Below are 461,373 nucleotides of genomic sequence, written 5' to 3'. Positions count from 1 at the left end.
TTGTTGCGGATTTTTGAGTGTGACAGAGACTAATTCGGTATCCGCTACAGACTGACCAATTAAGGTCCCAGTAATACCACCGACGACTGCGCCAACAGGGCCGCCCACTAAGGCACCGAGTAACGCGCCGCCCCCCAGGCCAATCAAGGCTTCACCGTCATCTTCCTCTTGTTCAATTGTCCATTCAGTTTGTGGCTCTATTAGCAAAGGTTGATTTTGCAGGGAAACCCGCGCAGACACAGTGGCGATAGAAGCCGTGAATACACTGAAGACCAACACACTGATTAGCGTCTTTTTCATCATCTCATTCCTTTTTGATTTGTGATGCGTTTGCCCACCTAACGTCATGAATAAGGGGCAAAACGGAATGAGGCTATTAAACACAAGTGCAATGGCATTAGCGGGGTCGGAAAATGGCAATGCGACTATCAATTGTGGCAACAAAATGGCAATTGCATTCGGGCCCTTTTATCTGCAATAAATTCCTGTATAGTCACAAAAACTTAATCCCTGCAGTCAATAGGAAGATGGCGAAATGAAACGTATCGCTATTGTGGAAGATGAAGCCGCCATTCGCGAAAATTACAAGGATGTGCTGCAGCAACACGGTTACAGTGTCCAAACCTATGCCGACCGGCCATCGGCCATGTTGGCGTTTAATACGCGCTTACCGGATTTAGCCATTATCGATATCGGCCTTGGCAATGAGATCGACGGTGGATTTATGCTGTGTCAGTCCCTACGTGCCATGTCAAACACCTTACCGATTATTTTCTTAACCGCTCGGGATAGCGATTTCGATACTGTATGTGGCCTTCGTTTAGGTGCCGATGATTACCTGAGCAAAGAAGTCAGTTTTCCCCATTTGACGGCGCGTTTAGCCGCCCTTTTTCGACGCTCAGAACTCGCCGCCAGCCAAACACCGCAGGAAAATCTACTGGAGCGCGGGCCACTCACCATCGACGCAAATCGGATGCAAGTGTATTGGAACCAAATTGCTATTGAATTAACCGTCACCGAATTTTGGATGGTACACGCCTTAGCCAAACACCCAGGTCACGTGCGTAGCCGCCACGAACTGATGCAAGAGGCGAAGATTTTTGTCGATGACAGCACTATCACTTCCCATGTAAAACGCATCCGTAAAAAGTTTATGGCCGCAGCGCCCGAATTTGACTGCATCGATACCGTTTATGGCATGGGATATCGCTGGGATAGCCTCGCCTGAACCATGTTAAGTAGAAGATTAGCCGCCAGCCTATGACACGTTTTCCTTTCGGTCTTCGCACTAAAGTGATTGGCCTGAGCCTATTTTTGCTCTGCCTACCTTGGCTGGGGTACCAATATGTGTGGGAGATGGAAAAATACCTGCGCCACGGCCAAGAACGTACCTTAGAGGGCACAACCCAAGCGCTAGCGACCGCCCTGCACGAGCGGCCCAAACTTTTCGATGGCCAAGCCAGTTTTTTAAAACAGGTTGAAAAGAGCCGTGACCTCTATGCTTACCCCTTAGCCGGAGCCATTCTGCTCGATGGCAAACTCAATGAATGGCAGGAATATCAACATCGATTTATCCAATACGGTGAAGCCAATCAGATTATGCGCGCCGATCCCAGTGCGCCGCTCACCTTAAGTTTTACCCATATGGTGGGCCAGTACGATGGCTATCTGTATGCTTTTTTTCAGGTGGTGGACCCCAATGTGGTGTTTCGTGGCAAAAATGCCCTAAGTGTGGATAGGAACGATCATCTATCAATTGCGACCCTTGCCCCCGACAATAAATTTAAGCGTTATATCGTTGCCACCACTCAGCCCGGTTGGATCAGCGCCTTTGAACTGCCCGCCAACCCGAAACAAACCGTGCCAGTGACACCCGAGGTGCGCATTCAAGGACAATGGGCCACCACAGATGTGGGCTACAATATCGAGCTGCGTATTCCCCTTGATATGGTGGGCAGCAAACTCGGGTTTGCCATTGCCGATGTTAACGACAGCAAATACCGCGATGTCGCCGCAGTGGTTGGCACTTCCGCCTTAGATACCGTCGATAAGCTGGGCACAGTGCTGGTCCCCTCCCCTGAAATTGAAAACATTATCAAAGGGATGAGCCACTACAGCTCGCGTATTTGGGTAATAGATAAACATGGCCGCGTGTTAGCAAAATCCGGCGATATCCGCGACAGCAACAGCGTGTGGACTCGCACCCTTGATGATGAAAACAGCAATGGCCTATGGCAGCGGTTTCAGCGCGATTATCTGCATCCGCTCTACTATAAAATCCTCACTAAACCGCCGAAGGATTTTATCGACTCTCTGCGGGATTCAACCGAGCTAAATGGCAGTCATATTCAAAAAGCCCTCGCCGGACAACAGACGTCGACATGGCGCTTGACGCCTGACAATAAGGCCGTGGTACTCGCGGCAGCCAGCCCAATTTGGATTGATAACAATGTGATGGGCGCGGTAGTGGCTGAAGAAACCACCCACGGTATTCGCACCCTACGTAATCGCGCGTTGGAAAAACTGTTTAACGTGATCCTGACCATTATGAGCATGGGCACCTTAGCGCTGTTTTTCTTCGCATCGAGTATTTCCAATCGCATTCGTAAGTTAAGGGACGAAGCCGAAAATGCCATCGACAGCCAAGGTCGGGTGCGTAACCATCTAAAACCCTCAAAGGCGCGGGACGAGATTGGCGACTTATCCCGCAGTTTTGCCAGCATTGTAGGACGTTTAGGCCAATACACTCATTATTTGGAGAATATGTCGTCGCGCTTATCCCATGAGCTACGTACTCCTGTTGCAGTGGTGCGTTCATCTTTAGAGCACTTAAATCTGCAAACCTTAGATAAAGACACGCAAAAGTATGTCGATCGCGCCCAAGAAGGCGTAAGCCGTTTAAGCATGATTTTGAATAATATGAGCGAGGCGACGCGCCTAGAGCAGAGCTTAACTCAGGCCGATGTGACTAAGTTTCCGCTATCCCAAGTGGTCAGCGGCTGTATGCAAGGCTATCAAATGACCTATCCCGAGCAGCGTTTTAGCATCAAAGTGCCCGATCAGCCGTTGATGATGCAGGGTGTGCCAGAATACATCGCCCAATTGATGGATAAACTTATCGCCAATGCCATCGAATTTTGTCATCAAGGCAGTTCGATTGAGGTCACCCTCACTCAAGTCGGTAAACAAGCCACATTGCTTATCAGCAACTTAGGGCCGCAGTTGCCGGTGGATATGTCGGAGCAGATCTTCGACTCAATGGTCTCGGTGAGGGATAATCAAACCCAGGAGAAACCCCACCTTGGCCTAGGTTTGTATATTGCACGGCTCGTGACCGAGTTTCACCAAGGGAATATCTTAGCCCGCAACCGCAGCGAAAATGATGGGGTCGATATCCTAGTCACCCTGCCGCTGTGCTAATACACGCTTCGCAACTTGAGGCAAACTCATCAGTTTGCCTCCTGCCATTTTAGCGAGCAGATGCTAAGATGACGGCCATCACATTGGATGACAAAACAAATACAGACTCGCCAAGGTAGTGCCCTATGACAGATAAACATCAGCTCGCCACCCAAATCGTCAGCGTCGGTCGCGATAAAAAATGGACCAAGGGCGTGATTAATCCGCCCGTATTTCGCGCATCGACCATAGTGTTCGACACGATGGAGGATATGCGTCATGCCGCCAAAAACAAAACCAATGGCGAAATGTTTTACGGCCGCCGCGGCACCCCGACCCACTTTGCGTTTCAAGCGGCGGTAAGCGAACTCGAAGGTGGCGCTGGCACAGCACTGTATCCCTCTGGCGCGGCAGCGATTAGCGCGGCTTTGTTATCGTTTTTACAGGCGGGCGATCATCTGCTGATGGTCGATAGCGTTTACGAGCCAACACGCGATTTTTGCAGCCATATTCTGGCAGGCTTTAATATTGAGACCACCTATTACGATCCCCTGATTGGTGAAGGCATTCGCGCGCTTATCCGCCCCAATACTAAGGTATTGTTTTTAGAGTCTCCCGGCTCCATCACCATGGAAGTGCAAGACGTCCCAACCCTATGCCGCATCGCCCATGAACATGGATTGGTGACCATTCTCGACAACACATGGGCCTCGCCAATCAATAGCAAGCCCTTCGAGATGGGTGTCGATGTGTCGATTCAAGCCGCCACAAAGTATATTGTCGGCCACTCGGATGTGATGATAGGCACGGCGACCGCCAACGAGCAATACTGGCCGCAGCTGCGTGAGCGCAGTTATTTACTGGGGCAAACCACTTCCCCCGATGATGTGTATCTCGCCACGCGCGGATTACGCACCTTAGGCGTGCGCATGGCGCAACATGAGAAAAATGCCCTAAAAGTAGCTAACTGGTTACAAACCCGTCCTGAAGTAGACCATTTACGTCATCCCGCCTTTGAGACCTGCCCAGGACATGAATTCTTTAAACGCGACTTTAGCGCATCAAATGGTTTGTTTTCCTTTGTATTAAAACAAGGCGATCAGGAAGCGGTTACCGCACTCGTTGAAAATATGCAGCACTTTAAAATGGGCTTTTCTTGGGGTGGTTATGAGAGTCTGATCTTAGGGATTTTTGGCATTGAAAGAATCCGTAGTGCGACCAAGTGGGATGCTAGCAAACCGTTGATCCGTGTTCATATTGGTCTTGAAGATCCCGAGGATTTAATTGCCGATCTCAGCGCAGGATTCGAGCGTTTTAATGCCGTGCTCGCCGCTAAGGTCAAATAAGGCATAAAGCCCTTATATGTAAAACAGCGAAGGCGGGACTCATCCCGCCTTCGTTTTTAGTTCACGTTAATAAACGATTAATTTCAAATAGTAAGCATGCAACTTAACTATTTCGGCTGCGCCGCACTGATTGCGGGGTCAATCCACGCCTGTGAGCCAAATAAAGGCACAGTTGACAAAGCATGTTTATGGCTGCCATTCGTCTCTTTCGTCGAATAGGACAAATACAACAGCGTTTGATTAGGCGCATCGTAAATCCGGCGCACTTTTAGCGTTTTAAATAAAATACTTAAAGACTCGGTGAACACCACTTCACCGTTTTTGCTCTTATCTATCTTGGCAATATCTGCGGCGGAAATCGGCCCGGTTTGACGGCAACTAATGCCCATATCGGACGGATCGGCAAAATCAAGGTTCGCTTCAATGCGGCTGATATGACAGGTCACACCAGGGATTTTCGGGTCTTGCTTGGCATCGATAATCACGTCTTTCGTGGTAAAGAGCCCGAGGCTCACTTTACCCACATCATCACCACAGCCCGAAAGCATCATGCCTGTCAACGTCACTGCCAGCAGAGAAACCACAGTCCTGTTTAATGTCTTCATCGTATCTCCTTGATTACTTATTGAGCAAAATGCTTTTGTGCCCAGCGAGTTAACCCCGCAGTCACCGAGCCAAAATGATCCCCTACTACCACGGGCGTATCGGGATAAAGGCTAGTTATCTTAGCGTATATCGCTGGGCTTCGCGCCGTGCCGCCCGTCACATAAATCACATCGGGTTGGCACTCGGCTGTACCCGCCTCAACGGACAGTTCTTCTGGTGCTAAGCCATTGCCCGTAAGACTTTTAGCCGCCTGAGTCAGCGCTTGGTGCATTAAGGCTTCGATCTTACCCAGTGACGGCTCGATGGCATTTTCAAAGCAATCACGGTTCACTTCGGCGCTAAGCATAGCCTCAATAAATTCCAGCGAACTTTCCGTTGTGTGTGCATCCGATAAGGCGATTTTTGCCCGCTCAGCTAAACGCACTATTTGATAGCTTAACTGTTGTTGCTGCACTTTTAGCAATCTTTTTAATAAATTGGGTTGCTCAGCTTCTTTTATCAGTTCATCGATCAACTTGCGAGTGCTTAAGGTCGCAAACTCACGCTGAGCACTAATATCATTTACCGCCACCGCATTCCAAAAAGGATTACTCGGCATAGGTTTGCCATTACTCATCAGCGAGCCTAAACCAAAATGCGGCATAAAGGCATTCATCGCCAAGGCGATATCCAGATCGTTACCGCCAATTCGCTGGCCGCTGTGGCCTAAGCAGTCACGGCTACGGTCAAAACTCGCCTTATGGCTTGGGCCCATTTTAACCACAGAGCAGTCGGTGGTACCGCCACCAACGTCAACCACCAACACGGTTTGGTCAGCCTTTAGACCGGCTTCATAATCCATCCCTGCAGCAAGGGGTTCAAACAGGAAAGCCACATCGACAAAGCCCGCTCGTTTTGCCGCCAAGGTTAAGATGGCTTCCGCCTGACGATTGCTTTCTTCGCCACCAATTCCTTGAAAGTTTACTGGGCGGCCAATCACGGCGTGGGTAATACGCGCTTCGTCCTTTGATGCCATGCCCTTTTGCACTAATACCGCTTCGGCGCGCACTTTAATATGCTGCATCATCAAGGTGACTATGTCCTCAAATAGCGCAACTTGCTCGGGCCTTAACCCTGTTGCCCCCAAAAAAGATTTTGGCGAACGGACATAAAAACCTTCTTCCGGCATTTCAAGGTAGGCAGCAACGGCTTGCTCGCCGACAAACACCGCAGGCGACTCGGCATCGAGATCTAATTCATGGCGCACCATACGCGCGCGACTTAACTGCGCCGCGCGTTTTTTGGCATAATCGGCTTTTAATTCCGCAGGAAGTGCACGATAAACGGCCTCGGCAATCAGCTCCCTGTCCATCGCATAAAGCGTTGAGGGTAAATAAGCAGAATCAGTCGATAGCGGTAAGAGCGATACTTCATCTCCCTGCATTATCCCAACGGCACAGTTGGCACTACCATAATCAAATCCGACAAACATCCGCTTACCCCTTGAGTCAAACCCACAATCAAAAAGCCGAGCAAGGTAACACAGTTTGACTCAATACCAAAGGAAGCCAAGCACATCCTGCACGCTTTACCGTGTAAAGTGGTCATTCACCTCGGTTAATTTTAAAGTCACATTTCTGTCACACTTGTCATCAATCTGACATATTCAGTCCGTATCTTTGTGCGCAACCATCTTAGTCAGAAGGGAAATTTTTTATATCCCTTTATTTTCAGAAGTAAATCTGATTGCACTCCAATGTATGAATGCTATTGTATATTGCGCAATGACGCTTGCTTAAAGGAGCTGTGCAGTGTCCCCGAATACCGATAAACTGTCGATCGATAAAGAACTCTCTTGGTTGTCATTCAATGAACGGGTACTGCAAGAGGCCTGCGACCCCAATGTGCCGATTGTCGAGCGCGTGCGCTTTCTGGGCATATTCTCTAATAATATGGATGAGTTTTTCCGAGTACGTGTCGCAGCGGTTAGACGCTCTATTTTACTCTCCGCCTTACAGGAAGGACGCAGTAATAGCCGCCACTTAATGGCCAAAATCCAATCAAAAGTGATGGCGCTGCAGGAGCGCTTCGATAGCATTTACGTCGAGTTGATGCGCGAGCTAGTACGCCGTAACATTTTGTTAATTAATGAAAAACAATTAAGTGAGTACCATAGTAGCTGGCTTAAAAAACACTTTCGCGATCATTTTAAACGCCATATCGCGCCGCTGATTGTCAATAACAACCGCGACCTAGTAAAACATATCAACGATGATGCTACTTATTTATGTGTATGTTTATAAGGGCTATCCATTTAGCGCCACCAGTGTCAATATGTAGTAATGAAAACTTCATCGTATTTATTAAAAGCTGGCGTCGATTACCCTACAAATTGGGACGAATTTGTTGATTGGTTTCATGATGAACAATCTTGCACTAGCTACCTTTACGCACTTCGTTGGCCAAACGGATTCATTTGCCCAAGCTGTTCGAGCCATCAATCACCTTATCAGTTAAGTAATGGCAAGTTAAAATGTCATGCTTGCCGTTTTCAGTGTTCAGTAACATCAAGTACACTTTTTGACAAAACAAGAACCCCCATGAAAAGTTGGTTTGCAGCTGTCTGGTTTATTACAAATCAAAAGAATGGGGTCAGCGCTCTTGGAGTCCAAAGGCTATTAGGTCTTGGGAGTTATCAAACTGCTTGGTCTTTAATGCACAAGTTAAGATATGCCATGGTTGACCCTGAAAGAGATAAACTGTCCGGCATCGTAGAGGTTGACGAAACATTAATAGGTGGGGTCATTCCAAAATCATCTATTAAAAATCAACAGGGTAAGCGTAAAGCTATAGTTTTGGTGGCTGTTGAGCTGCTATCACCCTCTGGATTTGGGCGGATACGTTTAAGGCAAGTAGAAAGTGCAACTAAAGAACATATCCATCAATTCATTCAAGATGTAATAGAGCCTGGTAGCACAATTTGTAGTGATGGTTCTCAAGCATACAAGCAAATAGACAAAAAAGGATATAAGCATAATCGGATGGTGCATTTAGGTTCATCTGTACCTGCACATGAAACAATGGCTGGGGTGCATCGAGTCTCATCATTATGTAAAAGATGGCTTTTAGGTACGTATCAAGGTGCGGTAAAGGCTAAGCAACTTGATTATTATTTAGATGAATTTACATTTCGCTTCAACAGAAGAAAGTCAGATTCTCGGGGATTATTATTCTACAGGTTGCTTGAGCAAGCAGTGCGTTCTAAGCCGATAACGTACCAATCAATTAAAAATCGATAACCACAATATATAGTGGTTGGTCGTGCTAAGTGGATAGCCCTTATGTTTATACACTAAATTGCGCAGGCAATACGCCCTCGTTGAAGTACCCACGAAAAATGTGCCACGTTTTATCGAGTTACCCGCGGAGAAATCCAAGGCCAAAAAATATCTGATCCTACTGGATAACATTATTCGCCACTGCGTGGACGACCTATTTGGTCCCTTCTTTGAATACGAAGCGATTGAAGTCTATTCAATGAAGCTCACCCGTGATGCAGATTTTGATATTACCGATGAGCTAGAACAAACCCAGCTTGAAAAAATGACCAAGGGTCTGAAAAAACGCCTGACAGCAGAGCCTGTGCGCTTGGTATACGACAAAGAAATGCCCGAGCACATGCTGGAAATGCTCAAAGAAAATTTAAATATCAGCTCGACAGAATGTTTAATCCCTGGCGGCCGTTACCACAGCTTCAAAGATTTTATTGGCTTTCCCAATCCCAGCCGAGATTACCTCGAAAACGAAAAACTGCCGGCGCTTAACAGCACAGGCTTTGCTCGTAGCGCAAATAGTTTCGATGCGATCAAGATGGGCGATATTATGCTCAACTACCCGTACCATAAGTTCTCCCACTTTACGGAGATGGTGCGCCAGGCCGCCTACGATCCTGCGGTCCGCTTTATCCGCATCAATCTGTACCGTGTGGCGAAAAAATCCCATGTGATGCAGTCACTTATCGATGCAGTCAAAAATGGTAAGCAAGTCACCGCGGTGATTGAGCTGCGGGCTCGGTTTGACGAGCAATCCAACATCGAATGGACGCGCGTACTCGCCGAAGCGGGAGTCAAAGTCCACCATGGGATCACCAGCTTAAAAGTACACTCTAAGTTGTGCTTGATTGGCCGCGAAGAACAAGGCGAAATGAAGCTTTATTGCCATGTCGGTTCGGGCAATTTTAACGAAGGCACAGCGCGGGTCTATACCGATTTATCCCTCTTTACGGCGAATCAGGAAATTGCCCGCGAAGTTGAGCAAGTGTTTGACTTGATTGAACACCCCTATCGCCGCGATAACTTCCAGCATTTGATTGTCTCGCCCTATGATGCCAGACAAAAGCTCACCCATTTAATTGATAATGAAATCGTGAACGCCCAGAGTCACATTAAGGCGGCTATTACCTTAAAATTGAATAACTTGCTCGATGAGTCTCTGGTACAAAAACTCTATGAGGCCTCGGCTGCGGGCGTCAAAATCAAATTACTGATCCGCGGCATGTGCTCGCTGATACCACAAATTCCAGGGATCAGCGATAACATCGAAGTCTACAGTATTGTTGACCGATTCTTGGAACACTCCCGCGTGATGCTGTTCCATGCCGGTGGTGAAAATAAGCTGTTTATTAGCTCTGCCGATTGGATGAGTCGCAATATTGATAACCGCGTTGAAGTAAGTGTGCCAATTTATGATCCGCGTCTAAAACAAATGGTGATGGATATTTTATCGTTACAGTTCAACGACAATACTAAGGCTCGCATCATCAATAAGGAACAGACTAATCCTTATCGTAACCGCGGAAACAAACGTAAAGTGCGTTCTCAAATTGCCATTTATCAATATCTGATTAATTATGAGAAGCGGTTGCAGCAAGAATTAACTGCTCAACGTGAAGCGGCGAAGCTTGAGGCAGAGCAAGCGCTTGCCGAACCCGCATTACAGGCCAAAGCCAGCTAACGCTGGCTTTATCTTAGTCTCGATTGCCTAAGGATAATCCGATTGGTTGCCACACATTCACAGCCGCGACACTTTGTCGCTATCGACATGGGATCAAACAGCTTTCACTTGGTTATCGCCCGTGAGCAAGACGGCAGTTTGCAGATATTACATAAAGAAAAACAGCAAGTTCAGTTAGCTACAGGCCTCAATGCGCAGAACATCCTCAGCATGGACGCTATCGAGCGCGGCCTCAATTGCCTGCGGGATTTTAATCAACGGTTTTCCAATCTTGACCAAGCACAGGTGCGTTTAGTCGCCACACATACCTTAAGGGTCGCTAAAAACCGCGAGCAGTTTATTGAAGCCGCCCTCAGTATTATGCCTTATCCCGTGGAAGTGATTTCTGGCCATGAGGAAGCGAGGCTTATTTATAACGGTATTGCCCAAAGCCAAGTGCTGGCAAAACATAATATCGTTATCGACATCGGCGGCGGCTCGACCGAAGTGGTACTCGGTCAAAAAAACACCCCAACCCATTTATCGAGTCTGCGATGTGGCTGCGTGAGTTTTAATGAACGCTTCTTTATTGATGGGCAAATTACGCCGGCCTCGTTTCGCGCAGCACAAAGTGCGGCAGATAAACAATTTGCCTCTCTGTCTAAGGAATATTTCAGTGGCGACTGGGACTTAGTGCTCGGCAGCTCTGGTACCGTAAAAGCCATTTGCGAAGCGATCCAAGAAGAGCATGGTGATGAAATTGTCACCTTACCCCGCCTCAAACAATTAAAACTTAAATTGATTCGGTGTGGCCATATCAGCCAAGTCCAATTTGCCAATGTCGATGATAAACGTACCGCAATACTTCCTGCGGGTCTTGCAATTTTAATCAGCTTTTTTAGACGCTTACCGATTTCACAATTGGAATTTAGTCCAGGCGCTCTGCGTGAAGGCGTGCTCTACGAATTAGCCAAAATTGGCCAGTATCAAGATATTCGCCATCGTACCGTCGACAGCATTGCCCAGCTTTATCATGTAGATATCCCCCACGCGACCAAAGTGCGCGACACTGCCATGGCGCTCTTTGAGCAAGTCGCCGATGAATGGGGACTAAGACCCCATGCGCGTTTACTCGCCTACGCCGCGACCTTGCATGAAATTGGGCTGCACATCAACTCCAAAGCATTGCACAAACACGGCGCTTATATCATTAGCAACAGTGATTTACCTGGGTTTAGTGAAGCGCTGCAACAGGATTTAGCCAGACTTATTGCTAACCATCGCAAGAAACCCAATGAGCTACTGCTCGCCGAATTAGAGCCTAACCATAAACTCACCCTCATTCGCCTCGTTTGCCTACTGCGTTTAGCGGTATTGGTGCATTTAGGCCGTATTGCCAAAGCCTTAGTGCTAGAAAAAATACAAGTAATCCCAGATGGACTTATGTTAGTACTCCCCAGTTATAAACGTAAAATCAGCCTTTTTATGAAAGATTTACAGCGGGAGCAAAAACAAATGGCCACCTTAGGCATGCAGCTGCGTTTTGTCTCAAGCCTAGGGATAACCTTGGATAAAGCGATAGAAGCAAAAGACGATACGCTCAACACTGTTACAAACTAATCAACCTCAGATCTGGCTCACAAGCGCATATCAAACAACGATTTGTGCCGCTAACAGAGCTGAATTGGCTTGCAATCGGTTCAGCATAAATCATCCCTTAGAGGCTTGCTCTTTTGGGCGAAAGCTTGATAGTTAATCGCCCAAATCAATACTAAAAATAATAATGTGTAAGTGGCGTTTGAATGGGCTTTCGGTGCCCAGTTTTTCAGGCGAATGATCTGACATAGGAAGAAACGTCCTAGCGGTATCGTTTCCAAATCCTCAAAGTTTGCCATGCAATTGCAACTCGCTCAAAATTATCTACTCACATCAACAAAAATTTGCGGTATGATGCGCGAAAAAGCTTTAACAGCGTTATTTTAGAGGAAGACATGCGCGTAGCCCTACTCTCCAAAACCATTACAGTGGCAATTACACTTGCCGCACTGATTTCGCCCCAAGTGCTCGCCTCATCGGGTATTGGAAAAGTCGATTTAGTTGTGATCACTAAGTCTGAGTCCAATATGGCCTTATTAAGGGACGGCAAAGTCCTCAAACAATACCGCATTGCCATGGGCGACTTGCCAACCGGACATAAACTGACCGAGGGCGATCAACGTACACCGCAGGGCCGCTATATTCTCGACTATAAAAAATCCGATAGCGCCTATTACAAATCCATCCATATTTCTTACCCCAATGAAGAAGATAAGTTAAGAGCCAAGGCACTGGGGATTAGACCCGGTGGCATGATTATGATCCACGGTCAAAATCCCCGCTCACCCCTGCCCCCCGAGCAAGCACAGCAATACAACTGGACCGATGGTTGTATTGCCATCACCAACGCTGAAATGGACGAAGTGTGGAAAGCGGTCGATGAAGGCACCCCCATCGAGATTTGGCCATAAACGATACGCCCAGTTACCTGGGCGTTTTTATTTGTGTTACCCGCGTTAAGGAATTTTTATGTCAATATTGGCAACTGAGGCTACAACATTAAATTACGCAGCATTAGAACGAGCTTGGCCAGCATTTGAGACAAAGATATTGTCTTTACTCAATACCTTAGGATTAGCGGATAAAGGGCTATATTGCGATCATGTCGCTCTTAGGGTAAACACCATTGTCGCAGCGGATGCACTCAAGCAAGCCTTTAGCGAACGTGGGCGGATTATCTCAGACAATAAAATTAATGGCCGTTCAATCCTAATCATTGAACTGGATAACCCGCTGCGCTTAGGCAGTTTTACCATTGATTGTGTTGAACTTCCTTATCCCGGTGATACTCATTACCCCCAAGAAGGCTGGGAGCATATCGAGTTGGTACTCCCATCAACGGCACAGGATTGTGACAGTTTAAGCCAAAATATTGGTCAATTATGCCCGCCACTTTTACCATTACTACAAGGACAAAGCTCTGCGCCAATTAAGGTTAAATTTAGCTCACCCAAGAGCGAAAAAGAGCGTTTAGCCAATCCCACCATCGCCTTTAAACAAGCTGATGTATGCATTAAGTTACATCCACACGGCATTAAAGCGGTCATCGCAAGCGAACAAACTGAGCGTTAGCAGAACGCAGAATGTGACCCAAATACCAATTACAGATGTTGGTTGACATATAACAAGCGATTTGCGCAAAAGTCACCCACTAAAAAGGTAAAAATAGATTAAATTCATGCTATTACATTATGAATAACCATTAGGTTTTAGTGTTATCTACCACGGGCTCACCAAAGGGCATTGCCGTGATATCATTAAGGACGCAGCACATGAAACCCCATAAGCACGAAGCCCAACTCCTCAAACTAGCCCTCGAAATTGGTATCGGTTATGCCAAAAAACGCGGATTTGAAGACTTTGATAAAGGCGTATCACCCAAAGATAAAGTGGAATGTATTTATCGACTGCTGGTCACGGATAATCTGATCCAGCCCTTAGCGAAGGACAAAGAAGACGGCCCAAATATGAAGCACAAATTGGTGCTGTGGATCATCCGACATCTGCCTGCAGACCATCCCTTATTGCAATAACATCCCTAAAGTCCACAAAAATAGCGCCTAGATTGGCGCTATTGAACGCTCAGTTATTTGGCGGTTTTTTTCGCTTTTTCCGCCGCCAATACCGTCGCCATCGGTGGCACTATGCTGGTCGGATCAAGGCGCATTTGAAACCAGTTCACTCGCCAATCCAAGTGTGGGCCATTTGCCCGCCCAGTGGCGCCGACTTCCGCCACAGCTTGCCCTTGCTTAACGGTTTCACCGGCATTGACGTAAAGTTTGCTTAGGTGCAAAAAGCTCGAACTGACACCATAACCATGGTCGATAACCATGGTCCCACCCGAATAAAACATATCGGGCACAGAAAGACTAATCACCCCATCAGCGGGCGCTACCACCACTGTGCCGGTTTTCGCGGCCACATCGACGCCAAAATGTGGATTGCCTGGCACATCGTTATAGATGCGCTGACTGCCATACACACCGGAGATCCTGCCGGTTAATGGCCAAATGAACGGCTGTAAAAACGCGGTTTGTTCGCTAAAGGTGCCGCGTGCCGCTTTGACCTGCGCCGTATCCTTTGCGGCTCGCTCCTGCGCGACGGGATCAGGCTTCATAATCTTATTACTAATGCCTTTAACGCTCTGAATGTTGTATTCCCGCTTAGCGATATTGAGGGGTTTAACCTCAGTCAAGCCATCGGGATACACTAAGGTAAGCTGTTGAGTAAGCTCTGCATCTCTATCAAAACCAAAGGCAAAATGGCCATCAGGCGTAACTTTTACGGCCTCGCCATTAAGAGTCACTTGCGTACCTGCGGGAACTTTGGCTCGGATCAACGCCCCTTGCTCAAATTTGCCTTCAAAACTCACCTGTGCCTGAGCCGTTAAGCTAAACAGGGTTAAGAGCGTAAAAAACGTCGCCTTAAATTTGCTGGATGTCACCATAGGAGATAAGCGAAATGACGCGCGGGATGGCGTGAATGGCAAGGCTTTTAACATCATTGGAACAGCGTTTAGCATAACCTCAAAAATCCTTATTAAAATATAAAGCCCTAATTGTTAGGGCTTTATGACAAAACGGGTAGGTTTAATTCCCTTTAGTCACGATAGCACCTTTACCCACACCTTCGTAGGCAATGACAGTAAACTGGCTTGAAGGCACTTTGGTGGCTAAGGTGGTTGCCATATAGTCGGCCAATAATTCCACCGTGGTATCGTGCGGGATCAAATCGCAGCATTCCTTAGGCATCGCCAGTTGGAAATTCCCCTGCGGCGCTTGATAGTAAAATCCATAATGACTTTCATCGCTTACCTGCGTTTGTGGCGATAGCGTTAAGCTCTTCACTGAGACTAAATCCTCCTCGCTGCCGAGGTAAATATCGTGCCAACGCTTGGCCCAATACTCGTCCCATTTCAGCGCGGGCACGCCATTCTCAAACACCTGCACAGGGCTGCGATGACCGTGGGCAATCCGCTGGCAGTTGCCATCGTGCTTACGTAGTCCATGACTGTAATGATAATAGGGAGAATTTAGCACTTCATGTCTTAAGGTCAAATGAATGCCTTCAACATTATTGGGCAGTGTTTCCCGCAGGGCTTTTTGCAAGAAAGCACTAACGCTTGGAATATCAATCTGTTCTGAGGGCACCAAGGCAAAAGCTTGGGAAGGACAGGCTAAATGGATCTCACCCTGCAAGCTTTCAAAATCCAGCCACACACGATCACCCAACTGTTGCCAGCGAACGCCGCTGCAGGCGGTAGGCACTAATAAACGATGATCAGCCACCGCATCAATCGTGTGCTTAATGGTACGTTTGACCTTGGCAAAATCGAGCACCATATTTTGCTCATCTAGGCCGCCTTCTAATACCACATCAACAATCCAACTTTCCCCCACCATGCCGCGCTTTGGACACAGATAGGAAAAATCGATCACCGTTAAATCTTTTACAAACAGTTGCATTGATTCTCCTCGGCAGAAAAACAGTCCGCCTAAATAGGGATAGCGCCACTTAGCAATGGCCGAGCACGCTTACTTGGGTATATGCACCAAGCTTACCCAAAAACAGAATACGAATTCTAATCAATTCTGCCCCGCCCCGCGACAAATGAATCCGCTCTTAAGCGCTTTTTATTTTGATGATGCGACAAACGCGCATGAGTTAGCCAATGAGATGACTCAGTAACCAGTGCTTTGAAATGAATGACATGATAAAACGACATCATCCAAAAGATGGCTGGAGAATATTGCTAAGAGAGGTAAAGAGTCTCACCGGCTAATTGGTAGCGACGATTAGCATGTAGACAGCTAAACGAAACATCATTCACCCTACCTAGATAATCAAGCAAAAACAGCGAATTAGCTCACAAAAACTTAATCCACAACAGCGATAGACCCAATCGAAACAAGGCGTTATCCCTAAATCATTTTAGCCGTTACTATCGACCTATAAACCATACAGTAAGCAAGGTTAATAAGGGAGAAAACCAGATGACAAAACTCACCGCTATCGCGATAACCCTCACGGCTATATTCGCAAGTAGCTACGCCGTCGCCGCCGAACCGATTGAAGTCATTACCCCAGCAAAAATCACTGAACCCGAGAAGGTGGAACTGGGCAAAATGCTCTTTTTTGAACCAAGACTGTCTAAATCAGGTTTTATTTCCTGTAACTCTTGCCACAACCTTTCAACGGGCGGCGTAGATGCGCTACCCACGTCAATTGGTCATCATTGGCAAGAAGGCCCGATTAACTCACCGACCGTGCTAAACGCCGACTTTATGCTGGCGCAATTCTGGGATGGTCGCGCCAGCAACTTAAAAGAGCAAGCCGCAGGCCCGATTGCCAACCCCAAAGAAATGGGCTTTACCCATGAACTCGCCACCGAAACCATTGCTTCCATGCCAGCATACCGCGCGCGCTTTGCCAAAGTTTACGGTGATGAAAAAGTCGATATTGACCGCTTAACCGATGCCATTGCTGCCTTCGAAAAGACCTTAGTCACGCCTAATAGCCCATTCGATCAGTATTTATTGGGTAAACAAGATGCGATTAGCGGCGACGCTAAAGCTGGCTATCAACTCTTTAAAGATAAGGGCTGCGTCAGTTGCCATAATGGCCCCGCGGTAGGCGGTACTATGTTTATGAAGATGGGCCTAATTAAACCCTTCCATACCAATAACCCTGCCGAAGGCCGTAAGGGCGTAACGGGTAAGGATGCGGATAAGTTTGTGTTTAAGGTACCGACACTGCGCAATATTGAACTAACCTATCCCTACTTCCATGACGGCAGTGTATGGACACTTGAAGAAGCGGTAAATACCATGGCAGATATTCAGTTAGGACAAAAACTGACCGAGAAGGAAACCAAGGAAATGGTAGCATTCTTAAATTCACTCACGGGTGAACAGCCACAGATCTCGCTGCCGATTCTGCCACCATCAAATAAAGAGACTCCGCGCCCAGTTCCTTTTGCGACAGGAGCAAAATAAAGGTTAAACCTAAGAAGCATTTAGCATAAAAACAAAGGCCGAGAATAAACTCCTCGGCCTTTGTTTTTTCATCGGTGACAGCGATTCAAATAAGACTATTCGCCCTTAAGACGTCTATCTAATTGATCTTTTAAGTTTGCCGGCACGCCTTTAATCAAAATTGTGTCGGAAATCGGATCGTAAATCACCCGTTGACCCAAATGCCCACCGTCAAAACTTATCGTCACACCACCGCCAGTACCGGAGAATTTCTTTAATTGTCTTAGGGTCGACTTATCCGCAGGAAATTCTTCATCCAGCTCATAGCTACCGCCGCGGGCAAAGTCATAAAAAGATTCCATGCCTTGGTCAGCAAGCTCATCCGCTAAATCTTTGATCTCTATGTCAGCGCCTTCATCAAAACGCTCGGAGCAATATTCAAACACTTTATTACGGCATTGCTGGCGCTCTTCTTTGGTCAGATCGCTACTGGCGACGAAGTCTTCCACGGCGTTCATCAACGTTTTGTTTTGCGCCTTGGTATTTACCCCTTCGACACAGCCCATAAAGTCGAGGAAAAAGTCAGCCACTTTACGGCCCGCACGTCCGCGGATAAAGGAGATGTACTTGCGGGAATCTTTATCGGCCTGTAATTCTGTGAGATCGATACGTGCTGCCAATTGGATATTGTTTAAATCCAAATGGTTGTTCTGCGACAGCTCCATATCATCCAGTACCGTCATCGACGATTTTGCACTGAGCAGCGCCACAAACAAATAATCACTCGCCATGCTGGTATAGCAGGACATCAGCAAAAATCCGCCTTGGCTAAAATCATATTTGGCTAATTCTTCCTGCAGCAGCTTACTGGCTTGTCCGGTAAATTCGACAAAACCTAAGTCCCCCGCACGGTATTCCTTTAGCGCATTGGCAAATGCTGGATTGGCCTCACCATCATCACCATGGATGCCAAAATAGCCAAATCCTTTGCCAGATTTGCTGGTATATGTCTGATGCAACTCTTCGAGCATCATCTCGACAGCCTGACCGTTCAGCAGAGGTTGAGGACGTAAACGGCAGCGTAATTGACCCTGACTGTCCTGGGAAATCTCGTGAATAATTGCTTGTTCGATGTTAATACTCATAAGCCCTGATAGTGATGCTGGAATAAATCCGCTATTATATGCCGCTAATCCATTCCAAAGTGAAACATTTTTTGATTATGGCAATCCAATCCAAATACTCAAACACACAAGTTGAATCATTAATCGCTGAGATTTTAGTGGTACTCGAAAAGCACAAAGCCCCTACCGACTTAAGCCTGATGGCGCTAGGCAACTGTGTCACACATTTGTTAGAGCGCAAAGTACCAAGCGAATCACGCCAAGCGGTCGCGGAACAATTTGCGAAAGCACTCGCACAATCGGTGAAATCCAATTAAGTTAGTCGAGTAAGCATCGTTAAAACAACATAAGATACAACGTCTTTTAGGAATAAGCGGATCACTATGGTCGAGCGAAAAAAGCAAATGAGCCGCGATCGCGTATCGCGACTTATCAACTGGGGACATTGGTTCGCCTTCTTTAATGGCCTGTTGGCTATGATTGTCGGCACACGCTATTTAAGCAGTGTGGGTTATCCCGAAACCTGGTTTGGCTGGGGCTATCTTGCTGTCAGTACCATCGGCCAGTTCAGTTTTCTTGCTTTTATCGCTTACTTGATTTGCCTATTCCCACTGACGTTAATCTTACCTTACTCCAAGATACTCAGAGGCTTAGCGGCTGTTATCGCCACCTTAAGCCTGTGTCTCTTATTGTATGACACGATTGTTTATGCCGATTACGGCATGCACTTGAGTCCTTTTGCTTTTGATATAGCCTGGGCCGATTTGAGTGCCCTGCTCCACGGCACCTCCTATATCGTCACGCCAATCGCCATTCTTGCGATTGAGCTAACAGCGGCTAACTTCCTGTGGAAGCGAATTGAAAAAATCCAAAAACTCAATCTTGGTAATAAAGTCATTGCCTTTGTTGGGGTGTGCTTTGTAAGCAGCCATTTGATCCATATTTGGGCCGACGCGGCCGATATCACCGAAATCACCCGTTTCGATGATACTTATCCTTTGTCTTACCCAGCGACGGCTCGTAGCTTTATGGAAAGCCACGGTATTGACGGTTCATCCCAAATCAATGATGAAGCGACTCAAGCCAGTAATACACTCAGCTATCCCATACAGCCACTGCAATGCCAAGCGGATAGCAAATCGAATGTATTAATGCTGACCATCGACAGCTTGCGTGCCGATATGGTGGACGCCAAAACCATGCCGTTCTTACACCAATATACCGAGCAGAACCAAAGTTTTACTCAGCATTATAGCGGCGGCAATCAGTTTAAGACGGGCATGTTCTCCCTGCTGTATGGTTTGCAGGGCAGCTATGGTGATGCACGCATTTTTAATAACACTAGCCCGCTGATGATCCGCAGCTTTAAGCAGGCAGGTTATGAACTGGGATTGTTTATCCCCGAAACCAATCTGAATTTGCGCTCAGCGCAGGCCATGTTTAATGACTTTACCCCCGTCATCGCCGAAGAAACCAATGGCAGCGCCGAGGCCGATATACTTAGCGTTGGCCACTTTAAACAATGGCAAAGCGCGCAACAACGTCCTTGGTTTGCCCTCGTGAACCTTAAAGCACCCGAGAATTTTGATACGCCAGTGGGCTTCCTCGGTATCGAAACGGTCAAAGCCGATCCGAATTTAAAACCGGCGCAAAAGGTATTATTTAACCAATATCGCCAATCGTTGAATTTTATTGATAAGCAAATTCAAGCCATTGTCAGTGAATTGCCCAGCGATACCTTAGTGGTGATTACTGGCGTTAATGGCAAAATATTTACCAGTAATAGCGACGAAGCACTGCGTAATTTGTCACCGGAGAGTGTCAGAGTGCCTCTGGTTATCCATTGGCCAAATGCCTTGGCCAGCAAGGTTAACTATCGCACGAGCCACTATGGTGTGGTTCCCACATTAATGACCCATGTTTTGGGCTGCACCAATAACACCTCAGACTACAGCGCAGGCCGCAGCCTACTGCAACCGAGCAAAGAAACCTGGATTTATATTGGTGATAGTCGGATTTTTGCCATTTACCAACAGTCGGAAATCACTGTCATTGACCGCCATGGTAAATACCGCATCTACGATGAAAACTTTGAACATCGACTGCACAAAAAGATGAGCGCCCCTGAGCTTATCCAAGTGTTGCGCGAAGGCAGGCGCCTTTATAATCATTAATAGGTGTTTTATCTAAAAGCCCTAATACCACTTAGGGCTTTTTGTTTCCATCATTTCACCACACATTGCCCGATACCAAATCAACAACTTGATCACACCATTTAAACGAATCTCAGACGGTTAACTGATTAAATGCTAAAGTAGCAGTATGACTCATAAATGATATTTTTTTATTTGGCTGACTTCTCCCATGACCATGATCAAAAACGTTCATAATCAAGCCTTTGAAGCCATTCATACCATCCTTAATAGTCTAGATGCTCTGGTCTACGTTTCGGATTTACACACCTATGAACTACTGTATTTGAATGATTATGGTACGACCATTTGGGGCGAACCCACAGGTAAAAAATGCTATCAGCTACTACAAGCTGGGCAAAATAGCCCCTGCTCTTTTTGCACAAACCACAAACTGATTAATCATGCAGGCAACAGTACCACAGTACACGTGTGGGAATTTAAAAATACTTACAATAATCGTTGGTATCAATGTCGTGATCAGGCCATTCGCTGGACAGATGGTCGACTAGTACGGATTGAAATTGCAACCGACATTACCGATCGCAAACAAATGGAAGAGGCGTTAATCGAGGCAAAATCCACTGCCGAGCGTCTTGCAAATACCGACGAACTGACAAAACTCTACAACCGTCGCGCCTTTTTCAATTTAGGCCTTTCCATAGCACAACAATCAGGACAGGCATTAGCGTTTATCATGTTTGATATTGACCGTTTCAAGCACGTCAATGATCGATGGGGACATACTACAGGCGATGCCGCGCTTATTCATATTGCGAAGCTCACTCAAGCCATCCTTAAACCAGTAGATATTCTTGGGCGCCTTGGCGGTGAAGAATTTGGCATACTCTTACCCGACTTACACCACGAACAAGCATGCCAACTTGCAGAATCAATTCGCTGTCGCTTTGAAGAACAGCCACTTGCTCTTAATGGCCAAATCATCAAATGCACCGCAAGCTTTGGCATTGCATCAATCACAATCCCTGTCATTCATTCCGAGAAAGAAGCACAAAACCTTCTGGAAACACTCTTCAACAGTGCAGACCAGGCCATGATGCAAGCCAAGCGAAATGGGAGAAATCAAGTCTGCAGTGCAACTGAACTGGCGAATTTTGCTCAAAATAATCACTAAAGCCGCTTAATACTTATGCCGCTTAGCTTCCGCTAATGACATGAGCGCATGCTTTAGTGCCCTCATCGGCTAATCGACATGCATGCTAGAACCAACGTGCAAGTGCAGAATACTCGATGATATAACTGAGCTCAGCCTCTGTAAGCACGCTTGGAGTATGCGCCTCAAGAACTGCTAAATCCTCAGAATGTCCACTAATTGTACAAAGATAATCGATAATACTCTGGGAAATTTGCGCCGAAATCACGGCAGAATCATCCTGTTTTGCCTTTGCTAACAAGAGAAATTAGCTATTGACGCCATAGTCTCTTGTTAGGTGTTTTCATTATTTGATAACAACCTTTTTCTTGATTAGTCTGCCACTCTCATCATTTGGATCGAAGTCCATAAAATATACAGCCCCCCTATCTTCAAAGACTAGGTTCTCTATGTTTTGGTTACTTAAAGGATCACATCCTGTTTGAACTAGAAAAAGCGGAACGATTGGTTGGAAAGTTCCATTTTTAAATGAGTGTTCTGGTCTAATCCCATCGGACACTTAATTTTGAGGCAGTATGGTCAATAAATTAAGAGGTCTATATGAGTCTGAAAAAATCACATAAGAGTTATCCGCAGGCATTTAAAGATGAAGCCGTCTTGATGGTGCTGGAGCAAGGTTATAGCGTTGCCGATGCGGCAAAGTCTCTTGGAGTTAGCACGAGCCTGCTTTACAACTGGAAGGAAAAACACGAAGCCCTGCAACAAGGCATCACCTTAGAAGAGTCTGAGCGTGATGAGTTGAAGCGATTGCGTAGAGAAAACAAAGAATTACGCATGGAAAAAGAAATTCTAAAAAAGGCAAGCGCCTTCTTTGCGAGAGAAATGAAGTAAGATTTCGTTTCATCAAACTGCAATCTCACCTGTTTCCCATAACACTGTTATGTCGAGTAATGAGTGTCAGTAAGTCAGGCTATTACGATTGGCATAAACGCCCTGCAAACGTGATAAGCGTTGAAACACTGAAGCTTTATCGCCTTGTTCGACAGCTATTTAAGCAAAGTCGAGGCAGCTTAGGGAATCGTGAAATGGTGAAGAAATTGCGCAAGGAAGGCTACCAGGTTGGTCGCTATCTCGTTCGTAAAATTATGCACCGCCTTCGACTCAAAGCAACCCAGCGATGTGCTTACAAGGTGACGACACAGCGAAAACACTCAGATGCAGTGGCTGATAACCTGTTAAACATGAACTTTAATCCAGTATCGGCTAATCAGGTCTGGGCGGGTGACGTGACCTATTTAAAGACGGGTGAAGGCTGGATGTACTTAGCTGTGGTGATGGATTTATATTCACGCCGGATTGTGGGATGGCGCATAGACAAACGCATGACCACAGATTTGATATCCAAGGCATTAATAAAAGCCTACAACCTGCGACAACCAGCGCGAGGGCTGGTATTTCACAGTGACCGAGGCTCGCAATATACCAGTAAACAATTCGGTAGGCTGCTATCGAGCTATGGTATCCGAGCCAGCATGGGTGATGTGGGTGCGTGTTGGGATAATGCCGTTGTTGAGCGATTCTTTGGTAGCTTGAAACACGATTGGATTTTTAAAGTTGCTCAACCAACAAGGGAGTTTATGAAGCAAGATGTGACGGCTTACATCAAATATTACAACTTGGAGCGACTTCATTCTGCTAATAACGATCTGTCACCTGTAGAGTTTGAGAATTCTCAAGTAAAAGTGTCCAGTTTGGGTTGACCAGTACACTTTGCAAGCGACTAATGTGTGTTTGCACAAATCTGCTAAAGTTTTGCGTAGCAAAACCACATTTGTGCAAATGCTCAGCAGTCCAGCGAACGCAGTGAGCGAGCTTGGCAAGCTTGTTAGCCGAATACTACATACTTTTATCAAATTGAGTGCATGATAAAACATAAATATCAGACTGCTCATTTTTTAAATTAAGCATTTTGAGAATCTCTTTATCTAAAAATGCTTGTTTTAGAGGCTGTTCATAATTCTGTGTCAGGTTAACTACCGCACTATTAAGGATGGGTGTCTTTAATTTCCTTTTTAATTTCTCTTCCTTCGGATTCTAGACGCACAGTTAGTAGCTTTTTTGCTAAAGGGTGCAACTTAGCTTGATCTATAGATTTTAATCTGCGTTTTCCCAAGCGTTTATCAAGCATAGCAAGTGACTGAATTAAAGGATCTTCAGAAGATATAGACTCATCAATAGTAAGATCGTGCACGAAACTCCAGCAAGACTCATAAACATCTTGCCTTGATAGTTCACCGTACTCCATTTCGCCGTAAGACTTTTTCTGGTGTGCTGATATATGCTCAGGAACTGGTGAGTCTGTAACCCACCGTCCATCCTTAAAATGGTAATCGCCAGCAGCGCGATTCCAGAATGCCCTTGTACAGAAATTAGCGATAACCCCCTTATCAAGTGTCAGCCAAGCGTGACCACAAGTACAATTACCATATCTTGTGCTAAAAATAGCAACTCTCCCACCAAGGGATTGAGAAAATTTGTCTTCTACCAGCGATTTCAACTTACTCCATTTCACCGATAAAACTCCTTTAAGCACACAACGACAGAATTACGCCGCGACGCGAAGCGGCGTCGGCTTGAATGAATTGACAGAGGTCACTGGCTTTGCTGGTCGGCCAGTTAATGTTTCTATAAACCTCTTAGCTCAATGCTTAACCAAAGCATAGTAGGAGGTTAACTACCGCACTATTAAGGATGGGTGTCTTTAATTTCTTATTTGCCCATTACAGTCTCATTTCAAAATTGCATTCAACCTCGATCCTTGCATCATAGGTAAAGAACTTATTGTGAGCCATAACGCCCGCTTAAGGGGCAGCCAACGCAATTACCAACTTACCGCATAACACCATAGCCACAAAAAACAACGCATATTAAAAATGCCACGCGTTGGCTGTCCCTCTTGAAGCGTTTGTTATACCTTTTTGTACTTAACTTTTAAGTAATCAGCAGTAGTATCCATCTCAGGATAAATTTTGTCTTTTGAAAAACCTAATAGCTCTAGTTGCTCCCGAAGGAACGCTTTATTTTTGACTTTGTACCTCTTCGGCTGAAATTCTGATGATTTATAATTTGCCAACTTCTTTTTTGAACCATCTATACCAAACAGAAGAAACGCACCATCTTGCTTTATAATCCGACGATTGTTTAACAATGGCTTAACACACCAGATAGACTGCAAGTGATCTTTCTCAATCACATGAGCGAAATAAGGCTTCTCATCTTTAATTTCATGAAGTAAATATTGAATGTGCGGTATTGAATTAAATCGTTTGACCCATTTCTGTTTATCTTCATTTTCAGAGAATTATGTACTGGTCAACCCAAACTGGACACTTTTACTTGAGAATTCTCAAACTCTACAGGTGACAGATCGTTATTAGCAGAATGAAGTCGCTCCAAGTTGTAATATTTGATGTAAGCCGTCACATCTTGCTTCATAAACTCCCTTGTTGGTTGAGCAACTTTAAAAATCCAATCGTGTTTCAAGCTACCAAAGAATCGCTCAACAACGGCATTATCCCAACACGCACCCACATCACCCATGCTGGCTCGGATACCATAGCTCGATAGCAGCCTACCGAATTGTTTACTGGTATATTGCGAGCCTCGGTCACTGTGAAATACCAGCCCTCGCGCTGGTTGTCGCAGGTTGTAGGCTTTTATTAATGCCTTGGATATCAAATCTGTGGTCATGCGTTTGTCTATGCGCCATCCCACAATCCGGCGTGAATATAAATCCATCACCACAGCTAAGTACATCCAGCCTTCACCCGTCTTTAAATAGGTCACGTCACCCGCCCAGACCTGATTAGCCGATACTGGATTAAAGTTCATGTTTAACAGGTTATCAGCCACTGCATCTGAGTGTTTTCGCTGTGTCGTCACCTTGTAAGCACATCGCTGGGTTGCTTTGAGTCGAAGGCGGTGCATAATTTTACGAACGAGATAGCGACCAACCTGGTAGCCTTCCTTGCGCAATTTCTTCACCATTTCACGATTCCCTAAGCTGCCTCGACTTTGCTTAAATAGCTGTCGAACAAGGCGATAAAGCTTCAGTGTTTCAACGCTTATCACGTTTGCAGGGCGTTTATGCCAATCGTAATAGCCTGACTTACTGACACTCATTACTCGACATAACAGTGTTATGGGAAACAGGTGAGATTGCAGTTTGATGAAACGAAATCTTACTTCATTTCTCTCGCAAAGAAGGCGCTTGCCTTTTTTAGAATTTCTTTCTCCATGCGTAATTCTTTGTTTTCTCTACGCAATCGCTTCAACTCATCACGCTCAGACTCTTCTAAGGTGATGCCTTGTTGCAGGGCTTCGTGTTTTTCCTTCCAGTTGTAAAGCAGGCTCGTGCTAACTCCAAGAGACTTTGCCGCATCGGCAACGCTATAACCTTGCTCCAGCACCATCAAGACGGCTTCATCTTTAAATGCCTGCGGATAACTCTTATGTGATTTTTTCAGACTCATATAGACCTCTTAATTTATTGACCATACTGTCTCAAAATTAAGTGTCCGATGGGATTAGACCAGAACATTAAACGGCCTCTTGGCAACATTAGAAACTACACTTACAGTGTCTGAGTCGTAATATTTAATAAATTTATCAGGTATCGCATAAACGATAAAATCGCCGTCATCTTCTTCTAGTTTTTCGTCATATTCTACGGCAAAGAATAATGCAACTAATGGGTTTGTTGTTATGTCCAACAACCTTGTAGGTAAACCGTAATGCTGCATCTTAGTCAGAATTTCAAATGTTGACTTTTGTCCCTTAAATTCGTCAGGATTCCTTATGATAAACTCCTTAAATAACTTGTCTTCACTTTCCAGCCAACCATCTCTATCAATGGATGGCATTACAGTAGGATATAACTTTTTTGACCACGAAAATACAGGCTACATCCTGATTTTTTGGACTTACCAATAAGCTCAAGTAAGCTTGGAATACTATCAATTTCAATCATTTTTATCACTTTTTACGTCACGAAACTCTTATAAGGTATAACGTCTTAGTATTTATGCGCTGCGCTGTTTGCAGGGCATAAATCGCTTGTTGGACTTGGCCGCTGCCACATCCATGTCAATTGGTATAAATGATGCTATAGGAATTTGTTTTTTTGCGGTAGCGGTTTTTTATACAGTTTGGAGGGTAATCACTTGATATCGTTTTTGCTTTCTCATTCTTTTACACTCACTTCTGACTGATTGTTGACCTTGGTTGACAGCATTTTGGCCCCAGATTCAGGCTGACACTCATACCCTATCCCCTCATCGGCTTAACCCCATAAGGCTGGCTGCTTTTCGCTGTCGGTTACGCTACGTCTTGAGGGCGTGGTTATCCTGACATACGTACTGGCTGACCTTGGCTGTTTATCATCACTACCGACTGCGGTCTTATCAACCCAATAAACTGCAAATGACCTAACTGGCATTGCGGACATGACCACAAACAGTCCTTCTTAACCAAAGGACTCGCCAATACCACCTGCGGCTTACGTAGTTGCCGCAGGATGAGCGCCAGCTTTTTGCGGCGGCAAGCATTGGCAAGAAAACCAAAATGTCTCACTCGCATCAGCCCTTTGGGCAACACATGCAGTAAATAACGGCGGATAAACTCATCACAGCTTAGCCACATTTGCTTATGCTGCTGACCGTCACGATAGTCTTTGTAGTTAAAACGGACATGGTCTGCGGTCACTTCTGCAATTCTTGATTCATGCAACATGCCTTTACGGGTATAACGCCCAAGGTATTCCACCACGGTTTCGGCGCGGCTTAGACACGCTTTGCTGTAAACACACCACGGCTTTGCCATTAAGGTTTCAGCCGCTGGAATAGCCAGCTCATGTTGTCGCAGTGCCCGTAATAGCTTAGCCCGATACACGGTGGACAAGGCTTTAACCGGAAACAGATAATCCGTTTTCACGCCATGCCAATCTCCCGCTGACGTCACCACCCCACCAGGGATTAAGCAATGCAAGTGGATATGTTGACTCAAGGTCTGCCCCCACGTGTGCAGCACCATAGTGCAACCCAATTGACCCTGAAGGTGTTTCCGTTTCATGCCAAACTGCGCCAGCGTCTGCCACACCGATTCAAACAACGCGCTATAGAGCGGCTTGGCAGCATAGTGCGCCAAGATGTTCAACTCGTGGGGTAAGGTAAAAACCAAATGGAAATAGCGGCAAGGCAAGACTTGCGCCTGCTGCGTAGCAATCCACGCTTGCGTCTGCCTTCCCTGACAACGAGGGCAATGCCGGTCACCACAGGAGCAACACACCTGCTGCTCATACTGGCAAGTATCACAACGCCAGTGCTGCATCCCTAAGGTTTGCGTGCGACACTGTTGAATATGCTGGCAGACCAAAGCTTGCTGCTCGGTCAGTTTATGCTGCTGTTGATAGTGGGCTAAGTGCTGCTGAAGGATATCGCTTAAATGGTAGGAGGTTGCCATGGCATTCCCCCAAGACTTGCTAGCAAGTCACAGCCTTGATGACCTAATTCCGGCGACCAATGCAAGTAGCGTTCAGTAGACTTGATACTGTGATGCCCAAGCTGAGCCTGTAATTGATGAAGTGGCATACCCGCTTGTAATTGATGGGTTGCATAAGCATGCCTTAGGCTGTGTGGACTGCATGGCTTAGTGATACTCGCTAAGCGGGCCGCCTTCGCTAACGCTTTACGAAAGGTCGACTCATGCAGCGGATAAACCACATCATGATAGGTCGAGGCAAACAACCATTCGACGGGATGATACGCTTGCCAATACTGACGCAACAGGATGAGTAAAGTCGGTGAGAGTATCACCCAGCGGTCGCAGGCACCCTTGCCTTGACACACTTTGAGTAACTGCCGCTGCCCATCGATATCAGCAACCTTAATATGGGTTAACTCACTGACACGCAAACCACAACCATAACACAGCGCCAACATAGCGCGTTGTTTCAGGTTTTGACAGTGGTACAGCAGTGCCGCGATATCTTGGCAACTAAGCAATTGCGGCAGTTTGTGCGGACGTTTCGGTAAACTTAGCTGAATCGTAAAGTCACGTTTTAGGACATGTTCATAGAAAAAATGAATGCCATTAAGCTGTAACTTTAAAGTAGCTCTGGAATGATGCCACTCAAGATTTAAGTAACGGAAATAAGCCGTAAGCTGCTCATCCGTAATGTTATCGAGCGGTTGGTTTGCATAGTGCTGAAGTTGGGTGATGGCATACAAATAAGCGTTACGCGTTCGGGCCGAGTAACCACGTAAACTAATCTCATCATGGAATTGTTGCAGAAGTGATGACATGGTAGACCTCCTAGGTAAGGGATTATCCCTAGGAGTAAGTGTGGAGCAGCGGTTCGCTTTAGGCTCCGCGCAGCGGCTTAGTTCAACAGGCAGTTACAAAGATGTTACTGCGGAGTAAAGGTGCTACGGCTTGTATTTGTGGCATCGAGCATACGTGAAGAGGGAAATAAGGTTCAATACGCCTGCATACGTATGCAAAACATTCAACAGGGAGTACGCTTTAAGCAGTTATGAATTTAATCTTTATTAACATAAGGTTGCACGTCTGAAACTATGATTTTATTAGTGTGTTTTTTACACAAAACCCGACATCAATCCCGTTTTCACCGTATTGAATACGTATGCACAATATTGTGACGCCAAGATTACCGGGAGTAGTATCGTCACCGTTGCATAACAATTTGGTCATAAACGCAGCACTTATGCAGTCTATTAAGCGCCGACATACCAAAAATGCCGTAAAAACAATGCGGTAATAACGATAAAACGCTCTACATAAGCGGTTAAAAGCGACTTCAAGGGGAAGATAGAAATGATGCGATTTAAACCCAGCTTGCTGACCTTAGCATTCGTTGCTGCGGGCGCCAGTATCCACGCCTACGCAGCTGATGCTGCCACAGAAAAAGACGTAAAAGCCAAAGATGCCGAAATTGAAGTGATACAAATTAAAGGCTTCAGAACCAGTGTAATCAAATCGCTCAATGATAAACGTTTTGGCGATACCGTATCTGAATCTATCTCTGCCGATGATCTTGGTGCACTACCCGACCAGTCTATTGCCGACGCTTTGACCCGTTTACCCGGCGTCACCGCGGTACGTACTGGCGGTCAAGCCAGCGGTCTTAATATCCGCGGTCTAGATGGTGATTTTGTGTTTGCCACTCTAAATGGCCATGAACAAGTCACCACTGGCGGTAAACGCGCCATTGAGTTTGACCAATATCCATCAGAATTAATCAGCCAAGCTGCTGTTTATAAATCACCAAAAGCCTCGCTCATTGAGGGTGGCGTTGCGGGTACTGTTGAATTAAAAACCGCTGATCCACTTAAAAGTGACAAAGATCATTCCGTTAATATCAATGCTCGCGGCAGCTTTAACGATCGCGCCGATGAAATCTCCGACGCTGAGCAGTACGGTAATCGTTTAAGCCTCGCCTACCAAGGTAAATTCCTCGAAGATACATTAGGAGTGGCAGTCGGTTATGCTCACTTGTATCAGCCATACGTTGCTAGCCAATTCATTGGCTTACGTTTTAATGATGCTAATGAAGATGTAAACGGTGACGGTGTCAAAGAAGCAATTAGCGAAGGTTTTGAACTACAACAAAAAGGGGGTGACGATACTCGCGATGGTTATATGGCCGCGATTCATTGGCAACCCACTGATAACTTTAGCGTAAAAGGCGATCTTTTCCATTCAAAATTTACCTCGGAGAACTTCGCCCGTGGTTTCCGAGTTAAATCACTGAAAAATGGAACAATTAGTGATGCTGTTGTTGAAAGTGGTTCGATGACAGGCGGTACTGTTTCAACCGATGGTACTGATAACTTTGCCGTTTTCGTAGTTAATGATAACGACTCAAAATACTCAGAACTGACTTCAGGTTCTTTCAATGTTGAGTGGAATAACGGCGGCGCGTTAACGGTTGCAGCCGATGTCAGCTATTCCAAAGCCGATGGGGAATTCGTTAATGGCGGTACCCGCGCAGTGTTATACGACGACATTGGTAATGAAGTCCGTTCAGCAGAATCGGTAACATACAAGCTCAATGGTTTAAGCCCTGCGGATATCAGCTTTGCCAATGATTACACCAATACCGCCACTCTGGGCCTAAAAGAAGTGGGAATGTGGCCATATAATCAGCAAAACGATCTGGTTGCCTACAAACTCGACTTTAACTATGCCTTAGACATGGGCTTTGTTTCATCGGTTGATTTTGGTGTGCGCTACGCTGAGCGCGAGTTCAACGCCCAACGTTCACAAGCAGGCTATGGTTTTGAATATGGTAAAAACCCAAGCAACCAACCTGTTCTTGCCCTTAACGGGGATATGGCAAAAGTTGTTGATTTTGGCGGAGAGTTGTCAGGATATCCAAGCTTCCTTGCCATCGACTTTAACAAAGCGATTGAACTCGTAAATGCGCAGTTGGCCGCGACAGGTCAATCTCCCTTTACCCCAACCGCAAACTGGTCGAATAACTGGACCATGATCCAAAGCGGCGCGGTAAACGAAGATGTATTAGCGGGATATGTGCAAGCAAACTTAGACTTTGATATCGGAGATATCAAAGTCACAGGTAACCTAGGTGTCCGTGTTGTTAATACCGATCAAAGCAGTACCGGCTTACAGCAAGTAGGGTATGGCTTAGGCGAAGCGATTACTGATGAGCTGGGGGTTGTGAGTAAGGATTATATCCGCAATGAAGTCGGTAAAACCTATACCGATTACCTGCCATCACTTAACTTAACCTTCCATTTGACTGAAAACGATCAACTGCGTTTTGCTGCGGCATCAGTGATGTCACGTCCTCCGATTAACAAATTAAAGTCGGGTATGGGTTCTTGGTATGACGATTCGGCGACACCCGGATATAAAAAGTACAATGCATGGGGTAACACCAGTCCGTTGTTAGATCCTTTCTATGCGGATCAATATGACCTATCTTACGAGCACTTCTTTGAAGAATCTGAAGGTGCTGTCGTTGTTGCCTTGTTCTATAAAGATATTAAATCTTTCATTAACGATTTCACTATTCAACCATTCGATTTTGAAGCAAATGGCTTTATCGTACCCGATACCATTATCGACAATGGTGTTGAGTTCCCTGTGATTAAAAATGAAGGTCAATATCAAACGGCAATCAACAACGATAAAGGCGGTTATATCCGTGGTATCGAGTTAGGCTATACCCAAATATTTGATTTCCTACCATCTCCATTGGATGGTTTAGGCTTCACCGGTAGCTATTCATATTCGGACAGTGAGGTGGAATTAACCACCGATTTAAGTGGTTCAAACCTAATTATGCCATTGCCCGGGTAATCCCCCCTCAAATTAACTGACGTCAAAAGTAGAATTTTCTCGTAACATAAACGCAGGAGATTCACTATGAAAACATCAAAATTCACCGATAGCCAAATCATGGCAATCCTTAAACAAGCTGAAGCCGGAACTCCAGTCCCAGAATTGTGCCGCGAACATGGCATGAGCTCAGCGACTTTTTACAAATGGCGAGCCAAATTTGGCGGCATGGATGCGTCATTGATGGCTCGTCTAAAAGAGCTTGAAGCTGAAAATGCTCGACTGAAAAAGATGTATGCCGAAGAGCGGCTAAAGGCCGATGTCATTCAGGAAGCCATGGCAAAAAAGTGGTAAAGCTGTCGCAACGTAAAGCGATGGCTCAGCATGCAGTTGCAAATCGAAAAATCAGTATCCGTTTGGCCTGTGCAGCATTTTGTATCAGCGAAACCTGTTATCGCTACCGGCGCGTTAATGATGACGAAAATGCAGAGATTGCAGAATTTCTTGTTGAATTAACTGAAAAAGAATCGGATTGGGGCTTTGGTCAGTGTTTTAATTACTTACGCAACGTAAAAGGCTTTGCTTGGAACCACAAGCGTGTATACCGAATTTACTGCGAATTAGCGTTAAATCTGCGGATAAAACCGCGCAGAAGGTTAAAACGAAATGCACCAGAGCCGCTGAAAGAGCCAACTAAAGCCAATCAGGTTTGGTCGATAGATTTTATGCATGACCAGTTATCAGATGGACGAAGCTATCGACTGTTCAACGTGATTGATGACTTTAAACGTGAAGGGCTCGCGATTGAAGCAGGTTTTTCATTGCCAACAATGCGGGTGATCCGGACCCTAAATCAGCTACTTGAAGGGCGAACAAAACCAATCGCGATCCGTTGTGACAATGGACCTGAATTTATTAGCCACGAATTTACGGAATGGGCGAAAAAGCATGAGATCAGGATTGATTACATTCAACCTGGCAAGCCACAGCAAAATGCGTACATAGAACGACACAATAAGACCATCAGGTACAGCTGGGTAAGCAAACATTTATTTGATACGCTTGAAGAAGTTCAGGACTATGCCACAAAATGGTTATGGTTTTACAATCATGAACGGCCGCACAAAGCCAATGGCGGAAAGCCGCCATTGATGGTTGCATGAACTCTACTTTTAACTTCGGTTAAAAATGGGAGGATTACCCCCGGACTATCAGAAGACGTGCTCAATACCACACTGTTCTACACACTGGATGGCTTCGATACCCGTGTAAGCATGAGATATCGCAGTGATTATGTTTCAGATCTAATGTCAGTTGAGCCGCAATTAGTATTCTTCGAGGCGGAAACGATTGTGGACTATCAGGCATCTTACGCGCTGGATAACGGCCTTAAGTTCCTGTTCCAAATAAATAATTTAACTGACGAACCTGATAAAACCCACTATGGCGAAGAGCACCAAACCGGTACTATTCAATACTTTGGTAGACAATATTTCCTTGGTTTAAATTACTCTCTGTAAGTCATTGTTAAAAAGCCTGCTTCTATAATGAAGCAGGCTTTTCTTTTTCATTCTTTCGACTAGTGAGGTGGCATGCAGCAATTTATGTAGAAAGCCACATAATAAAAGGCCCGCCGTATGATACGTTACAGACTACTCTTCGTCCTTGTTTTATCAGCATGTTGTCTGAAATACTCCACCGCACTCGCCGTCGACAACAGCGTCACCAACACAGAATCAATCCATATCGAGCCCCTATCTTGGTGGGCAGGGATGCATAATCCTAAGCTGCAATTGATGCTTCACAGCAATACCCGGCTTACTGTAAATACTGGGCTTAAGGTTGAAATTGCAGGCCTAAATGTTCATTTTGTAGGTATTGAACATACTAGGGCGTGTTGACGTTTCGAGATTAAATTTTGTTCGTTCTGGCAAGTTCGTGCTCGCGAAACGAGGAATGATGTGTAGTTATTCTACTCAAATGACGAGTGACAAAGAGCAAGGGCTTGCCAGACGAACCCTTCGGGCAGCATTTGGCTGGCTTTTCTGCCGCGTTATCGTCCGTTTATGTAGAATAACTACACTGCACGGACTTTGCCTTGCATAAAAGCCTGCCAAATTGCTGCAAAAATAACCCTGAAACGTCAACACGCCCTAATAATCAACATTATTTTTTTATCAATCTAGACTTGAGCCAAACCAAACACCAGACCTTTGACATCCGCATTTTTGATGGCGACAACTTGCTCTATCAATTGCCATACACCTTAGCCGCTCGTAAAGAAGGCAGCCGTGAGCGCCAAGGCTTTAGTAATAAGGATGTGATTTACCTAATCACCCCTGACAGGTTCGCCAATGGCAACCCAGGCAATGACAATAAAGCAGATATGATTGAGCAGGCAGCTCCTGAAAATTTCGATGCGTAGCCAAACATGCCGCAGCAGAGCATGCTTGTTACCAAGCCGATGCGAATAAAGTGATGGTGATCTACAACAAAAACAGCCAAGCACAGACGTTGGATTTAAACCGCTTTAACAGTGTATTAGCTGATAACTCTTCAGCCATCTCAATATTAACAGGGAATAAGCTTAAGCTGGATCAATCATTTGCCCAACCCCATGCTGGCATCATGCTGCTTGAGCTTAAAACAAATAACAGATACTCAATAGCAACACCTAAGCGTACACAGTCAATGCTTAACACGGCTGCCAAACCATAGTTTGACAGCCAAACGCAGTAAAGGAACCTAGGTTGAATTTTTTATTATCAAACATCAGCAAACGTTGCCCTTATCCTTGGAAACAAGGATTAACCCTACTGGCCTTTAGTAGCATAACCGCCTGTGATGCAATGGCCGCGCAATTAATGACGATTCAAGCGACTGCTTCACAAACAACGGCTTTACAAGCAATCGTTTCTAAAACAATGCCTTCAAATCTAAATACAGCCGAAGCAGATACCAGTCTTGCCCAAAACAGCACTGAGCAAACCGACAGCTTTAAACCTGTGGTTTATCAGATTTTTACTCGTCTCTATGGCAATAAGAATCCCACTAATAACCCCTGGGGTACCATTAGCGAAAACGGCGTGGGAAAATTTAATGATATAGATGACAGCGCCCTCAAAAGCATCAAAGCCTTAGGCGTTACCCATGTGTGGTACACGGGCGTGCCCCACCACGCCTTAATTGCCGATTACAGTGTAATTGGCGTAAGCAGCGATGATCCCGATGTGGTCAAAGGACGAGCGGGTTCGCCCTATGCAGTTAAAGATTATTACAACGTAAACCCCGATTTAGCGATCAATCCAGCGAAGCGTTTACAGGAGTTTCAGGCACTTATCGAGCGTACCCACAAGCAAGGCTTAAAGGTGATTATCGATATAGTACCTAACCATGTAGCGCGTAATTATCATTCTGTCACTAAGCCGCAAGGCGTACGCGACTTTGGCGAGGACGATATTCAAACCGTAGAATATGCAAAGCATAATAACTTTTACTATGTGATTGATAATAATCAAGTTCATGGTTTTGAGGTGCCAGATTTACCCAAAAGCCTTAAACCCTTAGATGGCGAATCGCATCCCCTGAGTAATGGTCAATTTAAGGAGATCCCCGCCAAATGGACGGGCAACGGCTCACGCCTCGCTAAACCCGATATGAACGACTGGTATGAAACCGTAAAAATCAATTACGGTGTCCGCCCCGATGGCAGCCATGATTTCCCAGCACTTCCGCCACGCTATGCCACACTCAGCGCCGAGCAGCACTATGCTTTTTGGCAGCAACATAACCATGAATTACCTAACTCTTGGATCAAGTTCAATCAAATTTCCCAGTATTGGTTAGCGATGGGGGTTGATGGATTTCGTTACGATATGGCCGAAATGGTGCCAGTCGAGTTTTGGAGCTATTTAAATAGTCATATAAAACATAGTTATCCCGATGCCTTTATCTTAGCCGAGGTCTACAATCCTGCGTTGTATAGCGACTATATTCAACTCGGTAAAATGGATTACCTCTACGACAAGGTCGATCTTTACGATACCCTCAAAGCCATTATGGCAGGGCAAAAAAGTACCGAGCTGATCGCCGCAGACCAAGCCAAAGTGCAAGATATCGGCTCGCATATGCTGCATTTTTTAGAAAACCACGACGAACAGCGCATCGCCAATGCCGCCTTTTTAGGCACCTTAAGTGGTAATGCCTCAACGGATGCGGTCGATCCCCGCTACGCCCTGCCCGCCATGGTGGTGTCAGCAACCTTGAGTACATCACCCACCTTGATTTATTTCGGCCAAGAAGTGGGAGAAGCGGCGACGCAAAACCTAGGCTTTGGCCATGCTTCGCGCACCAGTATTTTTGATTATGCGGGCGTCCCCGCCCATCAGCGCTGGATGAATAAAGGTAAATTTGATGGCGGCCAATCAACGGCAACGGAACTCGCTTTGCGGGCATATTACCAAAAATTGCTTAATCTCAGCACAGGCAAAAATGCGCCCGCACTCTTAGGGCAATATTACTCGCTTGATGCCGCCAACCGCAGTGCAAGACCTTCCACAATGGATTCTCATGGCAGCGCAACCGGTTATGATGACAGCACCTTTGCCTTTGTTCGCTTTGAGGCAAATTCGACCAATAAAATGGGCCAGAAGCTGATTATTGTCAGTAACTTTAGTCAAGTCCAAGCAAAATCGTTATTCCTTAAACTGCCCAAATCACTGATTGAGCAATGGCAGTTAACCGATGCGACCTATCAGCTTAAGGATTTACTGGAGGACAATGCGGCGCAGTTGATTGTCAAACAAGGTGAAGGACACATTCAGGTGCAATTTGCACCACTCTCCTCTGCCATCTTTGAACTCGCCAATTAGCCAGCTAGATTCGTAAGCTAAAAGACCCAAAGTTAGCACCAGAGTCGCACTCAGTTGTGACTCTGGCTTTTTTAAACGAGTTAGTTTTAAGTGAGTTCAATAGGATAGAGGAAAACCATGTTACTCGGCATTCACCATGCAGCGATTATTTGCAGTGACTATCAAAAGTCCAAACATTTTTATGTGACTATTCTTGGCCTTACCGTGCTTGCAGAACATTACCGTGAGGATCGCCAATCCTACAAACTTGATTTACAACTGCCCGATAAGAGTCAAATTGAGTTGTTTTCCTTCGAAAATCCCCCAAAGCGCCCAAGCTATCCCGAAGCCTGCGGTCTTAGGCATCTCGCCTTTCGCGTCGTCTCGATTGAAGTCGCGATTAAACATCTTATTGCCCATCATATCGCCGTCGAACCCGCCCGTATCGACGAATACACAGGCAAAAAGTTCACCTTCTTTAGCGATCCAGACGGCTTACCCTTAGAGTTATATGAGCTATAGCGCGAGTGAAGTCAGACAACATCGCTCCGAATAAGATGAATAATGCTTAGGGCGTGTTGACGTTTCAGGGTTATTTTTGCAACAATTTGGCTGGCTTTTATGCAAGGCAAAGTCCGTGCAGTGTAGTTATTCTACATAAACGGACGATAACGCGGCAGAAAAGCCAGCCAAATGCTGCCCGAAGGGTTCGTCTGGCAAGCCCTTGCTCTTTGTCACTCGTCATTTGAGTAGAATAACTACACATCATTCCTCGTTTCGCGAGCACGAACTTGCCAGAACGAACAAAATTTAATCTCGAAACGTCAACACGCCCTAGTAACGCCAAGGGATATTTAGCAGTAGACTCAATCAAAGAGTAAATCTGGCACTTGTTTCTGTAACAAAATCCACATTAATCTTGCGAGTCTGTGGGCGGTGGCAACCACCGTTGTGCAGATACTTTTACGGCTTCTTAATTGAGTTATCCACTGATTTAAATCGTTATTTTTCTTGCTGGCATGGCTGACTACCGTTCTGGCACCATGGATAAGCTGTTTGCGTAAATACACTCTTGTTGCCTGAAGCGAATTGTTTGGGGGTCAGCCCTAACCAGACTGCCAGTTCTTTCGGGCTGTTAAAGGCTTGCCCTGCACCAATTGAAGCAACAAACGCTGAAGCGATAATCGGGCCTACATCTGGGATACTTAATAAAATCCTGCCATTGGGGTCACGCTCGACTAACTGTTTTATCAGCTGATTAATTAGGCCGCTGTGCACCATCATTGATGACATTCAACATTGCCCGCTCAAACGCACTATGGCCCTGAGGAATGTAAATACCAAAATCAACCAATACGCCACGAATTTGATTGGTGCAGGCGATACGTTGTTTTACCAAGCGCTCCCTGACGCGGTGCAGCATCAATATTTCTTGTTGTGCTTCGGTTTTAACTGGCACGAAGCGAAGATTGGGCCTAAAGCTGGCTTCATAAATTGCCATGGCATCATTTTTATTGTTCTTGCTGCCGCGGACAAAGGGGGTAACGTGCAGAGCGGGGATGAGCTTAACGCAGTGCCCCATGGCAAGAAACTTACGTCCCCAATAATGGAGGAATAACACGCCTCAAAGACCACATCGCAGACAGGCTGCTGCGACATAAATTCGCTCAATTGGGCACGATTTAAGCGCTGGCTGAATACTTGTTTGGCGTGTTTATCCATCCCCAATACTTGAAATACATTTTTTGCCAAATCGATCGCAATAGTGCTAGCTTTCATAATGGATGCTCCTTAAGTAACTGTATGGTTCAACATCAGTTTGGCGCATTGACGCCGTATTAGGGAGCGTCCATCTCATCATTCATTTTAGATGAATGACATAATGCACTTTCAGTTTACCTACAACAACCTACTCTGGCTCAAATGGTTTGAACGAGTTATTAATAACTCAGTTGTTGTATCCCTGCACATTACTTCAATGCATTTTTTCCCCACACATTGCTGCATGTTGATAATAGAATGCCATAACTCACCTATTCTGTGGACTATAGGAATCTCACTAAGCCGATTGATTTCGCAGTAAAAGCCACTGGCTAAGCGCAGCATATTCCGCCATAGTGGTAGAGCTAATGACCTCATCTATGCGCAAGGAGTCTCCCGTGGCACATTCTGGTTTAAGCCAACTATTACAACAACTTGAACAGGTTTTATTGGGCAAGCCACGGCAAATTCGCTTAGCCCTCGCCTGTATTCTCGCCCGTGGGCACCTGTTAATTGAAGATTTACCCGGTATGGGCAAAACCAGCTTGTCCCATGCCCTCGCACAGAGCCTAGGCTTAAGTTATCAACGCATTCAATTTACCAGTGATATGCTGCCCGCCGATATTCTCGGGGTCTCGATTTTTGATAAACACCAAGCGCAATTTGTGTTTCATCCCGGGCCGATTTTTAAGCAGATGGTGCTGGCCGATGAGATTAACCGCGCCAGTCCTAAGACGCAAAGCGCGCTGCTCGAGGCCATGGCCGAGCAGCAAATTTCTGTCGATGGTATAACCCACAGATTGCCCAATCCATTTTTTGTGATTGCTACGCAAAACCCGACTGAGCAATCTGGCACCTTCCCACTGCCCGAATCTCAGCTCGACCGCTTTATGATGCGGATTTCCATTGGTTATCCTAGCCACGATGCCGAGCTTGCGATGCTTAAATCAGTGCAAACGCCGCAAACCCTCGATAATCTGCCGCAATGTTTAACCCCAATGGCGTTAACCCAATTGCAGGAGCAATGCGATAAGGTCACCGCATCCGATGCGCTGCTTAATTATATTTTGGCCTTAATCCATACTTCTCGCAGCCAAACGGACGCCATTGGCCTGTCGCCACGGGCAACCAAAGCCCTGTTGCAAGCGGCCAAGGCTTGGGCATTTTTAGAAGGTAGGCACTATTTAGTACCCGAAGATGTGCAGGCGGTATTTTGCAGCGTCGCCGAACATCGACTGCGCACCAGCAGCCAATTGCAGGGGGAAGCGCTCTCGGAGCGGATCCTCGCAGGTGTGAATCCGATCATGTAACGGCTCAATCAGCCATTAAATGTGAATATTGAAAAGAAGATGAGGACAGTGTGAAACGCGTGTTTTCTGCTTTTTGGCAGCGCTGGTTGGCAAGGCGCATGCCGCCCAGTTCTGAGTTCACCTTAAGCCATCGCAGTATCTTTATTCTGCCCAGTGGCTTTGGGTTTGTTTGGCTGGGTCTGGTATTGCTACTGTACTTGTTTGGTACTAACTATCAGAACAATCTGGTGATTGGCCTGAGTATTTTGCTGCTCAGCTTATTCAATACCTGCATTCTCTATAGTTACAAAAACTTGGCTGGACTGCGACTACGGGCACTCACGCCGCCGGAGGTGTATGCGGGCGAGACGATCACTTTTCCTATTTTGCTTAACTCAAACCACAGCAGTCATCATATCAGCCTAAATTATCCGAATAATTTAGGTTATTTAGTCAAACACGTTGGCACGCAGGACGAGCAAGCGCTAGTGTCGTTTGCAAATCAACAGCGTGGAATAGTCTCCGCTAGACGGCTGAAGATTGAATCCACCTACCCTTTAGGACTCTGCCGTGCTTGGTCGCATATCGACCTTGATAACGCCCATATTGTCTATGCCCAGCCGCTTGAAAGCCCCTTACAACTTGAAGCCGCAACGGAATCCGGACAGGACGAACCGCTTGAGCGGGCAGGCAAATATATTGCTGGCATTGATGAATATAAAGGCCTTAAACCCCATGTGCTCGGTGAGTCATTAAAGCAAGTGGCATGGAAGCAATGGGCCCAAGGGCGTGGCATGTTAACTAAGGAGTTTGAACAGCCTCAAGGTGATCCGGTATGGTTAAAATTAGCCCCTGATCCTACGCACCTCGAACAGCAGCTCAGCCAATTAAGCTGGCAGGTGAACCGCTTAAGTCAGCTTGAGCAATATTTTGGCCTTTGGCTGCAACAGCCTGATGGGGAAGATATTATTCTTGCGCCCGCCCTCGGTAACTCGCACCGAATCGCCTGCCAACGGGCGCTGGCGCTCTACGGAGCACATACCCAAACCCCAGATAAAAGCGATAAATCCTCTGTCAATCATGGGTTTAGTCATAAGCCAAATATTCCTCCCCACAGGCATAGCACTCAAACAGCCTCAGATGTTGAGGATCGCCTATGAGCCTCAAATCAATGACCAGTGCAATGACCACGGAAAGTGCAGATCAACAGCCTCTTAATTCACCCAAGGCGAGTGCAGCTCAGCTAAATGCCTATCGCGCTAATGGACCTCAAACTGGGGATAATATCAGTCGCCAAACCCTGTTTTGGCTACTGCTCACCAATTTAGCGGTGCTCAGCCCATTATTTGATAAAACCACCCCTTGGACCCTTGGGATCTGCGCCATTTGCTTGCTGTGGCGCATTGGTATCTATGTCGGCAAAGTCGCTAAACCTCCCCGTTATCTTGTCACAAGCCTTGCTGTCGGCGCGGCAATCACGCTGGCACTGGTCTCGGGCACAATTGGGCTATTAAACGCCTTAGTCAACCTGCTCATTTTAGGTTATGCATTAAAATACATTGAGATGCGAAGTGTTAGGGATGTAAGGGCCGTCGTGATTGTCGGCTATTTTCTAATTGCCCTCACCTTTATTGACCACCAATCCATGCTCAATACCGTGCACCTTATTGGCGTCACGATTATCAATACCTGCGTATTGGTCACCCTCTACCAAAGCCAACATCGCTGGCAACACACGGCATGGATTGGCGCTAAATTATTGCTGCAAAGTATGCCCTTAGCGTTATTACTTTTTTTGGTACTGCCCCGTTTTGCACCGCTTTGGCTTGTGCCCAATATGAAGGAAGCCCAAACCGGGCTGTCGGACTCCCTTGCCGTGGGCGATATCAGTAAACTCACTCGCTCATCGGCCTTGGCATTTAGGGTGAGTTTTACCGATGCCAGCCCTACCCAAGCCGAACTCTACTGGCGCGCCCTAGTGCTGGAAGATTATGACGGCTTAACATGGCGCCAAGATGCGGGTATCAAACAAATTCAAAAGGATGCGTTTTTCTTTCCGCCCTCAAGGCCAGATCCTGCGCGGCAGTTGCCCTCGTTAACGCCAAAAACACAAAACAGTACCAGCAATAGCCAACCAAGGGTTTACCGTTACCAAGTGATTGCCGAACCCAGTCATCAACCTTGGCTATTTGGCCTTGATGTGGCCTACAGCCAAGATGATAAGCTGGTGAATTTGCCCGACTATCGGCTCTATGCGCTGCGTAATGTCGATCAACGAATGGGCTACAATGCCAGTTCGTGGCCACAGGCGAAAATGGATCTCACCTTAAGTGCCAAACAGCGACAAATAAACCTCAATCTGCCAGCGGACAGCAATCCCCGAGCGCGCCAACTCGCCGATGAATTTAAGGCTAAATACCCAGAACCCCATAAGCGACTTTGGGCCATGATGGGCTATTTTAATCAACAGCCGTTCTTCTATACCCTCACGCCCCCACCGATTGGACGGCAGCAAGTCGATGACTTTCTGTTTGAAAACAAAGCAGGGTTTTGCGCCCACTATGCCTCTGCCTTCATTTTTATGGCGCGCGCCAGCGGCATTCCGGCACGGATGGTGACAGGCTATCAAGGAGGCGAATACAACCCACAGGCCGATTACCTCAGCGTGTATCAATACATGGCCCACGCTTGGGCCGAGGTGTGGCTCGAAAATGAAGGCTGGGTGCGTTTTGATCCGACCGCCATGGTAGCACCTAATCGGATTGAGCAAGGCTTTGATGCCGAGTTTTCCCCTGAGCAAAGTTACCTGCAAGAAAGCCCTTTTAGCAGTTTACGATTTAAATCTATGCCTTGGCTCAATGAGTTGAGGCAACGCTTTGCTAGCGTTGATTATTACTGGAGCTTATGGGTGCTCGGTTTTAATCAAGAACGGCAAAACAAAGTGCTAAGCGGTATTTTAGGGGATGTCACTAAGGCCAAAGTCGCGATGTTTATGAGTGTGTGTATTGGGCTTATTGGCCTCTATATCGCCTACAGCGTGGGGCTATTTCGCTTTAAAAGGGAACAAGATCCCATCAGCGCTAAGTACCAACGCATTTGCCAGCGACTCAGTAAATTTGGCATCGCCCGCCCAGCCCACTTAGGCCCGAACGCCTTTGCAGCGCAGCTTATTGACACACACCAGCAGCAATCCCCTCAGTTTTGTCGTGAGTTTGACACGTTCACCCAAAGCTACGTCGCACTGAAATACCAAAACCTTGCGGATAACGACTATCAAGTGGCGCTAAAGCGCTTTAATGCCGCGGCCAAAGCCCTCAACTGGCTGCTATTTGGCCCAAGCAAACAGTTAAAATAGATAGGATAGACCGCGGGCGGACAAGATTGTTGAATCTTATAAATCAAACACATAGAATTGCCAAGCCACTTTGCTATGCATAACAGCAATCCCAAATCGTGAGTCGAATATGCTGAAGTTAATCCAATCCAACCAAATGGAAGTGCTCTGTGCCCATCTCGCTGCGTATTTGCGCCAACCGTTGCCCGGTGGCTGTTTATTGCAAAGCGAGCATATTTTGGTGCAAAGCCCTGGGATGTCGACTTGGTTACGCCTTGAGATTGCAAAACAAAATGGCATTGCCGCCGCGCTTGAGTTCCCTTTGCCATCCAGTTTCATTTGGCAACTGTGTCACGATTTACTGCCCAATGTCCCCAAGGAAAACGCCTTTACTAAAGCGGCAATGACCTGGAAATTAATGCAACTACTGCCTCGCCTACTTGAGGAGGAATCCTTTGGGCCGCTGCGGCATTATTTAGGTCATATTGAGTCAAGCAGCCCCGACTCGACCACAAAAAATAATCAACTTGAAGCGTCAAACTCAATCGCCGCCGATAATATTAAGCTTTATCAGCTCTGCGGTCGCATCGCCGATATCTTCGACCAATATTTAGTTTACCGCCCCGACTGGATTGCCGCATGGGAAGCCAATGAACCACTCGATGCACTCAAATTAAATGAGGAACAACGCTGGCAACCTATTCTTTGGCGGGCGCTGATTGCCTTCAACCGTGACGAACTGCGTCAAAGCCATTACCACAGGGCCAATTTACATCAGGATTTAATTGCCGCGCTGGCTGATAGCACCCATTCCCTCGCCAAATTGCCTGAGCGTTTATTTGTGTTTGGCATTTCGTCTATGGCCCCACAAACCATAGACGTGCTCCACCAGCTCGCGGCCCGAATTGATGTCATCATCCTTAACCTCAGCCCATGCCAGCATTATTGGGGCGATATTATCGATCCTCGGCATCGAGCGCGAATGGCGCTGCAATATGCTGGCAAACGCCAATTGGCCGAGCAATGGGAAGATAAACTCGAGGTCGGCAATCCGCTGCTTGCCAACAATGGCAAAATGGGCCGTGAATTACTCGATATGCTGCTCGAACTCCCACCTGAACACTGCGATTTTGGCGACGATGTGTACTGCGAGCCCTGCGGCGATCCTAACGATCCGGATTGCAACGCTAGCATGCTGGCGGGGGTGCAATACGATATCTTAGAAATGCAAACCCTCGATCGCGTACTCGGGCCTGATGCCGAGCTATATCAAGCGGTGACAAACCGCAGACGACTAAAACGCGTCGATGATTCGATTCAAATCAAGAGCTGTCACAGCCCGCTGCGCGAAGTCGAAACCTTACACGATCATTTACTCGACCTGCTGGATCGTGACAACCAACTCACGCCCAAAGATATTGTGGTAATGATGCCGGATGTCGCCGCCTACGCGCCCTATATTGATGCGGTGTTTGCCGCCAAACAAGGGCTCGAATATATCCCCTACGCCATTGCCGACCGCGGCGCGGCGCAGGAATCGCCACTCATTAATAGCTTTTTGAATTTACTCAATATTAATCAGAGTCGCTTCGGACTGACCGATATTTTAAGCATTCTAGAAGTGCCAGCGATTTTACGGCGTTTTCAACTCGAAGAAGACGAGCTACCACTGATCCGCCGTTGGTTAGATGAAGCCGGTGTGCGTTGGGGGCGCGATGAGCAAAGCCGTGTTAAACAGGGTGTGCCCGCCTTTGAGCAAAACTCCTGGGCCTTTGGTATCAAACGGTTAATCTTGGGCTATGCCTTAAGGAACGATGCACCCTTGTATCAAGCAAGCCCACAGGCGCCAAGCTATTTAGTGGTTTCAGGGGTAGAAGGCCAATCGGCACAGGCCCTTGGCAAACTGTTGAACTTTATTGAAGTCCTCGATGAAACCACGCTGCAATTAGCCCAGCCTCAAGCGCCTTGCCAGCGTTTATTTGAACTGACTCAACTGTTAAATGCTTTTTACGCCCCCGATGAGGATGAGCGTGAGCAGTTACAGGAAGTCCGCGACGCCATTGCCACCTTAGAGCAAGAGTTACAGGCCGCCAGCCCTGCTGACAGCTATACAGCGGCATACGACGTTAACCCCTATTTTTTAGACCAAAGCGGCTTACACTCAAACGCCTTGAACTTAAGCATCGAAGTACTCGCACAATGGTTTAATCAGCGCTTAACCGAGTCACGGGTTGGCCAGCGTTATCTAGCGGGCAGTGTAAATTTTTGTACCTTAATGCCGATGCGCTCGATTCCGTTTAAGGTGGTGTGCCTACTCGGCATGAATGATGGCATATATCCGCGCATGCAACATCCTGTGGGCTTTGATCTGATGGCACATTTTGGTGCTCGCAAAGGCGATCGCTCCCGCAGATTAGACGATAGGTACTTGTTTTTAGAAGCACTACTCTCGGCACGGGAACAGCTTTACATCAGCTATATTGGCCGCAGTGAGCGGGATAACTCGGAGCGCATTCCCTCGATGCTAGTCTCCGAGCTGATTGAATATTGCCAGCTGTGTTATGTGCCAGAATCGCTTACAGCAGAAACTCCAGCCGTGGGTAATGAAGCCGCCCAACAGGCCTTGCTTGAGACCATCATAAGCCACCAGCCGCTACAACCTTTTGATCCTAAACTGTATCAGTCAACAGAGCCGCAAGCGCAGGCGATAAAACAAAGTTACAGCCAGCAATGGTGCCCACCGGACATCAGCACGCAGTCAATCCAGCGTCGTTTTATTGATGCCAACACGCAGATCGTGCTCGAAGATGACACGATTGGGGATAGTGATATTCAACAAAATATTGAGCCACTAAGTGAAGAAGAGCATGTCGATATCTCCGCTTTTATCCGATTCTTTCGTCATCCCGCGCAATATTTCTTTAATCGCACATTAAAGGTTGATTTAAACCTGAATATTCAAGCGGATGATAATGATGAACCCTTCAGCCTCAATGCGCTTGAGCGTTATCTGTTACAGGCAAGGTTGCTCGATGATGCGCTCGAGCAAGGAGCTCTCGAACAAGGCGCTCTTGAACAAGGACAGGCGCAGCCCAGTAGCGAACTATTACAACGCTTAAAAGCCAGTGGTAATTTACCCATGCAGCCCTTTGATGATCTGCTGCTGCGCCAATATAGCCACGATATCGCACCATTGATTGGCAGAACCTTATTTATGCGCGGCGATGTAGCTCCGCGCCATGCGGATATTCGGCTCGCCTTTGAGTTACCTCTATCTCACGTTGCTGCAACGACTAAGGTGTCGGTAAAGCGCGTGCTCCTTGAAGGTCGCATTGATGATATCAGTCCAAAAGGCTTGGTCAGTTGTCGCCCTGGCAGTGCCCATGGGCGGGATATTTTAGCGCTGTATCTGCGCCATTTATGTTTAATGGCCGCAGGACTGACTCAGCCTAGCGATCAGCAGCCCAGCTATCTACAACCTAGCTATCTACTCGATATGGGGCATTTTCACGCCCTCTCGCCCATTGCGCCAAAGCAGGCCCATGATCGACTGGTTCATTTGTTACAACATTTTTATCAGGGACAGTTGCATCCGCTGTGTTTTATGCCCAAAACCTCCCTTGCCTACGCCAGTGCAGAGATCAATGAGGATGAAACCAGTCAACTTGATGGTCAATACGATAGCCAACACAGTGTGCGGCTCGAGGCGGCGCAAAGCGAATGGCTGGACGAACAAGGTGAACTTGGCGAAGGCACCGATCCCCATTACCAGCGGCTGTTTCGGTTTCCGCAGGATTTTACCGAAGCAAATTTTGGCAAACTGGCCGACGAGATCTATCGACCCATGCTGAGCTTGTACCATAAAGACACCCTCGCCCAACTTGAGGAGTTTGTGCTCAATGCTGAACCACAAACCGCAACATCAGAGGGAGCGCAGCAATGAGTGCACCATCAAACAATATGATACTTCCTACTACATCACAGGCGCTGCCGTTAGATCCGCTCACCCTGCCATTTGGTGGTAGCCGATTGATAGAGGCCAGTGCGGGCACAGGTAAAACCTATACGATTTCGGGCTTGTATCTGCGACTACTGCTTGGGGATGGCTTAAGCGAACCACTGAGTTGCGAACAAATTCTGGTAGTAACCTTCACCAATGCCGCCACAGAGGAATTAAGGGACAGGATCCGCCGCCGTATACAAGTGGCTTTTAAGTGTTTCTTGGGGCTCGAAATTAACGATCCCTTTGTACAGGCGTTGTACGATAAAACCCCAGAATCTGAGCGCGCCATCGCCCTAAGACGCTTCGACTTGGCGCTCAAATCCCTCGACGAAGCGGCCATTTTTACTATTCACGGTTTTTGCCAACGGATCTTAGCCGATCTCGCCTTCGAATCCTCTTTACTGTTCGAGTCAGATTTTACCTTAGACGACAGCGAGTTTTTGCACCATGCAGTGCGCGACTTTTGGCGTGAAGCCTGCTATCCGCTGCCGGAATATTTAGCCCAGATTATTGCCAGCGAATTTGGCGATCCCGATGGCTTAGTCAAGCAGCTTCGGGCCTTGCTCGGTGCTAGTGAAGCAAAACCGCTTAAACCCGTGCAGCCCTTTGCTCGTTTGGCAGAATCCTTAAGCCAGAGTGTGCAGCGCTTTAAACTCGCCTGGCCGCGTGGCCGCGACGCGCTGTTAGCGTTACTTCATAGCCTGCCGCTTAATGGCCAGCGCTTTGGTAAAGCGAGCGACAATTACCCCAAACTGGCGGAAATGTTCGACCAACTGGACAACTTTATCGCCTTTGGTCATGGCTTACCGCCGCTAAAAGTGCTTGAGGCCTTGTCACTCTCAGAACTTAAGCTCAATAAAGGCGGTGTACTCCCAAGCGTGAGCGAGGCGCCACTGCTTGACCATATGGAGCAATTAGCCACGCTGATTAACGCCATTAAACCCGCGTTTTTATTCAGTGCTAAGCAAGGGATCAGCGAGCGGTTTGCTAAGCAAAAACAGCTTAAAAATGTGCTAACACCGGATGATTTGCTTACCACCTTAGCTGCTGCGATGCTGGCCAATCCTGATACTTTGCCTAAAGCGGTGGCAAGTCGCTTCCCTGTGGCCTTAATCGATGAATTCCAAGATACCGATCCTTTGCAATTTGCGATTTTCTCGTGGATTTATCAAACCCGTTTGGGGGTTAAAGCGCAAAATTCGACAGCTGTCGAACCCAAGGCTCGCACGGATAGCAAATTAAGCCTGCTGATGATTGGTGACCCCAAACAGGCGATTTATGCTTTCCGCGGCGCCGATATTTACACTTATATTGAGGCGCGCAGGCAAACCCAAGCGCACTATTTTCTCGACACTAACTATCGCTCGAGTCGTAATCTGGTGGCAGGAGTCAATCATCTATTTGCCCAGCATCCCAATCCTTTTATTAGCCAATCGATTCCCTTTGACAGGGTAAAAACACCCGCCAGTGCGGCGGCAAAACAGTTAGTCGAAAGTACAGCCAATAGTGCCGCTCTGCGGTTAAAACTGTTACGCGAGGGCGAAACGGGGCTGAATAAAGCCAGCGCCAGACAAACATTGGCCGAAGATACCGCCGCCGAGATTACCCGTTTACTCACGGAGGCCGCCAATGGCCAATGCCATACGCCAAAAGGGCCATTAATTGCTAAAGATATCGCCATTTTAGTGCGCGATAGAAACGAAGCGGCCGTGATGAAAACCGCGCTGAGCAAGCGCCAAATTGGCGCGGTCTTTTTAAGCCGCGACAGCGTATTTGATACCGTTGAAGCGCGGGAAATGGCGCTCATTTTGCGCGCATTGGCCAGTCCCAAGGATGAGCGCGCCCTGCGCAGCGCTCTCGCCACCGCGCTACTTGGCTATAGCGCAGAGCAAATTCATGCCTTTAACCAAGATGAAGAGCAGCGCCAAATGCTGCTCGAACAGTTTTTTGCGCTACATCAGATCTGGCAAAAACGCGGCATTATGCCAGCGCTGCTGAGCTTAGCCAACGCCACCCACATGGTGGCACGCCTACTGCAAACACCCAGCGTTACAGCCACTGCCGACCAAGATAGCGAAGAGCCCGATGAGGCGAGTAATGGCGAGAGGCGACTAACAGATTTTCGCCACTTAGCCGAGCTGTTGCAGCAAAAGGCCACTGAGATTGATGGCATCAGTGCCCTACTCAATTGGTATGAGCAACAACTTATTGATAATACAGGGACAGATGAGCAGCAGCTGCGCCTTGAGAGTGAGCAAAATCTGGTGCAAATCGTGACTATTCATAAAAGTAAAGGGCTGGAATACCCAGTGTGTTTTATCCCCTTTGTTAGCCTTGCACGGGATAATCGCCGCCGCCCGACACCCATGCTCTATCACAGAACTGATGCGGATGGAGCGCAGGAGCTGGTATGGGATATTGAAGGCACAGACGAAGGCTGGGAGCAGGCAAAGCAAGAAACCTTAGCCGAAGATCTTCGCCTACTTTATGTGGCACTCACCCGCCCTGTGTACCTGTGTTATTTGTACATCGCTAACCATAGCCGCATGTTAAAAGCCGGGATCAAAAGCCAACTGCATGAAACCGCTATCGGTTATCTTTTAGGAGTAACCGATGCCGGCTGTGATTTTGCACGTCTGCACAGTGCAGCGCAGGCGCTGCTTAATGGTGTAGAGTCGAATGCGCAAGCGATCAGCGTGGAATGCGTTGCTGACAACATTGCTGATAACAAGCTGCACACGGGTGAAACGCAATCCCACACCTTAAATGCCCGTAATGTCACCCGTCAGTATCGCACCCCATGGCGAGTAGGCAGTTATTCTGGCTTAGTCAAAAATGCGCCCCACGCCAAAGCCAGCCCGGGCGCCGATGATGAAGTTAGCGCGGTATTTGGCGCAGAACCCGCCAATAGCCTAAGTGAATCCTCATGGCAAGATAGCGCTGATGTACCGCAGCTACCACTACTCAATCGCTTTAGTTTTGAGCGCGGCGCCAATGCGGGGAGTTTTATGCACTTAGTGCTTGAGTTAATTGATTTTACTCAGGCCAAAATCGATTTACCGCGTGAGTTACCTAAAGCCATGCTGCAATATGGCATCGCCCCCGAGTGGCAAACTGTATTGCAAGACTGGTATATGGAAATATTGCAGGCACCGCTGGCATTAATGGCGCAGGATAATCAGCTCATCAATCCCGAGCTATGTCTAGCAGCGCTCGTGCCACAACACACCTTAGTGGAGATGGAGTTTTACCTGCCTTTAAATCGATTAAAAGATGCTGAGCTTAATCAACTCCTCGGGCAATTTGGTTACGATACTGCGCTACATTTCGATGAATTACAGGGTATGCTCAAGGGCTTTATCGACTTAACCTTTGAATATCAAGGTAAGTTTTATATCGCCGACTACAAATCAAACCATTTAGGCGACACGATTCAGGCTTACCATTATGGAGCGCTTAAGCAGGCGATTAGCGATCATAGGTACGATTTGCAATACATTCTCTACTCCCTCGCCCTGCATCGTTATTTGGCGATGCGACTGCCAAACTATGACTACGATATCCATATCGGCGGCTGTTATTACTTATTTTTACGGGGAATGTCGGTTCAGTATCCCGGCTTTGGGGTTTACTACGATAAGCCACCTAAGGCGCTCATTCTCGCCTTAGATGCGCTATTTAACCGCAGTCAAGATGAAAGCCATATGAGTCAACAAAATACGGGAGCGATGGCATGAACCACAGCACCGATACGAACAGCGCCGACATGAATAACGCCACTGCCCTTGCCGCCAATTGGTACAATGCAGGCGCGCTGAGACTTAAAGCACCACTGACTGAGTTGCTCAAATATTGGGAGAAAGAGCGGCTTATCACCGCTCTCGATCGCCATTTTGCCCTCGAGATGGCCCGTCTTCACCCCAATGACGCCCAAGAGCCACTGTTTATGCTGCTGTGCGCCCTGTTGAGTCAGCAACTGTCGGCCCAACATACTTGTCTAGTGCTCGAATATATAGTGCCAACCAATCCGATGGCAGAGCCGATAAACCGCTGTCAAATCCGTTTAAGCCTTACTGAACTGATTGACGCACTGCAACACTTTGACGCCATTGGAGCACCAAATAGCAATAAACCACTGATTTTTGAGGATGGTAGACTCTATCTTGAGCGTTATCATCATTTTGAAACCCAAGTTGCCAGCGCCTTAACAAGGTTATCAGCGGCGGCGCTTTCGTTAACGCCATCGCAGCCTTTAGCATCGGATAATCAATCACTTTTACAGCTACGCAGGCAACTGGATTGCTTATTTCCAAGCGCAGCCCACACCGTTGAAGCGAACATCGATTGGCAAAAGGTCGCCACTGCAACGGCGCTCGGTAACAAGCTGGCGGTGATAACGGGTGGCCCCGGTACAGGTAAAACCACTACGGTGACTAAATTGCTGTTGTTACAACAATTAGGTACACCAAAGCAAATAAGACTTGTCGCCCCGACGGGCAAAGCGGCCGCCCGTTTAAGTGAATCCATTAAGGCTTCTAAAGCGAGGCTCGAGCAAGAGCTTCAACAAGCGAGCAAGGAAAACCCTCAAGAAAACCAAGTGTTATTAACCGCACTGAGTCGTATCCCCGAGGAGGCATCAACCTTACATCGCCTGCTGGGTGTCATTCCCAATTCAGCGCATTTTCGCCATCATCAAGGTAACCCATTACGGCTCGATCTTTTGATTGTGGATGAAGCCTCCATGGTCGATTTGCCTATGATGTACAAGCTGCTCAGCGCATTGCCGGAACACGCAGGCTTGATATTGCTTGGGGATCAGGATCAACTCGCTTCAGTTGAGGCAGGCGCCGTACTTGCCGATATTTGCGCCGGACTTAAGCAAGCCTCGACTCAACATACCGAGTGGAAAATGCGTTATAGCCAAGCACAGGCCGAGCAATTAACCGCGCTCACGGGCTTTAATTTAAGCCACTTTATCCACAGTGAGCCTAAAATTGGCGATAGCCTGTGTATGCTAACCCACAGCCATCGATTTAAAGGCGATGCCGGGATTGGCTTGCTGGCCAGCGCAGTCAACCGCGCCGATCTCGCAGGTATTTTATCCGTTTGGCAAAGCGGGCTTGCTGAATTAACCTGGTTAGAACACAGCGTAGATCACAGCCAAACCCAAGCAAAAATCAGTGAACCTAGCAACAATACCGGACTTAAAGCGCTACTTGCACAGGCCTGTGAGCAATACGGTGACTATTTACGCCTGTTACAGCCAACGCACGCCACTCCAATACATACGAGTGAGCCATTTTGCCCGCCAAGCGCCATGGAGGCGATTGCCAAATTTAATCAATATCGCATTTTGTGCGCCATGCGAACCGGCGATTATGGTGTCGAAGGGATTAATCTTGCGGTGACTAAGGCATTAGCGCAGGCCAAACTTATTCAGCCTCAGCAGGAGTTTTACCTCGGGCGCCCCATTATCATCCAAAGTAACGACTATAACTTAGGCCTGTTTAACGGCGATATTGGCTTGATTTTGCAGGATGAAGAGAGAGCTGACCGCCTGATGGCCCACTTTATTAAAGCTGATGGCAAACTGCTTAAAGTGTTACCCGCAAGGCTACCTAGCCACGAAACCTGTTACGCCATGACGGTGCATAAAAGCCAAGGCAGTGAATTTAATCGAGTCGCCTTAGTGCTCCCGCCTGCACCGAGCCTAGTTCAGTGGCAATTATTAACAAAAGAGCTGATCTACACCGCAATTACCCGTGCAAAACAACACTTTAGTTGCCTAGGCACTCAGCAGGTTTTTGAACGCGCAAGCCTGCAAGCTACCCAACGCGCCTCGGGATTAGCCGACAGGCTGTGGGGCGATCAATCGCTGAGCCATACAGCAGCAGTCAATAGCTAATTCACTGAAGAATATAAAGGAAAGCACACACTAAAGGAGTAACGGTGTGAAAGATAAACCCATAATTACACTGCGGCACATGCAAGATGTTATCAATTTATTTGATACCATCAAGCCAGAGGCTACACTAGCCGCAATCTGCTATGAAAGCACTCGCTATATTCGTTGGTCTGAATTTGATGATATGCAAGTTTATCAGCTTGATTTTGAACCTTATTTGTCGATCTCTGAACATTGTAATATGCGTTTTTTTACCCTGCATCAAAGTCAACTGCGCGTGTATCTTGCTCATTTGAATGATGCTGGCCACGCCCCAAGATGGGAAGCCCGCCCAATTACGCTATCACAGTTGCAGGATATCGAGTTGATGACTCATCTTATGCAGGATCATGCCTATCAATTAGGGCTAAGGATCAATTTGGATTTGAACTATCCTATCTAGGTTATCGAGCTAGAAGTCATATAAACAGCTTGAGGATCTATTGGAAAAAGAATCATCACCTCAGTCCCATTATCTGGCTCGGATTTCACTTCAATCGTGCAATCGTGCTGGCGAAGAATTTGTAACACAATCGACATGCCGACTCCCGTCCCAGTCCCAACAGGCTTAGTGGTGTAGAAAGCATCAAACATTCTCCCCAGGGTATACTCATCCATACCGCAACCATTATCGACAACCGTTAAGCAAATGTTGGTATCGGATTGAGTGAGCTTAAGCCGTATTTCAGAGGGTCTATCGCTGACCACATCGCAAGCCTGATAAGCATTAACGATAATATTCATTAAGACCTGATTGAGTTCGCCTACATTAAATAAAATCATAGGAACATGGGAAATTTCTTTTTTTATCAAAACATTGTTAAGCATTGGTCGCAACAATTTAAGGGAAAATTCTAAGGCATCGACTAATTGAATAACAGATTTACCTGTCGAATCTGTTCGTGCAAAAAAGAGTAAATGGTTAACGATATCCTTAATACGCATTAAACCTTGGCAAGTATCACTTGCCAGTTCAGGCAGATCCTCCTTGATAAACTGCAACTTAGCCTGATCAATCTGTTGCTTATCGCCTTCGTCCATGCTTGCCAATAAGTCCTGAGCATAGCTGATTAAGCTCCTGACATTGGAGAGAATATAGGCAAGCGGATTATTAATTTCATGGGCGACGCCAGCGGCAACTGTACCAAGAGAAGCCAATTTTTCCTGCTGGATCATTGATTGCTGTTGCTGCTTAATCAGATCGATTTGTTGTTGCAACAACACATTTTTCTCATAGAGTTGACGGGTACTGTCCTCAAGTAGCTGCTCCACTTCCTGTCTGGCCTTTTTTTCCCGCAAATAGGCTACATAATAGGGATTTTCGCTGTCAGTCATTTTGTAACTCGATGATTAACATACAATGATCGGCACCAGTATGCATGCAAGTGTCATGGCTAATCTGGATCTTTTGCTGAAAATGCTGCGCAGCACCAAATAACAGTCCCTCTGCGCAAAAACATAACCGACGGGGGGATGAATACCTTAACGCAATTTGATTGTTCGGTAATAACTGTCCATTAATGTGCGGCAACGAAGGCTCATGGTATAGCTTATTCACCTCTAAATGGATCACATCATGGATCCCCATGACTAAGGAGGTAAAATCGTCAAACTTGTCTACAACATCGGTATGACGGGAGGCTAGCCCATTAAAAAGAAACTGCCCAAATGCTTTGACTACATCCTGTATCGGCATATTAAGCCGCTGTGCTACATCCTGAACAATGCTAAATAACTCAGACTCAGCATAGCTTTTGGCTGACACATACACGCGATCCTTAGGAGCATGTTTTTCCAATAGTTCGTTCCAAACTGACATTCCGCACTGGGCTACGACCATATCTTCCAGCACATTAAAAATAATTCCTTTCATAAGCACCTCATAGGGTTACCACGTCAAACTGACTGGCTCAGTCCATGAACGTGTCACATTTGTCCTATACATTACCTATAAAGTATTAGCAGCCAATCTCAATGTTCACCAGTATTTTTTATATGGCACTGAAAAAGAAAATAAAACCAAAGGCATAGCGCGATTTAATCACGATAAACCGTAAGCTAGACCTAAGCTTACTCACCTGCGGGTAATGGCCTTGAGCGATGATGTAAATAGACGATGAATGTAATAACGGTAGGGATGGATGTTAAAAAGGGAGGGAGTGAATGAGACAGCTCGAGACTTATCTGACTTCTATCGCGCGGCAAAGAACGTCCTTGTTTAATTTCAACAACGCGTTGTAGAAGGTTAACCAATACACATCAAGGCTTCTTGCCAAGAGGCTATTTTGTGTTGATGAATCAAGCCATAAACAAAAAACACATGGCGTAAAAAACATCCCTTTAGGTAAGGATCAGGATCAACACTAGGCCCCACATCGTGAGTAAAGTATTACCCACAGCATAAGTGATTGTATAACCTAAACTTGGGATATTGCTTTTGGCCTTTTCGTTAATCATGCCCAAAGATGCTGTAGTCGTTCTAGCCCCGGCACAGCACCCTAACAGAATAGCGGGATGAAACTTAAAAACATATTTACCAACTAACGCAGCAAAAAACAGAGGTAAGGTGGTTGCCACTACCCCCCAGAGGAAAAGGCTAAAACCTAACTCTTTAAGTCCGGCCACGAAGTTTGGCCCAGCACTTATACCTATCGCAGCGATAAAAACATTGAGACCGACGGAGTTCATAAACCAAACTGTCGGTTCTGGTACCCAGCCGAAAGTCGGATGAAAGGAACGCACCCAGCTAAAAATCAAACCTGCAATTAAAACACCGCCTGCAGTTGATAAGGTTAATGGCAGGTTTCCAATTTTAAACACCAAGGAACCGAGTAACGCACCAATGACAATAGCAAAGGCCCAAAAAGCCACGTCCATCGAGTTTCCACGCTGATCAATAACGCCAAGCTGTTTGGTGACTCGTTCAACATCTTTGGTTAATCCACTCAAGGTTAATATATCACCTCGGAATAAACGGGTTTGTGGCAGGATGGGAATTTCAATGGCTTTCGGTCCACGCTTGATTTTGCGTAAAAAAATGCCATGGGAGCTTGTCGTTTTTCCTAATTCTGCCAATGTCTTTCCGTTAATTCCTCGCGATGTGACATACACGTCGACACCCAGCACAGGTTGATTCAACAACTCACTATCTTGGGTTTCATCAAAGGAATCAGGGTGATCAAAGAACTCAACAAAAGCATCATACTCGCCACCGACAGCAATAATATCGCCCGTTGAAAGTTTCGAGTTTGGATCGGTATCAATCACTTTGCCTTCATGCCTAAGTCCTTCAACAAACACTTTGCGATGAGGAAATTGCGCTTCAAATTCATGGATAGTCATACCGACAGCCCGATTTTTCTCAGTAAGCTTATAAGAACGCAGTGCGTAAGTGTGCCATTCTCCGCGTGCGTTTTCGGTTGTTCCACCATTTTTCGCCATATAATCTTTACACGCAGCCTCCAAATCAATACGCAGAAGCTTTGGGATTATTTGCGCGAGAACAATTGCGGATCCAACCGTGCCAAAAATATAGGTAACGGCATAGGCAACAGGTATTACAGAAAACATTTTCTTACTCTCTTCGGCGGGTAAATCGAGATGCACAATGGCGTCTGTCGCCAATCCCATTGAGGCAGAAATAGTTTGTGTGCCCGCAAAAAATCCAGCCGTCGCCCCAAGATCATAACCCGCTATTTTTGCGCAAAGAATAGGAAATAATAACGAAAAAAGACACGCAACCACCGCAAATAAGGCTTGCGGCAAGCCATCTTTAGCAATGCCTTGAACAAATTGCGGACCAATTCCATAACCAACGGCAAAAAGAAACATCAGAAAAAAGATACTTTTTACATTGGATGAAAGTGTTATATCAAACTGGCCAATGACGACAGCAGCTAAAAGCGTTGCTGTCACCGCCCCCAAGGAAAATCCTTTAAAAGTTTTGTTGCCAACCCAATATCCGATTGCCAAAGAAAGAAAGACGGCAATTTCAGGGTAAATTTGCAACGTTGTTTTTAACCAGTTCATCAGATAACTCCAAAAAGTGAATGGAATTCTATCCCCATTCACTATGCTAAATTAGCGTCCGCTATGCTGAAACTGTTTAAATTCAGACGAAGTCTGAACAATGGAAATGGGATGCTTTTTAAAGTATTCCAGACAAAGTCTTACATGTTCGAGGAACGCCGAAGCCATATCAACGCTAAAACCATGGCGTAAGACAACACGCATAACAACAGTTTCTTGAATATCGGGAGGCATTGAGTAGGCTGAAACCTGCCATCCACGCATGCGCATACGATCTGACAAATCATAAAGGCTATATTCTGTAATATCGTTATTTAGCGTCCAAGACAACGCAGGTATTCCCTTCTGAGAATCTCCGGCAAAAAAAATGTTAAAATCCTTAAATGATTCAATACCTTTGGCAATAATCTCAGCGCTCTTATAAAGATTATTACAAATTTCAGCATAGCCGTTCTTACCCAAACGGTTTAATAGATAATATTGCGCGACTATTTGACCTCCAGGCCTTGAGAAATTGAGCGCAAAGGTCGCCATATTGCCACCCAGATAGTTTACCCAAAAGATCAATTCCTCCGGTAAATCGTTGCAGTCACGCCAGATAACCCAACCGACGCCAAGGGGAGCGAGACCATACTTATGGCCAGAAGCATTAATTGACAAAACCCGTGGCAAACGGAAATCCCATACAAGTTCAGGGTGGACAAACGGTGCCAAAAATCCACCAGAGGCCGCATCGACATGCACCGGTATATCCCAACCTTTCTCTTTTTGAATGGTGTCCAATGCTGCGCAAATTTCTTCAACTGGTTCATAGTGGCAGGTAAACGTCACACCAAATGTAGGCACCACACCAATCGTGTTTTCGTCCACATACCGAGCCAGTATTGTACCGTCCAGTCCAAGCCTATCTTTTGTTATGGGCACCTCGCGTAATTCCACGTCAAAATAGCGCGCAAACTTATGCCAACAAACTTGCACAGGCCCAGTCACAATATTGGGCTTATCGTAAGCTTTGTTTTCTTTTTGGCGCAGATTACGCCAACGAAATTTCATTGCTAAGCCACCAAGCATTGCCGCTTCGCTAGAGCCAGTGGTAGAACAACCCGCAGTATTTTTAGCTTGTGGTGAACTCCAAAGTTGCGCCAGCATATGCACGCAACGGTTTTCAATCTCTGCCGTGGCCGGATACTCATCCTTGTCGATCATATTTTTGTCTATGCATTCATCCATAATTTTATGCACATTCGGCTCCATCCAAGTTTGGCAAAACGTCGCAAGGTTCATCCTAAATAGCTGATCCGAATACTGCTACATTTTCGCGGTGCCGTGTCCGGAGCCAGGAAATGGGGAAACGGTTCCCATAAAATGCCATACCATGCCAAGCAGTTCCCGCATGTTCCTGCAAGCGTGATTGCGGGTTACCGTTTCATGCAGTGCGAGCCACAAGCGCTCTATCTTGTTGACCCACGGCGAGTATACCGGTTGAAACAATAATCTGAATTTGGGGTTGTGCTTGAGCCAAGCAACGGTCTTACGGCTCTTATGAATAATGTAATTGTCTAGGATGAGCGTGATGGTTTTGGCTTTGCGGTAATGACGCTTAAGCTTCTCCAACATGGCAATAAACAGCTCTGACGCTTTGCTATCGCTGCTCACATAAAGCACTTTTCCGGTGCTGGCATGCAGGGCTCCTGCTATGTAATGCTTACGGTTGTTGCCTGGGGTGACAACGCGTTTTTGCTGACCTTTTGGCATCCAATCTGCCCCGATTTTTGGGTTCAAGTCGATGTCCACTTCATCTTCATAGAAAACCGGATGTTCGACGCAACACTGCTCAAGAGCCTGATTTATCTCGGCCATTTTCTCATCTTGGTGTGGGTCTTTGATACGCAATGTCGGAGCTGAGCGGCGCCAGACAATTCCCGCCTTGGGTAGTAATCGATGGACGGTTGATGCAGCGATGCTGAGTTTAAGCTGTGCATTAATCACCATGGCAAGCAGTTCGCTGCTCCAGCGGCTACGTTGATAGCCAAAGTCCTGTGGGCATAGCTGAATAAGCAAAGATAGACAGAGCAATATGGGGTCTATGGGTAAGATTGCTGGCCGTCCCAGCGTCAGGGATTTAAGCCCATCAACGCCGCTTTCGGTGTACCAAGCTAACCAACGACCAATACTGGAGCGTGCAGCACCAGTAGCATGATGAACGTCGGTAATCGACTGCCCTTGATGCAGCATCAGCATAGCGATAAGACGTCGGGCGAAATGCTTATCCTTGGTTTTATGGAGCAATTTCTGTAGTTGTTTGCGCTCTGCGCGACAAAGTGGTGGTAAGATGGCCATTCTCAGTCCTCGGCGAGTGGTGGGTTTGTTTGGCGATAGATCAGATCGCTCAAACAGGACTGAGTTCCCTTCCTTTGATCTACTATTTGGAACAGCTATTTAGCGTTTCCATCTAGCATTAATTCATCTTTCACCAAATTGTAAGCGACATCGGGAACCATACCTTTTTCAGGCATAATATATTTATCCAACGTTGAAGCAGCAGAAACCGAACCATACACGTCGGATACTTCAGATTTGCGAGAAAAAATAGCCATACATAACTCCTTTTCCTCCACACTTTTTAGCATGGAGCTGCACATAAAAAACGTTTTTAATAATTAGCTGTATAAGGAATAACAACTGCATTATTAAAATGCCTACAACACTTGGAAAGTGTAAAGATAACGTTATCCATGATCTTTATCTGTGCGGTAGCATACTGATGACTCGCTCATAGTGGCTCATATGAAACAACATAAACACGCTAACCCATCTTGTTTTTACGGCATTACTTTATTAACTCTTGCGCAGTTCCATGAATGACGAATAACTCAGACATGCATTTACCGTAGTTCACGGTGTAAGATTAGGAGAGCTAACATTCAGATGTTAGCAAGGAAAAGTACTTTACTTGCTTATGATGGTGATATTTAAATCATTGGATATATAAAACTATCTTAGACTGCAGCTAAGAAAATAACGTCAAACTTTACCAAGTAAAATTACTTATATATTTCAAATAAAATAGCGTAAAATATTATTACCTAATATTTATCAAGACTGAAATCATAAAAAGGTCGCAATATTAATTATCAAAACCACATCCGGTTAACATAAAACAATTCAACCCGACCAGAGGCTGTTCATAATTCGATGGAAATCCGCAATCCACTGATTTTACCGCTAAACTTGCACTGAAGTTCAATCTGTCAGTCATATTTTTGATATCTGAAATCGATGTTTGCGAACGTTTCACTAAGCTTCTCCCCTCAGTCTCAACCAAAACAAATCCCCTCTCGATTTCACCCTTTCTGGCGGCTTCAATTGCGGCGTTAAGTGACAACAGATTAGGTTGCCGTAATACCGTTGATCGCATCTAACACAACCACAATGTAATTCCCTATCGAGTTCGCTAAGCATCACAACGAGTTATTAACGATATTTATTTTCGATAAGAAATATCGCGCCATATAAAACACGCGAATTAATAGGGGCAATACAATCACAAGCAATTTTTGCTTTAAGCTGGTATTACCAATGATTAAAGAAAGAATTTGGAACTTTTGAATAAAGAAAAATGGATGGTGCAGCATGCGGGAGGACACTTCCTCCCGCTTTCAAACCATTAGCTAAAAAGTTGTGGGAATAGCCCTTTGATACCAGCGGCAATGACTTCGATACCAATCGAGAGCATTAATAGCCCCATTAGACGAGTAATAACGTTAATCCCTGTTTTACCCAAAATTTTATAGATAATGGACGCCATTCTAAACAGGCCAAAACTCACCAATCCAAAAATAATCACGGTAATAAACATCGCAATAAAATTGGATAACGAATTATGCTCAGCAGCAAACACGATCACAGAGCTGATAGCCCCAGGGCCTGCCATTAATGGCAGTGCCAACGGCACCACGGCCACCGACTCCATGGCTGAGGATTCACGATCTTCCTCTTGGTTGCGTTTTACTTCACCCAATTTACCCTGCAACATCGACATCGCAATAATCGCGATCAGCGTGCCCCCCGCAATTCTAAAGGCCGAGAGTGAAATACTAAACATATTCAAAATATGTTGTCCCGCCACGATTGTCACCAGCAGGATCACCACCACCGCAAAGTTCGCCACTTTACCTGTGTGGTTGCGCTCAGCTTCGGTTTGATGGCTAGTTAAGCTCACAAACACTGGCAGCAGACCAATGGGGTTGATAATGGCAACGAGGCCAAGAAAAAATTTAACGTAAAGAGTTAACTCCAAGTTGCAATCCTTATTGAGCGTGTCACGCCAATTTCATCAAACTAACCGTAAGGGCAAGTATAGTAGCTTAAGCACAGATGACTGAAAAATGAGATTTTTGAGGTTTAATCACAAGTTTGACTAATATTTGTTGGCGGTACTCCGCTAATTTTACGCAAGAAGGTCACATAAGATCGCAATTGACGTATTTTTATTACACAACAACGCTGAGTTGGCAGGAAGATCACACTTTACCTTAGGCTTTAGGTGTAATTTTTCACCATAAAGAAGATTTAGCGAATCGTGCATTCCCTAAATCTTTTTAGGAGTCTTATCATGACAGTAACGAATGCCCAAAAACTGGATCTCATGGTCGAGCGCGTAGCCAGAGCGCAAGCCGAATATGCCAGTTTTAGCCAAGCACAAGTTGATGCGATTTTCCGTGCCGCCGCTCTCGCCGCAGCAGATGCACGGATTTCACTGGCAAAAATGGCCGCTGCCGAAACTAGAATGGGGGTGATTGAAGACAAAGTGATTAAAAACCACTTTGCCTCCGAGTATATTTACAACAAGTACAAGGATGAAAAGACCTGTGGGATTTTATCCGAAGATCCTACTTTCGGCACAATCACTATTGCCGAGCCCGTTGGCATTATCTGCGGTATCGTCCCCACTACTAATCCAACGTCCACTGCCATCTTTAAGGCACTCATCAGCCTTAAAACCCGCAATGCAATTATTTTCTCCCCTCACCCAAGGGCAAAAGTCTCGACCACCACTGCGGCCAAACTGGTGTTAGATGCGGCCATTGCCGCAGGCGCACCCAAAGATATTATCGGTTGGATTGATGAGCCTAGTGTTGCGCTCTCAAACCAGCTAATGACGCACCCTAAAGTGAATCTTATCCTCGCCACAGGCGGCCCAGGTATGGTGAAAGCGGCCTATTCTTCAGGTAAACCCGCCATTGGTGTCGGCGCAGGTAACACCCCAATTGTGATTGATGAAACCGCCGACATTAAACGCGCAGTGAGCTCGATTCTGATGTCTAAAACCTTCGATAACGGCGTTGTGTGTGCCTCGGAGCAAGCGGTAATTGTGGTCGACAGCATCTACGAGCAAGTTAAAGAGCGCTTTGCGACCCATGGCGGTTATCTCTTAAATGCGGCGCAAACTGAAGCTATGCAACAGGTTATCCTTAAAAATGGCGGTTTAAATGCCGATATCGTCGGCCAAAGTGCTGCGACCATAGCGCAAATGGCGGGAATTGAAGTCCCCCACACCACTAAGGTATTGATTGGTGAAGTCACCGATATTAGTGAGACAGAAGCCTTTGCCCACGAAAAACTTTCACCTTTACTCGGCATGTACCGCGCCGCTGATTTTAATGACGCCGTCGATAAGGCTGAAACACTGGTCGCCTTAGGTGGCATAGGCCATACATCTGGCCTGTATACCGACCAAGACACCCAAACCGAACGGGTCAAATCCTTTGGTTTTAGAATGAAAACCGCACGCATTTTGATCAATACCCCAGCCTCTCAGGGTGGGATCGGCGATCTGTACAACTTTAAACTAGCCCCCTCGCTCACCTTAGGTTGCGGCTCTTGGGGCGGAAACTCGATTTCTGAAAACGTCGGTCCAAGTCATTTGATTAACAAGAAAACCGTCGCTAAGAGGGCTGAAAACATGCTGTGGCACAAGCTTCCTTCATCTATCTACTTCCGCCGTGGCAGTTTACCGATTGCGCTGGAAGAACTGAGTGATAAGAAACGCGCACTGATAGTGACCGACCCATTTCTGTTCAACCAAGGTTATTGCGATGAAACCTTAAAAATCCTTAAGGCACAGGGTTTAGAAACCGAAGTGTTTTACGAAGTTGAAGCTGACCCCACTCTGGCCACCGTGCGCCAAGGCGCTAAAGTGGCCAATAGCTTTAAACCCGATGTGATTATTGCCTTAGGTGGTGGCTCACCTATGGATGCGGCCAAGATTATTTGGGTGATGTACGAGCATCCCGATGTCGACTTTGCCGATTTAGCCCTGCGTTTTATGGATATCCGTAAACGTATCTATAAATTTCCTAAAATGGGCGTAAAAGCTACCATGGTCGCGATTCCTACGACATCGGGTACAGGTTCTGAGGTCACCCCCTTCGCCGTAGTGACCGATGAACAAACCGGCAAAAAATATCCCATTGCCGACTATCAACTCACCCCTAACATGGCCATTGTTGACCCGAATCTGGTGATGGATATGCCTAAATCCTTAACCGCTTTCGGGGGCATCGATGCAATCACCCACGCGCTCGAAGCCTATGTTAGCGTGATGGCGAACGAGTACAGCGATGGTCAAGCCCTGCAAGCACTCGATCTGCTGTGCAAATATCTGCCAGATGCCTATCAGCTCGGCGCTGCATCCCCCATCGCCCGAGAGAAAGTCCACAATGGCGCAACCATCGCTGGTATCGCCTTTGCTAACGCCTTCCTTGGGATCTGCCACTCTATGGCCCACAAGCTGGGCGCCGAGTTCCACTTAGCCCATGGACTGGCTAACGCGCTGCTGATCAGTAACGTGATCCGCTTTAATGCGACCGACTTACCCACTAAGCAAGCCGCATTCAGTCAATACGACAGACCTAAAGCCCTGTGTCGTTACGCGGCCATTGCCGATCATTTAGCCTTAGGCGGCAACTCAGATGCACAAAAAGTTGAAAAATTGCTGGAGAAAATCGAGCAGCTCAAGAAGACGCTGGGCATTCCTGCGTCAATCCAAGAAGCCGGTGTTAATGAAGCCGACTTCCTCGCCAAGTTAGATATGCTTGCCGAGGATGCCTTCGATGACCAATGTACCGGTGCAAATCCTCGCTATCCGTTAATTAGCGAGCTAAAACAGCTACTACTAGACAGCTACTACGGCCGCCCTTTTACCGAACAATAATGTTTAGTAGGGATAGTGCTTAGGAAACAAGAAAAGCATTAAATGCAAAAGCCCTCATTTGAGGGCTTTGGTAGGAGAGTAATAAAGTTTTATACCAAGGAATAAAGAATCATACTGAGCATTAAAATATCATACTAAAAAGGCAGCGTTCTCATCGGTACGCTGCCTTTTCTACAATGTTTATGCCCCAAATTGCTTTGAATGGGTGTACTGGTCAACCCAAACTGGACACTTTTACTTGAGAATTCTCAAACTCTACAGGTGACAGATCGTTATTAGCAGAATGAAGTCGCTCCAAGTTGTAATATTTGATGTAAGCCGTCACATCTTGCTTCATAAACTCCCTTGTTGGTTGAGCAACTTTAAAAATCCAATCGTGTTTCAAGCTACCAAAGAATCGCTCAACAACGGCATTATCCCAACACGCACCCACATCACCCATGCTGGCTCGGATACCATAGCTCGATAGCAGCCTACCGAATTGTTTACTGGTATATTGCGAGCCTCGGTCACTGTGAAATACCAGCCCTCGCGCTGGTTGTCGCAGGTTGTAGGCTTTTATTAATGCCTTGGATATCAAATCTGTGGTCATGCGTTTGTCTATGCGCCATCCCACAATCCGGCGTGAATATAAATCCATCACCACAGCTAAGTACATCCAGCCTTCACCCGTCTTTAAATAGGTCACGTCACCCGCCCAGACCTGATTAGCCGATACTGGATTAAAGTTCATGTTTAACAGGTTATCAGCCACTGCATCTGAGTGTTTTCGCTGTGTCGTCACCTTGTAAGCACATCGCTGGGTTGCTTTGAGTCGAAGGCGGTGCATAATTTTACGAACGAGATAGCGACCAACCTGGTAGCCTTCCTTGCGCAATTTCTTCACCATTTCACGATTCCCTAAGCTGCCTCGACTTTGCTTAAATAGCTGTCGAACAAGGCGATAAAGCTTCAGTGTTTCAACGCTTATCACGTTTGCAGGGCGTTTATGCCAATCGTAATAGCCTGACTTACTGACACTCATTACTCGACATAACAGTGTTATGGGAAACAGGTGAGATTGCAGTTTGATGAAACGAAATCTTACTTCATTTCTCTCGCAAAGAAGGCGCTTGCCTTTTTTAGAATTTCTTTCTCCATGCGTAATTCTTTGTTTTCTCTACGCAATCGCTTCAACTCATCACGCTCAGACTCTTCTAAGGTGATGCCTTGTTGCAGGGCTTCGTGTTTTTCCTTCCAGTTGTAAAGCAGGCTCGTGCTAACTCCAAGAGACTTTGCCGCATCGGCAACGCTATAACCTTGCTCCAGCACCATCAAGACGGCTTCATCTTTAAATGCCTGCGGATAACTCTTATGTGATTTTTTCAGACTCATATAGACCTCTTAATTTATTGACCATACTGTCTCAAAATTAAGTGTCCGATGGGATTAGACCAGAACAATCTGATATTGTTGAATATTTGTGATTAGTCTCAAAGTTCTCTGTAATTCACGAGCTTTTTCATTCGAATCAATCTCAAATTTTTTGATCAGCAATTCAAATAAATCACTATGAATAAACTTGATACTGACATAATCAGGTATACTAATGTCTACAGATGAAGGCGTATATACTTCATCATCAAGAGAAATCAACGAACCGCTTGAGTCGATCAGAAACTCTAATTTCTCCTCATGTTTAAAAGTATGGTAAATCATATGAATCATAGAAGCTCTATCTTCTATATCATCTATATTTTCACTTAATACTTTTAATTTTTCAGTATCTACAATTCCATTTAAATTAAAATTAGAAAGGTTAACAGTGCCATCTAATGGAATTAATAGGTTTTCAAAGATTAACTCTTGGTTAATAGAGCAAACAAAATTAGCAAGCGCATCTATAAATATAACATCTGATTTTTTTCTATAAGTTCCGTCAACGCAAGGAAACACCTCTAATGAGCTGATCGCCTCATCAATAGCATCATAGAACCCTAACTCCATCAGAATGTTATTAGGGCTATTATATGATAATAGCTCTATTGCTTTGTAGCTAATATTGCCTTCCGTCAAGGATTTTGCTGTATCAATAATTAAATTTACTAGCTCTTTTAAAATAAATCGGTTTTTCACACTGTCATTGATCTCATTTCTGGAGCTGTTTAATTCGAAGGTACCATGAATAACAAAAGGGAAATCAACAACTAATTTAGTAGGAAAGTAAGCAAATACCTCTCGAATATCGCAAGACAAATTATCTTGAAGAGCTATTTTCAAATCAAAAAACTCCTCTACATTTTCTTTATCCCACAATTCATCAGGGATGCTCCCCTTTCGTTCAAAAACATCCCACTTTTTGCTAAGTTCTTCTTTATTTATCGACTTAACACATTCCCCATCAATGATAACAGTAAGAGTTTTGATTGAATTTAGAAAAAGTAATATCTCGTTTTTTAGTTCACCTATCTGCTTTTTAATATCACTTAAAAAACCAACTTTATAATGTATCTCAATTGAAGTATTCCAATCCTGATTATTATTATCGCTTATTTTTGGAACGGATAAAAATGGAATTGGACAGACAGAATCAGGTAAGTTTTGTGCCTTTCTAATAGCAGCTCTCTCTTCCAAAGAGAATAACTCATTGAAGATTTCATTTACGACTTCATTTGAAAAGTCTAACTTCAAATCGTTACTTCTAATAGAAATATGTTTACTCCAACTAATTATCGAACGAAACCCTAGACCTTTGTTCCCTATGTATTTTTTTGATAATTTAGTGCTCAAATTTGAAATCATGAGAGATCGAACACCGTCAGCACTAAACGAAGAACAATTGATGCCACGATTATTGATGCTTAAAACAGCTCTTTCAGTATCAAGCTCGATATAAACTTCTTCTGAGTTTTCATCATCTGCATTTTGAAGAAGTTCTAATAATTGCCTGCCGTTATACTCCTTTTCAGTTTCTATTTCGCGATTAAATGCAGAAACCATATCAGCGGGAGATTTCTTATAAACCTCTTTTCGACGAGTAATTTCTGCCACTATGCCTTCTTTAATGTTTTTACTGTTATCCATGAATGATTTAACTACCGTAAAATTGTTCAAGATATAGCCTCTTCATATTCCTTTTGAACCCTAGTTCTTAAACTCAATTCGTAATTAGCATCACCATTAAACACATTCATCTTCCTCTTAGGGTCATCGCCATTTTCACTTATTTTTATGAACTTACTTAACAACTTTTTACCGTAACCATTTTTCTTTCCCCACATAGATGCATATGAATTTTCAAGCCTATACATATACATGCTTTCATCTTCTTCCCTTCTGATGAATGTGAGGTCAACAATGGAATGAATTGCTTTATCAAATGAACTAAATAACCAAACAGAGTCGTTGTCTTCACGACAGTATTTAAGGAGAAGTTGAATGAAAGAAATATCCCATATCGCGTTTCTGAGATCTTTATGCCCATGAGATTTGAGCATTTTTGAAATTTTCCAGCTACTAAAATAAACAGATAAAAAGTGAAACGATGGTGCTGAGAACATATATTCATCATATATCCAATCCATCAGTTCAAGCATAGTTTGATATGGAGACATTCGTTTAGAGTGAGCGAGAGATATCGCTTTTTTAATTATGACTGCATTTCTTTCAACCAAAGTTAATCTCTCTGGTAAATGGCCATCTATAAGCTCGCCTGTCTTAAACAAAGGCAGTTCATTATGACCTATACTATCTCTTTGTTTTAGAAATAAGTCTAGGTAAATATTAGGATTTAAGTTATCAGCTGAACGAAATAATGCTAGCTCATCATCTGCTTTGTCTAAACCATTTCGCTCTATATACTCGTGATAGGAATAACCTGTTTCAGATAAAATGTTTCCTGCATTTAGCACAGCTTGCAGAGCAGCTATGTTCTGGTCTAATCCCATCGGACACTTAATTTTGAGACAGTATGGTCAATAAATTAAGAGGTCTATATGAGTCTGAAAAAATCACATAAGAGTTATCCGCAGGCATTTAAAGATGAAGCCGTCTTGATGGTGCTGGAGCAAGGTTATAGCGTTGCCGATGCGGCAAAGTCTCTTGGAGTTAGCACGAGCCTGCTTTACAACTGGAAGGAAAAACACGAAGCCCTGCAACAAGGCATCACCTTAGAAGAGTCTGAGCGTGATGAGTTGAAGCGATTGCGTAGAGAAAACAAAGAATTACGCATGGAGAAAGAAATTCTAAAAAAGGCAAGCGCCTTCTTTGCGAGAGAAATGAAGTAAGATTTCGTTTCATCAAACTGCAATCTCACCTGTTTCCCATAACACTGTTATGTCGAGTAATGAGTGTCAGTAAGTCAGGCTATTACGATTGGCATAAACGCCCTGCAAACGTGATAAGCGTTGAAACACTGAAGCTTTATCGCCTTGTTCGACAGCTATTTAAGCAAAGTCGAGGCAGCTTAGGGAATCGTGAAATGGTGAAGAAATTGCGCAAGGAAGGCTACCAGGTTGGTCGCTATCTCGTTCGTAAAATTATGCACCGCCTTCGACTCAAAGCAACCCAGCGATGTGCTTACAAGGTGACGACACAGCGAAAACACTCAGATGCAGTGGCTGATAACCTGTTAAACATGAACTTTAATCCAGTATCGGCTAATCAGGTCTGGGCGGGTGACGTGACCTATTTAAAGACGGGTGAAGGCTGGATGTACTTAGCTGTGGTGATGGATTTATATTCACGCCGGATTGTGGGATGGCGCATAGACAAACGCATGACCACAGATTTGATATCCAAGGCATTAATAAAAGCCTACAACCTGCGACAACCAGCGCGAGGGCTGGTATTTCACAGTGACCGAGGCTCGCAATATACCAGTAAACAATTCGGTAGGCTGCTATCGAGCTATGGTATCCGAGCCAGCATGGGTGATGTGGGTGCGTGTTGGGATAATGCCGTTGTTGAGCGATTCTTTGGTAGCTTGAAACACGATTGGATTTTTAAAGTTGCTCAACCAACAAGGGAGTTTATGAAGCAAGATGTGACGGCTTACATCAAATATTACAACTTGGAGCGACTTCATTCTGCTAATAACGATCTGTCACCTGTAGAGTTTGAGAATTCTCAAGTAAAAGTGTCCAGTTTGGGTTGACCAGTACACTACACTCCTATAGGGCTGCTGGTTTTTCTGTTCAGAAATATCTAAACCATTAACCAAGCTGATCAAATAAGAAACTACATTCCTGTCTAGTAGGCACTTAAACTCAACACCTGGTGAATGCCAGATATCAGGGCGAGATCGTGAATATATTTTAACCGTTTTGAACCCAATTTGACGGACGGTGTCGATTATGATCTTATGCTCTCTTTTTCTTATAGAGAACATCAGAGCATGTACCTTGAAGCCTTCACGTCTCATTTCAACTCGATTGCTGACAGCCGACAATCTGCCAAAGTGACTTACCCATTGCATGATGTATTGTTCGTCACTCTGTGTGGTGTGATTGCTGGGGCCGAAGGCTGGTCAGAAATCCATGACTATGCTGCCGGACATCATACCTGGTTTAAAGAAAAGGGAATTCTGACCGAAGGTGTCCCTGTCGATGACACCATTGCACGTATTATCTCTCGTATCGAACCGGAACAGTTTCGACTGTGCTTCGCCAATTGGATGCGAGCCGTCCATGAGATGAGTGATGGTCATCTTATTGCTATCGATGGTAAAACGCTTCGTGCCTCATACAATCGTGAAGATCGGCGCTCAACCATTCATATGGTCAATGCGTTTGCCTGTGCCAATAAAGTGGTGCTGGGACAAGTAAAAACTGCAAATAAATCCAATGAGATAACTGCAATCCCAGCGCTGCTCCAGTTGTTAGATATAGAAGGAGCACTGGTATCAATCGACGCCATGGGTTGCCAGACAGAGATTGCAAGGCAGATAGTCGAGCAAGGAGGTGACTACTTACTTGCTGTGAAGGTGAATCAAAGTTCCTTGCATGAGGCCGTGGTCAGTGCTTTCAGTGAAGCGCGCAGTAATCCTCTTGATGGACTCGTTATTGAGAAAAATAGAGGTCGTATCGAGGCAAGAGCCTACTATGTAATACCTGCAAACCAGCTCCAAGATAATTTTCCTAAGTGGATGAAATTGAACACATTAGGTATGTGTTTGAGTTATCGGCATACGAAAGGGAAAGAGGCAGAACTGACCTACCGTTACTATATCAGTTCAGCCACACTCGATGAGCAGCTGTTAGCCAATTCAGTTCGTGGGCATTGGGGTATTGAGAACAGCTTACACTGGGTGCTAGATGTCTCAATGAAAGAAGATAGTTGCCAGATTTACCAACATCATGGGGCAGAAAATTGGGCCATGCTTAGGCACATATCACTGAATATGCTTAGGGCTGAACCTTCTAAAGGAAGCATTCCAGCGAAACAGAAAAGAGCTTGGATGAAACCTGAATATTTAGAATCGGTTCTATTAGCAGGGTTGCAGCTGGACGAATTTTAAACACTCATGCGGTTGCCCTGCGTATATATCTAAATTCCCACGTTTTCCCTGCTGTGCGCACATAGAGATAGAGATTGCCACCTTCTGACTATCGATAGGGCTTTGCTTCCGCTTTAGCATTGAGCACCGCTTTTGCAGTCAGCTTATTTGTACTCCTTCCCATACCGTTTTACCCTCTCATATTAAACCCAAAAGTAATGCTTGATTTTCGCATCATTTTTTACTCGAAAATCAAGCATTACTTATCACTGAATAAATTCAGACAAATTAGGATATTGCCAAATTAAATCTGGGCCATAAAATCGAGAAAATCAAGTAAAAAAACGGCATAAAAAAAGGGTGTTTTTGAAGCCAAAAGTAATGCCAAAATTTACCAAATTTCCTTGGCATTACTTTTGGCATTACTAAAAATTTCGGATGCAGTAGGATGTCATCAAACAATATAGGATGATAAGTTATTGATTTTAATAAAATACAGGTAAGAAAAAAGACGCCCTAGGACGTCTTTAAACTTGAATTTGGCGGTGAGAGAGGGAGTCGAACCCTCGATACGTTTCCGTATACACACTTTCCAGGCGTGCTCCTTCGGCCACTCGGACATCTCACCAGATTGTTGTCATTAGCTTTATCGTGTTAATGAACACGGTTAACCGAATCAAATAACGCCTAACGTGTAAGCTTTCATCGTTAACGGAGCGGTACTGTACGCAAAAGCCTTTGGGTGGTCAAGTAAAAAAGAATCGATTTCAGGCGGTTGCACAATTGCTAGACAAACCGGCCTATGCCATCGCACTAAAATTAGCCAAAACACTATTTTACGGTAAATTTATGCACTTCTTTAGCGATGAGTTCACAACGATTAGTGCTTTGGGAATAGGTTTATGCTGGGGGCTAGAAACCGCTGGGCTGAGGGGCTTTATCTGCGAAATATATGGTTAACATTCAGTTGGCTTAACTGTTTTGCGTTAGGCAATGGGCTTGTATTACCGACAGGTCGTCTACAGTATTCATCAAATCTTGCTTTAAGTGCTTGGTAACGAGGAGTTGATTGATGCCAATCCTGCATCTCACTTTGGATGAGGATACAAATGGCTTCAGAGTCTTGTTTCTCCAAAGCCCAAAGCGAGGAGGAATATAAGCAGAGCAAGCTCTTTTAACCCTACAACCCAACGCTTAAAAAATAGCGGGGAAAGCTTTCTCACCTTTATGCATCCATTCATGCTTATACGACTCCATGGTGTAATCATCTCTAACGACTGCTTATAACTAATTGAATATAAAACATTAAAACAGTACTTGATATAACCAAACTCTCTAAGCAGTCAAGTTCTGCCCGAGACTTATAATACGCATGAACTTCTCAAGATAAAAATCTATTGAAATCACCGTTTCTGCGCCGCATTTTTTCAAGCTTGGCTTACACTCTAAATGAATGAAATAAACTCTCACTTAATTAAATTAGGCTATTGGATAGGGCATTTCGCAAAATGAAGCCTCAACTTAACCAATAAGCAGTGACCATGGTGCTTGCCTATGAGTCTTGAAGAATCGTTAGAACAATTAAAACGTCAGTACTTACATGCCTTGCCAGATAAAAAGAAACAAATCATTACCTTGTGGGTCTCTCTGCGGAAAAACTGGCAAAGCTATATGCTGTCAGCTGTTTATCGGGAGGTACACAATTTAAAAGGTTCCAGTGAAACCTTTGGCTTGACTGAGACCAAAGATATCGTCGATAAACTGGAGCTGCAGCTAAAAAACTTACTGGATGCTCCCGCACCAACCCTAAACCTGATTAAGGGCTTAGATACGCTGTTCCATCAGTTACTCCAAAATAATCAACACTATTTGCCAGCGGCCCCCGTGGTTGAAGCGCAAATGCAACAAAATCCCTACAACCCCTCAAAGGCTCGCCACGAATACTGTATTGCCATTATCGAAGATGACAACAATGTCGGGGCAATGATCACGAAACAGCTACACGAGTTTGGCTTTAATGTGCAACATTTCTTAAATTTTACCGATTTTATCAAGGTGCAATATGCCAGCCCATTCGACTTAATTTTATTAGATCTTATCTTGCCCGATTATACTGAAGATGCGTTATTTGAAGCGGCCTGCGAATTTGAGAAAAACAATACTCGAGTATTTGTACTGTCTTCCCGTAGCGATTTTGATATGCGTTTACTGGCCATTCGCGCCAATGTCAGTGAATATTTTGTCAAACCTGCAGAAACGACCCTATTGGTCCGTAAAATTCATCAATGGCTTAAAATGTCCGATAAGCCTCCCCTTAAAGTACTGTTAGTCGATGATCAACAATCTATGGTGGACTATTTTTCGAGCTTGTTACGTAGCCATGGCTTAATGGTCAGAGGCATGACAAAACCCGAGCAAGTCATACCTACCCTTGAGCAATTTGAACCAGATTTATTTATCTTTGACCTCTATATGCCGGGGGTGAATGGGTTAGAACTGGCAAGAATGATCCGTCAGCTTGATAAATATACTTCAAGCCCTATTTTGGTGTTGAGCTCCGATGACACCATGCAGAATAAAGTCAGCATTATTCAGGCGGGTTCTGATGATCTTATTTCGAAACAAACAGCACCCAGTTTATTTGTCACCCAAGTGATTTCCCGCGCGCAACGTGGCCATGATATTCGCAGTTCCGCCAGCCGAGACAGTTTAACGGGCTTGTTAAATCACACTCAAATTCTGGTTGCTGCTCGTCATTGTATTAATTTAGCTAAGCGAGCGAATTCTAGTGTGTGCATTGCAATGCTTGACTTAGATCACTTTAAACAAGTGAATGATACTTATGGACACTCCGGAGGTGACAAAGTCCTATTAGCCTTTGCGCACCTGTTACAACAGTCCCTACGCGCTGCCGATTTTATGGGACGTTATGGTGGAGAAGAATTTATGCTGGTGATACCAGATATGCCCGCACCACTGGTCATTGCCAAAGTGAATGCGATTCGCGAGAGCTTTAGTAATATTGTGTTTGTTGAAGAAGGTGCTGAATTTAAAGTCACATTGAGTGGAGGTTTGGCATTTTCAACCGAATGTCATGAATTCCAAGAGTGTTTATTATTGGCAGATAAAAATCTGTATGAAGCCAAACGAACTGGACGAAACCGCATAATCAATACCTTAGTCAAATAGCACAACCATATATCCAAATACACTTTTTTCGTTAATCGCGGTTTACGGATGCCAAATATTGGAGCAGTTTATCCCCTAATTGGGGGAGTTCTACCACATGGTGAATAGCACCACGTTTAATTGCCTCCTTGGGCATGCCAAATACCACACAACTCTGTTCACCCTGGGCAAAGGTTTTTCCTCCTTGCATATCAATCGCTTCTATACCATCGGCACCATCTTTTCCCATGCCAGTTAAGATCACTGCCGTCGCATTTTCACCAGCATATTGAGCCACTGAATGAAATAACACATCCACCGATGGCCTGTGCCCACTGACTTTGTCACCTTGACTAAGCTTTGCTTTGAAACTTCCTCCGACTTTGATGATTTCAAGGTGTTGATCTCCTGGCGCGACGTAGGCATAACAGGGTAATAACCGCTCCCCTTCTTCTGCTTGCTTTACATTAAAGCGAGTGAGTTTGTTTAGCCGATCCGCAAACGTGCAGGTAAACCCAGCGGGCATATGTTGGGTGATCACAATGGGCGGCATGACTGCAGGGAACTGTTTTAAAAGCGCTAAAATCGCCTCAGTGCCACCTGTGGAAGCCCCAATAGCCACTAGCTGGGTATTTACAGTTCGCTGACTTAAGGCTGGCTTGATACTTGATTTAACGGGTGTAGAAGCTGATGGCAGTGCTTTAAGCAGCTTTGCCTTTGCCGCAGATTTAATTTTTTCAAGGATTAAATCCTGATATTCATTAAATCCCTGTGGCGAGTCCAGCTTAGGCTTGGGAATAAAATCCACGGCACCTAACGCTAACGCGTTGAACGTCGCGTCCGCGCCCTCTTCCGTTAAGGCCGAAATCATCACCACTGCCGTCGGTCTTGCTTTCATTAATCGATCTAAAAAAGTGAGTCCATCGACCTTTGGCATTTCAATATCCAAGGTGATGACATCGGGGCGAAATTGATTAACCATATCCTTGGCCATATAAGCATCTGCCGCCATCCCAACAAGGGATAACTCAGGATCGGACTCGATCATCTTACCCAATAAACTGCGGATTAATGTGGAATCGTCTACCACTAAGACCTTTATTGCCATTTGCTATTCACCAAAAAGTTCTACATCTCCACCGCTTGGGAGATTTTTGATCCGTAAGCGGTACTCACTTTCTCTATCCATGATGGTGCTATTATGTATAGTCTTGATTTTCCTTACTTTCACTAATCCCGTTTCAGGAAAAAAATATACTTTTCGTGGATATATATCGAGTAAGTCCGCAGCGATCACTGGTATTTGCTCCATCTGTAAATAATCCAGTACAAACTCAGCATTACGTTCTCCAATGTTCTGAACAGTTAACCCCCTTAATACATTTCCGCCACCGAATACTTTTGCCTCTAAAGCATTCCTACGCGCCCCCAATTTGAGAACGTGGTTAATCAGTAATTCCATTGCAAACACCCCATAACGCGCTGACTCGGTCATCATATTGGGTGCAGTAACATTATCATTAGGCAATAAAAAATGATTCATTCCACCAATTTTCAAGACGGGATCATAGAGGCATACCGCCACACAAGAACCTAACACTGTGACTATCATAGTATTTTCACGAGTAGCAAAATACTCGCCTGGTAAAATTTTAACCGCGGAGCGCTCAAAGTGACGATCGTAATACCGATTTGGCTCATTAAGCGCAAACTCAAGACTTGGTTTTACCACTAGCATTCCTTTTTGTTGGCTTATAGGTCGTTCGTCCGCACGCTGTCACTATGTCGGGGAACATAGCAAAGTTTTCAGAATGTCCTGCGATATAAAGCCCTGTGGGAGTCAAGGTCGACATCATATGTTTGAGGATGACTTCCTGTGTCACTCTGTCAAAATAAATCATGACATTACGGCAGAAAATTACATCAATAGGCGTTGAAATAGGCCAAGACTCATCGAGCAAATTTATCCGAGTAAATTGCAACATTTGCCTCAGCTCAGGTATAACACGCACATTACCTTGCTGAGCGCCAATCCCTCTATGGAAAAAGCGTTTTTTACGTATATCACTTACGGCACTGAGTCTATCTATTGGATAAATTCCCTTTTCAGCCTTACTCAGAACGACTGAGTCAATATCAGAGGCAATAATTTCTATTGGGGTTTGAAACGTACCAAAGTGTTCAGCAACTGACATTGCAATCGAATAGGGTTCCTCACCGGTACTACTTGCAGCACACCAAATGCGTCGTGTTTGAGGGTGTGTCTGCAAATATTGTTTGAGAATATCGAAATGATGGTGTTCCCGAAAAAACGCCGTTTGATTTGTCGTCAGCGCATTAATAAACTCCTGATGCTCGCTTTCGCACTCTGCCAAATAGGTAAAGTATTCGCTAAATCCAGCTAATTTTAACTGACGGATCCGCCGGACTAATCGGCTGTAAACCAAAGCATCCTTGCTGTCGGCTAACTTTATCCCCGCTAAACGATAAAGGATCGTTCGCGCATGATTAAAATGTGCTGGAGTATAATTAAATTCTCGTTCCATCGATTTAAGTTTACTCAATCAAAATTCTTCCCATTCATCTTGATCTGCTTTATTCAGCTTAGGCGTCATCGCTTTAGGTTTGGGGGTTACCCGCGCTAATGTCGGTATTTTTTGGGGTATTTTTTTAAGCTCTGTAGTATGTCGAGCTGATCTCGTTTCCTCATCCACTTTGAAATTTGCCACACTATCTGCCAGTTGCTGTGCTTGAGATTGCATACTTTCAGCGGCCGCAGCAGCTTCTTCAACAAGAGCCGCATTCTGCTGTGTCATTTCATCCATTTGTACGACGGCTTTACCAATCTCATCGATACCAATCGCTTGCTCATTAGACGCGGAGGCAATTTCCGCCATAATGTCGTTTACTCGCTTGATTGCAATGACAATTTCCTTCATGGTATCGCCGGATTTTCCAACCAAATTATTACCACTATCAATTTTACTGACTGAATCAGAGATCAATGCCTTGATATCTTTCGCGGCATTTGCAGAACGTTGAGCCAAGCTTCGCACTTCTGAAGCCACTACCGCAAAACCGCGCCCCTGCTCACCTGCTCTTGCAGCCTCAACCGCTGCATTAAGCGCTAATATATTGGTTTGGAAAGCAATACCATCAATCACACCTATAATATCTGCAATTTTTCGTGCCGATTCATTAATAGATGCCATGGTTTGCACAACCTGTTGGATAAGCTCGCCCCCGTCTTCAGCCACATCCGCCGCTTTCGACGCTAACGCATTGGCTTGGCTTGCATTATCGGCATTTAATTTCACGGTTCCCGTTAACTCTTCCATGCTTGCGGAAGTTTCTTCGAGACTGGAGGCTTGCTCCTCAGTACGACTGGAGAGGTCAGCATTGCCTTGGGCGATTTCTGAAGATGCAGTGTTGATGGTGTCAGCCGCTTTTTGAATATCTCTTATCATGTAGGAAAGCTTTTCAGCGGTTTGATTTGAATAGTTTTTCAAATCGTTGAAGGTACCTTCATACTCGTTATAGATACGAGTTGTCAGATCCCCTTCGGCCATGGCCATTAGCACTCGAGCGACATCCTGTAGCCCCCGATCCGAGGTCTCAATCAGTGAATTGAGGCTATTGGCAAGCATCAAGAAAAAGCCCTGTTTACCATGACTATCAACACGCTGGGAAAAATCACCCGCTGCTGCCGCTGCCACAATCCGCGCAATCTCTTGCTCAACTTGGACTTCTTCAGTTCGGTCGAGCCATTCAACAACCGAGCCTAATCGCTCACCAGACGTTAAGATAATAGGGCTGGCGGTTAAACGAAAATGACAACTGGCCACTTGGATCTGCGACTCATATTTGCGATCGAGTTTGTCAAGCAAGCTGGCTTGATGCGCTGGATTGCGATGGAAAATATCCATGGAACTGCCGAGGATTTTGTCCACCGAAAAATGGGGTAAAACCTGGCGAATTTCACTTTCGGAGCGGCGTAACATGGCTTCTACCGAGCGATTCATATAAATAATGGTTCGATTGGCATCAGCAATCATCACGTTGGTACTGGTATTGTTTAGTGCTTCTAATATCCGCTGCGTTGCCCGCTCGGCATCAATGCTTTCAGTACGGTCAATCCACTCAACTCCAGTGCCCAAATGTTTATTATCACGTGAAATAATCGGCGTTAAAATTAATTTAAAAATACGCTTACCAATACTTATTTGTGCCGTGTGGGATTGCGTCAATCTTTCTAACATATTGCGCTGATGGGCAGGATTCACATGGAAGATATCGATATTACTGCCAATAACCCTAGCAACCGAAAATTGGGGTAACTGTTTACGGATATCTGCCTCAGCCTCTGACAACATATTCAGTACGGCCTTATTGGCATAAATGATATTACGATCGCTATCGGCAATCATAAAATTATTACGACTATTATCGAGCAACTGGAAATAACGTTGACGCTCTTCATCTTGGTGTTGGCGCTCTTCGGTATTACCGAATATATCTAAGATACCCATAGTGTTTACTCCTGCTCAGAAAGACTGTTTGTATCCATTAGCCCCAAGTCATCACTGCTGATAAGAGCTTGAATATTGACTAAAATAACCATTTTTTCATCGACGGTTGCGAGCCCTTTGAGGTAACGGCTATCAAAGGCGGCGCCAAATTCCGGTGCAGGTAAAATGGCCTCACTCGACAGTTTAATCACATCAGAAACGGCATCGACCACAATGCCGACAATGCGGTCACAAACATTGAGCATGATCACTATCGTGAACTCATCATAAGTGACGGTACCAACGTTAAATTTCATTCGTAAATCGACAATGGGTACGATGTCGCCACGCAGATTAAGCACCCCTTTAATAAAACTGGGGGCATTAGCAATTTTAGTGACAGGCTCGTAACCTCTTATTTCTTTTACCGACATAATATCCAATGCATAGTGTTCTTCACCCAGCACAAAACTTAGAAACTCGACTTCATCATGGGCGCTAAATTCGGGTTTAGGGGCTAGCGATGCGCGACTGTCCATTAGCATATCCTCAGTTAATTCTTAATTTGCTGTGCCAGTGATTCCACATCGAGAATTAAAGCGACACTACCATCACCCATGATGGTGGCTCCTGAGACACCAGGGATCCGACGATAATGTTTTTCAAGACTTTTAATCACAACTTGCTGTTGACCAACCAATGCATCAACACACAATCCAAAACGCTTATTATTGCTTTCAAGGAGCACCACAATGCCCTCTTCGGGACACTTAGCGAAAGGGGTAATTTCCATCAATTGATGTAGGTTTAATAGAGGTAAATATTCTTCCCTGACGCGGATTAAACGTTCTTGAGCTAAGTACTTTAACTGTTCAGTATGTGGTTGTATTGATTCAATAATATGAACTAGCGGTAAAATATAGATTTGCTTACCGACACTCACACTCATACCATCAACAATGGCTAAAGTCAGTGGCAATTGGATTTCGAAAGTGGCGCCCTGACCCGCCACAGAATCGATATCGATGCGCCCCCCCAGAGCTTCAATATTCCTACGCACCACATCCATACCGACGCCTCGGCCAGAAACATCGGTAATTTCCTTCGCGGTTGAAAACCCAGCAGCAAAAATCAATTGCCAAATCTGTTTATCCGGCATGTTATCCGTGACTGACATATTATTTTCGCGGGCTTTTTGTAGGATCTTCTCACGATGTAAACCAGCGCCATCATCATGTACCGCAATAACAATGTTACCTCCCCGCTGACTTGCCCGAAGTGATAATTGAGCAATCTCTGCTTTGCCCAACAAGCGCCTTACTTCAGGTTTTTCAATGCCATGATCTAAACTATTGCGCACAAGGTGAGTGAGCGGATCAACCAACTTTTCAATCATGCCCTTGTCGATTTCCGTGTTGCCACCTTCAATCACTAGGTTGACATTTTTACCAAGCTGATCGGATAAATCCCTGACTAATCGATGGAATCGATTAAATACAAAAGATACTGGCAACATACGGACCGACATTACGGCCTCTTGCATCTCCCGCGTGTTTCGCTCAAGTTCCACCAATGCCGTCTTCAGTCTTTCTCCCAATTCGCCAGATATCTCATTACCAATCAGCGTCAACATCGATTGGGTGATCACCAACTCACCGGCAAGATTCACTAAAGTATCGATTTTGGACGTTTCCACTCTTAAAGTGGCATCTTGAGTAGACGTGTTACCTTTTTTCGTTGCCGCTGTTGGAGTCGATTTTGTACCTGAAGCCACAGATTTATTTAACACTGGGCTAGGGTCAACGGGATCTGCTGGCGCAACTTTTGTAGACTCTGCAGTATTGCCTGTATAGCGAGGTATTTTAGGAACTGATGGACTATTAACAGGCTTAGAAAGGGGCTCAATTGCGGCTATCGCCTTGTTAGCTTGAATATGCACCAACGCATTGATTTCACTGTCAACACTTTCGGGAGTAAGGGATTCAAAGAAGCCAAAACCGAGGTCATCATCAGGCTCAGTGTTTGTGACTAGCTGACTATCCAAAAGCGTTTTATTAATATCTTCAACACTGATTTCTTTAGCGGTAAAGGCTTCATCAAAAAAGCCAAAATCTTGATTCTCAATCGCTAAGGTTAACTCAACATCATCTTCAAAGAAGCCAAAACCGATATCATCCTGATGACTCGCATCAGAAACAACCACCGCAGTTTGTGTTATTTCTGTTTTAGTGGGTGTAGCGGGAATGGCTTCGGGACTCGTGGTCAAAAAGGGATCGCCATTTAATGCTGCTACTAGCTGATTTTTTGCAAATTCAACTTGTTGCCAATCAATAGGTTCCTCTTCACGATACAGGCTAAGAATATGTGATAGGGTATCAACCGTCTTCAAGAGTAAATCAATGATCCCAGAAGATAACTCAAATGTCCCCTTTCTAACTTTATCGAGCAGGTTTTCCATCACATGGGTCACACTGGATAAGGCTGTAAAGCCAAAAATACCGCTCCCCCCCTTAATGGAATGCGCCGCACGAAAAATGGTGTTTAATTCTTCAGGATCTGGCGACTGAAGATTGATAGCAATGAGCAGTTGTTCCATGTTTTCGAGATGCTCATGGCTTTCTTCAAAAAAGACCTGATGGAACTCAGCCATATTAATGGACATAGTGCCCCCGATACCGTCAACCCAGCACTTTGGCTGTGATTGCTAATAATTTTTGTGGGTCAAAGGGCTTAACCATCCATCCCGTAGCGCCAACAGCCTTACCTTGGGCTTTCATATCATCCCCGGCCTCGGTGGTTAGCATAATGATGGGAGTCCGCATAAATGCTGACATTCCCCGCAATGATTTAATTAAGGTTAATCCATCCATCCGTGGCATATTTTGATCCGTCAAAATGAAATCAAACCGCTGACTACTACATAAATCGAGAGCTTCTCGGCCATCTTTTGCCAAAGTGACCTGATAGTTCGCGGATTTCAATGTGGCTTCAACCATTTGCCTAATGGCAGCTGAATCATCAACAATTAATATTTTTTTACTCATGCGCTATTCCATGACTACTCTAGTGATATTACCGGGTGAAATTAATTCATAGTGTTTACATAATGTTTTCACCAGTGATATACCTCGACCAGAAAGCTCAGGGTAACTTGAAATGGATTTATCAAAACCAACAAACCCTTTTCCACTGTCAGCGACAGTAATCACTAGCTCATTCATATGGTTCCAAGTTATGCACACTTTTACCCAATCATCCGAAGATAACCGCTCTGCATAACTATCTCTTATACTATGGTACAATTCAAAACCTTCAGGATCATTTTTTAGTCTAGAGTCTAATTCAAGGACTCCATGGTCGATAGCGTTGTTAAACAATTCAGCCACGACAGTAAATACTCTTTGACAAAAGTTTGTAGCAAAGCCAAATACACTTAAAAACTGATTCAACGTCCCTAAATAATCAGCATCCAACAACATTGAGCCTGATATTTTCACATCCCAATTAAACTCTCCATTAAGATTTGATACGAGATGATTAAAATCCCGAGCTTGATGCCATTGATGTAAACGCTTGAAGTCAAGAGTGCAAATAGTAATATCATCAGCAATATTGTCACCATAAAAATATTTAGAAAAATGCTCATCCAAAAAAACTGGCAATGCATCTAAATTTTCATTAAACAGTGCATTTAGTCTTACCATCCCAAATGGACTTCCATCCAATGCTGGTTGTTCGATTAAACCATCACTAAATAAACATGCATATCCTTCACTGGGTAAATCAATAGAAAAAATATCTGCAACAAATGTGTTTGGCGGTAAAATACCAAGGGCCATGTTGGTTGATTTGAACGCCTTATTGATTGAAGCTCGTTCATCAGAATGTTGTTCATCATGACCTAAGCGAAGATAGACTGGTGGCATTCCACCATTCCACACATACAGTTTATTACGAAATAAATCCGCTTCAAGAAGAATACAGGCAACAAACCTATCCTCTGGAAATTCATCAAATACTTTTCCATTGAGTTCATAAATCAATGAAACTAATGAAAACCCCTTTGAAACCATAGCTCTAAAAGTACTGGTTAATAACATGATAGGCATAGCGGCACTCAGGCCATGACCAGTTGAATCAGCTAACATGATGAATAGATTACCGTTGGGAGATACTCCATTTAATAAAATATCACCACTAAAATTAGCACTGGCCTGACAAAAGGATTTAATAAAATCAAATTGATTATTGTCAATATTGACTAAGTGTTCAAAAATATGGCGCGCTAGTTTTTCTTCTCTAGCTTTTTCATAAAGCATCTTTTCTAGTTCAATACTTTGTTGCTTGACTTTTCTCTGCAGCTTAATCCGTGTCAGTAAAATCTCCGCCTTATACCAAAAGACCTCGACATTAATTGGTTTAACAATAAAATCTAAAACACCCATTTTAAAGCAATCTAAAAATGCCTGCGGTTCTTTCTTATCGTTTATCACTACAACAGGGATTTCTTTACTCAAGGAATCAAGATGAGCCAGCAATGTTAAGGCTGTACCATCGGGTTGAAAGTAATTAACTAGAATCAAATCAATTTTATTGAGTGACACTTCAAAAAATGCATCTTCTAGATTATCACAGATAATCACGTTATAACCTTTTCCGTGAATAAAATCACTTATTGACTGACTGGCAATGGCATCATTATCTACAATCAGAATAAAGTGATTTATTTCTAAGTTGGCTGACATAGATATCACTACTCGATAATATAAATTTTTTGCATATTAGCGATATTTAAAATCTCTTCTGCCTGCCCATGCATTCCCTTTACTGATGTCGAAATTCCTCTTTCTTGTGCTCTGCGATGCAATAACACCATCATGCCTAAAGCCGAGCTATCAAGGTATAAAACTCGACTAAAATCTAAAACAATATGGTTAACCTCTTTAAGACTTAATATTTTTTGATAGTCACTCGTAAATGCTTTGTGATAATCAAAATCAAATCGCTCTGGCAAGACAATTGTTTGAATCGTTGACATAACATGATATCCATTTAAAAGAGTTCGATTTCGCCACTCGTTATTTCATTCCTTGAGACGGGATTATGTTTTTCATTTCGATGCAGGCCAATTCTTTCAGTTACCTTCTCGCCGGCAATACCAAACTCCTCATGTGACATTGCTATGACTTGTTTTAGAGATTCTTTTAAATGGTACAGTGACTGATTGGTATGGGAGAGGCTTTGGGAGGTAATATCGCTAAATTGTAAGCCCCTTATGGTGTCAGAAATCGCCGTTTCAAGTTCATGGGCTGATGAATCTATCCGCGCGATGACCTTAGAATCCTTTTCAGCTTTTAAAATAATTTGCTTGAGTGCTGTATCAATATCTTTTTTTGCATCAATAATATAGCTCATATCCTGCGCAGCAACTTTACTGGCTTGCTGGGTCAATTGCTCAATTTGATTCTGAATGGATCTCAATTGTTTTTGGATACTCTCACTAAAACCCCCACTCCGATTAGACAAGGCACGCACTTCATCGGCCACGACAGCAAAGCCTCTGCCTGCCTCACCAGCACGCGCAGCTTCAATTGCTGCATTTAATGCTAATAAGTTTGTTTGAGATGATATTTGGTCTATGTCCTGTAACGCCTTCATTGCCTGAGGCATGGACTCGTAAATGAGGTTGACTTTCTCAAGCAGTTCCATAGTTGAGGCAGACATTTCTATCGTGGATTGAATAAAGCGCTCTAAGGTTTGAGAAGTGTTATTCGCAAACAGTTTCATCTGCTCGGAGTGAAATATCTCAGCGTCATCAGTACTTTTTACCAGATCAGAAATAAATCCAGTTTGTTCAGTCATAAGTCGACCTAAGCCTTCAAAGGAGTCACCGAGTAAATTAACAGCTTCTCCCTGAACCATAAGTACATTGTTGATATTATTTTCACACTCATTAACGGTCGTAATCGCCTCTTGGTATAAGTGCTGATGGGTTTGCCAACCAAGATCCGCTAAATTAAGTTGTTCTGTTTGAGATGTTCCAGTGGCTAAGGTGGATTGTTGCTGACGGAAAAGTTGCCAAAACAACATGATAGCAACGGCCAGAACCGGGCTCACGATCCAAAATGTGATTAAACCAACAAAGTAACCTATTGCTATTGCAAAAACTGCAATGACGCCATCCATGTATCTCATAAACAGTTCACAATAATTAATCCGTGTGTAAAAAGTAGTTTGAGATTCAGGGGTTTTCAAACTAATCGAAAAAAAATTTACTTTTTATTAACCTAAGTAGGCATAAGATATAGTACACCAACATTTAACTTGATGATTTACTAATGAACTTCGGCGTCATATTCGAATCAAAACTGTGCAGGCACACTGGTGTAGGTTACACTGGCAAGGTCTTCGTCTGGGATGGGATCATTTATGAGTCAACGTACACTGCATTCCTTATTTAAACCCACATCCGTTGCCATTATTGGCGCCTCCAACAGCGAGAAACGCGCAGGCAATGTGCTGATGAAAAATCTACTCTCCAGTGGATTTTCTGGGCCAATCATGCCAGTCACACCCAAATACCGCGCAGTGATGGGAGTACTTGCCTATCCCAATATTGAAGCATTGCCGATAAAACCCGATCTAGCCGTGATTTGTACCCGTGCCAGCCGCGTGCCCGCGATTGTCGAAACGCTCGCTCAATTTGGCTGTAAAGTGGCGATTATTATGGCCTCTGGAATGGCGCAAGAAGTGAATGATGATGGTGTTAGCTTACTGGACTTAGCCATGCAACATGCCAAACGCTATGGTATGCGTATCCTGGGGCCTAATAGTTTAGGGATATTGCTACCACCGTTAGGACTCAATGCAAGCTTAGCCCATGCCAGTGCCCTGTCTGGCAAAATTGCGTTTGTATCTCAATCAGCGGCGATATGTACCACAGTACTTGATTGGGCGAACAATAAAGGCATCGGATTTTCGTCTTTTATTTCCCTAGGCGATGGCACCGATATTAACTTCGATGAATTGCTCGATTATCTTGGTCGCGATAGCCGTACCAGTGCCATTATGTTGTATATCGATTCAGTGAATGAGAAACGTCATTTTCTCTCGGCAGCCCGCGCAGCTTCCCGTAATAAACCCATCTTAGTGATTAAATCTGGTCGTAGCGCCGAGGGTGTGCGAGCCGCTAAACAGCATACCGGCGGTATTGGTGGCAATGATGCCGTCTACGAAGCTGCGTTTAGGCGCGCGGGGATGTTGCGGGTAAATGATTTGATTGAGCTGTTTGCGGCAGTTGAAAGTCTTGCCCATTCTAATCCATTGCAGGGCGAGCGCTTAGGCATCATCAGCAATGGCGGCGGCCCTGCAGTATTAGCGGTCGACGAGCTGATCCTGCGTGGAGGAAAATTAGCGGAATTATCCCAAGAGACGCTAGCGAAACTGAATGTCGTGCTGCCCACAACGTGGTCGAAACAAAATCCCGTCGATATTATCGGTGATGCGGATGCGAGCCGTTATGCTAATGCGCTCAACATCTTAATGGATAGTGAGGAATTAGATGCCATTTTGGTACTGCATTCTCCTTCCGCCTTGGGTGAAAGCGTTGAGATTGCTGATGCTTTAGTGAAAGTCATCCATGCCCACCCTAAAAAGAACCGCCTTAATATTTTAACCAACTGGAGCGGTGAAGACTCGGCTTATCAAGCCCGTAAACGCTTTACCAAGGGTGGCATCTCCACCTATCGCACCCCTGAGGGTGCGGTCGGTGCTTTTATGCATATGGTGGAATACCGCCGCAACCAAAAACTGCTGCAGGAAGTACCACAATCGATTCCTGACAATATTCCTACCGATAGCCAAACCGCGCGGAAATTACTGCAAGCGGCGCAGGCTAAAGGTAAAGCAGTACTCGAAACCCATGAAGCCAGCCCCATTTTGCGCGCCTATGGCCTCAATACGATAGACACCTGGTTTGTAAAAGATGCCGATGAAGCCGTTGCCATCGCTAATGAGGCGGGTTATCCCCTCGCACTCAAGGTGCAATCGCCGAATATTTTACATAAATCCGATGTTCACGGGGTGATGCTCAACCTCACATCAATGGAAGACATTCGCCATGCCGCCAATGCGATAACCCAGCGGGTACACCAGGCTAATCCCGACGCCATTATCGAAGGGATGATAGTGCAAAAGATGGCACTGACCGCGGGCGCGCAGGAGATCCGTGTTGCAGTGATTAACGATCCGGTATTTGGTCCTGCCATTTGCTTAGGTGAAGGTGGCTCAGAATGGGACCCCACTAGGGATGCGGCCGTGGCCTTACCGCCACTGAATATGGCGCTCGCCCGCTACATGGTGATCCAAGCCTTAAAAACCCATAAGTTAAAGGATAGGCATTTACCACTTGGGCTAGATATGAATGCCCTGTGCGTGATGCTGACACAAATATCTCACATTATTATCGACTGCCCAGAGATTGCCTCATTGGATCTCAACCCTGTGCTCGCGGCCGGCGAAAATATTACCCTGCTCGATGTGAATATTCGCCTGCACGATGCAAATACCGATAATCCCTCTCGCCTTGCGATCATGCCCTATCCCAAAGAATTAGAAGAATTTGCCGAGCTGAAAAATGGCCTTAAGGTCATGCTGCGCCCTATTCTTCCCGAAGATGAGCCTAAGCATTTAGCCTTTGACAATTCCCTCTCCGATGAGGACAGATATAAGCGCTACTTTGGCGTGCGCTCGAAGATGACCCACGAGGAAATGGCGGTACTGACCCAAATCGATTACGCCCGTGAAATGGCCTTTATCGCCACCGCCAAAGGGCCTGATGGAGATGACATCACCTTAGGCGCAGTACGAGCCTCCATCGACCCCGATAATACTGAGGCCGAATTTGCCATGGCGGTACGTGGCGATCATCAAGGCATTGGGCTGGGTAAACTGCTGCTCGAAAAACTGATTAAATATTATCAAGCCAATGATACCCCAGTGCTCACTGGTTTTACCATGTTTGAAAACCGTAATATGGCAAGCCTTGCTAAGAACCTAGGCTTTAAGGTGACTTTCGATATGGAAGAACATTTAATCAAAATGCATATGGATCTTAAAAGTAATAACCCTGTCAGTTCATAATTTATCTAATGTCTTACAAAAAATAAGTACCGCGTATGCGGCACTTATTATGCGGAACTAGGGCCAACATTATTGATCCTGCCAAATCATCACCTGAGCAGGTTCACCATTGCTGCGGCTTGCGCGGTACATCCCTTCGGTATTAAACGGCGTTGCAATATTTCCTCGATGGTCAACCGCAATCACTCCGCCTGAACCACCAGCAGTGATAAGACGCTGATTAATCACCTCATCCGCTGCCTGAAGAATAGATTTTTGTTGGTATTTCACCCTAGCGCAAATATCGCCAGCCACTTGGTAACGAATAAAGAACTCGCCGTGGCCCGTAGCAGAGACGGCGCAAACACCGTTCTCAGCGTAGGTTCCCGCCCCAATCACGGGTGAATCCCCGATTCGGCCAAAGCGCTTAGCCGTCATCCCACCTGTGGAGGTTCCCGCCGCTAAGTTACCGTTTTTATCTAAAGCAACTGCGCCAACGGTACCAAATTTATAATCAAGATCGTTCATCTCAATGCCCGCAATTTGCTCAGACTTTTGAGCAGCCTGCAGTTTTTGTCTCGCGTCGAGTAACTGCTGATAACGGGCATCGCTATCAAAATGACTGTTTGCCACTAAGGTAAACCCTTGGGTCAGCGCAAACTCTTCTGCGCCCGCGCCCGATAACATCACATGCTCGGACTTATTCATCACGGCTAAGGCTAAATCGATAGGGTTAGCGATATGGCGCACACCCGCAACAGCACCCGCGTTCATGGTTTTACCATCCATGATTGAAGCATCCAGTTCATGGCCGCCATCATAGGTATAAACCGACCCCACGCCTGCATTAAACAATGGGCTATTTTCCAATACATTAATGGCAGTTTGCACAGCAACTAAACTATCGCCTCCCTGTTCGAGTACCTTTGAGCCTTTATCAACGGCTTCTTTTAGTTTGTCTTTATAGGCTTGGCGCAGCTCAGGCGTGAGATTCGCTTTAGAAATCGTGCCCGCCCCACCGTGGATCGCAATCGCAAAAGGTTTTTCATTAGCGTGGGTATTTTGTGACATAAAAAGTGCACTCGAGAGAATTAAACTAAAGGTGGCTAATTTTATTTTCATTATTTACATTCCCTTAAACTGTGACGTCCTTTGTAACCATTTCAATGACTAATTTCAATCATCTCCTTGCCTGTTACGCCTATTCTGGCGACAATAAAGCCACATCACAGGGATTATAAAGTGCAGCGATTTTTGCAAATTACGTCATTATCTTTTCGTCTTCATTTGCTACTTGGCCTGAGTTTGCTGACGTCAGTGTCTTTGGCTGCCGATAACGTTTTAACGCTTTCAGTCAACGGGGTCGACGAAGCCCTAAAGCGTAATATTCTCGCTCACTTAGGTGCGATGCCTGACTCAGAAGTGCAGCGCCGAGCCTTCTTATTTAATGTGGAAGACAATGTCACTACCGCCCTCCAATCCATGGGCTATTACCATGGCGAGGTGGAAGACCATTTAGTCGAGAAAGACAAAGGTCCGTGGGAGTTAACGCTTACGGTTAAGGCGGGCGAGCCCGTTAAAATCCAATGGGTTGATATAAATTTTTCAGGCGAAATGCTGGATGATCGCGCCTTCGATAAATGGCTTGCTGATGTCAATATTAAGCCCGGCGATACACTCAACCACGGTATGTATTCGGATGTAAAATCCCAGCTCGTTACCCTTGCCCTTGCTCGAGGTTACTTCGATGGTGAATTCACTGAATCACAGATCAAAATCAACCGCGATTTAAACACTGCTCAAATCAGTCTGCACTTTAACTCGGGTGCGCGTTATCATTTTGGCCAAGTGAGTTTTGAAGGCCATACCTTAGAGCCGGATATCCTCACAAAACTTATCCCCTTTAAGGAAGATGCCTCCTATTCGACCCGCAGGGTCAGCGCCCTCAATCGTCAGTTATTAGATACTGGCTATTTTTCTAATATTAAAGTGATACCGCAGCTCGATCTGGCGAAGGATAATCAACTCCCTGTCAAGGTGGAGCTTACCAATAAAGCCAGCCATTCCATTGAATTAGGTTTGGGTGGCGATATCGGCCAAAGCTCAGATAAAACCTTCGATCCTCGCGTGCGTGTCACTTGGCGAACGCCACAGATCAATAAATATGGCCATTCCCAAGAGACCAGTTTGGAGTGGTCACCCGATAGGCCCAAGTTTTTGACGACTTATACCATCCCACTCACCCATCCATTAGACGATCAACTTAAGATCCGTTTAGGCTTGCAGCGGGATAAATACGGGGTCACACAGATTTACGAGCCTGAAAATCGCGATTTTCGTAATACAGGACAACTGGAATCGACCAAGTATTTACTCGGGCTATTAAGGCAACAACGGCTGGATAATCAATGGCTCATGAGCTATTCCCTCGATGCTATTCGTGAGGAATACACCCAGTCAGATGTAGATTACAACCCTAGTTTTTATCTGGCGGGGATCAATTTTTCTAAAACGACCCGTGGAGATAACTCCCTCGATCCCAAATCCGGTTATAGGCAAACATACAGCCTTGATTATGCTGATCCTTACCTAGGATCCGAAACACGCCTTGCCCGCTTGCAAGCTAAATTTAAGTGGATCGATACTTTTTTTGATAATCACCGAATCGTGGCGCGAATGGATTTAGCCGCAAACCTTGCCAATGAAGATGAGCTGGCCTTAATCCCGCCATCGCTGCGTTACTTTGCGGGCGGCGATCAAACGATTCGTGGTTATGGCTATCAAGAGTTAGGCCCTTATCTGGACTATATCGATGCCGATGGCAACGTCAATCGAGAAGTGATTGGTGGCCGTTACTTAATGGTCGGGAGTGTAGAATATCAATATTACGTTACACCTACCTGGCGGGTTGCCACCTTTGTCGATGCGGGTAACGCCTTTGATAACAATCAGTTTGAACCAGTCGTCTCAGTGGGCGGTGGTATCCATTGGATATCACCCATTGGCCCAATTAAGTTAGATTTAGGGGTAGGTTTGAAAGAGACTGACACTATTGACCGTTCATGGCGCATTCACTTAACCATGGGGACAGAACTATGAGTCAGCCCCCTATTCTTGAGCAAAATAGTCTTGAACAACCCCATCCAGAGCAACTGCAATCAAGGACTTCAGACACCCCTTGCGCCGAACCTTGCCAAGCTGCTGCACCGCCAAAAACCTTTACCCAACGTCTATGGCAAATATTTAAACTCTGCACACGGATTATTGTTTACGTTCCCTTAAGCCTCTTGGTCTTGATGGCATTACTGCTAGGGACTGAGATTGGCTCGCGAATAAGTGTTGAGTTAGCAGATAAATTTGTGCCTGATCTCGCATTAACCTACACCTCAGGCACTTTAAATAAAGATCTCACCTTAGCCCACGTCAGTTGGTCAATGGCGGGGATCCAAGTAGAGTTAGAGGATCTGCACTTAGCTTGGCAGCCCACTTGTTTATTGCAAAAACAGTTATGTGTTAATGCCTTAAATGCCAGTAAAGTGGATGTCAGCATAGAGACTGATGCCCTAAGCACAGACAATAACACAAATGACACTGAAGTTGTCTCCGATGATACGGATGAACCAACCGAGCTAGTATTACCTTTTGGAATCACACTCGATGTGGCGGATTTGAATCACATCAATGTCCGCGTCGATAACATGCGCTTTTCAGCCAATCATATTACAACCTCAGCCACCTGGTTTGCGAAAGGACTTACGGTTGAACAACTTTCTAGTGAAGGCTTAGCGATATTAATCCCAACGGGTGATGAAACCACTACCGCAATAACCGGCCCAACACAGGTCACTCAGAAGACAGCAACAACGGAATCTGAAACGGTTAAGCCTGCTACAGAAGCGGTAAAAGAAAATACAACAAACGCGACTGACAAACCGGCAGAAGATAAGTCCCTCGCCTCAGCAAAACCAGCACCTTCAACACCCTCTCAAAGCAACACATCAGCGCCAACTGATAAGCTCGCTGATGAATGGGCCCTAGCGCATTTACCTCAAGTGTTTATGCCCTTTCCGGTCAATGTTAAAAGTCTTACTTTAGATAACAGCAATTTACAAATTGGCGCACGCGAAGATGTGTTTAGCCATATTGAATTACAAGGGCAATTTGAGCAGTATCAACTGACCTTAGATAAACTGATACTCACCCACAGCTACGGTGAGCTTTCGGTGATGGGCAAACTTGCCCTCGAGCAGGATTATCCCCTTGCACTCGATATCGAGGCTAACTTGACACAAGTCGCTGAGTTACCAGAGCTCATCCATCAACAACTCAAACTTAAACTAACGGACAGCGTAGGACAGCTCAGCCTCCACGCTTTAGCACAAGGGGATGCCGATTTTAGCCTCGAGGGACAAATCACCCTCAAGGATCCAGCCCTTACCTATAAGGCAACATTAGAGAAAGCCCGTTTACAATGGCCACTTAACAACCCAGAATATATCGTCAGTGATTTAACCCTCAATAGCCAAGGCTCACTCAATAAACAAGCCGCAACGATTGATGCTAATGTCATTTCGCCTTTCCATAAAATCTTAGCCATCCGCAGTGAGCTACACCACCAAGATACCAAGCTTTCGATAAAGCAATTTAGCGCTAAAGGAGAATTAGGTGCGGTAGATGTCGAAGGTGAGCTAGATTACGCCAACGCAATGACTTGGAAAGCCAAGGTATTACTCGATAAGCTGAAATTACAGGAAATCACCTTACCAGAAACCGCGCAGACCAAAGAGCCTGCCCCGAGTAAAGACACAAAAACACCGCAAAATAATGCTGCAGCGCCTGCCACCAGTCTGCCCAATAGCTTGATCTCTGGCCAATTACAAACCTCGGGCCGCCTGCAGGATAACGCGTGGCAAGTCAGCCTGACAGAGACGCAATTATCTGGCACGATGCAGGGATATCCATTTGATATTACTGCCGATGTCAGCATAAACGATAAACTCTATGTTAGTGCAAAAGGGGTTAATGCCCAAGTTCTAGGCTCTACCTTAACCTTAGCGGGTGAAACCAATAAAAATTGGAACCTAGCGGGCAAACTGCTCGTGCCCGATTTCGGTCTATGGTTGCCCCAAGCCAGTGGTCAACTGCAGGCCGATATCAATGTGACTGGAGATGAAAAACATCCCCAGCTTGAGTTAACCGCCCAACTGGTCGATCTGGCACATCACAATATTAAACTCAGGGAATCAACCCTAAAAGCCTACTATAAGCCTTTGGATCTGCATGAGTTTGCCATATCTCTTAAATCAAAAGCATTACAACTTGGCTCAAAGAGTTTAGATACCGTCACCTTTGGCAGTAAGGGCGATATCCAAAACCAAAAACTTACCTTAAGTGCCACTGGGGATTTAGGGCTCGAGCTTGGCGTGACCAGCCAATACGATATGAAAAAATCCCAACTACTGGCACAAGTGAACAAGATTAACTTAGCCACACCTGTCGGCCGCTGGGAGATAGATAAAGATATCCTTATCGCTTGGGATAAAAATAACACCAAGGGCAATATTAGCCCCTTCTGTCTAGTTAATCCTAACAGTAAGATTTGCTTAGATAATCAAGTATCCCTCGGCAAAAAAGGCGATGCGCAACTCAGTTACACGGGCAATCTTGGTAAGCTCTTAGTCCCTGTATTGCCAAGCAATATGAGCTGGGATGGCAGTTCCTCACTGCTAGCGAACTTTGCCTGGGCCGCAGGACGTAAACCCACCGCGAATGTCGATTTTAATTTTGCGCCAGGTAGTATTAAACTCAAACGCGCTAAAAATCGTGAAGTCACTATCAAATATCAGCAACTTGCTTTAAAGGCTAACTTAGATGGCAAACGCCTACTGTCGTCAATCAGCTTTGACTCTGAGGATGTGGCAAGCTGGCAAAGTGAAATCACCGTGAATGTGACGCCCGACCGTACCCTGTCGGGTTATGCCAATATCAAACAAATAAACCTGCAACCACTGGGCGAATTTTTCCCACAACTCAACACCCTCGAAGGTTTGCTGACCAGCAAATTAAACTTTGCCGGCACCCTTGATGCGCCAGAGGTCTCAGGAAATGTTTCGCTCACTCAAGGCGCACTCGCGCTAACAGCAAACCCGACTCTTATCAATAAAATTGATATGTCGATGGATCTTGGTGGCCAACAAGCCTCACTTAAAGGCCGCTGGATGATGGGCAACGGTTTAGGTCGAATCATCGGAGAAATGCGTTGGCCCCAAGGGCAATTTAGCGGAGAACTCGCCGTCAAAGGCGATAAACTGGCCGTGATCCAACCGCCACTCGCACTGCTTGATATATCTCCGGATCTAACCATTGCCTTTAGCAGCCGACAACTCGAGGTCAAAGGCGTGGTCGATGTGCCCTCAGGCAGTATCAAAATTGTACAACTGGCCGAGGGAGGTGTTGCACTGTCAGAAGATGTGGTGTTCGATGACTCGATTGCCGCGACACAACCCAAAGCCAGCCCCTATGCGATTGTGGCAGATCTTAACATCAACGTAGGAAACGACTTAAAAGTGGATGGAATGGGCCTCAAAGGTAAGCTTCAAGGCACCTTAAAACTCCAGCAACAGGCATTTCGTCCACCATTACTGTTTGGCGATATCAAGGTCAAACAAGGCAGTTATAAGTTTATGGGGCAAACCCTGAAGATCCGCGCGGGTGAAGTACAATTTGTTGGGCCTATTTCGGTTCCTAACTTAAATATTGAAGCGATTAGGGAAATTAAAAGTGAAGATCTTATCGCCGGTGTGCGAGTGACGGGGACCCCCGCTCGCCCAGTGGTAACCCTCTTCTCTAATCCGGCCAAGGAACAAGCGGAGATCTTGTCCTACATTATTAAAGGTAGCGGTTTTAATAGCAGTAACAACGAGCAGAACAATTCATTAATGATGGGAGCAGCACTCGGACTCAGTTCCCAAGTTGGTGGAGGCGGCGCTATCAATAACATCGGCAACACGGCAACGGGGATTATTGAAGAGTTCGGTTTCTCTAACGTACAACTCGACACTAACGATGAAGGCCGCGTGGCGATCAGTGGTTTTATCGGTGATAAGCTGATGGTCAAATACGGTGTGGGTGTGTTCAACCCAGGCTATGAGATGACAGTCCGGTATTACCTATTATCCCAACTCTATCTTGAAACGGTGTCCGGAACCTTAGGCCAATCCCTCGATATTTATTACAACTTTAATATCAAGTAATGCTGTTTAACTCGCTATAAACAGCAATTCTGTGCAGGCAGGCTATTGGAGAATAGGTCATCGTTTACTTGTAGAAGTCACCCTTGTTGAAGTCATGCGGGTGTTGAGGTTTCGCGTTTAGATTTGGTTTGCTTTGGCAGTTCGAGTAACGAAGAGTAAAGTGTCGTTAAACGACTAACGATTCTTATGCAGTAAAGCCAATATAAAAGTTTGCTGTAGGCTCTTGAGGTTGAATTTGGCTGTAAAAACAACAATAAAATATCAATACACCCGAGACTCTCCAAATATAGATTGAAAAGTGTCAATGCTATTTAGGACGGGTCGCTATCCCTATTTAGTGAAAAAAACAGCCACAAAAAAAGCGCCATATAGGCGCTTTTTTCTTCAATTACGACAATTAAGCGTAAACGAAGTCAACGTGTTCGATGATTGGCTTGAACGCGTGACGTTGCATAGCTTGTGCACGAACGCCTACTTCTTTGCCATCTAAAACGATAGTTACTACTGAAGTGTAGAAATCGTCGTTTGCTTGAGCGTTGATGATGTCTTTGTGATCAAAAACAATAGAAACTGGCTCTTTGCCTGCGCCGTAAATAACTGCAGGAACTTTACCTGCATGACGTAGGCGGCGGCTCGAACCTTTCCCTATTTCAGTGCGGGTTTGTGCTGTGATAGTGTAAGACATGTGTTTCTCACTTAAATTTAGAGTAAAAAATGTCACCATTTTCGACCAATGGTGACTCATATAAAGCGCGCGCATACTAACACAGTTACCCAGTAGGCACAAGAACGACACGACCCTGAATAGATAAGGAACAAGCGGGTTATCGTTATCAATAAACAAGAGTATTTATTAAATTGGAGAACTTGTTTTCGCACTGTTACATAGCCGAAACGCCTTTGATCTGAATCAAAAAACACGTGATCTTGATCACACTTAAACCGTTCAATGCCTGTTAAGCTCGGGCAAATTTTGTCACTTCAGTCTTGTAAAACATGCGTCACGAGCTGTATTTATTGCAACAAGAAAATCGACTCTCCTGCCAATTAGCCCGTGAACTGGTCTCTCTTATTGAAACCGTCCCCTACCAACAAACTACGATAGAGTTAAAATTGTTGGAACTGCTTGCTTGTACCCAACAAAAAAACCGCAGTTTACTCATGTTAATGCAGATTTTTGAGTCATCGGCAGTTGAGACTCAAAGACTAAGACAATTTAAGTTTTCACAAGGTTTAAATCAGCAGATTAGCGATTGGCAACAACACCGTGAGATGAATAAGCTCGGGCAAGTTTTTTTGCCACTGCTAAAACATTATTTACAGGATATTCAAACACTAGAGCTGCAATTTTATCAGCAGCTCACATTACATACCGAACAAACTACCAGTGCCGCACTGGACCGCAGTCAACGTGCACAAAGCCAGACTTAGGATAGTAGCCTACCCCACCCAATTTCAGTGATAAAGCCGCATCTCTGATAGTCTTTAGATTCACCCCAGGAATAGCGATATCCATTGCCATGCCTTGCATATGATAACTTTTTTTGGCAACCCCACCGCTCTTGCCTGCCAACATCGCATTGGTTTTTGGGGAACGATAACCAGAAATCACATGGATCTCTTTATCGGTATTTAACGTTGACTTAAGGGTGTAGAGCAAATCGAATAAACGTTTATCCATGGGGGCAGCAACATTTTGGCGGTGATCCCGCAGCAAATGGCTAAAATCGGCCAACACTTCACTCTGGTAATGGCCGTCAACCCAATAGCTACCGTTGTTATATTCACCTGTATGGCGATTGAAAAGGCTGAGTTCACGCACACCTTTGGTAGAACGGCTAGCTATCGCTTTAGAAGGAATTAAGGAACACAATGCCACACCACCGAGGCCCAATAACAACTGCCTACGGGCAGGACAAAGTAAGGTCACATCATCACCATTTGTTCTTTTTTGGACACTAAGAACGCAAACTATATTGAATTGCTATCCAGATCAAGTCTTCATCGACAAGCAAAATATTGGATTGCAAAATACTGTAATAGTTCAATCAATTAGAGAGTGTTAAAAATCGTTGCAGAAACCGCATGACTCAGCTCACTCTCTTGCTGATAAATATCATTGCGATATTGCACTTGCCCCGCATCATCGAGCCACACAGTCCAATAAACCACAAATACAGGCAATTTATCGGACAAAGCAAACCATTGCGATTGAGTGGTATCAGTATGCAATTTATCCCAAAGGCGTTGATCTTTGACTAAATGGGTCTTAAACCAAAGGGCTAATTCCTCAACCTTCTCTACCCGAATACAGCCCGATGATAACGCTCTGTTAGTTCTTTTAAAGAGACTTGGCTCAGAAGTTCCGTGCAAATACACACTAAAACTATTGTCGAAATGAAATTTATAGCGGCCTAAAGCATTTTTGGGACCAGGCCGTTGCACCAACTGATAAGGAAAATGTGATGAGGCTAGTGCTTGCCATTCATCTGCAGAGTGCTCGGCTTGTTGACCGTCATAAGCATAAACATCAAATTCACGTTCCGTGAGATAATGTCCATCTTGGCGAATATGCGGCAAAATATCACGTTTGATAATCGTGCGTGGCACTCTCCACTCAGGGTTCATTACAACACTGGAAATTTGGCTTGCTAACAAGGGCGTTGGACGCGATGCTTTACCGACAATAACCTTAGAGCGTAAAGCCACCTGCCCATCTTCAATTAGTTTGAGCTCAAATGCTGGAATATTGACGAGTAGATAACGTGCGGGTAACTGAGCTGTAAAAATCGACTGTCTAAGCACATTTCTCGCCAGCAACTTAGCTCTGGCTCGCGGGGATTGGTTAAGCCAGAAAAGGGTTTGCTTACCTATCACACCATCGGCAAGTAAGCCGTGTTGCTGCTGGAATAGCTTAATGGCAGTGACTAGCTCATCGCCATAAAGCATCCCATTATTCGCCTCTACCCCTACCGATGGTTCCATGCGGAGTTCATTTGGCAGAAATCCCAATATCAATAGCCGCCGAGCGATGGGCGAGATCAATGGGCTTTGCTGCCCTGGACTGAGTTTCTCCTCTAGTGTTAACAACTCCCATGAAGTCAAATCTTCTAACTGCATCAGTTGATACAGCGTCAAGCTCACGGCATGGTAATAGCTAGATTGCTGAGTAAATATCTTACTAATACAAGGTTCAACACATTCCGCTTGTTGATCGAGGTAATGCCAATAGCGCACAAGTTGTTGGCGCATTTTTATAAGTTCGGCTTGCTCATCGGGATTTAAGCGCCTCTGTTGCCATTGCCTGAGTTTTAGATAATTAGTGCTAAATACGGGGCTAACGTCGGCAAGATCAAGCAACAATGTGTGAGCGAGGAGTTCTTCAATCGAAATGTCTGGTTCAGAAGAAAGATTAGGTCGCTCAGTTGGCTCCACCGCTTGCAGTTCGATAGAAACCAATGTAAATGCCATCAGTAATGCTGTTAACCACCACAGTCTTTGCGACATTTTCCGGCAAGGTCCTAAGGTGTAGGATAGTGTTAATCGAGTTACAGGCACCATAAACGTCCCCCTGTTACAACAGCAACTTACGTCTGTATTAGGATTACTATAGCTGAAGCGACTAACGAATTGCAGACGATTATCTGCCAAAAAAAATGCCACTGATGATTATCAATGGCATTTTAACTATTTAGCATATTTAGAAAGCGATTAGCAGAAGGAGACAAGATCTTCTGGCACAAACTGCTCAGGTAGTTTTTGCAAACTCCGCAACATAAGTGGATTAGCTAACACCAGCGCCATTTCTTGACGATTAAAGAGAGCCAAAGCGCTTTGCTGACACTGTGCCTCGTGCACTTTAACATGCACAATGGCTTCAACTGGTTCAATCGGTGTACCTGCAGCCCGTAGTGGCTGTTTATCAACCATCGCTAAATGCAGCTCCATCAACGCAGGGTCCTTCAGCAATTGCGCTAATGTCCAAGGCTGCTCAATATGCGACTGGTAAGCTGCACGCGCTTCTTGTGCCCGAATACAAATAGGCGCAGGATTGCGTTCTTCTGGTGTGGCGAGGATCCCGATACGCTTGAAAAATTCACCAATCTTAATTGAACCTGTCCAAGCCGAAATGGGCACTGCTAACCACAAACCAATCAACGCAGGACTCATCCACGCAAGTAAGGTTAATGAATCCAAAATCGCCGCATAACCTAACATCACGCCAGCAAGCATATGCCAGCGATGCCGATAAATCAGGGTTAACCAAGGCATACTGCCATCATCACGGCGCTGCGGTGACCAACCACTGTCACGCCCCATCAGGATAGACATCACCGCACCACAGTGGATAAACATCATGATTGGCGCAATCAGCGCAGAAAGGATCACCTCAAACAGCACACTGAACATGGCTTTAATGCGTCCCCCCACACTGCGGGCAAATTTGCCATCTTTTAATAGCAATAACACCCCAAAGATCTTCGGACCAAACAGCACCACCATGGTGATATAGAACAATCTTAATGCCCTATCGGAGTCCATGATTGGCCAAGTCGGGAATAACGAGAATTGATCAGTAAAGTACTCAGGGCGGATAAAGTGTGCCTGCAGGGCGAGCATTAAACCCGTTAAAATCAATAACAACCAAAATGGCGAAGACAAATACGCCATAATCCCGGTCATTAAGTGCAAACGGCTCACCCAATGCAACCCTTTGGTGGGCAGAATGCGTGAATGCTGTAAGTTACCCTGACACCAACGGCGATCGCGAACAGCTAAGTCGACAATCGATGGAGGGCATTCCTCATAAGAGCCGGGTAAGTCGTATGCAATGACCACACTCCAACCCGCACGGCGGATAAGGGCTGCTTCGACAAAGTCATGGCTTAGAATGTGCCCACCAAAAGGTGGTTTCCCCTTAAGGTTGGGCAATCCTGCCGCGCCCATAAAGGCTTCGGTGCGGATAATGGCATTATGCCCCCAGAAGTTACCTTCTTTTTGTACCCACCAACCCAGTCCAGTCCCAATCACTGGCCCATAAATACGCGCTGCAAACTGCTGCAAACGTGCCATTAAGGTAGTGCCATTGATGAGTGATGGAATAGTTTGAATCAGTCCAGCATCAGGATCGGCTTGCATCCGCTGCGCTAAGCCAGTGATGGTTGATGACTCCATCAAACTGTCGGCATCGAGTACTAATAGGTGATCATAACGCGAGCCCCAACGTCGGCAAAAGTCAGCCACGTTCCCTGCTTTTCGTGCGACGTTTTTACGACGGCGACGATAATAAACACGCGAATGTTTATGGGTTTCTTGGCGAAGAACCAAAAATGCCTGCTCTTCTAACAGAGCGATTTCGGGATCTGTAGTATCGCTTAAGATAAACCAATCAAACGCATGTCCATGGCCCGTTTGCGATAATGCCTCAGCCATAACTGAAACCGCCGAAAACACCCTGTCGGGGGATTCATTATAGGTCGGCATTAAAATTGCGGTGCGAGTATGCAACTCCGTTTGCGCAAGCTCGTTTGGCTTAGGCTTTTTCAGCAGAAGTAAAAAACCAGCTATCCCACTACAAAACGCGAGTGCAATCCAGCAGAAGTTAATCGCAAACAACGCCAACATCAGATATTCGAGTGGGGTAATACCACCAATACTGAATACAGCGCCCATCTCATAGATAGCAAAGGATGATAGCAACAAAGCGCCACCGACCACAAAAAACCGCCGGGAGGCCCGTGAACGAACACCGTTTGCCACAGTGCTGCGCCTTGGGAATCCTTCTGGCATTTGGCTTAAACTTTGGGGCTCCATAGGGCCAGGCCTTTCATTAGGCATGGCACTACCACCCACGAGCACTTCAGTATCAAGTACCGAACTCTCGGATACAGTCATATTATGTTGCTCCGTCATGGACCTTAAAGCGTCCAGCGATAGAGCCAGGTTTCAACCTGACGCGGTGTAGAGAACTTGAGTTCAGCACGTAATTCGATAAGGTCTTTATCTTCCGGCTCTAACTCAAACGCGAGGCGATAACCATTGTTTGCCGCATTACGTGCGATCACCACATTTGAAATCACCCCACCGGAAGATTCAACCTTCGCCAGAGGTAATTCATCTGGCATAGTGCCATTCAGATGATAATCAACAACAAACAAACGTCTTGGGGTCGCTTTCGCAATGTCTGCACGACCACTTGCGGTGCGACTCACCACGACAGAATTGGTTTTCGCTACTGGTTCGTCGCCCCAGCTCATGCGGTAAGCAAAGTGGTATTCGCTACCGGCAGGAATAGGCTGACGCGGCTTCCAGAAGCTCACAATATTATCATGAATTTCTGATTCTGTTGGAATTTCTGTCAGAACAACAGCACCTTGTCCCCAATTGCCCACAGGTTCAATCCATAAACTTGGACGACGCTCATACTGCGCTTCAAGATCTTGGTAAGAGGCATAGTTGCGTTCACGCTGGATAAGACCAAAACCCTGCGGAGAGTTGTCAGAAAACGCACTCACCTGCAATTGACGTGGGTTTGCCAGCGGACGCCATAGGTGTTCACCACGGCCATTGAACATTAATAAACCATCAGAATCATGGACTTCAGGCCTAAAATCATCGGTATCGTGGCGGCCATTAAGTGAATGCAGGAACATACTCGTACTTGGCGCCAAACCAACTTTACTCAGTTCTACACGGGGAAATAGCGTCGCTTCAACGTCGATTTGAGTGTTATCACCAGGGCGTACAGAGAAACGATATGCACCCGCTACACTTGGGCTATCGAGCAATGCATGCACCACAATCAGGTTACTGTCGTAGGATGGACGTTCTACCCAAAAAGCACGGAAAATCGGAAATTCTTCACCTTCAGGATCAGCGGTTTTTAATGCCAAACCACGGGCAGACAAACCATAGGCGTTACCTTTACCTAAAGCGCGGAAATAACTCGCCCCTTGGAACACCATCAACTCGTCAAAAACGCCATTGGTATTTAACTGGTTATGAATACGAAATCCTGAATAGCCAATGTCATCATTTGGCAATGCTTGGGTGATAACCTCACCTGCGGTGAAATACTTAGGTTCATAAGCTAAGTGGGTCGCTTGGTTTGCTTCCACAATGGCAATTTCAATTAAATCTTGGAAGTAAAACCCACGGTGAAACATTTGCATTTGAAATGGCAAACCTTGATCGCGCCAAATGGACGAAACAGGGTTAAAACGGATATCGCGGTATTCATCATAGGTTAGCTTAGCAAGACCCGCTGGCATAGGGTCCTTTAAAACCACGTAGGGTTTAGAAGCCAGTTTACGCGCCAATTTCACCACTGAGTCACCATCAAAGGTGCCTGTTTTGGTGAATCTCACTTGAGTTTTATTTGCAGACGGAGCCGTTGCCTTTGGCGGACTGACCACAGGAGTAGCAGGTTTGTTCTCAGCAGGCTTTGACTCATCAGCAAACGCAGTGCCCGACAGCGCAAATGCCGCGCTAAGAGCAAGTGAGCAAATGATTGAAGAAGGTTTAAACGATTGGCAACGCAACAAGCTAACCATAGAATAGGTAACCTAAAAATAATCTAAGAAATCAATGTTTTTTATATGTACAGTGAAATTTTTTTACCGCTGTCTGAACGAAAAAAAACACATGCTGTTACATATCGCGAAAGATATCAGAAGGAGTTAAAAACTCATAAATAAAGATGCAGTTAACTCCCTTTGCTCGATACTATTTAGCAATATACTTATATCAATTACGAATATCAAATTTGATTTAACATACCATATTGATCTTTAAAAGTAACAAACGCTAATAAAGTGCTGCCAAGTTCGCAGATTGAACACAAGTTGAGTGAGTTCTGCAGCCTGGCTATCGCCAATAATCTTAGGTGACAGCCGCCAATATGCGAGCCTGATAATGCAAAAAATTGATTGCATAAAACACTTAACTTACCTGCTTATGCGACGCTATTGTGGCAAAAACAACGTGACGGCTAAGCCTGCTTGCTCACGGGAGGCAATTGTCAATTGGCCCTGGTGTAAACCAATAATATGATGACAAATAGAGAGTCCTAATCCCGCACCTATCCCTTCATTTTCATTCACTCGATAAAAACGTTCGGTTGCATTGGCGATTTGTTCGCTTGTCATCCCTTGACCACGGTCAGCAATTTTTATCTCAACCCCTGCAGCTACTTGGACTGCACTGATGCTGATCTCGGTTTCTATTGGGCTATATTTACAGGCATTTTCAATAATATTTTTCAACACCACCAACCAATAAAATCGGTCACATTTAAGGATTAATCCCGCATCCACATCGATATTCCATTCATATTCAGTGATCAGAGGCATGAGTTGATTGAGCGCATCCTCAACCATAGGTAACAAGGCATAGGATTGCACATTCAATTCAGCAATAGAATCGACACGGGCAAGCAGGAGTAATTGCTCAACGGTATGACTCATATGCTTAACACCTGCATCAATCGCCGCGAGGTGGATATGCTGCGCAGGATCGTCTCCGACTAATCCCTCTAAACCCTGTTGATGTAACTTAATCACAGATAAAGGCGTTTTTAGCTCATGGGCGGCATCGGCGCTGAAGCGGCGCTCTCTGGCAATAAAACGTGCAATACTGCTGATATACTGATTGAGCGCCAACCTTACTGGCACTAACTCCTTAGGTAACGACATGGCTAACGGAGTGAGATCGTTAGGCGAGCGCGCCATTAATTCGCGTTCAAAGGTTTTTAGCGGACGAAACAAAATATAAAACAGTAAGCTGACGATAAGCAGGGTTAACGGTACCACTATTAGTGGCACGATTACCGCATTATGCATGATTTGTGACACCAACTCTTGACGAACTTCATCTTGCTGGGCCGTGATAATCCACACTTTATACTTGGCAGACAAAAAGCTAAACACATGCCACAACTCACCTTCAAAGACTCTTTTACTGTAGCCCTGTTCAAATTTGGTGAGAGGCTCACGCCCAATATTGTCAGAAAATACCAGCGCTTGCCCAGCCTCACTCCAGATCTGAAACGCCAATTTATGTTCATAGGCAAGCTTAAGTGCGTCAGACTTTTCAGCAAAACTACTGACTTGGCTATCAGGGACATGGAGAACTTGAGGCTGTGATTGGGGATGCTTAAAATCCGCTTCATCATGGTAAAACAACTCTAGCATTTTGGCTGTTTGCAGCATTTGAGCATCAAACAATTCTTCAATTTGGTGCTTAGCATCTCGGGTGCTTAACCAGCTTGAAATCCCTACAGATAATGAAATACCAGAGAGCATTAGCAAGGTTAATAACAAACGTAAAGAATACACATCCAGCACCTTGAGTCGATTCACCCTGTTATCCCCGTTGTTAATGGTGAGTGTAAACATGCCCTAAAAGGCTGTTACTAAATACCGATAAACGTCGGGTTTGTCACTTAAATCCTTACTCAAATTGCCATAATGACGGCTAATTCACTTCCGTGAGAGTATAACCAATCCCGCGAACCGTCTTAATCAACTCATTGGCTAATTTCTTACGTAAATGATGAATATGGACTTCGATTGAATTACTACCCACCTCATCCCAGCCATAGGTGAGTTGCTCTAACTGATTACGGGTTAACACTCGGCCTGCGGACTGAGCAAGTTCCAGTAATAGCTGAAACTCCCGTCGCGAGAGGGACACATTTTGATCACGAAAAGTCACTTCTCGAGTGTTGAGATCGATACTTAATGCGCCAATATTTAAGCTGTTATGGTCAAGACCGAATTGACGGCGCACGATTGCTCTAATACGCGCGGCTAATTCACGCACATCGAAGGGTTTGCCTAAATAATCATCGGCGCCAACATCGAGGCACTCCAATTTGGTATCAAAATCGGTATTCGCGGTCAGCACTATGGTGGGAATAGACACACCCTGCGAGCGCCATGCTTTGAGGAGGTCTTTACCATTTCCGTCGGGAAGACCTAAATCGAGCACAATGGCGCTAAAAGTTTCATTTTTTATCCCCACCAACGCCTGATGATAACTACTTAAGTGATCCACCTGCATGCCCATTTTAGCAAGGCTTAGGCAAATTCCTTGCGCCAGTAACTCATTATCTTCCACTAACATGATGCGCATGATGATGCCCTATCGAAAAATGCTAAACTGAACCGATTGCTCGGTTAAAAAGGCTTCAGCCTGCTCACCCTGCAACATCGCCATGGTGGCGAGCATTCCAGCGGTTACACAGTTTGGCCCAAGAACGGTCACCGACCGTGGCGCGCGGCTCACGGGATATCCGGTTCGCGGGTCGACAATGTGCCCATAACGCCTACCATCGACCTCAATAAAGCGTCTTGTGTCGCCACTTGTTGCTAAAGCACCTTGTGTGATGGCAAGCACTTTGGCGGCATGATCAAGACGATTCGGATCTTCAATACCCACCTGCCATGGCACAGAATGTGCGACAGGACAGGCGATATCACCGCCAAAATTCACTAAGACCGAAATCTTGGGATAGGACTCAGCCAGTTCATAGGCCACACTGTCGACCGCATATTCTTTTGCGATACCACCGAAATCGAGTTGCATACCAGCGGGGATTTTTAGCTCGCGAGAATTAAATTCAAGGCGCTCAAATCCCACTAAAGCTCTCGCCGCGTCGATATCAACCTTTGCGGGCAGAATGGCGTCCTGAGTAAAACGCCACACTTGCATCAACGGGCAAGCCGAAATATCAAATAACCCGTTACTTAACACAAAACATTGTTTTGCAAAGGATAAAAGCTGCCAAGTTTCTTCATCAATAGCCACAGATTTGCCTTGGGCATGGTTCAACTGCCATAGGTAATTACCCTCAATAAATCGGCTATATTTTTGCTCGATGCGATAGGCCTCACGAGCCGCCATATCGAGCATATCGTAAGCAGTGCTCTCATCATGGCTGGCAATCAATAACTCGCATGGGCTGGCCATAGCCCTAAATTCACCCAAAAATCCCCAATCACGGCGCAGGAGTCGATATGGCGTGCTTGGAGAAAATGATGACATATCGCGTTCCTTATGCTGGCGCTTAATGTGGCTTCACCAATGACAGGTTTAAATACAAATCCTACATACAGGATACAGGATACAGGATACAGGATACAGGATACAGGATACAGGAATTGGGCAGCTCAGTTGCCCAATTCCTAGCGTGCTAACTTGCAACGTTAACTTGTACTAATTAACACAGTTTACCTTTAAAAAGAATAACTAAACTGTGCAGTGATCGCCTTTTGAGTAGGGAACAAATCATAGTTTTGCAACTGACCAGGGATCTCGGTGCCATTGTTTTTAGGATCTTGTTGATAGTATTCCAAACGGTAGGACATTTCGTGTCCGCCCGCTAAACGATGGCCGAACTTCACGCCAAGGGTATAGGCACTCATGTCACCAATTCGATAATCGGCACTGGCAAACTCAGGTAATGGCGACTCCGCCATCAAGAAAGGTTGATAGAAATTCACTGCTGCTTGTTGATAGTAACGAAGATGCAACTGACCATAAAAACTGCCACTGAAGTAATAACGATAATGGGTTTCTAAGGTGTGTGAGGTTAAATCCCAATCATCGGTCGTATAGCGATAAGAAAAATCGACCACTCCCGAATCGAGCGCCCCTTTGGTCATCATATAAAAGCTATGTTTTAAGCGTGAATCTGGGCGATTTTCATAGACGATGTTTTCCGTCGTGCCGTTAGTGTCCACGACGCTTAACACTTTGTAGGGATCGGTTAAATAACCTGTCACACTGGATAAACCGTAATTGGCCTGCAATAACCAGCGCTGATTGAGAATTTGAGTAATGCCCAACATCAAATCAATGGTTTGTTTATCATCACTACTGTTTTGACGAGTGGCATCAAACGCACTGCGATAAGCTTCATCGCTGGTAAAGTTATCGCGGATCGCCATGGTGGATAAGGGCACAGGCCTGCCACCCACAGGGTCAACCACATCAAAACTATACGCGGTGCCTAAAAACAGTGTCGTGTTGTCCTTATTAAAGCCGCGCTCAACCCCCGCATTCATTCCCATCGACATATAGTCGAATTCTTTAGAGCCATAAATACCACCATTGACCTTCCAATCGGGATTCAGTACCTGCGACCAGTTCGCATTCGCCTGCACTCGAGTATCATGGAAAGTATCATCGAGCGGCGTCTCGCCCGCGGCTACGGTATATTGGCCATTACCAGAAGGACGGGTAAAGGTCTGACTGTTACTTTGGGCGACAGCGCCAGAGGCCGAAGCCCCCGTTAAGCTATCAACAACCAGTTTTAGATCAAGTACGCTATCATCACCAAAGGCTTTTTGCGCCGTACCGATGGCCTCAACCGCCTGCACCCTATCCTGCTCACCGTAATACATGAGCGCAGCATCGACTTTCCAATCATCGACATTTTTGGCTAATTCAGTCGCGTGTCCATTAGATACAAACAAACCGCAACTGGCTAACGCCAACGCACTGGCGATGTGTTTTGTCTGCGGTTTCATTTGCACAATTTGCGGGGCATTTGTGTCTAACTTGTTATTATTTGTCATGGCTGACAACACCTTTATGTCACTGAAGCTTATTTAGACGAAAAACCTAAGGTATTAGCGATTATTAAATTGGGGTTAGTTACAACCACAACCTCCACCGGCAAAAGCTCGACCACCACTGCTGCCTTCTTTACTGAAGTAAATATGATCGTCCAAGGCCAGATCTAACTTTTCGCTATCAAGCGCCATGTCGCTTCGGGCAAACTGGCCTTTTTCCCACGGCTCAACCCCTAAGCTTGAGCAACCACCCGCCCCTAGCATCAATAACGAGACAGCAACTAATGTGATTTTTCGCATAGCTCACTCCTTCAAAAGATTCACGAGTTCTTGTTCATAATCAGCAATATTGTCTTGGAAAAAACCAGCATGTTGATTCACTAACTGGCCTTGGCGATTGAAAATAAAGCTGCTGGGCATCCCCAATAAATCGAAGCTTCGCGCCACATCGCCTTCTGGATTAAAACGCACGGTAAAGTGGGCTGGCACTTGCTTTAAAAACTCATCGGCAAGGGCTTTGTCGGTATCAAGGTTAATGGCTACAACCGCTAGCCCTTGCTCTCGATACTTTTGCTGCATGGCATTCATCCAAGGAAAAGACTTACGGCAGGGTCCACACCAAGAGGCCCAAAAATCGACATAAACGACTTTGCCTTTAAATTCATTAAGGGATACGGTTTGACTTTGTGTATCAAATACAAAGTGATCGAGTGAAGGCGCTGCAAGCACACTTGCACTAAACATTCCGAGGAACAACACGAGTTTTTTCATAGGTTACCCTTACATCACAATTAAGTTTGAATTTATTAACTGAATCTTAAGGTTTACTTAAACCCCAAAAGAATAAATAAAGTCAGCATTTAGCATTAATCTTTATGACATCAATTGATTGCAAAGCGAGCGCTAGCGGAAAAAATGTTAAAAATGGGACATTTTGTCCCATTAGCAAAACCGAAATCAGATCCACGTCATGTTAATTAAATGTCAAAATCAGTTTCGTCACATCTCTTAGAAATTCTTGATATGCATCAATAATTTTCTCCCCCTTAGCGCCTAAACTGCGAGTGTCAATTATGTAAACCCTTAACAATTTACATTCCCATAACAAAAGGTTGACCCATGGACACACATGCAGCCCTCTATGAACAGGGAAAGGCGCGCTTAGATGCACTGCGCCAATTCGCTCCCCGTCAACAGCAAACATTACTCGAAAAATTACAGCAACACGGCATCTCACGCCGTGATTTTATGAAATGGAGTGCCATGGTGACGGGGATGCTCGCCCTACCACTCCCCTTTAGTAACTTAGTTGCTGAAGCGGCCGAACTCGCCGACCGTGTACCCTTAATTTGGTTACATATGGCTGAATGTACTGGCTGCTCCGAATCCTTAGTTCGTGCCGATACCCCCAACTTAGATTCGCTGATCTTTGATCATATCTCTTTGGAATATCACGAAACCTTAATGGCTGCTGCCGGTTGGCAAGCTGAGGAAAACCTAGAGCACGCACTCGAAACCTACAAGGGGCGCTATTTACTGGCCGTTGAAGGAGCAATCCCAACCGCCAATAACGGCAGTTTCTTAACCGTAGGTTGTAAAGGCCACACAGGTCTAGAAATCGTCAAACATGCAGCTGAAGGCGCCGCTGCGATTATCTCTGTTGGCACTTGTGCAGCATTTGGTGGCGTGCAAGCCGCGTACCCTAACCCTACGGGGGCTAAGGGCGTGCACGAAGTGGTCAGCAAACCCGTGATTAACTTAGGTGGTTGCCCACCGAGCGAAAAGAACATCGTCGGCACCCTGATGTATTTCATCATGTTCGGTAAATTGCCCGCACTCGATATGTTCAACCGTCCAAAATGGGCCTATGGCGCACGGGTACATGATAACTGTGAACGTCGTGGCCGTTTTGATGCAGGTGAGTTCGTTGAAGAATTTGGCGATCACGGCGCGAAAGAAGGCTACTGCCTCTATAAAGTCGGTTGTAAAGGTCCCTACACCTATAATAACTGCCCAACGGAACGCTTCAACCACCACACCAGCTGGCCAGTGTTAGCGGGCCACGGCTGTATGGGCTGCTCTGAACCTAACTTCTGGGACGATATGGCTGACTTTGAAAAACCCCTTGGCCGTCAACTGCTCCATGGATTGGATGCAACCGCAGACACCGTCGGTGCGGTGATTTTAGGCGCGACAGTCGTTGGCATTGGCGCCCACGCCGTTGCCAGTATTTTTGCCAAGCCGCTGGAGGAATAACCCATGAGCAAGCGCGTTGTTATCGACCCTATCACCCGTATCGAGGGTCATTTACGTATCGAAGTTGAAGTCGATGAGAATAATGTCATCAACAAAGCATGGTCATCCTCTACGTTATGGCGTGGTATTGAAGTCATACTGAAAGGCCGTACGCCCATGGACGTGGGTCTGATTGTGCAACGTATCTGTGGTGTATGTACCTATTCGCACTATCGCTGCGGTACCGAAGCGGTGGAAAATGCGTTAGGGATCCAAATTCCCTTAAACGCAAAATATCTGCGCTCCCTCATGCTTACCTCGCTCTTTATGCATGACCATATAGTGCACTTCTATCATCTCCACGGCTTAGACTGGGTTGATGTGGTTTCGGCCTTAAGTGCCGACCCTGCGAAAGCCGCCCAAATCGCCCTCAAATATACCGATAAACCCATCGCTGCTGGGGAAGGTGAATTAAGAGCAGTACAAGAGCGTGTAAAAGGCTTTGTCGAAACCGGAAAACTTGGCCCCTTCGCCAATGCTTACTGGGGTAATGGCACCTATAAGTTTACCCCTGAACAAAACCTGATAGCCCTATCGCACTACCTTAAAGCCCTTGAAGTACAAAGGGTTGCAGCAGAAATGCTCGCTATTTTCGGCGGTAAATCCCCCCATCCACAATCCTTAGTGGTGGGCGGTGTGACCTCAGTGCGCGATATGTTAAGTCCTGCTCGTCTGCAAGAATGGAAACAAAAACACGAGATCGTAACCGACTTTATCCTGCGTGCTTATCAGGCTGATATCGTGATGGCTGCGGAAGCCTTTGGCACTGAGCCTAGCGTACTAGGCGGCGTGAATGTTAAAAACTTCATGGCAACCAACGATTTTGTGCTTGCCAATGGCGAATATTTGTTCGACCAAGGCGTGATTATGAATGGCGATTTAGCGGGTGTGAGTGATATTAACCCTGATCTCATCGCCGAGGACGTCAGCCACGCTTGGTACAATGCTGATGCACCACAACATCCCTACGATGGCACCACCATTCCAAACTATACCGGTTTTGTTGAGCGGGATACGGTTTACGGCAAACTACCGACCTTAGATGGTGATGGTAAATACTCTTGGGTGAAATCACCTCGTTATCAAGGTGAACCCGTAGAAGTTGGCCCGCTGTCTTGCTTGTTGGTCAGCTATGCCCGTGGTAATAAAGTGGTTGTCGATGCTGTCAATGCCCTGCTTGCGCGCACAGGTCTTCCCGTGGAGGCACTCTTCACCACCTTAGGCCGCACCGCTGCGCGGATGCTACAAACCGTTATCGTGGCACAGGAAGGCCTTAAAACCTTCGATGCCTTGTTAACGAACATTCAGTCTGATGAAACCACCTATGTGAAACCCCATATCGATCCAAGTAAAGAGTATGTGGGTCACGCCATGATGGAAGCGCCTCGCGGCATGCTAAGCCACTGGATCCGAATCAAAAATGGTGTCATTGAGAACTATCAAGCCGTAGTACCGACTACCTGGAACGCAGGTCCTGTGGATGCCAACGGCAAGATCGGTCCCTATGAAGCCTCACTGATTGGTTTGAAACTAGAAGATCCCACTAAACCCCTTGAGGTGATACGTATCATTCACTCATTCGACCCTTGCATGGCGTGTTCAGTACACGTGATGGATTTCAAAGGTCAAGCATTGAGCGAGTTCCGTGTCAGCCCCAATGGTCAATAACAACGAGGGAGGGAACGCAACATGAACCATTCTGAAACCCGCATTCGGACACTGGTTTTTAGTCCCGCAATACGGATTTTCCACTGGTTACGAGCACTGACGATTTTAGTGCTGGTGATCACCGGATTCTATATTGCTTGGCCGTTTCTTGTGGCGCCCGAAAGCACGGATGTATTAGTACAAGGTTGGATCCGTTTTGCCCATTTGATCTGCGGTTTTATCTTAACCGCAGTCACCTTGGCCCGCTTCTACTTGTATTTTTTCAGTCGTAGCAATATCGAACGGCGCTCGTTTCGTGATGTGATGAGTATTAAGAGCTGGATTACCCAACTAAAATCTTACATTTGGATGGGGCATTTACATAAAGCTGGCGTTTACGGGCCACTGCAATTTGTGACATATGTAGCAATCTCCTTTGTTGCGCTTGTGATATGTATTACTGGTCTCGTACTGTATGCCAATGTCTACCATGAAGGTTTAGGTGGCATGCTTTGGAGCAGTGCAGCTTGGATCACGGCGCAAATGGGTGGACTGGCTCAGGTGAGAATTTGGCACCACTACCTCACTTGGGCATTCGTTATCTTTGTGGTTATCCACGTCTACATGGCGGTTTGGTCAGGGATACGCTTCAAACATAACTCAGTTGACTCAATTGTCTCTGGTTACGACTACCCGAAACCAGACTCACACCACTAGGAGTCCAATGAAGATATTGCTACTGGGTATTGGCAATGTCCTGTACGCCGATGAAGGCATCGGCGTACATTTTGTCAATTACATCACTGAGAATTATCAGTTTACGCATGAGTCCCACCAGCTCGAGATGCTCGATGGCGGCACCTTAGCTCAGGGACTCATTCCAATTATTTGCCAATACGATTATTTGATCGTAGTCGATACCGTCAATGCCAATGGTGTTGATGCTGGCGAAGTCTATTTCTTCGACTTTGATAAAGCCCCACAGGAAATTGACTGGCAAGGGAGCGCCCATGAAGTCGAAATGCTGCAAACCCTAAACATGATGGAAATGGTTGGCGACAGACCTAAAACCTTTGTGTTAGGTGTGACCCCAACAGTGCTAGAGCCTATGACACTGGGTCTGACATCTAAGGTCGCATCTGCTGTTCCTTTAATGGAGCGTACCCTGTTATCCCACTTAGCCGCCCTTGGGTTCACGGCAACACGCATTGCCGAGCATAGTATTGATTCGCTGATCCCCGACTCCTATAAACGTGGAGTCAATCTTGGTGAAAATAGAGAAGATGAAAAACATCAGATTTGATTTTACCTGCTCACGTCAGGTGCCTTTGTATGCGCATTTATGTAATCAATACCTAAATTATGATGCGCTGAATATTAACATTGGTTGTGATAGCCCGAATGATTTTGGCCCACAAACCTATTTTATTGAGGCGCAGGGTGAGCAAGCGCCGCTAGAGCAATTAGCCGATGCGATCGCCGCTGACTTTTTAATGTCTGTCTGGTTAGTTGACTCAGGCATTAAAGTGATCGATGAGCCACAAGGCCAGCGAACCTTATTGGAACCTCATGATCCGCAAACGGATAAATCGGTTGCCGCTTTTTGCCAGCAATGTTATCCCCTGTTTGGCGATAATCAAGCCGCGCAATTTGGCACCATTGATTTAACCTGTTCCTGTTGTCACGGTGAAACCCGCTTAACCGCTGCGCAAAAAGCTCTCACGTTAACCGATCTAAAAGCCATGGCTGCGCAGTTAATGAGCCAAGGCTCACTCGCGTTAAGCTGTGAAGGTATTCAGTTAAGCCTTGAGCCGTTTGCTCGCGATGCCTGCAGACCACAACTGCTGATCTGTAACCCTAACACCTTAAATGCGCATTTTTGCTTAAAGGATCATCAAGTCGTTGCACTATCGAGCATTGAAAAACCGCTTATTTGCGCAAGACCCATCCATGAGCACCAAAAACTGTCCGCGCCGCTCTACGATATTTGTTTTGGCTATAGTCGCGTGGTTGTGGTCCTTAGCGAAATTTTGCGGCAAAAAGGCCTTGATTGGGTTTATCTTCAAAGTCAGCACCATAGGCCCAAATTGACTTGGGTTGATGGCGCATGGGCCCAGTTGTCCCAACAAGATGGAGACAATGCTAATAACATCTGCAAACATTTCAACGCGCCGGAGCCGTTAAGGGAGGAAATTCACTTTCTCGGTTTTAAAGCACAATGGCAAGCGCATAAAAAAACACGCTCGCACCAAGGCACACTTAGCGTACAAGCTTTGTCCTCTGTAGAGAGTGAAACGAATTACGAAGGGGATGATGAAGATCATACCATTACTGATGCAGCACTCTTTGCCACACTGTTAAATGGTAAATTTACCAGCCATAAACAGGCCAAAAATGCGGCGGTGATTTACTTAAGCCATGATCACCCGAGTCAAATAGTCACCTGTGATAATAAGGGCGACACCTCACTGTTTTTTGCCCTGCCTGAACTGCCTGATAATGGATATGAGATTTTCCATCGACTCGACAGCAGCCCGCAAAAAGCGGTTGCGCAGAAGTTTAAAACTCAGTTCCCTGATGACTACTTGAAACTGCTCAGCCTAAAACTCACCGGCAGACGCGATAATCTTCAAAGCCTATGGGCAATTGCCGCCGTGCTGATTGGCCTCAATCCTCAGGAAGAAACCCAGTCACAAGCGTATCTGAGCGATGCACTCATGGCGGCAGCCATGCGTTATCAGGGCGCTAATGCACCGCGCATCGATTACCCTCTAACTAAAGGCGAAGCCCATCGAAGCCTTAATTGGTGCAAAACCCTTGGCACACTGTTGAGCTTTAGAGTGGCTGGCCACAGCGACCCAAGCCAACTGGCTTTTGCCATGCAGGACTCCCTCGCCGATTACCTTGCCAATTGGCTTGAGCACATAGACTTAAATATTGGTGTACAGACAATTGCTTTAGCTGGTAATGAGCTCGCCAACGAAACCCTCTGTAAACGCATGAGTTTACGTTTAGGGAAAAACTTTCCGTTACTGGTCAATCGTAGTCTCGACTTAGAGGGAGATAACCTTGCTGTTGGGGCGCTGTATGTTAAGCAGCGGCAATTAAATACCCTTGGATAAATACTGTTAACATTCGTGTTTGCTCCAGAGATATCGCAACATTAGAGGATAGATTGTTATCTTCTAATGTTGCAGCCAAACCTAAAAGAAGACTGAAATTGAAACAAGCAGCCTCATCCGCTAACCAACTGGATATGATTGAACGTCGCCAACTGCATATCACTGGCATAGTACAAGGTGTGGGCTTTCGGCCGTTTGTCTACCGCTGGGCAACCGAGCTGCAACTCACTGGCACAGTACTCAATAATGCCAAGGGCGTGATGATAGAACTGCAAGGGCCGAGCGCAAGACTGGATATTTTTATCCAAGAGTTAGCAACTAACCCGCCACCACTGGCACGTATCGACCATATTAGCCATGGACAGCTAGCGATAAAATTAGCAGAGACACACTTCGAGATTGTTCAAAGCGATAGCCAAAGTGATGGTACAAAAGACCGGAGCTTAGCAGCACTCGTTGCCGTGTCGGCCGACAAGAGTACCTGTCAGGATTGCCTCGACGATATGCACAATCCACAGGATCGCCACTTTGGCTATGCCTTTACTAATTGCACCAACTGTGGCCCAAGATACTCGATTATCAATGCCTTACCCTATGATCGCCATCATACCGCCATGGCGGATTTCGCTATGTGCCCCGATTGCGCCAAGGCCTATCAAGATCCATTAAATCGAAGGTACCACGCTCAGCCCGTCAGTTGCCCCAAATGTGGCCCACAGCTGAGTTTAAAAACGCCTAAGGGTGAATTAATCGCACTGACGCCCTCACTCAACTCGCAAGACAACAGCATGGCGGTATTGTCCGCCGCGGCCAATATGCTTGCACAAGGACACATCCTCGCCATAAAAGGGCTCGGTGGATTCCACTTGATGTGTGACGCGAGAAACAGCCACGCAGTGAGTCAACTACGGCAGCGAAAACAGCGTAAGGCGAAGCCGCTGGCGGTAATGATGCCGAGTATTGAAATGGCAAAACAGTACGTTACGGGCACGGAGGCGGAGTGGCAAACCTTAAGCTCGCCGGAACGGCCCATCGTATTGATGCAAGCGTTGGATGAGCATGACCTTAACCCCGAAATCGCACCCAATATCCCCAAGCTGGGCGTATTTTTACCTTATACGCCACTGCACCACTTACTGCTTAGCCAATTTAATGGCCCGCTAGTGGCAACCAGCGCCAATGTGTCGGGCGAGCCCATTATCACCGATTGCGATGCGCTTATCAGCCAACTTGGGCATGTGGTGGATGCCATCGTCGATCATAACAGACCGATACTCAACGGCTGTGATGACAGTGTTGTGCAACTTATTCAACAGCCAAATGGCAGTACGCCGCAGGTGCAAGTGCTGCGTCTAGCGCGGGGTTATGCGCCATTAAGTTTTCCATTAACTGCGCCACTAACACGCTCAATCCTCGCCGTGGGAGCACAGCAAAAAAATGCTATCGCTTTCGGATTTGGTGCAAATGTGTTTTTAAGTCCACATATTGGCGATCTTTTTAGTGTCAGTGCCGAGCAGTATTTCGAGCGCACCTTAGCGACCTTCGCCCGCCTGTATCATTTCAGTCCCGAGCTGATTGTGCACGATAAGCACCCAGACTATGCGCCATCGCGCTGGGCAGAGGCGCAGCAACAGAAAAGCCCTGATACACAGAGTGGAACCTCTGGTTCAATCCAAACCTTAAGCGTGCAACATCACCATGCGCATGTACTCAGTGTCATGGCCATCAATCAATATCAAGAGCCCGTATTAGGTTTTAGTTTTGACGGTACCGGCCTTGGTGATGATGGCAGTCTCTGGGGCGGTGAAGTGTTATTGACCAGGTTAGACAAAGCAGAGCGCTTAGCCCATTTTGAAGCCATCTCCCTACTGGGCGGTGAGCAAGCAATAAAACAGCCTGTGCGATTATTACTGGCACTGCTGTTTGAACAAATGAGTTTAGCGGCGGTACAAGCCTTAGATTTGCCGATCCTAAAAAGCCTGACACCCATAACTTTAAGTAATTTGCATCGGATCTGGCAAAATGGCCATACGATTAAAAGCTCATCGGTTGGCCGATTATTTGATGCCCTCGCCTGCGCTTTAGGATTGATTGATACCACACAATTTGAAGGCCAAGCGGGTATGCTGATAGAAGCCGCAGCAAGACGCGCCGATAAACAACATCTACCGTCACTGATCCTCGATTTGCCGCTCTGTTCATCAGAGGATGACCCGCGACAAGTGCAAGTTTGGTGTAGTAGCCAACTGTTTAAACAGCTTATCGTGCACATCACTGAGGCGCCACTTTCCTCCCACAGGCAAAGCATTATCGCCCGCGCGTTTTTGCATAGTCTTGGGGATGCTATTTGTAGTTATGCCGCGCGCTATCCATCACTGCCCATTGCGCTATGTGGCGGAGTATTTCAAAACCAATATCTGCTCGAATATTGCCTCAGTAAACTTCATCTGCAAGGCAACATCGTGCTCCCCAACAAACATATCCCCGTTAACGATGGCGGTATCGCTCTTGGCCAGCTTTGGTATGGAATTCATCAAGAGGCAAATGCTGAGCTGAGCTAACATAAACGTCAGATTAGCTTTGTATTTGGATGACGCTCTAACCAAATAACCAAAATCCTATCTCTTAGGGTCAAAACGACCTAATAACCTGACGAACATCAAAGATTCCTTTAAGGATTTGTATCACACTTAACATTAGCGTAATCAAATTAATCCTATTCGATAGCATCACCATATTGTTCGGATAACAGCTCAAACCTGTAATGAGAACAAGGAGAATGACAAGATGTGTAAAGACTGCGGCTGCTCTCTACCTCGCCACTCTGCGATTCAACAAGAGCATGATCACCATACAGGTCATTCCCACGATCACAGCCACATACATCAGCAATTGCATACCAATCCTCAGCTTAACGATAAAAAAACCTTGTCGGTGATCCACAAAATTCTCGATAAAAATGATGTAGAAGCAGCCCACAACCGCGCCCATTTCGAGGCTCACCATATTACCGCCTTCAACCTCATGAGTAGTCCTGGCAGCGGCAAAACCACTCTGCTTGAGCACTTAAAAGAATACACAAAGCTTAATTACGCTGTGATTGAAGGTGATCTTGAAACCTCCCGTGATGCAGACCGTTTAATCGCCAAGGGCATTAAAGCCCATCAAATTCAAACGGGCAGCGCCTGCCACCTTGACGCCTTTATGGTGCATGGCGCTTTACATCATCTGCCGCTGGAAGGCGTAGATATCTGCTTTGTGGAAAATGTGGGGAACTTAGTCTGCCCCGCCAGTTATGATGTAGGCACCCATAAAAATATCGTGCTGCTCTCCGTTCCCGAAGGTGATGATAAAATTGAAAAATATCCGGTAATGTTCCGCCGCGCCGACCTCGTTCTGATCACAAAATGTGACCTATTACCCTACTTCGATTTCAGTGTCGACGAGGCCAAAACCCAGCTTAAAAAACTCAACCCTAACACTCAAATACTCGAAGTCTCCATTAAAGATGGCGATTCTATGCACGCCGTCGCTGCATGGCTTAACAGCAACCTACGCCCAGCCTCTGGAGAGCCACAATAATGTGTCTATCAATTCCTTCACAAGTGGTGGCGGTGGATAACGAGCGCCAATCCGTGACCGTCGACACCCTAGGGGTGAGACGCGATGTCAGCAGCCATCTAATGACCGAACCCTTGGCCATTGGCGACTATGTGCTCATCCACATCGGTTTTGTGATGAATAAAATTGATCGCAATGATGCGCTGCAAAGCCTTGAATTATATCAAGAGATAGTCTCAAAACTTGAAAATGAAACCACGCATTAAGCAACAGGTGCAGTTGTAAGCGATAACAAAAAACAGTGCATACACGGCGACAAGGATTGAACATGCTTGAATTAAAACAACTTTATCAAGGCTTTCGCGATCCGCAAACCATTGCCTCACTTGCACAGGATATTGCCAAGGTCGCCCGTACACTCAAAGAGCCCATCAACATTATGGAAGTCTGCGGCGGCCATACCCACACCATCATGAAATACGGCTTACTGGATTTGCTGCCGGACAATATTGAGTTTATCCATGGCCCAGGCTGCCCAGTGTGCATTATGCCTAAAGAGCGTATCGACCAAGCGGCAGTGCTTGCCCAGCAGGAAGACGTGATTTTAGTGACCCTAGGGGATATGATCCGCGTCCCTGGCTCTAAAGGTTCACTCGCCAGTTTCAGGGCCAAAGGCTGCGATATTCGGCCTATCTATGACCCTTTAGACACGCTCAAAATCGCCCGTGATAATCCACATAAAACGGTGGTGTTTTTCGCCATCGGCTTTGAAACTTCAACGCCAATGACCGCCGTATTATTGCAACTGGCAGAACAACAAAAGCTGGCGAATGTGTTTTTTCATATCAACCATGTATTAGTCCCCCCCGCAATTGATGCGGTGATGCACGATCCCAACGCCAGGGTCAATGCCTTTATCGGCCCCGCCCACGTGAGTGTGATCAGTGGCGCCAAAATCTATCGCCCAGCTGTTGAGCAATATGGCACACCAGTAGTGGTCTCCGGCTTTGAACCCGTGGATGTGATGGAATCGATTTTGCGGATCATGCGGCAAAAAGCCGCGGGCAAGGCAGAACTCGATATCCAATACAGCCGCGCCGTGTCGGAGCAAGGCAATCTTGCCGCACAAGCAAAAGTTGAGCAGTTTTTCCAGATCAGGCCGCAATTTCGCTGGCGCGGCCTAGGGCCTATCCCAAATTCAGCACTGCAACTCAAGCCCGAATATGCCCATAGGGATGCCGAACTGCGTTTTAAAAACTGTTTGCCCGTCAAAGAAATCGATGATCATAAAGCCTGCCAATGCGGCGATATTCTACGCGGTCTCGCTAAACCGAAGGACTGTAAAGTATTTGGCCGCGGCTGCAATCCTGAAACCCCCCTCGGTAGCTGTATGGTCAGCTCCGAAGGCGCTTGTAATGCTTATTACCGCTATCAAGGTATCGATAGCAAGGAGCAACATCATGGCTGATGTATCAACCAAAGAGAAAGCAATTCAACTCAGCCACGGTGGTGGCGGTAAAGAGATGAATAAGCTGATCCGCGAGCTATTTTTTACCGAATTTGATAACCCTATCTTGCGTAGCGAAGAAGACGCCGCAAAACTCGAATTACAGGGAGCGACAGCCTTTACCACTGACTCTTTCACTGTATCACCGTTGTTTTTTGCCGGTGGTGATATTGGTAAATTGGCGGTTGCTGGCACTGTCAACGATCTCGCCATGATGGGGGCTGAGCCTCAATATTTAAGCTGTAGCGTTATCATCGAAGAAGGTTTTTCACTCAAAGACTTAACCACAATTGTGCGCAGCATGGCTAAAGAACTTAAGCAAAGCGGCGCCAGAATCGTCTGTGGTGATACCAAAGTGGTACCTAAAGGTTGCGCCGATGGCTTGTTTATCAATACCTCGGGGGTTGGGCGCATTTTACGTCCGAATATCTCGGCGGCCAATGTCGCGCCCGGTGATGCCATTATTGTATCTCGTGATGTGGGTTGTCATGGCGCAGCTATTTTGATGGCAAGGGAAGGTCTCTCCCTCGAGTCAGAGCTACAAAGCGATTGCGCCACGCTCTGGCCGGTAGTCGAGCAATTGATCGCTGCTAATATTCCACTGCATGCCATGCGCGATGCCACCCGCGGCGGGCTCTCTGCCGTATTAAATGAATGGGCTGTCGCCGCAAATGTCGGGATCACAGTCAATGAGGCGAGCATCCCTGTTTGTGATGAGGTCAAAGGCTTATGTGAACTCTATGGCTTTGAGCCGATGGATTTAGCCAATGAAGGCACCTTTATCTTGGCCGTTCCAAACGACATCGCCCTTGGTGCATTGGAAATTATGCAGCGTTTTGGTCACTGTGAAAGCGCGGCGATCATTGGCACTGTCAATGACGAATTGCCAGGCAAAGTGATCTTAAGAACCCCATGGAATACCAAACGTTACTTGGATTTACCCCAAGGTGAACTGCTGCCAAGGATTTGTTAATGCACGAATATTCTATAGTAAGCGCCTTAATTGAGCAGTGCGAGCAATATGCAAAAGCAAATCAAGCAACAAAAGTAACTCGGGTAGAAATCAAACTCGGTGTGATGAGCGGTGTTGAACCAGCCCTACTTCAAACGGCGTTTGAGACGTTTAAACTCGATGGGATCTGCCGTGAAGCCAAGCTTTGCATGACACTTCAACCCCTCGTCATTAAATGTGCAGATTGCCAACAAGAGTCGGTGCTCGATGAGCGTTCTATCGTGTGTCCTGCCTGTAACAGTTATCACACGCGGGTATTAGATGGCGAAGAGATGCTGCTGATGCAACTCGAAATGGAACAAGCAGAAGACGCTTAAGTTTTTTCTAAACTCTCAAAAAATGGCTTTAAGTCCAACGACTTAAAGCCATTTTTGTTCTGGCTCACAATACGCGGATAAACGTTTACTGATAAATAGAGGCTTGCCCTTCAGGGCGAGTCTTTAATAATCTCAAGAACCACATATACTGCTCTGGATAAGCGAGGATCACTTGCTCAACCGCTTTATTAAGCGCCAGTGCCTCATTTTCTTTACCCACCATATCTTCTGTGGCAATAGCGGACATCACAGTCAAATCAAACTGGCGTGTTACTTGGTTATAACCAATTTTGACAGGTAGCACCTGCGCGTTGCCCGCTTGTGCCAAGCGCCCGACCACTGGCAATGTGGCTTTTACCGTGCCTAAAAACGGCGTAAACACACTTTGATCTGGGCCTAAATCTTCATCGGGTAGATAAAAAAAGCTGTTATTACGCTTAAGCTCGGCCAATAAGGCCCGTATACCTGCCTCACGCATGTAAACGTGGCCACCACAACTGCTACGTACTCGATTATTAAACCAGTTGAATAAGCCATTTTTATGGGCTTTGGCCATAGTCACCATAGGCAGTTCGAGGTTTAATCTCAGCCCTGCATAATCAATGGGCCACACGTGCGGCATGATAAAAATCACTGGTTGCCCTGCTGCCTGCGCAGCTTTTACATGTTCAAATCCCATCAGATTGACACGACGGCGCAAATGGGCCTTTGAACGGATCAACAGCTCGCCTTGAGATAACAACACTAAGACAAAATTCTCAACGTTGTTGTTAATTAAGGTTTCAATTTCTGCCGCTGACTTTTCAGGAAAACACGCGCTTAGGTTTGCTCGGGCAATCCCTATTGGCTTTTTCGCAATAGGAACCACGAGTTTTGCCAAAACTTTGGCAATAGGATCACGCAGCCAAGCTGGCATGATCCCAAAAATCACTAATAGGCCAATCGCCAACCAGGTGACCCAATATTTAGGGTGTAATAAAGCCAGTTGAAAACGACGGTCAAAATGTTTGGTCTGTCTTGACAAAGAAATCACCTCAGACAGTGGAAAGACTCATTCACCATAGAATGAAAATAGCAAAGCCACTCACGAAGGAGTGGCTTTACTGACGAACGTATAAAATTACTTACCCGTGTTTGCTGCTTCTACACGCGTTTTCAGTTTCTGGCCGGGACGGAATGTCACGACACGGCGAGCGGAAATCGGGATATCCTCGCCAGTTTTTGGGTTCCTTCCCGGTCTTTGATTCTTATCCCTAAGGTCAAAGTTGCCAAAGCCAGATAACTTGACCTGCTCACCACTTTCAAGTGCGCCTCGAATTTCTTCAAAGAACGACTCAACCATCTCTTTAGCGACACGCTTGTTAATACCTAGTGTTTCAAAAAGATGTTCTGCCATTTCGGCTTTGGTAAGTGCCATACTTTAATCCCTCAACGATGCGTTGAACTCGGTCTTCAGGGCAGAAACAACTGATTCTACAGTTTCAGCGATCTCTTTTTCCTCAAGTGTACGAGTAGTGTCTTGTAATGTTAGTGCTATCGCCAAGCTCTTCTTGCCGGGCTCAACACCTTTACCTAAGTATACATCGAACAAGTTTATGCCAACCAACTGATTTTCGCCAACTTTTCTTATCAATTTCATTACATCACCTGCAGATACACTTTCATCTACAACAACCGCGATGTCACGACGATTAGCCGGGAACTTAGATACAGCTTGGGCTAGCGGCAAACTGGTATGCAATAAAGCATCCAATTCCAACTCAAAAACGATGGTTTTACCATTGAGTCCAAAAGGTTTCTCCAAACTAGGATGGATAGCACCTATATGACCGATGACTCGATCATTTCTCAATATTTCAGCACATTGCCCTGGATGCAGAGCAGAATGTGTCGCTACTCTAAAGCTAAATTCTGATGCGGAAACTGTCAAGCCGATAATTGCTTCTAAATCACCTTTAAGGTCGAAAAAATCAACAGTTTTCGATTCCATAGCCCAATGTTCGTCATTTTGAGGCCCTGTAATGACGCAACCGAGCATAGCTTGCTGTCTTACACCTGATTCTGCATTAATATCAGGAACAAAGCGAAGGCCAGTTTCAAAAAGTCTCACGCGACCCTGTTGACGACTTTGGTTGTACCCGACAGCAGTCAATAATCCGGTAAACATCGACAAACGCATGGCCGACATTTCACTGGAAATTGGGTTTGGTAACACCATGGCTTGCTCACCTGGATGCACCAGATTTTGCAACTTAGGATCGACGAAGCTGTAAGTGACCGCCTCTTGGAAACCACGGGCCACTAACAACGAACGAACGCGTTTAAGGCTTAAGTCGGTTTCTTTATGATCCGACATTCGCAATGACGCTATCGGCGCAACGTTTGGAATGTTGTTGTAACCGTAGATGCGAGCAACTTCTTCAATTAAATCTTCTTCAATCGCCATATCGAAGCGATACGTCGCCGTTATGACCTGCCAGCAACCCTCACCCTTCACCACGCTAAAACCTAAACGCTCGAGGATTTCAACCACATCACTATCGGGAACATAGTGACCGAGGATTTTATCTAACTTGCTGCGACGTAATAAAATTTGTGCAGGTTTTGGTAAGTCAGCATCAGATTTAGCTTCAACCACAGGGCCCGCTTCACCGCCACAAATATCAAGCACTAAGCGAGTCGCACGGTCGATAACCTTATGTTGCATTTCTGGGTCAACACCACGCTCGAAGCGGTGTGATGAATCGGTATGCAAACCTAAACGGCGTGATTTTCCCATAATCGCTAACGGTGCGAAGAACGCACATTCCAGCAGTATGTCTTGGGTAGTGTCGCTGACACCTGAATATTCGCCGCCAAACACACCTGCGAGGGCTAATGGACGCGCGTCATCAGCGATCACTAGGGTATCGCTTGGAATAGTCACTTCGCTGCCATCGAGCAGGGTGATTTTCTCTTCGCCATTGCCTAAACGCACTTGGATATCGCCAGTTAATTTAGCTAAATCGAAGGCGTGCATCGGTTGACCAAATTCAACTAACACAAAGTTAGTGATATCAACGATGGGATCGATTGAGCGGATACCGCTACGACGCAATTTTTCCTGCATCCACAGAGGTGTTGCCGCTTTTACATTCACATTTTTCACCACACGACCTAAATAGCGTGGGCAAGCTGCGGATTCTTTGACGTTAATAGTCACTTTGGCATCAGTAGTTGGCGTAACGGCTTGCCACTGTGGCTCGGTTACCGCTTGACGGTTTAACACGCCGACTTCACGGGCAAGCCCCACCATACCCAAACAGTCGGCACGGTTAGCCGTTAAATCCACTTCAATCACGGCATCATCAAGCTTGAGATACTCACGTAAATCCGTGCCTAATGGCGCATCTAATGGCAGCTCAATGATGCCATCGCTGTCGATGTCGATGCCCAGCTCGCTGTATGAACACAGCATGCCTTCTGAAGGCATACCACGCAGCTTAGCCTTTTTAATTTTAAAATCGCCTGGCAGCACCGCGCCAACCATTGCCACGGCTACTTTTAAGCCTTGGCGGCAGTTTGGTGCACCGCAGACGATATCGATAAGCTCACTGCTACCGACACTGACTTTCGTCACACGTAATTTGTCTGCATCAGGGTGCAGGCCACATTCGACCACTTCACCAATCACGACACCATTAAACTCGGCAGCCACGGCATCAACGCCATCAACTTCGAGTCCAGCCATAGTGATCTGGTGGGATAATGCTTCACGGCTAACGGCGGGATTGACCCACTCACGAAGCCAAGATTCGCTAAATTTCATGCTATACAGCTCCGTTATTTAAATTGCTTCAGGAAACGCAGGTCGTTTTCGAAAAACGCACGTAGATCGTTTACGCCGTAACGCAGCATCGTTAAACGCTCAACGCCCATACCAAAAGCAAAACCAGAGTATTTTTCTGGATCGATGCCAACACTACGCAGCACATTAGGATGCACCATACCGCAGCCTAACACTTCTAACCATTTACCGTTTTTACCCATCACGTCCACTTCAGCTGAAGGCTCAGTGAAGGGAAAGTAAGAAGGACGGAAACGCACCTGCAAATCTTCCTCGAAGAAGTTACGCAGGAAGTCATGTAACACGCCTTTCAATTCGGCAAAGTTAACGTGCTCATCCACCAGCAAACCTTCCACTTGGTGGAACATTGGCGTGTGGGTCTGGTCGTAATCGTTACGATATACACGACCTGGTGAAATAATCCGCAATGGCGGTTTTTCAGTTTCCATCGTACGGATCTGCACGCCCGAGGTTTGGGTACGCAACATCAACTTAGGATTAAAGTAAAACGTATCGTGATCCGCACGCGCAGGGTGATGCTCAGAGATATTCAAGGCATCGAAGTTATGGAAGTCATCTTCGATTTCTGGCCCCTGCTTTACCGAAAACCCTAATTCCCCAAAAAAGGTTTCGATACGCTCAATAGTGCGCGTCACTGGGTGCAAACCACCGATTTCGATAGTGCGACCAGGTAACGTCACATCAATCTTTTCGGCGATTAATTTGGCTTCCAGCTCTGCACTTTTCAGGCCATCGATGCGCTCAGTTAATTTCTGTTGAATGGCCTGTTTCGCATCATTGACCGCCTGACCAAAAGCGGGTTTTTCTTCCGGACTTAAGCTGCCCATCATTTTCATCATGTCGGTGATCTTACCTTTCTTACCCAGGTAATCGACACGGATATCATCCAGTGCTTTTAGATCACTGGCCTGGTCAATAATGACTAAGGCTTGTTCTACGATCTCAGTTAACTGCTGCATTTTCTCTTCCACTGCATAGTCGCGCTTGATAAACAAGTGCTATGGGCGCCAAACTTTCAGGCTATTTCGGTGCTCAGGTTATCGGGCGTTAATGCCAGACGCATTGCTAGCCATAACGAAATAAAAGGATAGAAATTCTACGCGAGCGAGCAGCATATTACTAGGGTCTATTCGGGGTTTTTATCATGCAAATTCATGTATTACCCCAACAAATGACTCAAGATGGCACGCTAAAAATACAATTGATGCTTTTTACAGCAACCGCTTCATCACCAGCAACCACTAGCAACATATGTAACCAAACTGTAAACTTGCACGCATACCCTGCCAAAGTTGTAGCAAAACACGCAAATATGCTGCAACTGGTTAACAATAATAAAAGCAACTACTTACTAGACAAAAATTCATAAAGTCTATGGCAAATCGACCGATATCCATTTGGTCACAGCCCCAATATATAGAGGCGTTAATGAAAGAAGTTAAATTTCGCTGGATAGATCAATATCTTATCCATATGACCTTAAAAACCAAATTTTCAATACTCGCCCTAGTCCCCATGTTTATGATTGTGGGATTAGCGGTATTTTTAAATAACCAATTTCAGCATAACTTGCTAGAAAGCCACCTAAACGGACTACAAAGCACTTCGCAGAAAATCAATCAAGTTGCCACAACGCTTTATAGCAAGTTACCCGAACAAGAACGGCCAAATATATCCAGTCTCGTTAGCCAAGGCCTGCAGAATATTAGTATTGTATCTATTTCGCAGGCCGATAGCAGTGCCCAAACCATTGCGCGAAATGGCGGTGGTATAGATACCAATAGCACGCCTGAGCGAGTAATCAGCGCGCTAAGCGAACAAAATCTACTCACAATCATCACTGTGGATAATCGCGAAATCAATACACTGTTAGCCGATGATAATCTGTTAATTTACAGTGTAATGGCGGTGTTGCTATTTGTGCTCTTCCTCTTTAGCTACTACATTTCCACCTTCGTTGGCGGCGCACTTTACACTACAGTTATGGCGTTAAAACGTGCAGCGTCTGGCGATTTAACGGGTCGATTAAACTTCTTCGAAGTCAAAGATGAATTCAGTCTTTTGGCCATCAGCATTGACACTCTCGTTGAACGTCAACATAACTTAGTGAAGCAAATTGCTGAATCAACGTTCAAAATAAGGGAAGTCGTCTCTTCCTTTAGAAACACAGCGCAGCAGGGCCAAGCCTTAGCGGTCAATCAACGTCAACACCTCGACTCCTTAGCCACGGCGATGGAAGAAATGACCGCCGCGGTAAAAGAGGTGGCGCGCAATGCTGAGCAATCCTGTGCCGAAACCCAAGAGGCGAATCAACAGGTTAATGCGGGTTCTAAGGATATTGAAACCACAGTAAGCGCAATTGATGTGCTGTCGGATGAAATATCTGCTGCATCGAATGCCGTCAATACCTTAAACGACAAAGCCAGTAAGATTGATGAAGTGGTTTCGACCATTAATGCTATCTCGCAGCAAACTAACCTACTCGCCCTTAACGCCGCGATTGAAGCTGCGCGTGCAGGCGAACAGGGTCGCGGTTTTGCGGTGGTTGCCGATGAAGTAAGAACCCTCGCTGGCCGCACGCAAGCTGCAACGGTAGAAATTAAATCCATGATTGAGTCACTGCAACAGGGCACACGCAACCTCACTCAAGTGATGTCACGCACAGTGAGTCAAGCAAGTGAAGGCAAGCAGCATGTACTGAAAACGGGTAAAGATCTTCAGTCGATTGCCCACCATAGTAGTCGTGTGTTCGAAATGAGCGTGTTGATTGCCACGTCCGCAGAGGAACAATCGGCAGTGGCTAACGAGATTGCCACCAACTTGATGGAAATCCGCAATCAATCCCATGATGTCGAGCAATCGGCCAACCAATCAGTGTCTGGTTGTGATGAACTGCAGGCAACTGCGGGACAACTTGATCAGTTGATGGTCGGGCTAAAAGTCTAATTCTTAAAAAGTCTAAGTCTAGCTTAAGTGGAAGGGATAGTTTTTATCCCTTCTTAATCATAAGTTGTGCACGTTTAATATCATCGTAATGCTCAAATTGAGGATTGATCCGCGGGCCAAGATAAATCACCACTTCCCTGGCGCCAGCACCCATAGCAAGTTCACGCAAAACCCTATCTTCAATATCAGTTAAACCACCTTCGGTCTTTTCCAATTGATGCAATATTACCCTAGGTGCCGCTCTAAATCCTGAGGAGTGAAGTTGAGAAATGCCATATTGGAGCAGTTTTTCAGCCAGAGCAAAACTTGCGACAAACATTCGAGGGTGTGAAAACGGATTAACAATGCGAATTCCCTCACCGTCCAATGTGCTAGCCTCATGGCCGATAGCTTTGATCATCATCTTGTTGTGCTCAGTAACAAGTGCGAGTAAGGGTTCATATTCGATACTTGCCTTATCACCAAAAGCGTTTATCGTAATCTTAGCTTCACTTAACTCAATTAATAAGTCTTTAGAAATTAACCCCTTTAGCCAAGTAAACACATCTATTCTCCCGAAAAAGATATTTCCAGATAAAGCTTGTCTGCCCCAACGATTATTTTTCTATTAAGGTATTTGCCTTAAAAATGCTAACGCTTGCTCTAAATCGCGGGTACGCGCCATCGGCGGTAGCGAGTTTAAAAATGCCTGTCCGTAGGCGCGATTCACAATCCGATTATCACAGAGAATTAATACGCCGCAGTCCTTTTCGTCGCGGATCAAGCGCCCTACGCCCTGCTTAAGCGCAATAATCGCCTGTGGTAACGACACTTGGGTAAAAGGATCGCCTCCCTGCCGGCTGATATTATCGGCGCGAGCACGGTAAAGTGGTTCATCGGGTGAGACAAAGGGCAGCTTATCGATAATTACGCAGCTTAATAACTTGCCACGCACATCCACCCCCTCCCAAAAACTGCTGGTGCCGAGTAATACCGCATTGCCCAGCTGGCGAAACTTTGTGAGCAAACTCTGTTTACCCGCTTGCCCTTGAACCAACAGCGGATATTGAGTCCGAGTTCGCAATGCCAACGCCGTTTGCTCAAGCATTTTATGGCTGGTAAACAAAATAAAGGTTCGCCCCTGCGCTGCCTCAATCGCTTTAACACAGACATCGACTAACTGTTTGAGTGCCTGCTGCTGATTCGCCACATTGCCCAGTTGCCTTGGCACACAAAATAGCGCCTGACGCGGATAATCAAAGGGACTATCCAAAATATGCGCCTTGGCATCACTTATCCCTAACTCCTTGGCAAAATGCGCTAGGCTGCGGTTCACTTGTAAGGTCGCCGAGGTAAAGATCCAACTGGTATTGGCCACAAATAACTGCTGACATTCGCGGGCAATATTAATCGGTGAAATCCGTAGCATCACAAAACGGCTACCAAATTCAACACTATAGGCAGCCTGTGGATTGTCACATTGAAAAAAGTGATTGAGCTTATGGTTAAGCTCCGCCAGTTTGACGGCAATATCATCTAATAACTCACTGCGCCCCACGTGGGCGAGCAAGAGTTTTTGCAGCGCGGTTAACTCTGCGAGTAAATCCCATGACGCTAGCGCAATTGACTTATTACCAAGCAGCACACGCCAATCCGACTCGGCAATCGAAAATAACCCATTATGCCAGTCACTCAATTTGGCTAAACAACGCTGACAAAATTGGGCAATCTGCCCCGTATCGCTGAGCTCGGTTTGATAAATCTGCAATAACTTTTGCAGGTAGTCATCAATCGTGCGACTCGAGGATTGCTGGCCAAAGTAACTGACGCAGATATCCGGCAGCAAATGCGCTTCATCGAAGATCACCACATCGGGATCGGGTAATAGCTCGGCAAACCCCGTATCCTTTAATACACTGTCGGCAAAGAATAAGTGATGGTTTACAACGATGATTTTCGCATCCATCGCACGGCTGCGGGCCTTACGGGTAAAACAGGCATCATAAAATTCGCAGCGTTGACCAAGACAGGTCTCTTTGGTACTGACCACTAAGGGAAGCGCGGGAGAGTTTTCGGCAACTGAGGTTAAGCCACCGATATCGCCGTCTTTACTCATGCCCGCCCATTGGTTGATTTTGAGTAAATCGTCCAATAATCGCGCCTCAATATGGCTTGCCTCCTGCATTTGCCTATCGAGCCGATACTGACACAAATAATTATTGCGCCCTTTTAATAAGGCCAGTTTGGGTGCGATACCCAGCATGGCGGTGAGCGCAGGTAAATCCTTTAAAAACAATTGTTCCTGCAAGTTTTTACTGCCGGTACTGACAATCACTTGCTTACCACTCAACATCGCCGGAATTAAATAGGCGAAGGTTTTCCCCACCCCAGTGCCCGCTTCAATCACCGCATTGCCCTTGCTGGCAATCGCGTTACTGATGATTTGCGCCATCTGAACCTGACTCTGACGCGCACTAAACCCTTGAATATGCTTAGCGAGCACACCATCACTGGCAAAAGCACGCAACACTTCACTCGCCAATCGGCTTATCGGACGTTGAGCGTCGCTCGACTGCTGATTGGATTGCTGAAGCTTGGCTTGCCGCGTAGCTGGGCGTCGGGAGTGAGTCAAGGGCGAGCGAGGTCCTTTAATAGAGTTAAAATTATACGGTTCAGAGATGGCTGACTGTGGGTAAATTTGTCAGTAAGAGCAAAGGCGCCTAACTCCGTCGCCGAAGTTTAATTAAGCCCGCCTAATAATACCAATAGTTTCAGTCCTGCGCCGAATTCAACATGAACATAGTTTTATACGAGAATATTGCGGAGTTGGCGGCCAGTCGACAATACACTTTAAAAGATTGGCGCTCATCAGCCACAGAGCACGGTTTATAACGCAACAGGATGATTCGATGAAATACCTTTCTGGTTTTTTACTATTGTTGGCTTTTAACGCCGCTTCATGGGCAGGTTGTGATGAAGTGACTTCGCAATGCCTCGTCATAAATGGGGGTAAAGAGCATGCTGAATCTTGTGAAATCGCGATTTGCGCCAATATGAACGAATATATAGTTGATGTTACGCTAGAAAATGGCGGTACGATTTTTATGAAACAGGATAATCAATCGCAGCTTATTCGTGTTAATGGCAACCTAGGTATCTCCATTAGGCCGTCACCCGAGAAAAACAATAAAACCTGTTATGCTGTCAGATAAAAGCATAATTTACTGCTTGCCAGATGCAGTGCTGTAATGAATATTGATAACCTTACACTTTAGACGGCAAAACAGACTGTAGGTCACTCACTACAAAGGTAAGCGTGGAGCATAAAGGTTAACCATGCAAACGACATTATCACTGTCACAATATGTTAAAAAGCGAAATGGTGTTCCACTGGGTGCCAATCACTCTATGAGGAATATGCTATCACGCGCCCTTGGGGTAGTGTTCATAATTCTGTGTCATTTCAGTAAAATATTCAAAAACAGGAATGACATATGACCCAACCTTTTAACTTCGAACAAGCCCTTAAAGATCTGCAATCAGGTAAAAGCCTCACAGGTAAAGACAGCATTCTTGGCCCACTGATCAAGCAACTCACTGAAGCGGCTCTCCAAGCTGAGCTTGAGCAGCATTTAGCGCATGATCCTCAGCCTAATCGTAAAAATGGCAAAACCCCTAAGACCATTAAGCATCCGTCCGGTAACTTTGAGTTAGACGCGCCTAGAGACCGCAATGGCACCTTTGAGCCTCAGTTGATTAAGAAAAATCAAACTACACTAACCGATGAAATCGAACGTAAAGTGTTATCGATGTTCAGTATAGGTATGAGCTATCGCGATATTAATCAACATGTTGAAGATATGTATGGGCTCAATGTGTCTAACGCAACAGTCAGTGCTATCACTGACAAACTCATCCCCGAACTTAAAGCGTGGCAGCAGCGCCCATTAGATAGCCATTATCCTATCGTTTGGCTTGATGCGATACATTATAAAGTCAAAGAGGATGGGCGTTACGTCAGTAAAGCCGTTTACACATTGTTAGCGCTTAATATGAAAGGAAAAAAGGAAATTTTGGGGCTTCACTTGTCCGAAAATGAAGGCGCTAATTACTGGCTATCCGTACTGACCGATCTTAATAATCGTGGTGTAAAAGATATTCTTATCGCCTGTGTTGACGGCTTGACCGGTTTCCCTGAGGCCATAGCCAGTATCTTCCCTCATACGGAAACACAGCTATGCGTTATCCACCAGATCCGCAACTCAATGAAGTATGTCGCCTCAAAAAATCAGAAAGCGTTTATGGCTGATTTAAAGCCTGTGTATCGAGCCGTGAGTAAAGAAGCCGCAGAGATGGCATTGGACGAACTGGAGGCCAAATGGGGTGATGCTTATCCGTTGGTAATCAACTCTTGGCGTCGCAAATGGCATAATTTGTCCCATTATTTTAAGTACCCAGAACATATCAGGAAAGTGATTTACACGACCAATGCGGTTGAGGCTGTACATCGCCAATTTAGAAAGCTCACCAAAACCAAAGGTGCATTTCCTAATGAAAATAGCTTGTTGAAGCTACTTTACGCAGGCATATTAAACGCCTCAGATAAATGGACCATGCCAATCCACAATTGGAGCCTTTGTTTATCTCAGTTAGCGATTTATTTTGAAGGACGTTTAGATAGCGTGCTAGAAATTTAAAAATTAGCCTGACACAGAATTTTGAACGCCCTCGCCCTTGGCGCTAAGTCTTTCCCTATTTTTTGGCATTATTGGAATCCCATTTGGGGTTACTATTTATCCCGTAATGTCATGCGCCCTATCAGTCAGTTTCTGCCGATGTGGCTCGCCGTATTGGTCACCTTTTTGGTCAGCGGTGCGCTACATGATCTCGCCATTGCTCTGGTTAAATGGCAAGCCATGTTCTTTTTTACACCTTGGTTTGGCATCATGGGAGTTATCGTGATTGCCTCAAATAAATATGGCCTTTCCTACGGTGCATTGCCTTGGATTATGCGGGCCATGATTAATTTACTGTTTATTTTATCATCGTTTTCGTTAACCGAATTAACGCAGGGTCTGTTGAGGCTTTCAGCCTAATTATTTCGCTTTAATTAACTCGTCTTGATGATGTAAATGATACTCGCACAAAAGGATATTTCATGCGACTCACATTAACCTTGGAAACCCTATTATCCCAACTCGGTTCTTTTTCGTGGCACTTGGATGTGTATAAAGCCTTAGAGCAACCATTGAACCCCACAATGGCGGTGTTAATCATTGACGATGAACTTGAAGAGGAGCGCGACCAACAGGATGACCCTCTTGATCCACAAACCCAAGGCTATCAATACTTTTTGAGTATTGCTGATTTGCAAAGCATCAAGGCTAACTTAGAACAACAGATGCCAAATGCCACCTTACATGACTTAATTCATGCAGTCAGTTATTACGATCAAACCGATGCTTATATGAATTTAGAGAGTTAACCACTTTAATTAAGTTTTTATAAGATAAATTAAACCCAATTATTAAAGGATAAAATAGAATCAGATATGGATAAAAAAGCAAAAAGGATTTTATTCTCCACTTATTGGAAGAATGGCTGGATTGACGCAAAAAACAGAAGTCTCTCCGAGCCCGATTTTAGCTACGCCAAATCGAAAGGATTAATGTTTGATCCTTTAACGATCTCCCACGATGAATGCATCGTTGCCATCACGGCGCTAGTTAAAGGCATTTCGCAAACACAAGTAACAAAAGGATTTTTAAGCAGTTTAACCTCTAGGCGATTGGATTGGCGCTCATCCATTGCATCCTATGCGATCGCCCAAAAAATCCCATACCATCACTATACACCTGTCATTTCAGGCACTTCCTACACGGATGGGGAACCAACGGCACACTCCTATACCTGCGGCATTTGCCGAGACAGTCAATATGGCATCCGAGGAAGCGTATCCTATAACGAGATGGATATTAACGTATTCAATTTCGAGCGTATTAAATGGGGCGGCGTGCGCCATGGGGATATTTTGTATACCTATTTTGATTTAAGCCAATTTATCAATGCCGATATTCCGCAGCCGACGGCAGATGATATTGCCTGTTTTAGGGAGATACTAACGATTATCGAAACATCAGACCCGAGCGATTATCCCAGTGCACTAGAGAAAAGATTAGCGAGTGTAATAAAATCGAGCAAAGCCGAGCGACAAATATTAATTGAAATATTAGCCAGTCTGGGAATATTAAAACATCGTTGTTTCGATAGACAACGCAAAGGCAAAAATGACTGGGTATTTGCCGAATATTGGCGTGGTGAAGACAAATATTGCCAACAGACAGTTGACCGCCTGTTTGGAGAATATTTAACACGATAACAGAGGATGTCACGCGCTAATTCAGCATTAGCGCTGTGCCTGACACTTAGCCTCAATCGCCAGTCTAGATTGAACGCTGCTAGACAAGATTTGCCATCCTTGTCGCTAGCCGAATTTATCTAAACGCAGAGTCGGTTTTATGCCCATTCCAAGGAAACCTCTAGTATTCGCCCCTCCTTGCGATCAGCAGATTATCGTCCTGCGACCACCAAGATGAAAATTTTTCACAAAGCGCATAAATATTCTAATTTAGCAAAAATTAGCTGTTGCAAACGGCAAAGAAAGCGGTTAGCTTAAAAAAACGTTCGGTGGATAAGTATCCACCAACACCAAATTAAACAGAATCACAGAGTATAGAGAGTCATATGAGCCAACTACTGAACGCTACCCACCATCATCACCACCATATGCGGTAGCCTTCGGACGTTCACTGCCGGAGGACTATATCCTTCTGGCGGACTGATTCAAAGATGATCATAAACCCCTGGAAGGAATTCCGGGGGTTTTTGCTTTTAGGCTTTTAATAAACGATTTAACAGCTAATTAGTAATTAATTTCAATATGTTAACCGCCACATTTACTGGCGGTGCCGATAAGCCAGTTAAAGCGTGAAACGAAAGAATACCATTTTGAATTTGTTAACTTTGAGCGAGATAGAATTATGACCGAATCAAACCGTTTACGTATCGCCATTCAAAAATCGGGTCGCCTATCGACCGATTCTCAGCAATTACTCAAGAGCTGCGGCGTTAAATTTTCCATTAATGAACAACGTCTTATCGCTCACGCAGACAACATGCCCATCGATTTACTTAGAGTACGTGACGATGATATTCCTGGACTGGTGATGGATGGCGTAGTGGATTTAGGCATTATTGGTGAGAACGTGCTCGAAGAAGAGCAAATTGAGCGTCAAACCTTAAATAAACCCGCTGAATATGTAAAATTACGCCAACTGGATTTTGGTGCTTGCCGCCTGTCGTTAGCCGTGCCAACCGAATTTAGCTATGCCGATGCGTCATCTTTAGAAGGCTTGAGAATTGCCACCTCCTACCCCAACCTGCTGCGTCGTTTTATGCAACAAAAGAGCATAAATTATCGCGATTGTATGTTAAAAGGCTCGGTTGAAGTTGCACCGCGAGCAGGGCTTGCCGATGGCATTTGTGACTTAGTCTCCACTGGCGCAACCCTTGAAGCCAATGGCTTATACGAGACTGAAGTCATCTACCGCTCCATGGCCTGCATTATTCAATCAACCCAAACCCAAGCTCCTAGTAAACAAGCCTTAATCGATAGGATTTTATCCCGCGTAAACGGCGTGATCCGCGCCCGAGAAAGTAAATATATTTTGCTGCACGCGCCAACCGAAACCCTAGATCAAATTGTCGCCCTGCTGCCCGGCGCCGAAAACCCAACAGTGTTACCGTTAAATGACGATACCAATCGCGTTGCCATCCATGCCGTCAGTACTGAAGATCTGTTTTGGGACACGATGGAACAGCTCACGGCCCTCGGCGCCAGCTCTATCCTCGTCATGCCAATTGAAAAAATGATGGGGTGATCTATGGATATGTTAACTTGGGCAGCGTTATCAGCCGATGAACAAAAAACCGCGCTTCAACGCTCACCTTTAATCGGTGATAGCGGCTTAGAACAAAGTGTTCGCGCCATTGTCGATGCCGTTGCCAGCCGTGGCGATGCAGCGATTAAAGAGTTTAATCAAAAGTTTGATGGTGCAAGGCTTGCAAATATCAGTAGTGCCAATAGCGACAACTTACGTTTAAGCGAGCACGAAATCGAAGCGGCCAGCGCGCGGGTATCGCCCGAACTGAAAGCTGCGATTGCCCAAGCGATGGCCAATATTGATGTGTTTCACAGCGCACAACAATTTCGCCCCATCGACATTGAAACCCAAGCGGGGGTTCGCTGCGAGCTTCGTAGCGAACCGATTGAAAAAGTGGGTTTATATATTCCTGGCGGTAGCGCCCCATTAATCTCAACCGTACTGATGTTGGCCCTGCCAGCCACAATTGCTGGCTGCGAACAACGGGTACTCGTGAGTCCACCACCGATCAATGATGCGATTGTTTATGCCGCAAATGTCTGCGGCATTACCGAGATCTATCAAGTGGGTGGCGCGCAGGCGATTGCCGCACTGGCCTTTGGCACTGAAACGATTCCTAGCGTCGATAAGATTTTTGGCCCAGGCAATCGTTATGTCACCGAGGCCAAGCGCTTAGTCTCGCAGGACGGTCGCTGTACTGTGTCTATCGATATGCCAGCAGGCCCTTCCGAGGTATTAGTGATTGCCGATAGCGATGCCAATGCGCAGTTTATTGCCGCGGATTTACTCTCCCAAGCGGAGCACGGTCCTGATTCGCAGGTCATTTTAGTCACTGATTCTTTGCCATTAGCACAGGCGGTTAATCAGGCACTCAAATCGCAACTGGCCGCCCTGCCACGCCAAGAGATTGCCGCTACCGCCTTAAAAGGCAGCCGCACCATTCTGGTCAAAGATATGCAAGAAGCCGCGCTCGTTTCAAATCGCTATGGGCCTGAACACTTAATTATTCAAACCCGTTTTCCGCGGGAAGTGCTAAATAATATTCGCGCTGCAGGCTCAGTGTTTTTAGGCGCCTATACACCTGAATCGGTTGGGGATTACGCCAGTGGCACTAACCATGTATTGCCGACTTATGGTTACAGCCGCGCAGTATCGAGTCTCTCACTGGCCGACTTCAGTCGCCGCTTTACGGTGCAAGAACTCAGTGCCAAGGGCCTGCTAGGTCTTGGACAAGCGGTGATGACCCTTGCCAGCAATGAGTTACTCGATGCCCATAAAAATGCAGTTGCGGTGCGCTTAGCCAGTCTTAAAGGCTGAACGACTTAAGCCGTTTATCTTTAACAGTGTAAAGCCCGTGAGCAAGACTTAGGATAAGTAGAATGAGCCAAGAGCCAATTTGCCAAGAACCAATGAGCAATGTGACTGTGAGAAGCGTTCCGAGCGACAATAGCGCCAGCAATCCTCTCGATAAAATTGTAATCGAGTCTGCAACCCTCGCCGCTCGCCTTGCGCGGCCCGAGCTACTCGAGTTAACCCCCTACCAAAGTGCCCGTAGGCTTGGCGGCAAGGGGGATATTTGGATCAATGCCAACGAATCGCCCTTCAATAATGTGGCCGTCGGCGAGCTCGATTTAACTAAGTTAAATCGTTACCCCGAGTGCCAACCGCCCGCGTTGATCAATGCCTACAGCCAATATAGCGGTGTAGTGGAGAGCAAAATTGTCGCCAGTCGCGGCGCCGATGAGGCCATCGAGCTGCTTATTCGTGCCTTTTGTATCCCAGGCATCGATTCCATTGCCACCTTTGGGCCGACATACGGCATGTACGCCATTAGCGCGCAAACCTTTAATGTGGGCGTTAAGGCTTTAAGCTTAAGTGCTGAATACGGTCTCCCTGCCGACTTTGCAACGGCCGCGCGCGGCGCTAAGTTAGTGTTTATCTGTAATCCGAATAACCCAACAGGCACTGTGATTGACAAAGCGCGCATCGAGCAAGCGATTCAAGCCTTACCCGATTCTATTGTTGTCGTCGATGAGGCTTATATCGAGTTTTGCCCAGAATATAGCGTGGCGGATTTACTCGAGACTTACCCAAATCTCGTGGTACTGCGCACCCTCTCAAAAGCCTTTGCCTTAGCAGGCGCGCGCTGCGGCTTTTTGCTTGCCAATGAAGAGATTATCGAAATCATCATGCGGGTAATTGCGCCCTATCCCGTGCCATTGCCCGTGAGTGAAGTGGCCGAGCAAGCGCTGTCACCTGCTGGGATTGCGCGGATGAAGACTCAAGTCAAAGAGCTCAATACTCAGGGCGAGCGACTCGCGGCGGCGCTGAATTTGTACTGCGAGCAATGGGGCGGCGCCGTGCTAAAACCCAATGGCAACTATGTCTTAGCCGAATTTGACGACGTCGCAAAAGTGGCAAAACTGCTCACCGACAATGGTATTGTCGCGCGGGCTTATAAGGACCCAAGGCTTGCTAAAGCCATTCGTTTTAGCTTTAGCTCTCAGGTTGACACCGACCGCTTAGTGTCGTTGTTTGAATCGCAAAAGCGGTAAGCATTTAGTGCAAGTATTAACGCAGCATTGGCCTAATAGACTGATTTTATAAAGATAACAAACTGAATTGAAAGGTAGCAGCATGAACCCAGTATTTACCCCTAATGTCGCGCAAAAAATACTTTTTATCGATCGCGATGGCACCTTGATTGAAGAGCCGGTTACAGATAAGCAAGTCGATAACCTTGCCAAGCTGGTATTCGAGCCCCAAGTGATCCCCGCCTTACTGCGCCTGCAAAAAGCCGGTTTTCGTTTGGTGATGGTCAGCAATCAGGATGGACTCGGTACCCCGTCCTTCCCGCAGGAAGATTTCGATGCGCCGCACAATATGATGATGCAAATCCTCTCCAGCCAAGGGGTTAAGTTTGAAGATGTGCTAATTTGCCCACACTTTAACGATGAGAATTGTAGCTGCCGCAAACCCAAGCTGGGACTGGTGAAAGACTTTTTGACCCAAGGCTTTATCGATTTTACCCAGTCCGCGGTGATTGGTGACAGACACACAGATGTGGAACTGGGCAATGCCATGGGGATTATCAGCTTTCAATATCAGCGAGGCAGTCTAGGTTGGAACGCCATTGCCGATGCATTACTCAACAAGGGCCGCAGCGCGACTGTGGTGCGTACCACCAAGGAAACCGATATTCGCGTGACAGTCGATCTCGACAATGCCAGCAAAGGCACGATTAACACTGGCATTGGCTTTTTCGACCATATGCTGGATCAAATCGCCACCCACGGGAATTTCAAAATGGAGGTGAATGTCGATGGAGATCTCGAGATAGACGATCACCACAGCGTTGAAGATACCGCATTGGCGATTGGGGATGCACTGCGCCAAGCGCTTGGCGATAAACGCGGTATTGCCCGTTTTGGTTTTAGTTTGCCTATGGATGAGGCCAAGGGCGAATGCTTACTCGATCTTTCCGGCAGGCCTTTTATTAAATTTGCTGCCCAATTTGAACGGGAAAAAGTCGGTGAAATGGCCACCGAAATGGTGCCGCACTTTTTCCGCTCCTTTGCCGATGGTTTGCGCTGCACCCTGCATGTGGCCGCCGAGGGAGACAACGATCACCACAAGGTAGAAGCACTCTTTAAGGTGCTGGGCCGCGCACTGCGTCAAGCAGTAAAAGTGGAAGGTGATGTATTGCCCTCGAGTAAAGGCGTTCTCTAACGCCGTGCTAAACCTGAGTTTGATGTGTAATGACCTGATGCAAGTTGATTAGCGAATAATACAAAGCATGATGATTTTAACAAGGGGCAGTTCTGGAAGGGCGACAAGCCACTTCCCCAACTGACCCATCAACAGGAAAACCCAATGTCAGCAAACACAGATGAATTTGATGTGGTCATCATAGACACAGGTTGCGCCAACTTAAGCTCGGTACGTTTCGCCTTTGAGCGCCTAGGCGCGAACGTCTTAGTGACCGACGACAAGGCCAGCATTAAAGCCGCCAAACGTGTGGTATTGCCGGGTGTCGGTAGCGCTGGCGCCGCCATGGCCTCATTAACCGAAAAAGCCTTAGTCGAATTAATCCAAGGGTTAACCCAACCCGTGCTGGGCGTGTGTTTAGGGATGCAAATGCTCACCCTGCTCTCTAAAGAACGCGGCGGTCAAGCCTTAGACTGCCAAGCTCATGATTGCAAGTGCTTAGGCATTATTCCAACCGAGATTGACGAGCTAAACAGTCAAACCCTTAAGGCCGAAGGTTTACCTCTGCCGCACATGGGCTGGAACCAACTGACCTTTAGTAATCCCTCTCAGGTTCACCCGCTGTTCGCCGGCGTGGAAGCCGGCAGTTACGTGTATTTTGTGCACAGCTACCGCGCGCCATTAAGCGACTACACCCTCGCCCAATGCCGTTATGGTGAGGACTTTAGCGCCGCCATCGGTAAAGACAACTTTATGGGCGTGCAATTCCACCCTGAAAAAAGTGCCGCCGTGGGCGCGCAAATCCTAGGTAACTTTTTAAAAATGCAATAAATGCAATCGCTTATTAGGTTTGGCTGAGCCACCACTATTTTTCAGCCACACCATACGACAATAAAGCGCGGCAGCAAATGCACCAAAAGAATTAAGGACAACAGATGATCATTCCAGCGATTGATTTAATTGATGGCAAGGTAGTCAGGCTCTACCAAGGGGATTATGGGCAGCAGACCACCTTCGATTTAAGCCCCCTCGCCCAATTGCAATCCTACCAAGCCCAAGACGCAAGCTGGCTGCATATTGTGGATTTAACTGGCGCGAAAGATCCCGCTAAACGCCAAACGGCCTTGATTGCAGCGCTAACCGCAGGGCTGAGCGCCAATATTCAGGTTGGCGGCGGGATCCGCACTGAAGAGCAAGTCGCCGAATTATTGTCCCTTGGGGTAAAACGGGTGGTGATTGGCTCACTCGCCGTCAAAGAGCCCGAGTTAGTCAAAGGCTGGTTTAACAAGTTTGGCAACGAGGCTATTTGCCTTGCACTGGATATCAACATTACCCCAAGCGGCGAGAAAATCGTCGCGGTTTCTGGCTGGCAAAACGGTGGCGGTAAGAATTTAGAGTCGATCGTCGAAGACTTTAGCCAAGTTGGACTTAAACATGCGCTGGTGACGGATATCAGTCGCGATGGCACCCTCACAGGCGCCAATACTGAACTCTATTGTGAGCTATCCAGCCGCTATCCCAATATCGCTTGGCAAGCCTCGGGCGGTATTGCTTCCCTTGAAGATGTTGCCGCCGTTAGAGACAGTGGCGCCGCGGGCATCATTATCGGTAAAGCTTTACTTATCAATCAGTTTAATGTAGCGGAGGCAATCCAATGCTGGCCAAACGAATAGTCCCCTGTTTAGATGTGAAAGATGGCTGCGTGGTCAAAGGCGTACAGTTTCGCAACCATGAAATTGTTGGCGACATAGTGCCACTCGCAGCGCGTTACGCCGCAGAAGGCGCTGATGAGCTGGTGTTTTACGATATCACCGCCAGTGCCCACGACCGTGTAGTCGATAAGTCTTGGGTGAGCCGAGTGGCTGAGCAAATAGATATCCCCTTTTGCGTGGCGGGTGGAATTAAAACCATTACCCAAGCCCGCGAGCTACTCGCCTTTGGCGCAGATAAAATTTCGGTTAACTCACCCGCCCTGAGCGATCCGAGTTTAATCTCACGCCTGCAGGATGAATTTGGCCGTCAATGTATCGTGATTGGCATAGACTCTTTTTATGATGCGGCAAGCGACAGTTATAAAGTAAAGCAATTTACCGGCGATGAAGCCGCCACCAAAGAAACTGCTTGGTACACCCAAGATTGGGTCGAAGAAGTACAAAAACGCGGCTGCGGTGAAATCGTGCTCAATGTGATGAACCAAGACGGCGTGCGCGGTGGCTATGATATCAAACAGTTAAGCCTAGTACGCCAATTGTGCGATGTGCCATTAATCGCCTCGGGCGGCGCTGGCACGATGGCGCATTTTCGCGATGTGTTTATCGATGCGAAGGTGGATGCAGCACTGGCGGCCAGCGTGTTCCATAAAGCCATTATCAATATCGGCGAGTTAAAACAGTATTTAGCCGCCGAAGGTATTGCTATTAGACGCTAGAGCGGTTCTAGGTTCTAGGTTCTAGGTTCTAGGTTCTAGGTTCTAGGTTCTAGGTTCTACAAATAGATTAAGAGTGAATACTATGTCAACGCAAACAAACACTAAGTCAGATTTTAGCGAGCTGGATTGGGACAAACAGGATGGGCTTATCCCTGCTGTTATCCAAAACCACTTATCAGGCAAGGTATTAATGCTCGGGTATATGGATAAAGCCGCGCTGGAACAGACTCTGGCAACCGGTGATGTGACGTTTTTTAGCCGTTCTAAGCAACGTTTATGGACTAAGGGCGAAACCTCAGGCCATACCCTAAAATTGGTCGCCATCGATAAAGACTGCGATAACGACAGCTTGCTGGTGCAAGTGTTGCCCAATGGCCCAACCTGCCATAAAGGCACCGAAAGCTGCTGGCTCGACGGGAATGCTCACCCCTTTTTAAACAATCTGGCCGAGCTTATCGCCTCGCGTAAAGGTCAAAGTCCAGAATCGAGCTACACTGCCTCTTTATTTGCGCGTGGCACAAAACGCATCGCCCAAAAAGTCGGTGAAGAAGGACTAGAAACCGCCTTGGCTGCCGCCACCCACGATAAAGAAGAGCTCGTTAATGAGGCATCAGATCTCATGTATCACTTATTAGTGCTGCTTGAAGATCAAGCGCTGAGCTTAAGTGATATCACGGCGAATCTGCTCGCTCGCCATCAAAAAGCACAGCGAAAATAATCCTGAACCACCAGCACCGCTGCATCTGTATCTGCCGCAAGCCTTTAAGGCTTCGGCAGAGTTGCAGTTATTTGCGACGCTTTAGTAAACGCAACATATCGTCCCTAAACGGTAACCGACCAAGCCCACCAGAGCGTGCCTCTGTCAATAAATCAGCAAAATACTGTCGTAATGGTTGACAAGTACAGCTTAACTACCTATCGTAACCCGCATCCTCGATTTACACCCGAGGAAAAGATCCAACTTATTAACATTTAAGATAAAATTTTAGATCAACGTCTGTTGCCTTAAACGCATAGGCTAAGATCAACTGCAAATTTTGCTAAAAAGGCGCGTTTTATGTGTATTACAACAACAGCTTATTATCCCTATCTGTAGCCGCAATGGCATAGATAGGCACTCTCGCCTGACCTTCCATTGTGGCCATATCCCCAACGATCCGCAGATTGCGCCACGATCCCAACGCTTTGTACTCACACAAGTACAGCACTCAGCCGTCGTATCGCGCCGCCATTCTGCTTAAGCCTTTATCTCATCTGAGATATTCGAGCCATTCATTAAGACGTCTGAGCGTAAGTTATGACACAAAATAAATTTTTCGGCAGTTTACTGCTGATTGCAGGCACCACCATTGGCGCGGGCATGCTCGCACTCCCCATCGCATCGGCCGGCCTTGGCTTTGGCATGTCGAGCATGATTATGCTGATCTTCTGGGCATTAATGGCCTACACTGCCCTACTCATGGTCGAAATCCACCAATTTGCCCCGAGTGATGCCAGCCTCAACCAATTAGCCCGTCATCTATTGGGCACAAAAGGCCAAGTGGTTGCCTGTATCGCGTTAATGTTTTTACTCTATGCCCTGTGCGCCGCCTACATCGCTGGCGGTGGTGAGCAAGTGCATCAAAAACTCACCTCTTGGTTAGGGCTAGCACTGCCGCCACAGGCGGGCGCCATCTTATTTACCCTCTTGATTGGTACGATTGTGGGTTTAGGTACGCACTGTGTCGATTTGATTAATCGCGTACTCTTTAGTTTAAAAATCATTGCGTTAATCCTAATGCTGGCCTTATTACTGCCACAGGTGGAAGGCACGCATTTACTCGAACTGCCGCTAGAGCAAGGGCTTATTGTGTCGGCCATCCCAGTGATTTTTACCTCGTTTGGTTTTCATGGTTCGATTCCGTCCGTGGTGCGCTACTTAGGCATCGAAGTGAAAGCGCTGCGCAAAATTATGCTGCTCGGCTCAGCGTTACCCCTGCTGATTTACCTGCTGTGGCAACTGGGTAGCCAAGGCGTACTAAGCCAAAGCCAATTGATGACCAATCAAAGTCTTTCTGGCTTTATTAGTCAATTAGCGAGTGTACTTCACAGCCAATACTTAAGCTCAGCGATTAGTGTGTTTGCCGATCTCGCCCTTGCGACCTCCTTTTTAGGCGTGAGCCTAGGTCTATTTGACTTTATAGCCGCCAACTTAAGGCAAGAGGATAATGCGACGGGTCGCAGTGTCACCGCGGCGATCACTTTTGTGCCGCCATTAGGCTTTGCCCTTTTCTACCCACAGGGATTTATTACCGCTCTAGGCTACGCGGCAATCGCTTTAGTGATCCTCGCGATTTTTTTACCGGTTTCTATGGTATGGGTACAAAGAAAACAACGGGATAAAGCCAAGCTTCCCCAAGGCTACCGCGTCGCAGGGGGAACATTAGGCTTAGTGCTCGCACTACTATGTGGCCTTGCGGTGATTAGTGCGCAGCTTTTAGGCTAGAGTCGGGTTAAACTACTACAGTATAAGTGCCTGTAAAACCAAGATGATTAACTACAGGCTCTTACCCTTATTTGCCAATATCAGGATTAGTCAGCCACGCGCTTGAATGCTAAACTGCCGCTAATCCTGCTTGCCTTTTATCGCTGGCATTCAAATCTCCAGCTAACGTAAGCCAAAGCGCGATAATGATAAGGATGATATTCGACTCACATGGTTAAGACGTCAATACCACTGAAAAAGGATACCGTCGAACCCGCACTGCTGGCGAGCTCGGCTGCAACGTCACATTCCCAAATGGTAGAAACTGGCGCGCCGCGGCGCAGAACTACAATCAAAAAGCGCGTAAAACAAAGCCTTATCGCTACCACATTGGCAGGTATGTTAGCGGGTATTGCGCTCACCGTATGGATTGTCAATAGTGAGACCGAAACCCTTATTCTGCGCGCCGCCAATTATGCCTTAAGCGGCATGGACAGTGAGCTGACCGATATTCGTTTAGGCTCCATGGGCTTAGAACATTGGCAAATTCGCTCCGCTAGCATTCGCGTGCATGATTCGCACTTAGTGGTAAAGGATCTGGATATTCAACTTGAGCTTAATTGGCCCAAAAGTGTTGCAGAACTGCTGCAGCTTAGCCAGCTTGACGTCTTGAGCCAAAAAATCAAACACATTAGTACGGGCGAGATTGAAGTCGAACTCGGCCAATCACTCTTTGAGCGAAGCCCCAGCATTGCCGATGAACAAACGCCTGCAATACCTTTAAATATCAAATCCTTGCCCTTAATTGAGATAGGTAAAACCACACTGAGCTTAACGGCGCAAGCCAATCACAGCGCCTATCAACTGGTGATGGATAAACTCAGCCTTGATAAACATGGGGAATTAACCACTGCCTTTAGCCATGAGGACAAGCCGCTTGTCAGCTTAGCCGCAACACTTGGCAGCGATGAATGGACGTTAAAGAGTGAACTGAACATCGCGCCGCTGCTGGAGAGTCTGCATCAAATTAGCCTGCACCAAACGCCAACCAGTATTCTTAGCCAATTGATACAATGGGATCAACAGTGGCAAGCGCTTGGCATGACACTGAGTGGTCAGTTAGTCTCGCAAAGTACTTTCAAGCTCACGACGGGCGATATAAAGAGTGACCATCAGTTTATCCAGCCGAGTGTCACTTTAGCGCATTTTGCAGATTTCACCTTAGCGCCACAACCAGCTGTGGCGTTTAGTGTCAGTGGTTCATTAGCAGCACTGAATCTAACACTCGAACCTTTTAGCCTTGCGTTAACGCCCAATGCCGCGCAACAAGCGCTGTTATTAGATGCCCTAAATCACTCTTTGCAGTTAAATGATAATGACTATCAAACGCTTAACACTTTACTCTCGGGGCTTAAAAGCACCCAGTCCCCGATTGGACTGGCATTCTTGATGACTGAGCCGCTGCATTATACCTTGGCAAAATCAGATGAGCCGTTGACCTTGCCCGCGGTGGAATTATTCACCTTAGGCAGTAAACTCGAGACGCGCATTCGCCTCACGAACACTCGATTAGATAACGCGCACTTAACTCCAGCATCGGATACATGGACGTTGCAAACTCAGTGGCACATCGCGCTTCAACAAAATACTCCGCTCAACTTACGTGAACTTGACTTACACAAGCGCTGGCAAGATGCACCTCAAGCGTTAAATTGGGGCTCGAGTGCTTTGCAAACTGCGGGAGTGATTAATCTTAAACAGTCTGCCCAAGGCATCGATTGGCAACTTAAGACTGCGCCCATCTCCAAGGAGTCGACTGACACACTGCAATTAACCCTTGGGGATATTCACTTACAAAATGCGACACAAGCATCTGACACTCAAAATAAACAGACCCAGTTGGGCTTAGGCAATGTTCAGCTAAACGCCAAGGCTCCACTCACAGTTAGCTCAACATCATTTTCAGCACAGGATGCGACTACCGCGGCGGGGAGTCAATTTGCGCTTAACTTACCCCCAATGTCACTCACGCTTAAGCAGCTGCGTTTTAGCCAAACGGTCGAAACGCTTGCAATAGACAATGCCCATGCACAACACCAAACGCAGGCCTTAGATCACAGCACGAAAACCAGTCTGAGCAGCCGCGACGATATCACTGTGCAGGATTTTTCCCTTGGATTATCACAGGGCGTGGCAGTGAATTTTTCGAGCCAAGACCCTTTTTTAACAGCGATTCAATCGAGCCAAATCAAAAATACACTCCACTGGCAAGCCAAACAGTTATCAATTGAAAAGCAGCTCTCGGCGAAGGGACGTACACGTAAACAAACTGTGCTTAAGCTGGATAACTTAGCCCTAGTGCAAGATTTACATTGGAAAAATAGCACGCTTATTGGTGATGAACAGTGGCAAGTCGGCAATGTTCAACTTCAAAGCCATCATCAATTGCAGCTCGCCAATGCAAACTTGCCACTGCTGTTAACTGGGCAATGGGTGGTCGATACCAGCATGACAGAAGCATTATCCCTGCTTAATCAAACTCAGCCGCTACCCGCTGAATTAAATATGACCGGGCATAACCAATTACAAGCACAATTTCAGCTGACACATCAGCCTGAACAGACCGAATTTGCGATGCAAATTACCCAGTCGATGACCGAGCTTGAAGGTTTTTACAAAGATACCCGCTTCGAGGGTGGAAAGTTACAGGCACAGTGCGAGTTCACTTGGGGCCAATCCTATAAAACGCCCCAAGCCTCAGGTGATCTTAGCAACTATTTTAGCAACTTAAGTCGCCTAAATTGCCCTCAAACAATCATGACCTTTAGATTATTCGACCCTGGATTCCCATTCACCGATATCGAGGTCAATGCCGATATCGTCCTCGATAGAGATGCTGAGAAGCTCCCCGAGAATTGGCTACAACAACTCACGGGCTTAAGTGATACCGATGTCTCAATGACAGCTAAGGGCAACGTATTGAGCGGCCAGTTTTTACTGCCGGATTTTAATTTAAAATTACAGGATAAATCACACGCTTACTTGTTATTACAGGGCATGGATCTTGAAGAAGTGCTGCGGATTCAACCCCAAATAGGCATCTATGCCAATGGCCTCTTCGATGGCGTGTTACCCGTGGACTTAGTCGATGGTAAAGTGTCGATCAGCGGCGGCCAATTAGCCGCCCGTGCACCTGGCGGTTTAATTGCTATATCTGGCAATCCGGCGGTAGATCAAATGCGCCAATCTCAGCCTTACCTTGATTTTGTATTTTCAGCGCTTGAGCACTTAGCATACAGCCAGTTATCCAGTAGCTTCGATATGGATAACACGGGCGATGCTACTCTATTGGTAGAAGTCAAAGGCCGCAGCCAAGGGATTGAACGTCCCATCCACTTGAATTACTCTCATGAAGAGAACATGCTGCAATTATTCAGGAGTCTTCAGATTGGTAACGATCTGCAGAATAGAATCGAAAAATCCGTGAAGTAAAAGGAAACCTCAGTGAAGATCATTCAATTACAGCAAGTCAGTTTAGGTGCATTGCTGCTACTAGGCACATTGCAAGGCTGCGCCCCAACAGTAAAGATTGAACCACCGGATAAACCGATTGTCATTAATCTCAATGTGAAAATTGAACACGAGATAAAAATTAAAGTGGATAAGGAGCTAGATCAGCTTCTATCGGATGATAAGTTGTTCTAATCACAAAGAATTGAGGAATATACGATGAAATTAGTGCCACTAAAAACACTGCGACTAAAGCCAAAGTTACTGCTGCTGTTAAGTCTGGGCTTATTTAGCCTAAATGTCTTTGCCATGTCATTACAAGAAGCTAAATCCCAAGGCTATTTAGGCGAGCAACCCAATGGCTATTTAGGTCTAGTGCAAAATAATAGCGATGCCAAAGCCGTGATGGATGAAGTCAATAACAAGCGCCGTGCCCACTACGAAACCATCGCCAAAAAGAACAATCTTTCTGCCGCTGATGTCGCCAAACTGGCCGGCGAAAAAGCCATCGCCGCCACAGATAAAGGCAACTATGTGCAAAATGCCCAAGGGAAATGGGTTAAGAAGTAGTTTTTAAGATGCGATAAGTTGCGATATCAAATCAATAAACTCAAAAGCGCCTGCAAAAATGCAGGCGTTTATTATCAAGTGATATACAGCTCTTCAACCACTAACTGCCAACCTTGTTTCTCCATGCATTGTACAACTAAAACACTGCGAAGCGCGTGACTGGGCAATGCTTCACTGGATGATTTCAACTGATTCAAGCACAAATTCAACACGTTAACTTGCTCCACTTGTTGCTCATCCGTCATCTGATAGACCCCATCACTACCAAGTGGCACCCATGATTTAAAGTAGCCAAGATGCGGTGCTATCAACTCAAGCCCCGTTAACTCTCGGCTTGTTTGTTCATAGGTTCCCTTCGTATTGCAACCAAATAACACTGCGAGTAAGCAACACATAAATGGCAGTTTATCCATAGTTTCCTAAAACAGATACATTGAGGTTAATCGCAGGTATTGTATAAGTTGTAGCACCGATGAAGAAAGTATCAGTACTAACACGCTTCGGTTTTAGTGCAATATCTGTGACGCCTCAAATAGCGTTTGATCAATCCAATCCCTGAAGAATGAAATGCGTCAGTAATTTTCAATGACCCCATATTTAACTTCGCAATATATTGGCTCGGTATTTTGCTATGAGCGAAGACTGATAATACAAACTGAATTAGCCAAAGTCAGATGGGCTGGCCACCAAAATATCTAAGGCCACTTGCCTTCCAATCGCAAGACGTTATCTTCACGGCCAAATACAAACTGTAAGCATTGTTCTTTCTAGCTGACTACAACATTGTGGGCCACGCAATTGCTTGAGGTTAGCTCATAGGCAAGCTGCGCTGCCGTCACAATCCATTGCTTATCAATAAAAGCCAGTGCCAACCACCATTTCTTTGCCTTTATGGAAATCATAAAAGGTTACCGTCGAATTATCGTTTTTGACTAACTCTATGCATTCAGTATTGGCAATATCATGTTCTGGTCTAATCCCATCGGACACTTAATTTTGAGACAGTATGGTCAATAAATTAAGAGGTCTATATGAGTCTGAAAAAATCACATAAGAGTTATCCGCAGGCATTTAAAGATGAAGCCGTCTTGATGGTGCTGGAGCAAGGTTATAGCGTTGCCGATGCGGCAAAGTCTCTTGGAGTTAGCACGAGCCTGCTTTACAACTGGAAGGAAAAACACGAAGCCCTGCAACAAGGCATCACCTTAGAAGAGTCTGAGCGTGATGAGTTGAAGCGATTGCGTAGAGAAAACAAAGAATTACGCATGGAGAAAGAAATTCTAAAAAAGGCAAGCGCCTTCTTTGCGAGAGAAATGAAGTAAGATTTCGTTTCATCAAACTGCAATCTCACCTGTTTCCCATAACACTGTTATGTCGAGTAATGAGTGTCAGTAAGTCAGGCTATTACGATTGGCATAAACGCCCTGCAAACGTGATAAGCGTTGAAACACTGAAGCTTTATCGCCTTGTTCGACAGCTATTTAAGCAAAGTCGAGGCAGCTTAGGGAATCGTGAAATGGTGAAGAAATTGCGCAAGGAAGGCTACCAGGTTGGTCGCTATCTCGTTCGTAAAATTATGCACCGCCTTCGACTCAAAGCAACCCAGCGATGTGCTTACAAGGTGACGACACAGCGAAAACACTCAGATGCAGTGGCTGATAACCTGTTAAACATGAACTTTAATCCAGTATCGGCTAATCAGGTCTGGGCGGGTGACGTGACCTATTTAAAGACGGGTGAAGGCTGGATGTACTTAGCTGTGGTGATGGATTTATATTCACGCCGGATTGTGGGATGGCGCATAGACAAACGCATGACCACAGATTTGATATCCAAGGCATTAATAAAAGCCTACAACCTGCGACAACCAGCGCGAGGGCTGGTATTTCACAGTGACCGAGGCTCGCAATATACCAGTAAACAATTCGGTAGGCTGCTATCGAGCTATGGTATCCGAGCCAGCATGGGTGATGTGGGTGCGTGTTGGGATAATGCCGTTGTTGAGCGATTCTTTGGTAGCTTGAAACACGATTGGATTTTTAAAGTTGCTCAACCAACAAGGGAGTTTATGAAGCAAGATGTGACGGCTTACATCAAATATTACAACTTGGAGCGACTTCATTCTGCTAATAACGATCTGTCACCTGTAGAGTTTGAGAATTCTCAAGTAAAAGTGTCCAGTTTGGGTTGACCAGTACATCATGCCAGATAGTCATGGCATTGGCGGCACAGGATATGGACTGTAAAAAACACGATTTCATATCGTATTCCCTGCTATTAATTTAGGTGTTTTACTTAAAATACAAGCTATGGAATTTAAGGTGTTCTTCAATAAAGCTCGCAATAAAATAATAGCTATGATCGTACCCCGCCTGCATTCGTAAATCTAAGGGATAGCCTTTTCCTGTCGCGATATCGCTAAGGCTGTGTGGCATTAATTGCGTGTCTAAAAAGCTGTCAGCATCACCTTGGTCAACTAACACTGGCACCTCACTAATGGCTAGTTTTAATAACTCGCAGGCATCGTATTGGCGCCAATGCTCACGATTTTCACCAAGATACTCAGTAAAGGCTTTTATCCCCCAAGGCGCATTGCTTGGGTTGCAGATGGGGCTAAACGCCGAAATTGAGCTGTATCGATGGGGATTGGAAAACCCAATCACTAACGCGCCGTGCCCACCCATTGAATGGCCTGAAATGGCGCGCTGCTCAGTCACGGGGAAATTTGCTTCAATCAGTGCTGGCAGTTCATGCACGATATAGTCATACATTTTATAGTGACGATTCCAAGGTGCTCTGGTGGCATTCAAATAAAACCCGGCACCTAAACCTAAGTCATAGGCTTTATCCGGTGCATCGGCAACCTCATCGCCACGGGGACTGGTATCGGGAGCAACGATGGCCATCCCTAGCTGCGCCGCAATCCGCTGCGCGCCCGCCTTTTGCATAAAATTTTCGTCGGTGCAGGTTAAACCCGATAACCAATACAATACTGGCACGGGTTTGTTGGCCGCCTCGGGTGGCAGATAAATCGCAAATCGCATCTGGCAATTTAGCACTTGGGATTGATGGCGATATTGTTTATGCCAACCACCAAAGCTCTTGTTACAACTGATATTTTCTATGGTCATTTCAATCCCTTTTGTTGTTGATTGCCTGCTTAATATGCCACTTAAATGTGTTGTTCTAACCCTGTTAAGCGTTAAAAAGTATAGGGGTTGGCAAATTAGCAGCAAATATCATATGGCTATTTGCTGCTGTAATGGCAGCTATTTATCGAAATGGATCACGCTGCGAATGCTCTTGCCCTCATGCATCAAGTCAAAGGCCTCATTCACTTGTTCGAGTCCCATAGTGTGAGTAATAAAGTCATCGAGCTTAAACTCACCTGCAAGGTATTGTTCAACGATTTTAGGCAGTTGTGAGCGACCTTTAACACCACCAAAGGCCGAACCTCGCCATACGCGGCCCGTCACCAGTTGGAATGGACGAGTCGAGATCTCCTGCCCAGCACCTGCCACGCCAATAATAACTGACTCGCCCCAACCTTTGTGACAACACTCAAGCGCACTGCGCATCACATTGACATTACCGATACATTCGAAGGAGTAATCCACGCCGCCATCGGTCATCTCGACAATCACCTCTTGGATCGGTTTATCGAAATTTTTCGGATTAATACAATCGGTAGCCCCTAATTTACGGGCAAGTTCGAATTTGGATTCATTAATATCGATGGCAATAATCCGGCTAGCTTTGGCCATGGTCGCACCAATAATGGCCGAAAGGCCGATACCACCAAGGCCGAAAATCGCCACGGTTGCGCCCGCTTCAACCTTAGCGGTATTCATCACCGCGCCCATACCGGTTGTGACACCACAACCGAGCAGACAGATTTCTTTTAATGGTGCTGTTTTATTCACCTTAGCCAATGAGATTTCAGGTAATACCGTGTATTCAGAAAAAGTTGAACAACCCATATAATGGAAAATCGGCTGGCCATCTTTATAAAAGCGAGTGGTGCCATCGGGCATCAAACCTTTACCTTGGGTCGCACGGATCTTTTGGCACAGATTGGTTTTACCCGATAAACAGAACTTACATTCGCCGCATTCTGGCGTATAAAGTGGGATCACATGATCGCCCACTTGCACGCTGGTCACGCCTTCGCCCACTTGCTCAACAATCCCGCCGCCCTCATGGCCAAGGATCGCAGGAAACACACCTTCAGGATCATCACCACTTAGGGTAAATGCATCGGTATGGCACACGCCAGTCGCCACGATGCGCACTAATACTTCACCAGCTTTAGGTAACATCACATCGACTTCTTCAATCTTAAGCGGCTGTCTAGGTCCCCAAGCCACAGCGGCCTTAGACTTGATAAACTGTGGTTTTTCATTCGACATGCTTGTGCTTCCTTCTTTTAATAAATGAGCCAATCCACACTGATGCTTTAAACTCATCCTCTACTCTACTTGCTCACCAGCATTGCCTGTAAGCATTGATTTTAAGAATAGAAATGGACGGACAAATAAGCTTAAGGATCAGAGTTAAATAATCGCGTTATTAGATTGTATTTGTTTCCTGGTGATTGATAATCTAGCAATTTAGCAATTCATTTTTACCTAGGAGTAACAATGTACCTGTGGGATGGTATCTCTGAGTTTGTCGCGGTGGCTGAAGCTGAAAACTTTACCCTCGCTGCCCAGCGCTTAAATGTCTCCACTGCCCATGTAAGTCGGCAAATCGGTGCACTGGAAAATCGTCTTGGTACTAAGTTGTTTTACCGCACAACTCGCAAGGTGTCACTCACCGAAGAAGGCACGATTTACTATCGCCATTGCCGCCAATTGCAGACGGGATTAGAGGAAGCTGAGCGGGCGATTACCGATCTTAAAGACTCGCCTCAAGGACTGGTGAAACTCACCGCGCCCGTGGCCTACGGTGAAAAATTTATTATGCCGCTACTGAATGACTTTATGGTGCAGTATCCCAGTGTGGAATGTAATGTCGATTTGACGAACAGAACCTTAGATTTGATTGAAGGGGGCTACGATTTGGCCATTCGACTAGGTAAACTCGCCGATTCAAGCCTGATGGCTAAGCCCTTAAGCAGCCGCACCCATTATGTAGCGGCCTCGCCAAGTTACGTTGAAAAATATGGCGAACCCCATACACTTTCGGAGTTAAATCAACATAATTGCTTGATCGGGAATCACAATTATTGGCGCTTTATTGAACATGGCCGTGAGCGAAATTTTAAAGTACGCGGCAAGCTGATCTGCAACAGCGGTTATGCCCTGCGGGATGCGGCATTAAAGGGTATTGGGATAGTACAACTTCCTGATTATTATATTGAAGAGGATATTCACGCCGGCAGGCTTATCTCCTTCCTCGATACACACCGCGAAGCCAAAGAAGGTATTTGGGCGCTCTATCCGCAAAATCGCCACCTAAGCGCAAAAGTGCGGGTATTAGTGGATTATCTGGCGGAAAAACTGACTGGCGGTTAATCCGCGATTAACATCATCATTCGCGATGCGAATCATTTGCGCTTAAGACAAACATCAGTGCTGCAGCACACAAGGCAAGCTAACGCCAGTTTTCCCTCAGGGTGTAATACAGCATTCCAAGGGCAAGCGCTTGATTACCAAACCATTCATTCAGCGGGATCCGGATATGACGCATCGCTGCGAAGAGATCGAACTCTTGCATTTGACCATCGATCGCCTGCCCCATGATCTCGGCCATAATATGGGATGTCGCCACCCCATGGCCCGAATATCCCTGACAATAGAAAATGTTAGGCGAAATTTTACCCAGCTGCGGAATACGGTTTATCACGATCCCTGCCATACCAGCCCAAGCAAATTCAATATCGACGCCTTTTAATTGCGGAAAAGTGCGTTCAATCGCCGGACGCAACTCAGCAGCAACGTTTTTAGGATCGCGGCCACTGTAATTGGTGCCACCGCCAAACATCAAACGGTTATCGGCGGTTAAGCGATAATAATCCAGCACAAAACGGCAATCATACACAGCTAAATTCTGTGGATTGAGTTGTTTAGCAAGCTCTTCGGGTAATTTGGCCGTCGCACAATTGCCAAGGGAGGCGGGAAATAACATCCCCCTTAACTTGGGGCGGCCTAATTTGTGATACGCATTACCGGCGATCAGCACACTGTTTGCCTTTACCGTTCCTTTGGGCGTGACCACAGTTGCAAGCTCTGCTTGCTGAATATCCAACACCTGCGAATGCTCAAAAATCTGCGCGCCCAAGGAGGCCGCGGCTCGCGCCTCACCAAGACACAGATTCACCGAATGCAGATGCATATTGCGCCGATTGACTAAACCGCCATGGTATAGGGGCGAAGCTAAATACGCTGACATCTCCTGCGCTGGCACTAAGGTCATAAATTCACCCATCCCACGGCGATTGGCCTCATCAAACATCTGCTGTAATTCTTGCATATGCCCAGGGTGATAAGCCGTCTGGATATGGCCAAATTTTAAATCACAATCAATGCCATACTTCGCCACTCTGTTTTTAATAATATCGTGACCACGCCAGCGAAGGTTCCACACATAATCCTCGGCATCCTGACCAAGATGACGACGTAATTGCTTGGTCATGGCCGCATCGCCGGATAAGCTCCCCGTCACTTGCCCACCATTGCGGCCAGTCGCGCCCCAAGCAATTTTATTTGCCTCTAATAATGCGACCTTGTAGCCTTTTTCAGACAATTCAACCGCTGTTGCCACACCGGTAAACCCGCCGCCAATGATGGTGACATCCACATGGATATCACCTTCAAGTTCAGGATAATCAGACTCTTGCTTAATGGTGGCATTGTAATAAGAGGCGCAGCGTTTGGCTGACATAGGGTTTCCTTACACGAATCCGTTATGGTTATTTTGTTTTATATTTTTTACAATCGTTCAGAATTTTTGAGTATAACCAAGCTACTATCATGGTCAACAGAAGATTGCCCCCTCACAGGGAAATGAGCAAGTTTGACAAAACAGCTTAAGAAATTGGCTGAATATGCTTATTGGTTTAAGCTAGGCACCACCCGCAAGGGTGATGTCTGGATTAAACCTGCCTTACCATCTTTGGGAAATCGCCACTCAGAAAGGTGAATTCAATAAGGACCGATTAAACAATCACTCGTTCAGCAAGGCTTATCAGGAGAAACCATGTCGCAGGAAATACAACCACAAGCCACACAACTGCAGCCCTTTTCTCAAGCCTGTGAAAATAATAAAGTGCCCATTCTAGCAGTATTAAAATCTGCTTTTGCCAATACCACACGGGTGCTTGAAATCGGCAGTGGGACAGGACAACACGCGGTTTATTTTGCCACCAATCTCCCTCAGCTTTTTTGGCAAACGAGCGATCAAGCCGAGTATCTTGAAGGCATTAAAGCAAGGTGTTTACTGCAAGGTCATCAACTTGGGATTAATAATCTAGGCTTTCCCATCACACTTGATGTGACAGCACCTTGGCCTGTAAATGGGACACATATCGATGCGGTATTCAGTGCCAATACCTTGCATATTATGAGCAAATCCATGGTCGAAGCGTTTTTTAATGGCTTAGGTGAATATTTACCGCAACTCAACACCCTATGTATCTACGGGCCTTTTAATTATCAAGGCCACTATACCAGCGACAGTAATCGTCAATTTGATCACTTTTTAAAACAAAGGGATAGTGAAAGCGGTATTCGAGATATCGAATGGATTATCGCCCTTGCCCAAGCGCAAGGCTTGACGTTAGTTGAAGATATCGCCATGCCCACCAACAACCGCTTACTGCATTTTAAGCATTTATTGGCATAAGGTGCTCAAACACTTCATCCCCAAATCACTGTTTAGTATGTGAAGCTTATAGTGATGAAGTAACGCAAAGGCGATTAAATGAATAAGTGCTGAGTTAACTCTATATTATTTATCACTTTGTATTAGCCAAGAATCACCACCAAGCCAGCGATAAAGTTCAGCGACACTTAGCCCCGCACACAGTTACGGCCATCGGATTTGGCTTCATACAAGGCTTTATCAGCACGGCTAAATAGAGTTTCTGCATCATCGCCTTTTTGCAAAGAGGCTAAGCCAATTGACACCGTAATGGCGCCCAATGAAAGTTTTTTATCTTTGCCTATAGCCAAGCGGCGCTCGGAGATCCTCCCTCGTAAGGTCTCAGCCACTTGCAATGCATCATGGAAATGGGTATTGGGCAATAACACCACAAATTCTTCTCCCCCATAACGGGCCACAAAGTCATCGCCACGCACACATTGTTTTAAAGCAAGCGCAACATAAGCCAAGACTTTATCACCAACCTGATGACCATAGGTATCGTTAAACACCTTAAATCTGTCGATGTCGATAAGTAATAAACTACAACGGGTATGTTGCTCCTCCGCGCGGTGAATATGGTCTTGAATGGCAATTTCGTAGGCACGGCGGTTATGTAGTGAGGTCAATTGGTCTGTCATTGCCGCCAGACTTAAATTCTCCATTTCCGTTTTTAAATTTTGTACTTCTTGCCCCATGGCATTGAGACTCTGCTCCATGGTTTGGTTATTGACCAATAGATTCTGCATTTCATCAATCACCCCATCGACCAATTGATTTAAGGTGTTCACATCGGGTGAAGATTGGAGCTGTAGGCCAAAGTCCGCTAATGTGTTGGAAAATGCCTCTGTTCCTTGGTTTAGCTGGGTAATTTTACTGATAAGAGAGTTAATCAATATCTGGGTTTCAATCTGGACATTTTCGATAACTTCAGGGGACTTCTCTTGGATAAAATTCTTATACAGACTGGTATTCACTTCTTTGGTAAATACCACGTTGTTTGCAAGAAAACCATCAATAGCACGATTTAAATCCAAATTCGACTGGGCAAAATACTCATACCAGACCGTGTAGTTTTCTGGCGTTACCGGAATATCAAGTGCGGACATTTGCGGTACAGCTAAGCGTAAAATTTGTGCTGAGGCATCGAGCTCTTTGTTTGCAGCGGGAGAAGACATGAATCTTGCACTCAGAGTTGTTATGTTTTTGTATCACTTAAGTTAACCCAACTACTTGATTTTGGATACTGGCTACAAAAATTATTATGATGCAGTGCAAAACAAAAAGAGGATGTTGCCATCCTCCTTTGATTTTTCTGTTATTCCAAAGACAGATTAGCCTCGGCAACGGGCAAAAATATCCAACTCTGCTTGATAGACTTGGGTTTGCACATTCATTAATCCCAATAAGCTATCGAACAAATTGTCATGGGAAAATCCGCCCTTTTCAGCTTCTTTGGCAAGACAGGCCATATTCAACTGATTGTCTTGACTAAAATCCTCAGAAAACCAAGCCAGCATAGGAATACTCGTTTGCTCAATGGGCGCAATGCTGTAAGGGGCGCCATGCAAATACATACCTTTTTCACCCAAAGACTCGCCATGATCGGATAGATAGAACATGGCAGTATCAAATTTTTCTTGCTGTTGTTTAAGCTTATTGACGACTTCACTGATGATGTAATCGGTATACAAGATAGTATTGTCGTAAGTATTCATTAACTCTTCAGTACTGCAATTTTGGATATCGCTACGTGGGCAATCCGGGGTGAATTTCCGGTGCTCTGGCGGATAACGGAGATAATAAGTCGGTCCGTGACTGCCAATAATGTGTAACGCAATCACAGTATCTTTTTGCTCGGCTTTCGCTAATGCTTCGTCAAGTTTATTTAGCAATACTTGATCAAAACAATATTGGCCAGAGCACAACGCGGGATCGCTATTTAAATCGATAGTAATGTTCTCAACCTGATCGCACACGCCCTTACAGCCTGAGTCATTATCAAACCACTGCACTTTAATGCCACCGTGATTGAGCACATCAATCACAGTATCTTGGGCATAGGCACGACGAGAATCATAATCCTCTCGCCCCATACGGGAAAACATGCAAGGGAGCGATACCGCGGTTGCCGTACCGCAGGAATGGGTCTCTTTAAAAGCCAGCAATCCTTGTCCCTGAGTATGGGCGTTGGTCGGCTTATCGTAGCCATAGTATTGATAGTTCATTGAACGGGCAGTTTCGCCCACCACCAGCACAAGTAAATTGGGTTTACCATTGGCATTGGGGCTAACATTTTTAGCATCCAATCCGAGCTGTTCATATTCGATTGGCGTTTGTAAGTAATGCACGTTGAGATACTTGGCTGCCGCACCGATAAAATAAGTTGGTACGATATAACGCTTAATCTCATCATTATTACGTCCAAAGGCAGCGTAATCTTGGAAATAGAAGAACGCGATAATCCCTACCCCAGCTAACATCGCTAGCATAAATAGAATCTTACGCAGTAACTCTTTGAAAAAAGGTTGGTATTGGATATCTGCTTTGTAGATTAAATAGGCTGGCAACAACCCCGTTAGCAGCATGTTGAGTATGGAGGCAAAGTTCACATACATCAGTGCTTCGGCGCTGTTGGTCTGAAAAGTGTTTTCAATCATGCCGTAATCAAACACGACATTGTACTTTAAGGCCGCAAAAAACACGCTCGATGACAATAAGGTGAGAACGATAAAAAAGGGCTTGAGCAGATATTTTACTGTAAACAGCGAAAACACAAAGCTCAGCGCAAAGAGTAAAAACAGGGGCATGGTCGCAATAAAGATGGGATCGACATCCGGTTGTTTTTCAATGCCTTTCTTGATGATTTCAAACAGTGGGATATTAAAAACACAAACGTAAAATAAGGCGATGATAAAGGTGAAGCGATTCACGCTCAGAGTTTTAAATCTCGTCAGCACTGGTAATAGTCTCTCAAATCAATAGTGAGCCGAAGCTAACTTAGTTTTCTTAAGGCAATCTTATTTGTGTCATTTTAGCAAGTAGCAAGATTCAGCTCAATGAAATCATCTTTATAATTAACAAGTTATAATACTGATAAAAAACGGCCGAATTTGAGAAATTCGACCGTTTTTGACTCCCCAACTTATAGGGACTTGCTCGGAACTAACCACAATTTGTTAATTTTTTGCGACTACAAGTGCGGTTATTTTAACTGCTGTAATAAGTAGGCAAACGCCATTGAATTTAGTTCCGCAGCTTGATTATTATCTGCTGCCCCCGCATGCCCGCCTTCGATATTTTCGTAGTAAAGCACATCAATGCCCATATCCTTCATCTTAGCAACCATCTTACGGGCGTGCCCAGGATGCACCCTATCGTCACGAGTTGAGGTAGTGAAAAAGACCTTTGGATAATGCACATCTTTATGCAGGTTATGGTATGGCGAGTAGGTTTTAATATAGTCCCACTCCTGTGGAATATCGGGATTACCGTATTCCCCCATCCAACTGGCCCCCGCGAGTAACTTGTTAAAGCGGTACATATCGAGTAATGGCACTTGGCACACGACGGCATTGTAGAGATCGGGACGACGGGTAAAGGCTGCGCCCATCAGCAAACCACCGTTACTGCCGCCTTGAATACCTAAATGCTTGCTCGAGGTGATCTTACGGGCGATCAAATCCTCAGCAATGGCCTCAAAGTCTTCATAAGCTTTATGACGATTCTGTTTTAGCGCCGCTTGATGCCACGCTGGGCCATATTCTCCACCGCCACGGATATTGGCCAGCACATAGACTCCACCCTGTTCTAACCAGTTTTTACCAATGGTGGCTGAATATGCTGGGCGAAGAGACACTTCAAATCCGCCATAACCATAGAGCAATGTTGGATTACGGCCATCTAACTTGAGATCTTTTGCCATAACCACAAAATAAGGCACTTTGGTGCCATCCTTTGAGGTGGCAAAATATTGCTTGGTTTTAAATTTATCCGCAGCAAACTGCTGAGGCATACCTTTGATTTTTTGAGGTTTAAGTGCCTTAGCATTGACGGTATACAGGCTCGATGGCTCAAGGAAGCTAGTGTAATTAACAAAGAAATCATCACTGTCGCGCTCCATATCCATCACCGTTAGCGCACCATTGGCCTCAAAGGGGACTGGCATGCTTTGCCATGTGCCCTTGTCATCTTGCTCATAACGCACCAATTTGCTTTTTACGTTATCGAGCCAATTAACAAAAATCGCGCTCTTACTGAAACTTAGCTGCGCAATAGATGCTGTCGGGGTTGGGCTCACAAATTCAGTGAAGGAGGCTTTTTGGGCAATTAAATCGGCCACATTAGCGTACACCACAGCGCCTTGGCTGAATGTCGCCGCAGGCGTTGCTAAGTCACTCTTTAGCTCAATAAACAACTTACCTTGGAAATAACCTTTAATCTCAGCATCTTGTGGGATGGGTAGCTTAATCAGTTTGCCGTCTTGGTAAACATACTGCGTCGCGGTATAAAAGGTATGTGCTTCTGTGACAAGGCTGAGCGGGGTTTTATCGTCAAACATCACCCAACCCGATACCGCGACAGAGGTTTTATCTCCACTAAAAATCGTCTTAGCGTTGGTAAGTGGGGTACCACGTTGCCATAACTTCACGACGCGGGGGTAACCTGAGTCAGTCATGCTTTGGCCATCGCCAAAGTCGGTGCCGACAAATGCATGATCTTTATCTATCCAACTTAGGCTAGATTTCGCTTCTTTTAAAAAGAATGGCTTCTCTTTTACTGGCACAAAATCTTTAGTGGTTAAATCAAATTCACGCACTTCCACCGCATCGGCGCCGCCACGGGATAAAGACACAAAGCAGCGCTGATTATCGGGATATTGGCAATCAATGCTCTTAAACACCCAGTTTACGGATTCCGACTTACCCAAAGCATCGACATCGAGCACAGTTTCCCACTTGGGATCTACCTTAGCGTATTCTTCCATCGTCGTGCGACGGTAAATCCCCCGCACATGGGTATCGTCCTTCCAGAAGTTATACAGCTTATCGCCAATATGGGTGGCGTAGGGAATACGCTCTTTATCGTTAAGGATAGCGAGGCTGTTGGCGACTAAGGTATCGAAACCTTTAAAGGCTTTAATTTCAGCGGCAGAAGCGGCATTTTGGGTCTTAACCCATTCCATAGGCTTTGCGCCTTCAACCTCTTCGAGCCAAATATACTTGTCTTCTTGTGCGTGGACTTGAGCAGTCATAGTGAGTACACCAGCAATGCACCAAGGCAGTAATTTACGATTCATGTTATTCCTTTTTAAACCGAGTCCTTAAATAGAGTCCTTAAACAGAGCCTATCTCAATTTCTGCTCTACATTACCTTAATTGACTTTGAGTTCAACTTTTAATCCAACAAGAATGTAACAAAAGATAAGGTGTTGTAATTAGAAACGATTAATCGAGAATGAATAGAAAAATATTGCAGCTGTTATGCCATAAAAAAAGCGCCGTTGAAGGCGCTTAATCAAACCATTAAAACTCTTGGTTCATCCGCGTGAGCAAATTTAGCAGTAGGCTTCGCTCTTCTGCACTCATCTTAGCGGTCAAATCCGTGGTGAGTTGCAAATGCAGCGCATCATGTTCAAGGAAGAGTGCTTGGCCCTTTTCGGTTAACTCAACCAAAATCGAGCGCCTATCGGTTTCGTGCGGGCGGCGCATCACCCATTGAGATTCCACCATCTTATCGATTTGCACCGTAAGCGTACCGGTCGTTACCCCAATTTTATCGGCGAGTTCCTTCATCCGCATCGCGCCGTGCACCCCCAATAATTCAATAGTGTGAACCTGCGATAGGCTAAAACCTTTATCCCGCACAATAGCATGCTCCCACGATGATAATTTTTCATAAAACTCGATAATCACATGGTTCAAGGCCTGATCCGTAGAATGGATGGCCGAGGCTGATAAAGCATCATGCTGCGGTGCAACTGTCATTAGGCTTCCTTAGCCACACACTCACCTTGCCGGCAAGTATGCAACTCAATAGTAATATGGGATAACTCAGGAAATTGACTCAGTAACTGATTAAAATAACTGGCTTCTTTCGGTGAGTGGGACACTATGGATGCCATAATAGCATGGTGATCGGCACTCACGCGCCAAATATGTAAATCGGCGACTTGGTGATCAGGCACCGCTTCAATGGTTTCGCGCACTTTACGCTGTAACGCTACATTTACCCCGCCGTCGAGCAAAATTGGACTGGTTTGCTGAATGAGTCCCCATGACCAGCGGCTGATAATAATGGCTCCCACAATCCCCATAATGGGGTCAAGCCAGGTTAAGCCCATATATTTACCAAATAAGAGTGCGGCAATCGCCAGCACTGAGGTTAATGCATCGGCTAATACGTGAAAATAAGCCGCTCTCAGGTTGTGATCATGTCCCGAATGCCCATGGGAATGTCCATGTGCGTGGTTGTGTGAATGGTTATCATGGTCATGGTCATGGTCATGGTCATGGTCATGGTCATGGTCATGGTCATGGTCATGGTCAGCAGCATGATGTTCGAGCCCATCACAGCAATGGTTATCTTTATGTGCTGTATGCTCATGTTTGTCATGTACTTGATGCAGTGAATGGCCATGTGAGTTGCCATGCGAATGTCCATGATCGTGGGAATGATGATCTTTTAACAGGAACATACTCAACACGTTTACACTTAATCCAATCAAGGCCACGAAAATGGCTTCATTAAAGTGAATATTCTCAGGGTTTATCAAACGCATCCCTGATTCAATCAGCATGATTAAGGCTACCAGTCCTAAAGCAATTGCACTGGTATATCCCCCAAGTACACTGACCTTACCGGTACCAAAGGCAAAGGCCGGATCATTGGCGTGCTTACGGGCATAGGAATAGGCAAAAAGCGTGATCATAAAGGCGGCGGCATGGGTTCCCATATGCCAACCATCAGCAAGCAAAGCCATAGATCCGTAAATCGTCCCCGCCACAATCTCGGCCACCATAGTGATAACCGTTAAATACAACACATAACGGGTATTTTTTTCACCATCTGCATTTTGTTTAGAAAATCCATGGGGATGTTGCCACTGGGCGATAGAGTGCCCAAAGCCATTGCTTGGCTGAGCCGTTTCTGTTGAGGGTGTTATTTTCATTGTCTTTTCCTACGCTCCCTGCCCTTCTCTAACCGATTGAGGCAACACTACTTGTGGTGTTTGATGACTTAATGTCAGCATTTTAGTTTGAAAATCAAAATATATAAATATCGAAATAATCAATTTTCAAACTATTTACATCAATGTGGCTGTGAATCACTGAATGCTAAAGCATGCAGACACGTAAGAATGGCGGAGTAAAAAAACACAAAGGCGCTTAAATCAGTAGATTTAAGCGCCTTAGCATAGGATTAGATTAGAATGCGGTATCAGAACATAGATACGAAGAATGCGCTGAAAAATAAAGCAATTACAACTGTAGTACCTAGAGCCATTTTAAGTTCGGTGTTCATATTCACTCTCCTAGTGGGTATAGCCACATTATTATCAAGCCTGAGATAAATGCCTATATTGAGATAGTTATTTTGTGAGCAAGCGCTACATAAATGGGTATTTTTCACACCGAAACCTATCACGAGGTGACCTAGATCACAGCGCGCATTTTTACCTAGCGTAGATAATTTCAAAAATCAAGGCATCGCAATACGCTTATTCGATTAACATTTGGACTCGATTAACAACGAATTTTGTTATACTGCCAAGCGTAATTCATTGACCGAGATAATCCTATGTCACAACTGTTACACACTATGATCCGCGTTGGTAACTTAGAGCGCAGTATTGCTTTTTACACTCAAGTGCTTGGCATGAAGCTGCTACGCACCTCAGAAAATCCAGAATACAAATATTCTTTAGCCTTCGTGGGCTACGGTGAAGAGTCAACAGGCCAAGCCGTAATTGAATTGACCTATAACTGGGGCACAGAAAAATACGATCTAGGCACAGGCTTTGGCCATATTGCCATTGGTGATGATGATATTTATGCTCGCTGTGAAGCCATTGCTGCCGCAGGCGGCAAAGTGACTCGCGCCCCAGGCCCTGTCGCGGGTGGCACCACAGAAATCGCCTTTGTTGAAGATCCTGACGGCTATAAGATTGAATTTATTCAAATGAAGTCAGCGACGCAGGGTTTAGGCTAAGCCATAACGCTTATAATGCGACAACTTAATATGAAAACGGCGTTTGCATGATCTGTAAACGCCGTTTTATTTTATTAACTTATTCAAATGCAATAAATTATTGCTTGTCCTTTGCAGCCATTGCCAAACGACTGGTGCGCATCTTCTGCCAAATCGGTAAACGCCAGGCCAGTAGCAAACTAAACCCGAGAATATACAGGCTAGGCTCAACGATTTCGGATTTTACTGACCAATAAAAATGGATTGGTGCCAGTATCGCCACAAGATACACCCCATTGTGCAGCGTTTGCCAGCGTCGCCCCATTTTACGCATTAGGATCTTAAATGAGGTAAACGCTAAGGCGCTCACTATCACATAAGCCACGGCGCCAACTAAAATATAAGGCCGTTTAGCGACTTCACTTAAAAACAACCCCCACGCAAACAACAAATCTAGGCTGAAAAACGCCACAATATGCAGTGTGGCATAGGCAAACACATACAGGCCGACAAGCCTTCGAGTCTGCATTAACCAACCTAACTTAAATCTCTTGGCAATAGGTGAAATCAGTAGTGTTGTCAGTAGCGCATTGAGTGCGCCAATTCCAGTAAAGTGGATAATATGCTGCACAGGGTCGCCGCCCGCCCGGCTCGACAACACAGTAAAAACCAACCAAGTAATCGGGATAAGCCCAATCAAATGAAAGACTAACTTTACCCAGAGCAGCTGTTTTGGCGAGACTCTTAACGCCGTGATGTTGAACATAAGACTCCTACTCTTTTTCCCCTTTAAAGGCGCTAACAACTCTCTCGCTAGACAGATATTGCAACTTATTCGCTAGGCACAATCGATTGCGCCTAGAATACGGTCGCCGAATGGGTTAATAAAACTGCCTAAGATCCATGCCCTCATATAAAGAGGCCACAAACTCGCTATAACCATTAAAAGGCAATGTATCGATGCGCTGCGCCGAGAATAGCCCACCTTCACCGATGCGCCGCTCACTCGCCTGTGACCAACGGGGATGATCGACTGCAGGGTTCACATTGGCATAAAACCCGTACTCATGGGGCGCGAGTTGATTCCAGCTGGTAGGCGGCTGCTTGTCCATCACTCGAATACGCACGATGGATTTAATGCTCTTAAAGCCGTATTTCCATGGCACTACTAAGCGGATCGGCGCACCGTTTTGCGGCGGCAGCGTTTTACCATACAGCCCGACTGACATCAGCGTCAGTTCATTCATCGCCTCGGCAATGGTTAACCCTTCCACATAGGGATAATGAATGCCACCGCCCATTAAACGGCTCTTTTGCCCCGGCATTTGCTCGGGATCGAAAGCGGTCTCAAAGGCGACATATTTTCCCTTGCTGGTTACGCCCACTTTTTTCAATAACGCCGCAAGTGGAAACCCAACCCAAGGGATCACCATCGACCAAGCTTCAACACAACGAAGGCGGTAGATTCGCTCTTCTAGCGGAAACAGCTTGGTTAGATCCTGATAATCAAGCGTAATGGGGCGCTCAACTTCCCCTTCAATACGCAATTGCCAAGGCTCGACTTTATACTGCTGCGCGTTATCAGACGGATCCTGTTTACTGGTGCCAAACTCATAAAAGTTGTTATGGGTCGTGACCTTATCAAAAGGTGTGCGCACCTCATCCTGGCCAAATCGAGCATTAGCTTCAAACGTCAATGGCGTGGTAATAAAGCTGGTTTGGGGCTGTTCACCAAACAAATCGAATAATCCCGCCTGCACATAGCCCGAAATACTGGCACCAATCGCACCTAAGCCCATGGCTTTAACGATGTGGCGGCGAGCCTTAAAGACCGACTCGGGCGTAACTTGATTATCCTGTATATGCCAGCGGGCTTTTTTTAAAATACCCGGTGTAAAACGTGAATGATTAGCCAATTGACACCTCTACTGAAATATGGACCGATTTTGCTAACTAAAGCGTTCGCCAGTATCACACAGGTTATTTAACCTGTGTTGGTAAGCTGTAGGAATATAGACACAGGAAACCGCAAAAAAATTTCATCCCTTACACTTTATCAACCTCACCGACTAAGACTTGCTCATTCAAGCAATTCCCCAACAGATTGTTTGCCAAAGCACTTGAAGCCTTTCTAGGGGCATGCGACCCTAAGCGCCATCGCAAAAGGAGTGCTAGTACGATGCCATTTTCACAATCTTTTTCCCTCGCTCAGATCATCGGCCTGATCGCCGTGGCCTTTTTAGGACTGTTAATCGGTGCCCTACTCAATCAACGTCTTACCCGTTCACGCTGGCAACAGTTTAAGGACGATTTAGAGCAAGAAATGCGCCAAGTTAACGAAGATGCAGAGCTTTCCCTCGCGCAGCAACAAATTTTAGTGGATGACAAAGATAGCCAACTTCGCCTGTGCCAGCAGCGCTTAGAGCAAAAAATCGAACATCTAGGCAAAGCTGAAGCCTTAGCCGAGCGCGTGCCGAGTTTAGAGCAGCAATTAAGCGATAGTCATCGCCGTCAGCTCGAATTACAACTGGCCTTGTCTAAATCCAATGCCATGCAACAAACGATTCAAGCCAAAGCGGATGCCCAGCAAGAATCACTGCGGGAAAAAATCGCCACCTTAGAAAGTGCTGAAGTACGCCTGCAAACCCAATTTGAAAATCTTGCTAACCGTATTTTCGAAGAGCGCAGCGAAAACTTTAAACACCAAAATGCTAATCAATTAGAAGGCGTACTCGGGCCGTTAAAGCAGCAGTTAGAAGGTTTTAGGCAACAAATCCGCGAATCCTACAACCATGAGCAATCGGAGCGAAGTGCCCTTAAGCATCAATTAGAGCACCTGCGCGATCTCAACTTAAAAATGAGCCAAGATGCCATCAACCTAACAAAAGCCCTGAAAGGCGATAACAAGCAGCAAGGCAACTGGGGAGAAGTCATTTTAGATAGAGTGTTACAGGAAAGTGGCCTGCGCGAAGGTCACGAATACCACACCCAGCAAGACCTTAAAGATGACAGCGGCAAACGCTTTAAGCCCGATGTCATCGTGCATTTGCCTGAAAATAAAGACGTGGTGATCGATGCTAAAATGTCGCTTATCAGCTACGAGCGTTATTTTAATAGTGAAGATCCGCTGGTGCGAGAGCAGGCCATCAATGAACATGTGTTATCCATTCGCAACCATATTAAAGGCTTGAGCCAAAAGGATTATCAGCGTTTACATGGGCTTAAAAGCTTAGATTATGTGTTGATGTTTATCCCCATAGAGCCAGCCTTTCTGCTGGCCTTGGAGCATGATCCCAGTTTGGTCAACTTTGCCCTTGAGCAAAATATTATGCTGGTCAGCCCAACCAACCTCTTGGTTGCCCTGCGCACCATCAATAATATTTGGCGCTACGAATACCAAAATCAACATGCGCAAACCATTGCTAAACAAGCAGGTCGGATCTATGACAAACTTTGTGGCTATCTCGAGGATATGGAAAAACTCGGCCGCGCATTGGATAACGCCGAGAAAACCTATCACAGTGCGATGAATAAATTGTCCTCGGGTAAAGGTAATTTAGTGCGTCAAGCGCATTTAATGCAGCAACTGGGTGTTGATACCAGCAAACAACTCGATAAGATGTTACTTGAGAAAGCGCTAAATGAAGCCTTAGACGACAGCGATGTTGCACAGACAAACGATATCGAGGACGATTACACGGCAAGTGCAAGCGAAAGTCTATCCATGGTCACAAAGACTGAGGATGCCGACGCACTCGAACAACACCAAACCTATACGCAGCAAAACGCCTAAATCACTATTAATCCTGAGTCGATAGGCAAAATCGATTCTAACCTTGATGCCCGGAGGCAAATTCTGCATGTGCAACCCATTGACCAAGATGGTGTTATCCAGCGCAATTATTATCGCAGGTGCATTTAATGCCTCTGCGGCTTTCGCTTTAACGTCTACCCAAAAGACCTTTATTGAGGCAGAAAAAGCCTTAAAGAAACAAGATTATGCAACCTATAAACCCCTGCGCGCTAAGTTAGGTGAATATCCGCTGGCGATCTATTTAGACCATGATATGGATATAGGTAAACTCAACGATTTACGCGGAAATGATGCTAAGCTTTTGATAGATAAGTATCAAACGACACCTATGTATCAGAGACTGCGTTTAAAATACTTATTAAATGCTGGCGGCCAAAAACGTTGGAACGATTTTCTGAGTTTGGCTCAAGACGCGCCAACCGATGTCAGACTGCAGTGTTATTTTTATGAGGCAAAACTCGCCAAGGGCGAAATCCAAACCGCCTATACCGCCGCGCAGTCGCTGTGGATCTATGGCGATTCACGCCCTAAAGAATGTGACTCCCTGTTTAATACATGGACTAAAGCGGGCAAGCGTACCCAAGAGGTGATTTGGGCGCGGATGTTACTGAGTTTCGATGAGGGGCAAACCAGCCTACTGAGCTTTCTATCGCAAAAAATCACTGTCCATAGCGCCGAAGCAAAACGCTTGGTGGCGGTATTTAAAGATCCGAATAGCCTGCGCCACACCGAAAAATTTAAGGATAAAAATCCGATCGTTGGCGATATCGTTGCTGCAGGCTTAAAGCGCCTTGCACGTAAGGATCTCGACCAAGCCATCGATTTATATAGTCATTATCAAAAAGCCAAACGTTTTAGTCCCGCACAGGATCAACAGTTGCAAAAGTATCTCGTGCGCCGCGTATTGATTGAGCAGGATGATAATTTTAAAGACTGGGCCGATAATCTACTCCCCGAGATGAAAAGCGACGATATGTTTGAACGTCGTTTACGTTGGGCGATTCGCGAGCAGGACAGCACCCATATTGCTCGCTATTTAGATTTATTATCACCTGAAACGCAATCCAAAGAGCGCTGGCAATATTGGCTGTATCGCACCAATGCCCAACACGCCCCTGAAAGCGCGACCAAAGCCCTAGCCGCCGTTAGCAATGAGCGCGGTTTTTATGGTTTTGCCGCCTCTCAATTATTGAATAAACCCGTGTCTTTGAATAAAAGCCCAGAGCCTGTTGTTGATGTTAACAGTCCCAAAATAGAAGATGATTTGGGGTTTGTTCGCGTACAGGAGCTAATGGCGCTCGATCGTTACTTTGACGCCCGTTATGAATGGGTTGCCCTGCTTAAACGCAGCAATAATGACATGCGTGCCCGCTACGGCCGTTATGCCCACGACCAAGGCTGGTACGACTTTGGCGTCGAAGCCAGTATCCAAGGTAAACTTTGGGACGATATTCCACTGCGCTTCCCGGTAGCGCATCAATCTGGTTTTGAACATGCAAGTAAAAAACACAAGGTCAATATCGATGAAATTCGCGCAATTAGCCGCCGTGAGAGTGCATTTTACCTCTATGCCACTTCCGGCGTGGGTGCCCGTGGTTTAATGCAGATTATGCCGGCCACCGCAAAAGCCACCGCCAAAAAGCACGGTGCGAAATATAACGATCCTAAAGATCTTTACAGTGCCGAACTTAACTTAAACTTAGGCAGTGCCTATTACGCCCAATTATTGAAGGAGTTCAATCAAAACCGCGTGTTAGCCACAGCGGCCTATAACGCAGGCCCATCAAGGGTTCGCCGTTGGTTATCGGAGTCAAATGGTCAACTCGATGCCATGAGTTTTATCGAGTCCATTCCCTTCACCGAAACCCGAGAATATGTCCAAGCCGTGCTAAGTTATCGCTTGATTTATGAAGCGCAAAAACAAAAACCATTGCCCTTGTTTAACGAGGCTGAGCTAAAGTTTCACTATTAAAGTGATACGGTAATACTGGAGAAAATAAAGGTGGCAAAGGCCACCTTTATTGCATTTACAAACAGAATACCGTATTAAATTCAAATCGTTAACCCATGTACATAAAATCGGCAAACGCACACAACTCAGGTAAACTTGTTTGCACTTACCGCCATTAAATGCGAATAATTAGCAATTAATTCTTATTCATTCGATGTTACATGCTCAATCTCAGCGGTCTATCCTTAAGTTGCGAATACCAGCCCTTCGTCTGTCCTCACACTAAACACATTCATGGTTATGAAGCTCTCGCCCGTTTCTACCTTGGTCAAGGTCAAGCCATCGCCCCTAATTTGGTGTTTGAGCAATTGCACGAAAACAGCAATGCACTGGCAGCCGTTGAGTTTCAGGCCAAAACCTTTCAGCTTAAACACGCCCCAGCTAGACAAAGCTTATTTGTGAATGTCGATCCCCATGCGGCTAACGGTGTGCATACCCAAAAGTTACTCGATTTACTCTCCAGTCACCCGCAATTAACAGTAGAGATTATTGAGAATACCTGCATTAGTGACGCCGAGCTTGCCAATCAACTGTTTCATCAATTTAAAACAGCAAATCTTAACGTGGCACTTGATGATATCGGTGCGCCCCACTCCATGCTGTCGGTCGATTTAATGATGAATGTGGATTATCTGAAGTTTGATCGTCACTGGCTAAATTTAGTTGCCGAACCCCACGGTATTGCACTACTCAGTGCATTGATTGAATTTGGCAAACGCACCGGCAAACAATGCATCCTCGAAGGGATTGAAACTGAGGCACAACTCCAACTTGCCCGCGAGCTGAATGTCGATCTGGTACAAGGATTTTTATTTAAACCTTGGTTTATCCGCCCAGAGCAAAGCGAAAGGTTAATTTGTTAGGGAGGAATAAAACTGATGCTAGTGGCGGCGTTCATATCGATTCGCTGTGATTGTGAAGTTAAAAATGGGTCACAGCAAGATTGCCAAATCGCATATCGCGTTATGTACATTGCCACTGTTTCCCCAGTGACACGCCGTCTATTTATTTAACAAGAAGTGTCCCTATAGGCCGACGGCGACATCTGCTGCATATGGAAGTGCGAATGCCGCGATCACATGGCTAATGATGTTCGCAACATCATAGCAGTATTTCCCATATCCCTATGGAGCAGATGTGAAAATGCGGCCATGCCGCCAACGGTCACAGTTGCAACAATGCCAATCTTAACGACTATTGAATTGTTCATCTCTAAAAGTATTGCCCCATTGCGCGTTATCGGGGTTACTGACAATTAACTCTGCAAGCTGTAAGTAGACCAAATTTTAGTAATGCTACTGAGTTTCGAAAGGACTCTGACTTTATAATGTGTCTAACGGGCTAGTTGTCCCCGCAAAATGTTGGCCAAGTACATGTGTATAGATTTGTGTGGTACTAACGTCATTGTGGCCCAGTAACTCTTGAACACTTCTTATATCACGACCAGCTTGAAGCAAATGGGTTGCGAAGCTATGCCTAAACGTATGGCAGGTGACGCGTTTATTCATTTGAATATTACGCACGGCATTCCCGAGCGCTTTACGAATAACACTTTGATGTAGATGATGCCTGCAAAGTGTTCCTGTATAAGGATTGATACAGGTTGATGTTGAAGGGAAAATAAACATCCACCCGTGTTGCCTAAACGCATTGGGATACTTACGTTCTAATGCATTTGGCAGAGATGGACCTATCCCTTGCTGGTTGTCATCCTGTTGAATCTTAATAGCCTTTTCAATATATGTTGTGAGCTTTTCTGCGCATCTATGGCTGAGGATGGTTTGCCTATCTTTATGTCCTTTACCGTCTCTAACGGTCAGCGAAGCGCTCTCAATATCAATATCTTGGATACGTAACCTGAGGCATTCTGAAACTCTTAGTCCACTACCATAGAGTAGTTCTATTATTAGCCTATCGCGGCCATCAAGTTCATTTAGTATTAGTGAGATTTCTGATGGGGATAACACTGTCGGTAAATATCTCTGTTTAGTGGCATAGCAAAAACCTAAATCCCCAAGCTCATGGTGCAAATGCTTCTGATACAAATAGGCTAATGCGTTAAGTGCAATTTTTTGTGTGTTGATGGCCACATTTCGTTGATTGGCAAGGAAGGTTAAAAATTGTGCAACTTCTTCCGTTCCCATTGTTTCTGGGTGACGCTTGCCGTGAAAGTTAATGAATGCCTTGATCCAATACAGATAGGTTTTTTCCGTTCTAATACTGTAACCACGCATACGCATTTCTTGTTGAAGGCCGCTTAGAAATGGGCTTTTTAGACTCATGATAACCCTCACCACCAAACGCTGTAATTTTATACAGTATTATTTAACATTCCCGGATATCAAGGAAAATAGTGAAAAAATTTTGCGCGTTTGTACATGTGCTAATTCATATAATTAATTTATATCAATATGTTATGTGTTTGCGATTTGAGATAATAGGTTTGGAAAACGCGCCTGCGCGTTTTTCCAGATGGTATATTTGAATAGACGCTGATAAATTACACTCAATACAAGTAGTTAACTGTGCGCGTTTTCACTGGTCCAATGAGGTAAACGCGCATGCGCACGAATAAAATGTTGAACTAAGCCGCTGCGCGGAGCCTAAAGCGAACCGCTGCTCCACACTTACTCCTAGGGATAATCCCTTACCTAGGAGGTCTACCATGTCATCACTTCTGCAACAATTCCATGATGAGATTAGTTTACGTGGTTACTCGGCCCGAACGCGTAACGCTTATTTGTATGCCATCACCCAACTTCAGCACTATGCAAACCAACCGCTCGATAACATTACGGATGAGCAGCTTACGGCTTATTTCCGTTACTTAAATCTTGAGCGGCATCATTCCAGAGCTACTTTAAAGTTACAGCTTAATGGCATTCATTTTTTCTATGAACATGTCCTAAAACGTGACTTTACGATTCAGCTAAGTTTACCGAAACGTCCGCACAAACTGCCGCAATTGCTTAGTTGCCAAGATATCGCGGCACTGCTGTACCACTGTCAAAACCTGAAACAACGCGCTATGTTGGCGCTGTGTTATGGTTGTGGTTTGCGTGTCAGTGAGTTAACCCATATTAAGGTTGCTGATATCGATGGGCAGCGGCAGTTACTCAAAGTGTGTCAAGGCAAGGGTGCCTGCGACCGCTGGGTGATACTCTCACCGACTTTACTCATCCTGTTGCGTCAGTATTGGCAAGCGTATCATCCCGTCGAATGGTTGTTTGCCTCGACCTATCATGATGTGGTTTATCCGCTGCATGAGTCGACCTTTCGTAAAGCGTTAGCGAAGGCGGCCCGCTTAGCGAGTATCACTAAGCCATGCAGTCCACACAGCCTAAGGCATGCTTATGCAACCCATCAATTACAAGCGGGTATGCCACTTCATCAATTACAGGCTCAGCTTGGGCATCACAGTATCAAGTCTACTGAACGCTACTTGCATTGGTCGCCGGAATTAGGTCATCAAGGCTGTGACTTGCTAGCAAGTCTTGGGGGAATGCCATGGCAACCTCCTACCATTTAAGCGATATCCTTCAGCAGCACTTAGCCCACTATCAACAGCAGCATAAACTGACCGAGCAGCAAGCTTTGGTCTGCCAGCATATTCAACAGTGTCGCACGCAAACCTTAGGGATGCAGCACTGGCGTTGTGATACTTGCCAGTATGAGCAGCAGGTGTGTTGCTCCTGTGGTGACCGGCATTGCCCTCGTTGTCAGGGAAGGCAGACGCAAGCGTGGATTGCTACGCAGCAGGCGCAAGTCTTGCCTTGCCGCTATTTCCATTTGGTTTTTACCTTACCCCACGAGTTGAACATCTTGGCGCACTATGCTGCCAAGCCGCTCTATAGCGCGTTGTTTGAATCGGTGTGGCAGACGCTGGCGCAGTTTGGCATGAAACGGAAACACCTTCAGGGTCAATTGGGTTGCACTATGGTGCTGCACACGTGGGGGCAGACCTTGAGTCAACATATCCACTTGCATTGCTTAATCCCTGGTGGGGTGGTGACGTCAGCGGGAGATTGGCATGGCGTGAAAACGGATTATCTGTTTCCGGTTAAAGCCTTGTCCACCGTGTATCGGGCTAAGCTATTACGGGCACTGCGACAACATGAGCTGGCTATTCCAGCGGCTGAAACCTTAATGGCAAAGCCGTGGTGTGTTTACAGCAAAGCGTGTCTAAGCCGCGCCGAAACCGTGGTGGAATACCTTGGGCGTTATACCCGTAAAGGCATGTTGCATGAATCAAGAATTGCAGAAGTGACCGCAGACCATGTCCGTTTTAACTACAAAGACTATCGTGACGGTCAGCAGCATAAGCAAATGTGGCTAAGCTGTGATGAGTTTATCCGCCGTTATTTACTGCATGTGTTGCCCAAAGGGCTGATGCGAGTGAGACATTTTGGTTTTCTTGCCAATGCTTGCCGCCGCAAAAAGCTGGCGCTCATCCTGCGGCAACTACGTAAGCCGCAGGTGGTATTGGCGAGTCCTTTGGTTAAGAAGGACTGTTTGTGGTCATGTCCGCAATGCCAGTTAGGTCATTTGCAGTTTATTGGGTTGATAAGACCGCAGTCGGTAGTGATGATAAACAGCCAAGGTCAGCCAGTACGTATGTCAGGATAACCACGCCCTCAAGACGTAGCGTAACCGACAGCGAAAAGCAGCCAGCCTTATGGGGTTAAGCCGATGAGGGGATAGGGTATGAGTGTCAGCCTGAATCTGGGGCCAAAATGCTGTCAACCAAGGTCAACAATCAGTCAGAAGTGAGTGTAAAAGAATGAGAAAGCAAAAACGATATCAAGTGATTACCCTCCAAACTGTATAAAAAACCGCTACCGCAAAAAAACAAATTCCTATAGCATCATTTATACCAATTGACATGGATGTGGCAGCGGCCAAGTCCAACAAGCGATTTATGCCCTGCAAACAGCGCAGCGCATAAATACTAAGACGTTAGGCATCAAATAAACATCGGAGTATTAATAGAAAATGGGAAATATTTCTTTTCTAACAGGAGGCAATCCAAGCTCGCCTCAGTCCATTGCTGAATCTATTTATCAACTAGAAAATACTTCGGTGGTCTTTCTCAGTGCTTGGCAGAGAACAACTCCAGACTTTCAGCGGGCTGCACGTGCCAGCCAAGAAGCCATGCTTCATCTAGACCATATCGTTAATGAAATAATGAGAAATAGAGATCAATTACAAGCCGATGGCACCTACACCGGCTCGCAACTGGAAGGGCTGCTCAATATATCAAGGGCCGTATCAGTGTCGCCGGTAACACGTGCTGAGCAAGATGATCTCGCGAACTATGGCCCGGGTAACGGTGTACTTCCTTCTGCTGGCTCTTCTATCTCAATGGAAAAGCTTCTCAACAAAATAAAACATCGAAGAACTAATTCCGCCAATTTTAGAATTGGTGCTTCCGGAGAGCATATTTTTATTATTGGCGTTGATAAGCCAAATCGCCAACCGGATTCCATTGTTGAATTTATTGTTGGTGATTTTTGTCAACACTGTAGTGATATAGCTGCACTAATTTGAAAATGCCTAACAAGTCAATTAACTTCGCGCCCTTCGGGCGCCGGACGCAGAAAAGCTGCGCCGGTTATTGAGGCGTTAGGGGCCCAAAGGAATAATATGCCACTTGAAAAATTAGAAATATCAGGGTTTAGAGGATTCAGTGAAAGGCAAAGTTTGGACTTTTCTGTTCCAAACAATCAACCTGGAAGTGGTTTGACGATTATCACTGGAGCAAACAATTCCGGGAAATCCTCTATCATTGAATGTCTAAAAGCTCGAGGTGGTTATCAATCACCAAGCTTCACGGTTGGTGCGAGAAACGCTTCAGTAGATTTCGTTGAAATAAAATATTTCATCGATGGAAAAGAAGAATCTGTTTCTTCAATGAAAAAAGGAAGTAGTGAAACAAAAAAGGATGAAGTTAACCAAAATTTTCATATTTTCGTTCTACCTTCTCGCAGGGCATTTAATCCATTCTTCGGCAAAGGGAGTAACTCGCGAGTAGATTATCTTAATAATAGCCAGCTATCAGCACAGCGAAGTTCGATGTTGGATAGCTTTCAATATCGCTTGTTCAACATTCTCGAAAACCAAGAAGCTTTTAATAAATTACTTCACAGGGTATTAACCTTTAAGCCGGAATGGTCTATTGACCAATCTGATCAAGGACAATATTTCCTAAAATTCTATAGTGGGGAATTTTCACATACTAGTGACGGTATGGGAGAAGGCGTTGTTAGTATTTTTGGTATAGTTTGTTCTGGTCTAATCCCATCGGACACTTAATTTTGAGACAGTATGGTCAATAAATTAAGAGGTCTATATGAGTCTGAAAAAATCACATAAGAGTTATCCGCAGGCATTTAAAGATGAAGCCGTCTTGATGGTGCTGGAGCAAGGTTATAGCGTTGCCGATGCGGCAAAGTCTCTTGGAGTTAGCACGAGCCTGCTTTACAACTGGAAGGAAAAACACGAAGCCCTGCAACAAGGCATCACCTTAGAAGAGTCTGAGCGTGATGAGTTGAAGCGATTGCGTAGAGAAAACAAAGAATTACGCATGGAGAAAGAAATTCTAAAAAAGGCAAGCGCCTTCTTTGCGAGAGAAATGAAGTAAGATTTCGTTTCATCAAACTGCAATCTCACCTGTTTCCCATAACACTGTTATGTCGAGTAATGAGTGTCAGTAAGTCAGGCTATTACGATTGGCATAAACGCCCTGCAAACGTGATAAGCGTTGAAACACTGAAGCTTTATCGCCTTGTTCGACAGCTATTTAAGCAAAGTCGAGGCAGCTTAGGGAATCGTGAAATGGTGAAGAAATTGCGCAAGGAAGGCTACCAGGTTGGTCGCTATCTCGTTCGTAAAATTATGCACCGCCTTCGACTCAAAGCAACCCAGCGATGTGCTTACAAGGTGACGACACAGCGAAAACACTCAGATGCAGTGGCTGATAACCTGTTAAACATGAACTTTAATCCAGTATCGGCTAATCAGGTCTGGGCGGGTGACGTGACCTATTTAAAGACGGGTGAAGGCTGGATGTACTTAGCTGTGGTGATGGATTTATATTCACGCCGGATTGTGGGATGGCGCATAGACAAACGCATGACCACAGATTTGATATCCAAGGCATTAATAAAAGCCTACAACCTGCGACAACCAGCGCGAGGGCTGGTATTTCACAGTGACCGAGGCTCGCAATATACCAGTAAACAATTCGGTAGGCTGCTATCGAGCTATGGTATCCGAGCCAGCATGGGTGATGTGGGTGCGTGTTGGGATAATGCCGTTGTTGAGCGATTCTTTGGTAGCTTGAAACACGATTGGATTTTTAAAGTTGCTCAACCAACAAGGGAGTTTATGAAGCAAGATGTGACGGCTTACATCAAATATTACAACTTGGAGCGACTTCATTCTGCTAATAACGATCTGTCACCTGTAGAGTTTGAGAATTCTCAAGTAAAAGTGTCCAGTTTGGGTTGACCAGTACATGATTTACTCGATCAAAGAACTTGGACAGATCAACATCGACGGCAAATTTGCGTTTCAGTTTGATGATATCCCTGACTTGCAAGACCGCTTGTTTGGCATTCCTATTCGGTCTAAAGCCGAAGCTATTAGCCGAGAAGAAAGGGTCAAACAACGGCGTGAGAATTTGAGCAATTGATTGCTGTATCACACGATCAATGACGTTAGGGATACCCAGTTTGCGTTTACCGCCATCGGGTTTGTCGATCTCTACGCGTCTGACTGCTGAGGGTTGATATTCACCTAACTCAAGTTGAGATTTACACTGTTGCCAACCGCCTTGCTGCACCCAAAGCGGGAAGGCTTCGATGGTCATGCCATCGATACCCGCCGCGCCATTATTGGCTTTAACTTGACACCAAGCTCGGTGTAGATTCTCAGACTGAAGCAGTTGTTGGAAGGTAATCCCCCCTCAAATTAACTGACGTCAAAAGTAGAATTTTCTCGTAACATAAACGCAGGAGATTCACTATGAAAACATCAAAATTCACCGATAGCCAAATCATGGCAATCCTTAAACAAGCTGAAGCCGGAACTCCAGTCCCAGAATTGTGCCGCGAACATGGCATGAGCTCAGCGACTTTTTACAAATGGCGAGCCAAATTTGGCGGCATGGATGCGTCATTGATGGCTCGTCTAAAAGAGCTTGAAGCTGAAAATGCTCGACTGAAAAAGATGTATGCCGAAGAGCGGCTAAAGGCCGATGTCATTCAGGAAGCCATGGCAAAAAAGTGGTAAAGCTGTCGCAACGTAAAGCGATGGCTCAGCATGCAGTTGCAAATCGAAAAATCAGTATCCGTTTGGCCTGTGCAGCATTTTGTATCAGCGAAACCTGTTATCGCTACCGGCGCGTTAATGATGACGAAAATGCAGAGATTGCAGAATTTCTTGTTGAATTAACTGAAAAAGAATCGGATTGGGGCTTTGGTCAGTGTTTTAATTACTTACGCAACGTAAAAGGCTTTGCTTGGAACCACAAGCGTGTATACCGAATTTACTGCGAATTAGCGTTAAATCTGCGGATAAAACCGCGCAGAAGGTTAAAACGAAATGCACCAGAGCCGCTGAAAGAGCCAACTAAAGCCAATCAGGTTTGGTCGATAGATTTTATGCATGACCAGTTATCAGATGGACGAAGCTATCGACTGTTCAACGTGATTGATGACTTTAAACGTGAAGGGCTCGCGATTGAAGCAGGTTTTTCATTGCCAACAATGCGGGTGATCCGGACCCTAAATCAGCTACTTGAAGGGCGAACAAAACCAATCGCGATCCGTTGTGACAATGGACCTGAATTTATTAGCCACGAATTTACGGAATGGGCGAAAAAGCATGAGATCAGGATTGATTACATTCAACCTGGCAAGCCACAGCAAAATGCGTACATAGAACGACACAATAAGACCATCAGGTACAGCTGGGTAAGCAAACATTTATTTGATACGCTTGAAGAAGTTCAGGACTATGCCACAAAATGGTTATGGTTTTACAATCATGAACGGCCGCACAAAGCCAATGGCGGAAAGCCGCCATTGATGGTTGCATGAACTCTACTTTTAACTTCGGTTAAAAATGGGAGGATTACCGTGGGTATCAACAAGTTTGACAAGACTCCTCCTTCTTCTAAATGTTCAGGCCTTCACCATGTCCCATCCATTACGATGGGCGTTGGGCTACTATGCCGTCTGCTGACTTCTGCTTAATCACATGCCGAGTTGCCCCGTCATGCGCTATCGGTTTTCATCTGGTTCGCTCTTTTCAGTCGATGACACTGAAAAGCCAAGGCACTTATAAACCAGAGCCTAACTGGTTAATGACCGATCGCGTGTTAAGCAGATCTCCCCAGATAAGAACATGAACTTTCTTTGCACTGCTGCATCATTTACGGTGGCCATTAGATCACCTGGTTTCGTCGTCTTGTGCCAACTCACCTCTAGCCTACGCCTCATATGATGTTCTTGTTCATCAGCTCGCAAATTTGCTAGCGGCTTCCTTTAAACCAATCCTCGCGGATAAGCCCTTGCCATTCGCTAGTAGTTAACGTTTAATAACAGGATGTTATTGAACGGCGACCTTCCTACAGAGGACTTTCACCTCATTAGTTCATGCCCATGCTGGGCGTACACAAGGCGTTGCAGCATCGTTACGGCTTCGCCTCCACTGGACAGTTTGTAAGTTGCGCTTTTGTGGTTTTGCTTCGCAAAAGTATTCCACAACGCACAACTTACAAACTGCCGCTGAACTTAGCGTTATATGCCATCGGAGTGAAATTGGAAAAAATCCTGAATAAATTTGGTTACTATAAAAGAAAGAAACCAGAAAGACAGTACAAGAAAATTCAGTACAAGAGCCCAGGTACGCCTGAAGAAAACAATCAGCGTCTTATTGAATTTACAGTCCAAGGCAATGAGTGGGCTAGAAACAAAGAAAAAGATGACTACCAGCTTATAGGCATGTTCTTCACCATCGTGCTTCTTATAGAGCACAAGATGCTGAACCTTTTAGCAATTATTGATGACTCCATTGAAAATAGAATGCTTGGTGAAAAAATCGATGTTTTCAAAGACTTCTTGAAACAGTATGAGCCAGAAGAAGATGAAAATATTGAAGAGTATCGGTTACTGCTCCAGCCGCTAAACGAAATAAAGAGCATCCGAAACTCAATGGCTCACGACATCACACAGCCTCTATTTGGTTATGGTTCGCTCAAGCAAGTAGATTCGTATGTTAAGAAGCGGCGACCTGACATGCACGCAAGTTTCAAAGACTGCGAAGATGAAAAAGCCAAATGCATAGGCTTGCTAGCAACGTTTGGCTTTATATTCTCTTTTGAAATAGCGAAACTTCGGGTATGTATCGAACATTAAGCATATAACAAATAAGGATAGGCCGTGCGTAGCCGCGACCTTATCCCAAGTGTTGAACAAGCCCGATGCTGGTTGTTGACACTTTATTATGCAAATAGCGGATTGAGAATTTGTACTGGTGAAGGTCTTATTTTGAAAGAGACTTTTATGCAGACATGACCCTTCCATGAGATCCGCGCGCTATCTGCCAGATTGTTTTCTGATATGGGTGTTGACCCTCAAGGTCGGATGGCTCACACCGATGCCAAGTCCACCAAAATCTATGTGCGGGATCACCTGCAATGGACCGAAGTTCCACACGCTGAGATTAAATTCAGCCATAAGTAAAACTAAGGCAAAGCACTAATAGGAAAAAGAATTTTTGAATTCCGTTAGTCCCCCGTTAGTCCACCTGTACTGGTCAACCCAAACTGGACACTTTTACTTGAGAATTCTCAAACTCTACAGGTGACAGATCGTTATTAGCAGAATGAAGTCGCTCCAAGTTGTAATATTTGATGTAAGCCGTCACATCTTGCTTCATAAACTCCCTTGTTGGTTGAGCAACTTTAAAAATCCAATCGTGTTTCAAGCTACCAAAGAATCGCTCAACAACGGCATTATCCCAACACGCACCCACATCACCCATGCTGGCTCGGATACCATAGCTCGATAGCAGCCTACCGAATTGTTTACTGGTATATTGCGAGCCTCGGTCACTGTGAAATACCAGCCCTCGCGCTGGTTGTCGCAGGTTGTAGGCTTTTATTAATGCCTTGGATATCAAATCTGTGGTCATGCGTTTGTCTATGCGCCATCCCACAATCCGGCGTGAATATAAATCCATCACCACAGCTAAGTACATCCAGCCTTCACCCGTCTTTAAATAGGTCACGTCACCCGCCCAGACCTGATTAGCCGATACTGGATTAAAGTTCATGTTTAACAGGTTATCAGCCACTGCATCTGAGTGTTTTCGCTGTGTCGTCACCTTGTAAGCACATCGCTGGGTTGCTTTGAGTCGAAGGCGGTGCATAATTTTACGAACGAGATAGCGACCAACCTGGTAGCCTTCCTTGCGCAATTTCTTCACCATTTCACGATTCCCTAAGCTGCCTCGACTTTGCTTAAATAGCTGTCGAACAAGGCGATAAAGCTTCAGTGTTTCAACGCTTATCACGTTTGCAGGGCGTTTATGCCAATCGTAATAGCCTGACTTACTGACACTCATTACTCGACATAACAGTGTTATGGGAAACAGGTGAGATTGCAGTTTGATGAAACGAAATCTTACTTCATTTCTCTCGCAAAGAAGGCGCTTGCCTTTTTTAGAATTTCTTTTTCCATGCGTAATTCTTTGTTTTCTCTACGCAATCGCTTCAACTCATCACGCTCAGACTCTTCTAAGGTGATGCCTTGTTGCAGGGCTTCGTGTTTTTCCTTCCAGTTGTAAAGCAGGCTCGTGCTAACTCCAAGAGACTTTGCCGCATCGGCAACGCTATAACCTTGCTCCAGCACCATCAAGACGGCTTCATCTTTAAATGCCTGCGGATAACTCTTATGTGATTTTTTCAGACTCATATAGACCTCTTAATTTATTGACCATACTGTCTCAAAATTAAGTGTCCGATGGGATTAGACCAGAACAACCCTTGCATAAACAAGCAGACACAAAAAAGCCCGCAACTGATTAAGATTGCAGGCTTTATTGTTTATGAATTTGGTCGGTATGAGAGGATTCGAACCTCCGACCCCTGACACCCCATGACAGTGCGCTACCGGGCTGCGCTACATACCGAGTTTTTAGTGTTTACCATTTTAATGAGCTTAAACACTTGTTACTTAAGATGCTATCGCGTGGGGTTCACCTTAAGTGACGCAGACTTTAGCAATTGGATTCAATCAACGCAAGTGCTTAGTGAACTCTGTTTGATCAACTGCTTAGTTTCTGGCCTGAATGACTACATTTTCAAACTTTTATACCTGTCAGCGTGCCTCACTCGGCATATGTGCAATACGATATTGGTCAATTCGAGCCATCATATAAGGGAAAAAGGGATTCCATTTTTGACGTAACATTTCTGAAGCCGGCACACTATAAACACCTCGCTCCCCTCGGGAAGCGGCCGCGCCTATCTGTATTCGGGTGAGTTTTTGATGGTTTGCCATGCCATATAGGCCATCATTTTCTGCAAAGGGTAGCGCAACATGGGAAAGTGAGTAAACATCCATAGGCCAATGGAGCGGGAGTGTTTCGGCCTGAGGTAAGGTTTGATCCTGTGGCATAAGTCCAAATTCCCGCGCTTGAACCTGAGTCGTTTCGCTATCAATATTTTCAACCAAAGTTCCGCGGTAGTGAATGCTGTCAGTGGACTGCGGTAACAAGGCGGGTAGTGGATCATTTGCAATTAACTTACTGTTGAAGATGCTACGGTTCATATCGAAAAGCACTAATTCATGGCCCTTTTGAGGTAAGGCTTGATACAGCAAACTCACAACTGCCGCGCTCGATACTGTCGCATCTGCTACGGATTGAAAAGCTAAGATGGCTGGAATCTGTTCACGCTGTAAAGGCGTTAACCCGCTTAACAAACTCTGATTACGTAACGCCAATTGGTAAACGACATCCCCTGCGTTGACGGCAAAAGACATGTACTTAAAGGGATCATATTCCATCTGAATACTATTCCATTGCAGCTTGTCTAAGTCGAGCAGACGTCCTATCCAACTTTGCCAGCGCGCCGCTGCGGCAATGGGCGCAAGGCCAATCGCGGGCGACATAAAGATCATCCCTACATAGTCAGGCGCTTTATCTTGATTAATCAGTTCAAGCTCATGGTTAAGTGCCAGCGCCGCCCCAGTTGAAAAGCCAATAACAAATAGCGGCTTACCTTGAAGTTCTTGTTTCATATGCGCCGTAGCCAAATTAACCGCTGCGGCTAAATCCTGCCAATAAAGCCCCGTAAGGCCGCTGGGCAGCGTTCCGTGTCCTGAGAGTCTCAAGCCCAGCACATGGGCTTTGCCCTTAAAATGTGTCGCCACATTAGACATGGCATAGGGCGAATCAGACATGCCATGGAGTAGCAAAACGCCAAAGGGCGCATTGGCTTTGGGCCATTCAAAACTGCGATTCCAGTTTTGTGGCCATCTCGCGGGATCGGCAAGGCTGTTTTTAACATAACGATTGACGGGTGAGGCATCTGCCTCCGACACTTTTTTGAGTACTTTGCTGTCGACCTCTGTAAAAAGTTTATCTTCTAAGGCGATGTAATCACTAAAGTTATCGAGTTTAGTATTGTAGTGAAATTCGTGTTTTAGCTCTGTCGTGTGCCAAAGGGAGAGATCAGGTTTAGCATTAAGAAAATGTATCCCACTAATCAATAAGGCGATCGCAATCCCTAAACAGCCATAAAAGGCAGCGAAAAATAAATGTTTAGTTGAGCCTATGATAATGGCTTTCATTGCTGCCCTATGGTTCCGATAAAAATATGCATGCAGATTATATGGTTAGATAAAAATAAACCTCAACGTTCCACTGAAGATTTATTATTGAGAGAATTTAGCTTCGGCAGTAATGGATTACACGTTAAGATCCATCCAGTGTTCTTAACAGCGATCCCCCTATGCACCTTGGCCCAACCATTGCGACCTATGCATTTTATCTTCCCAATGCCCCTGAACGCCCCGAAAATTGGCATTGCCAACGGGACAACGCAATTGCGGAACTCATCGTCTTAAATGGCAATCATTGGCGTAAGATTTTTACTATCATGGCAAAAATCTGTACTAACGGGGAAGATTGGCGTCACTACCGCGACCATTTATTACTCAAAAAACACGAAATGCTCTTGATAGGTGCTAATGCCCTATCGCCCCATGCCAGCATTCACATTGTATGTGGGCAAGCTGCTGCAAAGCCTTTGGGATTGAGTGCTGAGCAGTTCAATACACCATTATCAAACCGACAAACTGCCCATCAACCGCTGCTGCATGAGTTACAGGGTAAGCTGCAAGACGTCACTGAGATAATGCAAACCTCCTCAGTACAGAAGGAACAAGTGCTGCTCACGCCCTACCTCGACTATCGCCAATACTCGAACGCCTTGATTGCGCTTACACGCTCGCATACAAAAAACGTATCTGCTTGATAAAATCCCATAAAAAAGCACCCGAATAGGCCGAGTGCTTTTATGGCAAACCGAGCAAGGTTAGTCGTAAATCGTCGGGATCGGCTGGCGCTTATGTTGGGTTGCCTTATAGATATTGATGAGTTTCTCTTCAACCGCTTTATCAACCACTTTCCCTTCGAGGAAATCATCAATTTGCTCATAGGTCAGCCCGAGCGCGACTTCATCTTCGAGTAGCGGTTTATTATCTTCTAAATCCGCCGTGGGCGCCTTGTAAACTAATGACTCAGGAGCACCAAGATAGGCGGCTAATTGGCGCACTTGGCGTTTATTGAGGCCAAATAAAGGCGCGAGATCGCAGGCACCATCGCCCCATTTAGTATAAAAACCGGTAATGTTTTCGGCGCTATGATCGGTCCCCACCACTAAGCCACCGACTAATCCTGCTAACTCATACTGAGCAATCATTCGCATCCGCGCTTTGACATTGCCCTTAATGAAATCCACTTTTGCGGCATCCGGCGTAGTCAGTCCAGCGTCAATAAACGCACTTAAGGTGGCTTGGTGCACACCATCAACACCTTGATGCACATTCACTGTGACTAATTTTGATGGCTGAATAAATTGGCACGCTTGCTGAGCTTCATGCTCATCTTTTTGGATCTGATAAGGTAAACGCACCGCGATAAACTGATAACCGCCCTCGGGATGTTCACTATTGAGGCTATTAATGGCCAACTGGCATAAACGCCCCGCCGTCGACGAATCCACACCACCGCTGATCCCTAATACCAACGCCTTACTGCGGGCCTCTTTGAGCTTAGTTTTAATAAACGCCACACGGCGCTGCACTTCAAACTCAGGCTCAATCGCCTTGAGTACCTTCATTTCTCTTAAGATCTGCGCTTTCACCGAAAATTCCACCTTAAATATTCGCTGTTATTGGGAGCAGTAAACCGCCTAACGTTATCATTTATTCAGGCCTGCCAGTAGCAAAAATTCATCCTTACTGTGCTAATTGTTGGGAAAATGTCATATATCCTGCTAGCTTAACCTGCTCATTCGGTTTGCACCTAAAAACAACAAGGGCAATAACAGTTTGCCGCTATTGCCCTTGTTTACTCGGTCGGTGCTGCTTATCTTTCCCAGTAGGATTCTTCTAAGCTGTCTTCACGCTCAGGTAACCCACGAGACAAACGCGGACTATGCTGCGCTAATACCTCATAGGCCACGCGGTTAGCGTACTTACAAATTTGTGAGAAGGATGAATAACATAAACCATCGCGTTTATGTTTGCTCGAACCAGGCACATTAGTCTTGTGGAAGGTATTTGCCGCCAAGTCGTGCAATAACGCCGACAGCGCGCCATCACCTGCGCCATTGGTATTGCCAATTTTCTCCGGTCCGCCCATGTAAGGGGAAATATGGGCATAGACTTTAATTGGATTTTCGCAGTCGCTCTTGAGCTTAGGGCGCGAGAACTCATAACGGTTAAATTCGGGAATAGCACCAGGCAATAACGTATGAGAGGTTTCGCGTTTTTCGGCATCATCGGTGTAACCTGCGGTATAAAGCCCGATGGGCCCTGCCGTGGTTAGCACCATATCACACCATTCGAGGGCTTTTTCGCTGGCAAGCAGCGGATCACGAAATCCCGTTAGGGCTTCACCTTCATCTTCATTCATCGCCAAAATGGTGACATGTTCTTTAATAAAGTTTTGCCACCAAATTGGGTCTTCTTCAATCAAAAAGCGCGTGCCTAAGGTCAATACCACGGGCACTTCAGCTGCTTTTGCGTATTCAATCGCACACATGGCTGCATCGGTGATCCTGTCTCCACCGCTGGCACGCATTAAATAGGCGGTCAATACTAAGGCGGAACTGCCCTGCACTATGTCTTTATCAATATATTCAGGGGTTAACTTATCCATAGCCCCTTTGCTGATCGCAAAGGTGCGCTCGCCACAATCTGAGATCAGGGTAAAACAACGGCCAATTGGGCCATCGACAGGTTGTAGATAGTTAAGATCGACCTTAGAAGAAGTGTTACAAAGATAACGATAAGCGTAACTGCCCACTTCAATATTTTGGCTCATCACCCCAAACAGCACTGAGCGGTCGTCGGCCAAAATAGAATAATTGTGCACGGTATTGCCAATCGTGCCGCCGGCAAACTCATCGCTAATCAAACCGTTCTGTTTCAGCTCGGTATATAGTGTATGTGCTTGCTCGTCATTGATCAGCGTCGAATTGCCTTTAGGTAAACCGTAACGACTCAGCAATTCGTCTTCTACTTTAGCTTCAATATCCACTAAGGTTTGGTCGATACCGCTGATATAAGTGGCAAAGGGCTGGGGCTGCTGCGTTAATTGCTCGAGCAAGGGGTCTCGGGTTTTGACCGGAAAATAATGTTTCGATTTACGCTGACCGGGAAACTTCATAGTGGCTCTCTTTTCCTGGCATCCATGCTAATGGGCATTACAACGAGCGTGCGCTCATTGTGTCCTAAAAATAATGAGTCTAGGCTAGAGAGACCAAAAATCCACTCCCGAGCCACAAAGGGCGCAGATTCTACCATAAAATCAGCACGAAACTAGGTCGAGTGCAGGCTTCTACGGTAGATTTTTTTACCGTCATTCTGCACTTATCCAAGACTGCGTTTGTTCTTGTACTAATAACCTGAGTAGCTCTATATGTAGCTCATCATCATTCAAACAAGGAATAAAATGATAGGCTTCGCCACCTGCATGGAGGAAGGTCTCTTTCGCGCCAATCGAGATTTCTTCTAGGGTTTCAAGGCAATCGGTAGCAAAGGCAGGGCAAATCACATCGACACTTTTCACGCCTTGGCGGGGTAAATCCGCCAGCAACTCATCGGCATAGGGCGTCAACCACTCTTCTTTACCGAAGCGGGATTGGAAACATACTTGCCATTGTCCGTCGGTCAAGCCTAAGGCCTGCGCTAATAACTTGGCGGTGGTGCGGCACTGCTCTGGGTATGGGTCGCCTTCGGTCGCGTAGCGCAGCGGGATCCCGTGGAAAGATAAAATCAGCTTCTCGGCCTGACCATGGGTTTTCCAATGGCGCTTTACCGAATGCGCCAGCGCCGCAATATAGGCTTCATGGGCGAAATACTGCTTGTTAAAACGCAGCTCAGGTATATCACGCACGCGAGTCAAATAATGCGCTACCGCATCAAACACACTGGCGACGGTTGAGCAGGAATACTGCGGATACAGCGGCAGCACCACGATACGTTCGGCGCCTTGGGCTTTGAGTTTGGCAAAGCCACTCTCAATCGAAGGATTGCCATAGCTCATACCCAGTTCCACCGGAATGGTCTGATTAAAGGTGGCGCTTAAATCCGTTGCCAACTTTTGGGCTTGGCACTGACTAATCACCATTAACGGCGAACCTTGCTCCGTCCACACACTTTGATAAAGTTTAGCGACTTTCTTAGGACGGGTGTTCAGGATAATCCCCTGCAAAATGGGTTGCCACAACCAAGGGGATAAATCGACGACCCGAGGATCACTTAAAAACTGCTTGAGAAATCGCTTAACCGCTTTCGGAGTGGGTTCATCAGGCGTACCAAGATTTACTAATAACACGCCAAACGCAGGAGAGGGAGAAGTCAATGTGCTACCTTTTATCAGCCAAATACCACGGCAGGCTAACATTCAGTCGCATATAAAAAAAGCCTGCTTAAGCAGGCTTTTTCTTAATATGAGAACTTGTTCTCGAATTTAGGCAATGTGCTTATTTAAGCACGCTGGCAAGCTGCTCGCTCACCGCGGCAACTGACTGAGTACCATCAAATTTGTGGTATTGAGTGTTACCCGCCGCAGCAACTTTGCCATAGTACTCAACTAATGGCTTAGTTTGCTCATGGTAAATACCTAAACGCTTACGTACTGTCGCTTCTTCATCGTCTGGACGAATCGCTAAATCTTCGCCCGTCACGTCATCCTTGCCTTCCACTTTAGGTGGATTGAATACTACGTGGTAAACACGGCCAGAACCGGGGTGAACGCGACGACCGCTCATGCGTTTAACGATTTCTTCGTCTGGCACATCGATTTCGATGACGTGATCAATGCTAATACCGTTTGCCGCCATCGCATCCGCTTGTGGGATAGTGCGTGGGAAACCGTCTAACAGAAAACCTTTAGCACAATCGTCCTGTGCGATACGCTCTTTAACCAGTCCAATGATCAGATCATCAGAAACCAGCTGGCCTGCATCCATCACTTTCTTCGCTTCTAAACCCAGCGGAGTACCGGCTTTAACGGCCGCACGTAACATATCGCCAGTAGAAATTTGTGGGATACCATACTGTTCCATAATGAACTGGGCCTGGGTACCTTTACCGGCACCTGGGGCGCCCAATAGGATAATGCGCATCTCAAGAGTCCTCTTTTCGCATTGATATTCTTCTTAGGCCGGCGATCTTCGCACATCTGGCCGCCATTGAGAAGGCTTTTAGCTTCGACTTTAGCCTCAGAAACCACAAATAAATCGCAGTTTTGCGGCATTTTCAACCATTAATAGAGCAAGGTATAAAGCTTACGGCGATATTGGTTTGCCAAACTATTACCTTGGCCAAGCGCAGTCAAAATCTCCATAAAGGTTTGTTTTACCTTGCCATTTTCAGCACTTAAATCCTTAGATAATACGCCGTATAAATGGGTGAGAGCTTCTTCATCGCGGTGGGCCGAATGCAGCGCCTTACAAAGTTCGAGTAATAACACTAAATCATGTGGGTTTTGCTCGAATTTTTGCTGTAGTTCGCGAATTTCAGGGGTATCCGCCGCATCGAGCGCCAGTGTCAGTTTGGCTCTTAAACTCTGATAATAACCGTCTTGATCGGCAAGGCCAATTTGCTCAAGTAACCCTTGCGCTTGGGCTAGTTCACCCTGCATCAAGTACACATCGGCAAGCACTAAACTCACCTCAGCGGCATGATTTGAGGCGCTATAAGCGTCTTTCAGTAACACGGCCGCGGTGGTTAAATCTTCCGCCGACACTTGGGTTAAGGCTAACAAGGCTTTGGCTTGCTCAAGTTGCAATTGCCACAATGGCGGCAAATGCTTTTCGAGCATGGCGCTCACCTGCACCGCCTCTTGCAGCCCCGCAAAACCATCAATTGGCTGACCCTTATCGAGCACTAAAGTGGTCGGCAAAGCTTGAATACGGAAATAGTTCGCGATTTCCAGTTCGGCTTCACAGTTCACTTTCGCTAGCACAAAACGGCCAGCATGCTGCGTGGCAAGTTGCTCGAGTGTTTGCACCATGGCAACACTCTGCGGCTGTGGCTGGGCCCAAAATACCATCACCACCAGTTGCTGCATCGAAGCATCAACCACTTGCTGAATATTGTCTTTGGTTAGATCGAGGATATTGTCCATGGTATTTCCTTTACTTCCAAACTGGCACCTCTACGGGGAAATGCCCTAGGGTAATGCGATTTGTGATGCCTAAAAGTAAATCGGGGCACTTGCGTCTCAACTCAAGTGCCCCGAATGTCTTACTTCAGGTTCGCCAATAACATTTGGTTCATCAGCTTAATAAAGGCCGATGGATCCGCAAGGCTACCCTTCTCTGACAATTGCGCCTGTTGTAGCAGTAAGTTTGACCAATCTGCGAAGGCGGCTTCATCTTGAAGATCATTCAAGCGCGACACTAATGGATGCGCTGGGTTTACCTCAAACGTCGGCTTAACCTCTGGCACTGGTTGGCCGGCAGCCTGCATCAGTTTGATCATTTGCGTCGACATTTCACCTTCGCCCGTGACCACACAGGCTGGGGTATCGGTTAAGCGCGAGGTGACTTTCACATCGGCCACGCTTGCACCTAATGCCGCTTTGATGCGCTCAATCAGTGGTGCAGACTCTTCTGCGAGTTTCTCCTGCGCTTCCTTCTCAGCCGCATCTTCAAGCTCGCCTAATTCCAGCTCGCCACGGGTGACTGAGTGCAATTGTTTTTCTTTGTACTCAGTTAAGTGGTTGATTAACCATTCGTCGATACGCTCAGACATCAGCAACACTTCGATGCCTTTCTTACGCAGCAGTTCTAAGTGCGGGCTATTGGCAGCCGCTTCGTGGCTGTCGGCAACGATATAGTAAATCTTGGTTTGGCCTTCCTTCATGCGGCTAATGTAGTCATCGAGTGATACAGTCGGTGCGGCGCTGCCCGTATGGGTAGACGCAAAGCGCAATAAGCCAGCAATACGCTCACGGTTTGCAAAGTCTTCCGCAGGACCTTCCTTCAACACTTGGCCAAATTCGGCCCAGAATTGTTGGTATTTTTCCGCATCGTCTTTTGCCAGTTTTTCCAACATCCCCAGCACGCGCTTAGTGATACCGGTGCGCATCGCTTTGGTGATGTGGTTATCTTGCAAAATCTCGCGGGATACGTTCAGCGGCAGATCGTTTGAGTCAATCAAACCTTGCACAAAGCGCAGGTAAGATGGCATAAACTGCTCGGCATCATCCATAATAAACACGCGCTGAACAAAGAGTTTCAGACCATGTTTACGGTCGCGGTTCCACAGATCCCAAGGCGCTTTTGAAGGAATATACAACAGGTTAGTGTATTCCTGTTTACCTTCTACACGGTTATGGCTCCACAGCAATGCATCCGTGTAATCGTGGGAAATGTGCTTATAAAATTCTTGGTACTCTTCGTCAGTGATCTCAGACTTATTGCGCATCCACAGCGCTGTCGCCTTGTTCATGGCTTTCCAGTAACCCTCGGTTGCAGGGATTTTTTCACCGTCTGGGCCATCGCGCTCAGGGGTGCCTTCCTGCCACATTTCTACTGGAATTGAAATATGATCTGAGTACTTGGTGATGATGGAGCGCAGGCGCCAATCGTCAGCAAATTCTTTTTCGTCATCACGCAGGTGCAGGGTAATTTCAGTACCACGAGTCGCCTTGGTGATGGTTTCAACCGTGAAGCTACCCTCACCTTCCGATTCCCACAATACGGCTTCATTGGCCTTATGGCCTGCCGCGCGGGTACGAACGGTGACTTTTTTCGCTACGATAAAGGCGGAATAGAAGCCCACACCGAATTGACCGATTAGCTGAGAATCCTTTGAGGCTTCGCCAGAGAGGTTTTTAAAGAATTCAGCGGTGCCCGATTTGGCGATCGTCCCTAAATGCTCAATCACGCCATCGCGAGTCATCCCCACGCCGTTATCTTCAATGGTCACAGTGCCTTTTTCTTTGTCTGCACTAATGCGCACCCGCAGCTCACCGTCACCTTCGTATAATGCGTCATTGGTCAACGCAAGGTAACGCAGCTTATCAGCCGCATCCGCAGCGTTGGAGACCAGTTCACGCAAGAAAATTTCTTTGTTGGAATACAAAGAGTGGATCATCAAATGCAACAGCTGTTTGACTTCAGTTTGAAAACCATGAGTTTCTTGTTGTGACATGAAATTTTCCTTATTTGTTACGCAATTTGGTTAAAGCAAACGCTCAGTGTTTTATAAAATGGGGCTGCAAATCCACTTTTCAAGGGGAAAGATAAAATCACCGATCAAATGGCGAAAATTAAGGCAGTATTAGCCCCAAATAACACTATTCCTATGTCAGTCTTAAGAAAGCAATGATAGCGACAAGCCTAGCGCCGGTTCGCTAAACCAATGCGACCATAAAAAAACCCGCGAGCATGGGCCAGCGGGTTTTATGTTTAGGCAAATTAAGCGCTACAGCGGGATACGACCATTAAAGGACAACGCCAAGGTCGTACTGTCGACATATTCTAGCTCACCGCCGACGGGCACGCCGTGGGCAATGCGGCTGATCAGCACCTTGTGGCGCCTTGCCATATCGGCAATAAAGTGGGCGGTGGCCTCACCTTCAACCGTAGGATTAGTTGCTAAAATCAACTCGGCCACATCGCCTGAGGCTAGGTGACGCTCTAATAACGCCAAGCCTAACTCTTCTGGCCCCACCCCATCAAGGGGTGATAAGTGCCCAAGGAGCACAAAGTAGCGACCCGTGAAATGTCCACCCGCTTCAATGGCTAACACATCGGCTGGTGTTTCGACCACACAAATTGTCGAAGACGAACCGCGCTTATGGCTAGCACAAATTGGACATAGGGTTTCTTCAGTGTAGGTTCGGCAAGACTGACAATGACCGATATCACTCATGGCACTCGACAGCGCGGCGGCTAATTTAAGCCCCGCTTTTCTGTCACGCTCAAGTAATTGAAACGCCATACGTTGAGCCGATTTCGGCCCAACCCCTGGTAAACAACGCAGGGACTGAATTAACTCGTCTAGCAGCGGACTAAATTTCATTGTCTATCTCGATTAAAATGGCATTTTCATGCCTGGTGGTAATTGCATACCGCCAGTCACTTCAGCCATTTTAGCTTTTTGATTCTCTTCAATTATACGGGCTGCATCGTTGCAAGCCGCGGCAATCAAATCTTCCAGCATCTCTTTGTCGTCTTCCATTAAGCTTGGGTAGATTTCGACTTTACGCACTGTATGCGCGCCTGTCATGGTCACTTTGACCAAACCCGCACCTGACTCTCCGACCATTTCCATGCGGGCAATTTCTTCCTGCATTTTTGCCATTCTTTCTTGCATCATCTGGGCTTGTTTCATCAGATTGCCCATACCGCCTTTTCCAAACATAGTCATTTCTCTTCTATTAGGGTTAGTCGCAAGCTTTTAAGCTGGCTAATCTTACTGAAATAAATGGGATTGGCAATCTATGCCGTGATCCCATCGATAAACTTATGATCTTGATTGCGAGTTTTTAGTCAAACTCAGTCACTCTTTGCATGAATGCTGTGTACTAAGGTCTCTCTGGCTTAAGTGACTCTAGCTTGAGTGACTCTGGATTTAGTCACTCTTGATTTAGTCACTCAGGCTCAGGTAACGCAGGGATAAGCCCGCTGCGTTGGTTTAACAGCTCTGGTGGATAGAGCAAGCTATCATTTTCAAGCTCAGCCCCAAAGCGGTTGATAAGCCATTGCACATTATCATCCATTATCAGCGATTGCCGCGCCTGCTGCAGCAACTCTTGGTGAAAACGCTTACGCAGTTCTAAGGGCGTTTCCCGGCTAGGATCGGTTCCGATGACCACTTCAACCTGCCTTGGAGCACCAAGGGCTGCGGTTAAGGCTTGCTCTAATTGCTCAATAGCCACCTGTGCCGCCAAGTGTTTTTGATCCGGTTTTAACAGCAATGGCAAGGGATTGCTCTGCACCTGACAAATCGAGTTTACCGCTAATTGGCGCACACGGCCGCCAATATCAAGGCTCGCCATTAACTTGTACCAATGTAAATCCAAGGGATGACCCGTGATAGATTGCGCGACCGTTAGGTCACTTGCAGGCGCAGGCGGCGCGGCGGCGTCTAGCTCGCGCGGTGGCGTTGCAGGTACTTCATCAGGGTGATTCAACTGATGACTCTGCCCTGCTGCTTGCTCGACTTGAGCCGCTTGAGTATTTGTAGGCAAAGTCAGCGCAGGTGCAACCTGAACAGGCTCAACTGCCAATAAAGGCGCGTGAAGCGCTGCACTTTCTTGGCGCAGATGGCTTTCTTCATTCACTTGGCGCGATGTCGTTATGGGTTCAGCATTCCCATGGTGGCACTCAGCCACAGGCGCGTCCTCCCATGGCGGACGATCATTGGGATCAAGCGGCAGATGCTGCGCTGCTGCACTTTGCTGAGTAGATGGAACAATAATCGAGTGGGTTATGGGCCGAGTACTAAGTGGTGCAAGCGGCGCATTGGTCGCTTTAGTGCTCAACTCAGGCTTGGTATAAATCTCAGCCTCAAAATCATCGTCAAAGGGCAGTTCGAAATCACTTTCAAATTCTAAAGTTACGGCATTTTGTCCAGGACGAGGACTCACATTGACGCTTGTTGCTGGCCTAGAGTGAGCATTCGAAGTCGGCGTTTTTGCCTTAACGTCAGGAGATAACTTTTTTCCATCACCATCCTTCGTGCTTAACGCATCGAGATCCGACAGTAATGATTCCCGCGCTGCTAATACTGCCGATAAAATATCGTCATCCTCAAGGGATACAGCCGCTTTCGCTACCTGAGTATTATCGACGGCAAACACTTGTCCTGTCTGGTTTGACGCACTATGTTGGGCGCTGCCATTGCTAAACAGATTGCCTTCACTCGCGCTAAGTTGCTCTACTGCATGCTCAGATATAATAAGCTGCTCAGCTGCATCCTCAGACATAAAATGCGCGTAATCATCCTGATAAGCATCAAGTGGCGTCGATGTATCATAGCTTTGAGCATGATTGAATTGTGCGTAGTTGGATTGAGCATCGTTGGATTGAGCATAGTCATACTGCCCGTATGCTTCTGCTACATAAGGCTCTGGCGCTAAATCCCCTGCTGTATTTTGAGCATCTAAGACATCTTCAGTAGCAGTCTGCTCGGTCAATGCTGTATCTGGATCTGTAGGATCTGATGAATTAACATCTTGATTAAGCGCCGTATTTGAACTTACAACCGGATCAGCACTTGCGCCAAAACCTTGGCTTTGGGCTTGGCTTAAGATCACTTGCTGCTCGGCAATCAGCGCCGCATTAAGTTCAGGCTCATCATCCTCTAACGCAGTTTCAGGCGTTGTCTCTGCTTGCAACTGCGCCTCTGGATTAGCGACGGTTGCTAACAGCGTTTTTTTTTCAGCCACAGGCGCATTTACGGCCAGTTGTCTCTCCGCTGGAACCTCTGGTGGTATTGTAGCTTGTGGGGTTAAAGCAGGTTGGGCAGACAAATCCACCTTAACCGCGTCATCCACTTGCCAGCGCTTAACGCTTTTTTCGGGGACAAAAGCAACAGCACGCAGCAATGCCATTTCAAGCCCTGACTTAGGATCAGGTGCATGGGGCAAGTCTTTGCGGCCCGTGAGTAAAATTTGGTAATACAGTTGCACTTGTTCAGGCGCTAACTGCTCTGCAAACGCTTGAATTTGCGCACTATACAGAGATTGCTGCGCCGCCGCGGGCGCAAATTGTGTCAGGGTAATTTGATGCAGTAATTCCAGTAAACTGCGCAGCACTTCTTGGGCATCTGCGCCATAGGCCAGCACCTGGGCACAGCTTTGCATCAACGCGCCAATATCAGCGTCAGTTAAGGCTTTGAGTAAGCCCAGCACATGCTGCTCATCAATACTACCGAGCATGGATTGCACTTGATTGAGCATCACAGTGCCGCCACCAAAAGCAATCGCTTGATCGGTCAAACTTAAGGCATCACGCATACTGCCGTTAGCCGATTTGGCGAGTAGGCCTAAGGCTTCGTGCTCAAAGGGCAATTGCTCTTGGGTTAAAATATGTTGTAGCTGAGTGCCAATTTCCTGCTGGGTTAAGCTCTTTAAATTAAATTGCAAACAACGGGATAACACAGTCACTGGCAGCTTTTGCGGATCGGTAGTGGCCAGCAGAAATTTTACATGCTCGGGTGGTTCTTCAAGGGTTTTAAGCAATGCATTAAAACTGCTACGGGACAGCATATGCACTTCATCGATTAGATAAACCTTAAAACGGCCTCGGGTCGGGCGATATTGCACATTATCTAAGAGTTCACGGGTGTCATCGACCTTAGTGCGGGACGCCGCATCGACTTCAATTAAGTCAACAAAACGACCTTGGGCGATTTCGACACAGCTGCCACAGACGCCGCAGGGGGAAGCCGTTACACCAGTTTCACAGTTTAAGCCTTTAGCAAAGAGTCGTGCCAAGCTGGTCTTACCCACCCCGCGTGTACCTGTAAAAAGATAAGCGTGGTGTAAACGTTGCTGCGTTAACGCATTAGTGAGCGCGTGTAACACATGGCTTTGGCCGACCATCTGTTCGAATGTGGCAGGGCGCCATTTTCTGGCTAACACCTGATATGACATGGAACTCCCCAATGTGCATTACAAGAATGGTGTGGTACAAAAAAGGGGATCGCGCCCCGAGATAATAGCAAGATAACATGTCAATTAACGACACGCTATTAAACTATCCCAAGGCGCCTTTAGCTGAAGAATTATTCGCCTTCAAACTCACAAAGTTTAACCAACTCAAGACCTAAGGCGGTTAAACGCGCCTCGCCGCCTAAATCAGGTAACGAAATCACAAAAGCGGCATCTTGCACTTCACCACCCAATTGGCGGATAAGTTTAACCGTCGCTTCGATAGTACCACCAGTCGCCAGTAAATCATCAACCACTAATACTTTATCGTTCGCGGTAATCGCATCAGTATGGATTTCAAGGCTATCGTGACCATACTCCAGCTCATAGCTTTGGCTGATAGTAGCACGCGGCAATTTACCCGGCTTACGTACAGGCACAAAACCAATGCCTAACCCCAGCGCTAAAGGCGCACCAAACAGAAAACCACGGGCTTCGGTGCCCACAATTTTGGTAAAGCCTTTACTACGATAATGCTCAACCAATAAATCGATAGTCGCTTTGTAAGCGGTAGCGTTTTCCAGCAAGCTAGTCACATCGCGAAATAGAATCCCTTCCTTAGGATAATTAGGAATTGTTTTAATGCTTTGCTTTATCAAGGATAAGGTTTCTGTATTCATAGCCATTTAATTTAACTTAATCGTTTCGCCACGCTTAACTGCTGGCAGTAAAAACAAAACGTCCACAGCGAGTGTGGACGAGCTTTAATAATTCGCCCAAAGCTTATGCCGCTTTAGTTTGAGTTGCAACTAACAGCGTATTCAAGTGACGAATTGGTTATCAATTTGTGCCTTAGATCAAATGTGCTTCCATAGGGTGTGTTGACGTTTCAGGGTTATTTTTGCAGCTATTTGGCTGGCGTTTATACAAGGCAAAGTCCGTGCTGTGTCGTTATTCTACATAAACGGACGATAACGCAGCAGAAACGTCAACCAAACGCTGTCCGAAGGGTTCGTCTGGCAAGCACTTGCTCTTTGTCACTAGTCATTTGAGTAGAATTACTACACGTCATTCCTCGTTTCGCGAGCACGAACTTGCCAGAACGAACAAAATTTAATCTCGAAACATCATCAACACGCCCTATACTAGGATTCGATTTCAGGAATCGTTTTAAGATACCAGAGAAGTCCGATTGCCATGGTTAATAGCAACAGCTTTACCCATACAATAGGCACCACGAGGATACTGACACTAAAACTGAGTCCCGAGAGTAACATCGCCCTGCGTTTAAGGCCTGGGCGCATAGCTCGATGGGTTTGCCATTGGGTAAGCGCATCAGCAAACCAAGGATGGGTCATTAACCACTGATGTAAACGCTCGCTCGAACGGGCAAAGCAATAAGCCGCGAGTAAAATAAACGGCACAGTCGGCAACAGCGGCACGACAATACCTATCAGTCCAAGGCCCAACGCAAGACAGCCTATAAATAAAAACAATCCGCGTTTCAATATCATAGTGTGTATATGACCATAGTATGTAGATGCCTCAAACTTAAAAACAAAAGCCACTCTCAGAGTGGCTAATTGTATACTCAACTTGAGATGAAAACCTGCTTAAATTAAACCTAATTGCTTTAACCATGTCAGGCTTGCAGGAAGCGTCGGCAACAGTAAGACTAAGATAAAACCAATAAAATACATAACGTTAAATGGGTCTTTAAATGGCTGACTGCTCATTACAGCTCCTCAAATTAAATGTGTGCAAAGGTATGTGCGCAGGAATCGTACAGTGACGAAGATCACAAAACGGGCGCCATTGTAGCGGTTTGCCACATCAACAAAAACCCTTTTTTTATATGGTTATTGCAATTATTTTGCTGGTTTAGCGACATAAACCTCTACACACCGCGCACAATGCTTTTAGTAGCCAGTTGCTCAAGTAGCGCTAGACAGCCTTGAGTTAAAGTCTCTGTTGGCATTTGCGGGTAAGTCGCCGCTAGCCATTGAGTTAATTCATCAAAAGTGCCTTGTCCCTTTTCAGTTAAATAACCAAGTACTTGTGCGCTTAATGGCGTTAATTGCAGAAAGCCCACCTCGCCTACTTCATCCTGATAAAGGCAAAAATAGACTGGGTTTACCAGCGGCTCTGAAGGGCGATAATCTGGGCGTATTTGTTGCACCGGATACTGGTACTGTGCCACGCTCGCTGTTGCGGCCAAACACAGGTTTCGATAGGTAATATCTTCTTTGCCAATAAGCTCTTGGCGATCATCTTGCTGCGCCGTAGCCACCCGCAGTTCAAGCCATTCATAGTGGGCGAGTTCCAGCATAAAGGGCGGATCACTATCCATGGGGGAATATTGAAACTGCAGAAAATCTAAAAACTCCCCTGCGATATCAATAAACACGGGTGACTTACAATCATGTTGACCAAAAAAAGCCTGCACTAAAGTTTGCCACTGTTCATCTGTGTATAAGCTCTTAAGTACGGGAAAACCATTCGAGACAAATCCCATTACATTGTTAAAAAAAAGCTCACGGTAAACCTGCATCCGCGCTAACGGCACCCCTACTGGAACGGGGCGTTGCGGATCGCGAATATAATCGATAAAGGATTGCTGTACTTGCTTAAAATCCATTAGGCAATCCTCTTATCTAGGTTACTTTTAGCCCGCGCTTGATAAGCATGAATTTGATTAATTTCATCCAATAAATGCGCTGTGGCGGGCAAATTAAAGTCACGCTCGAGCAGCGTTGGCAATACACCATGCTCGGCGTAGCAGCTATCAAGGAGTGCCCATACAGGAGCGTTGATATCACTGCCGTGGGTATCAATCAATAATTCTTCAGACTCTTTAAAATGGCCAGCAATATGTAAGTACGCAATCCGCTCAGTCGGCATCGCTTTTAAAAATGCCAGCGCATCGTATTGATGATTTATCGAGTTCACATAAATATTATTAACATCTAACAGGAGTTTGCAGTCGGCTTCTTCTAACACCGCAGTCAAAAACGCCAACTCAGTCATCTGTGCACTTGGTGCGGCATAAAAGGACACATTCTCCAAAATAAGCGGCCGCTCTAAAATATCCTCAACCTGCTTTACCCGCCTTGCAACATGCTTAACCGCGGCCTCGGTAAAAGGAATTGGCATAAGATCGTATAAATGGCCCGCTCCCGAGCAATAACTTAAATGCTCTGAATAAACATCGATTTGGTGCAAATCCATAAAGGCTTTAATACGACGTACAAACTCAAGATCCAGCGGCTCAGGGCTGCCAATTGAGAGTGAAAGACCATGGCAGAAAAAGGTATGTTGCTCAGTTAACTGCCTAAATTGTTTGCCATATTTACCTCCAAGCGTCATCCAATTTTCAGGGGCGACCTCTAAAAAATCAATAGCACTTGGTAGCTGTTGGCAAAACTCACTGAGCATTTCACGCCGTAACCCCAATCCAACCAATCCACGTTCTTGCATCACTTTACCCCTTGATTTAGATACCGCTAAACAAAGGCCAGCATAGGCTGGCCATGTTTTGAAGCAGGATCGCAACTAAGTACAACTTAACTTATTTCACTTCTTTTTTGACCGCTTCGGTCTTAGCGTCTACTTTTTCAGCTGTTTTTTTCATATCAGCGCCACATTTGCCTTCACCACACTTACCTTCGTGAGCTTTGTCTGCTGCGGCTTTTTTCATATCGGCGCCGCATTTGCCCTCACCACATTTGCCTTCGTGGGCTTTATCTGCCGCGGCTTTTTTCATATCAGCGCCACATTTACCTTCACCGCATTTACCTTCTTTGGCTTTGTCTGCGGCCGCTTTTTTCATCTCGGCACCGCATTTGCCCTCACCACATTTACCTTCAGAACCAACGAGTTGATAACCTGATCCCATGGTTTCAAATCCGAACAAATTGGTTTGCGCATTTACTGCGAATGTAGAACCGACCACCACAGTACCTAATGCCACTGCAACCGCTGTTTGCTTAACTGATTTCATATTCTTGCTTCCTTTTATTGATTAATGGTGGCCAACAACAGTGCTATCGTTGGCTTACTGCAAAAGACCTACCTCATCTCAGCTTTATTTCAAAAAATATCACCAAATCACAGAAATGATCAAAATATGCTGATAGGAAACTGAATTTAGCAGATTAAATTGCCCTAGACAGTTATCACAATTGCTAAGCACCTCTCTGCACGCTTTGTAACAGGGGAGCAATAGGATAGAATGCACGCCCTTTGTTTCTCGATATAGGTTTGTAGCAGTGCGCGTAATTTTGGCCCCGATGGAAGGCGTGGTTGATGACTTAATGCGAGATATTTTGTCGTCGATTAACCCCTACGATTTGCTTGTTACCGAATTTGTGCGTGTGGTTGACCAACTCTTACCGGAGAAGGTCTTTCTTAAACTGTGCCCAGAGCTACTGAGCGGCGGCTATACCCCATCGGGCACCCCTGTTCGCGTGCAATTATTAGGGCAAGAACCCAACTGCATGGCCGAAAATGCCATGCGCGCCATTGAACTTGGCTCCCACGGCGTAGATGCAAACTTTGGCTGCCCTGCCAAGATGGTCAATCGCAGTAATGGCGGGGCTGTTCTGTTGCAGTACCCCAATACCATTCACGATATTGTGCGCGCGATGCGCCAAGCGGTGCCGGCTGAACATCCAGTAACCGCCAAAATTCGTTTAGGCTACGAAGATAAATCGCTATTTATGGAAAATGCACTGGCTGTCTATGAAGCTGGCGCCACTGAGCTTGCGATTCATGCCCGCAGTAAAGTAGATGGTTACAAACCACCCGCCTACTGGGAATACATCACCGAAGTGCGCGAACGCTTACCTATCCCAGTGATTGCCAACGGTGAGATTTGGAACCGTGACGACGCCAAACGTTGTATGCAAGTAACAGGCTGCGACAGCATCATGATTGGTCGCGGCGCGATTTCGCTCCCCAATCTTGCCGACACCATAAAAACAGGTGCAACACCCTATAGTTGGGCCGACACATTACAGTTAATGCTCAGTTATACCCAAAGGGAGCTTAGTGGCCGTAAGAGTGATTATTATCCAGCGCGCATCAAACAGTGGTTTAGCTATCTCAATCGCCAATATCCCGAGGCAGATACCCTATTTCGGGAGCTTAGGATCTATAAAACCACTGAAGAAATTGTACGCGTGCTAGAGCAAGCTCAACATCACCTTAATCAGTAACCCCATACAAAAGTGGTGGTTTTTTATGTTAACTACCACGTTATCCTTAAAAATCGTACTGATACTTGATCTTTATCATAGTCGTTGGTAGTGAAACTATTAGACTGAATGCCCAGAGTTAGATAAAACAGGCGATTTTACGTGAGCACCACCCATATCAGACAAGAATTGTCAGAGCTTGAAGCTAATCTAAGGAAGGAAATCGGCGCGCTCCCTCAGTTTATTGAAATACTTGGGGCGCATTGTGCCAACCTTAGCCTAGGCGAACTCATCGACCTACTGGCACAGAGTCATCTCGCAGATCACCCGCTATTTTGCCGCTTAAACCGTCTCGACGCCGCCTTTTGCCAACTGGACTTAGGTCTGTATGGCCTTTGTTCCGATTGCGAAACTGAAATCGAAGCTGAACGTTTAATGCAAGATCCCACCGAACAACGTTGCAGCTGCTGCGCTGAACATTATCAGCATGAGCATCGTCACGAGCTGCGGCTCAGTCATTAAAGCATTACGCGTTATATCTTAAACAAAAAAACCTCCGCAAGCGGAGGTTTGAGTTATCCAGGGAGGAGGATAACTTAAAACTTCTGATTAATTCTCAGATAATAAGTACGACCCAATACATCATATAATCCGACGTCCACATCACGATAATCGGCGTAGGTATAGTAGTTTGGTGCATCTGCATCAAACAGATTATTTACCCCGACGGTGATTGAACCGTTGTACGCGTGGTTATAAGCAAATTGGATATTGTGTTTAAAGTAGTCAGAATAATCGACATAACGGGTAGTCTTTTCTAACTTGTTATAGTAATCAGCCGATTGACTACCGATATACACGACTGTCCAAGCCGCAGAGAAATCGTCATATTTCCAACTGGTTGCTAAATTTCCGCGCCAATCAGGCTGTGTAACAAGACCCGCGTAATCAATCATTTCAGCACTAGCATTAGCTTGCTCTTTAAAATCCAAAACATGGGTTAAATCGAACTTGAAGTTAAAATCACCAATTCCAGTTTCAAGGTTATAGGCTATGTGAACAGCCTCTGTTCCCATCGAGATCCACCCCTTCAAGCTTGGTGTTGTATTTCAGCTCAATATTTTCAAGCGAAGTATAGGATAAATCGAGGTACCTTAAATCGGGTAAATTGAAAAGTTCAACAGAACCAAGGGGATTTCTTTGGGCTCTTAAATCTTGTAGCCCGATAACTTCATTTAAATCCAAGTTTTCAATCACATTCCCCCAGCCAGAGAAACTCTATCTAGGTTTTGGTAACTTTTACACGTTTAAGTAAATTGGTTTGTAAATTTGCAAGCCATAAGTTAGTTAAGTTAGATAAATCTCCTCAAGGCGATTATGGGAGATAAATACTATAAATCCAATTTCTTGATATAAGGGTTACCATAAAGCCCTAAATATTCCAAACCGGTAAGGCTTGTTCAGTCTAATGAGTTGACAGCCGTATAAGTGAAGCTAAGAGATTTCAAGTTGCTTAACGTTTCAACGCCTTCGATTGCATAAATACCATTGCGACTGCAAGACAGTTCCGAGACATCTTCAATTTGTTGCCAACCTTTATCTTCTACCCAGAACTCAAAACATTGTTACATTACTGGATGTTTAAAATTGGCTAGGGATTTAAATGAGGGTAGGCGGTTTGTTCGTTGAATCATTACAACCCAATAGGGTTATTATAACAATAAGGTAAAATAACTTCACTTTATTACATCCTTATAGAGGCCAAAGAATGGACTTTGGCCTAATAATTAACCGTTAGTAGGTTGTTCTTAGTGTCGAAATAACCTGATTATAATTTTTACCTTTGAGAGTAACTTGGTATTGCGATTTCAAGCTAGAAATATGGTTGTAAGCTTCTGATCCATTTTGTGGTCCGTATTGGACGTATCGATAGAAGTAAGTCTTACCCGAAAATCGATCTGATACTATATAGTCTTTACATTTTCCGCTAATTTGATTAGCTGACTCAACACCAGCTCGATACGCCATCACCATATCACAATTTGTTGCACGAGATGTCATAGTGATATTTTGACTTATTTTTAATTCGGCGGCGCCACGAGCCTCAATTTTGTCTGCTAAACTATTGCCAAGATATTCTAAGTAGGCTTTAGAGATTTCGCCATAGTGTACTTTATCAGCGTATATAGCATATGACAGACTTGCGGCTAAAGATTCTTGAATAGTTAGATCTGCATAATATGATTTTGTATTCCAAAATGCCGGTGATTGACTTAAGTCATGCGAGCGAACTTCCAATTGAGTGACCATAGACTCAAATCGTTTGCCTTGCAGTAGAGAGTCGTTATATGCTTTAACCGCCTCTTCAAGGGAACCTATTTTTGAAATCATATCATCATGAACATAAGTGTCAAATCCAGTCTGAACTATATTTTCTATTGCAGCCAAGCTTTCTTCACTTAACGTGACATAATTTGGTGCGGATTTACCAAAAATGGCGTTCTTTAAAGCTGACTGTAATCCACTTTTTATTGCAGACGTTGCCGCACTAATAATTTCATTAGCAAAAAAACTCGTAGCTATTCCTATAAATCCGACAGCTTGCTGTTCATTTTCAAAACTTTGTTCATGAGGTTCACCAGCTAAAACCAATGAACTAAACAGAACAGCACTAGTAACCAATGTAAGTTTTTTCATATAAAGTCCTTTTTAAAGATATAGTTAACTTATAAAAATGATGCATAGAAAATTATCTTCACATCCAACGTTACACTTAATACTGCATTTTGCTAATAGTAAATTAGCAAAATGCAGTATTAAGTTTTATTATAATCAAGTCAAGCAACATCTGAATTTTATACAAAATGAAATATTAATTTAAGAATCCACCTTCTGAAGAAGGTGGTTTTGCATTCCCCCTGACCCGCTTAAGCTTAAAAGTTTCCGTTAGTTAACAAAGTATGATCCCGCCCTGTACTAGTCAGTATCTGATGGTGATATTTATGAATTTAACGGATGGGAAATTCAAATAAATAAAAAATGCCACTCAAATTGAGTGGCATTTTATTAACTGCTGTAGATTACTTCGCTGTAATCTTACAACCTTCTACACTATCTGAGTTTTCATACACAATGTCACCCACTGGGTTGTAATCAGCAGCAACGATAGATTGTTTCTCTTTCAGGAAAGTATAAAGTAAATCGGCGTCAACATAGCCTGTTTGGATTGGGCTTACCAATTTGGGATAACCGTCACCACCAGCAGCGTTAAAGCTAGGCACGGTGAACTTATAGGTTGCCGTTGCGCTAAATGCTTTACCATTGATTTCATGAACTGTCGCTTTTTTGGCTACACAGTCAACGGTCATCTTCACGCCTGTAATTTGCGCATAACCACCAGAACCAATTTGAAGACTACCCACTGCACCTAAATAATCAGCAGCGGCCGCACCAGTCATCTCGTTTAAGGTCACCATATTGCCGAAAGGTTGAACGGTAAGTACGTCACGGTAAGTAATGTTACCCGCTTTGATAGAAGCGCGCACACCACCTGAGTTCATCACCCCAAAATCAGCAGACACTTTACCACTTTGTGCCATGGCTAACATACGACCCAAGTTGGTCTGCTTGTTACGCACATTTGCACGCTCACCATCGAGCAGCGCATCGGTAGTCGCAATCACTTCATCTAACTTAGCTTGACCTTTCTCTTGATAGTAAGAAAGCAGCTCTTTTAACTCTGTATCAGGCTCAATCTTTTCACCGACGAGCACTTTTTTCTTGTTACCCGCTTCATCAGTCACTTCTTTAACTAAGTTCACTGGCACTAATTTGTAGCTGGCTAAGTGAAGTTCACCATTGAAGTATTCAAAGTCCGCACGACCGACATACTTACCCCATTCGTGGGCTTGCATAATCCAAGTACCATTTTGTTGATCTGGTGCGCAGGCATCGCCCGGTTTGAATGCTGCATAGGCCTTATTGCCAGGCTCCATACAGACGGGGTTTTGTGAATGGCCGCCAATCACCACCTGTAGATCGCCTTCCTTCAGTGAACGGGCTAACGCCACATCACCAGGCGCATTGCTACCATTTTGGCCATCGGCGTAGTGACCCATGTGTGTCACTGCAAAAATGATGTCCGCTGACTTAGCCTCTTTGATTTCTTTGATGACGTTGGCAACTTCTTTCTTTGGATCTCTAAACTCTAATTCACTGATATATTCTGGGTTACCGATCTTAGCGGTATCTTCAGTGGTTAAACCGATAACAGCTATTTTTACACCATTAACATCGAAAATTTTATAGGCATCGAAATAGCGAGTGCCATCAGCCTTATAAATGTTGGCCGCTAACATAGGGAATTCGGCAAGGCTGCGTTGCATATCCACAACTGATAATGGATTATCAAATTCATGGTTACCGACTGCCATTGCGTCATAACCAATTTTGTTCATACCAGTAAAGTCAGGAATCGCATCTTGTAAATCGGATTCAGGCACGCCAGTGTTAATATCGCCACCAGAAAGTAACAGCGTTTGACCACCTTTCTTACTCACTTCGGCACGAATTTGATCAACCAAGGTTTTCTGGGCGGCTAAACCATATTCGCCATCTTTGTTTTCCCAAAAACGGCCATGGTTATCATTGGTATGAAGGATTGTAAATGTTTTACAGGCAGCGCCAGCTTCGGCGCAAGTTGTTGGAACTTTATCATCATCACTATTACAACCTGCTAACGCAGTCAGCACTGCAGTTGCAATGAGTCCTTTAATAAGCATATTTGTCATTACATCAACCCCTTGATTTTAATTATTTTATCATAGATAGATTGTGCGAGTACCATCAACTCTCGCGCCACGCATAATATCAAAGAATAAAGATTAATTGTGTCATTTTTATTAATAAACGTGACTTTAATGTGGGATTTTTGACGAATTTTAATACAGATTTGTTTCAAATAAAAAATAAGCTAAACGGCTTATTTTTTATTTTGGGATTTAATAACAAATATAATTACAATTCTAAAGTTAAACGCTTTAGTTTAAACAACTTAGAAAAAAATAATGAACCACTGCATTGTTCTTTATAAAAAACACCAAGCGGCAAAAAACCATTTACCGCATGATGGTTTTATCGGCATTTAGATTCAACTACATTTCAAAACGCTGTTGTAACCAAGTACTAATGGCTTTTAATTGTACAGGAATAACTGAATGTGGCATCGGATAGGTTTGCCATTGCACCTGATAACCTCCGCTAATTAACGCCTCTTTTGCCAATAATCCCGCCGATAACGGGACGACATCATCCTGCTCGCCATGCTGAAGCAAAATAGGCGTATTAGTATTGGCCGCACTGAGTTGGCTTGGTAATACATCGGCCGTTGGCAGATAGCAGGATAACGCCATAATACCGGCAAGTTTGTGTGGGTAACGTAATCCAGTGAACAGACTCATCACCCCACCTTGACTAAACCCCGCCAGCACAATACGCTCACTTGGAATACCTGCGGCGATCTGCTCATCAATCAGTGCCTGAACACTTAACTCGGATGCCATCACTCCCTGCATATCGGCTCTATCGTGTAAGTCCATGCTTTTAATGTCATACCAAGCACGCATAATATAACCACCATTGATGGTCACCGCTTGCTCAGGTGCATGGGGAAAAATAAAGCGAATACTGTGATCCGCTGGCAATCCTAGCGCAGGTACAACGGGGGCAAAACCAGCACCAGAATCGCCTAACCCATGAAGCCAAATCACAACGGCGGTCGCTTCAACTTGGGGTTCAATCACAATACGTTCAAGCGTCATACTGATATATCCTTTCTAAATCAAATTGAAAATTAAGGTTAAATGTCATCAAGCACCAGAGCCAATAGCCAAGTGTGTGCTTACAGATAATCAATCCCGAGGAGTGCTTGCAGTGATTGCAACTGGTCTGAGTTATCTAATTTCATGCTCCAACGCACGCTGCCGCCATTGGCGATGATCATCGGAGGGTCAAGCCTAAGGCTTACATCCTCAGCACTCGCTTGAAGCACAACATTGGCCACACTTAGTCTGATCTGTACTTCAAACTCAGTTGCTATCAGCTTACCCTGTGAAAAATCCAGTACCATAGTTGTCCAGTTCTAGTCATAAGACATTGTTAACATCGCGCCATGATAACAAAGTTACTTCGCCTGAGATGATTTTTTAAAACAAGTTCAAGTTTGATTACACTTCTGTACCAGCTAAATAGCCCCAAACCTACAGAGTTCGAGTAAAATCAGGGCGCAACGGATACGGTCTCTCGCGGCTCGCACTCCTCTTAAGCCTAATAATCATTATCACACTGGGTTTGTTATATGTTTTTATCTCGTCGTACCCTCATTAGCAGCGCCCTGTTGATGCTGCTGCCATTCGTTCAATATGCCAACGCCGCCGATAGTTTACCTAACAGTAATCTTGCCAGCGTCGCCACGAGCCCATTGCACTCAGTCGCAGATAACCTGACTTTTGCAAATTACCAACAGGTAAGCATTCACCATATTGAACTGGCGCTGAACGTGGATTTTGAGCTGCAACAACTCTCGGGTAACGTCATTCTCGAGCTGGATTGGCATAAGGCAGGCAAAACCCTAGTGTTAGATACTCGCGATCTCACGATTAACAGTGTGAGCATGTTAAATGCAAAAGGCCAATGGCAAGCCGTGCCCTTTCGTCTCGGCGTTGTCGATAAGGTCAAAGGCGCGGCGCTTACCATCCAATTTCCTCAAGAACGGGTCGCCAAGGTAAAAATAAATTATCATACATCGGCCAATCCATCAGGTATTCAATGGCTTACTCCAGAGCAAACCCAAGGTAAGCAATGGCCATTTATGTTTAGCCAGAGCCAAGCTATCCACGCCAGAAGCTGGATCCCGCTGCAAGATACACCTGCAGTGCGACAAACCTACAGCGCCACTGTTACCACCAAGCAAGGCATGAGTGTCGTGATGAGTGCCGACCGGACAAGTCTGTCCGATACACAAACCCAATTCACCATGCCGCAGGCGATTCCAGCCTATTTGATTGCCATTGCTGCTGGCCACTTACAATTTGCCGCCTTAGATAAGACCTCTGGCATTTGGGCTGAGCCCGAAATGCTCGCCAAGGCCAGCAAAGAGTTTACCGATACGCCAGCGATGATCGCCATCGCCGCCAAACGTTATGGTGATTATCGCTGGGGTCGTTACGATCTGTTGATCCTGCCACCTAGCTTCCCCTTCGGCGGCATGGAAAACCCTCGTTTGTCTTTTATCACCCCCACCGTTATTGCGGGAGATAAAAGTTTGGTAAGTTTAATCGCCCATGAACTGGCCCACTCTTGGTCTGGCAATTTGGTCACTAACGCGACTTGGCGTGACCTCTGGCTCAACGAGGGTTTTACCACCTATGTTGAAAATCGGATTATGGAAGATCTCTATGGCCGCGACCGTGCATTGATGGAGCAAACCATTAGTTACTCAGAGCTGCTGGCAGAATTAGCCGAGTTGCCCGCAGGCGACAGCGTACTGCATATTGACTTAGGTGAGCGCGATCCCGACGATGCCTTTAGCGGCGTGCCCTATGTCAAAGGCCAATTATTCCTGCGCTTCCTTGAACAAAAATTTGGCCGTGAACGCTTCGATAACTTTGTCAAAAGTTACTTTGATCACTTTGCGTTTCAGAGTATTACCACGGAGCAATTCCGCAACTATCTCACGCAACATTTACTACAACGCTATCCCAATATCGTCAGTGAATCCGAGGTTGATACATGGATTGAGGGACAAGGTTTACCGCCATTTTTAACACCGCCCAATTCACCCGCCTTCGATGATATTGACGCCCAGCGCCAAGCTTGGTTGGATGGCAAAGCAAAGGCTAGCGCACTCAACACCCAAGGTTGGACTGTGCATCAATGGCTGCGATTCATTAACGAAATGCCACGGTTAAATCTGACACCTGCACAACTTTTGGAACTCGATAACGCCTTTCATTTTACCGGCACCAGCAACAACGAAATCGCCTTTGCTTGGTATTCCCTCGCCCTCGACAATCGCTATTTCAGCGTGTTACCTGCATTAAAGCAGCATTTAACCGAAATAGGCCGGCGCAGGCTGATTGTGCCCTTGTACCAAAAACTGGCGAGCAGCGAACATTACGACTGGGCAAAAACAGTCTACCTTGCAGCGCGCAGCGGCTACCATCCACAGACTCAAGCCAGTTTAGATACGATGTTTAGCGATACTCCCATTGAGCATCAGCATTAACCACAAGTGAAGATTGATCTGGAGTGTGAAAAGCTAAAGATTAGCCAATTGCATGTCAATTCATCGAAGTAAGCGCCGTAAAGAGCGATTTGAGGTGAATTTACCGTCCCGAAATAAGGTTAATACCAATCGTATTAAATATCTGTTCATTCAGCGGGAATTCAACGCGCTTTAGACAAGGCGAAGGCTTGAAGGCATAGTGCTGCTCTGTCGAAAGCCATAAAGCGCGTTGAAACCAGCCCTTTGGGAGCCACACAGGCATCCCACTCCGGTGTTGCATTGACTTAAAAGGGAATGACCATTTCTGCGTCAATGCGCCTTGGATTGAAATGCCTGTGAGGCTCTGAACTGATGAGATATTTAATGTGATTGGTATAAGACAGCATTCAGATATTAACCCAACAAAAAAGCCCAAACTTAAGTTTGGGCTTTGCTTTATCATCGGAAGGTGTTTGTATCGCAGCACTTAAAATGCGCCAGCAGCGCTATCAAACATCACACTCAGGCCGATTAGTGGTGATGACCACCGACGCCATGGGCATGACCGTGGGCAATTTCTTCATCGCTCGCATCACGGGCGCCCACCACTTCGATATCAAAAGTTAAATCACGGCCTGCTAATGGATGATTGACATCCACGGTTGCCATAAATTTGCCGACTTTTACGATTGTCACTTGGCGTTGACCGTGATCAGTATGAACCACCGCCGTCATACCAGGTTTCCACACGCTTGCGCCTAACAGGTGCTTAACCGATACACGTTGCTGCGCCGCTTCACCTTCAATACGTTGGCCATAGGTTTCAGCACATGGCAGCGTCACAGTGAACTTTTCACCGACGGCTTTACCGTTAATCGCATTCTCAACACCAGGCATCATGTTGTCATGACCGTGTAAATAGGCGATAGGCTCGCGACCTTCATTGGTTTCAATCACTTCGCCTTTTTCGTCGCGCAGGGTGTAATTAAACTGCACAACCATATCGTCTTTAATGTTCATCGAATATCCTTTGACTTGCTTCGATTTCAAATGTCGGCCGAGCTTAGCAAAACTGGCCTTTGCACTCCACTGTTTTATCCCTGCAAACTTAACCGCGATGAGATACGTCCAGATTAATGATTAGGAAATAAAGCTGGATAGACGAAGTATCCACCGCGCCAATGTGGCGCAGTGGTTGTTTCAAGCATAGTCTGCGGGCGATTGCATAAAACGAGGCGTTTATCAGAGTGAAATACCTAGGGCAGTAAACACTTCTGGGCTTGGAAAACCATCGGCAATCATATTGTTACTACGTTGGAATGCCTGGATCCCCGCCGTAGAATTGCGCCCAAGCACGCCGTCCGGTTTACCGACATCAAAGCCGGATTCATTTAGTTTGGTTTGTAACTGTTTGATTAGCTCACGGCTTAATCGAGGCTGCTCGGGTGGTGTCACCTTGAGCGGTTCACCACCATTAATCCGGTCAGCCAAATGGCCTACGGTGATGGCGTAAAATTCAGAGCGGTTCCAACGCATAATCACATTGAAGTTTTCATAACCTAAGAATGCAGGGCCCGTATGACCAGAAGGCAAGTACAGTGCAGCTTTCAGATCGATAGCAGGTAAAGGCAATCCATTCGTTTGCAACACAGATTGCGCCGCCCATTGAGACAAAGGTAGAGCCTGTTTTGCACCAAGATGCTCATAGCCGAAATTGCTTGGCAATAACACTTCACGGCCCCAGCGTTCGTTACGCTGCCAACCTAAGTGTTGCAGAAAGTTTGCCGCAGATGTGAGAGCATCTTCTGTGCTATTCCACAGATCCGCTTTACCGTCCCCATCACCATCGATGGCGTATTTAGCATAGGCCGAGGGCATAAACTGAGTATGCCCCATGGCGCCCGCCCAAGAGCCCACCATAGTACGCTTATCGAAGCCATATTTTTCTTTTAACTTGAGCGCTTGCATCAGCTCAGTCGTAAAATAATCACTTCGACGTGGCTCGCAGGCCAAGGTCGCGAGGGAATCTAAAACGGACATTTTGCCTTTATAGGAACCGTAGTTGGTCTCCAGCCCCCAAAAAGACAGAATATATTGGGGCGGCACGCCATATTGCTGCGCGAGTTGTTCAAGCAACACTCGGTGCTTTTTCAGCAGACGTCGACCTTCATTTACTCGCCAATCAGTTGCCCGTTTGGTGAAGTAATTGGTGAAAGTTTGGCTAAATTCAGGCTGGGACTGGTCAAACTCAATCACCTTAGGCACAAACTGCAGACTGGCCACAGTGTTGTTAATGGTCTCTTCGGATAAACCTTCACGTCGAGCGCGCTTCTGGAGGTTTGTCACGCAAGTCGGAAAGGCTGCTGCATGACTGGTGATAATCTCGTTCAATTGCACTTCTTGCGCAGCGGCTTGCGTCTGTACGATAGCAGTATCACTATTATTGCTAGGCGTACTGCTAGACGTTGGCGAGCTAGAACAAGCACTTAAGCTCACACACGCTGTGATACTCGCAGCAAGATAATACATTCCTTTTGCTTTCATCAAATCAATTACTCCTCAATTCAGTGCTAAGGGATACCTTAGCTGAGCCAAGCACGAGTTGGGTATTGACTCATGCCAAGAGAGATACGATTTTTAGCCACAAAGAGGTTGCTAGCTTAATTCAAGAATATACGAGAATGCGCAACGGCCAAAAATCCACAAATGTATTTTCTCCCCCACGGAAAATCCACCAGATGCGCGTAATTCAAGTTACCACCGATTTACGCCTCTAGAGCGCACATCCTGACCCATAGCGCCCGCCAACACAATGCTCATCGCAACAAATACACGGATAAATGCACTTATTGCTCAGTTAAACTACAGCGAAAAAATCTTAACAAAGAATCCCTTGGCCTATCTAGCCGTTGCCGTATAATGGGTAAGTTAACAGCATACAAAGAGACCTATCATGACTGAAATCAACGCAGCTTTAGCAGGCTTTATCGAAAATGTAAAAGAACATCAAACACTGTGGGGTTTGATGGATGAGACTGGCGAAGGCTGGGTGGTTTGTGACTCTGGTGAGTTCGAAGACACAGATGTGATGCCACTATGGTCAAGCGAAGCGCAAGCAAAATCACACTGTACCGAAGAATGGAAAGACTACCAAGCCGTTGCGATTAGCCTCGAAGAATTTCTTGAGTACTGGGTATCCGATTTAAACGATGATGGCGTATTAATTGGCGTTGATTGGCAAAGTGATGAGGATTGTTTAGAACTCGATCCTATCGTACTTGCCAAAGATTTAGTTGATGTTGAAGAAGTCTAATCTCATCAACTTCATGCTTAAGACATCAAGGACTGAGGTGCTCAGACCTTGATGTTGGCGATTCCTTGTATCGATATCCCCTTCGATAAGCGTCACCTTTGCTGGTTTTGTGGTGAACCCTGTAAAGATTTATTTGAGTATCATGCAACACCGCATGCGCCCCATCCATCCCTCGCATTACCTTGCTGTGCAGAATGTTTAAAACTGGCGAAACAATATCCCTTAACCTCAATTTGGGACTGCCGAATGGCGGTAAAAGATGCCTTAATGGCTATGTACGCCAAACATTTAGCCATTGGCATTAATTGGACCGAGGCGGAACTCGCCGAATCTGAGTTTTCCTGCAAAGTGTTTGAAGGCTTTAAAAAAAGCGCGTGGATGATGTATCAAATCGCCCGCGATAGGATCAACTATCCTGGATGGCCCATTATGCTCGACGGCGTTGAACTTGAATGCCAGCAAGGCTGTACTCAGTTTGAGTTTGATGGCGTCACTTATTCTTCATTGCCTGCTGCCCTTCACTATTACAGCAAACAATTTTGCTTAGACGCGGCGTTTTTTGCAGAGCTAGTCAGGCTCGTTGGACGACAACGATTTAACTATGCACTTCGGCTTGCACGGATCCATATCGCCGCCGCGAAAGAAATGAAGCGTCAAGTCATTGCCGATGTCAAAGCCGAACTGAGCGAGTAACCTCAATTACGCGTCGCGAGTGCCACGCTATAATAGACGCCAGAAAAATAACTAAGCCGCCAATAGCGTTGATGTTGCTAAAGCGACCGCCCCTCTTCAAAGTATTTATTGTTTAACTCAGTAGTCCAATTAACCTAAGTAGCTTGCTAACTTACATTACACTTTTGGTTTGAGTCGCGATTTTAACTTATTATTTACCAAGGATTTGTTTTAACCTGTCCTGCACGACTTCAACCAATAAGTCAGGTTGGAACTTAGAAATAAAGCGATCGCAACCCACCTTCTCCACCATGGCATTGTTAAAGCTCCCACTCAGGGAAGTATTTAGCGTGATAAATAAGTCAGCCATGGCCTTATCGTTACGAACTTCATAGGTCAGTTTATAACCGTCCATTTCAGGCATTTCGGCATCGGTGATCATCATGAGCAGTTCTTTGGTGACATTCTTACCTTCATCGCGCCATTTTTGCAGTAAATGTAACGCTTGCAACCCATCGGAGGCTTCGATAATTTCAATGCCAAGTTGCCCAAGAGTTTCACGCACTTGCCGTCTTGCCGTCGATGAGTCGTCAACGATCAGTATTTTCCTGCCGGGCATTTTGTCTAATAAGCTCTCATCCAACACCCCTTCAGATAGGCTGATATCGTAATGGACAATTTCGGCCAGCACCTTCTCAACATCAATGATCGAAACCAGTTGCGACTGACCTTGATAATCGATACGAGTAATTGCAGTAAGATAATTATTCCGACCCGCCGTTTTTGGCGGTGGCATAATATCGCTCCATGTCATGTTGATAATATGCTCGACTTTACCGACTAAAAACCCCTGCACACTGCGGTTATATTCGGTGATGATCATATTGGCAGTATCATCTGGCGGCACAGGCTTGAAACCAATGGCCGAACGCAGATCAATCACCGGAATAGACATACCCCGAATATTGGCAACACCTGAAATATGGGGATGACTCCCAGGCATGGCATTCAGCGGGGGTAATTTAACAACCTCTTTGACTTTAAAGACGTTAATCGCAAATAACTGCATCGAGTTAATCCGAAACAACAGCAGTTCCAATCGATTCTCACCGACAAGATTGGTGCGTTGATCTACCGTTGCCAATACATTTGCCATAATGCTACTTCTCTACTCTGGAGGAAAAACTTCCCTCAGCTGCTAAGGATTAAGCTAAATTATAGCGGTAAACTCGCAATGAGAACCATGTGATATGTCGATTTTATCTAAAAATTACAATCACTCGGATGCAAGAATGGCGAATTTGCTAAATCAACCGTTTGTAGAATAAACACCAACCCCAACTAAGCACAATATTTGACAATTTAACACCCTCAAGGCTTAAGCACACCCCTTCTGAGCCAGCACCATACCACTCAAATTAAACAAATTCCTGTCGCATACAATTTGAAAGCCCGCTTGGCGAAGCATATGTAATAATTGTTGATGATTAAACCGATTCTGCTGCGGATGCTCAAAGAGCCGACGACTCAACGGATTACAAATCGCGGCACGGTAAAGATCTTCAATCACAAAATACCCGTTCGGCTTTAATACCCTGGCAACTTCAACAATAGCGGATTGCCAGTCGGGGATATGATGAAACACCGCAAAATTAAACACTGTGTCAAACTGCGCCTCCCTAAAAGGCAATGCGGTCGCATCGGCAATACTAAATTCAAGCTGTTCTAGCCCATGGGTTGAAGTGCGCCAATAAGCCTTAGCTGCACTCACCATCTCAGGGTCGAGATCCACCGCGGTAACATGCTCGGCGCCAAAATGCTCACGGATCAAATGAATACCATTGCCAAAACCACAACCGATTTCGAGCGCGTGTTGAATATAAGGCTGCGGTTTAGGCATCATTGACGTCAATAACGGCGCTTCAATATGGTTTTGTAACCAAAAACGCAGCGGATGCTGAACCAGCTTTTTCTCGAATGGGTTTAACTTCATCATATCCCCTTAAATGAGTTGGCTATTGCTTGGAGCACTGATCAAATTCTGATGATGGTACGTAATGGTAGAAACTAAAGTTCACCCGAGGCCACTATGAAATTACCTCTTTTTCCCTTGCCCATCTGTTTATTGCCCGAGGGATACACTCAATTACGGATTTTTGAACCTCGATATAAACGTTTGGTGGCTGAATCACTTAAATCAGGCGATGGCTTTGGCCTGTGTATGACATCAGAAGAAGTTAACACGCTTTATCCGATAGGAACTCTGGTGCATATCATTGATTTTGAGACCTTATCTGACGGCATGTTAGGCGTAAGCATTGAAGGGAAACAACGATTTATCCTCGGCGATATCAGTGTGGAGTCCGATGGCCTAAAACGTGCGCAAATCAATTTAATCGATAACTGGCCAGCAGCACCTATTCATGAAAATGAACATTATCTCAGTGACATGTTGCAAAATATCCTTAAAGAGTATCCAAAGCACCTACAACAATATCAAGCGGCACAATTTGATGATATTGCATGGGTTTGCCAACGCTGGCTTGAGATATTGCCCATCCGTTCCGCAGAAAAATACACCTGCATTAATGCTCTGGACCACCAGCTCACACTGGATTTATTAAGAACCGTCATAAAATAATTAACAGTGATCCATTATTCAAAGGGCCACGTATTAGACAACATGCTTATCGAACATTGGAAGCGAAGCAGGATTTGAAGCCATGTTCGAACGGGGTTGAACCTTAAATGAAGAGCTCAATAATGGAAAATTTTCAATCACATTTAGCGCAAAATCGCTATGATAGGCAGTTATCGCCCCCTATCGAAATGGCTATGGAAAACGATAACCACAATTTAACCGCCGACGAACATATAACGGATATCGATCCTTTGGTGAGCGCCATCATCAAAGTTGCTAATCAAAGGGATAAAGCGGCATTTGGCTATTTGTTCAGCCACTTCATGCCCAAAATTAGAGCATTTGGTCTGCAACGATTAAATCAACAAGGCTTAGCCATGGATTTAGTTCAAGAGACCATGACCACCGTTTGGACCAAATCACACTTATACAATGCGGACAAAGGGTCTGTCGCCACGTGGGTCTTTACCATCATGCGTAACCAATGTTTCGATATGCTAAGACGGGTACAGCATAACCGAGAAGATGCATTTGGCGACGATATCTGGCCACTTTATGACGTTGCTGTTAACCAAGATAATAATCCTGACCATAAATTGACCGCCAAGTTACTCGCTCACTTAGATGCCCTGCCCCTTGCACAACGCCAAGTAGTACAAGGCATTTATATGCAAGAACTCACCCAGCAAGAACTGGCCGATGCCTTAAAAGTCCCCATTGGCACGATTAAATCGCGACTAAGATTGGGGCTGGAAAAGCTTAAAAGCTTTTTGGAGACACAACATGATTAAACATCACCCCCATGCAGAATTACTTCAGGCCCATGCACAAGGTGAACTCCCCTTGTCGATGTCTATGGCCGTCGCTGCCCATTGTGCCTTATGTCAAGAATGCCAAAATCAGATTGCTAAATTAACTGAACAAGCGGCCAAACTTGCTTTTGTTTCCTCCAGTGATGATCCGGTTCAACACAACGCTTCAAACGAGATTGATGTCGTCGATAATGACCCATGGCAACAAATGTTATCGAACATTATGGCGCTTCCCGAAAGCACAATGAGTGAACCCTACATAGAATCTTCAGTGACGGTTAGCCATAGAAATATCCGCTACCAAATCCCTAGGGTTTTTCGTCAGCATATTGCACTACCATGGCAACAAATTGGCAAAGTCAGTCGGATGCGATTCGATATTGACGAAAAAAATACCCGCGCCAGTTTATTATATATCGAAGCCTTAGGTGAAATTCCACAGCATACCCATAAAGGGTTTGAGTTAACCTTACTATTGTCAGGCGAATTTTCGGATTCGACAGGTAATTATGTAGTCGGTGACTTTATTATTTTAGATGGTAATACTCAGCATTCACCCACAACTCAAACGGGATGTTTATGTTATACCGTATTGGATGCACCACTCTATTTTACTAAGGGAATTAGTAAACTGTTAAACCCTATCGGAGAGCTCATTTATTAAATTGGCGGCGCATCTCCAGCTAACAAAATTGCCGACAAAATGCCCAACAAAGATATAACATAAAAACATTTCCCGCTGAGCAAAAATTACCCTTGCCAGCGGGGAATTTACTGTTATACTGCACCGCATCTTGAGAAGTATCTTGTTGTTACCCTTTTTATATCGGTTTGATTTGTATCAAACCTGATCCTCACAAAGAAAGCCTACTACAAGTAAGTCCTTAAAAAATAATGAGTTAGTGATTTCCGGCATCGACTCAAAAAAATGAACTCTTTAATTCAGCCAATGTCATAGTATTGTCACTTCGCTATGGTCAACTGGGCTAATTGAGATAATCCATTGACATAATCGATGATTTGCACTAGTTATCAATAAAGCATCTCTTGATTAATTATGGTGGAATGGGTAACCTCAAGACTCATTAGTATCATCTTTCGCAACTATGCTAAGGATATTTTATCGTTATTAATTGCTCACCTAAGGGTGAATTTAACTAAAAGGAGTGTGGCTTATGTCATACAAAATTAACGGTCATGAAATCACAGTGAACTTCCCTGTAGATTCAATTTCAGTCAATAAAACCTCGATTGCTTTTACCGATAGACAAGGTAAAAACAGACAGACTTTTTCAAAGCGCACCGAAGCCCTAAACTTTATGAAATGGCTTTTGTCGTCAAATAAATAAGTCTGAATTAAGTACTCATAGAGTACGAATATTGGCATGTTGGTTTATTCGGTTCTCATTTTTCTCGCCATACCGAAATCAACTCGCCTTTATCGATAGCCTAATATCACGATTCGCTATCCCTTCACGTCGATATGACGAACTCGTTTGGTTCAGCCAGTATCTCGCTCACATAGATACACGCTGAACCAAATGTGTATTAACCTAGATCAAACCAATCAACTTTCGCTTCTGCTAATATATTAACTTTCCTATTGTGAAGTATTATTATGTCAAAACCGAATACCAAAACCGCTATGCAACAGCTTATCGCTAAAATCCAGCAAGCCATTCCGCTGAATTTAAATGAAGCACAAATGTGTCAAGGCGAATGTTTAGGTTGTTCTAAAAAATGTTTGAAATGCTCGATGCAGAAATCAGTTATTGGCAATGTACAGATGCAATACCCAGCCTAAAAGATTTAAAAAACCTTGAAAACATTGGCTGTCGTACTTATAAAATTCTTAAACGAAACCAGCTTGTATATTAGCCTCTTTTTCTCACCGTTTTATTATTGTGTGACGAGCTCATTTAGCGATAACAGTCGTCATGACATACAGTATTATTAAAGTTGACTGGCAAGCGTATTCACAGAAAAACCGCATAGCCAGCCTACTTTCTATTCCATTATCGGTAGTGATTTGAATCGCTACATACACAAAATGTTAAACCACAAGACCCCTTCTCAGCGACGAGACGCTGCCAATCTTGCGCGAATATCAGCCAAAGAATATTCCGTTAATAATTCACCATCGGCAAATACGGGGACAAACTCGCAATTGTTAACATCTTGCCAGCTGGCTTGATCTTTAAGATAAAATTGACCCTGCTCATCTTTAAATACCGCTACTAAACCCTTAGCGGATTTTTTAGTGCCATCATCAGTTTTAGGATCTTTAAATATTTCTCTGTCTTTACCATCAACTTTCGCAAAGGTCGCTTTCACGGCATAACCGTCAGTATCTCGGGTCACGTGTTGATAGGTAAAACTGCCAATTCCAAACACAATATTGGTTGATGCAAAACCTTTGGCCTTCAAACCGGCACAAATGGCTTCAGCCCGTTCAATCGTAATTGAATCGCCATAAATCAGTCCGACATGGCTATCAAGTAATTTGTAACCTTTGGCAGTTGTGCTGCCCCCAAAGACATCCCACAAACACTCGATAGCGCCTTTATACTCAGGGCTCCCGATTGGTGCTTGTGGATCGCCACAAATGATCTTCACAGGGCAACCCGTATCAGGCCTAAACACCACTTTGCCATCGCGGGCAAGAATGCGGTCTTTTAACGCTAAGGTGAATTCTGTCATCACCTGCCAAAAATCCCAAGAATCAGAAACGATACTCACAATGCCTGTAGGGTAAATATCTTCAATCAGACGGCGGAACGTCTCTAATTCATTCTCCATGCCACCTGCGCACATCACGCTGTGCTCCGTTGCAGGCACACTGCCACCGACAAGTTCTTTATCACTATCAGCAAGGTAATATTGCTCAAGAAAATCAATGGCGGGTATGGTATCTGTCCCAGTAAAACTGAGTAAATGGGCGGCGCCGCTCATGATCGCGGCCTCTACACCATACATGCCACGGAAACTAAAATCGTGACCCTGCCAATCAACAAAAGCGATGTCACCATCGGTTTCTAACGCATAAGCCTCAAATATTTTGCGGTATTGCAGCGCGGTAGTAGCACTAGTACACATACCCCACACATTAGCGGAAAGGATGGTTTCGAGATAATTGGTCAACCAAAAGAACCGCTCATCGGTATTGTACAAAATCAAGCAAGGCACTTTTAATGGATATACTGAGCCTTCAGGCAATGCCATGATTTTTATTGGTAAATAGCCTAAATCATGCAACTCCTCAATATGCTGAGTGCCGACATTATTCGGTCCGAGATAGTTATTAATGCGGCGGGAGAATTGGCAGATCACTTGCTCTTTGGGCTGTTGAAAGAAATCACGGTTCCAACTGTCAATTAAGTAATGCTTGATAAAATACTGCAAGCCAAAAAATACCATTTGGTCTGTATAACCACGACGGGATTTACGGGCGGTCAAGTTACTAAAAATCACTTGAGTATTATCGGGATATTGACGACGGTGGTCGACTTTGTAGCCATCAATAGCAGTAACGGGATTCAAGTACATAATATTTTCCTTAATGATTCATATAACTCAAAACAGCATGGCAATCACAGAACTCGCTCGAAATATGGGTAGGGACACCTAAACTATCGGTACAAAATAATCTGTCTATGCCCGCCTCACGCAGAGCCGATTCGCTGGCCTTATCTTCATAATGTGACACAATCAAAATGACGCTTTGGGCCCTTTTTTGCTTTAACTTGATTGCTAGTTCGATAAAGGTTCTGCCACCAGCACAAATATCATCGACGATTAAGCAGGTTTTACCCGATAAATCATCACAGAACACTTCGGTAGCGATAATATGGCCATTGACCACATCACGATGTTTATCGGCCCTGATCACCGGCATTCCCTGTAACGCTTTAGCTAAGCCGAATACTTTCTTATTCGCCCCCGCATCGGGCGAGACTAACACTAGCTCACCAGTTAATTGGGCTGCGATCGCGGCGACAAAGCTGTGGTTGTCTATTACCTGCACTCGGTCTAACAATGCGGCGGTAACATCGCTGTGCGGGTCAAAAACGCTGACTGAAGCATATTGCTGCTGATTAATCAGGCTGGCATAGACTTTTACCGACAAGGCCTCGCCCACATTACACACTCTATCTTGGCGGGCGCCCGGCATATAAGGCAGTAACAGATCGATTTGCTCTGCACCGTTGCGGCGTAATGCATCAGTTAACAACAAGAGCTGCATGATGGAATGATCGCCACGATAACCGAAGAAAAGTGTGACGCGTTTCGCTGGAGGAACCAGTAGTTGTACATGATTCTCCCCCGCGCCAAATTGAAATAAACGGTAATTAGCCTCATCGCTAGCGGCGGGTAGCTGATAAAAATCGGCTTGTAAGCATTGCGCCTTAGAAACATCTTGAGACGTTTGAATTTGTTGAGACACTTGAATACGTTGAGACATAGTAACCTCCTGTCTATGGCAAGATTACCGCAATTAACGGCGCCCTTGTTGTCTACATGAACAATAGTGTCTTAAAGACATTATCATGTAAAGTTGATTTTTAGACTATTTCAGGCGGAGCAACCTGAAATGTTATGCTTAAATTGCATATAGTGTCTTTTAGACACTATTAATGGGTGCGACAACTAAGAAGCCACAATATGGGTATCGAGTAATAAAAGAACCGGAGACATTAGGGCAAAATCAGTAATAAAACAGTCTTTACTGAATCAAAGTAACCATTAACAACGCACAAACAGTCGTGGTTACTCCTATAGAGCAAGGCGAATACCTGCCTCAATCAGCCATCACTGTGATCAACATTCTAAATTTCTTAAGAAGCGATACGATGCCGTATCAGGTTTCAAGCAATATAAATTAGCAGGACGTCCCCGTTCGGTGCGCTTCAATCCGGTATCAATCAATAAATCGGCCTGTTCAACTCGCCGACGAAAAGATTTCCCTTGGATAGGCTTGCCCAGTAAAACCTCATGTACATGCTGCAATTCTGGCAAGGTAAAAGGTTCAGACAGTGCAAATCCTGGCACTAAAGAATATAAGGCTTTTTGTGTTAAGCGTTCCCGCGCTTGCTCAATTAACTGCAGATGATCAAATGCCAAGGGCATCTGTAACACATCCGCTAATGGCCACCACTTAACATCACTCACTGAAGCAATCTGGATTTGGCAGGCTTGATAACTCATCAAGGCGGTATAACACACAGTCACCGACCAGCCTCTCGCATCGCGACTGTTATTACCCACAGTGCATAACTGTTCAATGTAAGGTGGCACTACTGCAGTTTTTTCCGCAAGTTTACGTAACACAGTTTGCTCAAGGGATTCATCGCAAGTTTCATCGATAAAGCCTCCCGGTAATCCCCACAAACCTAAAAAGGGATGGTTTGAGCGTTGTACTAAGAGTACTTTAAGCTGCTGATCATGGTAGGTAAACAATACGGCATCAACCGTCAGTAGCTGAGCCTTAAAAGCCTTAGGATCGTAATTGGCGAGATATTCCGCTTCTGTCATGAGTATTTTCCATCGTTCGACATCATAAGCTTAACTTAGACATTACAGCGCTTCAAACACATAATGTCTTAGCGTCACTAAGTAAATGTTTTTCGCCGTGGGCTGAGCTACTTTGTCCAAATTTACGCAAATAACGTGGCAACATCGTCTCGTTTCCGAGCAAACCACCTTGGTGGATATACATCACCGGGCTTGCGTCCCACTGCGGTAAATATTTTTCTAACACAATAAAACCTAAGGGATCGTAGAGTAATTCAAACTGCACGCCAGAGGCGCAAATCCGCAGCCACATGGCATAAAACTCCGGATAAAGTTTACCAAAATGGTATTTTTTATCCGCATTCAGGATCTGTGGATGCTCAGCAGAATTTGGATTTAACATGCTAAACTGCTGGCGTAAATACGCATCCCCACCAACCACGGCGCAGGTAAGCACTCGAATGTCACTTTGCTGACGCACAAAATACTGATTTAAAAATAATGCCGTGGTACCAGTACCTGCGGGTAAAAACACCTTTAGATCTGTCATCCCCTGTTGCATTGCCCAAGTCTCAATCTCTGCCGCTAACTGGTTCACACCATATTCAGCATACTGGCAGCGGCCACCTTCGGGGATAAATAAAGCGTTAGGCTCAGCAGGCAAGACTTGTTGCACAATATACTCATGACAAGTCCACTTAAGCTCACGCTGAACAAAAGGATTGGCTGCTATCAGGCTTGATAAATCAATGACGCGTGTACCATTGGCGATAGCTGCGGCATAGTTGCCCGTCGGCAGTGTGAGTACATGGCTGGCAATATGATCCACATAAAAATCACACTGCCATCCTTTGAGTTTGGCTAGCGCCGACAGTGAATACAGTGAATTAGCCTGCGCGGAGCCGTGGCCAATCAACTTAGTAACTCCCGCAAATTCCTGATCTAAAAAGTAGGCAAACTTACGCGCCTTATTACCGCTAAAACCAGGATGTAATAAATCATCTCTTTTGAGAAAAATCTCACGGCCTGCAAAGGAAAATGATTCGACGGGGCTATTGGCTAGCATTTATTCACTCTGGTGGGGATAAGGTGTTTAGTGTAACGCGAGCTTGGCTAAATCCTTCCTAAGAATTAAGGAAATTCACGAAATTTTAGTCTAACTCACAATCCGCACAAATAAGTATACAAGTATCATACTGATAATTAATGATAAATTTTTTGGCACAATTCTCGCTTATTCGATTTAAGCATCAATTAATGATCTTGTGTGCGAGTCGTTGTTTATTGCGCACTGATTTTGGATTAGATAAGGAGTTTTCAATGTCATTACTACGGTTAATCTTCAATATTGCTTGGTTTGTACTTGGCGGATTCGTGATGGGCCTTGCTTGGTGGCTCGCGGGAATTTTATGTTTTATCAGTATTATCGGTATTCCCTTCGGCCGAGCTTGCTTTGTGATTGGTGAATTGACCTTCTGGCCCTTTGGACAGGAGCAAATGAATCGCCGTCATTTAACTGGCCGTGAAGATTTAGGCACAGGTGCCTTTGGCATGGTCGGCAATATTATTTGGTTCTTGCTCTTTGGCATTTGGTTGGCTATTGGTCATTTAGCCCATGCCCTTGCCTGCTTTGTCACAATTATTGGTATCCCCTTCGGGATCCAACATCTTAAGCTAGCGCTGTTAAGTCTGACGCCAATTGGACAAACGATTGTCGCTAAAGCGTAAGTCAACTCACACAGCACTACTCAGACTCAGCGGGTAGTGCTGATGAATACCGAGGAATTGCTTGGATTAACTTAGCCTCATGATAGGCAATTTCCTCATCGAGTAAATCGAGTAAGTCAGCACAATCAACCAGTTGAAGCTCTTCTTTACCATGATTTGAGCTAAGAATATCAAAAAGATAGTGCACGAGTTTTGCGGGCGCATCTATGGTGATGTCGTGGCCACAATAGGCTAACACCATCAATTCCACCTTAAAGTGCTGTGCAAGCGCTTTACTCGATTGCATATTGACCAAGGCATCACGATCACCACATAAGATACTCACAGGTATAGCTAAAGATGTTGGACATTGATACCGAAACGCAGCGTATAACTGCCGGCATGCATTTGAAAACGCAGGAGAAGTCTCTTTGCGATATTCGCTCCAATGTTCAATCAATCTGGTATCTCGACGGTGACGATAACTGGTTAATCGCACAATAGTGGATTCGATAGGATGTAATTGAACTCCTCGGCACCGCTTAACAAACGCCAGCAAGACATTGAACAAATTGAATCTGTGATACCAAGGCGACAAATTGGCAGCACTGCTATTAAGCACAAATACATGCTTTACCTGCCAAGGACGTTGTTGCGCCATTTCCATCGCGAGCATGCCGCCCATCGATAATCCAAGCAGATAAAATGGTTGTCCCTGTAGGTTTTCATCCAGTTGTTGCCACACGGCTTGGGCATATTTTGCAATACTCAATGGACTTTTTTGGTGACTGAGTAGACCATTGCCGGGTAAATCCGGCGTGAATACTGTCCCCCCCCTTTGCCTAAGCCTTTGATCAAAGCCATTCCAATGACGTTTATCCCGCATTAAGCCCCGAAGTAAAACCCACGTCGTCATCCTAATGTCTCCCGATACCAATACTGCTGCGCACGTTGCGTAAGTTGAGTGAGATACTCAGGTGTTAATCCTTCAAGCACTCTCGCATAGGCTGTCTCCATCAAAAACTGCATTAATACTGTGTGCCGCCGTAAAATTCTATGGTGCCTGTGCGTTTTTTGCGGATTAAAAAAACCAGCAAAATTAAATATTTGTCTGGGATTCTTTTTTATCCATGCCCAGGAGCCCATCTCTAAGGTTAACGGTAAAAAGGGAACGCTCGCCTGAGGATCTTGTATATGGTGCTGGCCATAAAGGTAATCCCAAATATCACCATGGGTACGATAAAACTGGCTCTGCGGCGCAAGTCGGTAATGGCCATGATGGGGATAACTTGCATCAAATAGTTGTTTTAAATAAAAAATAAAATGAGCATTTTCAAACGGAGCCTTAGTATGGGCGTAGGGAAACCAGATATGATCCGTCAATCCAAACCCTGAATGGGCATCAAGGGAAATGAGACTGGTGCTTTGTCCAAGTAACTGTTGCACATAGGCCACCAACCCCGCCGTTTCAAGTTCCATCCCACCGAGCCCACGAAACCAAGGCAATTTAGGCGATAACCGCTGCCCGCCCACCAGAAATGACACTTTTTCACGGGATTCAATCGGCGCATTGCGCATCAAATCCACCTCGTTACCATTGCCACGCGTTCCCAAGAGCAGACCAACAGGATTCATAACGGGCACAAATGCCAGCCGCACTTCAGTCAACAGTTGCTGTAGATGCTTATCCCAAGTTAAACGTTGCAACAGACTGTTTAATAAGGCCAAGATCACTTGTGAGCCAATCCGTTCGACACCATGGACACCGCCTACAAACAAGACTGTAGGACAAAGATGCTCAGTTACCCCTAACTCAACGCTGTAGAGCGGAAAATGTTCATGCCGAAATGCGATATCAGCAAGAATCTGATATTTGAGTTTAAGATGATGAGTATCAATGAGTTGCGATAACGTATCTAACTCGAAAGGAATATTATTCATATCATCCTAGAAAATGAGATGAGTGCTAATTCATCACCTTAGGATTGATACTAATCGTGTTACAAGACAGATTTATGACAAAACATACCTGCCAACATTTTCGATTGGTGCTGTACTGGATTAGTGATTTAAGGCTTCTTCCTGAAATAACAAATCGCCCATAATGCTTTCAATATCAAGTTTAGCTAAACCTTGGTCGAACATATCCCGCCCTGTAGGATCCCCTCATAATTCATAGCCCCAACAACCATGAGTTAATGAGAGTTGGGCTAGTTTCTTCGCAGCACAAAGCAAATCATCTGCTGATATGGGGTAGTCATGCCGTCGCCGCAGCAGTTCTTTGCCCATCCTGATTGTTGATAGCACATTCCTTTTCTTTACCGTGTTGGCTTGGAAGTGCCGCTGTAATTGCTGTGTTTCTCCGTATAATCCTACCCACCAAAATGCCAGTTGTACCAATAATGCTATCAATAGCAGTATGTCCATCCTCGCCGCATAACGTGTTCTGCTATGACGTAAACCAAAGCCATAAGCGGGGCTTTTTAAATCTCTAAAGGTTTCTTCTATTTGCATCCGTTTTTGGTAAATATTAACCAGTTTTTGAGGCGACATGGCTTCTATGGTCAAGTTGGTCACCAGTGCCCAAGGCTCTTTGGCGGTCAGTTCATACGTCCATTGCGCCGTATGGTGACAGTCTGTTGTCGTACTTCGCTGACCTTTTCTGCCTTTACTTGGAGCCCTGAACAATACCATCTCGCATAACAAGGGTTTCTTTACCGATAACGCCACTCGCCCAACATGTTTTGCGCGACGACTGGCTTTGGGATAAAGCGCTTTTAGCGAAAATTGGCGACCGAAGGGGTGCAGCCGATAGACACTTAATCCTCTGACACGACCCAGCCAATACCAACCGAGCTGCTCGACTTTTCGAAACCATGGATTACGGAAGCCCGCGTCAGTGACTATCAGCGGGGTAATATTGTCAGGTAACACTTTATGGAGTTCATTCAGAAACTGATTATGGGCAGTTTGTGTGCCTTGTAGTACTAACGGAAATGTTCGCTCGTAGAGCGTGATAGAGCGGCCCTTAATCGCAATAGAGGCGCGTAGTGCAATCAGTTCACGACCTTCACGCATATCAGACCAATCCACCAGTATGGTCGGCATCGTATGTGCTGTTAGCAGCCACTTTGCATGCCACTGATAAACAGCCAGTCTTTCATGGTGAAGGTGCGGGTTGCCCAATAATCTATCCATGCGTTTTATTGAGTGTTTAGTATGAGTGCTGGTGCCATCAATGTGCCGCCCTAAATGCGTGAGGGTGAGACAATCCGCGTTGATGAGGGCTTTGCAGGCGACCATGAGTGTATTCAGTCGCTTTTGATGGATTTCTGGACAATGTTGATAGAGAGATTGATGTAAGATAGTTAACACTTGCACCTTGATGCCCTGTGATTGATGTTTGTTCGCACTTCCATCTGATCACACTTCAAGGTGCAAGTTCACTCTAATTTAATGATTTATCTGAAAATCATCAGGGGATTCTTCAGTATCCCGCCAACGTCGCCCCTCTTCTGTATTACGAAATGCAACATAAAGTTGCTTATTGGCAATAAGTTGTCGATTCACCTGCAACTTATCAGCAAGCGGCTGAAGATGGGGTTGTTTAAGTAGATAATGCAGCACATTAATATCAATCACAGCGCCATCAATACGACCGGCCGCCACCTTTCTGATATTTTGCTCATCGGATGTAGCCATTTCTACAGGCTGATTCCCTGAAACAATCATCAAATCCAACGAATCAGTATTCACATAATCCTTCACGACACCCAAGGTGTAACGGTTCAAATCGGTTAAATGAAGCCAACTGATGGGATGAGATTTTTGCTCGACAATACCTAATGGGCCAATACCAATTGGTTTAGAAAAAATAAACTTATCGGTTTCAAAATAGTATTCTGGAAAATAGCCTATGTAATCAGAACTCGACATGGAGGCTAATTTAATCGCACGACTCCAAGGATAAAAATCAACAATGAGTTGTTGATCCATTCGCGCAAACGCCGCACGGGCTACTGCAACACTTGCCCCTTCTTGTACAAGTTGATAGCCAGCATACGGCGGCCAAAGCAAAGATGTTAACTTTACGGTATCGGCCTGCGCACTCTGTAAGGTGCTAAATCCAACGTAAAACAGCAGAAAAAACCATCGAACCATAAAGCCTCCCGTATGAATATTAGATCAGCAATACTTCAGGCAACGTTTTAAGACTCCTTATCGACAATATCATCAATTATAATCCCACTTATTCCCAGCATAGTGATTTTTTGTTACATCTTTGCTCTTAAGGAAAACTCATTTCAGAGAGTAGACTGCGATGAGTGAGTGATATCCTTTATCAATAAGGATAATGGTCTTGGGTTATTGTTTAAGCCTAAGTGGGGAAAATAGATGCGAATCTTATTCAAAGACAATTGTTCCAGCACAAGCAAAATCAATATAGCTCAAATACTTATTACCTTGCTAGGTATCGTTCTAACCTTGTTAGGTGGGATCTTTCTACTCTTGCCAGGACCTGGATTGTTATTAATCCTGATTGGCTTAACCCTATTGAGCACTCAATATCGATGGGCTAAACGTTGGCTACGCTTAAGTCAGCGACAATTAAGTAAAAGTGCCGCTTGGCTCGATGACCAAATGCGAAATCGTTTCAGTTAAGGTTTACCCTACCCTGTAAAAAATAAACCCAAACTTTTTGGCTTGGGTTTATTTCGCTTTCATCGCCTATTAGGCATTAATATCTTCGTACAACTCTTGATACATCAACTCACGCATTTTGAATTTTTGGATTTTACCCGTAACAGTCATTGGGTATTGGTCCACAAATTTGATGTAACGTGGCACTTTAAAATAGGCGAACTTTTCAGTGAGGAAATGACGAATATCTTCCTCTTTGATCGTCGCCCCTGAGCGGACCTTGATCCAGGCACAGACTTCCTCACCATATTTATCACTGTGTACCCCAAACACCGCGGCATCCTGCACATCTTTATGGGTATAGAGTTTTTCTTCAATTTCACGGGGATAGATATTCTCACCACCGCGAATAATCATATCTTTAATACGGCCAACGATTTGCACATAACCCTGTTCATCCATTTGACCAATATCGCCAGAATGTAACCAACCTTCGCGGTCAATCGTAGCCGCGGTTTTTTCAGGATCATTCCAGTAGCACTGCATGATGCAATACCCTCGGCTACAAACTTCACCGGGCTGATTAATCGGCAGCACTTCGCCAAATTCATCGACAATTTTCACTTCGGTATGGGGCAACGCACGGCCGACGGTGAGAACACGCTTCTCCACTGGAGAATCGATTTCGGTAATGTGATTCAGCGGGCTGCACTCGGTTTGGCCATACCCAATTAACACTTCCTGCATATACATTAGCTGTTGTACACGGCGCATAACTTCTTCAGGGCAAGTCGCCCCCGCCATCACGCCCGTACGTAACGAACTGAGATCAAAACGTGTAAATTCAGGATGTTCTAATTCGGCAATAAACATGGTGGGAACACCGTGCAGTGCGGTGCAGCGCTCGCGCTCAACCACTTCTAAGGTGGTAAGCGGATCGAAAGAATCTCCCGGAAATACAGCCGCAGCGCCCTTAGCTAAGCAAACGAGGTTACCTAACACCATACCAAAACAATGGTATAAAGGCACAGGGATACAGAGCTTGTCGTCACAGGTAAACTTCATTGCCTCGGCCACTAAGTAACCGTTATTCAAGATGTTATGGTGTGATAAGGTCGCCCCTTTGGGACTACCTGTTGTGCCAGAGGTAAACTGAATATTGATAGCATCATAGGGGCTGAGTCCGTTGGCGATACGCTCAAGCATTGCCTTATCATCTGCGCTCACCTCGACTAATAAGTCATCGAAGTTCAACATGCCGGGAGACTTTTCAGCCCCCATGCGGATAACAAACTGCAACTCTGGTAATGCCTTAGCCTGCAATTGACCCGCGGCGCACTCCTTTAGCTCAGGCGCCAGCGTATAAAGCATCTGCAAATAGTTGCTGGATTTAAATTTGTCAGCGCAGATCACCGCTCGGCAACCCACATTAGTCAGAGCATATTGTAATTCTTCAGGGCGATAAGCGGGGTTAATACACACCATGATGGCGCCAATTTTGGCGGTGGCGAATTGGGTTAAACACCATTCAATATTATTAGGTGACCAAATACCGATCCGATCACCGGGACCTATACCCAATTTGAGCAAGCCCGCGGCAAGGGCATCGATTCGCGCAAGATATTGACGGTAATTCCAACGAATATCTTGATGGTTAACGACAACAGCTAACTGTTCTGGATAGGTGTTAGCGATATCGTCAAGGTATTGCCCTATGGTTTTTTCAACAAGTTCCGGGGCATTAGGCCCCCGGAACTCACTGTATTTAAGGGGACTAATGGTTTGATTAGTTGCTTGATTTGTTACTTGATTCGTTGAAACAGACATTTAGGCCTCCGTGCTTTTTATTATGGTTAGCGGGGTTAAAACTAACCAATCCACGGAATATGTCACAAGCAAAAAAGCACGGTATTAGACTAAAGAGTAAGGTCATTCCCTCCCCACAAAGCCCACATTAACGGCTAATATACGCAACCGACTTGTTAGATGCAGGCGACTCTAAACGCTGCAGGCGCTCCATAATGGCAAACAATACTCCTTGACGGCGCATATTTTCTAACACGCCAGGGCTGAAAACCTCTAAGCGTGTCATCGCAGTTAATAGCAGGCGACATTGGGTAACACTCGCCTCTTGGATATATGCTGGCTTATCAACTAAGTAACTGTTGTTATACCAATAATCCCAAGTGAAATTAGCCAGTAACCAGCCCTGCGTGGTTAAATCGCTAATAAATTCCAACATACGCTCACGATGTATACTCACATCACCCGCGGTGAAATCCTTAAGATATTTAGTGTATAAGCCGCAGTTTGTGGTCATTTCTGAAGTTTCCATAGCACACCTCACTGTCTCAATATCACTCATACGAAGTCGGGTTTTGATAAAAATTGGATTGGGACCAAAAGCTGCCAACTTTGCATCTATCTGCGGCACGATTGCACCGCCGCATCATGCATACCAGTCTCAATAGTGGCAACAGGGTAAGCGGTGTTAACTGAACACTGACTTAACGCTCCTGATAATGGCTCAGAGTACAGTTATCAGAATACGGTTAACTGTGAGGCACACAAAAAGTAAGATAAACTCAAGGAATTAACGCAATAAAATGGCTATTTCTATGAAGGATGAAAGATGAACTATTGGCTTATGAAATCAGAGCCCGACGAATTTAGCATCGAAGATCTTAAAGCAAGACCCAATCAAACCGAACCTTGGTTTGGGATACGTAACTACCAAGCGCGTAACTATATGCGCGATGCGATGCAAATTGGTGATAAGGTATTTTTTTACCATTCAAGCTGCAAAGTACCTGGTATTGTCGGCATTGCCGAAGTGGTAACAAATGCTTATCCTGACAGCACAGCCTTTGATCCCGAATCAACCTATTTCGATCCTAAGTCAGATCCTAGCAACCCAAGATGGCTAAGGGTCGATATTCGCTTTGTCGAACAATTTAAGGAAATCATTCCACTGAGTTTGATTAAAAGCTTGCCACAATTAGCTGATATGTACTTAGTATCCAAAGGTTCAAGGCTGAGTATTCAACCCGTTACCGCCGAGCAATGGCAAGCCGTACTGATGCTCAGCCGATAACACCTTATATTGAGCTAAAATTCACCCATACGAGGTTGAATTTAACAGGGAGCAAGTATGAATAAATTCACCACTTCACTGATTGGCGGAGTCGTTTTCAGCTTAATCGCCCCGATAGTCGCTTTGGCAAAACACGATAATGATAAAAAGGACAAAGACTTACCTCCTGGCTTACAAAAGAAAGTCGATAACGGCCAACCTCTCCCGCCAGGATGGCAGAGAAAACTGCGGCGAGGCGATATCTTAGATGACGATATTTATGACCGTGGGCGCGTGGTTGTCCCCTTAGACAGAGATGGCAGGATCAGCATCCAAGTTGAAGGCTCTATCATAAAGCTCGATGAAAAGAGTCGCAAAATCCTTGATATCGTCAATATCATTACTGATTAGGCGCGTCACTTATGGGTACGCTCTACTCTTTTTTGAGCGTGCCATCGTTTCATACAAAGCTTTTATCTCACCCCCTTGGCTTTCTTTCGATTGCCACAACAATATTGCCATATTCACAACGCATGTTACAACTAAGTAACATGCTGATATTTATCATATCTTTACGCTCTGCAGTTTGGTCGTGAATCGGTAGGATGTTAGACTCTACAAATATTAAGCTGCGCATAAATATAAAATGAAATGGCTACAGCGGTGCGCAATAACTGAAGCCATATCGACGCTAGGCATCTTAAAACCTTGGCGTACAACACAGCTTCAACTCAATAAAACAAGCATCAAAAAAGCCATTATGTCGCCAATCTAATGGGATGATGTGCTTGACGCACAAGCCGAATTGCATGCATGCCATCAAAATAATGATCGCAAACTAACGCTGGATTTTTGAATATGGAACAAACTTCACTTCAACGGGTTAAGCAAGCGATTGTTGCGGGATTCTGGGCATCTCTGGCCAGTATTGTCGTAGGTTTTCTATTTAAACTTTGGTTAGCACAATGGGTAGCCAAAGCCGATCTTGCACTCTATCACACTGTTATCGATATCATTTCGTTGTCGCTGATCCTAATGACAGGGTTTCGCTCTTCTATGGTGGTGACCTACTCTCAAACCAAGCAAGATGTGGATATCACTAATATATTCCGCTACAGCTTAATCGCAATGGTGCTGCTCGCGTGGGGCGTTGTGTTACCTTATATCAAACACAAACTCCAGCTTAATGTAGAATATTTTCAATTGGTTGGCATTATTTTGAGTATGGGGCTCAAGGTCTATTTTACCAATCAAATTGCCATGTACCGGCTATATGCCATCTCCAATCGAGTCACTTGGTTAGAGCCACTCGCGCAAGTGACTAGCTTTTTATTATGTTTCTATGGCTTAAAACAAACCGCCATTGCATCACTCTTTTACAGTATGACTCTGTCATCGCTTATCGTTGCTTTATATATGTACTTAACACGGCGTAAGGATATTGCCACTCCGCCCTTAACTGTTGTGCATTTTGATCCGGGGTTGCGCAGTTTTATGAAGAAAAGCCTAACCGCCTCGATGGAAGCAGGTGCCAGTATCTTGATGATTTATATTACAGTACTACTGACGATTGCCTATTTCAGCATAGATGAGCTAGGTGATTTCCAAGTGGTTGTGCGGCCGATGATCACATACCTCACACTGCTGTTTGTGTTTCCCATCTACCGTTTTGTGCTGCCCGAAATCGCAGTGTGTGTGCGAGAAAAACGCTTTGAGGAAGTTCAACAAATAAAATCATGGCTGACAAAGGTTTCGTTGTGGGTCAGCGGAATATTTTTCGTGATGATGTTATTCGCAAGCAAGCCATTGGTGGCTTGGTTATTCCCCGAGCAATACCTTAAAGCAGCACCTGTATTAATGCACTTTTCCATGTTCTTTATCTTTATGATGCTTAATGGCTATCAGTTAGCCAATCTTAAAGCCCATGGCTATTTTACCCAAAGCTTACTCATCCGCCTTAGCGGTATCGTCGTGCTAGTTGGCACTTTCTACGCTTATCGACAGTATACAGAAAATGTTGTGGCGGTGATTTTGGCCTTAGGCACGGGTTATTTAATGATGTATCTGATATCAAGACAGATTGAAAGGCGCATTCAGCAACGACTTAACGATAACTAAAGCCTGTTTAAGCAAACGAAAAATACAATGAAAAAGGCATCCCATAAGTTTGTCTGGGATGCCTAAGAATAGAAAGCGCGATGACTCGATTTTGCGGTTTATGCCGATTCGACTGATAACTTAACGACCATCAATCATACGACCAAGACCACCGAGGACTGAACCTTCGCCGCGATCACTGCCCCCCGCTGATGGCGCATGAGCAATAATGCGATCGGCCATCCGCGAGAACGGTAGACTCTGTAACCATACCGTGCCATGGCCTTTTAAGGTGGCTAAAAATAGCCCCTCACCACCAAAAAACATCGATTTTAAAGAACCTGCGCGCTCGATGTCGTAGTCAACTCCAGGGGTAAAACCGACGAGACAACCGGTATCGACCCTTAAGGTTTCACCTTTTAGTTCCTTTTTAATCAGCGTACCACCCGCATGGATAAACGCCATGCCATCGCCTTGTAAACTCTGCAGAATAAAACCTTCACCGCCAAAAAAACCAGTACCTAAACGGCGGTTAAACTTCATGCTAACGCGAGTTCCCAGAGCTGCGGCAAGAAAACTGTCTTTCTGGCAAATCAGCTCGCCACCATATTGGGCGAGATCGATAGCTAAAATCGTACCGGGATAAGGCGCGGCAAAGGCGACTTTGCATTTTTGATGCCCGAGGTTAGTAAAGTGCGTCATAAAGATGCTCTCCCCAGTCAACGCCCGCTTACCCGCTCCCATCAACTTGCCAAAAAAGCCTGAATCCGGCTCTGAGCCATCGCCCATTTTGGCCTCGAAGCTAATATCCTGCTCCAGATAATTCATTGCCCCCGCTTCGGCAATCACAGTTTCGTTGGGGTCAAGTTCGACCTCAACCAACTGCATACTGTGGCCGATAATTTCATAATCCACTTCATGGCAACGTCTAGACATACGATTCCCCTTTACTCTGTCAGTCCTTATTGACTGGGCGTGTCACATCCACATCGCCCCAATTCTGTGAGTCACTTTATGACATAAAATGTCAAAAGGCGATTATTTTTATCATTATCGTTGTTTCAAAAAATTTCGTGATATGAGGTTATCCTAATCCAACACCACTAAACTGCTCTGCTTTAGCAAATTCCTCTAGGATCAACTCAGTAAACAGCTTACCCGCACGGCCCAAAGGGCGCTCAAGGGTCGACACTAATTGGGGCGTAAAGGTATAGCGGCTGCCACCGACAAAGTCGATTTCAACCAACTCACCGCTCAGCAGTTCCTCCTGCACTAAAAAATCTGGCAGCCAGCCAAAGCCCAATCCTTTCAATAACGCATTCTTTTTCATAATAAAACCAGAAAGATAAAACACTTTATCGCCGCCAAATTGCAGCTCATCACGATAACTTTTATTGGGTGAAGAATCTTCGATGGTCAACTCAACATGCTGCTGTAACTCGGACAAACTAATCCTTTTTAAGGACGCCAACGGATGCAAAGCACTCGCCACCAGCACACTGGTTATAGCAGGGAGTGGCTGTGGATGATAATAGGGGCCGGTACGATAATCCTTAACTAACATCAGATCCGCATTATCACGCTCGAATCTATGCTGTACACCGCCCAAAAACTCCATATTGAGCTGAATTTTTGTCGGGATTTGATGCTCTGCCATTCGTTTAAGCGCCGTCATAATCGGCTCCATCGGCAAAGCCCCATCGATTACTAACTCCAGTTTAGGCTCCCAACCTTCGCTGAAACGACTGGCAAGATGTTCAATGTTTGCAAGGTGTTGCAACAGTCTTTGACCTTCAGCCAAGATCACCCGTCCCTCGCTTGTTAATTCGGCGCGGTATTGGTCACGGCTAAAAAGCTGCACACCTAAATGTTCCTCGAGCTTTTTAACCTGATAACTCACCGCCGATTGCGCCTTATGCAACCGCTCGGCAGCCTTAGCAAAACTGCCCTCTTCCACCAACACTTGCAGCACATTAAAAGCATCAATATCGATGCGCATGGGGACTCCTTGGCGCGAATAAATATGTCACGCAAACGCTACGAAGCGTAAAGCAGTTAATACCATCTATTTTTTAGATTGAGATGACAGATTTATTATTCTTTTTTTTGTTCATCTAAGCAACTAAATTGATAAGAAGATCACAGTAATGCAACTTGCAACATAACAATAAGCACTGTAGAGCACTGCTCGCAGCGCATAAAACTCAAGGATCCACCATGCCATTTTATGTGAAACAAGGCCAAGTACCCCATAAGCGCCATATCGCATTTGAGAAGGAAAACGGCGAGCTATACCGTGAAGAGCTGTTTTCAACCCATGGTTTTTCCAATATTTATTCCAATAAATATCACCACAATATGCCGACGAAGGCGTTAGAAGTCGCCCCTTACCGCCTCGGTCACGGTGCTCATTGGGAAGACTCATTAGTTCAAAACTATAAACTGGATTCCCGCTCAGCCGATCGTGAAGGCAACTTCTTCAGTGCCCGCAATAAAATCTTCTATAACAATGATGTGGCAATTTACACCGCAAAAGTCACCCAAGACACCGCTGAGTTTTACCGTAATGCCTACGCCGATGAAGTGGTATTTGTGCACGAAGGTGAAGGCACACTGTATAGCGAGTACGGAACCTTAGAGATTAAAAAATGGGATTATTTAGTGATCCCACGCGGCACCACACATCAACTTAAATTCAACAATTACAGTAATGTGCGTTTGTTTGTGATTGAAGCCTTTTCAATGGTGGAAGTGCCTAAGCATTGCCGTAATGAATACGGCCAGTTACTCGAATCCGCACCCTACTGTGAACGCGATCTGCGCACGCCCATTTTGCAAGCTGCTGTGGTTGAGCGTGGTGCCTTCCCGCTAGTATGTAAATTTGGCGATAAATACCAGCTGACAACGCTAGAGTGGCATCCATTTGATTTAGTGGGCTGGGATGGTTGTGTTTACCCTTGGGCATTTAACATCACCGAATACGCGCCCAAGGTTGGAAAAATCCATTTACCGCCTTCGGACCATCTCGTGTTTACCGCCCACAACTTTGTGGTGTGTAACTTTGTGCCGCGCCCCTATGATTTCCACGAGCGAGCCATTCCCGCGCCTTACTATCACAACAACATCGATAGTGACGAAGTGCTGTACTACGTTGATGGCGACTTTATGAGCCGCACCGGGATTGAAGCAGGCTACATCACCTTACACCAAAAAGGCGTAGCGCACGGCCCACAGCCCGGCCGCACCGAAGCCTCGATTGGCAAAAAAGAAACCTATGAATATGCAGTGATGGTGGACACCTTCGCCCCACTGAAATTAACCGAACATGTGCAGCATTGCATGAGTAAAGACTACAACCGCTCCTGGCTAGAAAACTAACACAGCGATTGGCAGCGTCAGCTAACAGCTTAATAAAATGAGCACTCTCGCCGTAAGTCACCATCGCGAACAAAGGCAATAAGAGTGACTACGAGTTGAATTAATCAAGAGGAACAGATCATGGCAAGCGAACTCAATCCACTGGGCTTATTAGGTATCGAATTCACCGAATTCGCCAGCTCTGATACTGATTTTATGCACAAGGTGTTTATCGATTTTGGTTTTTCGCTGCTGAAAAAAGCCAAAAATAAAGACATTTTGTACTACAAACAAAATGATATTAACTTTCTGCTCAACAAGCAGCGCGAAGGTTTCTCTGCTAAGTTTGCCAAATCCCACGGTCCTGCCATTTGCTCCATGGGCTGGCGTGTGGAAGACGCGAGCTTTGCTCACCGTGTGGCGGTGGAGCGTGGTGCCAAAGCGGCCGATGATTCGGCTAAAGATCTGCCCTATCCGGCGATTTATGGCATTGGCGACAGCTTAATTTATTTTATCGACACCTTTGGTGCCAACAATAATATCTATGCCACTGACTTTGAAGACTTAAGCGAGCCAGTGATCACCCAAGAGAAAGGCTTTATCGAAGTAGATCACTTAACCAATAACGTCTACAAAGGCACCATGGAGCATTGGGCAAACTTCTACAAAAACATCTTTGGTTTTACTGAAGTACGTTACTTTGACATCAGCGGCGTGCAAACTGCGCTGGTGTCTTATGCCCTGCGCTCACCCGATGGCAGCTTCTGCATTCCGATTAACGAAGGTAAAGGCAACGATAAGAACCAAATCGATGAATACCTGAAGGAATACAATGGTCCAGGTGTACAACATTTAGCCTTTAGAAGCCGTGATATCGTCAAATCCTTGGATGCGATGGAAGGCAGCTCTATTCAATGCTTGGATATTATTCCTGAATATTACGACACCATTTTCGATAAAGTCCCGCAAGTGACCGAAAACCGTGATCGCATCAAGCATCACCAAATTTTGGTAGATGGTGACGAATCAGGCTATTTATTACAAATCTTCACTAAGAACTTGTTTGGCCCGATCTTTATTGAAATCATTCAACGCAAGAACAACTTAGGCTTTGGTGAAGGTAACTTTACTGCCCTGTTCCAATCGATTGAACGGGATCAAATGCGCCGCGGCGTACTGTAAGTTTTCATCTGCTAATAAAAAACGGTACGCTCAGCGTACCGTTTTTCTTGCTACAAATATCGACTTGGCTGTCAACGTGCAAACCAATTACTCGGCATTAACGTTCCTGTGATAATCCACATCGATAGGTTTGATAACCTTACAAGGGTTACCCGCCGCCACGCAGTTCGAGGGAATGCTCTTATTCACAACACTACCAGCACCGATGACACAATTATCGCCAATGATCACACCGGGTAACACAGAGACGTTTCCACCCAACCAGACATTATTACCGATTTGAATTGGCGCGCCGTATTCAATTGTTTGCCGCGCAATAGGGTCGATAGGATGCGTCGCGGTTGAAATCATCACATGAGGACCAAACATCACGTTATCGCCAATCAAAACAGAGCAAACATCCAGTATGGTTAAGTTGTGATTAGCATAAAATTGCTTACCGATATGGATGTTATAGCCGTAATCGCAAAAGAAATTAGGCTCAATGTGAGCGCAGGCTGGAATATCGAGCAGGCCACGAAGATGCGCCATACGCGCATCAAGCAAAGTCGGATCGGCCTGATTAAACTGATGGCAAATAGATTTCGCCCGCATCCGCTCAGCCAATAACGCATCATCCCAAGCCTTATAAGGCTGGCCCGCCAACATTTTTTGTTTCTCAGTCATGGTATTGTCAACATTCGGTCAATAATGGCCTCACCCTAACAATCGATTGATGAAAGTTCAAGGACTGCCCTATAGGCGATTGAGTGCCCTCTAATGGCATACCATTTAGCTAACAGCCAATGTAAGTCACATTCAAGCATTCAATATCAATCGAGACCAAGGTCATTGTTGGTCATCACACTAGGGCGTGTTGACGTTTCAGGGTTGTTTTTGCAGCAATTTGGCTGGCGTTTATGCAAGGCAAAGTCCGTGCTGTGTAGTTATTCTACATAAACGGACGATAACGCGGCAGAAAGCCAGCCAAATGCTGCCCGAGGGGTTCGTCTGGCAAGCCCTTGCTCTTACTTTCGGTCATAAGAGCCGCCCGTCATTTGAGTAGAATAACGACACATCATTCCTCGTTTCGCGAGCACGAACTTGCCAGAACGAACAAAATTTAATCTCGAAACGTCAACACGCCCTAGAGTTCGGCAAATAAATACACTAAACATAAGCTGTTAAGTGGCATGACCGGATTTGTCCAAATCATTCGGCTATGACGCCCTGCTTCACCGAAAATTTCAAGCAATAAATCCGAAGCTCCATCAAGTGCTTTGGGATGTTCAATGCAAGATTGATGAACATTTAGCACCCCTTCTAAGCGATAAATTTGTTTTATTCGCGAAAGCTCACCACAAGCCTGCTTCAATTGCGCAATGGCATTTAGGGTAGCAAGACGACAGGCTGCGTAACCTTCACTCACAGTATAATCTGCGCCCAATTGTCCTTGATACAGAAGCTTACCCTGTAAATAGGGAAACTGACCCGAAGTCATTAATTGGCTACCAACAATTGAATAGGGTTCGTAATTTCCAAGAGCCGCTGCAACCTCAGGTAATTCAAGCCCAGCAGCCACTAACCGCGATTCCGGAGTGTTCATCATAATGTCACCTCCTGAGATGTGACATTCGTAGGATTAAGCAGCGGGGCTAACCACGTCGTCAAATGCGAAGGATTGACTGCCAACCAGTTCGCAGCGGCCTCATCTTCCGTCATTCCTTGTCGATTAACCGCATAATCGAGTTCTGCAACAATTTGATTCGATAACACTATGTTATCAAGTACTTGAATTTGTTCCGGCGAGAAATTAATTGCTAACTCGCGTTCACGGGCGAGCAAAACCGCTTTATCTTTTCCCCCAAGTAAACCTTTGGGGTCTTGAAGATCACGAATACCGTATTGATGGTGTAAAAATTGCGGATGCCACAATGGCACAATTACCCAGTCCCGTACTGACACCGCCGATTCAAATGCCGCCACACAATCGGCCTGAGTGCCCGTTCTAAATTGATAACCTGCCGCAGTTAATCCATATTGCTCCATGATATTTTTAGAAAAACGGGTGATACCCGCCCCTTCACCAATACCTTGAATAATCGGCCGCATCCGTTGTTTCACCTCAGGTTTAAGCAAGTCTTCAATGCGTGAAACCGCATCTTCAGGCACATAATCTGGTACACCCCAAAGTGCATAAGGCTCATAATGTAGCCCTAGCTCACGCGTTGTGACTTGGGTCTCAACCTCCTGCCGATACACGCCATGACTGTGAGGCAGCCAAGCCGAGCAAAGCAAATCTATCTGCCCAAGCTTGAGCCGATTAAAATTTGCCTCATGCAGGGCATAACTTAGCTCGACCCTTTTGCCCATCAAGTGCATTACCTGGGCAACCACAGCCGCAGTCACGCGATGAAAGCTTAAGTCCGTTACACCTAAACGAATTAGCGGTGCGTGATGATGGGCATGTTGTCCATTACATAATTGTTTTTGTTGAAGATCATCGATTAAGTTCATGGCTATCGCTCCAAGGGAAAACAAACTAGATACGGCAACACCGCCCACGGTCATCAATTGTGCTATCGTGCGAGATCGATTTGCGACATTTAGGCCGATTCCTCAAGCAAAATTGTCAGTCTTTCCATCGCAATGCCCACGACTGCGTTGTCTATTGCATAGGGAAAAATCATTTCCACTGTAATGCCGTTGGGATCCTCAATAAATAATTGATGCTCACCAATCTCTGGGACAATTCGCTCCCGAAATTGGCATTGTTGTCGGCATAAGTGCTGCTGCATTTGGGCCAAATTCGTCCCCCGAAAAGAGAGGTGATCAACCCGACCTGAACCAAACAGAGCATTGCTTTCACCCAAATAGGCATCTAAAGCCCGGCTGCCAACTTCGACTAAATGCAAAATGGGTTTCTCTTCGGCGTAGAGCCAATGTCCAGGAAAACCAAACCGTGGCCGCCAGCCTTGCGTTAACCCGAGGATGACCTGATAAAACTGGACCGTTTCAGCCAATATCGGGGTACGGATCGTAAAGTGGTCTAATCCAACAATATTCATATGATTTACTCGGTGGTTAAAGGGTTAGTTACCTGGGACGCCGGCTGCTAAGGGTTTAAAGCGGAAGATGTAATACGGTGCACGGTTTTCTGCTTTGCCATTGTTTAATGCGCCGGATAGCGGCAGTTGGGCGGCGCCAGAATACAGGTAGCCATCCTTGCCAAAACTTACACCATCGGGCCATACCATGCGCTCGTCATACACATAGGTTTGATATTGACGCCCCGTGGCAGGGATAATACCTATGGCGCGTTCACCAACTTCGGTGAGATAAAGATTATCAGCCGAATCAATGCTTAAGCCGCCGTTATTTGGCTTATCGGCGTATTCTTCAACCTTGGCGGATAGCGCTTGTGGGCTTAGATCAGGATTAAGTAGATCTGCCATCGCGACACGATAGACTTTGTCCTTATTCATCGGCGCAAAATAAAGCCAATGTTGGGCACTGTCTAAGGCAATACCATCGGCGCCAACAAACACCTCAATACGCTTTGGATTGGCACTGGTACTATCAATAATCAGCGGTCGCTGCAGATCTGGCATCACACTAGAGTCACCCTGTAATACACGCCGACTCTCACCCGTAGTTAAGTCCACGACAACTAAGGCAGCCTTATCACCAACAGGGCCTGTTGCAATTGCTTCATCAGCTATCACAATCGCTTGATGACGGTTGGAAATGACAAAATCATTATGCTGCGACTCCGGAATGGACACAGGGAAAGGCAACGGGATAATCCGATCTAACTGATTTTTACGGGTATCCCATGCCACCAACTTAGGTTCAATCCGGGGTTCAGCTTGGCCAGAATCGAGCAACCATACTCTGTCCCTATCGTCGGTTCGCAAACCTAATACCCAATTTAAACAGGTATTAGGATCTTTCGGTTTTCCTTGGGGATCATGACATTGTTGCCAATTTGAATTGGGAAAAGGTTTGACTTTACCATCAGCCAGTAACTCACCCACCTTGACTTTGGGTTGATAAAAAGGGTGATAACTAAAGATAAGCCTATCGCTTGAGGTAAAACTAATGCCGCCCACAGCACCATCAAGCGTGGCATAAACCTCAGGTAGAGCCTGAGGTATTACCGCTTGCTGAGCCATAAGGTTAGGCGCAATAAATGCTTGGCTTGTCAACATCACTAACGAAGCAATAAAGGTTTGATAAGAATTAAATTTCATACACTTGCTCCTATTTTGAACCCGCTAAAACTGTCAAGTTCGCTTCAGCTAGGCGATGTTGCCATAGATAAAACCCCACTAAAGCAGGGCTTGCATTAGCGTCAACCGGCAACTTCGCAACATCCAAGGCATGCACTGTCCATACATATCGGTGTTCACGTCCCTTAGGTGGGCAAGGGCCAAAAAATCCTGGCTTACCTAAATCTGTATTAGCCTCAATTGCCTCTACGGGTAACTTTCCCCCATTTATGCCTCCTTCCAATTGATTGACTTGTGATGGAATGTTGTAAACCACTCTATGCCAGAAGCCGCTACCAGTGGGTGCATCTTTATCATAAAAAGTGACCGCAAAACTTTTAGTGCCTTTGGGGGCATGTTCCCAGGTTAATCTTGGTGCAAGATTGTCTCCCGAGCAGCCAAATTGATCCCAATAATAATCGGCCGGAATAGACACATCAGGTGCTAAATTACTCTGCACACTAAACGTTGTTTTAGAACTATTTGCGGGGGTTGTCTTTACGGGTTTCCCCTCTACACTCGCACTTGCTGTATTAAATAGTATGACGCTAGCGACCAAAGAGAATTTAAACAAATAATCTGTATAAAATCGCTGTTTCATGGGATTAACTCACTATAAAAATAGAATTGTGAGTAAGCATAACCTGAGTTCGCACTTTGATAAGTCACGCGTTATTGATAGGAGTTTCAAAAATTATTAGATAATCTTTCGAGATCTTTTTTTATTAAATAGGTTATGCTGCTATCAAATTATTTAGTCGTTTTAGCATCATTTACCATATCAACCTCATAATTGTGTCAATATAGTACTAGCCAAAAATTTACTATCCATTTGAAAGTTTAGGATAAATTAATGTCAAAAGCCTGTTATCATCCTTGGTTCCCCCTTAATACTGCGCTAAAACCCTATCCATTGGTACATTGCCAACTTAATCATCTTTCATTGACGATCAATTGGCAGCAAGAGCAAGACTCAGTTGCTATGATAATTTATTTTCCCACGATTGCTGGATTACAGGTGATTGATGAATCAAGCTATCAAACCTATTTGACTAATGTCAGTGATGGCAATAACAGCATCACATTCCCTTTAGATGAAGATTTACATATTACAGAAAATAATAATGAATATTTTAGTTTACCTTGGCCAATATGGAAGTCGGTAAAAAATGCCCGTCTTCATTGCTATGGCGGATTAGGTGAACACATTTACACTCAGTTATACAGTTATTATATTATCAGCCAAGAATGCGTATATTTAATCGATACCGAATGCGAGCCTGAAATTACATCCTTGAACATTTGAAAAGTGATGATTTAAATCACTCAGTTTTAAAAATGCATCTTATTTCAATATGTCAAATTCTGTTGTCCGCAGCAAAATCAACAGTAATAGTACAAACACGGGTCGTTTATCCCAAAACCATCATAACTACGCGGCTTGTTTGCAAAGAAATCCAAGCAAGCTCGAGGGCGTGTTAAATGACTCCGTTTGGTCGTGGGGAATAAACGTTATCATGCACGCATTGGCTAACTCAAGCATTTTCATTACACTAGCCATCCATTCAATTTCATGTAGACCGCTTCGACCATGCCAGATTTTGCCTTACTTGCAGTGTTTATTCCGACCTTTTTCTTTGTTGCCATCACGCCCGGTATGTGTATGACACTCGCCATGACGCTCGGGATGAGTATCGGTGTACGTCGAACCCTGTGGATGATGCTCGGTGAGCTTATAGGAGTAGCCTTAGTCGCCACCGCTGCAGTGATGGGTGTTGCCAGTATTATGCTCAACTATCCAGAAGTGTTTCAGATCTTTAAATGGGTCGGAGGCCTTTATTTAGGCTATATCGGCGTTCAAATGTGGCGTGCTCGAGGCAAAATGGCCATATTAAGCGATGATAAAACTAACCCAAGAGTCAGTAATCTCACCTTGATCTCACAGGGATTTATTACTGCAATTGCTAACCCTAAGGGCTGGGCGTTTATGGTGTCGCTATTGCCCCCCTTTATTAATGCAGAACGGGAAGTAGCACCACAACTCCTTGCACTCCTGAGCATTATTATGGTGACAGAGTTCACCTCTATGCTGGCCTATGCCAGTGGCGGAAAGAGTTTGCGGATCTTTTTAAGTCGCGGTGACAATATCCGCTGGCTAAATCGAATTGCTGGCAGCCTGATGATTGGCGTTGGGATCTGGTTAGCGATTAGTTAATTACGTTAATATCCAACTCTTTGTTTAAATTCTAAACTTATCTTAGCCTTTAAAAGCGCCGCGCCTATCATTTATGGCTAAGGCGCTTTTTTATAGGGCAAAACCTCACGCATCTGCTGCATATACACTTCCATTTGCACCGCTTCCTCCTCGGTAAAATGGGCAATCGCCAGCTTAAATTCGGGATGGGCAATATTGTGATAGGAATAAATGGCAACAGGCTCAAACCCGCGCAGTACCTTATGTTCGCCCTGCGCGCCTGCATCAAATACCTCTATATCTTGGGCGATGCAGTATTCAATCCCCTGATAATAACAAGCTTCAAAGTGTAATCCTTCCAGCTCTAACGTACTGCCCCAGTAACGTCCAAAGAGGCATCTCTGACCCAATTCGTTACGCCCAGTAAAGTACAAGGCTCCCGCGATCATCTCCCCTGTTGCATCGCTTACCACAAGAAGCACTATCTGCTCGGCCAAACGCTCAGCAATCATCTGAAAGAACACAGGCGTTAAATAGCCGCGATGGCCAGATCGTTTAAGGTAAGTTAATTGGTAACACTCGATAAATCGTTGCCATTGCTGGCTGGTTATCACATTTCCTGCAACAAATTCAAACCGTAAGCCATGGGTTTGTAATTGAGCACGCTCCTTCACAATATTCTTGCGCTTACGTGAATTGAGTGCGGCGAGAAACGCCTCAAAGCTGGTATAGCCACGGTTATACCAATGAAACTGCGTGCTTAAACGCCTAAGTGAAGGATTATGCGGCAAATGCTGCAGAGTCTGTTGTTTAACACTAAGCGGGGGCTCAAACAAAGATTGCTGTGAAGGCGATACAAACAAGCAATGCCAAGAGGAAATCGATGCATGTGCATCCATTAATTGACGATTTAAACACGTAAACACCAAGGCACTTAGCTGCTGCGCCTCATCTGCCGACAATCTGGGTGACAGCCCAATCCGCCGCCCCAGTACTGGCGTAAAAGGAATCGCATTCAACAGTTTAGGGTAATACGCTAGGCCATGATGTTCGTAAGCCTGCGCCCAAGCCCAGTCAAACACGTACTCGCCGTAGGAGTGAGATTTTTGATAAAGCGGCATCACGGCTAGCAGTGGTAGGTCGATAAAATGCACGGCATCCCGAGTGCTAACTATACCATCAGTATTCTGCTCTTGTGTTAACCCCATGCCGCTGGCATCGAAAACACACAGATGACAAGCTTGCCACCCCGTTGCATCACAGGCTGATAAACTCTGTTCTAAGCTAAGCAAATACTCATGTCTGCAAAAGGGATTATCCTCTCCCATCACCAGATTCCAGCTATCAGCAGCGATACTCGCTGCAGCATTGGCATAGGCAAAAATAAGCGGTCTCATGGGGTATGTTCTCGTCCTTTAAAAACGCTAAGTCAGATCCAAGGTTGCAATTAAGCCTAATTCTCGGCACATTGCATAGCTATAATGAAAATAAATTCAGGATTGAATATGCGTCCCGTCAGACAGTTAAGACCTCTTATTCTCGCCATTGCCATGGCTTTACCGTTGTTATCGTCGCCTGCACTCTATGCCGATGAGCCCTCCATTTTCAGCCAAATGGCCACGGCCCAACCGGTCTGGGCAAAACATGGCATGGTCGCCAGCCAAGAAATGCTGGCCAGTCGCACCGGCGTTGAGATCTTAAAGCAAGGCGGTAATGCCATTGATGCGGCGGTTGCAGTGGCATTCAGTTTAGCGGTTACCTTACCCCGCGCGGGCAACATTGGTGGCGGCGGATTTATGCTGGTGCATCTGGCGAAAGAAAATAAAACGATTGCCATCGATTACCGCGAAATGGCACCTTCGAAAGCGAAAAAAGATATTTTTCTTGATGAAAAAGGCGATGCAGTAGCCAAACTGAGTCGCGAGCATGGCCTCGCGGTTGGTGTACCCGGCACTGTGATGGGCATGAGTTTAGCCCTAGAAAAATATGGCACTATGACCATGGCACAGGTCACGGCGCCCGCCATCAAAATGGCACAAGAAGGAATAAGCGTCAGCCCTGATTTAGCGGTATCACTTGCAGGCTTAAAGCGCCGAATGAGTCAATGGCCAAGCACCGCAGCGATTTTCTACAAGGCCGATGGTAGCGACTATCAAGTCAATGACATGTTAAAGCAGCCCGAACTTGCCCATTCTCTGCAATTGATTGCCCAAAAAGGCACCAAAGGATTCTACGAGGGAGAAACCGCAGCTAAGCTGGTCGAGGCGGTACAAAAAGCCGGCGGCATCATGACATTAGAAGATCTTAAACACTACAAGGCGGTTGAGCGCGAACCGGTGCGTGGCCAATACCGTGGCTATGAGGTGGTTTCGATGCCACCGCCGTCTTCAGGTGGTGTGCACATTATCGAAATGCTCAATGTGTTACAGCAATTTCCAATTGATAAATTTGGCCATAACACGGCGCAAACTATCCATGTGATGGCCGAAACCATGAAGCATGCCTACGCCGATCGCAGCGAATATTTAGGCGACCCCGATTACTACAACGTGCCCCTAAAACAGTTAACCGATAAAGATTATGCCCAAAAAATTGCCAGCCAAATTGCACTAAATAAAACCACGCCAAGCGAAGAAATCAAACCCGGCAATCTAGCGCCCTACGAAAGTGACCAAACCACACACTTCTCGGTAGTCGATCGATGGGGCAATGCGGTGTCTAACACTTACACCTTAAACTTCAGCTATGGCTCAGGTTTAGTCGCAAAAGGAACCGGGATTTTACTCAATAACGAAATGGATGATTTCTCCGCAAAACCAGGCAGTCCAAACGGTTACGGCCTAGTGGGTGGCGAGGCCAACTCGGTAGAAGGTAACAAGCGTCCACTAAGTTCGATGAGCCCAACCATAGTAATGAAGGATGGCAAACCCTTCTTAGTGACAGGCAGCCCAGGTGGTTCTCGCATCATAACCACTACGCTCCAAATCATTATGAATGTGATTGATCATGGCTTAAACATTGCTGAAGCCAGCAATGCCGCACGGGTACACCATCAATGGCTACCCGATGAACTGCGGGTCGAAACCAGCCTTAACCGCGATACCATTTCATTGCTCGAAGCCAAAGGCCACAAAGTTAACGTACAATCGGCCATGGGCAGCACTCAATCCATTATGGTGACTGAACAAGGGATTTTTGGCGCCTCAGACCTTCGCCATTCTGGGAGCGAAGCGGTGGGTTACTAAGCACCAATTGTCTAGATGTGATGCTTAAAGAAATCAATCCATTTTGATGGGCGCTTAGAAAACCATATCGACCTGTGAAATTAACCTGACACAGAATTATTAACAGCCTCGATAGAACACATGGGGAATAGTATCAAACTAAGCACTGACCTATTTGAGTTAGTCTTATAATCAACCAACCGATTCTCCCTGCAGTATCCAAAATATCAGTAAAGAATCCGCCTTCTTAGAAGGCGGCTTTGACTTGCCCCTGGAAGGGGCTATTCCAAGAACCTACATCATCTGCAACGACAATTGAGCCTCATGTTCCTGATCTTGTTTATCTTGGTGGCGCACATATCGTCTAATGATTTCTTCATTAACACCTACTGTATCTACAAAATAACCTCTGGCCCAAAAGCTATTGCCCCATTGCTTTTTACGTACATGAGGGAATTTATTGAATAGCCTTATCGCACTTCTTCCTTTCAATACTCCCATCAACGTTGATACTGACAGCTTCGGCGGGATTATGACTACCAAGAAGGGCTATCCACTTAGCACGACCAACCACTATATATTGTGGTTATCGATTTTTAATTGATTGGTACGTTATCGGCTTAGAACGCACTGCTTGCTCAAGCAACCTGTAGAATAATAATCCCCGAGAATCTGACTTTCTTCTGTTGAAGCGAAATGTAAATTCATCTAAATAATAATCAAGTTGCTTAGCCTTTACCGCACCTTGATACGTACCTAAAAGCCATCTTTTACATAATGATGAGACTCGATGCACCCCAGCCATTGTTTCATGTGCAGGTACAGATGAACCTAAATGCACCATCCGATTATGCTTATATCCTTTTTTGTCTATTTGCTTGTATGCTTGAGAACCATCACTACAAATTGTGCTACCAGGCTCTATTACATCTTGAATGAATTGATGGATATGTTCTTTAGTTGCACTTTCTACTTGCCTTAAACGTATCCGCCCAAATCCAGAGGGTGATAGCAGCTCAACAGCCACCAAAACTATAGCTTTACGCTTACCCTGTTGATTTTTAATAGATGATTTTGGAATGACCCCACCTATTAATGTTTCGTCAACCTCTACGATGCCGGACAGTTTATCTCTTTCAGGGTCAACCATGGCATATCTTAACTTGTGCATTAAAGACCAAGCAGTTTGATAACTCCCAAGACCTAATAGCCTTTGGACTCCAAGAGCGCTGACCCCATTCTTTTGATTTGTAATAAACCAGACAGCTGCAAACCAACTTTTCATGGGGGTTCTTGTTTTGTCAAAAAGTGTACTTGATGTTACTGAACACTGAAAACGGCAAGCATGACATTTTAACTTGCCATTACTTAACTGATAAGGTGATTGATGGCTCGAACAGCTTGGGCAAATGAATCCGTTTGGCCAACGAAGTGCGTAAAGGTAGCTAGTGCAAGATTGTTCATCATGAAACCAATCAACAAATTCGTCCCAATTTGTAGGGTAATCGACGCCAGCTTTTAATAAATACGATGAAGTTTTCATTACTACATATTGACACTGGTGGCGCTAAATGGATAGCCCTTCTACCAAGTGAACGTGGTCTATCTGAACGTTTAATTCTAAAACCTCACAACCCTTCATATTGCAAAGGATATAAATTGACCTGTATAACTCCTTACCAAGGTTTCCTTTTAAAATTTTAAAACGGTACTTCGGAGTCCAAACAATATGATATTTGCAACGCCAATAAACATGTGATGAACTTCTATAATCGCCCATGCTTTTCGTTTCCTCTTACTTGTGGTGAATAAGAAGTCTCTTTTAGCATGGGCGTAATTCAGGCTATAGCCTCAAGGAACAATCACCACCGCCAGAGGCGGTGGTTTTGGGATGACAATAAAAAGCCCTCCAACATACCACGTTGTAAACAGGGCTTTTATCGTACTGAAAGGTACTGATTTATAATTTTTTAGTCAATTTTTTACTAATAGGCACAGAACATGAATATAAATAACGCATATCAGTTCTGGCGTTGATTTTAATCTAATTATATAAATAAAAGGCGACAATATCGTCGCCTTAACACATATTAATCAACTTTAAAAAGTAAATTAACCACCATCAGTAATATTCACAGCCACACTCACAGGTGAGCCTTTCGGTGTTTTGACAGTAATAACAAGGGCACCAGAGAGTTTTTGGTTAGGCTTGTCTTCTTGACCGATTGTAAATGCATATACTAATGGTTTATTCGATGCATTACTTGCAATTGAGTAACTTCCTCCTACTGGAACGATAAGCTTGCCGTTATCTATGGAAGTACTTATTTTAGTCTCGAAAGGCAACGTATTGTTATTAACATCAGAAACAAACAAATATACAGTCTGAGGCCCTTTCGCTACAGGTTTTGTTGGATCAGTTCTATCAATTAGATCTATTTCAGAAACTGCGGTCATCGTATCACCATCAATAGAAACTAACCGTATCATAGGTGTACTGCCTGACATAACGATGGGTATGTTTTTGAATATATTTAACTGGGCTCTATTATCATCCAAACCAGTATCAGAACAGGCTAGTCCGGAACCAGAAGCACATAATAGCCCTGTATACTTTTCATCAGCTTTATTAAATTTACCATCACTATTATAATCAACAAATTCCTCGTTTACTGCACCCGCAGGTTGGATAAGCAAATCAGCTAATGAGGAACTCTGTGATATTTTACGATAAAAACCATCCTCGTTATGGTCTGTGAAAGCCTCAGAGATATCAGTAAAAGGTTCAGTCTCACCCTTATCTATTTCTATTACACCATCGCCATTTGTATCAACAAAATCAAACAAGCCATTACCATTTAAATCAACAAAACTTTCCTCACCAATAGCATAAGCAGTGATAGTCGCTCGACCTGGTCTAGGTTCAGGTAATAATGAATTTTTACCTGAATCAAATTGCGACTTTAATGTTCCCATACAAGGAGGATTAAAGTCACCATTAAATGACTCGGGGCATTTCACAAGTGTAGTGTCAAAAGGTCTAGGGTTCTGACTGCGCCATTGAACACTGCAAGCACCATCAGGATTAGTTAAACCACCCGTTGTACAAGAGCCTGGTATAGCACCTCCTTCTGCAGTAAAAACGATTACTGTTCCTGCTGGAACCATGTTATTAAAATGATCCGCTGCTAAAACATTAATATCTACAAGTTCATTATCATAATCCCAACCTTCAGGATTAAACGTAGATGCAGAGACAGAGAAACTATTAGCATCTGCAAGGCCAGTTGTGATCGCCAGCTGATCTGACACATTTGAAATAACACCATTATGACCTGCAGCAGTACTGCCAGCCCATAATGCAAACACTTTTACAGGAGTCGCTCTATCACCACTTCTAACAATAACAGATGCTAATCCTGCACTGTCTGTTACAGCAACGGCATATTTATTTGGAGCATTTAAATCAACAGGATAGTTAGAAGTATTCGGCTTTGGAAAATTAGGGCAATCGAGATAATCTTGCGCTAAAGGAGCAGGACTTAAGCTAATACCCCCTACTTCAGTACTTAACTCAAAACAAACTCTTTCTTGCCCTGCTGGCGCAGCAGTCTCATCTAGTAACTTAAATGTTACTACTGATGTTTCAGAACGAGATCCTGCACCAGCGATTCCTCCTGTACCTTGCAAGGCCAGCAATGTCGGATTAGCTGAAACATACTGCAAAGCACCAACTTTGATAGAATCAATATTTATAACTGCAGTTGAACTTACACTTCCCCCGCCAGTTATAGCAGAAACAGATACTGTATCTTGTGTCTCACACCCTGTACTTCGATAGGTAGCATACCCCTTCCCACCATTTGTAATAACAGGAGAGTCAATTATTGCTTTATTTGATGCTTGGCATTCAGAAGTAAATACAAGAGTAAAAGGTTGACCAGTTGCTAATGAACCGTCTGGATTTAAAACCGTGACATCCAAAATGGTAGAACCGCCAGCAGGTAGTAAATTTGTACCAAGAGAGGTTTCTAGTTTTAGAGAAATGTTTACCCTGCCAATTTCAAACGCTTTCGTTGAGGTAACATCTTTCACTTTTAAAGATACTTCACCCGCACCAACACTACCATTAGCATATAGATCTAAAATCGCTTTACCATCAGCATTTGTAATAGCTGTACCAGAATTAGGGCTTATTGCTCCTAATGTTGTTGCTGCAGTAACAAGCACTTGTTGCAAAGGCTGCGTACTACCAGAACGAGTAACTTTAGCCCCTATGATGCCTGGTTTATCATTAGTGATATTGTCTGTGGGTTGACAAACTTCAAAGTTCTTTAGTGTTTTATCCCAAGCTGCAACACCATTACAATTATATATATCAAATGTGATTTCTGGACTAGCCTCTACTGGATCTATTTCATCCCCTGCTGTAGCAAATCCAATAATGGCTTTAGCCGTTCCGTAAGTAGCAGTAATTTCGCCAGCGCCTTCAATACTACCGGCGGTCAAAGTAATTGATGCTCGACCAATAGAATCAGTAAGTGCAGTGCCTTTAGAAGGTAAAAAATTACCTAAACTGCTTGCAAAACTTACGACTTTACCGCTTAGAGGAATTGAGTCCTTATCGACTAAAGTAACAGTAACCTTCGCTGGTTGGTTAGCACTGATATTTGTAGTTGATAGACCTGTAAGGCTATTGGTTAATTGAATCGATAAAGAATTAGCTTCACCATTACCACCGGGGGCGTCACCTGCAACTTCAGCGTTGAAGCTATCAGTAATAATGTCATTGTCGAGAGAGAAGCTTGCAGTAACAGTTGCAGCACCAGCATTTGTTCCAGTAACAAGTGTAACTAGAGCTCGACCACTTAAATCAGTTAATGCTGTACCAGAGGATGGATTTAGAATACCTTCACCGTTTAGATTGAAGGAAATCTTTTGATAACTTGCAGGAACTCCATCCTTTAACAAAGTAGCAACCACAGAGCCAGGTACACTATGGCTAATTTTTCTTAAATTATTACCTTGTGAGTCTTGAATATTTAGTGTTATGGCGTATGAATCTATGGGTTTAACAACAACCTCATCCCCTAATGTATTGAATCCAAGAGGTTCAGCTTCAGTACCATCTACTTTAGCTGTAATTTTGCCCGCTCCAGCAATGGTGCCAGCGGTAATCGATATTTCAGCTATTCCTTGTGAGTTAGTCAGGGCAGTTCCAGATTCAGGGGACAGTTTACCTAACGTTGAGTTGAATACAACAACCTTGCCAACAAGGGGCTCATTCAAGCTGTTAGTATAAGAGGCTTTAATTATTCCCCGAACTGCCGCACTTATACCTGTGATAACTTGCTGCTGCTGATTTACAAGAGAAAGCGCTAACTTATTGCCTGTACCAGGATTGGTAACTCCATCACCCTTTGAGAAAAAACCCTTTGTAGCTGACTCTCCAGTTGCAATACTTGCTGTGACGTTACCTGCTCCAGCTAGCGTTGCTGTTTCTAATTTTATTGTTGCAACACCTGACGAATCCGTTAGTTGTGTCCCTGTTGCTGGAGTGAAGATGCCTAATGAAGCATTATCAAGTTTAAATGTAACAACCACTCCAGCTTTAGGGCCAGTCTTAGAGTCTACTACTGTTGCTTTTACCTCAGCAGGAGTAGCTAATGAAACATTATCACTGTTAGAAATACTCAATGAAACAGTGATAACACTTGGGGTGGGCGTGGGGCCAGTGCCATCGTCGGTGATACTACCTCCACCTCCGCATGCAACCAAGAAAAGTGAACATAATCCTGCGAGAAAAACCTTATACGCTGACTTCATTGTCAGGCTCCCTGTTACTCTAATGATAATACTAAAATTGACGCCTATAACTTATAGGCTAACATTACACAATTTTCACGTAACTTTACCATTACTCTCTTATTTTATTTCGCATATTTTGCACTTAGTTTAACATTAGAACTCATTTAAACTTCTGCATTTTCTTGCTAGGCTTGTCGTCGCCAATATTAGAACGTATAAAAAACACACAGGAACCCCCATGGCAACCTCATTACAAAATAAACTCGGACTGACCAGTAAAATCTTAATCGGCATGGCAACCGGCATTATATTCGGACTTATTCTTCGCAATTTGTTCCCCGACAGTATCTTTATTAAGGACTATATCACCGACGGTTTTTTACATGTAATCGGTACGATTTTTATCTCAAGCTTAAAAATGTTAGTGGTTCCACTGGTGTTTATTTCATTAGTTTGTGGGACTTGTTCGTTAAGTGAGCCATCTAAGTTGGGACGATTAGGGGGTAAAACCTTAGCCTTTTATTTATTCACAACTGTCCTTGCATTAGTGTTGGCCGTGTTTGCTGCGGTCATAGTCCATCCAGGGGATGCGACATTAGCTAACGAAAAGTTAAATTATGTCGCAAAAGAAGCACCCAGTTTTGCTCAGGTCATCATTGACATGATGCCCACCAATCCGGTGCAGGCCATGAGTGAAGGAAATATGCTGCAAATCATTATTTTTGCAGTTATTTTCGGCTTTGCTATTGCTCATCTTGGGGAGCGAGGTAACCGTATCGCCCAGCTTTTTGATGACCTAAACAACGTAATTATGCGGGTAGTGACCCTAGTTATGCAGTTAGCGCCCTATGGTGTGTTTGCACTGATGGCAAAATTAGCCTTGACCTTAGGTTTAGAAACCTTTGGCAGTGTCGTTAAATACTTCTTCCTTGTACTTACTCTGCTACTTATTCATAATTTTGTGACCTATTCAATCTTACTTAAAGCATTTTCTGGATTAAATCCGCTGATTTTCATCCGTAAAATGCGCGATGTGCAGCTGTTTGCTTTTTCAACTGCCAGCTCTAACGCAACCTTACCTATTACCATTGAAGCTTCTGAACACAGACTCGGTGTCGACAATAAAATTGCCTCTTTTACCCTGCCATTAGGCGCAACCATTAACATGGATGGTACTGCGATTATGCAAGGTGTAGCTACGGTATTTATCGCCCAAGTATTTGGTATTGAATTATCGCTTACCGATTACGCAGCGGTGATTGTCACAGCCACTTTAGCCTCTATTGGCACCGCCGGAGTCCCTGGTGTTGGGTTAATTATGTTGGCTATGGTACTTAACCAAGTTGGCCTCCCCGTTGAAGGTATTGCCCTAATTATTGGTGTTGATCGACTGCTGGATATGGTGCGTACCGCGGTTAACGTCACCGGCGATTGTGTGGCCACAGTCATTATCGCGAAATCAGAAGGCGAATTTAATGAAACTGTATTTAACAATACTCAAGCAGGCAAAATTGCTCCTAGCTTCGATGAACAAGTCCATAAAATAGATTAAAAATGTCCTTATAATTTATGGTTAATGTTTATCCTCCAAGCCCAACGTTGTTGGGCTTGCTTATGATTGAATATCGTCAAATCGTTGTTTTGTGAACAAGCAAATAGAATAGTCCTTTAAATGTCGCTATATTAGCCCACATCAAAATTGTTATTGGAGAATATTATGTGGTGGAGAGTGAGTTGGATTATTGTCGCCTTTTGGCTGTTAAGCGCACATTTTTTACGGTACGACCAACTCGTGTTCACCAGTATTTTTGCATTAGCGCCTCTTGGCTTACTCATTAAACACCCACTTGTCATTCGTCTGCTGCAAGCCGTTTTGTGTATCAGCGTTATCATCGTTTGGAGCACCACAGCAATTGATGCCATACAGATGCGGATCTCCCACGGCGCGCCTTGGTTAAGACTTGCGCTCATCATGGGTAGCGTAATGCTTTTTAGTTTAGGAGCGGTGTGGAGCGCCAACGACATCTGGCGCAGAGCGAAAAGTACTTATGCTAAGGCCTAATAGCCACCAAAATATGCTTTAAAGATAATGACTTTAAAGACAATAGATTAGTACTTATTTTCGACATTGATGAACCTTGGTCAGCCGAGGTTAAGTTCCTTGTGGCTAAGATAAGACAATATTTGGCTCCCACGTATATTTTGCGTACACTGAGCCCAGTCGAAATTAAGGCATGAGTATTATGAGAATTTTGGTTGTTGAAGATGATCTTATTTTATCCCACCATCTAAAAGTACAACTAAGTGACTTGGGCAACCAAGTTCAAGTTGCCCTCACTGCCAAGGAAGGATTCTTCCAAGCAACCAATTATCCCATAGATGTCGCGATTGTCGATTTAGGTTTACCCGATCAAGATGGTATCAGCCTTATCCAGCAATTACGTGAAGAAGGCGTTAAAGCCCCCATTCTTATCCTCACGGCGAGGGTGAATTGGCAAGATAAAGTTGAAGGCCTCAATGCGGGCGCAGACGATTACTTAGTTAAACCCTTCCAAAAAGAAGAACTTGTTGCAAGGCTTGATGCCTTGGTCAGACGCAGCGCAGGGTTTGTCAAACCTGTTATTACCAGTGGTGAGTTAAAACTCGATCTTGCCGCTAAACAAGTGACCCTCGGTAATGACATCATGGAAGTCACCGCCTTTGAGTATCTTATCCTCGAATATTTAATGCGCCATTGCCACGAGGTAGTAGCAAAGCAGCGGCTGCTAGATGTGATCTATGGCGACAAAGAAGGCGACCCAAATACTATTGAAGTCATGGTGAGCCGTTTACGTAAAAAACTGACCCGCGATGGAATAGATAATCCGATAGCGACAATCCGTGGCCAAGGATATAAATTCAATCTGCCATGCAACTAAGACTCAAGTTTAAGAAACGTCTACTCACGCGGATGTTTCTCACCTCGCTATCCATCATCACCTTAGTGGGGTTTGGCCTCGCATGGATGGTGAACGTTCTGCATGCTCAAAATAGTTATAACGAAGAAACCGCCCAGCTCATCGCCGAAATTCCTCAAGTCGCCGCCGAACTGAGGGAGCATGATCTCATCCCCGATACCAGTGCTTGGTTAGAGGAAAACAACAAGCAAGAACGCTATGTGATTGCTAGTTGTGATGAAAAGTTTAAACAAGTATGGACCTCATCCCTCGCCGTCGACCGTGGCCTATTCGATACCTGCGAACGATTTAACGAAATCCGTAACGACTCTCCGCCCTATTACCTCACTATGGCAGATGACAGAGGTTACTTTGTGTATTTGCTCGCGGTTGAAATCGCAGGCGTGCATTACAATCTGCTGGTGATGAAAGATGCCGCTAAACTGGAGCAGGAATATAGTAAATTCAGTAAACGTACCTATATCCGTCTTGCGATGGTGCTCGCATTAGCCCTTATTTTACTGGTTAGTGCCGCGTATTGGGGGATGCGCCCGCTCGTCAGAATGCAAAATGAACTTCAGTCGATTAACCAAGGTAAGACGAAATCTCTGTCTGAAGGCTATCCCGTTGAACTCGAAGGGGTAACTCAAGCGCTTAACCAGCTATTACAACAATCGAGCGCTCAACAGCAACGCTATCAGAATGCAATGAATGATCTGGCACACAGCTTGAAAACTCGCCTCGCCGCCGTTCATGCCATTACCGACGACACAAGTCTCAATAAACAATCTGCCAATGAAAAAATCATGGAGCAGATCAGCCAAATGGATCAACTGGTTAAATATCAACTAAAACGCGCCATGTTAGGTCGCCAAGGGTTAAAGCAAGAACACACCCCCATTGCGCCACTTGTTGAACAACTCGCACAAATGCTATTTAAGATTTACCGCGATAAACAAGTACAATTTAAAGCCAACATTTCGGCTAATTTATTGTTTCCTGGCAATAAAGGCGATTTGATGGAACTTTGCGGCAATTTAATGGAAAACGCCTTTAGATTATGTATTAGCCAAGTACAGGTGACGGCACATTTTAATGAGCAGGGTGATTTTGAGTTAATCGTCGAAGATGATGGCCCAGGCGTAGAAGAGCAATTGCGGCAAAAAATCATTCAACGGGGCGTGAGAGCCGACACCCAATCCCCAGGACAAGGGATTGGTTTAGCCGTATGTGATGAAATTGTCAGTAGCTATGGTGGAAGCCTGAAAATAGAGGAAAGCCATTTAGAAGGCGCACTATTCAGGATTACCATCCCTGCCTGACCATTTTATGCATAAACAGCATATAGCTGCTCGGCCCGATTAAACATCACCCAAGAGGTGGCAATGTATTTATCATTACTAATAGGCATATTGCCGCGGTGGGAATGGGTAAAGCCTGCTGGCGCAATCACCATTGTGCCTTTTTTAGGCGAAATCTTACGTTGCTGGTAATAAAACTCGGTCTCCCCCCCCTCCTCCACATCGTTTAAATAAAACATATAGAGCACCACACGGTGTAAGGCTTCATTGTGGCTTAGTTGGGGGAATTGCTCCGAATGCCAGTGGGGATATCCACCTTTATTCTTTTGATATTTTTGAATATTAATACTGCCACTACGGTATAAATATTTGACTAATGCCTCCGCTCTAGGCTTACCTAAACGCTCAAAATTGCTTGGTGTTAAGGTAACCGCTTGACCTTGCTCATCACTGACAGAAACCGCCACTGCTCCCATTAGCGCCATTGCATATTGGCTAAAATAGTCTGCCGTTCCCTTAAGAGTGTAAGATAACAATTCATTTTTAAGAGGCTGTAAATCGGTGAAATTATCTAATGTAAGATCTCGACTGATCTTTTTTTCAAGGTCAACACCATTGCCAGTTTGCCCATCAACGACGCCAGAGTGCTTTTCAAACGCAAGAATGAGACGATCACATAGATCATCAGGTATTGCATTAGGGTATACTTCGATAAAATCCATATATGCTCGATGCTTTGGCTATTTTCTACTCTTACTATGCTGACATGTTAGTTAAGTAATTGTAAAGCTGCATCAATAACAGAATGCCGACCACCTTTTGAATTGATGCAAAACGGAAGTAGAGCGCCTTAGTCACTCTCTACCGGCAGTAAATGTTAACACGTGGTAACGCACTATACGTTGGATTGGTTATTTTTAACTCAGCCCATGAGGTCTGCAAATAGCCGCTTTGCCTAAAGTGCGTTAAACTCCCGCTGATCTCTGAATCTTCAGGTTGTCTGGGGATAAAATAACTTCATTAGCTTCGCGATAACAAAAATATGAAAAAAAGCTGTAAAGTCTCAGTTCATCAATTACAGGTAGGGAATTTTGTGCGTTTACCCGTTGCCTGGAAAGATCATCCTTTTTTATTCAGTAGCTTTCACATTAAACAGGCTGCGCAAATTGAATTAATTAAAAATCTTGGTATTGAACACGTTATCGTCGATTTAGAGCGCAGTGAAATCGCCCCCTTAAATCCTGAAGCGGTTAACCCCATAACACTGCCTCCCAGCCCTGAACTCCATGATCTTAAAAATAATATGGATATCTACAAGGCTGAACAAATTGAAGTACAAAAGAAACTTCGCCGAGATATTCATAAAACTGAGCAAAATTTCACTCGCTCAGTCGCCATGATGCGCAGTCTGATCTCTAAGCTACGCAATCGGCCATTGAATGCCGTTGATGATGCCAAGGTGTTAGTTCAAAGTATGGTGGAACAACTCTTAACCTCAGACAATCTAGTGCTGCATTTAATGAGTGATGCCAAGCAGGATGAAAGCATTTATTATCATTCATTAAATGTCTCCATCCTCTCCATGCTGATTGCCAAAGAGATGGAATGGGACCGTAGTGAAATCGAATTAGTCGGCTTAAGCGCTCTGTTTCATGATGTGGGAAAACTCAAAGTACCCCCGCAAATTTTGAAAAAAACCACACCTTGGTCTGCACCCGAGCTTAATTTTATTAAGCAGCATCCTCTACTTGGGATTGATTTACTCAAGCTGGCAGACAATTTCCCTGAAGCCGCACTCCCTGCGATCATTAACCACCATGAGTTTCTTGATGGCAGTGGTTATCCCAAAGGGTTAAAGGAGGCGGACCTTGATAAGATATCCCAATTATTAGCGGTCGTGAATGAATATGACTCCCTTTGTTATCCCAGTAACCAGGGTAAAGCACGTATGCCCTACGCCGCATTAGGACATTTGTATAAGCAATATAAAACGAAATTAAATCAGGAATATATTGGCAAAATGATCAAAATGTTGGGTATTTATCCGCCGGGAAGTGTGGTGGAATTATCTAGCGGCCAATATGCCATGGTGATGTCGGTTAACTTGCAAAAACTACTCTGCCCTAAAATCCTCGTTTACGATGCATTAGTGCCTAAAGATCAAGCGCCTATCGTCGATCTTGAAGTCGAAGGGATCAGTATTGTGCGCTGCCTCCCCGCTGCAGCTTTACCTGAAAAAGTACACGAATACCTCAACCCACGGGAACGTGTCAGTTATTACTTTGGGGGTGATAGCCGCAAGTAAAACATCAGTAAAAAGCAGGAGAGACTCCGGCTTTTTACTTTCTATTTAAATCAGGCACTTAATTAAAGCCAGTGTTTACGTTTAAAGAAGAAATAGGTTCCCGCGGCACTCGCGAGCATCATTAAAATCGCCATAGGATAACCATATTGCCATTGCAACTCAGGCATACCGTTAAAGTTCATCCCGTAACTACTCGCAATCAGTGTCGGCGGAAGAAAGACTACGGCCGCAACCGAGAAGATTTTGATGATCTTATTCTGCTGCAATCCACTGAAACCCATCGCAGCGTCCAGCAAGAAGTTTAACTTGTCGAAAATAAACTGGCTGTGAGGCATTAAAGACTCGATATCCGAGAGCATCTCACGTAAGTCTTTTAAATGCTCATCAGACAATTGACCGCGGTAGTACCGCTGCATATAGCGTAATGAACGCTGGGTATCGAGTAAACTTAAACGAATTTTCCCGTTCGAGTCCTCCTGCAGCGTAATCAGCTTGAACACATCATCGAGTTCTTCGCTGTCGAAAACCTGCTCGCCAACATTTTCAAGTACGGTATACACGTCCTCGATCAAGTCGGAGAGGTAATCCACTTTTAAGTTAAATAGTTCGAGAAATAATTCCTGGGGCGTAGAAACTTCTAGCCGCCCCAAACGCAAATAGTTACGTAAGAGGCGGATAAGTCCGACATCTTCTTCACGAATGGTCAGTAGGAAATTGGTACGTAGGTTAAAGGAAACGTTCACCCCACGCACATCTTGGCCCACTCGCTGTGGGAATAAAGAGTTGATATGCAAACCGTCGCTGTTTTGATAAAAACGCGCCGAAGCCTCAATCTCATTGATATCTTCTTCGTCAGGCACTTCTTCAACAGAAAAATGACTTAACCATTCTCGCTCTGCATCATCAGGTTTATAAAGATCCAACCATATGGTCGACGCCGGAATACTGTCTTGAATGTTAATCTCAGTCACCGTCAACTGACGGTTTTCATAGATGTAGGCAGTAATCATGTGTCCTCCTGAAAAAAACTTAAGCTAAAAGTCCACTTAAGTGCAGGCTAAAAAATTGTCGCTAGTTTAACGCATAACTTAGTAATGAAAAGGCGGGAGCGATAAATTCATAAAATAAATCTGTTTTAGTCTTCCAAGATCTCCAACCGCTCGGCATTTGAGAAGCGAATATGCACGCCCTCAACCGTGACCATCTTAGCTTCTGAGATATCGCCTTTACGGGCATGATAAATGCCAGAATGTTCACCCGATGGAGACACAATGGTCACTGTCACCACTTTGTGCTGATCGCGCCAGTACCATACACTGTAGCTTAACAAGCAAAGTCCCAGTAACAAAAATGCCCCACTCATTCCATAACGGCGCCATAAACTTAGCGACACAGGCGCATCTGACACTGTCACTTGAAGCGCGCCAGGCTTACGCTTAACGAGCAGCAATATCGCCATAATGATGACGGCTAAGGTGAGCAGTAGTTTTGTTAACAAGATAAACTCCAGAGGAACCAACTCGCAGCATTATAATCGACAAATCAATAGGAAACTGTCATTACGATCAAGCTTATGCAACTCTTGCTAATCGTATTGGACATTAACCTTGAATAGAAGATAACGCCACAAGATGACAAACAAAGGAATACTAAAATGCCTCAAACAGTTTTGCCATCCTTCGAATTTGAGTTAACGGCACACCATGGCGATTACGCTCGGCGCACAGCTTTTGATGAACAGAGTCTGATGGGTCGCCTACTAGCACGATACGCACTTGATAATCGAGAGCTTTGGCAGCAGCCTCATAGGCCATATATTCCCAGCGGCTAAGGTTGGTATTATCACAAATCACGATAGGCTGGGCATTGCTTAACGCTTGAATAAAAGCGGTTAAATTACGCTGATGGTATTCGGAAAGCTTTTTGGCATCGAAGCAATATTCCTCACCTTGATAGAAAAAACTATCGGTCGAGAAAATCCCACCTTGGCGGAGACGCAATGCATCCTCCAAAGTCAGGTTGGCAATAAACTGCTCAACCCAATGGGATTTTCCACTTCCGGGCAAGCCACGCATGATAATTGCGAGTTTTTGCGTCATCTGTTAGTCACTCATTCGGCCAAATCAGAGCCGATCACACGCCCCGCGAGAATCGTATCCACTAATTTAGGTACGAGTTCCCCAGCCCTTCCCGTTAAATGGTATTGAAATTGGCTATGCCTATCGGGCGATTGTAGGTTGACCTCAACGGTTTGCGCTCCATGGTGATTTGCCGTGTCGACAAAACCCGCAGCAGGATAAACCGTGCCCGAGGTACCAATGGCGATAAATAAATCACAGTTATCGAGCGCATCGTGAATTCTATCCATCCCTAAGGGCATTTCGCCAAACCACACCACATGGGGCCGCAGTCTTTGCGCGGGAATACAGCAAGTACAGCCGTTATTCACTCCAAAAGGTTCTCTTAATAAAAAGGTTTGGCGCGAGCGCGGACAGCGTCCTTTAGAGAGTTCGCCGTGCATATGCAGTAAACGACGAGATCCAGCACGCTCATGTAAATCATCAATATTTTGAGTTACAACCAATAACTGCCCAGAAAACTCAGCCTCTAACTTGGCTAATGCAAGATGTGCCGCATTAGGCATCACAGTACCACAGTGTAATTGCTCCCAGCGACTGTTATAGAAACGTTCGACGAGTTCAGCATCTTTTGCATAGCCTTCTGGTGTTGCCACATCTTCTATATGATGCTCTTCCCACAAACCATCTTGATCGCGAAAGGTACGTAATCCCGACTCAGCAGAAATACCCGCGCCAGTTAATACCACAATATGTTGGTACATACTGTTTCCTTTTATTGTCATTATTCTATTTATTGTCACGAATTTTTCGCATCGTGAACATTATTCCTTGGTATAACCTTACAAAAACTATGCTTGAATTGCCGCAATTTATTGCAATTTCACGCTCAGTAACACAATTTATCTGCATATAGCCCTATAAAGCCAGAACAAAGGTTTAAGTTTTTAATTTGACCCCCTATAATGGCAAGCACTATCCACGGATGAACCTATTGGTTCTGCAATCAAGAGATTAGCAATGACAGATGGAAATCAAGCGCTAAAAAAAGCCGGTTTGAAAATCACCCTGCCACGAGTCAAGATCCTAGAACTGATGCAAGGACCTGAAAACCAACATATAAGTGCAGAAGACTTATATAAGAAACTGCTCGATTTAGGTGAAGAAATTGGTCTAGCAACAGTCTACCGTGTGTTAAACCAGTTTGATGATGCCGGTATTGTATCTCGTCACCACTTTGAAAGTGGTAAGGCCGTATTCGAGTTATCGACTCAGCATCACCATGATCACTTAGTTTGCCTGTCTTGTGGTAAAGTGATTGAATTTTCTGATGAAGTAATTGAACGTCGTCAAGACGAGATTGCCAGTAAGTACAATATCAAGCTAACAAACCATAGCTTATATTTGTACGGTCATTGCACTAATGATAACTGCGAGCACAACGACGAATAAGCTTGCTCGGCCAATTCCAATAGCGCCTTAGCGGTAACTTAAATAATAAAAAAACCAGCCATCGGCTGGTTTTTTTATTTTACAACAAAGGGTTAGTCATAAAATCTTGGCGTAAACATTGATCTTATGTCCCATAAATTCACTGTGCTCGCGCCAGTACATGCCCACGCGTTTCGCCACCGTTTCTGAACCTAAATTCCCCTCTAAGATCAAAGCAATGGTTTGCTTAATCCCAAATTGGGGAAACACACTCAGCGCCGCCTCGGCAGCTTCAGTACCAATGCCCTTACCCCAATATTCTGGGAAATAACGATAGCCAATTTCGACTTCGTTAAACTCAGGAATAAATTTGGGTCCACAAAAGCCAATCACCCTATTATCGGCTTTATGCTCTACCGCCCAGCGACCAAATCCCCGTTGCTGATAATCCTGTAGGATCACATTATGGAACAGTTCTCGAGCTTGCTCGCGATCAGTAAAAGGCGCGGTTGGAATGTATTTCAACATCGCAGGGTTACTGTTCATCAAATAGAGGGCATCAACATCCTGCTCGTTAAACGGTCTCAAAAGTAAACGTTCGGTTTCTATAATCATCTTTGCATCCTTCCTTACCGCCCTCTACACAACAATCCCGCTTAAGGATTAACGGTGAAAGTCACCGCTGCGCTCTGGCTGATAAACAATTTCTTCAATACAGACTTTTACCATCGTTCCGCCAGGGCCTGGCCATTCAATTTGATCGCCTTGAGATAATCCCAATAAGGCACTGCCCACCGGCGCGAGGATCGAAATCGTGCCCTCACCAGTTGCATCCTTTGGATACACTAAACGTAAACAAAAGGTATCATTGCTGGATGACACTCTAAATTTCACTTCGGAATTCATCGTCACCACATTGGCTGGCATCTGCGCCGCAGGCACAATGTCAGCTCGGTCTAGCTCAGCCTCCAAAGCAGCTCTGCCTGGAAATGCATTTGCAGGCAGAGACTCTAGCAGGCGCTCGAGTCTTTCTAAATCGATTTCCGAAATAATGATCTTTGGTGCTTTCACAGTCTTTCCCTCATGTAAATAGATGTCCCTTAAGGTTAACCATCTGCTCATGGTTTATCCTCCCCCAATGGGATAAACCGATATAAATACGCTTGCAGCCTAGTGCTGCAATCGCGTGGTAATTAAGTGCAAGATTTATTGCTGAATAGCCGTGGGGCCATAAGCGCAAGGCTTAGGTTGTGGCTCTACCAATACAATCGAACGTTAACCGAATAACGATATCGAGTAGAGAAGCCCAATCTAACCCTTTGTAAATAAAAATGCTAGCCTCCTCGGTGTTAGGTTTGTCCCATTCTCACACTTAACTGGTGGGTACAGAAAAACCACGCGCAATAAAAAAGGCGCCTTAGGCGCCTTTTCGTGTTTTAACGGTTAGATTACCAACCGGTTTTAGCACGCAGCGCTTTGCCGATATCCGCTAACGAGCGGACAGTCGTCACGCCCGCGGCTTCTAGTGCCGCAAATTTGTCAGCCGCAGTACCTTTACCGCCGGCGATAATCGCACCAGCATGGCCCATGCGCTTACCCGCAGGAGCCGTTACGCCCGCGATATAAGATACAACTGGTTTAGTCACGTGAGCTTTGATGTAAGCTGCCGCTTCTTCTTCAGCTGTACCACCGATTTCACCGATCATCACGATAGCTTCAGTCTGTGGATCGTTTTGGAACATTTCCAATACGTCGATGAAGTTAGTGCCTGGGATTGGGTCACCACCGATACCTACGCAAGTAGATTGGCCGAAACCTTCGTCTGTAGTTTGCTTAACCGCTTCATAGGTCAGTGTTCCTGAACGAGAAACGATACCCACTTTACCTTTCAAGTGGATGTGGCCTGGCATAATACCGATCTTACATTCACCTGGAGTGATAACACCTGGGCAGTTAGGACCGATCATGCGAACGCCCGTTTCTTCAAGCTTCACTTTCACTTGCAGCATATCCAGTGTTGGGATGCCTTCAGTGATACAAACGATTAGCTCAATACCACCGTCGATTGCTTCGAGGATAGCATCTTTACAGAAAGGCGCTGGAACGTAAATAACAGAAGCCGTGGCGCCAGTCGCTGCAACCGCGTCTTTTACAGTGTTAAACACTGGCAGACCTAAGTGCTCGCTGCCGCCTTTGCCTGGAGATACACCACCGACCATTTGCGTACCGTAATCGATCGCTTGTTGAGAGTGGAAAGTACCTTGACCACCGGTAAAGCCTTGGCAAATTACCTTGGTATCTTTGTTAATTAATACAGACATTATTTGCCCTCCGCAGCTTTAACTACTAGCTCAGCCGCATCAGTCAGACTGTTAGCTGCAATGATATCAAGACCTGATTTAGCTAATACTTCACGGCCTAATTCAGCGTTAGTACCTTCTAAACGAACCACAACTGGAACCTTAACGCCCACTTCTTTAACAGCGCCAATGATACCTTCTGCGATCATGTCACAACGTACGATACCACCGAAGATGTTAACCAGAACGGCTTTCACATTGCTGTCAGACAAAATGATCTTGAATGCTTCTGCAACACGTTCTTTGGTCGCGCCACCACCTACGTCGAGGAAGTTAGCTGGCTTGCCGCCGTGCAGATTAACGATGTCCATCGTACCCATAGCAAGACCTGCACCGTTCACCATACAACCAACGTTACCATCCAGAGCCACATAGTTCAGTTCGAACATCGCAGCATGGGCTTCACGGGCGTCATCTTGAGATGGGTCGTGCATAGCTTTGATTTTTGGTTGACGGAACAGTGCGTTGCCATCGATACCAATTTTACCGTCTAAGCAGTGCAGGTTACCTTCAGTGGTGATAACCAGTGGGTTGATTTCTAAGAGCGCGAAATCGTGGTCAACGAACATCGTTGCCAGACCCATGAAGATCTTGGTGAATTGCTTCATTTGAGTTGGGTTTAAGCCCAGTTTGAAGCCAAGATCACGCGCTTGGAATGGTTGAGGACCTGTCAGCGGATCGATGATCGCTTTGTGAATGAGTTCTGGCGTTTCTTCGGCCACTTTCTCAATCTCAACACCGCCTTCTGTTGATGCCATGAACACCACACGACGGGTAGCACGGTCAACAACTGCACCTAAGTACAGTTCGTTCGCGATGTCGGTGCAGCTTTCTACTAAAATTTTAGCAACCGGCTGACCTTTCTCATCAGTTTGATAAGTCACCAGATTTTTGCCTAACCAGTATTCGGCAAAGGCTCTGATTTCTTCTTTATCGCCAGTGACTTTAACGCCACCCGCTTTACCGCGGCCGCCTGCGTGTACTTGACACTTAACAACCCATAAATTTCCGCCAATACGTCCTGCCGCTTCTACAGCTTCTTGGGCTGTATCACAGGCAAAACCTTCTGACACTGGTAAACCATATTCGGCAAATAAGGATTTTGCCTGATACTCATGCAAATTCATGATGATCTATCCATATACTTCTAATCAAATCCAACTGGCCCAAGGGGCCAGTCACGAGGGTATGTCTTACTTTTGTCTTTAACAAACTCTTTAAACTGAATCGTTTATCGAGTTGGATTACAGATCAAGCAGCAGACGAGTTGGGTCTTCTAAGAAGTCTTTAATGGCGACTAAGAAGCCAACTGACTCACGGCCATCAATAATACGATGGTCATATGAGAGAGCTAGGTACATCATGGGCAGGATTTCAACCTGACCATTGACTGCCATTGGACGATCTTTGATGGCATGCATGCCTAAAATCGCGCTTTGTGGCAGGTTTAGAATTGGAGTAGACATTAACGAGCCGAATACACCACCGTTAGTCACAGTGAAGTTACCGCCAGTCATATCCGCCACAGTCAGCTTACCATCACGGCCTTTGATCGCCAGATCGCGTACTGCTTTTTCGATATCAGCCAGACTCATAGTATCAGTGTCACGTAGCACTGGCGTTACCAGACCACGTGGCGTAGATACAGCGATGCTGACGTCAAAGTAGTTGTGGTAAACGATATCGTCACCGTCGATTGATGCGTTGACTTCAGGGAAGCGTTTCAAGGCTTCAGTTACTGCTTTCACATAGAAAGACATGAAACCTAAACGGATACCGTGGCGCTTTTCAAAGATATCTTGGTACTGCTTACGGATATCCATGATTGGCTTCATGTTCACTTCGTTGAAGGTCGTGAGCATTGCGGTAGAGTTTTTCGCTTCTAACAAACGGTTAGCGATAGTCTTACGTAAACGTGTCATTGGCACACGTTTCTCACTACGACCAGCAGCGAGTGGCTGTACCACTGGCGCTGCAGAAGCAGCCGCTTTAGGTGCAGACTTGATGAAGGCTTCAACGTCTTCTTTAGTGATACGACCGCCAACACCTGTGCCCTTTACTTTGCTGGCATCAACATTGTGCTCAGCCAGTAAACGACGCACTGAAGGACTTAACGCATCGTTAGATTCATCACTTGCCACTGCAGGAGCGGCAGCTTCTGCTTGCGCTTTAGTGACTTCTTGGCCCGAAACCGCGCCAGCGATGAACTTAGCAATCACTTGCTCGCCCAAAACGGTGTCACCTTCGTGGAATAGAAATTCACCAATATGACCATCTTCTGGTGCAACCACTTCTAGTACAACTTTGTCAGTTTCAATATCAACCAGATTTTGATCACGAGAAACTTGTTGTCCCACTTTTACATGCCAAGTGGCGATAGTCGCATCGGCAACAGATTCTGGCAGTACGGGTACCTTGATTTCGATACTCATGAAAAACGATCCTTTTTTATAAAATGTCTATGACTACAGTCTTATCAATTAGAGCTTTAAGGCACTGTTCACTAAAGATTCTTGTTGGTGAGCATGCAACTCAGGGTAACCACAAGCTGGTGCAGCAGACGCTTCACGGCCAGCGTAAGTGAGTTTTGCTCCCGCAGGGATAGCAGCCCAAAAGTGATGTTGGCTAGAGTACCAAGCACCTTGGTTTTGCGGCTCTTCCTGACACCAAACAAAATCCTTCACATGTTGGTAGTCAGCTAATGCTGCAACCATTTCTTCATGTGGGAACGGATATAACTGTTCGACACGGATAATTGCGATGTTATTGATGTTTTCTTTACGGCGTTTTTCGAGTAGTTCGAAGTACACCTTACCGCTACAGAACACCACGCGATCGACCTTGCTCGCTTCTAACGTATCGATTTCACCAATCACGTTTTGGAAGCTGCCATTGGCCAATTCGTCCATGCTAGAAACCGCTAATGGGTGACGTAGCAATGACTTAGGTGACATCACCACCAGTGGACGGCGCATTGGGCGCACCACTTGGCGACGCAGCATGTGGTAAACCTGTGCAGGCGTTGATGGTACACACACTTGCATATTGTGGTTAGCACAAAGCTGTAAGAAACGCTCTAAACGGGCGCTTGAGTGCTCTGGACCTTGACCTTCGTAGCCGTGAGGCAACAGCATGGTCAGACCGCATAAACGGCCCCACTTTTGCTCACCAGAAGATAAGAACTGGTCAATCACGACCTGTGCACAGTTAGCAAAGTCACCAAATTGCGCTTCCCAAATGGCTAAACCACTAGGCTCTGCCGTTGCGTAACCATATTCGAATGCCAATACTGAGGCTTCAGAGAGTACTGAGTCAGTAATGTCGATTGGACCTTGACCATCGCTAATATTACGCAGTGGTAAATACGTAGTCGCATCGTTTTGGTTATGCAGAACCGCATGACGGTGGAAGAAAGTCCCGCGGCCAGAGTCTTGACCAGTAATGCGAACACGTTGCTTATCTTCAAGAATCGTTGCGTAAGCTAAGGTTTCAGCAAAGCCCCAATCAAGTGGCTTCTCCCCTTTTGCCATTGCAACACGGTCACTATAAATCTTAGCAACACGGGATTGCAGAGAATGGCTTTCAGGCACGTAGCTCAGCTTATCGGCTAGTTTCTGCAAACGTTCGATAGGCAGTGAAGCGTCATAGGCTTCATCCCATTCGCGACCAATATAAGGAGTCCAATCTACGGTATGCAGTGTCATTGGACGCCATTCTTTCACTACGCAATCACCTTGGTCTAAAGCATCGCGGTAAGTGTTGATCATGCCGGTCACGTCATCGGCAGCAATGGTGTTTTCTGCGATCAGTTTGTCAGCGTAAATCTTACGTGGCGTTGGGTGTTTCTTGATCTTGGCATACATTAGTGGCTGAGTTGCGCTTGGCTCATCAGCTTCGTTATGGCCATGACGGCGATAACACACTAAGTCGATCACCACATCACGTTTAAACTCGTTACGGTAATCAACGGCAAGCTGCGCAACAAAGGCGACGGCTTCTGGATCGTCTGAATTTACGTGGAAAATCGGTGCCTGTACCATCTTCGCGATATCAGTACAGTATTCAGTTGAACGCACATCGTAATGATTTGAAGTGGTAAAGCCCACTTGGTTGTTCACAACGATACGGATACTACCACCCACTTTAAAGCCACGGGTTTGAGACATGTTGAATGTCTCTTGTACGATACCTTGACCAGTAATAGCAGAATCGCCGTGGATAGTGATAGGCATCACCTGTAAACCATCTTTGCAACCACGACGGTCTTGACGAGCACGTACAGACCCCATAACCACAGGATTAACGATTTCAAGGTGAGACGGGTTGAAAGCCAGCGCCAAATGCACATTGCCACCTGGTGTTTCAAAATCAGATGAGAAACCTTGGTGGTACTTAACGTCACCAGAACCGTGGGTATCAGCATGCTTACCCGCGAACTCGTCAAACAGCTCAGCAGGACGCTTACCTAATACGTTCACGAGGACGTTTAAACGACCACGGTGAGCCATACCGACCACGATTTCTTTAGTGCCAGCTTCGCCTGCGCGATAAATGATTTCTCTCATCATTGGCACTAACGCATCGCCACCTTCTAAAGAGAAGCGTTTTGCACCAGGGAATTTAGCGCCTAAATATTTTTCAATGCCTTCAGCAGCATTTAGGCCTTCGAGAATGCGGGTCTTAACGCTTTTATCGTAGTTGGCTTTACCTAAGGATGGTTCGAGACGTTGTTGGATCCAACGCTTTTCATCGGTGTCGGTAATATGCATGTATTCGGCGCCGATAGAACCACAATATGTGGCTTTAAGCGCTTTGACTAAATCCGCCAACTTCATGGTTTCGCCGCCGTGGGCGAACGAGCCAGTATTGAACTCACGCTCCATGTCTTCTTTGGTCAGACCGTGGAATGCGGGATCTAAATCGGCAACAGGTTCACGTTTCCACAATTCTAACGGGTCAAGGTTAGCACCTTGGTGACCACGGAAACGGTGGGCGTTGATCAGCTGTAGCACTTTAACTTGCTTAGCATCCAACTCAGGATCGGTCACACGAGCTGCGCTCTTATGACGCCCTTCCATCGCTAAACTGCGAAAATAATCACGTACTTTGGAGTGAGCCGCTTCAGGCGCGTCTTTAGAGGCACCGTTCACCGGAGGGAGATTATCAAAAACCGCACGCCAATCGTCAGAAACTGACTGAGGGTCTTCTTGATAGGCTTCATACATCTCTTCTACGTAGGTCGAATTTGCACCACTTAAGTGAGATGATTCGAGCCAGGCTTTCATGATGCCTTGGTGCATTTCTATTCCTTTCAAACTTTATACACGTGCTTAGCCATAGTTTTTATATGTAATCGCAGGTCATGACCTTTGATACATAATTTCTGCCGCCCTTAGAATATCCAGATTTCACGGCGCGTTGTCTTCCATTACATACACAAAAGAGCCACCTTCTATCTATACTCAGAAAGTGACTCTTTGAGAGCTATATTATTATTGGTTTCAGCTCAGATTCTTGCATTACACAGCTCGCTTAAGCAGCATTGACTTAATATGACCAATTGCTTTAGTCGGATTAAGTCCCTTTGGACATACGTCAACGCAGTTCATGATGCCATGGCAACGGAACACGCTGTAGGCGTCGTCCAGCTCAGAAAGACGTTCTTCTGTTGCTGTATCGCGGCTGTCGATCAAGAAACGGTAAGCGTGTAGCAGACCGCTAGGACCGATAAACTTATCAGGATTCCACCAGAATGATGGGCAAGCCGTTGAACAACAGGCACACATAATACATTCGTACAGACCATCTAAATGCGCACGTTGTTCAGGTGACTGTAAATGTTCACGAGCTGGCTGCTTATCATCATTGATAAGGAAGGGTTTGATCTTCTCGTATTGCTTATAGAACTGAGTTAAATCAACCACTAAGTCACGAACGACTGGCATACCTGGCAGTGGACGAATTTCCAATTTCTTACCTTTGAAGGTAGAGACTGGGGTAATACAAGCCAGACCATTTTTACCGTTCATGTTCAGACCATCGCTACCGCAAACACCTTCACGGCAAGAGCGACGGAACACTAAGGTTGGATCTTTTTCTTTTAACTTGATAAGTGCATCGAGCACCATCATGTCAGTGCCATCAGCGACTTCAAGGCTGTAATCCTGCATGTAAGGTTTTGTATCTACATCAGGATTGTAGCGATAAACTGCAAATTCCAATTTCATCTTTGCAACTCCTACTAGTAGGTACGTTTCTTCGGCGGGAAGGCTTCACGCAACTTAGGTGCCATATTCACAGCACGACGGTCCATGGTTTCTGTCACTGGGTCAAACAGACTGTGACATAACCAGTTTTCATCGTCACGCTCTAAATAATCTTCACGTGAGTGAGCACCGCGGCTCTCTGTACGGAAGTTAGCAGCATAAGCGGTAGCAATCGCCGTCGCCATCAGGTTGTCCAATTCTAAACACTCGATACGTTGGGTGTTAAACTCGCGAGAGTTATCAGACAACTTAGCATTTTCTAAACGCTTACGGATGGCTTTTAACTGCTCTAAACCTTCAGCCATTGCATCGCCACGACGGAATACTGAGAAGTTTAATTGCATGCAAAGTTGTAAATCCTTACGGATTTGCACTGGATCTTCACCATCTTTATTGCTTTCCCAGCGTTGTAAACGTGCCAGAGAAGCTTGGATGTCGGCATCAGTGGCATCCTTAGGATCCGCAGTCTCATCGAGCGCTTTACCTAAGTGTTGACCAGCGGCGCGGCCAAAGACCACTAGGTCGAGCAATGAGTTACCGCCTAAGCGGTTAGCACCGTGCACAGATACACAGGCAATCTCACCAACAGCAAACAGACCGACTACGTCTTGCTCAGTACCATCAGTATTCTTACGAATAACCTGACCACTCACCTTAGTCGGCAGACCACCCATCATATAGTGACAAGTTGGTAATACTGGGATTGGACCATCGGCCGGATCGATGTGAGCGAAGGTACGAGATAATTCACACACGCCTGGTAGACGGGCTTCTAAGGTCTCTTTACCTAAGTGATCGAGTTTCAGTAAGCAGTGTGGGCCTAATGGGCCATCTAAACCACGACCTTCACGGATTTCGGTCATCATAGAACGTGCAACCACGTCACGAGATGCCAAATCCTTCGCGTTTGGTGCATAACGCTCCATGAAACGCTCGCCGTCTTTGTTTAGTAGGTAACCACCTTCACCACGACAACCTTCAGTCACAAGTACACCAGCACCAGCGATACCGGTTGGGTGGAATTGCCACATTTCCATATCTTGCATCTGAACGCCAGCACGCATTGCCATACCGACACCGTCACCAGTATTAATGTGTGCGTTTGTGGTTGATGCGTAGATACGACCTGCACCGCCTGTTGCTAACACAGTGGCTTTGGCTTTGAAGTAAACAATTTCACCAGTCTCGATTTCAATCGCAGTACAGCCTACGATGGCACCGTCTTGGTTTTTGACTAAATCGAGGGCATACCACTCAGAAAACACTTGTGTTTTGTGTTTGACGTTCTGTTGGTATAAGCAGTGAAGCAGTGCGTGACCTGTACGGTCGGCCGCTGCTGCGGTACGTGCCGCTTGTTCACCACCAAAGTTTTTAGATTGACCACCGAAGGGACGTTGGTAAATCTTACCGTTATCGAAACGAGAGAATGGTAAACCCATGTGCTCAAGTTCAATAATGGCTTCTGGACCGGTTTGACACATAAATTCGATAGCGTCTTGGTCACCGATGAAGTCGGAACCTTTTACGGTATCGTACATGTGTTGTTCCCAATGGTCTTCATGGGCGTTACCCAGCGCAACTGTGATACCACCCTGCGCAGACACAGTATGAGAACGAGTTGGGAAAACTTTAGATAAAAGCGCACAGCTCTTACCTTCTTTAGAAATCTGTAGTGCTGCACGCATACCCGCACCACCGGCGCCGATCACTACAGCATCAAATTCGCGTACTGGAATACTCACTTAGACACCCCACACAATAACAATGCCGGCCGCTAAATAGCAGAAAACGGTAACGACAAAGGTGAACTGTAAAACACCGCGTAACGATGTGCACTTGACGTAATCCGTCAATACTTGCCATACACCAATCCAAGCGTGAACAAGCAGTGCAACCAGCGTAAGCAGTGTAAACACTTTCATAGGCAGAGCGCTGAAGAGGCCATGCCAAGCGTCATAGGTGAGAGGGGAACTACATGCAATAAAGCCAACCATGAAAATGGTGTAACAGGCGAGGATTACTGCACTAGCGCGTAGTAGAATAAAGTCATGAACACCACTGCGTCCAAAACTTGCTGCATTGGTTACCATACCCATAACCCCGCTAAAATTGAAAAGGCTACCGTTAACACAAATACAGCTTTCGCTGAGGCGGTGCCCGAAGCTAACTCTTCCCAACGACCCGTATCCATCACTAAGTGGCGCAGGCCACCGAATAAATGGAAGGTCAGTGCAGTCAAAATGCCCCACATGATGAACTTCACAACAAAGTTATCAAACAGAGATTGTACGCCTGCGAAACTTTCAGCGGAGGCTAAAGATGAATTTAGCAACCAAATAAGAATGCCAACAGCGAATAGCATGATGACACCGGACACACGGTGAAGAATTGACACAATCGCTGTTGCAGGAAAGCGAATGGTCTGCAGATCTAAATGGACAGGTCTTTGCTTTTTCACGTTCTGCTCACTCAGCTCCATTGAGCATTTTTTTTGTTATGTGAACCGCTTTTGTACAAACGTTAAACTGAGGGATTAATCACAGCAAAAGTAAACACAAAAGCAAAGTTTGAACAAACGGATAACTATTTGAACACTCACTCATTTAACATGTAAACAAAGGGTGTTTTTACATCATCGTTTGCAGCCATTATTTGGCGGAGGCAAGTATACTCGTGGGAAATGTCAAATACAAACATCACAGAATGCAAATTTTGTTTTTTTAAGAAAATTTTCGCGTAAGTGCCAGCTGCGACAAGGAAAGTAAAGTGTTTTATACCATGGTCTAACAAATTTAAACGCTTATTTAAATTGAAATGTGATCTAGAATGGCTGTAAAGTAATGGCGGTTTGACATGCCGCACTCACAGATAAGAACGAAGTAAGGAGAACGGGGTATGGCTGATTTAAAAGCCAAATTAGAATTACCAGGGAACGACTCGATAGAGTTGCCAGTAAAGCAAGGATCCGCTGGTTTTGACGTAATCGATATCAGTAAACTTGGCAGCAAAGGTTACTTCACTTTTGATCCGGGTTTTCTTGCGACAGCCTCCTGCGAATCTGCAATAACCTACATTGATGGTGATCAAGGTATATTGTTACACCGCGGCTATCCAATCGAGCAACTTGCCGTTGACTCCGATTACCTAGACCTGTGTTATCTGCTGCTTTACGGTGAACTGCCGACGAAAGAGCAATATGCTGAATTTGTACACACAGTAAAAACCCATACTATGGTGCATGAGCAAATCGCCTTCTTCTTTAGAGGCTTCCGTCGTGATGCTCATCCTATGGCGATGTTGTGTGGTGTTACTGGTGCATTGTCTGCATTTTATCAAGACTCACTCGATGTCAACGATCCTCGCCACCGCGAAATCGCCGCTTATCGCCTAGTCTCCAAAATGCCAACGATTGCCGCAATGTGCTACAAGTACTCTTCTGGCCAGCCATTCGTGTACCCACGCAATGACTTAAGCTATGCAGGCAACTTCTTGAGCATGATGTTTGCAGTTCCTTGTGAAGAGTACAAGGTAAACCCAATTGTTGAACGTGCAATGGATCGTATCTTCATACTGCATGCTGATCACGAACAAAACGCCTCAACCTCAACCGTGCGTTTAGCGGGTTCTTCAGGCGCGAATCCATTTGCGTGTATCGCTGCGGGTATTGCTTCTCTATGGGGCCCTGCACACGGCGGCGCAAACGAAGCTTGTCTACAAATGCTAGAAGAAATCGGTTCTGTTGACCGTATTCCTGAATTTATCGCCCGTGCGAAAGACAAGAACGACCCATTCCGCTTAATGGGCTTTGGCCACCGTGTTTACAAAAACTTTGACCCACGTGCCAAAGTCATGCGTGAAACCTGCCACGAAGTCCTAAAAGAGCTGAAAGTACAAGATCCGTTATTAGATGTTGCGATGGAACTTGAGCGTATCGCGCTTGAAGATGAGTACTTCATTTCGAAGAAACTCTATCCAAACGTCGATTTCTACTCTGGCATCATCATGAAAGCCATTGGTATTCCTACCAGCATGTTCACTGTCCTGTTTGCATTATCGCGTACAGTCGGTTGGATTGCTCACTGGAAAGAAATGTTGGATCAACCTGGTCACAAAATCAGCCGCCCACGTCAGCTTTATACTGGCGAGACGGCCCGTGATTTCGTCGACTTAGATAAACGCTAAACACTGCATTTATCGATTCAAAGCGCCCTAGGGCGCTTTTTTATTGGCTTTTTCTTTTGTTGCCGGCGATAACTACCTTACTTATTGGGTGTACTGTTATCCTTGATGAAAACTTATTTAGCATTTTTCATCACTTTTTAAACTTTTTAGCTACATTTAGCGTATTCCACATAGTGCGTAATCACCATTAATCTAAATTTAAGCTACAAAACAGTACGTTACAAAATGGCACGATTTATGCTGAAGCATTCATTAGTGAAATTCAAACAATAGGTAACACTCTTATGGAAAAGTCTAAAATTGTGAAGTTCGCCCTGCCCGTACTATTAGTGTCAATGTTGGCGGCTTGTGGTGAAGAGGAAGTGGCTAAAAAAGAAGAAAAATATGCCATTCCCGTTGAAACCACCACCGTCATTCAGGGAAATGTCTCATCTTTTTATAGCACCACAGCCACCCTTGAAGCACCACAGGAAGCCAACGTGGTGAGCCGCATTGCAGGCCTCATTGAAGTTATAAATGTGGAAGAAGGCGATCGTGTAAAAAAAGGACAAAGTCTGGCCATTATTGATGCTAAACGTCAGCAATATGATTTAGACCGTTCAGAAGCCGAGGTCAAAATTATCGAGCAAGAGTTAAACCGCTTAAAGAAAATGAACAATAAAGAGTTTATCAGTGCCGATTCTATGGCCAAGCTTGAATACAACTTACAAGCAGCCATTGCTAGACGGGATCTTGCCGAGTTGCAAGTGAAAGAAAGCCACGTGGTTTCACCAATTGATGGCATTATTGCCAAGCGTTATGTGAAAGCGGGAAATATGGCAAAAGAATTCGGCGATTTGTTCTACATCGTAAATCAAGATGAACTGCACGGCATTGTGCATTTGCCAGAGCAGCAATTAACCAGTTTGCGCTTAGGTCAAGAAGCTCAAGTCTTTAGCAATCAACAAAGTAAAAATGCAATTAACGCGAAAGTGTTACGTATCAGCCCAGTCGTTGATCCACAAAGTGGTACCTTTAAAGTCACTTTAGCTGTCCCCAATCAAGATGCACGCTTAAAAGCAGGCATGTTCACACGGGTCGAACTGAAATATGACACCCATGAAAATGTCATTACCGTGCCCTATAGCGCCCTCATTAATCAAGACAATAAGCAAGCACTATATGTGATTGCCGGTACTAATGCCAACCGCCGCGAAGTCGAAATTGGCTACCGCGAAGGTGACGCTGTCGAAATTGTGTCCGGTATCAAACCTGGCGAGGTCGTCGTCACCCGCGGTCAGCAAAATTTGAAAGACCAGTCCTTAGTTGAAGTCATTACTCCACTCGATTTGGCCTCAGCGAAAAACTGATAGGAGTCTTTCATGTCAATCATCAGCACCTCTGTTAAACGGCCAGTCACGGTATGGATGTTCATGCTGGCCATTATGTTATTTGGTATGGTGGGATTTTCACGCTTAGCGGTCAAACTCCTTCCCGATTTAAGCTATCCCACCCTGACGATCCGCACCATGTACGACGGCGCGGCCCCCGTTGAAGTTGAGCAACTTGTCTCTAAACCGATTGAAGAAGCCGTCGGCGTGGTTAAAGGTTTACGTAAAATCAGCTCGATTTCTCGCTCAGGCATGTCAGATGTGGTGCTCGAGTTTGAATGGGGCACCACCATGGATATGGCGAGCTTAGATGTACGTGAAAAGCTCGATACTATCGCCCTGCCGCTGGATGTGAAAAAGCCCCTGTTGCTGCGCTTTAACCCTAACCTTGATCCTATTATGCGCCTCGCGTTGTCGGTACCTAATGCCTCTGAAGCCGAGCTCAAGCAGATGCGTACCTACGCTGAAGAAGAGCTTAAACGCCGTTTAGAGGCACTCTCAGGCGTGGCTGCGGTGCGTTTATCCGGCGGTTTAGAGCAAGAAGTTCATATTCAGCTTAATCAAGAAAAACTGTCGCAACTCAATTTGAACGCGGATGACATTAAGCGTCGTATCAATGAGGAAAACATCAATCTCTCGGCAGGTAAAGTTATCCAGGGGGATCGCGAATATCTGGTACGTACCCTTAATCAGTTCAATTCCTTAGATGAACTAGGGCAAGTTATCGTCTATCGCGATGCACAAACCTTAGTGCGCCTGTTTGAAGTCGCCACCATTACCGATGCCTATAAAGAGCGCAGCGATATCACTCGCATTGGTAGTCAGGAATCGATTGAACTGGCTATCTATAAAGAAGGCGACGCTAACACTGTCGCGGTCGCCAAAAAATTGCGTGATGAGCTGGTGAAGATCAACAAAGATCCTCAGCAAAACAAACTGGAAGTGATTTACGATCAATCAGAATTTATTGAGAGTGCCGTCAGTGAAGTCACCTCTTCAGCGCTCATGGGCAGTGTGTTAGCCATGCTGGTGATTTATTTGTTCCTACGCAATATTATCCCGACACTGATTATCTCTATCTCAATCCCCTTCTCAGTGATTGCAACGTTTAACATGATGTACTTTGCCGATATCAGCTTAAACATCATGTCATTAGGCGGTATTGCACTGGCGATTGGTCTGTTGGTTGACAACGCGATTGTAGTACTCGAAAACATCGACCGCTGCCGCAGTGAAGGTATGAGTAAATTGGATGCCGCGGTTACGGGGACTAAGGAGGTTGCAGGCGCGATTTTCGCCTCGACGATGACAACGCTTGCGGTGTTTGTTCCCTTAGTATTTGTCGATGGGATTGCCGGTGCCCTCTTTTCAGATCAAGCTTTAACAGTGACCTTTGCTCTCTTGGCCTCCTTGCTGGTTGCGTTAACCTCGATTCCAATGCTGGCCTCACGGGAAGGATTTAAGATCTTGCCTGAGCTTATGAAGAAAACCCCCAAGGAGAAACCAACCACTAAACTTGGTAAATTAAAACACTATAGTGCGACCGTGTTTTCCTTCCCAATTGTTTTGTTATTTAATTACTTGCCGAGTGCCTTACTCACCTTTGTGTTAATTATTGGCCGCTTCTTCTCTTGGCTGCTTGGTTTGATAATGCGCCCTTTAAGCAGTGGCTTTAATTTTGTGTACCATAGTACTGAGTCCATCTATCACAAGCTCCTTGCAATAGCGCTACGTAAACAACTCGCTACCTTACTACTGACAACTGGGATCACAGGCGCTTGTATTAGCCTGCTTCCTCGTCTGGGTATGGAATTAATTCCACCGATGAACCAAGGGGAATTCTATGTTGAGATCTTGTTACCTCCTGGTACCGCCGTGGGTGAAACCGATAGGATACTGCAGCAGCTCGCGTTATCGATTAAAGACAGGCCCGAAGTCAAACATGCCTATAGCCAAGCCGGTAGCGGTGGTTTAATGACCTCAGATACCGCCCGCGGCGGTGAGAATTGGGGGCGTTTACAGGTCGAGCTTGTGGATCACAGCGCCTATCATCAAGTGACTCAAGTACTGCGAGATACCGCTCGACGCATTCCAGCACTTGAAGCCAAAATCGAGCAACCAGAACTCTTTAGCTTTAAAACGCCACTTGAAATTGAGCTAACAGGTTACGATTTAGCCTTACTAAAACGCAGTGCTGACAGCTTAGTTAACGCACTTTCAGCTTCTGATCGCTTTGCCGATATCAATACCAGTCTGCGTGATGGTCAGCCAGAGCTGAGCATCCGTTTCGACCATGCTCGTTTAGCGGCATTAGGTATGGATGCCCCCACGGTTGCAAATCGCATTGCACAACGCGTTGGTGGCACTGTCGCCAGTCAATACACGGTTCGTGATCGTAAGATTGATATCCTCGTTCGGAGTCAACTGGATGAGCGGGACCAAATCAGCGATATCGATACTTTAATCATTAACCCTGATAGCTCTCAGCCGATTGCTCTTAGCGCGGTGGCCGAAGTATCACTGCAATTAGGCCCATCGGCGATAAATCGTATCAGCCAACAAAGGGTTGCCTTAGTGTCGGCCAACCTTGCCTACGGCGATTTAAGTGATGCAGTGGCCGATGCGCAGCAAATTCTAGCGGCACAGGTGTTGCCAACATCAGTTCAAGCCCGCTTTGGTGGTCAGAATGAAGAAATGGAACATTCATTCCAATCACTTAAAATTGCGTTGATCCTTGCTGTGTTCTTAGTTTACTTAGTGATGGCAAGCCAATTTGAATCATTGCTGCATCCATTACTGATTTTAGTCGCCGTGCCAATGGCACTCGCGGGTAGCGTTCTTGGCCTATATATCACCCAAACCCATTTGAGTGTGGTGGTATTTATTGGCCTGATTATGCTCGCGGGGATAGTTGTCAATAACGCCATCGTGTTAGTGGATAGGATAAATCAGTTACGTTCAGAGGGCGTGGAAAAGCTTGAAGCCATTAGAGTTGCGGCCAAATCCCGTCTTCGCCCGATTATGATGACGACCCTCACCACAGTATTAGGTCTACTGCCCATGGCGTTAGGGCTAGGCGATGGTGCTGAAGTCCGAGCACCAATGGCGATCACAGTTATCTTTGGTCTAAGCCTATCGACGCTTTTGACCCTGATTGTGATCCCTGTGCTCTATGCCATGTTTGACCGTAAAAAGTTTGATCATACAAACATTGTTTCTACAGCAGAGCAAGACGCAACAACGCTAACTGTGGAGACTCGCCCATGAACCTCACTCGTTTAGCGATAAAACTCCCTGTCACCACCAGCATGTTTTTCTTTGCTATCTTGCTGTTTGGTCTGGCATCTAGCCGCCTGTTGCCACTAGAAATGTTCCCTGGTATCGATATTCCGCAGATTGTAGTGCAAGTGCCTTACAAAGGCTCTACACCCGCGGAGGTCGAACGCGATATTACTAAGGTACTCGAAGAGTCACTCGCCACCATGGGCGGTATTGATGAGCTCGAATCTGAGTCTTCTCAAGAAGGTGCAGAGATCGAAATCAATATGAAATGGGGCGAAAACGTTGCGACGAAAAGTTTAGAAGCGCGGGAAAAAATCGACGCGGTACGGCATTTATTACCAAGGGATGTTGAACGGGTATTTATCCGCCAATTTTCTACGGCCGATATGCCCGTTTTGACCATACGCATTTCGAGCGACCGCGAGCTTTCTGGGGCATTCGATTTGCTCGATAAACAGTTAAAACGGCCATTGGAGCGGGTCGAAGGCGTCTCTAAGGTGAGCCTCTATGGTGTAGAGCAAAAACAGATAGAGGTGCGGATCAATGCCAACCGTTTGGCTGCAAGTGGTTTTTCAGCAACGGAATTACAAGCTCGTCTCGCCCGCGAAAACTTTGTATTAAGTGCTGGAACCTTAAGGGAAAGCAACTTAGTTTATCAAGTTTCACCTAAGGGCGAGTTTAGAAATCTTGAAGATATAAAGGCATTAGTATTAGTTCCAGGCTTAACCTTAGGCGATGTGGCTGATGTGCAGTTTTCCCTGCCTGAGCGTAGCGAAGGACGTCATCTAGACCAACACTATGCTGTGGGTCTGGATGTGTTTAAGGAGTCTGGTGCAAACTTGGTGGAAGTGTCTGATCGTGTGCTTAAGGTGATTGAACAGGCCAAACAAGACCAACAATTTCAAGGTATTCGCTTGTTTATTATGGAAGATCAAGCATCCGGAGTGAAGTCTTCCCTAACGGATCTACTGCTTTCTGGATTAGTGGGCGCCCTGTTATCATTTATCATACTGTATCTATTTCTTAGAAATTTCAAAATGACCATGATTGTGGTGTCATCAGTACCGATTTCCATCGGTATGACATTGGCCGCCATGTATCTGCTCGGTTACAGCTTAAATATTCTGTCGATGATGGGCTTACTGCTGGCTGTGGGTATGCTCATCGATAACGCGGTAGTGGTCACCGAAAGTGTACTACAAGAAAAACAAGGTAACTCTGTCAATTCGAATCCCCAAGACAATGAAAACGCTGTAATGACAGGAGTCGATAAGGTGAGTCTTGCAGTGCTTGCGGGCACCTTGACCACGGCGATTGTGTTTTTACCCAATATTTTTGGCGTCAAAGTCCAACTCACCATTTTCCTTGAGCATGTGGCGATTGCGATTTGTATTTCGCTGGCTGCATCACTGTTGGTCGCTAAAACATTAATTCCATTAATGTTAACCAAGTTCCACTTCGATATTGAGCCAGATAATACCACCGGTAAATTGCAAAATTTCTACAATCGTAGTCTCAATTGGGTACTTATCAGACCTTGGCGTTCAGGGCTGATTTCAATAGCGATCCTTGCTTCAACTGCCCTGCCGATATCGATGGTGAAACAGGATCAGGAAGATAGCCAAAGTAAGGAGCGGATTTACATCAACTATCAAGTTGAAGGTCGCCATAATCTCAATGTGACAGAAGCAATGGTAAATCAAATGGAAGATTATCTTTATAAGAATAAAGAGCAATTCCATATTGATACTGTGTATAGCTACTATGCCCCTGACGATGCTTCATCGGTGATCTTGCTGAAAAAAGACCTGCCCATGCCGCTTGATGAACTGAAGCAAAAGATTCGCAGTGGCTTTCCTAAGTACTCCATCGCCAAACCCCAATTCGGCTGGGGTGACGATAACTCGGGCGTACGCGTCACGCTCACTGGACGCTCAACCTCCGAACTTATACATTTGAGTGAACAAGTATTACCACTACTAAAGAATATCAAAGGGTTAGTGGATGTACGATCTGAAGTCAATGGCGCTCAGCAGGAAGTGGTGATCCGCATTAATAGGCAAATGGCGGCAAGGTTGGATTTAAAACTGAACGAAGTGGCTTCCAGCATTTCAATGGCACTAAGAGGAACACCACTGCGCTCATTTAGGCACGACCCGAGCGGGGAACTGCGTATCGAAATGGCCTATGAGAAGGAATGGCAAAAATCCCTCGATAAGCTTAAGCAATTGCCGGTAGTGCGAATCGATCAGCGCCTTTATACGCTTGATAATCTTGCTAGTATCGAAATCCAACCCAGATTCGATACCATTAAGCACTATAATCGTCAGACCTCGCTCTCTATCGGAGCAAACCTAGATAATCTCACCACGGAAGAAGCGCAAACGAAAATAAAGCAAGTCATGGAAAATGTTAGCTTTCCTGATGGTTACAACTATTCACTTCGGGGCGGTTTTGAGCGACAAGAAGAAGATCAGAGCATCATGGTCATCAATATGCTGCTTGCCATTGCCATGATTTATATTGTAATGGCGGCATTATTCGAGTCCTTGTTATTACCCACAGCGATTATTACCTCAATCCTGTTCTCTATTACAGGTGTCTTTTGGGCGTTACTGCTCACAGGCACGCCTATGTCAGTCATGGCGATGATCGGTATCCTGATTTTAATGGGGGTTGTGGTGAATAACGGTATCGTCTTGGTCGATCAAATCAACCAAATGACGCCCGAACTCGATAAGCTTTCGGACACCATTCGCGAAGTGTGTATTACCCGTTTGCGTCCGGTGTTAATGACGGTTGGAACCACGGTTCTGGGCCTTGTACCATTGGCCATGGACGATACCCAAATTGGTGGCGGCGGCCCGCCCTACTATCCGATGGCGATAGCGATTATCGGCGGTTTGTCTTTCTCAACCTTGACGAGCCTATATTTGGTGCCGTTATGTTATCAGCTGCTTTATAGAATGCGTTACCGCGCCGTGTTACAACTGGGTGAATCGCATCGCTTCGCCCAAAAACTGTTACCCTGGACGGCCAGATAACGATATGAAAGGTTAGCTTGACACCGAAGATGAAAAGGCTGCATCGCAGCCTTTTATTATTTTGTTAACACCTTAAAACGTATCATATATAACTGTTCAAGGTCGGGGTAAATCTCGGCAATCACCAGTCGCAGTTCAGCTAAAGTCATATTTTCTTGTTGGGCATGCAACGTCGTGAGTCCAGACAGTGTAATTGGCGTCACTTCCAACACTTGGATATCACAAAACCAACGGTGGGTTTCGAAAGTCGACACGGGAAGAATCTGGCCCGGTATCACATGGGATTCAGCCTCATTTCGCAACGTAATCGTTTTCTTCCCCATCAAAATATCGTGCTCAAAGCGTTCAAAAAAAGTAATCTCAGTCAACAAAGTTAATCCCTCTATTTATCCCGTCACAAATACAGATAGCACGCACAAAATACAGCAAAACATGGTCAGTTTGCGCTATTTAAGTTAGAATTCGACCTCAATTGAGCCATTGGCCTCATATTCCTGCGCTTAGCGGGTGCGAACGACATTAGAGACTTTATGAACAAGAAACAAAAGATCATCAAAAAAATTGCGAAACGTGCTAAAGCCAGACTGAATAAAGTCGATCCAGCCACCATTGGCGCACCCGCAAAATCTGGCTATATCTCTAAGGCAGAACGCGCCAAGATCGCAGCACTTGCTGCGGCTGCAGAAGTAGGAACAGAAGCAGATGAGCAACAGGACGCAACAACTGAGCAATAATATTGTTTAATGAAAACAAGCTTATGTGCCAATAAGACAAACGAGCGATGCCACAGCCAGACTGTGGCATTTTTATTTTAACTAGGGCGTGTTGACGTTTCGAGATTAAATTTTGTTCGTTCTGGCAAGCTCGTGCTCGCGAAACGAGGAATGATGTGTAGTTATTCTACTCAAATGACGAGCTGCTCTTATGACAGAAAGTAAGAGCAAGGGCTTGCCAGACGAACCCTTCGGGCAGCATTTGGCTGACGTTTCTGCTGCGTTATCGTCCGTTTATGTAGAATAACTACACAGCACGGACTTTGCCTTGCATAAACGCCAGCCAAATTGCTGCAAAAATAACCCTGAAACGTCAACACGCCCTAGCAATTCGTTGCTCATTAAATACATTAACGCCTCGAATTATCCTGTTGCCCTATTAAGGGTAAAACAGGCTCCATTTCTTGCTCTTCCGTTAATTGCGCCATTTGCGCGCAGGAGGATGAAAGTGGGCTAGTCGCACTCGGAGCCACCGTATCAGTCATCAATTCGTCCGCATCGGTTGCTAAACTAACAACACCATGCCCGGTCGATGTCAACACAACCTTGTCGACTAAGCGATAGGCAACCCATACACCTACAACACCGAACAGAATAGAACCAATGACCTGGCCGATAAGCACACCGTAAACCCCGCCCAACTGTGCGCCAACATAGACAAAGGGGACAGTACCTAAAGTCGCCTTGCCCACATTAAACAAGGTGGAATATTTGGCCTTACCCAAATTATTAAAGGAAGCGTTTGCGACAAATAAAATGCCTGAGAAGATAAAAAACACCGCAATATAGCTGCAGAAAAACTCAATAAGCGCCGCACTATCGCCCTTCATATCAAACAAACTGACGATCTGCGATTTAAGTAAGAACAAAAGTAACGACATCACCACCACATACAAGGTACAAAATTGAATGGCCTTCGTTAAACTTTCGCGCACCCTATCGAATCGTCCTGCCCCAAAGTTTTGCCCAACAATAGGCCCAATGGCACCTGATAAGGCAAAAATCATCCCAAAGGTAACAGGCACCAACCTGCCAAGCACCGCCCAGCCCGCCACGTAGGCATCCCCAAAATCCGCAATCGCCCGAGTAACAAACGCATTGCCAATTGGCGTGGCAATGTTAGTGAGAATGGCAGGTCCTGCAATCGCAAAAATCGGTTTAAGATCGGCCTTAAAATCGCTGCGATTAAACTTGCCGAGGAGTTGATGTTTCACCATAACACCACGCCCAGCAATGACAAATACCGTAATCCGCGCCAAGACCGATGCCAATGCAGCCCCTTCAATCCCCATGGCAAACAAGAAGATAAAAATAGGATCAAGCACGGCATTAACGCCGCCACCCGCGAGGGTTGACATCATCGAAAGCTTTGCATCCCCAACTGATCGCAGCGCGCCGCCAAGGGCCATCGCAAGGCAGATAAAAGGTAATGAAGGCACTAGAATATACAGATAACTCTCTGCAAGCTCAGCAGTATGACCGCTCGCACCAACAAGCGTGACTAATTCAGGAATAAAAGTCGTCACTACAATGCTTACGAACACACTGATTAACGTGGTCACCACCGCACTGTTGAGCAATAGGCGTTTAGCTAACTCGACATCCTTGGCGCCGATAGAGCGAGACACCAACGCCCCGAGGGCAATGGAGAGGCCGATACCAATTAAGGTGGTAAAAAACGAAATACTGCCCGCATAACCTACTGCTGCGGCTAATTCATGTTCGCCCAATAAGCTTAAGAAGAAAATATCGAGTAAATCGACCACAAATAATGCTGAAATCCCCACGGCGGCGGTCGAACTCATCACAAGAATATGGCGAAGAATCGAACCTTCAACAAACTTAGCTTGGGTCATGGGGTTGTTTTACCTTAGTCATTGCAAAAGCAAAGGCCAACAGAGAATTGTTGGCCTTTGCTTTTATAGTCATCTATGGGTATTAAGGTCAAGCACTAAAGCAGCCTATACCGCAATTGGGCTCATCTTCGTTTGGTGATAACGCAGGCGAGTGATTGACAATGCGATTAACGCAAGCAGTGTTAACGAACCCATCACCACCCCTTGCCACTCGGCTTTATGCCAAAACAGCATCAAATATGGCCCACCTAAGGCGGCGCCTAAGTAATAGCAACACAGATACAGCGAAGTCGCCTTGGCGCGATCGCGGCTTGCGCGCATCGCCACAAAAGAGTTACAGCAACTGTGGGTTAAGAAAAACCCACAAGCTGTCATCAAAAAGCCCATGCAAATGGTCAATGTAGTATCAAACAGGGTCAATAAACTGCCCAACAGCATCAAACACCAAGACCATTGATATAACTTGTGCTGACCAAATTTTGCCAGCCACTTAGCAGTAAAATAGGAGGCCACAGTGCCACTGGAATAACACAAAAAAATCAAGGTCGCTTGGAAACGGCTCCACTCATAGGGAGCAGCCATCAAATGCAACTGAATAAAGCTAAATTGGTTCACCATCATCATAAAAGTGATCCCACCAATGGCATAGGCTAAACGCATTTGCGGATCGGTTAGATGGTGGCTAAAACCGTAAAAATCCTGTAATAGCCGAGCCCGTTTTGAGCGTGACGGTGACGAGGTTTGACCGCCCGACATCACCTTCGCATCCGCGCCTGAAGGCAATAAATAGTTCGTCAAGGCAACGCCTGCGAGCGTGACTAAAAACAACAACCACATGGACTCTTGCCAAGATAAAAATTGTGACATCACCCCGCCAAGTAAACGCCCAGCAATACCCCCTATGCTGTTGGCCATAATATAAATGCCCGCGGCTTTGAGCATAGTGCTTGGTGAAAGTTGTTCCTTAAAATAGGCCATCGCAATGGCGGGCACCGCGGCGAGCAATATGCCTTGTAAAAAGCGCACATATACAAGCGCGTTAAAATCCTCAACCCAAATCAGCAGCAGATTCGACAACGCCAATAACCAAAGGCTGACGACAATCGGCGTATGACGGCCGATACGGTCAGATACCACCGCATAAATTAATAGGGAAAATGCCAATGAAAAACTGGTCACAGAAAGAATGAGCGTCGCCTGCGAGCCAGGCACAGAAAAATGCTCCGCGAGCAGCGGCAACATACCCTGCATTAAATACAAATTGATATACACCACCACGGAAGCCACACATAGGGCCCACATCAGTCGGGTATCACGTTGTTTATTGTCGATAATAGTGTCTAACACGGCTTGCACTTTTTGCCTCAATTAACGCATCACTCTCAAGATAGACAAAGGTTAGCACTGGGCATAACATAACAATAATAGATAATTTATATCGACTTTATTGATTTTTGTTATGCCAAATTATTGATAACTGACGTGGTTATCGCAAATTGTAGCGCGCAAGTAAGAGGCTCACACCATGGATATACGCCAACTTAAACACTTAGATGCACTTGCTATTACTGGCAGTTTTACCGCCGCGGCCAAAAAACTCAATATGGCGCAACCCGCGCTAAGCCAAAGTATTAAACGGCTCGAACTATCCCTTGGCGTCACCCTGATCAACCGCACCAGCAATAAGCACGATAAACACCTCGCACTCACTGCCGAAGGCTTAGTGTTACACCAACATGCCACCTTGATCCTCAAACAAATTAAACAGGCCGAAGCGCAAATTCGCGCAATGGCGAATTTGACCTCAGGTGAAGTACGCATTGCCGTGCCGGGCATGTTGGGTTCTTTTTACCTACCTTCACGACTCATGGCCTTTCGCCATCAATATCCAGAGTTAAAGCTTTCCCTCTTTGAGGGCGGCACCCGTGACGCGCTGCGAATGTTGCAACAGGAAGAAGTGGATATCGCCATTATTACCGCCCAAGATCTGCAACCCGACTTTGATAGTCAGCTATTGATCCGCGAGCAAATGGTTATTGCCATGGGCGCCGAGCATCCACTCGCAGAGCTTCCCGCTGTGAGCTTAAACGACTTCTTTGACCATGAACTGGTAATGTTCAAAACTGGCTACTTTCACCGCGAGTGGATCCTCTCTCAGGCAAAAGACTTGGGTAAAAAACCCAATATTGCCTTTGAAACCAATCTGATTAACTTGATCAAACAAATTGTGTCGCAGGGATTTGGTATCACAAGCGTGCTCGAAATGGCTATCAGTCCTAAGGATGACATCCTCGCGAAACCCTTTGACCCACCGGTATTTTTAAATCTGCATATCGCCTGGAAAAAGCAGCGCCCCGTGAGTCAAGCCGACCGCGCCTTTGTGGAATTTTTGATGAAAAATCGATAATAAACGGCCAATAAAAAAGGGCCGATAATCTCGGCCCTCATCAGGGTTACCCCTGATACATGCTAGGGTTTACCGGTTTCAGCTCGAACAACTTAGCGCAGCTTACGGCGACCAAAGGCAAATGGCAGCAGAAGTAAACTTAACCAACCTAAGGCACCACCGTCATCTTTCTTCGGTGGCGTATCGGTAATAGAGACAGACACGACACTCGAATCGCGATTACCATGATTATCCGATACCGTCAGTTGGAAAGACACCGTTTGCGCAGCGCCATCCACATTAGGTGCAACTAAGTTTAATTTGGCCGCGGTGGGGTCAAAATTAAAGCTCGCGCCGCCTAACTGAGTCCATTTGTAAGTTAATGGGTCATTATTGGCATCAGCGGATTTACTGGCATCAATAAACAAAGGCTTACCTTCTTGAACTGACGCTGGCGCTTCAATCATGGCAACTGGCGCCACTTCAGTCACATCAAATTGGTATTCCTGCTTTAAGATTTCAGCGCTACCGTTATTCACTTTGTTAGTTAAGATCAATTGGTTTTCTTGACTTGCCTTACGTGGCACAAGCTCAAAAGTAATATCTTGAGCGGCGGCCGCAGAAGCCATATCAATTGTCCAGCTAATCTTATTCGCCTGATGTGCACCTTTATGGCTTATATTGGCCACTTCATGGCCTTCAGGGATCTGTGCTTCAAGGGTGTAAACCCGCATCTCAGGTGTGCTATTGGCAGCAATCCGAGTCTTTATCACCTTAGGTACACCAGGTGTTAATTCACTGGATATCGTACTTCCCAAAGGTGGCAGCACGTCATCGATGGTGCGCTCAAACAACAACGGAATCGCAACCGGTGCCACTTTCTCGTCGCTGCTGGTTAATGTTAATTGAGCCAAACCATCGCTGCCGACTAACATAGCTTGCTTCCAAGCTAGGTTGATACTGAAATCCTTACTGTCACCCGAAAGGGCCGCCGTCAAGTTATCGCCCGCCCCATTGTACAGTGTCACCTGTTTGAGGCTAAAAGTATCCTCAGCATTGGCTGCTGAAGCCTCATAGTTTTGCACGATAACAATATATTGTCCCTTAACCGGATTTTTAATGGAGACACGTTCCTTAGACCCATTTAAAGCAGAAGAGCCAACCCGTGACAACTTACTGCCATCTTTCTTGTCTAGAAACACAAACATATCTAAGTCAGGAGATGTAGTCTCACCGATTGATACATTGAAAAACAAGGCGTTATCTTCAACATTAAAGGTAAAGACCTTGACACCATCTTCCAAATTGTCAAATGCACTGTTGTTATCAGAATCCTGCTTCACACGGGACTCAAGAGTATCGCTTAACGCCAATGCGGTCACTTTTGCCGAAACACCAGGCATATCAATAGCCTTTAGGTGGTTAAAATTGCGTTCATCAGCATCGCGAGCGGCAAGGATATTCAATGCTGTAGGTAAATCACGCTTGGCAATTTTGGCTGCGATTGGCATCGATGCCGTTGGGAAGGCATCAGATTCAAGCACTAAATTACCAAAGCCCCAATTTTCGCCAACCTCAGCCACATTGGCAGTCACGGTAATGACTTGGCTTTGCCCTTTTTTCAGACTAAAGCGCTCTGGCGATGCAGTTACCACCAGTTTATCGGTCACAGCAACCCCTTTAGCTGTCCACGTGCCGTCAGCGGTAGCTGTGACTGTGCGAGTCCAAGTACAATTATCGATACAGCGTGAATCCGCCATACTTGGGATGTTTAACTTACGAGGATCACCGCCCTTCGCAGGATTGGCAATGTCGTAACTTAGTCCCAATTCATCCATCACCAAGCCTGTTTTGGCTGCTAAATCAACGCGAATACGGCCAGCTCCCACATCGAAAGGATCGGCAATAGTCTTAGCATCGGCTTTTTTCATCGCCTGAGCTGTGGTAGCGGTTAACATTAATGCTGAGCGGATTTGATCCGGTGTCCAATCCTTGTGAAGTGATTTTAATAACGCTCCAGCGCCTGCCACATGGGGACTGGCCATGGAGGTGCCCGACATTAAGGTAAAATCAGCTGGATCAGTGCCGGTTTTGTCATGACCAAATTGTTGATCAGCATAGGCTGCATAAATATCTGTACCAGGTGCCGCAACGAAGGGCACTAATACATCATTTGTAGCATTGGGACCGATAAGTGAGCTAGCGTTTAATACATCAGCTTCCTTCGTTACCACTTTAGGCAAAGGTGAAATCACCAATTCAAGACTCGGATTGGCCGTAATCGCATCAATGAGTGCAAGACCATCGGTGTTACCGATAAATACCGCTGGAATATTGAATTTCTCTAAACCTGACATACTTAAACGTGTGTTGCCTTCACCTTCTCGGTTAAACACAACAACACCTTTAGCGCCGGCGTTCAATGCTGCTGCAACTTTAACATCAAATGTACAACCACCGCGCTTTATCACTGCAATTTTGCCTTTGAAGGCATCCGTTGCAAAGGCTTTACAAGCTTCAAAATTCGTCGAATCGAGACTGCCCGCATAAACAGGGATCCCACTTAAGACTTCCGTCAAAGCAGGGCCAGACCCAGCCGTAAAACTATAATTTTTACCATTAAACTCAACTGCGCTCACAATATCTCGATCGTGAGTGGAGTTTGCCACCGAGGTATACCAAGGAGCATTTTTCGGTGTTGAGTATGGTGTTTGGGTAATAGCTGCACTGGTTGCAGTAGCAGGGCGAGTGTTGCCAGCAGCAACTGCCGTGAAAATCCCCGCATTACGTGCAGCTAAAAAACCTTGCTCTGTAGCACTATTCCATGGATTACCGCCACCACTGATAGAAAAGTTCAGCACATCGACGCCATCTTTAATCGAATCATCAATCGCTTTTAATATCGGTGCAGTTGGGCAACCAGAATAGGTGTCTCCTGCATTACCAGGATTACAAATTTGATAGGCAATAATATTGGCATGGGGTGCCACACCGGATATTTGCGCAAATTTAATATCGGTTGGAATCCCCTCAGCTTCGAGCTTTCCGGCTTCACCTTGTACATAGGGGACATTTAACAGAATATTACCAGCGGCGGTGCTCGCAACATGGGAACCATGTCCACCGTAGTCTTCACCATTTTTAGCCGGTGGTTTATCACCAAAGACTTTTGCATCATCATAATTGTTAGTGATCTCAGAATAGCTGCGAACACCAATCAATTTGTCATTACACATGCTGGTAAAATCAGTTTTACAATCACCGATATAGATACCTTGACCTAGCGGATTACTGTGGTCATAACCATCGCCACCAATATCGGCAAAGGAAGCGTGATCAGAGTTAATGCCAGAATCAATAATCCCGACTATCACCCCTTCGCCCATCGCCTTTGTGCCAGTGGCACTGCCATCCCATATTTTAGGTGAACCAATAAGCGATTGACTTACATCGGTTTCTAACTGTTCAATACGCTCACGCTCAATAAAGACGACGTCTGGCAGCTCAGCCATTTTGATCGCCTGCGCCTGCGTCATGCGAATCGCCATACCATTAAGCGCATACTGATAGGTGGTTAATGCTTCGATGGGACTACCTATCGCAGCACTGGCATTCGTTAAAAATCGATTTTGCTTAACCTTAAGATAACTAACATAGTTTTTAACTTCAGGCTTAGCTGCATCCAGCTTTACATTACCAGAGAATTGACTCGAAATACGGCTACTAGTGTGTTGCGGGCTCGTTGCTTTAAAGCCAGCAATTTCACCTTGGTAATTTGCTGCAGCACTGTCACGTAAACGCACAATATAAGTGTATTCACTATCATCTAAATCCACTTCCGGGACAAATTTAACCTCGTTAGCTTCGATGGATAAACTGCCGCGAACAGTACTTGCCGCTAATTCAGGACTAATATCAAACTGTACAGTTTCACCGCTGTGAGATAATACGGTTTGAGCATTTGCTGCAGATGACAGCAGTGCCATTGACACTGCTAATGCAATTTTTGTTTTCATTATCGCTTCCTTCGCTATATCGAATTTATTTCTATAAAGTTCAATTTTTAATATTTATTCAGCACAAAGATGGATTAAATTTCTGTGACTGATTCGAACTTCAATTCAGCGTTTTAACATGAGGCGATACATATTGAAACACATTATTAACGGAATAATTACCCATAAAATCAATTAATGAGAATGACGTACCCAATAAAAACACTCATATTAGGCATATAAAAGAACAGCCTACGGTTTATTTCATTAAAAGGAATTTTAGCAAACTCTTAAAAATCAAGGTAAATTAGGACTGCGGGCCAATTTGAATAATGACTAAGCCATCAATTTAACAGAATAGGATATCGATTATTACACTAGAAAAAACTAAAATAATTAGATGAAATAATTTCAATAAACAAATTTAATAACCAACAAAAATCAACAATGGGTATTTTTTAATCTTTAACTTTACAGAATGCCACCCAACAACACCTTCATGGAAATAATAAAACACATGACGGTAAATCAGGACTACAAAGCAAAGCGATAAAAAAAAGCCCTTTTCAAAAGGGCTTTTAGTGGTACTTCATACTTTATTGATTAATCATGACCTGCTTCATTAATACCTCGGTGGTATATTTATCATTGTTAATCACAGGGAAACGATCATAGGTTTGGAAAATCACCTGATCCTGATACTTAATCATAGCAACTACGCCATAATTAATCCGTTTATCAATAGATTGCGCAGGTAGCAGAAACTTAAACGGTACTGGCGCCCGAGCAATGTTAAAGCTTTTTTGGGCAATAACGACACCAGGGGTATTTAAATCAATAATGGCAATGGTAATTTCACTGCCTTGAGGCAGGACAATTTTCTCTAAATAGCCCGCAGCACCATTGATGATAACTGGTGGTTCAGGGTTCACTGTTACGCAACCACTCATCGCTAATGAGGTTAAGCACAATAGAATAAATAATTTTACTTTCATTAACATATTAACTTCCTTTTACCATACGGATCAGCCCTTCTTGGGTAGTTGATGCCACTAACTCCCCCTGCTGATTGAAAAATTGCCCTCTAACATACCCACGCCCGCCGCTGGCATTGGGGCTATCGATACTGTACAGCAGCCATTCTCCCATATTAATCGGTCGATGAAACCACATCGCATGATCTATGGTTGCCATTCGGATCCCCGGTGTTAAAAACGATACCCCATGGGGCTGAGCCGCTGTCACTAAAAAGTTAAAGTCAGAAGCGTAAGCCAGCAAATATTCATGAATATGCGTGCCCGTTGGCATTGCACCATTCGCCCTTAGCCACACATAGCGATAAGGCTCAGTTTCTTTGGGTGCAAAGGGATGCAAAGGATTGACTAAACGCATTTCAATTGGCGCGTCTTCCATAAATTTTTCGAGGATCCTCGCGGGAACTTTATCTCGTAACGTCATCGCCAGTTCATTTTGATTTAATAACCCCTCAGGGCCGGGAACTTCTGGCATCAGCGCTTGATGTTCAAAACCCGCCTCGGGTTCTTGGAAAGAGCAGGTCATATGAAAAATCGGCCGCCCCTTTTGAATCGCACTGACACGCCGCGCACTAAAACTACCGCCATCGCGCATATTTTCAACTTCATAAACGATGGGAAACTTCTCATCCCCTGCGCGTAAAAAATATGAATGCAGCGAATGCACCTGACGCTCGACAGGCACGGTTTGCTTGGCGGCACTTAATGCCTGTCCCATCACCTGCCCACCAAACACATGCCCAAATCCTAAGTCTTGGCTTTGACCACGAAACAACCCGATTTCAATTTGCTCAAGGGATAATAATGATAAGAGATCGTCTAATACTTGACTCATAGGATCCTACTGAAAATGTGCAACTCATACCCAAGGGTAACTCAGTTCGACTAGGGCTGACCAGTAGGGATTTTCTCTGTTTTCTATGTCGTTTGTTAACGATTTAACGATAAGTACGACGAACTACTCAATTTTAATATGGTGCTCAAGGGCACTCTGTTTTGACCAAGCCAGCACTTTATCCTCACCACAGGAATGTAAATTAACGGGAAAAGCGTAGTAAAGCTCGGGCCAATACTTGATTAATTTGTCGGGCGTACATTGGCCTTCACTAAAGTAGATAGATTGAAACTCGGCAAATCTGCCATGACTCACACTGCCCGCACCCGCGAGTAGATGCTGGCCATTAGGTGCTTTTGAGCTCACTAAAAACGCTACGGTCGCGGTTAGCGTATCAAAGGAAAATAATGGTTGAATCGCGGGCGCTAAATGCTTACGGGTCATATCGGTCAGCGCCTGCGGACATAAACTATTGACGTGAATATTATACTGCTCGCCCTCTATCGATAGACTGTTAACCATACCAACGAGGGCCATCTTGGCCGCACTGAATGCCACTTGGTGCAAATCACCAAAGAGTGCCGACACACCCGTTGTCATCAAAATGCGGCCATACCCCTGTGCTTTCATCACTGGCCATATTGCTTGAGTCAGGTAAAAACTGCCGTTTACATCAACTTCAAACTGCCGCTGCCAGTCTGCAGCTTGAATATGCTCGAAGGGACAAGCACCATAGATACCCGCATTGTTGATTAAAATATCAATGCATTGCCAACGCTGCATCAAGCTATTGAGCATCGTCTTGATATCCGTCTGTTGGCTTACATCGACCTCAAAGCAAAGACAATCAGCCCCAAGTTTCAAAATCGTCTCATAGGTTTGGCACAATTCACTATTGGAAAAATCACCCTCTGAGTACTGTTGCCGTTTAGCGGGCGAATTAGGTTGATCAATCAGCACCACCTTAGCGCCCCGCTCTGCCAACATAATGGCATAGGCTCTCCCTAGCCCTGAGCCAGCTCCCGTGATTAACGCCACTCGGTTATCGAAACGCATCCCATCGAATCCTTATCATTGACATAAACGTGACGTACTCATTCCCCACTAGCACAGCCGATTGATTGACGGATTAAATCCACACAAGATTCCTCGACTTAACCAATAGAACACGGGTAAACGGCATGATCTATAAAAGCACAGGCGAGGTGGATTTTCTTTGACCTTGGCGACAAATCTTTTTCCTAACCATGGAACATCTGTGCGCCAATTCAAACTCTATTACATGCGTGTATTAGATAGTGCTCACTTTAAGGCAAATTCTTGTTATGCTATGCCGCTGTTTACTACTCATCCTTTTAGATAACGACTGGACATCATGAATCCTTGGATTTTAGCCATTAGGCCCCGCACCTTACCCGCGGCAATCGGTCCCCTATTAATTGGTAATATTCTGGCGTTGCACCTTGAGCGTTTTAGTTGGTTAATTGCCGCGACATCGATGCTATGCGCCATTTTATTGCAAATCGCGGTCAACCTTGCGAACGACTACTTTGATTTTAAGAATGGTATCGATACCGCCGAACGTATCGGTCCGGTTCGTGTGACACAAAGTGGCATGATCCCACCAAACACGGTACGTAATGCCATGGTATTGTGCCTATTACTGGCTTTAGCGGTGGGATCTTACTTGATTTGGCATGGTGGATGGCCTATCGCGATTTTAGCTGCAGCAGCCATTTTAGGTGCCCTAGGTTACAGTGGCGGCCCCTATCCTTTAGCGTCACACGGACTGGGTGAAGTCGCCGCCTTTGTGTTTTTTGGACTGGTTGCCGTCGTGGGAAGCTATTATCTGCAAGCAGGCGATACCACCATTAATGCTTGGCTGCTGGGATGTGCCATTGGCCTCTTTAATGCCGCGATAATGTTAGTCAATAATACCCGAGATATTCGTACCGACACCCAGGCAGGCAAGCACACTCTAGCTGTCAGGATAGGTGAGGCGCAGGCCAAAGTACTGTATCAGGCCTTGATTTATTTACCCTTCGGTTTAGTGATCGCCGGATTTTTATTGGGCATTTTGCCAGGGCTCCCCGTGTTACTTGCGGGTTTATCATTGCTTATCGCCCGTAAGCTCAGTAGTGATTTCTATGCCGTATCGGGTGAAGCGCTCAATCCACTATTGGGACGCACCGCAAAACTCACGATGATCTTCAGTACCTTATTTAGCGTAGGACTGGTCTTTACCGCTTAGGCTCGACGATGTTTGCACAAATCGGCGAGCGCGGTAACCCTGCACACCAATAAACGAAGGTTAAAAATACCCAAGGTTCCTCATGATGCGTTTAATGCGCCAAATGACGAACCTTTTTACTTTTAGCGTTTAATTATGGCCAGAGATAACCGGATATCGCCGTGTTTAATAGCACACCGCTAAACGCTTGTATTGCTTTAGGTGACTCAGAACTTGCCGCACCAAAACACACATGCAAAGGCAACAAGTGCTCTTCCCTTGGATGACTAAAACGCGCCTCAGGTGCTGACTGCCACTCAATTAACTGCGACTTAGCATGATGAGGCGCCAACGTCAGCACTTGGGTTAGCCAGTCATCAAACTCTTGGCTGCGGGGTAACACCTTAGGATCACTTGAGAAAAATGCCCGCATATTGTGAAACGACATCCCCGACCCAACAATCAACACACCTTGTTGCCGCAATGATGCGAGTGCCTCACCGATAGCAATATGAGCGCGAGGATCAAGGTGCTGCACTAATGACATTTGCACCACAGGAATATTTGCCTCAGGGTACATCAATTTAAGTGGTACAAAGGTTCCGTGGTCAAATGCTCGCTGATTATCGAGTTTTACTGCAATTCCACTCGCCTTTAATAAGCTCGCAATTTTTTCAGCGAGTTCAGGGTTGCCGGGCGCGGGATAACTGAGTTTATAAGCCTCAGGCGGAAATCCATAATAATCGAATAACATGCCAGGATGGGGATGACTCGACAGCGTAACCTGCGCCTCCTCCCAATGGGCAGTGATCAATAAAATAGCTTTGGGCATTGGGATTTGTCCCCCGACTGAAGACAAAAAATCCCTAAGCTGGTGATGATTAGCATCATTGAGTAGCGGCAAAGGCCCACCGCCATGGGGAACAAATAATACCGGCATGAGACTGACATTTACGTGTGCCATAGTAACCTTCTCTTTTGATGAAACAGTTAGTTGTAACTTGTTAACCTCAGGTCTGCAGCCAAGGTTATAAAATCGTTTTTGTTTTCTGCCTACGTTGCAAGTGCACGAACCTATCGACGCTTTCATCTAATTTGATGTTTAAAAATAACAGTGCAGATAAAGACAATGTGGGTAGCGCGCTAAGGGTGGTTTCATAATTGAAGTGGTAATAAATCGCCCCCATCATCACCGATAACAATGCCGCTGCCGACAACACTCGAGCTCCATGCCAAAAGGCTAGTAGTGCACTTACATCAAGCCCACTACTGTCATATGACGGAATTATGCGTCCACAAAAAATAAATAAATATGGAATAAAATCTAATATCTCTTAAAATATTTCTTTACTTGTTGGAGGGCATTGTCGTGACTTTAGAACAACTGTTAATGTTTAATACTGTCGCCCTCGCTGGCTCACTCAAAGCGGCCAGTGACAAATTACATAAAACACAGCCCGCCATCAGCCAAAGCATTAAACAGCTTGAGTCTCAATTAGATGTAGTTCTTTTTGACCGCCAAGGTTATCGGTTAGCGCTGACCCAAGAAGGACGAAAGTTACTGCAATACGCCCAACGCGTACTCAATGAAGCCCAAGAGATGCGCCAAGTCGCAAAACATCTCGCCATAGGCAATGAAGCTAGCATCACCTTAGCCTTCGAGGCCTCTTTTAATCTTGCCCGCATTTTGCCGATGTTGGAGCGGACACAACTTGAGTTTCCCCATACACAAATCATTCTTAAACAAGAGTATTTAACAGGGGCACTCGAAGCCTTAAATCAAGGTAAAGCCGATATTGCGATTTCCGCTGGCGGCATTGAATCGATGCGCTCAAATCATTTTGAGCTTGGTTTTTTATTCTCGGGCAGTCTACTGGATGTCGCTTCACCCCGTTTACTGAGCCGTTATCCCAGCCTAAGCCATGTAAAAGAATTGGTGAACGAGTACCAAATTGTGATTCAAGATACAGGCACTGGCACCGCCAATATTGAATTTGGGGTCCAAGCGGGACAACGCCGTTGGTATGTAAATGATTTTTATACAAAGAAAATGCTTATTCAGAGCGGTATGGGGTGGGGAAAACTGCCTTATTATATGGTTGAAGAAGCACTCGCCAACGGAAGCTTACACCCCCTTGAACTAAAGGAAAGACAAAACCTGATCCAACTCGATTACTATGTGATGCGACGCCCCCAATCACCCTTAGGCCCTGTCGCCCAAGCATTGTGGGAAAACTTAGTTCAATTAGCAACTAAGCAAAGCTGATAATTAATCTCTTTTGGTATAACACAATCTGTATATGTGCATTGGTTAATTAATCCCCCACGCATTTTTGAAGGCTGTACGCGATGATGGAAGCCCAAAGTTCAGCCCCAAGGAGTACTTGAATGGATGCAAGTGATTCTCTGATTTCTGTTTTCATCATGCCTATTCTGTAAACGCCAAGCTTTGTTTTATGCTGGGGCAGTTACACAACAGGTCCCACATGCAGTTCAGTCATTCCTATCCGACGAAGCCATTAACTCATCGCTGATAATAAATGACTGACCAAAAATCAAACTGCTCACCTTTGGCTGCGCACCAATCTGGAAATGGATCTACCACACCTAAAGACGAATACTCCTCCCAGCAATTCAACAAGCACTGATAATAATCCAGCGATTTTTGCAGCTTTGATTTTATGTCTTCAGTTTGCAATTGATTTATCAATAATTGCGCTGATGACAACAGGTTTTTAGCGCGAATTGTTCTGGTCTAATCCCATCGGACACTTAATTTTGAGACAGTATGGTCAATAAATTAAGAGGTCTATATGAGTCTGAAAAAATCACATAAGAGTTATCCGCAGGCATTTAAAGATGAAGCCGTCTTGATGGTGCTGGAGCAAGGTTATAGCGTTGCCGATGCGGCAAAGTCTCTTGGAGTTAGCACGAGCCTGCTTTACAACTGGAAGGAAAAACACGAAGCCCTGCAACAAGGCATCACCTTAGAAGAGTCTGAGCGTGATGAGTTGAAGCGATTGCGTAGAGAAAACAAAGAATTACGCATGGAGAAAGAAATTCTAAAAAAGGCAAGCGCCTTCTTTGCGAGAGAAATGAAGTAAGATTTCGTTTCATCAAACTGCAATCTCACCTGTTTCCCATAACACTGTTATGTCGAGTAATGAGTGTCAGTAAGTCAGGCTATTACGATTGGCATAAACGCCCTGCAAACGTGATAAGCGTTGAAACACTGAAGCTTTATCGCCTTGTTCGACAGCTATTTAAGCAAAGTCGAGGCAGCTTAGGGAATCGTGAAATGGTGAAGAAATTGCGCAAGGAAGGCTACCAGGTTGGTCGCTATCTCGTTCGTAAAATTATGCACCGCCTTCGACTCAAAGCAACCCAGCGATGTGCTTACAAGGTGACGACACAGCGAAAACACTCAGATGCAGTGGCTGATAACCTGTTAAACATGAACTTTAATCCAGTATCGGCTAATCAGGTCTGGGCGGGTGACGTGACCTATTTAAAGACGGGTGAAGGCTGGATGTACTTAGCTGTGGTGATGGATTTATATTCACGCCGGATTGTGGGATGGCGCATAGACAAACGCATGACCACAGATTTGATATCCAAGGCATTAATAAAAGCCTACAACCTGCGACAACCAGCGCGAGGGCTGGTATTTCACAGTGACCGAGGCTCGCAATATACCAGTAAACAATTCGGTAGGCTGCTATCGAGCTATGGTATCCGAGCCAGCATGGGTGATGTGGGTGCGTGTTGGGATAATGCCGTTGTTGAGCGATTCTTTGGTAGCTTGAAACACGATTGGATTTTTAAAGTTGCTCAACCAACAAGGGAGTTTATGAAGCAAGATGTGACGGCTTACATCAAATATTACAACTTGGAGCGACTTCATTCTGCTAATAACGATCTGTCACCTGTAGAGTTTGAGAATTCTCAAGTAAAAGTGTCCAGTTTGGGTTGACCAGTACAAATCATGTCGCCCAGTAAAATCGATTCTGATAAATGATGGGCTTGAAAATCCACACTTTTTAAATACGATATCACCACTTGAGTGAGGCTAATTTCGTCAGTAGGATCGAGTTCAAGAGCCTTTTCATAGGACGTGATATCTTCATTAATGTATCCCAACCATCTGTGGGGTATTGAATGATTGGGTTCCTCTACAACCCACTGTGCTAAAAGCTCTTTTAGAAATGCGATAACAGGGTAAGCCAACAACTGGTGGATTTCGCGATTCCAATAGCCTAAGGATAACAACTCAACCGCAATCATCCTTTGCTCCGCCAAGGATTGATTTTTACAGCGAGTGACAAATTCGTTTAACGTCGCATTCGCTTGTTTTTTAAGTCCTTGCTCTTTTTGAAGACAATATTTTCCAAAAAGTTCATACCCTTCAAGCGCTGAATATTTATCGCCGACAGCCTTTAATCCTTCAAAATTATCACGATTCCAGTAATACATATTTGTACTCAATTTGTCCTAATACGCAGCAACATAATACTATAACTTGAGCTATAAATGGGGGGGAATTAAATAATCCCAAAGCGTAGTTGACTTAACAATGCCCCCAATTGAATTGATAACCATCGGCAATATCATCTCTAATCAAATAATTTACCGTTAAGTGTCTCACCAATAATATTGTTGGTCTGGATAACTCAGTTTTTGTTATAAAAATTGGGCATGGAACAGTCTAGTCTTCAAATCCGCCAGCAAGACCTAAGCAAAAAGGCTCCAATCACATATTGGAGCCTTTTGAGTTGAAGCCGAATACTAAGATTGAAATTAGAGTTTAATTAAAACCCTTTCTTGTGCGCTCCAATCTAGATGATATTTCTCACCTGCAGGCTTATCTAAGCGTTCAAAGGTATGCGCGCCAAAAAAGTCACGTTGCCCTTGAAGTAAATTGGCAGGCAGGGTCTCACTGCGATAACTGTCGTAATAAGCGAGCGCCGAACTAATACAAGGCACTGGGATCCCTTGCATAATCGCCGCAGCCACTGCAATGCGCCACTCGGTTTGTTTTTCCGATAAAGTGCTGGCAAAAGTATCGGCCATCAATAAACAACTTAAGTTCGCATCAGCTTGATAAGCCTGGGTTATCGATTGCAAGAAGGTGGCACGAATAATACAACCCGCACGCCAGATTTTCGCGATCTCAGCAAAATCGAGCTGCCATTTTTGCTCCAGAGCCGTCATCGCCATCAGTTGGAAACCTTGGGCGTAGCAACAGACTTTAGCGCAATAAAGGGCACTCTCTAGGGCATCGATTAAGTTGGCTTTTTGGTTTTCATCCATCGCTGGAGATAGAGGGCCAGCGAGCTTTTTACTAAGCTCAACACGTAGGGATTTTTGGGTGCTTACCGCGCGAGCATAAACGGCTTCGGCAATGGTGGGAGCCGGACAACCAATTTGCAGACTGCTCACAGCAGTCCAAAGGCCCGTACCCTTCTGTCCCGCTTTATCGAGGATCATCTCAACTAACGGTTTGCCTGTTAATGGATCTGCTTGCTTTAATACCTCTGCACTAATGCCCATGAGATAACTGTTTAAACTGCCCTGATTCCAGCGTTCAAACACCTCGCCCACTTCAGCGGCACTCATGCCAAGGCCATCATGCAATAATTGATAAGCTTCGCAAATCAGCTGCATATCGGCATATTCAATGCCGTTATGCACCATCTTCACATAGTGCCCAGCACCAGCAGGGCCAATATAAGTGGTGCAAGGCTCGCCTTCTGTTACTGGATTACCCGGTTCAAAACGCTCAATCGGCAACCCAGTTTGAGGGTTGACCTTAGCGGCGATAGCCTTCCAAATCGGTGCCACATGTTGCCAAGCGCCAAGATCGCCACTTGGCATTAACGAAGGGCCAAAACGTGCCCCCACTTCACCACCCGAAACGGCTGAGCTGAAGAAAATAAACTGTCCTTGGTAATGTTGTTCACGCTCAACGGTGTCTGTCCAAAGACTATTACCCGTATCGATAACGATATCGTCAGCTTCGATACCGGCAGAAATTAAAGCAGCACATACCCCATCCACAGGCGCACCTGCGGGGACAGAGAGTACCAGAATACGAGGTTTAGTGAGGCTGGCTAACATTTCTGAAAGATTAGCACAGCCTGTTATACGTAGTTCCTGTCCTACACGCTCTTGTTTTTCTTGTTGTAAAACCCCGTTGACTTTAACAGGATCGAGATCGAAGACACTGACGCGATATTGATTGTCGGCGATGTTTAGCGCGAGGTTTTTACCCATCACACCAAGTCCAATCACGCCAATGTCATTAAGATTGCTGTGGTTTTGCATTATATAATTCCCACGGGTCACAGAGGTTAGAAATAACCAATTTGGAGGTGTAATTATATCGGGCTTTGTAACTTAATTACCAGAGAGAATAGACGATGCATACGATTGGCAATTTCGATTGATTTAGAGGACACTTTGTTTTATCAGGGAAAAATCCTAAATATGACCAAGTCTCGTTCCCATCGTATACATCCATCTCAAGCTAGGTGTGATGTGAAGGCAATGTTAATGCCTATGTTAGTGAGCCAGCTTTAACCCCAACACACCAAGCAATATTAAAATTAAGCTTGCAATTTTCAGCAAGCTTACGCCCTCGCCTAAGAGAATAATGCCCGCAATTGCGGTGCCCATTGCACCTATGCCAACCCAAACCCCATAAGCCGTTCCAATAGGTAATTGTTTAACGGCAAGGCCAAGCAGCAACACACTCAAAGCCATAGAAAGCACGGTGAACACACTCGGCCATAAGCGAGTAAAGCCGTCGGTGTATTTAAGCCCAATGGCCCAACCAATTTCGAACAGTCCAGCAAGTATTAATAGCAACCAGCTCATAGAGAACTCCCATACGGGGTCGTCCCCAAATTGATATCGGCGTATTTAGGGTCGTCCCTAAGCCGTTATGAAATGTTTTTGGGTCGAAAGCGACAAGGATAATGAATGTCCGCAGTGCCACTTAAGATCCGGCGCCTTAATAGTGCCCTGTCGATGCAAGGCCCTATTAAGAATGCTGGCTAGACTAACAAAAAGTGACGAATAAGGGCAAGTGCTCTACGCATTCGTCTAAATCTAAATAACCTGAACTCGGGGTAACGAGTGTCGAAAAAATCTCAATTTAACAAACCAAATCAATGCTATAAATGATTATTTTGAAAAGAAAAATCTTTTCCCTGACTGAATACGCAGATTTTTGCGCATATCAAGGCGCTCTGTCGTATGCCATAGCGAGCTATGGTTAGACAGAGCAACGCAGAGAGGCCCGAAAAGATGCCTATTCAGCGGCCCTACTTATCCTGAGCTCAGGTTAAATAAGAAGGCGACAATCTAAAAAGACTATCGCTTTCTCTTTTACTTCACGATCTTAACTTTCTAAGCCGTTAACTTGAGCCGCTCCCCCTACCCCACTAATGCATCGGCATAGCCCATACGAGTTAAAGTAGTACGCACTAAATCGAGCGTCTGCGGATCTTCAATGGTGGCAGGTGCAGTATAATGTTGATTATCAGCAATTTTACGCATTGTCCCCCGCAAAATTTTACCTGAGCGAGTTTTCGGCAGCTTTTGAATCGCGCTCACCAACCTAAAGGACGCAACGGGACCAATTTCTTGGCGAACGAGGGCAATTAACTGCTTATGCAGCTCCTCATCCGTAATAGTCACGCCCTTTTTAAGTACCACTAAGCCTAATGGCACTTGGCCCTTTAATTTGTCATCAACACCAATGACAGCGGCTTCTGCCACATCGGGATGCTGGCACAGCACCTCTTCAAACCGCCCTGTAGAGAGACGATGGCCCGCTACGTTAATGATGTCATCAATACGGCTCATAATGTAGAGATAACCCTCTTCATCCATATAACCCGCATCACCTGTGAGGTAGTAGCCGGGATACATAGATAAGTAACTGTCTTGATAGCGTTTATTGTTTTGCCAAAGCGTAGTGAGTGTCCCAGGTGGCAGTGGTAATTTTATCACCACATTGCCTGACAAATTCGGCGCCACTTTAGCCCCCATCTCATCGACCACATCAACTTGGTAACCCGGAACGGGTCGCCCCGGTGAGCCGGCTTTAACCGCAATCGGTGCTACACCCATTAGATTTGCCGCAACAGGCCAACCTGTTTCAGTTTGCCACCAATGGTCGATCACCGGTTTATGTAACTTGTCCTCAGCCCAATGCAAGGTGTCGGGATCGCAGCGTTCACCTGCAAGAAACATATTTTTCAAGCAAGTTAAATCCACTCCTTGAAGATATTCGCCATCGGGATCTTCACGCTTAATGGCGCGAATTGCCGTAGGTGCGGTGAAAAAGCTTTTAACTTGATACTTAGCAATCGTGCTCCAAAAAGCACCGGGATCCGGCGTGCCTACGGGTTTACCTTCATATAGCAGCGTGGTCGCGCCCGCAAGTAACGGACCATAAACAATATAGGAATGGCCCACGACCCAACCCACATCCGATGCAGCCCAAAACACATCACCTTGATGGATATCGTAAATATTGGCCATTGACCAAGCCAATGCCACTGCATGACCACCGTTGTCACGCACTACCCCTTTAGGTTGGCCCGTGGTCCCAGAGGTATAGAGCACATATAAAGGATCAGTTGCGTTTACCGTGACGCAATCAACGCTTTCACATCCCTTTAGTGCCGTTTGCCAATCGGCATCTCGGCCTGCTTGCATCTGCGCCTCATATTGAGGGCGGTTTAAAATCAAGCAATGCTCAACTTTGTGCACGGCTTCATTAAGCGCTTTGTCTAATAAGGGTTTATAGGGCACAACACCCGAAGGTTCGATCCCACAGGATGCAGACATCACCAGCTTTGGCTTGGCATCGTTGATACGAGTCGCCAGTTCATTGGCGGCAAAACCACCAAATACGACCGAATGAATTGCTCCAATGCGCGCGCAAGCAAGCATGGCATAGGCTGTTTCGGGCACCATAGGCATGTAAATGATGACACGATCCCCCTTTGTCACGCCCATCGCATGTAGATAACCCGCAAGCCTAGCCACCTGCGCCAGCAACTCGTGATAGGTAATACTGTACTCGGTTTCCGTTACTGGGCTAACGTAATGAATCGCAATCTGCTCGCCGCGGCCAGCGAGCACGTGTCGGTCTATCGCGTTATAACACGTGTTTAGCTCACCATCGCTAAACCAGTGATAAAACGGTGCCTCGCTTTCATCTAATATTTGTTTGCTTGGCGTAACCCACTCTAAGGCTTTGGCTGCTTGTTGCCAAAATGCTTGTTTATTCGCAATAGATGTTTGATGTAATTGTTTTCCAACATCTGTCATAAGGCCTCCCATCATGACACTCTCCTGTGTTACCACAGGTGAAACTCTCCCCTTCCTTCTCGAATTGATTATGACCTGCGACGCGTTATTCCCCCATTAGACTAAGGGATAAAGCGTTGTAAATAATAAATCCAGCTTGGCGCTTGCTGTGCTGAAAATTTCCACATAATCTTATGTTTTAATGGTTTTTTCTCGGAAAGAAATACTCATTATGCGACGCATCCATCATTTTACTCTCGGCTTATTACTGTTATTAAGCCCCGTAAGTACTGCCTGCTGGGCCTCGACGCCACAACTCGAAGCGTTACTCGAACCCCTGTCGCTCGGTGAACGGGCTAAAGTCGATAACACTCAAATTATCAGTGCTAAGTTACTCTCACGGGTCTATCAAGTTCGCCATTATCAAGCACTCTGGGAAGATAAAGACTATGCGGGCACTATGCTTGATGTGATTAAAAGAGCCGATGAGGAGGGGCTTGCAAAGGAAGATTACCACTATCCCAAGTTGGTCGAACTTTACCAACAACTCAGTGCATCGAATTGGCAGGATGAATACAAAAGCAGTATATTTGAAGTGCTCCTAAGCGATGGCATAATTACCTATGCCATTCATTTACTTAATGGCAAAGTCAATCCCAGTATGCTCGGCAAAACCTGGAACTATGATGAAGCCCATCTGGATTTTGATACCACATTAAAACAGCTTGAAGAGCATATTAAAGCACATACGGTTGCCGAGGCGATTAATGGATTGGCGCCTAAGATTACCCCTTATCATCAGCTAAAACAGTATCTTGCCCATTATAAAGACTTGGCCGCCCGCTATCCTTTTACCACTATTCCCTATACGGAAGTTATCAAACCCGGTACTACGTCACCATCAATAAAAGGGATAGCAGCAAGGCTGAAAGAACAGGGTTATCTTGACGCTAACGCAACGGTGCAAGATGCCACACTCGTGGCAAATGCTCCCTTACTCTACGACAACATCCTTGAAGCCGCGATACGTCAATTTCAAGCTGATCATAGTCTTAAGGCGGATGGAGTGATCGGTGCAGGCACTATGGCCGCATTGAATGTTCCCTATGCACAACGCGTTGAACAGATCCGTATCAACCTTGAGCGCGCCCGCTGGTTATCAGCCAACTTATCCGCAAACTACCTAATCGTCAATTTGGCAGGCTATGAACTATTACTTTTTAAAGACAATAACTTAAGCTGGAGAACCGACATTATCATCGGTAAAATTGACTCAAAAACGCCGCTGTTTAAATCAAAATTAAAATATGTAGTCGTGAATCCTACTTGGACGGTACCAAATAGCATCTCCACCGAAATCATTAATCATCAGCGCAAAGATCCCGATTATCTGCACAAAAAGCACTTTAAAGTGGTTGAAAGCTCAGGCACGCCCGTCGATGCCAGCGGTATAGATTGGCACAGTATGACACGCAAAAACTTCCCCTACTGGTTTGTGCAAGAGCCAGGAGCAGATAACTCACTTGGTTTAGTAAAATTTATCTTCCCAAACCAATATTCGATTTATCTGCATGATACTCCGTCTAAAAATCTATTTGATAAAACAGACAGAGCCTTTAGCCACGGCTGTATTCGGGTGAAAGATCCTTTAGTGCTCGCCGATAAACTCCTGAGTGCTAATGCTAATTGGTCGAGCGAAACACTCAATAACAAACTTGCAGAGGGAAAAACAGAAAACCTGTTTTTAGATGAACCCTTAGATATTTTGATCATGTATTGGACGGCAACGATCAAAAATGGAAAAATCAAGTTTTACAATGATGTATATACACGCGACCCCGTACTTATCGAGGCATTAAACCGCCCAACCTATGAAGGTGTGTTAGCAGACGACGGCTTGCTTAATACGCTGGACTAAACACTTTCAAATATGTCTTGGTTCATCCCCTTGATAAACGCCCTTCACCCGTGTCGCCATATGGACAACACGGGTACACCCTCTAAAAAAACGCTTGTATGAAATCTAATTAAAATCATTTTTATCAAAAAGTTAACCAAAGTTCATTATTCAAGGTGGCAACAAGAATTGACAAAAATACCAGACTAACCACGCCGCAATCTTTACCTTTACGTAAACTTCATATATCTTGCTTAAAAATGCTTAACTAAGGTGCCTGAATGAGCGCAACTAACACGCCACAAACGACTTATTCGATCAGTGATCTCTCCAAAGAGTTTGATATCACGACCCGAAGCATTCGTTTTTACGAAGACCAAGGTTTACTTAAGCCCAAACGTCGCGGCCAAACCCGCATTTACAGTCTAAAAGACAGGGTGCGACTCAAGTTAATCCTGCGCGGCAAGCGCCTTGGGTTCTCCCTTGCGGAAACCCGACGTCTGTTCGAGCTTTACGATGCCGACAAGAGCAGCACCACTCAGCTCAATACCATGCTTGCCCTGGTGGAAGAAAAGAAATCCGCGCTACAGCAGCAAATGGACGATATTAAAGTGGTCCTGATGGAGCTAAATTCAGCCGAGCAGCAATGCCGCCTCGCCCTAGAAGAAAGCAAAGTCAAAGCATAAGACAGGCGAGCATAGCATTAACGAACACCTCAGTTAGCACGACAGCGTGATAGGGATGCATCACGCAAAGCAAGACAGATTTAAAGACTCAAGCACCTAATAATCATAAAAATATAAATTAGAACATCAGAAAGGACACAAGCAATGAACTCACTCTACACCAGTCTTAATTTTGGCCTAGGCGAAGATGTCGATATGCTGCGCGATGCGGTGCACGATTTTGCTCAACACGAAATCGCCCCCATTGCCGCCAAAGTCGACCACGACAACGCCTTCCCTAACGAAATTTGGCCCGTGCTGGGTGGAATGGGGCTTTTAGGTGTCACTGTGCCTGAGGAATACGGCGGCGCAAACATGGGCTACCTCGCCCATGTTGTCGCAATGGAAGAAATTTCCCGCGCTTCAGCCTCTATCGGTTTAAGTTATGGCGCTCACTCTAATCTGTGTGTGAACCAAATAAACCGTAACGGTAATGCTGCACAAAAAGCCAAATACTTGCCCAAGCTGGTGAGCGGTGAGCATATCGGCGCACTGGCAATGAGTGAACCTAATGCGGGTTCCGATGTGGTCTCAATGAAGCTGCACGCCCGTAAAGAAGGCGACCGTTATATCCTCAATGGCAACAAAATGTGGATCACCAACGGTCCCGATGCTAATACCTATGTAATTTATGCCAAAACCGACTTAACCAAAGGTGCCCACGGCATCACCGCCTTTATCGTTGAGCGCGGTTTTAAAGGTTTCAGCCAAGCGCAAAAACTCGACAAATTAGGCATGCGCGGTTCAAACACCTGTGAACTGGTGTTTGAAGATGTCGAAGTGCCAGAGGAAAACATTCTTGGTGGCTTAAACAATGGCGTCAAAGTGCTGATGAGTGGCTTAGATTACGAGCGCGTTGTGCTCTCAGGCGGCCCGCTGGGGATTATGAATGCCTGTATGGATATCGTCGTGCCTTATATCCACGAACGTGAGCAATTTGGTAAATCCATCGGTGAATTCCAATTAGTACAAGGCAAATTAGCCGATATGTACACAGGTATGAACGCCGCTAAAGCCTATGTCTACAGTGTGGCGAAATCCTGCGATCGCGGTGAAACCACCCGCAAAGACGCCGCGGGCGCCATTCTTTACAGCGCGGAACTTGCCACCAAAATGGCACTGGATGCCATTCAATTGCTCGGCGGTAACGGCTACGTTAACGAATACGCCACCGGCCGCTTACTGCGCGATGCCAAACTCTATGAGATTGGGGCTGGCACCTCAGAAATTCGCCGAATGCTGATTGGCCGCGAACTCTATAACGAATCGAAATAAGCAGTCTAGGGCGAACTTAGCGTGAACGGCATGCGCGTTAATCGACTTAATCAAATCCCTAAGTCGCCCAACTAAGCCAACGGATACTGAGTTACCGCTTTATAAGGACAATCAACGTGACGCAATTAAGCAGTCGTATCAACGCCCGTAGCGATGAATTTAAAGCCAAATCCGACGATATGGCCGCCCTAGTGGCCGATCTCAAAACCAAACTCGCCAAAATCGAACTCGGTGGCGGCCCTGTGGCGCTGGAACGTCATTTATCCCGCGGTAAACGCCTGCCCCGTCAACGGGTTGAGAAACTCCTCGACGCAGGTTCGCCCTTTTTAGAATTGTCGCAATTTGCGGCATTTGAAGTCTATGACGAAGAAGTGCCCGCCGCTGGCATCATTGCAGGCATTGGCCGCGTGAGTGGCGTCGAGTGCATGATTATTGCTAACGATGCCACGGTCAAAGGCGGCACTTACTACCCAATTACCGTTAAAAAACACATCCGCGCCCAAGAGATTGCCAGCCGCTGCCATTTGCCCTGTATCTATTTAGTCGACTCCGGCGGCGCTAACTTGCCCCGTCAGGACGAAGTCTTTCCAGACCGCGATCATTTCGGCCGGATTTTCTACAACCAAGCACAAATGTCGGCCAAGGGCATTCCGCAAATTGCAGTGGTGATGGGTCTGTGTACCGCAGGCGGCGCCTATGTGCCTGCGATGGCGGATGAATCTATTATCGTAAAAGATCAAGGCACTATCTTCTTAGCCGGCCCACCGTTAGTCAAAGCCGCAACCGGGGAAGAAGTCAGCGCCGAAGAACTTGGCGGCGCCGACGTACACACCAAAATTTCGGGCGTGGCCGATCACTTAGCCCAAAACGATGAGCATGCCTTAGAGCTTGCGCGCCGCGCGGTATCACGCCTTAATCATCAAAAAGAAATCACATTACGCTTAAGTCCGGTAAAACCGCCAAAATTCGACATTAGCGAACTCTACGGCATTGTCGGCACCGACTTGAAAAAGCCCTTTGATGTCAAAGAAGTTATCGCTCGCATCGTCGACGACTCTGATTTCGATGAGTTTAAAGCCAACTATGGCGCGACCTTGGTGTGTGGTTTTGCCCGCATTCACGGCTATCCCGTAGGGATTGTGGCCAACAACGGCATTTTATTCTCAGAATCGGCGCAAAAAGGCGCACACTTTATCGAGCTGTGCTGCCAACGTAAGATCCCACTATTGTTCCTGCAAAATATCACCGGCTTTATGGTGGGTAAAAAGTACGAGCACGAAGGCATCGCTAAGCACGGCGCCAAGATGGTGACCGCAGTCTCCTGCGCCAATGTGCCTAAATTCACTGTGATTATCGGTGGCAGCTACGGCGCGGGTAACTACGGTATGTGTGGCCGCGCCTTCGAGCCGACCATGATGTGGATGTGGCCCAATGCGCGCATATCTGTAATGGGTGGCGAGCAAGCCGCTGGCGTATTAGCGACAGTGCGCCGTGACGGTTTAGCCCGTAAAGGCGAAGAATGGTCTGCTGAGGATGAAAAAGCCTTCAAGGCACCGATTATTGCCCAGTACGATAAAGAGGGTCATCCCTACCATGCCAGCGCCCGCCTGTGGGATGACGGCATTATCGACCCAGCGCAAACCCGTGATGTGGTAGGCCTTGCCCTGTCAGCCGCATTAAATGCCCCTATCGAAGACACCCGCTTCGGCGTCTTCCGTATGTAACGCATCTTGCGATGCCTTACGTATCACTCATATAGAGGGAATAACAATGACTGACACACAACACCAGAACACTAGCACTCAATCCTTAGGTCATTTGCAGCACGCCTTAGGCCATTTGCAACATGTAAGCTACGCGCTGGATAACGGCGTGGGCGAGTTAATCCTTAACAGAGCCGAAGTGCACAACGCCTTCGATGAGGTGATGATAAGCGAGATGATCGCCGTCCTCGGTTATTTTGCCGAGCGCCAAGACTGCAAACTGCTGCTATTAAAAGCCAATGGCAAAAACTTCAGCGCTGGCGCCGACTTAAACTGGATGCGCAAACAAGCCAAGATGGATTTTGATCAAAACCTCAATGACGCCAAGGCGCTGGCCAAGCTGATGCAGGATCTAGATACCTTTCCAAAACCCACTATCGCCTTAGTCCAAGGGGCAGCCTTTGGCGGCGCGCTTGGGTTAATCTGCGCCAGTGATATTGCCATCGCCACCGAGCGCGCCAGCTTCTGCTTAAGCGAAGTCAAACTCGGGCTGATCCCCGCGGTGATTAGTCCCTACGTTGCCCGCGCAATGGGCAATCGCGCCTCACGCCGCTATATGCTGACCGCAGAGCGTTTTGATGCGCAAACGGCGCTCAAACTCAATGTTATCCATGAGATAAACGACGATCTTGAGGCCGCAGCGCAGCCGATTATCACCGCGCTGCTCGCCAACAGTCCGCAGGGAATGGCGTGGGTGAAGACCCTACTCACTCGCCTCGAAGACGGCGTAATAGACCAAGATACAATTGATTACACCAGCGAGCGCATCGCCCGCATTCGGGTATCTGATGAAGGCCAAGAGGGCTTAAACGCCTTTTTTGAGAAACGTCAGCCGAACTGGCACACGCCAACAGATACTCAAGGAGTCCTTTAATGTTGACCAAGCAGATGTTGACTAACAGCATGTTCACTAAGCTTTTAATTGCTAACCGTGGTGAAATTGCCTGCCGCATTATCAAAACCGCGCAGGCCATGGGCGTTCGCACCGTTGCTTTATATTCCGATGCCGATAAAAACGCGCGCCATGTTGCCATGGCTGACGAATCGTTTTACTTAGGTGGCAGCGCCCCAGCAGATTCTTACCTCAAGGGCGACTTGATTATTGCAATCGCCAAAAAAGCTCAGGCGCAAGCCATTCACCCAGGTTATGGCTTCTTATCGGAAAACGCCGACTTTGCCCGCAAGTGTGAGGCGGCCGGAATCGTGTTTGTTGGCCCGGGCAGCGATGCCATCGATGCCATGGGCAGCAAGAGCGCGGCCAAAGCCATTATGACGGCGGCGCAAGTGCCTTTAGTGCCAGGTTACCATGGTGACGATCAAACCGATGCCACCCTCAAGGCCGAAGCCTTAAAAATCGGTTTCCCGATGCTGATTAAAGCCGCCTACGGTGGCGGTGGCAAAGGTATGCGTATCGTTGAGCATGAAGGCGAAATCATGGACGCCATCAACTCTGCGCGCCGTGAAGCGGCCTCCTCCTTCGGTAACGATAAGTTATTGATGGAGCGTTATTTACGCCAGCCTCGCCATGTCGAAGTCCAAGTGTTTGCCGATACCTTTGGCAATGCAATTTACTTATCGGATCGCGACTGCTCGATTCAACGCCGCCATCAAAAAGTGGTCGAAGAAGCGCCAGCCCCAGGTTTAAGTGATGAGCTGCGCGCCCAAATGGGTGAAGCTGCCGTAGCCGCCGCCAAGGCTATCGATTATGTTGGCGCGGGAACCATTGAATTCCTGTTAGATACCGACAATAGCTTCTACTTTATGGAGATGAATACTCGTCTGCAGGTAGAACACCCAGTGACCGAAATGGTGACTGGCCAAGACTTAGTCAAATGGCAGTTGATGGTCGCCAGTGGTCAGCCTTTACCGCTCAAACAGGACGAAGTGCGTATCCACGGCCACGCCTTTGAGGTACGTATTTATGCCGAAGATCCGCAAAATGAGTTTTTACCCGCCAGCGGTAAGCTCAATTTCCTGCGCGAGCCCGAGCAAAGCAAATACGTGCGTATTGATTCCGGCATCCGTGAAAACGATGTGATCAGTAACTTTTATGATCCGATGATCGCCAAACTGATTGTGTGGGATGAGTCGCGTCCACGTGCGCTGCAACGCCTAGTGCATGCCCTCGAGTCCTATCAAATCAGTGGGCTTAAACACAATATTGAATTTTTGGCCAATATTGCCGAGCATCCCGCCTTTGCCAAGGCCGACTTTAGCACCGACTTTATCAACCGTTACGGCGATGCGCTGATTGGCAGTGCTTCGAGCGAAGCCGACACTGCGCTTGCCTTTGCCGCGCTGTATCAAGTGCTTGCCCGTAAAGAAGCCGCCAAGGCACAGGCGATTAATAGCGCCGATCCAGACTCGCCTTGGGGCCAAGTCAGTGGCTTTAGACTCAACAGTGTCAGCCAGCATTCTATTGCTCTGCTCGACGATGCCCACGAGTTACAACAATTGGTATTGTTAGACTTTGGCGATCACTATCAACTATCACATAATCGATCGTCACAGCATCAATTATCCCAATCCGCAGCCGATGGCCAAGTGAGTAAATCCCTAAGTGGTGAGCTTAAGCAGGATTTACTGTTAGCCGAAATCAACGGCCATAAGAGTAAAGTGCCTGTCAGCGCTCAGGGCGATGATTTTACGCTGTTTTTACCATCAGGCAGTTATCACTTCAGGGCGGTTAAAACCCAAGTGGTTGAGGCAGAATCGAGCAATGAAGATAAGCTCAAGGCACCGATGAACGGCACTGTCGTGACTCACTTGGTCGATGTTGGTGCAGAGGTTAAGGCGGGACAAGGGCTACTGGTGATGGAAGCGATGAAGATGGAATACACCATTGAAGCCCCCTTCGACGGTATCGTTACCGAGTTCTACTTTAAGGCAGGTGAGCTTGTGAGTGATGGCGCCGTGCTGCTCCATGTTGAGCCCAAAGCCCAGAGCGAGGAAGCCTAAGATGTCAGCGCAGGATCTTTCGAACTTAAGCGCGACCTCGTTAAGCGCCACCTCGGATAGCGTCAGCTTATTCGAGATGGGGCCCCGTGATGGATTGCAGAATGAAGCAGCCGTCCCGACACAGGCCAAAGTCGCCTTGATTGAAGCCCTTGCCAATGCAGGCGTGAAGCGAATTGAAGCAGGCAGTTTTGTGTCCCCCAAATGGGTGCCACAAATGGCCGATAGCGGCGAAGTATTGCGCCAAATTCGCCGTCAAGCGGGCGTGGTTTACAGCGCCCTCACGCCTAATGTCAAAGGCTTAGAGCTGGCGCTGGATGCAAAAGCTTCCGAAGTTGCTATCTTTGGTGCGGCGTCGCAAAGCTTTAGCCAACGCAATATCAACTGTTCGATTGAAGAGTCGATTGAACGCTTTATCCCGTTGATGGACATGGCAAAAGCTGCCAATATCCCAGTACGTGGCTATGTGTCCTGCGTTTTAGGTTGCCCCTATGAAGGGGAAATCGCGGCGAGTGAAGTGGCAAGAGTGTCTGAAATCCTTTACAAAATGGGCTGTTACGAAATTTCGCTCGGTGACACTATCGGTGTAGGCACGCCGTTAAAAGCCCGTAAAATGCTGCAAGCCGTGATGGAGCGAGTGCCGGTTGAAAAGCTCGCTCTGCACTTCCACGACACCTATGGCCAAGCATTAGCCAATATTACCGCCTGCCTCGATTTAGGCGTGCGCAGCTTTGATGCCTCAGTGGCGGGCCTTGGCGGTTGCCCCTACGCCAAAGGTGCGTCTGGCAATCTGGCGAGCGAAGACTTGGTCTATATGCTCCACGGGCTCGGCTTGAAGACGGGTATCGATTTAGAAAAACTGGCATTAGCGGGTTTTGGGATCAGCAAACAATTAAATCGTCTTAATGGCTCTAAAGTCGCCAATGCAATCTTGCAGGGCGCCAAAGCCTAGGTGCTAGATGCTAGATGCTAGATGCTAGATGCTAGATGCTAGAAATGATTGGACACGAATAACAAATTAAAGGACATCAAAATGGCAGGACTCAATAAAGTCGTCAGCAGCTATGAAGAAGCGTTAACAGGTTTATCCGATGATATGACCATTATGGTTGGCGGTTTTGGCTTGTGCGGTATTCCTGAAGGCTTAATCAATCAAATGGTTAAGATGGGCGTTAAGGGCTTAACCGCCATTTCAAACAACGCTGGTGTGGATGATTTCGGTCTGGGCTTATTGTTAAAACACCGCCAGATTTCGACCATGATCGCCTCCTACGTAGGTGAGAACGCCACCTTCGAACAGCAAATGCTCTCGGGCGAACTCAATGTGATTTTAACGCCGCAGGGCACGCTGGCGGAAAAAATCCGCGCGGGCGGTGCAGGTATTCCAGCATTTTTTACCGCCACAGGCTACGGCACACCCGTTGCAGAAGGCAAAGAAACCCGCGAAATTAAAGGCCGTCACTATGTGTTAGAAGAATCACTGACCGCCGATTTTGCCCTCGTTCGCGCCTGGAAGGCCGATACTATGGGTAACTTAGTGTTTCGCAAAACCGCCGCCAACTTTAACCCTATGATGGCGACTGCGGGCAAAATCACGGTAGTGGAAGCCGAGTTTATTGTGGAGCCGGGCGAGCTCGATCCTGATCATATCCATACTCCCGGGATTTATGTTGATCGCGTCATCCAAGGCAAGTTCGAGAAACGTATCGAGCAACGCACGGTAAAAGCAGCGAAATAAGTAACGCTGAACGATTAACAACGCAAAAGCGACAGAGTCTAAGCCCTAAATAAAGACCGAAAAATTGAGGCCAATAGCGACTCTAGATAAAGGAAGGATAAAGATCATGGCATTATCAAGAGAACAACTGGCACAGCGCGTTGCCAAAGAATTACAAGACGGCTACTACGTCAACCTCGGTATTGGCATTCCCACGCTAGTGGCTAACTATATTCCCGAAGGTATGGAAGTCATGCTGCAATCGGAAAACGGCCTGCTCGGCATGGGTGAGTTTCCGACGGAAGAAACCATCGATCCGGATTTAATTAACGCAGGCAAACAAACCGTTACCGCGGTAAAAGGTGCCTCGTTTTTCTCCTCCGCCGAAAGCTTTGCGATGATCCGTGGCGGCCATGTGGACTTAACCGTACTCGGCGCCTTTGAGGTCGATGTAAATGGTTCTATCGCCTCATGGATGATCCCAGGCAAGCTCATCAAGGGCATGGGCGGCGCGATGGATTTAGTGGCGGGTGCGGAAAATATTATCGTGACTATGATGCACGCCGATAAGTACGGCAACTCTAAGCTGTTACCCGTGTGCGAATTACCGCTCACAGGCTACGGCTGCATCAAACGTGTTGTCACCGATTTAGCCTTTATCGAAATTAAAGACGGTGCCTTCCATCTGTTAGAACGCGCCCCCGGTGTCAGCGTTGAAGAAATTGTCAGCAAAACTGCTGGCAAATTAATCGTGCCAGACCATGTACCTGAGATGGTGTTTTAAGCGTTTTTAAACCTAAGTATTAATGACGTCTTAGCTCCTAGCGTTCGATGCATTAACTTATTTGATTCAAGTAAGCCCAGAATATAAATCTGGGCTTTTTATTGTTTTGCTTAATCCATTGAACCTGACGAGGGCAACAGCACTTATGCTCTGGCGACACGCCGTAAACCCATCCTTGGGGGCTCAACGAAAAAATCCCTTTTTTCGATGGTCGCCAACGCATCAGTGCTATTTGCCTATAAAGTCCGACCTATCCCCATGCATTAGCTTCTTTCCCAGCCTCTTTTTGTCATCCCCGCGAAAGCGGGAAACCATAAGTAAAATTGACACTTACTTACGGCGTATTCGGCGGTGAACTCGAATGACGCCTGTACGTACACGTCGGACTTTTTCTAAGCCGCGTATTCGGCGGTGAAATCACTTTGACATACCTGTCAGTGGCGATTAGAAAAAATCATAGAAAAATCAAGAAAAATCAGGCCACCCAAGATAAAACAAGAACATAATGCACTTTCTGTTAGCATTCAAGTGACGAAAAGTCACTTAGCCGTTAAAAGGCTAGCGAAGTAGGGTTACAAAGGATTGTGACTAACTAAATTGACCTATTTGGCTGAAAAACGATATTTTTAGTAAAACAAGCCCAACCCATTGTCTCGTTGGAGGTGTTGGAGCTTTTGAAGGAACGAGCAATGAAACAGGCTTGAAATCAGCCTGTGTTAAGGTAACGACAGCATTTAGCAAAGTGCCGTCGTCGCATCTCTAAATGCTCGCAGTAATCGGTCAGTTCTTGCAACGTACCGACTGGGCCATGAAATAGCTTGCCAAACTCGGTGGTCAGTTTAAGCCAATTGTCTTGGGATATATTTAATCTAGTCAGTAACTTGGTGCTATTTCCACTTATTGCACCACGCTTATCGTTGCGGATGATCCGCCCTGTATCCTCAACTAACTCAAGATAATCCTTGAGCGTAAACGCGATTCCATTAGGTTGGTTATCGCGTTCATTGCCAATGAAAGGCAGTAGATTGCTGGGCTGTTCACCTTTCAATGCAGCCCGAATGCGTAGCTGAATGCTGGTATGGTCTGATTGTTCTGGCGTGTTAGCCATTTTGGCTCTGATGGGATTCAAATCAACATAGGTCATACAGGCTAAAACCGCAGCTTCATCAAGTAGAGCCTGTGACTTAAAGCGACCTTCCCAGAAACGACCACTACAGTTATCTTCTTGATTTGCTTGCCTTGCTATCGGTTCGTTTAAGCAACGCATGAACCAACTGATATCACATAAACGGCTACGGTAAATTGCTATTGCATGTTTTAGCCTGAGGACTTGGTGAGGTTCAACCAACTCACCTTTAGCGAATTTTTGCGTTAATTCATCACCTTTAAATAGCTTATGCCACTGCTCAAGCACTTCGCGATCAGTCCAACGATTAGCACGGTCGATATCCACCCGTAACACCACATGCAAATGATTCGACATTACCGCAAAGGCCGCTATATCAATAGCAAAAACCGCCTCAAGTTCAAACAGTAACGATTCTACCCAAGCGCGGCGATGGTCATAGTTTTTACCCGAATAGGTATCATCGCCGCATAAAAATGCACGCCGAACAACGCGACTACAACAGTGATAGAAGGGCGTGTCTTCAACACTAATCTGAGTTCTTCTAGGCCTCGGCATAGCAACTCCTCCACATAAACACTTTTACTGAGTCTAGTAGAGGAGCCTAAATAACGCGATTTGTAATGGGTGGCTAGATTTTATCCGGTCCAACGATTTGCCGTCTCGATATCGACTCGCAGCACCAGATGCAGATGATTGGACATCACCGCAAACGCGGCCACATCAATGGCAAAAACCGCTTCAAGTTCAAATAATAATGACTCAACCCAAGCGCGGCGATGGTCATAGTTTTTACCCGAATAGGCATCATCACCACATAAAAAGGCACGTCGTACCACGCGATTACAGCAATGATAATAGGGAGTGTCTTCAAGACTTATCTGAGTTCGGCGAGGGCGCGGCATACAAACCTCCTTGTCTAATGCTTAACCAAAGCATAGTAGGAGGTTTACTTCCGCGCTATTAAGCCTGGGTGTCCAACTTTAGCTCCGTCCAACTTTAGCTCCGCTTCCAACTTTAGCTCCGCTTCCAACTTTAGCTCCGCTGCAATGCTTTGTTAACTTTCTTTTCGCACTCACCAAGAAATACAATATTCGTAGCAGTCAAATGCAACGTGTAACTGACCATAGTTTCTGAAACGCTTTTTATCTCAGAACCTTGTCCGTGCCCACCTTCTTTATTCCTCACCGTGGGGACTCCACTTTCGAGCAAAGCTCGAAAGTGGCTAAATTGTTCCTGCATATATATTGGAATTAGCTCGTTAGTAACGCAAACGTTAATTAATTTCTTTGCTGTATCATTTTGCCCAAATTCCCAGCCGTGTTTCTCGCATATAGCTTTCATTGTACTTTCAAAGGACTTGAGACAATCGACAAGAGCTTCTTTATATCGCTGATTCCGGTAGTGAGAATGCGCGGACAGAAATTCATCTCTAGCACCTTTTAATAATTTCTCTCCCTGCAGAATAGATAGTGCTGGCTTAACAACCTCACTATGAATATATTGAGAGTCAATTCTTATAATCTCACCAGAGAGGAATTCGTATCCGACACCAGCTTCTTTGAATCTTTGATTGAGCTCTTCTACGGCATCCGTTGCTTCCTGTGTTGTTCCCTCTTCGCGAGTAAAGTTATACTGCTTTTCCTTTACATGAAACTCGATAAAATTAAATGACAGCTCAATAATATCTAGGCATTCTTCAAAATTTTCTGATTGTAAAAAATAATCATAGACAGCTTCAAAGTGGCTTATTCTTTGTTTGTTAGATAGTGAAAAAACACCATATTCTTTACAAAGAATTTCATGAATTTCACGATAGACAACCTCTGAATAGGTTTCCCCTCCGTAGCGGCTGTGATTAACCCGAGTGCCAATTGTTGCTTTTATAATATGAACAATTTGAACTCTTAGCTTCTGAGGGATTTCGTCATATTGATAGACATCAGGCACATCTCCTCTGGTCTTTTTCTGTCTGGAAGAAAATAAATCAAAAATAGCCACTTATGTTCCTTATGGTAAGAGCTGAACTTAAAGTTAACGTCTTAGTATTTATGCGCTGCGCTGTTTGCAGGGCATAAATCGCTTGTTGGACTTGGCCGCTGCCACATCCGTGTAAATGGGTATGAATGATGCTATAGGAATTTGCTTTTTTGCGGTAGCGGTTTTTTATACAGTTTAGAGGGTAATCACTTGATATTGTTTTAGCTTTCTCATTCTTTTACGCTTATTTTTTGCTGATGAATCGCTATCTAACGACTCAAAACTCCAAGGAATACACCTCCCCTCGGAGTTGCCGCGGGGCGAATAGACAAATTGCGTGAGTCTCGCCATGGATGGCGAGCTAGCTTTCGCAGGTGCAGGGACGCATCCTTCGGAAGCGATAGCAAATTTGTCAATGAGCACAAGGAGCTTTCAACTCCGTTGGGGCGTCTTGGAGCATCCAAGGAGGATAGGACGAGCAGTCCTCCTTGGTCGGGTGTGGGGTGAAGCCCCACGACTTTGATTTTGATTAAAAAATTCAAACTACGAAAAAGATGGGATACATCACTTCTAAGTCAAACCATCAACTTTTCTATAAGCAAAGCTTTACTTGGCCTATTCCTTTTTTGAACTGCGAAACACAATTTGGGGCATAATGGGTTTAGAAATGGCAGCGTACCTATGAGCTCGCTGCCATTTTAATATGATACTTTAATACTCAGTATGAGACTTTATTACTCTCCCACACTTAATAAACGCAGTCACAAACATATGGGTGATTATGTTGCAACGACAGGGATCTGCGGATTAAAGATGCGGCCCATGACGTGTTAACCAACACATTAACCAGAATACAAACAAGAGGACAAAGGATGTACCAGATTGCGATTGTGATATTTGATGAATTTACCGATATCGATTTCTTTTTAATGCGCGATATTCTCGGCCGCACAACAACAGATTGGACAGTCAAAGTGCTAGGCACCAAACCTAGCCACAGGTCGAGTTTGGGGATGACGGTTGCAACCGATGGACATGTCGCGCAAGTCGCCGATGCTGACGTGGTGTTATTCAGCAGTGGCTACAAAGGCGTCCCTGCCGCACTTGCTGATCCTGAGTTTATGTCGGCCCTTAAATTAGATCCCTCACGGCAATTACTTGGCAGTATCTGTGCGGGATCATTCTTCTTTGCCAAGTTAGGCTTACTCGACAATATCTCGGCAACGACGCATCCCGATGCTAAACCCGCATTAGTGGCCATGGGCGTGGAGGTGGAAGACTCTGCTCTGGTGATCAATGGCAATATTGCTACTGCGGGAGGTTGTCTGTCCTCACTCTATTTAACGGGCTGGATTGCGGAGCGCTTATTTGACAGAGCGAAGCGCCGCGAAATTCATCGGCAACTGATCCCCGCAGGCCAAGCCGATGTTTTTGACGCTTTAATCGAATCCTCGATTGCCTCAGCCATTCGCTAACATTGCGCCCTGGGATAAAAGGCCTTCAAAAATGACACTCAAAGCATTACTCAATCAGTTAAAAACTGAGCACAAGATCACCAGCGTAGCTGAACTGGCGGCCTTACTGGCGCGAGATGCGGCGCTGGTTCAGCAGATCAAACAGGCGGATGCGCAGTATTGGGTCAACTTTAGCAAGCAGACATTTGATGGTTGGTACTGTGTCACCACGCCATCGAATGCCAGCTACCATGTGTACTATCAAGAGCGTGGGCAACATTGTTGGGGAGAAGAAGTGTTTAGCGATCAACATTTAGCAATCGCTACGGTGATTTTTCAGTCAGGGCTGTTTCACGCTGAATAAAGGCATCACTGCAAAGTGTTAATCACTTTTGATGAGTTAGGCTGAGCACTTAATGCCAAGGCTTTATACCTAAACCCGATTCGGCACGCCCATAACAAAGCCATCAATCTGCCGCCACTTACAATATTGATGGCTTTTCATCTGAGTAACTTACTGTTAATGTGATGTTTTTATAAGCAATTGACGTTCAGATTGAGCGAGACAATGGCAGCGGAGCATTCACTATGGATTGGTTACTGATCGCCCTCGCTGGCTTACTCGGCGGCATGTTAAATGCGGTGGCGGGCGGCGGCAGTTTTATCACCTTATTTGCCCTTGTGTTTGTGGGCGTGCCACCATTGATGGCCAATGCTACGGGTACAGCGGCCCTGCTCCCCGGTTACCTTGCCAGTGCCTGGCGTTTTCGAAAAGAGATTGAATATCCAGCAAATCTTAGCTTGAAAACCCTGTGCTTGATTGCGATAGCTGGCGGATTTCTAGGCGCGGCGATTTTGCTGAGCACCAGCGAGCAAGTATTTGCTTATCTTGTTCCTTGGTTAATTTTGCTGGCAACCCTCGCCTTTATCGCCGGACCTTGGTTACTGAAAAAACGCTTAGCCCATGCCAACGTCACCTGTGTGAATACCGTCAAGCCACTGACAGCAATGATGATTCTCTTCATCGTTTGTATTTACGGCGGCTATTTTAATGGTGGGTTAGGGATTATTTTGCTCGCGACCTTTGGGCTACTGGGGCAAACTCAATTACAGGGTATGAACGGGCTTAAAAATTTACTCTCCGCCCTACTCACCAGCATCGCAGTGGTAATTTACGCCCTAGGCGATCTGATTGATGGACAATATCTGCTACTGCTTGCCATCATGGCCATTGTTGGCGGCTATCTGGGCGCCGCGCTGGCTTATCGTATTCCCCAATCCCTATTACGGGGCTTTATTGTACTTGTGGGTTTCGCCATGAGCATAGGATTTTTTATGCGTTAAACCTTTTGCGTTAGCCCAAAGTGTTTCAACCAAAAAAGTCGTGCCTTGGCAGAATACATGCTTAACAAAAATCTAGGTACAGGACAGAACAAGGAAGCGTCATGGGCGCCATTTCGATTAGGCAAGCACAAATAGCCGACCTTAACCCCATAGCAACCTTACTGTTGCAGCTGGGTTATCTTGCCACTGAGGCGCAGTTACAACAGTATCTCGATGATCCTAAAAGATCGGATGAAATCTATCTCGCCGAGTCTGAGGGAGTCGTGGTTGGGCTGATAAGTTTGATCTTCTTTGATTATTTTCCCTCACAACAGCAAATTTGCCGCATTACTGCTTTAGTGGTGACTGAGGCCAGTAGAGGATTAGGTGTGGGGACGCAACTGATTGACTTTGCCAAAGACAGAGCAAGTGAGCGGGATTGCCGCCAGCTTGAGGTCACCACATCTATGCACCGCGAGAAAACCCAAGCCTACTACGAGTCCATTGGCTTTGAGAAAAGCTCCTTTCGCTATATCCAAGCTATCGAAGATAAATGAGTAGAGTGTTCACCCAATAAAATAGGCGCTTAAGTTCACTTAAGCGCCTATTTTGGCTAAGCGTTAGCGAGGGATTAATCCTGCGCTAATTCCTTTTCTAATTGCTGGGCAATGGCTTCTGGCGAGCCGCTATTACGGGCAAAGAGACCGTAAGCAGTTGGGATCACATAAATGGTAAACAGCGTCGCCAGCATAATACCCGCAAGCACCACTACGCCAATCACAAAGCGGGTTTCAGCACCTGCGCCCGTTGCCAATACCAGAGGGACGGCGCCCGCGGCTGTAGTTATTCCCGTCATCAGAATCGGCCGTAAACGCTGGCAAGAGGCTTGGATAATGGCGCGGTCAAAATCCACGCCTTTATCCCGCAACTGGTTGGCAAATTCGACAATCAAAATACCGTTTTTCGCCGCTAAACCGACCAGCATAATAATCCCAATCTGGCTGTAGATATTAAGGCTCTGCCCGGTAAACCACAGCCCGAGCAAGGCGCCAACCGTGGCAAGCGGTACCGTTAGCATGATCACCATAGGGTGAATATAGCTTTCAAACTGCGCGGCTAATACCAGGAATACAATCCCGAGTGCCAGCAGGAACACAAAGTACATTGAGCTGCCAGACTCTTGATAATCCAGCGATTGTCCCTTGTAGCTGATGACCGCTTCCGCCGGCAAATTAGCCCGCGCGACTTGATTGAGGTAATCAAGCGCTTCACCTAAGCTATAGCCATCAGCCAAGCTAGCTTCGATGGTAATCGCCCGCATGCGATTATAGCGATTAAGCGAACTGGCATCGGCAAACTCTTCTACCGTGACTAAGTTTGATAATGGGATCAGCTCCTTCGTCCGTTCAGAACGAACATAGATATTTTGTAGATCGGCCGCAGTATTTTGGTTACTGCGCTCCCCTTCCACAATCACATCGTACTCTTCGCCATCACGCATAAAGGTAGTGACTAAGCGGGAGCCTAGCATAGACTCCAAAGTACGGCCGATATTGGAAATCGACACCCCAAGACTCGCCGCCCTGTCCCTGTCAATCACCACTCTGAGCTGCGGTTTGGTCTCTTTATAATCATGGTCAAGGCCAAGCAGTTTAGGATTTTCCGCCACCTTTTGCATCATGATATCCCGCCAAGCAGCCAGCTCCTCATAGCTTGGCCCACCAATCACAAATTGCACGGGTTTGCCTACACCACGGCCAAAGGCTTGACGCATCACAGGGAAAGCTTGCACACCGGCTAAATCGGCGAGACGTTTATTAATATCGCCAATCACTTCTTTCATTGGACGACGTTGTCCCCAGTCTTCGAGCACAATAATCGCCATCCCGTTAGAGAAGTCCGCCGCACGGCCAAAGCCTCGGGGCGCGCGGATCAACAGGCGCTTAATATCACCCGAATCCACCAGCGGCATTAAACGGCTTTCCACCTCGGTCATGTAGGATTCGATATACTCGTAACTCGCCCCCTGCGGCCCATTAACCATTAAAAATAAGGAGCCTCGGTCCTCCTGTGGTGCAAATTCCTGCGGTACTTTTTGGGCAAGAAACACGCTGCTCCCAAGTGCAATCAACACGATAACTAACATCAGCACCGGTTTTGTCATCGCGCCCTCTAGCGAGCTTTGATAGCGACGGGAAATGCCCGTCATAATGCTATCAACCTTACGCACTAACCATGAGTCCTGCTCTGCGGGTTTGAGCAGCTTAGCGCACATCATCGGGCTTAAGGTTAACGCCACAATACTGGAGAAAATCACCGCCGCACTCATGGCCACTGCAAACTCTTTAAAGAGTTTACCTAAGTCCCCTTCAAGGAACGTAATCGGCATAAATACCGCCACCAGCACTAAGGTGGTGGCAATGACCGCAAATGCCACTTCACGGGCGCCAAGGAAGGCGGCTTTTAAGGGAGAGTCCCCTTCTTCGATACGGCGGTGAATGTTTTCTAACATCACAATCGCATCGTCTACTACCATCCCGATGGCAAGGATCATCGCCAGCAGCGTCAACAGGTTAATCGTATATCCCAAGGCATAAAGCACGATAAATGTGCCGAGCAACGACACGGGCACGGTAATCGCGGGGATTAACATGGCGCGTACGCTACCAAGGAATAGATAAATCACGATAATCACCAGCACCATGGCGGTAAACAGCGTTTGATACACCTCTTTGATCGAAGCCTCGATAAACACCGAACTATCGTAGCTGCGCTTAATTGACATTCCCGCTGGTAATGTAGGATTGATCTTATCAACTAACGCATTGACGCCGCGGGCCACTTCTAAGGTATTGGCAGTCGACTGTTTCGACACCCCGAGTCCAATCATGGACTCCCTATTACCACGGAACATGATGCGATCTTCATCTGAGCCAACTTCCACCCTTGCCACATCGCCAAGCTTGACCAAATAGCCATCTTCGCCTTGGACTATCACCAAATTGGCAAAGTCCTCCGCGCTGCGATAGCTACGCTCTAAACGCACGGTAAAATGGCGCTCCTTTGACTCAAGCGAACCTGCGGGTAGCTCGACGTTTTCCGCCCTGAGTGCGGCTTCAACATCGGCAACCGTCAGACTGCGCGATGCTAACGCTTGTCTATCGAGCCAGACGCGCATGGCGTACACTTTGCCACCACCAATACGGATCATCGACACACCATCTACCACAGACAGACGGTCGGCTAAATAACGGCGGGTGTAGTCAGTCAGCTCTAATGTGGTCATCTGATCCGACTCAAGATTTAACCACATGATGACTTCATCGCCACCGTTGGCTTTTTGTACCTCTGGGGGATCGGCTTCTTCGGGTAAGTTATCTAATAGACCCGAAATTCTATCACGCACATCGTTAGCCGCATCCTCAATATTACGACTAATATCAAACTCTAAGGTCACTTGTGAGCGACCATCGCTGCTCGATGAACTCACATGGCGAATGCCCTCCACCCCGCTGATCCTGTCCTCAATCAGTTGGGTGATGCGACTTTCGACCACCGCGGCACTGGCACCACGATAGTTGGTTTCAATCGATACAATGGGCGGGTCGATATTGGGGTATTCCCGCAGCGGTAATTTACCGAATGCGACCAGACCAAAGGCCACCAGCAATAAACTAATGACCGAGGCAAACACCGGCCGTTTAACGGAAAGATCGGTCAGGATCATACGCTTGGCTCCGCAGTAGCATCGGAAAGATAGCTAAACTTTTCAGCCAGTTGGGTATTCACCACATCACCAGGGTGCACCTTAAGCAACCCACGGATCACCACGTTTTCGCCAATCGCTAGGCCATCGGTAATTTCGACCCAACCCCGAGTACGAATACCAATGGTGACTTGCTTACGCTCGATGACATTGTCTTTATTCACGCTGTAAACAAAATGTGATTTCTGAATCGGAATAATCGCCGATTCAGGCAACATCAGCGCCTCGCGGCTGCGTTTGATGAGTTTCACCTTCATCAGCATCCCGGGCAGTAAGCGTAAATCATGATTTGGGATTTCGGCGCGCACGATCACGGCACGGGTCGTTGGGTTGACACGGCTATCGATAGAAATCACTTTGCCTTTAAAGATTTCATCGGGAAACGCCACGGCTTTTGCTTCAACAAGCTTGCCGGGTTGTAGCTCTTGAATAAAGCGCTCAGGCACTGAAAAGTCTAATTTAATCTTAGAGATATCATCAAGAGTGCTGATCTCTGTACCCGGTGTGACTAAGCTACCGACACTCACTTGGCGTAACCCTAAACGCCCATTAAAAGGCGCGACAATACTGCGATCATTAAGGGAGGATTGTGCCTGCTCTAATTCAGCACGGGTAGTATCAATTAAGGTTTGCAGGCGGTCACGTTCTAATTCCGCCACAGTGCGACTGGTGACGAGCGAACTAATCCGCGCTAATTCGCGCTGGTTATCACTCACTTTAACCTGCGCCACTTTCACTTTGGCCAGTTGCTCTGCATTTTGCAGTTGCACCAATAAATCACCTTTTTTAACGATATCGCCATCATCAAACTTTAATGAGGTCACAACGTCGGTAACTTTAGGTGTAATCGTAACGGATTCGTAAGCCTTATTTGTGCCGATAGCTTCAACCTCGTCACGCACTTGCGCCATGGCAGCGGCGGCAATAACGACATTAGGGGGGAGCTTAACTTGCACTTTCGCCTGTTCTTGCGGCTGCATAGCTTGATATCCAAACCATGCCGCAGCCAAAATGGCGATGATAATTATGATTTTTTTCATCCGGCTTCCAAATGATGACTCGCATTAGTGACGGCTAGTTTACCCTCTCGCATCATTGCATCAATACGTTTTACTTTTTCTTACAAATTACGCCGAGCCAGTAAAACTTGTATCAAATCGGCACTTAAGTCGAAAAGTGCCACTAAAGTTCAGAATGCAGTACGATATGTTTAGATTTAAGCAGATTACTTTGACCGAGCTAACAATTAAAGCCGTTTTAGCTAAAACCACTTTATAACTAGGGCGTGTTGACGTTTCGAGATTAAATTTTGTTCGTTCTGGCAAGTTCATGCTCGCGAAACGAGGAATGATGTGTAGTTATTCTACTCAAATGACAAGTGACAAAGAGCAAGGGCTTGCCAGGCGAACCCTTCGGGCAGCATTTGGCTGGCTTTTCTGCCGCGTTATCGTCCGTTTATGTAGAATAACTACACTGCACGGACTTTGCCTTGCATAAAAGCCTGCCAAATTGCTGCAAAAATAACCCTGAAACGTCAACACGCCCTAAATACCCTAGAAATATCCTGATACATCATGCTGTATCGTGAACGGGTAATAGGCCAAATTACAGACACAAAAAAGGGCGATAAATCGCCCCTTTTGATTTGAGGTAGAATTAACGCAGTTTGCGTTCTTCTTTCATCAGGCTTGACAATGACTCATATACTTTGCTGACAACGTCATTCGATAATGGCTGATCCTCAGCATCACGAAGCCAAATTTTTGTCTCATCAGGGGTATCACCGTCTTCTAAGAGTAAACGGTAGCTACCTTCTTTTAAGGACAATTGATTGTTGTTCCACAACGAGCTCCAGAAACCAGAGTTATCGGTAAACTTGATAAAGTACAGGCCTTTGGCGCTGTCCATATCTGAAATTTCGAAGCCCATTTCTGGTAACACGATACGCAGACGATCCCACACTTGCTTATAGGCCGCCTTAGCAGACCAATATGCAGCCCCTTCTTCTGGCGTGATCAAATCAACATTGATCCCTAAGGTCTGCTTCAGTCGGTTTGCTTGGATGGTTTGCTCACGCTTAACACTCATATAAGCAATGGCACTGTTAAGCATATCAATGGTATAACGCTGCTTGTCTTCACCGCTGAGCATCACTTTTTGTTCTTTACCATCGTAAAACTCTTCATGCTCAACTAAGTGAATAACGATATTGGCAGTGCGGCCATGGGGACGAGTTTCCACATCGAAGCGATAACGCTGACGCAGCAGGTATTCTTTATCAGAGCCCCATAAACTTGACTCCAACACCTCACGGCTTTCAATCCAATCGGTTTCGATGCTGCCTTTATCAAAGTCGCGACTACGGATAGGAATTGCTTGTTTCGCGAAGAAGTCATCTAAGTTCGTGAAAATCTCTTGCTTAAGGTCGACATTGTTATCAATAGATTCAACCACGATCTTAATGTTATCACTGCCCTCTTCCACATGCGTGCCTTCTGCCATGGGCAAAACTTGCAATGGTGGGCGGATATCAAGGTTTTTACCAACAAGCGCAGGGTTTGCTTTAGGACCTAACGCGGGCACGTCGTATTCTTTATTGTAAGGCGGCGTTTTCAATCCCTCAGGGATCTTTAGCATTGGCGCTTGCTCAGCCTGTACATAGTCTTCACCACCGTTAGCTTGGCGACGCTCTAATGGCGAACTACAAGCAGCAACGGCAGCAACTAGGAACAGTGGGGTGACTTTCTTTAACATTAATTATTTAACCTCTATCTGGGCACGAGTCATTGCCTCTAACAACAGACCATGACATTGCTCAGAAAGTTCAGTCAAAGGTAAACGAATATGACCACATTCAATCAGCCCCATACGATGGGCCGCCCATTTAACAGGGATCGGGTTTGCTTCGCAAAACAGTGTGCTATACAGACCACGTAGTGGTTCGTCGATGCTTGCGGCTAATTCGGCATTGCCCGCAAGCGCAGCGTCGCACATGGCTTTAAAGGCTTTTGGCACTATGTTGTTGGCAACAGAAATCACCCCATTACCACCCAAGAGTAAAAACTCGCTTGCTGTCGCGTCATCACCGCTATACAACATAAAGTCATTACCACAAAGCTCACGTAGGCGTTTAACGCGAGATACGTCGCCCGTTGCTTCTTTTACGCCAATAATATTGCTCACGCTCACTAATTCAGCCACAGTTTCGGGCTTCATATCAACGGCGGTGCGTCCAGGAACGTTATACAGAATTTGTGGAATATCAGTGCTTGCCGCGACAGCTTTATAGTGTGCAACTAAGCCCTTTGGAGTGGGTTTATTGTAGTAAGGTGTTACGCCTAACATGGCCGCAACCCCCACTTTAGATAAGGACTTGGTCAGTTCGATAGCTTCTGCTGTCGCATTAGCACCGTTGCCACCAATCACAGGAATACGGCCTGCCGCAAACTTAACGGTTTGCGCCACCACGGTAACGTGCTCATTCATTGGCAGAGTCGCTGACTCGCCGGTGGTTCCCACGGCAACAATGGCGTCTGTGCCTTGGTCAATATGGAATTCGACTAACCTTTCAAGACTTGCAAAATCTACTGAGCCATCACTGTTCATTGGCGTGATTAAGGCTACGATGCTTCCGTTTATCATCTGACTTCCCCAAAATTTCAGGATTCGCTATGGTACTGATGCCAACCATTAATGACAAGCACTAACGGGGCTCTCAAATTGAATTAGTTATGGTAGCATTACATCCCGCACAAAAACTCAGCTTTAACCCTGAGTTTTCGCTCTATGGTATCGAAAAAGTGAGGAAAATTCATGACCAATTTCCTGGTCGTAACAGCGATGGGTCTCGACCGTCCTGGACTTGTAAGTAAACTAGCTCGACTTGCCAGTGACTGTGACTGCGATATCGTCGACAGCCGTATGGCATTATTTGGTAACGAATTTACCTTAATTATGATGTTGTCAGGTTCGTGGGCATCCATAACGAAAATTGAAAGCTTGCTCCCAAGTCTCAGTGTTGAATTAGAACTGATGACAGTGATGAAGCGCACCTCGAAACACACGCCGCAAAATTACCTTTCACGCCTAGAAGTGCGCTTTACCGGTAAAGATCAACGCGGCACCATGAAACGCATTACCCAGTTCCTTGCCGACCGTTCCTTAGACTTGGCGGCAGTCCGCTCCTTCTCTGAAGAACTTGAAAATGGCGAGCAAACTCAAACCATTTCATTAACCATCAATATTCCTGAAAAAGTTGAACTGGAAAAGCTCGAAAAGAGTATCTATCAACTCTCCGAGGAAATGGCACTGGATTGCACCATTAGACGCATGGAAGGCACGACCTCAAGAAACGACAGAGGATAATTGATGAACACCTTAACCGCTGGCGCCAAAGCGCCACTTTTTACCTTACAAGATCAACAGGGTAACACTGTTTCACTACAAGAGTGCTTAACTCGAGGCCCGGTGTTAGTCTACTTTTACCCTAAAGCGTCAACCCCTGGCTGCACAGTACAGGCCTGTGGTTTACGTGATAGCAAAGCCGAGTTAGATAGTCATAGCGTCACAGCCCTTGGTATTAGCCCTGATCCGGTGGCTAAACTAGCAAAGTTTGCTGAAAAACAATCGCTTAACTTTACCCTACTCAGTGATGAAGACCACAGTGTGGCTGATGCCTTTGGCGTGTGGGGTGAGAAGAAGTTTATGGGCAAAATCTATGATGGTATCCATAGATTAAGCTTCCTCATCAACACCGACGGCACCATTGCCCATGTGTTTGATAAGTTTAAAACCAGCGATCATCATCAAGTGGTACTTGCGCAAATCGCAGGGCAATAATCATCCCCCGATGCGTTAGCGAGTGATTGCCTGAATATCCAAAACAGCATCGACATTCGCGTTTTGGTTAAACACATCAACACAACGTGAGCAAATAACGCTCAATCAATCGTTAAAGGGCCCCAAATCAGGGCCCTTTTTGATGAAAAATTTTCAGCTTGTGCCGAATATATCGGCTAAATATATGCGGCCTCTAGTTTTGAAACTATCCATTTTTGCAGTGCATCATCATTATACCTAGGGTGCCATGCAGCAATAATATCAAACGGGTTCGGTTTTTTATCCAACACAACTTCAATTAAGCCAAGAGCTTGAATAGCCCTAGAAGGTAAGAAGGCAATAGAATCTGTCGCTTGCAGATATAACGGCACAACGGAGAAACAAGGTGCAGATACGACGACATTGCGCTCTAAACCAAATTGCTTAAACCACTCATCAATAGAATCTTTAAAGTTAGGGCGTGATGGTGAGGCAATAATACAAGGGTATGCTGCAACCTCTGCTAAGGATGTGTTTACTTTTGCAATGGTAGAATGATTTGAGGTTACGCAAACATGATACTCTTCAAATAACTTAATCATTGGGTATGAATCCGGTATATAGTCAGGAAAAGCGATTGCTAGATTCACCGAACCACTTTCCATTAAGTCATGAAGCTTATCAATTTCGAAGTCTCGAATAATTATCTTTAGGTTTGGAGATTCCTGTCTCAAAGTTGAAATTAATTTCGGTAGAACAACTTGCTGTGCATAGTCCGTTGCGGCAATAACGTAAGTCCCTTGCGCAAATTTTGGGTCAAATATCTTGGGTGCCAATAGCGACTGAAAATCGCTTAATAATTTATCAATTTCAACTGACAATTCTACAGCGAAAGGCGTGGGAACAAATCCGTTGGTTTTCCTAAGGAATAGCCTATCATCAAATACTTCTCGTAACTTTTTTAACTGTTCACTTGGTAGTGTTCATAATTCTGTGTCATTTCAGTAAAATATTCAAAAACAGGAATGACACATGACCCAACCTTTTAACTTCGAACAAGCCCTTAAAGATCTGCAATCAGGTAAAAGCCTCACAGGTAAAGACAGCATTCTTGGCCCACTGATCAAGCAACTCACTGAAGCGGCTCTCCAGGCTGAGCTTGAGCAGCATTTAGCGCATGATCCTCAGCCTAATCGTAAAAATGGCAAAACCCCTAAGACCATTAAGCATCCGTCCGGTAACTTTGAGTTAGACGCGCCTAGAGACCGCAATGGCACCTTTGAGCCTCAGTTGATTAAGAAAAATCAAACTACGCTAACCGATGAAATCGAACGTAAAGTGTTATCGATGTTCAGTATAGGTATGAGCTATCGCGATATTAATCAACATGTTGAAGATATGTATGGACTCAATGTGTCTAACGCAACAGTCAGTGCTATCACTGACAAACTCATCCCCGAACTTAAAGCGTGGCAACAGCGCCCATTAGATAGCCATTATCCTATCGTGTGGCTTGATGCGATACATTATAAAGTCAAAGAGGATGGGCGTTACGTCAGTAAAGCCGTTTACACATTGTTAGCGCTTAATATGAAAGGAAAAAAGGAAATTTTAGGGCTTCACTTATCCGAAAATGAAGGCGCTAATTACTGGCTATCCGTACTGACCGATCTTAATAATCGTGGTGTAAAAGATATTCTTATCGCCTGTGTTGACGGCTTGACCGGTTTCCCTGAGGCCATAGCCAGTATCTTCCCTCATACGGAAACACAGCTATGCGTTATCCACCAGATCCGCAACTCAATGAAGTATGTCGCCTCAAAAAATCAGAAAGCGTTTATGGCTGATTTAAAGCCTGTGTATCGAGCCGTGAGTAAAGAAGCCGCAGAGATGGCATTGGACGAACTGGAGGCCAAATGGGGTGATGCTTATCCGCTGGTAATCAACTCTTGGCGTCGCAAATGGCATAATTTGTCCCATTATTTTAAGTACCCAGAACATATCAGGAAAGTGATTTACACGACCAATGCAGTTGAGGCTGTGCATCGCCAATTTAGAAAGCTCACCAAAACCAAAGGTGCATTTCCTAATGAAAATAGCTTGTTGAAGCTACTTTACGCAGGCATATTAAACGCCTCAGATAAATGGACCATGCCAATCCACAATTGGAGCCTTTGTTTATCACAGTTAGCGATTTATTTTGAAGGGCGTTTAGATAGCGTGCTAGAAATTTAAAAATTAGCCTGACACAGAATTTTGAACGCCCTCGTTCACTTACCGCTTGCTGGGTTAAGCCAAGTTGGTTCGCTGCCTTTGAAGCACTTTGCTCTCGAATTAACGCCTGAAAAACCCTTAGTTGCTTAATATCGAGCCTATCTAACTTATTCATATGTAGCCAAACCTTTAAAATTTTTATCTAACATTATAGCCCAACAAATTATTCTTGTATCACTCACAAAATGTTATTGTTTCCAATTGTTAATTGTCGCAATTACTATTATTCACGATTGAAATGAAATAGTACGGATGGAAAATTCATGAAAACTGTAATATTAATTGGTGCATTGGGTAAGATGGGACAGGCGGCTTTAACAGGCTTAAGCAAACATAAAGTCATTACCGCGGGGCGCTCAGGCAATGTAGACCACTTGGTCGATATCACAAATGAGAACTCTATTAGAGCATTGTATGAAAAAGTTGGTCATTTTGATGCAGTTGTTAATACCGTTGGTTTTTGTGAATACGCAACCTTTGCTGAAATGACAGAGGCACAATGGATGACCACGGTCATGAGTAAAATGATGGGGCAAATTAACCTTGTTCGTATTGGTCAAGAATACATAGCTGACAAAGGTTCATTTACGCTAATTAGCGGTATTTTAAATGTAAAACCTATTCCTTGCGCTATTGCCGATGCAACAACCAGTGGCGCAATTGATACATTTGTAAAATGTGTTGCTTACGAAATGCAAAGAGGTACTCGCATCAATGTTGTGAACCCAACCGTTTTGACCGAAGCATGGGATGTTTACGGTGATATGATGCCAGGCTTTGAACCAGTGCCCAGTACTTTAGTTGGTAAAGCGTTCGAGCGTTCCGTAGATGGTTTTATTAATGGTGAAGTTTTATTTGTTGACGCTTAAATCACAACTCGCACTTGTTTATGCCCAACTACATTAAAACTTTAGTACTTGGGGAGTTATGGTTTGGACGTTAGCGTTGAAAATCTTGACAGAATGACTATCCAAACCTTACGTAGCTGAAGTTTCGATAAAAAATAATTTACCCAACAAAAAAGTAACATTAAACATCTTGGGGAATATTTAGTCAAATGAGTGATTATCATGGATTGATATTCATAGACGGCGATTGATTGCCCCACATACCCATAAATCATAACTTCACAGTTTTTTGGGTTTATTCCTCACATAGCGAAAGGGCATGATAATAGTAAACTGCTTCATCTCTAGCTTTAGAAAAGTAGAAGCCTACATTACTGTTATTCCTTAGCCTTTAGTGATAAATTGAAAAGCAACTTTGACTTCTATCAATTAAACCTGATGATGCAAATTAATGAGTGCTAAATATCCAAGCTCACCCATTTTAGATAAGTTTTACGTCAAATCATGAAAAAACTAAAATTAAATAAAATACCCTACAGCTCGCTCACCAACATTTACCCAAATTAGCATTTAAGTAATGTTTTATTGTTCCTTGTGTATTTAACGTCTTCTGTAAAATATTCATCTGATTTAAAAAATAGGCAACCCCATGATAAAAAAGTACTCCTCCTATCCGATGTTTTTTATTGCGTTAATAAGTTTACTGTTAATCGGTTGTAGTGGTGATAATAAAGGCTTTCTAGGCTCCAAACCATCAGAGAGTCATTTAACGGCTACACCACGAGTGTATGTGCTCAAACAAGGTGAGATCCAGCATGTGGATTTAACTCAATTGGTCAGCACACAAAATGTGGCAAGTTGGGAGTTGACTGATTTAGATGATAAAAGTGGTCTTGGTGTTATTGTCCATCACGATAAAACTTCTTTTGATTATAAAGCGCTAACAGCGGGAGCGGGCTTTATTAATTACACGGTAAGCGGGCAACATCTCTCTGTGTCGTCGCAGATTATTTTTGCGGTCAATGCAGGTGAAACGCCTAATAACCATGTGCCTGTAGCTAGCAATATCAATGTAGAAACGCTTAATAATCAAAGTATCAGCATTGATTTACGTGACAGTATCAGTGATGAAGATGGCGATACGCTTCGGATCAATAACTTGATTTCTGCGTCAGGGCGCTTCACCTTAGATGGCCACCAGGTGACTTTCACTCCTGATGGATTTGTAGGCGTCGACCAAGCGGTATATAGCATTGACGATGGGCGTGGCGCTTATGCAATGGCCTATATTGCGGTGATATCGAAGGATGCAACGCCATCCATACCCAATAATGCACCAGTGGCTAAAGATGATAGCAAAGCAATCGATGTGGCAAAGCAGTCAACATTATCCATCAATCTCAGCGCGTTAATGAGTGATGCCGACGGTGACAGTCTTCACATTGTGGCGCTCTACAGTGGTAATGATCGCGCCGAGATTGTTGGCCCTCAGGAAATAATGTATACGCCTAGTGCATTTCGCGGAGTAGACCAATTTAGCTACCTGATTTCGGATAGTCAGGGAGGATACGATTTAGGCACAATTACCGTTCACGTAACGGATTCAACACCACAAGCGCCTGAGAAGCCAAGCCTTGTTGCATACCCACAAACGTTTACGCTGGGGCTGGAACAATCTCAACGGGTAAATTTAATTCCATCGGTTGTAAGCAGTAATATTGATAGCTGGACATTAACCCAGGTGCAAGATAACTCAGGTTTGGGGGTGGTTTCAGATAAAACGGCTTCGGCCTTTACTTATTTAGGGCAATCACCTGGCGTTGCCAATATTAGCTATACCGTGCAAGGTGGCGGATTAACCGCCACTTCAGAGGTAATGGTTATTATCAATGCCCCTCCGATACCTGATAATACCCCGCCCAATGCCAATAATGTCATGTTTGACACGGTTAATAATCGTAATGTGAAAGTTGAATTGCTCAATTACATCAATGATGAAGATGGTGACACATTAAACATCACTCAGCTTATTTCTGCATCAGGTCGTTTCGGTCTCAACGGCAGCCTAGTCACGTTTGCGCCTAATGGATTTGTGGGCGTTGACCAAGCCGTTTACAGCGTTGAAGATGGAAAAGGCGGATACGCATTAGGGCACATAGTGGCAACATCAATGGATGCGCATCCGCCTGTCCCCAATAGCCCACCAACGGCGAAGGATTTAGATAAAACGATTGATGTCGCGACATTACCCGTCTGGGATATTGATTTATCGGCACTTAACCTGATTGCGGATGCCGATGGTGATGCGCTAAAGATAGTGAATGTTTACAGCACGGATAATCGTGCGGTTAAGCAAGCTGACACTCGTATTTCCTACACGCCAGGCGCTTTTCGTGGGGTAGACCAGTTTACCTATGTGATTACCGATAGTAAGAACGGGTTTGCTACCGGTGTGGTTACGGTTGCCGTGAATGACAGCACGCCAGGCAACACCATTCCAACAGCAGAGGCAGTTGAAGGTCACATGTTGGACAATGACCCGATGATAACCCTGTCCGTTGCAGATAAAGTACATGATGCCGATGGTGATGCACTAAAGATTGTGAATATTACCGGTGCCTTGGGCAAGGCCACTGTCAACCCCGCCAATTCCTTAGAGATATTATACGAGCCAAACGGTTTTGTTGGCGTTGATAGTTTTGTGTATATGGTGAGTGATGACCAGGGCGGCTATGCCATGGCAGCAGTAACAATTAAGGTCACCCATCATAATCCAACCGCGCCAATTGCAGGGGTGATAACGGCTGAAACCTTGCTCGATACGCCAGTCTCGATTGATTTGTCGACAGTGATTTCGGATAACGAAACCCCGACTCCCGATTTAGTCATCACGACTGTTAGTGCTGCGACATCACCAGCTACCGCAACCTTAAGTGGTCAACTGGTCACTTATACGCCAAAGGGTTTTACAGGAGTCGACGTTTTAACCTACGAAGTGTCCGATGGACTGCATACTACCAAAGGGACTATCGTTGTAACGGTAACACCGTATGGCGCCCATGATATTACGGCGGCTGATGTGTTTTTAACAACGCCAGCCGGTATCGCAGTTTCTATTGATATGACCGATAAGATAAGTTCAACGATACCCTCCGCGGGACCATTCAGTGTCGAATATGTGCTGGGTAATACGCTTGGTGATGTAACGATTACAGACAATACGCTGACCTACACGCCAAAGCTGGGGACTTATGGTCAAGACGTGTTTATTTATAACGTTAAAGACAGTCATGACCCAGCGCATTATGCACAAGGCTCCATTACCGTTGATATTACGCCGCCACCGGTGCCTGTGATAACAAAGCTTGACGCCACCTTAGAAACGGGTGGGCGATTAAAAGCGAACGTCGAGTGTGAACGCTGTGATGTGACTCAATATCGGTACACATGGGTCATCAATGGTTTAACGGTTGGGACATCTAACACCTATGCATTGCAAGCGGCAGATAAAGGCTACAATATTCGGCTCGATGTACAAGGCAAGGATATCTATGGTCAGGTTAGCGGTATTGAGTATGCCACTTATGCTTATAATGCAGTGAAAGCCATTTATTCAAACTATTTTGCCTTTGCCGCCCTGAAAGATGATGGCTCGGTAGTCACTTGGGGGGATAGCGGTTATGGCGGTGACAGCAGCGCAATCACCCATAAGTTAAGCTCAGGAGTGAACACTATTTATTCAACCCCTTATGCCTTTGCCGCTCTGAAAGATGATGGCTCGGTGGTTACTTGGGGGGATAGCGGTTATGGCGGTGACAGCAGTGCAACCATCGATAAGTTAAGCTCAGGGGTGAACACCATTTATTCAACTAATTATGCCTTTGCTGCAGTCAAAAACGATGGTTCAGTGGTTACTTGGGGAGATGACGATGCTGGTGGGGACAGCAGGACTGTCGCTGATAAGTTAACCTCAGGGGTAAAAACCATTTATTCAACCACAGGTGCCTTTGCGGCACTTAAAAACAATGGTTCGGTAATTACTTGGGGGGACCACACTGGCGGTAGCAGTAGCGCCGTCACTAGCCAATTAAGCGCTGGGGTGAAAGCTATTTATTCTACTTTTTATGCCTTTGCAGCCATAAAAGACAATGGCTTGGCGTTTACTTGGGGAGGCGGCTCTGGCGGTGACTACTGCGGATGGGGAAGCTCAGGCGGTGACTACTGCGACGTTGAATCGCAGTTAACCTCTGAAGTGAAGGCTATTTATACAACTCAAAATGCCTTTGCGGCCGTAAAAAACAATGGCTCGGTTGTCACCTGGGGTAGCGAGTTCTCTGGCGGTAATAGTAGCGCTGTCGGGGGGCGATTAAGCTCTGGAGTGGAAACTATTTATTCAAATATACAGGCCTTTGCGGCCGTAAAAAATGATGGCTCAGTGGTTACCTGGGGGGATGCGATCACTGGCGGCGACAGCAGTGCCGTCTCGGGCCAATTAAGCGCTGGGGTGAAAGCTATTTATTCAACTAATGCTGCCTTCGCTGCTTTTAAAACTGATGGTTCAGTGGTCACCTGGGGAGGATGGGGAGACGGTAATGGCGGTGACAGCAGTGCTGTCGCAGAGCAGTTAACCTCTGGAGTAAAGGCGATTTATTCAACGGTTAGTGCCTTTGCGGCCATAAAAGATGATAGCTCGGTGGTGACTTGGGGAGGCGTGTTCTGGGGAGGTGACAGCAGCGAAGTCGCAGGCCAGTTAACCTCTGGAGTGAAGGCTATTTATTCAACTGATAGTGCTTTTGCAGCCGTTAAAGATGATGGCTTAGTGGTTACCTGGGGAAGTGATAACAATGGCGGTAACAGCAGCTCGGTAGCATCGCAACTCGCTCCGTCAATAACATTAATTAAAACCTCAATAGACTAAATAACCTGAACTCGGGGTAACGAGTGTCGAAAAAAATCTAAATTTAACAAACTAAATCAATGCTATAAATGATTATTTTGAAAAAAATCTTTTTTCTGACTGAATGCGTAGATTTTTGCGCATATCAAGGCGCTCTGTCTAACCATAGCGAGCTATGGTTAGACAGAGCAACGCAGAGAGGCCCAAAAAGATGCCTATACAGCGGCTCTACTTACCCCGAGCTCAGGTTAAATATCACCTTCAACAGGCTTTACAAGCCATAACTGTAATGGCACTAAACTCAATGTTAGTGATGTTCAGTTATGGCTTATTGTCTTTCAATTGATAGACGATGAGCGCCACAACCATATTGAACTTACAGCCAAACAGTCCAAGATCTAACCTCAAAAAATCGTCCGCTCATTTATATATCGACTCCCCCAATCTGATGGGGTTTATCTGCTTGGCATAACAAGTCACTCAGTGAGCCTTAAGTTCAACTTTTCTGCTCCCAAATTAGGGTAAGTCACTAAACGCAGTAAAATAGCAAATGCTGCGAATATCCAACATCGTTGATGTACTCAACAAAATAACTACATAAATTTAGGAAACAATTCTTCGGTTTGACGCTGCTGATAGTGATTGAAATCAATGTAATTGCCTTGCTCTGTGGTGATTGAGCAATGCCCTACACATAAATGCTCAGACAATCCTGCAGTACTGATTAGCTGATTAACACTAACGAGATCCCAACTTGAAGGAGCAAATAAGCTAATTAATTGTGCAACAACCGGATAAGGATACGCGGCTAAATTCAGATTGGTCTCAAAGCTGACATAGGAGTGCTCCCCTTGCCCAGCCGAGGGAGTAATATGCAAAGTGAAATAATGGCTACCTTGAATGGCATTCAGCGAAAAACCCGTCGGCTTAAAACAATGCATATCCAGCTGAAACTCAGGAAAGAGTTGTGTCAGTTTTAGCCTGTGGACAATCCCCTGTTCGGTTTGCACGGGATCATTGAGGTACTCCGCCAATTCCCCCCGAATATGATACATCATCAGCTCAAGGCGAGTCCCAACTTGGGTTATTGGAACACCTGCGGCACAAAACACATAGTGGTGGTGTGCATCTAAATGACCGACTCGAAAGGCTTGCCCCGATATCAACGTCCGTAATTGGGCAATGTCTTCAGCAAAGGTGGTGCTTTGTAACTGCGCTTGGTATTCATTTTTGCGCTGATAACAGAGCGCAGCGATATGCTCGCTGCCTAGGCTATTGATAAAATAGCAGGCCGCTTCGATGAGCGTGCTGTTGCCGCAGGTGAGGATCAGGATTTTATTGTCCCAAACGAACAAGCTCGATTCACTTAGAAGATAGGCATCGCAATCTTTATTACTGATTTTTGATAGGATTTCGGCATTAGCACAGGCCACCAACGTCGTCCAAAAAGCCAACCCACGCTGACGTAGCGACACAGCCTTTGGCGTCAGGCTGATCTCAAGCTTTTTTTCCGCACCTTCAAAAAACATCAAGCCGTTGACCTCATCTTATCCATTTGTTTTGGCGTCTTTTGGTTATCTCAACCAACGATTTTGCTCGGCTCATTGTACACGACTGAGACCTCAATAAAACCGCTCCCCTTGCTTTTAAAAACCGTAGAAGAAAATGCTAAACGCAGAAAAATAAAAAATCAGCCTAAGTCACCCTAGGCTGATTTATTCAACACATTCAATATTAAGAAAAATCTTCTAAATAAGTGTAGCCTTTCAGGCCCACTTGCAATTCTTCTAAAATTTGTGCGCGTTCATCTTCAGCAATGTGCTGGTTGACTAACTCTTCATAGGTACGCATAAAGTCGACCGCATCTAAGTTAACATAGCGTAACACGTCAGCCACAGTATCACCGGCAAGTACTGACTCAATATTGGTCATACCGTTTTCTTCAATGCTGACAACCGCGGAGTTGGTATCACCAAACAGGTTGTGCATATCCCCTAAAATCTCTTGATATGCGCCCACCATAAAGAAGCCGATCAAATACGGGCTTTCAGCACTCCACGCTGGTACTGGCAATGTAGTTTCAATCCCTTGACCGTCTACGTATTGATCCACAATACCGTCGGAATCACAGGTAATATCCAACATCACGGCACGGCGCTCTGGCGCTTTATCTAACCCCGATAAAGGCAGCACAGGGAATACCTGATCGATACCCCACGCATCCGGTAAGGATTGGAATAACGAGAAGTTAACGAAGAACTTATCGGCTAACTTTTCGTTTAATTCATCGATAATCGGTCTGTGATAACGGTTTTTGGTGCTTAATAAGCCTTGAACTTCGTGGCATACGCGCAGGTTTGCCTGCTCGGCCCACGCACGTTCTGCCAGACTTAATTGGCCTAAGGCAAACAGTGATTGCGCTTCTTGTAAATCGCTTTGGCTGTCGTGGTAAATCTCAATCAATGCACGCTGATCGGCGCGGCCGCTCAGCTCAGTCCAAGATTGCCACATGTTGTGCAGCAGCTGTGGCGACTCTTCCTCTGGTGGCTGGATATCTTCAACCTGATAGGCTTCAGTGCCAATCACATCGGTGATCAGTACCGCATGGTGCGCCGTTAAGTGACGACCCGATTCAGAAATAATACGTGGCATTGGTTGCTCGTATTCATTACAGATATCGGTGAGCACGTTAACGATGTTGTTTGCATATTCGCTTAAGCCATAGTTCATTGAGTTATTACTTTGGCTACGCGTGCCATCGTAATCTACAGCTAAACCACCACCGACGTCGAAACAATTGATGCTAGCGCCCAGCTCACGTAATTCACAGTAGAAACGCGCAGCTTCACTCACACCTTGACGAATATCGCGGATGTTGGCGATTTGCGAACCTAAGTGAAAGTGCAATAATTGCAGTGAATCTAACATATCGCTTTGTTTTAACTGATCAACTACAGTCAAAATTTGCGCGGCAGATAAACCAAACTTAGATTTTTCACCACCGCTAGCTTGCCACTTGCCTTTGCCTTGGAACGCGAGACGAGCACGTAATCCTAAGCGAGGTTTCACCCCTAAACGCTTAGACTCGGCCAGTACCATCTTCAGCTCAGACAGTTTTTCTAACACGATGTAGACCTTATGGCCTAACTTTTCACCAATTAAGGCTAAGCGGATGTATTCGTTATCTTTATAACCATTACATACGATTACCGAGCTGGCTTTTTGCGCCATGGCAAGTACTGCCATTAACTCAGGTTTACTGCCCGCTTCTAGGCCTAATTGTGGAACTTCTTTTGATGCTTGGCTCGCAAGAATTTCTTCTACCACGGTTTTTTGTTGGTTAACTTTAATGGGGTAAACCAACAAATAGTCCGCCTGATACTCATATTTTTGTATCGCTTGGTCGAATGCTTGGCACAAACTGTTCACTCTATGGTGCAGAATTTGCGGGAAACGAACTAATACAGGTAAAGCGACCCCCGCTTTTACCATGTCTTTTGCTAGCTCATTTAAGCCAATCTTGTGATCAGGATTCTTAGGATCCGGTGATACAGTCACCTCACCTTCGTCGCTGATCCCATAAAACCCTTGGCTCCAGTGGGTAACGTTGTACCCAGCACGAGCAGCTTCAATAGACCAATCATTCATTTTTATTTAGCCCGTCTATAAAAAAATGGGTTAAACGGTCACTGCAACATTGCAAGACCGCCCGTTCGACAAACCCAGATAAACCATAAGCTTACCTGACATACAGTTAGGATGGCTTCACCCTAAATGTGAGCAACAAAATCAACCTTGCTTAGGCGATATTGATGCGCTTTCCCTTAACGCAGCCGGGATAGCCCCGATACTTTTTTACTTTGGCGATGGCAGGAGATGGTATTCACATCACCCGTTGTCACCTTTGGTCACTCACCCGTTGGTGTTAACCATAGCCCGCTTTGAGGTTAAAAAACACTCAAAACCCTAACACAAGACGTTGCGTGACAGCTCATCATGCCAACACTCAAAAATGAAGAGCCGATTAAGCGGATAAACAACATAGGTAACACTAAAGAATAAACATTACGTATTAAGCGGCAAGGCATAGCCAAGTACACCTAAAACAAGGTGAGATTACTGTAACAGGGGACTGTTGGCTTCTTCGCGGCCAGAGTTGATACGGATTAACGTGAGATGCTTAAGGCTGGTATCGTCATAAGGAACAACGATTGACCGCTGGCATTGTGATGCTTTAAGGCAAAGAGCAAAAAATGGATGCTTGTGCATTAGCTAAACAATTCCTCTTAACCCCATGTAACGATTATAAATTGTACGTTACACGGTTAATGACCTGTGAACCATAAAACCTTTACAACTCAGGTAATATTTGTCATGTCTGTAACGAGCGAAGTCGTTAAACGGCGCAATTAAACCGCGCAATGTCACAGAATGCAAGCAAGAATCTCATTTAATATTTTTCATTAAAATATAATAAACACCCCATTAACAGGATGGCGCACAAAAAGCAGGTTTATTTATTTTAAATTAATTACTTAAGTATCAACCACACTATCAGTACGTTCAATATTTTTTAATAGCAAATCAAGATAAATCGATAACATTTGCTCACATCAGCAATATTGTTTTATCTCAGCACGGCTGTTCATTTTCGACTATCGACGCAAAAGCCGATCTGGAAGCTGCCGTTTACAGATAAAGCGGTTATAATCACCGCCGAATGACATCCTTAGATAGAGAGCTCCATGGTACAGATAGGAAAAACCTGCAAACTTGAGGTAGTGAAACAAGTCAGCTTTGGTGTGTATTTAAATGCCCACGAATTTGGCCAAGTGTTACTGCCCAACAAGGCCACCCCAAAAGACTGCCAAGTCGGTGACTGGCTAGAGGTATTTTTATATCTGGACTCCGAAGATATCGTTATTGCCACTACCCGTAAGCCTTTAGCTCAAGTAGGAGAATTTGCCTACTTAAAAGCCGTGGCCACTGGGCCTTTTGGCGCATTTTTAGATTGGGGATTAGATAAAGATCTGTTGCTGCCCTTTGGTGAACAGCACAAACCCATTGAAGAAGGTCGCTCGTACCTTGTTTATGTGCACGTTAATCGTGCTGATGAGCGTATTGTGGCGTCATCAAAAATCGATAAATTCCTAGATAAAACCCCAGCCCACTATGAAGTAGGTCAACAGGTTGACTTATTTATCGGTGGCACAACAGATTTAGGCTACAAAGCCATTATTAATCATGCCCATTGGGGCGTGATTTATCAAAACGAAGTGTTCCAAAAACTGCGTTTTGGTCAAAGGCTAAAAGGCTTTATCAAACAAGTCCGCCGCGATAGCAAAATTGATTTAGTATTGCAGCAAGGTAGTAAGCAAGAGCTTGATAAAAATGCGCACATTATCTTAGTAAAACTCAAGCAAGCGGGCGGATTCTTACCCCTAACGGATAAAACCGATGCCGAAGTGATTTACGAACAACTCGGTATGAGTAAAAAAGCCTTCAAAAAGAGCATCGGTGGCCTGTTTAAAGCCAGTAAGTTAAGTATCGACGATGATGGTTTACGCCTAACAGAAGCTGACTGATTGAGCTAAATAGTCAACCTCATACGGGACTTAGCACTCTGTTGTACTAAGGTTCGTGGTTTATTTGTCCAAATAGTCTGCCCAAACACTCAGTTTACCGACAAGCGCTAGGATCTTAAGCATGGCTCTGTTATAACAAAGTCATGCTTTTTTCTTTGGAGCTTATATGGAACTCACGTTACACGAAGCCAGAGTTATCGGATGCCTACTTGAAAAAGAAGTCACCACCCCCGAGCAATATCCGCTGTCACTCAATGCACTGACCCTCGCCTGTAATCAAAAAACCAGCCGTGAACCTGTATTAGAACTCACTGAAGCGCAAGTACAAGACGCCCTTGATTCATTAAATAAAAAGCGCTTAATCAGCGAACAATCGGGTTTTGGTAGCCGAGTCGTCAAATATAAGCACAGATTCTGCAATACTGAATTTAGCGAGTTACAACTTTCAACTGCGGCCGTGGCGATTGTCTGTTTGCTGCTGCTTCGCGGCCCACAAACCCCAGGTGAATTACGTACCCGCAGCAACAGGTTGCATGACTTTAAAGATGTACTCGAAGTGGAAGCCTGCATTAAGCAACTGATGGAGCGGGATAAACCCGTGCTAACCCAACTGCCACGGGAGCCGGGCAAGCGCGAATGCCGTTATACTGAGCTGTTTTCTCAAGGCTCAGAGCAGGTTAGCGCAACGTCACTCTCCGCCGATTCGCCGAGTGCTGACTCAAACTCACTAAATGCTCAAGATAGACAACAACTGGAAGCGAGAGTCACACAGCTTGAAGGGCAAGTGGCTGAACTTAAAGATAAGTTAGAATCGCTTATCGCTTCTTTATCGTAACCGCGCCGCGGACGACTTTCGCGAATGGCTAGTCTTTATGATGATGACCACTAACGTGAGAGTTTGTCCGCTCACTCACTGACGAGACAGCGAATGACACCAAACGCTCCCAGTACATTCAATAACATGCTTTTGATCGCAGTCTTCGAATGTCGCAAATTTCTATTTAATCTCCGCGGGATGATTGCCCTTATCGCCTTTGCATTAGTGTGGGGCATGCTATTACTCTACCCCATCCAAGGCGCTTCGACTTTATTGATGCAGCCCAATATTAAGGATCTGATCGATGGGTTATTTGGCAATAACGCATTGAATGTACTGTTTGACTGGCCAGTAGCAGAAATGGCCATCTTCTGGTGCTTTGCCTTATACCTCTTTCCAATGTTTAGCATTTTAATTGCCGCCGATCAGTTTTCCTCAGACAAAACCCGTGGCACATTGCGCTTCTATACCATAAGAACTAGCAAAGATAGCCTACTTTTCGGCCGCTTCTTAGGGCAAATCCTGATCCAAGGCCTACTGATTTTATTGACCATCCTTGCCACCATCGCACTGGCATTAAGTCGCGATGCTAGCTTATTACTACCGGCAATAAGCTCAGGCGCCTTAGTCGGCGTAAACTTGCTTATCGTCATTTTGCCCTTTACCGCAGTGATGACTCTGTTGTCCCTCTATGCCAGTACAGCAAGGCAAGCCATGGTTCTGGCCACTATATTGTGGACAGTCGTCTCAATTGCACTGCTGATATTGGGTAACGAGTCGCGCTTATTTGAGGGCTTACAATGGTTACTACCAGGCGCTCAATTATCAAATATGATCAACACCAATGGACTCAATAGCTTAGCTTACGCACCTATACCACTACTGCAAACCGCAATCGCCCTCTTCCTTGGCCGCATTTATTTCCAAAGGAGTCAACTATGATCCTCGTTCAGTGCCAAGGTCTTTCCAAACACTATGGCAACAAAAAAGCACTCAATAACGTGAGTTTAACCCTCGAAGCGGGTGCGCCCATCGCTTTGGTTGGCCCTAATGGCGCGGGTAAAACCACGCTGTTTAGCCTGCTCTGTGGTTACCTTACCCCAAGCGCGGGCACAGTTCGTATTCTGGGAGAGGCGCCGAATAGTCCGACATTATTAGGGCAAATTGCCGCCCTTCCCCAAGATGCGACCCTTGATCCTAATTTAACCATTATCAGCCAGTTAAGCTTCTTTGCGCGTCTTCAAGGGATGGATAGCAAGCAGGCAAATCAAGAAGCCCTGCGTGTGCTGAATTTAGTGGACTTAGCCGAAGTGGCGCAGCAAAAGCCACCAAGTCTTAGCCATGGCATGAGTAAACGTGTAGCGATTGCCCAAGCCTTAATCGGCTCGCCTAAGCTGGTATTGTTAGATGAACCCACCGCGGGACTCGATCCGGCCAATGCGAAGAAAATCCGTGAACTTGTCAGAATCCTCTCGCCCACCACGACCTTTGTAATTAGCTCACATAATTTGGATGAACTCGAAAAGCTCTGCGACCAAGTACTGTATTTGGATAAAGGTGAACTAAGCCAATCGATTTCGATGCGCTCATCCAATAGCGGCAGTGATTATCTCACCCTCACCATGCAAAGCTGCGATAGTGAAGCGCTAATCCAAGCCGTAGGTCAAATAGCTGGTGTGGTGAATATCACCTCAAAACAAGCCCATGTGTTTGTGATCCAATTGGATGACACGGCAAACCGACATTATGAATTTGAAACCGCCCTGCTCGCCCTATTTAAGCAACAGCATTGGCAATATAAGATGCTGCTTAAAGGACGTACATTAGAAGAAACATTATTCTCGTAATTTAAACACACAGACACAGTGACCAATCTTATAAAAGAATTTTTATGTACTTAAGCCAAGGATTATGGATAGTAGTGATACTTATAACTATGGGGGCACTAGCTGCTTGTGCTCCTGTACCAAGAGATTATTACAAGCCGTTTTATGAAGATGGAGAAGTTGTATCCACTGGCTGTGGAGGTTCTGGCCCATCTAATACAATTAGGATACCACTCGTATCAGGGCTCAACGTAGAACTAAAGACGTTCAGTAGTAAGCGTATACGACCAGAATCTATTCATATATTTTATCTATACTCAAAAGTATCTGCTCCACAAGATATCTCTTTTCAGTTGGCCGATGAATATGTCATTGTCAAAGACAACAACTCTGTTAATAGTTGGAAATTACCAATAAACTATTTATCAACAAATAAAAACAACTACTTAGGCCAGTCCGATTCTATCATAGAAAGAGAATTTAATGGGTTTAGTGATGAAGAAATTAATCGGATAGAAGCTTCCGATCGAAAAAGTGGTTACATACAAGTTCCGGCCTTATCTGAGATTGTTGGCAAAACGTATTTTTACGAAGTTGGTTCCGGCAGAAAACGATATTTTAATACAGGGATGTCATTTTCAATTCAAACGAGTGAAATTACTTCAGAATTAGAAAACTTCTCGATTATTTATCCTGAAATAATTATAAACGGAGTGAAAGTTAACCTTGGAGAAATTAGATTTAAGCGAGTTAGGTATATTGGAATAGACCCACTTAATTGTTGAGATGAAATATTTTAATAGGCCAGCCTATATGTCGCTCAATGTTCATGTAGTTAATGCATCTGACGAATAAAACAACTGAGTAACCAATAAAGCAGCAGTTAAGCCGCTTTGGTAAACCTAGGCTTTCAATCTGATCTCGAGCTTGTTATAACTCCCCTTTCCTGCTCTTTCGCTGAATTCAGAGGTTTCAATGAACAAAGCACAACTGATCCAACGTATCGCCACTTCGCTTGAACAGTCCCAGGCCAGCACTAAACCTGTTGTCGAACAGATCCTACAACAGATCCATATCGCCTTAAGCGAAGGTGAGAAAGTCTTCCTGCCGCTATTTGGTACCTTCGAGTTACGATATCATTTACCTAAATCGGGCCGTAATCCACAGACGGGTGAGGCAATTGAGATTGCGGGCTTTAACCAGCCGAGCTTTAAGGCCGCGACAGCGCTAAAACAAGCGATAAATGAGTAGGTAGTATTGTGGATGTGTAAAAGAGCCTCATGAAAACCACGGGGCTTTTTTATCGGCCAAGATAACGATATTACGTTGGCAATGAGCTTGGGAGATAAAACGTAACCTGCCCTAGCTGAGTTTGACTTTATAGAGCTTAGAGAGCACTAACAAAGTCAACCTAAAGCCAGTACGACAAGCTACTGACAGCGTGCTAGAGGTTTTAGGTAAGAAGATAGAAAACTTGCTTTAAAACAAATCGGATAAAAATCAGCATCACAAATGCAAAAAAGCCCCGACTAATGTCGAGGCTTATTTACTATTCACTAAGAATAATGGTACCCGAGGCCAGACTTGAACTGGCACGCTGTTACCAGCGAGGGATTTTAAATCCCTTGTGTCTACCGATTCCACCACTCGGGCAAACTCTGAATATCGCAAGCAATGCTGTTGATATTGTTTAATTCTTTGCTTCGACCTTGTGCTTACATTTCGAATGCTTAGGTAACGAAGTTTAACGCTTCAGCTCGCTTTGAGCTGTCACCATTATAATAATGGTACCCGAGGCCAGACTTGAACTGGCACGCTGTTACCAGCGAGGGATTTTAAATCCCTTGTGTCTACCGATTCCACCACTCGGGCAAACTCTTTATATTAACGACGGGAATCGTGTCATTAATACTTTAATTATGGAGGCGCGACCCGGAGTCGAACCGAGATCGACGGATTTGCAATCCGCAGCATAGCCATTCTGCCATCGCGCCATCTTTCCAATCATTTTAGATTGGAGCGACATATCGGGTTCGAACCGATGACCTATACCTTGGCAAGGTATCGCTCTACCAACTGAGCTAATGTCGCATCACGCAGAGTTAAGATTTTGTTTTCACTTCGTCTCTCGTCTACGGGGAGGCATTCTACCTATTTACGATGCAGTGTCAACCGCTGTTTTATCGATAACTTACTGCTTGCGCACTAAATAATCTCTTTGATTTTTTATTGTGCTATTCAGCCGTTAAATCTTTCCAGGCGGCTAAAATGTAGCTCATCTTTGACCAGAACGTTAATACGGCAGCGATATATAACAGCACAAATGCCGCTTGGATCATTAATGGGTTGTATTGCCAAATCAGGCCAATAATCGCCACCATTTGAGCAGCGGTTTTATATTTACCAATCCAAGAGACAGCAACCGTTCCGCGTTTACCTAATTCGGCCATCCACTCCCGCAGAGCTGAAATCACAATTTCACGGCCAATCATAAACAGTGCTGGCAGTGTGAGCCAAATATCAGCGTATTGGTCAACTAATAATACGAGCGCGGTGATCACCATCAGTTTATCGGCGACGGGATCGAGGAAGGCGCCAAAACGGGTCAGTTGCTTGAGTTTACGCGCCGCATAACCGTCTAATGCATCCGTTAACGCCGCTAGCCAAAACACAAATGCGGCAACAAAAGGCGTCCAGCTATAAGGTAAATAAAACAACACCACGAAAATGGGCAGTAAAAAAAGCCTAAAAAGAGTTAATGCTATGGGTAAGTTAAACGGCATGATCGAACCAGTTAGTCAAAAGCAGCGCCAATCTTGCCTTAATTTTATCACCCTCGCAATGCATCATGAATGGTTTGTGCCATTTCTATGCTAATACCCGGCACTTTCGCTAACTCGGCCACACTCGCGCCCTTCACTTCCTGTAAACCGCCCAAATGTTGGAGTAACGCTTTACGGCGTTTAGGGCCAATACCTGGAATGGATTCAAGCGTTGAGGTGTTGCGGGTTTTCTGACGGCGATTACGATGCCCAGTGATGGCAAAGCGGTGCGATTCATCGCGAATATGTTGAATAAGGTGCAATGCGGGTGAATCATCCTCAAGGGAAAAACTCGTTTCTGTGTCACCAAAGATTAAGGTTTCTAGCCCAGGTTTACGGCTCTCCCCCTTTGCCACGCCAATCAGTTGCGGCGCTTTATCTAAATTGACAAATTTTTCATCGACAATTTGCTGTGCGATACGCAGCTGACCGAGGCCACCGTCGATAAATAAGATGTCAGGGATTTTGCCGCTGGCATCGATTTTATCAAATCGACGGCTAATAGCTTGTTTCATGGCGGCATAATCGTCCCCAGGGGTGATGCCTTCAATATTGTAACGACGATATTCGGCTTTATGCGGCCCTTCACGGTTAAACACCACGCAGGAGGCTACCGTGCTCTCCCCCATGGTATGACTGATATCGAAACACTCCATTCGCTGAATCGGCGCATTGAGTTCGAGAATCTCCTCCAACAACACAAAACGCTGTTCAACGGTGTTTTTATGGGACAGACGCGTCATCACCGCATTGGTGGCGTTGGTGATCGCGAGGCGTAAAAAACTCGCCCTGTCAGCACGCACATTGGTTTTAATGCTGAATTTTTTATTTAATGCCTCAGAGACGGCCGCCTCTAACTCATGCAATTCCTCAAAGTGATGGCTTATCACCACTTCCTTAGGAATAGTGCGTTGAATATCTGCATTTAAGTAAAACTGTAGCAGGAAGGAGCGTAAGACTTCTTCGATATCCGTTTGCGCGGGAACCGTTGGATAATAGCTACGGCTACCAAAAATCTTACCTTCGCGGATAAATAACAGGTGAAAACAGGCGATGCCCGAAGCGTAATGCACACCAATAACATCCATATCGCCAGTATTACCAGATACCTCTTGCTGCTCTGCCACTCGGCGCAGCGCCATAATTTGATCGCGAAAGCGCGCGGCTTGCTCATAGGCTTGCTGCTCGGCGGCCTCTTCCATCTTCGCCACCAGTTCACTGATAACTTGTTTATCTTTTCCCTTTAGGAACAAACTGGCAAGTTTTACCTGCTCGTCATACTCCGCATTACTGACTTTACCAACGCAAGGCGCACTGCAGCGGGATAACTGGTATTGCAAACAGGGGCGAGTGCGGGATTTGTAATAGAGATCATCACACTGGCGGATAGGAAACAACTTTTGCATCAAATGCAAACTTTCACGCACCGCGCCGCCATTAGGATAAGGTCCAAAGTAATGGCCCTTCTCCCGCTGTGGCCCGCGATGGTAAGCAAGGCGTGGATGCTCATGCTGACTCAATAAAATATAGGGGTATGACTTATCATCCCGCAGTAACACATTGTATTTAGGCATGTACTGCTTGATATAGTCATTTTCAAGCAGCAGCGCATCGGTCTCACTATGAGTCAGTGTCACATCGATATGATGAATATGCGACACCAGCGCCTGGGTTTTGACATTGCCAAGGTTTTTACGGAAATAAGAAGATAAGCGCTTTTTAAGATCTTTGGCTTTACCCACATAAATGACGTCACCTTTGACGTCATACATGCGATAAACCCCCGCCGAAGAGGTGACTGTACGTAAAAAACTCTGGGCGTTAAAACCTGTAGACATCGTTATACACCCACTTTTTTACTTACTATCTTCAAAACAGCTTGATAAATCGTTTTCAAACTCACGCCTAACACACTATATAAGCAGGATTAATTAATGCTATAGATTAAAAATGTCCAGCATCTAACATTTTATAGCGGATCGCTAAACGGGTCAGCTCCACATCACCACTGATCCCCAGCTTCGCAAATAAGCGGTAACGGTAACTGTTAACGGTTTTTGGGCTTAAGTTGAGCTGCTCCGAAATATCATTGACCTTTTCACCGTTGGTGATCATCAACATAATTTGCAGTTCGCGCTCAGATAAGGCTTTAAACGGATTCTCATCGGCAGGATTAAATTGGCTCAATGCCATTTGTTGGGCTATTTCAGGGGATAAATAGCGCTGACCACGGGAAACCTGACGTATCGCTTGCAACACCTCGGGTGGCGTCGCACCTTTGGTTAAATAACCAGACGCGCCCGCCTGCATCACTTTGCTGGGGAAAGGATCTTCGGTATGCACGGTTAATACAATAATCTTGGCATGGGGTTGATAACGCAAAATTTTACGGGTGGCTTCGAGTCCGCCCATAACTGGCATATTCATGTCCATTAAGATGACGTCGGCTTCATTTTGCCTAGCCCATTGTACTGCGGTCTCGCCATCGGGCGCTTCACCGACAACTTTGATCCCCCGCTCATCTTCTAAGATACGGCGGATCCCAGTTCTTACCAGCTCATGATCGTCAACTAAATATATCGATATCAACTTTATCCACCTTTAACCAATGCTGACTAAGAGAGTTTAGCCAAATCAGAGTACTGCAACCGAAATATAGGTTATCAGGGTAATTTAGCCCAACAATGGCATTTCGCAAAGCATAAAATGAATATTGTTAACTAGATGAAATTTAAAGGAACAACTCGCTAATTACTGCCGTTTGAAATGAGATACTGACATAACGCCAACATTGAGTGTGCCTCAGGATTGGACGAATTGATGATATAACACAAAATATAGCCAGTTTAAAACGCTCATCGAAAATGAAGTACTTTAAATGCAAAAAGCCGCTAATTGCTTAGCGGCTTTTTGACTGAATATGGCGCACGAGCTGCGCTTAGAATGAGGAACCCTAGGTTCAAATTCTGCAAACAAAAAGGCCATCATTGCTGATGGCTTTCCATGAAATATGGCGGAGGAGCTGCGCTTAGAATGAGGAACCCGGGTTCAAATTCGGTAAACAAAAAAGCCATTATTGCTGATGGCTTTCCATGAAATATGGCGAAGGAGCTGCGCTTAGAATGAGGAACCCGGGTTCAAATTCGGTAAACAAAAAAGCCATCATCGCTGATGGCTTTTCCGTGAAATATGGCGGAGGAGCAGGGATTTGAACCCTGGGTGGGCTATAAACCCACGCCGGTTTTCAAGACCGGTGCATTAAACCACTCTGCCACCCCTCCGAACGACCGAGATAATATACATCTCGCCCAAGACTGTAAACCTAAATTTATTATTAATTGAATTGATTGGCTATTTGATACCCAATAGTTGATAAAACCATCGATTAGAGAGTAATTTTTGACCTAGCCCTATTCTAGCTCGCTAAAAACCTGCATAACGACAGTGTTATCCAAGATAATCCTTGAATAGATTAAACTATCGTGACCGCTTTTTAGGATGGAGACATTCTATGAAGGAAATGATGTTTAAATAGGAATCGTAGAAGAAGGTTAATCCTAACGTAACCTTGCGGATCAAAAATTAAATTCTTCATATCACAATATAATGCTTATCAAGACAATCGCAGATACACCGTTTTAGTAATCGAATCCAACATCGAATGCCACTGACTCAAAATGCAAACAGGCCGCTAAATGCTTAGCGGCCTGTTTGACTGAATATGGCAGAGGAGCTGCGCTTAGAATGAGGAACCCGGGTTCAAATTCTGTAAACAAAAAAGCCATCATTGCTGATGGCCTTCCATGAAACATGGCGCAGGAGCTGCGCTTAGAATAAGGAACCCCAGGTTCAAATTCTGCAAACAAAAAGGCCATCATTGCTGATGGCCTTTCCGTGAAATATGGCGAAAGAGCTGCGCTTAGAATGAGGAACCCGGGTTCAAATTCTGTAAACAAAAAAGCCATCATTGCTGATGGCTTTCCATGAAACATGGCGCAGGAGCTGCGCTTAGAATAAGGAACCCTAGGTTCAAATTCTGTAAACAAAAAGGCTATCATTGCTGATGGCCTTTCCGTGAAATATGGCGCAGGAGCTGCGCTTAGAATGAGGAACCCGGGTTCAAATTCTGTAAACAAAAAAGCCATCATTGCTGATGGCTTTCCATGAAACATGGCGCAGGAGCTGCGCTTAGAATAAGGAACCATAGGTTCAAATTCTGTAAACAAAAAGGCCATCATTGCTGATGGCCTTTCCGTGAAATATGGCGGAGGAGCAGGGATTTGAACCCTGGGTGGGCTATAAACCCACGCCGGTTTTCAAGACCGGTGCATTAAACCACTCTGCCACCCCTCCGAACGCCGCAAATAATATAAGCATCATCGGCGCTTGTAAACAGCAATTTTTCAATATTGTGTCAAATGCTCATCTTATATTCAGGCGGATGATTTTTCGGGCAAATTACCTACACATTTTCAGCAATATCTGGGTAAACCCTCATAAAAACACCTATACAGTAAGAGACTTGCCGTCTTGGTATGGTAAAATCGCAGTAACTTTTCACGGTAAATGCTTATATGAATTCACTCTTGATACCTTCATCCTCACTCGCTCCTGAATTTAATCTTCCCGTCCTGCCGCAATTGCCGACAGGATTCAAAGCGTTACTTTTAGGTCAAGAGCGCGTGTTGGATGCCTTTAAGTTACATAACGCCATTGCCGATCAACAACTGTATCTCGCAGATTTCCCTGGCATCGACAGGCAATTAATGATGAAAGCCTTAATGGAAACGCTTGAGCCATTGCCGGCGGCTTATTTGGTGGCAAAGCGCCCCGAAGACAACGCCATTCAATTCCATTGGCAATATGAAGCGCCACAGGACAATCAAGGCTCTATTGCCGAAAAGCATGTCAGTTATCGCTATCTGAGCGGCAATATTCGCCGTTCAGACCTTCTTGGCCGTATGGTCCAATCAGGCAATAGCAGTAAATATCAAGCGGGTGCATTAGCAGAATGCCATTATGTATTTATCTGCGCTGAATCCCTGTGGAAACGTGAAGGCTTATGGGACTTGCTGATGCAAATCCTGACACAGAAAGAGTATCAAATCAGCCACAACCTAAGCCCTATCCCATTAAATTGTAAAATTATTTTAATTGGCGCGGGTTTAATCTATAGCCAAATTAGATCCGAAGATTGGCAATTTCAACGCCACTTTAACTTGTTGGCCGAACTAGCAGGTGAACTCGATTTAACCCGTTTTAAAGAAGCGCAATATGCCAGTTGGCTACAAACAGTGGCGCAAAATGTCGATGCCACATTAGAGCAATCCAGTCTTGCACCACTCTTTAGACACAGTGCCAGATTAACTGAGCACCAACGTCGCTTAAGTCTCTCGATGCTTGATTTGGCCCAGTTAATGGCACAGGCAAAAGTCTATCGCGGTAAATCGACAATCAATGCCGCCAGCATTGAACGTGCGCTATCGCAAGCCAATTATCGCCATAACAGCTCTGAGGAATTTTCGGGCCAAAGTTTTGATGATAATTTCATAAATCTGCCAACTGAAGGCGCTATGGTAGGACAAATTAATGGTCTTACTGTTATTGATGCAATTGATCACTGCTATGGTGAACCCGCGCGGATCACCGCAACGGTGCACTATGGTGACGGCGAAGTTGCTGATATTGAAAGAAAATCTGAATTAGGTGGCAATATTCATGCTAAAGGGATGATGATCCTTTCAGCCTGTTTATATCGTATCTTTGGTCGCGATGCACCATTGCATCTTAATGCCAATATTGTATTTGAGCAGTCCTATCAGGAGATCGATGGCGATAGTGCCTCGCTTGCCGAATATTGTTGCTTGATGTCGGCCATTGCAGAACAACCGATTATTCAGTCGTTAGCCATTACGGGAGCGTTGGATCAATTTGGTAATGTGCAAGCGATCGGCGGTATTAATGAAAAAATTGAAGGCTTTTTTAATCTTTGTGAGCGCCGAGGGTTAACGGGTAAACAAGGCGTGATTATGCCCAAGTCGAATATGTTACAGCTGAACCTTCATTCCAAAGTAATTACAGCTGTAGGCAAAGGCTTGTTCCACATTTATGCCATTGAACATATGGATGAAGCAGTCGAACTTTTGATGCAGATGCCCGCCGGGGTTGCCGACGAAGATAACGACTTCCCAGCGGAGTCCTTATACGGTCTAGTACAGCAACGACTAGACAAGCTAGCGGGTAACGGTGAGGAAGAAATTGGCTTAATAACGAGATTACTCGCAAAATTAGGATTTTTCCGACATTAATTAGCTGATCGGAGTTGTTTAGCTTACACGTGTTCGCTAATCTTGGCGCTCTTATTGCTGGAGTAGTAAAACAATGAATAAAGCAAACAGTTTCAATAAAGAAGAACTTATCGCCTGTGGCCATGGGAAATTATTTGGTCCAAATTCCCCTCGCCTCCCCGTAGACAACATGCTGATGATCGACAGGATCATTACCATTAATGACAACGGTGGTGAGTTTGGAAAAGGTGAAATTGTTGCCGAGCTCGATATTAAACCAGAATTATGGTTTTTTGATTGCCACTTTATCACTGACCCTGTTATGCCAGGCTGCTTAGGCTTAGATGCTATGTGGCAACTCGTTGGGTTTTACCTAGGCTGGGAAGGCGCAGAAGGCAAAGGCCGCGCTTTAGGTGTGGGTGAAGTTAAGTTTACTGGTCAAGTATTACCCGGCGCTAAAAAAGTCACTTATAAGCTCAATATCAAACGCACCATTCACCGTAAATTGGTAATGGGTATTGCCGATGCAATCCTTGAAGTCGATGGTCGCCAAATTTACAGTGCAACCGATCTTAAAGTCGGTGTCTTTAGCGATACATCGACCTTCTAATCCGCTTTACCCTACATGATCCAATAGACACAAAAATGCCCTCATCTGAGGGCAATTATGCTGCATTACTCTGTCTGTTCAGGGCTATTTAACTGCGAGAAAAACTCGCTATTTATTAAATAGCCCATTAACTCGGCCATCAACACCTTCACGCCAACCACCTAACCACTGTGATCGCGAATCAAGATTTGCATAAGGACAAAGCTCTTTAGAGCGTCCACCAATACCGGCTTGGAATCCTTTTGAAAAAGCTCTGTCTAAACGATCTCGTTTTTGTCTTTTCATGCAAGCGTCCTCTGTTCTACGTGAAATAGAAGCAACAGCTTCACCCATAGAAATAGTGCTTTTCAACGCCGAGATCAATCAAAAAATTGTTCATTTTATCGACTATTTATTAAACTATTGAGATCATGATTAAAAAAAATCGAGGCATTTTGCCTCGATTTTTTGAGTCTGAATTCAAGCTTAAAAACTAGCGAACGCGACGACGCAACCAAACTAACGGTAAGGCAAGTAACCACGCAAGTGATGCGGCGCCTTGACGTTCATAATTGCCCGTATCTGTGCTGTCATCCACAGTACAAGCTTGGCCATTGGTTGCGGGTTTAAGCACCACCATACGAGGAACGTAGGCGGTAACAGGTTCGCCATTGCCACTGAGTTCAAACAGAGGTAAGCCGTTTTCGCCAACAATAATGTTGCCATTCTTATCGAATTGATAAGAAGGCTTACGAATAAAGGCAGTCCCCACAATGGTACCATCTTCATTAATGCTTGACGCTTCTACCACCTGGATATCGCTGTTATAGCTGAGTACTTTGCCAGTACCATCCTGCACTTCAACCTTATGGCGAGTCCAATTGCCGTCTGCGCCCTTTTCAAAACCCTTAGATTCACAGGTCAGCAATGTGTTGAGGTTACTGAATTCACCCGTTGATTTCTCATACAGGAAGCCCGCCTTAGGACGCGGTTTTTCCTTGTCATAGGTGGTTTCAATGTAACCAACAACTTGGCCTTTGTTATTGATATCTTTAGGTTTGCTAGATAAATCTGTCGTAGTGGTAGCAAAGTCATTGGGCGTGACGTAAGGCACATCCGGGGTATTAATATCAAAATAGAAAAATTTATCGCGTAAATAACCTGAGATATAACTGCGATAGCTACCGACAACGATACCATTGTCGTTTACATCATAGGCAATAGAGCTCGAAACAGCGTCAGCCATTGGGATCCAATGATATTGATAGTTACCCTCAGCATTTTTGCTCCAATAAGCCGCATCTTGATGTAGCCTACCGGTATCACCATAACGATAAACGTGCGAGCGACCAGCCACCACGCCGTCATTATTCACGCCCATTGCCTGTGCAGTAAATGTCAGTGTATTGTCACTGGCTGGTGTTAACCCAAGCGGTAATGCTGTACCTGAAGCGTTGCCATTATCCAATTGCCAAATGAAAGCACGCGTTTGGTACTGAATGTTACGCGTGCCTTGGTCATTAGGGTATTGTTCACGCTGAATACACACATCTAACGGTAAAGTGTTATCAGTGCTTAAACAGTAAGCCACACGATCAGCACCATACTTGCTGATATCTGTGCTGGCGTAACCAACCACTAAGTTATTATTGTTTACCGCTGTCGCTGCCGACCAGCCTCCCAGTTGAACCGTTTTATCGTCCTTAACATACTGAGTATAAGGAGGAGGTAATGGGATTTCGGTGCCCCCCACTTTGGCAACACCACGATACTCATAATCGCGGTAATACCAATAGTCGGTGGTATTATCTGTTGTCGCGGTATTTTCTGTTTTCTTTTCAGGGGCCGTCATGCTGCCCACTTTCAGGCCTGCATCATTGATATCGTAATAAAAAGTGTCGACAGAGTTGACAACCGAAGTATCACTCGGTGGCGTAGTGCCATTGATACTATCGAAAGTTGGCAACCAAGCACCAGCCGCACCATTTTGCGCCGCAATAAAGGCAAAGTTGTTGGCAACAATCGCCGCCGTAATTGAATAGGTGATGGTTTCTTCTGGAGCGATACCATCTTCAACGTCGATAACCCCACCTTCGACATCAGATGTACTGAGTTTTTTCTTACCTTTAGCAATACCAACCAACTCATCGTTAGCATTAATGCCTAAAGCGTAACCATTACGGGTGCCTTCGAGGGTGCCTGTACGTTGCAAATCATAATTTTCAATGTTAACAATTTCATAAACTGGTGCAGCATGGGCACTGTGTAATACGCCAAGGACACCTAAGGCAACCAAGGACAGGGCTTTATCCAACTTTGACTTCATTAATTCTATTCCCATTTTTATTATTGGTTTACTTCAGTGACTCAAGCTCTTCCCATCGCTCGAAGCAAACTTCCAATTGCTTTTCTTTATCCGCTAACAGGCTCAATACCTGATTGATTTTATCCTGCGTCTGACTATAAAAATCTGGGCTCGCCACTGTAGTTTGCAACTCGAGGATTTCGGCCTCTAATTTCTCCATCAGCTCTGGCATTGCCTCTAATTCACGCTGGAATTTATAGGACAGTTTTTTTGCGGCTTTGGCAGGCTCAGCCACTTTAACCTCAGCGGTTTTTGCGGTCGCAGGTGCTTCGACCGTGTTTGTCTGACTAGGTTCCTCAGAATAAAACTTTGCACCTTGATCGATAGCATCCTGATAACCGCCAACATACTCTGTCCAGTGACCATTGCCAGCATACCACCAGCTGCTGGTCACGGTATTATCGATAAACGCCCGGTCGTGGCTGACCAGCAATAACGTGCCTTCATATTCAGTCAGCAGCGACTCTAGCAATTCTAGGGTCTCAATATCAAGATCGTTTGTCGGTTCGTCGAGAATGATAAGGTTTGCGGGACGAATAAGTAACTTCGCCAGCAATAAACGGTTTTTCTCACCGCCTGATAACGCTTTAACTGGCGTTCTGGCACGCATTGGCGAGAACAGAAAATCCTGCAAGTAACTAAGAATATGGCGGTCTTGACCATTGATAGTGATGGTCTTTTTACCTTCTCCCACGTTATCTTCAACGGTTTGCTCAGGATCCAATGCTTCACGGTATTGATCGAAGTAGGCAATTTCGAGCTTAGTACCCACTTTCACTTCACCCGATTGAGGTTGTAGCTTTTCAATCAATAATTTTATTAACGTCGATTTACCACAACCGTTTGGACCAATCAACGCGATGCGATCGCCACGCAGCACTGTGGTGTTGAAGTTTTTTACCAGATTTTTATCGGGCAAGTTATAGTTTAGGTCCTTCACATCAAAGACCAATTTACCCGAACGTTCTGTATCGGCCACCGCCATTTTGGCATTGCCCTGACGATTTAAACGTTCACTGCGTTCTTGGCGCAAGGCTTTTAACGCACGCACACGGCCTTCATTACGGGTACGACGCGCCTTAACACCTTGGCGGATCCACACTTCTTCATCGGCTAAGCGCTTATCAAATAATGCGTTTTTCTCGGCCTCGACCCGCAGCCATTCCTGCTTACCATCAAGGTAAGCTTGATAATTACCAGGCCATGAGGTCACAACACCGCGATCTAAATCCACAATCCGTGTGGCCATGCGCGCAATAAAGCCCCTGTCGTGGCTGATAAACACGATGGCGCCTTGGAAATCCAGCAGGAATTTTTCTAGCCATTCAATAGTATCGATATCGAGGTGGTTTGTTGGCTCATCGAGTAGCAATAAATCTGGCGCGCTGACTAACGCACGGGCAAGTGCCACTTTACGTTGCCAACCACCGGATAATTCACTTAAAGATTTATCGGGATCTAACCCCAAAAGCTCACAATTTTGATTGATCCGCGAGTCAAGTTGCCAACCATTATGGTGATCTAAGGTTTCCTGCAGCTTTTGCATCTGATTGAGCATGCGCTCCATTTGCTCAGGCTCAGCAAAAGCGACATCGTGGGACAACTGGTGGTATTGCTCTAGGGCTTCGCCAACTTCTTTCAAACCTGCGGCAATATAAGCGTAAACCGTGCCCTGCTCAGCTTTAGGTGGATCTTGCTGTAAGCGACTTACCGTCACACTGCCATCGATGTTAAATTCACCTTCATCGAGCAGTACATCGCCAGATAAAATCTTTAATAAACTCGACTTGCCTGCACCGTTACGGCCAACAATACAAACCCGCTCGCCGCGCTCGATAGTGAAATCGGCATTTTGCAGTAGCGGGGTGTAACCATAGGCTAACGAGCCATTATTGATACGAACCAGACTCAAACTAAGCTCCTAAAAATTCTTGTAATTGCGTGGCATCAAAGGGCCAACATAAACAGCGCTCGTCCTGGGCTTTCACCACAGGAATCGACACGCCATAACGCTCTGCTAAGGTTTCATCATCGCAAATATCGATGGCGGTATAACGTACCTCGGCAGCATTTAACAAGGCCGCCGCCAGTTCGCATAAGTGGCAACCTTCGGTGTGATACAACACATAGCTTGCCTGCAATGCATTATTTATCTGCATGGGTAATTAACCAGGTGTTATGGATATGAGGATTACGTTTGTAATCCAGCGGCAAGGTCATGTCGTCGATGTTTTGCACCTTAATCTTCATTTTGGTTAAAGTCTCAGTGTCCATCTTAAACTTGCGCTTATTGTTGGAGAACACCAATTCACCGTTTGGACTTAACAGCTTGATTAGCATACCGAGTAAATTTACATGATCACGTTGCACATCGAAGGAGTCTTCCATGCGCTTGGAGTTCGAAAAGGTGGGCGGATCGATAAAAATCAAATCATATTGTTCGTTACAATCGCGGATCCACTGCAAACAGTCAGCCTGAACAAACTCATATTGTTTGCCACTGAGATTGTTAAGAGCAAAGTTCTCTTTTGCCCAAGCAAGATAGGTGTTTGACATATCAACAGTCGTGACTGACTTTGCGCCGCCTAATGCAGCATGCACTGAGGCAGAACCTGTGTAAGAGAACAAATTCAGTACCCGGCGGCCCTTGGATTTTTGCCCCACCAAACGGCGAGTTAATCGATGATCGAGGAACAGCCCAGTATCTAAATAACCCGTCAGGTTTAGCTTAAATTTAGCGCCATATTCAGTCGTGATAAGCTCTAACTTACGTTCATCCAGCTTTTGATATTGGTTGGTGCCCTTTTGACGCTCGCGGGTCTTCATAATGATTTTGTGTGGATCGACCCCAATCGCCGCAGGCAAAGCCAGCAGCACATCGCTTAAACGACGTTTAGTGACAGCCTCCGGAATACTGGCTGGTGCCATGTATTCTTGTACAACAACATAATCAAGATACTTATCGACCGCGACGTTGTATTCCGGAATGTCGGCATCGTAGAGGCGATAACTATCAATCCCCTCTTTTTGGGCCCACTTTTCAAATTGCTTAGCGTTTTTCTTAATACGGTTAGCAAAAGCGGGGGCGATATCAGCAATATCGACGCCTTCTGGCAATACTGGCGTATCGCGGCGGGTACTTTGTGCGTGAAGCGTGTACAAGTTAAAGGCACATTCTAGCGCACCGTTAAACATCTTCATCTGTTTATCGGCTTTAAGTTTCAGTGCTGAGATAAGCTCGATATCGCTACACAGCATGGCCACTTTCCAGCCGCCAAATTCTTTTTTGAACTTGTCACCTAATTGATAGTACAGCTGCAACAGCTCAGACACACTGCCTAAACGCTCACCGTAAGGAGGGTTGGTAATGAGGTAACCTTCGGCCGCAGGCGGCTCAACATTCAGCGCATTCGCTACGTTAAACTCAATTAATTCAAGCACGCCTGCATTTTGTGCATTACGTTTTGCTAGCGCCACTAGGCGTGAATCGATATCAGAACCATAAAATTTGACCTCGCAACGCTTCACCCCAAGCGAGGCGCGCGCTTTAGCTTCTTCGACAATTTCGTGCCAAGTGGCTTTATCGTGGCGACGCCAATGTTCAAAACCAAAACGGTTGCGTTGCAGACCAGGAGCAATATCAGCGGCCATCAAAGCCGCTTCAATCAACACTGTACCGCTGCCGCAGAAGGGATCGAGTAAAGTGGTTGGTGCGGCTTTCCAGCCACTGCGAACCAGCATATTCGCCGCGAGGTTTTCTTTTAAAGGCGCTTCCCCCGTGGTTGAACGGTAACCGCGTTGGTGCAGTGATGGGCCAGAAAAATTCATCGCAATGGTTATGACCCCATTACGAAAATGGGCATCAACTTTAATATCAGCATCAATACGGGCCACATTGGGCCGTGCATCGCCATCATCACGGAAACGGTCAACAATCGCATCTTTAATCTTTAGCGCGCCAAACTGGGTATTGTTAATAAAACCACCCGTGCCATGAAAATCGATACTAAAGGTGTTGCGATTAGAGAAATGTGCAGACCAATCAATACAGTAAGCTGCATTATATAACTGCTCCGCCGACTCACAGGGGCCCTTATAGATCACCAGTACAATACGGCTGGCTAAACGCGTCCACAGGGTAATACGATACGCTAAGGTGAGAGGCGCGGTAAAATAGACACCGGCTACACTTTCTTTAATCTCAGTCGCACCAAATTCTGTCAGTTCTTGGGCTAAGCTATATTCAAAGCCCTTAGGGGCGGCAGCAAAAAAATTAAGCATGGGATAATCAATACGCAGTCAAAATCAAACCGACATTATACCTGCGAAGCAACATAAAAGATAAACAGTTATTAGCCAAAACTCGATTTAGTCAGGCTGTTGACCCGCTTTTAATCCACTAAAATCCCATATCGCGGCCAATAATGGATGAATTACCCGCACTACGCTTTATATTTAAGCATTCGTCCGTTTTTTTAGAATTCCTCCTTGCAATGACACCGCGCTGCAGTTATAGTCTGCCCCGCTTTGAAGACGGACGCGGGATGGAGCAGCATGGTAGCTCGTCGGGCTCATAACCCGAAGGTCGTTGGTTCAAATCCAGCTCCCGCAACCATTTAAAGCAAATATAAGTAATACAAATAGATATAGGACGCGGGATGGAGCAGCATGGTAGCTCGTCGGGCTCATAACCCGAAGGTCGTTGGTTCAAATCCAGCTCCCGCAACCAATTTAGATGTATACGTTTATAAAAAAGAAACAGCTAGTCGGGCTCAACTCTTTATAAACAACGGCGAAGGTCGTCGGTTCAAATCCGGCTACCGCAACCAATTCTAAGATGACGGAATTAAAACTGTTATCAACAGCGTTAATCGGACGCGGGATGGAGCAGCATGGTAGCTCGTCGGGCTCATAACCCGAAGGTCGTCGGTTCAAATCCGGCTCCCGCAACCAATTTAGATGTATCGGTTTATAAAAAGAAAGGGCTCGTCGGGCTCAACTCTTTATAAACAACGGGCGAAGGTAGTTGGTTCAAATCCAGCTCCCGCAACCAATTCTAAGATGACAGAATTAAAACAGTGATCAGCAGTATTAATCGGACGCGGGATGGAGCAGCATGGTAGCTCGTCGGGCTCATAACCCGAAGGTCGTCGGTTCAAATCCGGCTCCCGCAACCAATTAATACAGAAATCATGACTAGGCCAGCATAAGCTGGTTTTTTTTGTACCCGAAATTTATCTACAGAGTTGCAATATGGCAGCTTGTCGGGCTCAGCCCTTTATAAACAACAGGCGAAGGTCGTCGGTTCAAATCCGGCTCCCGCAACCAATTAATACAGAAATCATGACTAGGCCAGCATAAGCTGGTTTTTTTGTACCCGAAATTTATCTACAGAGTTGCAATATGGCTGCTCGTCGGGCTCAGCTCTTTATAAACCCCGGGCGAAGGTCGTCGGTTCAAATCCGGCTCCCGCAACCAATTAATACAAAAATCACGACTAGGCCAGCTTAAGCTGGTTTTTTTGTACCCGAAATTTATCTACAGAGTTGCAATATGGCTGCTCGTCGGGCTCAGCTCTTTATAAACCCCGGGCGAAGGTCGTCGGTTCAAATCCGGCTCCCGCAACCAATTAATACAAAAATCACGACTAGGCCAGCATAAGCTGGTTTTTTTGTACCCGAAATACATCTTGACTTGAGTTTTGCCTGAATTTGCCTTAATCGTTTATCGAATTGCTCTAACTACATTCGGAATGTTCCTTACGAAAACTAAGCCGTTAACTCGTACAGAAATAGCTTTCTGAACTAACATTTGTGTCTATTGCACTTTAGCAAACTAATGCCTTTTGCCTGTGCAGTTGCCGATTTAAACACCCCCAGTTAAGTATTCACTTTTCCCTCTAAATGCAGCCATCGTCATTTGCCGCCCAACAAGCATTTCTGTTATGATCCATCGCTGACTAATCATAATTCCACAAATTGACAGATAATCAGCACTCAAGCTTTATCTTGCGATACCAACCCATCGCCTGCAGGTACAAATATGATTAACCACTTTAGTGTGCTTGGTATCAAACCTAGTGCCAAAGAAGACGACATTAAAAAAGCCTATCGCCGGCTCTCAAACAAATATCATCCTGACAAGTTGCTAGGTGCCTCTGATGAAGAAAAAGAGCAAGCATCGCAGCAACTTGAACGCGTTAAAAAAGCGTATGAAGTCCTATCAGATCCTAAGCTTAGAAATGCGTTTATCCGAGATTTCAACAACGTGATAGTGACCGACCCCAATAGCGCCATGCGCGAATTATGGGATCAGTTCTACCCTTAATATTTATTTTGAGTACCAAATAAACGAGCGGTTAAATTCGCACCTCCTGATGTTGAGCAATTTATTTCGGTACGTTTTATTTCGATAAGCTATTTGTTTTAGCGCTTATATTTCGAGACATGCCCATGGCCAAAAAACTGAATATCTCACGCATTAATGAGCTTAAAACCAATGCCTACGACAATATCGAGTCCTATGATGACCCTGATACACCTAAGGCTCTGGAGCAATTTACCAGTCAAATCAAAAAAGTATTACAGGCTGACCCTAAAATGCTCGAGTCGGTGCCCGAGTATCTGCCCGTCGCACTTTATGGCCGAGTAAAATTTCCCAGTGATGCCAAGCTCAAATGGGCTCACTGGATCAATACCGCAACGCAACCCGACTGGGATGAGTTTAAAGTCACTATCGGCTTTAACAATGCCGATTTACCTTTAGTGTTGGCGGTACGCGCTTATTCAGAAGATTTATTGATTGAAAGCTGCGCCGTGCTTTACTTACTTGAAAACCAAGGTAAAGCCACGCCAGCCCCTAAACGTAGCGCTGATGATGATTTTGAAGACGAAGACAGTGACTATGCCGACTATTCGGATGATGATGACGATGAAGGCGAAGAGGAAGATGGCTACTACGATCACTACGATGATGAGGACCGCTAATGAACACGAGTCTGATTGAGATAACCGTTGCCGAGATTAAAGAGCTCGCCGATGTCGAGCCAAAACAGGCTAGCAAACGTTTCGAACTCATCGCCACCACAATGAACGATGAACAATTAGTCGAAGTGATTGAAAAAATGGATATTGTGACACTGACTCAGATCAACAGTCACCATGATATCTCCTGCCCTTCGATCATGTCGGAGCTGATGACTCCTGAGCAAATTCGCGACATCGTCTGTCAGCAACCTTTGTACTGGGAAGAAAAAATCAAAAACAATGCCGAAGAACTCATTCAGCATACCTTTGATTTTTTAACTTATTTAATTCGTATTCAAGATAGCGAAGAAAAACAAACTGCCATTTTAGAATGCATTGCCGAAGATCCTGCTGGCCTCTTCTATTTGTCTATCCCCTTTATCGAAATGATGTTGGGTGAAGGACACGACGATGAGGATCATATCAATGACTACTACGACGATGAAGAAGATACCGACACCATCGGTTACGACAGCCGTGTCGCCAGTGAAGAAGCCCATAGCTTTAGCCTAGATGACCCCCGTAGTCTGATGGCGTTAATCCATGAGCTGGCACCCGATGTTGAAAAAGCCATTAAAAACCTGCTGCGTAACGAAAGCTCTGGTTGGGAAACGATCATTAACAAGTTCGTTAATGAATTAGTTATCCAAGCGAAAGAGAAAAACCAAGTTACGGATGAATACGCAGAAGTGGATGATATGTTTAGCTTTTTAGATTAAGGATCCCTAGATGCAACTGGTACTGCGCGATATAGACCAAGGCCCATTCCTGAGTAAGGTATTGGCTAAAGGCCAAGCAGACGACACCCTCAGCGGTGAGCAGCTCGCACAAATCAAATCAAAAGCCATTTTGATGAGCCTCAAATTGGCAGATAAGTTCTATAACAAGTACAAGATGCACTTGCTGGAACAAGCGGCGCACGATGTGATTGGTGTTGTCAGTCTCGGCTTAATGGAACTGTCGAATCAGGATCAACAACAGGCATTGCGTTTACTCATCACCGCTGATGGCGTGGTTAAGTGCTTCCAAAAGGGCTGGAGTATGCTCAGTGTCGTGAGCAAGCATAAGTTGGTTAACAGCAAATCTCTTTATGGTGATGTCGATAAATTCCTCCTGGAACAAGTATCTACACCGCCTGATGCCGATGAATGGCTGGGATATGAAGCCTATCAGGACGCTTTAGTCGAGCACCAACGCCAGCAATCGATTGCGGCGCTGATGGCGCAGTTTTATGCCCAAACCAGTTACGATCCGTTGGATTTCTTAAATCTGGAGAGCGTACTAGCCGAAGCCGTGTTGTATCGGATGTTATTTGATAATGCGAAAGTCAGACAAGATTTGAAAAAGCGCATAGCCAAAATCAGCTTGCAGGATGAATGGTTTAGCCTTGAGTATATTGAGCAGCAAACCCAACAAGCCTTGGCAGAGTTACCCGCAGAACTGGCCGACACTATCGGTAAAGATTTGGGTAAAAACTTTGCGCCTGCACTGCTGCGTACGTTACATTTTGCCAAAAGCTACCGCGAGCTGCTGCTTAATGACGCATCCCCAGAGCGTTTAGAAAGATTCGAGCATAAAGAAGGACTTGTTGGTCTACTCGGCTGGCCGCTTTATATCGTGCTGTAATCCTCATCAGGGGCGTTAGTCCATTTAACGCCCCGATTTTTATCTGCTTTCTGAGTTTTACTCTGCTTCCTTTATCGTCTCGCCACCAGCCGCAATACAAAATGCTGGCATAGTTGCATCGGGGTGCAGATAGCCCCAAATCCGAAATCCTTGAGCTTCTCTACTGTAGGGGATCCCATATTTGTGCAATTGTGACTCGATATAATCTGCAAAATCGGTAGTTTTTTCAGGTAGCAATCTACCGCGATGTTCTCTTTTAAGCGGGTCAATCTCAAGCCACTCAATCCTCTCGCAAATCTCCAGTAACTCATGCCACCACACTGGCGTAAAACTGGGGTTAGGCTCCTCATCCTCGAGTAACTTATAACGCACATGGGGCACAAAGTTCGGTTCTTCATGGAGCGCCTGCTCAAGTTTTCGCCATTTTGTGAAACTCATAACCGAAGTTAATTGATGCTGATTAATATACGCCAATGTGTCTGCATTCATTGCGACAAGCTCGCTCCCTGTAAATGATAAAGCCTTAAGTGATGCCATCTTAGCTTAAGCGGATATGTACTTAAATCGACTTAGCTTAAATTTAAAGCACGCTATAGTGACGTAACGTAAAAAAGCCTGCAATGCAGGCTTTTGATATCAAAAGAAAGAGGCTAATGCTTAACGATATGTCAGTGTCGTGGTATCCGTTAATTTATCATTATCTTTAACGGTTAATTCGACGGTATGCTCTCCGCGGCGTGCCAGACGCAGTACTACAGGACCATTGGCACGGGTACCATTATCAAACTTCCACTTATGCTGCTTAATAACCCCATCGGTGTCATAGCTCGTCGAAATAAACATATCGACTAACCACAGATTAATGCGCTGAATTTGTGCAACGGGTGGCTTTTTAACGTTTTCAACTACTACAGTCACCATTTGCGAGCTGCTGTGGCTTAAGCCGTCATTGTCCGTTACGGTTAACGTCACTAGATAATCACCACTTTGCGCATAAGTGTGTGATACCGCCTCTCCAATACCTTGGCTATTATCGCCAAAGTCCCATTGGGCAGAGACAATTTGGCCGTCACTGTCGGTTGACGTTGAGGTAAATTGCACGGAGGCACCATTCACCACTTTAGTGAAACTGGCTTCTGGGGCGACTTTTTCAGCTTCGAGCAAGAGTGAAATCACTACAGGATCATGGTCAGATGATCGATACGCATCACTGGCATACAAATCTTGCACTTGCGTCGGCGTCTTAAACTCCTCGTTGTAATCTAACACCCGTGGCTCGTCGGTATTAATATGCCACTCGGTCACATCCACGACTTTATCCACTAGCGCAGCATTCGCTAAAGCATGGTCTAACTGTCCCGATTCCCCTGAAAACACATAGGAATAGGCATTAGCTTTTTCAAGTTTGGCGAATAACTCGCTAAAACCGGTATTCGCCAGCGCGGTCAGTGGATCTTCCTTGGCATACGCGTTTAAGTCGCCGATCAGCAATACACCTTGCTCGGGATATTGTGCCGCAATCCACTGCCCAGCAGCCGTAGCAGCGCGGGTACGGGTGATATTGCAATTGCCTTGGCCGTCGTTAACATCGGGATCACCAGCACACTCACTGCCCTTTGATTTCAAATGATTAACGGCAACCACTAGCGCCTCTTCACTGCCATTGAGCACGAAGGCTTGCGTCAACATTGGGCGGTTTTTGCCATCATCAAACAGCGGTTGGCCAGTTTCATCTAACGGTGAATTGGTACTAGATAATATGCGGGCATCGCCCTGTGGGCTGACCTTATCACTGCGGTAGATTAAACCGACGGTAATCGCATCCGTACCAATTGCACTTAAGTTATTGCCATTGATCTTTGGAATAACATAAGCGTAGCGATTTTCACCCACGGCAGTATTGAGGCCCGCGACGAGATCGGCAATCGCTGAGTTTGCACCAAAGCCATCGTTTTCAATTTCCATCAGACCAAAAACATCGGCACCAATACCAACCATCGCACTGATAATTTTAGTTTTTTGACGTTCAAACTCGCTCAGCGTATTCGCACCGCGTGCCGTTGGAAATCCGCTGCCTTGTCCATCGCCATTAAAGTAGTTCAGTACGTTAAAACTTGCGACTTTGAGGTTACCGCCTTCAGCCAGAACGGGTGATTGCGGACGAGGGTTTTCTGCCACAAAGGTAATCGACTCTGTCGGCATGATGCGATAAAGATTAAAACCATAGTGCATCACACCCGTGAGTGCTGTGGCTTTATCTCCAACACGCACAGTGTTCGAAGCACTTAAACCTGGCGCGGGGAAAATCACCGGATCAGGGTTCTGCGCTGTTAAGCCATCATCAAGTAAAATACTGTCTTTCTGATTGGCAGCTGTGACAGCTAAGGCGTCGGCCCCAGGCGCGGCAACTTGTGTCCCAATAAAATGACGGCGGCTACCCAATAAAATTTCGCCATAGCGACCGAGCTTGTAGACTTCGTTTACCACTAAATCTTGGCTAAAGCGTACACGCATGCCTTCGAAGGGCTCAAAATCATCGCTTGTGTTAACGGGTAAAGTCACTACCGCGGCACTCGGCAAAGCTTGTCCTGCAACGCAAAGTTTATGATCGGCTACCGTTGTCAGCTCAGTTAAACCTTGGTATTCAGTGACTTTAGCCTTTAAGCGTACACGGTCGCCCGCCACGTAACCCGTGGGAGCAGTGCCAGTGTAAACAAACACCCCTTCAGAAGTTTGTGGATCGTTATCGGCTTCGTTGTCGGCCATTTGTACGAAAATACCCTTCAGGCCAGCTTCTTGGTTACTCACCACAATAGCCTCAACCACTAAGGTTTGCCCGTTTAACGGACTGGCATTGGTCGAACCTTGCAGGACATGGATTGCAGTTGATGCTTCACCACAAGCGAGTGAGCTCGGTGGCGGGTCAACAGGATCGGTTGGCGTACCAACGCTGAACTTACCGAGATCGGCAATATCGTCTTTTGCAAAACCTAACCAAGTGTTAAAGGTTACAGCATCATCAATAATCGGATCGGCAATTAATTGATCAGGATTACGGCGTAGCGTGTTGTCCTGGGTCGATAAGTCGCCACTACCCCACTCACTACCAGGGTCGACACCCACTTGACCTAAGCTATCAATCACTTGGTTTTGATGGGTCAATACAATGGCATCATCACCATTGAAAAAACTCGCGCTACTTTGTTGATTGGTGACAGCTAAGATATCTGCCGACGCATCGTTATCAGCGACAACATAAGTCGCACCAGCGGCCAAGGTGCCATTGAGGCTGATAGTGCTGCCCACATTAGTGCTGCCATTAAAATAGAAGCGCAATTGGTACTGGCTTAAATCAATGCTGCTTGATGTTGGGTTATACAATTCAATGGCTTTGTTATTGCCGCTGCCTTCAACATATTCAGAAATAATCAAATTATCCGCGCCGTGGGCAAAACCACAGACGCTACTGATGGCTAACGCCAACAGTGTTTTGTGTTTAAACATAGTGACCCCTAAAAAGTATCGTGTTTTATATTGATATTGAATTTAATGCGTTAAGACTTTTCGAAGCTTCTAGCTTCAAAAACTGACGATACTATAGGGAACAAAGGTTACAAATTGGCTACATGCAAGTTGCAACTTAAGACGGATATTTATGCAAAAAAAGTAGCGGATTGGACTAGGAAAATAGTGAAAGATGGCTAGGGCGTGTTGACGCTTCGAGATTAGATTTTGTGCATTGTGGAAAGCCCGCGCTCGTAAAACGAGGAGTAACGTGTCGTTATTCTTATCAGATAACGAGCGGAACTTATAAAGATCGTAAGATAACGGACTAACCAAATGACCTAGTGGGCACCAACAATTCCCTGACGCATCAACACGTTTCTAATAGCGACTAGCCATCTTTCCAACGTTCAAAGTCGTTGCAGCTTTTCATCAAGCAAGCTCACGAGTAATAACTCTCCCCGCTCGTTAACCCGAAACTCACCGTATTTTGCTTGGCTGAAGTGTTCTGCTTGACCCTCTTCAAAGAAAAAACTATTAGAGGCAAGCTTAACGTCATGATTACGAATGCGAAAATTGACTTTCAACTGTTCAGTTGTCAAAGGTTGAGCATGATAAATATCAACAAAATGCGCCACTTGTTGAGAGTCAACAGCCAATAGGAGTTGCCCTTCTAACATTCCATCAGGCAAAACTAACCACACCTCCTGTGCAATGGCATATTCTAAAGTCATATAGTCCCCCTGCATAATGGAGCGGGGGTCCACAGGCGCTAACGCAAAACGCACAATTTTGCCCTCTTGTAGCAACTGCTCAAATTGAGCAATGCGCCAATTCACCGTGATAAGTAGCGCTGCTATCGTAAAAACCACCAAAACTAATGCTCTTCTTTGCCAGCGAGCTAAAAGGAAACTTGTCTTAGCCATTATGCTTGCTCCTTTAGCTCGGCAGATGTTTCTGTCATGGGAAAATAACGCCACATAACGACTCGAGCGCAAAGGAGCAGCAGCCCTAATCCCATCAAATACAGCGATTTGAGCATAAGCGTTGTCTCTAAGGAATAATAATAGCCACTCACAAACACTAGCCCTGAGCCAATCCCAATGCCTTTTAGCCACACTTCGTGAGTATAATGACCCAATAAAATCAGTAGCACAGCTGTCGATAAGCCCTGCATAGGTAAGGACAACGCGGTGACGAGCACTAAGCCTAAAAACGTAAACAACACAGCGGGGGATGAGGGTTGAGTATGCCATTGTTTAAACAGGCTAAAAATTAAAAAGCCACAGATTGAGAACACGACAATCAAATGGATGGCGGTCATTCCCGACTGCCAACTGGATACAAATAACTCCTCGAAGATCCTATCCATACTGAATACACGCATAAGCTGAATGGTTAACAGCAGCGTGGCGGCACCAAAAACTAACATTCTCGCCCGCTGATAGTGGTATCCAGTACGATGGATATTTAATAACACCACACTCAGTAGCAATACCAACAACGTCGGTGTTAAGTTGAGTAAATGCCACTCAGCCAACAGCCCAGTTAAGCAAGCGCATAAACTAAATGCAAATACCCATTGCGCAACAGCGTGTTTAATGATTCCCCAAAGCAGCAGAAACAGCGCCGACATACACAAATACCAGATCAAACTGAACTCATAGCCAAGTAAATCAAACAATCCCCAACCAAATGCCATAGCGCCACTTAAGCAGGACGCAAACGCAAACTGTTGCAAAAAATGCTGTTGGCGTCCTCCCCAATATAAAGCAAGTCCTAATCCTAAATAGCTTGCGCCGGTAAAAAGTGCCGCCCCCCCTCAAGTCGCTCCGTCAAGGCATAAAAAACCGACACCATAAACCCCAATAAAAACCAGGCAGCAATCCAAGCCGCAAAGGCCTGCATCAAAGCGATATACCAAGGTAGTTCATGGGATTCGGGCAGTTCAGGTGAATTCACTTTGCCTTGTGCATATAACATCTCCCACAACGTTTGAGCTGACGAAGTCGATAAGGGCTTAATGTGTGAGGCGCCATTATCTTGAGTCGACGTATGTGGAAGCGTGTTCATGACGCGGCTCCTTGCTCATTGATTGCAGACATTTCGCTAGCGGCAACTTCGCTCTTAAACTGCCGATGCAATCGTCGCAACATTGAACTCAAACCAGTGCTGGCCAAAATAATGTAGAGTCCAATCAACAAAAACCCCCCTATAGGATCGCTATCTTTATATAGCAGTTCGGTGAGTAACGCCGCCCCGACAGCGATTAAACTAAAACCGCCCAATGCCAACGGGTAAACCTGTAATAATCTGTACCTGAACCACCAGAATCCAAAGATAAGATGGATTAAATACACCGCCCAAATGCCAAAAATAAACTTTTTATTATCAACGGTATCGAAAATCATCCAACAAATTAATAATGTAAAACACCCCATCGCCGCGAGAGAGCTTACATACTGCATAAGGGGCGCATGCCAACGCTTACTGGGCAAACTCCCCAAAAACACAAAGGCGTAATAAAAAGTAAGATTGAGTACTACGAAGATAAATAACCAGATCTGATCCCTTTCATCCAGCAGGTACGATGATGTATCGGCAAAAAGCCCAAGGCTTAAATTAACTAAACCGAGTAATAACAACCATAAACCATCGAAGCCTGCCACCCAAGCCAAGGGGATAATCGCTAAGGCCCAGAGCGCGAATAACTGCCAAGGATCGGCTCCCGTTTGGTAGGTTTGTCCCACCAGCGCTAAAAGCCCACCAATTAAGATGCTCGCCACCAACAGTGCCACATTCGCAAGTGTAGCCCCAAACATACTGTGGGAGGCTGAACTCTGCTGTTGCGACGAACCTCGATAATAAAGCCACACAAAACAAACAAGACTGAGCAAAAGTGCCACTTCGATCAGAGCAAATTTGCTTATTCGGTTGAGGGACTGCCAGTTATAGGCAAAAAAGAAGATAATTCCTGTCGCTAAGCTTAACGCTCCCGCCCACTGTAAAAGCTGAGCAATTAAGCTTCGCCAACTGGCGGCACTCGGTGGTGTGCAAACGTGGCGGTACAATTCATCTACCTGCGCCCGAGTGATATGTCCCTGATCCAGCCACTCATAAACTTGAGATGTAAGATTGCGCAATATGAAATCTCCCTATTTTGATATTAACTCACACAAAATACGCATTTAACCAACTTAAGTGCAATAATTAATTGTATTAACTTGTCTCACATCAAGATAAGCTTAAGACTTAATGATGAATGGGAGAACCTATGCGACTAGCCGTATTACTCAATTTGCTATTTTGCCTAGTGTTAAATTTATTCAGTGTTGCCACTGCAGATACATTATCCCCTGTGCAAGCAAAATCTGTTATTCGCGTTGGCGGTTATCAATTTGCCCCCTACGTCAATTTACAAAATGACGGTCGTTATACAGGCTTGACGCTGGATCTCATCAATGCCCTAAACCAAATTCAGCAAGAAATCAGCTTTGAGTTCGTATCCACCAGCATAGAACACAGATATAAAGCCTACGCAGCGGGAAGATTTGAGATGATCATGTTTGAAAGTCCACACTGGGGTTGGCAAAACCTCGATACCGGATTTATTCCCCTACATATCCATGATGGCGAAGCCTTCATCGCGTTAAAAGAAAAAGTAAAAGACTCACAGTTTTTTACTCACCTCAAGCAACGAACGCTGGCATTAGTTAAAGGCTACCACTATCGTTTTGCCAACTTCGAAACCGATCCCGCAATACTTGAAAAAAACTTTAATGTTATTTTTGTAAATAGCAATAAAGCATCAATTGAAACCGTGCTTCGAGAGCGTGCAGAAATTGCTCCTGTCACCATATCCTATCTCAATTTTTATCTAGCCTCAAATCCGCAAGATCAGCAACGACTCCATGTTTCAGAACAATGGGATCAGCACTATTATCACGGCGTATTATTAAACCCTCATTCGCGACTAAATACGAAGAAACTCAATTTTTGGCTACAGCAATTACAACAAAATGGCAAACTCGCAGAGCTCGTCCACCAATATGGATTGAAGCTCGCCACTCAAAACCCTAACGAAAAAAATAGCGCGAATTAGGGATTTGCTAAACACATTACGTTAAGGCTCCTAACAAAGCAAATAATGCAACAAACAAAAAAAGCAATGCCATTAGATACATACCAACACCGCTGTAGGGTGGGCTTAAAATTGCAATATAAAAATACCAAATAGCAAAAATGCCGTAATTAAGCCGTATAAAAAGTAACAAACTATAGGCGTACATACGAGGAACTTAGGCCTAAAGCACAGGCAAATATGCAGAGGCTAGAGGTGAAAAAAGCCAGCTTGACAATGGAATAAGCTGCGTACTATTTGCTTATTCCATTGACTCATACTTGCCTCCTTGGGGGAGCTGATAATCCTTAATCTTCCTTGCCATGAGTAATAAGTACAAATCATCAAGCTCAATAGCGCCGCCACCAATACACTTAGCTGCATGATGTTTACCCTCTTATAATGCTCCTCAAATTGAGAATAGAGCAACCACATTGCAGTCAATAACCTCAATTCGGGTTAAGAAATGAATCAATGCAATATACATTGCAAAATTCAAATCGTTACCCTCAAACTTGCGCTTTGCGCTGATAACAAGGCAAATTTACCCCGCAATAGCGAGCCTATTGTAAGTCAATTCAACGCAGTAAGCGGTGCAAAAACTATTTGAATAGTTTTATTATCCCGAGCGGAGGTTAAAGAGTAAGACCCGCTTCAACCTATTTGCATTTCACGATGTTGTAAATGAACTGAATCGAGTCGAGGTAATATTGTGCAAAAAATAAAGGAGCCTTATGGCTCCTTTATCATTGATTTATGTGCTATTTCAATGATGGCAATGCTCATCATGAACGTGATCATCATCGTCCATAAACTCATCGTCACCATCTTGGTGTTGCATCACGCCCCAACCATCCGTCATGCCACCAAACTCGGCCGCAAAATCATTGAGTATGGTTTCTTGTTCAACTAAATCATCGTATTCAGGCACCATATTGATGCATACAATAATTTCCCACTTGCCGAGCTCATCGTTCAAATTCAGCTCAACTTCACCTTCGAGATCCGAATTGGCTAATTCTTCAAGTGCAGTTCCAGCATCACGCTGATCATCAAATACTAAAAAGAAATCAACATCAAGGGCCTTAGTAAGATCAATACCCGCCTCTGCCATTGCGGCCAGCATTTTACCATTATCGTCGTCTGGAAATTGCATATCCTACTCCACAGTATCAGGCTTATTCAGCCGCAATGATTTGAACCGATTCACCGTTAAAGCTGACAATATCACCCGCCACGACTTTTTTACGTTTGCGAGTTTCCACTTCGCCATTGAGGGTAACCAAACCTTCATCAATAAAATGCTTCGCTTCGCCACCCGCATTAGACATGCCTTGTACCTTTAACACTTTGTACAATTCAATAAAATCTTCGCCTGGATGCAAAGCTAACTGATTAATTTGCGCCACTTAAACACGCCTCTAAAAATAAACCTGCGGCATTATAGCAGCATGTCCAAAGCGATGCAGATAATTTAACTTATCTTTGCCTTTCACCAGCGAGCAAGCCATAGGCACATTCATCAAGCCAGAGATCACCAATCTTAAACTGCTGGCGAAATACACCTTCAAGTTGAAAGCCACATTTTTCCATTACACGGGCAGAGGCAATATTGTCTTTGGCACAATAGCCAACAAACTTGTGCACCTTAAGACTCAAACAGGCCCAATCGATGACGGCCTGCAAACTTTCAGTCGCGTAGCCTTTGCCGTGACTGGTGCGCGCCAGTAAGTAGCCAACTTCAGCACGTTGTTCCTCAAGATGTTGACAATGAAAACCGGTTAACCCAATAAACTCATTAGTTTCAAGGGATTCAATCACTAGTGTTAACCAATCGCCAGAGGCATAACTCCATGTTTTGGCGCGCTGTTCGAACTTTTGATGGATCACTTCAACTGGTTCGGGTATTCGCACATAGCGATTAATGTCAGGATCGAGATGTAATGCTAAAAAATTTTCCCAATCATGATCTTGTAAACTGCGAATTCTTAATCTGTCGGTGTAAAGTTCAAGCATAACGGCTCCGATATGGCTGGACTCAAATAAAAAAAGCAGCCTAGGCTTAATGCCGTTCACTTAAGAGTGAACGGCATTTTTCTTTGATCTAACCGGAAACTTATTTTTGCTCATTTTAAGGATCCTTGGATAAGCCCTTTCCCGTTTACCATCCAATTTAAATTGTCGTGCATTGCGTTCTATATCCAATACGTCTCTGGGAACATTTCCCGGCGTTTGTGATGACAACTGTGTCAACTTGAAGATGATATGACTCGCTGCATCACGAAAACTCAGTTGATTGGGATGAACCGATGGTAAGCTTTTGGCCATCAGTAACATCTTGTATCTAATGAGATTGTAGGCCAGTAGCACCCCCCATAGCTCTTGGAACACCAGCTCAGGCAGTTGGCTGCGGAGCGTAAAACGGCTCTCCAGTAAATGTTGTTTCATCTCTCTGTAGCCCAGTTCGATTTCCCAACGATGGGCATATAAGTCGACGATGTCTTCACTTGGGTAACGCATTGGGTCTGTTAACGAGGTCAATATGGCGACTGACTTACCTTTCACCGTCTTAGTCAGTAAGCGCGCTTCAAGGGTGTCAGGGAGCTGCGGCCATTTCTTTCTTGCTTGAGGCGTGGTGGTGAGTTTCACCCACTGGTCATGTTTTCCCAGCGTTCTAACCACCTCATATTGAGTGCCTTTCTTCAATGGCAACAACCAGTGGCTATTAGGTTGTGCTTGCTGCCAAGCGTGCAGCAGGCCGAGCGAATAAAATCCTCGGTCAAATAGGGTTAGACTGTGATTGGGGATGCTAGAAATGAGCTGAGAGGCTAAGTTCATTTCATTTTCGACAACCGAATCAAAGGCGCTGTTGACCAACAAATGGCTGCTTAACTCCATCAGGCAAACCATGCGAATTTGCGGATAAGCCGCTTCGCCGGAAGCGTTGGCGGTTCGTCCAAAGGCTGCTTGATTTTGAACACTATCGGGTGTCCGCCACACCACACCATCGACGCCATACAGGTTCAGACCACACCAATGAGGGTGTTCGGCTCTCGCGTGCCAGGTATTCGCGCTACGGCTGAACACTTCTCGAACGACCTCACTGCCTAATCGTTTACGCGCCTGAGTCACGGCACTACGGGCAACATAATCAATCTCTTGCGGCAAAACAATGTCGAGTTTGTTGATGAGTGACCGAACAGACTCCCCTCGGAACAAGGCCATTCCGATAACGGCCCAAATCATCGCGTCCATCGGCAATTTGCGTCGTCTGAGAGTAGCAACGCCTTGTGAGTCTAAACAGGATTGAATTAACTCAGGCTCTAACACATCAGCGAGGCAGGTGAATTCGGTTAGGCGGGTAATATGAGTGCGAGCAAGTGCTTCTGAGAGTTGCATAAAAAATCCGATGACATGAGGTCATCGGATTTTGATCTTTTTAGCGAGATCGTCAAGCGATCTGTCTTAACTGATCGGCATTAAGCGATAAGCTGCCGTTTTCTAGGCAAGTTGGGATTTAACCGCGGCTTGTCACTTCGAGTAAATGGTAACCAAACTGTGTTTTTACTGGGCCTTGAACCACATTTAATGGCGCACTAAACACCACTTCATCAAACTCACGCACCATCATGCCGGGGCCAAATGAGCCTAATTCACCGCCTTGTGCACCGGATGGGCATGAAGAATGCGCGCGAGCTATTTGCGCAAAATCCGCACCGTCTAGAATTTGTTGCTTAAGCGCTTGGCATTGATCTTCGCTGCTCACTAACAAATGTCTTGCTGTCGCTTGAACCATAATAAAACTCCCTCAAAAACCTGAGACATTTGCCCCAAATATCATATGGTTCCCATTTATCACACTAAACGGGATGTGGATGTTGAGTATAAAAACATTCTGTTTAATTAAAAAGAGTTAAACAGTGCCGTTATCGATTTTATCATCCGATACATTAAGCCTTGTTTGCCGCAATCCAGCGGTCTATCTTCTGCTCCATGACCGCCATCGGTAACGAGCCAGACGTTAGGATCTGATCATGGAAGGCTTTTAGATCAAACTTATCGCCTAAGGCTTTTTCAGCACGCTCACGCAAAGCAAGAATTTTTAGCTGACCCACTTTGTAAGATAGCGCTTGACCAGGAATCGCCATATAACGCTCAACTTCGGCAACAATATCCGACTCTGCCATCGGGGAGTTGTCTTTCATATACTGAATGGCTTGCTCGCGGCTCCAACCTTTTGCATGTAATCCCGTATCCACGACCAGACGCATCGCCCGCAGCATTTCATCAGAGAGCTTACCGAAATACTGATAAGGATCGCTAAAGAGTCCCATCTCAATGCCTAAATACTCAGCATAAAGTGCCCAGCCCTCTTCAAACGCGGTATAACCACTAAAGCGTTGAAACTCAGGTACCCCCGTTAACTCCTGTTTAATGGCAATTTGAAAATGGTGACCAGGTGCAGCTTCATGCAAAGACAGCGTCGTCATGCCCCATTTAGGCTGCGCCTTTAAGTTGTAAGTGTTGATATAAAACACCCCAGGACGGCTTCCATCGACGGCTGGCGCCTCATAAGATGCTCCCGCGGCAGATTGTTCTCTGAAACTTTCAACGGGTTTAACGACGTAGTCCGCTTTGGGCATCACATTAAAATACTGTGGCAACACGAGGTTAATTTTATCTTTAAGCGCCATATAGCCATCAATTAAGCCTTGGCGATCGCTATAGAAGTATTGTGGCTCTGAGGATAATGACGCGAAAAAGGCTTTCAAATCACCTTTAAAACCAACCTGTTCACGCACCTTATCCATTTCAGAAAGAATTCGTGCAACTTCACTCAAACCAATTTGATGGATTTCATCCACTGGCATAGTGGTTGTAGTATGTGAATTTGCCAAATGTTGATACCAAGCTTTGCCATTAGGCAAACCAGACCAACCATCAGTCGCGCGGGACTTAGGCAAGTATGTCTGTTTAAAATAGTCACGAAGCCCAGTTAATGTCGGGACTAAACGCTCACTAATCATTGCCTGATAACTTGCAGTTAACTCAGCTTTATCTTGAGCTGAAAACCCTTCAGGGAAATGCGTAATCGGCGAGTAAAAAATACTTTGGCTGGCATCGGTCGTCAGCATAGCATCGAGCTGAGGAATGATACGCTCAACAAGAACCCGAGGAAGCACAACCTTGCTTGCAATCCCCTCATCCATACGGTGTTGAGCGAGTTTGATCCAATCAATGAAACCATTCACGCGCTGCTCCCAATTACGGTAGTCTTGAACCGTATTAAAAGGCTGAGCACTTTCACCACTTCCTAGCTGCACCATGGTAATAACAGTACTGTAAAATTGACTGATAGGCATAAAGCGTGAAGGATAGGTTTCATCGACTAACGCCATTTCACGGTCATAAACAAATAACGAATAACTTAATTGCAGATCCGCTGGTAACTCGTCAAGATCAATGGTCTTAACTTGTGCTAAATAGCGGGTATTTAGATCGTGGCGAGCCTTAAGATATTCTTCAGTTAAATCACCACCAAACTGAGTGTTGTAGTCATTGACGCCAACAAAGGTTGCGTATATCGGCTCTAGCTTCAAGTAGTCCTTAAAATAGCCATCGACGAGAGCGAGATAGCGCGACTCGGCGGTTTGCGTTTCAACTTGAGCCGCAGCAGCCGAAGTCGAACCGTCCTGTGCAACAACATTTGTTTCAGGCTTTGAGCAACCCTGTAAGGCTAGCGCTAAGGCCAGTGTTCCCGCTAATAAACTTAATTTCATCTTTTATATTTCTCCTTTTACGTCCGTGATAGCCAAACTCTTCCTATACTTAGTTCAAAGTCTGCTTACGGGATTAATCTATGATCTACTCATTTCGTAACTCAGGTTTTAGAGATCCAGAAACGGGCGTCTATAACCAAACTTATTTTATGGAAGTCTTTAACCGAGAATGGCATAGACATATACGAGAGCAGCAAAGCTTGGCGCTATTGTATCTGTGCCCCCACATTCATGAAACCGTAAAACAACCGCATTTACTCGAATTTTTTACTAAACAAGTACAAGAAGCCTTGCTACGAGCAACTGATTTAATTGCAAGATTGGATCACAACCATTTTGCTTTAGGATTATTCAATATTGATGAAGAAGGCACTGAAGTTGTTTTGAAGCGAATAGGACAACATATTCAAGACTTTAATCAAGAGTTTGGCAAAAATCATAAGCTTAAAATTGATTATAAACTCGCGGCTTGCCTCTGCTTGCCAACTCAGGAACAAAAAATTGAATCCATGTTTAATAATGTCTCTAAACTCTCACAGGAACTTGAGCGCAGTCCACAGCAATCACAAGCACTGATAAAACTACAATAAAGAAAAAGCCCCTTGCGGGGCTTTTTAGATCTGCATTGCAAATAATTTGAATTACAGCGTGACGTTATGCATACGGGCTTTCTCTTTGATGTAAGAGATATAGCTGTTTGCACTCTTCTCAGTCTTCTTATCCTTCGCCGCTAATACTGCACGGTTATAAGCAGACTTATACTGTTTCAAACTTAAATGAGCTAAAGCCAATTCAAAGTTTGCTTCACCAGGATGCTCAATACCTAAAGAGATGGCTTTTTCAAGCACTGGTATCGCTTCAGAGTATTTCTCTTCCAAGCTCAGTAAGCGACCTTGCTTTAAATAAAGCTTACCGTCATTGCTGATTGCAGCTGCTTTGCCATAAAGTTCAGCGGCTTCTTTAAACTCTTTCGCGTTTTGATAGAAGCCAGCCAAAATCTCATAGGACTTAACATCCTGCGTGATCAAGCCAGATTTCATGTGCTTCTCAAACACTTTTGCTGCTTGGTAAGGCGCACCTTTTTGAGCCATCAGCTGAGCTAAACGAGTAATGTTAGCTCCGGTATCTAAGAAACCATTACGGTATGCAAGATCGTAAGTTGCTAGAGCATTATCATAGTCTTCTATCATCAGATAAAACTGTGCTAATTGAACCCATAATCTGCCGTCATCAGGAAATAACGGCACCATGGTTTCTAACACACCAACGGCATTTTTATACTTCTTCTGGTTGAAGTATGACGTTAGCTTCATCTGATACAGACCTTTATCAGGAGATTCTGCGAGTGAAAGACCTTTATCAGCCACTTCAATCACTTTATCCCACTGTTTAAGTTCTGAATAAGCAATACCAATACGGCGATACATCTGAGAATCGGTTTTACAGGTGAATTCCATCCACTTGTAATAGTAAGGAATCGCTTCCTTGAACTGTTTCTCTTGTAACAGTAAATCGGCATAAAGGCGCAGTGTTGCAGCATGATCTGTTCCACCTAAAATATCCGCTTCAACCGCTTGTTTTAGGTACTTGATCGCCGTATCCATCTTGCCTTTTTCGGCATAGAAGTTACCGAGCATACGCCCAACATAGGCTTTATCGAAATCATTCTTTGGGTTTGCTTCTAACAGAATGGCAATCGCTTCATCAAGCTGACCATTTGAATAAGCTTCAAAGGATTTCTGCACCTTTTTCGCCGAACTTTCACCTACCGCTTTAGATTGGCGTGTATCTACTGCGCATTTTTCAGCAGCAATTGCCGAAGATACGGATAAACTACCACCACAAAGGGAAAGTAATAACGCAACTGCGATTTTATGAGCATTACGCATTATTAATTGCCTCCTTTCTCTAAAGTGAAGTCCAACTGTACGGTCATACCAGGCTGCTTAAGTGGCTTACCATCAACAATCTTTGGCTTGTATTTCCACTTATTCAGCGCACGGATGGCTTCTTTATCGAATAAACGCTTAGGTTCAGCTTGAATAACTTCTACGTCCTCAACACCACCTAACTCGTTAATGGTAAAGCGCAATTGTACCCAACCTTCTTTGCCATCACGTGCTGCTGCGATTGGATATTGTGGCTCGATACGAACGATTGGGGTCGCATCTCCGTCACGGCTCATCATATTACCCAGTTTGAAGCCACCGGCACTATGACCACCCGCTTCCACGCCCCCCATATTGAACGACATTGCCGTATCAATATTTGATGACGTTTCTGGCGGCGCAGCTTGAGGCTTCTCAGGCTGTGCTGGTGGTGGCGGAGGTTGAGGTACGACCCTTTGTTTGCTCTGCGCTTTTGAATCCTGTCTGTCCATGGTGATTTCAATCACTGGAGTCTCGGCTGAGGTTTCGGCGCGCTGTGCGCCGCCCCCGACCAGAAAAGCCATAAACCAGAACAATCCCAAAGTCACAGCAGCACCAATAATGATCGATACTAGTGCTCTTAACATATTAATCGTTCCCCGCAGATACCGAAATCTTATCTATACCGGCCGCTTTGACTTGGTCTAATACTTTAACCACTAAGCCATGAGTGGTATCTTTATCTGCTTGGATCATTACTGCCGCCTCTGGTGCTTCGGCGAGCATACGCTCAACGTTAGCTGTGACGCGTTCGATATCAACCTGACGGTTTTCCATCATAATGATCCCATTCTTACTGACACCAATAAAAATGTTAGAAGATGGTTTCGAAGTCGCTTGTGAGGCCTTAGGTTTGTTGTAATCCAAACCAGATGGCTTTACAAATGACGTTGTCACAATGAAGAAGATCAACATAATGAACACGATGTCGAGCATCGGTGTCATGTCAATTTGCGCTTCCTCATCTACACTGGAATGCTTTTTACGTGCCATGTTCAATCTCTCTCTAGTGGTGCGGCATGCGGTCTTTTAGCTTTTCTAACCGGATTTTCATTTGTTGATCAAGCCGAGTACTAACAAACACCCCGGACAAGGCTGCCACCATTCCCGCCATTGTAGGCATGGTAGCCATGGAAATACCGGCCGCCATTAAACGAGCATTACTCGTCCCCTGAACTGCCATCACATCGAACACTGAAATCATACCGGTAACGGTACCTAACAAACCTATCATAGGACAAATAGCTACTAAGGTTTTAATCATCAGCATGCGATCGTTCAACTCTTGACTAGCTTGGGACACCCAAGCTTCACGGATACGGTGTGCGTACCAAGAGGTGGTTTCCTCTCTTGCATCCCATGCAGCGATGATAGCTCGATGTTTTTTTGGTGAAATCCACTTAAGGTACCAATAACGCTCGATCATCAAAGCCCACATGACGAACAATACAAACGCAACCAGCCAAAGGACGTTTCCTCCAGCGGCCATGAAGCCCCTGACGGAATCCCATATGTCCATCAGGTATAGCATCATTAGTCAGCCCTCTTCTCAGCATGCGCTGCGATGATGCCAGCACTTTGCTCTTCCAGAATCTGGGTAATTGATTTACTACGCGCAACTAACATTGCATGCAATAACATCAGAGGCAGTGCCGCAACCAAACCTTGAACTGTTGTAACCAATGCCATAGAGATACCGCCAGCCATCAGTTTTGGATCGCCAGTACCGAACAATTGGATACTTTGGAAGGTTGCAATCATACCTGTTACTGTACCTAACAGACCTAACATAGGACCGATAGCAGCAATCACTTTTAGAATTGGAATACGCGCTTCTAATGCTGGTGTTTCTTTTAGAATGGCTTCATCCAATTTCAACTCCAATGTTTCAACATCAACATCTTTGTTTTCATGGTAAACCTTCAAGATACGACCAAGTGCGTTATTACCTGGTTTATCAACGTTCTTCGCTTGATTTTTCACTTTTGCGCCAATAACCGCCAGCACAATGAAACGCTCAGCAGCAATTAATAAGCCAAGTGCCAACAATACTAAGATGATATAACCAATCGTACCGCCTGATTCTAAACGATCTTCAAAGCTGGCTTTGTTAGTGTAAATGTTCAGCAATACACCACGAGCAGGGTCGATATAGAATGGAGCTGTACCAGAAGTGATTTGCTCCCACTTCTTGACTGAGCTAACTTGATAACCTTCAGGTTGAATCGACAGTTCTTGTACTAGATTTAACTCTGGATTAAATACAACATATTTACCTTCTGCAGTTAAGTTGTAAGCTCCCACACGGTGGATAGTAGTGGTCTTAACCGAACCGTCAATCGCAGTCACAGAACCTTGAAATTTAACCACTTTGCCAGATTCAGCCATTTCAAACAGCTGCTCCTGCCAAAACTTTTCTAGTTCTTCAATTTTCGGTAATTGCTTACGCGCACCTAAATCAGCAATAAATTTGTCACGATTTGGGTATTGAGCACTTACGTTTGAACTCGCTAATTTACCAGCGAAATCGCCCGCTTCACCTTTAACGACACCAAACATTTCACCCAAGTCACCTTGAGCGGTTTTTAGATCTTCTTCTAACTGAGCGATTTTACGCTCGTTATCTAAGAAAGCTTGGTTCAGGTCTTTACCGCGTTGTTTTTCCGCCGCTAACGCATCTTTTTCACGCTTTAACAGAGCAGCTTTATCACCACGCTCAGCTTGGAACTCTTGTTCACGTTTGCTATTAACTTTACCTTCAGCAGCGCGATCAACTTTAACTTGCTGCAATAATTGGTCGATGGTCTTAGGCGCATCAGCAGCGCTAACCATACCAGCAGTTAAAGAAAAACTTGCAGCTAATACAGCTGTAGTAATTAACTTCTTCATTATTGTGCAGTCTCCGCAGCAGGAATTGGTAATGCGAATAGATCTAGAGCGCCTTGTTTACGGGCAATGCGGATACCTTTTGTCAGTTCACGCAAGTAGCTGTCTTCTAACTTGTCCCAACCCTTAGTTTGTGGGTTGTACATCCAGCCTGTCTTTTGATCTAAGCTTTGTGCATAAAGAGCAACACGACCTAAGTTGAAGAAGTCAACTAATACTTCTTTACCATCAACGCTTAATGATCCTTGGTTAACATCTACAGCACTACCATAGTCACGCTCGATACTGTATGCATCAAGGATCAAACGGTACTTTTCAGCTAAAGTCACTTCAGCTGTGTTTAACAGTCTTTTTAACTCTTTTACGCGGTTAGCGCGTACTTCAGAGTTGAATGGTAAATCTAATTGAACGAACTGCTCTAAAGACTCAACCATTTTAAACATTAAAGGCACAACACCCTGACGCAGCTTATCTACGCCATTAATGTCGTTTTGAATCGCGTCCATAGACTTTTGCTGGTCAGCGACTAAGCTGGCAACATAATCGTTATAGGACTTCAGTGACTCACGCTCATCAGCAACAGAACCATACTCAAAAAGCATGTCTTGCGCTTGATCGAAATACTTATCAACGTTCTTTTGCGACGCAGCAGCATCAGCATGGATCATACTATCCGCTTTTTGCGCGTCGGTAAGAGGATCTGCAACCACTAAGTTGCTGCTCGCTAATGCCAGCACGCCAACAAGTGCAGTAGCGATTTTTGTTCTATTGCTTACCTTGGACATAGTTCCCAACCAATTTGAAGTGAATAAAAAGTTAACTTACAAGCAACATCACTTTAATCAAGACTTACTTTAGGAAATGCTTACCGTAAGTTCATCTTTCTCTTGTGATTCTTAGTTTTGTCTTCCCTTTCCTACACCCTTACAGGGTGTAGACCCGTTGGCATCATTCCACAAAATGTTGACCTATGTCAACATTCAGAACATGTAAAAAACGAGTGTAAAGGGGTCTTAGTTATGAATTTTTTTTCGAAAGGCGTTTTTTTAAACAAACGTCATAATTTGGTGGATAACAGATAAAAATGCTCGTCACCTACAGCAGTACAAACAATTAAAGTTGTTAAAAGTTGTACGACCTAATTATCGCGAATTTGAAACTGCGTTAAATTGAAGATCAACCATTGTTATCCGAAGGCAATATATATGTGCTATAGCAAAAATAAGGCTGAACATAATGAAAAAAGCCGAACACTTTTCAGCATTCGGCTTTATTTCAACTAAGCGGTTCTACGATTAGAACTTGGTTGTTGCACGTAAATAGATAAAGCGATCCATATTCACATCATACTCTGTAACAGAGAAGTTGTTGCTAGAAAGCGCTTCGTTATTAGTTGGGCCTTCAGCCTGCGGCTCTGTTGCGAACAAGTTATTGATACCTAAAGAAACCTTAGTGTTATAGTCTTCAATGTTATAACCAACAGATACGTTATGAACCATATAAGCACTGAATGTCTCTCTATAACCATTGTCTTTATAGAAGTCATAATTGGCTGGATCATTAGCATAAAAATCACTGGTCAACTCACCAACATAACGCATTTTCCAATGTGCATCCCAATCACCCATTGCCCAATCAATGTTTAAACTACCTTTGAGTTCAGGGAAACCACCATCACCATACTGAATACCTGCACGATCTTCTCCGTCAAACTCATTACCAAGAACATAAGCCAGATCAAGTGAAGTTTTGAATGAACCAAATGATGTTTCAGGGAATCGATATGCTGTGAAGAAGTCGATACCTTCAACTTCATATGTGCCAGCATTTTGGAGGAAGTTACGTAAATCAACAATATTACCTAAACTATCACGGTCAATCTTATCGCAAGAGGAAACCTTATCTCCAGTAGCACACTCACGAGCAATAGTGGTATGTCCATAACGGCCAATTGCATCTTCAACCTTGATGTTATAATAATCAACGGTAAATTCTGCCCCCTCTAACCAAGATGGGTTATACACTGTACCAAAAGTGTATGACTCTGAAGTTTCAGGTTTTAAATCGGGTGATGAAACCTGAGAAATCCGAATTTGCGTGTTGGCTTGACGATAGCCATCAGGCACACCAGCACATCCTGGTAAACCTGAAATATTAAGTACATTACCTTTAGAATCTCTTGTATTACAAGGATCATTCCAAGTTGGGTAAGAATCTGCGCTACCCGCATATAAATCAGAAATAGATGGAGCACGGTAACCCTGAGCCCATGTACCACGTAACAACATATCATCCATTGGGCGGAATTCAGCGCCCACTTTACCCGTAGTATTGTTACCATAGGCATCGTGGTCAGAAACTCGAACAGCCGGCGTAATTAATAAGCTTTCTATTACAGGAATCGCTAATTCAGCATAAGCTTCATCCAAACGGAAGCCACCAGAAGTCGCATCGCGTTGGTTACCAGAAGACTCACCTGTTACAGTTAATGGATCTGGCGTATCAAAACCAGATTCTTCACGACGTTCAAGTCCGAAAGCTAAACCAACAGGACCCGCAGGTAAGTCAAATAGGTCACCCGCGATGTTAAATGTATAATCTTTCATCGTTAAACCTGAACGGCTAACGCTATCGAAAGTAATATAATCAACCATATCTTGAGTTACGGAACCCGGACCGCCAAACAGGTTTAAGGCCACACAACCATTGCTTGCATTACAGTTATCACCTAATGCTTGATTGATACGCGTTAAATTGAGTAGACCTGTGGTCAACACGTCTTGGTTATTTTGGCCGTAGATGTAGCTCGCAGTCCAACTCCAGTTATCATTGATATTGCCTTCAAGACCAACCATTGCACGATAGGTGGTATCGTTCTGATTGTATTGACGAGAACCGGCCTCAACCATACGGCGCTGTAAAGCATAAGGCACATACCCAACAGGTTTACCATTAGCAACCGCGCGTGCACTATCACCATAGAGTGTTTCACCAAATGGGTTATAGATATTATTTCCACCAATATCCACACGACTTGCAGCAGCGCCAAATGAGGCGCCTAATGTCAGAGGCATAGGCGCTAATTCTTGAGATGACTTACGGTTGGTCATCATAAAGTCAGAAACAACTCTTAAGTTGTCCGAAATATCATAAAAACCCTGAACATAGAAAGAGTTACGGTTTTGCGGTGTAGATAGATAGTTATCAGGGGCAAAGTTATAAACATCGCTACCGGTACGCGGACGGAATTGATCCATGCCAACATTGGCGCCAGTTCCTTCTTTAGACATATAGTCGTAAATACCAGAACTGTTTGGTTTACCAATAGCAGCTAATGCATCTTGGTTAGCTTGATTCAGTTGCGAGCCCTTAACGCGGATACGAGTGTTATCCGCAGTAGAACTGTAACCAGTATCAGAAATATCACGGTCACCAGCCCAAATAGGTTGCTGAGTCACGTGGGCCATGTTGAATAATAAGCCACCTTTTTCAGATACTGAACCAACAGTAAAATCAGCGGTGTATTGGCGACCATCGTCATATTTAGCGTTTTGTCCGCCATAGACAGAAACTTCAACACCTTCAAAGTTTTTGCGAGTAATAATGTTAACAACACCCGCAATAGCGTCAGAACCGTAAACCGCTGAAGCACCATCTTTTAATACATCGATGCGCTCAATTGTTGATGTAGGAATTGTGTTTAAGTCAACCGTTGAACCTAAAGAAGATATCCAGCGCTTACCATTCACTAACACCAGTAGACGTTGAGACCCAAGGTTACGCAGGTCCATGTTAGTAGAACCGTCACCACCATTGTTGAAAGCAGTGTTTAGTGCAGAACCTGCAGCTGGAATTGTTTGTAAGATATCACCAACACTAATCATACCTGTGGCTTCAATCTCATCTCTATTCATCGAAAGAACAGGACTTGCCGCTTCCATATCGGTACGCTTGATACGTGAACCCGTTACTTCAATACGCTCTACTTTTTTATCAGCACCAGCTTCATCAGCAGCCATGACTAATGGCACATTTAATGCAGTTGCAGCTACACCACCAATCAATGCGAAACGCACAGATTTGGCTAATAAGTTATTCTTATGCATTGTCTATCTCCCTGGACATATTATGTCTTTATTATAATCCGCTTATTTAATAAGCAGTTTCAAACAAAAGTACGTCAAAAACATGCTGTACTCGGCAGAAACAATAAAATCACATATAAAACCTTTAATCAACATAAAATACACAAATTAAACTATCCGGCTACATTATGACCACTTTACAAACGAGAACCTTAATACTCCGAAATCCAAATACAAAAACGCCAGTCATTGCTGACTGGCGTTTTTGTTAAACTTAGGCCCTTTCAGGCGACGTTATGACTTACAGTGTATAACGGATCCCGATAGCGATACCGTCATCTTCTGAAAGCGCCATCGCAGCTTCATCCACTCCGGTAAAATCGCTAAAATCTTTACGACCTTCCAAGTAGATAACCGTATTGGCATCCATCAGATAGTGCACACCAGCAACGACAAATTGGCGCTTAAACACATCGTTAGCATAAATGGGTAAATTGGGCTGAATGACATAATCTTTACCCGCATCTAAAATGTTATAGGACACGAAGTAACGTAGACCATTATCGAATTTGTACGACAGTAACGTTTCAGCCCCAACAGCCTCTTTAATCAAACGGCCTAAATTATCGGTATCGTGGTTTTCTTGCTTGTTAATGTTAGCGGCTGCATACCAACCATTAGCATCAAACCCGCCCCACATTATGCCTGCACCGTAGATAAGATCGACAGCGGTAGTTGATTCGCCATTCCCAAAGCTAACGTCAAATTCACCACGGTTAACACCAGCGGTTAAGGTCAATTTGTCAGTTGCTTTATAAGTCACAGCAAAACCATAGGTTTCGTCATAATCAACTTGCTGGGCAGATCTATCACCAGTCTCCCATAACTTTTTGCAGTCATCTTGGTCAGGCACAGAATCACAAGTATAAAAACTGCTGTTTTTTAGCTGTACTTGCGCAGCAATACTCACGTCACCAAACGTGTTACGGTATTGAACTGTTTTATCACCCCGACCGACACCGTTGACTGCACCATCATCTTTGTTAAAGGTGTAAACACCAGCGGTATTGCCATCCCAGACAAAACCATAGTTAGTGCCATAAACAACATCGTACCAAGCTCCCCATTGTTTACCGATGGTGAGTGTGCCGTATTTATCGTGGCTCAGTCCGGCATAACCTAAACGGTTATAAAAAAATTCATCTTGAACAGATTCAAAGCGATTGCTATACACAATATCACTGTTGCCAACAGGGTTAACGCCCCATTCCAACTTAGCAAACGCATTCCAGCCATCGCTTAACTCGCGGCTGAAACCAAAATTAATTCGAGAAGCACCATTAACAACCTCTGTTTCACCTTGAGTGTTGATTACGCGCGCATCAATAAACCCCCCTATTTCCACTGCATTTTTATCATCTTTGTAGATTTCAATTGCAGATACGGTTGGTGCAAGAAAGAGTGCTGCTAGCGCAGTGGCGACTATCGTTTTGTTCATTTGGTGCTTAACCTTCTCGTTTATGTTCTATCAACGTCATTCCGTTGTTATTTTTCCTTACAATTTCCCGCTGAGAGTAGCAAATTTTAATTAAACTCTCCAAGGGAAACCGAAGGACTCTATAGATAAACATCACAAAAACAGACCATTTAACCGCCACAAAACAGATTAAAACACTACAAATAACAGAAAATCAAACACAAACAGCACACCAATAACATCAAATTAACGACAGCTGTTTTGAGGCAATATTAGTGTAATTTAATTTCATTATTGAAAAAACAGGCTCAGCAATAGGACCGATTTGTTTATCAATGTAATACTGATAGTCAATTGTAGACGATCTATGGGAAACTGGCTCAGGACCGTTTACCGTGATGACATAATCAATCTGTGCACCTCTCTTGCTATAGGATGCCTTGCCGGTTAATTCACAAAGCTGCCGTGCGACTTTCACATGGGGGGAGGATTTGGCAGTGTATTCTTCGAGATTTCGACGCATTCGCTTACTAAAGATCAGCTCATCATCCCGTTTTCCGGCCTGAAGTTCGCCTATGACATCCGCGAGATAACCGCTAATATCTCGCTGATTGAACATTCGCTCATAGAGTTCGGCCTGAACCTTTCTCGCTAAAGGGCTCCAATCACTTCGAACCTGTTCCATCCCCTTAAAAGTGATTTCCAACTCGCCGCTCACATTACGCCAAGCGCCAACATAGCGCTTTTTACTTCCCTCCTCAGAGCCCCTCAAGGTTGGCATGAAAAACTGCTCGTAGTGCCGCTCAAACTGTAACTCGAGAAAACTTTCTAGCTCAAAGTCCTTGGTGATTTTAGCCTGCCAGTTTGCATTTATTTGCGCGGCAATCTGTTTACCTAAGGCAGAAATATCACTTAAATCAGGCTCATAACCTAAGTGAACAAAGGTAGAATCGGTATCACCATAAATCACTTGATAGCCCATCTCCTCAATCCAAGCGCGAGTCTGTTTCATAATCTGATGACCACGCATGGTAATGGAGCTCGCCAACTTTGCATCATGGAATACACAACCTTGGGAACCTAACACCCCATAAAGTGAATTCATAATAATTTTAATCGCTTGCGATAAAGGCGCATTCGCTTCCCGCTTAGCTTTTTCGCGCTGCTCAGATAGTGTTTGAATAAGCTTTGGCAAAATAGGCTGTCGCCGACTAAAACGAGCCCCTAAAAAACCGGTAACGGTTTCAGACTCATCCAAAACGAGCGAATCATCGCCCAAGCCTTCAATGAGCCCTTTGGGATCGATCAAAAAAGTACGGATTATCGAGGGATAAAGACTTTTAAAGTCAAAAACTAAAATATGCTGATAAAAGCCAGGGACAGAATCCATCACATACCCGCCAGGGCTTTCAATCCCTTGACTGGCAGGTTCTGCGGGCGCGACGTAACCAGCACGGTGTAAATGCGGTAGGTATAAGTGATTAAATGCAGCGACCGATGCCCCCACTCGGCCCAGTTCTAATCCGGTTAACTCGGCGCGTGCGAGGGCAAAATCCCACAATTGAGTATGTTCAAAGATATCCCACACCAATCGGCTATCAGTCAGATTATAGTGAGCAAGCGACTGTTTATCTTCAGTAAATAAAGCGTCGATTTCTTGGACTCGATTTTCCACATCATGAATCGCTTTGCCTTCACCGAGCAATGCTTGGGCGACAAATTCCAAGGAAAAACGTTCAAAGTGATAAAATGCCGCCTTCAACCAATCGATACCGTCAAGCACCACTCGCCCTGGTAAGTTTAAGGTTTCAGGTCGAAATTTATTATCAACTTTCCATTCAAGTAGTGCGCCGCCACGACCTAGTCGTAAAGGAATGCGATGCAACAAAGCTCGGCGATATAGCAAAGCCAAGTCAAAGGTCACCACAGACCAACCAATGATCACATCGGGATCAAACTCCGCAAACCATGCAATCAACCGACGAATAAGCATCGCCTCATCGCTCACCCATTCGATGTACTGCGGAGCATCAGATTGCACCTCACCCACCATAATCACTTTTTCATAGGGTTGAGCCTGAGCGTCACGCCCATAAAGCGCCACCGAATAGAGTAAACCATCAAAACTGCATTCAAAATCAAGTGAAATCGAGCGCAATTTAATCGTTGGCTGCGGCGCAATCGCTTTTGCGCGCATCGCAGTGAAAACCGATAAATGTCCCTGACTGTTCTCACTTTTGTTAATAGCCTGAATTGCTGAGTCGTTGTCACATTTTATGTTGTTAGCTATCTTGTTAGCATAGTGCCCTAAAAAAGCCACATCGAGAGCGACAAAGCGTTCAATTAAAAAACGCTGCTCAGGGCGAATATCAGCCTCGAATAATGGAATACCCGCATCGTTTGCAATCCGTTGTAAACTTCGAAATGCGCTACTGGACTTGGCATAAATCCCCGCCACGGCTTGTCTTTTAAAGCTCTTAAGTTCAAGTGGCACAAAACGTAGCGCCAATCCCGGCGTTTGTAACTGCAATGCCTGAATATCTGTTTGATGACAAAAGCAAATGTATTCAGTGTCTGGCAATTCCATCAGCACAGGGCCCGATTCTGTAGCGAGATAGTATTGCAACAACAGATTGCCATCTCGTGCAATCGCGTGGCGTGTCAACACTCGGCCCTGTACACTCTCAGGCGTCAAGCTGGCAAAAGTCGGCGTGCTGGGGTTGCTCAACTGCGGTCTCAATCTTATGCTCTCGCTAGGTTTTCAATTAAATCGCCATAAAATGGCAGAAAAGTTTCTTAGGCTATGCAATCACTGTTATTATGTACAGCATTAATTCGATAAAGTAGTGCCGCATGTTACCTGACAACGTAAAAAACCAGATCCGCGCTATCTATAAGGATATTGCCGCCTCTTTGCCTAATTTTAGGCCACGACGCGAGCAAAACTTTATGGTGGCAGAAATCTCTAAAACACTTGCAGGTGACTATGACAAAGATAGACGCATCATAGTGGTCGAAGCCGGTACGGGGATTGGTAAATCATTATCTTACATTTTAGGCACGATCCCGCTGGCGCTGGCGAGTAAGAAAAAGGTCTGTATCGCCACCGCAACAGTGGCACTACAAGAGCAGTTGCTACACAAAGATCTGCCGTTTTTCCTTGAACAATCAGGGTTAAACTTTCGCTTCGGACTGGTGAAAGGCCGCCAGCGTTATGTTTGTTTATCCAAGCTTGCCATGCTGATTGGTGATGATAACAGCACCCAAATGGCGATGTGGCAAACGAAGCCGGATAATAGCCAAATTGCCATGCTACAAACGCTGTTAAACGACGTTAACGAAGGTCGTTGGAACGGTGAAATTGACACCTTATCAACGCCAATACCGGATCATCTCTGGCAACAAATCGCCTGCGATAAACACAGCTGTCATAGGCAGTTAGCTAGCCATCGTAATTGTCCCTTCCATAAAGCACGTGAGGATGTGGATACTTGGGATGTACTGATTGCTAACCACAGCTTGTTGTTTGCCGATTTAGAGCTGGGTGGCGGGGTAATTTTGCCCAATCCCGAAGACGTATTTTACGTGATTGACGAAGCTCACCACTTGCCGATTGTGGCTCGGGACTTTTCCAGCGCACAGGCAACACTAAGAGGCGCCGCCGACTGGCTTGAAAAAGTCGGCAAGACCAGCGCTAAGTTACAAAATCAGATAAAAAGCAACAATATCATCGCACCGGCGCAGGCGATGCAGGATCATATTGGCGATCTCATTGGCCAACTTAACCAGGTTGCCCACTACTGTGATACCCAAACCAAGCAGTTTGCAAACCCCGAGAGCCGTTATCGCTTCGAGCATGGCAAATTACCAGGCGCGCTAAAAATCCCCGCCGAGAACCTCGCGGCCACTTCCAATCTCGCCCTTAAGCAATTTAATAAGATGCAATTATTGCTCGCAGAAGCGATAAAAGATGGCGATATTCCTAAGCACCAAGCGGAAGCACTTCAGGCTGAAATGGGCTTTATGTTGCAACGGCTTGAAAATCTACAAAAGCTCTGGAAGATGATGGCCAAGGAAGACTCCAATAAAGGTGCCCCAATGGCCCGTTGGATTGAGTTAATTACAGGTAAGCAAGTCGATTACCTATTCAGCGCCTCGCCGATTGAAGTGGGCTTTATGCTGGAAACCATGCTTTGGCAAAAGGCCGCGGGGGTTGTGCTGTGCAGTGCCACACTGCGCGCACTCAATAACTTCGACCACTTTGCCCATCAAGTGGGATTATCGCTAAAGGACGGCAGCCGTTACCTTGCGTTGCAATCGCCCTTTGATTATCCCAATAACGCCACACTTTACTTACCTAAAATGAAAACCGAGCCGACGGACGATGCCTATACCGCCGAACTTGCCGAACAAATCCTTCAACTGATTGAGGGTGAAATGGCAACCTTAGTACTGTTCGCTTCCTACTGGCAAATGGAAAAAGTCGCCGAATTGCTCGAAGGTAAACTTGCGCTCGAAATCCTAATTCAAGGCAATGCGCCACGCCAACAACTGCTCGAAACCCATAAGGCCAAATGTGACAAAGGTGAGCCGAGCATCTTATTCGGTACTGGCAGTTTTTCTGAAGGCTTAGACTTACCAGGGGATTACCTGACTAACCTCATCGTCACTAAATTGCCCTTTGCTGTGCCAACCTCGCCCGTAGAACAAGCCCATGCTGAATATGTGAAAATAAAGGGCGGAAATCCGTTCCTGCAACTGACCATTCCAGATGCATCGCGAAAACTGATCCAAAGTTGTGGTAGATTACTGCGCAAAGAGCAGGATTATGGCCGCGTCACTATTTTAGATAGGCGATTAGTGACCAAACGTTATGGCAAATCTTTGCTAGACGCTCTGCCTCCCTTTAGACGAGTCATAGAGTAGGATTAAGATTTGGAGTTGTTACTCGAGCCCAGTAACTGGGCCTTATTGGCCGCCATTGGCTTAGTTGCCGGTTTTATCGATGCCGTGGTCGGTGGTGGAGGCTTATTATCAATCCCTGCACTACTCACCCTTGGCATCCCGCCTCATACCGCCTTAGGTACCAACAAATTTGCCGCCAGTTTTGGCTCTTCAATGGCTGCTTGGACCTTTTATCGTCAACACTTACTCAAACCCGCCTTTTGGTATATGGCGTTTGTCGCCACTTTTATTGGTGCAGTCTTAGGCAGCATCTTGGTTTATTTGTTAAATGCACAATGGCTTGAAAAAGCCTTACCACTGCTGATTATCGGCATCGCGATATACAGTTTGCTCAGCCCCAATGCCATCTCAGATACTGATTGCCAAGCGCCGACACAAACTCAGCCTAAGTTGAAACAAAGCCTACAAGGTTTGATACTGGGCGCATACGATGGTTTTGCTGGCCCCGGCATTGGTGCATTTTGGACAGTCAGTTCGGGGACGCTCTATAAACTGCCATTGTTACATAGCTGCGCGCTCGCTAGAGCCATGACCTTTACCAGTAACCTGACCGCACTGGCGATTTTTGGCTATCTAGGACAAGTACACTGGCAGATAGGCCTGTGGATGGGGCTCTCAATGATGCTAGGTTCCTTTGTTGGCGCACGCTGTGCAATAAAATTTGGCATGCCATTTATACGGCCTTTATTTATATTAATCGTCCTGTCAATTGCCGCTAATCTGGCGTGGAGCGCATGGTTTTGAACACATCGCAGCTAATCAGTACGTTGAAAAATCAGCTAAAAACATTAGAGCAAGAAGTACTGCAACACGACAGTCACCTTGTGCCAAGCCAACGCAAACTTCTGCAAGATATTGAGCGCTTTAATCAGTCACTGTTCATTCAGCATGGCGCTCAACTTATGCCATGCATTGAGCAAATTCGCAGTAGTATCGTCCAGTTAGAGAAGCAAATTGCACTAAAACTCGCGCCGCAAACCATCGCCATGAGCTGTGAGCGTATCCAAGACAGATTTACCGCGGTTAAACGCGCCTTACTGACAACATCGATTGACGTAAAGTCCAAAAATCAACAACGAGCAAGTAAACGCGCGCGTTTTGCTCAGCAGCAAAACCAGTCCCACCAAGCGAGTGGGTTTGCTTGGATCGCTAGCAATGTGTTACAAAATAGCCACGAAATCTATGCAGAGCTGAATAAGCATCTGAATTGGGCGAAGAAATTCGAACAAAAAATTGCAGAAATGGAATCAAAACTTGAAAACTGTCATAGTGCTGACAAAATCAGTTTGCAAAATGACATCCTTTTGATGCATCGTCGTTTAGGTAAATGCAGGCAAGCTATCAGTTATATCGAAGATCGCATTCAAGCATTCGAACGTCCACATCAGAGCCATAATCGTTAAGGAGCAACAATGAAATCACTTTTGCCAATCAGCAGCCTGCTAGTGCTACTCGGCTCTGCCTCAGTCTCTGCCGCAGATCTGAATATCCCTATGTCATTCGAATACCTTGCCCTCGACGGCAAAAAAGTCGAGTCCAGCGTATTCAACCATAAAAGCAGTTTAGAATTGGCGCCCGGCACCCACAAAGTCGCTATTCGCTACCACGAAATGGTGGAAGATGATTTCAGTGACAGCCAAACTTTTGTTAAATCATCTCCCTTTATTGTGACCCTAGAGGTCGATGGCGATCATCAATATTATTTACAAGCCGCTGAAGGCAAAGTCGTTAAAAAGCCTAAAGTGTTTGCCCAAAATCCCCAAGTAGTACTAACCCGTGCTGACAAAGGTCAAGTGAACTATCAGGTCACGAATACAAACATTGAAGAAGAGAGCTTCGTATCTCGTCTATTCAGTGGTAACCAAGCGGTGGATGTTTCTGGTACTGCTGCCACAGCGACAGGTGTTGCAGTCGCAGCGACGCCAGCACCTACATCAGCGCAAGTCGCAGTAAGTGCGACAGCAACAACATCGCCAACCGACGCCTCAAAAGCAACCGGTGCAAACCCACAGCAGATGTTGCAGTACTGGTGGTTACAAGCTGACGAGAAAACTCGTAAAGAGTTTATGAGCTGGGCAATTTCACAGCTCTAATCTACATGATCCCATTGGTTTATCACGCCAGCTACTCTAAGCTGGCGTTACCCATCCACCATCGCTTCCCTACCACAAAATACGCACATCTTTATCAGTATCTGCTCGATAACCAACTTGCCACGCCTACACAATTTCACACTCCTACGCCAATGACAGCCGAAGAGATAATGCAAGTGCACCATCGGGATTACGTTGAGCAGTTTATTGATGGCACCTTAGCGACTTCTGCACTCAGGCGCATTGGATTTCCCTGGAGTGAAGCATTGGTCGAGCGCACTTTGCATTCCCTTGCGGGCACCAGTTTGACAGCAGCCTTAGCATTGCAAACAGGCATTGCACTGCACTTAACTGGAGGTTATCACCATGCGCATTATGAGTTCGGCAGTGGCTACTGTATTTTCAATGACTTAATTATTGCGGCGAGAAAGCTTATCATAGAGCAGCAACTGCATAAGATTTTGATTTTTGATTGTGATGTTCACCAAGGCGATGGCACCGCCACACTTAGCCAACTACATCAAGGGATTATCAGTTGCTCTATTCACTGCAAAGACAACTTCCCCAGCCGTAAACAACATTCACACTATGATATTGAACTTGTTAAAGGCACTGATGATAGCGCCTATTTAGACACCGTTGAGCAGACTCTCGAGTTGCTAATTCGTCTACATCAACCGGATTTAATCCTCTATGACGCTGGCGTTGATATCCATCAGGATGATGACTTAGGCCATCTACAGATCAGCCAGCAAGGGCTCTATCAGCGTGATGTTACTGTGCTCTCCATGGCAAGAGCGGCAAATATTCCTGTCGCCGCGGTAATTGGCGGCGGCTATAGCAGAGACGCACTACAATTAAGCCAAAGACATAGCCAACTTTTTATTGCAGCAAACCATTTATGGTTGCAAACTCAATAAAAACCATCATGGAGCACAACGATGCAACTCGAAATCCGTAACTATTACGAAGTTCTCTTAATGGAAATGTTATCCGATGAAGGCCTCATGGATGAACTGCCGGAGGATTATTTAGCTGATCTTTGCTGTGTCACGCTCAATCAACTGCCCGTACGTTATATTCGCCACTTAGTCGACACCTACTTTTTTGAAGATTACGATGAATTGCAAGAACTTAAACGGGAAATCCAAGCCGCACTCGAAAAATCTCGCGCCTTTCTAAAACAGAATTTACAAAAAAGAATGCAGGAAGAAAGCTAAGAATAAATCGATTTTAAAATACATGAATTGGAACAAAGAATCGTCAACAGATTAAATACATTAGTTAAATTATCGAAGAATGTGGTTACACACCGATATAAAAGGGAAAACGAATAGTGATTATAACAAGATAGGATATTTGGAGGTTCCCCTAGAGCCGACACCCCGGCACACGAGTCGCTTGCTGCGGTTGCTCCCTTCCGGGCCTGGCCGAGTTCACAAGTTATCATTGCGGGGGGACCCTAGGGTCACCATAACTTCGAGCGCATCAAGATGATGACTGAACGACGCGGATTATCCCCCATGCCTTCTATGGGATCAAGTGTTAATCCACCCGTTTGGTAAATATCTAGTTTAACTGGACAATCTATAGGCAAACCCAAGTATTAAAATGATAAAAGCCTGCAAATGCAGGCTTTCTCTTCGCTAAACAACACTCGAGCTCAAACAACTCAAGATGATGCAATCGTGTTACAACTTAATCATATGACGATTTTGCTCAATCAGCTTAGCGCCAATACCTGAGACATTGGCTAACTCATCAATGGCCTTAAATTGTCCATTTTGGGTACGATAATCGATGATGGCCTGCGCCTTTGCGACACCAATACCCTTTAACAGTTGTAATTGTTCAGCCGAAGCGGTGTTGATATTGACTTGCGCCGCATCTGGCAATGCTTGTTTAGCATCGTTTGCCATGTTTTTGGCCTCAGTTTTCGCTTGGCTTTGCACCTTAGAGGCTTCTTTTACCGGATCTGCCGCAATCGCAGGTATGGTTAACAGTGCGGAAAATACAACAGCACATACAACTGCAGGTAAGCTAGATTTTACTTTCATAATAGTTCCTCTCTCCTTGAAATTCGGCCTTTCGTCCAACTTCCGTGGCCACCAATCAAACATAGACGAAGCTTTTACAAATTTCCAAATGCCAAAGTACAAATATTACCTATGGCTAAAATGGGGATATTAAGAACCGTTATTATAGGGATGCCATACAACGAAAAAGACACCATGAAGGCATCCTTTCCTAAAAAAATGGTTTTTTAAAAATTACACTAACGCAGCTAATGCCTGGCTCAAATCAGCGATGATATCGTCGCAATCCTCTAAACCGACAGAAATTCTCAGCAGATTATCACCAATTCCGGCTGCGGCACGCGCTTCTGGCGAATAAGGAGAGTGGGTCATTGAAGCCGGATGTTGAATAAGAGATTCCGCATCGCCCAGACTGACCGCAATCGAAAATAATTTAAGGTTGCCAACAAACGCCATCGCCTGAGTAAAATCAGCGGCTAATTCAAAGGCGATCACCCCTCCTGCACGCCGCATCTGTTGGCCGATAAATCGATGACCTGAATGGGATTTAAGTCCTGGATAGTAAACTCGTGTCACTGCAGGGTGTTGCTCTAAAAACTCAGCAACCCGCTGCGCACTCTCACAATGGCGTTGCAAGCGCACATCTAAGGTTTTAAGGCCTCGTAGGATAAGCCAAGCATCGTGGGGAGACATCACCGCACCAATATCTTTAAGAATTTCATATTTGACTCGGTGCAATTGTGCTTCACTACCACAAACAATGCCCGCAATCACATCACCATGCCCATTTAAGTACTTAGTCGCACTGTGCACCACAACATCAATGCCCAGCGCTATCGGTTGCTGCAGCAGCGGCGTCATAAACGTATTATCGACAATACTTGTCAGACTATGTCGTTTGGCAATAGCTGCAATGGCGCTCAGATCAAATACCTGCAAATGAGGATTCACTGGCGTTTCACAAAAAATCACCTTGGTATTGGGTTTAATAGCCCGCTCAATCAACTCTACATCACTAAAGTCAACTAAAGTCACCTCAATACCGAAACGGGCAAATTGGTTGGTCATTAGCGCAAAAGTACACCCATATACCGCATTAGATGCCACAAGATGATCACCTATCTGTAAGTTTGCAAGTAGCGCTGCCGAAACCGCCCCCATCCCCGATGCAGTTGCTGCTGCGGCTTCAGCCCGTTCTAATATCGCCATTTTACGCTCGAGCTCTGCAACGGTCGGATTACCAAGGCGGGTGTAGATATAGCCTGGCTCGTTACCCGCAAAACGTTCGCCCCCCTGCTGCGCCGAATCAAACACAAAAGTTGCAGTTTGATAAAGTGGTGTGACTAAAGAACCGAAGGCCTCTCGCTCATGTCCGGCATGAATGGCTTGGGTCGCCGCTTTCCACATTTTGCTTGATTTATCTTGCATTGCTTGCTCCTTGTTATGCCATAACATCATTCAATTTTTGATTCATTGTTTGAGGAATGATGTTTTGTTTATCTTTTAAATAACCCATCAATGAAACATTAGCCTTATCGAATAAGTACTAACATAACCCGCTGAGCGGGTGATACCAGTACCATGGTGAAAATAGCAATAGAGACGCTGTAACTAAGTTGTTACATTTAAGATGTTGTGGCAGAACGTTAGACATAAAAAATGCGCTAACGACATCGTCATTAGCGCATTAAAATCAAGCCATAAAGTGTATTTTAGCTAAGTGACTTCTCTTTCGAACTCGTGTTAACTTCAGTGCCTTCTAACTGAGTTTTAAGGGCATCACGTCCATCTTTAGTCAATAAATTCCCCGCAAATTGTTTAAGTTCCATCAACAATTCTTGATGGACTTTAGTCAATTTAGGCCGCTGTTCATCCTTGAAACGGATGGGACGGCACAGTGCCATGGCCTGATATCCTAGGCGAGCGGTTAACAAACCGCCCCCTAATCCTTGGGCAAGCCGCGCGGATAATTTACCCGTCATCTCGACCGACAGCAGTTGAGTGCCTAAGTCCGTCACTAACTCACTGGTGCCGGCATAAATAATGTTGATCACTATGCTGCGAATGAGTTTAATCCGGCTCCAGTAACCCAATTCGATACCATAACAAGCGGCGACATCACGCAGCATTCGCTGATTACGCCAAAGAATGATCGCCATATCCAATACTGCAAGCGGGCTGGCCGCCAATAACACCGCAGACTCGGCCGCATATCGACGCACGATTTTTTTCGCGAGTTCGTCCCGCTCCGTTAGCACTAAGTCCTCAAACAACAATACTTTTTCGGCATCATTATGTTCATCTTTTAACGAATGGCGCAGCCGTTGTAATCCTTGGCTATCGGGGTAATGCCGCACGATATTATCGATAAAACCATCGGCCTCACCCATTTGCATACTCAGGGCTAGCCTTGCTCCTGTCTCTTGCGTATCAGCAACTTGTTTAAGCCGTTTGAGTTTTCGATATTCGCCAATAACACCCACTATGGCCCAGCTGCCCACAATCCCAAGCACAGCGCCATAAAAACTAAATAGCCACGGACTTTCAAGCCATGCATCCCGCAAACCAAGGACTGTTTGCACTAGCGTGAGTAACAGTAATGCCATTAGTGATAAGCGCGCCAACCAAGACCAACGGCGGGATTGATGTAATTTAGGGCGAATGGATTCGACATCCAATGCTTGCGGATGGGCCGCTAACGCCTCATCAACAACGTCATCAATCGCCGTTATCGGGGTTTGAGGCGCAAACATTTGCGCACTTTTTAACTCATCCGTTGCAGACTGAAGTTTGACCTGTTCAGCATCAAATACTTGCTGTTTTTTAAGCGATTGAGTTACACGCGCAGCGGCGGATACAGACTTGTCTGCCCCGTTGGCATGCGGCTCAGTTGAATGTGGTAACAACTCTACACTCATTCCAATTTATCCCCCACGAGATACTGTAAAAGGTGGTCGAGACGGATATGGTCAAAATGCACCGAAGAAGGATCGACATTAGTGTTATCCGGCGGTGCAAAACCAATAAAGTTAAAGCCCTGTTCACGCCAAAAGTCCGGCTCAGGTAAGCGAGTAGGTACTTCGCCAGGAAACAAGGTCAGGGCTTGCCCATTCAATCCGGTGCCCTGTACGACTTCCACATCTCCTTCTTGGGTGGTCACCATGCCGTGGCGCGTTGCCTTAATCGCACTAATGGCCATGGTCTCAACTTTACAACCCTCGAAACCAGCAAAGTGCTGACTGTGCTTGAGCATATCGGTGAGCAAAGATAGCACATGACTTTGTTGATCCCGCGTGACATGATCAACCTTACTGGCGGCAAAGAGCAAACGGTCAATCCGCGGCGCAAAAAGTCGACGTAAATAACTGGATTGCCCGTATTGAAAACTCTCCATAATGGCATTTAGTGCTGCGCCCATATCTTCGAATTGTGACTTGCCACGATTTAACGCACTAAAGCAATCAACGAGCACCACCTGACGATCAAACCCTGCAAAATGTTGTTTATAAAAAGGTTTAACAACCTTAGCGACATACTCTTGATAGCGCTTTTCCAGCACATGAAAAGCACTGTGCTTATCACTTTGTTTAAGGTTGCTCCACTGAGCATTAGTCACAGATAGCAGCGGGAAAAACGCCAGCAGCGGCGCACCTTGCCACTCACCGGGTAATAACATCCGCCCAGGCTGCGCTTGGTAATAGCCCTGCACGTGCACTAAATCATGCAATAACTGCTGATATTGATCGGCAAGCCGTTTCAGTTCAGATTCATCAGCCATCGCCGCTAAATTGAGTGCATTTAACGACGTTTCAAACCCCGCGTATAAAGGCGAACTCTTCAAAACAGCAATCCGTTGCTGCTGGGTAGTACACCACTCAATATAGCTTTGGCGCAACATCGGTAAATCTAAAAGCCACTCACCGGGATAATCCACAATATCTAAATATAGCGTTGCGGCATCGGCAAACTTGGCGAGTAATCCCTTTTCTGGCCGATATTTAATGGCTAAACGCAACTCAGAAATAGTGCGAGTCGATTCAGGCCAAGTAGGAGGATTTGAAGTAAGCGCTAACATAGCTCCCTGATAATCAAAACTCGCGATTTCAAGATCTGGCTGCATCGCGCGCTTAACCCCAAGCAGACGTTGTTCACGACTCACCTGCCACAGTGGCAACCCGTTTTGACGGGAATGCGACACTGTAGATACCGCGCCGCTATTGAGCAATTGATTAACTAATCCCGTGATAAAAGCTGTTTTCCCCGCCCCCGATAACCCTGTTACCGCAAGGCGCAAATGCCTATCGGCCGTTCTGTGGAGCAGAGATTGGCTCTTTTGAGTGATTTTATGGAGCGATACATCAAGCATTCCCATAAGGATTTCCCTAAATGTTGAATGAGATAACTATATACTGGAATTGACGAGAGATGACACTGGAATCAACTAAGATAAAACAACAAGGGCGGACATGGCCGCCCTTTAGAGGGATTACAAACTATTGATTTGTCTTTTTAAATCAAAATTGTCAGAAGTGACATGGCGCTCAAGGTTTTGCAATCTCACCTCAAGGCTCCTAAACTGACGATTCACATCGCTCAGCGCCTGTTTAGCAGGCTCTCCCGACTGCCAAGGTTTCTTCTTCACTTCAATGTCATCCCTAACAGAGCTATTTTGAGGTTTGATGTCGAGTATTACCCATAACGCCACATAGATAATAAAGACGACACCCGAACCACCCAATAGGAAGATAGAAACAGCAAGTACACGTACTAACCAAGTTTCAATCGCAAAGTATTCAGCTATCCCTGCACACACACCGGCGATTTTACCTGACTGGGGAATACGGTACAAAGTACGGCCGCTAGTTCCTCTCATGTTTCCCCCTCCATTCAGGCGATTCTGAATCAAGAATCGCCTCTAAGGTTTCGATACGTGCAGCCATTTTATCGGCTTTCGCAATCAAGTCATTTAGCTGTGAAAACTCTTCCTCAGTGAGTCCCTGGCTCACTTGTCGCTTACTGCGATAATGAAGAACTAACCATATTGGCGCCACTACTATCATAAAGATGATAATCGGAGCCATTAGTATGTCCATATCCATAACTCACCTCTAAAATGTTATTCTTTTGACTTAGTGGGGGCTTTGCCTTTCACTTTTGCCTTGAGCGCCTCCAGCTCGGCATTGACTGAATCTTCAGCTTCTAATGCCGCAAACTCGTCAGCTAACGTCTTTTTGCTGCCAAGGTCGTAGGATTCAACTTGTGCTTCTAATCCTTCAACACGGCGCTCATATTGCTCAAACTTAAGCATGGCATTATCAATTTTGCTTGAGTCTAACTGCTTTTTCACTTCTAAACGTGATGACGCTGTTTGAGTGCGCAAAATAATGGTTTTTTGGCGCGCTTTTGCGTCTAACAGTTTTTCCTGCAGCAGGCTCACTTCGTCTTTTAAACGAGCGATATGCTCATCCAGCACCGCCAACTCTTGGTTTAAGGTATCCACTAAACCAGCCGCTTTTTGTTTTTCAACTAAAGCCGCTTTGGCTAAATCTTCGCGGTCCTTTGAAAGAGCCAGTTCCGCTTTATCCTGCCAATCCTGAACTTGCTCCTCAACTCGGCTGATACGGCGATGCAATTCTTTCTTTTCAGCCAATACTTTTGCTGAGGTTGAACGCACTTCTACCAGTGTATCTTCCATTTCTTGGATGATCAGGCGAACCATTTTTTCAGGGTCTTCGGCTTTGTCGAGTAATGCGCTGATATTAGAGTTAATGATATCGGCGAAACGAGAGAAAATACCCATAATGCTATCCTCAAATTGATGTTGGTCTCGCTTATGGTAATACACTAACTGTGCCAACTTTTATTTATTATTTAAATTCAAATAGATAAACATTTTATTAACTTTTGCTTTATTTTACACCTCAAGCCACTTATTATGATTTTCACCAAAATTTAGCGTTAAAGACTAAAAAATATCGTGGATAATAAATTTCAGCAAGACAATCTAATCGGTCAATCAAACGCCCTGCTTGAAGTATTAGAGCATGTCTCACAAATCGCCCCGTTATCAAAACCAGTACTGATTATTGGTGAACGGGGGACAGGTAAAGAGCTGATTGCCGAACGCTTACATTATCTGTCTAAGCGCTGGGATCAAAATTTTATTAAGCTAAACTGTTCATCTTTAAGTGAAAACTTGCTTGAAAGTGAATTGTTTGGCCACGAATCTGGGGCCTTTACTGGCGCCAAAGGCAAACACGAAGGCCGTTTTGAACGGGCCGATGGTGGAACGCTGTTTCTTGACGAGTTAGCCAATACCTCAGGGTTAATTCAAGAAAAACTGCTGCGTGTCATCGAATACGGTGAATTTGAACGCGTTGGCGGCAGCAAAACGATGCAAGCAGACGTGCGTCTGATCTGTGCTGCCAACGAAGATCTGCCTTCATTAGCCGAAGCGGGCGAATTTAGGGCCGACTTACTCGATCGTTTGGCTTTTGATGTTATCACCCTGCCACCACTGCGTTGTCGCCCTGAAGATATCATGACCTTAGCGGAGTACTTTGCTGTGGGTATGGCTAGGCAGCTCAAGTTAGAACTCTTTAGCGGCTTTAGTGCAAATGCCATCGAGCAATTGATGAGTCATGACTGGCCCGGTAATATCCGTGAGCTTAAAAACGTGGTCGAGCGTAGTGTTTACCGTAATTATGGTGAGAATAGGCCCATTGAGCATATTATTCTCGACCCCTTCGCCTCACCGTACAGACCGACAACCCGAATTCGCACTCGAGAGCGACAAATCACACCACTACCTCATGTGCCCTTAACGAGCCCGCCTGTCGTTACCACAATAACCGATACAGAGGTTGTCGGAACCTCGGAGTCCATGACATTCAACTTTAACTTTCCCTTAGACTTTAAAGAGCAAACCGAGCGATATGAGATGGAGCTTATTCAGCAAGCCTTATCAGCCAGTCAGTACAATCAAAAGAAGACCGCTGAAATCCTTGGCTTAAGCTACCATCAGCTGCGCGGCATCCTTAAAAAGTACAATTTGCTCGATAAAGCATAAGCAGATTGCCCATGGGCGAGATGCACTGCTAAAATAGCGATTCATAGTCGATAAAATAATGATTTTTAAATGAGTGTGCTAATAAGACGCCTTTGCCTAACAACAGCCGTTTTCTGCATGAGTGGGTTGTTGGTTGCATGTGGCCCCCAACGACTCCCTTCTGGTTTGGTTTATTGTTCCGAAGGGAATCCCGAGTCTTTTAATCCGCAGTTAGTGACCTCCGGCACCACTATCGACGCTACATCACACCAAATTTATAGCCGCTTAGTGGACTATGATGCTATCTCTGGTCAACTCGTGCCCGCGCTGGCGACTAGCTGGGCTGAAAGTGATGATGGTCTTAGCTATCGTTTTACACTCAGGGAGAATGTTAAGTTTCAGCATTCATCCCGTTTTACACCGAGTCGCTATTTTAACGCCGATGATGTGCTGTTTTCCTTCAATCGGATTATCGACACGCATCACCCTTACCATGATGTTTCGCGCACCGGTTACCCTTTTTTCCAAAGTATTGGTTTTTCAGAGCAAGTTAACAGTGTCGAAAAAATCAATGACCATGAAGTGGTGTTTCGTTTAGCTCGAAAAGATGCGTCATTTTTATCGAATTTAGCGACTGACTTTGCAGTCATTCTCTCCAGTGAATATGCCGAGCAACAACTTGCGCTGGGTCACCCTGAAAATGTTGACCATTTTGCCATCGGTACAGGGCCTTTTACCTTAGTACATTACGCTAAAAACGAATATATTCGCTATCGCCGCAATCCTGACTTTTGGGGAGAGCCAGCGAACGTCGAGATGCTGGTCTATGATATCACTCCCAAAAGTACAGTGAGACTGGCCAAACTGATCGCGGGTGATTGCAGTGTTTCAGCCCTGCCCAAAGCGGGAGAACTGCCAGTTATCAAACAACATGAGCAGCTCAAAATCGAATCACAACCTGGGCTTAACGTGGCGTTCTGGGCCTTTAATACTCAAAAACCACCATTAGATGATGTTCGAGTGCGCCGCGCCCTTGCCCATGCAGTGGATAAACAAAATATCTTACGTGCTGTTTATCAAAATACAGCGATAGAAGCGATTGGCGTACTCCCGCCAGCCTCATGGGCCTACGACAGCAATAAAAAACTGTTAGATTACAATCCTCAAAAAGCCAGAGATCTGCTAACAGAAGCTGGCATCAATAATCTGAGCATCGATATTTGGGCAATGCCTGTTGCGAGGGCTTATAATCCTAACACACTGAAAACGGCTGAGTTAATTCAATCGGATTTGGCCAATATCGGCGTAAAAGTCAATATCATCAGTTACGACTGGAGTGTCTTTACCCAGAGATTAAGCCGCGATGAATATGACTCAGTACTGATAGGCTGGAATGCCGATAATAGCGATCCCGATAACTTCTTCACCCCACTGCTGAGTTGCTCATCGATGCAATCTAACAATAATCGCTCTCGCTGGTGTAATAAAGAGTTTGATGCGATTTTAGATAGAGCAAGGGAAGTCCCTACTCAAGCCGAGCGTAAACAAATTTATCAACAAGCCGAAGCTTTTTTAGCTGACCAAGTGCCCATGCTGAATTTAGCCCATGCAAAGCGGGTCGCTTTAACCCGTAATAATGTACATGATATGCAACTTACACCTTTTGGCGGCATTTCCTTTGTAAAAACTAACCAAACCACGCAGGAGACTAACTGATGTTAAAATACCTGCTGCGGCGCCTGAATTTATTCCTAGCGACATCACTCGTCATGATTGGTGTGCTATTTTATGCAACTGGCCAGTTTCCAGTTGAGCGCACCTTTGCCCTGACTGGTATACATTCACCTTCAGCGAGTCAGTTGGTCCAAATTGAGCAAGACTATAAATTAGATAGCAACAAAGCGATGCAGTTTATTGCTTATTTACAGCAAAGACTGGGCGGAAATTTAGGTGTATCTGTCACGTCCCATCAAAGCGTTGCAATGGAGTTGAGTACCGTTCTCCCAGCCTCCTTTGAACTCGCCTTCATGGCCGCGGTGATTGCCATTGGTTTAGGTGTTCCTTTAGGGGTTTTAGCATCACAGAGCCAGCATAAACTTACCCAAAATACCATTATGGCCATTACCCTTACGGGCTACTCTGTTCCAGTATTTTGGTTAGGTTTGTATTTATCGCTGTGGTTTGGCGTCGATCTCGGTTGGCTGCCAATTTCGGGGCAACTCAATCTTTTATATGAAATAAAACCTGTCACTGGTTTTATGCTGGTCGATATCCTACTTTCCGATTCGCAATACCGTATACCGGCTTTTAAGGATGCGTTATTGCATATCATTCTGCCCGCCACCACACTCGCTGTTCTACCTTTTACCGTAGTGGTGCGCAGTACACGCTCTGCGATGATGAATGTGATGAATCAAACCTTTATCCGCGCAGCGGAAGCCAGAGGTATGCATACTAATACCATTATTTTACGCCATGCCTTACCAAATGCGCTTATCCCTGTTTTAAAGCACTTGGGTTTAATGTTAGGCTCGTTTGCTAGCTATGCTATTGTTGTGGAAGTAATATTTTCATGGCCAGGTGTAGGTTCTTGGTTAGTATCGGGGATTTATCAGCGGGATTATACAGTTATTCAAGGCGGGATCTTGGCTGTCGCCTTGCTGATCATCTTTTTAAGTATTTTGATTGAAGTGCTGCATACTGTCTTCAATCCATTAAGCAGAAAAGATCTTTATGCCTCCAGTTAAAATTTATCAGGAAGATCAAATTGCCTCCCCTATGATGCGGGTCTGGCAAAATTTTTCGGCAAACCCTTTTGCCTTAGCTGGGCTGTGGACCATTGCTTTTTTGCTGCTGCTCACCCTCTTTGGTCCTCTCATTGCTCCCTTCGCACCTGAGGCTCAAGATCCACGCGCCCTATTATTACCACCTTCTTGGGATCCCTCGGGAACTGTATCGCACTTTTTAGGCACAGATGATCTTGGCCGCGATATTTTTAGCCGCCTGCTACATGGTGCGCATTTGACTTTTGGTATGGCATTAATGATTGTCGGTACAGCACTGTTTACCGGATTTATCATCGGGTCACTTTCAGGAATGATGCGTGGATTAAAGTCCAGTATTTTGGGTCATTTACTCGATGCGCTGCTCTCCATCCCTTCACTACTAATGGCAATTTTAGTGGTTGCCGTCATGGGTCCAGGACTTGAAAACGTGTTTTGGGCGGTAGGAATTGCCTTAACGCCACAATTTGTGCGCTCAATTCATCAATCGGTTCATGAAGAATTACAGAAAGAGTATGTTACTGCGGCCCGTTTGGATGGTGCCAATTCGATACAAATTTTTTGGTATGTGATTATGCCGAACGTCTGGGAGGTGGTGATTATTCAAACCACTTTAGCTATCTCTGCTGCGATTTTAGATATTGCCGCACTCGGCTTTTTAAGCCTTGGTGCTCAAGCCCCAAGCCCAGAATGGGGCGCTATGGTAGCGCAAGGCATGGATAATTTACTCACCGCACCTTGGACTGTGACGATTCCAGGGCTTGCGATTCTCTTTAGTGTGCTTGCCATTAACTTGGTTGGCGATGGCTTAAGATCGGCGCTTGCGCCCATCAGAAACTAACCTATGCCATTACTCGACGTTAGAAACCTGACCATTGAACTCGACACGCCCCACGGCAAAGTGCGGGCCCTTGAGAAAGTGAGCTTGACCCTCAATGCTGGTGAAATCCACGGCTTAGTTGGGGAATCAGGCTCAGGCCGCAGTCTGCTTGCCAGAGCCATTCTAGGGATCCCAGGCCCCAACTGGACCATTACGGCCGACCGCATGATGTGGGATGGTAATAATCTGATGGCCATGAGTTCAAAGGAGCGCCGTAATCTGATGGGCTCGGATATGGCGATGATCTTCCAAGACCCTTCAGGCAGCCTTGATCCTTCGCAAACTGTAGGCAGTCAGCTTATGCAAGCGATGCCGAAAAATCCTAAGGCCTATTTTTGGCAAAAGCATAAACATGCCAAGCTCACGGCGCAAAAGTGGCTTCACAAGGTCGGCATTAAAAATCCGCAAAAAGTCATGTCCAGCTACGCTTGGGAGTTGTCAGAGGGCGAATGTCAAAAAGTGATGATCGCCATGGCGATTGCCAACCAGCCAAGATTATTGATTGCTGACGAGCCGACAAACTCGATGGAGCTGAGCACTCAAGCACAAATTTTCCGCCTATTGTCGCAGCTCAACCAACTACAAAACGTGTCGATTTTAATCATCAGTCACGAGCTTGAAACGCTGGCCCAATGGTGCGATCACTTATCCGTGCTCTATTGCGGCCAAGTGATGGAGTCAGGCCCAACGGATGAACTGATTAATCAGCCCTATCATCCCTACACTAAGGCGCTATTGGATAATATGCCGGATTACTCAGGGATAGAGGCACACAAGGCGATTATGCCAACGCTGCCAGGATCGGCACCCGCTTTGCAACATCTGCCCATTGGCTGTCGCTTGGGGCCAAGATGCCCTGAAGCACAAAAGAAATGTGTTAATCAGCCAAGTTTAAGTCATTCGAGAGACCGCTACTTTGCCTGCCATTTCCCTTACCACGGTGAAACGACAAATGACGACCCCACTGCTTAAAGTTAACGATCTCTTTAAAAGATACGACACTGGTTATAAGGGTTTTACTCGCCAATATAACGATGCCCTCGCCCCAGTCTCCTTCGAGCTGAATCGCGGTGAGACCTTGGCCATCGTGGGTGAAGCGGGTTCAGGCAAAAGTACCTTAGCACGCATTTTAGTGGGCGCAGAACCTCGCAGCGGTGGTGAAATTTATTTCGAAGGCGAAGCTTTAGATAGCCGCAATATCAAACAACGCTGCCGCCTCATTCGGATGATTTTCCAAGACCCTAATACGTCGCTCAACCCAAGACTGACTATTGGCCAATTGCTCGATGAACCTTTACGCTTTAATACTCAGCTATCCGCGAAAGAGCGTAACACTCAAGTAATTGACACACTTAGAAAAGTTGGTTTATTACCCGAGCATTCTGACTTTTATCCGCATATGATTTCTGAAGGTCAAAAACAACGGGTCGCCGTAGCGCGAGCACTCATGCTCAACCCGAAAATCATTATCGCCGATGAAGCCCTGACCGCTTTGGATCTCTCTGTTCGCTCGCAAATCCTCAATTTGTTGCTGAAATTGCAAAAAGACTTAGGTTTGTCATACATTTTCGTGTCCCATAACCTCAATATTATTCGCCATGTTAGCGATAAAATTATGGTATTACACAAAGGGGTAATGGTTGAAAAAGCCCCTACAGAACAGATATTTAATTCACCTCAGCACGAATATACTCAAAGGCTTGTTCAGGAGCAGAGCCTGTTTGTTCACAAACGTTAAACTGCTCCAACCACTTAAATATTCAGGTAAATTGGCTAAAAATAGATGCCATTTAGTTGCCGAAGTATTTATCCTATTTGTCATTTTGATAGAAGAAGCTTAAACATGATTATCAAACCCAAAATTCGTGGATTCATTTGTACCACCACTCATCCCGTTGGTTGTGAAGCTAACGTCCAAGAACAAATTGCCTTGACCAAAGCCAAAGGCAAAATCGCCAACGGCCCTAAAAAAGTGCTTGTTGTTGGTTCATCCAGTGGTTACGGCCTGTCTTCTCGTATTGCCGCCGCTTTTGGTAGCGATGCAGCCACAATTGGCGTGTTCTTCGAAAAACCAGGTACCGAAGCTAAACCTGGTACTGCAGGTTGGTACAACTCAGCCGCCTTTGATAAGTTTGCTAAGGCTGAAGGCTTATATTCTAAAAGCATTAACTGCGATGCCTTTAGCCATGAAGCAAAGCAAAAAGTCATTGAGCTAATCAAACAAGACTTAGGTCAAGTGGATATGGTGGTGTATTCATTAGCATCGCCAGTACGTAAACTGCCTGATTCTGGCGAGCTGGTGCGCTCTGCGCTCAAACCGATTGGTGAGACTTACACTGCAACAGCCGTAGACACCAATAAAGACTGCATTATTGAAGCCACAGTAGAACCTGCAACAGAACAAGAAATTGCCGATACAGTTACTGTAATGGGCGGCCAAGATTGGGAATTGTGGATTAACGCGCTCGCTGAAGCTGGCGTATTGAGCGACAACTGTAAAACCGTTGCTTATAGCTACATTGGTACTGAACTAACTTGGCCAATTTACTGGCATGGCGCACTAGGTAAAGCCAAAATGGACTTAGACCGTGCTGCAAAAGCCTTAAACGACAAGCTTTCAGTAACAGGCGGTAGCGCCAACGTTGCCGTGCTTAAGAGCGTTGTAACTCAAGCCAGTTCTGCGATACCGGTGATGCCACTGTATATTGCGATGGTGTTTAAGAAAATGCGCCAAGAAGGCCTGCATGAAGGCTGTATGGAACAAATCTATCGCATGTTCAGCGAGCGTCTGTTCCGTGCCGATGGTGCAAAACCTGAAACTGACAGCGACAACCGTCTACGTCTAGACGATTGGGAATTGCGTGAAGACATTCAGCAACACTGCCGTGATTTGTGGCCTCAGGTGACGACAGAGAATCTGTCAGAGCTGACCGATTATCAAGAATATAAAGCCGAGTTTATCAAGTTATTTGGCTTTGGTATCGAAGGCATCAACTATGACGCTGATGTAAACCCCTACGTTGAGTTCGATGTGATTGAGCTTTAATTAATTAACTAGGGCGTGTTGACGTTTCGAGATTAAATTTTGTTCGTTCTGGCAAGTTCGTGCTCGCGAAACGAGGAATGATGTGTAGTTATTCTACTCAAATGACGAGTGACAAAGAGCAAGGGCTTGCCAGACGAACCCTTCGGGCAGCATTTGGCTGGTTTTTCTGCCGCGTTATCGTCCGTTTATGTAGAATAACTACACTGCACGGACTTTGCCTTGCATAAAAGCCAGCCAAATTGCTGCAAAAATAACCCTGAAACGTCAACACGCCCTAATTAAATAATTAATTTAAAACGCCACCTCAAGTGGCGTTTTTATTTGCCGAAAATGGCTGTCAATAGGTTAAACTAGCATAGCCATTCAACACTACTAAGGACAAAGAATGAAGATCAGTGCACGTAACACGCTAAGTGGCAAAATTACCGCGATTGAAATTGGCTCAGTAAACAATGAAGTCACCATCGAGTTAGCACCAGGCGTGGTATTAACCTCTGTCGTCACAAAAGCTTCCTGTGAGCGTTTAAACTTAAAGGTGGGAGATTCTGCCTACGCGCTGATAAAAGCCAGCAGTGTAATGATTGGCGTTGATGATTAAACCCATAATGATTATCTCTGCTGCTTGCTAAACAAACATCATTAAGCAATTCATTGTAGAGACAAATAGAAAGGCCAAGTGAATACTTGGCCTTTTTTTTATATTTTTAGTAACAAAACCATCATGTTAATGCACTACTAAGGGATAACTGAGCGTCATCCCTCTATTCTTAACCTTCTACAGGATAGAGCACTTTCGCATTTGCTTTAAGTGACTCAATCAAACCACGGTAATCCGCTTCGCTGTATTGTGCATTTAAGCGTTGTTTAAGCGCATTGACTAATTCATCACTAACAGAATCAGCCGCATTGACTTTATCCAGAGCTACCACAGCGTAACCGTTTGCTAAACCAACAGTACCTACTACTGGTGCAGCACTCGGTGTTGGCATTTGGAAGGCTTTACCCACAATAGCAGCATCGACATCTTGTGCACCACGACCCAACTTAGTCTTAGCGGTTAAGCTCACATCAGCTGCGCCTGCTTTGACTTGTGCCATTAACTCTTCAGCTTTAGCACGTGCCGCTTCGTTTGCTTGTTCTTGCTTTAAACGCTCCGCAATATCCGCTTTCACTTCTGCTAATGGCATAGTACCGGCATCGTGATGTTCTTTCATGCGAATAACCACTACATGATTAGGCTCAAGCTCAATCACTTCACTGTTTAGCCCTTGACGCATCACTGGGTCTGAAAATGCTGCTTTAACGACATCGGGCTTATTCAGCGCTGCTGGCACATCATCACGTGAAAATAGCGGTGTTGTCTTGATCTCAACACCAACCACTTTCGCGGTTTCGGCTAAAGTATCAGGTACTTCGTAGCTGGTATCGGCCAATTTGCTTTGCAGGCTATAGAATTGATCTACCGCTTTTTTCTCTTGCAACTGAGCAAAAATCTTCGTTTTGACATCAGCAAATGGCACTGTGGTACCAGGCTGAATGTCCAACAGTTTAATGATATGGAAACCAAAATCAGTTTTCACTACACCTGAATGCTGACCTTTTTGCAATGCAAAAAGTGCAGTATCGAATGTTGGGTCCATTACACCGGGTTCAAACCAGTCTAATTTACCGCCTTGCTCTGCACTCAAGGTATCTTCAGAGTTCGCTTTGGCTAACGCAGCAAAATCAGCACCGTTATCGAGTTGCTTAGCTAAATCTTCCGCTTTGGCTTTCGCGGCCGCCTCATCACTACCAAGAGCAATTAAGATATGCGCAGCTAAACGTTTTTCGTTAGAAACGTATTGGGCTTTATGCTCATCATAGTAAGTCTGCGCTTCTTCATCAGTCACTTTACTGTCTTTGGCAAAATCCGCCGCATTTAATTCAACATACTCTAAGCTCACCTTCTCTGGGCTCATAAATTGCCCTTGGTTAGCGTCATAGTAACTTTTCACTTGCTCATCGGTTACAGATGCCTTGGCTAAGAATGGCGCAGAATCAACGACCAAATAACGAATGTCACGAGTTTGACCTTGCAGCTCTGCTAGCTGTTTTGCTTCACCGGGTAAAACAAATTCAGTTCCAACCAAAGCAGCCGTTAGCTGACGACGAGTCATATCTACGCGCATCATGCTTCTGAAGGTTTGTGGTTGATAACCTAACTGGCGCAAAATGGCTTGATAACGCTCGTTATCAAATTTACCGTCAGTTTGGAAAGCGGGTTCGGATTTAATCGCCTCAATAATTTGCTCGTCAGAAACGCGCAGCCCCATCGCAGCGGCAGCTTGATCGATCAGTTTGTCGGCCACTAAACGTTCGAGTACGCTCTGCTTAATGCTTTCTAGGTATCTTTCGTCAGCAGATAACGCAGCAAACATTTCACCCAGTTGTTGTTCCATACGAGCACGTTCGCTCTGATAGGCTTGTTCTAACTCGGCTTTAGTGATCTTATCACCGTTGACTTCTGCAGCAGGGACTTCGGAGGTTGAGCCTAAATAGCTACTCACGCCTGCAAATGCAAAAGATAAAATCACAAGTACGAGAATGCCTTTAGCAATCACGCCTTGCGAACCATCGCGGATCTTTTCTAACATCAGATATCTCGCTCGTTGCGATTAACAAAATAAAAAGGCGCATCACGTTGAGATGCGCCTTTCTGTAATTTATAGGGATTATTCAGACGCTACCACTGGTAAGTGCTAAAACCCCGAGTAATGGTAGAAATTTACCTTCAAAATCCATTACTTTCAATTCGTAAAAAGCACTGTTTTAACAGTGCTTATCATTACGAACGCCTTACAAAGGCTACGATATCAAAAATTAATTGACAGCGTCTTTCAGAGCTTTACCAGCTTTGAATGCTGGAATTTTTGCTGCTGCGATTTTGATTTCTTCACCCGTTTGTGGGTTGCGACCAGTACGCTCAGCACGCTCACGCACTTCAAAAGTACCAAAACCAACAAGAGAAATTTTATCGCCTTCTTTCAGACCTTCGGTCACAGCCGCGATAAAAGAATCCAGTGCACGGCCGGCAGCGGCTTTAGAAATGTCAGCACCAGAAGCGATTTTCTCGATTAGTTCAGATTTGTTCATGTCATCCCCTTGAATGTAATTTTTTTGCGCCGCAACCAAATCCGTCTCTAGAGCGGTCTGCGGAGGCTTTTATAACAAGCTTGAATTCAAAGTTCAAGCTGAGTTCGAAAACCAAAGAAATAAAACTGGATACAGCTCAAAGCCAGTTGCGCCAAGGGCTTGGAGCAGCTGGCTCTCCACAGACCTAGGCTACCACAGGTCTGCGCTTTGTTAAGCCCCTTTTTTCATTTTTTTTAACGTGATAGCGCAATTTCTTGCGTTATGCCAAGTTTTTAACCACTTCGAAGCCTTGAACCGGTCTTTCAAGTGCCAGTTTTAACACTTCGTCGACCCAGCGCACGGGACGAATTTCCAAATCGGCAATCACATTGGCAGGAATTTCTTCCAAATCACGCTCGTTTTCTTTTGGAATAAGCACCAATTTTATGCCGCCGCGGTGTGCCGCCAGCAGTTTTTCTTTTAAACCACCGATAGGTAACACTTCACCGCGCAAGGTAATTTCACCCGTCATCGCCACGTCGCTACGCACAGGGTTACCAGTGAGGCTTGAAACGAGCGCAGTACACATGGCCGCCCCCGCCGATGGACCATCTTTTGGCGTCGCGCCTTCTGGTACGTGCACGTGGATATCCCGCTTCTCATAAAAGTCGCCATTGATACCCAATTGCTCAGCACGGGCACGCACGACCGTCATCGCCGCTTGAATCGACTCTTGCATCACATCGCCAAGGGAGCCTGTATAAGTTAACTTGCCCTTACCAGGCACAGACGTCGCTTCAATGGTCAGCAAATCACCGCCAACCTCAGTCCAAGCAAGACCTGTCACTTGACCGATTTGGTTATTTGATTCTGCTTTACCATAGTCAAAACGCTGCACACCAAGGAAAGACTTGAGGTTTTCCGCTGTCACAGTCACTGACTTGACGGATTTATCGAGCAGGATCATCTTCACGACCTTGCGGCAAATCTTCGACAATTCTCGCTCGAGTGAACGTACGCCCGCCTCGCGAGTGTAGTAGCGAATAATACCGACAATTGCACTGTCATCGACTTTAATTTCAGAGGCTTTTAAGCCGTTACGCTCGATTTGTTTCGTCAGTAGATGCTGCTTAGCGATATTTAGCTTCTCGTCTTCGGTGTAACCCGACAGACGGATCACTTCCATACGGTCTAAAAGTGGCCCAGGAATGTTCATCGAATTAGAGGTCGCCACGAACATCACATCGGATAAGTCGTAGTCGACTTCGAGATAATGGTCGTTAAACGTCGCGTTTTGCTCAGGATCAAGCACTTCTAACAGTGCAGATGCTGGGTCACCACGCATGTCCGAACTCATTTTGTCGATTTCATCCAGCAGGAATAAGGGGTTTTTCACGCCCACTTTGGCCATTTTTTGGATGACTTTACCTGGCATAGAGCCAATGTAAGTACGGCGGTGACCACGGATTTCCGCTTCATCACGCACGCCACCTAAGGCAACACGCACATACTTACGACCAGTCGCCTTGGCAATTGATTGACCCAATGAGGTTTTACCCACACCAGGAGGTCCAACTAAACACAGGATTGGCCCCTTAAGTTGACGCACACGGCTTTGAACCGCGAGATATTCCAGAATGCGATCTTTGACTTTCTCTAAACCATAATGGTCGGTATCGAGCACTTCTTGGGCTTTAGCCAAATCGCGTTTGATTTTAGAGCGTTGGCTCCAAGGCACAGACGTCATCCAATCCACGTAGCTACGAACCACAGTCGCTTCGGCAGACATCGGTGACATCATGCGTAATTTGTTCAGCTCAGCGACGGCCTTTTCTTTGGCATCACTTGGCATGTTGGCTTCTTCAATCTTACGATTTAAGACTTCAAATTCGTCATGGCCTTCATCTAAGTCACCCAATTCTTTTTGGATGGCTTTCATTTGCTCGTTGAGATAGTACTCACGTTGGCTTTTTTCCATCTGCTTTTTAACGCGGGTGCGGATGCGTTTCTCAACCTGTAGCAGGTCGATTTCCGACTCCATCATCGCCATTAGATATTCCAGACGCTCGCCAATATTAGTCATCTCAAGGACAGATTGTTTATCCTCAAGCTTTAGCGGCATATGGGCAGCCATAGTATCGGCAAGGCGCGCGGCTTCATCGATACCAGAAAGTGAGGTTAATACCTCCGGCGGGATCTTCTTATTCAGCTTGATATAGCCTTCAAATTGACCAATCGCACTGCGAACAAGGACTTCTTCTTCTTTATCTTCTAAAGGCTCCGATTCGAGATACTCGGCCTTTGCCACAAAGAAATCGGCTTCCTGGGTGTAACGGGTAATACGGGCTCGGCGACCCCCCTCTACCAGTACTTTTACTGTACCGTCGGGCAGTTTAAGCAGTTGCAGAATAGATGCCACGGTACCGACTTCAAAGATGTCGTCTTTGGTTGGCTCATCTAACTCAGCATCACGCTGAGCCACTAAAATAATTTGCTTATCCTGGGCCATTGCCGTTTCGAGACAACGAATCGATTTTTCTCGGCCAACGAACAACGGAATTACCATATGGGGATAGACCACCACGTCTCTCAGTGGTAGCACGGGGAGTTCGATATGCGCTTCACGCTCTAAGGTCATAGTTCGATTCCGTTTTAATAAAAGGGATTAGTTAAGGAGTATATTGGGGCGGTTTATGCCCTTTCAATGGTCAATACGAAAAAAGGAGTCCATTGGACTCCTTGATTTTCAGTTTATTAGTGTTCTGTACAATTATTGCTCGCCAGAGGCAACCTGTGTTTCGTTGCGCTCGTAAATCAGAATGGGCGCAGACTCACCATTGACAACAGACTCATCAACTACCGCTTTTACAACGCCATCAATCGAAGGGATATCATACATAGTATCGAGTAAAATACCTTCTACGATTGAACGTAAGCCACGTGCTCCGGTTTTGCGTGACATTGCCTTATGAGCAATGGCTTTAAGCGCATCTTCGCGGAACTCAAGCTCAACACCCTCCATCTCAAAAAGCGCGTTGTATTGTTTCGTTAAGGCATTTTTAGGTTCAGACAAAATTTGCACTAGGGCTTCTTCATCTAACTCTGTTAGCGTAGCAACCACAGGAAGACGGCCGATAAATTCAGGGATCAAGCCATATTTAACTAAATCGCCCGGCTCAACTTGAGACAGGGTTTCAGATATCGTTGCCTTATCCTTTTCACCTTTCACCTGCGCACCGAAACCGATACCAGAGCCAACGTGGGCACGCTGCTCAATCACCTTTTCAAGGCCCGCAAATGCACCACCACAGATAAATAGGATCTTAGAAGTATCAACCTGTAAGAACTCTTGCTGTGGATGTTTGCGACCACCTTGTGGCGGAACCGCGGCAACCGTACCTTCGATGAGCTTTAACAGCGCTTGCTGCACGCCTTCACCCGATACGTCACGGGTTATCGAAGGGTTATCCGATTTACGGCTGATTTTGTCGATTTCGTCGATATACACGATACCACGTTGTGCTTTTTCAACATCGTAATCGCATTTTTGCAATAGCTTTTGAATGATGTTTTCAACGTCTTCACCCACATAACCAGCCTCGGTCAGTGTTGTGGCATCCGCCATGGTAAAAGGCACATTCAATGAGCGCGCAAGCGTTTCGGCCAGAAGGGTTTTACCACTACCCGTTGGACCAATAAGCAAAATGTTACTTTTGCCTAATTCAACACCATCTTTTGGAGATGAATTTTTCAGGCGCTTATAGTGATTGTATACCGCAACAGAAAGCACTTTTTTAGCTCTGTCCTGACCAATCACATAATCGTCTAAATGCGCGCGCAACTCGTGTGGCGTTGGCAATTTGTCATTATCACGCTTGGGAGAGATTTCTTTAATCTCTTCACGAATGATGTCGTTACATAGTTCTACACATTCGTCGCATACATATACTGATGGGCCTGCAATCAGTTTTCTGACTTCATGCTGGCTCTTACCGCAAAAAGAGCAGTACAGCAACTTACCGCTGTCACCATTATTTTTGTTGTCGCCCATTAATTACCTCATTTGCAGTCTGCTCTACTGCTTATTTTAAACCTGTTCACTGTCAACTCAGCTTTACTTTACAGAGCATAGCCCAGTCGAAAGTAAAAATCAGCCGCGTTTAGTCATCACTGCGTCAACTAAACCATATTCTACAGCTTGAGTAGCACTCATGAAGTTGTCACGATCGGTATCACGCTCAATTACTTCGAGGGGTTGTCCAGTATGATCAGCTAACATCTGGTTCAGTTTATTCTTAATGCCCAAAATCTCTTGAGCATGAATCGCGATATCAGAAGCCTGACCTTGGAAACCACCCAAAGGTTGATGGATCATAACGCGCGAATTAGGTAAGCAGAAACGCTTGCCCTTTTCACCACCCGCTAATAAAAATGCACCCATGCTAGCCGCTTGGCCAATACACACAGTGCTCACATTAGGCTTAATAAACTGCATGGTGTCGTAAATTGCCATACCCGCGGTAACAGAGCCACCAGGTGAGTTGATATATAAGAAAATATCTTTATCAGGGCTTTCTGACTCAAGGAATAGTAACTGCGCCACAATCAGATTCGCCATATGCTCTTCTACTTGGCCCACTAAAAAGATAATCCGCTCTTTTAACAAACGAGAATAAATATCAAATGAGCGTTCACCTTTAGCAGTCTGTTCGATCACCATAGGCACTAAAGCACTTTGTATATCTGACGCATTATGCATTATTCATTTCCCTAAATAAAAATGGCTCGCATGAGGAGCCTCATACGAGCCATTATAAATGGCGAACTGCTAATCAAGTCAAGCTTAGCTTATGCGCGACCTGTAGCCTTGTTCATAAATTCTTCAAAAGCGACTGTTTTTTCGGTCACTTTTGCGGTTTTAAGCAGTGCTTCAACAGCTTGCTCTTCAAGCGCAACGTTGCGCATGTTTTGCATCAGTTCTTTGTTGCTGTTGTAATAAGCAATCACTTCACTTGGATCTTCGTAAGCAGAAGCCATAGAGGCAATTAAACCTTGTACACGCTCATCTTCTGCTTTCAGCTCATTAGTCTTGATAACTTCGCCTAATAACAGACCGATTTTCACGCGACGAGCTGCTTGCTCAGTGAATAATTCAGCTGGCAGTTCAGGCATGTTAGCAGTTTGACCGCCGAAACGTTGCATCGCTTGTTGACGCAATACGTTAACTTCACCATCAATTAGTGCTTTTGGCAGTTCGATGTCGTTGTTAGCTAATAAACCTGCGATCACTTGCTCTTTCACGTTAGCTTTTAACGCTTGCTCAAGTTCACGGTTCATGTTCTTACGAATTTCGGTTTTCAGTGCTTCTAAGCCACCTTCAGTGATACCGAATAATGCAGCAAACTCATCGTTTACTTCTGGTAAGTTAGCCGCTAACACTTCAGTTAAGGTGATAGCAAACTTAGCAGCTTTACCTTTTAAGTTTTCAGCGTGGTATTCCTCAGGGAAAGTCACGTCGATAACGAATTCTTCACCCGCTTTGTGACCTAAGATACCCGCTTCAAAACCAGGGATCATACGACCGCTGCCTAATTGCAGTTCGAAATCTTCAGCTTTACCGCCTTCGAATTCAACACCGTCAACTGAGCCCACAAAGTTCATTTTCACTTTGTCGCCATCAACCGCTTCACGCTCAACCGCTGCAAAAGTGGCATGTTGCTTGCGCAGCGTTTCAATCATGCTGTCCACATCAGCATCCGTCACTGACGCTTTTGGCTGTTCAACTACGATTGCATCTAAACCTTTCAACTCAACTTCTGGGTAGATTTCGAAAGTTGCAACGAATTCAAATTTTTCGCCGTCAGTCGCACCAGGTACAAAAGTCGGTGCACCGGCTGGGTTTAATTTCTCTGCGATGATCGCTTCGATAAAGTTACGTTGCATCACTTCACCAGTGATGTCTTGACGAATAGCTGCGCCATAACGTTTGTTGATGACAGTAACAGGCACTTTGCCAGGACGGAAACCCGGAATACGAGCACGCTTAGCTTCACGTTGTAAACTGTCTTTAACCAGTTTTTCAATTTGTTCAGCAGGAACAGAAATGGTCAGGCGACGCTCTAGGCCTTGGGTTGCTTCAACAGAAACTTGCATTGTTTTACCTCGAAATTTGTCTAACGTCCTTTGTAATAGTCGAATCTTCAACTATTCAGGTATTCGTTTCTTGATCATTAAATTTGACTACAATGCCCACCACTACTGGCTTTCGGCACCGGTCGCTGTTAGTTGATATCTATCAAGACGCGACATTATAGCCACCGTTTTGTATAGAGTCGAGCCTCAACGGCCGAATCTAGGGTATAAAAAAAGCGACCAGAGGTCGCTTTTTTTATTTTGTACTCAAAGTACTAAAAATGGGGTGACTGATGGGGCTCGAACCCACGACAACCGGAATCACAATCCGGGACTCTACCAACTGAGCTACAATCACCACTGAAACTGGTACGCCCGGCAGGATTCGAACCTGCGACCACCCGCTTAGAAGGCGGGTGCTCTATCCAACTGAGCTACGGGCGCATGGTCTACAGATTGCTCTGCATCCTAACCGGCGTTGGATAGCGTTTGGCTATCCATGTTATTCACTGACTATAGCAAATAACAATAAAGTGGTCGGTGATAGAGGATTCGAACCTCTGACCCTCTGGTCCCAAACCAGATGCGCTACCGGACTGCGCTAATCACCGAAGGTCTTACTATATTTGGCATTAACTCAGAGGGTTTCCTCTGGTCCGCTCTCATCCAAAATTTGGATGCGCTACCGGACTGTGCTAATCACCGAGTAATAAGTTTTCAATGCAAATCAACACATCTGCTTGAGAACGGAGCGCATCTTAGCCCCTCACTTTGCACCCGTCAACGATTTTTTTAACCGTTCACGCTAGATGCTGAATTATCAGTCGAATACGCTTTTATTTATCCATTTCACGACGGCATTTGCCATGACACATCCGCAACGCCCTGTTAAAATAGCCGCGATTGCCAATCTCTGTGTTAACAATTGTTTTCACCATCGCCCATATAAAGGATATCCTACACCCATGACAGCCCAAATAATCGACGGCAAGGCGATTGCTCAATCCATCCGCACACAACTTCGCGAACAAGTAACTGCCCGTAAAGAGGCTGGACAACGCGTACCAGGTTTAGCAGTCATTCTCGTTGGAGCCGACCCCGCCTCTCAGGTTTATGTTGGCAGTAAGCGTAAAGCCTGTGAAGAAGTGGGATTTATTTCTCGCTCCTATGATCTCGACACCAGCTGCAGTGAAGCTGAGCTCTTAGCACTGATTGATCAACTCAACGATGATCCAAGCATCGATGGGATATTAGTCCAGCTGCCGTTGCCTGCGCATATCGAAGACTCTAAAGTGATCGAGCGCATTCGCCCCGATAAAGATGTCGACGGTTTTCACCCTTATAACGTTGGCCGTTTAGCCCAGCGTATTCCTGTATTACGTTCATGCACCCCGATGGGGATCATGACCTTAATCAAATCAACGGGTGTTGATACCTATGGCTTAGATGCCGTTGTAGTAGGCGCATCGAACATCGTTGGCCGCCCCATGACACTGGAGCTACTACTTGCAGGATGCACCACAACGACTTGCCATCGCTTTACGAAAAATCTAGAACAAAAGATCCGTCAGGCCGATTTAGTTGTAGTAGCAGTGGGTAAACCCGGCTTTATCCCAGGTGAGTGGATTAAACCCGGCGCAATCGTTATCGATGTAGGTATCAACCGCTTAGAAAACGGCACCTTAGTGGGTGACGTGCAATATGAAACTGCAGCGCAAAACGCCAGCTTTATCACCCCAGTACCAGGTGGTGTCGGCCCTATGACCATTGCAAGTCTATTAGAAAACACCTTATATGCCGCTGAGCAATATCACGACTAGGTTCTAGGTTCTAGGTTCTAGGTTCTAGGTTCTAGGTTCTAGGTTCTAGGTTCTAGGTTCTAGGTTCTAGGTTCTAGGTTCTAGGTTCTAGGTTCCGCAAGTATAAAAAACCTGCATGACTGCAGGTTTTTTTATGACTAGAGTTTGTTGGTTTAAGAAATGTAGCTAGACGGCTTTATTTCTTACGCCAAGTAGTGCCACTTGGGCCATCCTCTAAGACCACACCAAGCTCATTTAAACGATTACGCGCCACGTCAGCCGCAGGCCAATCTTTTTCCGTACGAGCGCGGTTACGTTCAACGATCAAGGCTTCAATCTCCGCCACTTCATCGTCACTGCCCTCACCTTTAAAGAAGGCATCGGGAGATTGATGCAGTAAGCCTAGCACATCAGCAAGTTGTTTCATTGACACGGCTAATGCAGAAGCCTCTGCCATATCAGTGAGTTTCAGACGGTTGATCTCACGCACCATATCAAACAGCACTGAATAGGCTTCAGGGGTGTTAAAGTCATCGTCCATTGCCGCTTTAAACTTAGCCACAAACTCTTCCGCTGGCGCGGCCGCAACAGTCAGGTCGACATCTTTAATCGCAGTGTATAAACGCTCTAACGCCGCACGCGCTTGCTTGAGGTTTTCTTCAGAGTAGTTGATTTGGCTACGATAGTGACCCGATAGCAGGAAGTAACGTACGGTTTCAGCGTCGTAATGACTTAATACATCACGAATGGTGAAGAAGTTGCCTAAAGATTTAGACATCTTTTCGCGGTCGATCATCACCATGCCAGTGTGCATCCAATAATTCACATAAGGCGTGTCATGGGCGCAGCAAGACTGGGCAATTTCGTTCTCGTGGTGTGGAAACTGTAAATCAGAGCCACCACCGTGGATATCGAAATGCAAACCTAAGTGTTTGCTGTTCATCGCAGAACATTCGATATGCCAGCCTGGTCGACCCGGCCCCCATGGCGATTCCCATGTTGGCTCACCTGGTTTAGACATTTTCCACAGCACAAAATCCATTGGATTTTGCTTGTTATCGTCAACCTCAACCCGTGCACCAGCCTGTAATTGCTCCAGATTCTGGCCAGATAGGCGGCCGTATTCAGGGAAAGAAGCCACACTAAACAGCACATCGCCATCGGCAGCAACATAGGCATGGCCACGCGCAAGCAGACGCTCAACCATATCGATGATTTCAGCAATGTGCAGTGTGGCACGCGGCTCAAAATCAGGGCGTTTCATGTTCAGCGCATCGAAATCCTTGTGCATCTCACCAATCAAGCGATCGGTTAATGTGTTGCAATCTTCTTGATTTTCATTGGCGCGTTTGATGATTTTGTCATCAATGTCGGTGATGTTGCGCTGGAAATTCACTTCATAACCCGCGTAACGCAGGTAGCGAACGATCATATCGAAGGAAACAAAAGTACGCCCATGGCCAATATGACAGAGATCGTAAACGGTCACGCCACATACATACATCCCAACTTTTCCGGGATTAATTGGCTTAAATTCCTGTTTTTGGCGGGTAATACTGTTGTAAATCTTCAACATCGGTATTCTCTTCAAAGATAGATTCAAGTGTAAAATCAAAGAGTCAGTCTATCACGCTGACACGGGGTTTGAATACTGCACTTTGCGCGCAATCCGAGATAAGTTAGAATCGCGCCACTATTTACAGAGAGTATGAAAACATGATCACATTACACACTAATTTTGGCGACATTAAACTGCAACTAAATGCCGAAAAAGCACCGCTGACCGTGGCAAACTTTATGAAATATGTCGACGAAGGTTTCTTCGATGGCACCATTTTCCACCGTGTAATTGACGGCTTTATGATCCAAGGTGGTGGCTTTACGGCTGAAATGAGCCAAAAACGTTGCCATGAGCCAGTGAAAAATGAAGCGAACAATGGTTTATCAAACCGTACTGGTACTATCGCTATGGCGCGTACTTCTGATCCGCATTCAGCGACAGCTCAATTCTTTATCAACGTAAACGACAATACCTTCCTCGATTTTAAATCTGAGAGCATGCAAGGTTGGGGTTACTGCGTATTCGGTGAAGTAGTTGAAGGCATGGACATTATTGAAAAAATCAAAGCGGTAAGCACAGGTAACCGTGGCATGCATCAAGATGTACCATTAGAAGCGGTCGTGATTGAAAAAGTCAGTGTAGCGGCCTAATTCCCTAGGATGCGAACCTTATTTATTGGCGATCTGCACTTAAGTGCCGATCGCCTTGATATCACTCAAGCCTTCAATCGTTTCCTCGATACCGAACTTGATGACGCTGATGCCCTCTATATTTTGGGGGATCTGTTTGAGGTATGGGTCGGCGACGATTTAGCCGCGCCTTTTGCCCTCGAATTAGCGCACAAACTCAAACAAGTCTCACAAACTCTCCCTATCTTCTTTATTCACGGTAATCGTGATTTTATGTTAGGAAAACGCTTTGCTGAGGCCGCGGGGATGCAACTTCTACCTGAAGTTACTTGCATAGAGTTATATGGCGTAAAGACGGTGATCCTACACGGCGACAGTCTGTGTACCTTAGATAAAGCCTATCAACGCTTCCGTAAACTGCGCAGTTTTGCCTGCGCCCGTTGGCTTTATAGCTGTCTGCCAAAGAAAAGACGTCAAGCCATCGCCAATAAAATCCGCAGTAATAGCCAAAGCAGTAATCAGCAAAAAAGCTATGTCATTATGGATGTCGAGCCAAGCGCGGTGAATGCGTTGTTTGTAAAAACCCATACAACACGGATGATCCACGGTCATACCCACAGACCTGCCATTCATATTGTAGATAATGCTTGTCAACGGATTGTGGTAGGTGATTGGTACGAGCAAGGCAGTGTACTGAGTGTCAGTGCCAACGGCGTGGATTTAAAAAGTCTGCCCTTTGAAACCACTTAAAAACCATTAAAAACTCTATTAACGGCCTCAAACCCAAACAAGGTAACGGCCGCTAATCCCTTCATGCATATGAGTATTTGATAGCCTGCGGCTGGCCACTGTGGAAATGAAATTCGTCATCGGGCGCCATAATCAATTCGGCTTCCCTTTCGCCAAAATAAGCAACGCGCTCGCTGATATCCTCACTTGAGACCAATTGTGCAAGCTTAAGATAATCCTCAAAATGACGAGCCTCAGAGCGCAGCAAAGACACATAAAACTTACTTAATTCTGCATCTAAATAAGGCGCTAATTTGGCAAAGCGCTCACAGGAGCGCGCCTCAATATAAGCACCGACAATTAGCTTATCGCGCAGAATATTCTTCTCATGGGTCGTCACATGGCTCATCATACCCTTGGCATAACGCCCTGCGCGAATATTGCGATAGGGAATTTGCCGTGCGTGCATCAACTCAAGCACTTGTTCAAAATGATGGAACTCTTCTTTTATTAGACGAATAAGTGGCGGAATAAGATCCTGAGCAAAGGAAAAATGTTGATTAGGTTGTAGAACGGCAACCAGCTCATTCTTTTTGACATCACGGGCCAAAAACTGCTCAATATCGCGATCCTTATGATAGACAAATTCTTCGTAGGGTTTTGCCCACGCCAACAGCGATTGCCCACTTTCAGCATTAAGGGCATAACGCCTTAACAAAAACATCGCAGTCTGCGCGGCTTTTAGCTCACAATTACAATGATCGATTAAGAGTTCATCTAACGAAGCTGAGGCTCTTGCTACATCAATCCAAGTTTGCGGCGTCTCACAGCGAAGAAACGCATGAACAGGTGCCAATAATTGTTGCATGGGATCACTCAAAAATCATTCAAATATACCGCCATATTTTACGCGTAATTATCAGCAAGCTATAGCTTTACACGCCTGCACACTTGACGAGTTGAACTTTTTGTTCAATAAATAATCTACACTCTATAGAACTGAGATCCTGATCACACAGGGTTTAATCAAGGGTAAGCAATCAGATGTTGAAGGTACTGGAGAGCGTTTAACACTGATTGTAGAGCTGTTATCAGCTCGTCTGACGTTTGGCGAGCCATCATCAATGCTGAACAAGGATAATTATAATGATACTGAATCACTTAATGGGGTTATACACTCATCCAAAACAAGAGTGGCACGCAATTGAACAGAACCATGAGGCACTGAAAAGCAGCTTGAGCCATGTTATTCTGATCGCACTCATCCCTGCTATCTGTAGCTTTATCGCAACAGCTTACATTGGTTGGAATCCGGGAGCTGGAGATCCCATTTATCTCACGCCGCAAAGCGCAATGTTTATGTCGGTGGGTATGTATTTTGGTCTCATTGCTGGCGTCTTTGCCCTTGCCTATTTAGCCTTTTGGATGGCAAAAACCTTCGATGCTCATCCCACCTTTACCCAAGCATTGGAACTTGCTTCTTACACTGCAACACCATTATTTATGGTCGGCCTAGCGGCGCTCTATCCAGTACTCTGGTTTATTATGGTTGTCGGACTAATCGGTTTAGCATACTCGGTATACCTGCTCTACGCTGGCGTACCAATCATCATGAATATCCCCGAAGAGAAAGGCTTTATTTACGCTAGTTCAATGGTGACAGCAGGTTTAGTGCTTTTGGTTGGGTTAATGGCCACCAGCGTGATTCTCTGGAGTATTGGCTTTGGCCCTATGTATCAATAAGCCACGATTAACATGCAAGAAGTTGTTTGAGCACTGAAAAAGTGACGGATAAAGTCGTTAACAAGAACACGTCAAAAGGAAAATAGAAAAGGCCCTTATAGGGCCTTTTCTATTAGCGACAGCAATTAACGGACTTGCTCGAACTATTCAAACGAGTCACGCAGTGCAACCGTTAGGTTAAACACTAAATGATCGGCTGATGAGTCTTTGTTGTCCGCACAGAAATAACCTTCACGTTCAAACTGATAAGCTTTTTCCGCTGGCGCATTCGCAAGGCTTGCTTCGACTAAACCATTAACCACTTCAAGTGAGTTAGGGTTGAGTACTTCATCCACTGTCTCAGCCGCAGCTGGATTTGGATCAGTGAACAAACGTTGGTATAAGCGGAACTGTGCAGGTTTAGCCGTAGTAGCTTCAACCCAATGGATTACGCCCTTCACCTTGCGACCATCGGCAGGATTTTTACCTAAAGTATCAGCATCATAGCTACAGTAAACTGTGGTGATATTGCCTTCGCTGTCTTTATCACAACGCTCAGCCTTGATCACATAAGCGTTACGCAGACGCACTTCTTTGCCCATCACTAAACGCTTGTATTGCTTATTGGCTTCTTCTCTGAAATCTGCCACATCAATAAAGATCTCACGACCAAAAGCCAACTCACGCGTCCCCATACTTTCATCGCTAGGGTGAGAAGCCGCTTGAATAGTCTCGATTTGACCTTCAGGGTAGTTCTCAATCACCACTTTTAATGGACGCAATACGGCCATCGCACGGGGTGCATGCTCGTTTAGCTCTTCACGGATACAGGCATCGAGCATCGCCGCTTCAATCATGTTTTCTTGCTTGGTGATACCAATACGTTGGCAAAATTCACGAATAGACGCAGGGGTATAACCACGACGACGAAGACCAGCAATCGTAGGCATACGCGGATCATCCCAGCCAGTCACTAATTTACGCGTAACTAAGTCATTTAATTTACGCTTAGACATCAGCGTATATTCAAGATTTAAGCGAGAAAACTCATATTGACGAGTACGATTTGGCGCTTGGAAATCATCTAAATTGTCCAGCACCCAGTCATATAGACGACGGTTATCTTGGAACTCAAGCGTACACAGAGAATGGGTAATATGCTCCAGGGCGTCAGAGATACAGTGAGTAAAGTCGTACATTGGGTAAATGCACCACTTATCGCCCGTTTGGTGATGATGAGCAAAACGAATACGATAAATCACCGGATCGCGCATACACATAAAAGGCGATGCCATGTCGATTTTAGCACGCAGCGCACACTCACCTTCTTTGAATTCACCCAGACGCATTTTTCCAAATAAGCGCAGGTTTTCTTCCACAGGTGTATCACGATAAGGGCTATTTTTGCCTGGTTCTTTTAACGTACCACGGTATTCACGGGTTTCATCGGCATTGAGGAAACACACATAGGCTAGGCCTTTATTAATTAACTCAACGGCATATTGATGTAATTGGTCGAAATAATTAGAGGAATAACGCACCTCACCATCCCACTGGAATCCCAACCAACGCACATCCGCCTGAATAGAATTAACATAATCGATGTCTTCTTTTTCAGGGTTGGTATCATCAAATCGTAAGTTACAGAGACCTTGGTAATCGCGGGCGATGCCAAAGTTCAAACAGATGGACTTAGCATGACCTATATGTAAATAACCATTTGGCTCGGGTGGAAAACGCGTCTGCACATTGGTGTGCTTACCGCTTTTCAGATCCTCATCAATGATATTACGAATAAAGTTACTCGGACGTACTTCAGTGTCCACATGACTCATGGAATTCCTCTTTGCGAACAATGGCAATTTTAACAAAACCAGCATGATCCTACAGATCTCGGCCAGTTACAATGCCCAGTATTAAAAACTAAGGGTTATGCCGTGGATAGTAAAACAATAAAAGCAGCCATGAAAGCTGCTTTTATCTTTGTAACCACTAAGCTGACATTTATTACTCAGGGGTTTACTCAGTAATAATCCGCACGCCGGGGATAATTTGCTGAGTTCTGCGCCCTTTACGCTTTAGCCATAGATAGAACATAACTAAGGCAACGAGGAAGAAACCAATCCACAGACTCGATTGCAATGGATGCGCAGCAAAAGTTGCCGCTTGGTAAACGACGGTTGCGCTGCCATAGGCGAGTGCGAATGTCCATGTCGCGGCAAAGGTCGCCCAGCGCGTACCAAACTCGTTCACTAAAGCCCCCATCGCCGCAACACAGGGCGTATAGAGTAAGATAAACAGCAGATAAGAAAACGCAGCCACCTTAGTGGTAAATCCTGACTGCAGGGCGCTAAAGGTCGAAGTTGCTACACCTTGTGTTTCAGCCGCCACCTCAGTATTAGAAACATCACCAACGGATAGCTTCAACGGGTCTTCCAAATCTAAACCGAACAAGTTTGCAGGAATGGTCGCAAGCGCCTCATTAAAACTGTCTGCTAATGGCGTTAATTCACTGCCCTCAGGAGTTGCATTGGTATATAAGCTATTGAGAGTCCCTACCACAGCTTCTTTAGCAAAAATACCCGTGATAATACCCACAGTCGCTGGCCAGTTATCTTGCTCAATACCCATTGGAGCAAAGATGGGTGTTACTTTTTGGCTCGCAACACTTAACAGAGATGCTTGGCTATCCTCATGGCCAAAGCTGCCATCCACCCCAATCGCATTGATAAAGTTAAGCAGTGTTACCACAAGCACAATGGTTTTACCCGCGCCAAGAATAAAGCTCTTTGTTCGCTTACCGGTACGCACCATCACAGCTTTAAATTTTGGTAACTCATAGCTTGGCAGTTCCATCACCACAGCACTGCTCGTACCGGGTAATAAGGTACTACGCAGCAGCAACCCCGTACCAATGGCGGCAAAAATCCCAATCACATACAGTAAAAACACTAGGTTTTGACCAGAATCAGGGAAGAAAGCTGCCGCAAATAGTGCATAGACAGGTAAACGTGCACCGCAGGACATAAAGGGTGCCATCATACCGGTGACGATACGCTCACGTTCACTGCCTAAGGTACGTGTCGCCATAATGGCTGGCACAGAGCAGCCAAAGCCAACGATCATGGGCACGAAGGCTTTACCTGGTAAACCAATACGGCGCATTAACCCGTCCACCACAAACGCGGCGCGAGCCATGTAGCCTGAACTTTCAAGAATGGATAAACCAAGGAATAGTGCCGCGATCACCGGAATAAACGTAGAAACCGTTTGAATACCTTGGCCTACACCACCCGCAAGGATAGTCACCACCCATGCAGGCGCACCGATATTAGTGAGCAGCGCACCAAAATGATCGACCAGTAATGCCCCTGCGAACACATCGAAGAAATCGATAAATGCACTGCCGATGTTGATGCTAAACATGAACATCAAATACATCACAAATAAGAATACCGGAATGCCTAGTACGGGGTGTAAAACTAATTTATCGAGTTTATCACTTAGGGTTAAGAAGCCGTCGGCCTTGACCGAACTTTGGAATACTCGTTCAACAAAATTAAAGCGAGTCGTCGCGACCATCACTTCAATATCGTGCCCTTGCTGTGCAATCTGCTGAGTACAAGTATTCACCTCATCCTGCAACTGCGCATTTTTGCAACTGCCACAACCTGAACCATTTCCCAACATCGCCAAGGCACGGCCACGGCTTAGATTAGGATCTTTACGGCAAAGTAGCTGCACACCTGCTTCAATTTGTTTATCGTAATCCAGCAATAAAGGCGCTTCGGATACACGACCTTGCAGCAAGTCCAGCACTTGTGCTTGTACTTTAGCCACATCAGCCGGATCGCGTGAACAGACGCCAATCACAGGACAGCCCAGCTCTTGGCTCATTTTCGTTAAATCAACGCAAATACCACGCTTGATGGCAGCATCGATTTTATTTAATACCACCACCATAGGGATCGACAGCTCACGTAGCTGGGCCGTTAAATATAAGTGGCGTTCGATATTGGTTGCATCAACCAAGTTAATGATGCCGTCGACACGTTGTTCTGCGAGATATTGCTGAGCGATCTGCTCATCGAGGGAACAATCACAACTATTGCCAGCGGGCAGTAAATCGTAAATACCGGGTAAGTCGGTTAAGTAAACGTCAGCACCATTAAGAGTAAAATGGCCAGTTTTTTTCTCAACAGTCACACCTGACCAGTTGCCAACTTGCTGATTTGCGCCTGTTAGCGCGTTAAAGAGTGTCGATTTCCCTGCGTTTGGGTTACCGACGGTGACGCAATGAAACTGCTTAGTCATTCGCCTTTTCCACCTCAATAATGTCTGCCAAGTCTCTGCGCATACAAAGCTTACTACCACGAATATCCAGCTCTAAACCTGAGCCCAGGGGCGCTCGGCGGATCAACGAAAATCGTGTATTTGGGGTAATACCCATGGACAATAATTTACGCTTAACTGTTTGCGGCAGATCTAATCGCCCGATTTCAGAAATAATGCCACGGTCACCGGGACTGAGTTCGCTTAACTTCATTACCTATTTCACCTTGTAACAGCTTCAGCTTGAAAAACTGCGCTCATTCTAACTGAGCTACGGAGCTAATAACTTTACCTAGATCAACCTTTATGACTGGTAACGATAATAGTTTTCAATTGTGTTGGGTATTATGTGACAAAAATCTCTATGAATAAACGCCTGGCCCAAAATAAAAATGCCAACTAGGCCGCAGCTATTACCTCAGTGTAAAACCCAGTTCAACAAGCTTTAAACAATGTCATTTCAAATTAAAAATTTGACACAAATTCACACTTACCATTTATCCCTACAGAATCATTCCTCTTTACAGTTAAGTCGACCAAATATGTTAAGCAGCTGTCACAAACCTGTTCTAATATTAATCAACTAAATTAGTGATGTCGAAAGCTTGAAAAATAACAAATAAAACGCACTCGGGAAAAATGGACATGGATATTGGTTTAAAGTTCAACAGCATAACTCAAATTATGCTTACATTAATGTTATCGATTCTCAGCCTTTCAACCTTAGCAACGCCTTGGGATGATAAGAGCTCTGAGGAAGTCGTAGCAACGTTAGATAAGAAGTTTGCCGAAGGTAAATACTCGGCCAAAGGCGCTGACACTTGCTTGATGTGCCATAAGAAAAGTGCAGTTGTCATGGCTATATTCGATGGCGTTCATGGCAATCCCAACATCAAAGATTCCCCCATGGCTGACTTACAATGTGAGGCCTGCCACGGCCCGCTGGGTAATCATAACAAAGGTGGGAAAGAGCCGATGATCACCTTTGGCCAGAACTCCCCTGTCCCCGCACAAAAGCAAAATAGTGTCTGCATGAGCTGCCATAACGACGATCAACGTATCGCTTGGAAAGGCAACCACCATGATAATGCCGATATTCCTTGCAGTAGCTGTCACCAAGTGCATGTCGCAAAAGATCCCATCAGCGACAAAGCCAACGAAGTCGCGATTTGTACCCAATGCCATAGTCAACAAAAAGCCGATATGCACAAACGCTCATCGCACCCTTTGCAATGGCAACAAATGGTCTGTAGTGATTGCCACAATCCCCATGGCAGTTTGAATGATGCGAGTTTGAAACAAATGACCGTCAATGAAAACTGCTACAGCTGCCATGCCGAAAAACGTGGCCCTAAACTCTGGGAACATGCCCCTGTTACGGATAATTGTGCCAACTGTCATAACCCCCACGGCAGTGTGAATGAGTCAATGTTAATCAGCAAACCACCTCAATTATGCCAGCAGTGCCATGCCTCCGATGGCCATAGTAGTAATGCCTACTTTGGTAATCAAACCAACGCCTTCACCTCGGGTAATTCCTGTATGAATTGTCATGGTCAAGTGCATGGTTCAAATCACCCATCCGGCAAGTTGCTGCAGAGATAACAAGGGAAGGATCATGCAAATAGTGAATATATCGACTCCTAAAGTTTGTTTCTCACTCACGCTTCTGGCTTGGACAATGAGTGGCGTGCTAAATACAGCTCATGCCGAAGGTTATGAAATTCAAAAGGCCAACCGCAGTGGCGTTAAAAATGAGGCGTGGAGCTGTAAACAATGTCAGCCCCAAACAGGGCGTCAAGGTAATGTCAGCGCCACACTTGCTCACAATGATGGTGACGATAGCCGCTTTGGTAATCGTACAGGCATAGATAAAGACGGCTTGGTCGGTGCGATAGGCGCCGACATGAAATATAAAGCTGAGAGTGGTTACCAAACGAGCTTAATGGCAGATAAACTCGGGTTTGATACTGGTTCAGCCAAGCTCTCCACAGGCCAACTGGGTCATTATCAAATCAATTTAGGCTATAAAGGCTTAGCAAATTATCAATATAATCAGCTAAAAAGCCCCTATATTGCTGAAAATGACAAGATGTTGCTACCCGATAATTGGGTAGCCGGCGCAACCACGCAATCCATGCCGTTACTGCAATCGAGCCTAGCCGAACAGGACTTAAGCCTTAAGCGAGATAGATTTAACCTAGGTGGTTACTATGCGGGTCATATCTCATCCACAAATCGCTATAAAGCCTCAATCAACTATCAGCATGAGAATCGCAGCGGCGCTAAAAAGACCAGCGCGAATATTCTTACTAACAGTGTAATGCTGGCACAACCGATAGATGACAGTACCGATGAAATCGATGCCAGAATCTATTTTGGGGGTATTGGTTGGCAAGCAGGAATTAATAGCCAAATCAGCCAATACAAAAATGACCATCAGGCACTATTATGGCAATCGGCTTATACACCAACTTTCGGTGCAGCCTACTATGGGCAAAACGCCGTCGAACCCGATAATAAGGCTTATCGTATTGCAGCCGAGGCGAGTGGCGGCCAAAATGGCCATAATGTTCTAATGCATGCAGGCATTAGCCAGATGTCACAGGATGAAGCTTTTCTTCCAGCCACCATAAATGGCCCTGCCCCTACGCTACCTGCTGATAATCTTGATGGCCAAGTGGATATTCTCGAGATGCTCCTCAAGTATTCAGGCCGTATCACTCAAGATTTGAGCATTCAAGCCAACTATCATTATCAAGATAAGGATAACAAGACCACTCAGTTGGATTTTCCTCAGGTGGTGACCGACAGTGTTTATCAAGGCACAGCACAAAATAGCCTCTACGATAAACGCAGCAATAAACTCGAGCTTAAAGGTAAGTATCGGCTAACACCTTCAGCATACGCAGAAGCGGGTTACAGCCTCGATGCAAACGATTATTCAGCGTTAGATAGACAATCTGTCGATGAGTCAGGTGTTTTTGCCAAACTCAGCTATCGTTATTCGCCAAGCTGGTCCACTTGGTTAAAAGGTGAAGCATTGACACGTGATGGCAGCGAATATGATCCTGTGTCCACCACACAAAGCCCGAGTAATCCTTGGCTACGTAAGTCTTATCTTGCAGATCGCAAACGCCAAAAAGTCACCCTGCATACTGACTATCAAAGCGATATCGGTCTCTCTGTCGGTGCGAGTTTACATAACGTCGACGATGACTATAACCATACATCTGTCGGACTTACCCACGTTTCTTACCTAGGCTACGATGTTTCTGCCCAATATCTTATCGCCGACAACTTGAGTTTAAATGCATACCTCAACCAAGACTGGCGTGACTCAGATCAAGCGGGCAGTAATCGCTTCTCAACGCCTGATTGGTATAGTACTGCAGAAGAAAAGTCGACTCTGATTGGCACTGGCGTCGTCTATCAAAATCTGCTGGATAACCATTTAGATCTTGGCTTGGACTATAGCTATTCCGACGGTCAAAGCGATACCGAAGTCACCTACGGAATCACCAGTCCCTACGGCGACTATTACAACCGTAAGCACAATATTAACGCCTATGCCAAATACAAACTGGCCGACAGCATGTCGTTACGGTTCGATTGGCTATTTGAGAAATATCAAGATGCAAGCTGGCAAAACCAAAATACCACGTGGGACACCATTCCTAACGTACTCAGTTTTGGCGACATCAGCCGCGACTACAATGCGCATTACTTAGGTTTGACCTTAAGCTACCAAATGTAACTTAGGCACTGACAGGGTATTCCAAGGATAGAATTATGAATAAGTTTGCAAGCTTTACCACGCAATACAGTCTGATGCTGCTCATTGCCACGCTACTCTCTGCCTGTGGAGGCAGTGATGGTGATGATGGCTCACCCGGCGAGCCAGGTAAACCTCCGGCAATGACAATCAGCAGCCTAAATATCAGTGTAGATAAAGTCGCCATCAGCGATGGTATTGCCCAAGTTGATTATCAAGTCAGCAACCAAGAAAACCAAGCCGTAGTGGGTATTCCTTCCGCCACCTTTATCGCTGCGCAATTACTGCCTCAAGGCGCTACAGGCGCTGGCAATAGTAGTGAGTGGCAGCATTTTACCTCAGAAACCTGCGCCGCTTCATGTCCCGGCACTTTCGTCGATCATAAAAACGGCCATTATAGTTATCGCTTTAGTGCGACATTCAACGGCATGAATGGGGTGACATTTCTAAGTGATGCCACCCAACGCTTAGTGATAAAAATCGGTGGTGATGCGCTCGCCGATGGCACTGTACTCCCTATAACCAACCAACATTATGATTGGCAGTCCTCAGGCAATATGCTGGCCTATACCCGTAACTTAGTCTCGATCGACACTTGTAATAGTTGCCATAGTAATTTGGCTTTCCATGGAGGACGTTATAATCAAGTTGAAACCTGTGTGACCTGCCATAACAGTAAAAAAGTCAGCAATGCCGCGGATATTTTCCCGCAAATGATCCACAGTAAACATTTAACCGGATTCCCTCAATCCATCAGTAATTGCCAGACTTGCCATGCTGATAACCCTGATTTGGCCGATCGTCAAAATTGGTACCGAGTACCGACCATGGAAGCCTGCGGTGCATGTCATACTCAAATCAATTTCCCTGCGGGTCAAGGCCACCCAGCGCAAACGGATAATAGCAATTGCGTTGCCTGTCACAATGCAGATTGGACGGCAAACGTGCACAGTAATGCAGCTCAAACCTCTGCCTTGGCTCAGTTTAATGCAAGCATCAGCAGTGCCAGTATGGATGCCAATGGCACAATCACGGTCGCGGTGAGCCTAACCAACCCAACCACAGGAACCGCTTATGCTGATAGCGCCGATAAATTAAAATTTATTAGTGACTTAAGGATTTATGCTAACTGGGGAACCAGCTTCGACTACAGCAGCCGTTCTGCTCGCTCGATTAGACTTCCGGAATCAACCCCCATAGCAGGAAGCAATGGAACATACAGCTACAATATTTCAGGTCTCACAGTACCCGCAGGTACTGAGTCCGACCGTGGCGGATTGGCCATTCAAGGTCGAGTGTGCGCAAAAGATAGTGTCTTAGTGGATTGCAGCACCGAACTGGCAGAAGTGCTTGTGATCAAATCAAGTCACAGTTACTTCAATATGTCTGCATTAACCACCACAGGCAGACGCGAAGTCATCAGTAATGCAAAATGTGCTAGCTGCCATGGCGATCAGCAATTAAACATCCATGGCGCCCGCAACGATTTAGCGGGTCAATGTCAGCTCTGCCACAATCCGAATATGCTCGCCGACGCCACAGCAACCAACCCATCGATGACATCTTTTGATTTTAAACAGTTAATCCACGGGCTCCATAGCAGCCAATTTGCAGGTTTTGAAGACCTCAATTACCCTGGGAATATCGGTAATTGCGCCCAATGCCACATCAACGATTCGACAGGTATCTCTACTGTAGCCCTCCCCTTAAATGCGGCCGTTCAACCTCTCGCGCTTAACAATGGCACCTTCACCAGTCCAATTGCCGCTGTATGTAGCAATTGTCACTCAAGTGATGCAACTCAAAATCATATGAGGCAACAAGGTGCAGTGTTTGCCGGAACCAAAGCCGATGCAACCGCAGGCACTGAAACCTGTGCATTTTGCCACGGACAAGGCACTGTCGCCGACGTACTCAAAGTCCATCCAATAAACTAACTCGATGATGCAGGCCCAAAAGGCCTGCAACTGCCAATATAAAAGGAACTCAGATGATGCTGTTATCTACCTCAAAAGAAATAGTCAGATCTCAATCACATTACCCGCTTAAAGTGACTGATAAATACCAATGACTTAGTTAGCCTTACAGGTGGGATCTAATTCCACACATTAAATACGACTAATGAGATTTGTTCTTATTTGATATGTGTTTAATGATGATTAAAACTATTGCAGGGAAATATCATGATGAAACGGTTCAATTTCAATACCGCAACAAAAGCGATGTTGGGTGCCGGTTTACTTTCACTCCTTCTCACTGGCTGCGGTGGCAGTGATGGTAAAGATGGTGAAGACGGTAAACCAGGCGTTGTTGGAGTTAATATCAACTCAACCTCAACCTTAAAAGCAAAATTCACTAATGCCACTGTTGATGCAGGTAAAGTCACTGTCAACTTCACCCTAGAAAATGCCAATGGTGTAGCAGTATTAGGCTTAACCAAAGATCACGATTTGCGATTTGGTATTGCGCAATTAACTCCCGTTAAAGAAAAAGTGGGAGAAACAGAAGCTGACCGCGGTTATCAATGGCAAGCTTATATCAATGCCAAGAAAGAACCCGGTACCGTTCCATCAGGCGTTGATAACCTCAATCCATCGACCCAGTTTCAAGCGAACGTTGAGTCTGCCAATAAATGCGACACTTGTTTAGTAGACCATGGCGATGGTAGCTACAGTTATACATACCAAGTTAACGTTGCCAATGTGACTGAGCCGGTAAAAGTCACTTACAGTGCAGATGCCACTCAACGTGCGACCATGGAACTTGAGCTACCGCAACTTGCGGCGAATGCGCATTTCGATTGGCAACCTTCAACAGGTAAAACAGAAGGCATTCAAACTCGCAATGTCGTCTCTATTCAAGCATGTTATACCTGTCACCAACCAGAAAGCTTAGCGCTGCATGGTGGCCGTCGTATCGATATTGAAAACTGTGCATCTTGCCACACTGCAACCTCTGGTGATCCAGAATCAGGCAATAGCATTGAATTTACTTATATGATCCATGCTATCCATAAAGGTGGCGAGCGTCATACCTTCGATGCTACCGGTGCACAAGTGCCTGCCCCATATAAAATTATTGGCTATGGCGGTAAGGTAATCGATTATGGCAAAGTGCATTACCCCCAAAAACCAGCCGCAGATTGTGCAGCCTGTCACGTTGAAGGCGCTGGCGCACCTGCTAATGCCGATCTGTTCAAAGCAGATTTAAGCAATCAAGCATGTATTGGCTGTCACACTGAAAAACCATCTGCTCACCATAGCAGCACTGATTGTATGGCTTGCCACAATGCAACCAAGCCTTACGGCGGTACGGGAAGTGCAGCTAAACGTCATGGCGATGTAATGAAAGCTTATAACGATAGCCTTGGTTATAAAGCGAAATTCAGCAACATTGGTATTAAAAATAATGCCCTAACATTCGATGTACAAATTCTTGATAATAAAGATCAACCTATCGGCAAGGAATTTATTTCGGATCCGAGTGCATACACTAAATCGAGTATCTATTTCTCATGGGGAATAGATAAAGATTACCCTGCTTATACCGCAGGTAGCAGATATAGTGATCGTGGCTTTGCATTATCAAATTCGAAGGTTTCAACTTACAACGAAGCAACTAAAACCTTCACTATTGACAGTACAAATAGCAACTTAAAGCTGCCAGCTGATCTAACTGGTATGAATGTTGAGTTGTATGCTGGTGTAGCAACCTGTTTTAACAAAGGTGGATACGGCGTTGAAGATGTTGTAGCGACCCCATGTTCTACCGATACTCGCTACGCTTACATCCAAGACCAACCATTCCGTTTCAAATGGAATGGAACGGATACCAATTCTGCCGCTGAAAAACGTAGAGCGATTATCGATACAGCTAAGTGTTCAGGTTGCCATAACAAGGAAATTGTTCATTATGACAACGGCGTTAACTGTCAAGCTTGTCATACTCCTGATAAGGGTTTAAAAACTGACAACACTTACCCAGGAACTAAAGTTCCAACGAGCTTTGCGTGGAAAGCCCACGAAAGTGAAGGCCATTATCTGAAATATGCAGGCGTACAATCTGGCACTGTACTAAAAACCGATTGTGCAACATGTCATACTGCTGATAAATCCAACGTAGTAACGGGTATCGCTTTAGGCAGATCGCCAGAGCGCGCATGGCTTTACGGCGATATTAAGAACAATGGTGCCGTAATTTGGGTATCTTCCGATGCTGGCGCATGCTTAAGTTGCCACCAGAAGTATCTGTCTGATGCAGCCAAGTCTCATATTGAAACTAACGGCGGTATCTTAAATGGTACTAGTGCTGCAGATGTTCAAACTCGTGCATCTGAAAGCTGTGCAACGTGCCATACTCCATCGCAATTGATGGAAGCACACGGTAACTAAGTCGATATAATTATCTGAATCGAGAGACGAAACTTAAAGAGAGAGGTATCCCCTCTCTCTTTTTATTTCCACCTCACTATCTGTTGTTTTTTTGCTCTCAATTTGTTTTTCCCTTGTGGTTTAACTACCTCTTTAGAAATAGAAAGATCCAAGTCACACATTAGCAAAGGCTTAGAAGATTTTAACGGCATGTTGGGTTAGCCTTTCCTTGGGGAATTCTATTTCCAGCATCCACTTAAGTCGCTTCTAGTGATCAAATACACAGACATAGAATCTGTTGGCGCTAGAGCATAGCGGTTAAGCAATGCCAAACCTATGCAGGGAAAAAAATGATGAACGCACAAAAATCAAAAATCGCACTGCTGCTCGCAGCAAGTGCCGTCACAATGGCCTTAACCGGCTGTGGTGGAAGCGATGGTAATAACGGCAATGATGGTAGTGATGGTGGTGAGCCAGCAGGTAGCATCCAGACGTTAAACCTAGATATCACTAAAGTAAGCTATGAAAATGGTGCACCTATGGTCACTGTTTTCGCCACTAACGAAGCCGACATGCCAGTGATTGGTCTCGCAAATTTAGAAATCAAAAAAGCACTGCAATTAATACCGGAAGGGGCGACAGGCCCAGGTAATAGCGCTAACTGGCAAGGCTTAGGCTCATCAAAGAGCTATGTCGATAATAAAAACGGTAGCTATACCTTTAAATTCGACGCCTTCGATAGTAATAAGGTCTTTAATGCTCAATTAACGCAACGCTTTAACGTTGTTTCTGCTGCGGGTAAATTAGCAGACGGAACGACCGTTCCCGTTGCCGAAATGGTTGAAGATTTCGACGGCCAAGGTAATGCGCCGCAATATACAAAAAATATCGTTAGCCACGAAGTATGTGCTTCTTGCCACGTAGAAGGTGAAAAGATTTATCACCAAGCTACTGAAGTCGAAACTTGTATTTCTTGCCACACTCAAGAGTTTGCGGATGGTCGCGGCAAACCCCATGTCGCCTTTAGTCACTTAATTCACAATGTGCATAATGCCAACAAAGCTTGGGGCAAAGACAATAAAATCCCTACAGTTGCACAAAATATTGTCCAAGATAATTGCCAAGTTTGTCACGTTGAATCCGACATGCTCACCGAGGCAAAAAACTGGTCACGTATTCCAACAATGGAAGTCTGTTCTAGCTGTCACGTAGACATCGATTTTGCTGCGGGTAAAGGCCACTCTCAACAACTCGATAACTCCAACTGTATCGCCTGCCATAACAGCGACTGGACTGCTGAGTTACACACAGCCAAAACCACCGCAACTAAGAACTTGATTAATCAATACGGTATCGAGACTACCTCGACAATTAATACCGAAACTAAAGCAGCCACAATTAGTGTTCAAGTTGTAGATGCGAACGGTACTGCTGTTGATCTCAAGACCATCCTGCCTAAAGTGCAACGCTTAGAGATCATCACCAACGTTGGTCCTAATAATGCAACCTTAGGTTATAGTGGCAAAGATTCAATATTTGCAATCAAAAATGGAGCTCTTGATCCAAAAGCTACTATCAATGATGCTGGCAAACTGGTTTATACCACTACTAAAGACCTCAAACTTGGCCAAAACGGCGCAGACAGCGACACAGCATTTAGCTTTGTAGGTTGGTCAATGTGTTCTAGCGAAGGTAAGTTTGTAGACTGTGCAGACCCTGCATTTGATGGTGTTGATGTAACTAAGTATACCGGCATGAAAGCGGATTTAGCCTTTGCTACTTTGTCAGGTAAAGCACCAAGTACTCGCCACGTTGATTCTGTTAACATGACAGCCTGTGCCAATTGCCACACTGCTGAGTTCGAAATTCACAAAGGCAAACAACATGCAGGCTTTGTGATGACAGAGCAACTATCACACACCCAAGATGCTAACGGTAAAGCGATTGTAGGCCTTGACGCATGTGTGACTTGTCATACTCCTGATGGCACCTATAGCTTTGCCAACCGTGGTGCGCTAGAGCTAAAACTACACAAAAAACACGTTGAAGATGCCTACGGCCTCATTGGTGGCAATTGTGCCTCTTGTCACTCAGACTTCAACCTTGAGTCTTTCAAGAAGAAAGGCGCATTGAATACTGCCGCTGCAGCAGATAAAACAGGTCTATATTCTACGCCGATCACTGCAACTTGTACTACCTGTCACACAGTTGGCAGCCAGTACATGGTCCATACGAAAGAAACCCTGGAGTCTTTCGGTGCAGTTGTTGATGGCACAAAAGATGATGCTACCAGTGCGGCACAGTCAGAAACCTGTTTCTACTGCCATACCCCAACAGTTGCAGATCACACTAAAGTGAAAATGTAATTTGCCCAAGCAGGGGGAGCTCGCTCCCCCTTTCTTGAATTTTGTTGGGACAAATTGGGAAGCCTATTATGAAGAACTGCCTAAAAATGAAAAACCTACTGCCGGCACTTACCATCACAATGGCAATGTCTGCAGTTATGGCATTAGTCGTCACACCAAACGCTTATGCGTCGAAGTGGGATGAGAAAATGACGCCAGAGCAAGTCGAAGCCACCTTAGATAAGAAGTTTGCCGAAGGCAACTACTCCCCTAAAGGCGCCGATTCTTGCTTGATGTGCCATAAGAAATCCGAAAAAGTCATGGACCTTTTCAAAGGTGTCCACGGTGCGATTGACTCCTCTAAGAGTCCAATGGCTGGCCTGCAATGTGAGGCATGCCACGGCCCACTGGGTCAGCACAACAAAGGCGGCAACGAGCCGATGATCACTTTTGGTAAGCAATCAACCTTAAGTGCCGACAAGCAAAACAGCGTATGTATGAGCTGTCACCAAGACGATAAGCGTATGTCTTGGAATGGCGGTCACCATGACAATGCCGATGTTGCTTGTGCTTCTTGTCACCAAGTACACGTCGCAAAAGATCCTGTGTTATCTAAAAACACGGAAATGGAAGTCTGTACTAGCTGCCATACAAAGCAAAAAGCGGATATGAATAAACGCTCAAGTCACCCACTCAAATGGGCACAAATGACCTGTAGCGACTGTCACAATCCCCATGGGAGCATGACAGATTCCGATCTTAACAAGCCTAGCGTGAATGATACCTGTTATTCCTGTCACGCCGAAAAACGCGGCCCAAAACTTTGGGAGCATGCACCCGTCACTGAGAATTGTGTCACTTGCCACAATCCTCACGGTAGTGTGAATGACGGTATGCTGAAAACCCGTGCGCCACAGCTATGTCAGCAATGTCACGCCAGCGATGGCCACGCCAGCAACGCCTACTTAGGTAACACTGGATTAGGTTCAAATGTCGGTGACAATGCCTTTACTGGTGGAAGAAGCTGCTTAAATTGCCATAGTCAGGTTCATGGTTCTAACCATCCATCTGGCAAGCTATTACAGCGCTAAGGAGACGAGAAAATGAAATTTAAACTCAATTTGATCACTCTAGCGTTATTAGCCAACACAGGCTTGGCCGTCGCTGCTGATGGTTATGGTCTAGCGAATGCCAATACTGAAAAAGTGAAATTATCCGCATGGAGCTGTAAAGGCTGCGTCGTTGAAACGGGCACATCAGGCACTGTGGGTGTCGGTGTCGGTTATAACAGCGAAGAGGATATTCGCTCTGCCAATGCCTTTGGTACATCCAATGAAGTGGCGGGTAAATTTGATGCCGATTTAAACTTTAAAGGTGAAAAGGGTTATCGTGCCAGTGTTGATGCTTATCAACTCGGTATGGATGGCGGTCGCTTAGATGTCAATGCGGGCAAACAAGGCCAGTACAACGTCAATGTGAACTATCGCCAAATTGCTACCTACGACAGCAATAGCGCCCTATCGCCCTACGCGGGTATTGGTGGCAATAACCTCACGTTACCGGATAACTGGATAACAGCAGGTTCAAGCAACCAAATGCCACTCTTGATGGACAGCCTCAATGCCCTCGAACTCTCACTTAAACGTGAGCGCACGGGGTTGGGATTTGAATATCAAGGTGAATCCCTGTGGAGCACCTATGTTAACTACATGCGTGAAGAGAAAACCGGCTTAAAACAAGCCTCTGGTAGCTTCTTCAACCAATCGATGATGTTAGCAGAGCCGGTGGATTACACCACTGACACCATTGAAGCGGGTGTCAAACTCAAGGGTGATCGTTGGTTTACCGCACTCAGTTACAATGGGTCAATATTCAAAAACGAATACAACCAATTGGACTTTGAAAATGCTTTTAACCCCACCTTTGGTGCTCAAACCCAAGGTACGATGGCACTCGATCCGGATAACCAGTCACACACCGTGTCGCTGATGGGACAGTACAACGATGGCAGCAACGCACTGTCGGGTCGTATTCTGACCGGACAAATGAGCCAAGATCAGGCGTTAGTGACGGATAACTACCGTTATGCTAATCAGCTCAATACCGATGCCGTCGATGCCAAAGTCGATCTACTGGGTATGAACCTGAAAGTCGTTAGCAAAGTGAGCAATGATCTTCGCTTAACAGGTAGTTACGATTATTACGACCGTGACAATAATACCCAAGTAGAAGAATGGACTCAGATCAGCATCAACAATGTCAACGGTAAGGTGGCTTATAACACCCCTTACGATAATCGTACGCAACGCTTTAAAGTTGCCGCAGATTATCGCATTACCCGCGATATCAAACTCGATGGTGGTTATGACTTCAAACGTGACCAACGTGATTATCAAGACCGTGAAACCACGGATGAAAATACCGTTTGGGCCCGTTTACGTGTAAACAGCTTCGATACTTGGGACATGTGGGTAAAAGGCAGTTACGGTAACCGTGACGGCTCACAATACCAAGCGTCTGAATGGACCTCTTCTGAAACCAACAGCCTGTTACGTAAGTACAATCTGGCTGACCGTGACAGAACTCAAGTCGAAGCACGGATCACCCATTCGCCATTAGAAAGCCTGACTATCGATGTTGGTGCCCGTTACGCGTTAGATGATTATACCGATACTGTGATTGGATTAACTGAGTCAAAAGACACCAGTTATGATGCCAACATCAGTTATATGATCACCGCTGACTTACTGGCAACCGCCTTCTACAATTACCAAACCATTGAGTCTGAACAGGCGGGTAGCAGCAATTACAGCACCCCAACGTGGACAGGCTTTATAGAAGATCAGGTAGATGTGGTCGGTGCAGGTATCAGCTACAACAATCTGCTGGAGAACAAGTTACGCCTAGGACTGGACTACACCTATTCCAACTCCGACAGTAACACTCAAGTCAGACAAGGTATCACTGGCGACTATGGTGATTATTTTGCCAAAGTGCATAACATTAACTTATACGCTCAATATCAAGCCACCGAGAAACTCGCGCTGCGCTTCGATTACAAAATTGAGAACTATAAGGACAATGACGCCGCAAATGATATCGCCGTTGATGGCATTTGGAACGTCGTAGGTTTTGGTAGTAACAGCCATGACTACACCGCACAAATGCTGATGCTGAGCATGAGTTACAAACTCTAATCCATTTGCCTCATATGCTCAAAAGCCCGCCTCTGCGGGCTTTTTTATATCCCGCAGTTTTATATCCAGCAGTGAGTCTCAATAGCGCACAAATATAGGACGGACAAGGGATTAATCCTACGTAAAAAATATTGAATGAGATCAGCCTCTAAAGCAAAAAGCTATCTAAATAACGTGAGCTCGGGTAAGTAGAGCCGCGAAATAGGCATCTTTTCGGACCTCTCTGCGTTGCTCTGTCTAACCATAGCTCGCTATGGCGTACCACTGAGCGCCTTGATATGCGCAAAAATCTGCACATTCAGTCAGAAAAAATTCTTCTTTTCAAAAGAATCATTTATCATATTGATTTAGTTTGTTAAATTTAGATTTTTCGACACTCGTTACCCCGAGTTTAGGTTAAATAGCGTCTATTCCTTGAGTTTTGCTTCACTTTAACGGATCTTAATCCAAACCTTTAATCGGTCAGTTAAATCATGCAGGACAGTTCATCCGCCACCCCATTGTGCTCCGTTGAAATGACGGCGTTGTTAACGCGAGTATGGGCCTGCACCCTCTGCCAAGCCGAGTTGCCCTTCCCGCCCAAACCGATATTACAGGCGAGCAGCCAAGCACGAATTCTTATCGCAGGCCAAGCCCCCGGTGTAAAAACCCACCATAAGGGCATTCCCTTTGATGATGCCAGTGGTGAACGGCTTAGGGCTTGGCTAAATGTCAGTCGTGAGCAATTTTACGATCCCGCTCTGTTTGCCATAGTACCGATGGGATTTTGTTTTCCGGGCAATATTGAAAGAAAGGGGAAAAAGCAAGGCGATAAGCCGCCACGTCCAGAGTGCGCCGCAACCTGGCACAAAGCACTACTGGCGCTAATGCCAAATATAGAGCTAGTGATAGTACTCGGCCAATATGCCATGGATTACCACCTTTCTCGGCTGTTAATGGATAATATGCATAAAAACAGGGGATTCAATTCAACACCGTTAGCGGCAGCACATACCATAGGTAAGGCGACATCAAACAAAAAAATCACGCTTACCCAAGCCGTTGAGCAGTGGCCATTATATTGGCCTCAGTTAATGGTGATGCCCCACCCTAGCCCTCGAAATAATCTTTGGCTAAAACAACATCCCGAGTTTGAACAGCATCTTATTCCCACGTTAAGATCACGTATTAGCTCCTTATTAACCTAGTAACCACAACAAGGCCTGACATGTATCTGCTCGATTCAACCATCGCCAAAAAAATTGTCAGTCGCACGATGAAAATTATCGGGCACAATATTAATGTAATGAATGGTCAGGGCGTCATCTTAGGTTCGGGCGATCCAAAACGTATCGGCTCAACCCATGAGGGCGCTTTGCTCGCGATTGCCCAAAATCGCAATGTGGAATTGAGTGACGAAGTCGCCTCTGGCTTACATGGCGTTAAACCTGGCATCAACCTCCCCTTGCATTACCAAGGGCAAATCATCGGTGTAATTGGAATTACAGGTGCTCCTGATGAGTTAGCCCATTATGGCGAGCTACTGAAAATGACTGCAGAGATGATTGTCGAGCAAGCCAATCAGCAGGACAAATTGCAGTGGGAAAATCGCCAGCGGGAAGAATTTATTCTGCAACTTATCAAGGCGAACACCGATGATGAGCAGTTGCAGCGCTGGGCAAAACAACTCGATATTGATATTAACCTTCCACGAGTAGCTGCCATTATCGAGATCAGTGAAAAGCTGTCTGCGCCCATCCATAAAACCGCATCGCTTATCAATGCAGCAGCTAGCGAATCAAGTGTTGATGAGCGTAATCCAAGGGTCAGTGAAACCCTCAAACAAGTGCTGCATTTACTGCAAAATCCCGACCGAGGCAACCTAATTGCCATGACGTCGATGTCGCAACTGGTGATCCTAAAACCCGCCTTTTTAGATGGCAAACAATGGGACCCCGAGCTTGAAAACCAACGTATCGATAAGTTATTGCAACGTTTACCAGCGCAAATGGGTTTACATTTTAAAATAGCCCTCGGCCACTTCTTCCCCGAAAAAGGCGGCATTGCTCGCTCTTATCAAACCGCCCAAGAGACTTTGAACTTAGGTAAACAGCTAAACCCTGAAGGCACAAAATACCTGTTTGAGGATTATTCCTTACAAGTGTTGCTCTCTGGGCTTAAACATGACTGGCGTGGACAAGCACTAGCAAGTCCCTATCAACAACTGACTCAAGCCGACAAAAATGGTCAGCTTCGCAAAACCTTAGCCGCTTATATCACCCACTTTGGTGATGCGCAGCAATGTGCCAACGCCCTGTTTATCCACCGAAATACCTTAAGATACCGTCTAGATAAAATTCAACAATTAACCCAAACCGATATTCAATCCTTGCATGGCTTATTGAGTTTGTATCTAGGGCAACTGCTTGATACTTCAGCAAACCCAAGGTAACGGCCTCTGTACTGTAAAATGCACGTTTAGCGCGGAGTTTAGCGGCTGAATTTAACGGCTGGGTATTTAACTCGCGTAGATTAAGGACTCAATGGGGATAAAAATCGTGTCTCAAGTTGACGTGATTTCCAGCACTATTGAGTAAACAATGCATTGAGTGAAAGATTTATATCGAATCCCCTTTCCTATAGTTCTGATAATCGTTTTGCGTCAACACGCCCTAAACATTCGACCCAGTGCATAAAAAGGAATTGCAATGACCCTATTCAAACTGACTTTACTTGCCCAAGCCTGCATCATAGGCTTAGCCTTCACTTCACCGACATTAATCGCCGCCGAAAAAACCATTCCCGAGCTAGTTGATGCAGTCAATGGCACGCCGGATGCGGCGAGTCGCGAAGCGGGTAAAAAAGTGAAACTGCGTAATCACACTAAGGGATTTTGTACCTCCGGCTATTTTGCACCCAACCCAGAGTTACAAGATTCGCTAGCGATTCCATTTTTTAATCAAAGCCAAATTAAGGTTACCGCTCGCTTTTCCCTAGGCGGCACGAATCCTCAAATCTCCGACAAAACCCCAGGGCGCTTTATGTCACTCAAAATTGATGGCGATAAAGAAAACCTGAACTTTGTCACCACCAATGTGCCGGTGTTCTTTGCTAGTAATCTGGATGATTTTTTTACCTTTCAGACTAAAGTGAAGCAAGGCGCCGAAGGTAAACAATGGCTTATCGACAATAAGCCCGATGCCAAAGCCTTTTTCGACTATGTAAAACAACTGCCACCCAGCCCCAGCTTTGCCAATAGTCGCTACTTTGGCGTAAACAGCTTTCTGTTTACCGACAAGCAAAATAACAGCGTTGCGGGTAAATGGATTTTTGAACCCGTCGCGGGCACCGCAGCGCCTTCAGCCAGCGAACTTGCCAATCTGGGTGATGATTTTTTAAAGGCGGAATGACTCAAGCGCATTAACACCCAGCCAGCACAATGGAACCTCTATGTTCAACTGGCGGAATCAGGTGATGAAATTAATAACCCAACGGTGATTTGGCCAGAGACTCGCCAGCGATTACTGGTCGGCCAAGTGGTGATTAACGGTGAGCGCGATAACGACTCCCAAGTGCAACAATGTGATAAAGGCATTTTCAACCCGCTGTTATTACCTAAGGGCATTGCCCCCTCAGCCGATCCGATACTCAATGCCCGAACGGCGGCTTATGTCGAGTCTTTTATTCGTCGCCAATAAAACCATGAGTTAAGCCTTGCGATTCCTTTTTAAGGTAGGCAAATAGAAAGATTTGCCTACCTTATCGACAAAATCCCCCTATTACATTCGAATGCACGGTGGCAATTTTGTGCTCATGCACAAAATAAAGCCCTATTTAACCCGTAACTCCGTCAGTTTAGCCAAAGCTATTCAATCTGCAGTATTCAATAATAGGCTGACCTTAAAGCAGCCTTTATTTGAACTTAGGATCAGATAACAGCCGCGCCCTACAACAGCCAAAACCACTTAAGAACTTCAGCCAAGACTGAACGGGACAACCTATGAACTTAGTGCTCATCCTCATCGGCGTGATTGCATTTATTGTTATCGCGACCTCAAAATTTAAGCTCCATCCATTTTTAACTTTAATTCTAGCCGCCTTTATTGCCGCCTTCGCCTATGGTTTACCCAGTGGCGATATTGCCAAAACCATTACCACAGGCTTTGGTAATATTCTCGGTTATATCGGCCTTGTGATCGTGCTCGGGACGATTATCGGCATCATTCTCGAAAAAAGTGGCGCCGCCATTACCATGGCAGATGTGGTGATTAAAGTGTTGGGTAAACGCTTCCCAACACTCACTATGTCGATTATCGGCTATATAGTGTCCATTCCGGTGTTTTGTGACTCGGGTTTCGTGATCTTAAACTCGCTCAAACAATCCATGGCCAACCGCATGCAAGTCTCTAGCGTGTCCATGAGCGTGGCCTTAGCGACGGGTTTATACGCGACACACACCTTTGTCCCCCCGACACCAGGCCCTATCGCAGCGGCGGGTAACTTAGGCTTAGAGTCAAATTTAGGCTTAGTAATAGGTGTCGGTTTATTTGTTGCTGCTGTTGCCTCGTTTGCAGGTATGTTGTGGGCCAACCGCTTTGCAGGGGTTGAACCCGATGGTGAAGGCGCAGAAGAACTCAAAGCCCAAGCAAATGACTTTGAATCCTTAAAACAAAGCTATGGCACACTCCCCAGTCCATTAAAGGCTTTTGCCCCGATTTTTGTGCCTATTCTATTAATTTGTTTGGGTTCTGTTGCTAATTTCCCTTCTGCGCCATTCGGAAAAGAAGGTCTGTTTAGCCTATTAGTGTTCCTCGGCCAACCCGTAAACGCGCTATTGATTGGCCTGTTCCTATCCGCGCTGTTACTGAAAAGTACCAACAAAATCGCCGAGTTTAGCGAGCGCATTAGCCAAGGCTTAGTTGCGGCAGCCCCCATCATTTTGATCACCGGTGCCGGAGGTGCCTTTGGCGCTGTATTAAAAGCAACACCCATAGGCGACTTTTTAGGCAGCTCATTATCGGCGCTCGGCGTTGGGATTTTCATGCCCTTTATCGTCGCTGCAGCGCTGAAATCGGCCCAAGGTTCATCAACGGTCGCCCTGGTCGCAACCTCGGCCTTAGTCGCTCCGATGCTGGGCGATATTGGTCTTGGCAGCGAAATGGGCCGCGTACTGACAGTCATGGCGATTGGTGCAGGCGCCATGACCGTCTCCCACGCTAACGACAGTTTCTTCTGGGTTGTAACTCAATTTAGCCGTATGAGTGTTACGCAGGCCTATAAAGCCCAAACCATGGCGACCCTGATCCAAGGCGTCACCTCCATGCTGGCCGTGTATGTACTAAGCTTAGTGCTGCTCTAAGCCGCCTTATCTTGTCCTTGGGCGCATCCACGCGCCCAAAAAAGCTGTAGGATTTTGAATGAAGATAGTTATTGCCCCCGATTCCTTTAAAGAAAGCTTAAGCGCACTCGATGTGGCTAATGCGATCGAACAAGGCTTAATGCAAGTGATCCCTGACTGCGAGATTGTCAAAATTCCCGTCGCCGATGGTGGCGAAGGAACGGTGCAATCTATGGTCGATGCCACAGGCGGCAGCATTGTCAGCCTGGAGGTCATGGGGCCGCTTGGCCATAAGGTTAACGCCCATTATGGTATTTTGGGTCAACAAACCGCACAACAGACTCAGCCCATCGCGGTCATTGAAATGGCCTCCGCCTCAGGCTTACACCATGTGCCGCGGGAGCAACGTAACCCACTGCTCACGACCAGTTATGGTACGGGCGAACTGATTTGTGATGCGCTTAATCGGGGGATAAAGCACATTATTGTAGGACTAGGTGGCAGTGCAACTAACGATGGCGGCGCGGGAATGGCGCAGGCGCTGGGTATTTTACTGCTAGATAAACATGGTAAAAGCCTCAGTGCGGGCGGCGCGGCACTAGCGAAACTTGCCAATATCGATATGAGCAACGCCCATCCGTTACTGAAAGAATGCACCTTCGAAGTGGCCTGCGATGTCGATAATCCCCTTTGTGGCGAGCGTGGCGCCTCGGCGATTTTTGGGCCGCAAAAAGGTGCTACAGCAGAGATGGTCAACACATTAGACTCAGCCCTGAGTCACTATGCCGATGTGATCGCCCAAAGCGGTGTAACCGACCATCGCCACCAAGCTGGCGCGGGCGCTGCGGGCGGCATGGGGCTTGGCGTGATGGCCTTTTTAGGCGCAGAGCTTAGACCCGGTGTCGAGATTGTGATGCAAACAGTAGGACTGGCTGACAAAATTCGTGGCGCCGATCTTGTCATCACTGGCGAAGGCCGAATCGATGGCCAAACCATCTTTGGCAAAACCCCGATGGGCGTATTAAAGCAAGCGCAGTTGCAAAACATTCCGACTATCGGGATTGCCGGTTGCCTTGGCGATAATGCCAATGCCGTGCTCGAGCAAGGCATGGCGGCGATTTTCCCTATCATTCCACACTTAAGTCCACTGGACGATGTGCTGGCCAATGCCAAAACTAACCTTATCAATACCGCCCGCAATATTGGCGCAGTATTGATGCTGGGCCAGCGTTAACCTTACCTCTCTAAAGCGATAGCCAATACAACACAACAAAGGCGCTACGATTAGCGCCTTTGTTTTACCCAAGCACTGACTTAGGGCGTATTTTATTGCTTGATGCCAAAAAGACCTTGCAGTAAAGTGAGCTCCCTTTTTGGTAATCCGTAAACAAGGTTTAAGTGCCATGTATTTACTTATACGCTTGATCTCTTTTGCGGTTTCACTATAAGAATAACTAGACGGCAAGCCCCATGACCCAAAAACTCCCTCGCCAAGCCACCGCGTCTGAAGAAAGCCTGATGCGGATTTTCACTGTGCCCGAAGATGCAGATTCCACCTTAAGCATTATCGAGCAGAAGCTTTCCGAGGATTTAGCAGGCTTTTTGGGTGACAGTATTGCCGCGCTAGAAAAGCCGCTATCAGAGATCGAAACCGATTTTCAAACCTTTGAAATTCCAAACCAGCCGCGTTTTGTCTCCGACTATACCGACGAAATCATGCAAAACTTGGTGGCGCATTCGGTGCATACGGCGGCGCCGAGTTTTATTGGCCATATGACCTCGGCATTGCCCTATTTTGTGTTGCCACTGTCGAAAATGATGGTGGGGCTGAATCAAAACTTGGTCAAAATCGAAACGTCCAAGGCTTTTACCCCGCTTGAGCGCCAAGTGCTCGGGATGATGCATCATTTAATTTACGCTCAACACGATGATTTTTATCGTAATTGGATGCACAGCGCCAATCATTCCCTTGGCGCATTTTGCTCCGGCGGCACGGTCGCTAACATCACGGCCCTGTGGATTGCCCGTAACCAATTACTTAAGGCCGATGGCGACTTTAAAGGCGTCACCCGCGAAGGCTTAATCAAGGCGCTGCGTCACTATGACTATGATGATTTAGCGATTCTTGTCTCCGAGCGCGGTCACTATTCATTAGGTAAAGCAGTCGATCTGCTCGGTATTGGTCGCGACAATATCATCAGTATCCCAACCGATGCTGATAACAAGGTTGATGTCACCCAAATGCGTAAGATCGCAGTTGAACTTGCACATAAACGCATTAAAGTCATGGCGATTGTGGGTGTGGCTGGCACAACAGAGACGGGCAATATCGACCCGCTTAAGCAGCTTGCGGCATTAGCAAGTGAGTTAAACTGTCACTTCCATGTGGATGCGGCTTGGGGCGGCGCGAGCTTATTATCCAATAAATACCGCCATTTACTCGATGGTGTTGAACTCGCAGATTCGGTCACCATCGATGCCCATAAGCAAATGTATGTCCCCATGGGCGCGGGTATGGTGCTATTTAAAAATCCTGAGTTTGCCCATGCGATTGCCCACCACGCCGAATATATTTTGCGCCGAGGCTCCAAGGATTTAGGCAGCCAAACGCTTGAAGGCTCACGCCCCGGCATGGCGATGTTAGTGCATGCCTGCTTACAGATTATCGGTCGCGATGGCTACGAAATTCTTATCAATAACAGCCTTGAAAAAGCGCGTTATTTTGCCGAGCAAATCGACGCGCACCCCGATTTTGAGTTAGTCACCGCGCCAGAGCTGTGCCTGCTCACCTATCGTTATGTTCCAGCGAGTGTGCAGGCGGCGATGCAAGTGGCGATTGAACAAGGTGATAAAGCAAAGCTTGAGCGCTTTAATGAGCAACTCGATGGCCTGACCCAATTTATTCAAAAACACCAGCGCGAACAGGGCAAATCCTTTGTCTCGCGCACCCGCATTCAACCCGCCCGCTACTTTAGACAACCCACAGTGGTGTTTCGCGTCGTATTAGCTAATCCCTTGACTAGCCATGAGATTCTGAATCAAGTGCTTATCGAGCAAGGCGAAATTGCCACATTGGATAAAGAGTTTTTACCCGCACTATTAGCTATGGTCGCTGAATAGCGAGTGGTTTAGCGTAAACTTTAAATCTCATTCAAATACAGAATGTTAATCGCAAACAGCCGCAAATATTTGCGGCTGTTTTTGTTTGCAGAGCTGGGATGAAGGAAGGTTAGGTTAAAAATATATGGCTTTTCTAAGCACTTCTGAACTCGTTGCGGATACGCCGAATTCAACAGCTTGCGTGACACGCCGTGAAGCCATCCATGGCGGCTCTGCGATGATATCCATATCATCGAAGGTCACGTCCGCAATCGAATTCGGCTTAGCAAATCTCGGTGAAACTATTATTGCTTGCAGAAATAACCATAAAATCAGTGATAATCCACACGAATGCACTTAAGTTTGCATTTTGCCTAGCGTGTTTACGAGTCTGCTGACTGCATTTGCTGTACTGATTTGGTATCGCTAACAGCATGAAGTTCTGGCTTTCGTCTAGTCTTATCAATAGCTGAATTAGCAAGTTCAAACACTCTGTCTCTGAATTCAGGGAAGTTTTTTAATGCTTCCTTGAAAGAGTTAGAGTTTGCTAGCTCATGCCAAGGACTTCCGTGACCTCCATCTTCAACTAGTCGTAAAGGGGCTTCTTCAACCCTTGATAAAGCAGATTCGAAGAGTCTGGCTTCAAGCTCTTCATCTATTCTTGCAGCTTCTTTTCTATAACCTTCATATGCTTTTGCAACAGAAGCTTTATAACCATAGTCTTCTGCTAACTTAAATCTTTGACCTATTTGTTTAGTAGACAACCATGCAAACCATAAGGGAGCCCCCAAACTCACAATTGACAAAAATATATGGCCAAATACAAGACCCATTTTGGGATCGGCAACAGATAAAGCTGAAGTTAAAGCTTCGACTCTCCCTGAACCAATAAACCAAGCCGATATAAGTGAACCAAGCAGACCTAAAACCCATACCCACATAGAGTTAGTAAGTTGACTAGCCCTTTGGTCAAAAGCACCAGCAAGCCCATTACTGGTTGTAATACGATATGAATCTTCACAGTTTTCAACCAGCTTATCAGACTGCTCTTTATTGGATTTAATAGCGCTAAGTAGGTTATCTACATTTTCTTTGGTAGTGTTCATAATTCTGTGTCATTTCAGTAAAATATTCAAAAACAGGAATGACACATGACCCAACCTTTTAACTTCGAACAAGCCCTTAAAGATCTGCAATCAGGTAAAAGCCTCACAGGTAAAGACAGCATTCTTGGCCCACTGATCAAGCAACTCACTGAAGCGGCTCTCCAGGCTGAGCTTGAGCAGCATTTAGCGCATGATCCTCAGCCTAATCGTAAAAATGGCAAAACCCCTAAGACCATTAAGCATCCGTCCGGTAACTTTGAGTTAGACGCGCCTAGAGACCGCAATGGCACCTTTGAGCCTCAGTTGATTAAGAAAAATCAAACTACACTAACCGATGAAATCGAACGTAAAGTGTTATCGATGTTCAGTATAGGTATGAGCTATCGCGATATTAATCAACATGTTGAAGATATGTATGGGCTCAATGTGTCTAACGCAACAGTAAGCGCCATCACCGACAAACTCATCCCCGAACTTAAAGCGTGGCAACAGCGCCCATTAGATAGCCATTATCCTATCGTTTGGCTTGATGCGATACATTATAAAGTCAAAGAGGATGGGCGTTACGTCAGTAAAGCCGTTTACACATTGTTAGCGCTTAATATGAAAGGAAAAAAGGAAATTTTAGGGCTTCACTTATCCGAAAATGAAGGCGCTAATTACTGGCTATCCGTACTGGCCGATCTTAATAATCGTGGTGTAAAAGATATTCTTATCGCCTGTGTTGACGGCTTGACCGGTTTCCCTGAGGCCATAGCCAGTATCTTCCCTCATACGGAAACACAGCTATGCGTTATCCACCAGATCCGCAACTCAATGAAGTATGTCGCCTCAAAAAATCAGAAAGCGTTTATGGCTGATTTAAAGCCTGTGTATCGAGCCGTGAGTAAAGAAGCCGCAGAGATGGCCTTGGACGAACTGGAGGCCAAATGGGGTGATGCTTATCCGTTGGTAATCAACTCTTGGCGTCGCAAATGGCATAATTTGTCCCATTATTTTAAGTACCCAGAACATATCAGGAAAGTGATTTACACGACCAATGCGGTTGAGGCTGTGCATCGCCAATTTAGAAAGCTCACCAAAACCAAAGGTGCATTTCCTAATGAAAATAGCTTGTTGAAGCTACTTTACGCAGGCATATTAAACGCCTCAGATAAATGG

Annotated in this window: 371 protein-coding genes, 15 tRNA genes, 1 other RNA gene and 15 pseudogenes (2 of these 402 running past the window's edge); 187 read left to right on the top strand and 215 right to left on the bottom strand. The window is 45.5% G+C overall.

The window, feature by feature from the left end; all coding sequences use genetic code 11:
• Positions 1–303, bottom strand: the start of a protein-coding gene (pdsO, locus tag SO_RS10085) for a sortase-associated OmpA-like protein PdsO (RefSeq protein WP_011072226.1). The gene continues 507 nt to the left of window position 1, outside the view; the window shows 303 of its 810 coding nt (coding positions 1–303); its start codon is at positions 301–303; its stop codon lies beyond the left edge, outside the window.
• Positions 304–535: 232 nt separating this feature from the next.
• On the opposite strand from pdsO, the gene pdsR reads away from it, so the two are divergent.
• The 3 genes from pdsR to SO_RS10070 all read left to right on the top strand — a co-directional run bounded on the left by pdsR (position 536) and on the right by SO_RS10070 (position 4,745).
• Positions 536–1,228 (top strand): proteobacterial dedicated sortase system response regulator, encoded by a 693-nt coding sequence (pdsR, locus tag SO_RS10080; protein ID WP_011072225.1) that lies wholly within the window; start codon positions 536–538, stop codon positions 1,226–1,228.
• 32 nt (positions 1,229–1,260) lie between these two features.
• Positions 1,261–3,420 (top strand): proteobacterial dedicated sortase system histidine kinase, encoded by a 2,160-nt coding sequence (gene pdsS / locus SO_RS10075; RefSeq protein ID WP_011072224.1) that lies wholly within the window; start codon positions 1,261–1,263, stop codon positions 3,418–3,420.
• A gap of 125 nt (positions 3,421–3,545) precedes the next feature.
• Entirely contained in the window at positions 3,546–4,745 is a 1,200-nt protein-coding gene (locus SO_RS10070; RefSeq protein WP_011072223.1) for a cystathionine beta-lyase, read from the top strand.
• Positions 4,746–4,852: 107 nt separating this feature from the next.
• On the opposite strand, the gene SO_RS10065 is transcribed toward SO_RS10070, so the two are convergent.
• Positions 4,853–5,350 carry a CreA family protein gene (locus SO_RS10065; protein WP_011072222.1) on the bottom strand — a complete coding sequence of 166 codons (498 nt, stop codon included), beginning with the start codon at positions 5,348–5,350 and terminating at the stop codon, positions 4,853–4,855.
• Positions 5,351–5,367: 17 nt separating this feature from the next.
• On the bottom strand, positions 5,368–6,822 hold the full coding sequence (yegD, locus tag SO_RS10060) for a molecular chaperone (RefSeq protein ID WP_011072221.1): 1,455 nt from the start codon (positions 6,820–6,822) through the stop codon (positions 5,368–5,370).
• 319 nt (positions 6,823–7,141) lie between these two features.
• Between yegD and SO_RS10055 the strand changes: the two are divergent.
• From SO_RS10055 to SO_RS10025, 7 genes and pseudogenes are all read left to right on the top strand, one after another.
• A pseudogene (locus SO_RS10055) lies at positions 7,142–7,630 on the top strand (polyphosphate kinase 1); the annotation flags it as partial.
• 42 nt (positions 7,631–7,672) lie between these two features.
• A complete protein-coding gene (locus tag SO_RS10050) occupies positions 7,673–8,629 on the top strand; it encodes an IS1595-like element ISSod11 family transposase (RefSeq protein ID WP_011071113.1) in 957 nt (318 codons plus the stop codon).
• A 40-nt stretch (positions 8,630–8,669) separates the two neighbouring features.
• A pseudogene (gene ppk1 / locus SO_RS10045) lies at positions 8,670–10,343 on the top strand (polyphosphate kinase 1); the annotation flags it as partial.
• 42 nt (positions 10,344–10,385) lie between these two features.
• Positions 10,386–11,942: an exopolyphosphatase gene (ppx, locus tag SO_RS10040; protein WP_011072220.1), complete on the top strand. Its 1,557-nt coding sequence runs from the start codon at positions 10,386–10,388 to the stop codon at positions 11,940–11,942.
• Between the two features lie 371 nt (positions 11,943–12,313).
• Complete coding sequence (locus SO_RS10035; protein ID WP_011072219.1) at positions 12,314–12,829, top strand: L,D-transpeptidase family protein; 516 nt, start codon at positions 12,314–12,316, stop codon at positions 12,827–12,829.
• Positions 12,830–12,887: 58 nt separating this feature from the next.
• Complete coding sequence (locus tag SO_RS10030; protein ID WP_011072218.1) at positions 12,888–13,490, top strand: VOC family protein; 603 nt, start codon at positions 12,888–12,890, stop codon at positions 13,488–13,490.
• A 200-nt stretch (positions 13,491–13,690) separates the two neighbouring features.
• On the top strand, positions 13,691–13,951 hold the full coding sequence (locus tag SO_RS10025; protein WP_011072217.1) for a DUF5062 family protein: 261 nt from the start codon (positions 13,691–13,693) through the stop codon (positions 13,949–13,951).
• A 53-nt stretch (positions 13,952–14,004) separates the two neighbouring features.
• Here the strand turns inward: SO_RS10025 and SO_RS10020 are convergent, their stop codons facing one another.
• Both SO_RS10020 and SO_RS10015 read right to left on the bottom strand, forming a co-directional pair.
• Positions 14,005–14,865, bottom strand: coding sequence for a M23 family metallopeptidase (locus SO_RS10020; RefSeq protein ID WP_011072216.1), 861 nt, complete (start codon positions 14,863–14,865; stop codon positions 14,005–14,007).
• A 142-nt stretch (positions 14,866–15,007) separates the two neighbouring features.
• The gene (locus SO_RS10015) at positions 15,008–15,883 is read right to left on the bottom strand and encodes a 6-carboxytetrahydropterin synthase (protein ID WP_011072215.1); all 876 of its coding nucleotides are present in this window, start codon (positions 15,881–15,883) and stop codon (positions 15,008–15,010) included.
• Positions 15,884–16,411: 528 nt separating this feature from the next.
• Between SO_RS10015 and ccpA the strand changes: the two genes are divergently transcribed.
• On the top strand, positions 16,412–17,413 hold the full coding sequence (gene ccpA, locus SO_RS10010; RefSeq protein WP_011072214.1) for a diheme cytochrome c5 peroxidase CcpA: 1,002 nt from the start codon (positions 16,412–16,414) through the stop codon (positions 17,411–17,413).
• 95 nt (positions 17,414–17,508) lie between these two features.
• Here the strand turns inward: ccpA and yejK are convergent, their stop codons facing one another.
• A complete protein-coding gene (gene yejK, locus SO_RS10005) occupies positions 17,509–18,537 on the bottom strand; it encodes a nucleoid-associated protein YejK (RefSeq protein WP_011072213.1) in 1,029 nt (342 codons plus the stop codon).
• A gap of 77 nt (positions 18,538–18,614) precedes the next feature.
• Here yejK and SO_RS10000 point away from each other — a divergent pair, with 77 nt between their 5' ends.
• The 4 genes from SO_RS10000 to SO_RS09985 all read left to right on the top strand — a co-directional run bounded on the left by SO_RS10000 (position 18,615) and on the right by SO_RS09985 (position 23,582).
• A complete protein-coding gene (locus SO_RS10000) occupies positions 18,615–18,833 on the top strand; it encodes a YejL family protein (RefSeq protein ID WP_011072212.1) in 219 nt (72 codons plus the stop codon).
• Positions 18,834–18,899: 66 nt separating this feature from the next.
• Positions 18,900–20,690, top strand: a complete 1,791-nt coding sequence (locus SO_RS09995) for a DUF3413 domain-containing protein (RefSeq protein ID WP_011072211.1) — start codon at positions 18,900–18,902, stop codon at positions 20,688–20,690.
• A gap of 190 nt (positions 20,691–20,880) precedes the next feature.
• Positions 20,881–21,843, top strand: a complete 963-nt coding sequence (locus SO_RS09990; protein ID WP_011072210.1) for a GGDEF domain-containing protein — start codon at positions 20,881–20,883, stop codon at positions 21,841–21,843.
• A 579-nt stretch (positions 21,844–22,422) separates the two neighbouring features.
• Positions 22,423–23,582 (top strand): IS3-like element ISSod1 family transposase gene (locus SO_RS09985; protein WP_141135407.1). Its coding sequence is split into 2 segments (ribosomal slippage): positions 22,423–22,672 and positions 22,672–23,582, totalling 1,161 coding nucleotides; the frame shifts between segments, so codons are not numbered across the junction.
• 284 nt (positions 23,583–23,866) lie between these two features.
• Here the strand turns inward: SO_RS09985 and SO_RS09980 are convergent.
• The 6 genes from SO_RS09980 to SO_RS09950 form a co-directional block, all read right to left on the bottom strand.
• The gene (locus SO_RS09980; RefSeq protein WP_011072209.1) at positions 23,867–24,394 is read right to left on the bottom strand and encodes an SF0329 family protein; all 528 of its coding nucleotides are present in this window, start codon (positions 24,392–24,394) and stop codon (positions 23,867–23,869) included.
• 396 nt (positions 24,395–24,790) lie between these two features.
• A complete protein-coding gene (locus tag SO_RS09975; protein ID WP_164925694.1) occupies positions 24,791–25,057 on the bottom strand; it encodes a hypothetical protein in 267 nt (88 codons plus the stop codon).
• 137 nt (positions 25,058–25,194) lie between these two features.
• A protein-coding gene (locus SO_RS09970; RefSeq protein WP_141135407.1) for an IS3-like element ISSod1 family transposase occupies positions 25,195–26,354 on the bottom strand; the annotation gives its coding sequence in 2 pieces (ribosomal slippage) (positions 25,195–26,105 and positions 26,105–26,354; 1,161 coding nt in all).
• Positions 26,355–26,408: 54 nt separating this feature from the next.
• Complete coding sequence (locus SO_RS09965) at positions 26,409–26,744, bottom strand: FRG domain-containing protein (protein WP_164925693.1); 336 nt, start codon at positions 26,742–26,744, stop codon at positions 26,409–26,411.
• Positions 26,745–27,222: 478 nt separating this feature from the next.
• Entirely contained in the window at positions 27,223–28,341 is a 1,119-nt protein-coding gene (locus SO_RS09955) for an IS91-like element ISSod25 family transposase (RefSeq protein WP_011071694.1), read from the bottom strand.
• Positions 28,320–29,183: a tyrosine-type recombinase/integrase gene (locus SO_RS09950; protein WP_011072208.1), complete on the bottom strand. Its 864-nt coding sequence runs from the start codon at positions 29,181–29,183 to the stop codon at positions 28,320–28,322. Before SO_RS09950 ends, SO_RS09955 begins: the two co-directional genes overlap by 22 nt.
• Before the next feature lie 532 nt (positions 29,184–29,715).
• Here SO_RS09950 and SO_RS09945 point away from each other — a divergent pair.
• The 8 genes and pseudogenes from SO_RS09945 to gloA2 all read left to right on the top strand — a co-directional run bounded on the left by SO_RS09945 (position 29,716) and on the right by gloA2 (position 37,577).
• Entirely contained in the window at positions 29,716–32,226 is a 2,511-nt protein-coding gene (locus SO_RS09945) for a TonB-dependent receptor (protein ID WP_238560578.1), read from the top strand.
• A gap of 66 nt (positions 32,227–32,292) precedes the next feature.
• A protein-coding gene (locus SO_RS09940) for an IS3-like element ISSod2 family transposase (RefSeq protein ID WP_164925630.1) occupies positions 32,293–33,368 on the top strand; the annotation gives its coding sequence in 2 pieces (ribosomal slippage) (positions 32,293–32,545 and positions 32,545–33,368; 1,077 coding nt in all).
• Between the two features lie 39 nt (positions 33,369–33,407).
• A pseudogene (locus tag SO_RS09935) lies at positions 33,408–33,725 on the top strand (TonB-dependent receptor); the annotation flags it as partial.
• 117 nt (positions 33,726–33,842) lie between these two features.
• Entirely contained in the window at positions 33,843–34,106 is a 264-nt protein-coding gene (locus SO_RS23500; RefSeq protein ID WP_367303087.1) for a cyclomaltodextrinase N-terminal domain-containing protein, read from the top strand.
• Positions 34,107–34,360: 254 nt separating this feature from the next.
• A pseudogene (locus tag SO_RS09925) lies at positions 34,361–34,609 on the top strand (glycoside hydrolase family 13 protein); the annotation flags it as partial.
• 68 nt (positions 34,610–34,677) lie between these two features.
• Positions 34,678–34,923, top strand: a pseudogene (locus SO_RS23495) (cyclomaltodextrinase C-terminal domain-containing protein); the annotation flags it as partial.
• Between the two features lie 32 nt (positions 34,924–34,955).
• Positions 34,956–37,076, top strand: coding sequence for an alpha-amylase family protein (locus SO_RS09915; protein WP_011072207.1), 2,121 nt, complete (start codon positions 34,956–34,958; stop codon positions 37,074–37,076).
• 117 nt (positions 37,077–37,193) lie between these two features.
• The gene (gene gloA2, locus SO_RS09910) at positions 37,194–37,577 is read left to right on the top strand and encodes an SMU1112c/YaeR family gloxylase I-like metalloprotein (RefSeq protein ID WP_011072206.1); all 384 of its coding nucleotides are present in this window, start codon (positions 37,194–37,196) and stop codon (positions 37,575–37,577) included.
• A gap of 344 nt (positions 37,578–37,921) precedes the next feature.
• On the opposite strand, the pseudogene SO_RS09905 reads toward gloA2, so the two are convergent.
• Positions 37,922–38,834, bottom strand: a pseudogene (locus tag SO_RS09905) (IS110 family RNA-guided transposase).
• Positions 38,835–39,214: 380 nt separating this feature from the next.
• Here SO_RS09905 and SO_RS09900 point away from each other — a divergent pair.
• From SO_RS09900 to SO_RS09870, 7 genes are all read left to right on the top strand, one after another.
• On the top strand, positions 39,215–40,126 hold the full coding sequence (locus SO_RS09900; protein WP_011072205.1) for an AAA family ATPase: 912 nt from the start codon (positions 39,215–39,217) through the stop codon (positions 40,124–40,126).
• Between the two features lie 50 nt (positions 40,127–40,176).
• Positions 40,177–41,265 carry a DUF58 domain-containing protein gene (locus tag SO_RS09895; RefSeq protein WP_011072204.1) on the top strand — a complete coding sequence of 363 codons (1,089 nt, stop codon included), beginning with the start codon at positions 40,177–40,179 and terminating at the stop codon, positions 41,263–41,265.
• A 23-nt stretch (positions 41,266–41,288) separates the two neighbouring features.
• Complete coding sequence (locus SO_RS09890; RefSeq protein ID WP_164925867.1) at positions 41,289–43,460, top strand: transglutaminase TgpA family protein; 2,172 nt, start codon at positions 41,289–41,291, stop codon at positions 43,458–43,460.
• 109 nt (positions 43,461–43,569) lie between these two features.
• Positions 43,570–47,382, top strand: coding sequence for an exodeoxyribonuclease V subunit gamma (gene recC, locus SO_RS09885; protein WP_011072202.1), 3,813 nt, complete (start codon positions 43,570–43,572; stop codon positions 47,380–47,382).
• Complete coding sequence (gene recB, locus SO_RS09880) at positions 47,379–51,179, top strand: exodeoxyribonuclease V subunit beta (RefSeq protein ID WP_011072201.1); 3,801 nt, start codon at positions 47,379–47,381, stop codon at positions 51,177–51,179. Before recC ends, recB begins: the two co-directional genes overlap by 4 nt.
• Positions 51,176–53,347 (top strand): exodeoxyribonuclease V subunit alpha, encoded by a 2,172-nt coding sequence (gene recD, locus SO_RS09875; protein ID WP_011072200.1) that lies wholly within the window; start codon positions 51,176–51,178, stop codon positions 53,345–53,347. Before recB ends, recD begins: the two co-directional genes overlap by 4 nt.
• A 79-nt stretch (positions 53,348–53,426) precedes the next feature.
• Entirely contained in the window at positions 53,427–53,789 is a 363-nt protein-coding gene (locus tag SO_RS09870) for a hypothetical protein (protein ID WP_405130454.1), read from the top strand.
• Here SO_RS09870 and SO_RS09865 read toward each other — a convergent pair.
• The 8 genes from SO_RS09865 to SO_RS09830 all read right to left on the bottom strand — a co-directional run bounded on the left by SO_RS09865 (position 53,786) and on the right by SO_RS09830 (position 61,715).
• On the bottom strand, positions 53,786–54,721 hold the full coding sequence (locus SO_RS09865) for a sensor histidine kinase (protein ID WP_011072198.1): 936 nt from the start codon (positions 54,719–54,721) through the stop codon (positions 53,786–53,788). The genes SO_RS09870 and SO_RS09865 overlap by 4 nt on opposite strands.
• Positions 54,714–55,259 carry a heme NO-binding domain-containing protein gene (locus SO_RS09860; protein ID WP_011072197.1) on the bottom strand — a complete coding sequence of 182 codons (546 nt, stop codon included), beginning with the start codon at positions 55,257–55,259 and terminating at the stop codon, positions 54,714–54,716. The genes SO_RS09865 and SO_RS09860 overlap by 8 nt, the downstream gene beginning before the upstream one ends.
• Positions 55,260–55,726: 467 nt before the next feature.
• Positions 55,727–57,415, bottom strand: a complete 1,689-nt coding sequence (gene aspT, locus SO_RS09855) for an aspartate-alanine antiporter (RefSeq protein WP_011072196.1) — start codon at positions 57,413–57,415, stop codon at positions 55,727–55,729.
• Between the two features lie 51 nt (positions 57,416–57,466).
• Positions 57,467–58,699, bottom strand: coding sequence for a glutamate decarboxylase (gad, locus tag SO_RS09850; protein WP_164925690.1), 1,233 nt, complete (start codon positions 58,697–58,699; stop codon positions 57,467–57,469).
• Between the two features lie 24 nt (positions 58,700–58,723).
• Positions 58,724–59,755: an IS630-like element ISSod16 family transposase gene (locus tag SO_RS09845; RefSeq protein WP_011072195.1), complete on the bottom strand. Its 1,032-nt coding sequence runs from the start codon at positions 59,753–59,755 to the stop codon at positions 58,724–58,726.
• A 95-nt stretch (positions 59,756–59,850) separates the two neighbouring features.
• Positions 59,851–60,012, bottom strand: coding sequence for a hypothetical protein (locus SO_RS09840; RefSeq protein ID WP_164925689.1), 162 nt, complete (start codon positions 60,010–60,012; stop codon positions 59,851–59,853).
• 530 nt (positions 60,013–60,542) lie between these two features.
• Positions 60,543–60,833: a methyl-accepting chemotaxis protein gene (locus tag SO_RS09835; RefSeq protein WP_238560575.1), complete on the bottom strand. Its 291-nt coding sequence runs from the start codon at positions 60,831–60,833 to the stop codon at positions 60,543–60,545.
• A gap of 249 nt (positions 60,834–61,082) precedes the next feature.
• Complete coding sequence (locus SO_RS09830) at positions 61,083–61,715, bottom strand: YchE family NAAT transporter (protein WP_011072194.1); 633 nt, start codon at positions 61,713–61,715, stop codon at positions 61,083–61,085.
• 315 nt (positions 61,716–62,030) lie between these two features.
• Here SO_RS09830 and adhE point away from each other — a divergent pair, with 315 nt between their 5' ends.
• Positions 62,031–64,631 (top strand): bifunctional acetaldehyde-CoA/alcohol dehydrogenase, encoded by a 2,601-nt coding sequence (gene adhE / locus SO_RS09825; protein WP_011072193.1) that lies wholly within the window; start codon positions 62,031–62,033, stop codon positions 64,629–64,631.
• 214 nt (positions 64,632–64,845) lie between these two features.
• Here the strand turns inward: adhE and SO_RS09820 are convergent.
• The 3 genes from SO_RS09820 to SO_RS09810 all read right to left on the bottom strand — a co-directional run bounded on the left by SO_RS09820 (position 64,846) and on the right by SO_RS09810 (position 68,557).
• Positions 64,846–66,005 (bottom strand): IS3-like element ISSod1 family transposase gene (locus SO_RS09820; protein WP_141135407.1). Its coding sequence is split into 2 segments (ribosomal slippage): positions 64,846–65,756 and positions 65,756–66,005, totalling 1,161 coding nucleotides; the frame shifts between segments, so codons are not numbered across the junction.
• Between the two features lie 54 nt (positions 66,006–66,059).
• Positions 66,060–67,694 carry a sacsin N-terminal ATP-binding-like domain-containing protein gene (locus SO_RS09815; protein ID WP_164925688.1) on the bottom strand — a complete coding sequence of 545 codons (1,635 nt, stop codon included), beginning with the start codon at positions 67,692–67,694 and terminating at the stop codon, positions 66,060–66,062.
• Positions 67,695–67,720: 26 nt separating this feature from the next.
• Positions 67,721–68,557, bottom strand: coding sequence for a hypothetical protein (locus tag SO_RS09810; protein ID WP_164925687.1), 837 nt, complete (start codon positions 68,555–68,557; stop codon positions 67,721–67,723).
• A 48-nt stretch (positions 68,558–68,605) separates the two neighbouring features.
• Between SO_RS09810 and SO_RS09805 the strand changes: the two genes are divergently transcribed.
• Both SO_RS09805 and SO_RS09800 read left to right on the top strand, forming a co-directional pair.
• A protein-coding gene (locus tag SO_RS09805; RefSeq protein ID WP_141135407.1) for an IS3-like element ISSod1 family transposase occupies positions 68,606–69,765 on the top strand; the annotation gives its coding sequence in 2 pieces (ribosomal slippage) (positions 68,606–68,855 and positions 68,855–69,765; 1,161 coding nt in all).
• A gap of 240 nt (positions 69,766–70,005) precedes the next feature.
• On the top strand, positions 70,006–71,127 hold the full coding sequence (locus SO_RS09800) for an ISAs1-like element ISSod22 family transposase (protein ID WP_011072192.1): 1,122 nt from the start codon (positions 70,006–70,008) through the stop codon (positions 71,125–71,127).
• A gap of 519 nt (positions 71,128–71,646) precedes the next feature.
• Here the strand turns inward: SO_RS09800 and SO_RS09795 are convergent.
• A tRNA-Ser gene (locus tag SO_RS09795) sits at positions 71,647–71,734 on the bottom strand.
• A 926-nt stretch (positions 71,735–72,660) separates the two neighbouring features.
• Between SO_RS09795 and SO_RS09790 the strand changes: the two genes are divergently transcribed.
• Positions 72,661–74,295 (top strand): diguanylate cyclase, encoded by a 1,635-nt coding sequence (locus SO_RS09790; RefSeq protein WP_011072190.1) that lies wholly within the window; start codon positions 72,661–72,663, stop codon positions 74,293–74,295.
• A 31-nt stretch (positions 74,296–74,326) separates the two neighbouring features.
• Here the strand turns inward: SO_RS09790 and SO_RS09785 are convergent, their stop codons facing one another.
• Genes SO_RS09785 through SO_RS23395 form a run of 10 tightly spaced genes read right to left on the bottom strand, consistent with a single transcriptional unit; the run spans position 74,327 to position 84,977 of the window.
• Entirely contained in the window at positions 74,327–75,382 is a 1,056-nt protein-coding gene (locus SO_RS09785; RefSeq protein ID WP_011072189.1) for a protein-glutamate methylesterase/protein-glutamine glutaminase, read from the bottom strand.
• 3 nt (positions 75,383–75,385) lie between these two features.
• Complete coding sequence (gene cheD, locus SO_RS09780) at positions 75,386–76,006, bottom strand: chemoreceptor glutamine deamidase CheD (protein WP_011072188.1); 621 nt, start codon at positions 76,004–76,006, stop codon at positions 75,386–75,388.
• Positions 75,987–76,838 (bottom strand): CheR family methyltransferase, encoded by an 852-nt coding sequence (locus tag SO_RS09775; protein WP_164925686.1) that lies wholly within the window; start codon positions 76,836–76,838, stop codon positions 75,987–75,989. Before SO_RS09775 ends, cheD begins: the two co-directional genes overlap by 20 nt.
• Positions 76,839–78,803, bottom strand: coding sequence for a methyl-accepting chemotaxis protein (locus SO_RS09770; RefSeq protein WP_011072186.1), 1,965 nt, complete (start codon positions 78,801–78,803; stop codon positions 76,839–76,841).
• A gap of 5 nt (positions 78,804–78,808) precedes the next feature.
• Entirely contained in the window at positions 78,809–79,321 is a 513-nt protein-coding gene (locus SO_RS09765; RefSeq protein WP_011072185.1) for a chemotaxis protein CheW, read from the bottom strand.
• Between the two features lie 14 nt (positions 79,322–79,335).
• Positions 79,336–81,444, bottom strand: a complete 2,109-nt coding sequence (locus tag SO_RS09760) for a chemotaxis protein CheA (protein WP_011072184.1) — start codon at positions 81,442–81,444, stop codon at positions 79,336–79,338.
• 16 nt (positions 81,445–81,460) lie between these two features.
• Positions 81,461–81,826 (bottom strand): response regulator, encoded by a 366-nt coding sequence (locus SO_RS09755; protein ID WP_011072183.1) that lies wholly within the window; start codon positions 81,824–81,826, stop codon positions 81,461–81,463.
• Positions 81,827–81,829: 3 nt separating this feature from the next.
• Positions 81,830–83,527 carry a fused response regulator/phosphatase gene (locus tag SO_RS09750; protein WP_011072182.1) on the bottom strand — a complete coding sequence of 566 codons (1,698 nt, stop codon included), beginning with the start codon at positions 83,525–83,527 and terminating at the stop codon, positions 81,830–81,832.
• Positions 83,528–83,535: 8 nt separating this feature from the next.
• Positions 83,536–83,820, bottom strand: coding sequence for an STAS domain-containing protein (locus SO_RS09745; protein ID WP_011072181.1), 285 nt, complete (start codon positions 83,818–83,820; stop codon positions 83,536–83,538).
• 14 nt (positions 83,821–83,834) lie between these two features.
• Positions 83,835–84,977, bottom strand: coding sequence for a methyl-accepting chemotaxis protein (locus tag SO_RS23395; RefSeq protein WP_011072180.1), 1,143 nt, complete (start codon positions 84,975–84,977; stop codon positions 83,835–83,837).
• A gap of 234 nt (positions 84,978–85,211) precedes the next feature.
• Between SO_RS23395 and SO_RS09735 the strand changes: the two genes are divergently transcribed.
• Positions 85,212–87,923 carry an acetate--CoA ligase family protein gene (locus SO_RS09735; RefSeq protein WP_011072179.1) on the top strand — a complete coding sequence of 904 codons (2,712 nt, stop codon included), beginning with the start codon at positions 85,212–85,214 and terminating at the stop codon, positions 87,921–87,923.
• Positions 87,924–87,992: 69 nt separating this feature from the next.
• Here SO_RS09735 and SO_RS09730 read toward each other — a convergent pair whose 3' ends face one another.
• Positions 87,993–89,024 carry an isoaspartyl peptidase/L-asparaginase family protein gene (locus SO_RS09730; RefSeq protein ID WP_011072178.1) on the bottom strand — a complete coding sequence of 344 codons (1,032 nt, stop codon included), beginning with the start codon at positions 89,022–89,024 and terminating at the stop codon, positions 87,993–87,995.
• Positions 89,025–89,144: 120 nt separating this feature from the next.
• Here SO_RS09730 and SO_RS09725 point away from each other — a divergent pair, with 120 nt between their 5' ends.
• Together SO_RS09725 and tamB are read left to right on the top strand one after the other, a co-directional pair.
• The gene (locus SO_RS09725; RefSeq protein WP_011072177.1) at positions 89,145–91,001 is read left to right on the top strand and encodes an autotransporter assembly complex protein TamA; all 1,857 of its coding nucleotides are present in this window, start codon (positions 89,145–89,147) and stop codon (positions 90,999–91,001) included.
• Positions 90,998–95,155 (top strand): autotransporter assembly complex protein TamB, encoded by a 4,158-nt coding sequence (tamB, locus tag SO_RS09720; protein WP_011072176.1) that lies wholly within the window; start codon positions 90,998–91,000, stop codon positions 95,153–95,155. Before SO_RS09725 ends, tamB begins: the two co-directional genes overlap by 4 nt.
• 397 nt (positions 95,156–95,552) lie before the next feature.
• On the opposite strand, the gene rplY is transcribed toward tamB, so the two are convergent.
• Positions 95,553–95,840 (bottom strand): 50S ribosomal protein L25, encoded by a 288-nt coding sequence (gene rplY / locus SO_RS09715; RefSeq protein WP_011072175.1) that lies wholly within the window; start codon positions 95,838–95,840, stop codon positions 95,553–95,555.
• A gap of 311 nt (positions 95,841–96,151) precedes the next feature.
• On the opposite strand from rplY, the gene SO_RS09710 reads away from it, so the two are divergent.
• Positions 96,152–96,586, top strand: coding sequence for a hypothetical protein (locus SO_RS09710; protein ID WP_011072174.1), 435 nt, complete (start codon positions 96,152–96,154; stop codon positions 96,584–96,586).
• Here SO_RS09710 and mepK read toward each other — a convergent pair.
• From mepK to SO_RS09660, 10 genes are all read right to left on the bottom strand, one after another.
• On the bottom strand, positions 96,537–97,085 hold the full coding sequence (gene mepK, locus SO_RS09705; RefSeq protein WP_011072173.1) for a peptidoglycan L,D-endopeptidase MepK: 549 nt from the start codon (positions 97,083–97,085) through the stop codon (positions 96,537–96,539). The two genes, SO_RS09710 and mepK, sit on opposite strands and share 50 nt — an antisense overlap.
• A 122-nt stretch (positions 97,086–97,207) precedes the next feature.
• Positions 97,208–98,662: a L,D-transpeptidase family protein gene (locus tag SO_RS09700; protein WP_011072172.1), complete on the bottom strand. Its 1,455-nt coding sequence runs from the start codon at positions 98,660–98,662 to the stop codon at positions 97,208–97,210.
• 204 nt (positions 98,663–98,866) lie between these two features.
• On the bottom strand, positions 98,867–101,050 hold the full coding sequence (mdoH, locus tag SO_RS09695; RefSeq protein WP_011072171.1) for a glucans biosynthesis glucosyltransferase MdoH: 2,184 nt from the start codon (positions 101,048–101,050) through the stop codon (positions 98,867–98,869).
• Positions 101,051–101,073: 23 nt separating this feature from the next.
• Positions 101,074–102,708 carry a glucan biosynthesis protein G gene (locus tag SO_RS09690; RefSeq protein ID WP_011072170.1) on the bottom strand — a complete coding sequence of 545 codons (1,635 nt, stop codon included), beginning with the start codon at positions 102,706–102,708 and terminating at the stop codon, positions 101,074–101,076.
• A 411-nt stretch (positions 102,709–103,119) separates the two neighbouring features.
• On the bottom strand, positions 103,120–104,514 hold the full coding sequence (locus SO_RS09685) for an ATP-binding protein (RefSeq protein ID WP_011072169.1): 1,395 nt from the start codon (positions 104,512–104,514) through the stop codon (positions 103,120–103,122).
• Between the two features lie 115 nt (positions 104,515–104,629).
• Entirely contained in the window at positions 104,630–105,289 is a 660-nt protein-coding gene (locus tag SO_RS09680) for a response regulator transcription factor (RefSeq protein ID WP_011072168.1), read from the bottom strand.
• Positions 105,290–105,298: 9 nt separating this feature from the next.
• On the bottom strand, positions 105,299–106,201 hold the full coding sequence (locus SO_RS09675) for an FAD:protein FMN transferase (protein WP_011072167.1): 903 nt from the start codon (positions 106,199–106,201) through the stop codon (positions 105,299–105,301).
• Positions 106,202–106,392: 191 nt separating this feature from the next.
• Positions 106,393–107,736 carry a DUF3570 domain-containing protein gene (locus SO_RS09670; protein WP_011072166.1) on the bottom strand — a complete coding sequence of 448 codons (1,344 nt, stop codon included), beginning with the start codon at positions 107,734–107,736 and terminating at the stop codon, positions 106,393–106,395.
• A gap of 75 nt (positions 107,737–107,811) precedes the next feature.
• Positions 107,812–108,033 (bottom strand): DUF4266 domain-containing protein, encoded by a 222-nt coding sequence (locus tag SO_RS09665; RefSeq protein ID WP_011072165.1) that lies wholly within the window; start codon positions 108,031–108,033, stop codon positions 107,812–107,814.
• A gap of 3 nt (positions 108,034–108,036) precedes the next feature.
• The gene (locus SO_RS09660; RefSeq protein WP_011072164.1) at positions 108,037–108,504 is read right to left on the bottom strand and encodes a TlpA disulfide reductase family protein; all 468 of its coding nucleotides are present in this window, start codon (positions 108,502–108,504) and stop codon (positions 108,037–108,039) included.
• A 348-nt stretch (positions 108,505–108,852) separates the two neighbouring features.
• On the opposite strand from SO_RS09660, the gene hyaA reads away from it, so the two are divergent.
• From hyaA to hypA, 11 genes are all read left to right on the top strand, one after another.
• Positions 108,853–109,989 (top strand): nickel-dependent hydrogenase small subunit, encoded by a 1,137-nt coding sequence (gene hyaA, locus SO_RS09655; protein ID WP_011072163.1) that lies wholly within the window; start codon positions 108,853–108,855, stop codon positions 109,987–109,989.
• Between the two features lie 3 nt (positions 109,990–109,992).
• A complete protein-coding gene (gene hyaB, locus SO_RS09650; RefSeq protein WP_011072162.1) occupies positions 109,993–111,696 on the top strand; it encodes a nickel-dependent hydrogenase large subunit in 1,704 nt (567 codons plus the stop codon).
• A gap of 21 nt (positions 111,697–111,717) precedes the next feature.
• Positions 111,718–112,392, top strand: a complete 675-nt coding sequence (gene cybH / locus SO_RS09645) for a Ni/Fe-hydrogenase, b-type cytochrome subunit (RefSeq protein WP_011072161.1) — start codon at positions 111,718–111,720, stop codon at positions 112,390–112,392.
• Between the two features lie 7 nt (positions 112,393–112,399).
• Positions 112,400–112,978: a HyaD/HybD family hydrogenase maturation endopeptidase gene (locus SO_RS09640; protein ID WP_011072160.1), complete on the top strand. Its 579-nt coding sequence runs from the start codon at positions 112,400–112,402 to the stop codon at positions 112,976–112,978.
• Positions 112,959–114,797, top strand: coding sequence for a Kae1-like domain-containing protein (locus SO_RS09635; RefSeq protein WP_011072159.1), 1,839 nt, complete (start codon positions 112,959–112,961; stop codon positions 114,795–114,797). The genes SO_RS09640 and SO_RS09635 overlap by 20 nt, the downstream gene beginning before the upstream one ends.
• Before the next feature lie 134 nt (positions 114,798–114,931).
• Positions 114,932–117,358 (top strand): carbamoyltransferase HypF, encoded by a 2,427-nt coding sequence (hypF, locus tag SO_RS09630; protein WP_164925864.1) that lies wholly within the window; start codon positions 114,932–114,934, stop codon positions 117,356–117,358.
• A 226-nt stretch (positions 117,359–117,584) separates the two neighbouring features.
• A complete protein-coding gene (gene hypB, locus SO_RS09625; RefSeq protein ID WP_011072157.1) occupies positions 117,585–118,379 on the top strand; it encodes a hydrogenase nickel incorporation protein HypB in 795 nt (264 codons plus the stop codon).
• Complete coding sequence (locus SO_RS09620) at positions 118,379–118,624, top strand: HypC/HybG/HupF family hydrogenase formation chaperone (RefSeq protein ID WP_011072156.1); 246 nt, start codon at positions 118,379–118,381, stop codon at positions 118,622–118,624. Before hypB ends, SO_RS09620 begins: the two co-directional genes overlap by 1 nt.
• A gap of 62 nt (positions 118,625–118,686) precedes the next feature.
• Positions 118,687–119,826 (top strand): hydrogenase formation protein HypD, encoded by a 1,140-nt coding sequence (gene hypD / locus SO_RS09615; protein WP_011072155.1) that lies wholly within the window; start codon positions 118,687–118,689, stop codon positions 119,824–119,826.
• Entirely contained in the window at positions 119,819–120,838 is a 1,020-nt protein-coding gene (gene hypE / locus SO_RS09610; protein WP_011072154.1) for a hydrogenase expression/formation protein HypE, read from the top strand. Before hypD ends, hypE begins: the two co-directional genes overlap by 8 nt.
• Entirely contained in the window at positions 120,838–121,194 is a 357-nt protein-coding gene (gene hypA / locus SO_RS09605) for a hydrogenase maturation nickel metallochaperone HypA (protein WP_011072153.1), read from the top strand. Before hypE ends, hypA begins: the two co-directional genes overlap by 1 nt.
• An 85-nt stretch (positions 121,195–121,279) precedes the next feature.
• On the opposite strand, the gene lpxM is transcribed toward hypA, so the two are convergent.
• From lpxM to pheS, 4 genes are all read right to left on the bottom strand, one after another.
• Entirely contained in the window at positions 121,280–122,218 is a 939-nt protein-coding gene (gene lpxM, locus SO_RS09600) for a lauroyl-Kdo(2)-lipid IV(A) myristoyltransferase (protein ID WP_011072152.1), read from the bottom strand.
• Between the two features lie 96 nt (positions 122,219–122,314).
• Complete coding sequence (gene ihfA, locus SO_RS09595) at positions 122,315–122,611, bottom strand: integration host factor subunit alpha (protein WP_011072151.1); 297 nt, start codon at positions 122,609–122,611, stop codon at positions 122,315–122,317.
• Positions 122,612–122,614: 3 nt separating this feature from the next.
• Positions 122,615–125,002, bottom strand: coding sequence for a phenylalanine--tRNA ligase subunit beta (gene pheT, locus SO_RS09590; RefSeq protein ID WP_011072150.1), 2,388 nt, complete (start codon positions 125,000–125,002; stop codon positions 122,615–122,617).
• Between the two features lie 14 nt (positions 125,003–125,016).
• Positions 125,017–126,000 (bottom strand): phenylalanine--tRNA ligase subunit alpha, encoded by a 984-nt coding sequence (pheS, locus tag SO_RS09585; RefSeq protein ID WP_011072149.1) that lies wholly within the window; start codon positions 125,998–126,000, stop codon positions 125,017–125,019.
• 185 nt (positions 126,001–126,185) lie between these two features.
• On the opposite strand from pheS, the gene SO_RS09580 reads away from it, so the two are divergent.
• Both SO_RS09580 and SO_RS09575 read left to right on the top strand, forming a co-directional pair.
• A complete protein-coding gene (locus SO_RS09580; protein WP_164925685.1) occupies positions 126,186–126,410 on the top strand; it encodes a hypothetical protein in 225 nt (74 codons plus the stop codon).
• A 59-nt stretch (positions 126,411–126,469) separates the two neighbouring features.
• A complete protein-coding gene (locus tag SO_RS09575; RefSeq protein ID WP_011072148.1) occupies positions 126,470–127,987 on the top strand; it encodes a methyl-accepting chemotaxis protein in 1,518 nt (505 codons plus the stop codon).
• A 43-nt stretch (positions 127,988–128,030) separates the two neighbouring features.
• On the opposite strand, the gene SO_RS09570 is transcribed toward SO_RS09575, so the two are convergent.
• Together SO_RS09570 and SO_RS09565 are read right to left on the bottom strand one after the other, a co-directional pair.
• Complete coding sequence (locus SO_RS09570) at positions 128,031–128,531, bottom strand: rod shape-determining protein (RefSeq protein ID WP_011072147.1); 501 nt, start codon at positions 128,529–128,531, stop codon at positions 128,031–128,033.
• A gap of 63 nt (positions 128,532–128,594) precedes the next feature.
• Positions 128,595–130,517 (bottom strand): DNA repair helicase YoaA, encoded by a 1,923-nt coding sequence (locus SO_RS09565; protein WP_405130455.1) that lies wholly within the window; start codon positions 130,515–130,517, stop codon positions 128,595–128,597.
• A gap of 358 nt (positions 130,518–130,875) precedes the next feature.
• Between SO_RS09565 and SO_RS09560 the strand changes: the two genes are divergently transcribed.
• From SO_RS09560 to SO_RS09480, 18 genes and pseudogenes are all read left to right on the top strand, one after another.
• Positions 130,876–131,178 (top strand): hypothetical protein, encoded by a 303-nt coding sequence (locus SO_RS09560; protein ID WP_011072145.1) that lies wholly within the window; start codon positions 130,876–130,878, stop codon positions 131,176–131,178.
• 124 nt (positions 131,179–131,302) lie between these two features.
• A pseudogene (locus SO_RS23200) lies at positions 131,303–131,404 on the top strand (acyltransferase); the annotation flags it as partial.
• A gap of 56 nt (positions 131,405–131,460) precedes the next feature.
• Positions 131,461–132,663 carry an IS256-like element ISSod4 family transposase gene (locus tag SO_RS09555; RefSeq protein WP_005054087.1) on the top strand — a complete coding sequence of 401 codons (1,203 nt, stop codon included), beginning with the start codon at positions 131,461–131,463 and terminating at the stop codon, positions 132,661–132,663.
• 21 nt (positions 132,664–132,684) lie between these two features.
• The gene (locus SO_RS09550; RefSeq protein ID WP_164925683.1) at positions 132,685–133,062 is read left to right on the top strand and encodes an acyltransferase; all 378 of its coding nucleotides are present in this window, start codon (positions 132,685–132,687) and stop codon (positions 133,060–133,062) included.
• A gap of 62 nt (positions 133,063–133,124) precedes the next feature.
• Positions 133,125–133,451 carry a DUF7716 domain-containing protein gene (locus tag SO_RS09545; RefSeq protein ID WP_011072144.1) on the top strand — a complete coding sequence of 109 codons (327 nt, stop codon included), beginning with the start codon at positions 133,125–133,127 and terminating at the stop codon, positions 133,449–133,451.
• 66 nt (positions 133,452–133,517) lie between these two features.
• On the top strand, positions 133,518–134,345 hold the full coding sequence (locus SO_RS09540) for a hypothetical protein (RefSeq protein WP_011072143.1): 828 nt from the start codon (positions 133,518–133,520) through the stop codon (positions 134,343–134,345).
• Between the two features lie 661 nt (positions 134,346–135,006).
• Complete coding sequence (gene hisG, locus SO_RS09535) at positions 135,007–135,906, top strand: ATP phosphoribosyltransferase (RefSeq protein ID WP_164925682.1); 900 nt, start codon at positions 135,007–135,009, stop codon at positions 135,904–135,906.
• Between the two features lie 3 nt (positions 135,907–135,909).
• Positions 135,910–137,226 carry a histidinol dehydrogenase gene (hisD, locus tag SO_RS09530; RefSeq protein ID WP_011072140.1) on the top strand — a complete coding sequence of 439 codons (1,317 nt, stop codon included), beginning with the start codon at positions 135,910–135,912 and terminating at the stop codon, positions 137,224–137,226.
• A 62-nt stretch (positions 137,227–137,288) separates the two neighbouring features.
• Positions 137,289–138,464, top strand: coding sequence for a histidinol-phosphate transaminase (gene hisC, locus SO_RS09525; RefSeq protein ID WP_011072139.1), 1,176 nt, complete (start codon positions 137,289–137,291; stop codon positions 138,462–138,464).
• An 82-nt stretch (positions 138,465–138,546) separates the two neighbouring features.
• Positions 138,547–139,638 (top strand): bifunctional histidinol-phosphatase/imidazoleglycerol-phosphate dehydratase HisB, encoded by a 1,092-nt coding sequence (gene hisB, locus SO_RS09520; RefSeq protein ID WP_011072138.1) that lies wholly within the window; start codon positions 138,547–138,549, stop codon positions 139,636–139,638.
• 144 nt (positions 139,639–139,782) lie between these two features.
• On the top strand, positions 139,783–140,448 hold the full coding sequence (hisH, locus tag SO_RS09515; protein ID WP_011072137.1) for an imidazole glycerol phosphate synthase subunit HisH: 666 nt from the start codon (positions 139,783–139,785) through the stop codon (positions 140,446–140,448).
• 104 nt (positions 140,449–140,552) lie between these two features.
• Positions 140,553–141,290, top strand: a complete 738-nt coding sequence (gene hisA, locus SO_RS09510; RefSeq protein ID WP_011072136.1) for a 1-(5-phosphoribosyl)-5-[(5-phosphoribosylamino)methylideneamino]imidazole-4-carboxamide isomerase — start codon at positions 140,553–140,555, stop codon at positions 141,288–141,290.
• Positions 141,272–142,045, top strand: coding sequence for an imidazole glycerol phosphate synthase subunit HisF (gene hisF / locus SO_RS09505; RefSeq protein WP_011072135.1), 774 nt, complete (start codon positions 141,272–141,274; stop codon positions 142,043–142,045). Before hisA ends, hisF begins: the two co-directional genes overlap by 19 nt.
• Positions 142,046–142,127: 82 nt before the next feature.
• Entirely contained in the window at positions 142,128–142,763 is a 636-nt protein-coding gene (gene hisIE / locus SO_RS09500) for a bifunctional phosphoribosyl-AMP cyclohydrolase/phosphoribosyl-ATP diphosphatase HisIE (protein WP_011072134.1), read from the top strand.
• 579 nt (positions 142,764–143,342) lie between these two features.
• Positions 143,343–144,530, top strand: coding sequence for an aromatic amino acid transport family protein (locus SO_RS09495; RefSeq protein ID WP_011072133.1), 1,188 nt, complete (start codon positions 143,343–143,345; stop codon positions 144,528–144,530).
• Positions 144,531–144,740: 210 nt separating this feature from the next.
• Positions 144,741–148,001, top strand: a complete 3,261-nt coding sequence (locus tag SO_RS09490) for an intermembrane phospholipid transport YdbH family protein (RefSeq protein ID WP_011072132.1) — start codon at positions 144,741–144,743, stop codon at positions 147,999–148,001.
• Positions 148,002–148,013: 12 nt separating this feature from the next.
• Complete coding sequence (locus SO_RS09485) at positions 148,014–148,214, top strand: YnbE family lipoprotein (RefSeq protein WP_011072131.1); 201 nt, start codon at positions 148,014–148,016, stop codon at positions 148,212–148,214.
• Between the two features lie 24 nt (positions 148,215–148,238).
• Positions 148,239–148,589, top strand: coding sequence for a YdbL family probable chaperone protein (locus SO_RS09480; protein WP_011072130.1), 351 nt, complete (start codon positions 148,239–148,241; stop codon positions 148,587–148,589).
• A gap of 74 nt (positions 148,590–148,663) precedes the next feature.
• On the opposite strand, the gene SO_RS09475 is transcribed toward SO_RS09480, so the two are convergent.
• Positions 148,664–149,002 (bottom strand): hypothetical protein, encoded by a 339-nt coding sequence (locus tag SO_RS09475; protein ID WP_011072129.1) that lies wholly within the window; start codon positions 149,000–149,002, stop codon positions 148,664–148,666.
• A 618-nt stretch (positions 149,003–149,620) separates the two neighbouring features.
• On the opposite strand from SO_RS09475, the gene SO_RS09470 reads away from it, so the two are divergent.
• Positions 149,621–150,780, top strand: a protein-coding gene (locus SO_RS09470) for an IS3-like element ISSod1 family transposase (protein ID WP_141135407.1) whose coding sequence is annotated in 2 segments (ribosomal slippage) — positions 149,621–149,870 and positions 149,870–150,780 — 1,161 coding nt in all. Because the reading frame shifts where the segments join, the coding sequence is not laid out codon by codon here.
• Positions 150,781–150,880: 100 nt separating this feature from the next.
• Here the strand turns inward: SO_RS09470 and fghA are convergent.
• Positions 150,881–151,720: an S-formylglutathione hydrolase gene (gene fghA, locus SO_RS09465; protein WP_011072128.1), complete on the bottom strand. Its 840-nt coding sequence runs from the start codon at positions 151,718–151,720 to the stop codon at positions 150,881–150,883.
• Between the two features lie 138 nt (positions 151,721–151,858).
• The gene (locus tag SO_RS09460; protein WP_011072127.1) at positions 151,859–152,998 is read right to left on the bottom strand and encodes an S-(hydroxymethyl)glutathione dehydrogenase/class III alcohol dehydrogenase; all 1,140 of its coding nucleotides are present in this window, start codon (positions 152,996–152,998) and stop codon (positions 151,859–151,861) included.
• A gap of 231 nt (positions 152,999–153,229) precedes the next feature.
• Between SO_RS09460 and SO_RS09455 the strand changes: the two genes are divergently transcribed.
• A complete protein-coding gene (locus tag SO_RS09455; protein WP_011072126.1) occupies positions 153,230–154,105 on the top strand; it encodes a LysR substrate-binding domain-containing protein in 876 nt (291 codons plus the stop codon).
• Positions 154,106–154,184: 79 nt separating this feature from the next.
• Here the strand turns inward: SO_RS09455 and SO_RS09450 are convergent, their stop codons facing one another.
• Positions 154,185–155,474 (bottom strand): NAD(P)/FAD-dependent oxidoreductase, encoded by a 1,290-nt coding sequence (locus tag SO_RS09450; protein WP_011072125.1) that lies wholly within the window; start codon positions 155,472–155,474, stop codon positions 154,185–154,187.
• A gap of 315 nt (positions 155,475–155,789) precedes the next feature.
• Between SO_RS09450 and SO_RS09445 the strand changes: the two genes are divergently transcribed.
• On the top strand, positions 155,790–156,434 hold the full coding sequence (locus SO_RS09445; protein WP_011072123.1) for a class I SAM-dependent methyltransferase: 645 nt from the start codon (positions 155,790–155,792) through the stop codon (positions 156,432–156,434).
• Positions 156,435–156,601: 167 nt separating this feature from the next.
• Here the strand turns inward: SO_RS09445 and SO_RS09440 are convergent, their stop codons facing one another.
• The 5 genes from SO_RS09440 to SO_RS09420 form a co-directional block, all read right to left on the bottom strand.
• Positions 156,602–157,630, bottom strand: coding sequence for a GGDEF domain-containing protein (locus SO_RS09440; protein ID WP_011072122.1), 1,029 nt, complete (start codon positions 157,628–157,630; stop codon positions 156,602–156,604).
• 156 nt (positions 157,631–157,786) lie between these two features.
• On the bottom strand, positions 157,787–159,412 hold the full coding sequence (locus tag SO_RS09435) for a phosphoethanolamine transferase (protein ID WP_011072121.1): 1,626 nt from the start codon (positions 159,410–159,412) through the stop codon (positions 157,787–157,789).
• 245 nt (positions 159,413–159,657) lie between these two features.
• Positions 159,658–161,751, bottom strand: a complete 2,094-nt coding sequence (locus tag SO_RS09430) for a prolyl oligopeptidase family serine peptidase (RefSeq protein ID WP_011072120.1) — start codon at positions 161,749–161,751, stop codon at positions 159,658–159,660.
• A gap of 226 nt (positions 161,752–161,977) precedes the next feature.
• Positions 161,978–162,439 carry a MarR family winged helix-turn-helix transcriptional regulator gene (locus SO_RS09425; RefSeq protein WP_011072119.1) on the bottom strand — a complete coding sequence of 154 codons (462 nt, stop codon included), beginning with the start codon at positions 162,437–162,439 and terminating at the stop codon, positions 161,978–161,980.
• Positions 162,439–163,623: a cation diffusion facilitator family transporter gene (locus SO_RS09420; protein ID WP_011072118.1), complete on the bottom strand. Its 1,185-nt coding sequence runs from the start codon at positions 163,621–163,623 to the stop codon at positions 162,439–162,441. Before SO_RS09420 ends, SO_RS09425 begins: the two co-directional genes overlap by 1 nt.
• A gap of 629 nt (positions 163,624–164,252) precedes the next feature.
• On the opposite strand from SO_RS09420, the gene gloA reads away from it, so the two are divergent.
• Positions 164,253–164,663: a lactoylglutathione lyase gene (gloA, locus tag SO_RS09415; protein ID WP_011072117.1), complete on the top strand. Its 411-nt coding sequence runs from the start codon at positions 164,253–164,255 to the stop codon at positions 164,661–164,663.
• A gap of 97 nt (positions 164,664–164,760) precedes the next feature.
• On the opposite strand, the gene msrQ is transcribed toward gloA, so the two are convergent.
• Both msrQ and msrP read right to left on the bottom strand, forming a co-directional pair.
• On the bottom strand, positions 164,761–165,408 hold the full coding sequence (gene msrQ, locus SO_RS09410) for a protein-methionine-sulfoxide reductase heme-binding subunit MsrQ (RefSeq protein WP_011072116.1): 648 nt from the start codon (positions 165,406–165,408) through the stop codon (positions 164,761–164,763).
• Positions 165,409–165,523: 115 nt separating this feature from the next.
• Positions 165,524–166,558 carry a protein-methionine-sulfoxide reductase catalytic subunit MsrP gene (gene msrP, locus SO_RS09405; protein WP_011072115.1) on the bottom strand — a complete coding sequence of 345 codons (1,035 nt, stop codon included), beginning with the start codon at positions 166,556–166,558 and terminating at the stop codon, positions 165,524–165,526.
• A gap of 263 nt (positions 166,559–166,821) precedes the next feature.
• On the opposite strand from msrP, the gene rmuC reads away from it, so the two are divergent.
• The 3 genes from rmuC (at position 166,822) to SO_RS09390 (ending at position 171,330) form a co-directional block, all read left to right on the top strand.
• Positions 166,822–168,435: a DNA recombination protein RmuC gene (rmuC, locus tag SO_RS09400; protein WP_011072114.1), complete on the top strand. Its 1,614-nt coding sequence runs from the start codon at positions 166,822–166,824 to the stop codon at positions 168,433–168,435.
• Between the two features lie 67 nt (positions 168,436–168,502).
• Positions 168,503–170,428 carry a transglycosylase SLT domain-containing protein gene (locus tag SO_RS09395; RefSeq protein ID WP_011072113.1) on the top strand — a complete coding sequence of 642 codons (1,926 nt, stop codon included), beginning with the start codon at positions 168,503–168,505 and terminating at the stop codon, positions 170,426–170,428.
• A gap of 200 nt (positions 170,429–170,628) precedes the next feature.
• Positions 170,629–171,330, top strand: coding sequence for an EAL domain-containing protein (locus tag SO_RS09390; protein ID WP_011072112.1), 702 nt, complete (start codon positions 170,629–170,631; stop codon positions 171,328–171,330).
• A 459-nt stretch (positions 171,331–171,789) separates the two neighbouring features.
• On the opposite strand, the gene SO_RS09385 is transcribed toward SO_RS09390, so the two are convergent.
• Positions 171,790–172,749, bottom strand: coding sequence for an integron integrase (locus SO_RS09385; RefSeq protein ID WP_011072111.1), 960 nt, complete (start codon positions 172,747–172,749; stop codon positions 171,790–171,792).
• A 383-nt stretch (positions 172,750–173,132) separates the two neighbouring features.
• Here SO_RS09385 and SO_RS09380 point away from each other — a divergent pair, with 383 nt between their 5' ends.
• The 5 genes from SO_RS09380 (at position 173,133) to SO_RS09360 (ending at position 177,976) form a co-directional block, all read left to right on the top strand.
• Positions 173,133–173,996 (top strand): tyrosine-type recombinase/integrase, encoded by an 864-nt coding sequence (locus SO_RS09380; protein ID WP_011072110.1) that lies wholly within the window; start codon positions 173,133–173,135, stop codon positions 173,994–173,996.
• Positions 173,975–175,093, top strand: a complete 1,119-nt coding sequence (locus SO_RS09375) for an IS91-like element ISSod25 family transposase (RefSeq protein WP_011071694.1) — start codon at positions 173,975–173,977, stop codon at positions 175,091–175,093. The genes SO_RS09380 and SO_RS09375 overlap by 22 nt, the downstream gene beginning before the upstream one ends.
• Before the next feature lie 366 nt (positions 175,094–175,459).
• Positions 175,460–176,014, top strand: a complete 555-nt coding sequence (locus SO_RS09370; protein ID WP_011072109.1) for a hypothetical protein — start codon at positions 175,460–175,462, stop codon at positions 176,012–176,014.
• Between the two features lie 96 nt (positions 176,015–176,110).
• Positions 176,111–176,779 carry an AAA family ATPase gene (locus SO_RS09365; protein WP_164925681.1) on the top strand — a complete coding sequence of 223 codons (669 nt, stop codon included), beginning with the start codon at positions 176,111–176,113 and terminating at the stop codon, positions 176,777–176,779.
• Positions 176,780–176,816: 37 nt separating this feature from the next.
• A protein-coding gene (locus SO_RS09360; RefSeq protein WP_141135407.1) for an IS3-like element ISSod1 family transposase occupies positions 176,817–177,976 on the top strand; the annotation gives its coding sequence in 2 pieces (ribosomal slippage) (positions 176,817–177,066 and positions 177,066–177,976; 1,161 coding nt in all).
• On the opposite strand, the gene SO_RS09355 is transcribed toward SO_RS09360, so the two are convergent.
• Positions 177,912–178,337, bottom strand: coding sequence for a reverse transcriptase domain-containing protein (locus SO_RS09355; protein WP_238560573.1), 426 nt, complete (start codon positions 178,335–178,337; stop codon positions 177,912–177,914). The genes SO_RS09360 and SO_RS09355 overlap by 65 nt on opposite strands.
• 155 nt (positions 178,338–178,492) lie before the next feature.
• Here SO_RS09355 and SO_RS09350 point away from each other — a divergent pair.
• Positions 178,493–179,568, top strand: a protein-coding gene (locus SO_RS09350; RefSeq protein ID WP_164925630.1) for an IS3-like element ISSod2 family transposase whose coding sequence is annotated in 2 segments (ribosomal slippage) — positions 178,493–178,745 and positions 178,745–179,568 — 1,077 coding nt in all. Because the reading frame shifts where the segments join, the coding sequence is not laid out codon by codon here.
• Between the two features lie 564 nt (positions 179,569–180,132).
• Positions 180,133–180,888: a hypothetical protein gene (locus SO_RS09345; RefSeq protein ID WP_238560572.1), complete on the top strand. Its 756-nt coding sequence runs from the start codon at positions 180,133–180,135 to the stop codon at positions 180,886–180,888.
• Positions 180,889–181,288: 400 nt separating this feature from the next.
• On the opposite strand, the gene SO_RS09340 is transcribed toward SO_RS09345, so the two are convergent.
• The 3 genes from SO_RS09340 to SO_RS09330 all read right to left on the bottom strand — a co-directional run bounded on the left by SO_RS09340 (position 181,289) and on the right by SO_RS09330 (position 184,329).
• A protein-coding gene (locus SO_RS09340) for an IS3-like element ISSod1 family transposase (protein WP_141135407.1) occupies positions 181,289–182,448 on the bottom strand; the annotation gives its coding sequence in 2 pieces (ribosomal slippage) (positions 181,289–182,199 and positions 182,199–182,448; 1,161 coding nt in all).
• Positions 182,449–182,588: 140 nt separating this feature from the next.
• Positions 182,589–182,665: transfer RNA gene (locus tag SO_RS09335), tRNA-Pro, on the bottom strand.
• Positions 182,666–182,853: 188 nt separating this feature from the next.
• Positions 182,854–184,329, bottom strand: coding sequence for an alpha/beta hydrolase (locus SO_RS09330; protein WP_011072107.1), 1,476 nt, complete (start codon positions 184,327–184,329; stop codon positions 182,854–182,856).
• A 161-nt stretch (positions 184,330–184,490) separates the two neighbouring features.
• Here SO_RS09330 and SO_RS09325 point away from each other — a divergent pair, with 161 nt between their 5' ends.
• The gene (locus SO_RS09325; protein ID WP_011072106.1) at positions 184,491–185,015 is read left to right on the top strand and encodes a DUF6942 family protein; all 525 of its coding nucleotides are present in this window, start codon (positions 184,491–184,493) and stop codon (positions 185,013–185,015) included.
• Positions 185,016–185,075: 60 nt separating this feature from the next.
• Here SO_RS09325 and nadE read toward each other — a convergent pair whose 3' ends face one another.
• From nadE to SO_RS09255, 15 genes are all read right to left on the bottom strand, one after another.
• Positions 185,076–185,906: an ammonia-dependent NAD(+) synthetase gene (gene nadE, locus SO_RS09320; protein WP_011072105.1), complete on the bottom strand. Its 831-nt coding sequence runs from the start codon at positions 185,904–185,906 to the stop codon at positions 185,076–185,078.
• 224 nt (positions 185,907–186,130) lie between these two features.
• Positions 186,131–187,435: an inosine/guanosine kinase gene (locus tag SO_RS09315; protein WP_011072104.1), complete on the bottom strand. Its 1,305-nt coding sequence runs from the start codon at positions 187,433–187,435 to the stop codon at positions 186,131–186,133.
• A 192-nt stretch (positions 187,436–187,627) separates the two neighbouring features.
• Positions 187,628–188,674 (bottom strand): ferrochelatase, encoded by a 1,047-nt coding sequence (gene hemH, locus SO_RS09310; RefSeq protein ID WP_164925680.1) that lies wholly within the window; start codon positions 188,672–188,674, stop codon positions 187,628–187,630.
• Positions 188,675–188,753: 79 nt separating this feature from the next.
• On the bottom strand, positions 188,754–189,398 hold the full coding sequence (adk, locus tag SO_RS09305; RefSeq protein WP_011072102.1) for an adenylate kinase: 645 nt from the start codon (positions 189,396–189,398) through the stop codon (positions 188,754–188,756).
• Positions 189,399–189,538: 140 nt separating this feature from the next.
• On the bottom strand, positions 189,539–190,402 hold the full coding sequence (locus tag SO_RS09300; protein WP_011072101.1) for a co-chaperone YbbN: 864 nt from the start codon (positions 190,400–190,402) through the stop codon (positions 189,539–189,541).
• Between the two features lie 119 nt (positions 190,403–190,521).
• Positions 190,522–192,435: a molecular chaperone HtpG gene (gene htpG, locus SO_RS09295; protein ID WP_011072100.1), complete on the bottom strand. Its 1,914-nt coding sequence runs from the start codon at positions 192,433–192,435 to the stop codon at positions 190,522–190,524.
• A 273-nt stretch (positions 192,436–192,708) separates the two neighbouring features.
• Complete coding sequence (gene recR, locus SO_RS09290; RefSeq protein ID WP_011072099.1) at positions 192,709–193,308, bottom strand: recombination mediator RecR; 600 nt, start codon at positions 193,306–193,308, stop codon at positions 192,709–192,711.
• A gap of 12 nt (positions 193,309–193,320) precedes the next feature.
• Positions 193,321–193,650 carry a YbaB/EbfC family nucleoid-associated protein gene (locus SO_RS09285; protein ID WP_011072098.1) on the bottom strand — a complete coding sequence of 110 codons (330 nt, stop codon included), beginning with the start codon at positions 193,648–193,650 and terminating at the stop codon, positions 193,321–193,323.
• 229 nt (positions 193,651–193,879) lie between these two features.
• Positions 193,880–196,888, bottom strand: a complete 3,009-nt coding sequence (gene dnaX, locus SO_RS09280) for a DNA polymerase III subunit gamma/tau (RefSeq protein ID WP_011072097.1) — start codon at positions 196,886–196,888, stop codon at positions 193,880–193,882.
• A gap of 131 nt (positions 196,889–197,019) precedes the next feature.
• On the bottom strand, positions 197,020–197,571 hold the full coding sequence (apt, locus tag SO_RS09275) for an adenine phosphoribosyltransferase (RefSeq protein ID WP_011072096.1): 552 nt from the start codon (positions 197,569–197,571) through the stop codon (positions 197,020–197,022).
• A 459-nt stretch (positions 197,572–198,030) separates the two neighbouring features.
• Positions 198,031–198,399, bottom strand: coding sequence for a YbaN family protein (locus SO_RS09270; RefSeq protein ID WP_011072095.1), 369 nt, complete (start codon positions 198,397–198,399; stop codon positions 198,031–198,033).
• Positions 198,400–198,498: 99 nt separating this feature from the next.
• Positions 198,499–198,621: a hypothetical protein gene (locus tag SO_RS23390; protein WP_011072094.1), complete on the bottom strand. Its 123-nt coding sequence runs from the start codon at positions 198,619–198,621 to the stop codon at positions 198,499–198,501.
• A 161-nt stretch (positions 198,622–198,782) separates the two neighbouring features.
• Positions 198,783–199,523: an HvfC family RiPP maturation protein gene (locus SO_RS09265; RefSeq protein WP_011072093.1), complete on the bottom strand. Its 741-nt coding sequence runs from the start codon at positions 199,521–199,523 to the stop codon at positions 198,783–198,785.
• A complete protein-coding gene (locus SO_RS09260; protein WP_011072092.1) occupies positions 199,523–200,362 on the bottom strand; it encodes an HvfB family MNIO-type RiPP peptide maturase in 840 nt (279 codons plus the stop codon). The genes SO_RS09265 and SO_RS09260 overlap by 1 nt, the downstream gene beginning before the upstream one ends.
• Positions 200,363–200,453: 91 nt before the next feature.
• On the bottom strand, positions 200,454–200,885 hold the full coding sequence (locus tag SO_RS09255) for an HvfA family oxazolone/thioamide-modified RiPP metallophore (RefSeq protein WP_011072091.1): 432 nt from the start codon (positions 200,883–200,885) through the stop codon (positions 200,454–200,456).
• A 268-nt stretch (positions 200,886–201,153) separates the two neighbouring features.
• Here SO_RS09255 and SO_RS09250 point away from each other — a divergent pair, with 268 nt between their 5' ends.
• Both SO_RS09250 and SO_RS09245 read left to right on the top strand, forming a co-directional pair.
• A complete protein-coding gene (locus SO_RS09250) occupies positions 201,154–202,101 on the top strand; it encodes a tRNA-dihydrouridine synthase (protein WP_011072090.1) in 948 nt (315 codons plus the stop codon).
• Between the two features lie 141 nt (positions 202,102–202,242).
• Entirely contained in the window at positions 202,243–202,602 is a 360-nt protein-coding gene (locus tag SO_RS09245) for a TraR/DksA family transcriptional regulator (protein WP_011072089.1), read from the top strand.
• A gap of 74 nt (positions 202,603–202,676) precedes the next feature.
• Here the strand turns inward: SO_RS09245 and SO_RS09240 are convergent, their stop codons facing one another.
• From SO_RS09240 to SO_RS09220, 5 genes are all read right to left on the bottom strand, one after another.
• Positions 202,677–203,156 carry a TonB-dependent receptor gene (locus SO_RS09240; protein WP_238560571.1) on the bottom strand — a complete coding sequence of 160 codons (480 nt, stop codon included), beginning with the start codon at positions 203,154–203,156 and terminating at the stop codon, positions 202,677–202,679.
• A 718-nt stretch (positions 203,157–203,874) separates the two neighbouring features.
• The gene (locus SO_RS09235; RefSeq protein WP_011072088.1) at positions 203,875–204,777 is read right to left on the bottom strand and encodes a hypothetical protein; all 903 of its coding nucleotides are present in this window, start codon (positions 204,775–204,777) and stop codon (positions 203,875–203,877) included.
• A gap of 383 nt (positions 204,778–205,160) precedes the next feature.
• A complete protein-coding gene (ushA, locus tag SO_RS09230; protein WP_011072087.1) occupies positions 205,161–206,870 on the bottom strand; it encodes a bifunctional UDP-sugar hydrolase/5'-nucleotidase UshA in 1,710 nt (569 codons plus the stop codon).
• A gap of 363 nt (positions 206,871–207,233) precedes the next feature.
• Positions 207,234–207,899 (bottom strand): alpha/beta hydrolase, encoded by a 666-nt coding sequence (locus SO_RS09225; protein WP_011072086.1) that lies wholly within the window; start codon positions 207,897–207,899, stop codon positions 207,234–207,236.
• Between the two features lie 80 nt (positions 207,900–207,979).
• Positions 207,980–208,207, bottom strand: a complete 228-nt coding sequence (locus SO_RS09220; RefSeq protein ID WP_011072085.1) for a DUF3389 domain-containing protein — start codon at positions 208,205–208,207, stop codon at positions 207,980–207,982.
• Positions 208,208–208,435: 228 nt separating this feature from the next.
• On the opposite strand from SO_RS09220, the gene SO_RS09215 reads away from it, so the two are divergent.
• A complete protein-coding gene (locus SO_RS09215; protein ID WP_011072084.1) occupies positions 208,436–210,364 on the top strand; it encodes a M1 family metallopeptidase in 1,929 nt (642 codons plus the stop codon).
• A 510-nt stretch (positions 210,365–210,874) separates the two neighbouring features.
• On the opposite strand, the gene SO_RS09210 is transcribed toward SO_RS09215, so the two are convergent.
• Together SO_RS09210 and SO_RS09205 are read right to left on the bottom strand one after the other, a co-directional pair.
• Positions 210,875–211,363, bottom strand: a complete 489-nt coding sequence (locus SO_RS09210; protein ID WP_011072083.1) for an FKBP-type peptidyl-prolyl cis-trans isomerase — start codon at positions 211,361–211,363, stop codon at positions 210,875–210,877.
• 222 nt (positions 211,364–211,585) lie between these two features.
• Complete coding sequence (locus SO_RS09205; RefSeq protein ID WP_011072082.1) at positions 211,586–212,887, bottom strand: lytic murein transglycosylase; 1,302 nt, start codon at positions 212,885–212,887, stop codon at positions 211,586–211,588.
• Between the two features lie 409 nt (positions 212,888–213,296).
• Here SO_RS09205 and SO_RS09200 point away from each other — a divergent pair, with 409 nt between their 5' ends.
• Together SO_RS09200 and SO_RS09195 are read left to right on the top strand one after the other, a co-directional pair.
• The gene (locus SO_RS09200) at positions 213,297–213,656 is read left to right on the top strand and encodes a DUF2750 domain-containing protein (RefSeq protein WP_011072081.1); all 360 of its coding nucleotides are present in this window, start codon (positions 213,297–213,299) and stop codon (positions 213,654–213,656) included.
• Positions 213,657–213,707: 51 nt separating this feature from the next.
• Complete coding sequence (locus SO_RS09195; RefSeq protein ID WP_011072080.1) at positions 213,708–214,349, top strand: hypothetical protein; 642 nt, start codon at positions 213,708–213,710, stop codon at positions 214,347–214,349.
• 190 nt (positions 214,350–214,539) lie between these two features.
• Here the strand turns inward: SO_RS09195 and SO_RS09190 are convergent, their stop codons facing one another.
• Positions 214,540–215,484, bottom strand: coding sequence for a chemotaxis protein CheV (locus tag SO_RS09190; protein ID WP_011072079.1), 945 nt, complete (start codon positions 215,482–215,484; stop codon positions 214,540–214,542).
• A 222-nt stretch (positions 215,485–215,706) separates the two neighbouring features.
• On the bottom strand, positions 215,707–216,321 hold the full coding sequence (locus SO_RS09185) for a class I SAM-dependent methyltransferase (RefSeq protein WP_011072078.1): 615 nt from the start codon (positions 216,319–216,321) through the stop codon (positions 215,707–215,709).
• A 96-nt stretch (positions 216,322–216,417) separates the two neighbouring features.
• On the opposite strand from SO_RS09185, the gene SO_RS09180 reads away from it, so the two are divergent.
• The 5 genes and pseudogenes from SO_RS09180 (at position 216,418) to SO_RS09165 (ending at position 219,659) form a co-directional block, all read left to right on the top strand.
• A complete protein-coding gene (locus SO_RS09180) occupies positions 216,418–216,969 on the top strand; it encodes an LON peptidase substrate-binding domain-containing protein (protein ID WP_011072077.1) in 552 nt (183 codons plus the stop codon).
• Between the two features lie 122 nt (positions 216,970–217,091).
• Positions 217,092–217,760: a sigma-70 family RNA polymerase sigma factor gene (locus SO_RS09175; protein ID WP_164925679.1), complete on the top strand. Its 669-nt coding sequence runs from the start codon at positions 217,092–217,094 to the stop codon at positions 217,758–217,760.
• On the top strand, positions 217,753–218,445 hold the full coding sequence (locus SO_RS09170) for a ChrR family anti-sigma-E factor (RefSeq protein ID WP_011072075.1): 693 nt from the start codon (positions 217,753–217,755) through the stop codon (positions 218,443–218,445). Before SO_RS09175 ends, SO_RS09170 begins: the two co-directional genes overlap by 8 nt.
• A 511-nt stretch (positions 218,446–218,956) precedes the next feature.
• Positions 218,957–219,130 (top strand): hypothetical protein, encoded by a 174-nt coding sequence (locus tag SO_RS22990; protein WP_011072074.1) that lies wholly within the window; start codon positions 218,957–218,959, stop codon positions 219,128–219,130.
• 269 nt (positions 219,131–219,399) lie between these two features.
• Positions 219,400–219,659: pseudogene (locus SO_RS09165) on the top strand (hypothetical protein).
• Positions 219,660–219,854: 195 nt separating this feature from the next.
• Here the strand turns inward: SO_RS09165 and SO_RS09160 are convergent.
• From SO_RS09160 to SO_RS09145, 4 genes are all read right to left on the bottom strand, one after another.
• Positions 219,855–221,327, bottom strand: a complete 1,473-nt coding sequence (locus tag SO_RS09160) for a nicotinate phosphoribosyltransferase (RefSeq protein WP_011072073.1) — start codon at positions 221,325–221,327, stop codon at positions 219,855–219,857.
• A gap of 10 nt (positions 221,328–221,337) precedes the next feature.
• The gene (prs, locus tag SO_RS09155) at positions 221,338–222,243 is read right to left on the bottom strand and encodes a ribose-phosphate diphosphokinase (RefSeq protein WP_011072072.1); all 906 of its coding nucleotides are present in this window, start codon (positions 222,241–222,243) and stop codon (positions 221,338–221,340) included.
• Positions 222,244–222,599: 356 nt separating this feature from the next.
• The gene (locus SO_RS09150) at positions 222,600–223,313 is read right to left on the bottom strand and encodes an NrtR DNA-binding winged helix domain-containing protein (RefSeq protein ID WP_011072071.1); all 714 of its coding nucleotides are present in this window, start codon (positions 223,311–223,313) and stop codon (positions 222,600–222,602) included.
• Positions 223,314–223,365: 52 nt separating this feature from the next.
• Complete coding sequence (locus SO_RS09145; protein ID WP_011072070.1) at positions 223,366–224,358, bottom strand: pyridoxal-phosphate dependent enzyme; 993 nt, start codon at positions 224,356–224,358, stop codon at positions 223,366–223,368.
• 254 nt (positions 224,359–224,612) lie between these two features.
• On the opposite strand from SO_RS09145, the gene SO_RS09140 reads away from it, so the two are divergent.
• A complete protein-coding gene (locus tag SO_RS09140; protein WP_011072069.1) occupies positions 224,613–225,020 on the top strand; it encodes a YccF domain-containing protein in 408 nt (135 codons plus the stop codon).
• Between the two features lie 16 nt (positions 225,021–225,036).
• Here SO_RS09140 and SO_RS09135 read toward each other — a convergent pair whose 3' ends face one another.
• From SO_RS09135 to SO_RS09120, 4 genes are all read right to left on the bottom strand, one after another.
• Positions 225,037–225,915 carry an alpha/beta fold hydrolase gene (locus tag SO_RS09135; RefSeq protein WP_011072068.1) on the bottom strand — a complete coding sequence of 293 codons (879 nt, stop codon included), beginning with the start codon at positions 225,913–225,915 and terminating at the stop codon, positions 225,037–225,039.
• Positions 225,912–226,940: a M14 family metallopeptidase gene (locus tag SO_RS09130; protein ID WP_011072067.1), complete on the bottom strand. Its 1,029-nt coding sequence runs from the start codon at positions 226,938–226,940 to the stop codon at positions 225,912–225,914. Before SO_RS09130 ends, SO_RS09135 begins: the two co-directional genes overlap by 4 nt.
• A gap of 225 nt (positions 226,941–227,165) precedes the next feature.
• On the bottom strand, positions 227,166–228,380 hold the full coding sequence (locus SO_RS09125; RefSeq protein ID WP_011070548.1) for an IS4-like element ISSod3 family transposase: 1,215 nt from the start codon (positions 228,378–228,380) through the stop codon (positions 227,166–227,168).
• Between the two features lie 72 nt (positions 228,381–228,452).
• Complete coding sequence (locus tag SO_RS09120) at positions 228,453–229,160, bottom strand: substrate-binding periplasmic protein (protein ID WP_164925678.1); 708 nt, start codon at positions 229,158–229,160, stop codon at positions 228,453–228,455.
• Positions 229,161–229,394: 234 nt separating this feature from the next.
• Between SO_RS09120 and SO_RS09115 the strand changes: the two genes are divergently transcribed.
• Positions 229,395–229,661 (top strand): PGPGW domain-containing protein, encoded by a 267-nt coding sequence (locus tag SO_RS09115; protein WP_011072066.1) that lies wholly within the window; start codon positions 229,395–229,397, stop codon positions 229,659–229,661.
• Between the two features lie 69 nt (positions 229,662–229,730).
• On the opposite strand, the gene SO_RS09110 is transcribed toward SO_RS09115, so the two are convergent.
• On the bottom strand, positions 229,731–231,467 hold the full coding sequence (locus SO_RS09110) for an AMP-binding protein (RefSeq protein ID WP_011072065.1): 1,737 nt from the start codon (positions 231,465–231,467) through the stop codon (positions 229,731–229,733).
• A 127-nt stretch (positions 231,468–231,594) separates the two neighbouring features.
• Entirely contained in the window at positions 231,595–231,975 is a 381-nt protein-coding gene (locus tag SO_RS09105; protein ID WP_011072064.1) for a DUF6508 domain-containing protein, read from the bottom strand.
• Positions 231,976–232,272: 297 nt separating this feature from the next.
• Here SO_RS09105 and SO_RS09100 point away from each other — a divergent pair, with 297 nt between their 5' ends.
• The 3 genes from SO_RS09100 (at position 232,273) to SO_RS09090 (ending at position 234,831) form a co-directional block, all read left to right on the top strand.
• On the top strand, positions 232,273–232,734 hold the full coding sequence (locus SO_RS09100) for an EVE domain-containing protein (RefSeq protein WP_011072063.1): 462 nt from the start codon (positions 232,273–232,275) through the stop codon (positions 232,732–232,734).
• A gap of 57 nt (positions 232,735–232,791) precedes the next feature.
• Positions 232,792–233,124: a hypothetical protein gene (locus SO_RS09095; protein WP_011072062.1), complete on the top strand. Its 333-nt coding sequence runs from the start codon at positions 232,792–232,794 to the stop codon at positions 233,122–233,124.
• 447 nt (positions 233,125–233,571) lie between these two features.
• Positions 233,572–234,831 carry a lipopolysaccharide biosynthesis protein gene (locus SO_RS09090; protein WP_011072061.1) on the top strand — a complete coding sequence of 420 codons (1,260 nt, stop codon included), beginning with the start codon at positions 233,572–233,574 and terminating at the stop codon, positions 234,829–234,831.
• A gap of 120 nt (positions 234,832–234,951) precedes the next feature.
• On the opposite strand, the gene SO_RS09085 is transcribed toward SO_RS09090, so the two are convergent.
• Positions 234,952–235,746 carry a TIGR00266 family protein gene (locus SO_RS09085; protein ID WP_011072060.1) on the bottom strand — a complete coding sequence of 265 codons (795 nt, stop codon included), beginning with the start codon at positions 235,744–235,746 and terminating at the stop codon, positions 234,952–234,954.
• Positions 235,747–235,894: 148 nt separating this feature from the next.
• Complete coding sequence (locus tag SO_RS09080) at positions 235,895–236,809, bottom strand: LysR family transcriptional regulator (RefSeq protein ID WP_011072059.1); 915 nt, start codon at positions 236,807–236,809, stop codon at positions 235,895–235,897.
• A 218-nt stretch (positions 236,810–237,027) separates the two neighbouring features.
• Here SO_RS09080 and SO_RS09075 point away from each other — a divergent pair, with 218 nt between their 5' ends.
• On the top strand, positions 237,028–238,188 hold the full coding sequence (locus tag SO_RS09075; RefSeq protein WP_011072058.1) for a homogentisate 1,2-dioxygenase: 1,161 nt from the start codon (positions 237,028–237,030) through the stop codon (positions 238,186–238,188).
• 120 nt (positions 238,189–238,308) lie between these two features.
• Positions 238,309–239,349 (top strand): 4-hydroxyphenylpyruvate dioxygenase, encoded by a 1,041-nt coding sequence (hppD, locus tag SO_RS09070; RefSeq protein ID WP_011072057.1) that lies wholly within the window; start codon positions 238,309–238,311, stop codon positions 239,347–239,349.
• Positions 239,350–239,436: 87 nt separating this feature from the next.
• Here the strand turns inward: hppD and SO_RS09065 are convergent, their stop codons facing one another.
• The 6 genes from SO_RS09065 to SO_RS09040 all read right to left on the bottom strand — a co-directional run bounded on the left by SO_RS09065 (position 239,437) and on the right by SO_RS09040 (position 244,200).
• Entirely contained in the window at positions 239,437–240,015 is a 579-nt protein-coding gene (locus tag SO_RS09065) for a sugar O-acetyltransferase (protein ID WP_011072056.1), read from the bottom strand.
• 460 nt (positions 240,016–240,475) lie between these two features.
• Positions 240,476–240,937 carry an Atu1372/SO_1960 family protein gene (locus SO_RS09060; RefSeq protein ID WP_011072055.1) on the bottom strand — a complete coding sequence of 154 codons (462 nt, stop codon included), beginning with the start codon at positions 240,935–240,937 and terminating at the stop codon, positions 240,476–240,478.
• Positions 240,934–241,845, bottom strand: coding sequence for a glycine betaine ABC transporter substrate-binding protein (locus SO_RS09055; RefSeq protein WP_011072054.1), 912 nt, complete (start codon positions 241,843–241,845; stop codon positions 240,934–240,936). The genes SO_RS09060 and SO_RS09055 overlap by 4 nt, the downstream gene beginning before the upstream one ends.
• A gap of 89 nt (positions 241,846–241,934) precedes the next feature.
• Positions 241,935–242,396, bottom strand: a complete 462-nt coding sequence (locus SO_RS09050) for a VOC family protein (protein WP_011072053.1) — start codon at positions 242,394–242,396, stop codon at positions 241,935–241,937.
• Positions 242,397–242,420: 24 nt separating this feature from the next.
• Positions 242,421–243,581 (bottom strand): L-dopachrome tautomerase-related protein, encoded by a 1,161-nt coding sequence (locus SO_RS09045; protein ID WP_011072052.1) that lies wholly within the window; start codon positions 243,579–243,581, stop codon positions 242,421–242,423.
• A 10-nt stretch (positions 243,582–243,591) separates the two neighbouring features.
• The gene (locus SO_RS09040; protein WP_011072051.1) at positions 243,592–244,200 is read right to left on the bottom strand and encodes a YbhB/YbcL family Raf kinase inhibitor-like protein; all 609 of its coding nucleotides are present in this window, start codon (positions 244,198–244,200) and stop codon (positions 243,592–243,594) included.
• Positions 244,201–244,452: 252 nt separating this feature from the next.
• On the opposite strand from SO_RS09040, the gene SO_RS09035 reads away from it, so the two are divergent.
• Entirely contained in the window at positions 244,453–244,905 is a 453-nt protein-coding gene (locus SO_RS09035; protein WP_011072050.1) for a hypothetical protein, read from the top strand.
• A 285-nt stretch (positions 244,906–245,190) separates the two neighbouring features.
• Positions 245,191–245,814, top strand: a complete 624-nt coding sequence (locus SO_RS09030; protein ID WP_011072049.1) for a LysE family translocator — start codon at positions 245,191–245,193, stop codon at positions 245,812–245,814.
• 77 nt (positions 245,815–245,891) lie between these two features.
• Here the strand turns inward: SO_RS09030 and SO_RS09025 are convergent, their stop codons facing one another.
• Entirely contained in the window at positions 245,892–247,190 is a 1,299-nt protein-coding gene (locus SO_RS09025) for a GNAT family N-acetyltransferase (RefSeq protein WP_011072048.1), read from the bottom strand.
• 108 nt (positions 247,191–247,298) lie between these two features.
• On the opposite strand from SO_RS09025, the gene ggt reads away from it, so the two are divergent.
• A complete protein-coding gene (gene ggt / locus SO_RS09020; protein ID WP_011072047.1) occupies positions 247,299–249,038 on the top strand; it encodes a gamma-glutamyltransferase in 1,740 nt (579 codons plus the stop codon).
• Between the two features lie 273 nt (positions 249,039–249,311).
• On the opposite strand, the pseudogene tnpA (SO_RS09015) reads toward ggt, so the two are convergent.
• From tnpA (SO_RS09015) to SO_RS09000, 4 genes and pseudogenes are all read right to left on the bottom strand, one after another.
• A pseudogene (tnpA, locus tag SO_RS09015) lies at positions 249,312–249,560 on the bottom strand (IS200/IS605-like element ISSod23 family transposase); the annotation flags it as partial.
• Between the two features lie 43 nt (positions 249,561–249,603).
• Entirely contained in the window at positions 249,604–250,560 is a 957-nt protein-coding gene (locus tag SO_RS09010) for an IS1595-like element ISSod11 family transposase (RefSeq protein ID WP_011071113.1), read from the bottom strand.
• A 42-nt stretch (positions 250,561–250,602) separates the two neighbouring features.
• Positions 250,603–250,797: pseudogene (gene tnpA / locus SO_RS09005) on the bottom strand (IS200/IS605-like element ISSod23 family transposase); the annotation flags it as partial.
• Positions 250,798–251,129: 332 nt separating this feature from the next.
• Positions 251,130–254,843 carry an invasin gene (locus SO_RS09000; protein WP_011072046.1) on the bottom strand — a complete coding sequence of 1,238 codons (3,714 nt, stop codon included), beginning with the start codon at positions 254,841–254,843 and terminating at the stop codon, positions 251,130–251,132.
• Between the two features lie 220 nt (positions 254,844–255,063).
• Here SO_RS09000 and SO_RS08995 point away from each other — a divergent pair, with 220 nt between their 5' ends.
• From SO_RS08995 to SO_RS08980, 4 genes are all read left to right on the top strand, one after another.
• Positions 255,064–256,377 carry a dicarboxylate/amino acid:cation symporter gene (locus SO_RS08995; protein WP_011072045.1) on the top strand — a complete coding sequence of 438 codons (1,314 nt, stop codon included), beginning with the start codon at positions 255,064–255,066 and terminating at the stop codon, positions 256,375–256,377.
• A gap of 165 nt (positions 256,378–256,542) precedes the next feature.
• Positions 256,543–256,887: a hypothetical protein gene (locus SO_RS08990; protein ID WP_011072044.1), complete on the top strand. Its 345-nt coding sequence runs from the start codon at positions 256,543–256,545 to the stop codon at positions 256,885–256,887.
• A 181-nt stretch (positions 256,888–257,068) separates the two neighbouring features.
• Positions 257,069–257,743 carry a response regulator gene (locus SO_RS08985; RefSeq protein WP_011072043.1) on the top strand — a complete coding sequence of 225 codons (675 nt, stop codon included), beginning with the start codon at positions 257,069–257,071 and terminating at the stop codon, positions 257,741–257,743.
• Positions 257,734–259,083 carry an ATP-binding protein gene (locus SO_RS08980; protein ID WP_011072042.1) on the top strand — a complete coding sequence of 450 codons (1,350 nt, stop codon included), beginning with the start codon at positions 257,734–257,736 and terminating at the stop codon, positions 259,081–259,083. Before SO_RS08985 ends, SO_RS08980 begins: the two co-directional genes overlap by 10 nt.
• Before the next feature lie 5 nt (positions 259,084–259,088).
• Here SO_RS08980 and SO_RS08975 read toward each other — a convergent pair whose 3' ends face one another.
• Positions 259,089–259,784 (bottom strand): 2OG-Fe(II) oxygenase, encoded by a 696-nt coding sequence (locus tag SO_RS08975; RefSeq protein ID WP_011072041.1) that lies wholly within the window; start codon positions 259,782–259,784, stop codon positions 259,089–259,091.
• A gap of 320 nt (positions 259,785–260,104) precedes the next feature.
• Between SO_RS08975 and SO_RS08970 the strand changes: the two genes are divergently transcribed.
• The gene (locus tag SO_RS08970) at positions 260,105–261,367 is read left to right on the top strand and encodes an HD-GYP domain-containing protein (RefSeq protein ID WP_011072040.1); all 1,263 of its coding nucleotides are present in this window, start codon (positions 260,105–260,107) and stop codon (positions 261,365–261,367) included.
• Between the two features lie 62 nt (positions 261,368–261,429).
• On the opposite strand, the gene corA is transcribed toward SO_RS08970, so the two are convergent.
• From corA to cobB, 4 genes are all read right to left on the bottom strand, one after another.
• Entirely contained in the window at positions 261,430–262,377 is a 948-nt protein-coding gene (corA, locus tag SO_RS08965) for a magnesium/cobalt transporter CorA (protein ID WP_011072039.1), read from the bottom strand.
• A gap of 125 nt (positions 262,378–262,502) precedes the next feature.
• On the bottom strand, positions 262,503–262,865 hold the full coding sequence (locus tag SO_RS08960; protein ID WP_011072038.1) for a hypothetical protein: 363 nt from the start codon (positions 262,863–262,865) through the stop codon (positions 262,503–262,505).
• A 151-nt stretch (positions 262,866–263,016) separates the two neighbouring features.
• Entirely contained in the window at positions 263,017–263,466 is a 450-nt protein-coding gene (locus SO_RS08955; RefSeq protein WP_011072037.1) for an ATP-binding protein, read from the bottom strand.
• Between the two features lie 11 nt (positions 263,467–263,477).
• Positions 263,478–264,209, bottom strand: a complete 732-nt coding sequence (gene cobB / locus SO_RS08950) for a Sir2 family NAD+-dependent deacetylase (RefSeq protein WP_011072036.1) — start codon at positions 264,207–264,209, stop codon at positions 263,478–263,480.
• A 256-nt stretch (positions 264,210–264,465) separates the two neighbouring features.
• On the opposite strand from cobB, the gene fur reads away from it, so the two are divergent.
• Positions 264,466–264,897 (top strand): ferric iron uptake transcriptional regulator, encoded by a 432-nt coding sequence (gene fur / locus SO_RS08945; protein WP_011072035.1) that lies wholly within the window; start codon positions 264,466–264,468, stop codon positions 264,895–264,897.
• Positions 264,898–264,993: 96 nt separating this feature from the next.
• On the opposite strand, the gene SO_RS08940 is transcribed toward fur, so the two are convergent.
• From SO_RS08940 to sdhC, 10 genes are all read right to left on the bottom strand, one after another.
• Positions 264,994–265,491 carry a GNAT family N-acetyltransferase gene (locus SO_RS08940; protein ID WP_011072034.1) on the bottom strand — a complete coding sequence of 166 codons (498 nt, stop codon included), beginning with the start codon at positions 265,489–265,491 and terminating at the stop codon, positions 264,994–264,996.
• A gap of 48 nt (positions 265,492–265,539) precedes the next feature.
• Positions 265,540–265,947 (bottom strand): nucleoside diphosphate kinase regulator, encoded by a 408-nt coding sequence (gene rnk / locus SO_RS08935; protein WP_011072033.1) that lies wholly within the window; start codon positions 265,945–265,947, stop codon positions 265,540–265,542.
• A 377-nt stretch (positions 265,948–266,324) separates the two neighbouring features.
• Positions 266,325–267,197, bottom strand: a complete 873-nt coding sequence (sucD, locus tag SO_RS08930; RefSeq protein WP_007647520.1) for a succinate--CoA ligase subunit alpha — start codon at positions 267,195–267,197, stop codon at positions 266,325–266,327.
• Complete coding sequence (gene sucC, locus SO_RS08925; protein ID WP_011072032.1) at positions 267,197–268,363, bottom strand: ADP-forming succinate--CoA ligase subunit beta; 1,167 nt, start codon at positions 268,361–268,363, stop codon at positions 267,197–267,199. Before sucC ends, sucD begins: the two co-directional genes overlap by 1 nt.
• A 117-nt stretch (positions 268,364–268,480) precedes the next feature.
• Entirely contained in the window at positions 268,481–269,668 is a 1,188-nt protein-coding gene (odhB, locus tag SO_RS08920; RefSeq protein ID WP_011072031.1) for a 2-oxoglutarate dehydrogenase complex dihydrolipoyllysine-residue succinyltransferase, read from the bottom strand.
• A 48-nt stretch (positions 269,669–269,716) separates the two neighbouring features.
• The gene (gene sucA / locus SO_RS08915; RefSeq protein WP_011072030.1) at positions 269,717–272,536 is read right to left on the bottom strand and encodes a 2-oxoglutarate dehydrogenase E1 component; all 2,820 of its coding nucleotides are present in this window, start codon (positions 272,534–272,536) and stop codon (positions 269,717–269,719) included.
• Between the two features lie 219 nt (positions 272,537–272,755).
• Positions 272,756–273,463: a succinate dehydrogenase iron-sulfur subunit gene (locus SO_RS08910; RefSeq protein WP_011072029.1), complete on the bottom strand. Its 708-nt coding sequence runs from the start codon at positions 273,461–273,463 to the stop codon at positions 272,756–272,758.
• 14 nt (positions 273,464–273,477) lie between these two features.
• Positions 273,478–275,244 (bottom strand): succinate dehydrogenase flavoprotein subunit, encoded by a 1,767-nt coding sequence (gene sdhA, locus SO_RS08905; RefSeq protein ID WP_011072028.1) that lies wholly within the window; start codon positions 275,242–275,244, stop codon positions 273,478–273,480.
• Positions 275,245–275,592, bottom strand: a complete 348-nt coding sequence (sdhD, locus tag SO_RS08900) for a succinate dehydrogenase, hydrophobic membrane anchor protein (RefSeq protein WP_011072027.1) — start codon at positions 275,590–275,592, stop codon at positions 275,245–275,247.
• A complete protein-coding gene (gene sdhC, locus SO_RS08895) occupies positions 275,586–275,981 on the bottom strand; it encodes a succinate dehydrogenase cytochrome b556 subunit (RefSeq protein WP_011072026.1) in 396 nt (131 codons plus the stop codon). The genes sdhD and sdhC overlap by 7 nt, the downstream gene beginning before the upstream one ends.
• Before the next feature lie 416 nt (positions 275,982–276,397).
• On the opposite strand from sdhC, the gene SO_RS08890 reads away from it, so the two are divergent.
• The 4 genes from SO_RS08890 (at position 276,398) to SO_RS08875 (ending at position 285,380) form a co-directional block, all read left to right on the top strand.
• A complete protein-coding gene (locus SO_RS08890; protein ID WP_011072025.1) occupies positions 276,398–277,684 on the top strand; it encodes a citrate synthase in 1,287 nt (428 codons plus the stop codon).
• Positions 277,685–277,968: 284 nt separating this feature from the next.
• Positions 277,969–279,033, top strand: a complete 1,065-nt coding sequence (locus SO_RS08885; RefSeq protein WP_011072024.1) for an efflux RND transporter periplasmic adaptor subunit — start codon at positions 277,969–277,971, stop codon at positions 279,031–279,033.
• A gap of 12 nt (positions 279,034–279,045) precedes the next feature.
• Positions 279,046–282,321, top strand: a complete 3,276-nt coding sequence (locus SO_RS08880; protein ID WP_011072023.1) for an efflux RND transporter permease subunit — start codon at positions 279,046–279,048, stop codon at positions 282,319–282,321.
• Positions 282,318–285,380, top strand: coding sequence for an efflux RND transporter permease subunit (locus SO_RS08875; protein WP_011072022.1), 3,063 nt, complete (start codon positions 282,318–282,320; stop codon positions 285,378–285,380). Before SO_RS08880 ends, SO_RS08875 begins: the two co-directional genes overlap by 4 nt.
• A gap of 56 nt (positions 285,381–285,436) precedes the next feature.
• On the opposite strand, the gene yqfB is transcribed toward SO_RS08875, so the two are convergent.
• Entirely contained in the window at positions 285,437–285,751 is a 315-nt protein-coding gene (gene yqfB, locus SO_RS08870) for a N(4)-acetylcytidine aminohydrolase (RefSeq protein WP_011072021.1), read from the bottom strand.
• 159 nt (positions 285,752–285,910) lie between these two features.
• Between yqfB and SO_RS08865 the strand changes: the two genes are divergently transcribed.
• Positions 285,911–286,114 (top strand): DUF2986 domain-containing protein, encoded by a 204-nt coding sequence (locus SO_RS08865; RefSeq protein ID WP_011072020.1) that lies wholly within the window; start codon positions 285,911–285,913, stop codon positions 286,112–286,114.
• Between the two features lie 389 nt (positions 286,115–286,503).
• On the opposite strand, the gene SO_RS08860 is transcribed toward SO_RS08865, so the two are convergent.
• Complete coding sequence (locus SO_RS08860) at positions 286,504–288,009, bottom strand: MATE family efflux transporter (protein ID WP_011072019.1); 1,506 nt, start codon at positions 288,007–288,009, stop codon at positions 286,504–286,506.
• A 105-nt stretch (positions 288,010–288,114) separates the two neighbouring features.
• The gene (locus SO_RS08855; RefSeq protein ID WP_011072018.1) at positions 288,115–289,365 is read right to left on the bottom strand and encodes an MFS transporter; all 1,251 of its coding nucleotides are present in this window, start codon (positions 289,363–289,365) and stop codon (positions 288,115–288,117) included.
• Positions 289,366–289,534: 169 nt separating this feature from the next.
• Between SO_RS08855 and SO_RS08850 the strand changes: the two genes are divergently transcribed.
• Positions 289,535–290,416, top strand: a complete 882-nt coding sequence (locus SO_RS08850) for a LysR family transcriptional regulator (protein ID WP_011072017.1) — start codon at positions 289,535–289,537, stop codon at positions 290,414–290,416.
• A gap of 92 nt (positions 290,417–290,508) precedes the next feature.
• Here SO_RS08850 and SO_RS08845 read toward each other — a convergent pair whose 3' ends face one another.
• The 4 genes from SO_RS08845 to SO_RS08830 form a co-directional block, all read right to left on the bottom strand.
• A complete protein-coding gene (locus SO_RS08845; RefSeq protein ID WP_011072016.1) occupies positions 290,509–294,411 on the bottom strand; it encodes a S8 family serine peptidase in 3,903 nt (1,300 codons plus the stop codon).
• A gap of 575 nt (positions 294,412–294,986) precedes the next feature.
• Complete coding sequence (locus SO_RS08840) at positions 294,987–295,391, bottom strand: YbaY family lipoprotein (protein ID WP_011072015.1); 405 nt, start codon at positions 295,389–295,391, stop codon at positions 294,987–294,989.
• Position 295,392: 1 nt separating this feature from the next.
• On the bottom strand, positions 295,393–296,259 hold the full coding sequence (tesB, locus tag SO_RS08835; RefSeq protein WP_011072014.1) for an acyl-CoA thioesterase II: 867 nt from the start codon (positions 296,257–296,259) through the stop codon (positions 295,393–295,395).
• Positions 296,260–296,382: 123 nt separating this feature from the next.
• Positions 296,383–297,315: an SDR family NAD(P)-dependent oxidoreductase gene (locus tag SO_RS08830; protein WP_011072013.1), complete on the bottom strand. Its 933-nt coding sequence runs from the start codon at positions 297,313–297,315 to the stop codon at positions 296,383–296,385.
• A gap of 319 nt (positions 297,316–297,634) precedes the next feature.
• Between SO_RS08830 and SO_RS08825 the strand changes: the two genes are divergently transcribed.
• Positions 297,635–298,510, top strand: a complete 876-nt coding sequence (locus SO_RS08825; RefSeq protein WP_011072012.1) for a 1,4-dihydroxy-2-naphthoate polyprenyltransferase — start codon at positions 297,635–297,637, stop codon at positions 298,508–298,510.
• Positions 298,511–298,643: 133 nt separating this feature from the next.
• On the opposite strand, the gene SO_RS08820 is transcribed toward SO_RS08825, so the two are convergent.
• Together SO_RS08820 and SO_RS23450 are read right to left on the bottom strand one after the other, a co-directional pair.
• The gene (locus SO_RS08820) at positions 298,644–299,453 is read right to left on the bottom strand and encodes a DODA-type extradiol aromatic ring-opening family dioxygenase (RefSeq protein ID WP_011072011.1); all 810 of its coding nucleotides are present in this window, start codon (positions 299,451–299,453) and stop codon (positions 298,644–298,646) included.
• Positions 299,454–299,517: 64 nt separating this feature from the next.
• A pseudogene (locus tag SO_RS23450) lies at positions 299,518–299,712 on the bottom strand (hypothetical protein); the annotation flags it as partial.
• 146 nt (positions 299,713–299,858) lie between these two features.
• Between SO_RS23450 and SO_RS08815 the strand changes: the two are divergent.
• A complete protein-coding gene (locus tag SO_RS08815; RefSeq protein WP_011072010.1) occupies positions 299,859–300,755 on the top strand; it encodes a LysR family transcriptional regulator in 897 nt (298 codons plus the stop codon).
• 547 nt (positions 300,756–301,302) lie between these two features.
• Positions 301,303–302,462, top strand: a protein-coding gene (locus SO_RS08810) for an IS3-like element ISSod1 family transposase (protein ID WP_141135407.1) whose coding sequence is annotated in 2 segments (ribosomal slippage) — positions 301,303–301,552 and positions 301,552–302,462 — 1,161 coding nt in all. Because the reading frame shifts where the segments join, the coding sequence is not laid out codon by codon here.
• Here the strand turns inward: SO_RS08810 and SO_RS08805 are convergent.
• The 4 genes from SO_RS08805 to SO_RS08790 all read right to left on the bottom strand — a co-directional run bounded on the left by SO_RS08805 (position 302,435) and on the right by SO_RS08790 (position 307,834).
• Positions 302,435–302,962, bottom strand: coding sequence for a hypothetical protein (locus SO_RS08805; protein ID WP_164925676.1), 528 nt, complete (start codon positions 302,960–302,962; stop codon positions 302,435–302,437). The two genes, SO_RS08810 and SO_RS08805, sit on opposite strands and share 28 nt — an antisense overlap.
• Before the next feature lie 324 nt (positions 302,963–303,286).
• Positions 303,287–304,813, bottom strand: coding sequence for an NADP-dependent phosphogluconate dehydrogenase (gene gndA, locus SO_RS08800; RefSeq protein WP_011072009.1), 1,527 nt, complete (start codon positions 304,811–304,813; stop codon positions 303,287–303,289).
• A 237-nt stretch (positions 304,814–305,050) separates the two neighbouring features.
• Positions 305,051–305,365 (bottom strand): quaternary ammonium compound efflux SMR transporter SugE, encoded by a 315-nt coding sequence (sugE, locus tag SO_RS08795; protein ID WP_011072008.1) that lies wholly within the window; start codon positions 305,363–305,365, stop codon positions 305,051–305,053.
• A 561-nt stretch (positions 305,366–305,926) separates the two neighbouring features.
• The gene (locus tag SO_RS08790; RefSeq protein WP_011072007.1) at positions 305,927–307,834 is read right to left on the bottom strand and encodes a propionyl-CoA synthetase; all 1,908 of its coding nucleotides are present in this window, start codon (positions 307,832–307,834) and stop codon (positions 305,927–305,929) included.
• A gap of 211 nt (positions 307,835–308,045) precedes the next feature.
• Between SO_RS08790 and SO_RS08785 the strand changes: the two genes are divergently transcribed.
• The 9 genes from SO_RS08785 to SO_RS08745 all read left to right on the top strand — a co-directional run bounded on the left by SO_RS08785 (position 308,046) and on the right by SO_RS08745 (position 318,929).
• Positions 308,046–309,731 carry a L,D-transpeptidase family protein gene (locus SO_RS08785; RefSeq protein ID WP_011072006.1) on the top strand — a complete coding sequence of 562 codons (1,686 nt, stop codon included), beginning with the start codon at positions 308,046–308,048 and terminating at the stop codon, positions 309,729–309,731.
• A 260-nt stretch (positions 309,732–309,991) separates the two neighbouring features.
• On the top strand, positions 309,992–310,396 hold the full coding sequence (locus tag SO_RS08780; protein ID WP_011072005.1) for a MerR family transcriptional regulator: 405 nt from the start codon (positions 309,992–309,994) through the stop codon (positions 310,394–310,396).
• Positions 310,397–310,540: 144 nt separating this feature from the next.
• Positions 310,541–311,710 carry an isovaleryl-CoA dehydrogenase gene (locus SO_RS08775; RefSeq protein WP_011072004.1) on the top strand — a complete coding sequence of 390 codons (1,170 nt, stop codon included), beginning with the start codon at positions 310,541–310,543 and terminating at the stop codon, positions 311,708–311,710.
• Positions 311,711–311,826: 116 nt separating this feature from the next.
• Positions 311,827–313,434, top strand: coding sequence for a carboxyl transferase domain-containing protein (locus SO_RS08770; RefSeq protein ID WP_011072003.1), 1,608 nt, complete (start codon positions 311,827–311,829; stop codon positions 313,432–313,434).
• A 46-nt stretch (positions 313,435–313,480) separates the two neighbouring features.
• Complete coding sequence (locus SO_RS08765; protein ID WP_011072002.1) at positions 313,481–314,347, top strand: enoyl-CoA hydratase-related protein; 867 nt, start codon at positions 313,481–313,483, stop codon at positions 314,345–314,347.
• A 14-nt stretch (positions 314,348–314,361) separates the two neighbouring features.
• A complete protein-coding gene (locus SO_RS08760; protein ID WP_164925856.1) occupies positions 314,362–316,431 on the top strand; it encodes an acetyl/propionyl/methylcrotonyl-CoA carboxylase subunit alpha in 2,070 nt (689 codons plus the stop codon).
• Between the two features lies 1 nt (position 316,432).
• Positions 316,433–317,380, top strand: coding sequence for a hydroxymethylglutaryl-CoA lyase (locus SO_RS08755; RefSeq protein ID WP_011072000.1), 948 nt, complete (start codon positions 316,433–316,435; stop codon positions 317,378–317,380).
• Positions 317,381–317,461: 81 nt separating this feature from the next.
• Positions 317,462–318,166: a CoA transferase subunit A gene (locus tag SO_RS08750; protein ID WP_011071999.1), complete on the top strand. Its 705-nt coding sequence runs from the start codon at positions 317,462–317,464 to the stop codon at positions 318,164–318,166.
• A gap of 106 nt (positions 318,167–318,272) precedes the next feature.
• Positions 318,273–318,929, top strand: a complete 657-nt coding sequence (locus SO_RS08745; RefSeq protein WP_011071998.1) for a 3-oxoacid CoA-transferase subunit B — start codon at positions 318,273–318,275, stop codon at positions 318,927–318,929.
• A 706-nt stretch (positions 318,930–319,635) separates the two neighbouring features.
• Here the strand turns inward: SO_RS08745 and SO_RS08740 are convergent.
• The 3 genes and pseudogenes from SO_RS08740 to SO_RS08730 all read right to left on the bottom strand — a co-directional run bounded on the left by SO_RS08740 (position 319,636) and on the right by SO_RS08730 (position 322,056).
• Positions 319,636–320,613, bottom strand: coding sequence for a transposase (locus SO_RS08740; RefSeq protein ID WP_011071997.1), 978 nt, complete (start codon positions 320,611–320,613; stop codon positions 319,636–319,638).
• A gap of 86 nt (positions 320,614–320,699) precedes the next feature.
• Positions 320,700–320,960: pseudogene (locus SO_RS08735) on the bottom strand (transposase); the annotation flags it as partial.
• A gap of 130 nt (positions 320,961–321,090) precedes the next feature.
• Positions 321,091–322,056 carry an STM4504/CBY_0614 family protein gene (locus SO_RS08730; RefSeq protein WP_011071996.1) on the bottom strand — a complete coding sequence of 322 codons (966 nt, stop codon included), beginning with the start codon at positions 322,054–322,056 and terminating at the stop codon, positions 321,091–321,093.
• Between the two features lie 851 nt (positions 322,057–322,907).
• Here SO_RS08730 and SO_RS08720 point away from each other — a divergent pair.
• The 4 genes from SO_RS08720 (at position 322,908) to SO_RS08705 (ending at position 325,369) form a co-directional block, all read left to right on the top strand.
• Complete coding sequence (locus tag SO_RS08720; protein ID WP_011071995.1) at positions 322,908–323,510, top strand: DJ-1/PfpI family protein; 603 nt, start codon at positions 322,908–322,910, stop codon at positions 323,508–323,510.
• Between the two features lie 31 nt (positions 323,511–323,541).
• Entirely contained in the window at positions 323,542–323,853 is a 312-nt protein-coding gene (locus tag SO_RS08715; protein WP_011071994.1) for a hypothetical protein, read from the top strand.
• Positions 323,854–324,077: 224 nt separating this feature from the next.
• Complete coding sequence (locus SO_RS08710) at positions 324,078–324,833, top strand: sulfite exporter TauE/SafE family protein (RefSeq protein WP_011071993.1); 756 nt, start codon at positions 324,078–324,080, stop codon at positions 324,831–324,833.
• 101 nt (positions 324,834–324,934) lie between these two features.
• Positions 324,935–325,369 (top strand): GNAT family N-acetyltransferase, encoded by a 435-nt coding sequence (locus SO_RS08705; RefSeq protein ID WP_011071992.1) that lies wholly within the window; start codon positions 324,935–324,937, stop codon positions 325,367–325,369.
• Positions 325,370–325,443: 74 nt separating this feature from the next.
• Here SO_RS08705 and SO_RS08700 read toward each other — a convergent pair whose 3' ends face one another.
• The 4 genes from SO_RS08700 to dapA all read right to left on the bottom strand — a co-directional run bounded on the left by SO_RS08700 (position 325,444) and on the right by dapA (position 332,220).
• On the bottom strand, positions 325,444–328,539 hold the full coding sequence (locus tag SO_RS08700; RefSeq protein WP_011071991.1) for an efflux RND transporter permease subunit: 3,096 nt from the start codon (positions 328,537–328,539) through the stop codon (positions 325,444–325,446).
• Complete coding sequence (locus tag SO_RS08695) at positions 328,536–329,618, bottom strand: efflux RND transporter periplasmic adaptor subunit (protein ID WP_011071990.1); 1,083 nt, start codon at positions 329,616–329,618, stop codon at positions 328,536–328,538. The genes SO_RS08700 and SO_RS08695 overlap by 4 nt, the downstream gene beginning before the upstream one ends.
• A 616-nt stretch (positions 329,619–330,234) precedes the next feature.
• Positions 330,235–331,332 carry an outer membrane protein assembly factor BamC gene (gene bamC / locus SO_RS08690; RefSeq protein WP_011071989.1) on the bottom strand — a complete coding sequence of 366 codons (1,098 nt, stop codon included), beginning with the start codon at positions 331,330–331,332 and terminating at the stop codon, positions 330,235–330,237.
• A 3-nt stretch (positions 331,333–331,335) separates the two neighbouring features.
• On the bottom strand, positions 331,336–332,220 hold the full coding sequence (dapA, locus tag SO_RS08685) for a 4-hydroxy-tetrahydrodipicolinate synthase (RefSeq protein WP_011071988.1): 885 nt from the start codon (positions 332,218–332,220) through the stop codon (positions 331,336–331,338).
• A gap of 171 nt (positions 332,221–332,391) precedes the next feature.
• On the opposite strand from dapA, the gene SO_RS08680 reads away from it, so the two are divergent.
• Together SO_RS08680 and bcp are read left to right on the top strand one after the other, a co-directional pair.
• On the top strand, positions 332,392–332,943 hold the full coding sequence (locus SO_RS08680) for a glycine cleavage system transcriptional repressor (protein WP_011071987.1): 552 nt from the start codon (positions 332,392–332,394) through the stop codon (positions 332,941–332,943).
• Positions 332,944–332,946: 3 nt separating this feature from the next.
• Positions 332,947–333,417 carry a thioredoxin-dependent thiol peroxidase gene (gene bcp, locus SO_RS08675; RefSeq protein WP_011071986.1) on the top strand — a complete coding sequence of 157 codons (471 nt, stop codon included), beginning with the start codon at positions 332,947–332,949 and terminating at the stop codon, positions 333,415–333,417.
• A 176-nt stretch (positions 333,418–333,593) separates the two neighbouring features.
• On the opposite strand, the gene SO_RS08670 is transcribed toward bcp, so the two are convergent.
• The gene (locus SO_RS08670; RefSeq protein WP_238560569.1) at positions 333,594–334,277 is read right to left on the bottom strand and encodes a LysR substrate-binding domain-containing protein; all 684 of its coding nucleotides are present in this window, start codon (positions 334,275–334,277) and stop codon (positions 333,594–333,596) included.
• A gap of 151 nt (positions 334,278–334,428) precedes the next feature.
• Between SO_RS08670 and SO_RS08665 the strand changes: the two genes are divergently transcribed.
• Positions 334,429–335,631, top strand: coding sequence for an IS256-like element ISSod4 family transposase (locus tag SO_RS08665; RefSeq protein ID WP_005054087.1), 1,203 nt, complete (start codon positions 334,429–334,431; stop codon positions 335,629–335,631).
• Positions 335,632–335,662: 31 nt separating this feature from the next.
• Here the strand turns inward: SO_RS08665 and SO_RS23195 are convergent.
• Positions 335,663–335,785: pseudogene (locus SO_RS23195) on the bottom strand (LysR family transcriptional regulator); the annotation flags it as partial.
• A gap of 148 nt (positions 335,786–335,933) precedes the next feature.
• Between SO_RS23195 and SO_RS08655 the strand changes: the two are divergent.
• Positions 335,934–336,539: a short chain dehydrogenase gene (locus tag SO_RS08655; protein ID WP_011071985.1), complete on the top strand. Its 606-nt coding sequence runs from the start codon at positions 335,934–335,936 to the stop codon at positions 336,537–336,539.
• Between the two features lie 628 nt (positions 336,540–337,167).
• Positions 337,168–341,436: an Ig-like domain-containing protein gene (locus tag SO_RS08650; RefSeq protein ID WP_011071984.1), complete on the top strand. Its 4,269-nt coding sequence runs from the start codon at positions 337,168–337,170 to the stop codon at positions 341,434–341,436.
• A 572-nt stretch (positions 341,437–342,008) separates the two neighbouring features.
• Here SO_RS08650 and SO_RS08645 read toward each other — a convergent pair.
• The 3 genes from SO_RS08645 to SO_RS22985 all read right to left on the bottom strand — a co-directional run bounded on the left by SO_RS08645 (position 342,009) and on the right by SO_RS22985 (position 345,684).
• On the bottom strand, positions 342,009–342,944 hold the full coding sequence (locus tag SO_RS08645) for an S-adenosylmethionine decarboxylase SpeD (RefSeq protein ID WP_011071983.1): 936 nt from the start codon (positions 342,942–342,944) through the stop codon (positions 342,009–342,011).
• A gap of 205 nt (positions 342,945–343,149) precedes the next feature.
• Positions 343,150–345,063, bottom strand: a complete 1,914-nt coding sequence (gene speA / locus SO_RS08640) for a biosynthetic arginine decarboxylase (protein WP_011071982.1) — start codon at positions 345,061–345,063, stop codon at positions 343,150–343,152.
• Between the two features lie 468 nt (positions 345,064–345,531).
• On the bottom strand, positions 345,532–345,684 hold the full coding sequence (locus SO_RS22985) for a hypothetical protein (RefSeq protein WP_011071981.1): 153 nt from the start codon (positions 345,682–345,684) through the stop codon (positions 345,532–345,534).
• 476 nt (positions 345,685–346,160) lie between these two features.
• On the opposite strand from SO_RS22985, the gene SO_RS08635 reads away from it, so the two are divergent.
• From SO_RS08635 to SO_RS08610, 6 genes are all read left to right on the top strand, one after another.
• Complete coding sequence (locus SO_RS08635; protein WP_011071980.1) at positions 346,161–347,000, top strand: CvfB family protein; 840 nt, start codon at positions 346,161–346,163, stop codon at positions 346,998–347,000.
• Positions 347,001–347,166: 166 nt separating this feature from the next.
• A complete protein-coding gene (locus SO_RS08630; RefSeq protein ID WP_011071979.1) occupies positions 347,167–347,835 on the top strand; it encodes a YceH family protein in 669 nt (222 codons plus the stop codon).
• Positions 347,836–347,928: 93 nt separating this feature from the next.
• Positions 347,929–348,759, top strand: coding sequence for an ABC transporter permease subunit (locus SO_RS08625; RefSeq protein WP_011071978.1), 831 nt, complete (start codon positions 347,929–347,931; stop codon positions 348,757–348,759).
• Positions 348,756–349,664 (top strand): ABC transporter ATP-binding protein, encoded by a 909-nt coding sequence (locus SO_RS08620; protein WP_011071977.1) that lies wholly within the window; start codon positions 348,756–348,758, stop codon positions 349,662–349,664. Before SO_RS08625 ends, SO_RS08620 begins: the two co-directional genes overlap by 4 nt.
• Positions 349,665–349,708: 44 nt before the next feature.
• Positions 349,709–350,428, top strand: a complete 720-nt coding sequence (locus SO_RS08615; protein ID WP_164925675.1) for a hypothetical protein — start codon at positions 349,709–349,711, stop codon at positions 350,426–350,428.
• Positions 350,429–350,618: 190 nt separating this feature from the next.
• Complete coding sequence (locus SO_RS08610; RefSeq protein ID WP_011071975.1) at positions 350,619–350,894, top strand: HU family DNA-binding protein; 276 nt, start codon at positions 350,619–350,621, stop codon at positions 350,892–350,894.
• Positions 350,895–351,209: 315 nt separating this feature from the next.
• Here the strand turns inward: SO_RS08610 and SO_RS08605 are convergent.
• The 10 genes from SO_RS08605 to SO_RS08560 all read right to left on the bottom strand — a co-directional run bounded on the left by SO_RS08605 (position 351,210) and on the right by SO_RS08560 (position 356,818).
• A tRNA-Leu gene (locus tag SO_RS08605) sits at positions 351,210–351,296 on the bottom strand.
• 132 nt (positions 351,297–351,428) lie between these two features.
• Positions 351,429–351,515: transfer RNA gene (locus SO_RS08600), tRNA-Leu, on the bottom strand.
• A gap of 48 nt (positions 351,516–351,563) precedes the next feature.
• Positions 351,564–351,637 (bottom strand) — tRNA-Cys (locus SO_RS08595).
• 21 nt (positions 351,638–351,658) lie between these two features.
• A tRNA-Gly gene (locus SO_RS08590) sits at positions 351,659–351,734 on the bottom strand.
• Between the two features lie 143 nt (positions 351,735–351,877).
• Positions 351,878–352,426: a CDP-diacylglycerol--glycerol-3-phosphate 3-phosphatidyltransferase gene (gene pgsA, locus SO_RS08585; RefSeq protein ID WP_011071974.1), complete on the bottom strand. Its 549-nt coding sequence runs from the start codon at positions 352,424–352,426 to the stop codon at positions 351,878–351,880.
• Between the two features lie 47 nt (positions 352,427–352,473).
• The gene (gene uvrC / locus SO_RS08580; RefSeq protein WP_011071973.1) at positions 352,474–354,303 is read right to left on the bottom strand and encodes an excinuclease ABC subunit UvrC; all 1,830 of its coding nucleotides are present in this window, start codon (positions 354,301–354,303) and stop codon (positions 352,474–352,476) included.
• A gap of 106 nt (positions 354,304–354,409) precedes the next feature.
• The gene (uvrY, locus tag SO_RS08575) at positions 354,410–355,054 is read right to left on the bottom strand and encodes a UvrY/SirA/GacA family response regulator transcription factor (RefSeq protein ID WP_011071972.1); all 645 of its coding nucleotides are present in this window, start codon (positions 355,052–355,054) and stop codon (positions 354,410–354,412) included.
• Between the two features lie 601 nt (positions 355,055–355,655).
• Positions 355,656–355,746 (bottom strand) — tRNA-Ser (locus SO_RS08570).
• A gap of 357 nt (positions 355,747–356,103) precedes the next feature.
• Positions 356,104–356,703, bottom strand: coding sequence for a hypothetical protein (locus SO_RS08565; protein ID WP_164925674.1), 600 nt, complete (start codon positions 356,701–356,703; stop codon positions 356,104–356,106).
• 24 nt (positions 356,704–356,727) lie between these two features.
• Positions 356,728–356,818 (bottom strand) — tRNA-Ser (locus SO_RS08560).
• A 221-nt stretch (positions 356,819–357,039) separates the two neighbouring features.
• Between SO_RS08560 and SO_RS08555 the strand changes: the two genes are divergently transcribed.
• Both SO_RS08555 and fabA read left to right on the top strand, forming a co-directional pair.
• Complete coding sequence (locus tag SO_RS08555; protein ID WP_011071971.1) at positions 357,040–358,773, top strand: AAA family ATPase; 1,734 nt, start codon at positions 357,040–357,042, stop codon at positions 358,771–358,773.
• Positions 358,774–358,846: 73 nt separating this feature from the next.
• The gene (fabA, locus tag SO_RS08550; protein WP_011071970.1) at positions 358,847–359,362 is read left to right on the top strand and encodes a bifunctional 3-hydroxydecanoyl-ACP dehydratase/trans-2-decenoyl-ACP isomerase; all 516 of its coding nucleotides are present in this window, start codon (positions 358,847–358,849) and stop codon (positions 359,360–359,362) included.
• Positions 359,363–359,470: 108 nt separating this feature from the next.
• Here fabA and rmf read toward each other — a convergent pair whose 3' ends face one another.
• The 5 genes from rmf to rlmKL form a co-directional block, all read right to left on the bottom strand.
• Positions 359,471–359,647, bottom strand: a complete 177-nt coding sequence (rmf, locus tag SO_RS08545; protein ID WP_011071969.1) for a ribosome modulation factor — start codon at positions 359,645–359,647, stop codon at positions 359,471–359,473.
• 187 nt (positions 359,648–359,834) lie between these two features.
• The gene (locus tag SO_RS08540; protein ID WP_011071968.1) at positions 359,835–361,667 is read right to left on the bottom strand and encodes a DUF3466 family protein; all 1,833 of its coding nucleotides are present in this window, start codon (positions 361,665–361,667) and stop codon (positions 359,835–359,837) included.
• Between the two features lie 28 nt (positions 361,668–361,695).
• Positions 361,696–363,618: an ABC transporter ATP-binding protein gene (locus tag SO_RS08535; RefSeq protein WP_011071967.1), complete on the bottom strand. Its 1,923-nt coding sequence runs from the start codon at positions 363,616–363,618 to the stop codon at positions 361,696–361,698.
• Between the two features lies 1 nt (position 363,619).
• On the bottom strand, positions 363,620–363,865 hold the full coding sequence (locus SO_RS08530; RefSeq protein WP_011071966.1) for a glutaredoxin family protein: 246 nt from the start codon (positions 363,863–363,865) through the stop codon (positions 363,620–363,622).
• Entirely contained in the window at positions 363,852–365,987 is a 2,136-nt protein-coding gene (rlmKL, locus tag SO_RS08525) for a bifunctional 23S rRNA (guanine(2069)-N(7))-methyltransferase RlmK/23S rRNA (guanine(2445)-N(2))-methyltransferase RlmL (RefSeq protein WP_011071965.1), read from the bottom strand. The genes SO_RS08530 and rlmKL overlap by 14 nt, the downstream gene beginning before the upstream one ends.
• 257 nt (positions 365,988–366,244) lie before the next feature.
• Here rlmKL and SO_RS08520 point away from each other — a divergent pair.
• From SO_RS08520 to atcC, 8 genes are all read left to right on the top strand, one after another.
• Positions 366,245–366,321, top strand: a tRNA-Met gene (locus SO_RS08520).
• A 37-nt stretch (positions 366,322–366,358) separates the two neighbouring features.
• Positions 366,359–366,435, top strand: a tRNA-Met gene (locus SO_RS08515).
• A 147-nt stretch (positions 366,436–366,582) separates the two neighbouring features.
• Positions 366,583–366,659: transfer RNA gene (locus tag SO_RS08510), tRNA-Met, on the top strand.
• Between the two features lie 147 nt (positions 366,660–366,806).
• A tRNA-Met gene (locus tag SO_RS08505) sits at positions 366,807–366,883 on the top strand.
• Between the two features lie 865 nt (positions 366,884–367,748).
• Complete coding sequence (gene atcJ, locus SO_RS08500) at positions 367,749–368,033, top strand: cold adaptation protein ActJcold adaptation protein ActJ (RefSeq protein WP_011071964.1); 285 nt, start codon at positions 367,749–367,751, stop codon at positions 368,031–368,033.
• A gap of 125 nt (positions 368,034–368,158) precedes the next feature.
• Complete coding sequence (gene atcA / locus SO_RS08495) at positions 368,159–368,692, top strand: cold adaptation protein AtcA (RefSeq protein ID WP_164925673.1); 534 nt, start codon at positions 368,159–368,161, stop codon at positions 368,690–368,692.
• Positions 368,692–369,450 carry a cold adaptation protein AtcB gene (gene atcB, locus SO_RS08490; RefSeq protein WP_011071962.1) on the top strand — a complete coding sequence of 253 codons (759 nt, stop codon included), beginning with the start codon at positions 368,692–368,694 and terminating at the stop codon, positions 369,448–369,450. The genes atcA and atcB overlap by 1 nt, the downstream gene beginning before the upstream one ends.
• A gap of 10 nt (positions 369,451–369,460) precedes the next feature.
• Entirely contained in the window at positions 369,461–370,357 is an 897-nt protein-coding gene (gene atcC, locus SO_RS08485; RefSeq protein ID WP_011071961.1) for a cold adaptation protein AtcC, read from the top strand.
• A gap of 57 nt (positions 370,358–370,414) precedes the next feature.
• Here atcC and SO_RS08480 read toward each other — a convergent pair whose 3' ends face one another.
• From SO_RS08480 to SO_RS08460, 6 genes and pseudogenes are all read right to left on the bottom strand, one after another.
• Positions 370,415–370,846 carry a DUF6678 family protein gene (locus tag SO_RS08480; protein ID WP_011071960.1) on the bottom strand — a complete coding sequence of 144 codons (432 nt, stop codon included), beginning with the start codon at positions 370,844–370,846 and terminating at the stop codon, positions 370,415–370,417.
• Between the two features lie 168 nt (positions 370,847–371,014).
• The gene (locus tag SO_RS08475; RefSeq protein WP_011071959.1) at positions 371,015–373,861 is read right to left on the bottom strand and encodes an ExeM/NucH family extracellular endonuclease; all 2,847 of its coding nucleotides are present in this window, start codon (positions 373,859–373,861) and stop codon (positions 371,015–371,017) included.
• A 410-nt stretch (positions 373,862–374,271) separates the two neighbouring features.
• Entirely contained in the window at positions 374,272–374,787 is a 516-nt protein-coding gene (locus SO_RS08470) for a GDYXXLXY domain-containing protein (protein WP_011071958.1), read from the bottom strand.
• Positions 374,787–375,620, bottom strand: a pseudogene (locus tag SO_RS08465) (DUF4401 domain-containing protein); the annotation flags it as partial. The pseudogene SO_RS08465 and the gene SO_RS08470, both read right to left, overlap by 1 nt.
• 26 nt (positions 375,621–375,646) lie before the next feature.
• The gene (locus tag SO_RS23190) at positions 375,647–375,934 is read right to left on the bottom strand and encodes a hypothetical protein (protein ID WP_238560567.1); all 288 of its coding nucleotides are present in this window, start codon (positions 375,932–375,934) and stop codon (positions 375,647–375,649) included.
• The gene (locus SO_RS08460; RefSeq protein ID WP_011071957.1) at positions 375,931–377,004 is read right to left on the bottom strand and encodes a DUF2157 domain-containing protein; all 1,074 of its coding nucleotides are present in this window, start codon (positions 377,002–377,004) and stop codon (positions 375,931–375,933) included. Before SO_RS08460 ends, SO_RS23190 begins: the two co-directional genes overlap by 4 nt.
• Positions 377,005–377,135: 131 nt before the next feature.
• On the opposite strand from SO_RS08460, the gene SO_RS08455 reads away from it, so the two are divergent.
• Entirely contained in the window at positions 377,136–377,963 is an 828-nt protein-coding gene (locus tag SO_RS08455; RefSeq protein ID WP_011071956.1) for a substrate-binding periplasmic protein, read from the top strand.
• A gap of 784 nt (positions 377,964–378,747) precedes the next feature.
• Here the strand turns inward: SO_RS08455 and SO_RS08450 are convergent.
• The 6 genes from SO_RS08450 to SO_RS08425 all read right to left on the bottom strand — a co-directional run bounded on the left by SO_RS08450 (position 378,748) and on the right by SO_RS08425 (position 383,761).
• The gene (locus SO_RS08450; protein ID WP_011071955.1) at positions 378,748–379,137 is read right to left on the bottom strand and encodes a ribonuclease E inhibitor RraB; all 390 of its coding nucleotides are present in this window, start codon (positions 379,135–379,137) and stop codon (positions 378,748–378,750) included.
• A 22-nt stretch (positions 379,138–379,159) separates the two neighbouring features.
• A complete protein-coding gene (locus tag SO_RS08445) occupies positions 379,160–379,390 on the bottom strand; it encodes an RNA-binding S4 domain-containing protein (RefSeq protein WP_011071954.1) in 231 nt (76 codons plus the stop codon).
• Positions 379,391–379,460: 70 nt separating this feature from the next.
• Positions 379,461–379,997: a GNAT family N-acetyltransferase gene (locus tag SO_RS08440; RefSeq protein WP_011071953.1), complete on the bottom strand. Its 537-nt coding sequence runs from the start codon at positions 379,995–379,997 to the stop codon at positions 379,461–379,463.
• Between the two features lie 60 nt (positions 379,998–380,057).
• Complete coding sequence (locus tag SO_RS08435) at positions 380,058–381,380, bottom strand: IS4-like element ISSod7 family transposase (RefSeq protein ID WP_011071337.1); 1,323 nt, start codon at positions 381,378–381,380, stop codon at positions 380,058–380,060.
• A 118-nt stretch (positions 381,381–381,498) separates the two neighbouring features.
• Positions 381,499–381,777 carry a peptidylprolyl isomerase gene (locus tag SO_RS08430; RefSeq protein ID WP_011071952.1) on the bottom strand — a complete coding sequence of 93 codons (279 nt, stop codon included), beginning with the start codon at positions 381,775–381,777 and terminating at the stop codon, positions 381,499–381,501.
• Between the two features lie 154 nt (positions 381,778–381,931).
• On the bottom strand, positions 381,932–383,761 hold the full coding sequence (locus SO_RS08425) for a DUF885 domain-containing protein (protein WP_011071951.1): 1,830 nt from the start codon (positions 383,759–383,761) through the stop codon (positions 381,932–381,934).
• 80 nt (positions 383,762–383,841) lie between these two features.
• Between SO_RS08425 and SO_RS08420 the strand changes: the two genes are divergently transcribed.
• A complete protein-coding gene (locus tag SO_RS08420; protein ID WP_011071950.1) occupies positions 383,842–384,351 on the top strand; it encodes a diguanylate cyclase domain-containing protein in 510 nt (169 codons plus the stop codon).
• A 51-nt stretch (positions 384,352–384,402) separates the two neighbouring features.
• On the opposite strand, the gene SO_RS08415 is transcribed toward SO_RS08420, so the two are convergent.
• The 9 genes from SO_RS08415 to SO_RS08375 form a co-directional block, all read right to left on the bottom strand.
• Positions 384,403–385,650 carry a tetratricopeptide repeat protein gene (locus SO_RS08415; protein ID WP_011071949.1) on the bottom strand — a complete coding sequence of 416 codons (1,248 nt, stop codon included), beginning with the start codon at positions 385,648–385,650 and terminating at the stop codon, positions 384,403–384,405.
• A 2-nt stretch (positions 385,651–385,652) separates the two neighbouring features.
• Complete coding sequence (locus SO_RS08410) at positions 385,653–386,276, bottom strand: energy transducer TonB (protein WP_011071948.1); 624 nt, start codon at positions 386,274–386,276, stop codon at positions 385,653–385,655.
• 1 nt (position 386,277) lies between these two features.
• A complete protein-coding gene (locus SO_RS08405; RefSeq protein WP_011071947.1) occupies positions 386,278–386,682 on the bottom strand; it encodes an ExbD/TolR family protein in 405 nt (134 codons plus the stop codon).
• 13 nt (positions 386,683–386,695) lie between these two features.
• On the bottom strand, positions 386,696–387,223 hold the full coding sequence (locus tag SO_RS08400) for a MotA/TolQ/ExbB proton channel family protein (protein ID WP_011071946.1): 528 nt from the start codon (positions 387,221–387,223) through the stop codon (positions 386,696–386,698).
• Complete coding sequence (locus SO_RS08395; RefSeq protein WP_011071945.1) at positions 387,223–388,578, bottom strand: MotA/TolQ/ExbB proton channel family protein; 1,356 nt, start codon at positions 388,576–388,578, stop codon at positions 387,223–387,225. The genes SO_RS08400 and SO_RS08395 overlap by 1 nt, the downstream gene beginning before the upstream one ends.
• On the bottom strand, positions 388,578–389,360 hold the full coding sequence (locus SO_RS08390; protein ID WP_011071944.1) for a DUF3450 domain-containing protein: 783 nt from the start codon (positions 389,358–389,360) through the stop codon (positions 388,578–388,580). Before SO_RS08390 ends, SO_RS08395 begins: the two co-directional genes overlap by 1 nt.
• A 510-nt stretch (positions 389,361–389,870) precedes the next feature.
• Positions 389,871–392,681 (bottom strand): TonB-dependent receptor plug domain-containing protein, encoded by a 2,811-nt coding sequence (locus tag SO_RS08385; RefSeq protein WP_011071943.1) that lies wholly within the window; start codon positions 392,679–392,681, stop codon positions 389,871–389,873.
• Between the two features lie 280 nt (positions 392,682–392,961).
• The gene (locus SO_RS08380; protein WP_011071942.1) at positions 392,962–394,158 is read right to left on the bottom strand and encodes a porin; all 1,197 of its coding nucleotides are present in this window, start codon (positions 394,156–394,158) and stop codon (positions 392,962–392,964) included.
• Positions 394,159–394,378: 220 nt separating this feature from the next.
• A complete protein-coding gene (locus tag SO_RS08375; RefSeq protein WP_238560566.1) occupies positions 394,379–396,865 on the bottom strand; it encodes a DNA polymerase II in 2,487 nt (828 codons plus the stop codon).
• Between the two features lie 125 nt (positions 396,866–396,990).
• Here SO_RS08375 and dinG point away from each other — a divergent pair, with 125 nt between their 5' ends.
• From dinG to SO_RS08345, 6 genes are read left to right on the top strand one after another with little or no spacing between them, the layout of a single operon-like run.
• Entirely contained in the window at positions 396,991–399,063 is a 2,073-nt protein-coding gene (dinG, locus tag SO_RS08370) for an ATP-dependent DNA helicase DinG (RefSeq protein WP_011071940.1), read from the top strand.
• Positions 399,064–399,072: 9 nt separating this feature from the next.
• Positions 399,073–399,846: a TSUP family transporter gene (locus tag SO_RS08365; protein ID WP_011071939.1), complete on the top strand. Its 774-nt coding sequence runs from the start codon at positions 399,073–399,075 to the stop codon at positions 399,844–399,846.
• The gene (locus tag SO_RS08360; protein ID WP_172966552.1) at positions 399,837–400,505 is read left to right on the top strand and encodes a primosomal replication protein; all 669 of its coding nucleotides are present in this window, start codon (positions 399,837–399,839) and stop codon (positions 400,503–400,505) included. The genes SO_RS08365 and SO_RS08360 overlap by 10 nt, the downstream gene beginning before the upstream one ends.
• Positions 400,506–400,514: 9 nt before the next feature.
• Positions 400,515–401,195, top strand: a complete 681-nt coding sequence (locus tag SO_RS08355; protein WP_011071937.1) for a DUF2057 domain-containing protein — start codon at positions 400,515–400,517, stop codon at positions 401,193–401,195.
• 5 nt (positions 401,196–401,200) lie between these two features.
• Complete coding sequence (locus SO_RS08350; RefSeq protein WP_011071936.1) at positions 401,201–402,115, top strand: histone deacetylase family protein; 915 nt, start codon at positions 401,201–401,203, stop codon at positions 402,113–402,115.
• Positions 402,116–402,136: 21 nt separating this feature from the next.
• On the top strand, positions 402,137–402,415 hold the full coding sequence (locus SO_RS08345) for a late competence development ComFB family protein (protein ID WP_011071935.1): 279 nt from the start codon (positions 402,137–402,139) through the stop codon (positions 402,413–402,415).
• Positions 402,416–402,563: 148 nt separating this feature from the next.
• Here SO_RS08345 and ffs read toward each other — a convergent pair.
• The 8 genes from ffs to pspA form a co-directional block, all read right to left on the bottom strand.
• Positions 402,564–402,661: signal recognition particle sRNA small type (gene ffs / locus SO_RS08340), an RNA gene on the bottom strand.
• A gap of 225 nt (positions 402,662–402,886) precedes the next feature.
• Positions 402,887–403,252: a ComEA family DNA-binding protein gene (locus SO_RS08335; RefSeq protein WP_011071934.1), complete on the bottom strand. Its 366-nt coding sequence runs from the start codon at positions 403,250–403,252 to the stop codon at positions 402,887–402,889.
• A gap of 213 nt (positions 403,253–403,465) precedes the next feature.
• Positions 403,466–404,659 (bottom strand): methionine gamma-lyase, encoded by a 1,194-nt coding sequence (gene megL, locus SO_RS08330; protein ID WP_011071933.1) that lies wholly within the window; start codon positions 404,657–404,659, stop codon positions 403,466–403,468.
• A 284-nt stretch (positions 404,660–404,943) separates the two neighbouring features.
• On the bottom strand, positions 404,944–406,149 hold the full coding sequence (locus SO_RS08325) for a TIGR01620 family protein (protein ID WP_011071932.1): 1,206 nt from the start codon (positions 406,147–406,149) through the stop codon (positions 404,944–404,946).
• A complete protein-coding gene (locus SO_RS08320) occupies positions 406,146–407,603 on the bottom strand; it encodes a YcjX family GTP-binding protein (protein WP_011071931.1) in 1,458 nt (485 codons plus the stop codon). The genes SO_RS08325 and SO_RS08320 overlap by 4 nt, the downstream gene beginning before the upstream one ends.
• Before the next feature lie 114 nt (positions 407,604–407,717).
• Positions 407,718–408,104, bottom strand: a complete 387-nt coding sequence (gene pspC, locus SO_RS08315) for an envelope stress response membrane protein PspC (RefSeq protein ID WP_011071930.1) — start codon at positions 408,102–408,104, stop codon at positions 407,718–407,720.
• Positions 408,091–408,330 (bottom strand): envelope stress response membrane protein PspB, encoded by a 240-nt coding sequence (pspB, locus tag SO_RS08310; RefSeq protein ID WP_011071929.1) that lies wholly within the window; start codon positions 408,328–408,330, stop codon positions 408,091–408,093. The genes pspC and pspB overlap by 14 nt, the downstream gene beginning before the upstream one ends.
• A gap of 17 nt (positions 408,331–408,347) precedes the next feature.
• The gene (gene pspA / locus SO_RS08305) at positions 408,348–409,031 is read right to left on the bottom strand and encodes a phage shock protein PspA (RefSeq protein WP_011071928.1); all 684 of its coding nucleotides are present in this window, start codon (positions 409,029–409,031) and stop codon (positions 408,348–408,350) included.
• Positions 409,032–409,208: 177 nt separating this feature from the next.
• On the opposite strand from pspA, the gene pspF reads away from it, so the two are divergent.
• The 8 genes from pspF to SO_RS08265 all read left to right on the top strand — a co-directional run bounded on the left by pspF (position 409,209) and on the right by SO_RS08265 (position 417,586).
• Positions 409,209–410,300, top strand: coding sequence for a phage shock protein operon transcriptional activator (pspF, locus tag SO_RS08300; RefSeq protein WP_011071927.1), 1,092 nt, complete (start codon positions 409,209–409,211; stop codon positions 410,298–410,300).
• Positions 410,301–410,369: 69 nt separating this feature from the next.
• Positions 410,370–411,995, top strand: coding sequence for an ABC transporter substrate-binding protein (locus tag SO_RS08295; RefSeq protein WP_011071926.1), 1,626 nt, complete (start codon positions 410,370–410,372; stop codon positions 411,993–411,995).
• Positions 411,995–413,026 (top strand): ABC transporter permease, encoded by a 1,032-nt coding sequence (locus SO_RS08290; RefSeq protein WP_011071925.1) that lies wholly within the window; start codon positions 411,995–411,997, stop codon positions 413,024–413,026. The genes SO_RS08295 and SO_RS08290 overlap by 1 nt, the downstream gene beginning before the upstream one ends.
• Positions 413,013–413,903: an ABC transporter permease subunit gene (locus SO_RS08285; RefSeq protein ID WP_011071924.1), complete on the top strand. Its 891-nt coding sequence runs from the start codon at positions 413,013–413,015 to the stop codon at positions 413,901–413,903. Before SO_RS08290 ends, SO_RS08285 begins: the two co-directional genes overlap by 14 nt.
• Positions 413,904–413,906: 3 nt before the next feature.
• Positions 413,907–414,914 carry a peptide ABC transporter ATP-binding protein gene (locus tag SO_RS08280; RefSeq protein WP_011071923.1) on the top strand — a complete coding sequence of 336 codons (1,008 nt, stop codon included), beginning with the start codon at positions 413,907–413,909 and terminating at the stop codon, positions 414,912–414,914.
• Entirely contained in the window at positions 414,895–415,680 is a 786-nt protein-coding gene (locus tag SO_RS08275) for a peptide ABC transporter ATP-binding protein (protein WP_011071922.1), read from the top strand. The genes SO_RS08280 and SO_RS08275 overlap by 20 nt, the downstream gene beginning before the upstream one ends.
• Positions 415,681–415,785: 105 nt before the next feature.
• Positions 415,786–416,988 (top strand): enoyl-ACP reductase FabV, encoded by a 1,203-nt coding sequence (gene fabV, locus SO_RS08270; RefSeq protein WP_011071921.1) that lies wholly within the window; start codon positions 415,786–415,788, stop codon positions 416,986–416,988.
• A 385-nt stretch (positions 416,989–417,373) separates the two neighbouring features.
• Positions 417,374–417,586: a TOBE domain-containing protein gene (locus SO_RS08265; protein ID WP_011071920.1), complete on the top strand. Its 213-nt coding sequence runs from the start codon at positions 417,374–417,376 to the stop codon at positions 417,584–417,586.
• Between the two features lie 169 nt (positions 417,587–417,755).
• Here the strand turns inward: SO_RS08265 and ppiD are convergent, their stop codons facing one another.
• From ppiD to SO_RS08220, 9 genes are all read right to left on the bottom strand, one after another.
• Positions 417,756–419,621: a peptidylprolyl isomerase gene (gene ppiD, locus SO_RS08260; protein ID WP_011071919.1), complete on the bottom strand. Its 1,866-nt coding sequence runs from the start codon at positions 419,619–419,621 to the stop codon at positions 417,756–417,758.
• A gap of 226 nt (positions 419,622–419,847) precedes the next feature.
• Positions 419,848–420,135 (bottom strand): nucleoid-associated protein HU-beta, encoded by a 288-nt coding sequence (gene hupB / locus SO_RS08255; protein ID WP_255211589.1) that lies wholly within the window; start codon positions 420,133–420,135, stop codon positions 419,848–419,850.
• 244 nt (positions 420,136–420,379) lie between these two features.
• A complete protein-coding gene (gene lon / locus SO_RS08250) occupies positions 420,380–422,737 on the bottom strand; it encodes an endopeptidase La (RefSeq protein WP_011071918.1) in 2,358 nt (785 codons plus the stop codon).
• Between the two features lie 132 nt (positions 422,738–422,869).
• On the bottom strand, positions 422,870–424,150 hold the full coding sequence (gene clpX / locus SO_RS08245) for an ATP-dependent protease ATP-binding subunit ClpX (RefSeq protein ID WP_011071917.1): 1,281 nt from the start codon (positions 424,148–424,150) through the stop codon (positions 422,870–422,872).
• A gap of 99 nt (positions 424,151–424,249) precedes the next feature.
• Positions 424,250–424,858: an ATP-dependent Clp endopeptidase proteolytic subunit ClpP gene (gene clpP, locus SO_RS08240; protein ID WP_011071916.1), complete on the bottom strand. Its 609-nt coding sequence runs from the start codon at positions 424,856–424,858 to the stop codon at positions 424,250–424,252.
• An 89-nt stretch (positions 424,859–424,947) separates the two neighbouring features.
• The gene (tig, locus tag SO_RS08235; RefSeq protein WP_011071915.1) at positions 424,948–426,252 is read right to left on the bottom strand and encodes a trigger factor; all 1,305 of its coding nucleotides are present in this window, start codon (positions 426,250–426,252) and stop codon (positions 424,948–424,950) included.
• 261 nt (positions 426,253–426,513) lie between these two features.
• Positions 426,514–426,589: transfer RNA gene (locus SO_RS08230), tRNA-His, on the bottom strand.
• A 9-nt stretch (positions 426,590–426,598) separates the two neighbouring features.
• Positions 426,599–426,675 (bottom strand) — tRNA-Arg (locus SO_RS08225).
• Between the two features lie 90 nt (positions 426,676–426,765).
• Positions 426,766–426,842: transfer RNA gene (locus SO_RS08220), tRNA-Pro, on the bottom strand.
• Between the two features lie 354 nt (positions 426,843–427,196).
• Between SO_RS08220 and folD the strand changes: the two genes are divergently transcribed.
• Entirely contained in the window at positions 427,197–428,051 is an 855-nt protein-coding gene (gene folD, locus SO_RS08215; RefSeq protein ID WP_011071914.1) for a bifunctional methylenetetrahydrofolate dehydrogenase/methenyltetrahydrofolate cyclohydrolase FolD, read from the top strand.
• A gap of 175 nt (positions 428,052–428,226) precedes the next feature.
• Here the strand turns inward: folD and cysS are convergent, their stop codons facing one another.
• Positions 428,227–429,606: a cysteine--tRNA ligase gene (gene cysS / locus SO_RS08210; protein ID WP_011071913.1), complete on the bottom strand. Its 1,380-nt coding sequence runs from the start codon at positions 429,604–429,606 to the stop codon at positions 428,227–428,229.
• Between the two features lie 140 nt (positions 429,607–429,746).
• Here cysS and SO_RS08205 point away from each other — a divergent pair, with 140 nt between their 5' ends.
• Entirely contained in the window at positions 429,747–430,241 is a 495-nt protein-coding gene (locus tag SO_RS08205) for a peptidylprolyl isomerase (RefSeq protein WP_011071912.1), read from the top strand.
• Between the two features lie 9 nt (positions 430,242–430,250).
• A complete protein-coding gene (locus SO_RS08200; RefSeq protein ID WP_011071911.1) occupies positions 430,251–430,970 on the top strand; it encodes a UDP-2,3-diacylglucosamine diphosphatase in 720 nt (239 codons plus the stop codon).
• A 61-nt stretch (positions 430,971–431,031) separates the two neighbouring features.
• Here the strand turns inward: SO_RS08200 and miaE are convergent, their stop codons facing one another.
• Entirely contained in the window at positions 431,032–431,817 is a 786-nt protein-coding gene (gene miaE / locus SO_RS08195) for a tRNA isopentenyl-2-thiomethyl-A-37 hydroxylase MiaE (RefSeq protein ID WP_011071910.1), read from the bottom strand.
• A 278-nt stretch (positions 431,818–432,095) separates the two neighbouring features.
• Between miaE and SO_RS08190 the strand changes: the two genes are divergently transcribed.
• Positions 432,096–432,692, top strand: a complete 597-nt coding sequence (locus SO_RS08190; RefSeq protein ID WP_011071909.1) for a Yip1 family protein — start codon at positions 432,096–432,098, stop codon at positions 432,690–432,692.
• A 143-nt stretch (positions 432,693–432,835) separates the two neighbouring features.
• Here the strand turns inward: SO_RS08190 and glnS are convergent, their stop codons facing one another.
• The 3 genes from glnS to SO_RS08175 all read right to left on the bottom strand — a co-directional run bounded on the left by glnS (position 432,836) and on the right by SO_RS08175 (position 437,217).
• Positions 432,836–434,506, bottom strand: a complete 1,671-nt coding sequence (gene glnS / locus SO_RS08185) for a glutamine--tRNA ligase (protein WP_011071908.1) — start codon at positions 434,504–434,506, stop codon at positions 432,836–432,838.
• Positions 434,507–434,690: 184 nt separating this feature from the next.
• Positions 434,691–436,985 (bottom strand): Fe(2+) transporter permease subunit FeoB, encoded by a 2,295-nt coding sequence (feoB, locus tag SO_RS08180; protein ID WP_011071907.1) that lies wholly within the window; start codon positions 436,983–436,985, stop codon positions 434,691–434,693.
• Positions 436,978–437,217, bottom strand: coding sequence for a FeoA family protein (locus tag SO_RS08175; protein ID WP_011071906.1), 240 nt, complete (start codon positions 437,215–437,217; stop codon positions 436,978–436,980). Before SO_RS08175 ends, feoB begins: the two co-directional genes overlap by 8 nt.
• A 425-nt stretch (positions 437,218–437,642) precedes the next feature.
• Between SO_RS08175 and SO_RS08170 the strand changes: the two genes are divergently transcribed.
• From SO_RS08170 to panP, 13 genes and pseudogenes are all read left to right on the top strand, one after another.
• Positions 437,643–438,608, top strand: a complete 966-nt coding sequence (locus SO_RS08170) for a DmsE family decaheme c-type cytochrome (protein ID WP_011071905.1) — start codon at positions 437,643–437,645, stop codon at positions 438,606–438,608.
• A 13-nt stretch (positions 438,609–438,621) separates the two neighbouring features.
• Positions 438,622–440,760 carry an MtrB/PioB family decaheme-associated outer membrane protein gene (locus SO_RS08165; RefSeq protein ID WP_011071904.1) on the top strand — a complete coding sequence of 713 codons (2,139 nt, stop codon included), beginning with the start codon at positions 438,622–438,624 and terminating at the stop codon, positions 440,758–440,760.
• 35 nt (positions 440,761–440,795) lie between these two features.
• Positions 440,796–442,715, top strand: coding sequence for a decaheme c-type cytochrome MtrF (mtrF, locus tag SO_RS08160; protein WP_011071903.1), 1,920 nt, complete (start codon positions 440,796–440,798; stop codon positions 442,713–442,715).
• 246 nt (positions 442,716–442,961) lie between these two features.
• A complete protein-coding gene (gene omcA / locus SO_RS08155) occupies positions 442,962–445,169 on the top strand; it encodes a decaheme c-type cytochrome OmcA (RefSeq protein ID WP_011071902.1) in 2,208 nt (735 codons plus the stop codon).
• Between the two features lie 329 nt (positions 445,170–445,498).
• Positions 445,499–447,514, top strand: coding sequence for a decaheme c-type cytochrome MtrC (gene mtrC / locus SO_RS08150; RefSeq protein ID WP_011071901.1), 2,016 nt, complete (start codon positions 445,499–445,501; stop codon positions 447,512–447,514).
• Positions 447,515–447,582: 68 nt separating this feature from the next.
• Positions 447,583–448,584 carry a decaheme c-type cytochrome MtrA gene (gene mtrA / locus SO_RS08145; RefSeq protein WP_011071900.1) on the top strand — a complete coding sequence of 334 codons (1,002 nt, stop codon included), beginning with the start codon at positions 447,583–447,585 and terminating at the stop codon, positions 448,582–448,584.
• Positions 448,585–448,596: 12 nt separating this feature from the next.
• Positions 448,597–450,690, top strand: a complete 2,094-nt coding sequence (locus SO_RS08140) for an MtrB/PioB family decaheme-associated outer membrane protein (protein WP_011071899.1) — start codon at positions 448,597–448,599, stop codon at positions 450,688–450,690.
• A 515-nt stretch (positions 450,691–451,205) separates the two neighbouring features.
• Positions 451,206–451,877, top strand: coding sequence for a uracil-DNA glycosylase family protein (locus tag SO_RS08135; RefSeq protein ID WP_011071898.1), 672 nt, complete (start codon positions 451,206–451,208; stop codon positions 451,875–451,877).
• 20 nt (positions 451,878–451,897) lie between these two features.
• On the top strand, positions 451,898–453,121 hold the full coding sequence (locus SO_RS08130) for a sugar diacid recognition domain-containing protein (RefSeq protein ID WP_011071897.1): 1,224 nt from the start codon (positions 451,898–451,900) through the stop codon (positions 453,119–453,121).
• Between the two features lie 256 nt (positions 453,122–453,377).
• Positions 453,378–454,367 (top strand): annotated as a pseudogene (locus SO_RS08125) (catalase family peroxidase).
• Positions 454,368–454,669: 302 nt separating this feature from the next.
• Positions 454,670–456,028 (top strand): GntP family permease, encoded by a 1,359-nt coding sequence (locus tag SO_RS08120; protein WP_011071896.1) that lies wholly within the window; start codon positions 454,670–454,672, stop codon positions 456,026–456,028.
• A 58-nt stretch (positions 456,029–456,086) separates the two neighbouring features.
• Positions 456,087–457,241: a glycerate kinase gene (locus tag SO_RS08115; protein WP_011071895.1), complete on the top strand. Its 1,155-nt coding sequence runs from the start codon at positions 456,087–456,089 to the stop codon at positions 457,239–457,241.
• A gap of 236 nt (positions 457,242–457,477) precedes the next feature.
• The gene (gene panP, locus SO_RS08110) at positions 457,478–459,127 is read left to right on the top strand and encodes a pyridoxal-dependent aspartate 1-decarboxylase PanP (RefSeq protein ID WP_011071894.1); all 1,650 of its coding nucleotides are present in this window, start codon (positions 457,478–457,480) and stop codon (positions 459,125–459,127) included.
• A 362-nt stretch (positions 459,128–459,489) separates the two neighbouring features.
• On the opposite strand, the gene SO_RS08105 is transcribed toward panP, so the two are convergent.
• A complete protein-coding gene (locus tag SO_RS08105; protein WP_164925672.1) occupies positions 459,490–460,212 on the bottom strand; it encodes a hypothetical protein in 723 nt (240 codons plus the stop codon).
• 45 nt (positions 460,213–460,257) lie between these two features.
• Here SO_RS08105 and SO_RS08100 point away from each other — a divergent pair, with 45 nt between their 5' ends.
• A protein-coding gene (locus SO_RS08100) for an IS256-like element ISSod4 family transposase (RefSeq protein ID WP_011070721.1) crosses the window boundary here: on the top strand, positions 460,258–461,373 show its 5' portion. 87 nt of this gene lie beyond the right edge of the window; the window shows 1,116 of its 1,203 coding nt (coding positions 1–1,116); its start codon is at positions 460,258–460,260; the stop codon falls past the right edge of the window.

It is taken from the genome of Shewanella oneidensis MR-1, from assembly GCF_000146165.2.
GTDB lineage: Bacteria > Pseudomonadota > Gammaproteobacteria > Enterobacterales > Shewanellaceae > Shewanella > Shewanella oneidensis.
Note: the sequence above shows the minus strand (reverse complement) of the source record. Positions and strands in the feature narration are given on the sequence as shown.

Coding starts and splice junctions, on each gene's coding strand:
- pdsR (WP_011072225.1), top strand. CDS start 536: ATGAAACGTATCGCTATTGTGGAAGATGAAGCCGCCATTCGCGAAAAT.
- pdsS (WP_011072224.1), top strand. CDS start 1,261: ATGACACGTTTTCCTTTCGGTCTTCGCACTAAAGTGATTGGCCTGAGC.
- SO_RS10070 (WP_011072223.1), top strand. CDS start 3,546: ATGACAGATAAACATCAGCTCGCCACCCAAATCGTCAGCGTCGGTCGC.
- SO_RS10065 (WP_011072222.1), bottom strand. CDS start 5,350: ATGAAGACATTAAACAGGACTGTGGTTTCTCTGCTGGCAGTGACGTTG.
- yegD (WP_011072221.1), bottom strand. CDS start 6,822: ATGTTTGTCGGATTTGATTATGGTAGTGCCAACTGTGCCGTTGGGATA.
- SO_RS10050 (WP_011071113.1), top strand. CDS start 7,673: ATGAAAACTTCATCGTATTTATTAAAAGCTGGCGTCGATTACCCTACA.
- SO_RS10035 (WP_011072219.1), top strand. CDS start 12,314: ATGCGCGTAGCCCTACTCTCCAAAACCATTACAGTGGCAATTACACTT.
- SO_RS10030 (WP_011072218.1), top strand. CDS start 12,888: ATGTCAATATTGGCAACTGAGGCTACAACATTAAATTACGCAGCATTA.
- SO_RS10025 (WP_011072217.1), top strand. CDS start 13,691: ATGAAACCCCATAAGCACGAAGCCCAACTCCTCAAACTAGCCCTCGAA.
- SO_RS10020 (WP_011072216.1), bottom strand. CDS start 14,865: ATGGTGACATCCAGCAAATTTAAGGCGACGTTTTTTACGCTCTTAACC.
- SO_RS10015 (WP_011072215.1), bottom strand. CDS start 15,883: ATGCAACTGTTTGTAAAAGATTTAACGGTGATCGATTTTTCCTATCTG.
- ccpA (WP_011072214.1), top strand. CDS start 16,412: ATGACAAAACTCACCGCTATCGCGATAACCCTCACGGCTATATTCGCA.
- yejK (WP_011072213.1), bottom strand. CDS start 18,537: ATGAGTATTAACATCGAACAAGCAATTATTCACGAGATTTCCCAGGAC.
- SO_RS10000 (WP_011072212.1), top strand. CDS start 18,615: ATGGCAATCCAATCCAAATACTCAAACACACAAGTTGAATCATTAATC.
- SO_RS09995 (WP_011072211.1), top strand. CDS start 18,900: ATGGTCGAGCGAAAAAAGCAAATGAGCCGCGATCGCGTATCGCGACTT.
- SO_RS09990 (WP_011072210.1), top strand. CDS start 20,881: ATGACCATGATCAAAAACGTTCATAATCAAGCCTTTGAAGCCATTCAT.
- SO_RS09965 (WP_164925693.1), bottom strand. CDS start 26,744: ATGCCATCCATTGATAGAGATGGTTGGCTGGAAAGTGAAGACAAGTTA.
- SO_RS09955 (WP_011071694.1), bottom strand. CDS start 28,341: ATGGCAACCTCCTACCATTTAAGCGATATCCTTCAGCAGCACTTAGCC.
- SO_RS09950 (WP_011072208.1), bottom strand. CDS start 29,183: ATGTCATCACTTCTGCAACAATTCCATGATGAGATTAGTTTACGTGGT.
- SO_RS09945 (WP_238560578.1), top strand. CDS start 29,716: ATGATGCGATTTAAACCCAGCTTGCTGACCTTAGCATTCGTTGCTGCG.
- SO_RS23500 (WP_367303087.1), top strand. CDS start 33,843: ATGATACGTTACAGACTACTCTTCGTCCTTGTTTTATCAGCATGTTGT.
- gloA2 (WP_011072206.1), top strand. CDS start 37,194: ATGTTACTCGGCATTCACCATGCAGCGATTATTTGCAGTGACTATCAA.
- SO_RS09890 (WP_164925867.1), top strand. CDS start 41,289: ATGACCACGGAAAGTGCAGATCAACAGCCTCTTAATTCACCCAAGGCG.
- recC (WP_011072202.1), top strand. CDS start 43,570: ATGCTGAAGTTAATCCAATCCAACCAAATGGAAGTGCTCTGTGCCCAT.
- recB (WP_011072201.1), top strand. CDS start 47,379: ATGAGTGCACCATCAAACAATATGATACTTCCTACTACATCACAGGCG.
- recD (WP_011072200.1), top strand. CDS start 51,176: ATGAACCACAGCACCGATACGAACAGCGCCGACATGAATAACGCCACT.
- SO_RS09870 (WP_405130454.1), top strand. CDS start 53,427: ATGCAAGATGTTATCAATTTATTTGATACCATCAAGCCAGAGGCTACA.
- SO_RS09865 (WP_011072198.1), bottom strand. CDS start 54,721: ATGACTGACAGCGAAAATCCCTATTATGTAGCCTATTTGCGGGAAAAA.
- SO_RS09860 (WP_011072197.1), bottom strand. CDS start 55,259: ATGAAAGGAATTATTTTTAATGTGCTGGAAGATATGGTCGTAGCCCAG.
- aspT (WP_011072196.1), bottom strand. CDS start 57,415: ATGAACTGGTTAAAAACAACGTTGCAAATTTACCCTGAAATTGCCGTC.
- gad (WP_164925690.1), bottom strand. CDS start 58,699: ATGAACCTTGCGACGTTTTGCCAAACTTGGATGGAGCCGAATGTGCAT.
- SO_RS09845 (WP_011072195.1), bottom strand. CDS start 59,755: ATGGCCATCTTACCACCACTTTGTCGCGCAGAGCGCAAACAACTACAG.
- SO_RS09840 (WP_164925689.1), bottom strand. CDS start 60,012: ATGGCTATTTTTTCTCGCAAATCTGAAGTATCCGACGTGTATGGTTCG.
- SO_RS09835 (WP_238560575.1), bottom strand. CDS start 60,833: ATGCGATCAACGGTATTACGGCAACCTAATCTGTTGTCACTTAACGCC.
- adhE (WP_011072193.1), top strand. CDS start 62,031: ATGACAGTAACGAATGCCCAAAAACTGGATCTCATGGTCGAGCGCGTA.
- SO_RS09815 (WP_164925688.1), bottom strand. CDS start 67,694: ATGGATAACAGTAAAAACATTAAAGAAGGCATAGTGGCAGAAATTACT.
- SO_RS09810 (WP_164925687.1), bottom strand. CDS start 68,557: ATGGGATTAGACCAGAACATAGCTGCTCTGCAAGCTGTGCTAAATGCA.
- SO_RS09800 (WP_011072192.1), top strand. CDS start 70,006: ATGTACCTTGAAGCCTTCACGTCTCATTTCAACTCGATTGCTGACAGC.
- SO_RS09790 (WP_011072190.1), top strand. CDS start 72,661: ATGAGTCTTGAAGAATCGTTAGAACAATTAAAACGTCAGTACTTACAT.
- SO_RS09785 (WP_011072189.1), bottom strand. CDS start 75,382: ATGGCAATAAAGGTCTTAGTGGTAGACGATTCCACATTAATCCGCAGT.
- SO_RS09770 (WP_011072186.1), bottom strand. CDS start 78,803: ATGGGTATCTTAGATATATTCGGTAATACCGAAGAGCGCCAACACCAA.
- SO_RS09765 (WP_011072185.1), bottom strand. CDS start 79,321: ATGGACAGTCGCGCATCGCTAGCCCCTAAACCCGAATTTAGCGCCCAT.
- SO_RS09760 (WP_011072184.1), bottom strand. CDS start 81,444: ATGTCCATTAATATGGCTGAGTTCCATCAGGTCTTTTTTGAAGAAAGC.
- SO_RS09755 (WP_011072183.1), bottom strand. CDS start 81,826: ATGAGTAAAAAAATATTAATTGTTGATGATTCAGCTGCCATTAGGCAA.
- SO_RS09750 (WP_011072182.1), bottom strand. CDS start 83,527: ATGTCAGCCAACTTAGAAATAAATCACTTTATTCTGATTGTAGATAAT.
- SO_RS09745 (WP_011072181.1), bottom strand. CDS start 83,820: ATGTCAACGATTCAAACAATTGTCTTGCCAGAGCGATTTGATTTTGAT.
- SO_RS23395 (WP_011072180.1), bottom strand. CDS start 84,977: ATGAGATACATGGATGGCGTCATTGCAGTTTTTGCAATAGCAATAGGT.
- SO_RS09735 (WP_011072179.1), top strand. CDS start 85,212: ATGAGTCAACGTACACTGCATTCCTTATTTAAACCCACATCCGTTGCC.
- SO_RS09730 (WP_011072178.1), bottom strand. CDS start 89,024: ATGAAAATAAAATTAGCCACCTTTAGTTTAATTCTCTCGAGTGCACTT.
- tamB (WP_011072176.1), top strand. CDS start 90,998: ATGAGTCAGCCCCCTATTCTTGAGCAAAATAGTCTTGAACAACCCCAT.
- rplY (WP_011072175.1), bottom strand. CDS start 95,840: ATGTCTTACACTATCACAGCACAAACCCGCACTGAAATAGGGAAAGGT.
- SO_RS09710 (WP_011072174.1), top strand. CDS start 96,152: ATGCGTCACGAGCTGTATTTATTGCAACAAGAAAATCGACTCTCCTGC.
- SO_RS09700 (WP_011072172.1), bottom strand. CDS start 98,662: ATGTCGCAAAGACTGTGGTGGTTAACAGCATTACTGATGGCATTTACA.
- mdoH (WP_011072171.1), bottom strand. CDS start 101,050: ATGACTGTATCCGAGAGTTCGGTACTTGATACTGAAGTGCTCGTGGGT.
- SO_RS09690 (WP_011072170.1), bottom strand. CDS start 102,708: ATGGTTAGCTTGTTGCGTTGCCAATCGTTTAAACCTTCTTCAATCATT.
- SO_RS09680 (WP_011072168.1), bottom strand. CDS start 105,289: ATGCGCATCATGTTAGTGGAAGATAATGAGTTACTGGCGCAAGGAATT.
- SO_RS09675 (WP_011072167.1), bottom strand. CDS start 106,201: ATGTCATCATTTTCTCCAAGCACGCCATATCGACTCCTGCGCCGTGAT.
- SO_RS09670 (WP_011072166.1), bottom strand. CDS start 107,736: ATGACAAATAATAACAAGTTAGACACAAATGCCCCGCAAATTGTGCAA.
- SO_RS09665 (WP_011072165.1), bottom strand. CDS start 108,033: ATGCGAAAAATCACATTAGTTGCTGTCTCGTTATTGATGCTAGGGGCG.
- SO_RS09660 (WP_011072164.1), bottom strand. CDS start 108,504: ATGAAAAAACTCGTGTTGTTCCTCGGAATGTTTAGTGCAAGTGTGCTT.
- hyaA (WP_011072163.1), top strand. CDS start 108,853: ATGGACACACATGCAGCCCTCTATGAACAGGGAAAGGCGCGCTTAGAT.
- hyaB (WP_011072162.1), top strand. CDS start 109,993: ATGAGCAAGCGCGTTGTTATCGACCCTATCACCCGTATCGAGGGTCAT.
- cybH (WP_011072161.1), top strand. CDS start 111,718: ATGAACCATTCTGAAACCCGCATTCGGACACTGGTTTTTAGTCCCGCA.
- SO_RS09640 (WP_011072160.1), top strand. CDS start 112,400: ATGAAGATATTGCTACTGGGTATTGGCAATGTCCTGTACGCCGATGAA.
- SO_RS09635 (WP_011072159.1), top strand. CDS start 112,959: ATGAAAAACATCAGATTTGATTTTACCTGCTCACGTCAGGTGCCTTTG.
- hypF (WP_164925864.1), top strand. CDS start 114,932: ATGATTGAACGTCGCCAACTGCATATCACTGGCATAGTACAAGGTGTG.
- hypB (WP_011072157.1), top strand. CDS start 117,585: ATGTGTAAAGACTGCGGCTGCTCTCTACCTCGCCACTCTGCGATTCAA.
- SO_RS09620 (WP_011072156.1), top strand. CDS start 118,379: ATGTGTCTATCAATTCCTTCACAAGTGGTGGCGGTGGATAACGAGCGC.
- hypD (WP_011072155.1), top strand. CDS start 118,687: ATGCTTGAATTAAAACAACTTTATCAAGGCTTTCGCGATCCGCAAACC.
- hypE (WP_011072154.1), top strand. CDS start 119,819: ATGGCTGATGTATCAACCAAAGAGAAAGCAATTCAACTCAGCCACGGT.
- hypA (WP_011072153.1), top strand. CDS start 120,838: ATGCACGAATATTCTATAGTAAGCGCCTTAATTGAGCAGTGCGAGCAA.
- ihfA (WP_011072151.1), bottom strand. CDS start 122,611: ATGGCACTTACCAAAGCCGAAATGGCAGAACATCTTTTTGAAACACTA.
- pheT (WP_011072150.1), bottom strand. CDS start 125,002: ATGAAATTTAGCGAATCTTGGCTTCGTGAGTGGGTCAATCCCGCCGTT.
- pheS (WP_011072149.1), bottom strand. CDS start 126,000: ATGCAGCAGTTAACTGAGATCGTAGAACAAGCCTTAGTCATTATTGAC.
- SO_RS09580 (WP_164925685.1), top strand. CDS start 126,186: ATGCAAATTCATGTATTACCCCAACAAATGACTCAAGATGGCACGCTA.
- SO_RS09575 (WP_011072148.1), top strand. CDS start 126,470: ATGAAAGAAGTTAAATTTCGCTGGATAGATCAATATCTTATCCATATG.
- SO_RS09560 (WP_011072145.1), top strand. CDS start 130,876: ATGAAATACCTTTCTGGTTTTTTACTATTGTTGGCTTTTAACGCCGCT.
- SO_RS09555 (WP_005054087.1), top strand. CDS start 131,461: ATGACCCAACCTTTTAACTTCGAACAAGCCCTTAAAGATCTGCAATCA.
- SO_RS09545 (WP_011072144.1), top strand. CDS start 133,125: ATGCGACTCACATTAACCTTGGAAACCCTATTATCCCAACTCGGTTCT.
- SO_RS09540 (WP_011072143.1), top strand. CDS start 133,518: ATGGATAAAAAAGCAAAAAGGATTTTATTCTCCACTTATTGGAAGAAT.
- hisG (WP_164925682.1), top strand. CDS start 135,007: ATGACCGAATCAAACCGTTTACGTATCGCCATTCAAAAATCGGGTCGC.
- hisD (WP_011072140.1), top strand. CDS start 135,910: ATGGATATGTTAACTTGGGCAGCGTTATCAGCCGATGAACAAAAAACC.
- hisC (WP_011072139.1), top strand. CDS start 137,289: ATGAGCCAAGAGCCAATTTGCCAAGAACCAATGAGCAATGTGACTGTG.
- hisB (WP_011072138.1), top strand. CDS start 138,547: ATGAACCCAGTATTTACCCCTAATGTCGCGCAAAAAATACTTTTTATC.
- hisH (WP_011072137.1), top strand. CDS start 139,783: ATGTCAGCAAACACAGATGAATTTGATGTGGTCATCATAGACACAGGT.
- hisA (WP_011072136.1), top strand. CDS start 140,553: ATGATCATTCCAGCGATTGATTTAATTGATGGCAAGGTAGTCAGGCTC.
- hisF (WP_011072135.1), top strand. CDS start 141,272: ATGCTGGCCAAACGAATAGTCCCCTGTTTAGATGTGAAAGATGGCTGC.
- hisIE (WP_011072134.1), top strand. CDS start 142,128: ATGTCAACGCAAACAAACACTAAGTCAGATTTTAGCGAGCTGGATTGG.
- SO_RS09495 (WP_011072133.1), top strand. CDS start 143,343: ATGACACAAAATAAATTTTTCGGCAGTTTACTGCTGATTGCAGGCACC.
- SO_RS09490 (WP_011072132.1), top strand. CDS start 144,741: ATGGTTAAGACGTCAATACCACTGAAAAAGGATACCGTCGAACCCGCA.
- SO_RS09480 (WP_011072130.1), top strand. CDS start 148,239: ATGAAATTAGTGCCACTAAAAACACTGCGACTAAAGCCAAAGTTACTG.
- SO_RS09475 (WP_011072129.1), bottom strand. CDS start 149,002: ATGGATAAACTGCCATTTATGTGTTGCTTACTCGCAGTGTTATTTGGT.
- fghA (WP_011072128.1), bottom strand. CDS start 151,720: ATGACCATAGAAAATATCAGTTGTAACAAGAGCTTTGGTGGTTGGCAT.
- SO_RS09460 (WP_011072127.1), bottom strand. CDS start 152,998: ATGTCGAATGAAAAACCACAGTTTATCAAGTCTAAGGCCGCTGTGGCT.
- SO_RS09455 (WP_011072126.1), top strand. CDS start 153,230: ATGTACCTGTGGGATGGTATCTCTGAGTTTGTCGCGGTGGCTGAAGCT.
- SO_RS09450 (WP_011072125.1), bottom strand. CDS start 155,474: ATGTCAGCCAAACGCTGCGCCTCTTATTACAATGCCACCATTAAGCAA.
- SO_RS09445 (WP_011072123.1), top strand. CDS start 155,790: ATGTCGCAGGAAATACAACCACAAGCCACACAACTGCAGCCCTTTTCT.
- SO_RS09440 (WP_011072122.1), bottom strand. CDS start 157,630: ATGTCTTCTCCCGCTGCAAACAAAGAGCTCGATGCCTCAGCACAAATT.
- SO_RS09430 (WP_011072120.1), bottom strand. CDS start 161,751: ATGAATCGTAAATTACTGCCTTGGTGCATTGCTGGTGTACTCACTATG.
- SO_RS09425 (WP_011072119.1), bottom strand. CDS start 162,439: ATGACAGTTGCACCGCAGCATGATGCTTTATCAGCCTCGGCCATCCAT.
- SO_RS09420 (WP_011072118.1), bottom strand. CDS start 163,623: ATGAAAATAACACCCTCAACAGAAACGGCTCAGCCAAGCAATGGCTTT.
- gloA (WP_011072117.1), top strand. CDS start 164,253: ATGTCACAACTGTTACACACTATGATCCGCGTTGGTAACTTAGAGCGC.
- msrQ (WP_011072116.1), bottom strand. CDS start 165,408: ATGTTCAACATCACGGCGTTAAGAGTCTCGCCAAAACAGCTGCTCTGG.
- rmuC (WP_011072114.1), top strand. CDS start 166,822: ATGCCATTTTCACAATCTTTTTCCCTCGCTCAGATCATCGGCCTGATC.
- SO_RS09395 (WP_011072113.1), top strand. CDS start 168,503: ATGTGCAACCCATTGACCAAGATGGTGTTATCCAGCGCAATTATTATC.
- SO_RS09390 (WP_011072112.1), top strand. CDS start 170,629: ATGCTCAATCTCAGCGGTCTATCCTTAAGTTGCGAATACCAGCCCTTC.
- SO_RS09385 (WP_011072111.1), bottom strand. CDS start 172,749: ATGAGTCTAAAAAGCCCATTTCTAAGCGGCCTTCAACAAGAAATGCGT.
- SO_RS09380 (WP_011072110.1), top strand. CDS start 173,133: ATGTCATCACTTCTGCAACAATTCCATGATGAGATTAGTTTACGTGGT.
- SO_RS09375 (WP_011071694.1), top strand. CDS start 173,975: ATGGCAACCTCCTACCATTTAAGCGATATCCTTCAGCAGCACTTAGCC.
- SO_RS09370 (WP_011072109.1), top strand. CDS start 175,460: ATGGGAAATATTTCTTTTCTAACAGGAGGCAATCCAAGCTCGCCTCAG.
- SO_RS09365 (WP_164925681.1), top strand. CDS start 176,111: ATGCCACTTGAAAAATTAGAAATATCAGGGTTTAGAGGATTCAGTGAA.
- SO_RS09355 (WP_238560573.1), bottom strand. CDS start 178,337: ATGACCATCGAAGCCTTCCCGCTTTGGGTGCAGCAAGGCGGTTGGCAA.
- SO_RS09345 (WP_238560572.1), top strand. CDS start 180,133: ATGCTGGGCGTACACAAGGCGTTGCAGCATCGTTACGGCTTCGCCTCC.
- SO_RS09330 (WP_011072107.1), bottom strand. CDS start 184,329: ATGAAAGCCATTATCATAGGCTCAACTAAACATTTATTTTTCGCTGCC.
- SO_RS09325 (WP_011072106.1), top strand. CDS start 184,491: ATGCACCTTGGCCCAACCATTGCGACCTATGCATTTTATCTTCCCAAT.
- SO_RS09315 (WP_011072104.1), bottom strand. CDS start 187,435: ATGAAGTTTCCCGGTCAGCGTAAATCGAAACATTATTTTCCGGTCAAA.
- hemH (WP_164925680.1), bottom strand. CDS start 188,674: ATGTTAGCCTGCCGTGGTATTTGGCTGATAAAAGGTAGCACATTGACT.
- adk (WP_011072102.1), bottom strand. CDS start 189,398: ATGCGCATTATCCTATTGGGCGCCCCAGGTGCCGGTAAAGGTACCCAG.
- SO_RS09300 (WP_011072101.1), bottom strand. CDS start 190,402: ATGGACAATATCCTCGATCTAACCAAAGACAATATTCAGCAAGTGGTT.
- htpG (WP_011072100.1), bottom strand. CDS start 192,435: ATGTCACAACAAGAAACTCATGGTTTTCAAACTGAAGTCAAACAGCTG.
- recR (WP_011072099.1), bottom strand. CDS start 193,308: ATGAAATTTAGTCCGCTGCTAGACGAGTTAATTCAGTCCCTGCGTTGT.
- SO_RS09285 (WP_011072098.1), bottom strand. CDS start 193,650: ATGTTTGGAAAAGGCGGTATGGGCAATCTGATGAAACAAGCCCAGATG.
- dnaX (WP_011072097.1), bottom strand. CDS start 196,888: ATGTCATATCAGGTGTTAGCCAGAAAATGGCGCCCTGCCACATTCGAA.
- apt (WP_011072096.1), bottom strand. CDS start 197,571: ATGGCTATGAATACAGAAACCTTATCCTTGATAAAGCAAAGCATTAAA.
- SO_RS09270 (WP_011072095.1), bottom strand. CDS start 198,399: ATGATATTGAAACGCGGATTGTTTTTATTTATAGGCTGTCTTGCGTTG.
- SO_RS23390 (WP_011072094.1), bottom strand. CDS start 198,621: ATGAGCAGTCAGCCATTTAAAGACCCATTTAACGTTATGTATTTTATT.
- SO_RS09265 (WP_011072093.1), bottom strand. CDS start 199,523: ATGGATTTTAAGCAAGTACAGCAATCCTTTATCGATTATATTCGCGAT.
- SO_RS09260 (WP_011072092.1), bottom strand. CDS start 200,362: ATGCAAGAACGTGGATTGGTTGGATTGGGGTTACGGCGTGAAATGCTC.
- SO_RS09255 (WP_011072091.1), bottom strand. CDS start 200,885: ATGAAATCAGTTAAGCAAACAGCGGTTGCAGTGGCATTAGGTACTGTG.
- SO_RS09240 (WP_238560571.1), bottom strand. CDS start 203,156: ATGGGAACAGAGGCTGTTCACATAGCCTATAACCTTGAAACTGGAATT.
- SO_RS09235 (WP_011072088.1), bottom strand. CDS start 204,777: ATGAAAAAACTTACATTGGTTACTAGTGCTGTTCTGTTTAGTTCATTG.
- ushA (WP_011072087.1), bottom strand. CDS start 206,870: ATGACAAATATGCTTATTAAAGGACTCATTGCAACTGCAGTGCTGACT.
- SO_RS09225 (WP_011072086.1), bottom strand. CDS start 207,899: ATGACGCTTGAACGTATTGTGATTGAACCCCAAGTTGAAGCGACCGCC.
- SO_RS09220 (WP_011072085.1), bottom strand. CDS start 208,207: ATGGTACTGGATTTTTCACAGGGTAAGCTGATAGCAACTGAGTTTGAA.
- SO_RS09215 (WP_011072084.1), top strand. CDS start 208,436: ATGTTTTTATCTCGTCGTACCCTCATTAGCAGCGCCCTGTTGATGCTG.
- SO_RS09210 (WP_011072083.1), bottom strand. CDS start 211,363: ATGAACATTAAAGACGATATGGTTGTGCAGTTTAATTACACCCTGCGC.
- SO_RS09205 (WP_011072082.1), bottom strand. CDS start 212,887: ATGAAAGCAAAAGGAATGTATTATCTTGCTGCGAGTATCACAGCGTGT.
- SO_RS09200 (WP_011072081.1), top strand. CDS start 213,297: ATGACTGAAATCAACGCAGCTTTAGCAGGCTTTATCGAAAATGTAAAA.
- SO_RS09195 (WP_011072080.1), top strand. CDS start 213,708: ATGTTGGCGATTCCTTGTATCGATATCCCCTTCGATAAGCGTCACCTT.
- SO_RS09190 (WP_011072079.1), bottom strand. CDS start 215,484: ATGGCAAATGTATTGGCAACGGTAGATCAACGCACCAATCTTGTCGGT.
- SO_RS09185 (WP_011072078.1), bottom strand. CDS start 216,321: ATGAAGTTAAACCCATTCGAGAAAAAGCTGGTTCAGCATCCGCTGCGT.
- SO_RS09180 (WP_011072077.1), top strand. CDS start 216,418: ATGAAATTACCTCTTTTTCCCTTGCCCATCTGTTTATTGCCCGAGGGA.
- SO_RS09175 (WP_164925679.1), top strand. CDS start 217,092: ATGGAAAATTTTCAATCACATTTAGCGCAAAATCGCTATGATAGGCAG.
- SO_RS09170 (WP_011072075.1), top strand. CDS start 217,753: ATGATTAAACATCACCCCCATGCAGAATTACTTCAGGCCCATGCACAA.
- SO_RS22990 (WP_011072074.1), top strand. CDS start 218,957: ATGTCATACAAAATTAACGGTCATGAAATCACAGTGAACTTCCCTGTA.
- SO_RS09160 (WP_011072073.1), bottom strand. CDS start 221,327: ATGTACTTGAATCCCGTTACTGCTATTGATGGCTACAAAGTCGACCAC.
- prs (WP_011072072.1), bottom strand. CDS start 222,243: ATGTCTCAACGTATTCAAGTGTCTCAACAAATTCAAACGTCTCAAGAT.
- SO_RS09150 (WP_011072071.1), bottom strand. CDS start 223,313: ATGACAGAAGCGGAATATCTCGCCAATTACGATCCTAAGGCTTTTAAG.
- SO_RS09145 (WP_011072070.1), bottom strand. CDS start 224,358: ATGCTAGCCAATAGCCCCGTCGAATCATTTTCCTTTGCAGGCCGTGAG.
- SO_RS09140 (WP_011072069.1), top strand. CDS start 224,613: ATGTCATTACTACGGTTAATCTTCAATATTGCTTGGTTTGTACTTGGC.
- SO_RS09135 (WP_011072068.1), bottom strand. CDS start 225,915: ATGACGACGTGGGTTTTACTTCGGGGCTTAATGCGGGATAAACGTCAT.
- SO_RS09130 (WP_011072067.1), bottom strand. CDS start 226,940: ATGAATAATATTCCTTTCGAGTTAGATACGTTATCGCAACTCATTGAT.
- SO_RS09120 (WP_164925678.1), bottom strand. CDS start 229,160: ATGGTTCGATGGTTTTTTCTGCTGTTTTACGTTGGATTTAGCACCTTA.
- SO_RS09115 (WP_011072066.1), top strand. CDS start 229,395: ATGCGAATCTTATTCAAAGACAATTGTTCCAGCACAAGCAAAATCAAT.
- SO_RS09110 (WP_011072065.1), bottom strand. CDS start 231,467: ATGTCTGTTTCAACGAATCAAGTAACAAATCAAGCAACTAATCAAACC.
- SO_RS09105 (WP_011072064.1), bottom strand. CDS start 231,975: ATGGAAACTTCAGAAATGACCACAAACTGCGGCTTATACACTAAATAT.
- SO_RS09100 (WP_011072063.1), top strand. CDS start 232,273: ATGAACTATTGGCTTATGAAATCAGAGCCCGACGAATTTAGCATCGAA.
- SO_RS09095 (WP_011072062.1), top strand. CDS start 232,792: ATGAATAAATTCACCACTTCACTGATTGGCGGAGTCGTTTTCAGCTTA.
- SO_RS09090 (WP_011072061.1), top strand. CDS start 233,572: ATGGAACAAACTTCACTTCAACGGGTTAAGCAAGCGATTGTTGCGGGA.
- SO_RS09085 (WP_011072060.1), bottom strand. CDS start 235,746: ATGTCTAGACGTTGCCATGAAGTGGATTATGAAATTATCGGCCACAGT.
- SO_RS09080 (WP_011072059.1), bottom strand. CDS start 236,809: ATGCGCATCGATATTGATGCTTTTAATGTGCTGCAAGTGTTGGTGGAA.
- SO_RS09075 (WP_011072058.1), top strand. CDS start 237,028: ATGCCATTTTATGTGAAACAAGGCCAAGTACCCCATAAGCGCCATATC.
- hppD (WP_011072057.1), top strand. CDS start 238,309: ATGGCAAGCGAACTCAATCCACTGGGCTTATTAGGTATCGAATTCACC.
- SO_RS09065 (WP_011072056.1), bottom strand. CDS start 240,015: ATGACTGAGAAACAAAAAATGTTGGCGGGCCAGCCTTATAAGGCTTGG.
- SO_RS09060 (WP_011072055.1), bottom strand. CDS start 240,937: ATGATGAACACTCCGGAATCGCGGTTAGTGGCTGCTGGGCTTGAATTA.
- SO_RS09055 (WP_011072054.1), bottom strand. CDS start 241,845: ATGAACTTAATCGATGATCTTCAACAAAAACAATTATGTAATGGACAA.
- SO_RS09050 (WP_011072053.1), bottom strand. CDS start 242,396: ATGAATATTGTTGGATTAGACCACTTTACGATCCGTACCCCGATATTG.
- SO_RS09045 (WP_011072052.1), bottom strand. CDS start 243,581: ATGAAATTTAATTCTTATCAAACCTTTATTGCTTCGTTAGTGATGTTG.
- SO_RS09040 (WP_011072051.1), bottom strand. CDS start 244,200: ATGAAACAGCGATTTTATACAGATTATTTGTTTAAATTCTCTTTGGTC.
- SO_RS09035 (WP_011072050.1), top strand. CDS start 244,453: ATGTCAAAAGCCTGTTATCATCCTTGGTTCCCCCTTAATACTGCGCTA.
- SO_RS09030 (WP_011072049.1), top strand. CDS start 245,191: ATGCCAGATTTTGCCTTACTTGCAGTGTTTATTCCGACCTTTTTCTTT.
- SO_RS09025 (WP_011072048.1), bottom strand. CDS start 247,190: ATGAGACCGCTTATTTTTGCCTATGCCAATGCTGCAGCGAGTATCGCT.
- ggt (WP_011072047.1), top strand. CDS start 247,299: ATGCGTCCCGTCAGACAGTTAAGACCTCTTATTCTCGCCATTGCCATG.
- SO_RS09010 (WP_011071113.1), bottom strand. CDS start 250,560: ATGAAAACTTCATCGTATTTATTAAAAGCTGGCGTCGATTACCCTACA.
- SO_RS09000 (WP_011072046.1), bottom strand. CDS start 254,843: ATGAAGTCAGCGTATAAGGTTTTTCTCGCAGGATTATGTTCACTTTTC.
- SO_RS08995 (WP_011072045.1), top strand. CDS start 255,064: ATGGCAACCTCATTACAAAATAAACTCGGACTGACCAGTAAAATCTTA.
- SO_RS08990 (WP_011072044.1), top strand. CDS start 256,543: ATGTGGTGGAGAGTGAGTTGGATTATTGTCGCCTTTTGGCTGTTAAGC.
- SO_RS08985 (WP_011072043.1), top strand. CDS start 257,069: ATGAGAATTTTGGTTGTTGAAGATGATCTTATTTTATCCCACCATCTA.
- SO_RS08980 (WP_011072042.1), top strand. CDS start 257,734: ATGCAACTAAGACTCAAGTTTAAGAAACGTCTACTCACGCGGATGTTT.
- SO_RS08975 (WP_011072041.1), bottom strand. CDS start 259,784: ATGGATTTTATCGAAGTATACCCTAATGCAATACCTGATGATCTATGT.
- SO_RS08970 (WP_011072040.1), top strand. CDS start 260,105: ATGAAAAAAAGCTGTAAAGTCTCAGTTCATCAATTACAGGTAGGGAAT.
- corA (WP_011072039.1), bottom strand. CDS start 262,377: ATGATTACTGCCTACATCTATGAAAACCGTCAGTTGACGGTGACTGAG.
- SO_RS08955 (WP_011072037.1), bottom strand. CDS start 263,466: ATGACGCAAAAACTCGCAATTATCATGCGTGGCTTGCCCGGAAGTGGA.
- cobB (WP_011072036.1), bottom strand. CDS start 264,209: ATGTACCAACATATTGTGGTATTAACTGGCGCGGGTATTTCTGCTGAG.
- fur (WP_011072035.1), top strand. CDS start 264,466: ATGACAGATGGAAATCAAGCGCTAAAAAAAGCCGGTTTGAAAATCACC.
- SO_RS08940 (WP_011072034.1), bottom strand. CDS start 265,491: ATGATTATAGAAACCGAACGTTTACTTTTGAGACCGTTTAACGAGCAG.
- sucD (WP_007647520.1), bottom strand. CDS start 267,197: ATGTCTGTATTAATTAACAAAGATACCAAGGTAATTTGCCAAGGCTTT.
- sucC (WP_011072032.1), bottom strand. CDS start 268,363: ATGAATTTGCATGAGTATCAGGCAAAATCCTTATTTGCCGAATATGGT.
- odhB (WP_011072031.1), bottom strand. CDS start 269,668: ATGAGTATCGAAATCAAGGTACCCGTACTGCCAGAATCTGTTGCCGAT.
- sucA (WP_011072030.1), bottom strand. CDS start 272,536: ATGCACCAAGGCATCATGAAAGCCTGGCTCGAATCATCTCACTTAAGT.
- SO_RS08910 (WP_011072029.1), bottom strand. CDS start 273,463: ATGAAATTGGAATTTGCAGTTTATCGCTACAATCCTGATGTAGATACA.
- sdhD (WP_011072027.1), bottom strand. CDS start 275,592: ATGGTAACCAATGCAGCAAGTTTTGGACGCAGTGGTGTTCATGACTTT.
- sdhC (WP_011072026.1), bottom strand. CDS start 275,981: ATGGAGCTGAGTGAGCAGAACGTGAAAAAGCAAAGACCTGTCCATTTA.
- SO_RS08890 (WP_011072025.1), top strand. CDS start 276,398: ATGGCTGATTTAAAAGCCAAATTAGAATTACCAGGGAACGACTCGATA.
- SO_RS08885 (WP_011072024.1), top strand. CDS start 277,969: ATGGAAAAGTCTAAAATTGTGAAGTTCGCCCTGCCCGTACTATTAGTG.
- SO_RS08880 (WP_011072023.1), top strand. CDS start 279,046: ATGTCAATCATCAGCACCTCTGTTAAACGGCCAGTCACGGTATGGATG.
- SO_RS08875 (WP_011072022.1), top strand. CDS start 282,318: ATGAACCTCACTCGTTTAGCGATAAAACTCCCTGTCACCACCAGCATG.
- SO_RS08865 (WP_011072020.1), top strand. CDS start 285,911: ATGAACAAGAAACAAAAGATCATCAAAAAAATTGCGAAACGTGCTAAA.
- SO_RS08860 (WP_011072019.1), bottom strand. CDS start 288,009: ATGACCCAAGCTAAGTTTGTTGAAGGTTCGATTCTTCGCCATATTCTT.
- SO_RS08850 (WP_011072017.1), top strand. CDS start 289,535: ATGGATATACGCCAACTTAAACACTTAGATGCACTTGCTATTACTGGC.
- SO_RS08845 (WP_011072016.1), bottom strand. CDS start 294,411: ATGAAAACAAAAATTGCATTAGCAGTGTCAATGGCACTGCTGTCATCT.
- SO_RS08840 (WP_011072015.1), bottom strand. CDS start 295,391: ATGTTAATGAAAGTAAAATTATTTATTCTATTGTGCTTAACCTCATTA.
- tesB (WP_011072014.1), bottom strand. CDS start 296,259: ATGAGTCAAGTATTAGACGATCTCTTATCATTATTATCCCTTGAGCAA.
- SO_RS08830 (WP_011072013.1), bottom strand. CDS start 297,315: ATGCGTTTCGATAACCGAGTGGCGTTAATCACGGGAGCTGGCTCAGGG.
- SO_RS08825 (WP_011072012.1), top strand. CDS start 297,635: ATGAATCCTTGGATTTTAGCCATTAGGCCCCGCACCTTACCCGCGGCA.
- SO_RS08820 (WP_011072011.1), bottom strand. CDS start 299,453: ATGGCACACGTAAATGTCAGTCTCATGCCGGTATTATTTGTTCCCCAT.
- SO_RS08805 (WP_164925676.1), bottom strand. CDS start 302,962: ATGTATTACTGGAATCGTGATAATTTTGAAGGATTAAAGGCTGTCGGC.
- gndA (WP_011072009.1), bottom strand. CDS start 304,813: ATGCAAAACCACAGCAATCTTAATGACATTGGCGTGATTGGACTTGGT.
- sugE (WP_011072008.1), bottom strand. CDS start 305,365: ATGAGCTGGTTGCTATTAATACTTGCTGGACTGTTCGAAATTGGTTGG.
- SO_RS08790 (WP_011072007.1), bottom strand. CDS start 307,834: ATGACAGATGTTGGAAAACAATTACATCAAACATCTATTGCGAATAAA.
- SO_RS08785 (WP_011072006.1), top strand. CDS start 308,046: ATGCGACGCATCCATCATTTTACTCTCGGCTTATTACTGTTATTAAGC.
- SO_RS08780 (WP_011072005.1), top strand. CDS start 309,992: ATGAGCGCAACTAACACGCCACAAACGACTTATTCGATCAGTGATCTC.
- SO_RS08775 (WP_011072004.1), top strand. CDS start 310,541: ATGAACTCACTCTACACCAGTCTTAATTTTGGCCTAGGCGAAGATGTC.
- SO_RS08765 (WP_011072002.1), top strand. CDS start 313,481: ATGACTGACACACAACACCAGAACACTAGCACTCAATCCTTAGGTCAT.
- SO_RS08760 (WP_164925856.1), top strand. CDS start 314,362: ATGTTGACTAACAGCATGTTCACTAAGCTTTTAATTGCTAACCGTGGT.
- SO_RS08755 (WP_011072000.1), top strand. CDS start 316,433: ATGTCAGCGCAGGATCTTTCGAACTTAAGCGCGACCTCGTTAAGCGCC.
- SO_RS08750 (WP_011071999.1), top strand. CDS start 317,462: ATGGCAGGACTCAATAAAGTCGTCAGCAGCTATGAAGAAGCGTTAACA.
- SO_RS08745 (WP_011071998.1), top strand. CDS start 318,273: ATGGCATTATCAAGAGAACAACTGGCACAGCGCGTTGCCAAAGAATTA.
- SO_RS08740 (WP_011071997.1), bottom strand. CDS start 320,613: ATGCCGAGGCCTAGAAGAACTCAGATTAGTGTTGAAGACACGCCCTTC.
- SO_RS08720 (WP_011071995.1), top strand. CDS start 322,908: ATGTACCAGATTGCGATTGTGATATTTGATGAATTTACCGATATCGAT.
- SO_RS08715 (WP_011071994.1), top strand. CDS start 323,542: ATGACACTCAAAGCATTACTCAATCAGTTAAAAACTGAGCACAAGATC.
- SO_RS08710 (WP_011071993.1), top strand. CDS start 324,078: ATGGATTGGTTACTGATCGCCCTCGCTGGCTTACTCGGCGGCATGTTA.
- SO_RS08705 (WP_011071992.1), top strand. CDS start 324,935: ATGGGCGCCATTTCGATTAGGCAAGCACAAATAGCCGACCTTAACCCC.
- SO_RS08700 (WP_011071991.1), bottom strand. CDS start 328,539: ATGATCCTGACCGATCTTTCCGTTAAACGGCCGGTGTTTGCCTCGGTC.
- SO_RS08695 (WP_011071990.1), bottom strand. CDS start 329,618: ATGAAAAAAATCATAATTATCATCGCCATTTTGGCTGCGGCATGGTTT.
- bamC (WP_011071989.1), bottom strand. CDS start 331,332: ATGTTAAAGAAAGTCACCCCACTGTTCCTAGTTGCTGCCGTTGCTGCT.
- dapA (WP_011071988.1), bottom strand. CDS start 332,220: ATGATAAACGGAAGCATCGTAGCCTTAATCACGCCAATGAACAGTGAT.
- SO_RS08680 (WP_011071987.1), top strand. CDS start 332,392: ATGACCAATTTCCTGGTCGTAACAGCGATGGGTCTCGACCGTCCTGGA.
- bcp (WP_011071986.1), top strand. CDS start 332,947: ATGAACACCTTAACCGCTGGCGCCAAAGCGCCACTTTTTACCTTACAA.
- SO_RS08665 (WP_005054087.1), top strand. CDS start 334,429: ATGACCCAACCTTTTAACTTCGAACAAGCCCTTAAAGATCTGCAATCA.
- SO_RS08655 (WP_011071985.1), top strand. CDS start 335,934: ATGAAAACTGTAATATTAATTGGTGCATTGGGTAAGATGGGACAGGCG.
- SO_RS08650 (WP_011071984.1), top strand. CDS start 337,168: ATGATAAAAAAGTACTCCTCCTATCCGATGTTTTTTATTGCGTTAATA.
- SO_RS08645 (WP_011071983.1), bottom strand. CDS start 342,944: ATGTTTTTTGAAGGTGCGGAAAAAAAGCTTGAGATCAGCCTGACGCCA.
- speA (WP_011071982.1), bottom strand. CDS start 345,063: ATGAATGATTGGTCTATTGAAGCTGCTCGTGCTGGGTACAACGTTACC.
- SO_RS22985 (WP_011071981.1), bottom strand. CDS start 345,684: ATGCACAAGCATCCATTTTTTGCTCTTTGCCTTAAAGCATCACAATGC.
- SO_RS08635 (WP_011071980.1), top strand. CDS start 346,161: ATGGTACAGATAGGAAAAACCTGCAAACTTGAGGTAGTGAAACAAGTC.
- SO_RS08630 (WP_011071979.1), top strand. CDS start 347,167: ATGGAACTCACGTTACACGAAGCCAGAGTTATCGGATGCCTACTTGAA.
- SO_RS08625 (WP_011071978.1), top strand. CDS start 347,929: ATGACACCAAACGCTCCCAGTACATTCAATAACATGCTTTTGATCGCA.
- SO_RS08620 (WP_011071977.1), top strand. CDS start 348,756: ATGATCCTCGTTCAGTGCCAAGGTCTTTCCAAACACTATGGCAACAAA.
- SO_RS08615 (WP_164925675.1), top strand. CDS start 349,709: ATGTACTTAAGCCAAGGATTATGGATAGTAGTGATACTTATAACTATG.
- SO_RS08610 (WP_011071975.1), top strand. CDS start 350,619: ATGAACAAAGCACAACTGATCCAACGTATCGCCACTTCGCTTGAACAG.
- pgsA (WP_011071974.1), bottom strand. CDS start 352,426: ATGCCGTTTAACTTACCCATAGCATTAACTCTTTTTAGGCTTTTTTTA.
- uvrC (WP_011071973.1), bottom strand. CDS start 354,303: ATGTCTACAGGTTTTAACGCCCAGAGTTTTTTACGTACAGTCACCTCT.
- SO_RS08565 (WP_164925674.1), bottom strand. CDS start 356,703: ATGATGGCCTTTTTGTTTACAGAATTTGAACCTATGGTTCCTTATTCT.
- SO_RS08555 (WP_011071971.1), top strand. CDS start 357,040: ATGAATTCACTCTTGATACCTTCATCCTCACTCGCTCCTGAATTTAAT.
- fabA (WP_011071970.1), top strand. CDS start 358,847: ATGAATAAAGCAAACAGTTTCAATAAAGAAGAACTTATCGCCTGTGGC.
- rmf (WP_011071969.1), bottom strand. CDS start 359,647: ATGAAAAGACAAAAACGAGATCGTTTAGACAGAGCTTTTTCAAAAGGA.
- SO_RS08540 (WP_011071968.1), bottom strand. CDS start 361,667: ATGAAGTCAAAGTTGGATAAAGCCCTGTCCTTGGTTGCCTTAGGTGTC.
- SO_RS08530 (WP_011071966.1), bottom strand. CDS start 363,865: ATGCAGATAAATAATGCATTGCAGGCAAGCTATGTGTTGTATCACACC.
- rlmKL (WP_011071965.1), bottom strand. CDS start 365,987: ATGCTTAATTTTTTTGCTGCCGCCCCTAAGGGCTTTGAATATAGCTTA.
- atcJ (WP_011071964.1), top strand. CDS start 367,749: ATGATTAACCACTTTAGTGTGCTTGGTATCAAACCTAGTGCCAAAGAA.
- atcA (WP_164925673.1), top strand. CDS start 368,159: ATGGCCAAAAAACTGAATATCTCACGCATTAATGAGCTTAAAACCAAT.
- atcB (WP_011071962.1), top strand. CDS start 368,692: ATGAACACGAGTCTGATTGAGATAACCGTTGCCGAGATTAAAGAGCTC.
- atcC (WP_011071961.1), top strand. CDS start 369,461: ATGCAACTGGTACTGCGCGATATAGACCAAGGCCCATTCCTGAGTAAG.
- SO_RS08480 (WP_011071960.1), bottom strand. CDS start 370,846: ATGAATGCAGACACATTGGCGTATATTAATCAGCATCAATTAACTTCG.
- SO_RS08475 (WP_011071959.1), bottom strand. CDS start 373,861: ATGTTTAAACACAAAACACTGTTGGCGTTAGCCATCAGTAGCGTCTGT.
- SO_RS08470 (WP_011071958.1), bottom strand. CDS start 374,787: ATGGCTAAGACAAGTTTCCTTTTAGCTCGCTGGCAAAGAAGAGCATTA.
- SO_RS23190 (WP_238560567.1), bottom strand. CDS start 375,934: ATGAACACGCTTCCACATACGTCGACTCAAGATAATGGCGCCTCACAC.
- SO_RS08455 (WP_011071956.1), top strand. CDS start 377,136: ATGCGACTAGCCGTATTACTCAATTTGCTATTTTGCCTAGTGTTAAAT.
- SO_RS08450 (WP_011071955.1), bottom strand. CDS start 379,137: ATGCAATTTCCAGACGACGATAATGGTAAAATGCTGGCCGCAATGGCA.
- SO_RS08440 (WP_011071953.1), bottom strand. CDS start 379,997: ATGCTTGAACTTTACACCGACAGATTAAGAATTCGCAGTTTACAAGAT.
- SO_RS08435 (WP_011071337.1), bottom strand. CDS start 381,380: ATGCAACTCTCAGAAGCACTTGCTCGCACTCATATTACCCGCCTAACC.
- SO_RS08430 (WP_011071952.1), bottom strand. CDS start 381,777: ATGGTTCAAGCGACAGCAAGACATTTGTTAGTGAGCAGCGAAGATCAA.
- SO_RS08425 (WP_011071951.1), bottom strand. CDS start 383,761: ATGAAATTAAGTTTATTAGCGGGAACACTGGCCTTAGCGCTAGCCTTA.
- SO_RS08420 (WP_011071950.1), top strand. CDS start 383,842: ATGATCTACTCATTTCGTAACTCAGGTTTTAGAGATCCAGAAACGGGC.
- SO_RS08415 (WP_011071949.1), bottom strand. CDS start 385,650: ATGCGTAATGCTCATAAAATCGCAGTTGCGTTATTACTTTCCCTTTGT.
- SO_RS08410 (WP_011071948.1), bottom strand. CDS start 386,276: ATGTTAAGAGCACTAGTATCGATCATTATTGGTGCTGCTGTGACTTTG.
- SO_RS08405 (WP_011071947.1), bottom strand. CDS start 386,682: ATGGCACGTAAAAAGCATTCCAGTGTAGATGAGGAAGCGCAAATTGAC.
- SO_RS08400 (WP_011071946.1), bottom strand. CDS start 387,223: ATGATGCTATACCTGATGGACATATGGGATTCCGTCAGGGGCTTCATG.
- SO_RS08395 (WP_011071945.1), bottom strand. CDS start 388,578: ATGAAGAAGTTAATTACTACAGCTGTATTAGCTGCAAGTTTTTCTTTA.
- SO_RS08390 (WP_011071944.1), bottom strand. CDS start 389,360: ATGTCCAAGGTAAGCAATAGAACAAAAATCGCTACTGCACTTGTTGGC.
- SO_RS08385 (WP_011071943.1), bottom strand. CDS start 392,681: ATGCATAAGAATAACTTATTAGCCAAATCTGTGCGTTTCGCATTGATT.
- SO_RS08380 (WP_011071942.1), bottom strand. CDS start 394,158: ATGAACAAAACGATAGTCGCCACTGCGCTAGCAGCACTCTTTCTTGCA.
- dinG (WP_011071940.1), top strand. CDS start 396,991: ATGTTACCTGACAACGTAAAAAACCAGATCCGCGCTATCTATAAGGAT.
- SO_RS08360 (WP_172966552.1), top strand. CDS start 399,837: ATGGTTTTGAACACATCGCAGCTAATCAGTACGTTGAAAAATCAGCTA.
- SO_RS08355 (WP_011071937.1), top strand. CDS start 400,515: ATGAAATCACTTTTGCCAATCAGCAGCCTGCTAGTGCTACTCGGCTCT.
- SO_RS08350 (WP_011071936.1), top strand. CDS start 401,201: ATGATCCCATTGGTTTATCACGCCAGCTACTCTAAGCTGGCGTTACCC.
- SO_RS08345 (WP_011071935.1), top strand. CDS start 402,137: ATGCAACTCGAAATCCGTAACTATTACGAAGTTCTCTTAATGGAAATG.
- SO_RS08335 (WP_011071934.1), bottom strand. CDS start 403,252: ATGAAAGTAAAATCTAGCTTACCTGCAGTTGTATGTGCTGTTGTATTT.
- megL (WP_011071933.1), bottom strand. CDS start 404,659: ATGCAAGATAAATCAAGCAAAATGTGGAAAGCGGCGACCCAAGCCATT.
- SO_RS08325 (WP_011071932.1), bottom strand. CDS start 406,149: ATGAGTGTAGAGTTGTTACCACATTCAACTGAGCCGCATGCCAACGGG.
- SO_RS08320 (WP_011071931.1), bottom strand. CDS start 407,603: ATGGGAATGCTTGATGTATCGCTCCATAAAATCACTCAAAAGAGCCAA.
- pspC (WP_011071930.1), bottom strand. CDS start 408,104: ATGAGAGGAACTAGCGGCCGTACTTTGTACCGTATTCCCCAGTCAGGT.
- pspB (WP_011071929.1), bottom strand. CDS start 408,330: ATGGATATGGACATACTAATGGCTCCGATTATCATCTTTATGATAGTA.
- pspA (WP_011071928.1), bottom strand. CDS start 409,031: ATGGGTATTTTCTCTCGTTTCGCCGATATCATTAACTCTAATATCAGC.
- SO_RS08295 (WP_011071926.1), top strand. CDS start 410,370: ATGAGTGTGCTAATAAGACGCCTTTGCCTAACAACAGCCGTTTTCTGC.
- SO_RS08290 (WP_011071925.1), top strand. CDS start 411,995: ATGTTAAAATACCTGCTGCGGCGCCTGAATTTATTCCTAGCGACATCA.
- SO_RS08285 (WP_011071924.1), top strand. CDS start 413,013: ATGCCTCCAGTTAAAATTTATCAGGAAGATCAAATTGCCTCCCCTATG.
- SO_RS08280 (WP_011071923.1), top strand. CDS start 413,907: ATGCCATTACTCGACGTTAGAAACCTGACCATTGAACTCGACACGCCC.
- SO_RS08275 (WP_011071922.1), top strand. CDS start 414,895: ATGACGACCCCACTGCTTAAAGTTAACGATCTCTTTAAAAGATACGAC.
- fabV (WP_011071921.1), top strand. CDS start 415,786: ATGATTATCAAACCCAAAATTCGTGGATTCATTTGTACCACCACTCAT.
- SO_RS08265 (WP_011071920.1), top strand. CDS start 417,374: ATGAAGATCAGTGCACGTAACACGCTAAGTGGCAAAATTACCGCGATT.
- ppiD (WP_011071919.1), bottom strand. CDS start 419,621: ATGTTAGAAAAGATCCGCGATGGTTCGCAAGGCGTGATTGCTAAAGGC.
- lon (WP_011071918.1), bottom strand. CDS start 422,737: ATGACCTTAGAGCGTGAAGCGCATATCGAACTCCCCGTGCTACCACTG.
- clpX (WP_011071917.1), bottom strand. CDS start 424,150: ATGGGCGACAACAAAAATAATGGTGACAGCGGTAAGTTGCTGTACTGC.
- clpP (WP_011071916.1), bottom strand. CDS start 424,858: ATGCATAATGCGTCAGATATACAAAGTGCTTTAGTGCCTATGGTGATC.
- tig (WP_011071915.1), bottom strand. CDS start 426,252: ATGCAAGTTTCTGTTGAAGCAACCCAAGGCCTAGAGCGTCGCCTGACC.
- folD (WP_011071914.1), top strand. CDS start 427,197: ATGACAGCCCAAATAATCGACGGCAAGGCGATTGCTCAATCCATCCGC.
- cysS (WP_011071913.1), bottom strand. CDS start 429,606: ATGTTGAAGATTTACAACAGTATTACCCGCCAAAAACAGGAATTTAAG.
- SO_RS08205 (WP_011071912.1), top strand. CDS start 429,747: ATGATCACATTACACACTAATTTTGGCGACATTAAACTGCAACTAAAT.
- SO_RS08200 (WP_011071911.1), top strand. CDS start 430,251: ATGCGAACCTTATTTATTGGCGATCTGCACTTAAGTGCCGATCGCCTT.
- miaE (WP_011071910.1), bottom strand. CDS start 431,817: ATGCAACAATTATTGGCACCTGTTCATGCGTTTCTTCGCTGTGAGACG.
- SO_RS08190 (WP_011071909.1), top strand. CDS start 432,096: ATGATACTGAATCACTTAATGGGGTTATACACTCATCCAAAACAAGAG.
- glnS (WP_011071908.1), bottom strand. CDS start 434,506: ATGAGTCATGTGGACACTGAAGTACGTCCGAGTAACTTTATTCGTAAT.
- feoB (WP_011071907.1), bottom strand. CDS start 436,985: ATGACTAAGCAGTTTCATTGCGTCACCGTCGGTAACCCAAACGCAGGG.
- SO_RS08175 (WP_011071906.1), bottom strand. CDS start 437,217: ATGAAGTTAAGCGAACTCAGTCCCGGTGACCGTGGCATTATTTCTGAA.
- SO_RS08170 (WP_011071905.1), top strand. CDS start 437,643: ATGGACATGGATATTGGTTTAAAGTTCAACAGCATAACTCAAATTATG.
- SO_RS08165 (WP_011071904.1), top strand. CDS start 438,622: ATGCAAATAGTGAATATATCGACTCCTAAAGTTTGTTTCTCACTCACG.
- mtrF (WP_011071903.1), top strand. CDS start 440,796: ATGAATAAGTTTGCAAGCTTTACCACGCAATACAGTCTGATGCTGCTC.
- omcA (WP_011071902.1), top strand. CDS start 442,962: ATGATGAAACGGTTCAATTTCAATACCGCAACAAAAGCGATGTTGGGT.
- mtrC (WP_011071901.1), top strand. CDS start 445,499: ATGATGAACGCACAAAAATCAAAAATCGCACTGCTGCTCGCAGCAAGT.
- mtrA (WP_011071900.1), top strand. CDS start 447,583: ATGAAGAACTGCCTAAAAATGAAAAACCTACTGCCGGCACTTACCATC.
- SO_RS08140 (WP_011071899.1), top strand. CDS start 448,597: ATGAAATTTAAACTCAATTTGATCACTCTAGCGTTATTAGCCAACACA.
- SO_RS08135 (WP_011071898.1), top strand. CDS start 451,206: ATGACGGCGTTGTTAACGCGAGTATGGGCCTGCACCCTCTGCCAAGCC.
- SO_RS08130 (WP_011071897.1), top strand. CDS start 451,898: ATGTATCTGCTCGATTCAACCATCGCCAAAAAAATTGTCAGTCGCACG.
- SO_RS08120 (WP_011071896.1), top strand. CDS start 454,670: ATGAACTTAGTGCTCATCCTCATCGGCGTGATTGCATTTATTGTTATC.
- SO_RS08115 (WP_011071895.1), top strand. CDS start 456,087: ATGAAGATAGTTATTGCCCCCGATTCCTTTAAAGAAAGCTTAAGCGCA.
- panP (WP_011071894.1), top strand. CDS start 457,478: ATGACCCAAAAACTCCCTCGCCAAGCCACCGCGTCTGAAGAAAGCCTG.
- SO_RS08105 (WP_164925672.1), bottom strand. CDS start 460,212: ATGAACACTACCAAAGAAAATGTAGATAACCTACTTAGCGCTATTAAA.